Consider the following 461,373-nt stretch of genomic DNA (forward strand, 5'->3'; position numbering starts at 1 on the left):
TCCTGGCGCATGCTGCGAGGGGTGATGGCCAACTGGCAGGTCTGCTCGCCCCACTGCGCGCGGAATAGCTGTGGTTTGTCGCCGGTGGCCACCAGCGTTTGGCCGGCTTGGCCGACAATCGCCAACACCTGGCCCTGCTCATCACTGACCTGGGCGCCGAAGGGGAGCGGCTTGCCGTTGGCCTGTAGCAAGGTCAGGATCAGGCGGCTGACGTTGCGGGCGGAAAAGGTTGCTTTGACGACTGCGCCGCGGCGGGGCACTACCTGGGTGCTGCCGTTGTCGATCTGTACCTGAGGGCCCAGGTTGGCGGTTTCCAGGTGCAACGGGTTGTTGCGATAGGGGCGCAAGTGCGGTGCGATCATAAAGCCTGCGCTGTCGGTGCTGCCGCCGGGGGCGTTTTGCACCCCGAGACCAGGCGTACCGGGGACCTCGACCAGGGCATTGGTTTCACCTAGCTGGCTGGCCAGGGTCAGGCCACCTGCGTGCAGCAACATGGCGCCACTGGCGTTGGCCGAGAATGACTGGTAGTCGCTGCCTTGGGTGTAGCCGGCACCGAAGTTGGCCTTGGCGCCCTGGTAACCGACCGAGAGCGCGCCGGATGTCTGCTGCTGGATGTCGCGGGTGGTCGAGGCGGTGTACCTGAAGCGGTTGTCCAGCGCGCCGCCGCTGAGGCTGGCGCGTTGGCTCTGGCGCCCGTTACTGGCCTGGGTGGCGAACGTGGCACTGGCACCGCTGAACCAGTCCAGGGGCAAGGTCATGCTCAGGCCGATCAGGCGGTCCTGGCGACTGTTGCTGGCCAGCGATTGCGAGGCGAACAGGTTGAAATTGATGTTGCGGTACTGGGTGTTGTACTGCAGCTGGTACTGCCTGCGTTGCAGGTTGCTGCGCCAGTAGTCGTCCTGGGACAGGGTCAGGCTCAGCGAGCCGTGGTTGCCCAGGCTCTGGTACACCGAGGCTTCGAGGCGACTGCGGCGGTTGCCGAGGTAACCGCTGTAGGCATGGCGTTCGCGTACGGCCTCGTCAAAGTCGCGGTAGCCTTCGCTTGAGTAGCGGTAGCCGGCAAACCGCAGGTTGGTGCCGGTAGTGAAGGCCTTGCCGTAGCGGGCAGAATAGCTTTGGCCTTGCACCTGGCCGAGCCGCTTGCCGAGGTCGGCGCTGGCCTGGGTGACATCCAGCGACACCGCGCCCAGATGCCCCAGGTCGCGGGCCATGCCAAGCAGTGCGGCGCGGTAGTAATCGCCGCCCTGCACGCCGCCATACAAGGTGCTCCAGCTGCCGCCGCGGGCCAGGGTCGCCTGCCACAGCAGTGGGTTGTCGAGGTGTTCGGCGCCATTGTAGCGGCCCAAGGTGGCGCTGTAGCGCCACACGCCTGGGCGCAGCAGGTTGGCCAGGCTGGAATACGGCTGGATGAAGCGCCGTACCTGGCCGTCGGCTTCGGTCAGCACCACTTCCAGTTCACCGCTGCCGCCGCCTATGCCGAGGTCGTCGATCTCATAGGGCCCAGGGGCGACGAAGGTGGTGTAGATGGGGTAACCGTTGAGCAGCACCTCCAGTTTTGCCCGGGTCTGGGCGACGCCGCGGATGACGGGGGCGTAGCTCTGCATCACGTCAGGCAGCATGCCCATGTCGGAGGCCACCTGCATGCCCTTGAATGGCAGGCTGCGGAAGACGTCGCCGTGGCTGAAGGTTTCGCCAAGGGTGAAGTTGCCGCGGTTGTCGGGCAAGTCGCGTTGCAGGTAAGTGTTGCTGCGGGTCCAGTTGCGTTCGCCTTGGCCGTCGTCGCGCAGCGCCTGGCTGCTGCGCAGGCGCCAGGCACCGAGGTTGACGCCGCTGTTGAGCAGCAGGTCATGGCTGGCTTGGCTGCCACCACGGCGGTTGAGGGCCTGGGTGGCAACCTGGTAGTTGAGAAAGGCGGCGTTGATACCGGCGTCCCAGTGCTCGGCCGGTACCGCGCCGGCAATGTCGCGGCGCAGGGCGAACTGCGGGATCGACACGGCCAGTTGCAGCTTGCCGGGGTCGAGTTCGGCACGGGCGTCTGGCAGCAGGCTGGCCAGGTCCTGGCAGGGCATGCTGTCATCCAGCGGCTGTTCCAGGGCCTCCTCGCGCAGGCCGAATTCGCGCAGCAGGTCGGCCGACAGGCACGCTTGCAGGCCTTGCTGGTCGAGGCTGGGCAAGAAGTCCAGCTCGCGTTCGCCGAGGTAGGCCAGGTTCAGCGTGATGCCGACGCGATATCGGCCGGGTGCCAGGGACTCACTGACGGCGAGTGACTGCAGCGCCAGCTGCGCGGCGTCGGCCGACTCGCCAGGGGCCTGGCGCATGAAACTGGCGTTGAACACCGGTGCTGGCGGGCTGGCCAGCGCTGGCCGGTAGGCACACAGCAGCAGGCTGGTGCCACCCAGCGCCAGCAACGGCGCAAGGCGCATGCGGGATAGCGTGCGTGAGCGTTGGGGGAGGGGGGGCATGGACGGTTACCTATCGGGGGCGACGGGCCTGGCCTTCGCGCAGGTTGGCCGTGGCAGCGGGAACGAAGGGCCGCACGATAGGAATTAATGGCGATGCAGGATGTAGGTGATTTCTTTTTGAGGAAGGGAATAGTTTGCAGTGGTAGAGGGTGAAAAAATCAGGACCCCGTAGGGCCCTGAGGATATTGCTTTCTTAAGAGCGACTATCTTGATTGTTAGTAACGCGTGGCTTATATCTGTTCAGCTTACGAACTTTAATGTACGTCCAGTATTATTACGCTTATCAGCTTTTGAGCGCAGATCTGGCTGATCAGCGCGTTCGATATGATTGGGGAAAGTGTACTCGCCCAGTATTTTTATTAGTCCACCCCCACTGCCTTCAGGTTTATTAGCATTAGGTTGTGGCGGAGTGAGTACAACTTCCGGCATCGGTGGTGCTTCAGGAGTGGACGTATTCGTTGACGCTGAATTTGCTTCAGGGTTGGTAGACGTATTTTGTCTCGTGAACCTATCACGACCAGGAACCTCTTGGTTAGGAATGGCAACTGTTGGCTCAACCGTAGCTGAATTACGCCTTGAGACCGGAAGTACTGGCTCAGCCTGCGGCCCTCTCAAGCTAGTATCAGCCCCGGGCTTGCTGAAAAACTTCTTCTTAATAGCGCTAACAGCTTTCTGGCCTACTGCAGCCAAGGACATAATACCGCTACCAACGGCCGAAACCATCATGCCAATTTGGGCTATCTGTGGGTCATCGGTCACTGTACCGTACACCGCCATACCTAGCCCACCCACCGCAGCAACACCACCGATCACGGTTATTAGAATGCCGATGCCGGCAGGTGGGAAGGCCGCTACGAAGGCCAGGCCGACAACAACACCTATCGCGGCGTACATCACGTTCTGCCACTTATCCAATAAGGATAACTTGGGCTCCTCAATGGGATCGATGACGGGCGGCAGCGGGTCGTTGTTGCTCTCGGCGTAATGCCCGGTGGGGTCGCGCCAGTTGACCGGGTTGCCCAATACATACAAATAGGGGTTGATCCCGGATTGCTCCGGGGCGAGCGAGTCCGGGCTGTGGAAGCGCATCAGGCCGGGGTTGTAGGCGCGGTAGCCGCGGCCCAGCAAGTACCAGCCAAAGGCGGCTTCGCGTACCTCGCCATTGAACGCCAGCAGGCTGACGAGGTGCTTCTCTTCCTCATCCTCTTTGTCCAGCGTGCGCTCACCGTAGGCACTGTAGCGGGTGTTGTGAAGGCCACTGGCGGCATACTCGCCAACAACGCTGCCGCCCGCATCGGTCAGCAGCAGGCGATTGTCGTCAGGCTGCCCATCCACCTGCATGGCCAATGCGCTTTCACCGTCATACAGGTAGTGGGTGAGCACACCACTGTCGAGCGTGGCGCTGAGGCGATAGCCCTGGTAGCGGCGCTGTACCTCGGCGGCGTTGCCGTGCGTGGCCCCAAGCACGTGGTCATGGCCGTCGTAGCGGTACTTGGCCAGTACCTCTTTATCGTCGCTGGCGCGAACCTCGATGAGGCGGCTGCGGTCATCGTAGTGCAGCAGGCGGCCCCATTCATCGTTGCGCATGTTGCCGTCGGCGTCGTAGCTGAAGGACTGGTCGGCCGGATAGTCCGGTTGCAGGCTGTGGGTCACGCGTTCGAGCTGGCAGCTGCCATCGGTTTTGTAGGTAAAGCGGGCACTGTCCGTTTCGCCGTCTTCAAAGGTGGTGCTGCAGCGGGTCAGTTGATCCCTCTCATCGAAGCGCATGATCTGGCTGGTCATGGCACGCCCGGCGGTGTTGCAGGGCAGTTGCGAGCCGATGTAGTCGACACTTTCCAGGCGGTCCAGGTCGTCGTAGGCGAAGGTCTCTTCGAGCAGCAACACGCCGTTCTGATGGCGGGTACGGGTGTGCAGCTGATCATCGTCACGCCACGTCTGCTCCAGCACCTGTTCCGTGCCGTCGTCCAGGGTCAAGGTGCGTTGCACCTCGCGACCGAAGCAGTCGTATTGCTGTTCACAAATGACCTTGCGTTTGCTGTGCTGGTCCACGGTTTCGGTTTTTTTCAGCCGGCCATCGTCGTCGTATTCGAAGCTGGCCTCCAGTTTGCCGCGCAGGGTTTTTTTCAGGCGGCCCTGCGGGTCATAGTGGTGAACGGTGCTCTCATCGCCGCTGCTGCGCTTCAGGGTGCGGCCTAGCGGCGAGTAGCGGTAATCGATGGCATGGTCGTCGTTGATGCGGCTGTTCGTCGTGTCACCTTTCCAGCTTTCCTGCAGCAGGTAGCCCTGGTCGGTGTAACGGTAGGTGCGTTTGCCCTCGGGGTTGGTGGCCGAGGTAATGGAGGCGTCCGGGCGCTCGAACGTGAAGTTCGGGTTGTCGAGGCTTGTCGCTGGTTGCCCTTTCTCGTCGGTGAGGGTGGTGCTGATCTGGATGGGCTGGGTCGTGACTTCAGGTTGATAGCTGTAGGTATGGGTGCGTTTGCTACTGCGGTGATGCTGGTGCACCAGTGTGCGCCCCTCCTGGTAGTCATAGCGCTCGATACGCGGCCCGACGGTCAGGGTACTCATGCGGCCGAGGCCATCGAAGGTGCGTGTGCAGATAGGCGTGGCATCGCCTTCGAGTTCTAGCCGCGTGGTGAGTTCGTCGCTGGTAAAGTCGGCGAATTTGCGCAGCAATGCGCTGTTGTCGGGGCGTTCGTTACGTTCCATGCGGCCCCAGACATCGTAGCTGAACTTCCAGGTATGGCGCAGGGGTGCTTTGAGCGCCGCTGGCGTGCTCAGCGGGTCGCGCTGGGTGCGTGTCTCCTGTACGCTGCGGCCAAGGCCGTCGTACAGGTAATCGCGCCTGCCCACCTCTTGCCCGTCCAGGTCGATGCGCTGTTCATAAACGGGTTTGCCAAAGCGGTTCAGTTCTGTTTTTTGCCGCTGGCGCTTCACCGGCTGTTCCGGCGTCCCTTCATTGGCGCGCTCCTGCCAGGTTTCGATGATGTCACCGTCTTCGCCGAACGGTGTGCGTTGCTGGCGATGAATGACGCCATCGGGGCCGACGGTCTTGCTCAGGTTGCCCCAGTCATCGTAATCGAAGCGGGTGGTCAGTGCGAGGCGTTGGTTGTCATCGAGTTCGTCATGGACCGTTTCAGCGCACTGTCGCCCCAGGCTGTCGTATTGCTTGTTCGCCACCGTGAACGTCTTGCGCACAGGGTTTTGCGGGTCGTTGGCCGTATCGATGTTGCGTGTTTCGCCTACCTTGCGGTTAAGGCCATCGAGCAACAGGGTACTCACAACGTTCTGCACGTCGGTTGTCACGTGTGTTGGCTGGGAGCCGTTCACACTCAGGTGATAATCGTAGGTGCGCGATACTTCGTAGCTGGTGCCGGGTGCCATGGTTTCGCGAACCCGGCGGCGCAAGGCATCGTAGTACACGTGCGTATACACACCGTTGCTGTCCTGCTGGCGCATCACTTGGCCGGTGTAGCGGGATACGGCACTGTACTGGACGCGCTCGATGAGGTCGTGGCCCTTTGTGGTGTGACGGGTCTGCAGCAGGCTCTGCTTGCTGTCATCGCCGTTGATCAGGCTGTAGAACGATGTGCTGGTGGTGGTCCTGTCCTTCAGCGGGTCTTCGCCGTGCTTCATGGTCTGGCGCACGGTGTCCGGGCGCATGTGCAGGAGCGGGTTGTCCGGCTTTTCGAGGTAGGTAAGTTCGGAGTGCTGCAATAAGGTAGTGGCTGCGTTTTCGTCGGCACTGGCCAGTTGCAAGGTGCGCTGATCCTTGACCAGCGCTTCGCCGAAGGCCTTGCGTGCGCCGTTGAGGGGGGCAACTTCCTTGTAACGATAATGGCTGCGCAGGATTGCTGCTTGACTATCTGCTTGGGTAGAAGGGTAGGTGGTCTTGTATTTGATCCGGCGCTTGAAGTGCTGCGGGTCGGCTGGGCAGGCGACCTCTTCTTTGCCCTCGATGATTTCTTTTTCACCTTCAATGGGGTAGTACTCGTATACCGTGCGGATACCGTCGTGCTCGATCTCTTCAAGCAGGTTGCAATGCTCGTCGAAGAAGGTCGTTTTGGTTTCTTCACGGGGCCAGGTGGCACCGTCCTCGAACCTCCAGCGCTGGGTCACCTTGTGCGGCAGCTGGAAGTAAGCCGGTTGGCGGGCGAACTGCAGCCCCTCTTGCTCGTGGTATTCAGTGTAGGTTTCCTGCACGCAACCGTTCTGCGCTTCGGTTTCGTGGGTCATCAGGTGAAAGCGGTTATAGCGAGTGGTAACGGTGCGCAGCACCTTGCCATCGCCCGGTGACGTGTCATCGGCTGCCTTGAGCCAATGGCTGGCGGTTGAACCATACTCGAAATCGCTGCCGCTGAATTGGTACAGATTGTCCAGGCCATCATCGCGCCACGCGATGCCACTGGCACCGCGACCCAAATAGTTGTTGTCGGTGTAATCGTAGGTGGTGACCATTACCGGCTGATCGAAGCGTGGGTCGACGGCATGGCGCTTGACCCGTGGCAGTGGCGGGCGGGCGTCGTTCGGGAACCGATGTCCGTTGTTTCCGACCCAGTATTCAACTGTTTCCACTGCACCAAACGGGGTGGTGATCTCTTTCAGCAGTGCCAGGTTCTGCCCCAGATTCTCGTCATACGCGATGTATTCGTAATCAAAATCCCAGCCCGCACCTTCCTCGGCCGGTAGCAGCACCTGCCGTGGAAGCCTTAGCGCTGGTGTTCCACGCTTATCGAGTTTGACCTCGTAACGGGCCGAGGCCAGGGTCTTGCTGTCGACGTCCGGGTACAGGTCGAATACTACGCTGCCGCTGTCGTAGGTAATCTTGAGCAGTGTCTCGTTGTTTGCGTCAACGATGCTTGTCAGGCAGGGTATCTGGTTGAAGTCGTCATCATAGTTCAGGGTGATGCTGTGCCCTGACGCCGCTTCGATACGGACCGGCAGGGCAACACGCCGGCTGCTGGGACCTTTCAGTTGCAGAAACTCTACCAGGCCATGCTTGTATTCCACGCGCCAGTTCTCGGTATCTTCCTGGTGCAGGTGGAAGCTCTCCAATTTGCGCTCGTCGAGTGCCAGACCAGTACCGTCACCCATGTCGCTACCGGTAACCTTCAGCGTCTCGCCGGTCTGCAGGCTGAGCAGGTTGCTGGCAGGCACATACTGGCTGAGGTTAAGGCTCCAGCCGTGGCCGAAACCCGCATCCAGATGGTTCATCGGGTTGAAGCCAAGGCGCAGTGGCAACGCCGGGCCCATCTGATCGTTACCTACCAATTCTGGCAGCACGATAGCCAAGGTGTACTGCCCGGTGCGCGGGTCTACGCTGTTCTGCACGAAAGTGCTGAAGTTGTAGGCGTTGGATTGTGCTGTTGAGGTTGTGGACATGCCTGTGTCCTCCGTTATTGTGCGGCAGGGATAAGTGTGGCGCAGACGTAACGGGTCTCACCGTTCTCATCGTTCTTGTGCGCGCGGCCGATCATGACTTGGTCAGTTGGGCATTCTTCGGCAGTGCTGCTGCTTTCCTTTTGCTCTGACGACCACACGGAGGGCTGGACCAGAACGGGTAGGTTTGTATTAGGGTCGACGAGGGAGCCGCATTGATATTTGGTATCCCCATTCTCATCACCGTCGTGATGGCGGCCAGTCATGACGGTGTTGGTCGGGCAGGTATAAAAGATGTAGCGCTTGTTATTAGTGGATGGGGTTGCGCTTGTCTTTTCTGGGTCACGGCCAGACTCTCTAAGAGCATCAGACCATTTTCGGTCGCTGATTTTATAGTTTTCAGCAATTCGGCATTTATAAGCGGTGTCCTTATTTTCGTCACCCTCATGTTTTCGGTAGTAAATCATCGACGACCCGGGGCAGACGGCCTCTTTGCCATCGCTCTCTTTAACCGTAATTGTGCCTTCAGTATTTTTTAGTGCCAGTGGTTTTGTGGGTTCGGGTGTGTCGATGGTGCCAGAAGCAATGAACTTTACACATGTCGTTGCTTCGCGCATCTTATCGCCGGGCGCCGTTTTCTTGTCCACAAGCTTCAGGCCGCGAAAGATGGTTTGGCCTATTGTGTAATTTTGAAGTTCTTCAAATGAGTAAATATTTGGGGAGCCCGTGCTGGTGGCGATGGTTTTAAATTTAATCCAGTATTCATTTTCCTTGGCTGAATCAGTTATACAGTCAAATCGCGATGAAAAGATGATTTCCATGGCTGAAGGCAGCCGGTCAAAGCGAACTTTTTTTGTGCCGCTAAGATAACAAGCTTGGTTGGGGTTGAACGTCGAATTAAGAGAGGTTTCCCCCGAGCCCTCTGCAGGTGGAGGAAAGCTGCAAGGCACATTGTCATCGTTCAGCAGTGTGACGCCGCCGATTGGATCACTGGCGAATGCCTGCATGTTCAGGGTGGCACTGAGCAAGGCAAACGTTATGGGTTGCAGGATGTTGCGTCTAGATAATTTCATCGTTATGCCCTATGGCGGAATTCGTGAGTGGTTTATTCCAGCGTTGGAAAATCGCGCTATTAGCCTAAAAGTTTGTGTGGCTGCATGCACCTGGTAAAAATGACAGGGGCGTACCTGTTAAAACTGTCAGGTGCGTCTACGCCAGCAGTGTGGTAAGCCAACGATTACCTAGTATTTTTACCAGTTGGCGCGCCTGCCGACTGGGCTTATAACTCATGGGAAGTTCATCTGAGTAAGGCGATTTTCATGCGAACCTCCCCTATAACGAATCGCGTAGCGTTGCTGCCTGCGCCGACCATTGAAATCCGTAATGCCTATGACGAAATCGACCTGGAGGTATTAGGCGATCAACAGTTAGAGACGTACATCCAATACGATGACATTGCCGAAGGTGACAAACTCAGAGTTCATTGGCGAGGTGCCACGGCAGAGGGAGAAGCCCTGGACTCGGTGGATATTGGCGTTGAAGTTGAGCTACCGGATTTTGACCCGGTTAAAAAACGCATGCGCGTATTAATTGGCAATCGCTATGTCACCGAAGGCGATCAAGGCTATGCCTTTTATTCCTATGAGCGCGTGAGCGGTATGCCCGCCGAGTCAGGGCGCACGTTCAGCTTCATCGGTGTACGGCCGCATCGCATGGAGCATATGCCCGTGACGCAAGCCGTTGAATCCCATGCCCTGCATATAGACCCCGATGCGTTGGGCAGCAGCGGGGTCACCTTCGTAGCGCCGCCCTATGCGGCGATGCGTGAGGGGGACACCGTGACATTGTTTTTTCGCGGTTACGAAGCCAACGGTGATTTCGATCAGGAGAAACGTTATCCGCTGAAAGTTGAGAAGGACCGTATCGGCCTTAGCCTTGATTGGAAGGTGGGCAAAGGTGAGTTCAACTTCATCAAGAAGGGACGTGCGGAAGTCTGTTACGAAATTGATTTTGTCGGCAGCACAGAGGTGCTCAAGGGGCCGGTCCAAACCTATCGGATTGACTCGATTCCCGCAGCCCCGGCGCTTCTGCCTGCCCTTGAGATCGAGGGCTACACCGGTGGCCCGCTTGATCCTGAAGAATTCCCCGGCGGCCTGATGGTGCGTGTACCTGCGTACCCAGGGTTGCATACCGCTGACTGGACATTGCTGCATGTCAACGATGAGCCGGGTGCTGCCGTGCTACGTGCCGACCTGAGTACGCTGGCCAGTGGCGTGCAGGGTGTTCACCTGGATGCGCAGGTGCTCAAGGGCACTACGCAGTTGACGCTGGGTTATCAGGTTGCGCGGGAAGGGCTGGGCCTTTCCGGTGAGTTGCTGGATATCGAAGTACTGCAGCCGCGCATTTTTCGGCCTGTTGGTGTGCAGGATGGGTATACGGAAAACCCCGCCCCGAACATGTGGCTGGACGCTGACCTGGCGACAGCCGGAGCCACTGTCACGGTGCCCGACCCTGGCCTGCGTCCGGGCGAGCGACTGCAGCTGGCCTGGCAAGGGCGTTCGAAGGCCGGGCAATACGATCAGACACTGCCAGAAGGAAGTACCCCACCGTATCGCTTCACTGTTCCGCCCACTGCCGTCGCCGCCAACATGGAGGCGACTGAAAGTGCAACGGCCAAGCGTTTCCCGGTGTTGTTCCGCCTGCTGCGCGACAACTTGCCCCCGCTGGAATCGCCGCCTGTGCAGCTGCGAATTCTGCCGTTGGCGACAACTCGCTATACGACTATCGAATGTGAGGGAGCCACGGGCACCACGTTGTCGCTGGCTGCGGTGCCAGAGAAGGGTGCCACGTTGAGGCTGCCAGCCTGGGTGTTCATGGCACAGGGGCAGCGGCTGAACGTTGTGTACGACGGCGTGAAAAAAAATGGCAGTGCCCTTGTGGAGTTGTTGCGCAGTGAACTCACCAGCGAAGAGGAAGTGCGCAACCGCGAAGTCGTCGTCATGCTGGATAAGCGCATTTTGAATGAACAAAAGCTGGGTGAGTTGTTTGATTTGAAGGTGAAGGTGAACTTTGAGAATGAATCTGAAGACGATACCTGGGTTGACTTCCCTATGTTGAGTTTGACGTTGAATGCGTAAGTGTCTAAAAAATTGATTGAGGGCTGGTTATGAAAAAGAATACTGAACTTTTTGCCGCAGGTGAGCGCTTGGAAGTGGATGATTATCTGGCACTGATGGCGGAGAAGGTCGATGCGCTTGGATGGGATGCAATTCTCGTTTATGACAGGTTCAAGACAAACGTGATTCTACTGCAGGAGTATATTCAGCGTTTCAATGGAGAGTCCTGGTTTCCACCTGCTAGTTTTGATGTGCCTACCACGACCGGCGTGGTTGAGCGTGTCATCGACTACCGGTTTGATAAGCCACGCCTGTCCTTTGCAAACGCTAATTTCGAAAGTTCGAAGCTCGACTTGATTATGAAAGTCGTCGGCGGCAAGCAGCTTTCGATCGAAAATCCGAATAATAAAAAATTACGGCAGGTGACCCGTATTAAAATGGCGGATGCTTTGAATGGTCCAATCCTGCGTGCGCGTGTGAACTTGGAGGAGGTCAACATCGGCGTGAGCAAAGGGCGGGTTGGCATGGATTTGAGCAAGGGGGAGGCATACGACCTTTCGTTTGCGGACACCCCTGTAGAGGACTCGCTTGGCGGGGAGGCCGTGCAGAAGGTGTTTGAGAAATGGTTGGGCGCAGAGAAGATTTTTGAGCTCAGCAACATGCCACGTACGGACAACATCATGAAGCCTGAGTTCATATCGATACGGACACAGGCTTCCGCGGACAGCAATGTGTTGGGTGCCGAAAGCCAGGGCGATGGAGTTGTATTGATTCTAGTTGCGATGGAAGGTAATACGTCAGAGCTACATCTTCCGTACAAAAGCTCTAGTTATTTTCTCCCGGGTAAGGCGGGTGAGTTCTCGGCTGCTATGCTTTTTTCGGGGACCAAGATGTTTGAAAGAGTGGTGCCCGTTATCATCAAGAATATGGACCGCAACGGGATTGAGTTTTTTGCAAAGTACGAGAATGGTGTTATTAGTGCAACGAGTGGTGGGAGGGTGGTGAGTCGAGGTCACGTAACAAAACCTGATTTCACTTTGTACCCGAGCGAATTCGGTGCGGTCTTTACGGATCAGCGTGATGCTAATGGTCATTTTGGAGAGCTGGCGTTACGGTTTGTTGATGGGAAGATTATATTGAAGTGGACGGGTGGTGCCGATGTTTACTTAAGGTATTATAATCATGGTAGTAAAGAGAGCGATTATGGATATTTTACGTCCATCCACAGCTATGCGGGTCATTATGATTTGTCGCCTGGTGCTGATGGGGTTATTCGTTTTGAGTTTAAGGATAAAGTCTATACTTCCTCGATGGGTACGCGCAGTTTTGATAACGGCGAATTCGCAGAATATGTGTTACAGAATTCGGGCTATAAAAATTTCCTCGATAATCAACTCGTTCCGGAGGTGACGGAAGGGTTTGAGCGTCTGGACACGGAAATCGACACCTTCCTTCTAAACAATCTGCTGTTCCAAGGAACGCAGGTGTTTCACACCGAAAGTGTCCATGTTCCCGGCCCTTTGGTCATCCTCGGACAATTGAACCCAGACCTGACAACCTTCCAGATCGACCCGGTAGAGACCATCGTGGGCGAAGGCCGCTCGTTTAAATTCCAGACCACCGATGCAGACGTACCGGTCACCTGGTCGGTCGCCAACCTTCCGGATGGTAGCGGCAATGCAGGCGTTATCGACCCCGATACCGGGGTATACACAGCCCCCGCCCGCACAGACCTGCCCGACAACCAAAAGCGGGTAATCGTCACCGCGAAAGCAAAAACGGGTAGTGCAGTGAGCCAGGCATTGGTCGGCATCGTCAGCCGGGATATCGGCCTGGATCCGATCGTGTTGATGGCCAATAAGGGGGAGGACGGCTACAAGGTCCGCGCCGCATCGCTGGATCCCAGCGAAACGCTCACCTTCCGTATGTCGGCCGGCGCACTGGGCACTTTGATCGACGACCCGGACGCCGACCCAGAGGTCCCCTATTCGAAACTGTATGTCCCTCCTCGCAGCGAAGAGGGCGTTGATCCGGGGCCGCAAGCCATTCCGGCGCAATGGCTGGCATACCGCAAGACCCCGGGATGGACCCTTGAAGAAGAGCTATCCCAGTACCTGCATGTCGAGCAGGTACTCGCAGAGGGCTCCAATGGAGGTAAGCAGGAAGTCGAAGTGCTGCTGCTCTTGCAAAACATTACCAACTGGTTCGAGTTCAAACCGTCAGGCCAGGGAATCCAACTGGAGCACTGGAGCACCAACAAAAAACTGGGTGATCACATCGTACCCGAAGAGAAGACGTACTGGTTCAAGGTCAAGGGCTCGGGAACGCTGGTTGACGGCGTATACACGCCCGATCCTTCGTCCGATGAAACCTACGCCGTCATCGTGGCAATCGAGGAGAACGACGACGCCTATAAATGGGTGCCTGCGATTCTGCCGATCCCGTTCGTTGGCGTGGAAGCTTACCTTGACATGGTAAAGGAGGACCTGAAATGAGCCTCTATTCCAAAAATGCCCTGCTGGAACGCCTGAGCAAAGGGGGTGTGATGTATGACTGGGGCGCGATCGTGGCGATCGAGGGTGCACAAATCAATCGCATGCTCGAGCAACAGTTCCTGGCCGCGTTCGACGACCAGCGTTTCATCCTGCCCTTCAAAGATTCCTTCGCACTGGATGAAGGCCTGACCGAATTCCTCACCCTCTCCAATGTAGTGCTCGGGCCCCCGCAGCTTTCGTTTGAAGGCGCTTCCATGGCCAATGCCAAGGTCAAGGTGACGCTGCCTATCCTCACCGGCAGTGTCGTCTCCAGGCTGCATTATGCCGGCCGCCCGCCGCGTCTGAACTACAGTATGAACCTGCATGAGCGCATGGGTTATCAGCTGACCATGACGGCCATGTTGCAAGTTCAGATGACCGACGTCAGCAACCAGGGCCGTTTGACGCTCGATCTGGCGAAGGGCGAGGCGCCAAGCTGTAACATTGGGTTGACCGACAGGGCAGCTTTGCTCATAGGTCAGCGCATCAACAGGAAAATCCTGGAACACCCCTCGTACCGGCAGAATACGGTAGCCGCCACGCTGGACTTCAGTGACTTCGGGCCTTTGTGCCCTGTGGACTTCACCGTGCGCACCCAGCCACATCCCGAAGGCCTGTTGAAGGGGTCGCCACATGCTGGAGAGGGGGCGGTGGTGCTGTTTTGCAGGCTCAAGGTCGGCGCCCGGGAAGGCACCTTGCCGGCCAACCCGGCTACGTTCCCCTACCTGATTCCGGATGATACCCGCGCAGATGGCGTGCCGAAATTCAATACCACGGTGGTATTGAACCAGGACCTCAAAGGCCTGTTCACCCAGTACCAGTCAGGCATGCTGGGTCAATTGCGCATGCCCAATGCCCAGGCAGTGGGCGTTCTGGAGCAGCACGACCCGCTGGACCGGGTGCTGTTCGGTAGCATCGATCCAACCCCGGAGACCTACAATGTCGAGCCGCTGCGCTCGCAGATGCTGGCCGGCCAGCAGCGCCAGTTGAACTTGAAGGGGGGCACGACTGCCGTCAACGCCACCCAGCAGTTGTGGGGGGCCGAATTGATGCAGCTCTCTACTGGCACCAAGGAGATTACCCAAGACGGGAGCTATACCTCGCAGCTCAAAGACTTCCGCCAGGCGCAGCAGGTAGTGGTGGTTTCCAACCACTTCCAGACACCGCAGGGCGAGCAAGTACGCAACGCCCTGATCGTCGAGTCGGTCAAAGCCCTGGAGCTGTCACCGCGGGTCGCCACCTGGTTGGAGGGCGACCGGGCTATCACGCTTTCGAGTTCCGACAGTTCGGTAACCTTTGCGATTGCGCAGGGCGAAACCGCGCTCGGTACGCTGACGGACCAGGGTGGGGGAATCGCGCTGTTCGAGCCGTTTACCCCTGAAGAGAATATCCCGGAAGTACTGATGCAGCGCATCGTGGCGACTACCAGCAGTGGGGAGAGTGCCGAAGCCGTGGTAGTCATCTTTGCCTACCCCGCCACGCTTACGCTCAAACCCGATTATGTACCCGAAATCGATGCCGCAGTACCCATCCAGTTCGAGCTGGCCGCACAGCGGGTTACCTTGGCGAATGGGCAGTCCCTCAGCCTGCCTGACCCGGCTGTGGCTACCCGGTGGGCGGTGTTCGGGGAAGGCAGCATTAACCAGACTGGGCTGTACATCCCGCCGTCCAAGCGTTCATCCATTGCAGCTGTGGTCATGGCAGAAGTCAACGAAGACGCCAGCGGTTATGCCGTGATCGAACTGGCCGAGAAATCGACGGTTCCGCCGGTCTGGCGCAGCTTGCATCGTTTCGAGTTGGAGGTGCGTGGCACCCCCGAATGCCTGGCCAATGGCATGCAACAGGTGGAAGTGCTGGTCACCATCGAGACCGAAAAGGTGGGCGACCTGGAGATTCGGTTGAGCCTGACCGAGATGTCGACGCTGAAATTCTATGACCTCATCAGCAACGTGCAACTGCCATTTGTGGAGGCGGGTGACGATGGGGTCGTGCCTGGGGACGGTGTTGCGCCTTGGCATGTCAACCTGGTTGAAAACCGGTTCAAGCGCCGGGGAGCCCCGACCGCGCACGGTGAGGTGCAAGGGGAAGGTGCGACCAGGCGCAAGCTGTTCTACTTCCAGAGCACCAAGGCCGGCAGCTCGCAATTCTACGCCACGTTCACCAAGGACGGTGGCGGTGAATGGGACTCGCGCGAAAAGCAGAGCACACTCAAGTTGCAGAGCCACGAGGCCCCCTACTTTCCCAAATCGGACTATACCTTCGAGCGTGAGCGGGTATTCAACAAGCCGCCGCCTCCTGCCGACACCCAGGACGAATTCAGTTTCAGCGACGAAACCATCGACTACTGGACTCTGTCCTGTAAGCACCTGCAGGTTCCGGTGAATTTTTTGACCTGCTCGCTGAATGCGGCATCTGCTGTTCGCTGGGAAAGCGAGCAACTCAAGGAAACCTACTTCAGCTACCTGTCATATGCCTTCAACTCCCCGAGCGAGCCTGCACCGACGCAGTTGACGATCGACGGCCGCCTGTTGGCGATGGCTGGTGAACTGGAGTACGAAGGGCTGAAAACCGACTTTGTCGATAATAAGGTACCTGGCAAAGGCCAGCTGATGATTTGCCTGCATCGCGTACCCGACATGCCGTACTGGCACGACAAGATGGCCAAGGGCAGCCTCCAGAAAATGTACCGTGCCGGGCTGGATAAAGGGCTCGAAGCCCAGCTGTACGATGAAGAGGGCAACCTTCATGAACTGCGGATCGACTTCCTGGGGCGTACCGTGCTGGATAGCCGCAACTATCTGGTACTGAACACAGGCACTATGGGGGATCGGCCATGAGCGATAAAAACTGGTTACATTCCAATGCGTTCAATTTCATGAGTTTCGTGCAGAACAGTGTCGATCCGCGTACCGGGCAGTACACCTTGGGTATCACCTTGCCGGAGTTGGTGGGCAACCAGCTCATGGGCCCCTCACTGCCACTGCGCCTGGGGTTCAACCCGATGAGCAGCCAAGACGCAGGCTTTGGTCATGGCTGGAGTTTGAACCTTACGCAATTCACGCCCGCCAGCAACATGCTCGAACTGCACACCGGGGAGCGTTACAAGATCACCGGGTCTGACATCGGCGATGGCACAGGGCTGGGTATTGACGAGCGCACGCTGGAAAGCTTCCACATGCATGAAGACACGCCGGGCACCCGTTGGCGGGTGGTGCACAAGTCCGGCCTGGTGGAGTTTCTGGAGCTGCGGGGCAGCGGTGACAATGCCGTTGCACTACCGGTGCGCGTCGAGGGCCCGTTAGGGCACTGGATCACCTTGGCGTACAACCACAGTTACAATGGCATACCCTGCCTGACCAGCATTGAAGACGGCGCTGGGCTCAAGCTGTTTGGCTTGTCGTACAGCAGTGGAGAGGTACACCTAGACCTGCACCCAGAATCAGGTAGCCGGGGCCGGCCGCTGGCACGTTATACCCTGGCCCTGAGCACCGAGGGCACACCGGCATTGCGCTTGCCGGTATCGGTGCTGTTGCCCTTTGATCAGGATGATCCGACCGCGAACAAGGGCAGTTGGCGCCTGCAATACCAACATATCGCTTACGAGCGCGACCGCAACCTTGCGGTGTTGCGCAAGGTGGACAATCCGGTAGGCGGCAGCGAGACCATCGAATACGAGTACGGTGACAGGATTGGCCATCGCTTCCCAGGGGATGTGCATCCGGCGTTGCCACGGGTCAAGCGTCATCTCTTCGAGCCTGGTGCCGGGCAGCCCGCCATGTTGACCACGTACGCGTACTCGGACAACAACTTCCTGGGGCGAGGGGCAGCCGGCGTCAGTTGGGTCGACAATGGCCTTGACAACCTCTACAAGTTTACGGGTTCGGACTTCGAGTATCACACGCAGGTCACTCATTACCTGCATGCCGACAAACCGGAGGATGCGCCAGAGCAGGTGGTGAAAACGGTTACTCAGTACTACAACCGTTTTCACCTCAGGACCCGCCAGGTCAACGTGCAGAACGAGCACGTGCACGAAGTGGCGACAAAGTATCACGAGACGCCCGGCTTGCCCTTCAGCCAGCAGGAGAAGTTCTTCCAGATGCCCGACACCGTGACGCGGCGCTGGAAGATTGGCAGCGGCGGAACATGGCCACGGGAAGAAACGGACAAGACACTCTACGACGACTACGGCAACCTGCTCGAAGAAACGCTGGCCAACGGAGTGCGCACCCGGTACGCGTTTTACCCCAAGGAGGGTGCGGGTGCCGACTGCCCGCCGGATCCGCACGACTTTGTGCGCAGCCTGCGCGACACAACCGTGATACCCGGCCCCGGCGATCAGAGGCAACCGGCGGCGCCAATCCGCAGCACTCGCCTTACCTATGGTCGCCTGCCAGCCAAGGTGGGCGCCCATGACAGGGCGGGTTCGCTAGTGGTGAAGAATGAGACCTTGCTGAAACTTGCCAGTGAAAGCGACCCGGTCGGCCAGCCCTATAGTGCGACGGATTACACGTATTACGGGGCGCACCGTGCTGCTATGGAATACGGCCGCACCCGATCTCAGGTCACCACACTCGGCAACAAATCGACCAGGGTTTCTTACGTCTATGAGATGTCGGACGCGATCGGTGCCAGTGTGTTGCAAACGGTGCAGACACGTACTGGTTTTGACCACGATACGGCGCAGGAATACGGTAACCCGCATCATGCTGAAAAGGTGATTACCCTGCGTCAGGATGTGTTGATTAACCAGCCGCTGCTCAACCGTGACGACAATGAGGTAGAGATTGAATACCGCTACGATGCGCTACGTCGGGTGATCGAGGAGATTGTTTCGCCCAACGACGCCGAGTTCAGGGCTTCGCGCCTTTATACTTACAGCCTGGTTACCTTGGCCGGCCAGCAAGCTGAGCAGACCAGCAAGGATGTCAAAGGCGTGATCACCCGTACCTGGGTAGATGGCTTGAACCGCGCCGTGACGCAGGAACGCCAGGATGCGGACAACCCCGATGGATTGCGTGCCGAGGCATTCCGTACCAGTTACAAGATGACCCATGACGGCTTCGGCAACCTTGTCGAGGAAACCGAGTACGACTGGCTGGACTATGAACCCGACAAGGTCGATACCCGGGCCGCGCAGCAGGTTGGCAAGCCGGTGAAAGTGACAGCGGCGGAAACCGCCTACACCACGCGCTACCTGTATGATGATTGGGGCCAGCAGTATTGTCAGATCGGCCCGGACAACGTCAGGCATTTCGAGCAGACCGACCCGCAGGGCAGTGAGCAGTGGAAGGACGGCCCCGTGCAAACCAGCTGGCGCGAATCAGAGGATGGCGAGTTGCGTGACGCCAGCACGGGTGAGCTGCTGGACCCTGACGGAGTGGGCCTGGGCCGAACCGGCAAGACTGTCAGCTGGCTCAACCTGTTCGAAACGCCCGTAAGGGTGGAGCGCTTCACGCTCGATGGGCCGGGCCAACCCGCCGCATCCTACAGTGTGCAGCAAAACCACTACGATGGCCTGGGGCGCCTGACGCAAGAGATAGACCCTCGCAAGGCCGAAAAACACTTTGCCTACGACCTGTTTGACCGGCTGGAGGACGAAACCCTTGCAGACGGGAGCATCGTGCACCGCGACTATGCCTCGCACAGCGGTGAAGACTTGCCAGTGCTCATCAGGGTAGGCAGCAAGGTGCTCGGTGAACAAGTGTTCGATGGCCTGGGCCGCATGGTCGTGTCGATTACCGGTGGGCGCAAGCGACAGATGTTCTACCTGCCGGGTCAGCGCCAGCCGAACAGGGTGATTACGCCTGCCGGTGAGACCATTCATTATGAGTACAACCCTCAATTGAGCGAGGAGCCTGTCACTCGCAAGGTTGCCGATACGAGGTCCCAGGCTGCTGCGCAGAATTTTGAGGCCAGCTATGTATACGACACCAAGAATGCGCGCCTCAGCTCTGCCGTGGAGGAAGGCGAACTGATCGAGCGCACTTACTTCAGCACCGGAGCGCTCAAGTCGGAAGTGCGTAACGATTTCGTCATGCATTACCAGGCCAGCCTGCGTGAACGTGCTCTGACTTACACCGATGTGCTCGGCCAGGTTCAGCGCTATGCCTACAACGCTGCGGGCCAGCTGGAGATGACGACGTTAGGGGAGTTAACGGCCTGTTTCACCTATGACACCCTTGGCCGACAGCTCAAGATTGATACGCGTGAAGGGCAGCAGTTCCTGACAACGGAGCTGCGCTACGACGCGTTTGATCGGGAAGTGTTGCGCACGTTCACGATGAATACCGCAGGGCAGAGCCTGGCGCAGGAATATGATGTACGGGATGCGTTGACTTCGCGAACGTTGCAGGAGGGTGAGCGTTTCCTGCGTAAGGAAACCTATGAATACGATGACCGCGGGCGGTTGGAAGCCTATACCAGCGACGGTGAACTTTCACCGGTTGATCACTTTGGCAAAGTGATCAATGAGCAGTATTTCCGCTTCGACGACATCGATAATATAACCCGGGTTTTAACGGTGTTCCCCGGTGGCAGCAACACGGCGAGATATACGTTCGATAATACCCAGGATCCGGCGCAGTTAACCGGTATCGACAATGATCACCCTGATTACGCGAGTGGTAATGTGACGCTTGAGTATGACGACAACGGGTGCTTGATCAAGGATGAGGCAGGGCGTGAGTTGGCTTATGACGGATTGAACCGTTTGATCAATGTAACAGTGCCTGCAAGCGGCGAGGCGCCCGAGCAAACATGCCGCTACGGCTATGACCCTGTGGACCGTTTGGCCAGTCAAGAAAGTTAAAAGCGGGTGATAAGAAATGAATGAAATGGCCCGTGCTTGCACGGGCCTTTTTATTATCTGTCAAGTCCAGGTTGCTGTCGAATACCTGATAAAAATGCCAGTTGTGATGCGGCGTGATCGAGTACAGGCTTTAACCAGGACCGAGGCTCCGGAATGCTGAGTGTGATCAGGTGCCTGAGTTGCAGAACTGTGCCTTTTGCCGATTAACGGGAGATCTCGCAATGAGTGATTCATCTGGTAAACGACCTGCAGTGAAAAAGAGTCAGCCGAAACTTCGCCCTATTCGTATTCATCATGCTGAGCCACAAGCGTTAGAGGCTCCAAGCGTAGACGCAGCAATTATTGCAGACCCTGCCGATAATACGGTCAAGGTCGAATACCTGGAAGATGATCAAAACGTATTCCAGATTACCATTCCTGCCTGGAATCTGGCGCCCCCCGAAAGCGGGCGGTACGACACGTTGGCGGTTCGACATGTGCAAAGTGGCACGCAGGTCTTGGAGAATGATTTCAATCGTGACGATACCGATAAATTTCCACTCGCAATCGAATTCAAACGTGCGCAGTTGGAGGCGTGGTCGGATGGTCTAAATAGTTTTGACTACAAGGTGTTTTTTTTCAACGGTGCCGAGGAAGAATCGGGCCCCCTTGACGTCAGGTTTGACCGCAAACCACCCTACGATAAAGCGTACCCTGCTGCGTTCCCGGCGATCGCCGATATTACTGACACTAATATCGCTACCGTAAATCTTTCATTACCCGATTATCCAGACCGGGCCGACGGCGACAAGGTGTTCTGGTTCTGGCTCAACGAAGTACCGGCTGAAGGTGACGACGTCGCCCCTGATGGCTTTGCCGACGTGGGTAACTTGCCGCAGGATATCCCCGTGCCTGCCGACATCATCAAAGCGAGGGGGGACGGCGGTGTATACGCGCTCTACGTCCTGACGGACAAGGCGGGTAATATCAGCCGGATTTCGGCCGCACGGGAGGTGGGGGTGGCCATAGGCCCACTGCCTGGCAACTTCAAAGCCCCTGTAGTGACTGCTGCTGATGATGGCGTGATCAACCAGCAGGATGTATTCGACGGTGTCGTCGTGCAAGTGCTGGCCTTCGATAACGCCAAGCCTACTGACCAGGTGCGGGTAATTTGGGGCAGCGATGCGTCCGAGTGGCGCGAGGTGGGTAGCCTCAACGCATTTCCGATGGACTTTCGGATGACACCGAAAGTTGTCTGGGACAGCTACGGTGCCAGCAGCACGGGTGAGGTTGCCGTGACGGTGGCTTACGAAGTGCGCAGGGGTACCGTGCCGCAAGGGGGGCGGGACATCGAGGTCAAGGTCAATCTCGAGCGAATAGGCCCAGTTGACCCTGAACCTGATCCGGAATGGCCTAACCCGGTAAACCCACGGCTGCCGCTTCCTGCTGTTTACGGCAAGGTGTCCGATACCGAGAACACATTACTGCCTGCTGATGAGTTTCAAGATGCGGGCTTGATTCTGCTTGTTGATAATTCGTTGAAGGAGAAAGACGTACTCACGTTTTACTGGGACGACGCCCATCTCGACACGTTGGACTATCCATTGAAAAGCGATGATATCGGTGAAGAACTGGAGTTCGAGGTGCCATGGGCGGCCATCGCAGCGAGGGGCAACGATATCGTTCCGGTCCACTACACGGTCACGCGGCCGGGCAACCCGAATGGCGTAGGGTCAGATACCACCAATGTGGACGTGACGGCCATCGACATCCATCCGGAGAAACCAAAGTTCCTGGGCGGCAATATCGGTAACCCTGTCGGCTGGCTGACCTGCGGTGCGCTTTACGATAAGGATAATCCTGACCCGCTTGACCCTGCAATCCGTGTTCAGGTGCCGGACCTGGCACAGTACGGGCTCAAGGCAGGTGACACGGTGACTTTGAAATGGACAGCTGTTCAAGGGTTTGCTGGTGAAACAGTGATACCTGGCGTGGACTTGGAAGACCCTATCGAACTCACAGCGACCAACATCAATGGTTTCGTTTGGCGTGTCCAGCCATATGAAGACCATATTCTGCCCATTTATGACTTTGCGCCTCCTGATCACGATGGGCGAGGAAGGGTGCACTATGAATTTGAGTTGGCTGGGCGTTCTTATGTATCGGACATCGAGGAACAGGTGGTTTCCATGCATGGTCCTTCAGGCTCTTGCCCATTGATACCCTGAGCATGTGAGGAGGGGCCGCCCACTCAGCATTTGTCGGCTTTTCCTACATATTATGGCGGCTTTTCTTTGTAGGGTTGTAAGTCATCGACGTATATGTCGCTTCGCATTTCTTACAGGCGAGCCTTTCTTATGAAGTCTATTCACTGTTTCGGTTTGAATGTGGTAACCCGCAGCCTCAGAGCATCCTTGCTGCTGCTCTGGACGGCTCCGGTTTGGGCGCAAACCATTGTCGATGGCGAGTTGAACATTGATGCTTCGACCGCGCCTGACAGTTATCAGGTCAATGCGGGGGGGCAACTGAATGCCACTGGCGCCACCACCCAGCGCATCAGGGCAAACGCAGGCAGTGGGTTGAACTTGCAGGGCACCACGGTTGATGGCGGAGCATCGGAGGGCGTGACGCTCGTTTCGGCGAACGGGACTATCAGCGGCAATAGTTCCATACGTGCCGACCTGTTCGGTTTGCGCCTTGGTCGCCAAGGCAGTGTGGGCTCGACGGTGACGGTCAGTGACAGCAGTATCGAGGGGGGGCGCGGGGGCGCGTCGCTGAGTGCTGGCTCTGCACTGGTGCTGGAAAACAGCACGCTGGTCAGCAATGGCAACTTGGCAGCGGCGGAATTGTTCGGCGACGCCAGCCTGACTGCCAAGGGCAGTATCATCCGCGGTGCACGCATCGGTCTGGAGATTCTGGCCGACCCAGGTTTTGCCGATGCGGCCGAGGTAAGCCTGGTCGGGACGCATATCGAAGGTCTGGACGGTTCGGCAATCGTCGTGGGCGATGCTTTCCTGGGGCCAGCGAGCGCCAATATCCTGGTCGGCGCGGGGTCGACCCTCAAGGGCAGTAATGGCACTCTGCTGGAGGTGCTGGGCGATTCCGCGGCAAGCCTGAGTGTCGACAACGCCCAGCTGGTAGGTGACATTCGTGCCGAAGCAGGCTCGACCGCGAACGTGAGCCTGGATAACCATGCCAGTCTTACCGGTCGCCTGGAAAATGTGGCCAGCCTGACGCTCGCCAACCAAGGCCGCTGGACCATGGTCGAGGACAGTCAGGTCGGCAAGCTGCAGATGAACGGCGGTGAGGTGCACTTTGGCGAAGCCAATCAATACCAACGCTTGAGCCTGGGCGAATTGTCGGGGAGCGGCACGTTCATCATGGACGCCGATTTCGCCACCGGGCAGACCGATTTTCTTGAAGTGACCGGGAATGCCAGTGGCAACCATAGCCTGCTGGTCGGTAGCAGCGGTGCCGAGCCGACCGCGCCGAATTCGTTGCACCTGGTTCACGTCGAGAGTGGCGATGCTTCGTTTTCGTTGCTCAACGGGCCAGTCGACCTTGGCACGTTTTCCTATGCCTTGGCGCAGCGCGGCAACGATTGGTTCCTCGACGGCTCCAGCAAGGTCATCAGCCCTGGCACCGCATCGGTACTGGCGCTGTTCAACACTGCACCGACGGTCTGGTACGGTGAGTTGACCACCTTGCGTGGGCGCATGGGCGAATTGCGCCTGGACGAGCGCAAGGCCGGGGCTTGGGCCAGAGCCTACGGCAACCAGTACAACGTCAGCGACCAGGCAGGTTACAAGCAGACGCAACAAGGGTTTTCCCTGGGGGCCGACACGCCGTTGCCTTGGGGGGATGGGCAGTGGCTGGCCGGTGTCATGGCCGGGCACAGTTCGTCCGACCTCAACCTGACCCGGGGCGGTTCTGCCGAAGTCAAAAGCTATTACCTCGGCCTGTATGCCACTTGGCTGGATGCAAGCAGTGGCTACTACTTCGATAGCGTGGTCAAACTCAACCGCTTCGACAACGATTCGAAGGTAACGTTGAGCGATGGCGAGCGTGCCAAGGGCAGCTATGACAACCTGGGCGTCGGTGGGTCTGTAGAGTTTGGCCGCCATATCGCCTTGGGTGATGGTTACTTCGTCGAGCCTTATACCCAGTGGTCGGCAGTGAACATCGCGGGCAAGGATTACCACCTGGACAACGGTCTCAAGGCACAGGGCGATGATACCCGGTCGCTGTTGGGCAAGGCCGGTGCCACGCTGGGGCGCACCTTCGACCTGGGGGAGGGGCGTTTTGCTCAGCCCTATGTGCGCGCCGCGTATGCGCATGAGTTCGTGAGCAATAACCAGGTCAAGGTCAATGACCACCGTTTCGACAATGACCTGGCCGGTTCGCGAGGTGAACTGGGGGTCGGGATTGCGGTGGCGCTGGACGAGCGCCTGCAGATGCATGCTGATTTCGATTACAGCAACGGTGAGCAAATCGAGCAGCCGTGGGGTGCAAATATCGGTGTGAGTTATCGCTGGTAATGTTGGGCAAGGGCGAGCGAAAGGTCGCCCTTGCCGTTTTCGGTCCTGGAGGAAGGCATCATGCCAATGGATTCGATACGCAATTACGATGTCCTAGACCCTCCGTCGGCACCGGCGGCGCTGGACGACATCACAGATGGCACGCCGGGATTGTTACCAGTTGCAGACCTCAGCAGGCCCTTGCGTATCGAGGTACCGCAGTGGCCGGTTTCCAGCCCTAGCCCGGATAGGCCGGAAACACTCTTCCTGTACTGGGATGGCGAATTCGTTGATGAAAAGACCTGGTATGCGGCCATCGATCCCGATGAGCTGTTTATCGATGTGCCGGTCGACTCATTGCTTAAAGAGGGCGAATTCAAGGTTACTTACCGCGTTCTGGGCTATAACGGCGTGGAAACCGGCTCCAAGCCCCTGACCTTGACCATCGACCGCACCGCTCCCGTTCTGGGCGGTGACAGGGGGCGCTTGGAGTTTCCAGACCTGGGCTCGCAGCCCTTGACTGACAAATTTCTCAAGGACCATGGCGAAGTGTTGCGCGGGGAGGTACCGGACTACCACGTATTCATGCCGGGCGATACGATCGTGTACTACTGGGATGATGAGCCACTGGACAACACCTTGGTAGGCGAGCTCACCTTGACCAGCGCGAATGCCGGCAAGCCCGTGATCATCGAATATGACGGCAAGATGATCCGGGACCGTGGTGATGGTGGCCGCTATGCGCAGTATCTGGTGCGTGATCGTGCAGGAAACGAAAGCCAGACGGCGGTGCCCAAGGCCGTTACTGTCGATGCCAAGCCGGTGCCACGGGTACTTCCCTGGCCAGTGGTGCCGCTGGCGACTGGCAGTCAGGAGCTGGTGACCCTGATGCTGCTCGACATTCATGAGCCTCTGGAAATACGTGTACCTGAAACGGCGGTCATCCATCCGGGCGAGCCGTTCATGGTGGAGTGGGCGCCTGGGCTGTTTGGTGAGCAGTTGTTGCCGGGTGTGGAGGGTGTGCGCAGCTACCGCGTTGCCGAGCGCAATGTAGTTGCCCTGAGTGGCAAGACAGTCCCGCTGCGTTACGCGGTAGACGGGAGCGACGGCCCATGGTGGTCGGATGTCAGGCGGGTCAAGATAGAGCCGCTTCCAATCTCCAGCATGCCTATTCCACAGCTATCGGGTGCGACAGGTACGACATTCAGCTTGAAGCAGCAGACGCAGGATCCAGCAATCACGCTGGCGCCCTGGAAGCTGATCAGTGAGGATCAGTGGGTCCGTATCGAGGTTCGCGGAGTCTCCAGCGAAGGCCCCAGTAATCTGTCGGTCATGCACAATCATGTGGTCACTGAGGGTGAATTGGTGTCCGGGATCGGTGCAACAGGTGATGTAAAGGTGCCGCTTACATTCCTGAGCGGTTTGTCGCTGGGGCTAACCTTCCATGTCGAGGTGAAGGTCAGTTTCGACGCCGGCCGTACCTGGCCGGCGTTGCCGAATTTCGAATCGTTGGAGCTCACCTTGGTGGCTTGAGTGTCAGGGGCTGCTGCATGACGGGGGTAGAGGCGCCATAGTCGTTGAGGGTATTGAAGGTCACTTGTAGCCCCTGCACCTTGCGCACGTGCGTCAGTCGGTAGAACTGTTGGGCGAACGGAGGTGCCATGGCCATGGCGCTGGGTTTTTCCGATTCCCCGGCACCACTGACTTCCAGTTGGTCGAACGTGAAGTGAAAGGGCGTCGGGTTGTCGACCACCAGATACAGGCTGCCATCGCGCTGCTGCAGGAACCAGTTCAGATGCTTGACGTTATCCTGCGGCAAGCCCTTGAGTTGGCTGGGCCGATAGAACAGCTTGATGCGTGTGCGCATGGCGATGTTCAGGTGGTTCTGGCCAGACGTTTCTTGCTGCGGGATTTCCTGGACATTGAAAAAGAACAGCGACTCACGGTCTTGCGGCAGGTCGTTGGGCAGCCGGTTGATCTGCACAAGCTGGTCTTTGCCAGGGGCCAGGCGGAACAGTACGGGGGTGGGGACCAAAGGTACGGCCGTGAGTGTATCGTCTGCCTGGGTATTGACCCACGTCTGCACGGCGAAAAGCCTGTTGGTCGGGTTGGCGACCACCACCGATGAACTGCGAGCGTCGCTGGCGTGAATTACCCGGGTGGCGTTGATGGTCAGCGCGGCTTCGGCAGCTGGCAGTGAAAGGGCCAGGCACAAAGGGAGCAGGGTGCGTCGAAGGCGTTGGTATCCGGAGTTAGACATGATCTGTACAGGGCGTTGTGGACGAGGGGCCGCGCCGTGTTACGCGCGGCCTGAGGGCTATTTCAGGTTGAACACGAAAGGAACCGTGGCGTTAACTGGCCCGGCGCTGACAGTGGCTGCGGTCGTGCGCAGGTTGGCGTAGAACACCATCGTGCTTTCGCCAGTGACGTTCAGGTCATAGCCCTTGGATTCGGCCCCCCAAGGGATGACGGTTCCGGTGTTGTCCTTGATTGCCAGCGCTACGCCAGCGGCGCTGCCAGCGTGCAGTGCATGCAGAGTATCGCCCGCGCCTGCCGGGCCATCTACACCAGAGAAGGACACGACACCTTTCTTGCCCGTCGGGTCGCAACCGGTGCCGGCCGTGATGCTAAGGCCAAAGCGCAGAGGGGCCGACTCGTTGCCAATAGCCCCCGTGAGCTGAGAAGCATCCCCCTCCGGCAACACGATCGGGTTCAGTATCGCACCGTTGTTAGGGTCGACAATCTCGATGGAGCAGGTGTTGCCGTTGACTTTGCCGGTGAAGAGGATGGTACCGGTATCCGGCAACGCATGGGCGGTACTGGCGGCCGCGGCCAGGCCGAGGGCGATCAAGGTTTTTTTCATTGGAAATACCCGTGGGTCAGTTGAAGGCCGCGATCATCGTTGTGGATGATGGGCGCATTTTCAGTCCTGAACAGCGTTGCTCAGCTGTCGCAGTAACGCGTGCAGGTTATGCACGGCGGCACTGAGCGTCTGTAAGGCGAATCAACTTGAAAGCGGGGGATTGCGACGGGTTACAGCGTCAAGTCGCGCCTGAAGTCAGGCGCGACCGTCGAGGAGGTCAGTGGTTGGCAGAGTCGTTTGGCAACGAGAGCAGTTGCTTCTCCTGATGCCAGTCGAAAGGCTCGTCGTTTTGATCCGCCTCGTAGCGGCGCTCTTCGAGGCGTTGGTACAGGTCGAGTTCCTCGTCAGGCATGTAATGCAGGCAGTCTCCACCGAAGAACCACAGCAGGTCGCGCGGCACCAGGTGGGCGATTTGCGGGTAGCGCTGAATCACCTGGCAGATCAGGTCCTGGCCCAGGTATTGGCTTTCCAGCGGGTTTTGCGGCAGCAGGGTGAGCAGTTCGTCGAAGCGTTCGAGGAACAGGGCGTGGCTTTCCTCTGGAACCTGTTCAGCTTCCCCCAGCGCCACCAGGATGGTACGCAGGTGGTTGAGCAGTTGCAGGTGATATTCCAGGTGTGGGTTGGCCATGGGGTGGTCCTCGGGGTGGTCGAAACGGGGGCGGAGTATACGCGGGTTACGGAGGGGGCCGCAAAACGGCCCCTTGCTCAGCGTACCTTGCCTGGTGCGGGCAGCAACTGCGCTTTGTCGAAGGCATCCACATCGATCACTGCCCGGCGGGCGTGCTCTGCCTCGTGCAACTGCTGCCCGTCACCAGGCTGCAGCGCACCGCTTTGCACTGCCGCATCGATTATCGATTGCCCGGGTGCAGGCCGAACCCTGCCCTCCTTGATAGCCTGGTGTAGCGCCTTGTGCAACGGGGCTGCTTCATCCAGCAAGTCGGCGGCCCGCTGCAGTGCCGCGACTGGGTCGCCATCGGCCTGAGGGCGGAAGCAGCCTGCAAGCAGTTCCTCCAGGGCCGGATCGCCCTTGCTGCGGCCAATAAGCGCTGCTACCTCCGCATCGAGTTCATCGTTTGGTCCGGTGTGGCGACGACCGAAGGGGAATACCAGCACGCGCAGTACGCAACCGACAAAGCGGTTGGGGAAGTTGTCGACCAGCCGGTCCAGGGCCTTTTCCGCCTGGCCCAGGCTTTCTTCCATGGCCCAGCGCAGCAGAGGCTGCATGTGCTCGGGTGAGCCCAGGTCGTGGTAGCGCTTGAGCGCGGCGCTGGCCAGGTACAGATAGCTGAGCACGTCGCCCAGGCGTGCGCTCAGGCGTTCGCGGCGCTTGAGCGCGCCACCCAGCAGCATCATCGACAGGTCGGCCAACAGGGCGAAGGCGGCCGCCTGTCGATTGAGGGCACGGAAGTAACCTTGACTCAAGGCATCACCGGGCACCGGCTCGAAGCGTCCAAGGCCCAGGTTGAACACCAGCGTGGTGGCCGCGTTTCCGGCGGCGAACATGATGTGCTTCATCAGCAGGTCGTCGAATTCCTTCAGTGCCTGCTCCCGGTCATCACGGCCTGCCAAAGCCATTTCTTTAAGCACGAACGGATGGCAGCGGATGGCACCCTGGCCGAAGATCATCAAGTTGCGCGAGAGAATGTTCGCGCCCTCGACCGTGATGAAGATCGGCGCCCCTTGCCAGTTGCGCCCCAGGTAGTTGTTCGGCCCCATGATAATGGCCTTGCCGCCGTGCACGTCCATGGCGTGCTGGATGCATTCGCGGCCACGCTCGGTCAGGTGGTACTTGAGAATCGCCGACAATACCGAAGGCTTTTCGCCCAAGTCCACAGCCTTGGCCGTCAGCAGGCGGGCGCTGTCCATCAGCCAGGCGTTGCCGCCGATGCGTGCCAGCGATTCCTGTATGCCTTCGAACGCGGCCAGCGGCACGTTGAACTGCTCGCGGATGTTGGCGTACTGGCCAGTGACCAGGCTGGTGTACTTGGCAGCACCCGTGCCCACGGCGGGCAGTGAGATGGAACGGCCAACAGACAGGCAGTTCATCAGCATCATCCAGCCCTTGCCGAGCATGGCCTGGCCGCCGATCAGGAAGCTCAGCGGCACGAACACATCCTTGCCGCTGTTGGGGCCGTTCATGAACGCGGCGCCCAGCGGCAAGTGGCGTTTGCCGATCTCGACACCGGCTGTGTCGGTGGGGATCAGTGCCAGGCTGATGCCGAGTTCTTCCTCCTCACCCAGCAGATGGTCCGGGTCATAGGCCTTGAACGCCAGCCCCAACAGGGTGGCGACTGGCCCAAGGGTGATGTAGCGCTTTTCCCAGTTCAGGCGCAGGCCCAGCACTTCTTCGCCGTCCCACTGACCTTTGCAGATGATACCGGTGTCGGGCATGGCGCCTGCGTCGGAGCCAGCCAGCGGGCCCGTGAGGGCAAAGCAGGGTATTTCGTCGCCGCGTGCCAGCCGTGGCAAGTAGTGGTTGCGCTGTTCGTCAGTACCGTAGTGCAGCAGCAGTTCGGCCGGGCCAAGGGAGTTGGGCACCATCACCGTGGAGGCCAGGTCGCCGCTGCGGGTAGCCAGCTTCATCGCTACCTGGGAGTGGGCGTAGGCAGAGAAACCTTTGCCGCCGTATTCCTTGGGGATGATCAGGGCGAAGAAGCCATGCTGCCTGATGTGATCCCAGGCTTCGGGCGGCAGGTCCAGGTCCTGGCCGATCTGCCAGTCGCTGACCATGGCGCACAGGTCTTCAGTGGGGCCGTCGATGAAGGCCTGTTCTTCCTCGGTCAGCTTCGGTGCCGGGTAGGCCAGCAAGGTGCGCCAGTCGGGGCGGCCGCTGAACAGTTCGCCGTCCCACCACACCGTACCGGCGTCGATTGCCTCGCGCTCGGTTTGCGACATGGGCGGCAGGGTACGCTGGAACCAGCTGAATACCGGGCCGGTGAACACTTTGCGGCGCCAGTCCGGCAGCGCCACCAGGGCGATCTTGAGCGCCAGTACGATCCAGATCAGGGCCAATAGCCAGCCGGGCGCACTGCTGAAAATGCCCATCAGCAGCACATAGGCCGCCATGATGCCCAGTATTTGCAAAGGCGCGAGGCGCCGGTGCGTGAGGTACGCCGCGCCGATTACCAGCACCACCAACCACAACAGCAACATAATCGGTCCTCCTTGGAACCAGGGGGGCTTTAGCCGTCCCAGACAGCTTAGACGCAACGCTGTGAACGGCAGGTTCAGAACAGTGACAGGGTGTGGCTGCCGGAGTTTCAGTTCTTTGTTTGCCTGTGCCGGCCTCTTCGCGGGCACGCCCGCCCCCACAGGATCATCACAATCTTCAAGCCAACGGTATTCCTGTGGGAGCGGGCTTGCCCGCGAAAGGGCCGGTACAGGCGGCGAATGTCTGGAGTAGACTGCACCACCTCCGCATTCATTAAGGACGTTGCCATGCTGAAGATCTGGGGCCGCAAGAACTCGAGCAATGTGCGCAAGGCGCTGTGGATCGCCCACGAGCTGGGTCTGGACTTCGAATCCATCGACGCCGGCGGCGCCTTCGGCGTGGTCAACGAGCCGCACTACCGTGCCCGCAACCCCAACGGCCTGGTGCCCATGCTGGAAGATGGCGACCTGACCCTGTGGGAGTCCAACACCATCGTCCGCTACCTGTGCGCCGAATACGGCGCCGAGCAGGGCTGGTACCTGGAAGACCCGCGTCAACGCGCCCTGGCCGACAAGTGGATGGACTGGACCACCTCATCCTTTGCCGCACCGTTCCGCCCGTTGTTCTGGGGCCTGCTGCGCACCCCGGAAGACCAGCGCGACTGGGTGGCGATCAACGCCGCGCACAAGCAATGCGCCCAGTTGCTGGCCATCGCCGACGAAACCCTGGCCAAACAGCCTTACCTGTCCGGTGACCAGATCGGCATGGGCGACATCCCACTGGGCAGCTTCATCTATGCCTGGTTCGAAATGCCCATCGAGCGCCCGGCCATGTACCACCTGGAAGCCTGGTATGAGCGCCTGAAACAGCGCCCGGCCTATCAGGCCGCGGTGATGACCGCGCTCACCTGACCCTGCTTCGATAGTCATTATCAATAGATGTGACTGTACTTGTGCGGCCTGGCCTTGCACCATGGCCGCACTCACTGCGCCAGTGACTTTACCTGGCGTGTCCTGCACCTTTTTCTTCGGTAAGTGACCCGCTATGAGTTCCGCCCTGTCCATCCGACAGCTCACCAAGACCTACGGCAACGGCTTTCAGGCCCTCAAAGGCATCGACCTCGATGTTGCCGAAGGCGACTTCTTCGCCTTGCTCGGCCCTAACGGTGCCGGCAAGTCCACCACCATCGGCATCCTGTCCACCCTGGTGAACAAAACCAGCGGCACGGTCAATGTGTTCGGCCATGACCTGGACCGCGAGCCCTCGGCGCTCAAGCGCTGCCTGGGCGTGGTGCCGCAGGAATTCAATTTCAACCAGTTCGAGAAAACCTTCGACATCGTTGTGACCCAGGCCGGCTACTACGGTATCCCGCCCAAGGTGGCCAAGGAACGCGCCGAACAGTACCTGACCCAGCTGGGCCTGTGGGACAAGCGGGATGTGCAGTCGCGTTCGCTGTCGGGTGGCATGAAGCGCCGCTTGATGATCGCACGCGCGCTGATCCACGAGCCGCGCCTGCTGATCCTCGACGAGCCGACTGCAGGTGTGGACATCGAACTGCGCCGCTCGATGTGGAGCTTCCTCACCGAGCTGAACCAGAAGGGCATCACCATCATCCTCACCACCCACTACCTGGAAGAGGCTGAGCAGCTGTGCCGTAACATCGGCATCATCGACCACGGCACCATCGTCGAGAACACCAGCATGCGCCAGTTGCTGGGCAAGCTGCATGTCGAAACCTTCGTGCTCGACCTCAAGCAGGACCTGGCCAGCGCGCCGGTGCTGCAAGGTTACCCGTGCAGGCTGCTGACCCCGCACACCCTTGAGGTGCAAGTGGAAAAGGACATTGGCATCACCGCACTGTTCGGCCAGCTGGCGCTGCAGAACATCGAGGTGCAAAGCCTGCGCAACAAAACCAACCGGCTTGAGGAGCTGTTCGTGTCCCTGGTGGAAAAAAACCTGTCGAAGGTGGCCGTATGAGTGTGGAACTGCGCACCAACTGGGTCGCCCTGAACACCATCGTCTACCGCGAAGTGCGGCGGTTCTTGCGCATCTGGCCGCAAACCTTGCTGCCGCCAGCCATCACCATGGTGCTGTACTTCGTCATCTTCGGTAACCTGATCGGTCGGCAGATCGGCGACATGGGCGGCTTTACCTACATGCAGTACATCGTGCCGGGGCTGATCATGATGTCGGTGATCACCAACTCCTACGGCAACGTGGTGTCGAGCTTCTTCGGCAGCAAGTTCCAGCGCTCGATCGAAGAACTGATGGTGTCGCCGGTATCGCCGCACACCATCCTCGTGGGCTACGTGCTGGGTGGCGTGCTGCGCGGGCTGGCGGTGGGGGTGATCGTGACCATCCTGTCGATGTTCTTCACCGACCTGCAGGTGCATCACCTGGGCGTGACCGTGGTTGTGGTGCTGCTGACGGCCACCATCTTCTCGCTGCTGGGCTTCGTCAACGCGGTGTTTGCGCGCAACTTCGACGATATTTCGATCATCCCCACCTTCGTGCTGACGCCGCTGACCTATCTGGGTGGAGTGTTCTACTCGATCAACCTGCTGCCGCCGTTCTGGCAGACCGTGTCGCTGGCCAACCCGGTGCTGCACATGGTCAACTCGTTCCGCTACGGCATCCTAGGGGTGTCGGATATCAGCATTGGCACGGCGATCACCTTCATGCTGGTCGCCACCGCGGTGCTCTATGGGGTGTGCGTTCGCTTGCTGGTCAGCGGCCGCGGCATGCGGGCCTGAGGCCTTGCACCGGCATTGGCGACGGCGCCACTGCCGGCCCACCCACCAGCGCCAGTACAGCATGGTGGCGAAGTAGCCGGCGATGCCCAGCACCACACCGCACACCACCGAGCCGAGCAGGAAGGGTTGCCACAGCGTCGACAGCTGGTCGGTGATCCACTGGAAGGTCAGCTCGTCGGGCAGGGTGCGCGGCGGCACCTGCATCAGCCAGGCGCCGGTCATGTAGGTGACGAAGAACACCGGCGGCATGGTCAGCGGGTTGGTCAGCCACACCAGGCTGACGGCGATCGGCAGGTTGCCGCGCACCGGAATGGCCAGCGCGGCGGCCAGCAGCATTTGCGCCGGCATCGGGATCAACGCCGCAAACAGGCCCACACCCATGGCCCGTGCCACTGAATGGCGGTTCAGGTGCCAAAGGTTCGGGTCATGCAGCAGCTTGCCGAAAAAGCGTAAGGACTTGTGTTCCCGAATGCTGGTCGGGTCCGGCATGTAGCGTTTGAAAAGTCGGCGCGGCATGTAGGCTCCCGGAGCGTTGATCCGGGCAGTATGCCCTGATTCGGATTCAGCCTCGTTTAGAGTTTGTGACAATTGTTGAGCAAGGGTTGCCGGCAATTGGGCTATGCCTCAGAGGGTGATTTGCCTTCTGGAGCTCTACCTCATGCGCACAGGGATGTTTGCGCTCGCGCTCGGGCTGTTGTGCCTGGGCTTTCTCCCCGTATTGCCATCGGTCGGATGGTTGATCGCGCTGGCTGCCTGCGCTGTCGCCAGTCTGTTCACCCGCGTGTGGCCGTTGGGCTGTTTTCTGCTGGGTTTGTGTTGGGCTTGCGGGTCTGCTCAGCTGGCCCTTGATGATCGCCTGGCTGCTGGCCTGGATGGCCGCACCTTGTGGCTGGAAGGGCGGGTGGTCGGCTTGCCGGCCCGAACGGCACAAGGCGTGCGCTTCGAGCTGGACGCGGCACGCTCGCGGCGGGCCGAGCTGCCGCAGCGCCTGCAGCTGAGCTGGTTCGGTGGGCCGCCTCTGCGGGCGGGCGAGCAGTGGCGGCTGGCCGTGACCTTGCAGCGCCCGGCCGGGCTGTTGAACCCGCATGGGCCGGACCGCGAGGCGCAACTGCTGGCGCGGCGGGTGGGTGCCACGGGCACGGTCAAGGCGGGGCAGTTGCTGGCGCCAGTAACCGGTGGTTGGCGCGATGCGCTGCGTCAGCGCTTGCTCGCCGTCGAGGCCAATGGCCGAACGGCGGCGTTGGTGGCGCTGGTGCTGGGTGATGGGGCGGGCCTGGCCCGGGAGGACTGGCAGACGTTGCAGGCCACCGGCACGGTGCACCTGCTGGTGATTTCTGGCCAGCACATCGGCCTGGTCGCCGGTTTGCTGTATGGCCTGGTTGCCGGGCTGGCGCGCTGGGGTTGGTGGCCTGCACGGCTGCCCTGGTTGCCCTGGGCGTGTGGCTTGGCTATGACCGCAGCACTGGCCTACGGTTGGCTGGCCGGTGCGGGCGTGCCGGTGCAGCGTGCCTGCCTAATGCTGGCCGTGGTGCTGCTCTGGCGTCTGCGTTTTCGTCACCTTGGCGCACAGTTGCCGCTGTTGCTGGCGCTGGTCGTGGTGTTGCTGGTCGAACCGCTGGCGGCGCTGTTGCCGGGGTTCTGGCTGTCGTTTACCGCAGTCGCCACGCTTCTCTATTGCTTCAGTGCCCGGCTAGGGGGCTGGCGGCCCTGGCAAGCCTGGACGCGGGCGCAATGGGTCATCGCCATCGGTTTGCTGCCAGCGTTGTTGGCGACTGGCCTGCCGGTGAGCTTGAGTGCGCCGTTGGCCAATCTGGTAGCGGTGCCGTGGATCAGCCTGGCGGTGTTGCCGTTGGCGCTGCTGGGCACGGTGCTGCTGCCATTGCCCGGGGTAGGGGAGGCGTTGTTATGGCTGGCGGGCGGGCTGCTGGACCTGTTGTTCCGAGGGTTGGCGTTGGTGGCGCAACAGCGCCCGGCCTGGATGCCGTCAGCATTGCCAGTGTGGGCCTGGTTACTGGTTTGTCTGGGGGCGCTGTTGGTGCTGCTGCCTCGGGGCGTGCCGTTGCGTGGGCTGGGTGGCGTGATGCTGTTGGCCCTGTGGGTACCAAGGGAGCCGGTGCCGCTTGGGCAGGTCGAAGTCTGGCAACTGGACGTCGGCCAAGGGCTGGCAGTGCTGTTGCGCACCCGCCATCACAACCTGCTTTACGATGCCGGGCCGGCCAAGGGTGACAGTGACCTGGGCGAGCGGGTGGTGTTGCCGACCTTGCACAAGCTGGGGGTGGGCAGCCTTGACCTGATGGTTATCAGCCATGCGCATGCCGACCATGCGGGTGGGGCCGGGGCAATTCGGCGTGGTTTGCCGGTCAGACAGGTGATCGGTGGTGAGGCGCTGGAGGGTGTTGAGTTGCAGCCTTGTGCCAATGGTGAACAGTGGGCATGGGATGGCGTGCACTTTTCGCTGTGGCACTGGGCTGAAGGGCGCAGCAGCAACGACCGCTCCTGTGTGCTGCTGGTCGAGGCACAGGGCGAGCGCTTGCTGCTGGCGGGTGATATGGAGGCTGGCGCCGAGCGGGCCTGGCTGGCGACCATTGAAACACCCCGTATTGATTGGTTGCAGGCGCCGCACCATGGTAGCCGCAGCTCTTCCACCGAGGCGTTCATCCGCGCTACCGCACCGCGTGGGGTATTGATTTCGCGGGGGCGTAACAACAGCTTCGGGCACCCGCATGGGCAGGTGGTGGAGCGTTATCGGCGGTATGGGGTGGCGATACATGACACGGCGGTGGAGGGGGCGTTACGGTTGGTGCTGGGGCGGCAGGGGGAGGTTGAAGGTGTTCGGGGGCAGCGGCGGTTTTGGCGGGCTCAACTGGATTAAGGTGGGGCTGATAGGTGTACGCCGTTGTATGTTCAGTGCCTATGAGATCGAGCGCCGCCCGCGCGGCGCATCGCGAGCAAGCTCGCTCCTACATCTGTTTCGGGCCAGTCACGCCTGTGACAGGCGCGCGCGACCGCCTTGTTTGTACGACACGATTTCGTGCCATGCGCCAAGGGGGCGCGCGCAAATGGCGCAGGAATAATTGGCCCGAAACAGATGTAGGAGCGAGCTTGCTCGCGATGCGCCGCGCGGGCGGCGCTCGATCTCATAGGCGCTGAACCTGTAACGGCAAGCACCTGTCAGCCTCAACGCCAATTCCCTGACCTCCGGCAGATGAGCCCTCGCCACGCCTATGGTAGAGTGGCGGCCTTTTTCCGAAGGGGCGTTTACTGTGTGGGAATTGGTCAAGTCCGGTGGTTGGATGATGCTGCCGATCATTCTGAGTTCCATCGCTGCCATGGCTATCGTCGTCGAGCGCCTGTGGACCCTGCGCGCCAGTCGCGTCACCCCGCCGCACCTGCTGGGCCAGGTGTGGATGTGGATCAAGGACAAGCAACTGACCAGTGACAAGCTCAAGGCCCTGCGCGCCGATTCGCCGCTGGGCGAAATCCTTGCCGCAGGCCTGGCCAACTCGCGCCATGGCCGCGAAATCATGAAAGAGTGCATCGAGGAAGCCGCCTCGCGCGTCATCCACGAGCTGGAGCGCTACATCAGCACCCTCGGCACCATTGCCGCCATGGCCCCGCTGCTGGGCCTGCTGGGCACCGTGCTGGGCATGATCGACATCTTCAGTGCCTTCATGGGCTCGCAGATGACCGCCAACGCCGCCGTACTGGCCGGGGGGATCTCCAAGGCCCTGGTGACCACCGCAGCAGGCCTGATGGTCGGTATTCCGGCCGTGTTCTTCCACCGTTTCCTGCTGCGCCGCATCGATGAGCTGGTGGTGGGCATGGAGCAGGAAGCGATCAAGCTGGTGGAAGTGATCCAGGGCGACCGCGAAGTGGAAGTGGCCGGAGGCAAGGCGTGAAGTTTCGGCGCAATCGCCAGCGGGAGAACGTCGACATCAACCTGGCGTCGCTGATCGACGTGGTGTTCGTCCTGCTGCTGTTCTTCGTGGTTACTACCACCTTCACCCGCGAGACCCAGCTGCGTGTCGAGCTGCCCGAGGCTGCCAGCGCCGAGCAGGCGCCGGCCGACCAGGGCAAGCTGGTGGAAATCACCATCAGTGCCGAAGGCGTGTACTCGGTGAACAACCACCTGTTGCCCAAGAGCGACCTGGCCACCTTGAGCGAGGCCATCGAGCGTGAGTCGGGCGGCGACAACAAGCTGCCGCTTGCCATCAGCGCCGACGGCAAGACACCGCATCAGGCTGTGGTCACTGCAATGGATGCCGCCGGCAAGCTCGGTTTCAGCCAGTTGCGCATGACCACCGTCGAGGCGGCCCAGGGCACGCCTTGATGGCTTTCGCCGACCGTTTGCTCGCCGCCTGGTACACGGGGCACCCGGCGCTGGCGCTGCTGCGCCCGCTAGAGGCGCTGTACCGCCGCGTGGTCACGCGTAAACGGGCGCGTTTTCTCAGCGGTGAAAGTACCAGCTACCGGGCGCCGGTGCCGGTCATCGTGGTGGGCAACATCACCGTCGGTGGCACCGGCAAGACGCCGATGATTCTCTGGCTGATCGAACACTGCCGCCAACAGGGGCTGAAAGTGGGTGTGGTCAGCCGTGGCTATGGCGCCAAGCCGCCGCAGTTGCCTTGGCGCGTGCAGGCCGATCAAGCTGCCGGGCAGGCCGGTGATGAGCCGCTGCTGATCGTGCAGCGCACGGGCGTGCCGCTGATGATCGACCCCGACCGCTCCCGTGCCGTACAGGCGCTGTTGGCCAGTGAGCCACTCGACCTGATCCTGTGCGACGATGGTATGCAGCACTACCGCCTGGCCCGCGATCTGGAACTGGTGCTGATCGATGCCGCCCGTGGCCTGGGCAATGGCCGCTGCCTGCCCGCCGGCCCCTTGCGTGAGCCCGCTGAACGCCTGAACGACGCCGATGCGGTGCTGTTCAATGGCGCCAGCGCAGACCGGCCTGATGGTTTTGGCTTCTGCCTGCAGCCGTCCGCACTGGTCAACCTGCGCAGCGGCGAGCGCCGCGCGCTCGACCATTTCCCCGCAGGCCAGCGCCTGCACGCGGTGGCCGGTATCGGCAACCCGCAACGTTTCTTCAATACCCTGCTGGGGCTAAACTGGCAGCCGGTGCCGCACCCCTTCGCCGACCATGCGCAGTTCAGCGCCCAGAGCCTGGCGTTCAGCCCGCCGCTGCCGCTGGTCATGACCGAGAAGGATGCGGTGAAATGCCGAGCCTTCGCCGCTGACGACTGGTGGTACCTGGCCGTCGAGGCGCAGCCCACCCCGGCGTTCAGTGCCTGGTTCGACAGCCAGCTGCAGCGCCTGCTGCGCAAGCCCTGAGCCCGTTTTCAATTTCCGGCCACCTGGCCTAAAGGAAGCCTCCAATGGACACCAAACTGCTCGATATCCTGGCCTGCCCGATCACCAAGGGCCCGCTCAAGCTCAGCGCCGACAAGACCGAGCTGATCAGCAAGGGCGCCGGCCTGGCCTACCCGATCCGCGACGGCATCCCGGTCATGCTGGAAAGCGAGGCGCGCACCCTGACCGACGACGAGCGTCTGGACAAATGAGCCTGGACTTCACGGTAGTGATTCCCGCCCGGCTGCGCTCCACGCGCCTGCCGGGCAAGCCGCTGCTGCCGATTGCCGGCAAGCCGATGGTGCAGCATGTGTGGGAGCAGGCGCGTAAAAGCGCTGCCAGCCGCGTGGTCATCGCCACCGACGACGCCAGCATTCTCGAAGCGTGCCAGGCCTTCGGTGCCGAAGTGCTGATGACCCGCGCCGATCACGAGTCGGGCACCGACCGCCTGGCCGAAGTGGCCGCTCAGCTGGGCCTGCCGGCTGACGCCATCGTGGTCAACGTGCAGGGCGACGAGCCGCTGATTCCGCCGGTCATCATCGACCAGGTGGCTGCCAACCTGGCGGCGCATCCTGAGGCTGGCATCGCCACCCTGGCCGAGCCGATCCATGAGCCGGAAACCGTGTTCAACCCCAACGCGGTCAAGGTGGTCAGTGACAAGAACGGCCTGGCCCTGACCTTCAGCCGTGCGCCGCTGCCCTGGGCTCGCGATGCCTTTGCCAAGGACCGCAATGTGCTGGCGCAGGGCGTGCCGTATCGCCGCCATATCGGCATGTACGCCTACCGCGTCGGCTTTTTGCAGGACTTCGTTGGTTGGGGGCCATGCTGGCTCGAACAGACCGAAGCGCTGGAGCAGCTGCGTGCCCTGTGGCATGGCGTGCGCATTCATGTCGAGGACGCCATCGAGGCGCCCGCCGTGGGTGTGGATACCCCTGAAGACCTGGAGCGCGTACGGCGCTTGCTGGAGGCCTGATGCGCGTTTTGTTCGTGTGCCTGGGCAACATTTGCCGTTCGCCCACTGCCGAAGGTGTGCTGCGCCACCAATTGCAGGCCGCCGGGCTGGCGGACAAGGTGCAGGTGGCGTCTGCCGGCACGGGTGACTGGCATGTGGGCAAGGCGCCTGACAGCCGTACCTGCAAGGCGGCGCTGGCGCGTGGTTACGACCTTTCGCAGCAGCGTGCCCAGCAGGTCAAGGCGGCGCACTTCGCCGAATATGACCTGGTCCTGGCGATGGACGAGAGCAACCTGCGCGACCTGCGCGCCCTGCGCCCGCACAACGCAGTGGGCGAGCTTGACTTGTTCCTGCGCCGCTATGGGGCTGCGCTGGATGAAGTGCCAGACCCGTATTACGGCGGCGCAGGCGGCTTCGAGCAGGTGCTGGACCTGGTCGAGGCGGCGTGCCAGGCGCTGGTGCTGGAAATCAAGGGGCGGCTATGACAGTGCAGTGGCAGGAGCAGGTATCGCTCAAGCCGTACAACACCTTCGGCATCGACGTGAAGGCCCGCTATTTCAGCCAGGCGCAGGATGACCAGCAGGTACGTCAGGCGCTGAGCCAGGCGCATCAGCAGGGCCTGCCGGTGCTGGTGATCGGCGGCGGCAGCAACCTGCTGCTGACCCGTGACATCGATGCGCTGGTGCTGCACATGGCCAGCCGTGGTCGCCGTGTGCTCAGCGACGATGGCGAACGTATCGTGGTCGAGGCCGAGGCGGGTGAGCCATGGCACCCGTTCGTGCAGTGGACGCTGGCGCAGGGCTATTGCGGGCTTGAAAACCTCAGCCTGATCCCTGGCACCGTGGGCGCCGCGCCGATGCAGAACGTGGGTGCCTATGGGGTAGAGATCAAGGACGTGTTTGCCGGCCTGACGGCGCTGGACCGCGAGACAGGTGAGCTGCGTGAGTTTGGTTTGGCGGAATGTGCTTTCGGTTATCGCGACAGCGTGTTCAAGCGCAACCCTGGCCGCTGGTTGATCTTGCGTGTGCGCTTCGCCTTGAGCCATACCCTGCGGGCCCATCTCGATTACGGCCCGGTGCGCCAGCGGCTGACGGAGCAGGGCGCGACCGAGCCGACTGCCCAGGCGATCAGTGATGCCATTTGCAGCATTCGCCGCGAGAAGCTGCCAGACCCTGCGGAGTTGGGTAATGCCGGGAGCTTCTTCAAGAACCCGGTGGTGTCGGCCGCGCAGGTCGAGCGTATTCGTGCGCATTACCCTGGCGTGGTGGCTTATCCTCAGGCCGAAGGCCAGGTGAAGCTGGCGGCGGGCTGGTTGATCGAACAGGCGGGCTGGAAGGGGCATCGCGAGGGTGATGCGGGTGTTCATCGCTTGCAGTCGCTGGTGCTGGTCAACTACGGCCAGGCGAGCGGGGCGCAGATGCATGCGCTGGCTCAACGCATCCAGGCCGATATCCTGGAGCGGTTCGGGGTTGAGCTGGAGATGGAGCCTAACCTGTACTGATTCAGTGCCGGTCTGGCCCTTTAGCCGCGAAGAGGCCGGTACAGGAAAAATTCAAGGCCAAGAAAAAGCCCCGCCAGTTCGCACTGGCGGGGCTTTTTCATTCAGCCTTGGCTATCAACCGTGATGAGGCTTGTGCTCATCGGCAGCTTCCAGGGCTGGCTCCTCGGAGGCGGCAGCAGCTTCCTGTGCAGCTTTGGCGGCAGCCTCGGCCTCACGCTTGCGGCGGCGCACTTCACGCGGGTCGTTCGGCGCACGGCCGTTGGCCAGCATGACAGTAGCAGGCTCTACCGCTGCCGGGGCTTCGACCGGTGCCGGCTCGACCACAGGTGCAGGCTCGGCCACAACGTCTGGCTGGGCTTCAATAACCGCTGCAGGCTGCTCGACAACCGGAGCGGCTTCGACCACCGGGGCCTCCACTGGCGCCTCGGCAACCACGACCGGCTCGGCGGCAGGTGCTTCCTCAACGGCTGGCTGCGGGGCGACTTCGACCACTGGCGCGGCAGTGACTTCGGCCACGACCACCGGCTCGCTGACAGGCTGCTCGACCACTGGGGCCACGGCAACTTCCTCGGCTTTGGCGACCGCTTCGGCCTGCTCCACTTTTTCAGCCTGTTCAACCGGCTGGGTGGCTTCGCTGTTGTCGGTCTCTGCAACGACGGCAACTTCAGCGGTAGCACGCTCGGCCTGCTGGTTGGCCTGGGCCTCGGCGTCGGCACTGATGTTGCTGCTGGCGACAGCGGCAGTTACTGCCAGGCCAGCGGCCAGTTCGGCACCCAGCTCGGTGGCCTGGTGCTGTTGTGGCTGCTCTTCGCTGCCTTCTTCTTCGCCGTCGATCAGCTCGCCATTGGCGTTGCGCTGACGCTCGCGACGGTTGCTGCGACGACGCTGGCCACGGGAACGGCGGCGCGGGCGCTCGCCATCGGTGCCTTCCTGCTCGTCTTGCAGCAGCTCTTCGTTTGGCAGTTGCTCTTCGGCCAGTTCGGCAGCCTGTTCAGCTGCTTCTTCGGCTACCCGTGGCTGACGCTCTTCGCGTGGTGGGCGTGGAGCACGCTCTTCGCGTGGGGCGCGTTCTTCACGAGGTGCGCGTTCTTCGCGTGGTGCGCGTTCTTCACGCGGTGCACGTTCTTCGCGTGGCGCGCGCTCTTCACGGGCTACACGCTCTTCGCGTGGCTGACGCTCTTCACGTTCGGCTGGCGGGGTGGCATCCAGCGGCTCGCGCAGTTCGCGCACGCGCTCTTCGCCACGGTTGCTGCGGCGGTCTTCGCGCGGCTGACGTGGTGCGCGTTCTTCACGCGGTGCACGCTCTTCGCGTGGTGCGCGTTCTTCACGTGGCGCACGCTCTTCGCGCGGAGCGCGTTCCTCGCGTGGCTGGCGTTCTTCGCGTGGCGCGCGCTCGGCACGCTCTTCACGCGGCTTGCGCTCTTCGTCGCGGCGGCCGTTGCGGTTGCGGCTTTGCTGGCGGCCGTTGCGGCGCTCTTCGTTGCGCGGGCTGCGTTCGGCAGCCGGTTTTTCGGCGGCGGTGGTAACGACCGGTGCGGCAGCAGGCTCGTCCTTGCCGGCGAACAGGCTGACCAGCGACTTCACCAGGCCCTTGAACAGGCTTGGCTCCGGAGCGCTCGGGGCAGGGGCGACCGGTGCGGCAGGCTGCTGCTCTTCAGCGGCGGCGGGTACTGGCGCATTGGCGCGGGCCGGGGCGGTCTTCACTGCGGCTTCCTGGCGTACCAGGGTGCGGGTGGCGGTCGGCTGCGGCGCTTCTTCGGCTTCGGAGGCGGCGATTTCGTAGCTGGACTGGTTGTTCAGCACTTCCGGGTTGTCGTCGCGCAGGCGCTGGACTTCGAAGTGCGGGGTTTCCAGGTGGTCGTTCGGCAGGATGATGATGCGTGCACGGGTGCGCAGTTCGATCTTGGTAATCGAGTTGCGCTTCTCGTTGAGCAGGAACGCGGCTACCGGGATCGGGACCTGAGCACGGACTTCGGCGGTGCGGTCCTTCAGGGCTTCTTCTTCGATCAGGCGCAGGATCGCCAGCGACAGCGACTCGACGTCACGGATGATGCCGGTGCCGGAGCAGCGCGGGCAGACGATGCCGCTGCTTTCGCCCAGCGACGGGCGCAGGCGCTGACGGGACATTTCCAGCAGGCCGAAGCGCGAAATGCGGCCAACCTGCACGCGGGCGCGGTCGGCTTCCAGGCATTCGCGAACGCGCTCTTCCACGGCGCGCTGGTTCTTCGCCGGGGTCATGTCGATGAAGTCGATGACGATCAGGCCGCCGATGTCACGCAGGCGCAGCTGGCGGGCGATTTCTTCGGCCGCTTCCAGGTTGGTCTGCAGGGCGGTTTCTTCGATGTCGCTGCCTTTGGTGGCGCGCGCCGAGTTGATGTCGATGGACACCAGGGCTTCGGTCGGGTCGATCACGATCGAGCCACCGGACGGCAGGTCGACGACGCGCTGGAAGGCGGTTTCGATCTGGCTTTCGATCTGGAAGCGGTTGAACAGCGGCACGCTGTCTTCGTACAGCTTCACTTTGCTGGCGTACTGCGGCATCACCTGGCGGATGAAGGTCAGGGCTTCTTCCTGGGCGTCGATGCTGTCGATCAGCACTTCACCGATGTCCTGGCGCAGGTAGTCGCGGATGGCGCGGATGATGACGTTGCTTTCCTGGTAGATCAGGAACGGCGCGGCGCGGTCCAGGGACGCTTCCTTGATGGCGGTCCACAGTTGCAGCAGGTAGTCGAGGTCCCACTGCATCTCTTCGCTGCTGCGGCCGAGGCCGGCAGTGCGCACGATCAGGCCCATGTCGCCCGGCACGGTCAGGCCGTTCAGGGCTTCGCGCAGTTCGTTACGCTCTTCGCCTTCGATGCGGCGGGAGATGCCACCGGCACGCGGGTTGTTGGGCATCAGTACCAGGTAGCGGCCGGCCAGGCTGATGAAGGTGGTGAGGGCGGCGCCTTTGTTGCCGCGCTCTTCCTTCTCGACCTGGACGATGACTTCCTGGCCTTCGCTGAGCACTTCCTTGATGTTGACGCGGCCTTCGGGGGCCTTCTTGAAGTATTCGCGGGAGATTTCTTTCAGCGGCAGGAAGCCGTGACGTTCGGAGCCGAAGTCGACGAAGGCGGCTTCGAGGCTGGGTTCGATGCGGGTGATCTTGCCTTTGTAGATGTTGGCCTTTTTCTGCTCGCGCGCACCGGACTCGATGTCCAGGTCGTAGAGACGTTGGCCGTCCACCAGGGCTACACGCAACTCTTCGGGTTGAGTCGCGTTAATCAGCATTCTTTTCATGTTGTACCGTCGGTTTCCGGGCTGCCGGAAACGGCGTTCGGCACACACGACGTCTCATGGTCGGTGCCAAGGTGCGCAAAGGGTGGCCGGGCCACCCCCGTGTCGAGCGACGTTCGGCACCAGCCGGTTGCCCAGCCTGCCGTTGTCGCGACGACGCGTCCTGTTTGCTGCGGTGCCAACAAGGCCCCGGTGGCTTCGAATAGGAATCCGAATCAACCAAGCGGGCCTTGTGCACTCAGTCAGGAGGAGGAATCAACCGTCAGCCGTGGACGCCCGGGGGCATCTGTTCAGGACCTTATCCGCTCGCCAGCCGTCAGTGGGCTGGTGGCCGGACGCGGTGCTACACGGTCCGAGGGCTGTGCATCTCCACCCTGCACGTATCCCTGATAATTCGGGTGCTGCCGCGCGCTGAATCCGCAACGGGTTGCATTTTTCGCCAGTGCAGGTACTGCACTGGCGCCATTCATGTCCAAGGCAGGTATTTCCGAAGCATTCGCCGTGCGTTGCGTGGAAGCGACGGGGCGGGCAGAGGTGCAGCGAAAAGAATCGGGTAAGCAGGTGAAACACCGCACTTGTCGTTTTTTTTCGGTCTTCTCTACACAGCGCTGGTGGCGATTCCAGGCAATTCGGTAAACTGGCGAAAACCCCGTAGGACGGCCTCGCGTCCTGGAGAATTGCGTTGGTCAGGGCCGGCAAAGAGCCTGGTGCCGCTGGCCTGCCGCTTTTGGCGGCGTTCGCGACTATAGCAGCAATGATTAAGTGCTTCAATTCCATAAAAAATTGTTATGATCCCGCCATGACGACCAATACCCCTCCGACTTCCGGCGTTCAGCTGATCGAAGTCGCGCCGGAGCTTGCCGGCCAACGCATCGACAATTTCCTCATCACGGCCCTCAAGGGCGTGCCCAAAACCTTGGTCTACCGCATCCTGCGCAAGGGTGAAGTGCGGGTGAACAAGGGGCGGGTCAAGCCGGAGTACAAGATCCAGGCTGGCGACATCGTGCGGGTGCCGCCCGTCCGCCTGCCGGAGCGTGACGAGCCGGCGCCGGTGGCCCAGGGCCTGCTGCAGCGCCTTGAGGCCGCCATTGTCTACGAAGACAAGGCGCTGATCGTGATGAACAAACCGGCTGGCATTGCCGTGCACGGCGGCAGCGGCCTGAGCTTTGGCGTGATCGAGGCGCTGCGCCAACTGCGCCCGGACGCCAAGGAGCTGGAGCTGGTGCATCGCCTGGACCGCGACACCTCCGGCCTGCTGATGATCGCCAAGAAACGCAGCATGCTGCGCCACCTGCATGCCGCACTGCGCGGCGACGGTGTCGACAAACGCTACATGGCGCTGGTGCGCGGCCACTGGCCCACCTCGAAGAAGCAGGTCAATGCGCCCTTGCTCAAGAGCAACCTGCGCTCCGGCGAGCGCATGGTCGAAGTGAACGAAGAGGGCAAGGAGGCGCTGACCCTGTTCCGCGTGCTGCGCCGCTTTGGCGAGTTCGCCACCATTGTCGAGGCGCGCCCGATCACCGGCCGCACCCACCAGATCCGCGTGCACACCTTGCATGCCGGGCACATGATTGCCGGCGACAGCAAGTACGGTGACGAAGACTTCAGTCGCGAAATCCGCGAGCTGGGTGGCAAGCGCCTGTTCCTGCATGCCTACGCGCTGACCGTGCCACTGCCGGACGGTGGTGAGCTCCAGCTTGAAGCGCCCGTGGATGAAGTGTGGGCGAAAACCGTTGAGCGTCTGAGTGCGTCCTGACCTATGAAAAAAGGCTATGAGCTACTGATCTTCGACTGGGACGGCACGCTGGCCGATTCCATCGGGCGCATCGTCGAGGCCATGAACGCCGCTGCCGATCGTGCCGGCGAGGCGCAAAGCAGTGACGAGGCGGTCAAGGGAATCATCGGCCTGGCCCTGGGCGAGGCCATTCATACCCTGTACCCGCACCTGGCGCCTGCGCAGGTTGAAACCTTCCGTCAGCACTATGCCGATATCTACATGGCGCTGGACCAGCAGCCTTCGCCGTTGTTCGACGGCGTTGTCGAGTCGCTGGACGCCTTCCGTGCCGAGGGTTACCGCCTGGCGGTGGCTACCGGCAAGGCGCGTCGCGGCCTGGACCGGGTGCTCAAGGCCAACGGTTGGGAGGCGTTCTTCGATATCACTCGCGCCGCCGACGAAACCCGTGGCAAGCCGCATCCTTTGATGCTTGAGGAAATCCTCGGCCATTGCGGCGTCGAACCCGGGCGTGCGCTGATGGTCGGAGATTCGGCGTTCGACCTGCAGATGGCCAGCAATGCCGGTATGCATTCGGTGGCGGTGGGCTATGGCGCCATGTCGCTGCAGGCGCTGGCCGAATTCGGCCCGCAGGTGTGCATCAATCACTTTTCCCAGTTGCGCGAGTGGCTGGCTGGTTCCGCAATTCCACTTCCAAGGTAGGTAAGTATGGCAGACGAATGGAAAGCCCCCGAGGCCGAGCCCGAGGAGCGTGAAGAGCGCAAAAGCTGGAAGCTGCTGGAGAAGACCCTGCTGGCCAGCGTGCAGGAGCAGCGTCGGTCGCGGCGCTGGGGCATCTTCTTCAAGCTGCTGACCTTCGTTTACCTGTTCGGCATCCTGGCGTTGTTCACGCCGCTGATGGACATGGACAAGGCCGCGTCGCGCAGTGCCAGCCATACCGCGCTGGTCGAGGTGCGCGGGGTGATTGCCGATCAGGAGGCCGCCAGCGCCGACAATATCGTCAAGAGCTTGCGTGAAGCGTTCAAGGACAGCAAGACCAAGGCTGTGGTGATGCGCATCAACAGCCCGGGTGGCAGCCCGGTGCAGGCGGGTTACGTGTATGACGAAATCCGCCGTTTGCGGGCCGAGTACCCGGCCATCAAGCTGTATGCGGTCATTGCGGATCTTGGTGCTTCCGGTGCCTATTACATCGCCAGTGCGGCAGATGAAATCTATGCCGATAAAGCGAGTCTGGTCGGTTCTATTGGTGTGACGGCGGCCGGATATGGTTTTGTCGGTACCATGGAAAAGCTGGGTGTGGAGCGGCGTTCTTACACGTCGGGTGAGCACAAGGCGTTTCTTGATCCGTTCTCACCGGAAAAGCCTGATGAAACCCGGTTCTGGCAGGGTGTGCTGGACACCACGCACAACCAGTTCATTGCCATGGTCAAGCAGGGTCGTGGCGAGCGTCTGAAGGACAAAGAGCATCCGGAGCTGTTCAGCGGCCTGATCTGGTCGGGTGAGCAGGCCAAGGCGCTGGGGCTGGTGGATGGGCTGGGTAGTGCCAGCTATGTGGCGCGTGAAATCGTTGGTGAGAAAGAGTTGGTGGATTTCACCGTTCAGGAGTCGCCGTTCGACCGCTTCTCCAAGCGCGTAGGGGCTAGCGTGGCTGAGCACCTGGCGATGTGGATGGGGTTCCAGGGGCCGCAGTTGCGCTGAAGGTTCGTCGCGCGTTTTGTGGTGTTTGTGAGATCGAGCGCCGCCCGCGCGGCGCATCGCGAGCAAGCTCGCTCCTACATTTATTTCGGGCCAGTATCGCCTGTACCAGCGCGCGCGACCGCCTTGACTGTAAGACGCAATATCTAGCCATGCACCAAGGTGTGCGCGCGCAAATCCCACAGGAGCAATTGGCCCGAAACAGATGTAGGAGCGAGCTTGCTCGCGATGCGCCGCGCGGGCGGCGCTCGATCTGTCAGGCGCAAAAAATCTCAAGGCGGGCTATGGGATAACCACGCCCTCCTTGGTCAGCATATCCACCAGCCGAATCAGCGGCAGCCCGATCAAGCTGCTCGCATCGCACCCGTGCGTGCTCTGGAACAAACTCACCCCCAATCCCTCTGCCTTGAAGCTCCCTGCGCAATCCAGCGGCTGTTCCGCCGCAACATAACGCTCCACGCGCTCACGGCTCAATTCACGCATCGTCACGGTAAACGGCACACAATCCACCTGGCATTGCCCGGTGGCGCTATTCAACAGTGCCAGTCCGGTCAAAAAGCTCACCTGCTGCCCGCTGCACTCCAGCAATTGCTCGCAGGCCCGCTCGAAGGTGTGCGGCTTGCCCAGCACCTGTTCGCCCAGCACGGCCACCTGGTCCGAGCCGATAATCAGGTGCCCGGGGTGGCTGCCCGCCAGGGCTTCGGCCTTTTGCCTGGCCAGGCGGCGAACCAGCTCTACCGCCGGTTCATCAGCCAGGCGCTGCTCGTCTATATCGGGGCTTGCCCAGGTGAAGGGCAGGCGCAGGCGTGCGAGCAGTTCGCGGCGATAGGCAGAGCTGGAAGCCAGTAGCAGAGGAAGCATGGTAGACTCCTGAATCAGTTGAACAAATTCTATCACGCACGATGCCGCCTAATTTCCTTTGACAGGGGCGGGGGGCATCCCTATTATGCTGCGCCTATGTTGAATGACCCGATTCCACCTCACGTTGACCCGCGCAAATTAGCCGATCGTGGCGTAACCCTTAACGGTTCGCTGCAACTCGCTGATTTGGAAAGACTCTGCGACCCGCTTTCCGACAATGTCGGTACGGTGCAGGCGAAGTTCGATTTTGAACGAGATGAACAGCACGTGGTGGTTATCCACACCGAGCTGAGCGTCGAGGTCAAGATGGTTTGCCAGCGTTGTCTTGAGCTGGTCACCCTGCCGATCCACAGCGAATGTACTTACGCCGTGGTGAAGGAGGGTGCGAATACCCAGTCGTTGCCGAAAGGCTATGACGTGCTGGAACTGGGCGAAGATCCTTTGGATCTGCAGGCATTGATCGAGGAGGAGCTTCTGCTCGCCTTGCCAATCGTGCCTGCTCATCATCCGGAAGAATGCCAGCAGCCGGCGGGCGCAGACGAGCCCGAATCGAGCAAGGACGAGGTATCGCGGTCCAACCCGTTCAGTGTTTTGGCGCAGTTAAAGCGTGACCCAAACGTTTAGGAGTTAATCAATTATGGCTGTTCAGCAGAACAAAAAATCCCGCTCTGCCCGTGACATGCGCCGTTCGCACGACGCCCTGTCGGAAAACGCGCTGTCGGTAGAGAAAACCACCGGTGAAGTTCACCTGCGCCACCACGTTTCGCCAGAAGGCGTATACCGTGGTCGCAAAGTGGTCGACAAGGGCGCTGACGAGTAATCCTTGTCCGCTCAGATCATCGCGATCGACGCAATGGGCGGGGACTTCGGTCCCCGCAGCATTGTCCAGGCTAGCATTGCCTGCCTTTCTGCTACTCCCTCGCTGCACCTGACCCTCGTCGGTCAAACCTCCCTCCTGGAAGATCTTGTCAGCGGCCTTGCGGCTGCGGATCGCGCGCGCCTGCAGATTGTCGCCGCCAGTGAGGTGGTCGGCATGGATGAGCGGCCCTCCCAGGCATTGCGGGGCAAGCCGGATTCGTCGATGCGCATCGCCCTCGAACTGGTGCGTGATGGCAAGGCTCAGGCCTGCGTCAGTGCCGGCAATACCGGGGCGCTGATGGCGCTGTCCCGTTTCGTGCTCAAGACCTTGCCGGGTATCGATCGGCCCGCCATGGTGGCGGCGATTCCGACTCAGGCGGGTTACTGCCAGTTGCTCGACTTGGGTGCCAATGTCGATTGCAGTGCCGAAAACCTCTACCAGTTTGCCGTAATGGGCTCGGTGGCTGCTCAGGCCCTGGGTGTGCATCGTCCACGGGTGGCGCTGCTGAACATCGGCACCGAGGACATCAAGGGCAATCAGCAGGTCAAGCTGGCTGCCAGCCTGTTGCAGAATGCCCGTGGGCTTAACTACGTGGGCTTTGTCGAGGGTGACGGGCTGTATCGTGGTGAGGCTGATGTGGTGGTGTGCGATGGGTTTGTCGGCAATATCCTGCTCAAGTCCAGCGAGGGGTTGGCGACGATGATCGCTGCGCGCATCGAGCAATTGTTCAAGGGTGGCGTGTTGTCGCGGGCGGCCGGGGCGGTGGCCATGCCGCTGCTCAAGCGTCTGCAGGCCGACCTGGCGCCGGCGCGGCACAATGGTGCCAGTTTTCTGGGGTTGCAGGGCATCGTCATCAAGAGCCATGGCTCGGCGGGCGTGCAGGGCTTCCAGAGTGCCATCCAGCGGGCGTTGATCGAGATACAGGAAAACCTGCCGCAGCGCTTGCATGGGCGCCTCGAAGACCTGTTGCCTTAGGCATTTTGCCCGTGAAGTGCTTAAATGTGACCGCTTGGTCTGTGTATCCATCCAAGTTTTCAGATTCCGCGCCTGGCCCAGGGCCTGGCGCACCCTATCCGACGACAAGATCATAAGGGCTTGTTCAATGTCTGCATCTCTCGCATTCGTCTTTCCCGGTCAAGGTTCCCAGTCGCTGGGCATGCTCGCCGAGCTCGGCGCCGAGAAGCCAGTGATCATCGAAACCTTCAAGGAAGCGTCCGAAGCACTGGGTTACGACCTGTGGAAGCTGGTCCAGGAAGGCCCTGAAGAGCAACTCAACCAGACCGACAAGACCCAGCCGGCCATCCTCACCGCGTCCATCGCGCTGTGGCGCCTGTGGCTGGAAGAGGGTGGCGCGCAGCCAGCCTTCGTTTCTGGCCACAGCCTGGGCGAATACAGCGCCCTGGTCGCTGCGGGCAGCATCACCCTGAAAGACGCTGTTCGCCTGGTCGAGCGCCGCGGTCAGCTGATGCAGGAGGCCGTACCGGCGGGTCATGGTGCCATGGCTGCCATCCTCGGCCTGGACGACGCTGTGGTCGTTGACATCTGTGCCGAAGCCGCTGAAGACCAAGTGGTCAGCGCCGTCAACTTCAACTCGCCAGGCCAGGTGGTCATCGCTGGCAATAAGGCTGCCGTGGATCGCGCCATGGAGCTGTGCAAGGCCAAGGGCGCCAAGCGCGCCCTGCCGTTGGCGGTCAGCGTGCCGTCGCACTGCGCCCTGATGAAGCCGGCGGCCGAGCGTTTTGCCGAGTCGGTCAACGCCATCGAGTGGAAGGCCCCGCAAATTCCAGTGGTGCAGAACGTCACGGCTGCTGTTGCTGCCGACCTCGATGCACTCAAGCACGACCTGCTGGCGCAGCTGTATCAGCCTGTGCGTTGGGTGGAGTGTGTGCAGACCCTGGCTGCCAACGGTGCGGTCAACCTGGTCGAGTGTGGCCCGGGCAAGGTCCTGGCTGGCCTGAACAAGCGTTGCGCCGATGGCGTGACCACTTACAACCTCAACACCCCTGATGCCGTTGCCGCCACCCGCGCGGCACTGGCCTGATTTGGAGAAGCTTGCATGAGCCTGCAAGGTAAAGTTGCACTGGTCACCGGCGCCAGCCGTGGCATTGGCCAGGCCATTGCCCTCGAACTGGGCCGCCAGGGCGCGACCGTGATCGGCACCGCCACTTCGGCGTCCGGCGCCGAGCGCATCGCTGCCACCCTGAAAGAGCACGGCATCACCGGTGCCGGCATGGAACTGAACGTGACCAGCGCCGAGTCCGTTGACGCGGTACTGGCCGCCATCGGCGAGCAGTTCGGCGCACCGGCCATTTTGGTCAACAACGCCGGCATCACCCGCGACAACCTGATGCTGCGCATGAAAGACGACGAGTGGTTCGACGTGATCGACACCAACCTGAACAGCCTCTACCGTCTGTCCAAGGGCGTGCTGCGTGGCATGACCAAGGCACGTTGGGGCCGTATCATCAGCATCGGCTCGGTCGTGGGTGCCATGGGTAACGCCGGTCAGGCCAACTATGCGGCCGCCAAGGCTGGCCTGGAAGGCTTCAGCCGCGCCCTGGCGCGTGAAGTGGGCTCGCGTGGCATCACCGTCAACTCGGTGACCCCGGGCTTCATCGACACCGACATGACCCGCGAGCTGCCAGAAGCGCAGCGCGAAGCCCTGCAGACCCAGATTCCGCTGGGCCGCCTGGGCCAGGCCGACGAAATCGCCAAGGTGGTTTCGTTCCTGGCATCCGACGGCGCTGGCTACGTGACCGGCGCTACCGTGCCGGTCAACGGCGGGATGTACATGTAACACTGCAACTCAATGTGACGGATTTCGTAAAAAAAGAGTCATACTGCGAGCCTAAAATCCGTTATAAAGCTGCAACCAGATTCCAGGCAGCGGGTGGGGTGGCTAGCTTGAAGGTGCGTTTCGCTTGAAAAGCGAACGTCTTTCTATAAAATTAGCCACCGGCCAGCTGCCTGACATATATCCATTAGGAGTAAACCTAGGTATGAGCAACATCGAAGAACGCGTCAAGAAAATCGTCGCCGAGCAACTGGGCGTCAAGGAAGAAGAAGTGACTCTCGAGAAGTCCTTCGTTGATGACCTGGGTGCCGATTCGCTTGACACCGTTGAGCTGGTGATGGCTCTGGAAGAGGAATTCGAGACCGAAATCCCTGACGAAGAAGCCGAGAAGATCACTACCGTTCAAGCTGCTGTAGACTACGTCAAAGCCCACCAGGCCTAAGACGCTTTAGTCGACGCTTCTTGTCGGGGAAAACCGCACTGCCTTCGCTGGCGTGCGGTTTTTTCTTTGCGAGCGCCCCGCATTTTCAAGGCTGCTTCGTTCACCGCGCACCAAGAGCCTGTTGCCATTTCATTCCTGCGCTTGAATGCAATGGCAAGAGACTCTGTTATTAGAAAAGGAGAGTACTGTGTCGCGTAGACGCGTCGTGGTCACCGGTATGGGTATGCTGTCGCCACTGGGTACCGATGTACCGAGCACCTGGCAGGGCATTCTGGCTGGCCGCAGTGGCATTGGTCCGATCGAACACACGGACCTGTCTGCCTACTCCACCCGTTTTGGCGGCTCGGTGAAAGGCTTCGAAGTCGAGCAATACCTGTCGGCCAAAGAGGCCCGCAAGCTCGACCTGTTCATCCAGTACGGCCTGGCGGCCGGTTTCCAGGCGGTGCGTAATGCCGGCCTGGAGGTCACCGACGCCAATCGCGAGCGTATTGGCGTGGCCATGGGCTCGGGTATCGGTGGCTTGACCAACATCGAAGAAACCAGCCGCACCCTGCACGATTCGGGGCCGCGCCGCATTTCGCCGTTCTTCGTACCGGGCTCGATCATCAACATGATCTCCGGGTTCCTGTCGATCCACCTGGGTCTGCAAGGGCCGAACTACGCCATTGCTACCGCCTGCACCACCGGCACCCATTGCATCGGCATGGCCGCGCGCAATATCGCCTACGGTGAGGCCGACGTGATGATCGCCGGTGGCGCCGAAATGGCCGCTTGCGGCCTGGGCATGGGCGGTTTCGGTGCTTCGCGCGCGCTGTCCACCCGCAACGACGAGCCAAGCCGGGCCAGTCGCCCGTGGGACAAGGGCCGTGACGGCTTCGTGTTGTCCGACGGTGCCGGTGCGTTGGTGCTCGAAGAGCTGGAGCACGCCCAGGCCCGTGGTGCGACCATCTATGCCGAGCTGGTTGGCTTTGGCATGAGCGGCGACGCCTACCACATGACCTCGCCGCCCGACACTGGCGAAGGCGCTGCCCGTTGCATGGCCAACGCCCTGCGCGATGCCGGCATCAAGCCGGAAGAAGTCAGCTACATCAACGCCCACGGCACTTCGACCCCTGCGGGCGACGTGGCCGAAGTGGCTGCGATCAAGCGCGTGTTCGGTGAGCATGCCTACAAGCTGGCGGTCAGCTCGACCAAGTCGATGACCGGTCACCTGCTGGGTGCTGCCGGCGCGGTGGAGGCGATCTTCAGCGTGCTGGCCATCAACAGCCAGATGGCACCGCCCACCATCAACCTGGATGAGCCGGACGAAGGTTGCGACCTTGACTTCGTACCGCACCAGGCGCGCAGCATGCCGATCGACGTGGTGTTGTCCAACTCGTTCGGCTTTGGCGGCACCAACGGCTCGCTGGTGTTCCGCCGGTTCGCCGGTTGATGCACAGCTGGATCGATGGCCAGCCGGCGGCTGCACTCAACCTGCAGAACCGTGGCCTGGCCTACGGCGATGGCCTGTTCGAGACCATTGCCGTGCGCAGCGGTCGCCCCAGCTTCCTGGACGGCCACCTCGCACGCCTGGCGCTGGGCTGCCAGCGCCTGGCGATCACCGTCGACCTGGCGCTGGTGCGCGACGAACTGCTTCGCTATGCCAGCCAGCTCGGTGAAGGCGTAGCCAAACTTATCCTAACCCGTGGCGACAGCCAGCGTGGCTATGCCCCGGTAGCCGATGCCGCGCCACGGCGCATCCTGCAGGGCAGTCCGTTGCCCGGCTATCCTCTTGAGCATGCCGAGCAAGGCGTGCGGTTGTTCGCTTGCCAGACCCGGCTTGGGGAACAACCGCTGCTGGCCGGGCTCAAACACCTCAACCGCCTGGAGCAGGTGCTGGCCCGTGCCGAATGGCAGGACAGCGAACACGCCGAAGGCCTGATGCGTGACGGGCAGGGCAGGGTCATCGAAGGGGTATACAGCAATCTGTTCCTGGTGCGCGACGGCGTGCTGCTTACCGCCGACCTCAGCCGCTGTGGTGTAGCCGGGGTGATGCGAGCGGCGTTGCTGGAGCAGGCCGTACTGCTGGGCATCCCGGTGCAGGTCTGTGACCTGCCGTTCGAGGCGCTGGAGCACGCAGATGAAGTATTTGTTTGCAATAGCGTTTACGGCATTTGGCCCGTGCGTGGCGTAGCCGCGCTAAACTGGTCGCCTGGCCCGCTCACCCGTAAACTGCAGGCCGTTGCCCGTACGTTACTGGAAACCTGAATTCGTGAGACGTAAATTCCTGCTGCTGCTGGAAATGGGCTTGATCCTTGCTGGCCTGGCGCTTGGCTGGTCGGCCTGGAAGGTCAACGCCGTCCTGGAGCAGCCCTTGCACGTCACGCAGGAGCGCCTGCTCGATGTGCCCAATGGCACCACCCCCAACCGCATGTTCTACCGCATGCAGAGCGAAGGGTTGCTCGACGACGCCGTGTGGCTGCGCTTGTACTGGCGCTTCAACATGGCCGGCACCCCCCTGCACACCGGCGAGTACCGCCTTACCCCGGGCATGACCGTCGAGCAGCTGTTCGATGCCTGGCGACGGGCTGATGTGGTGCAGTACAACCTCACGCTGGTCGAAGGCTGGACCTTCCGCCAGGTACGCTCGGCTGTGGCCAAGCATGAAAAGATCAAGCACACCCTGGACGGCCTGTCGGACTCCGAGGTGATGGACAAGCTCGGCCATACCGGCGTGTTCCCGGAAGGGCGCTTCTTCCCGGACACCTACCGCTTCGTGCGCGGCATGAGCGATGTCGAGTTGCTGCAACAGGCCTACATGCGTCTGGACGAAGTGCTGGCCAAGGAATGGGCCGAGCGCACCACCGACCTGCCATACCGCGACCCGTACCAGGCGCTGATCATGGCTTCGCTGGTGGAAAAGGAAACCGGTATCCCCCAGGAACGTGGGCAGATAGCCGGCGTGTTCGTGCGGCGCCTGCGCCTGGGCATGATGCTGCAGACCGACCCGACGGTGATCTACGGCATGGGTGAGCGCTACAACGGCAAGATTACCCGCGCCGACCTGCGCGAACCGACGCCCTACAACACCTATACCATCACAGGGTTGCCGCCGACCCCGATTGCCATGGTCGGTCGTGAAGCGATTCATGCAGCGCTCAACCCGTCGAATGGTACCAGCCTGTACTTCGTCGCCCGGGGCGACGGTAGCCACGTGTTCTCCGACGACCTCGATGACCACAACTCGGCGGTGCGCGAGTTCCAGCTCAAGCGCCGTGCAGACTACCGCTCCAGCCCCGCCCCGCAGCAAGAGGCACAACCGGCTGCTGAAGACGCCCAGCCCGAGGTGCCTGCGGCGGATGAGCCGGCAGCGCAGCCGGCACCCGATGAGCCCCCTGTTCAGGACGCCCCTGCCGGTGGCGCGCAAGCGGCCGAACGGCCGACGCCTGACGAACAACATTAAGGACTGCCTGTGAGCGGCTTGTTTATTACGCTGGAAGGCCCCGAAGGTGCGGGCAAGAGCACCAATCGTGACTACCTGGCCGCGCGCTTGCGCGAGCAGGGCCTGGACGTGGTATTGACCCGGGAGCCTGGTGGTACGCCGCTGGCCGAGAAAGTGCGCGAACTGTTGCTGGCTCCCAGCGATGAAACCATGGCAGCCGACACCGAGCTGCTGCTGGTATTCGCTGCGCGCGCCCAGCACCTGGCACAGGTCATTCGTCCGGCATTGGCCCGCGGGGCCGTCGTGTTGTGTGACCGCTTCACGGACGCCACCTATGCCTATCAAGGGGGTGGCCGTGGTTTGTCTGTCGAACGTATCGCTGCCCTGGAGCAATTCGTTCAGGGCGACCTGCGCCCGGACCTGACCCTGGTATTCGACCTGCCGGTCGAAGTAGGCCTTGCCCGTGCCGCCGCTCGCGGTCGCCTGGACCGTTTCGAGCAGGAAGGCCAGGCCTTCTTCGAAGCCGTTCGCCAGGCGTATCTGCAGCGCGCCCGGCGCGAGCCGCAGCGCTACAGCCTGCTGGACGCCGCGCAATCCCTTGAGGCTGTGCAGCGGGCCATTGACGTGCTGCTGCCTGGCATCGTGGAGCGTTGCCGTGGCTGAGGCCTACCCTTGGCAGCAGGCCCTCTGGCAGCAACTGGCCGGCCGAAGCCAACACGCCCATGCCTATCTGTTGCACGGGCCACAGGGTATCGGCAAGCGGGCCTTGGCAGAGCGCCTGATGGCCCGTTTGCTGTGTCAGCAGCCTCAAGGGCTGGACGCCTGCGGCGGGTGCAAGTCTTGCCTGCTGCTCAAGGCGGGCAGCCACCCGGACAACTTCGTCCTTGAACCTGAAGAGGCCGATAAGCCGATCAAGGTCGACCAGGTGCGCGAACTGGTAGCCTTCGTGGTGCAGACGGCCCAACTGGGCGGGCGCAAGGTCGTCTTGATCGAACCGGTGGAGGCGATGAACGTAAATGCCTCCAACGCACTGCTCAAAAGCCTTGAAGAGCCCTCTGGCGATACCGTGTTGCTGTTGGTCACGCACCAGCCTAGCCGCCTGCTGCCCACCATCAAGAGCCGCTGCCAGCAGGTCGCCTGCCCGCAGCCCGGCTTGGCCCAGAGCCAGGCTTGGCTGGCCGAAGCGTTGCCCGACAGTGACCAGGCCGAACGTGACGAGCTGCTGACGTTGGCGGCCGGTTCGCCATTGATGGCAGTCAGCCTGCAGGCGCAAGGCGTGCGTGAGCAGCGTGCGCTGGTTACCGACGGGGTGAAGAAGCTGCTCAAACAGCAGCAATCGCCCAGTCAGTTGGCCGATGCCTGGAACGGTGTACCGTTGTTGTTGCTGTTCGACTGGTTTTGCGATTGGTCGCACCTGATCCTGCGCTACCAGTTGACCCAGGACGAGGAAGGTTTAGGCTTGGCCGATATGCGCAAGGTGGTGCAATACCTGGCGCAGAAGAGCCGCCAGGCCAAGGTGCTGGAGGTGCAGGCGTGGATCCTGGAGCAGCGCCAGAAGGTGCTGGGCAAGGCCAACCTCAACCGTGCCCTGTTGCTAGAGTCGCTGCTGGCTCACTGGCTGCAATTGCCGGGCGCCCGCTGATTTCCCATTTTTCATGTGTGCTGTTATCCCATGCTCGTAGATTCCCATTGCCACCTCGACCGTCTTGACCTGAGCGCCCATCAGGGCTCCCTCGATGCTGCCTTGCAGGCGGCACGTGAACGTGGGGTGGGGCACTTCCTCTGTATCGGTGTCAGTGCCGAGAACGCTGGCGCGGTGAAAGCCCTGAGCGAGCAATACGCCGATGTTGATTGCTCGGTAGGTGTGCACCCGCTGGACCTGGCGCCGGGTGAAACCCCGGCGCTGGAGTGGCTGCTGCGCGAGCTGGCCCACCCGCATGTAGTAGCGATTGGCGAAACCGGGCTGGATTATCACTATGAGCCCGAAGCTGCCGAACTGCAGCAGGCTTCGTTCCGCCTGCACCTGGAAGCCTCGCGGCAGACTGGCAAGCCGGTGATCGTGCACACCCGGGCGGCCCGCGCCGATACCCTGGCGTTGTTGCGCGAGGCCAACCTGCCGCAGGCCGGCGTGCTGCATTGCTTTACCGAAGACTGGGACATGGCCAGGGCGGCGCTGGATTTGGGGTATTACATTTCCCTGTCTGGCATCGTGACGTTCCGCAATGCCGAAGCCCTGCGCGAAGTGGCGCGGCAGGTGCCGGTCGATCGGCTGCTGGTGGAAACCGATTCGCCGTACCTGGCGCCGATTCCGCACCGGGGCAAGCCGAATTTGCCGCAGTATGTGCGCGAGGTGGCGGAGTATGTGGCCTCGTTGCGGGGGGCCAGTTATGAGCAACTGGCGGAGCAAACCACGGCGAACTTCAAGCGGTTGTTCCCGTTGGCGCGAGTGCGCTGATCGCTCGAACTTTATCCCCTGGCCAGTCCACCCTGCGGGGCGCGCAAAAAAAACCCGGGTTCTGGGGGGGGAATCCGGGTTAAGACCATTAGGAGTAAAACAAAGGTACGCGGTCCCTGAGCACCTTTATCGGCGCGCCACTTGGGGGGGATGCGCCGCGCCAACACTTCAAGTATTGGTCAGGTTTGGCGCAGTGCCAGTGCATATTGGTCGTTTTTTAAACAGATTTGGAATACGCCGAGGTTCCATTCCTCCCGCAGCGCATGGCCATATGCATCGTGAAACACAGACATGCTTGGATGATCCGTGCAATTTCCCGCAAGTTAGGCATAATAAACCGCTTCGATTGTCATCCAGTCCTTCCCATGCAGAAAGAACCTCGTAAGGTCCGTGAGTTTCGCCGTCGCGAACAGGAAATCCTCGACACCGCGCTCAAGCTGTTTCTCGAACAGGGTGAAGACAGCGTCACCGTCGAGATGATCGCCGACGCCGTGGGCATCGGCAAAGGCACGATCTACAAGCACTTCAAGTCCAAGGCGGAGATCTACCTGCGCCTGATGCTCGACTATGAGCGTGACCTGAACGCGCTGTTGCACTCGGCCGACGTCGACCGCGACAAGGAAGCCCTGTCGCGTGCCTACTTCGAGTTCCGCATGCGCGACCCGCAACGTTACCGGCTGTTCGACCGCCTGGAGGAAAAGGTGGTCAAGGGCAATCAGGTGCCGGAAATGGTCGAGCAACTGCACAGCATTCGGGCCTCCAACTTCGACCGCCTGACCCAGCTGATCAAAGGCCGCATCAGCGAAGGCAAGCTTGAAGACGTACCGCCCTATTTCCACTACTGCGCCGCCTGGGCGCTGGTGCATGGCGCCGTGGCGCTGTACCACTCGCCGTTCTGGAGCAATGTGCTGGAGGACCAGGAGGGCTTCTTCCAGTTCCTGATGGACATTGGCGTGCGCATGGGTAACAAGCGCAAGCGCGACCCGGAACCTTCGAACTGAAGCGCAGCTTCCTTCGCTGCTGATACCCGGTATGAAGCGGGGGCTTGCAAAAACCTGATTTATGAGTCAGGTTTTGCCAGCCCCTCATCATCCATGCCGGAGTCATTCATGATTGTCGATCGTCAAGGCAGGCGTTTTCGCAACCTGCGCGTCAGCCTGACGGCTGCCTGCAATTACGCCTGCACCTACTGCGTACCAGACGGCAAGCGTCTGGTGGCGGCGCAGGACGAATTGTCGGCGGATGCCCTGGCCCGTGGCGTGGCCTACCTGATCGAAGCGGCCGGTATCGAGCGGCTGCGCATCACGGGTGGTGAGCCGCTGGTCAGCCCACGCCTGGATGCCTTTCTGGCCGCTGTGGCCAAACTCAGGCTCGATGATATTTCGTTGACCACCAATGGCCAGCTGTTGGCGCGCAAGTTGCCCCAGTTGCAGGCAGCTGGCATCCGCCGCCTGAATGTTTCACTCGACACCCTTGACCCTCAAGCCTTCCGCCGCATTGCGCGGGGTGGCGACCTGGCCAGTGTGCTGGCAGGCATGGAACAGGCCAGTGCGATGGGGATGCGCATCAAGGTGAACATGGTGCCGATGCGCGGGCAAAACCTCGATCAGGTATTGCCACTACTGGATTACTGCCTTGAACGCGGCTTTGAGCTTCGCTTCATAGAGCTCATGCGCATGGGGCACCTGGCGCGTGACCGCAATACCTTCCTGCAACAGTTCGTCGGCCTTGACCCACTGCTCACGCTGATTGGCAGCAGGCACACCTATGCCCAGGTCGATGCGCCAGTGGACGCCACGGCTTTGCGCTATCAAATACCTGGGCGTGGGCACTTCGGCGTCATTGCCAACGAAAGCCTGCCGTTCTGCCGCGCCTGCTCGCGTTTGCGTTTGTCCTCGACAGGCTGGTTGCATGGCTGCCTTTCGTCCAGCAATCGCCACTTCGTCGGCGATCTGCTGGATAAGCCACGCCATCAAGCATTGCCGGCGCTTCAGCGCTTGCTGGTCAAGGCCTTGGCTGACAAGCAAGCGCAAGCGTTTTCCGGGGATGTGATGGTGATGAAAGTGATCGGCGGCTGAAGCTGGCGCAAAAGCTGCATCCGCCGGCTATTCGCCGGTTTTTCGTCACCGGCCACTGGAGGAAAGATGCGTAGCTTGGTCTTGCTGCTGGCGCTGATGGCGCTGGGCGGTTGCATGAATGTCAGCGATATGGGCGAGGGCGTTCGTTATCACATGAGCGATGCCGGTCTGCTGGACCACAGCGATACCCGTCGCACCCTGTCGATCCGTCTGCAGCCCGATTCGTTCATCTTCATCGGCCAGGGTGCGTTCGTGCCACCGGGCAAGGGGCCGGTGCCACGCCAGAACGTGGTGGCTGAGCAGGCCTTCAAGAGCTTCGTCGAGTATTTCCCGCTGGTGCGCCGCGCCCAAGGCCCGCTGGGCCTGGAAGAGGCCGTTGCCCAGGCACGGTCGGTAGGTGCGGACTACGTGTTGTACACCCGCTTCGCCCGGACCGACGACCGCATCGGCAATGGTGACGAATGGTATGACGAGCAGGCGGTCGACCGCTTGGGTTGGGACAGTGGCGTGGTGCAGATGATGCTGATCGAAACCAATACCCGCTACCTGATCGATACCGCACGCATCAAGAGCCGTGGCGGTTTGTTGACGTTCCACGACAATACCCCCGAGGATTTGCTTGGCGCACCGATGCGCGAGTACGCTCGTAGCCTTCTGGGCATGAGCGAATGAGGCAGGTGTGATGAGCGATTCCGGCAAGGCCAATGATCTTCTGGCGCAGATCCCCAAGGCCAAGGGGTTGCCGCCGGTGCATCTGTGGAACCCGGACTTCTGCGGCGACATCGACATGCGGATCGCTCGCGATGGCACCTGGTACTACCTGGGTACGCCGATCGGGCGCAAACCGATGGTGCGGCTGTTCTCCACCATCATCCGCCGCGATGGCGATGACTACTTCCTGGTTACCCCGGTAGAAAAGGTTGGCATCCGCGTGGATGACGCGCCGTTCGTGGCGGTGGCGCTGGAGGTGTTGGGGGGGGGCGAACAGCAGGTGCTGCGCTTTACCAGCAATGTCGAGGACCAGGTGGATGCCGGCCCGGACAGCCCGCTGCGCGTGGTGATCGACCCGGTGACGCAAGAGCCGTCGCCCTATGTGCTGATGCGCAGCAATCTTGAAGCGCTGATTCATCGCAATGTGTTCTACCAGCTGGTGGAACTGGCGGTGCCGCGTGTGATCGAGGGCGAGGAGTGGTTGGGGGTCTGGAGCCAGGGCGAGTTCTACCCGATTGGTCGTAGTAGCTGAATGCTCTGTTGCTTGTACCGGCCTCCTGCTTTTACCTCGGATTGGCCATTTGTCTCCAACCGGTCAGGGCCTAACCTGCTGGCAACCGCCATCCAGGAGAAGCCCGTCATGAAACCCCTAGCCATCGTCCTTTTCGCCTTGCTCGCAAGCCAGGCTCCCGCCTGGGCGCACGGCAACGTTGCCGATCAGGTCAAGGTCCTGCAGCAACAGCAGCCTTCGAATGCCCCGGGCAAAACTGCCGTCATGCTCACCGTCAGCTACGCCCCCGGTGAAGCATCACCTGCGCACCAGCACCCAGGCGCGGTAATGGCCTACGTGCTGGAAGGGCGCGTGGTATCGAAGCTCAACAACGAGCAGGAAAAGACCTACAAGGCCGGCGACTACTGGTATGAGGCGCCTGGTACCGTGCACAGCGTGTCCCGCAATGCCAGCAAGACCCAACCCGCCAAGCTGCTGGTCTGGAGCCTGGTGGACGAGGGCAAGCCGGTGACCGAGGTGTTGGGCCAATAAACCCGGCGCATAGAAAAAGCCCCCGGTTGCTTGCGCACCCGGGGGCTTTTCAGTGTTTGGCTCCGCGACCTGGACTCGAACCAGGGACCCAATGATTAACAGTCATTTGCTCTACCGACTGAGCTATCGCGGAATCTGCGCGTATCTTACTGATTGCCAAGAGGATGTCAAGCTACCCCTTGGCAAAACAATGAGTTACAGCACTTCCACGATGGCTTTGGTGACCACGTGGATGTTGCTCTGGTTCAGCGCGGCCACTGCGATGCGGCCGGTGTCCAGGGCGTAGATGCCAAAGTCGTTCTTCAGGCGGGCAACCTGTTCAACGGTCAGGCCCGAGTAGGAGAACATGCCAACCTGACGGCCAACGAAGCTGAAGTCGCGGTTGGCGCCATACTCGGCCAGCAGCGAAACCATCTGCTTGCGCATGCCGTGGATGCGCTGGCGCATTTCGGCCAGTTCGGTTTCCCACATCTGGCGCAGTTCGGCGCTGTTCAGCACGGTGGCCACGATGGTGGCGCCGTGGGTTGGCGGGTTGGAGTAGGTGGTGCGGATCACGCGCTTGACCTGCGACAGCACGCGGGTGCTCTCGTCCTTGGACGCGGTGACGATCGACAGTGCACCCACGCGCTCGCCGTACAGCGAGAACGATTTGGAGAACGAGCTGGAAACGAAGAACTCCAGGCCCGACTCGGCGAACAGGCGCACGGCGAAGGCGTCTTCGGCGATGCCGTCACCAAAGCCTTGGTAGGCCATGTCGAGGAACGGTACATGGCCTTTGGCCTTGACCACTTCCAGGACGTTTTTCCAGTCATCCAGGCTCAGGTCGACGCCGGTCGGGTTGTGGCAGCAGGCGTGCAGCACCACGATCGAGCCGGACGGCAGGTTGTTCAAGTCTTCGAGCATGCCGGCGCGGTTGACGTCGTGGGTCGGCGCGTCGTAGTAGCGGTAATTCTGCACCGGGAAGCCGGCCGATTCGAACAGGGCGCGGTGGTTTTCCCAGCTTGGGTCGCTGATGGCAACCACGGCGTTTGGCGAGATGCGCTTGAGGAAGTCGGCGCCAATCTTCAGTGCGCCGGTACCGCCGACGGCCTGCACGGTAACCACGCGGCCAGCGGCCAGCAGTGGCGACTCGGCGCCGAAGATCAGTTTTTGCACAGCCTGGTCGTAGGTGGCGATACCGTCGATCGGCAGGTAGCCGCGCGAGGCGTGCTGGGCGGCACGCTGGGTCTCGGCTTCGATCACGGCGCGCAGCAGCGGAATGCGGCCTTCCTCATTGCAGTACACGCCAACGCCCAGGTTGACCTTGTCGGTACGTGGGTCGGCGTTGAATGCTTCGTTGAGGCCCAGAATAGGGTCGCGGGGTGCCAGCTCGACAGCGGAAAACAGGCTCATTGTTACCTTGGCTCTGATTGGAGAGTGATAGGACGTACACGCTCCAGCCGAATGCACTGAAGCGGTGCACAAACGGGGAGTCAGTATAGTGATACCGACCGGTCACTGCGACACTCTGGCACAGCTTTTCCGGCTATTTGCGCAAATATTTTTCGACCATTGGTCGAATTGCCGGGTCCACCGTTACACGCGCTCACAGCTACGCCTTGAAAGCGCCCCCGGGCGGGCGCATTTGGGTATAGACTACTGGCTAAATTTACAGTTTCTGCAGCACCGCGAGGTCCGTCATGTCCGAGTTCCAGCTCGTCACCCGTTTCCAGCCGGCCGGCGACCAGCCCGAGGCCATTCGCCAGATGGTCGAAGGCATCGAGGCGGGGCTGTCGCACCAGACGTTGCTCGGGGTGACCGGGTCGGGCAAGACCTTCAGCATTGCCAATGTCATCCAGCAGGTGCAGCGCCCGACCCTGGTGCTGGCGCCGAACAAGACCCTGGCCGCGCAGCTGTACGGCGAATTCAAGGCGTTTTTCCCCAACAATGCGGTGGAGTATTTCGTTTCCTACTACGACTACTACCAGCCGGAAGCCTACGTGCCGTCTTCGGACACCTTCATCGAGAAGGACGCCTCGATCAACGACCATATCGAGCAGATGCGCCTGTCGGCGACCAAGGCGCTGCTGGAGCGGCGCGATGCGATCATCGTGACCACCGTTTCGTGCATCTATGGTTTGGGCAGCCCCGAGTCCTACCTGAAAATGGTCCTGCACGTAGACCGGGGTGACAAGCTCGACCAGCGCGCATTGCTGCGCCGTCTGGCGGACCTGCAATACACCCGCAACGAGATGGACTTTGCCCGCGCCACGTTCCGCGTGCGCGGTGATGTGATCGACATTTTCCCGGCCGAATCGGACCTTGAAGCCATCCGCATCGAGCTGTTCGATGACGAGGTGGAAAATATCGCCGCCTTCGACCCGCTCACCGGCGAGGTCTTCCGCAAGCTGCCGCGTTTTACCTTCTACCCCAAGAGCCACTACGTCACCCCGCGGGAAACCCTGCTGGAGGCGGTGGAGGGTATCAAGGAAGAGTTGAAGGAGCGCCTGGAGTACCTGCAGAAGGCCAACAAGCTGGTGGAGGCGCAGCGTCTGGAACAGCGTACCCGCTTCGACCTGGAGATGATCCTGGAGCTGGGCTACTGCAACGGCATCGAGAACTACTCGCGCTACCTGTCCGGGCGACCGGCCGGGGCGCCGCCGCCGACCCTCTACGATTACCTGCCGCCCGATGCGCTGCTGGTGATCGACGAATCCCACGTCAGCGTTCCGCAGGTCGGCGCCATGTACAAAGGCGACCGCTCGCGCAAGGAAACCCTGGTCGAGTACGGCTTTCGCATGCCCTCGGCGCTGGATAACCGCCCCATGCGCTTCGACGAATGGGAGGATGTCAGCCCACAAACCATCTTCGTGTCCGCTACCCCTGGCCCCTACGAGGCTGAGCACGCCGGACGCGTGGTGGAGCAGGTGGTGCGCCCGACCGGCCTCGTCGACCCACAGGTCGAGGTGCGCCCGGCACTGACCCAGGTGGACGACCTGTTGTCGGAAATCCGCAAGCGTGTGGCTCAGGGCGAGCGGGTGCTGGCCACCACGCTGACCAAGCGCATGGCCGAAGACCTGACCGACTACCTGGCCGACCATGACGTGCGGGTGCGCTACCTGCACTCGGACATCGACACCGTGGAGCGGGTGGAAATCATCCGTGACCTGCGCCTGGGCACCTTCGACGTGCTGGTGGGTATCAACCTGCTGCGCGAAGGCCTGGACATGCCGGAGGTGTCGCTGGTGGCGATCCTCGATGCCGACAAGGAAGGTTTCCTGCGTTCCGAGCGTTCGCTGATCCAGACCATCGGGCGTGCGGCGCGTAACCTCAATGGCCGGGCGATCCTGTACGCCGACACTGTCACCGGTTCGATGCAGCGGGCGATTGACGAAACCGAGCGCCGCCGCGAGAAGCAGATCGCGTTCAACGAAGCCAACGGCATCGTGCCCAAGGGTGTGGTCAAGGACATTACCGACATCATGGAAGGCGCTACCGTCCCGGGCGCACGCAGCAAAAAACGCAAGGGCATGGCCAAAGCGGCAGAGGAGAGCGCCCGTTACGAGGCCGAACTGCGCACGCCGGGCGAGATCACCAAGCGTATCAAGCAACTGGAAGAGAAGATGATGCAGTTTGCCCGCGACCTGGAATTCGAGGCGGCGGCGCAGTTGCGCGACGAGATTACCCAGCTGCGCCAGCGGTTGATTACCAGCTGATTCCTTACGCGGGCCCTGTGGGAGCGGGCGTGCCCGCGAAGAATTCAACGCGGTGGCTGGCACCGGCTTCGCCGGTGTTCGCGGGACAAGCCCGCTCCCACAGTGATCACGCCAGCTTTCAGATTTTGTGCAAGACAGTTGCTCCCACAGGGATCGCATTAAATCTGAAATAGCCTCAGTGGGCTTCCCCAGCCTTCAACCCCGCTGGCAACTTCCGGGTAAGCAACACCGCCACCATACTCACCGCCAACCCGATCCCGACGAAGTGGAAGGCGTCGTTGTAAGCCATGATCAGCGCCTGCTGGTGAGTAATTTCGCTCAACTTGCCCAGCGCCGCATTGTCATTCCCCAGCCTTTCAGCCAGCTGCGTCAGCCGCTCTGCCACCTGCGGGTTACTTGGCACTATCGACTCCCTCAGGTAATCGAAATATACCTTGGTCCGCGCATCCAGCAATGTGGCCAGCAGGGCAATCCCGATTGCGCCACCCAGGTTACGCAGGATGTTGAACAGGCTCGAAGCCGACCCCGCGTCTTGCTGCTGAATGTACGATGTGGCGATCAACGAAATGGTCACCATGATCATCGGTTGGCCCAAGGCGCGGATGATCTGGATATGGTTGAACTGCGGCCCGGCAAAATCCGGGTTGAGCACCCCCGAGCCGAAACTGGCCGCACCGAACAGGCAGAACCCCAGCGCACACAGCACTTTGGGCGAAACCACTTTCATCAGTTGCGGTACCAGCGGAATCAGGAACAGCTGCGGAATCCCCATCCACATGATCACCTCGCCGATCTGCAAGGCGTTGTAACCCTGCACCTGCGCCAGGTACAGCGGCAACAGGTAGATCGACCCGTACAGGCCTACCCCCATGCCGAGGCTGGCAATGCTCGACAGGCCAAAATTGCGGTTGCCCAGGATGCGCAGGTTGATCAGTGGGTGTGGCTTGGAAAACTGCAGGATGACGAAGGTGATCAGGCTGACCAGGGCGATGCTGCCGAGGCCGACGATCAGGGGCGACTCCAGCCAGTCCTTGCGGTGGCCTTCCTCCAGGAACACCTGTAGGCAACCCAGCCCCAGGCCCAGGGTGACGATGCCGGCGTAATCGGTGCTTTTCAGCAGTTCCCAGTGCGCTTCCTTCTTTTCCAGCCCGTACAGCAGGCCGGCGATCATCACCAGCCCTGGCGGGATGTTGATGTAGAAGATGTACTCCCAGCCCCAGTTTTCGGTCAGCCAGCCGCCCAGGGTGGGGCCGATGGAGGGGGCGAAGGTGGCGGTCATGGCAAACATGGCCATGCCTTTGGCGCGGTGGTGCTCAGGCAGTTTGATCAGGGTGAGGGTGAAGGCCAACGGGATCAGCGCGCCGCCAGTGAAGCCTTGCAGGGCACGGAACAGGATCATGCTCTCCAGGTTCCAGGCCATCGAGCACAGCAGCGACGACAGCAGGAAGCCTGCGGATACCCACACCACCAGGCGCCGCGCCGACAGCAGCTGCACCAGCCAGGCGGTTAGCGGGATCATGATGATTTCCGCTACCAGGTACGAAGTGGAAATCCATGAACCTTCTTCCAGCGTTGCCGACAGTGCGCCCTGGATATCCTTGAGCGACGAGTTGGTGATCTGGATGTCCAGCACCGCCATGAAGGCGCCGAGCATCACGCTCATCACTGCGATCCAGTCGCGTCGGGTTGGCTCGGCTGTAGGCCTGAGCAGTTGATCACCGGCCATCGTGGCCTTCGTTTTCGCTGCGCAGGTCGACGGTGGCGGTTACCGACATGCCGGGGCGGATGCGCCCGTGCAGCGGGTTGTCGGCGCGGAAGGTGAGTTTGACCGGGATACGCTGCACCACCTTGGTGAAGTTGCCGGTGGCGTTGTCGGGCGGCAGCAGGCTGAATTGTGCGCCCGATGCGGCGAACAGGCTGTCGACCCGGCCTTCGATGGGCGTATCGGGGTAGCTGTCGAAGAGCAGTTCAGCGCGCTGGCCGGGCTGCATGTGGCCAATCTGCGTTTCCTTGAAGTTGGCCTGCACCCAGATGTCTTCGTCTGGCACGATCGACAGCAGGTAGGCGCCGGCCTGCACCACCTGGCCATTGCGCGCATTGCGCTGGCCGATGGTGCCGCTGATCGGTGCGCGGATCTCGCAGCGGGTCAGGTTCAGCTCAGCCTGGGCCAGGTCGGCGCGGGCATTGGCGATTTGCGCATCGAGGCGCTTGAGGTCGGCGTTCAGCGCGTTGACTTGCTGGCGCTGGCTTTGCAGATCGGCACGGGCCTTGTCGACCTGAGAGCCGGCCACGTGGCTGTCTGCCGACAGGGTGGTGACCCGTTCTTCGGATACAAAGCCAGGCTTGCGCAGCTTCTCGGCGCGGCTCAGGTCCAGCCGTGAACGGTCGAAAGTGGCTTGGTTGGCTGCCACCTGGGCCTGGCCGGCAGCAATCAGGCTGCCTTGCTGGGTCAGGCGGCTTTGTGCCTGTGCGTACTCGGCTTCGCGGGTGGCGAGGGCGGCATGGGCGCGCTCAACCGCCAGCTCGAAGTCGGCGGCTTCCAGGCGCACCAGCAGGTCGCCCTTGTTGACGTGCTGGTTGTCCTCGACCGGCACCGTGTCGATGCGGGCGCCCAGCTGGCTGGAAATGCGCGTGATCTCGCCCTGTACATAAGCGTTGTCGGTGCTCTCGTAGAAGCGGCCTTTGAAGTACCAGTGGGCCAGGAAGGCGAGGGCGATGAGGGCCACGAGGGTGAAAAAGACCAGCAGGCGGCGTTTGAGTTGGGCGGGCATGGGGACTATCGTTCCAGAAATGTAAATAAATTTAACAGCGGCACAGGGCCTGTCGACAAGTGACGTTCGCGCCATTGCTGGAGCCCGGTGCCTGCCTCCTGCTAACATCCCGCCTTTGTTTCATCTTTCGTTCGAGACCTTCCATGACCACCGTACGCACGCGTATCGCGCCATCGCCTACCGGCGACCCCCATGTCGGCACTGCCTACATCGCCCTGTTCAACTACTGCTTTGCCAAGCAGCACGGCGGTGAGTTCATCCTGCGCATCGAGGACACCGACCAGCTGCGCTCCACGCGCGAGTCGGAACAGCAGATCTTCGACGCCCTGCGCTGGCTCGGCATCGAGTGGAACGAAGGCCCGGACGTCGGCGGCCCGCATGGCCCGTACCGGCAGAGCGAGCGTGGCGAGATCTACGCCAAGTACGCCAAGGAACTGGTCGACGCCGGCCACGCCTTCTACTGCTTCTGCACCGCTGAAGAGCTGGACCAGATGCGTGCCGAGCAGCAAGCCCGCGGCGAAACCCCGCGCTACGACGGTCGCGCATTGCTGCTGAGCGCCGAGGAAGTGCAGCGCCGCCTGGCCGCTGGCGAGCCACACGTGATCCGCATGAAGGTGCCGAGCGAAGGCATGTGCGTGGTCCCGGACATGCTGCGCGGCGATGTCGAAATCCCGTGGGACCGCATGGACATGCAGGTGCTGATGAAGAACGACGGCCTGCCGACGTACTTCCTGGCCAACGTGGTCGACGACCACCTGATGGGCATCACCCACGTACTGCGCGGCGAAGAGTGGCTGCCGTCGGCGCCCAAGCTGATCAAGCTGTATGAGTACTTCGGCTGGGAACAGCCAAAGCTGTGCTACATGCCGCTGCTGCGTAACCCGGACAAATCCAAGCTGTCCAAGCGCAAGAACCCGACCTCGGTCACCTTCTACGAGCGCATGGGCTTCATGCCCGAGGCGATGCTCAACTACCTGGGCCGCATGGGCTGGTCGATGCCGGACGAGCGCGAGAAGTTCTCGCTGGCCGAAATGGTCGAGCACTTCGACCTGTCGCGTATTTCGCTGGGCGGGCCGATCTTCGACATCGAGAAGCTGTCCTGGCTCAACGGCCAGTGGCTGCGCGAGCTGCCGGTCGAGGAATTCGCGGCACGCCTGCAGAAGTGGGCATTCAACAGCGACTACATGATGAAGATCGCCCCGCACGTGCAGGGCCGTGTGGAAACCTTCAGCCAGGTTGCCCCTCTGGGCGGGTTCTTCTTCGAAGGCGCGTTGAAGCTGGATGCCAAGCTGTTCGAGAGCAAGAAGCTGTCGGCCGACCAGGTGCGTCAGGTGATTCAGCTGATCCTGTGGAAGCTCGAAAGCCTGCGTCAGTGGGAAAAAGAGCGCATCACCGGCTGCATCCAGGCCGTGGTCGAGGCGCTGGAGCTGAAGCTGCGTGACGCCATGCCGCTGATGTTCGCCGCCATCACGGGTCAGGCCAGCTCGGTTTCGGTACTGGACGCCATGGAAATCCTTGGCCCGGACCTGACCCGCTATCGTCTGCGTCAGGCCCTGGATTTGCTGGGTGGCGTGTCGAAGAAAGAAAACAAGGAGTGGGAAAAGCTGCTGGCCTCGATCGCCTGATGGCGCACTGAAAGCAGCCGCTGAACCCTTTAGGAGCGGCCTTGTGTCGCGAAAGGGCCGCAAAGCGGCCCCGGCGATTTTGCGTTAAAGCGAAGATCGCGGGACCGCGTCGCGGTCCTTTCGCGACACAAGGCCGCTCCTACAAGGGTTCGATGCTGAGCTTTTACTGGGGCAGGGCGGTAAGTGATTGTTATCTGTGAAAAATTTTTTGATTATTTTAAAAAATTAGTTTGACAGGCCTGCAATCCGATCTTAATATGCGCCCCGTCCACAGCGATGAACGAAAACGAAACGCCAGCCACCCAGCCAGCGATTCTGTTCAGAGCGATATTGTGGGGCTATAGCTCAGCTGGGAGAGCGCCTGCATGGCATGCAGGAGGTCAGCGGTTCGATCCCGCTTAGCTCCACCAAATTCCGCTTGGCAGCAAAGGCTGTCGAGCAAGACCGGGTCCAGCAACCGGGTCTTGAAGGTAAGAAGGTTCGTCCCCTTCGTCTAGTGGCCTAGGACACCGCCCTTTCACGGCGGTAACAGGGGTTCGAGTCCCCTAGGGGACGCCAGTTTTGCACAAGCGATGTTTCACGATGTCGCTGGGCCGAGAGGCTAGAAATCCGGGGCTATAGCTCAGCTGGGAGAGCGCCTGCATGGCATGCAGGAGGTCAGCGGTTCGATCCCGCTTAGCTCCACCAATTTTGCCGCGGTTCGCGTAAGCGGATCGGCACGAAGGTTACGTCCCCTTCGTCTAGTGGCCTAGGACACCGCCCTTTCACGGCGGTAACAGGGGTTCGAGTCCCCTAGGGGACGCCACTTTTTCCTGCGTTTTGCAGGGCTTAAAAAGGCTCGTCGTTTATTGATGAGTCTTTTGTTTCGGGGCTATAGCTCAGCTGGGAGAGCGCCTGCATGGCATGCAGGAGGTCAGCGGTTCGATCCCGCTTAGCTCCACCATTTCTGCCAGGGTTCACGCAAGTGGATCTTCGCGAAGGTTACGTCCCCTTCGTCTAGTGGCCTAGGACACCGCCCTTTCACGGCGGTAACAGGGGTTCGAGTCCCCTAGGGGACGCCATTTTTACCCGCGTTTTGCGGGACCTTTAAGGCTCATTCGATTATTGAATGGGCCTTTTGTTTTTCTCCCTCCCGAAAAATTCGCAACCGACAGGCGGCGAGAAATTCTGCTTGCCAAAAAATATGATGAGAATAATATTTCGATCATCATATTTTGTCCGGCGAATGTTCAGATGAGCGACAAGAAGAGCAAAACCCGCGAACGCATCCTGGAAGCCGCACGCAGTGCGCTGATCCAGCATGGCCCCGCCGAGCCCAGCGTGAGCCAGGTGATGGGGGCGGCAGGCCTGACCGTCGGTGGTTTTTATGCCCACTTCGACAGTAAGGACGAGCTGATGCTAGAGGCGTTCCGCCAGCTGCTGGGTGAGCGCCGCGCCTTGCTCGCCCAGATCGACCCCAGTCTCGATGGTGCGGGGCGACGGGCGCTGGCCAGTGCCTTCTACCTGTCGCGTAAACACCGGGATGCCGAAGTGCACGCCTGCCCGCTGCCTAATTCGCTGGGCGAGATGCAGCGCTTGCCGGAAGTCTTCCGTGAGGTATTGGCCGAACACATCGAGCTGATGACTGCTGCCATGGTCGATCGTCCCGAAGATGCCGACAAAGCCTTGGCCGATCTGGCGTTGATGGTCGGTGGCCTGGCCCTGGCCCGCGCCCTGGGTACCAGCGAGTTGTCAGACCGCATTCTGCGCGCCGCCAAATCGGCGGTGCTTTAACCCTGGAGCATGGCAATGACTACCCTGAGCTGGATTCGTGGTGTCAATGGCACCCTGGGCCGCCTGGCCCCCGAGCATGTCGCGGGCAGGATGCGCCGTGCCTTCATGACACCGCGCAACTTGCCGCCGCGGGATTGGGAGCTGCCCGTGCTGGCCCGTGCCGAGCGCATTACCCTGCGCTTCGGCTTGTCGGCCCTGCGCTGGGGTAATGGGCCGACCGTGCTGCTGATGCACGGCTGGGAAGGGCGCCCGACCCAGTTCGCTGCGTTGATCGAAACCTTGGTGCAGGCCGGGCACACGGTGGTGTCACTGGAGGGGCCGGGGCATGGGCGTTCGCCTGGCGAGCAGGCCAATGTGGTGCTGTTTGCCCGGGCCCTGCTGGAGGCCGCCGCCGAGCTGCCGCCGCTGCGTGCGGTCATTGGCCATTCCATGGGCGGTGCCAGTGTGTTGCTGGCCTTGCAGATGGGGCTGCGTACAGAGGCTGCGGTCAGCATTGCGGCCCCGGCACGGCTGTTGGGTGTGTTGCGTGGTTTTGCCCATCGCCTGGGGCTGCCAGCACGGGCGCGGGCGGCGTTCATTCGGCAGATTGAGCGGGATGTGGGGATGCAGATAGCCCGGCTGGACGTGACGGGTTATCAGCTGGAGCTGCCGGGGTTGGTGGTGCATGCCGCTGATGACGCCTTGGTGGCCGCCGATGAGGCTCAGGTTATCCATAAAGCCTGGTTCGACAGCCGCCTGATGCTGCTGGAGGCGGGTGGGCATCAGCGTGTACTGTCCGACCCGCGGCTGGGTGAGGCAGTGCTCGAATTGCTCGCCCGCGCTGCTGCACCGGCGCGTCAAAGCGCCTGAGTGGCAGCAGGGCTGGACATTCCCTCACCTGTCACGGCTAAATTCACTTTTTCCGCCAAGGAAGCGAACATGAGCTGGGACCTGGCAACACCCTTCGTCATCGACCTGCGTGTCGGCAGCGAGGATATTGATGGCCTTGGCCACGCCAATAACGCGGTGTACGTCACCTGGCTGGAGCGTTGTGCCTGGCGCCACTCCCAGCGCCTGGGCCTGGACCTGGCCGAGTACCGTCGGCTAGACCGCGCCATGGCGGTAGTGCGTCACGAAATCGACTACCTGGCCGCCGCCTACGAGGACGATGAACTGCAACTGGCCACCTGGATCATCGATTGGGACCAGCGCCTGCGCATGACCCGCCGTTTCCAGCTCAAGCGCCCGCGTGACGGCGTGACCCTGCTGCGTGCGCAAACCACCTTCGCCTGCATCGAGCTGTCCAGCGGTAAGCCCAAACGCATGCCGGCAGAATTCCTTGACGGTTACGGCCCGGCGCTGATCGGCGCCTGAAAACCCGGCAATTTTTGTTAGACTGCCGGCTTTTTCCGCCGAGACCCCGACATGCAAATTGCCCTGGCCCCCATGGAGGGGCTGGTCGACAACATCCTGCGCGACGTACTGACCCGCGTGGGCGGCATCGACTGGTGCGTCACCGAGTTCATTCGTGTGTGCGACCGCCTGCTGCCGCCTTCTTCGTTCGACAAACTGGCGCCCGAGCTGCGCCAGGGGGCGCGCACGGCTGCCGGGGTGCCCATGCGTGTGCAGTTGCTGGGTTCGGACCCGGTATGTCTGGCGGAAAACGCCGCGCTGGCCTGCGAACTGGGCGCGCCGTTGATCGACCTGAACTTTGGCTGCCCGGCCAAGACCGTGAACAAGTCGCGGGGTGGTGCCGTGCTGCTCAAGGAGCCGGAACTGCTGCACGCCATCGTGCGCGAAGTGCGCCGTGCCGTGCCGGCAGATATCCCGGTGACGTCGAAGATGCGCCTGGGCTTCGACAGCCCTGATGGTGCGCTGGAGTGTGCCACGGCGCTGGCCGAAGGCGGCTCGGCGCACCTGGTGGTGCATGCACGGACCAAGGTCGAAGGCTACAAACCGCCGGCGCACTGGGAATGGGTGGCGCGGGTGCAGGATGTGGTGAAGGTGCCGGTGTTCGCCAATGGCGAGATCTGGACTGTCGACGACTGGCGACGTTGCCGTGAGGTCAGTGGGGCCGAAGACATCATGCTGGGCCGTGGGCTGGTGTCGCGACCCGACCTGGGTCTGCAGATTGCGGCTGCGCGTGACGGGCGTGAGTATCAACCGATGAGCTGGGAGGATTTGCTGCCACTGTTGCGCGAGTTCTGGCGCCAGGCGCAGAACAAGCTGTCACCGCGCTATGCGCCGGGGCGGATGAAGCAGTGGCTGGCGATGCTGACCCGCAGTTATCCTGAGGCGGTGGTGCTGTTTGCCGAGCTGCGCCGGGAGGATGATTGTGCGCGGATCAGCCGGTTGCTGGGGGTTGAGGCTCAAGCCCCGGAAGCCTGTGTTGCCTGATCCGGCCCCTTCGCGGGTGAACCCGCTCCCACAGGGATCCCACAGACGCTGAAGCTTGTGCAGTACCTGTAGGAGCGGGTTTACCCGCGAAGAGGCCACCAGACCCAATGCAAAAATCAGATTTTTTCTGACTCCCCCTTGAAAGCATTTCCCCAGGCCATATCTCTTGAGTACGCGATGCCGAAGTCGGGTCGCGTAATGACTTACTTGCTGAATCTCAGGAGTTTATGACCATGACCACCGCTTTCTCTCTCGCACCCCTGTTCCGTCATTCCGTAGGTTTCGACCGTTTCAACGACCTGTTCGAATCTGCGGCACGTAACGAGGCCGGTAGCAGCTACCCGCCCTACAACGTGGAAAAGCATGGCGATGACCACTACCGCATCGTGGTTGCCGCAGCCGGTTTCCAGGAGCAGGACCTCGACCTGCAAGTCGAAAAAGGCGTCCTGACCGTGACCGGTGGCAAGCGCGACAATGGCGCCGCTGAAGTGACCTACCTGCACCAAGGTATCGCGCAACGCGCCTTCAAGCTGTCGTTCCGCCTGGCCGACCATATCGAAGTGAAGGCCGCCGGCCTGGCCAATGGCCTGCTCAGCATCGACCTGCTGCGCATCGTGCCTGAAGAAGCCAAGGCCAAGCGCATCCCGATCAATGGCGACAAGCCAGCGCTGAACTGATCGCGCTGCAGTGAAGAAGGGCACCCTCGGGTGCCCTTCTTGCGTTTGCCGGCTGGTTCAGTAACCCGCCGGCGCCTCCAGCAACATCTGCCGAAACTCCGGCAACGGCAATGGCCGGCTGTGCAGGTATCCCTGGTACAAGTGGCAGCCCAGCCGTTCGAGGAACTCCAGTTGTTCGGTCAGTTCTACCCCTTCGGCAATCACGGCCAGGTCCAGGCTGCGGGCCATGGCGACGATGGCGCGCACGATTTCCGCGTCGTTGGGGTCGACCGGCGCGTCGCGCACGAAGGTCTGGTCGATCTTCAGCGCATCCACCGGCAGGCGCTTGAGGTAGGTGAGTGAGGAATAACCGGTGCCAAAGTCATCCATGGCAAAGCTCACCCCGAAGCGCTTGAGTTCGCGCATCTTGCTGATGGTGTCTTCCAGGTTCTGGATCACGATGCCTTCGGTGATCTCCAGCTTGAGCATGTGCCGAGGCAGGCGATAGTCGTCCAGGCTGCGCAGCACGCGCCCGACAAAGTCGTTCTGGCGGAACTGCCGCGGGCTGATGTTCACGCACAGGCTGAAATCATCCGCGTCGATCAGCCCGTCGGTCAGCATGCGTGCGCAAGCATCGCACGCTTCATCGAGGATCCAGCTGCCAACTTCCAGAATCAGGCCGCTTTCCTCCAGCACCTGGATAAACTGCCCGGGTGGTTGCTGACCCAGTTGCGGGTGGTGCCAGCGCAGCAGCACTTCAGCCCCGACGATGCGGTTGTCGCGGGCATCCACCTGGGGCTGGAAGTGCAGCGCCAGTTCGCCACGGGCCAAGGCCAGGCGCAGGTCGTTTTCCATGCGCAAGCGCTCGCTGGCGGCCTTCTGCATGGTGGTGTGGAACAGCTGGGTGGTGTTGCGCCCGGAGTCCTTGGCCCGGTACAGGGCAATGTCGGCACGCTTGAGCAAATCGGCCGGGGTAGCGCCGTGGTCAGGGATCAGCGCCACGCCGATACTGGGCGTTACCTGCAGCCGCTGGCCATCCAGCGACATCGGTTCGGCCAGCAGTTCGCGCAGGGTGTCGGCCAGTTCGCGCACTTTTTCCTCTACCAGCTCGCGGCTGCCTTCCAGGCCGCTGAGCAGGACCACGAACTCGTCGCCCCCCAGCCGCGCCACGGTGTCTTCCAGGCGCACGCTGGCCTCCAGGCGGGCGGTGATGATCTTCAGCACCGTGTCGCCCACCGGATGGCCCAGCGAGTCGTTGATGTGCTTGAAGTGGTCGAGGTCGAGGAACAGCAGGGCGCCGCGCAGGTTGTGGCGCTTGAGCAGGGCGATCTGCTGGCTCAGGCGGTCCATCAGCAGGGCGCGGTTGGGCAGGTTGGTCAGCGGGTCGTGGTAGGCCAGGTGGCGAATCTGCGCCTGGGCATTTTTCAGTTGGCTGACGTCACGGGCGGTCAGCAGCAGGCAGTCCACCTCGTTGAGGGTGATCGGTTCGACCGAAACTTCCACGGTAAGGATATCGCCGCGCTTGTTGCGCCCGAGCATTTCCCGGTGATGTACCCGGCCGCGCTCGCGTAACTCGGCCAGCAGCGCGCTGCGCTGCTTGTCGTCCGCCCAGATGCCGATCTCGTACACCGTGTGGCCGACCACCTCGGCCGCGCTGTAACCCGTCAGGCGGCAGAAGCCATCGTTGATTTCCAGGTAGCGTCCGCTATGGCGTTCGGTGATGGTGATGGCGTCGGGGCTGGAGTGGAAGGCCTTGGCGAACTTCTCCTCGCTGGACTTCAGTGCGGCTTCGGCGCGTTGCTGCTGGGTAATGTCGCGCAGGGTGGTCACGCTGCACGGCTGGTCATCGACGGTGATCAGGCGGCTGGAAATCACGCACGTCAGGGGGGCGCCATTGCGGTGGTTGACCACCACGGCGACGTTGCTCAAGGCCTGTTCGCGGATCACCCGCTCGATACGTTGCGCACGCTCGATGGACTCGGCCCACAGGCCGATTTCCTCTGCGGTGCGGCCAAGCACCTGCTCGCTGCCCCAGCCGAAGGTCTGGGTGAACGCCGGGTTGATCTCGATGAACTGACCGGTGTCCTGGCGAGTGACGCAGATCGGGTCGGGGCTGACCTGGAACAGGCTGGCGAACTTCTCTTCCGAGGCGCTCAGGCGCTGCTCGCGCTCCACCTGATCGGTGATGTCGAGCAGGGTGCCGGCCATGCGCAGCGGGTTGCCTTGTTCGTCGCGGTACAGGCGTGCGCGGCTTTCGATATAGCGCGAAATGCCGTTTTCCAGTTGCACCCGGTAGGTGATCTGGTAGTTGCCGGCGGGCCCTTCGCGCAGGCTGCGGTAGGCCTGGCGCATCGAGTTGCGCTCCTGCTCCGGCACCCCTTCGAAAAATGCATCGAACGACTCATGAAAGGGGATGGGCGGTAGGCCGTGCAACTGCGCGGCGCGGGCAGAGCCATAGAGCATGCCGCTGGGGATATGCCAGTCCCAGGTGCCCAGCTGCGCCGAATCCAGGGCCAGGTCCAGGCGCTCCTGGCTGTCCTTCAGGGCCTGCTCGGCGCGCTTGCGCTCGGTGGTGTCGACGAAGGTGCTGATCAGAAAGGTCACGCCTTCCAGTTCGATGCCCTGGGTGCAGAGAATGCCGTCATGCACCTTGCCGCTGGTGGCGCGGAACTGCACCTCCATGATCAACGGGCCGCCGTTGGCGCGGGTCGACTCCATCACCTGGTGGCGTTGTTCGGGGTTGACCCACAGGCCCAGCTCCAGGCTGGTCTTGCCGATCACCTGGCTGCCAGGCCAGCCGAACATGTCTTCGAAGTGCTGGTTGACCTCGAAGATCATGCCGTCGTGGCGGCGGGTGAGCAAAATGGCGTTGGGGCTGAGGTGGAACAGGGTGGCGAAGCGCTTTTCCGAATTGATCAGGGCGGTTTCCCGCTCGCGCTGGCGGGTGATTTCGCGGATTACCCCGATCATCTGCGGCCGGCCATGCGGGTCGTGGGTCAGGCTGCCGTTGATCTCCAGCCAGTGCAGGCTGCCGTCCGGCCAGCGGATGCGATGACGCATGGCCTGTTCCACCGGCTCGCCGTTGAACACCGCCTGGAACACCTGGCGCGTGCGGGCGCGGTCTTCTTCGGGCAGCAGGTCGAGGTAGTCGACATCGGCAGGCAGCGGGCGCTGCGGGTCGAAGCCGAACAGGGCCTGGGTGCCCCGTGACCAGCTGACACGGCCGCTTTCAATATCCCACAGCCATGCCCCCAACCGGGCGCCGTTCAGCGCGGCCAGCAGTTGTGGGGCGTTCTGCCAGGCCTGTTCGGACTCCTGGGGGTCGGCCGCAGGAATACGCGGCAGGCGCAAAAAGCGGTTTGCTGATTTGGGCATCGGTACCAGACCTTTGGCGTATGACGCGTCCTTGGATTCGGAAATACCTGGCTGACGGCCGGTCAGGCGGGCCCCGCGTGGCTGTCGAGCAGGGCCATGAATGCCCTGGCCGCGTTCGATAGCGTACGCTCCGTGTGCAAAATGTAGCCTAGCTGGCGCGACAGCTGTATGCCGGGCAAAGCGATGGGTGCAACCTGTTCGTCGAGCATGGTGCGCGGCAGCACGCTCCAGGCCAGGCCGATCGACACCATCATCTTGATGGTTTCCAGGTAGTTGGTGCTCATGGCGATGTTCGGCGTGAGGCCCTGGCTTTCGAACAGGCGCTGGACGATGTGGTGGGTAAAGGTGTTGCCGCCGGGGAAAACCGCCGGGTGGCGGGCCACATCGGCCAGGCCGACCGCATTGTTGGCCAGCGGGTGCTCGGGGGCGGCGACAAAATCCAGGGCGTCGTCCCACACGGGCACCGCCTTGACCAGGTGATGCGGCTCGGGCGCCAGGGTGATCACGGCTATTTCGGCGCGGCCATGCAGAATCTCGTCGTAGGCCTGTTCTGAATCGAGAAACTGAATATCCAGCGCCACGGCCGGGTACTGGCGGGTGAACGCCCGTAATAGCGGGGGCAGGCGGTGCAGGCCGATGTGGTGGCTGGTGGCCAGGGTGAGGCGACCGCTCACTTCCCCCGACAAATTGGTCAGCGCACGTCGGGTATCATCAAGGACGTTGAGGATCTGGTAGGCCCGGGGCAGCAGGGCGCGTCCGGCCTCGGTCAGGGTCACCTCGCGGCCCAGGCGGTCGAACAGGCGCACATCCAGCTGCTGCTCCAGGCCGGCGATGCGCTTGCTGATGGCGGGTTGGGTCAGGAACAGGCGTTCAGCCGCCCCGGAGAAGCTGCCGGTTTCGGCAATGGCGATGAAGGCGCTGAGGTTGGCCAGGTCCAAGGGTTGCATTCCTCTTGGTTATCCAAAGGATAAAAATTATGAATTTGAGTTATTCAATCTAACCCCATAGCATCGTCCGTACAAGCCAAGGGGTCTTTGGCATAGAAAGACGCTGATGAGGAACAGTCTGATGGCTGGCAAAACGCTCTACGACAAACTCTGGGAAGCCCATGAGGTCAAGCGCCGTGATGACGGCTCGTCCTTGATCTACATCGACCGCCACATCATTCACGAAGTGACGTCGCCCCAGGCCTTCGAAGGCCTGCGCCTGGCCAACCGCAAACCGTGGCGCATCGATACCAACATCGCCACGCCCGATCACAACGTGCCGACCACGCCAGAGCGCAAGGGCGGTATCGAGGCCATCGTCGACCAGGTGTCGCGCCTGCAGGTGCAGACCCTCGACGAAAACTGTGACGAATACGGCATCGTCGAATTCAAGATGAACGACGAGCGCCAGGGCATCGTTCACGTCATCAGCCCGGAGCAGGGTGCCACCTTGCCCGGCATGACCGTGGTTTGCGGCGACTCGCACACCTCCACCCACGGCGCCTTCGGTGCCCTGGCCCATGGCATCGGCACCTCCGAGGTCGAGCACGTGCTCGCCACCCAGTGCCTGGTCGCCAAGAAGATGAAGAACATGCTGGTGCGCGTGGAAGGCCAATTGCCGGCCGGCGTAACCGCCAAGGATATCGTGCTGGCCGTGATCGGCAAGATCGGCACCGCCGGTGGCAACGGCCACGCCATGGAGTTCGCGGGCAGCGCCATTCGCGAGTTGTCGATGGAAGGCCGCATGACCATCTGCAACATGTCCATCGAAGCCGGTGCCCGTGTGGGCCTGGTGGCGACCGACGCCACCACCGTTGCCTATGTCGAAGGCCGCCCGTACGCGCCGAAGGGCGAGCAATGGAAGCAGGCAGTCGAATCGTGGAAAGACCTGGTGTCGGATGACGACGCCGTGTTCGACACCGTGGTCGAGCTGGATGCCAGCCAGATCAAGCCGCAAGTCAGCTGGGGCACCTCGCCCGAGATGGTGTTGGCCGTAGACCAGCGCGTACCGGACCCGGCTGCCGAAGCCGACCTGGTCAAGCGTGGTTCGATCGAACGTGCCTTGAAGTACATGGGCCTGACCGCCAACCAGGCGATCACCGACATCCAGCTGGACCGCGTGTTCATCGGCTCGTGCACCAACTCGCGTATCGAAGACCTGCGTGCCGCAGCGGAGATCGCCAAGGGCCGCAAGGTGGCCGCGACCGTCAAGCAAGCCATCGTCGTGCCGGGCTCGGGCCTGGTCAAGGCACAGGCCGAGCGTGAAGGCCTGGACAAGATCTTCCTCGAAGCCGGTTTCGAATGGCGTGAACCAGGCTGCTCGATGTGCCTGGCGATGAACCCGGACCGCCTGGAGAGCGGCGAGCACTGCGCGTCCACCTCCAACCGCAACTTCGAAGGCCGTCAGGGTGCCGGTGGCCGTACCCACCTGGTCAGCCCGGCCATGGCCGCCGCTGCTGCGGTAGCCGGCCACTTCATCGATGTCCGCGAGTTGATCCAAGGGAGCGCAGCATGAAAGCCTTTACCCAGCACACTGGCCTCGTCGCGCCGTTGGACCGTGCCAACGTCGACACCGACCAGATCATCCCCAAGCAGTTTTTGAAGTCGATCAAGCGCACCGGCTTTGGCCCTAACCTGTTCGACGAATGGCGTTACCTGGACGTGGGCCAGCCCTACCAGGACAACAGCAAGCGCCCGGTGAACCAGGAATTCGTGCTCAACCACGAACGCTACCAGGGTGCCAGCGTGCTGCTGGCGCGGGAGAACTTCGGTTGCGGCTCCAGCCGTGAGCACGCCCCTTGGGCGCTGGACGAGTACGGTTTCCGCAGCATCATCGCGCCGAGCTTTGCCGACATCTTCTTCAACAACAGCTTCAAGAACGGCTTGCTGCCGATCATCCTCAGCGATGAAGAAGTGGACGAGTTGTTCAAGCAGGTCGAAGCCAACCCGGGCTACCAGTTGACCATCGACCTGCAAGCGCAGGCGGTGACCCGCCCGGACGGCAAGGTGCTGCACTTCGAGATCGATGCGTTCCGCAAGCACTGCCTGCTCAACGGCCTGGACGACATCGGCCTGACCCTGCAGGACAGCGATGCGATCAAGGCCTTCGAAGGCAAGCACCGCGCCGGGCAGCCTTGGCTGTTCCGGGATGCCTGATTGATATAGCCGGCATTTGCAGTGGCTGTGCCGGCCTCTTCGCGGGTTCACCCGCGAAAGGGCCGGCAAAGGCAACAAAAATCTAAAGGATCGAGACATGACCAGCACCCAACACACCGATGTGGTCCAACGCCAGTTCGGCGAACAGGCCAGCGCCTACCTCAGCAGCGCCGTGCACGCCCAGGGCAGTGAATTCGCCCTGCTGCAGGCCGAGCTGGCGGGGCAGGGCAATGCCCGCGTGCTGGACCTGGGCTGTGGTGCCGGTCATGTCAGTTTCCACGTTGCCCCGCTGGTGAGCGAAGTGGTCGCCTACGACCTGTCGCAATCCATGCTCGACGTGGTCGCCAGTGCCGCCGCCGAGCGCGGCCTGGCCAATATCACCACCGAGCGCGGTGCCGCCGAACGCCTGCCGTTCGCCGATGCCTCGTTCGAATTCGTCTTCAGCCGCTACTCGGCCCACCACTGGAGCGACTTGGGCCTGGCCCTGCGCGAAGTGCGCCGGGTGCTCAAGCCGGGTGGTGTGGCGGCGTTCATCGACGTGATGTCGCCGGGCAGCCCGCTGCTCGACACCTACCTGCAAACGGTCGAGGTGCTGCGCGACACTAGCCATGTGCGCGACTACTCCGCCGCCGAATGGCAGCGCCAGGTCAGCGAGGCTGGCCTGCATGTGCGCAGTCACACCCGCCAGCCCTTGCGCCTGGAGTTCGGCAGCTGGGTGGAGCGCATGCGCACCCCCGAGCCAATGCGCGTGGCCATCCGCCAATTGCAGCAAGCCATGGGCGAAGAAGTACGGCAGTATTACCAGATCGAGGCCGATGGCTCGTTCAGCACCGATGTGCTGGTGCTGTGGGCCGAGCGTTAAGCACTTTTCGGTGGGGCCCGTTTGGCCGCACCGCGTGAATGGATAGAGGAAAGCATGAGCAAGCAGATTCTGATTCTCCCAGGTGACGGTATCGGCCCGGAAATCATGGCCGAAGCGGTCAAGGTGCTGGAGCTGGCCAGCGACAAGTTCCAGCTCGGCTTCAGCCTGGAGCACGACGTGATCGGTGGCGCCGCCATCGACAAGCACGGCGTGCCGCTGGCCGACGAAACCCTGGAGCGTGCGCGCAAGGCTGATGCCGTGCTGCTGGGCGCCGTGGGCGGGCCGAAGTGGGATAAGATCGAGCGCGACATCCGCCCGGAGCGCGGCTTGCTGAAAATCCGTTCGCAGTTGGGCCTGTTCGCCAACCTGCGCCCGGCCATCCTCTACCCGCAACTGGCCGATGCCTCGTCGCTGAAGCCGGAAATCGTCTCGGGCCTGGACATCCTCATCGTCCGTGAGCTGACCGGCGGCATCTACTTCGGTGCCCCGCGTGGCCAGCGCGAGCTGGAAGGTGGCGAGCGCCAGGCCTACGACACCCTGCCGTACAGCGAAAGCGAAGTGCGCCGCATTGCCCGTGTCGGCTTCGACATGGCCCGCGTGCGTGGCAAGAAGCTGTGCTCGGTAGACAAAGCCAACGTACTGGCTTCCAGCCAGCTGTGGCGTGAAGTGGTCGAAGACGTGGCCAAGGACTACCCGGATGTGGAACTGAGCCACATGTACGTCGACAACGCCGCCATGCAGCTGGTGCGTGCACCCAAGCAGTTCGACGTGATGGTGACCGACAACATGTTCGGTGACATTCTGTCGGATGAAGCTTCCATGCTCACCGGTTCCATCGGCATGCTGCCTTCGGCGTCGCTGGATGCCGACAACAAGGGCATGTACGAGCCGTGCCACGGCTCGGCACCGGACATCGCAGGCCAGGGCATTGCCAACCCGCTGGCGACCATCCTGTCGGTGTCGATGATGCTGCGTTACAGCTTCAATCAGTCGGCTGCCGCCGAAGCGATCGAGAAGGCCGTGAGCCTGGTGCTGGACCAGGGCCTGCGCACCGGCGACATCTATTCGCAAGGCTGCCGCAAAGTTGGTACGCAGGAAATGGGCGACGCAGTAGTCGCAGCGCTGCGGAATCTGTAATCTCTCTGGCCCGCCACCCAAAATTCCCGGTGGCGGCCCACTTTTAGCAAAGGTGTAGTTGCGATGAAACGTGTAGGTCTGATCGGTTGGCGCGGTATGGTCGGTTCCGTGCTCATGCAGCGGATGCTGGAGGAGCAGGACTTCGACCTTATCGAGCCGGTGTTCTTCACTACCTCCAATGTTGGCGGCCAGGGCCCGAACGTGGGCAAGGATACAGCGCCGCTCAAGGACGCTTATTCGATTGAAGAACTCAAGACCCTCGACGTGATCCTGACCTGCCAGGGCGGCGACTACACCAACGAGGTCTTCCCCAAGCTGCGTGAAGCCGGCTGGCAGGGTTACTGGATCGACGCCGCTTCGTCCCTGCGCATGCAGGATGACGCGGTCATCATCCTCGACCCGGTCAACCGCAAGGTCATCGACCAGCAGCTGGACGCGGGCACCAAGAACTACATCGGCGGCAACTGCACCGTCAGCCTGATGCTGATGGGCCTGGGCGGCCTGTTCGAAGCCGGCCTGGTGGAATGGATGAGCGCCATGACCTACCAGGCAGCCTCGGGTGCCGGCGCGCAGAACATGCGCGAGCTGATCAAGCAGATGGGTGCTACCCACGCCGCCGTGGCCGATGACCTGGCCAACCCGGCCAGCGCCATCCTCGATATCGACCGCAAGGTTGCCGAGACCATGCGCGGTGATGCATTCCCGACCGAGAACTTCGGTGTGCCACTGGCGGGCAGCCTGATCCCGTGGATCGACAAGGAACTGCCGAACGGCCAGAGCCGCGAAGAGTGGAAGGCCCAGGCCGAAACCAACAAGATCCTCGGTCGCTTCAAGAGCCCGATCCCGGTCGACGGCATCTGCGTGCGCATCGGCGCCATGCGCTGCCACAGCCAGGCGCTGACCATCAAGCTGAACAAGGACGTGCCGCTGGCCGATATCGAAGGCATGATCAGCCAGCACAACCCTTGGGTGAAGCTGGTGCCGAACCAGCGTGAAATCAGCATGCAGGAACTGACCCCGACAAAGGTCACCGGCACCCTGAACATCCCGGTTGGCCGCCTGCGCAAGCTGAACATGGGTTCGCAGTACCTGGGCGCGTTCACCGTGGGTGACCAGCTGCTGTGGGGCGCGGCAGAACCGCTGCGCCGCATGCTGCGGATCCTGCTGGAGCGTTGATCGCTCTGCTGTAACCGAAAACCCGTGCTGGCGACAGCGCGGGTTTTTTTATTGGTATCACTACGAATCAGCCTTTTTGTAACAGCGCCAGGAACAGTGGCAAATTGCCTAGATTAACGAGAAATATTCTCATTATAATCGGGCTCCCCAGTTTGCCTGAGCATAGGAAAGTGCTGACGTGCTGGAACAACTCTTCAACGAACACGCCTCCGCCTTGCACCGCTACCTGCTGCGCAAGAACTGCACGCCAACCCTGGCGTCGGACATCGTCCAGGAAACCTTCCTGCGGCTGGCGCAGATGGACGGGGTAGAGCGGCTGCTCGCCACCCCGGCCTACCTGTTCCGCGTTGCCCACAACCTGATGATCGACCATCATCGGCGTTATGGCAGCAAGCGCTACGAGGCCGAGCCGGCCAGTATCTTTGACGGCCTGATCGATGAAGCCAGTTCGCCAGAAGACCAGGCCTTGGGGGCTCTGGAGCTTGAGCGCCTGCACGCAACCCTGGAGCTGCTGCCCGAGCGCACCCGCGACGTGTTCCTGCTGTGTCGGGTGGAGGGCATGACGCACAAAGAGGCCGCCCAGTATTTACGGATTTCCACCAGCTCTGTACAAAAACACCTGGCCAGTGCGCTGGCCAGGATCGGCCGAGGGCTTGAACCTGACCAGTAGACCAGGCGCAAGCGCTGACCTGGCCGGGCTACCAGAAAAACACCAACAGGCAGCAACACCGTACCGTGAACCCCTCAGAACCTGTTGACCCGATCGAGCGCAAAGCCGCCGATTGGGTCATGAAACACCGTCAAGGTCGCCTCGGCCCCGCCGAGCAAGCGGCCTATCGGCGTTGGCTCGAAGCCGACCCCCGGCACGCTGCCGTCGCCCAGCGCCTCGACCGCGCCTGGCAGGCCAGTGCGGTGCTGCGTCAGGGGTATGTGCGGCCGCCACGACCGGCCCGTGCTGCTGGGCCGTTGGGTTGGCTACAGGCTGCATGGCAACGGCCGTGGGCCAGTGGTGGTGCGCTCAGCGGGTTGGCCATGGCCTGTTGGCTGTGGCTGGCGCCGCCGTTCTGGGTGCAGGGCCTCGGCGCCGACTACCAGACCGGCTATGGCGAGGTACGCCATGTCACGCTGAATGACGGCAGCCAGGTCGAGCTTGGCAGCCGCAGCATTCTCAGCATCGCCTATGACGGGCAACGACGGACTGTGCACCTGAAACGCGGCGAGGCGGTGTTCAGCCCGTCACCGGTAGGTGAGGCGGAGCCACGGCCATTCTCGGTCAGCACGCCAGGCGCAACCGTGACTGCGCGCGGGACCCGCTACCTGGTCGCGGTCGATCAGGACGAACGCTCCGGCTGGGTGGGCGTGCTGCAGCACAGTGTCGAGATCAACCTGATATCCCATGGGCTGAACGATGTATCGGCTTCTGCCGTGTTGCAGGAAGGCGACAGCCTGTACTTTGGCCCGCATGCCGGGCTGAAGCCACTCGAGCAATCCCCTGAGGAATTGGCCAGCTGGCAGGAGGGCAGGGTAGTGCTGCGCCAGAAAACCCTGGCTCAGGCGGCCGAGCAGTTGGGCCGTTATCGCGCGGGCCTGACGGTGGTGCGCGGCGAAGCGCTGCGGCGCTTGCCGGTGAGTGCCGTGGCACGGATCGACCATGTCGATGACGCCCTCAGGCAACTGGCCAGCCAGGCGCACGCCCGGGTACTGGAGCTTCCAGGTGTACTGCTGATTTACTGATCTAAAAAATCCATTTAATAGATCATATCGCTCTACTGTGTTTTCCAGCTTCGCACGTTACTGAATGCAAATAACTCTTATTTGTCTTTAGCTAGGGTGCTTGGAAACGATGTCAAAGGGAGCTTCAGGGCGTTTCGCCCCTCAACGTGGCAAGCTGAGCCTGGGAATTCAGCTGGCACTGTTGGCCTGCTGCGGTGCCACGGCGGCGCTGCCTGCCATGGCCGCCACCGACTCGGCTGCCGCCGCGCGCAGCCAGCCAGGCCAGTACCATCAGTTCGATGTGAAGGGCGGGGCGCTTGAAGATGCCATGTTGCAGCTGGCGCGCCAGGCGGGCGCCGAGCTGTACCTGACCGGCGATGCCTTCAACGGCCTGTACGCCAACCCGGTGCAAGGCCGTTACTCCCTGGAAGGTGCGCTGCAACAATTGCTGAGCGGCCTGCCGGTCAGCTTCAGCCTGAGCGGCGGGCCCGACCGCCCGGTGATCCACCTGCAATCGGCTACCAGCGCCGGCACCGATGACCTGCACCCAACGTACGTATACGGCCAGCGTGATGGCCGTTCGCGGGACGAGAAGGGCTACAGCGACATCTACGACCAGGACATTTCCACCGTTTACGCCGGCAAGGAGCAGATCGAGCGCTACAAGGGCGCCGCCCCTGCCGACGTGTTCAAGGGCATGCTCAACGTCTACAGCGGCGACGCCCGCAACAGCGGTGCACTGGACCCGAACGTACGCGGCATTCAGGGCCCGGGCCGGGTGCCGCTGACCATCGACGGTACCGAGCAGGCGCTGACCGTGTATCGCGGCTACATGGGGGCCAACAACCGCAACTACATAGACCCCAACCTGATCGGTTCGATCAAGGTCATCAAGGGGCCGAACCTGGAGCGCAACGTCTACAGCGGCGTAGGTGGTGCGGTGGTAGCCAATACGCTGAGCGTTGATGACATCCTCAAGGAAGGCGAGGAATTCGGTGGCGAGTTCAAGATCGAGGGCAGCAACAATTCGGTATCACCGAAACTGCCCACCTTGTTGACCGGGCAGATGCCCAGCGCGGATTACCAGTACATCCCGATCAACTCCTACTACGACCCGTCGCTGTACAAACACCCGCGCACCAGTAGCAGCAACGACCTGCTGTCGAGCGACGACAAGGCTTACCGGCTGGCGCTGGGGACGCGTCAGGAGCATTTCGACCTGATGGGTGCATATGCCTATCGGGAAAAGGGCAACCATTACGCGGGCAAGAAAAAGAGCAGTTACTACTCCAGTGGCGAACTGGTGGACGGCAAGTGGGACTACGTGCCCAACCTGGCGCGTATCTATAAACCGGGCGACGAAGTGCCCAACAGCTCCAGCAAGATGGAATCGTGGCTGGCCAAGGCTACCTGGAAGATCGACGAAGGCCAGAGCCTGGAGTTCGGCTACCGCGCCACCGACTCGTTGTATGGCGAAATCCTGCCTTCGCGCATTTCATTCTTCACGCCGGGTAGCACCTACGATGCGGCGAACTACGGTGTACCGCAATGGCCGCTGAGCCATGTGGACAGCAAGGCCTATAACGTCGAGTACAAGCTCAACCCCGAAGATAACCGCTGGGTCGATTTCTACTCGAACCTGTGGATGACCCGGACTGTCAGCGATACCTACAGTTCGGGAGGTGTACCCAACGAAACCACGGCGCAGAATCGCGAGTTTCGTAATACCGCGTTGGCCAATGCCAAGCATGACCGTGCCGGCCTGACCGTCAGCAACAAATTAAAGTTGCTGGACAGCCTCGACCTGACGCTGGGTGGCAGCTATCAGCATGAAAAACTGAGTTCGGGTGACACTATGTTCGATCCGAGCGCGTTCGGGGCAACGCGGCTTTTTCCAAGGGCAGGGCGACGCGAGGAGCAGGAGTACAACTTCAACTTTGACTGGCAGCCGGTTTCCTTTGCGCGCTTTACAGCAGGTGGGCGTTACTCCTCGTATTGGTCCTACGATGATTTTCTCAAAGGCCAGCAAGGTGAGACGGGGGTAACTACCCAGAATGTCCAGAGTGGCAAGCGGGTCGGGTACACCACGCGCAAGACATTGTCACAGGAAGAGTGGCGTGCAGCCGTGGACGAAAAGATTCAGAACATGCAGCTGTTTTGGGACATTTTCGGCGCCACTGAAGCTGAGCGGCAGGCTGATATCGAGTCATTTGAAAATTCGACTCCATACGAAATGGATACGGAGCAAAGCCAACACTGGGCCCATGACGGCAAAGGGAAGTATCAGCGCAGCAACAACCCATGTATCGCAGCGGCCGCGGCGGGCGAGAATGTAGTGCAGTGCTTCCACGAAACCTATGATGGCTCAGCAAACATCGTCGACAGTGAAGGTAATCTGGTCAACCAAACGGTCGACACATCGGTAAAGCATCGCAGGGACCAAGGCTGGGTGCCCAACCTTTCCGCCACGTTCTACACCTCGGAAAACGGTCGATTCTATTTGCGGTATAGCGAGGCAATCCGTTATCCGAGCATGTTCGAAAGCACCGTTGGGTTCTCTGCGTCATTGACGCCCTGGGACCTGGAGCCGGAGCACGCGCATAACTATGAAGTGGCATATATCCATAATTTGAGCGGTTGGCTGGGCAGCGAGCAGGCCGACGTCAAGCTTACCTATTATCACAATACGACCGATAACGTCATCGAACGTAGTCCACAGTTGGTGTTCTCCAATGTTGAAAAACAGACGACATCGGGGATCGAGTTGCAAGGGCGTTATGACAACGGTGGCTTCTTCACTGATGTCAGCGTTGCCCACGTCTTGAAAAACAAAGTGTGTGATGAGAGCTCGGCAATGTTGCTGGACCCCTCGGGTCGTACACCCAACTGCGTCGATGACGGCTTCCTCGGCGGTTATCTGGTGGGCATGGCAATGCCGGAGTGGTCGGCCAACCTGGGTGTGGGTGCGCGGTTCTTGGATCGGCGTCTGGAAGTCGGTGGGCGGGTTATCTACTACAAGGGGCACGATAGCAAGTTCCACAGTAACTACGCCGGTAATCCCATGGTTTCGTACTATCTGAATACGCCCTTGTCCTGGGATGACATTGTTACGTATGACGCTTATGTCAATTACAAGCTGACCGATGAGGTAAGTGTCGAATTGGTGGGTACCAACCTGAGTAATCTCTATTACCTGGATCCCCTGACGCGTTCAGCAATGCCCGCGCCAGGTCGTACATTGAAAATTGGTCTGACTGCAAACTTTTGAGGTGAATTGACTATGGGTGGATGAAGGGTGTCGATGTTCAGGTGTGCTTGTGTGTTGGAAACTATTAACTTATCAAAGGATTATGAAATGAAAGTGTTGAACGTTTCTCTGCTTGCCGTTGCCCTGCTGGGTCTTGCTGGTGTCGCGCAGGCTGACAGTGCTTCCGGGCAAAGCTACACGGGTTCTATCGTGGTTGCCGGCTCGGATGGCAGCACCCCGAACCACGCCAGCCAGGCAGGTGCCCCTTCTGTCGGCGTACTTGCCTTCTATGGTGGTGCGAAAGTTGGTTTTAGTGGCCTGAAGGGCATGGTTCCGGCCGATGCCAATGGTGTAACCACCATCACCCCGGCGATGATGCCGGCTTCGCACGCTGCCTTGGGCAACTTCGATTTCAAGCAGGTTTCGAATCAGCAGGTGTATTTCGGTGAGTGGTCGCAAAATGGCACCACCAATGATCCGACCCGTGTCGTTTATTACTCTGGCGACAATACCGGCCGCGTATTGCCAACTACCAATGTCACCTATGCCGTTCAGGGCATCAGCAACTACTCCGGTGCCAACCTGTTGTCGGGGGATCTGACCGCTACCTTTGGTGCTGCTGCTCCGACCCTCTCGGGTGACCTGGCCAACGGTGCGCTGAAAGTCCGGCTGGCAGCCAATATCGACAAGTCAACGGCGGCCTTCTCGGGTGCCGCTCGTGCGCTTAATCCGACCACCAATGCCCAGCTTGCAACCGGTACTACCCAAGGTAGCTTCTTCGGTGCTGGCGCTGCCGCTTCCCTGGCCGGTATCGCCAAGTTCGACAACCGCAACTACGACACTGCCTTCGGTGGCGTGAAGAAGTAAGCCGACCCGCTTGATGCTGGTCAGTCAAGTGCAAGCGGGGTTGCCACGCAGCCCTGCTTGCAGCTATTTCAAGGCACCCCGAGAGCCGAGCAATGCCCCAGCCTTCACGCCTGCATTACCTGTTGCTGCTTTACCTCCCGCTTGCTTTCCCCTCAATTACCCAGGCTGACCAAGACACCAACCTGCGCTTGAACCAGAGCATCGAATACCGCGCCAACCGCCAGGAGCGTGAACTGCTCAAGGACGAAATCGCCGGCACCACGCTGGTCATTGATGGCCAGACCTACCGGGTAGAGAACAACCTCGACGACCTGGGTCGCGCCCTGTATGTGTCGGTGCAGCGTCAGCAATGGGCCGACGTCGCTGCATTCCGCGCCCGCTACGTTGCACTGCCGGGCCACGACCCGATGCTGCTGGCCTACGCCGACGGCGCACTGGCCCGCTCCCGTGGCGACCTGGACCAGGCCGAGGCGCACTACCGCCAGTTGCTGGCGCTACAGGGCGACTTCCTGCCCGGCCAGCTGGAACTGGCCCGGGTATTGTTCGAAAACCGCAAGGACCGCGAATCTACCGACGCCTTCCGCCAGATCAGCCAAAGCCTGGGCCCGGCCGATGCGCGCAATCAGGGCCTGGCCAACACCGTCGACAGCTTCATCGAGGCGCTGGACCACCGCGAAAGCTGGCAAGGCTCGCTGGCCGTCGGCCCGACTTGGAACGACAACCTCAACCAGTCCTCGGAAAGCACCACCCACTACCGCCTGGAAACCAGCGACGGGGTGTATCTGGTCGAGCGCAAGATGCCCAAGGCCGTATCGGCACAGGGCATTGATTACGAAGCCACCTTGAACAAGCGCGTTGCGCTGTCCGGCCACCATGGTGTGTTCGGGCGGGCGCTGGCCTATGGGCAGGCCTACGATAAAGAATCGAAGTACAACGAAGACACCTTCATCGGCAACGCCGGCTACAGCTATCAGGACGGGCGCAACCAGTACAGCCTGGGCCCGCAGTTCGAATACAACCGCATTGGCAGCGACCCGATGTACTCGGCCTGGGGCCTGCGCGGTGAATGGATGCACAACCTCTCGGCCACGCGCATGCTCAAGCTGGAAGGCGAATACAAAGACATGGCCTACCGCCGCCAGGCCGCCGACACCTATGACGGCAGCGCCGCCTCCGTGTACGCCACCCTGTGGCAAGCCCTGCCACAGCAGTGGGTGCTGTTCGGCGGTTTCGACCTCACCGACCGCAACACCCGCGACACCACCGAAGCCTACTTCCAGAGGGGCCTGCGCCTGGGCGTCGCCAAGGACTTCGACATTGGCCTGAGCACCGTGCTGTTCGCGTCCTGGCGCACCCGCCAGTACAACGCCTACAGCGCCTTGCTCGATGACCGGCGCCATGAGGAAGAGCAGGGCTATACCTTTATCGTGCGCGCACCCGGCCTGGCCTTCCACGACCTGGTGCCCAGCCTTACCTTCAAATACAACAAGGTGAACAGCAACGTCGACTGGCTGTACAGCTGGGAACGCAACAGCGTCAGCCTCAAGCTGGAGAAGCAGTTCTGAAGGGCGGCACATCGGCGGCGTTGGCCTCGCCCGGGCAATGCGAGTAAAGTGCCGCTCCCGTTTCGCCAGAGGCAGCCTGCAACATGAACCCTACATTCGATATCGCCGTCGTCGGCGCCACCGGCAGCGTCGGTGAAACCCTGGTACAGGTGCTCGAAGAACTGGCGTTCCCGGTCGGCACCTTGCACCTGCTGGCCAGCATGGAGTCGGCGGGCAGCAGCGTGATGTTCGCCGGCAAGAAGCTCAAGGTGCGCGAGGTGGACAGCTTCGACTTCGCCCAGGTCAAGCTGGCCTTCTTCGCCACAGGTGCCGCAGTCAGCCGCAGCTTTGCCGGCAAGGCACTGCAAGCAGGCTGCACCGTCATTGACCTGTCCGGTGGCCTGGACGACGCCCTGGCCCTGGTACCCGAAGCCAATGCCGAACGCCTGGCTGGCCTGGCGCTGCCGGCACGCATTGTCAGTCCGTGCTCTGCCGCCGTTGCCGTGGCTGTCGCGCTGGCACCGCTCAAGGGCCTGCTGGACATCGCGCGGGTGCAGGTAATGGCATCGCTGGCGGTGTCTGCACAAGGCCGTGAGGCCGTCAGCGAGCTGGCCCGTCAAACGGCAGAGCTGCTCAATGCCCGGCCGCTGGAGCCGCGCTTCTTCGATCGCCAGGTGGCTTTCAACCTGCTGGCCCAGGTTGGCGCGGCTGACGAGCAGGGCCACACGGCGCTGGAGCGCCGCCTGGTCAACGAGTTGCGCGTGCTGCTGGGCATGCCTGAGCTGAAGATTTCCGTGAGCTGCGTTCAAGTCCCGGTGTTTTTCGGCGATAGCTTCAGTGTGGCCGTGCAGAGCCGTCGCCCGGTCGACCTTGAAGCGGTCAACCAGGCCCTGGAAGCAGCCGACAGCGTAGAGCTGGTGGAGCGTGATGATTATCCGACCCCGGTTGGTGACGCAGTAGGCCAAGACGTGGTCTATGTTGGTCGTGTACGTCACGGTGTTGATGAAGACCAGCAGCTCAATCTCTGGCTGACCACCGACAACGTGCGCAAAGGCGCCGCGCTCAATGCCGTGCAAGTGGCGCAATTGTTGATTAAACACATGCCGTAAAAGATACTGGCGAGCACTTTTGTCCTGCTCCGCATGCAGGTTTCGGGACGATTCATACAAGGGAAGAGGTCATGCTTCGAATTCGCAAACTGGTTCTGGCCATGGCTGCAGCATCGGCGCTGTCGTCTGGCATGGCGAATGCGCTGGGCCTGGGGGAGCTGACCCTGAAGTCGGCACAGAATCAGCCGCTGGACGCCGAGATCGAATTGCTCGATGTGCGCGACCTCAAAGCCGCCGAAGTGGCGCCCAGCCTGGCGCCACCGGAAGAGTTCAGCAAGGCCGGGGTGGCGTTTCCGACCTACCTCGAAGACCTGACCTTCACGCCGGTGATCAACCCCAACGGTAAAAGCGTGCTGCGGGTTACCTCCAGCCAGCCGCTGCCAGGGCCGGTGGTCAAGTTCCTGGTTCAGGTGATGTGGCCGCAAGGCCGCCTGCTGCGCGACTACAGCGTGCTGCTTGACCAGGCCAAGGCCCAGGGCGACAAGCCGGCTGCAGGCAATGTGACACCGGCCACAACCGGTGCCAGCAGCTACACCACCCAGCGCCGCGACACCTTGTGGCAGATTGCCGCGCGCAACACGCAGGGTGGCTCTATCCAGCAGACCATGATCGCAATCCAGGCGCTGAACCCGGATGCCTTCATCGGCAACAACATCAACCAGCTGAAGGTGGGCCAGGTACTGCGCCTGCCCGACCAGCAGCAGATCCAGAACATTCCTCAGGGCGAGGCCAACAGCGAAGTAGCCGAGCAGTATGCTGCCTGGCGTGAAGGCCGGCGCCTGGGCCCGCGTGCCCGCCAGCTCGACGCTACCCGCCGTGGTGCCGCCGAGGCTGCGCCGGCGCGCATCGCCCAGGGCGACAACTTGCGCCTGGTCAGCCCGGGCAACCAGGCCGGCCAGACCAAGGCGTTGAATGACAAGCTGGCGGTGGCCCAGGAAAGCCTGGATACCAGCCGGCGCGACAACGAAGAACTGAAAAGCCGCATGTCCGACCTGCAGAGCCAGCTGGACAAGCTGCAGCGTCTGATCGAGCTGAAGAATGACCAGTTGGCCCGCCTTCAGGCCCAGGGTGTGGCAGCGCCGGCTACGGCTGCCGCTGCCGCCAAACCGGTTGAGCCGGCGGCAACTGCCCAGCCGGCGGCCAAGCCCGCACCGGCTGCCGTCGATACCGCGCCCAAGCCGGTACCGGCTGCCAAGCCTGCGCCTGTTGGCCAGCCGAATGGCGCGCTCGACCAGATCCTGGGCAACCCATGGCTGATCGGCATAATTGCCGGCTCCAGCCTGCTGGTGCTGGCACTGCTGCTGTGGCTGCTGGCGCGTAAGCGTAAAGCCCAGCAAGAAGCTGAAAAGCACCTGCGCATGGCGCGGGCGCTGGAGGAAGAGCAGGGCACAGGCTTCGACACCGATACCGAGAGCCTCGATGGCGTCGAAGTTTCGGAGCCGAGCGTTACCCTGTCGCCAGCCGTGGTCGCCGCTTCAGCCGCCGCTGCCGTTGCTGCGGAAAAAGTGGCTGAGCCTTCTGCCGAGTCGGCGCCGGAAGCTGAACCGCAAGCCGACCCGCATGCCGCGCTGCTGGCGGAAGTTGATCAATGCCTTGCCGAAGGCCGCCTGAACCGCGCCACTGACCTGTTGGAGCCCGCCGTGGCTGGCGCGCCGGAACGTGACGACCTGCGCCTGAAGCTGATGGACGTGTACGCCCGCCAGGGCGACCAGAGCGCGTTCGCCGAGCAGGAGCGCAAGCTGCCGGCCAGCGAGCAGAACATTGCCGAAGTCACCGGGTTGAAAGAACGTTACCCTGCCATGCTCGGCCTGGCCGCTGCCGGCCTGGGCGCGGCGGCGCTGGCTGCCGAAATGGATGAGCAGTACGTGCAGGAGTTGCTGCACGATGAGGCCGAGGCGCCAGTGGTTGCCGACGTGGTGCCTGAGGAAGTGCCTGAATTCGAGCCGCAAGTGGAGGCTGAGCCAGAGGTCGTCGCGCAAGCGGAGCCTGAAGCCGTGTTCGAGCCAGAAACCGAGCTGGATGCCTTCGATGATGTACCGACCCTTGATGTATCGGGCCTGGAAGCGCATGGCCTCGATGAGCAGGATCTGGACAGCGCCTTCGACTTGAGCCTGGGTGAAGACCTGCCCGAAGAAGACCCGCTGGCCGCGCCGCTGCTGGACGAGTCTGTGCAGCAGGAGCCAGTACCTGACGAGTTGGTCATTGCCGAGCCTGTGCTGGATGAGCCTGCGTTTGAAGAGGCTCAGCCGGAAGAACCGCCGTTTGCCGTGGATGCCGAACTGCAAGCCGACGCTGACGCCGATTTCGAGGCCATGCTGGATCAGGCCGAGCCGCAGCCAGCCGTGGACCTGTCTGACTTCGACCTTGATGTCAGTGAGCCGGTTGCCCCGGCCGCTCCAGATGCCGTTGAAGAGGCCCCGGTGGATGTTGCCGCCGAACTGGCTGCCTTCGACAGCGAGCCGGCATTCGACCCGGCCTCCGACTTCGACATGCCGTCGGACTTCGACTTGTCCCTTTCGCTGGAAGACGATTCGCCGGCAGCCAAGCGCTTTGCCTCGGAGCTCGACGACGTCAACGCCGAGTTGGACAAGCTGTCGCAGAGCCTGGAGTCGCCTTCGCTGGAGCCGCATTTCACGGCAGAAGACGCGGTTGCGCAGCCGGATCCCGAGCCGCCACTGGACGACCTGGACTTCGACTTCTTCTCCGGCAGTGACGAAGTGGCCACCAAACTCGACCTGGCCCGTGCCTACATCGACATGGGCGACAGCCAGGGTGCGCGCGACATCCTTGATGAAGTGGTCAAGGACGGCGACGACGGTCAGCGCCAGGAAGCTGAGGACATGCTCTCTCGCCTGGTTTGATATCGTCCTCAAATGAAGTGCACATCAACGGCAGCCCTACACGGCTGCCGTTGTCGTTATACTCCCCGCCATTCCGTACACCCCACAGGTTTCAAACGCTTGGACATCATCGACACCGCCACCACCGAATCCGCGGCCGAAGGCTACTCCCGCATCGCCCTGGGCGTGGAATACAAAGGCGCGCGTTACCGCGGCTGGCAGCGCCAGGCCAGCGGCGTGCCAAGTGTCCAGCAGGCCCTGGAGCAAGCGCTGTCCAAAGTCGCGAACGAGCCGATTTCGGTGATCTGCGCCGGGCGTACCGACGCCGGCGTCCATGGCTGCGGGCAGATCGTGCACTTCGACACCCGCGCTGTGCGCGACGAGCGCGCCTGGACCATGGGCACCAACTTCAACCTGCCGCACGACATCAGTGTGGCCTGGTCGCGGCCGATGCCGGCCGATTTCCATGCACGCTTCAAGGCCTGTGCCCGGCGTTACCGCTACGTCATCTACAACGACCCGATCCGCCCGGCGCACCTGGCCGAGGAAGTCACCTGGAACCACCGCCCGCTGGATGTCGAGCGCATGGCCGAGGCCGCGCAGTTCCTGCTCGGCACCCACGACTTCAGTGCCTTCCGCGCCAGCCAGTGCCAGGCCAAGTCGCCGGTCAAGCACATCTACCACCTGCGCGTTACCCGCCATGGCCAGATGATCGTGCTGGACGTGCGCGCCACCGCTTTCCTGCACCACATGGTGCGCAATATTGCCGGTGTGCTGATGGCCATCGGTGCTGGCGAGCGCCCCGTCACCTGGGCGCGTGAAGTGCTGGAAGGGCGCGACCGCCGTGAAGCCGGGGTGACGGCTCATCCATACGGGCTGTACCTGGTGCAGGTGGAGTACCCCGAGGAATATGCACTGCCCCAGCGTTACATCGGCCCACACTTTTTGACTGGCTATGAGGCTTTGGCAGACTGACGGGCGAAAAGTCATTTGCTAACATCCGGCCTTTGACCGGAATAACCAAGGTTCGCTGTCCATGAGCAATGTTCGCAGCAAGATCTGTGGGATCACCCGTATCGAAGACGCACTGGCCGCTGCCGAAGCGGGTGCCGATGCCATCGGTTTCGTCTTCTATGCCAAGAGCCCTCGCGCCGTGGACGTGCGCCAGGCGCGTGCGATCATTGCCGAACTGCCGCCGTTCGTGACCACGGTCGGGCTGTTCGTCAACGCCTCGCGTTGCGAGCTGAACGAGATCCTCGAAGTGGTTCCGCTGGACCTGCTACAGTTCCACGGCGACGAAACGCCACAGGACTGCGAAGGTTATCACCGCCCCTGGATCAAGGCCCTGCGTGTTCGTCCGGGTGACGACCTGGAGGCGGCCTGCCAGCGGTACGCGGGCGCGCGCGGTATTTTGCTGGACACCTACGTGGCGGGTGTGCCGGGGGGAACCGGAGAGGCGTTCGACTGGTCTCTGGTGCCGGAGCGCCTGAGCAAACCGATCATCTTGGCGGGCGGGCTGTCGGCCGATAACGTCGGCCAGGCCATTGCCCAGGTGCGGCCTTACGCGGTGGATGTCAGCGGTGGCGTCGAGCAGGCCAAGGGCATCAAGGATGCCGCGAAGATCGAGGCGTTCATGCGGGCCGTGAAACAGGCGTGATGGCAGATGTGACGGCTGGCTGCGCGCCATCGTCCATAGCTTTCGCAGCCCTGCTGGGCAGCTGCCTGCACAGGCGGCAGAACAACACATTAGCGGTGGAGCGGTGCGCTGGAAGCCCCGGCGGCCGGTCCACCATCGTTTGATAAAAGATTTTGAGCTCAAGGGCAGGGCAGGGCCGGCGACACCGGCCCCCGCCTGCCAATACTGGAGAAAGAAAGCATGAGCAACTGGTTAGTCGACAAACTGATCCCTTCGATCATGCGTTCCGAGGTGAAGAAGAGCTCGGTGCCTGAAGGCCTGTGGCACAAGTGCCCGGCTTGCGAGGCCGTGCTGTATCGTCCGGAGCTGGAAAAGACCCTGGATGTCTGCCCCAAGTGCAACCATCACATGCGCATCGGCGCACGTGCGCGCATCGACATCTTCCTCGACGCCGAAGGCCGTGCCGAACTGGGCGCCGAGCTGGAGCCGGTCGACCGCCTGAAGTTCCGTGACGGCAAGAAGTACAAGGACCGCCTGGTCGGCGCCCAGAAGCAAACCGGCGAAAAAGACGCCCTGATCTCCATGAGCGGTACCCTGATGGGCATGCCGATCGTGGTCAGCGCTTTCGAGTTCTCGTTCATGGGCGGTTCCATGGGTGCCATCGTCGGCGAACGCTTCGTGCGTGCGGCCAACTACGCCCTGGAGCACCGCTGCCCGATGGTCTGCTTCTCCGCTTCGGGCGGTGCGCGTATGCAGGAAGCGCTGATTTCGCTGATGCAGATGGCCAAGACCTCGGCCGTGCTGGCGCGCCTGCGTGAAGAAGGCATCCCGTTCATCTCGGTACTGACCGACCCGGTGTACGGCGGCGTTTCCGCCAGCCTGGCGATGCTCGGCGACGTCATCGTCGGTGAGCCAAAAGCCCTGATCGGCTTCGCCGGCCCACGCGTGATCGAGCAGACCGTACGCGAGAAGCTGCCAGAAGGCTTCCAGCGCAGCGAGTTCCTGCTGGAGCACGGTGCCATCGACCTGATCATCTCCCGTGGCGAACTGCGCCCGCGTCTGGCCCGCCTGCTGGCGCAGATGACCGGCCAGGACACCCCGGAGCAAGCGCGTGAGGCGGCAGCCGTCGCGTGATGAAACAACGATCCCTGGGCGAGTGGCTCGCCTACCTCGAGCAGTTGCACCCCTCGGCCATCGACATGGGCCTGGAGCGGTCGCAGAAGGTGCTTGCCCGGCTGGCGCTGGGCAAGCTGGCGCCACGCGTGGTGACGGTAACCGGCACCAACGGCAAGGGCTCCACCTGCGCCTTCGTGGCCTCGCTGCTGCGTGCCCAGGGGCTCAAGGTCGGCGTGTACAGCTCGCCGCACCTGTTGCGTTACAACGAGCGGGTGCTGATCGATGGTCAAGAGGCCAGCGATGAGCGCCTGTGCGACGCCTTCGCCGCCGTCGAGGCGGCGCGGGGCGACATTTCGCTGACCTACTTCGAGATGGGCACGCTGGCTGCGTTCTGGTTGTTCTACCAGTCGCAACTGGATGCTGTGGTACTGGAAGTAGGTCTTGGTGGCCGCCTGGACACCGTGAACGTGGTGGATGCCGACCTGGCCCTGGTGACCAGCATCGGTGTTGACCATGTCGACTACCTGGGTGATACCCGTGAGTTGGTGGCTTTCGAAAAGGCCGGCATCTTCCGCCCGGGCAAGCCGGCTCTGTGCGGCGACCTGGATCCGCCACAGCCATTGCTGGACAAGGCCGCCGAATTGGCTGCGCCTCTGTTCCTGCGCGGTCGTGATTTCGACCTGACCACTACCGATAGCGCGTGGAACTGGCGGGGTACCGCAGCAGATGGCGCGCAGGTAGAGTTGCGTGAATTGCCATTGCTCGATCTGCCCATGGAGAACGCCACGCTGGCCCTGCAGGCCTACCTGCTGATGGGCCTGCCCTGGGATGCAGGGCAGGTGCGCCAGGCGTTGCTGGCTACCCGCATCACCGGCCGTCTCGACCGCCGTGTGCTGCAGTGGCAGGGCAAGTCGGTAGAATTGCTGCTGGATGTGGGTCATAACCCCCATGCAGCGGAGTATCTGGCCCGTCGGCTGGCGGCTCGCCCGCTCAGGGGGCGCCGTCTGGCAGTGTTCGGCCTGCTCGCCGACAAGGACCTGGACGGCGTTGTTGCGCCGCTGAAGGGCTTGGTCGATGACTGGGCTGTGGCGCCGTTGGATACCCCACGTAGCCGCCCGGCTGCAGAACTGGCCACGGCCTTGACGAACCTCGGCGCTGCGGTGAAGTCTTATGCCAGCGTCGACGCGGCCCTCGAGGGGCAATGCGCGCAGGCGACGGCGGATGACCAGATCCTGCTGTTCGGTTCGTTTTTCTGTGTCGCCCAGGCGCTGGAATGGCTGCAGCGGCACACCCAGGAGGGTGAAGTAGATGGCAGTGCTGGATAAAGGGATTAAACAGCGCATGGTGGGTGCGCTGGTGCTGGTGGCGTTGGCGGTGATTTTCCTGCCGATGCTGTTCACCCGCGAGGACGAGATGCGCCAGGTGCATGTCGAAGCCCCGCAGGCGCCGGCGATGCCCAGCCTGCCCGAGGTGAAGGTGGAGCCGGTTGCCGTGCCGGAGCCGCAGGCCATCCCGGAAGAGCCTCAGCAACCACCTGTGGTGGTTGACGAGTCCACGGCACCCGCGAGTACGCCCAGCCAGCCGATCACGCCATCGCCGCAGACCCAGGCGCAGGTTCAGCCGGCCAAGCCGCAGGCGCCAGCGCCCAAGGTCGAGCCGAAACCTGTGGCTACGCCTGCGCCGACCGCAGCTGTGGCAAAGCCGGCTGCACCCTCCAAGATCGACGTCAATGGCCTGCCGGTCAGCTGGTCGATCCAGTTGGCCAGCCTGTCCAACCGTGCTGGCGCTGAAAAGTTGCAGCAAACCCTGCGCAGCCAGGGCTACAACGCCTACATCCGCTCGGCAGGTGGAATGAACCGGGTATACGTGGGGCCGTTGATCGAGCGGGCCGAAGCCGAGCGCACGCGTGATGCCATCAACCGCCAGAACAGCCTCAAGGGTTTTGTGGTGCGCTTCCAGCCTGAGCGCAGCTGAACAAGGTATTCGCGGGCTTGCCCGCGAATGGCTTAACACGAATCCACCCGACATTCCGCTTACTCCCAGCCCGCTGCTCTGGTAAAATGCGCCGCCTCAAACGTCTGCAGGCAGCACCGTGGCATTTACCTTGGTTGATTGGGCGATCATCGCGATCATCGCCGTCTCCACACTGATCAGTCTCAAGCGCGGCTTCGTCAAGGAAGCCTTGTCCTTGCTCATCTGGATCATTGCCGGTGCGGTTGCCTGGATGTTCGGCGGTTCGCTCTCGGTGTATCTTGAAAGCTATATCCAGACGCCATCGATGCGCGTCATCGCGGGCTGCGCCATTCTTTTCGTCGCCACCTTGCTGGTGGGGGCCATGGTCAACTTCCTGGTCGGCGAGCTGATCCGTGTCACCGGGCTGTCCGGCACCGATCGTTTCCTGGGCATGGCCTTCGGTGCCGCGCGCGGGGCCTTGCTGGTAGTGGTGGCCATAGGCCTGATCAGCCTGGGGCCGGTTCAACAAGACACCTGGTGGCAGGAATCACGCCTGATACCACAATTTCTCTTGGTCGCCGACTGGTCGAAAAACCTGATCCTGGGTTTCACCGGCCAGTGGACGCCCAGTGGGCTGATCAGCGCTCCGGCTGATCTTCCGTTCAAGGAACAGTTGCTCGGGCCGTCCAAACCCTGAGCGCTATTCACTCAAGTTTCGTCAAAGTAGGGGTTGCGTCGCATGTGTGGCATCGTCGGTATCGTCGGTAAGTCGAACGTCAATCAGGCGCTGTATGACGCGCTTACGGTCCTCCAGCACCGCGGCCAGGACGCTGCCGGTATCGTGACCAGCCATGACGGCCGGTTGTTCCTGCGCAAGGATAATGGCCTGGTGCGCGATGTGTTCCAGCAGCGCCACATGCAGCGCCTGGTGGGCAGCATCGGTATTGGCCACGTGCGCTACCCGACAGCGGGCAGCTCGACCTCGGCCGAGGCCCAGCCGTTCTACGTCAACTCGCCGTACGGCATCACCCTGGCACACAACGGCAACCTGACCAACGTCGAGCAGCTGGCCAAGGAGATCTACGAGTCCGACCTGCGCCACGTCAACACCAACTCCGACTCGGAAGTGCTGCTGAACGTCTTCGCCCATGAGCTGGCGGTACGCGGCAAGCTGCAACCGACCGAAGAAGACGTGTTCGCTGCGGTTTCCCACGTGCACAGCCGCTGTGTCGGCGGTTACGCCGTGGTGGCGATGATCACCGGCTACGGTATCGTCGGTTTCCGCGACCCCCACGGCATCCGCCCGGTGGTCTTCGGCCAGCGTCACACCGACGAAGGCGTGGAATACATGATCGCCTCGGAAAGCGTGGCCCTGGACGTACTCGGCTTTACCCTGATCCGCGACCTGGCACCGGGCGAAGCGGTGTACATCACCGAAGGCGGCCAGCTGTTCACCAAGCAGTGCGCCGAAGCGCCGACCCTGCAGCCGTGCATCTTCGAGCACGTCTACCTGGCCCGCCCGGATTCGATCATCGACGGTATCTCGGTGTACAAGGCCCGTCTGCGCATGGGTGAAAAGCTGGCCGACAAGATCATGCGTGAGCGCCCTGAGCACGATATCGACGTGGTCATCCCGATTCCGGACACCAGCCGCACCGCCGCGCTGGAGCTGGCCAACCGTCTGGGCGTCAAGTTCCGCGAAGGTTTCGTCAAGAACCGTTACATCGGCCGTACCTTCATCATGCCCGGCCAGGCTGCGCGCAAGAAGTCGGTGCGCCAGAAGCTCAACGCCATCGAGCTGGAATTCCGCGGCAAGAACGTGATGCTGGTGGACGACTCGATCGTGCGCGGCACCACCTGCAAGCAGATCATCCAGATGGCCCGCGAAGCCGGTGCCAAGAATGTCTACTTCTGCTCTGCAGCCCCTGCAGTGCGCTACCCCAACGTCTACGGCATCGACATGCCGAGTGTTCACGAGCTGATCGCCCACAACCGTACCACCGAACAAGTGGCCGAGTTGATTGGCGCCGACTGGCTGGTCTACCAGGACCTGCCTGACCTGATCGATTCGGTCGGTGGCGGCAAGATCAAGATCGATCACTTCGATTGCGCGGTATTCAACGGTGAGTACGTCACCGGCGATATCGACGCGGCCTACCTCGACCGCATCGAGCAGGCCCGTAATGACCTGGCCAAGGTCAAGAACCAGGCCGTCAGCGCGATCATCGACCTCTACAACAACTGATTCAGGGAGCGACGGCATGACGGATCAATGGGATGCCGGGCGACTGGACAGCGACCTCGAGGGTGTCGGCTTCGACACCCTGGCGGTGCGCGCCGGTCAACACCGTACACCCGAGGGCGAGCACAGCGAAGCGCTGTTCCTGACCTCCAGCTACGTGTTCCGCACGGCGGCCGATGCTGCTGCGCGCTTTGCCGGTGAAACGCCGGGTAACGTTTACTCGCGTTACACCAACCCGTCGGTACGTGCCTTCGAGGAGCGCCTGGCGGCGATGGAAGGTGCCGAGCAGGCCGTGGGTACGTCCACCGGCATGGCGGCGATCCTGGCCGTGGTGATGTCGCTGTGCAGCGCCGGTGACCATGTGCTGGTGTCGCAGAGCGTATTCGGCTCGACCATCAGCCTGTTCGAGAAGTACTTCAAGCGCTTTGGCGTGCAGGTGGACTACGTGCCACTGGTCGACCTTGCTGGCTGGGAAAAGGCCATCAAGGCCAACACCAAGCTGCTGATCGTCGAGTCGCCGTCCAACCCGCTGGCCGAACTGGTCGACATCACCGCGCTTAGCGAAATCGCCCATGCCCACGGTGCCATGCTGGTGGTGGACAACTGCTTCAGCACCCCGGCGTTGCAGCAGCCGCTGAAGCTGGGTGCCGACATCGTGTTCCACTCGGCCACCAAGTTCATCGACGGCCAGGGCCGTTGCATGGGCGGCGTGGTTGCAGGCCGTGCCGAACAGATGAAAGAAGTGGTGGGCTTCCTGCGGACCGCAGGCCCGACCCTCAGCCCGTTCAACGCCTGGATCTTCACCAAGGGCCTGGAAACGCTGCGCCTGCGTATGCGTGCGCACTGTGAAAGCGCCCAGGCCCTGGCCGAATGGCTGGAGCAGCAGGACGGCGTGGAGAAGGTGCATTACGCCGGCCTGCCTAGCCACCCGCAGCACGCACTGGCCAAGCGTCAGATGAGCGGCTTTGGTGCGGTGGTCAGTTTCGAGGTCAAGGGCGGCAAAGAGGGCGCCTGGCGCTTCATCGATGCGACCCGGGTGATTTCCATCACCACCAACCTGGGGGACAGCAAGACCACCATCGCCCATCCGGCCACCACCTCCCACGGCCGCCTGTCGCCGCAGGAGCGTGAAGCTGCAGGCATCCGCGACAGCCTGATCCGCGTTGCCGTGGGCCTGGAAGACGTGGCCGACCTGCAGGCAGACCTGGCACGCGGGCTGGCGGCACTGTGATCGAAATCGGCGGCAGTGTGCCAGGCCACAACGGCCGGGTAGCCCTGGTGACCGGTGCCGCGCGCGGCATCGGCCTGGGCATTGCCGCCTGGCTGATCTGCGAAGGTTGGCAGGTGGTACTCAGCGACCTTGACCGCCAGCGCGGTGCAAAGGTGGCCAAGGCCCTGGGTGACAACGCCTGGTTCATCACCATGGACGTTGCCGACGAGGCTCAGGTCAGTGCCGGGGTGTCCGAGGTGTTGGGGCAGTTTGGTCGGCTGGACGCGTTGGTGTGCAATGCGGCGATTGCCAATCCGCACAACCAGACGCTGGAAAGCCTGAGCCTGGCGCAGTGGAATCGGGTGCTGGCGGTCAACCTCAACGGGCCGATGCTGCTGGCCAAGCATTGTGCGCCGTACTTGCGTGCGCACAATGGGGCGATCGTCAACCTCACCTCTACCCGGGCGCGGCAGTCTGAGCCCGATACCGAGGCCTACGCCGCTAGCAAGGGTGGCCTGGTGGCCTTGACCCATGCCCTGGCCATGAGCCTGGGCCCGGAGATTCGCGTCAATGCGGTGAGCCCGGGCTGGATCGATGCCCGTGACCCGTCGCAGCGCCGTGCCGAACCGCTGACCGAAGCCGACCATGCCCAGCACCCGACGGGCAGGGTAGGGACGGTGGAAGATGTGGCGGCCATGGTTGCCTGGCTGCTGTCGCGCCAGGCGGCGTTCGTGACTGGCCAGGAGTTTGTGGTCGATGGCGGTATGACTCGCAAGATGATCTACACCTGAGCGGCAAGCTTCTAGCTGCAAGCTGCAAGAAGGGACCGCGAGGCCCCTTCGTCATTTTGAAGGTTCCGAAATCGAACAGGCCACAGCTGGCTTTTTCTTGCGGCTTGAAGCTTGAGGCTTGCAGCAGCTTTGAAAAAAATTCAATGGGGCTATTGACTTAGCTTCGCCACCTGCGTAAATTTCGCGGCCTCAGCGAAGCAAACGCAACAAGCAACATCGCGAGGGTGATTAGCTCAGCCGGGAGAGCATCTGCCTTACAAGCAGAGGGTCGGCGGTTCGATCCCGTCATCACCCACCACTTCCTGAGATGTTCCTGACGCTTCAGGTTTCGCAAGAAACCGAAAGCCAGAGAGGAACGCACTGCGCAGCGGTAGTTCAGTCGGTTAGAATACCGGCCTGTCACGCCGGGGGTCGCGGGTTCGAGTCCCGTCCGCTGCGCCATTTTTCAGTAACAGATGGGTGCCTGGCACCGGTCTGAAGCCACAAGGCAAAAACCTTGGGCTGACCCAGTTTCAATCGGGCGTAAGCCTGAACGATACGCAGCGGTAGTTCAGTCGGTTAGAATACCGGCCTGTCACGCCGGGGGTCGCGGGTTCGAGTCCCGTCCGCTGCGCCATCTTCGCTTCAAGGTCCCTAGAACACCTTGAAGCAACACAAGAGAAGCGATCATGTTATCGCTTTTTTTGTGCCTGCCCTGAGGCCAACGCGCCGGAAGGGTAGACCCAGGTTTCAATCGGGCGCAAGCCTGAATGATACGCAGCGGTAGTTCAGTCGGTTAGAATACCGGCCTGTCACGCCGGGGGTCGCGGGTTCGAGTCCCGTCCGCTGCGCCATCTTCGCCTCAAGGCCCCTTGAACGCCTTGAAGCACAAAAAAGCGACCTTCGGGTCGCTTTTTTCGTTTCTGCGGGCAGAATTCCCGGCCTTTACCCACATTTACACCAACCTGACAGGTTCTTCACCGACCAGTGGTTCCTGTGCCTGCCTGCTGTGTTGCACAATAGGCACCTTCTCGACATACCCGGAATTCGCAATGACCAGATCTTCCGTCTTTGGTGCGCTCGGGCTGGCCCTGGTGCTGGCGGGCGTGACCGGTTGTTCCTCGAAAAAGGCCGCCATCTACGAGCACGAGAACTTCGACGACTCGGGCACTTTCTCGCGCAGCTTCCCTGTGAGCGATGCCGGCTCTTGCGAGGCCGCGCGGCGTGCCTTGCTCAGCCAGGGGTATATCATCACCAGCAGTGGCGCCAACCAGGTGGTGGGTAACAAGAGCTTCCAGCAGAACAGCGAGAACCATCTGCAAATCAGCTTCAACGTTACCTGTGCACCGGATGTGAGCGACGAGCAGCGCTCGACCATGTTCGCCAACGCCCTGCAGGACCGTTATGCGCTGAAAAAATCAAACACCTCTGCCAGCCTGGGGGTGGGCGTGCTGGGTTCGGTGTCGATGCCGATTGGCTCCAGTGACGACTCGATGGTCAAAGTGGCCAGCGAGACGGTGACGGCAGCGCAGTTCTATGACCGCTACTTCGCCCTGGTGGAGAGTTACCTGCCCAAGCCGAAGAAGGTGAGCAAGGCCAAGGCCGAAGCGCCCAAGGTTGAAAAACCGGCGGTTGACCTGGGGTTGCCAGAGCAGGCAGCGGCTAACCCTGTTGCCCCGACACCCGCGCCGGCGGCTGAGGTTGCGCCCGCGCCTGCGGCCGTTGCACCGGCCAATGAGGCGGTGGCAGCACCAGTGGTGAATGACAGCCAGGGCTCGCAGCCGGTGGCACCGCCGGTGGAGGCTGCGCCGATTCAGGTGCAGCAGGATGCACAGCCTGCCGAGGCTGCGTCACCTTCCCTTTGAGTGGTCGCTTGTACCGGCCCCTTCGCGGGTAAACCCGCAAAGAGGCCGGCACAGGCCGTGCACATCCCCTGTTACAGACGCACCGCGATAACTTCCTGAACACCTGCTACGTTTACCACTCATAAGCTTGTCATCATTCCTTCACCTCACCTGCTTAGGTTGAAGGCGACACCGACGAAGACAAATGAGTAAAGAGGACGCAGGGCTATGGATGAATACCAGGAAGAACTACTCGAAACCCAGGCTTACGAACTGGACACCCCGGAACCGGCTGACGACGCCACCGAGCTTTAGCCCACCCGCCGCTGGCTGCGGCGGAACTCTCCCGGTGTAAGGCCCGTCCAGCGCTTGAACGCGCGCTGGAAGGCCTCGGCCGATGCAAACCCCAACAGATAGGCAATCTCGCCAAAGGCCAGCGCTGTATCGCGGATATAGGTCTCGGCCAGGTCGCGCCGTGTTTCATTGAGCAAGTCGCGAAAGCGTGTGCCTTCCTCGGCCAGCTTGCGGCGCAGTGTCCAGGTTGGCAACTGCAGGTGCAGCGCCACTTCTTCCAGGTCGGGTTCGCGGCCGCCATTGAGCAGCGGGCCCAGCAGGTGGGTGATGCGCTCACCCAGGCTGCGCACCCGCGTGCGCTGCTGCATCTCTGCCTCACACAGCTGCAGCAGGTGCTGCCAGGTGCTCGGGCAATGCCTGGGGTTGGCCAGTTGCAGTGTGGCGCGGCTCAGGCGCAGGCGGTTGCCGTCGGCGGCGAACTGCACGGGTGTGCTGCAAAGCGGTTGGTAGCGCGCGGCATAGGCGGGTGCGGCAAATTCGATGTCCAGGCGTTCGGCCTGCACCGGGGTGCCTGCAAGGTCGGCTAGCTGGGCTAGCCAACCCGCGAGCAGCGAGTCGACCACAAAGCGGTTGTAGGCGTTATAGGGGCTGATGGAGTAGAAGCGCAGCCAGGCGCCCTGGGCGTCTTCGTGAAAGCTGGAGTGGCCACGGTAGTTGGCTGCGTACAACGGTTCGAAGTGCAGCAGGGTGCGCGCTGCCTCGCCAAGGGTAGGGGCCTGGGCGGCGGTGACCCCGGCCAGGCCGGCGTGAGCCAGGCGGCTCAGGCGCCCCATGTGCAGGCCCAGGGCGGGCTCGCCGCACAGTTCGATGGCGGCGTGGCCAAGGTGCATGTAGCGGGGGATCGACAAGCGCGCGCCGGCTTCAGTCAGGCGCGGCCCATCCAGGCCATAGCGCAGCAGCAGCGGTTCGGGGGCGTGGCCAAGCTCGCGCAGGGCCTCGCTCAGCGGCTGGACAAAGCCAACCGACAGGTCACCCAGGCGCACGCGGGGGCGGGCCATGGTGTTACAGCCACAGGTTCAGCAGGCGGGCACCAGCGCTGGGGGTGCCCACCAGCAACTCACCCGCCTGGTGGGCGAAGCCTTGGCCATCACTGCCTTGCTCCCAGAACTGCCCACGCATGAACACGCTCATGCTGCTGACACTGGCCCCGGCCGCCTCGGTCAGGCGTTGCCAGGCGGTCTGTTCGCTGACTTCGCCACGCTGCAGGGGCAGCCCGGCGGTGGCGTGCTGGTGGCGGTTACCACGCCATGGCGCTTCCCAGCTGCTCTTGCCGCTGAGAAACACCGGGTTGGCGACCAGTTGTACCGCTTGTTGTGCCAATTGCCGATGGTTTTCCGGGTACCAGCTGTCACTCCCTATCAGCACACCCAGCCGCCCGGCAGGCGTTTGCACGACCTGCAACGGGTGCTTGCGCCCATTGTGCACGTAGCGGCGCATTTCGCTGTCAGGGAACTGCTGGTGTTGTGGCTCGCCCAGTAGCGAGCCATCGCCAGCGAACACCATGCTGCTATTGAACAGCGGGCCACTACCGGCGTGCAGCACGCCCTGTTTCACGTAAGGCGCAGGCAGCACGATGGAGCCGGCCACCAGGGTAACGCCGAATTCCTTGGCCAGGCCGCCAAACAGCTGCTGGTAGTCCGCAGCCATCTGCTCGGCTTTCATGCGCAGGTGCGCATCGGCGCGCCAGTCATCGCCGTCGGCGCCGAGCATGGCCAGGCCGTAGCGCAGCGGGTTGCTCAGCTCCAGCCATTGCAGGGCCTCGCGGCTCTGAGTCACCTGATACAGTTCGTTTTTCTCACCGCGGGCCCACAGCCAGGTGCCGATGTGCTCCGGCAGCACCACTACCGTGCGCGGGCTTATCAGTCCTTGTGCGCGGGCCTGTTCGAGGTAAGCGGCGAGCTTTCGGTGCAGGCGCTGCAGGTTCTGGTAGTCACCCGGGTACAGCAGCGGCTCGACGCCCAGCAGGTTGCCGTGTTCGCCTGGCACGCCATGGTTCAGTGCCAGCTCGATGCGCAGGTCGGACAGGTAGTGGCCTTCCGGGCGCTGTTGGGTCCAGAAGCCATAACCACAGAGGGCGGCGAGGAAGACCAGCGCCAGGGCGCCAGCAAGCAGTTTTCGCATTGACCGTGTCTATCCAGTTGAAACTGTGACAAGGGTACGAGCAAACCGGCGCCCAGCGGAAGGTCAATCGTGCGATTTGGTTGTGCCGGGGCCGCAACCGACCCCGGCGGCGGCATCAGAACTTGCCGCTCAGGCTGACCAGGAAGCTGCGTGGTTCGCCATACAGGTTGCCATAGCCGGTCGAAGACACGGTGCTGTAGTAGGTCTTGTCGAACAGGTTGTTGGCGTTCAGGGCCAGGGTCCAGTGTTCGTCCAGATCATACGCGGCACGTGCCGAGTAGATGGCGTAGCCGCTTTCCACGAAGGAGTAGTCCAGCGATTCGCTGCCGCCCAAAGGCACCACGGTGCCCGATTCGCTGTGCTCGCTCTGGGCGATCACCCCGGCGCCAAGGCTCAGTGCCGGCAGGCGCTGGAAGCGATAGTCGGTCCACAGTTTGAGCAGGTGGCGCGGGGTATGGGTGCTGAAACGGGCATCGCCTTTGCGCTTGTTCTCGTTGGCGTTGTAGGTATAGCCCAACGCCACTTGCAGCCCCGGCAGCACTTCGCCGTTCAGTTCCAGTTCGAAGCCCTGGCTCAGCTGGTAGCCATTGCCGACATAGCAGCATGAGGTGACAGACCCCCACTGACGTGGGTAGTCGGGATCGATCTGGCCTTCGCCCTTCTTCTCGATACGGTACAAGGCAAAGCTGGCCAGCAGCTTGCCGTCAGCCAGCTCCTGCTTGATGCCGACCTCGTAGTTGGTGCCGGTCAACGGCTCCAGGGCCTTGCTGCCCGGTGGTGGGCCTTGCAGAAGGGTAGCCTGCGACTTGTAGATTTCAGCGTGGCTGGCGTACAGGCTGGTGGTTTCGCTGAGGTCGTAGACGATGCCGTAGTACGGCACGAACTGGCGGTCCTCATCGATAGAGTTGAGCTTCTGGCCATTGGCACCGACATACTCGGTGTCTTCCATGAGCGTGTAGCGACCACCGATGATCAGCGATAGGTCGTCTACCGGGCGGATGCGCAGCGAGGTGTAAGCGCCTGCCTTGCGCACATCGGTGCTGGTGTCCGGGAAATTCTCGGCCGTGGGGAAGCGGTCCGGCAGGGTTGGCGAGAAGATCAGGTCGTCGTAAAGGAAGTTCCAGTAGCTGCCACCACGGCTCTTGAGCTTGCTGCCGTCCACCCCCACGGTCAGGTCGTGCATGTGGCCGAACGCGTCGAACGAGCCTTGCAGGTTCAGGTCCAGGGTGGTGTTGGTGGTTTTGAAATCATGCTGGTTGTTCCACCACGAGCCGCCGGTGCCAGTGGCCGGGTCGATGGGGTTTTCCAGCTCCACCACATTCTGCGCGTTGCGGTTGATGTTGTGGCGCACGTTGGCCACGGCTTTCCAGTTGTCGCTCAGTTGCTGGTCCAGGCGGGCGAACACCGTGGTGTTCTCGATATCGTTCCAGCTCCAGGGCGTGGTCAGGTTGGTGCTGCGCGACAGGCCCAGATCGCTGCCATCGGAGAAGCGGCCCAGGGTGTTGCGCACGCCATTGAGGTCGTCACGCTGGTGGCTGGCACCGAAGAACAGCAGGGTGTCGTCGCTGGCATCGAACTCGAACGACACATAATTGAGGTTGCGTTTCTTGTGGTCGTAGTCGACGAAGTTGTGTTTGTCTTCCAGCACGCCTACATAGCGCCCGCGCAGGCGCCCATCCATTGCCAAAGGGCCGGTTACATCGAATTCGCCACGGTAGTTGTCCCAGCTGCCGGCCGAGGTCAGGGTTTTTACCTGCGGCTGCGCCAGCGGGCGCTTGTAGCTGAAGTTGATCACCCCGCCCGGTTCACCTGCGCCGTACAAACCGTCGGCACCGCGCAACAAACCGACGCTGTCGAACTGGGCAAGGTCTTCGTAGCGGCTGCTGTCGAGCATGCTCGATGTGGCGCCACCTTCGTAGCGCACATCGTTGATTTCGAAGCCACGGGACACATAGGTGTTCTTGGCCCATGCCTCCTTGCGGGTAACACCGGTCATCTGGTTCATCACCTGGTCCATGTTGCGCAGTTGCTGGTCCTGCAAGCGCTGATCGGTGATGACGGTTACTGATTGCGGAATCTCGCGCAGTTTCTGCGGCCCCTTGCCGCCCATGGTGGTGGTGCCCGGCGCATAGCTGCCGGTGTTTTCCGTGCTGGCGCCCAGCCATTGGCTTTCGACGTTGGTGGCTGACAGCTCCATGGGGGGGGATACGTGTTTGCCGCCATCCTTGGCAGCCTCCTGTGTCGTCGGGTCCAGTGTTTCGGCGCGCAGTACGCCGGTTGGCAGTGCAGCGGCGACGCCGAGGCACAGGTGCAGCGACAGGGGAGACAGCCGGGTGAGGCGGGTTTTGACCATGAAGGCAGCATCCAGTTGGTAGTTATTGTCGGATGCGAATTATTTACAATTGATTTACGTTTTCAATACGCACATGAAAATATTTTTACAATTCATGACATAGCGTGAGGTCTTCCTGTTTGTTTTGATCATTAACTTGTCAGTTTCAATCATTGAGTCAATTCAAACGGCTGTTTAATGTCGCTGACAGACAAACGACAGGCCCCGCTGACCGGTGAGGTGCCTGCATACCGTGATCACGCCACCAGGGGACCTTTCCATGGCCGCCGACCGCTACCCGCACCTGCTTGCCCCGCTGGACCTGGGCTTCACCACCTTGCGCAACCGCACCCTGATGGGCTCGATGCACACCGGCCTCGAAGAGCGCCCCGGCGGCTTCGAGCGAATGGCGGCGTACTTTGCCGAGCGCGCCCGTGGTGGCGTTGGCCTGATGGTAACGGGCGGCATCGCGCCCAACGATGAAGGCGGGGTGTATTCCGGTGCGGCCAAGCTCAGCACCGAGGAGGAGGCCGACAAGCACCGTATCGTCACCGAAGCGGTACATGCCGCGGGTGGCAAGATCTGCTTGCAGATCCTGCATGCCGGGCGCTATGCCTACAGCCCACGGCAAGTGGCACCCAGTGCGATCCAGGCGCCGATCAACCCGTTCAAACCCAAAGAGCTGGATGAGGCGGGCATCGAGAAGCAGATCGCCGACTTCGTCAATTGCTCGGTGCTGGCTCAGCGTGCCGGTTACGACGGCGTCGAGATCATGGGTTCGGAAGGCTACTTCATCAACCAGTTCCTCGCTGCCCATACCAACCACCGTACCGACCGTTGGGGCGGTAGTTATGAAAACCGTATGCGCCTGGCGGTGGACATCGTCAGCCGGGTGCGTGGTGCGGTAGGGCCGAATTTCATCATCATCTTCCGCCTGTCGATGCTCGACCTGGTGGAAGGTGGCAGCACCTGGGACGAGATCGAGCTATTGGCCAAGGCCATCGAGCAGGCTGGCGCGACCTTGATCAACACCGGCATCGGCTGGCACGAAGCGCGTATCCCGACCATCGCCACCAAGGTGCCGCGTGCAGCCTTCAGCAAGGTCACCGCCAAGCTGCGTGGCGCGGTGAGCATTCCGCTGATCACCACCAATCGTATCAATACCCCGGAGGTGGCCGAGGCCGTATTGGCCGAGGGCGATGCCGACATGGTCTCGATGGCCCGGCCATTCCTGGCCGACCCGGATTTCGTCAACAAGGCGGCGGCCGGGCGTGCCGACGAGATCAACACCTGCATCGGTTGCAACCAGGCCTGCCTGGACCACACCTTTGGCGGCAAGCTGACCAGCTGCCTGGTCAACCCCCGTGCTTGCCACGAAACCGAGCTCAATTACCTGCCTGTACGGGCCGTGAAGCGCATTGCCGTGGTGGGGGCCGGCCCGGCGGGTCTGGCAGCGGCCACCGTGGCGGCTGAGCGTGGCCATTCGGTCACCCTGTTCGACGCTGCCAGCGAGATTGGCGGGCAGTTCAACGTCGCCAAGCGGGTGCCGGGCAAGGAGGAGTTCTTTGAAACCCTGCGCTACTTCCGCAACAAGGTGAAAAGCACGGGCGTGGACCTGCGCCTGGATACCCGTGTCGATGTGCAGGCATTGGTGGACGGTGGCTACGACGACATCATCCTGGCCACCGGCATTGCCCCACGTACCCCGGCCATTCCCGGTGTCGAACATGCCAAGGTGCTCAGCTATCTCGACGTATTGCTTGAGCGCAAGCCGGTGGGCCAGTCTGTTGCGGTGATTGGCGCGGGTGGTATCGGCTTCGATGTGTCCGAGTACCTGGTGCATCAGGGGGTGGCCACCAGCCAGGACCGTGAGGCGTTCTGGAGGGAATGGGGCATCGATACCCACCTGGAAGCACGCGGTGGTGTGGCCGGGGTCAAGGCCGAGCCGCATGCCCCGGCGCGGCAGGTGTACCTGTTGCAGCGCAAGAAGTCCAAGGTGGGTGATGGCCTGGGCAAGACTACCGGCTGGATTCACCGCACCGGGCTGAAGAACAAACGGGTGCAAATGCTCAATAGCGTTGAGTACCTGGGTATCGACGATGCCGGCCTGCACATTCGTGTGGCGGATGGCGAGCCGCAGGTGTTGCCGGTGGACAACGTGGTCATCTGCGCCGGGCAGGATCCGCTGCGTGAATTGCAGGACGGGCTGGTGGCGGCAGGGCAATCGGTACACCTGATTGGTGGTGCGGATGTGGCGGCTGAGCTGGATGCCAAGCGGGCGATCAACCAAGGCTCAAGGTTGGCGGCTGAACTCTGAGATTGCCGGGGCCGCTTTGCGGCCCTTTCGCGACACAAGGCCGCTCCTACAGGCCCACGTAATCTTTAGCCTTGCGCGGTCCCTGTAGGAGCGGCCTTGTGTCGCGAAAGGGGCGCGAAGCGCCCCCAGGATTTCCCTGTAAACTGCGATCCATGCATGTATTCGACCTCCCTCAAGCCCCCCTGCAACCCCTGAACCTGCCTTGGCTGGCAACTGCCAATGTCGAGGCAGCCATCCTGCGCCTGGACCTGATCGACCCACTGATCAGCGGCAACAAGTGGTTCAAGCTTCGCCATCACCTGCAGCAGGCCAGCGCCAGCAATGCCCCGGGCCTGATCAGCCTCGGCGGCAATCATTCCAACCACCTGCACGCCCTGGCCGCCGCCGGCAAGCGCTTCGGCTTCGCCACCGCCGGCCTGCTACGGGGTCACGCCCAGGACACACCCACTGTGCGTGACGTGAAGGCATTGGGCATGGAACTGCACTGGTTGGGCTATGGTGGCTACCGCGCGCGCAACGAACCCGACTTCTGGACCCCGTGGCAGGCCCGCTACCCCGGCTGGCACTGCATCCCTGAAGGCGGCGGCGGGCTGGCCGGCGCACAAGGTTGTGCCCTGATCATGGAGCAGGCGCGCTCACAAATCGCGGGACTGGGCTGGTCGGATTATGACGCCTGGTGGCTGGCTGCTGGCACCGGTACCACGTTGGCCGGCCTGGTACTGGCCGAGGCGGGCGCACATGCCGTACATGGCGCATTGGCCGTACCCCGGGACCACGGTGTGCCCGAGACGGTGGCAGCCTTGGCCGGCGGCCACGGCTACCAGCTTCACGACGCCTGCCGTGGCGGTTTCGGCAAGTTCGACGATGACCTGCTGGCCTTCATCGCCGAGTGCGAGCAACACAGCGGCGTACCGTTCGAAGCCCTGTACACCGGCAAGGCCCTGCTGGCCTTGCGTGAGCAGGTCGGTGCCGGGCTGTTCGCGCCCGGCACCCGCCTGATCGTCGTTCACACTGGTGGCCTGCAGGGCCGGCGCGGTTACTTGTAAGGCAGCATGCGCAGCAGCGTGTTGTCGCGCTGCACATAGTGGTGGTACAGCCCGGCCAGCGCGTGCAGGCCGATCAGCCAGTAACCCCAGCTGCCAACCCGTTCATGCCAGCCCTTGATGAACTTGGCCTGGTCCGGGTCCGGGCCGATCAGGTGGGGCAGCTCCAGGCCGAAGAACGGCACCGGTTTGTCGGCGGCGCTGAGGATCAGCCAGCCGGCCAGCGGCAGGCCGATCATCAGCAAGTACAGCGCCAGGTGCATCAGGTGCGCAAGCCCGGTTTGCCAGGCCGGCGGCTTGGGCACGATCGGTGGGGTCGGGCGGCTCAGGCGTACGGCCAGGCGCAGCCAGACCAGTACGAACACGCTGAGCCCGAGCATGAAGTGCAGGTCTTTCATCAGGTTGCGTTCAACGCTGTCTTTAGGGAACAGGCCGCGCAGTTCGATAAGGGCGTAGACAGCGGCCAGCAGCACCAGCATCAGCCAATGCAGGGCGATGGACAGGCGCGCGTAGTGGGTCGCGGGGGTGGATGAAACCATGATCGGTCCTCGTCATCAGGTCGGAATGGCGCTCTTGCTGGCGCTCAGGTATCACTTTAATGGCTACCGGGAACAAATCTTTGCGCTGGGTCTGTGAAAATTGTGTTGCCTGCTCCGGCCCTTTCGCGAGCGACTTCATTCTTCGGGGGGAAATGGCCAACTGTCAGCCACCAGAAACACCCGCTCCACCTCCTGCCAGGCACCATCAACCTCCTGCTCCAGCCTCACCAGCAACTGCGCCGGTGCCAGCCGCTCCAGCACATGCAACCACGCGGCAAACTGCTCCACCGCCCAGCATTCACCAGCCTCGACCCGCGCCGGTGCCAGCCAGGCATGCCGCTGCAATGGCTGCCAATGCTCACCCTCGGCCATGACCCAGTCCCGCCGCCGTACCCAGCGCCCACGCAAGTGCTGCGGGTTGGCGCCCGTCGGTGGCTCGGCATGCCCCGGCCATGGGTAGAACAGATAGCCCCCTAGCCATACATGGGCCTGTACCTGGCCAACCCCCAACCCGGTCAACAGCTCGCGGCTGTGGGCCCCGTTCGACATGGGCAACTGATGCCCCGCCAGGTGCGCAAGCTTGCTCCCCAGCCGGTCATGGCACCCAGGCCCCAGCCAGGCATGCGGGTCGTGCCCGGCGCCTTCCGGCCCCAGGTACAGCTTGATCGCCAGTTCCAGGTGGTGCACGCCGTCACGGTCGCGCAACACCATATCCAGTTCGCCCAGCGTGCGCCCGGCATCTCGGATCGCCAGGTTGGCTGCCAGCAGCTCGATGCCCGGCGCCTGGCCCAGGGCGAATTGCCACAGGCGTTCGTAGTAATGCCCCAGCCGCCGGCTGCCCAGCTTCGCCAGCCAGTCTTGCAATGGCCGGTCATCTTCATCCAGCGCGCGCAACCACTGTTCAAGGTGCTGCGGCTGCTGCGCCCACAGGCTGCCCGCCAGCGGGTGGCGCTGGGGGCAGGGCGGGGCGCTGAGCAGGGGCGGCGACAGCATGGCCCAGGCCAGGTCGCGCACGGCAGGGCGGCGCAGTTGCCGGGGCAGGTCGTGGAGCAGGGCGAATGGCATCATCCAGCGAGCATAGCCGGTTTGCCGCTACCCGGTGGTTTCGCCCATAATCGGCCCATCGTCACCCGCCGCAGAGCCTCGCAGGAGCCCCATGGAGCAATTTCGCAATATCGGTATCATCGGTCGCCTTGGCAGCTCGCAGGTGCTCGACACCATTCGCCGACTGAAAAAATTCCTCCTCGAGCGCCACCTGCATGTGATCCTCGAGGACACCATCGCCGAAGTGCTGCCCGGCCATGGCCTGCAAACCTCCACCCGCAAGCTGCTGGGCGAAGTCTGCGACCTGGTCATCGTGGTCGGCGGCGACGGCAGCCTGCTGGGCGCTGCCCGCGCCCTGGCCCGTCACAACATTCCGGTGCTGGGCATCAACCGTGGCAACCTGGGCTTCCTCACCGACATCCGCCCCGACGAACTGGAAGAAAAAGTCGCCGAGGTGCTCGACGGCCACTACCTGGTGGAAAACCGCTTCCTGCTGCAGGCCGAAGTGCGCCGCCACCACGAAGCCATTGGCCAGGGCGATGCGCTGAACGATGTGGTGCTGCACCCGGGCAAGTCCACGCGCATGATCGAGTTCGAGATCTACATCGACGGCCAGTTCGTCTGCAGCCAGAAGGCCGACGGCCTGATCGTCGCCACCCCCACCGGCTCCACCGCCTATGCGCTGTCGGCCGGCGGCCCGATCATGCACCCCAAGCTGGACGCCATCGTCATCGTGCCGATGTACCCGCACACCCTGTCGGGCCGGCCGATCGTGGTCGATGGCAACAGCGAGCTGAAGATCGTGGTGTCGAAGGATCTGCAGATCTACCCACAAGTATCCTGTGACGGCCAGAACCACTTCACCTGCGCCCCCGGCGACACCATCACGGTCAGCAAGAAGCCGCAGAAGCTGCGCCTGATCCACCCGCTGGACCACAACTACTACGAGGTCTGCCGCACCAAGCTCGGTTGGGGCAGCCGCCTGGGGAGCAGGGACGACTGATGTTCGATCCGGCGCGAAGTTTCGACATCATCGGTGATGTGCACGGTTGTGCGCTGACCCTTGAACGCCTGCTCGACGCCCTCGGTTACAAGCGCGTGGCCGGCGTGTGGCGCCACCCGCGGCGCATGGCGCTGTTCCTGGGCGATATCGTCGACCGTGGGCCACGCATCCGCGAGGCGCTGCATATCGTCCACGACATGGTCGAGGCCGGCCAGGCGTTGTGCATCATGGGCAACCACGAGTACAACGCCCTGGGCTGGGTTACCCCGGCGCTGCCTGGCAGTGGCAAGGCCTACGTGCGCGAGCACACGCCACGCCACGCCCGGCTGATCGACGAAACCCTGACCCAGTTCGCCCACCACCCCGGCGACTGGCACGACTTCGTCAACTGGTTCTACCAGATGCCGCTGTTCGTCGACGCCGGGCGCTTCCGCCTGGTGCACGCCTGCTGGGACCCGCGACTCATCGAGCCGTTGCGCCAGCAGTACCCCGACGGGCGCATCGATGAACACTTCATCCAGGCCTCGGCGGTGAGCAACAGCTTTGCCGCTACCGTGTGCAACCGCCTGTTGCGCGGCACTGACATGCGCCTGCCGGACGGCCTGACCCTGACGGGCGGCGATGGCCTGACTCGCGCCTTCTTCCGCACCAAGTTCTGGGAAGAAGACCCGCAAACCTACGGTGACATCGTGTTCCAGCCTGATGCCCTGCCCGAAGAGGTGGCCAGCACCCCGCTCAGCCACAGCCAGAAGAACGCCTTGTTGCGCTACGACGAAGACGAGCCTCTGCTGTTCGTCGGCCACTACTGGCGCAGCGGCCGCCCGGCGCCGATCCGCGCCAACCTGGCCTGCCTGGACTACAGCGCCGTGCTCTACGGCAAGCTGGTCGCCTACCGGCTGGATGATGAAACCCGCATCGACCCGCACAAGTTCGTCTGGGTCGACGTCGACCGCCCACAGGCCAACCAATGAACATTATCGAAGTGATGCGCCTGCCGCTGTCGGTCGACCTCAGCGGCTTCGTCCACCTGTTGCAGCGCCTGCAGGTGCCGCATCGGGTGAGCGAGGAGGGCGATGCCCAGGTGCTCTGGGCCCCCGACACCCTCGCCGAAAACGTCCGCGAGCTCTATCAACGCTACCCCAACGGCAACGCCGATATCCCGGCGAATGATGACCCGGTAGGAGCGGGTTTACCCGCGAAAGGGCCCTCCCTGACAGAACAGGCCCGCGCCTGCAAAATCACCACCTTTACTTTGCTGCTGTGCTTCATCGTCGCCGGCCTCACCAGCCTGGGCGACAACTTCACCACCATCAGCTGGTTCACCTTCCTCGATTTCCGCGTCCAGGGCGACTACCTGTACTTCAGCCCGCTGGCGCAAACCCTGGACGCAGGCCAGTGGTGGCGCCTGGTCTCGCCCATGCTGCTGCATTTCGGTGTACTGCACCTGGCCATGAACAGCCTGTGGTACTGGGAGCTGGGCAAACGCATCGAACTGCGCCAAGGCCCCTGGATGCTGCTGGGCCTGACCCTGCTGTTCAGCCTGGTGTCCAACCTGGCCCAGCACTACACCAGTGGGCCGAGCCTGTTCGGTGGCCTGTCCGGCGTGCTGTATGGCCTGCTCGGGCATGTGTGGCTGTTCCAGTGGTTGGCGCCCAACCGTTACTTCAACCTGCCCAAGGGCGTGCTGGTGATGATGCTGATCTGGCTGGTGGTATGCCTCACCGGCGTGGTCGGCACCCTGGGCCTTGGCCAGATCGCCAACGCCGCCCACGTGGGCGGGCTGCTCATCGGATGCCTGACCGGGCTCTTGGGCGGGGCGCTGGCCCGGCGTAAACTGTCGGCTTGAATCAGGAGACACTATGTCCACTTTCGCGCAAATGATCGAAAACATTACCCCGGAAATCTACGAGAGCCTGAAACTGGCCGTGGAAATCGGCAAATGGTCGGATGGCCGCAAGCTCACCGCCGAGCAGAAAGAGCTGTCGCTGCAGGCCGTTATCGCCTGGGAGATCAAGAACCTGCCTGAAGACCAGCGCACCGGCTACATGGGCCCGCAGGAGTGTGCGTCCAAGTCCGCGCCGATCGCCAACATTCTGTTCAAGTCGGACTCGGTACATTGATCGAACTCGCTCGTGGCTCGTTGAGCAAAATGGCGGTAAGCCTGCAGGCACCGGTGGTGCAGTACAGCTTCCGCCTGGATGACACGCAGGTGCCGGTCAACCCGCTGATCGGCCAGCGCCTGCGCCTGGAGTACCTTGGCGCCATTCATTGCAGCCATTGCGGCAAACGCACCAAGACCAGCTTCAGCCAGGGTTACTGCTACCCGTGCATGACCAAGCTGGCCCAGTGCGACGTGTGCATCATGGCCCCGGAAAAATGCCACTACGACGCCGGCACCTGCCGTGAGCCGTCGTGGGGCGAACAGTTCTGCATGACCGACCACGTGGTCTACCTGGCCAACTCGTCGGGGATCAAGGTCGGTATCACCCGCGCCACCCAGCTGCCTACCCGCTGGCTCGACCAGGGCGCCAGCCAGGCCCTGCCGATCATGCGCGTGGCCACCCGCCAGCAGTCCGGCCTGGTCGAAGACGTGCTGCGCAGCCAGGTGCCGGACCGTACCAACTGGCGTGCGCTGCTCAAGGGCGACGCCGAGGTGCTCGACCTGCCGGCCATTCGTGACCAGATTTTCGACGCCTGTGCCGACGGTTTGAGCGCGCTGCAAGCGCGTTTCGGCTTGCAGGCGATTCAACCGCTGCCCGACGCCGAAGTGGTACAGATGAATTACCCGGTCGAGGCCTACCCGAAAAAGATCGTCAGCTTCAACCTCGACAAAGACCCGGTGGCCGAAGGCACGCTACTGGGTATCAAGGGCCAGTACCTGATCTTCGATACCGGTGTGATCAATATTCGCAAGTACACGGCCTACCAGCTGGCCGTGCTCCAGTAAAAGGACCTCTACATGCGTACCGAACAACCGCAAGTGATCTACCTGAAGGATTACCAGGCGCCCGAGTACCTGATCGACGAGACGCACCTGACCTTCGAGCTGTTCGAGGACCACACCCTGGTTCACGCGCAACTGGTGATGCGCCGCAACCCGGCGCGCGGTGCCGGGCTGCCGCCACTGGTGCTCGATGGCCAGCAACTGGAGTTGCTGCGCGCTTCGCTGGATGACCAGGAACTGCACGCGGCTGACTATCAGCTGGACGTCGACAGCCTGACCGTGCACCCCAAGGCCGAGCGCTTCACCCTCGACACCAGTGTGAAGATCCACCCCGAAAGCAACACCGCGCTGGAAGGCCTGTACAAGTCGGGCAAGATGTTCTGCACCCAGTGCGAGGCCGAGGGCTTCCGCAAGATCACCTACTACCTCGACCGCCCGGACGTCATGAGTACCTTCACCACCACGGTGATCGCCGAGCAGCATCGCTACCCGGTGCTGTTGTCCAACGGTAACCCGATCGGCAGCGGGCCGGCAGAAGATGGCCGCCACTGGGCGACCTGGGAAGACCCGTTCATGAAGCCGGCCTACCTGTTCGCGCTGGTGGCCGGTGACCTCTGGTGCGTCGAGGACACCTTCACCCGCCAGTCTGGCCGGGATGTGACCCTGCGCATCTACGTCGAGCCCGAGAACATCGACAAGTGCGACCACGCCATGGTCAGCCTGAAGAAGTCCATGCGCTGGGACGAAGAAGTCTATGGCCGTGAGTACGACCTGGACATCTTCATGATTGTTGCGGTCAACGACTTCAACATGGGCGCCATGGAAAACAAGGGCCTGAACATTTTCAACTCCAGCTGTGTGCTGGCCCGTGCCGAAACCGCCACCGATGCCGCGCACCAGCGCGTCGAAGGCGTGGTTGCCCACGAGTATTTCCACAACTGGTCGGGTAACCGCGTCACTTGCCGTGACTGGTTCCAGCTGTCGTTGAAGGAAGGCTTCACGGTGTTCCGCGATGCCGAGTTCAGTGCCGACATGAACTCGCGCACGGTCAAGCGTATCGAAGACGTCGCCTACCTGCGGACCCACCAGTTCGCCGAAGACGCCGGCCCCATGGCCCACCCGGTGCGCCCGGACAGCTTCATCGAAATCTCCAACTTCTACACCCTGACCGTGTACGAGAAGGGCGCCGAAGTGGTGCGCATGGTCCGCACCCTGCTGGGCGCCGAAGGTTTCCGCAAGGGCAGCGACCTGTACTTCGAACGCCATGATGGCCAGGCGGTGACCACCGACGACTTCATCAAGGCCATGGAAGACGCCAACGGCGTCGACTTCAGCCAGTTCAAGCGCTGGTACAACCAGGCCGGCACCCCGCGCCTGGAGGTCAGCGAAGCCTATGACGCTGCCGCGCAGACCTACAGCCTGACCTTCCGCCAGAGCTGCCCGCAAACCCCGGACAAGGCCGAAAAACTGCCGTTCGTGATCCCGGTGGAGCTGGGCCTGCTGGACACCGAAGGCAATGACCTGCCGCTGCGCCTGGCCGGTGAAGCGGCTGCTGGCGGTACCAGCCGTGTGCTGTCGGTGATCGAGGCCGAGCAAACCTTCACCTTCCAGGGCATCCAGGCCAAGCCGCTGCCTTCGCTGCTGCGAGGCTTCAGCGCCCCGGTGAAGCTGAGCTTCCCGTATGACCGCGACCAGCTGATGTTCCTGATGCAGCACGACAGCGACGGCTTCAACCGCTGGGAGGCGGGCCAGCAACTGTCGGTGCAGGTGCTGCAAGAGCTGATTGGCCAGCACCAGCGTGGTGAAGCGCTCAAGCTCGACCAGCGACTGATCACCGCCCTGGGCACCGTGTTGGGCAACGAAGCGCTGGACCCGGCCATGGTGGCCGAAATGCTTTCGCTGCCGGGTGAGGCCTACCTCACTGAAATCAGCCAGGTGGCCGACGTTGACGCCATCCACGGCGCTCGCGAATTCGCCCGCCAGCAGATCGCCGAACAGCTGTTCGACGCCCTGTGGGCGCGCTACCAGGCCAACCGTGAAGTGTCGCGCAGCACCGCTTACGTGGCCTCTGCCGAACACTTTGCCCGCCGCAGCCTGCAGAACATTGCCCTGTCGTACCTGATGCAGAGCGGCAAGCCGCAAGTGCTGGAAGCGACCCTGGAGCAGTTTGACCAGTGCGACAACATGACCGAGCGCCTGACGGCGTTGGCGGTGCTGGTCAACTCGCCGTTCGAGGCTGAACGCGCCAAGGCGCTGGACACCTTTGCCGAGCACTTCAAGGACAACCCGCTGGTCATGGACCAGTGGTTCAGCGTGCAGGCGGCCAGCGCGCTGCCGGGCGGGCTGGCGCGGGTCAAGGCGCTGATGCAGCACCCGGCGTTCACCCTGAAGAACCCGAACAAGGTCCGTGCGCTGGTGGGTGCTTTTGCCGGGCAGAACCTGGTCAACTTCCATGCGGCGGATGGTTCGGGCTATCGCTTCCTGGCGGACCTGGTGATCGAGCTGAATGCGCTGAACCCGCAAATTGCCTCGCGCCAGCTGGCGCCGCTGACCCGCTGGCGCAAGTATGATGACGCGCGTCAGGCCCTGATGAAGGGTGAGCTGGAGCGGATTCTGGCTTCCGGTGAGCTGTCCAGTGATGTGTATGAAGTGGTGAGCAAGAGCCTGGCGTAAGCCTGGTAGATCTTGGGGCTGCTGTGCAGCCCATCGCGACACAAGGCCGCTCCTACAGGGGGTATGCGATTCCCTGTAGGAGCGGCCTTGTGTCGCGATGGGCCGCACAGCGGCCCCGGCTTTTTAAAGCCGACAACAAAACATAACACCCCGCCCGTTGTAATCCCGCAAACATCCCCGCTACGATCCCCTCAAGCTATTGCAGGCCTCTAGATCAGGCTTTTCGCAGTGCCTGCAGTGCATTGACCCACCAAGAAGAACACAACAGGGGGCAGTCATGAGGGAACAGCTACAGGCGCCAGCCAGGCGCGGTGCCTGGCCATGGGCAGCCAGCGCAGTGCTGGCACTGGCATTGGGGGGGTGGGCCGACAGCGCCCAGGCCGCCGCCGCCGACGAATACTCCACTGAATCTGCCAAGGCCAGCCAAAGCCTGTTGATCGGCGCCACCCATGCCGGCAAACGCCTGGTGGTGGTGGGCGATCGGGGTCACATCCTGTTCTCCGACGACCAGGGCAGCACCTGGACCCAGGCCCGCGTGCCCACCCGGCAACTGCTCACCGCCGTGTTCTTCCTCGACGACAAACGCGGCTGGGCCGTCGGCCACGATTCGCAAATCCTCGCCAGCAACGACGGCGGCGCCACCTGGACCAAGCAGTTCGAAGACCTCGCCCGCGAAGCACCCTTGCTCGATATCGCCTTCCTTGACGCCCAGCACGGCTTTGCCGTGGGGGCCTACGGCGCCTTGCTGGAAACCACCGACGGCGGTCAGCACTGGCAGGACGTGGCCGAGCGCCTGGACAACCCCGACCAGCTTCACCTGAACGGCATTACCCGAGTGCGTGACGCCGGCCTGTTCATCGTGGGCGAGCAGGGCGGCATGTTCCGCTCCGCCGACAACGGCCAGACCTGGGCCAAGGTCGAAGGCCCCTACGAGGGCTCGCTGTTCGGTGTGATCGGCACTGCCCAACCCCACACCCTGCTGGCCTACGGCCTGCGCGGCAACCTGTTCCGTTCCACCGACTTTGGTGACAGCTGGCAGCCGATCGAACTCAAGGCTGCGCGCGGCAACCTCGAATTCGGCCTGGCAAGCGCTACGCTTCTCGATGATGGCACCTTGGTGCTGGTCGGCAACGGCGGCAGCGTGCTGCGCAGTACCGATGGCGGCCAGGCCTTCAGCGTGTACAACCGTGCCGACCGTATCGCCCTGGCCGGCGTCAGCGGCCTGGCCAACGGTGGCCTGCTGCTGGTAGGGCAGGGTGGTGTACACCTGGCGGATGCCCAAGGGGCCGAGGGGGCAAGCCGATGACCAGCAGGGAGAGCATTACCATGCACCCGCACCACCAGGACAAGGCCACGCTGCTCGAACGCCTGATCTTCAACAACCGCCCCGTGGTCATCGCCCTGTGCGTCCTGGTGAGCATTTTCCTGTTCTGGCAGGCCACGCAGATTCGCCCCTCCACCAGCTTCGAGAAGATGATCCCGCTGCAACACCCGTTCATCGAGCAGATGATGGAGCACCGCAACGACCTGGCCAACCTCGGCAACACCGTGCGCATCTCGGTGGAGGCGGTCAATGGCGACATCTTCGACAAGGACTACATGGAGACCCTGCGCCAGATCCATGACGAGGTGTTCTACATCCCGGGTGTCGACCGTGCCGGGCTCAAGTCGCTGTGGAGCCCCAGCGTGCGCTGGAGTGAGGTCACCGAAGAGGGCTTTTCCGGTGGCGAGGTAATCCCCAACACCTACAACGGTTCGCAGGACAGCCTCGACACCCTGCGCGACAACGTGCTCAAGTCGGGCCAGGTAGGGCGGCTGGTGGGCAACAACTTCAAGTCCAGCATCGTCGATGTGCCGCTGCTGGAGAGCTACCCCGACCCGCAAGACCCGGGCAAGCAGGTGAAGCTGGACTACCAGCAGTTCTCGCACCTGCTGGAAGAAAAGATCCGTGACAAGTTCCAGGCCCAGAACCCCAACGTGAAGGTACACATCGTCGGCTTCGCCAAGAAGGTTGGCGACCTGATCGACGGCCTGGTGATGGTGGCAATGTTCTTCGGCGTTGCTCTGGCGATCACCTGGGTGCTGTTGTACTGGTTCACCTGGTGCATCCGCAGCACCATCGCCGTGCTTATCACCACCCTGGTGGCGGTGGTGTGGCAGCTGGGGCTGATGCATGCGGTGGGCTTTGGCCTGGACCCGTACTCGATGCTGGTGCCGTTCCTGATCTTCGCCATCGGTATTTCCCACGGGGTGCAGAAGATCAACGGCATCGCCTTGCAGTCGAGTGACGCGGATAACGCCCTTACGGCGGCGCGTCGCACCTTCCGCCAGCTGTTCCTGCCGGGGATGATCGCCATCCTCGCCGACGCCGTAGGCTTCATCACCCTGCTGATCATCGACATTGGCGTGATCCGCGAGCTGGCCATCGGCGCTTCCATCGGCGTGGCAGTGATCGTGTTCACCAACCTGATCCTGCTGCCTGTAGCCATTTCCTACGTCGGTATCAGCAAGAAGGCCATCGAGCGCAGCAAGAAGGACGCTACCCGCGAGCACCCGTTCTGGCGCCTGCTGTCGAACTTCGCCAGTGCCAAAGTAGCGCCTGTGTCCGTGGTGCTGGCGCTGGTCGCCTTTGCCGGTGGCCTGTGGTACAGCCAGAACCTGAAAATCGGCGACCTCGACCAGGGCGCGCCAGAGCTGCGCCCCGATTCGCGCTACAACCAGGACAACAGCTTCATCATCAGCAACTACTCCACCAGCTCCGACGTGCTGGTGATCATGGTCAAGACCCCGCCGGAGCAGTGCTCGATCCACTCGACCATGGCACCGATCGACGAGCTGATGTGGACCATGCAGAGCACCCCGGGCGTGCAGTCGGCGATTTCCCTGGTGACCGTGTCCAAGCAGGTGATCAAGGGCATGAACGAGGGCAGCCTGAAATGGGAGACCCTGTCGCGTAACCCGGACATCCTCAACAACTCCATTGCCCGTGCCGACGGCCTGTACAACGGTGACTGCTCGCTGGCGCCGGTGCTGGTGTTCCTCAACGACCACAAGGCCGAAACCCTGGAACGGGTCACTGCCGTGGCCAAGGCGTTTGCCGACAGCCACAACAAGGAAGGCCTGCAGTTCCTGCTGGCGGCGGGTAACGCCGGGATCGAGGCGGCGACCAACGAAGTGATCAAGTCGGCCGAGCTGACCATCCTGATTCTGGTGTACATCTGCGTGGCGGTAATGTGCCTGATCACCTTCCGCTCGTTCGCCGCCACCCTGTGCATCGTGCTGCCGCTGGTGCTGACCTCGGTGCTGGGCAACGCGCTGATGGCCTACATGGGCATCGGGGTGAAAGTGGCGACCCTGCCGGTGGTGGCGCTGGGTGTGGGTATTGGCGTGGACTACGGCATCTACATCTACAGCCGCCTGGAAAGCTTCTTGCGGGCCGGGCTGCCGTTGCAGGAGGCCTATTACCAGACCCTGCGCTCGACCGGTAAAGCAGTGTTGTTCACCGGCTTGTGCCTGGCCATCGGCGTGTGCACCTGGATCTTCTCGGCGATCAAGTTCCAGGCCGACATGGGGTTGATGCTGACCTTCATGTTGCTGTGGAACATGTTTGGTGCGCTGTGGCTGTTGCCAGCGCTGGCGCGGTTCCTGATCAAGCCGGAGAAGATGGTGGGCAAGGAGGGTGGGTCGATTTTCGCCCATTGAATCGCAGGGGGCCGCTTTGCGGCCCATCGCGACACAAGGCCGCTCCTACAGGTGAACGCATATTGGCAGGCTGACGCGATCCCTTGTAGGAGCGGCCTTGTGTCGCGATGGGCTGCAAAGCAGCCCCAGGGTTATAATCCCGCCACATCCCTTACTGGTACCCCCATGTCCCCCCTCGCCACCGCCCTGCAAACCTGCGACATGCTCCTGATCGATGGCCTGCACGCCTTCGACTTCACCGCCGACGAATCCGGCCTCACCGTCGAATGCATGGACGGTCGCCAACTGCGCCGCTGGTCCTTCACTCCCGAGCAAGTCGCCGCCGCCATCGCGACGGGTGATGAATGGCAACTCAACGATGCCGATGGCGAGCATCGTCTAGTCTGTATGAGTGCCTTTCGTGCCCCGGACGACGACCAAGATGAACCGGATCTGGACGAGCCTGCTGACCGCTAGCCTGATGAGCCTGACCTTCCATGCCCACGCCGCTACCTTGCTGGTGGGCAGCTACACCGATGGCGCCAGCCAGGGCATTTACCGTTATCAGTTCGACGACAAGGCCGGCCATATCGACCCCACACCCCTGCAAGTGGTGAAAAGCGTCAGCCCTTCGTGGCTGGTGCTGTCGGCTGACCAGCGCCAGCTGTTCGCGGTAAATGAAACCCCGCAGGGGCATGCCAGCAGTTTCAGCATCAGCACCAAAGGCGAAATCAAACCACTTAACCAAGTGGCCAGCCAGGGCGACGAGCCAACCCACGCCAGCCTCAGCCGCGACCAGCGCTTCCTGTTCGTGGCCAATTACGCGGTCAAGCCCGACCCTGGTGGCAGCCTGGTGGTGATCCCGGTGGCCAAGGACGGCAAGCTCAAGCCCGTGGTGCAACAGGCCCGGCACAAGCCGAGCGGGGTCAACCCCGAGCGACAGGCTGGTGCCCATGTGCATTCGCTGGTGCTGTCGCCGGACGGCCGGCACCTGTATGCCAGCGACCTGGGTGCCGACAAGGTGTTCATCTACCGCTACGACGGCGCCAGCGCGGACCACCCGCTGACCCCGGCGATACCCGCGTCGGTGGCGTTACCGCCGGGCAGTGGGCCGCGTCACCTGCTGTTTGACGCCAAGGGCCTGCACGCCTATCTCACCCTGGAAATGAGTGCAGAGGTGGTGGTGTTCGATGTGCAGGATGGCAACCTGGTGGAACGCCAGCGCCTGCCACTGACTGAACACCACGAGGCAGCAGCGAAGGCGGCGGGTGCTTTGCACCTGTCGGCGGACGGGCGCTTCTTGTACGTGAGCAACCGTGGCACGGCCAACGAGATCGTGGCGTTCAGCGTGGGCAAGCAGGACGGCCAGCTGGCCTTCCTGCAGCGCCGCTCGGTGGAGGGCGATCACCCGCGTGAGTTTGCCCTGGACCCGAGTGACAACTTCCTGCTGGTGGCCAACCAGAAGAGCAACCAGATCGTGGTCATACGCCGCGATCCGCGCAGCGGCAAGCTGCTGGAGACGGTGCAGACGTTGAAACAGGATGCCCCATCGGACCTGAAGTTCATCGAGTGATATCGATCGGCGTGATAATCGATACTGCCGCAATGAATTTTTGCGTTCGGCCTCGGCGGCGTAAGTTTGACCCAAGGCCCAAACGGGCCACCGTCAAACCACCGCCGTCGAGGTCAGCCCAGATGAACTTCAATCTCTTCCCGGTCATTGCCGCATCCGCCATTTCCGCTTCGGTCGTACTGCCGGCCCATGCCCATGCCGACAGCAGCGGCAAGGCGTCCGCTACTCACAGCTACACCGAGCAGTACCTGCGCCAGAGCGCGAACTTCCATGCGGCCCTCAGCGGCAAGCACAACCACTGAGCTTTGCGCGGTCCCCTGTAGGAGCGGCCTTGTGTCGCGATAGGGCCGCAAGGCGGCCCCGGCTATCTCGGCTGTGATGCAGATATTTGGGGCCGCTGCGCGCCCCTATCGCGACACAAGGCCGCTCCTACAAGGGATCGTGTGAACTCATTTGGCCATGACTGACCGGAACAACTCCGAAGCCAACCACCCCTCCAGCCAGCTCCGCACCCGCGGATAAGCCGCCTCGGCGAACCACTGCGGTTCGACCCCGGCAAACTGGCGCATCAGGGGCAGTAACGCGGCATCGGTAAGGCTCGGGTGATCAGCCAGCAGGTAAGGCCGGCCTTCAAGCAGGCCTTCGAGCTCCGCCAGCCAGGCCTCGGCCTGCTGACGGTAATGCTCGCGGGAATACGCCGGGTAACGCTCGGCATACTTGTACAGGTTCACCTGCGCCTTGAACGTGCTGTCGTTCCGCGCAATCAACACGTCAGCCACCTGCGCCGCCGCAGGGTCTGCCTGCAAGCGCCAGTCCTGCGGGTCGTTTTGCACCAGCGCCCAGCGCATGATGTCCAGGCTTTCTTCCAGCACCCCGGCACCGGTATCCAGCACCGGCACCGTGCCCTTGGGCGACAAGGCCAGCAGCTCTGCCGGCTTGTTCTTCATCGCCACCTCGCAGATTTCTACCTCGCAGCCGGCATAGCGCAGGGCCAGGCGCGCACGCATGGCCCAGGGGCAGCGGCGGAACGAGTAGAGGATCACCCGCACACCTCCACGTCACTCAGGCCATTGCCCTGGCGCCGCACCTGGATCTGTACCGGAATGCGCTCGTGCATTTCCTGCACATGGGAGATCACTGCCACTTTGCGGCCTTGGGCCTGCAGGCCGTCGAGCGCGTCCATCGCCAGTTGCAGCGACTCGGGGTCCAGGCTGCCGAAGCCTTCGTCGATGAACAACGACTCGATGCGCAGGGTGCTGGAGGCCATCGATGCCAGGCCCAAGGCCAGGGCCAGCGACACCAGGAAGGTTTCCCCGCCCGACAGCGAGTGTACCGAACGCAGTTCATCGCCCATCTCGGTGTCCAGCACCAGCAGGCCGAGGGCGCTGCCGCCACGCTTGAGGCGGTAACGGCGGGCCAGCTGACGCAGCTGGGCGTTGGCGTGGTGCAGCAGCAAGTCGAGGTTGTAGCCTTGGGCGATCTTGCGGAACACATCGCCCGAGGCCGAACCGATCAACGCGTTCAGGCGGGCCCAGCGTTGCCACTGCTGGTGAGCCTGTTCGATTTCGGCCGCCAGTGCCTGATGGGCCTGCTGGCGACGCTGGTCGTCGGCCTGCTGGGCGCGCAGTTCGGCGCACTGCTGTTCGTGGTTGGCCAGGCGTTCGCGCAGCTCGGTCAGGGCTTGCTCCAGGGCTTCGGCAGAAGAGTCCACGGTCATTTGCGCGGCGTGCTGTTGCAGGCGTTGCTCACGTTCCTGCAGCAGTACGCGGCCTTGTTCGATGGCCTTTTCCGCGCCTTGCAGGCGTTGGCGCAACTCATGGACGTACGCGTCATCCATGGCCAGCAGGCGATCCAGCCCGTCGTCATCCAGCTCCGGGTGCTCGCTGCGCCACTGGCTGATCTGACCCTGCAACTGCTGGCACTCGGTGTCCAGTGCCTGTTGCTGCTGGATGTTGGCTTTGAGTTCGCTGGCCAGCTGCACGCCCTGGGTGCGCAGCGCTTGCAGGCGTTGGGCGGTGTCGGCGTCCAGGGCGCGGGCCTGTTCCAGCGTGGTGTCCATGTGCTGCTGCCAGGCTTCGGCACTGGTGTGTTCGCCAAGCAGTTCGCCGAGGGAGGCCTGGGCCTGCTGGCGTTGCTCGTCGAGGGTGGCCAGCTTCTGCTGCAACTGCTGCTGGCCTTGTATACGTGCCTGTTGCTGGTCGCGCAGCTTGTCCAGTTGGGCCTGACGGGCTTGTTGTTCCTCCAGTTCGTCCTTGCGTTGCTCCAGTTGTTGCAGGCGCTGGGCGATCTGTTGGTCCAGGGCAAGGAAGGCATTGGCCGGGTCGTCGCTCAAGGCCTTGACGGCTTCTTCGGGCAATACGCCGGCCAGGTCGTCGAGGCCTTGCTGCAGTTGCTGCTCGTCGTTGGCCAGGGCTTGGTGCTGGTGCTCCAGGTGGCGCTGGGCCTGCTGTTGCGCTTCGTGGGCGGCCTGCAGTTGCTGATTGAGGCGGGCTGCATCTTTTTGCAGGGCGAGCAGGGCGCTCTGACGCTTCTCGTCCTGGCCGATTTCTTCGTCCAGGCGTCGCAACTGGCTGTCGAGCCAGGTACTGCGGGCCTTGTCGTCCTGTGGGGCGAGGGCAGGCCACAGGCTGTGCGCTTGCACCTCGGCCACCTGGGCATGCAGTTGTTCGCCCAGTTGCAGTTGTTGCTGCTGATAGTCTTTGAGCTGGGCGTTGACCACACCCAACTGGGTGCGCAGCTCCACCAGTTTGCTGTTGAGGGTTTCCACCTGCTTCTGCGCGGCGTCTACCTCGGCCTGGTCGTGACGCCCCAGGCTTTGCAGCAGCGCTTCGGGTTGATGGAACGGGTGCTCGGCACTGCCGCATACCGGGCAGGGTTCGCCATCGCGCAACTGGCCACGCAGTTCTTCAACGCTGGTATTGCGCGCCAGACGCTGGCGCTCCAGCAGCTGACGGGTAAGGTCAAGTGCCTGTTCGGCGGCTTCCAGCTCGGCCTTGGCGGCGGTGCCCTCGGTAATCAGTTGCTGGCGCTGCTGCATGGCTTGCTGTTGCCGCTCGCGCACGGCATCCAGCTGCTGGCGCAGCTCCATTTCGCGGCCATGCAGGCGCGACAGTTGTTCAATCGCGCGTTGCTGCTTGCGGTTGTCCTGCAGCATGCCGCCCAGCAGGTCGATCTGTTCCGCCAGGGCGTGCGGTTCGGCCTTGGCTTCGCGGAACAGCAGGTCGTAGGTGTCGCGTTCGGCCTGCAAGTGCGCATTGGCCTGGCTGGCCAAAGCTTGCAGGCCAGGCAGTTCCTCACGGCCTTTGGCCAGACGGCCGCCAATCAGCATCACCTGCTTCAGTTGCGGCAGGTAGGCATGCCAGGCATCGGCCAGGCCCGCCAGGTGCTGGCTGTCGGCGAGCGCGGTGTCGATCTGGGCCAGTTGCTGCACGCTGCGTTGCTGGTTGTGCTCCAGCTGCTGCACCTGTTGCTGGCCGTCGGCGACGTGCTGTGCGGCCTGTTCGCTGCTGCTGCGCTGCGCGGCCAGCTCCTGGTCCAGGCGCGCCAGGTTGTCCTGTGCGGCAAAGGCCTGGCGCAGGCGCGGGGCGTTTTCACCGTGCCGGGCCTGGTTGTCGGCCAGCGCTTGGCGGGCATTGTCCAGTGCCTGTTCAAGTTCACGGGTACGCAGGTGCAACTCAGTTTGTTGCTGTTGCTGTTCAGCGATCGTCGCTGCGACTGGCGCCAGTTGAGCGGTCAGCGTTTGCTGGCGATGGAACTGGTGACGCTGCGGCGCCAAACGCTCCAGGCGAACGAGGTCCAGGCGAGGTTCGGCCAGTTGCTGCCAGTCCTGCTCGGCGGCCTGCAGCGCGGTGCCGGCTTCGGCGTACTGGGCCTGCAGTTGGCGTTGTTCATTCAACCAGTTGCGCTGCTGCTCCAGCTGACGCTCGTCGGCCTGGTCGGCCTTGAACTGCTGCTGTGCCTGCTCCAGGCGCTGGTCCAGTTCAGCACGGGCTTCGGCAGCCATTGGTAGCAGGTGGCTGGCGCGGTCTTTCAGGGCATTGTGGGCCTCGCCGGCTTCACGGGTCTTGCTGAAGGCGCGCTGGCCCAGGCGGGTGTAGATGGCTGTGTTGGTGAGCTTTTCCAGCAGTTCGCTGCGATCTTTGTCATCGGCCTTGAGGAAGGCGCCGAACTCGCTCTGGGCCAGCATCACGGCGCGGGTGAACTGATCGAAGTTGAGGCCCAGGCGCGCTTCGACCAGAGGCTTGAATTCATTCTTGGCACTGGCCAGTACTTGCTCGCTGTCCAGGTCGTAGAAGCTCTGGCGGCTAAGTTGCAGTTTTCCATTAGCCTTGTCGCGGGCGCGGTTGGCTTCCCAGCGGGCGCGGTAGCGGCGGCCATCGATGCCGACGAAATCGACTTCGGCAAAGCCGCTGCCGGTGCCTCGGCGCAGCAGGTTGCGCGAGTCGTAGGTAGGGATTTCGCCATCGGCGTCCGGCACCTTGGCCTCGCGCCCGATGGCATTCAGCCGCGGTACGGTGCCGAACAGCGCCAGGCACAAGGCGTCGAGCAGGGTGCTTTTGCCCGCACCCGTGGGCCCGGTAATGGCGAACAGGCCAGCGCTGGCCAAGGGCTCTGCGGTGAAGTCGATTTCCACCGGACCGGCCAGCGATGCCAGGTTCTTCAGGCGGATGGCGAGAATCTTCATGGCTGCTCCTCTTCCTGCTGCACGTCCTGCAACAGCAGGGCAAAGTCGGCCAGCGCCTGCTCGTCGGCGGGGTTGCCGTAGGCCTGTTCCCAGGCGCGGCTGAACAGGTCCTGCGGGGTCATCTGGGCCAGCTCGACAAAGGCCAGGTCATCGTCTTCGGCGCTGGTGCGGCCAGCGTATTCAGCGCTGATACGGATAAGACGCACGGCCTTGCCTTCCAGGGCGGTTTCGATCTGCTGGCGCAGGTCGGGTTGCGGCTCGTCCAGTACCACCCGCACTTCCAGCCAGGGTTGGCGGTTGGGGTCTTCGAGCAGGTCGACTACCGGCAGGTCAGCCAGTTGCTGCAGCAGTTCGCCCAACGGTGCCGGGCCAACCCGTTGCAGGGCCACGGCGCGCGGTACCGGGCGCGGCTCGACGCTGACCAGGCCGCTGCCGTCCAGCTCCACTTCCAGCACCTGGTGCGGGTAGTTGATTTCAGCGAACGACAGCGGGATCGGCGAGCCGCTGTAGCGGATACGTTCTTCGCGGTTGACCTTCTGCGGCTTGTGCAGGTGGCCCAGGGCAACGTAGCTGATGGCCTTGTCGAACAGCTTGGCCGGCAGCGCCTCGGCGTTGCCGATGATCAGGCTGCGCTCGGAGTCCTCCGACACCGCGCCACCGGCCATGTGCGCATGGCTGATGGCAATCAGCGCCTGGTCTTTCTTGCGCTTTTTTTGCGCGGCGGCGATCAGTTGCTGGTGTACCTGGGTGATGCCTTGCAGGTAGTCGTCACCCAGGTGCGGGCCGGTCACTTCCGCCGGGCGCAGGAAGGGCAGGGCCAGGCACCAGGCGGCGACCTTGCCACGGCCATTGGTCAGCGGAATCAACAGGCGCTCGGCATCCAGCTGGCCTTCGTCCAGCCAATGCACACGGCCCAGGGCATGGGTACGCAGGCGGCGCATCAAGGCGGCGGGCAACTCGATGCGCGAGCCCGAGTCGTGGTTGCCGGCGATCATCACGATATCCAGCTTGGGCTGCTGCTCGTGGGCCTGGACGATGAAGTCGTAGAGACGTTCCTGGGCTTTGACCGGCGGGTTGACCGTGTCGAAGATATCGCCGGCGATCAGCAGCGCATCGGGCTGGCGCAGGCGCAGTTGGCCGAGCAACCAGTCGAGGAAGCAGGCGTGTTCGAAGTCGCGTTCCTGGCCGTGCAGGCTTTGGCCCAGGTGCCAGTCGGAGGTATGAAACAGACGCATGGATGACCTGTTGGTGTCGAGTCGGGCAAGCGGGGAAAGGGCGGTATGGTAACCCAAGCATGGGGCTGAGAGGTGCCTGCCTGGAGATGTTTGGCGCCTGTTAGATCGAGCGCCGCCCGCGCGGCGCATCGCGAGCAAGCTCGCTCCTACATTTGTTTCGGGCCAGGTATTCCTGAGGCAGAGGCACTCGGTCCCTTGGCGTCCACCTCGATATCGTGTGGAGCAAATAAGGCGGTCGTGCACGCGGGCGCAGACGTTACTCGCCCGAAAAAAATGTAGGAGCGAGCTTGCTCGCGATGCGCCGCGCGGGCGGCGCTCGATCTCACTGGCGCCAAATACGTTGCGGCGAGCACCCCAACCTTACTTGGGATAGAGCGGCGGCAGACCACCATTCTCGGCAGCCGGCAGCAACACCTGCTCTGCCGGCGGAATGGTGCCAATTGCCCGCCACAATTCCTCACCCTGCCAATACTGGCCACTCTCGCTGTACAACGCCCCGTTCAACCCATCCAGCGCATCCGACAACGGCACGAAGCGCGCCGCCATCTCGGCCAGGGTTTCCGGCTGTTGCCGGGCCCAGGCGTCCAGCGCCTGGCGGGTGGCCTGAGGGTCGTTGGCCTGGCAGGCGCGCTTGAGGTCGTCCAGCAGGGTGCGTGGGCTTGGCCCGTTCTGCGCGGCGCGCAGCACCGCCGGTTGTGAGCGGGCGCGCCACCACAGGGCGAAGCCCAGCACGGTGGTGAGGGCGAATACCAAGGTGGCCAGCTGCCAGGGCCACAGCAGGGTACTGGCGCTGCTGTTGTCACCCACCGGGGTGTCAGCGCTCAATGCCGGGTTGTCCTGCACGTTCAGGGTGCGCGCTGGCAAGCTGGTGTGCTCCAGGTGGTCTTCGCGGGTGTTCCACCAGGCCACTTCCAGCGCCGGCAGGGCCAGCGTGCCGGCGTGGGTGGGCACCAAGGCTTCGCGCTCTTCGCGGTTGGCGGTCATGCCACGGTCGCTGATTTCGTTGCGTAGCAGCGGCTGGTCGGGGTAGCGGCGCAAACCGGTGATTTCGGTGGCCGGCAGTGGCGGCAGCTGGGTGCTGGACAAACCTTCGGCACGCAGGGTGATGTTGCGGGTCAGCGAGTCGCCAATCTGTACCTGCTGGTTGCCGGGGTCGGGGTTCCAGTGTTCTTCCAGCGTCAGGCTGCGCGCCGGCAACCAAGGTACGCCGGCGGGCCAGGCGGCCGGAATGGGGCGCACGGTCAGGCGCAGCGGCAGTGAGCTTACCTGCACCTGATGGCCGGCGCGGGCCGTGGCATTGGCCTGCGCGCTGTCGTCGCTGCTGGCAGCGGCCGTGGCGGTGAAGGTCAACGGCGGGATGTCGAGGGTGCCGCTTTGCTGGGCATACACGGCATAGCGGGTTTCGATCACGCCGTGGCGCACACCGTTGATTTCCTTTTCATAGGTGCGCGATTCGCCCAGCGGCTCGACCTTGGCGTTATCCAGTTGCAACGGGCTCAGGCTGCTGTCGTCGTACAGCGCTACCGAGTGGTAGATGCGCAGGGTCAGCATGGCCTGGGCCTGGACATAGACGTCGGTACTGTCGAGGGTTGCCTCGATGAATACCTGAGAGGCGCTGTCGGGCCGGCTGGCATCGGCCTGTAGCACCTGCAGCTCGATGGCCTGGCTGTGCGACTGGCCCAGTTGCAGCTCAGGAATGCGCAGGCTGCCGCTGCGCCGTGGCAGCAGGGTAATGATCCAGCGGGTGCTGGCGCGGGTTTCGCCATCGAGGGTGTGCAGGCTGTTCAGCTGGCGCGTGCCGCGCACCTCGAAGTCACCTTCCAGGGCGCGCAGGTCGGGTTTGCCGAACTGGGTCACGTCCTGGCTTTCCAGGGTCAGTTCCAGGCTTTCGCCAGCTTCCAGGCGGGTACGGTCTACGCTGGCTTGCAGCAGCGGTTCGGCCTGGGCCAGCACGGCCCACAGCAGGGTGAGAAGCAAGACGCCGAAGCGACTCATCGTGGGGTTTCCTGATGCAATTGCTGTTCATACCAGAATTTGCGCCGCAGCAGCTCCGCCGGGTTGTCGGGGATCTCCCGCAGCCATTGTTCCAGGGCCTGGCGTTGCTCGGCATCGAGATTGGTCGATACCGGGCGCTGCGGCGGCTGGATCACGCTGTCGTTGCTGCCCGCCTGGTTACCGGGCGCAGCCTGGCTGTTGTTGCTGCCTTCGCCGGGTTGTTCGGCGCTGGCTTGTTCGTTGTTGCCGGGTGTGCCCTGGGCCGGGCTGCTGGCCGAGCTGCTGTTGCCCTCGGTTTCGCTGCCAGGTGTGCCTTGGGCATCGCTGCTGGCCGGTTGTTCCTCGGCTTTGGCCTCGCGCTGTTGCAGCAGTTGTTGCACCAGCGCTTGGTTGTCCAGCGCCGCTTGCAGGTCGGGCTGGCGCTCCAGGGCTTGCTCGTAGGCGTCCAGGGCGGCCTCCAGTTCACCGCTGCGGGCCAGGGCATTGCCTCGATTGTAGTGGGCAGCTGCCGTGTCGCCCTGGGAAAACGCTTCGGCGGCACCGGCATAGTCGCCGGCCTGGTACAGCGCCATGCCGCGCCACTGTGGGTCCTGGAAGTGACGCGCGGCGCTGGCCGGGCGGCTTTGTTCCAGCAGGCGCTGGCCTTGCTGGTCGGGGCGCAGCCACAGGTCGTTGAACTCGAAGGCCTGGCTGGGCTGCGGCAAGGCCAGCAGCAGTGGCAGGCAGAACAGCCAGCCTCGCCGGCCGGCGCAGGCGGCCAGCAGCAACAGCGGGATCAGCAGCCAGTAGCCTTGGTCTGCCCAGCTGTCCAGTTGCAGGGTCTGGCCGTCGTTGCGCGCGGTGCGCGGGTTGTCGAACAGGCCCAGGCCGCGCAGGTCGAGGTCGTCGATGCGGGCATGCCGGTAGCGCCCGCCGGTACCGCTGATGAAGCCCTTGAGGCTGGCGCTGTCCAGACGTGGCAAGAGGATGCCACCTTGGTTGTCTTTAAGGAATTCGCCGTTGGCCTGACGCACCGGGGCGCCTTCGCGGCTGCCAATGCCCAGCATCAACAGGCTGGGGCCCTGGCGGCCGAGGGCCTGGCTGATGCCCTGGCGCTCCGGCGCACTGAGCGACGAGCCGATCAGCAGCAGGCGGCCTTGGCCCAAACCACTCTGGGCGAGCAGCGCCAGGCCCTTTTGCACGGCCAGGTCGGCGCGTTGGCCTGCTTGCGGCATGATCGACGGGTCGATGGCCTCCAGCAGGTTGCGGGTGGTGGCCAGGTCATCGGACAACGGCACCAGCGTGTGTGCCGAACCGGCATACACCACCAGCGCCGTCTGGCTGTCGCGCCGGTGTTCGAGCAGGTCGAGGATTTTGCGCCGGGCCTGCTCCAGGCGGTTGGGCGGGCTGTCTTCGGCAAGCATCTGCGGGGTCAGCTCCAGCAGGATCACCAGCGGGTCGGCCGGGCGTTGGCGGTTTTCTTCGACGCGTTGCCAGCTGGGCCCGAGCAGGGCCAGGATCACCAGCGCCCAGGCCAGGCCCAGCGCCACCCATGGCAGTTTGCTGGTGCTGCCGCTACCTCCGCCCAGCAAGACGCCATGGAACGCTGGCGGCAGAATCATCTGCCAGCGCCCGGCGCGTTTGCGCCGGTGCCACAGCTTGTACAACAGCCAGCCGAGCAGGGGCACGGCCAGCAGCCAGAGCGGCCGTAGCCATTGGGGCCACAGGTCGATCATCGCCGCCTCCTTAAACGCAGGCGCTTCAGGCGCTGGCGCCATTCCGGGTGCGGTTGCAGAAAGCGCGGCTTGCGCAGCAGGCGTTGCAGCAGGTTGTCGGGCCATTGCACGGCCACCACCAGCAGCACGCTGAGCAGTAGCGCCAGTGCCAGGGGCCAGGCGTACAGGGCCTGGGCCGTGCGTGCCTGGGTCGGTTGCTGGGCCACCGGCTCCAGCTGGTCGAGGGTGTCGCCGATGGCGTCCAGTTCGGCGCCGTCATGGGCGCGGAAGTAGGCGCCGTGGGTGATGTCGGCAATCTCCTTGAGCGCGGCTTCGTCCAGGTCCAGGCTTGGGTTGAGGCCCAGCAGGCCAGGGGTGCCACTGGCTTCGGGGTTGGCGCCGATGCCGATGGTGTAGATGCGCACGCCTTCCTGGGCCGCCAGGCGGGCGGCGGTTAGTGGGTGGATCTGCCCACCGTTGTTGGCGCCGTCGGTGATCAGCACCAGCACCCGGCTTTGTGCCGGGCGCTGGCGCAGGCGTTTGACCGCCAGGCCAATGGCGTCGCCGATGGCGGTGTTTTTACCGGCGATGCCGATTTGTGCTTCGTCGAGGAAGGTGCGCACGGTGCGCCGGTCGAAGGTGAGCGGCGCCTGCAGGTAGGCCTGGCTGCCGAACAGGATCAGGCCCACGCGGTCACCTTCGCGGTCCTGCAGAAAGTCGCCCATCAGCGCCTTGACCAGGTCGAGGCGGCTGATGTCTTCGTTCTTCCACTGCATGTCGGGGAAGTCCATCGACCCGGACACATCCACCGCCACCAGCAGGTCGCGGCCGCTGGCGGCCACCGGCACCGGATCGCCCAGCCACTGCGGGCGGGCAGCCGCGCACAGCAGCAACAGCCAGATGACCACGAACGGTGCCTGCTGGCGCCAGGTCGGCAGGTTGAGCCGCGCGCGGCGCCCGGCCAGGCCTTCCAGTTCGTTGAGGAAGCCCACCTTGAGCACCGGCTCGCCGCTGTCGGCTGCAGGCAGCAGCAGGCGTGCCAGCCATGGCAGCGGTAACAGGGCGAAGACCCACGGCCAGGCCAGTTCAAACATGCTTGCGGATCCAGGTTTCCACGGCCTGGCTGAGCCCGGCGATGGCTTTGTCGTCGAGCTTGCACTCGGGTTTGTAGGCGCCTTCGACCAGCACCATCCAGCGGGTCAGGCCGGCGGCCGGGCAGCGGTTGTCGAGAAACGCCAGCCATTGGCGGCCGTTGAGGGTGTGGCTGTTGGCACCGGGGTAGTGGTTGCGGCACAGGCGCTTGAGCAGGGCGTTGATCTGTTGCAGCCAGGCGCCGGCCGGTGCGCCATCGTAGGGGCGTGGCAGGAGGGCCAGCTCGGCCAGGGCGGCCACGCGCACCGGGTCGAGCGGTTGCTCGGCACGCACGATGCGGCGTTTGCCCGGGCGCCAGCGGCGCAGCCGCCACAGGCCCCAGCCCAGTAGCGGCAGTAGCGCCAGCAACAACCACCAGCCCGGTGCCGGTGGCCATAAACCGATGGGTGCCGGGTCGATCAGCGGGTGCAACTGGTCGAGAGGGTTCATGACGCGCTCCGTGGCCGCTGAGCGTTCAGGTACTCGCGCAGTTGCTCGATCATTTCGCTTTGCGTGCTCAGTGGCATCAGGACCACGCGCAGCTTCTGTGCCATCAGTTCCCAGCGCTCGATGCGGGCTTCGGCCTGCTGGCGGTAGGCCTTGCGCAGGTTGGCGTCGAGGGTGTCGAGCTCCAGCTGGGCGCTGCGCTGGGCGAAGCGCAGCAGGCCGGCGGCCGGCAGGGCATGGTCGAGTGGATCGGACACCGGTAGCAACAGCAGGTCGCAATGGCGCGAGAGCATGGCCAGGTGCTGTTCCACCTGGGCGCTAAGCGAGCGTTCATCGCAAATCACGATGGCCAGGCTGCCGGGGCGCAGCACTTCGCGGGCGCGGCGCAGGGCCAGGCCTAGGCTGTCGGCCCCGGGCGTGGCTTCGGTGTGCAGTGCCTGGTTGACCTTGGCCAGGCGGTTGAGCAGTTGCAGCAGGCTTTGCTTGCTGCGCCGGGGTTTGATTTCGTGGTGTTCGTTGTCGCCGAACACCAGGCCGCCGATGCGGTCGTTGTGGCCGAGGGCGGCCCAACCGAACAGGGCAGCGGCCTGGGCTGCCAACACCGATTTGAACATCAGCCCCGAGCCGAAAAACAGCCGCTGGCTTTGCTCGACGAGGATGAAGATCGGCCGCTCGCGCTCTTCGTGGAACAGCTTGGTGTGCGGTTCCTGGGTGCGCGCGGTCACCCGCCAGTCGATGTTGCGCACATCGTCGCCGGCCTGGTACACGCGCACCTGGTCGAAGTCCACCCCGCGCCCGCGCAGCTTGGAATGGTGCAGGCCCACCAGCGGGCTGCGCTGGCCGGGCTTGGAAAACAGCTGGATTTCGCGCACGCGGTGACGCATGTCGATCAGCTCGGCAAGGCCGATGCGGATGCCGGGCTCGGCCAGCTGCGCGGTGGGCATGGGCTCAGGCAACGGCGACGACGTCGAGGATGCGCTGGACCACGCGGTCCTGGTCGATCCCTGCCGCCTCGGCCTCGAACGAGAGGATGATGCGGTGGCGCAGCACGTCGAACAGCACCGCCTGGATGTCTTCAGGGCTGACGAAGTCGCGCCCGGCCAGCCAGGCGTGGGCACGCGCGCAGCGGTCCAGCGAAATGGAACCGCGCGGGCTGGCGCCGTAGGCGATCCAGTCGGCCAGCTCGGCGTCGAACTTGGCCGGGGTGCGGGTGGCCATGACCAGCTGCACCAGGTATTCCTCCACCGCGTCGGCCATGTACAGGCCAAGGATTTCCTTGCGCGCGGCGAAGATGGCCTGCTGGCTGACCCGGCGCTCGGGCTTGGTCTCGCCGCCCAAGGCTTCGCCACGGGCCTGCGCCAGGATGCGCCGCTCCACCGCCGCGTCGGGGAAGCCGATTTTTACATGCATCAGGAACCGGTCGAGCTGGGCTTCGGGCAGCGGGTAGGTGCCTTCCTGCTCGATGGGGTTCTGCGTGGCCATGACCAGGAACAGCGGCGACAGGTCGTAAGTGCTGCGGCCCACGCTGACCTGGCGCTCGGCCATGGCTTCGAGCAGTGCCGATTGCACCTTGGCCGGGGCGCGGTTGATTTCGTCGGCCAGCACCAGGTTATGGAAGATCGGCCCCTGCTGGAACACGAAGCTGCCGGTTTCCGGGCGATAGATTTCGGTACCGGTGATGTCGGCCGGGAGCAGGTCGGGGGTGAACTGGATGCGATGGAACTGCGCTTCGATGCCTTCGGCGAGTTCTTTGATGGCCTTGGTCTTGGCCAGGCCCGGTGCGCCTTCCACCAGCATGTGGCCGTCGGCCAGCAGCACGATCAACAGCCGCTCGACCAGTTTTTCCTGGCCTAGGATCTGGGAAGAAAGAAAGGTGCGCAGCGCGATCAGCGCTTCACGGTGTTCCATCGGCGACGGTTCCTGGTGTGGGGCCTGAGGCGGCTGACGGTAGCGGCCCTGGCAAGGGCTGATACTTTAATCTATCCGGGGGGGCGGCGACCAATGGCGGCGGGTAAATTTATCGTTACGGGGGGCTCGCGGGTACAGAAATGTCCCAGGTAGGGCTGGCCATTGTCTGATGGTCGGTGAAGGCGTGCTGGCGCCTGCTTGTGCTTTTCAGGCAAGCAGAAGGCACGATGATGAAAATGAGCAGCGGTAGCACGCCAATCCCCACACCCGCCACCCTGCGTTTTGGCGTGTTTTTCGATGGCACCGGTAACAACCGGCACAATGCCATGGCCGTGGATGAACAGCGCGGCAGCTATGGCAGTGCCCTGAGCAATGTGGCCCTGTTGCATGCCCTGTATCCGGCGGGTGAGGCTGATGCCGATGGCACCCTGGTGTTTCTGAAACGCTACGTGGAAGGCGTGGGTACCCTGGCAGGAAAGGCGGACCATGCCTATGCCGCGGCCACCGGTCGTGGGCGCACGGGGGTGGAGGCGCGGGTTTCCGAGGCTTTGCAGGGGATGGCCGAACAACTTCAGGGCTGGTGCCGGGCGCATCCGCAGGCAGCCGTGGAGCGGGTCGAGTTCGACCTGTTCGGTTTCAGCCGCGGGGCGGCGGCGGCACGGCACCTGGCCAACCTGCTGCAGGATGGCGCGGACGGGTTGTTGCCGATAGCGTGCGACACTTCCATCAACTTTATCGGCCTGTTCGACACCGTGGCGGCGATCATCGCGCCGTTGCAGGGCGACTTCGACCCCGCCGATAGCCGCCAGGGCGGCCTGCGCCTGGGCCTTGGGGCAGGCATTGCCCGGCAGGTGGTGCAGCTGGTGGCAGGGGATGAGCAGCGGCATAACTTTCCGCTGGTGGGCAGTGGTCACGACATTGTGTTGCCAGGGGTGCATTCGAATATCGGGGGCGGTTACCCGGAAACCACGCTGGAGCAGGTGCTGCTGTGCAAGCCGCAGTCCCAGCGTGTACCGGTGGGCATGCGTGCCGAGCAAAGCCGTGTGCATGCCACGGTAAGTGCCTTGTTGGCGTCGGCGTATGCCGACAGGCGCGAGCCCAGGCCGCAGGTCGTGAGCTGGGAGGCGCCCCTTGCCGGTGGCCGGCCAAATGAGGCGCAAAAGCAGGTGTATGCGGCGTTGTACCGTGAACGGGAAGTGGCGGGGCAGTTGTCCCGGGTGTACTTGAGCGTGATGCGAGCGCTGGCGGTGCGGGCTGGCGTGCCATTTGCGCCGTTGGGCGAGCAGCCTGAGCACAGGCTGCCGGAGGATTTGCTGGAGATCAGCCGCAAGTTGCATGCGTTTGCCTTGGGGGAAACGGACCAGCCGGGGTTGAGCGAGGCTGAACAGCGGCTGCTGTGCGAGAAGTACGTGCATGCCTCGGCAAACTGGAATGCACTGAAGGGCTTGCGCAACAGTGTGCTGGATGTGCTGTTCGTCAATCGGCCGGGCGCAGGCGGGCGCGTGGTACATGCCAACCCGGCATCCTGAACGACCGAAATGACTGGCAAAGGCCGCACCTACATGGCGCGCGCCAGTCGTTCAGCGTTGCGGGCCCTGGCCAGGTACGCCTCTTGCGCCAGGGTCAGCAGCACCGTCAGCAGCATGAACACGACCGATGCAACGAAAATCCCGTTTGGCAGGCGCTGGTCGAGCATCCAGCCAAACGCCACCGGCCCGATGGCGCCACCGATATTGAACCCGGTCGACACCAGCCCGAACGTTTTGCCCTCGGCGCCTTTTGGTGCAGCCGCCTTGACCAGCATGTCCCGTGATGGGGCGATGATCCCGGTCAGCAAGCCGATGGCACCCAGAACAACCACCAGCGCCCAGCCCTGCAGCAGCCCCAGGGCCACCAGCGCGGTCAGCGCGGCCGCCAGCGCGAAAGCCAGTGCCGCCACCAGGCCATGGCGCCGGGTACGGTCGGCCAAGGCACCACCGCACAGCACGCCCGCTGCGCTGCACAGCAGGAAGGCGGTGAGCGCGGTGTTGGCCCAGGCCAGGGTCAGACCCTGGCCTTGTACGAGTGCGGCGACGGAAAACTTTTCGATGGCGCTGGTGCTCAGGTTGAGCAGGATGAACAACACCGTCAGCACGCCGATCATGGGTGTGAACAAACGCACGCGGCCTGTTGCTGCGACCGGGCCAGCGCCCGTTTGGTTGCCAGGCCCTGCGACCCGGTACACGCCGCTGCCTGGTATCGAGATCAGCAGCAATGCCGCTACCCCGAATACCGCGCCCGCCGTCAGGGCCGCCCGCGTGCCGAACACCGCGGCGATACCGAGGAACACGGCCGGCGTGACCGCCGAGCCAAGAAACCCGGCAAAGGTATGAATCGAGAACGACCGCCCCAGGCGTGCGGGCTCGATGCCGTTGGCCAGCAGTGCGTAGTCGGCCGGGTGGTACACACCATTGGCCAGGCCAGCCATGGCCATCGCCACCAGCAATACCGCATACCCCGGGCTGGCCGCCAGCAGCAGGAAACTGAGGCTGCCCAGCAACAGCCCGGCCTTGAGCACGTTACGCGCCCCATAGTGGTCGACGGCGTAACCCAGCGGGGCCTGCACCAGGGCGGAGACGATGTTGAATACTGCCAAGGCAACGCCGAGCTCGACGAAGCCCACCCCCAGCAGGCCGGGAAGCACGGGCAATAACGCCGGAATCAGCATGATGTGCACATGGCTGACGAAGTGCACGGCAGCCACTTGGGTAAGCAACTTGGGGCCAGCTTGGGGCATGTCGATACCTGTTGTACGGCGTGCGCCGCTGGCGCACGGCAAGGTGAAGGGAAGCCCGCTCAGCGGGAGTTGCCGCTGAAAGCGGGGAGGCGGCCGTTCAGCGCGGCATGGGCCAGCAGGCCAATGACCAGGCCCCAGAAGGCCCCGCCAATACCGAACAGGCTGATGTTGGCGGCTGCCGCCAGAAAGGTGATCAATGCCGCCTCGCGGGCACGGGCATCGGCCATAGCGCTGGCCAGGCTGGCACCGATGGTGCCCAGTAAGGCAAGGCCGGCCAGGGTGGTGATGAACGTGCCTGGGAGGGCCATGAACACACTCGCCAGGGTGACGCCGAACACCCCCACGAGGATGTAGCAGACTCCGGCGGCGATCCCTGCCACCCAGCGTTTGCCTGGGTCTTCATGGGCTTCCTTGCCGGTGCAGATGGCTGCGGTGATGGCGGCGATGTTGAAGGCATGCGAACCGAACGGCGCCATCAGCAATGACCCCAGGCCCGTGACCGCGACGATCGGGTTGGCGCTGGTCGTGAAGCCGTCGTTGCGCAGTACCAGCATGCCGGGCATGTACTGGCCGGTGAGGGTGATCAGGAACAATGGCAGGGCCACGCTGAGGGCAGCGTTGAGGGAGAAGGTGGGCGCGGTGAATACCGGAGAGGCGAATTCCAGCTTGAGCGTGGTCAGGCCCACTTGCCCTTGCAGCAGTAAGTAGCCGAGGCCCAGTAGCAGAATGCCGACCACGGCGTAGCGGGCAGTAAAACGCTTGAATGCCACATAGGCCGCAATCAGCAGCCCGGCCAGGGCCGGGTCCACCGACAGGCTGGCAAAGGCACCAATACCGAACTGCAACAGGATGCCGGCCAGAAGCCCGGCTGCAATACCGCCAGGGACGACCCGCACCAGGCGCTCGAAGCACCCGGTAATTCCCAGCACCACGAAGCCGGCGGCCGACAGCAGGTAGGCACCGATGGCTTCACTGTAGGGCACGTTGGCCAGGGCGGTGACCAGGAACGCAGCGGCTGGCGTGGACCAGGCCGTGATCACCGGCGCGCGGCTGTACCAGGACAGCGCCAGGCCGCTGAGGCCGACGCCGATCGACACGGCCCAGACCCACGACGACGTCAGCTCGGGGCTCAGCCCGGCAACCTTGGCTGCCTGGAACACCAGGATGAAGGTGCCACCGTAGTTGACGATGACCGAAACAAGCCCGGCTATTACGGGGTGAAGGATGTCTGTCAGCCGTAGAGGGGTTGAAGTACTTTGTGCAGGCGCGTCCATGATGGCCTCAGGCAGAAGGGCCCGGCAGCGAGATGCCACCGGGCAGGTTTCAAGGTCAGTTGGCCAGTTCGGTCAACAGGCCTTTCAGGTAGGTGCTGCCCTGCGCATCCAGCGGCTGCAGGGGCAGCCGTGGGGCGCCAACATCCTGGCCGAGCATGTTCAGGCCGGCCTTGATGGTGGTGGGCAGGCCGCGGCGGGTGATGTATTCCAGCAGTTCGAATTGGCGGTAGAACAGCGCACGCGCTTCGGCCAGATCGCCCTGCTGCACCGCGTCCCACAGTGCCATGTTCAACGCCGGGATCAGGTTGGGTGCGGCGGTACACCAGCCGGTGGCGCCGGCCACCAAGGCCTCAAGGGTGAGCGGGTTGCAGCCGTTGTAGAAGGCCACTTTGCCATCGGTGGCCTTAAACAGGCGGTGCATACGCTGAATGTCACCGGTGCTTTCCTTGACCATGGTCACATTGGGCACTTCATCGAGGATGCGCAGGATCAGCTCTACCGACAGGTCGGTGCCACTGGTACCCGGGTTGTTGTAAAGCATGATCGGGATGTCGATGGCCGCGCCGACCGCCTTGTAGTGGGCAATCACTTCGGCTTCGGTGAGCTTCCAGTACGAGATGGGCAGCACCATCACTGCCGTGGCGCCGCAGGCCTGCGCCAGGCGGGCACGCTGCACGGTGCGGGCAGTGGTCAGGTCAGAGATGCTGACCACGCTGGGCACACGCCCGGCGATGCGTGCCTGGCTGAAGCGCACCACGGTTTCCCATTCGCTGTCGGACAGGTAGGCCCCTTCGCCGGTGCTGCCCAGCGGTGCGATGGCGTGCACGCCGCCTGCAATCAGGCTGTCGATGGACGTGCCCAACGCATCCAGGTCAAGCGTGCCGTCTGCCGTGAAGGGAGTGATGGTGTAGCCGATAACGCCGCGAATTACAGGTGTAGACATGACCAGGCACCTTTGCCGTTGTTGAGGAAAGAGTACAGCTTCGATCAGCCCAGGCAGTCGCCATGGGCACGCAAGGCACGGCGTGCGTAGTAGCTGAACGCGGCGCCATGACGTTTGGGGGTGGAGATCCAGTCGTGGGCCTCTTTGCCCAGTGCTTCGGGGATGGGGCGTATGTCACCGGCGCCCATGGCCAGCAGTTGCATCTTTGCCGCGCGCTCGAACAGCAGGGCGAGCACGCAGGCTTCTTCAATCGAGCCGCCGGCAATCAGCAGGCCGTGGTGGGAAAGCAGGATGGCGCGTTTGTCGCCAATCGCCTTCGCGATGATTTCGCCTTCTTCGTTGCCCACTGGCACGCCGGGCCATTCCTTGAGGAAGGCGCAGTCGTCGAACAGTGGGCACAGGTCCATGTGCGAGATGGCCAGCGGCACTTCCAGCATTGACAGCGCGGCGCTGTGCAGCGGGTGGGTGTGGATGATGCAGTTGACGTCGGGGCGGGCGCGGTACAGCCAGCTGTGGAAGCGGTTGGCCGGGTTGGCCATGCCGCGGCCTTGCAGCACGGTGAGGTCCTCGTCCACCACCAGCAGGTTGGAGGCGGCGATTTCGTCGAAGCCCAGGCCCAGTTGTTGGGTGTAGTAAGTGCCGGGCTCCTGCGCGCGGGCGGTGATCTGCCCGGCCAGGCCGGAATCGTGGCCGCCGTCGAAGAGAATGCGGCAGGTGAGGGCGAGCTTTTGCCGGGCGGTGTAGGTGTTGTCGGCCAACGCGGTCAGCATTTGTTGCTGGGCGAGTTTGGCCAACTGGTCCTTGGGAGCCTGCATGGTGGTCGTCATGGGCGGTACCTGCATGGGAAAGGGCAATGGGTTGCTGATGGACAGGTGGCTGTCATCAGGACACAGCGCGATATTAATGACACAAGGTGTCATATGCAAGCGATGTGTCATCGCTTTCCGGAAAAACAAGCATGCGCGAAAACCTGCTGCGTGGTGACGTTCGGGTTGGTGCTGGGGGCGTGGGTCAAAATGCGGATGGAGAGACGGCAGTCGAGGGTTTACAGGCGGGACAGGTTTCGGTGCGACGACAAGGCCGTTCAGAAGGGTGAAGACCCGCAATTGCGGGTCTTATCACTCAATTTTCTAATGCCTTACCATCGCAAAAGCAATCAATAGCCAAGCCGAGCCAATGATGATGAGCCAACTCGAAGAAACCAGCTTGCGCTTTAACTTTGACGGAAAACTCTTAAGCTCATCAGGGCTCACCAGACCTATTCTTGAGTGAAGCCGAGGAAAAGTGAGTAGGCCGCAGGCAGCACAAGTCAGCATCCATCGTGCCCGGTAGGTAGTAGTCCCCAGAAATAGCTTCATTTGCTCTAAATAGGCATTGCTTCGTATGGAACTGTTGATAACGTCAAATTCACGAGACCAAGCCACATAACCACTAACTGCAAGGCCGGCAGAACTTAAGGCAAATGGCGCAACGAGGAAAATCAATTGAATTTTCAGTGGCCAGGTATTTATATCAATCAGCGATAGACTCATAGATCTTTTCTCCCACCATTTCCCCCACAGCCTCGCCAGCCACGCTTCCCGCCAGAGAGCCCGTTCCAACAACGGCAATACCACATATTGGTGCTCCAATTCCTGCGGTTCCAATAGCGAAAACACCGCAAATTGAAGTGGCCGCTAATCCTGTGATAAAGCCTCCCGCAGCCCCACCAACAACACCGCCACTGAAACTTCCAGCTTCCTTGAGACGTACAGCCTTACAAGCTTCGGTTTCTCCTGCTTGACATGCCTCCTTTACTTTCAAATAGGAAGAAGTACCGCCGAGCCCAATAGCAGCATGCCCGCCATGTTTAAGATACCTGCCGAGCTTCGCCACCTTTTCCAGATGCGTCGCATACCCCGGAATCTGCCCCGGCCCACCCGCTTTCGACCAATGATGCACCAGGCTCTTGGTCGAGATATTCAAGCTCTTCCTCAAGCGCTCATAATTCCCAAGGTTCAGCTGCTTGTTCAGAAATGCTGTTTTCAGCTGTCCATCCAGTTGCTGCAGAAGGCGCCGCCGTTCGGCGAAGAAGCCTGGGCTGTTCAGATGGCCGTGGCGCATGAACTCCCGCTGGTGCAGTTGCTCGATACTCGTCAATGTATGACTGACCTGTTTCAAGCCTTGGTCCAGCATGTCCTTGCCCACGCCCATGGACAGGCTGGCGTTGCTGAGCAAACCTGCGATTTCGGCCTGGTGCTCCATCATGAAATCCGCTTCGGCGTAGTCGAGCACTGCCAGCGCACGCCGCGCATGCTGCGCTGCGGCCATCAGCTCTCCCTCTTCGCGTGTGCAGGCGTCACCGTTGTCAGGATCACCGATGACGAACATTTCCCCTGCTTTGAACCCTTGTTCAAACGTCGGATTGAGCCGCTGCAATCGGGAGATCGGCAATGTTGCATCGTGTTCGGCCAATTGCAGCAGCACCTCGGGGAACGACATGCGCCGGGGAACCACATAGAAGCCAGGCTCCAGCGTACCGGGCAGTGCACCTATTACAGGCTGGGAGAAACGCTCCGGGTAGACCGCGTTTGACGGCTCGGCAAAGTGAGCATTGGCAAGCCCAGCTACGGGCCGCATGGGGGGCGGTGCTTGATACAGCGGTGCGACCACCCGATTGCTGCCCGGCGAACAGCCACAGACAACCAACGCACCATCCATGGCCACGCGCTGTCCATCGGAAATGAAGTGGTCCACACCTTCGGCGACCATTCCCACCTGCCCACAAAGAGGGCATGGCGTGGTCTGGTCGCCTTCACGGAGCACCATTCTGCCTTCGTCCAGATAGCCGGCCCCTGTCGCAATACAAACGGCTCCAGTTGTGGTGATATCGCCGTCAACTGCCTGACCTTTTCCCTCTAGACTGACGCGCATCTACAAGCTCCCTTTGCGTGGTTGAGGTTCGAAACCTAACACCCGCAAGGCGGTTTCAAGCGCTTGGAGCAGAGAATCAGAAGCGTCCTACAAGTCATCCGAATTTGTTCCATCTGAGCCGCCCGTGCATGCGCCACGCTTGAGGCAAGGCGATGAAATCCCGTATTATTGCGAACGATTTGCAACTGCAATTTCTGGGCAACATTGGCTTGCGCCAACCCAGGGCCTGGTTGAGGAGCATGGCGAAGGGCCTGTTGATCGACCGTTTCCGCCGCCAGAAACTTGAAGCCGCCTACTTGCACGCGCTGGCACACTGGCCGACCCCGACCGCCCGGATTGTTCTGCTGTCATGACACTGCCACGGTCAGGTTGAAAATCTGGATGAAGGCGACCCAGAGCTTGTTTATGCCAAATTCAGGTACTGATTGCCCGCGAACACCGGCGAAGCCGGTGCCATTCAAAGTGCTGGATTCTTCGCCGGTGAGTCCGCTCCTACAGGGGATAGACCGCTGTTCTTGCGTCTATGGTTCATGCGCCTATGCAAAGGACGCCCAGTCGGTTTGCCACATCCCTTTGCGAGTAATGCCGGAAAGCCTCTGAAATGGCGCTGATCAGCTGCGCATCCGTGATCGGGTCCAACCCTGGAAAACGCTTGCCATTACCGTCAACCCCAAGGGTAAGCACGGCCTCGACACTGGCGTCGTTTTCGCGATAGGCCTGCCTGATGGCCTGGGCCTCCAGCGCCTTTTCATCTGTGCAGCGCAGGGCATGGTGAATGGCCAGTGCCGCGCCAAACACCAGGGCCGGGGTTTCAATACCATGCTTGCGGGCCAGCTCGATGCTGCTGAAAATGCGTTCGTTGCGCTGAAGCTTGCGCAACGGGTCGCGCCCCACCCGGGCACAAGGGTCTTTGAACGAGGTTTTGCAGCGTTCCAGGAAGGTATCGGCAAAACGGCTGACTACTTCCGCCATCTGTGGGTACTCCGCCACCAGCGCGGGGCCGACTTCCTGGCGAATCAGGCGCTCGGCCAGTTCGCTCACCTGTGCATCGCCCATACCTTGGCCGACCGAGTCATGGCCCAGCAGGCTGGCGTACCAGGCAACGATGGCATGCGGGCCATTCCACAAGCGGTTCTTGATGACCTGGATCTGGGTGATGTCAGGCACCGTCTTCACCTGGCGCAGGCGTTCGAGCAGGTCGCTGCCGTGCTCTACATACAGCGGCATGTCGGGTTCGCTGTTGAACAGGATCAGGTGCAACTGGCTCATCGCACTGCTGGGCTGGGCAAAGGGCCTGAAGCGCCCGATCAGTCGTTCGTATTCAGGCACTGGCGTCGATGCCTTCGTGGCGACTGCCGGCTCGTCTTCCAGGCTGTTCTGGAACATCTGCGACTTGATGCGCAGTTGCCGTACCAGTGCGTCGTTGCTGAGCTTGGAGACGATGCGGCTGACCACCGTTTCGGCGAAGTGGGTCTTTTCCAGCACTTGCTCACCGATTGTTGGCGGGCACAGCAATGCCAGCTCCGCTTGCACATGGCGGCGCACAAACGCAGCGCCGCCCACCTTGTTCAGCACGATCAGCAACGTCAGCTCACGGCCACGGCGTTCGAAGCGCTTCAACAGGCCTTTGGCAATCACCTGCGCCTGGTTGCGGATGGCCTGCTCGGGCAGGCTGAGGCCGACAATTTCGGCAGCGGTGTACATGTGGACCAGTGCATCATCATCGTCCATGTCGATCATGCGCACATTGTCGATGGTCTGGTCGAACGAAGTGGCCCCGTAGCGCACGCTGTAACGGCCGAACGCATTGACGCTTTCACGCAGCATGCGCGAGCGGGTCGCGGCAATGATCTCACAAGGCCGGGTGTAGCCATCCCAATGGGAAAAGACCTGCGTCAGGTAGCCACCCCCGATGGCGCCGAAACCATGAATGCCCACGCGGAACTGGTTCATGGAGGCCGGGAAGCTTTCGTTCAGTTCGGGCATGCCCAGGTCGGGAACGCACTCGCTCAAATCGGCCAGGAATTCGGTCATGCTGCGGTAGGCCTTGAGCGCGCCTGCCTTGATCTCGGGGGCCGGCGGCTTGATGTCTTCGATAAGGATCGCCTGCCCCTGAGCGCGCATTGCCGAGAGCATGCCGTTCTCTGAGTCCTCGACCATGAAGCATTGGCCCGGCTCGCAATTGAGCGCGCGGGCGGCTTTCAGGAAAATCTCGGGGTGGGGTTTACCCTGGCTGACTTCATCGCCGCACACAGTGATGTCGAAGTACTTCAACACGTTGGCGTTGATCAGGTATTCCTCGGCAATGGCACGGCGGCTGGACGTGGCTACCGCCATGGTCAAGCCCGACTTGCGCAGGCGCTCCAGCACTTCCAGCAGGCCGGCCTTGATCGGTACGCCGTGATTGCGCACGTACTCCAGCTCAAGTTCATCCGCGCGTTTACGGATTTCGGCGTACGGGAAGTCTTCACCGTTGTGCGCCTTGGCGAGGGCTTCGGCTTTTTTCGCGCTCAGGCCCAGCGAGCCGATCAGTGTGTGTTCGCCAAGTGCCTTGCCGAAGATTTCCAGCGAGGCTTGCTTCAGCGTTCTGAAACGCAGGCGCTCGGTGTCGAAGAGGGTGCCATCCATGTCGAAGATGGCGCTGTGAATCTGTTTGCCTTGAAATAAAAGCATTGAGTGTTGCCCCTGTAAGTGCGTCAGACATCCCGCCTGTAGCAAGCGAGAACGGCGTTGTGCGCTGCAGCGTTGGCAGTCAGGTCGGGGGCAGGCGTTTGGCTGGTGCACGCTCGGGCGTGACACAGAGGTAAGGCGGGGCAGAGCGGGGCGTGCAGAGCAGTGTTGCGAGTTTGGAGGCGAGGCGGATGACGCGTTTGCCTTTGAGGTCACGCCCACTGGCTGCAGTCCGGTTTGCAGGCAGTGGGCGCAAGTAGCGATGGATACGTGTGATTCCTGGCATAAGGTGCTTTGCTTCCTTTTTCGTTGCGGGTGATCCTTTTTCAGCCTTGCACGTATGCGCGCCGCCATGCAAGGCTTGGGCTTCCGTTACCAGGTGAACCGCAATGACCCAAGCTACCGATCAGGCCTTTTACGACCGCGCCGATGCGCACATCGACCTGGCCAACCAGCAGATCGAAAAATTCGAAGACCTGGGCAAGGTCAGCGCCTCGCTCACCTTCGGCGCGACCCGTTTCAGCGCCTGGATGAGCGCCCGCAGCTTCAAGAGCGGCGCGGAGCTGGCAGCCGCCCGGGAAGAGATTCTGAAGTACTTCTGCGAGCAGTACCGGATGATGCTCGAAGACAACCTGGACGAGCACATCGAGCACTTTGACCGCTTTGTGCTGGGTAAAGGCGACTGACACGCGTGCGGCTAGCGGGCCTTCTTTTCGAGAATCCGCGCCCCGCTACCCTCCTTGCCCAGCACATCTTCGGGGTTACGTAGCGGGCAGTCTTCCAGCGACAGGCAACCGCAACCAATGCAGTTGTCCAGGCTGTCGCGCAGTGCCTCCAGCGTGCGGATGCGGGCGTTCAGGTCTTCGCGCCAGGCCGTGGACATCTCGCCCCATTGCGCCGCCGTGAGCTTGCTGTTGGGTGCATAACGGCTGAAGGCCTGTTTGATTTCCTCCAGTGGAATACCGGTGCGCTGCGCCACCTTGATGATCGCCAGCGTACGCAGCACCAGCGCGGGAAAGCGGCGCTGGTTGCCGGCGGTGCGGATGCTGGCGATCAGCCCCTTGGACTCGTAGAAGTGCAGCGCAGACACCGCCACGCCGCTGCGCCTGGACACTTCGCCTACCGTGAGCATCCGCGTGTTGTCCGCTGCCATGCCTGTTGACCTCAAGTTAAGTTGAGCTCTTATAGTCCTGCCCGATCTTCCCCGCAACCGCTTTCCTGATTGATCGGAGCACTGCATGAACAAAAGGACGTTACTGGCCTGTGCCGGCGCTGTGGCAGGTGTGCTGGCGGGCGCCTATGCGCTGGTGGGCAACAGCTCGACGCAACCCGCTGCCGCTGCATGGCCGGCAACCAAGGTGGCGCTGGCCACGGCCGAGCAGGTGCAGGTGGCGCGGCAGAACTTTGCCTCGGGGGAGCTGGAGGCGGTCAACCAGGTGCAGGTGGCGGCCGAGGTGGCGGGGCGCATTACCCGTATCGCGTTCGAGTCGGGGCAGACCGTCACGGCCGGGCAGGTGCTGGTGCAGCTCAATGACGCCCCGGAGCAGGCCCAGCGCGTGCAGTTGCGGGCCAAACTGCGCAACGCCGAAGTGGTGTTGCAGCGCAGCCGCAAACTGCTGGCAATGCATGCCGTTTCCCAGGAACTGTTCGATAACGCCGCCACTGCCGTGGATGTGGCCAGTGGCGAGTTGCAGCACGTCGAGGCGTTGATCGCGCAGAAGGCCATCCGTGCGCCGTTCGCCGGCAAGCTGGGTATTCGCCGGGTACATCAGGGCCAATACCTGGGCGCTGGCGAGACCATCGTCAGCCTGGCAGATACCCGACAGTTGCACGTCAACTTCTCCCTGGGCGAGCAGGCCGCGCCCGACGTGCAGGTGGGGCAGGTGCTGGCACTGGGTGTGGATGCCGTGCGCGGCCAAGGCTTCCAGGCCCAGGTAGTGGCGGTCGACCCGGTTGTCAGCAAGGCGCGCCTGGTGCAGGTGCAGGCCGCCTTGGCGAACCCGGACGGGCAGTTGCAACCGGGCATGTACGCCAGCGTGCGCCTGGACGCGGCACAGCCATCGACCGTGCTGGCCGTGCCGGAAACCGCAATTACCTACACCGCCTATGGGCAGACGGTGTTCGTCGCCACCCGGGATGCGGAACACGGCACCCGTGTGAAACGGGTGCAGGTCACCACCGGTGAGCGCTGGCAGGGGCGGGTGGAGGTGACCTCTGGTCTTGCGCCGGGTGATCAGGTGGTGGTCTCTGGCCAGCTGAAACTGAACGATGGCATGTCTGTCGAGCCGGTGGCCCAGGACAGCCTGCAGGCCAGCCAGGGAGGGCGGCAATCGTGAAGTTCACTGACGTCTTCGTGCGCCGCCCGGTGCTGGCGCTGGTGGTCAGCAGCCTGATCATCCTGCTGGGGCTGTTCGCCATGGGCAAATTGCCGATCCGCCAGTACCCGTTGCTGGAAAGCTCGACCATCACCATCAGCACCGAGTACCCCGGAGCCTCTGCCGAGTTGATGCAAGGCTTCGTGACCCAACCGATTACCCAGGCGGTGTCATCGGTGGAGGGCATCGACTACCTGTCCTCGTCCTCGCAGCAGGGGCGCAGCCTGATTACCCTGCGCATGGTGCTGAACCGCGACTCGACCCAGGCACTGGCCGAGACCATGGCCAAGGTCAACCAGGTGCGCTATCGCCTGCCGGAAAAAGCCTACGACCCGGTGGTGGAGCTGTCGGCAGGTGACTCCACTGCGGTGGCCTACGTAGGCTTTGCCAGTGACACCTTGTCGATACCCGAGCTGAGCGATTACCTGTCGCGGGTGGTGGAGCCGCAGTTCTCCGGCATCGACGGCGTGGCCAAGGTGCAGTCGTTCGGCGGGCAGCGCCTGGCGATGCGCCTGTGGCTGGACAGCGAGCGCATGGCCGGGCGCGGGGTGACGGCAGCCGATGTGGCGCAGGCAGTGCGTGCCAACAACTACCAGGCGACGCCCGGCCAGGTGCGCGGCCAGTACGTGCTGGCCGATATCCAGGTGGACACCGACCTCACCCGGGTCGAGGACTTTCGCGAACTGATCATCCGTAACGCGGGCACCGACCTGGTACGCCTGCGCGATGTCGGCACCGTCGAGCTGAGTGCGGCGGCCACCCAGACCAGTGCCACCATGGATGGCAAACCGGCCGTGCACCTGGGCTTGTTCCCCACGCCAACCGGCAACCCGCTGGTGATTGTCGAGGGCATTCGCCAGCTGCTGCCGCAGATTCAGCAGACCCTGCCGCCGGGCGTGCATGTGGCGTTGGCCTACGAGACCGCACGCTTCATCGACGCCTCCATCCACGAGGTGCTGCGCACCCTGGTAGAAGCGATGCTGATCGTGGTGCTGGTGATCTGGCTGTGCCTGGGTTCGCTGCGCAGTGTGTTGATTGCGGTGGTGGCCATCCCGTTGTCGATGCTCGGGGCTGCGGGCCTGATGCTGTTGTTCGGTTTCAGCCTCAACTTGCTGACCTTGCTGGCGATGGTGTTGGCCATCGGCCTGGTGGTGGACGATGCCATCGTGGTGGTGGAGAACGTGCACCGCCATATCGAGGAGGGCAAGTCGCCGGTCGCCGCAGCATTGGCCGGGGCACGGGAAATTGCCGGGCCGGTGATTGCCATGACTCTCACGCTGGCGGCGGTGTATGCACCGATCGGGCTGATGGGCGGGCTGACCGGCACGCTGTTCCGCGAATTTGCCCTGACCCTGGCGGGGGCGGTGATCGTGTCTGGCGTGGTGGCGCTAACCTTGTCGCCGGTGATGAGCTCGCTGCTGCTGCAACCCGGTCAGCAGCACGGCGCAATGGCCAACCTGGCGGACCGGTTGTTCGGGGCACTGACCGGGGCTTACGGGCGGGTGCTGGCTTACACCCTGTCTCATCGCTGGATCAGTGGCGGCGTGGCACTGCTGGTGTGCCTGAGCCTGCCCTGGCTGTACCTGCTGCCACAGCGCGAACTGGCCCCTCCCGAGGACCAGGCGGCGGTGCTCACGGCTATCAAATCGCCGCAGCATGCCAGCCTGGACTATGCGGAACGCTTTGCGCTGAAGCTCGACCAGGTGATGAAGTCCATTGCCGAAACCACCGACACCTGGATCATCAACGGCACCGACGGCCCGGCCGCCAGTTTCGGCGGCATCAACCTCAGTGCCTGGCAGGCTCGCGAGCGCTCTGCTGCGCAGGTGCAGGCGCAGCTTCAACAGGCAGTTGCGGACATCGAAGGCAGCAGCATTTTCGCCTTCCAGGTGGCCTCGCTACCGGGTTCCAGCGGAGGCTTGCCGGTGCAGATGGTGCTGCGCAGTGCCCGTGACTACCCCGAGCTGTACCAGACCATGGAAGCCCTCAAGCAGCGTGCCCGCGACAGTGGTTTGTTCGCCGTGGTGGACAGTGACCTGGACTACAACAACCCGGTGGTGAAGGTGCGCATCGACCGGGCCAAGGCAGCCAGCCTGGGCATCAGCATGCAGGCCATCGGCGAGTCGTTGGGTGTGCTGGTGGGCGAGCAGTACCTCAACCGCTTCGCCCTGTTCGGGCGCTCCTACGACGTGATTCCGCAGAGCATTCAGGACCAGCGCCTGACGCCTGCGGCGCTGAACCGCCAGTATGTGCGCGCCGAGGACGACAGCTTGGTGCCGCTGGCCACGGTGGTGCACCTGGATATCGAGGTTGCGCCTAATCGCCTGCTGCAATTCGATCAGCAGAATGCCAGCACCTTGCAGGCGATACCGGCGCCGGGTGTGTCGATGGGCAATGCCGTGGCATTGCTTGAGCAACTGGCCAGTGAGTTGCCGCCTGGTTTCAGCCACGACTGGCAATCGGAATCACGGCAGTACGTGCAAGAGGGCTTTGCCCTGATGTGGGCGTTTCTTGCCGCATTGGTGGTGATCTATCTGGTGCTGGCGGCGCAGTACGAAAGCCTGGTGGATCCGCTGATCATCCTGGTGACCGTGCCGCTGTCGATCTGCGGTGCGCTGCTGCCGCTGGCGCTGGGCTGGGCCACGTTGAACATCTACACGCAGATCGGACTGGTGACGTTGATTGGCCTGATCAGCAAGCACGGCATCCTGATGGTGGAGTTCGCCAACGAGATCCAGGTGCGCGACAACCTTGATCGGGCGGCGGCTATCGTCCGTGCTGCGCAGATACGTTTGCGGCCTGTGCTGATGACCACGGCGGCGATGACCTTTGGCGTGCTGCCGCTGCTGTTCGCCAGTGGTGCCGGGGCCAACAGCCGCTTCGGGCTGGGAGTGGTGATTGTGTGCGGGATGCTGGTGGGCACCTTGTTCACGTTGTTCGTGCTGCCGACGGTGTATGGGTGGCTGGCGCGGGATCATCGGGTGCAATCGGTGCGTAGCCGGCAATTGATCGAGGCCGAGCAGCAGCTGCGGCCCCTGTAGGAGCGGCCTTGTGTCGCGATGGGCCGCAAAGCGGCCCCAGGGTTCTACGCCGCCGCCGATATTGCCGGGGCTGCTGCGCAGCCCTTTCGCGACACAAGGCCGCTCCTACAAGGGGCCTCGTATGCCTGGGATCAGACGGGCGAGCGATCACGGCGCATCTGGGTGACCAAGGTAAAGCGGTCATCCGGGTGCACCGTTTCGGAAACTGCCATCAGGTCGCCGTTTTCCTCGCGGTAATGGCGAATGATCTTCAACCCCGGTGAACCCGCCTCGGCTTTCAGCGCGCAGGCCATTTCTGCGCTCAGTAACACCGCCCGCACCTGCTGGTCGATCACCGCGATCGCCCGGCCATAGTGCTGTTCGATCAACCCGGCAATCAGCTGGCCGGGGTGCTCGCGGGCCAGCTCGATGACCTCGGCATAGTCGCGCTGCGCATACACGTCGGTCCAGCACAGCGGTGCGGCACTGTGCAGGCGGTCGATGCGGATGCTGGACACGCAGAAGTAATGCTCCCCCGGTACCAACCCTAACCGTGCCGCCTCGCTCAGGTCGGCGACGAAGTGCCTCACATCCTGGATTTCCCGCTGCTGGGTTTCGGCCAGGTGTGCAAGGTCGGCCACGCTGGCCAGCGACTGTGAATAGCCACCGAGCGGGCTACTGGCCTCCACCCGGGTGCCTACGCGTTTGCGCCGCGAAACCAGCCCTTGCCCGAGCAGTTGGTCGATGGCCGCACGCACCGTGTGCCGGCTTACACCGTACAGGTCGCACAGCTCGAACTCGGTCGGCAGCAGGCTGCCCACCGGGTAGCGGCCGCTGGCGATGCCTTGCATCAAGTCCTTTGCCACGGTGGCGTAGCGCGTCGGGTTCATACGGTTGGTCTGTCGGGCACAGTGTGTGGAGGCACAGTGTACCAGCCCCCTCAAGCGGCCCGCTGGGCGCGCAGCAGCAACGCCGCCACCGCACAGCCCACCAATGCCAGGCACGCAAGGTAGAACGCATCGCTGTAGGCCATCAGGTACGCCTCTCGCCGAACAGTGGCCGCCAACCCTTCCAGCACCTGCTGCTGGTGCGGTAGCCAGCTTTGCACTGTCTGGTTGACACGTTCCTGTACCGTGGGCTCGAACACCGTCACCTGCTCGTGAATACGCTCACTGTGAAAACGCTCACGGGTCGCCACCAGCTGTGTCAGCCCGGCGGTGCCAATGGCGCCCCCCAGGTTGCGCAGCATGGAGAACACCGCCGAGGCCGAGCCGGCCTCGCGCTTGTCCAGCCCGGCCACCGCCAGCACCGACAACGCCACCATGATGAACGGCTGGCCAATGCCACGCACCACCGTGGACGGGATGATCACGTTGTCGGCACTGTCGGCGCTCAGGCTCGCCCCCAGCCAGCAACCCAGCGCCATGATCAGAAAGCCACTGGCGACCATGAACTTGGCGCTGGTCCAGCTCATCAGGCGTGGCATCAACGGTGCCAGCAGCAACTGCACCACGCCATAGGCAATCAGCGCCACGCCAACGTCGTGCGCACTGAAGCCCTGCAACTGCGACAGGTAGTTGGGCACCAGGAACACCAGGCCGAATGTGGCGGCGCCAAAGATGAACATCGCCACGCTGGCGACACCGAAGTTGTAACGGCCAAGCAGCCGCAGGTTGATGAACGTACGCTGGCCGAACAGTTGCGTCACCACGAACACCACCAGTGCGATACCGGCGATCACGCTCATGCCGACAATGAATGGCGAGCCGAACCAGTCCAGCCGGCCGCCTTCTTCCAGCACGATCTGCAGGCCACCCAGGCCGACGACCATGGCCGCGATACCCAGCCAGTCACCCTTGCGCAACAGTTCGAGCTTCATCGGCCTGGCCTCGATCGACCAGGCGATGGCGCACAGCAGCGCAATGCCGGGGAACAGTTGCAGGTAAAAGATCCAGCGCCATGACCAGGCATCGGTCAGCCAGCCACCAATCGACGGCCCGGCTGCCTGCGCCACGCTGTTAGCCAGGCTGAACAGCGCCATGCCCATGGCCATCTTGCTCGCTGGCAGCTCGGTGATGATCAGCTGGAACGACAGTGGGATCAGCACCGCCCCCGCAGCGCCCTGGATTACCCGGATGAAGATCATCGCCTCCAGGCTCGGGGCCCAGGAGCAGGCCACCGAGGCCAACAGGAAGATGAACGAGCCGGTCCACATGACCCGGCGCAGCGAGAACACCTCCACCAGCCAGGCGGTCAGCGGAATCATCACGATTTCCGCCACCAGGTAGGCGGTGGAAATCCACGAGCCTTCCTCGAAGCTGGCACCCAGCGAACCGCGGATTTCCGGCAGGGCAGCGCTGGTGACGTGCACGTTCATGCCGGCCATGAAGCAGCCGAACAGACCACCCAGCACCGCCACCCAGGCACGCAGCGAGACCGGTTGTTCAGTGCGCATCGGTAACCTCTGCGGGGCGGGTGTCGACGGTAGTGACCACCGACATGCCGGGCAGCACCTGTGGGCCATCCAGCGGTTTGTCGAGCAGGATGCGCACCGGGAAGCGCTGGACGATCTTGGTGAAGTTGCCGGTGGCATTGTCGGACGGCAGCAGGGCGAAGACATTGCCGGAGGCTGGCGAGAAACTGGCCACATGACCGTGCAGTGGCTGGCTGGCGAAGGTGTCTACACGTATTTCTACCGGTTGCCCGGCGCGCATGTGAGCCAGTTGGGTTTCCTTGTAGTTGGCCACCACATAGGCCTGCTGCAGGGGCACCACGGCCAGCAGCGGCTGGCCCGGCACCACATACTGGCCGGCGCGCACGCGGCGCTGGCCAACCACACCGTCGATGGGGGCGCGGAGCACGGTGTCCTGCTCATCCTGTTCGGCCAGTCGCTGGCGGGCCAGCGCGTGGGCCAGCGCTGCTTCTTTCTGTTTCAACGTGGCGTCGGCCTGGGCGGATCGCGCCTTGGCCATGGCCAGCTGCGCGCGCTGTTCGCGCAAGGCGGCCTGCGCGCCCTGCAGTGCGGCCTGGGCCTGGGAGGCAGCGGCACTGGCGCTTTCCAGGCGCTGTACCGTTGCGGCATCGTCACGCACCAGGCCACGGTAGCGTTGCATGTCCAGCCCGCTGCGCCGATGTTCGGCTGCAGCGCCCTGCACGGCGGCTTCAGCCTGCAGGATGGCTTGCTGCTGCTGGTTGATACGCTCGGCCGCCACCTGCTGGCTGGCGTGGGTGGCAGTCAGCGCCGCCCGGGCTTCGGCCACGCCGGCCTGGGCCTGGTCGAGGCGGGCCTGATAGTCGCGGGCTTGCAGGCGCACCAGTACATCGCCGGCTTTTACCGGTTGGTCGTCATCGACCTCGACCTTGGCCACGTAGCCGGCCACACGAGGGCTCAAGGCCACCCAGTCGGCACGGATGTAGGCGTCGTCGGTGGTTTCCAGGTAACGGCCGGTGGTGAACCAGTAGCTGGTGAAGGCCAACAGGGCGATGGCTGCCAGGCTGCCACCTGCGATGTATGCCAGACGGCGAGATACGGCCTTGCTCTTTTGCTCAACGGCGGTTGACGCGGTTTGTTCTACAGCAACATTCATGATCTCTATCCATTCTTGATGTTTGGAACTACCACCGCCCGCCCAAGGCGCGAAACAGGTTGACCTGTGCTTGTGCCAGGCGGCCTTGGGCCTGGACATGGCTGCTTCGCAAGCGGATCAGTTCACGCTCGCTGTCGAGCAACGCCAACCCGTCCACGGTGCCGGCCCGGTAGTTGCTTTGGGCCAGGGAAAAGCCGCGCTGGCTGTGCGCCAGGGCCGCGTCCAGTGCCTGCAACCGCTGTCGCTCGCCGTCGTAGCGAGCCAGCGTCTGGCGCACGTCTTTCAGTGCATGCAGCGCTACACCTTGGTAATGGGCCACCTGCGCTTGCTGCAATGCTTCGGCTTTATTGACCCGAGCGCGGTTGGCCTTGATGTTGGGGAACTCCCAGCGGATCAACGGGCCGATGCCGAACATCACCGCACGGCTGTCGCCCAGGTTGGCAAGGTGGTGGTCCGAGGACGTCAGCGACGCGCCGAAGCTGACCTTCGGGTACAGGTCGGCCCGGACGATTTCGGTCTCCAGCGTGGCAGCTTGCAGTTCCCGTTCGGCTTGGCGCACATCCGGGCGGCGTGCGAGTAACTGCCAGCCGTCGCCAACCGGCAAGGGCGCCGACAGCGAAGGGATGGACGTGCAGGTGCTGGCCTCGGCCAAAGAGGCTTGGCCGCTGAGCATGCCCAGCTCGTACAGCGCCATCTGCCGTCGGGCCTCTAGCATCGGCAACCGCGCCCGCACCTGTTCACGCAGGCCCAGCAGGCGTTCGCTGTCCAGGGCCGTGGCAATGCCGGCCTGGTGCTGGCGCTCGCTGAGTTGCACGCTGTGGTCGAGGGTTTGCAGAGATTGGCGGGCTTCGTCCAGGCGAGCCGTGTAGATGCACTGGTCGATATAGGCTCGGCTGGTCTGGGCCACCACCTGCAGGCGCATCAGGTCCAGCGCGGCCTGGGTGGCTTCAGCCTGCACCTGTGCACGCGCAATGGCGGCGCGCACCTGGCCCCAGACATCCACCTGGTACGCCAGCTCGATGCCCGGGTTGAATTGCCATTGTGATGGCGCGTGGCTGTCAGTCGCTTCGGCCAGGGTCTGGTCATCGGCGCTCTTGCCATACGTCGCGGCAAGGCCCACGGAGGTGGAGGGCCAGCGCCTGGCATCGAATTCGCCGATGCCCGCCAGCATGGCCTGCACATTCGCTTCGGCCTGCTTCAGGTCCTGATTGTGCGCCAGGGCTTGCTGCACCCAGTGGTTGAGCTGTGGGTCCCGGAACAGTGCCCACCAGCGCTCGGGCAGAGGTTGCTTGCTGGTGCCAGCCGGCAGGCTGGCCAGCGGGTCCGCTTGCAGTGCGGTGGGGGGCTCGGCCGGTGTGGGTTGCCGGGCGCAAGCCGCCAGCACGCTCAGCATGCCGATGGCGGCGCCAAGCCGGGCAGGGAAAGGGAATGATTGCAGTAGAGGCATCACACACGTCGCTTCAGGGGTGGTGATGCGAGGTTAACGATGGCGAGGCAGGCCTCGCTGCCGCAAGCAGGACAACCCTGCGCGCAAGTGGGACAACCTGTCAGTCAGTACCCGCGCGCGCAGCCGTTCTGCCAGTCGCTGGGGGCGTAGCCGAGGATGCGCTTGAACATGGCGGCAAAGGCGCTGGCGCTCTGGTAGCCATGTTCCAGTGCCACATTCAGGATGGGCTGGCCGTCGGCCAGGCACTGCTGGCTGAGCATCACCCGGGCCCGGGCGCGCCATTCGCCATACGACATGCCCACCTCGCGCTGGAACAGCCGCGCCACGCTGCGGGCACTCATGTTCAGCTGTGCGCCGCATTGTTCCAGGGTCAGGTCCTGAGCCGGGTCCTGCAAGAAGCGTTCGCACCAGGCACGCAAACGCGCCTGGTGCGGCAGTGGCACAAAGGCATCGATGCGCCTGGCAGCGGCCAGTTCACACTGGATCAACGCCCGCACGTGTTCGCCGTCTCGCAGGTCGAGCAGGCGCGCTGCAGCCAGGATCAGTTCGTGCAGCAGGCCGGACACCACGATAACCTGGCAATGCGCGACGCGTGCCTCGAGCAACAAGGTGCGCATGCTGACCACGCCCTCCATGCGAATGGCATGGCTGACACCAGCGGGCATCCATAACGCATGCCCGCCGGGGATCACCCAGCTACCGCCCTCGCTGCTGACCCGCATCACGCCGCTGGCGGCGTAGATCAGCTGGTCTTCGGCGTGGCAGTGGCTGGCGATTTCATCGCCGTGCCGGTAATCCATTCCCAGTGCTTGCATGTGGGCATCCTCGATAGTGGGTCCGAGTATACGGTGGTTGAGTGGTGCCCGGTTGCTAAGGGTTGCCGCATATTGGAAGTGGATTGTGCTTATGTTGCTATTTTTGCGTTAAATAAGACTTAAAATTGTTGGTAAGTAGGGATCTGCGATTTTTCGTAGCAAAGAGTCCGACGCATGTGATGCGGCGTCTGTGAGATCGAGCGCCGCCCGCGCGGCGCATCGCGAGCAAGCTCGCTCCTACATTTGTTTCGGGCCAATTATTCCTGTGGGATCTGCGCGCGAACCCTTGGCGCATGGCTAGATATCGCGTCGTACAAACAGGGCGGTCGCGCGCATCTGTCATAGGCGTTACTCGCCCGAAACAAATGTAGGAGCGAGCTTGCTCGCGATGCGCCGCGCGGGCGGCGCTCGTTTTCGTAGGCGCTGGAGATGTTGTGGCAAGCACCTGGTGGCCCTGACCCCATGCCATTGCGCACGCGCGGCTATGCGGCCAAAAGGAAGAGGAGTGACAACATGGCAGACGAACCCAAGGTCATCCTCACCATCGGCGCAGAAACCTTTCTCGAAGTCGGTAACCCGCCAATCGATCTTCTGCGGGGCCAGCCCGGCATTCCGATCGATGATGCCTACGAACAAGTTTCGATCCTGCTGAGCTACATCAAGCATCTGCTGCGCGAAGGCGATATGGAGGACGACCACAAGTTCCTGGGCGCCGCCGATTACCTCACAGCGTTGGCCAAGGCTTTGATGAACGAAATAGAGCTGACCAGAAATACCTTGCGCTGAACTGCTTTCCTTACGGCAGCAGCCTTGCCGGGGCCGCGTTGCGGCCCTTTGTTTAAACAAGGGACTGCCCCTTGCAATGTGTGCGTTGCGATCACGTCCTCCTGGGCAAGCTCATGTGCAGTAACGGAAATGGCCGGCCTTCGCCATCCAGGGGGGAACGGCCTGTCTGGATGAAACCGTAATGCCGGTAGAAGCCCACAGCCTGCGGGTTTTGCTCGTTGACGTCGACACTCATTGAATGGCGCGATTGGCGGCCGAAGTCCAGCAGCGCGCGGCCAATGCCTTGCCCATGGAGGTCGGGGTCGACGAAGAGCATTTCCACATGCTGCTCGTTGAAGCCGATGAAGCCCAGCGGCTGGTCATCCGTGTCGACTGCTACCCACAGCTCGACGGCCGGGAAGTAGATATCGCGCAGCTGTGGCAGCAACGCGTCGATGTCGGCGGGCTGTAGAAAGTGGTGCGTCGCGCGAACGGCGCGCAGCCAGATGTCGAGCAGCTGCGGGTAGTCGGCAGCGATGCCTTGGCGAATGATCATGAGGTCATCCTGAATATATTGATGGCGGGTGGGCGCGCCTGCGAGTGGCGGCCATGCAGGTGTCGGCATCATGAATGACCGCTTCGCGAATCAACGCCTGGGCGGTGCACGGCAGGGGAGGCCGGAAAGGACGAGAGGGTGAGGGTACCCGGATTGTGTTGTGTGGGGCAATGAAGCCTGAGCGTGGGCTTTGAAAGGTATGTCGCCGGTGCCGGCCATTTCGCGGGTAAACCCGTTCTTACAGGTGCCACGCTATACCCGCGAACATCGGCACAGCCGGTACCATTTCAGGTTTTGACTCGACTGTAGTCCCTGTCGATGCTGGAATGGAATCCGCACGACAAGGCCATGGCCGGGAGCGCCAATGAACCGAAACGAACTGCGCAAAGCCGATATCAACCTGATGGTGGTGTTCGAAGCCCTGATGCAAGAGCGCAACCTCACCCGTGCGGCAGAAAAACTGTTCATCGCCCAACCCACGGTCAGCGCCGCGCTGGCCAGGTTGCGGGCGATGTTCAACGACCCGTTGCTGATCCGTGTGGGCAACCGCATGGAACCGTCGGCCAGGGCCGAAGAGGTGATCAAGTACCTCACCCCGGCGCTGGATGCGATGTCCATCGCCCTCAGTCTGTCCCATGACTTCGATCCGGCAACCAGCAACATGACGTTCCGCATCGGTTTGTCCGATGACGTGGAGTCGGGCTTGCTGCCGCCACTGCTGCGGGCCCTGCGGGTGGAGGCGCCGAACGTGGTGGTGGTTGTGCAGCATGTGGATTACTGGCGCATACCGGATTTGCTGGCAGCAGGCGATGTTACGGTTGGTATCAGCCAGACCAGAGGGCTGCCAGCCAACGCCAAGCGCAAGGTGCTGCGCACCATGCAGGGCAGGGTGGTGCGGGCCGACAAGTCAGTCAGCCCACTGACACTGGATGAGTTTTGCGCCCGCCCGCATGTTCAGGTCTCGCCCACCGCCAATACGCAGGGTGTGGTCGACGACTGGCTAAAAGAAATCGGCCGTGAACGCAAGGTGGTGTTGTCGGTGCCGCAGTTCAGTTCATTGCCAGCAATTCTGGCCGGCACCGACCTGCTGGCCTGCTGCCCGGACTATGCCGCGCAAGGCATGGAACGCTGGGGCAACCTTCAGGCCGAGACGTTGCCGTTCGAGACGGCTGCACTGGAACTGGCCATGGTCTGGTTGAGCACCACCGATAGCGACCCTGCCGAACGCTGGTTGCGCAGTCGCCTGGAGCAGTACATGGGCGGCGAGCGTGAGGTGGCCATCGGGCTCTAGCCGCGATCATTTGCAGAATCAGGCAAGCATCGCACGGGATCACACTACTGCTTGGCGCATGTCGACCGGGAGAATGGCCCTCACCACCTGTAGGAGGGTCGAATCATGCTTGTCAATGCTTACGGTGCACACGCCGGCAACCAGCCTTTGCAACCACTGCGTATTACTCGCCGCGCGCCAGGCGCTCACGATGTCCAGATTGATATCGCGTTCTGCGGCATCTGCCATTCCGACTTGCACCAGGTGCGCTCGGAGTGGGAAGGCACGCAGTATCCCTGCGTACCCGGCCATGAAATCGTCGGCCGTGTGACTGCGGTCGGGGCGCATGTTGCCACCTTCAAACCGGGCGATCTGGTCGGTATCGGTTGTATCGTCGACAGCTGCAAGCACTGCGCCGACTGCGACGAAGGCCTGGAAAACTACTGCGACGGCATGGTCGGTACTTACAACTTCCCGACCGCCGATGCCCCTGGCTGGACGCAGGGTGGCTATTCACAGGCAATCGTCGTGCATGAGCGCTACGTGCTGCGCATCAGTCACCCGGAGGCACAACTGGCCGCTGTTGCCCCGTTGCTGTGTGCGGGCATCACCACCTATTCCCCCTTGCGTCACTGGCAGGCCGGCCCGGGCAAAAAAGTGGGTGTGGTGGGTATCGGTGGCCTGGGCCATATGGGCATCAAGCTGGCCCATGCCATGGGCGCCCATGTGGTGGCGTTCACAACGTCGCCGAGCAAGCGTGAAGCGGCGCTGCAACTGGGGGCCGATGAAGTGGTGGTATCGCGCAATCCGGAAGAAATGGCCGCTCACCTGAAAAGCTTCGATTTCATCTTGAACACCGTCGCCGCACCCCATGACCTGGATGCCTTCATGGTGCTGCTCAAGCGTGATGGTGCCATGACCCTGGTCGGTGCACCGGCCACGCCGCATGCGGCACCCAACGTGTTCAACCTGATCATGAAGCGCCGCACGCTGGCAGGCTCGATGATCGGCGGCATCCCGCAAACCCAGGAGATGCTCGACTTCTGTGCCGAGCACGGCATCGTTGCTGATATCGAGCTGATTCAGGCCTGGGAAATCAATGAGGCCTACGAGCGCATGCTGCGGGGTGAAGTGAAGTACCGCTTCGTGATCGACAACGCCAGCCTGACGGATAGCAATGAGGTAACGGTATGAGCAAACGGGTAATGGAGACAGTACTTTGTGTTGCAGCGCTGCAGGCTGGCGGCGCGGATGCCGATCAGTCGCGTACGGCCGGGCAGCAGATTTCCCGCGTCGGTGAGCAGCATTCGGTAGCGGGCCCTGAGGCGTTTTTTACCGGCCAGGTGCGGGTCGATCCGGTGTGGCCTGCAGATGAGCACATCAATGCGTCCGGTGCGCTGGTAACGTTCGAGCCCGGCGCCCGCTCTGCCTGGCACACCCACCCGGCCGGGCAGCGGTTGGTCGTTCAGGCTGGAGTCGGGCTGACTCAGGAATGGGGCAAGCCTGTACAGGTGATCCGCCCGGGCGACGTGGTGTGGTGCCCGGCAGGTGTCAAACACTGGCACGGCGCTGCGCCGGGTACGGCCATGACGCACCTTGCAGTCACGGGCACCCTAGACGGCAAGAATGTCGACTGGCTGGAGAAAGTAAGTGATGAACAGTACAACGCCACGCTTGCTGACTGACTCACGTATTGCCATCGGTACTTTCACACTGGTGCTCACGTTGGGCACCTTGCTTTCATCGGCCATTGCACAGGAGGCCCATGCCATGAGCCAAGCGTCAGAAGCGGGCAACACCACTGAAACACTCACAGTGCGTCAGCAAGCGATCATCCCCATTGCAGCCTTCGCCGCCGCTGGCGATATCGCAGGTTTGAATCGCGCACTCAATGATGGCCTTGATGCCGGGTTGTCCATCAGTGATGCCCGGGAAGTACTGGTACAACTGTATGCGTACGCTGGCTTCCCTCGCAGTCTCAATGCGCTGGGTGAGTTGCTCAAGGTCGTGCAGGCACGCAAACAGCAAGGCATTGTAGATACTCCTGGCACAAACCCCAGCCGTGCTATCCCTCAGGGCGAAGCCTTGCTGGCGGCCGGCACTGCCAACCAGACCAGGCTGGCTGGGGGGCCGGTTGAAGGGCCTCTGTTCGACTTCGCACCTGCCGCCAACGAATACCTGCGTGCTCACCTGTTTGGTGCCATCTTCGAGCGCGACAACCTCGATTGGCAAAGTCGCGAATTGGCGACCGTAGCGATGCTCGCTGCGCTTACAGGTGTCGAACCACAGCTGCGGGCTCATATGCGAATGGGCATGAACACAGGGCTGACTGCCGGGCAACTGCGCCAGGCTGGTCGGGTCCTGGCTGAGCGGGTTAGCCCTGAAGCGGCGCTGCGTGCAGAGCAAGCGCTTGCCAGCCACCTGGCGTCTCTTTAAACGCATCGCGAGGTGTTCAGCGCTTGGCCTTGAGCGCTGCCTGTGCCAACCCCTCGATCCAGTCCTGGTGACCATTGATCATGGGGTTGGGCTTGGTACGGGCCAACTCCGTAGCCGGTTTTCCTTTCTGCGTTTCTTGCGTGAGGATGCGCACCCGGTTGCCGGGCAGGTCTTCGATCAGCCAGGCGTGATGCACGTCCAGGCGCGTGTCGGTATCGCCCTCGACCCAGCCATGCCAGGCCACGCGTGCGGGTTGGCCTGGAGCAGGTGGCACATGCTCGGTAACTTGAGCCTCGACCGGGAAGCCGAACGTGGTGAAGCGAAAGCGTGCGCCGTTGCTCAGGTACGGGCCGGAGCCATCATGAAAGCGGATGTCCGCTGCATTGCAGTAGTACGTTGGCCACGCCCGCGTGTCATCCAGTTGTTGCCAGACTGCTTCGGCAGTGAGGCCGGCGATGATGATTTCGTTCGAGGCAAAGTTCTCGGTGGTGCCGGGCAGGTATTCGTCTGGCCATTCGATGTGATGCATGGTTGATCCTCGGGTAAGGGGCGCCTTGGCGGCTTTGACGAAACCATGGTGCGCGCCCACAATCCATAACACCAATCACATCTCCTGAGCTAACCCATAAGCATGCGTAATATCAGGAACCTCGACCTGAACCTGCTGCGCACGCTCGATGTCTTGCTCGACGAAGGCAGCGTGACCCGAGCAGCAGAGCGTCTGGCGCTGACGCAGCCTGCCGTCAGCGGCATGTTGACCCGCTTGCGCGACAGCTTCGACGACCCGTTGTTTGTCCGTTCCCAGCGCGGACTGGTGCCCACTGCCCGTGCACAGGCGCTGGCCATTCCGATCAAGCGTGTGCTGGGCGAAATCGAAGGCATGCTGCAGCCGCCCGACTTTGACCCTGCCCAAGCCAGCCTCACACTTGCCGTGGCCGCCACCGACTATGCCCAGCGGACTTTGCTGATGCCTTTGCTTGCCGCGTTGCGCGATCAAGCCCCCGGTATCCGCCTTGCCGTGCGTGCAATCGAAGCGTCGCGGGTCGCGCAGCAGTTGGCGTCAGGTGAGCTGGACATGGCCATCCTCACCCCCGACAGCGTCAGCCCGGGTTTGCAGTCCATGCACCTTTACGATGAGCAGTACGTCTGCGCCATGCGCGTTGGGCACCCAGCCACCGGGCACCTGGACCTCGACACCTTCTGTACGCTGGAGCACGCAATCGTCTCGCTGGGCAGCGGTGCCTTTCATGGCGTCAGCGATGAAGCGCTGGCGCGTATCGGCAGGGCGCGGCGGGTATGCCTGTCGGTGCCGAGCTTTCTGATGCTGCTGGAGGTGTTGCGCAGCAGTGACCTGATCGGTGTACTGCCCAGCCGCCTGGTGCAGCCGGGGGATGGCCTGCAGGTGGTGGAGCCGCCGCTGGCCATTGCGGGGTTCAGCAAGGTGCTGGCTTGGCATGAACGCACGCATCATCACCCGGCGCATCGATGGGTGCGGGCGTTGCTTGCGAGTATCGGCGAGCAACCTCAAGGCCTCATGCGTAGTTGAGAATTGTTAGCAACAAGTGATACCGTGCCGCCCATTACTCCGCCGCTGCGCAGGATGCTTGGCGAATGCCGCAAGATCGCGACCCTCTGACATCGACATTCCTGGACAACCGCGAAGCGCTGAAGGCTTACCTGGTGCGGCACTTCGGCAATGCCACGATTGCTGACGACCTCACCCAGGAAACCTGGCTGCGCGTGGCCAGCCGCAAGGTAGGCGAGCGTATCGGTAACCCGCGTGCCTATATCTTCCGCATTGCCCGCAACCTCGGCATGGACATCCGCCGCCGCGAGGCCTTGGGCATCGAGGTACAGGCCGACCCGGTGCTGGTTGAAGGTGTACCCGATGCCAAACTGGACCCGGCCCGCAAGACCGAGTTGAGCCGCGAGTTGCAACAGGTCATGCAGGTGATCGCCGAGCTGCCGCCGCGCTGCCGCGAAGTGTTCATCCTGTGCCGTATCGATGGCCTGGACCACCAGCAGGTTGCCGAGCGCCTGGGCATTTCCAAAAGCACCGTGGTTTCGCAGATGGTCAAGGCCATGCAGCGCATCGAGAAGGCAATGTCATGAAAGGCTGGTTACACTGCGCGCGTTTTAACTGCCACCTGCCTGCACTTGCATGATGAACGAAAACGACTCGCATACCCCCCTGGACCAGGCGCTGGAGTGGTGCGTGCGCCTGCAGGACGCGGGCGTGACAGCGGCCGAGCGCGAAGCATTTGCACGCTGGCTTGCCGCCGACCCCAGCCACCCGGCTGCCTGGCAGCGTGCCCGGCAGGTATGGGGGGTAGCCGGCGTGGCGGGCCATGCCCATGTTGCCGCCAGCCGCACCCCGCTTCGGCGTTTGCCCCGGCGTAGGTTTGTAGGCCTGGCAACCGCAGCGGCGTTACTGCTGGCCTTTACGGTATTTGCCTTTTCTCCCGCACGTTGGGCGGATTACCGCACCGAGGTGGCTCAGGTGCGCAGCTGGACCTTGGACGACGGTTCGATCGTGCAACTGGCGCCGCACACTGCGTTGGACGTGAGCTTCAGTGCCGATGAGCGGCGGCTGCGCCTGTACCAGGGCGAGGCCTGGTTCAAGGTGGCGCCCAACCCGGTGCGGCCCTTTATCGTCGAGGCCGCAGGCGGTGATGTGCGCGCCTTGGGTACCGCGTTCGACGTGCAGGTGCTGGAGGACGGCGCGAACGTGACGGTGACCGAGCACAGTGTGCGGGTCAGCCGTGCGGGGCAGCAGGCCGAAGCCGGAGAGGGCCAGGCCCTGCACTACGACGCGCAGGGCATTGGCGCATTACGGCATGTCGACCCCGGGCAACAGTTGGCCTGGCGCGAGCAACGCCTGGTGTTTCGCGATGAGCCGCTGACGCAGGTGTTGCAGCGTCTGCAACCCTACTCCCGCGCGCACTTGCTGCTGACGGACAGCAGCCTCGCCCAGTTGCGGGTGACGGCAGCGGTGCAAGCGCGTGAAGCCGACGCGGCGTTGCAGAGCTTGCAGGTCATTCTGCCGATTCGTGTCACCACGGTGGGCCCGTGGCTGACCTTGGTACGCCCCGTAGAACACTGATTGAAAAAAACTGAAAAACCGCGTCGTTGTGTTTGGCCGGTGGTCCGTCTTTAGTCTTGATCGCAAACGAGAATGAATTGCGAGTATTGCCATCAGGACGGACTGGAAATTCGAATGCCCACGCCTAGCACCCCCATCAAACCCCTGCTGTTGGTCAGCGCCCTGAGCTGCGTTTTCACGCTCGCCGCCCTGCCGCAAGCACACGCGGCCAGCACCACCCAGGCGCAAACCCGCACCTACAGCATTGCCGCCCAGCCGCTGGAAGGCGCGATTGCGCAGTGGTCGGCCAGCAGCGGTATCCAGCTGTTTGCCGACGGCGCGTTGACCCGCGGCAAGACCAGCAGCGCCGTGGTCGGCCAGTACACGGCCAGCGCTGCACTGCAGCAGCTGCTGGCCGGTACCGGTCTGGGCTTTGTCATGGCCGATGGCAACCGCGCCTACCTGCAGCAACGCAATGACAACGAAACGGCGGTGCAGTTGGGTGCAACCACCATCCAGGGGCAGGGCCTGGGCATGACCAGCGAGCACACCGGCTCGTACACCACCGGTGCCATGCAGACGGCAACCAAACTGCCGATCTCGCTGCGCGAAACCCCCCAGTCGGTTTCGGTCATTACTCGCCAGCGCATCGAAGACCAAGGCATGACGACGCTCAATGATGTGGTGAGGAACGCACCGGGGCTGACTTTGACCCAATGGGGCGCCGAACGGCCGCGTTTCAATTCCCGTGGCTTCGGCATCGAGAACATCATGTTCGACGGGCTGCCCGTCGCGTATGAAGAGGCGTCCTTGTCCACCGGGGCGTTGGCCATGTACGACCGGGTCGAAATCGTTCGCGGTGCGGCGGGTCTCATGGAAGGGGCCGGATTGCCCTCGGGCTCGATCAACCTGATCCGCAAGCGCCCTACGGTTGAGCCGCAGGTCATGGTGACGGGCAGCCTTGGTAGCTGGGACAATCGTCGTTTCGAGCTTGATGCAGGTTCTGCGCTCAATAGTGACGGTACGCTGCGAGGCCGCACGGTGTTGAGCTACCAGAACAAGAACGCGTTCACTGACGATTCGGGCAATGAACGTACTTTGCTGTATGGCATTGTTGAAGCCGACCTGAATGACGACACTACGGTCAGCCTTGGCTTGTCCTACAGCGATGAAAACAACCCCGGTGCCGACTGGAACGGCCTGGGTACCTACCCTGACGGCAGCTTCCTGCCCATTTCCCGCTCCGACCGCATGAGCCCGTCCTGGTCCTACTGGAACAAGGAAAGCAAAACGGTGTTCGCCGATATCGAGCACCGTTTCGACAACGGCTGGAAGGCCAAAGGCGCGGCCACCTACATCACCAGCGAAATGAACATGATGGGTACCTTCCTGGCCAATCCTACGGTTGATGCCAGTGGCAACCCGAGCATGTCGCTGCGCGGCGGCAAGTACGATTACGAGCGTAACCAGTCCAGCGTCGATGGTTACCTGACCGGCCCGTTCGAGTTTGCCGGGCGGACCCATACGCTGGTGGTCGGCGCCAGCCATCGTGAAAGCGACTGGGATGACCGTGGCGGGCCGTTCGTGACCAATGGCAATTACGAACTGGTGCAGTTCAACCCCATTACCTGGGACCCGGGCTCGGTGGCCAAACCGGTTGGTGTCGACATGTCGCTCTACAACCGCCAGACCGAGGTTGAACAGAGCGGGGTCTACAGCACGGCACGCTTCAGCCTTGCCGAGCCATTGACGCTGATCGTCGGAGGGCGTGTCGACTGGTACGAGCAAGAGATCAAGAACACCTCGCACTTCAAGGCAAACCGTGAGGTCACGCCCTATGCCGGCCTGGTGTACGACCTGAACGATACCTACTCGGTGTATGCCAGCTGGACCCGGATCTTCCAGCCGCAGAACCTGGAGACCGCAAGCGGCACCCTGCTGGAACCGATTCAAGGTACCAACTACGAGATCGGCCTGAAGGGCGAGCATCTTGGCGGCCGCCTCAATACCAGCGTGGCACTGTTCCAGATCGACCTGGAGAACCTGCCCGACCAGCTTCCGGCCAGCCAGTGCCAGGGTGGCACTACCTTGTGCTATGAGTCGGCAGGCGAAATCCGTAGCCGTGGTGTCGAATTTGAAGTCTCCGGGGCGCTGACCGAGAACTGGCAGATGTCGGCCAGTTACACCTACAACACGGCCGAGCGTGTCAAGGACACCACCTACAGCCCGATTGGCTCGTTCACCAAAGGCAAGCGCTACGGCACCAACCTGCCCGCCAACCTGTTCAAACTGACCACCAGCTATCAATTGCCGGGTGAACTGGACCAGTGGCGGGTGGGCGGCACGGTGCGGTCCCAGAGCCAGACTTACACCCAGTACGGTGTGCAGCAAGGCGGCTACACGCTGTATGACGTGTTCACGCGCTATGACGTGACCGCCAACCTGCAGGTCAATTTCAACCTGAACAACGTGTTCGACAAGCGCTACTACTCGTCGATCAGCTCTACAACCGGCAGCAACTTCTTTGGTGAGCCACGTAACTTCCTGGCGACTGCCCGCTACAAGTTCTGACGGCTCAGCTAAAAGGCGTACGCGTTTTCAAGGCGTTGTACAAGAAGGCCAGCGCCCGCTGAAAGACCGGGTGGCAGTCGCTCAGGGGCGGGTCTTCGAGGTATGCCCAGAAGAACGCGAACGGGTGGCCATGGTCATCCTGTGTCTGGTGAGACCAGTGCTCGGGCAGGGCATCCTCCACCTGGCACAGGTGAAACGACCACACCTGGCCAAGATGGCCGGCATCCCAGCAGCCCAGGTCTTGTATGACCCTGGCGTTGGCGATGCCGGACTCCTCGGCCAGTTCGCGCAAGGCGGCAGTGGCAGGGGTTTCACCTTTTTCAATGGTGCCTTTTACCAGTTGGACGCCGGCCTGAGGGTGGCGAAACAGCAGGATCTTTGCCGGCAGCGAGGATGAAAGGACTACGGGGCAAGCCTTGTTGGGGCGCATGGAGGCTTCCATTTCAGTCAATGCGGCGCGCAGTGGTTCAAGAATGCGCTGCGCAACAGGGTAATGGCTTCGTCCACTGAATACCCTTGTATCGCCGGTGGTTCAGGGCGCTCACAAAACTCACGCCAGACGTATAGCGTCAACTCGGCGCCGTCGGTTTGCGGCTGCACGCTATCGGTCCAGCCGAATGCCTGCAGCGCCCGGTATCGTTCGTCTGCCCAGAACAGCGCTTCGACCCAAGGGTAAACAGGGATGAAATGGAAGTGGATGGTATACCCCGCGTCATGGCCATACCGGCCTATGTACAAACGCGACGGTTGCAGCTGCGCTTCCATCACCTGCTGCGTGCGCGCCATGAGAATGCCCAGCTCGGCCTGGGCCTCCACGGGCAGGGCCGCCAGTGAGTTGACCGACGCCCGTGCGCTGAGCATCAGGTAACCGGGCAGGGCGCTGTTCATGCGGTGGTTCAGCACCCAGTGCCGGGTTTCGTGGATGATGAAGCGGGAGGGGATGTCCAACTTCGCCTGCATTTCACGCCTTCCTGTAGCAAAGCGGGCAGGTTACCGCAGGGCCGGTAACCTGTCGCGATGGCATGAAGCGATTATTGATGGGCTCTGCGCTTGCCCGATTTTTTCGTCGGGCGCCTGCCAGGCTTGAGCTGCCAGCGGTCGGCGTTGGCGAGCAGGCGTTCTTGAATGGCTTGCGGGTAGTCGCTCAGCGTCGTCACCGGTGGCACTGGCTTGCCGGGCGTGCCGGCCTCGCGGATCACTTTCGGCCAGCGCGGTCGCCAGCATAGCAACAGGCTGAGCCAATGACCTGTGCCGATGATGACGAACGCGGGCCAGACCATGAGCAGGATGACTTTGAAAAGCCAGCTGCTTTTGCGGAAGAAACGGCCAAGGCCCTCGAACTGGGCGCTGAAGGCCTGGATGGGCGAGGCTTGGAGGTGTCTACGAAACCAGGGGCGATTCAGTATTGACTTCGGCAGGTGTTTTGATCGGTTTTCACGTCCACGAAGAGGCTTTCGTCACGCTACGGAAAGTCGGCGGGAGAGTGAACCTGAGAGGTTTGTTGTAGGCGACCTGGCAAATCAAAAGGGCCGCAAAGCGGCCCCCGGGTTTTTGGCATCATGGCACCTATTGTTGGGGCTGCTTTACAGCCCTTTCGTGACGCAAGGCCGCTCCCACAAAGGTAATGCTAATGCTTTAGTGTAGTTAGAACCCCGCCTCCAGGCCCAGCAGGTCCTGCACGGTCTGCCGCCGGCGAATCATGCGCAGCGCCCCTTCTTCGATCAGGAACTCCGGCAGCAACGGCCGGCTGTTGTAGTTCGACGACATCGACGCCCCATAGGCCCCGGCATCGTGAATCACCAGCAAATCGCCCACCTGCGCCTGGGGCAGGTCCTGTGGGGTCAGCTCCTGGTCATCCTGGGTAAACACATCCCCCGACTCGCACAGCGGCCCGGCCACCACGGTCGGCTGGCGTGGTCGGTCCACTGGCTGGCCGTTGGCATCGAGCAGGGTCATGCCGTGGTACGCACCGTACATCGCCGGGCGCATCAGGTCGTTGAAGCCGGCGTCGATCATCACGAAGGTATTGCGCCCCACCTGCTTCACGGCGCGCACTTCGGCCACCAGGTAGCCGGATTCCGCCACCAGGAAGCGCCCTGGCTCGATCTCCATGCGCACCGGGTGGCCGAGCATCGCTTCGATTTCCTTGCGTGCCGCTGCCCAGGTCTGGGCGTAGCGCTGCAGATCGACCGGTTTGTCGGTGCTGCGGTACGGGGTGGAGAGCCCGCCGCCGATGGAAAACGCTTCGATGTCCACGCCCAGGCGGCCAATCAGCTCGATCATCGAGCGAGCCACCTGCTCCAGATGCTGGTAGTCCACACCGGAACCAATGTGCATGTGCACGCCCACCAGGTGCAGGCCATGGGCCTTGATGCAGGCCAGTGCCTCCTCCAGCTCTTCGTGCCAGATGCCGTGCTTGCTGTTCTCGCCGCCGGTGTTGGTCTTGCGGCTGTGGCCATGGCCAAAGCCCGGGTTGATGCGGATCCACACGCGGTGGCCGGGCGAGCGTTCACCCAGCTGGCGCAGCATGTCGATGGAACCCGCGTTCACTTCGATCTTCGAGGCTACCACGCGCTCCAGGGTCGGCCGGTCCAGCGCGTCGCAGGTCAGCACCACGCCGGCGGGGTCGCCGTCCACACTCGCACCGGCGGCAAAGGCCCGCTCCATCTCACCCAGCGACACCGCGTCCAGCACCAGGCCATGGGCACGCATCAGGCGCAGCACATGCAGGTTAGGGTTGGCTTTCTGGGCGAAGCGTACGGTGTCGAACACCTTCAGCTGCTCGACACGTTCGGCGATGGTGCTGGCGTCGTACGCCCACAGCGGCGAGCCGTGCTGGCGGACAGCTTCGGCCAGGAGGGAGAAAGGTGCGGTCATGGTGGCGCTACTCATAGAAGGATGACCACGAGGATGAGCCAAACAAGGAATTCAGAAAAATAGCTATTTTTCTGCCGATCATTCATATCTGATATACCCATTGCTGACTTTGCCGGGTACTGCTGTGAAACTCTCCGTCCGCCATATCGAAGTGTTCCGCGCCATCATGGCCGCTGGCAGTGTGACCGGTGCCGCGCGCCTGCTGTATACCTCGCAGCCCACTGTCAGCCGCGAACTGGCGCGGCTGGAGCAGGTAACCGGGCTGAACCTGTTCGAGCGCGAGGGTGGGCGCCTGGTGGCGACTGCCCAGGCGTTGCTGTTGATCGAAGAGGTCGAGCGCGCTTACGTCGGGCTGGAGCGGATCGACCGTTTTGCCCAGGCCATTCGCAATTTCGAGCAGGGGAGGCTGGCCATCACTTGCCTGCCGCTGTTCTCCCAGACGTTGCTGCCCAAGGCTTGCCAGCGCTTCCACCAGCAGCATCGGGGCGTGAGCGTGAGTATCCTGGCGCAGGAATCGCCATTGCTGGAAGAGTCTCTGGTGGCCCAGCAGCACGACCTTGGCCTGACCGAGGTCGAGCAGATACCGCGCGGTGCCTATGGCGAGCTGCTGTTCAGCGCCAACATGGTGTGCGTGTTGCCCGCGCATCACCCGCTACAGGCAAAAGCCGAGCTGGAACTTGCCGACTTTCATGAGGTGGACTTCATCAACCTGGCCAGCCTGGACACTTACCGCCAGCGGCTGGACCAGCACTTTCGTGCGGCGGGGGTGAACCGCCGCACGGTGATCGAAACCACCAGTGCCGCCTCGGTGTGCGCCATGGTCAGGCAAGGCCTTGGCGTGGCGATCATCAACCCGTTGAGCGGGCTGGAGGCGGCGCAGGGCGGGTTGCCGATCCGCAGGTTGCGGGTGTCGGTGCCGTACCAGGTGATGCTGATACGGCCAGACCACAGGCCGGCTTCGGCGGCGGTGGAGCCGTTTTGCGAGGCGCTGCGGGTGCAGGCCAAAGAGATGCAGGCGGCACTGATCTGAAGCCTGGCGCGGCCTTTGTAGGAGCGGCCTTGTGTCGCGATGGGCCGCAAAGCGGCCCCAGAATCTCGGCGTCACGGCATACATTGCTGGGGCCGCGTTGCGGCCCATCGCGACACAAGGCCGCTCCTACAGGGATCGCGCAAGCGTTTGGATTGCTGTATGGCTCAGAGTTCGCAGACGAAGGTCCCGGTCCCGGCCAGGATGTTCTCCAGGGTTTCCTTCACTTCATCCAGGTCGCTCAGGTCGCTGGTCAGGTTGATCTCCAGCACCTCATCCCCCTTCAGCGCATCCCGGTCGCCGGCCGCCACTTCGATCAGCAGGCGCTTGGCACTCAGGGTCACTTTCAGCCCGTCCAGCGTCGATGGCTCGTCATCCAGGGTCAGATCGACGGTGTCTTCGTCCGGGTAGCGGGTAAGCAGAAACATCTGGCCCTTGTCGCTGTGGCAGCACAGGGTCGCCATGTTGTCTTCCTCGTCATCGCAAGGGGTGGCGAAGAGCAGGGCAGTGTTGATTTGCATGAGCGGGCTCGGATCAAAGTGAATGGAAGGGAATTCTGACAGTCTTGCGTACAGGCATAAACGTAAAGTTACCGCCCCTTGACCGAAATTGTCGCAGCGCTGCAAGCGTTGATGACCGATCAGTCGTTAAGCTTCGGCGAGCCCTGGGCGTGCCCGCGCACGTTCAACGCCTGGTTTTACCGTCCGCCTTGCCACGGGTTGGCTATCGTTGATCCGTACACGGCGCACGCAGCGACGCTTCAACTATTACAAAGCCCAAGCGGAGTACCACAGATGGCGTTCTTCACCGCAGCCAGCAAAGCCGACTTCCAGCATCAACTGCAAGCGGCCCTGGCGCAGCACATCAGCGAACAGTCCCTGCCACAAGTGGCGCTGTTCGCCGAGCAGTTCTTCGGCATCATCTCTCTGGACGAACTCACCCAGCGCAGGCTTTCCGACCTGGCCGGCTGCACCCTGTCAGCCTGGCGCATCATCGAACGTTTCGACCCCGAATACCCGCAAGTGCGGGTGTACAACCCTGATTATGAGCGCAACGGCTGGCAATCGACCCACACCGTGGTCGAGGTGCTGCACCACGACCTGCCGTTTTTGGTCGACTCGGTGCGTACCGAGCTCAACCGCCGTGGCTACAGCATCCACACCCTGCAGACCACCGTGCTCAGCGTGCGCCGTGGCGCCAAGGGCGAGCTGCTGGAACTGCTGCCCAAGGGTACCCAGGGCGAGGGCGTGCGCCACGAGTCGCTGATGTACCTGGAGATCGACCGCTGCGCCAATGCCGCAGAGCTGACCGTGCTGGCCCGCGAGATCGAGCAGGTGCTGGCTGAGGTGCGGGTGGCAGTTGCCGATTTCGAGCCGATGAAGGCCAAGCTGCGTGACGTGGTGGCCGAGGTGGAACAGACCGCCTTCGGCCCGGCGCAACACGAAAAGGGCGAGGTCAAGGCCTTCCTCGAGTGGCTGCTGGACAACCACTTCACCTTCCTGGGCTATGAAGAGTTCACCGTCAAGGGCGACGCCGATGGCGGCCAGATGGTTTACGACGAGCAGTCGTTCCTCGGCCTGCCGCGCCGCCTGCGCGTGGGCCTGACGGCCGAAGAGCTGCGCATCGAAGACTACGCCGTGGCCTACCTCAATGAGCCGCTGCTGCTGTCGTTCGCCAAGGCCGCGCTGCCCAGCCGCGTGCACCGCCCGGCCTACCCGGACTACGTGTCGATCCGCCAGCTGGACGCCGATGGCAAGGTCATCAAGGAACACCGCTTCATGGGCCTGTACACCTCGTCGGTGTATGGCGAAAGCGTACATGCCATCCCTTACATCCGCGTCAAGGTAGCCGAAGTCGAGCGCCGCTCGGGCTTCGATCCCAAGGCTCACCTGGGCAAGGAACTGGCCCAGGTGCTGGAAGTGCTGCCGCGCGACGACCTGTTCCAGACGCCGATCGACGAGCTGTTCACCACCGTCATGGCGATCGTGCAGATCCAGGAGCGCAACAAGATCCGCGTGTTCCTGCGCAAGGACCCGTACGGCCGCTTCTGCTACTGCCTGGCGTACGTGCCGCGGGAGATCTACTCCACCGAAGTGCGACAGAAAATCCAGCAAGTACTGATGGAACGCCTGAAGGCCAGCGACTGCGAGTTCTGGACCTTCTTCTCCGAATCGGTGCTGGCCCGTGTGCAGCTGATTCTGCGGGTAGACCCGAAAAACCGCATCGACATCGACCCGCAGCAGCTGGAGCGCGAAGTCATCCAGGCCTGCCGCTCGTGGCATGACGATTATTCGACGCTGGTAGTGGAGAACTTCGGCGAAGCCCAAGGCACCAACATCCTCGCCGATTTCCCCAAGGGCTTCCCGGCCGGCTACCGTGAACGCTTTGCCGCGCACTCGGCCGTTGTCGACCTGCAGCATGTGCTGAGCCTGTCGGAAAGCAAGCCGCTGGCCATGAGTTTCTACCAGCCGCTGACCCAGGTGGGTGAGCGCATCCTGCACTGCAAGCTGTACCACGCCGACACCCCGCTGGCGCTGTCCGACGTGCTGCCGATCCTGGAAAACCTCGGCTTGCGCGTGCTGGGCGAATTCCCGTATCGCCTGCGCCATGCCAGTGGCCGCGAGTACTGGATTCACGATTTTGCCTTCACCTACAGCGAAGGCCTGAGCCTGGATATCCAGCAGCTCAACGACACCCTGCAGGACGCCTTCATCCACATCGTGCGTGGCGATGCCGAGAACGATGCCTTCAACCGTCTGGTACTCACCGCGGGCCTGCCTTGGCGTGACGTGGCGCTGCTGCGCGCTTACGCCCGTTACCTGAAGCAGATCCGCCTGGGCTTCGACCTGGGTTACATCGCCAGCACCCTGAACAACCACACCGACATCGCCCGCGAGCTGACCCGGTTGTTCAAGACCCGCTTCTACCTGGCGCGCAAGCTCACCCAGGACGACCTCGACGACAAGCAGCAGCGCCTGGAGCAGGCCATCCTGACCGCGCTCGACGACGTGCAGGTGCTCAACGAAGACCGCATCCTGCGGCGCTACCTGGACCTGATCAAGGCCACCCTGCGCACCAACTTCTATCAGCCGGATGCCAACGGCCAGAACAAGTCGTACTTCAGCTTCAAGTTCAACCCCAAGCTGATCCCCGAACTGCCCAAGCCGGTGCCCAAGTTCGAAATCTTCGTTTATTCGCCTCGGGTCGAGGGCGTGCACCTGCGCTTTGGCAACGTCGCCCGTGGCGGCCTGCGCTGGTCTGACCGTGAAGAAGACTTCCGCACCGAAGTGCTGGGCCTGGTCAAAGCCCAGCAGGTGAAGAACTCGGTCATCGTGCCGGTCGGCGCCAAGGGCGGCTTCTTGCCGCGCCGCCTGCCACTGGGCGGTAGCCGGGACGAGATCGCCGCCGAAGGCGTGGCGTGCTACCGCATCTTCATTTCCGGCCTGCTCGACATCACCGACAACCTCAAGGACGGTGGCGTGGTGCCGCCGGCCAACGTGGTGCGTCACGACGATGATGACCCGTACCTGGTGGTGGCGGCCGACAAAGGCACTGCCACCTTCTCCGACATCGCCAACGGCATTGCCATCGACTACGGCTTCTGGCTGGGCGATGCCTTTGCCTCGGGCGGTTCGGCCGGTTATGACCACAAGAAGATGGGCATTACCGCGCGCGGCGCCTGGGTGGGCGTGCAGCGCCACTTCCGCGAGCGCGGCATCAACGTGCAGGAAGACCCGATCACCGTCATCGGCGTGGGCGACATGGCCGGCGACGTGTTCGGCAACGGCCTGCTGATGTCCGACAAGCTGCAACTGGTGGCGGCGTTCAACCACCTGCACATCTTCATCGACCCCAACCCCGAGCCTGCGTCCAGCTTTGCCGAGCGCAAGCGCCTGTTCGACCTGCCGCGTTCGGCCTGGAGCGACTACGACACCAGCATCATGTCTGAAGGTGGCGGCATCTTCCCGCGCAGTGCCAAAAGCATCGCCATCAGCCCGCAGATGAAAGAGCGCTTTGCCATCGAGGCCGACCGCCTGACCCCGACCGAGCTGCTGAACGCGTTGCTCAAGGCGCCGGTCGACCTGCTGTGGAACGGCGGTATCGGCACCTACGTGAAGGCCAGCAGTGAAAGCCACGCCGATGTCGGCGACAAGGCCAACGACGCGCTGCGGGTAAACGGCAACGAACTGCGCTGCAAGGTGGTGGGCGAGGGTGGCAACCTGGGCATGACCCAGCTTGGCCGGGTGGAGTTCGGCCTGAACGGCGGCGCCACCAACACCGACTTCATCGACAACGCCGGTGGCGTGGACTGCTCCGACCACGAGGTCAACATCAAGATCCTGCTCAACGAAGTGGTGCAGGGTGGCGACATGACCGAGAAGCAGCGTAACCAGCTGCTGGGCAGCATGACCGACGAAGTCGGCAACCTGGTGCTGGGCAACAACTACAAGCAGACCCAGGCGCTGTCGCTGGCGGCCCGCCGCGCCCGCGAGCGGATTGCCGAGTACAAGCGCCTGATGGCCGACCTGGAAGGCCGTGGCAAGCTGGACCGCGCCATCGAGTTCCTGCCGTCCGAAGAGCAACTGGCTGAACGCCTGGCTGCCGGCCAGGGCCTGACCCGCGCCGAGCTGTCGGTGCTGATCTCGTACAGCAAGATCGACCTCAAGGAGCAACTGCTCAAGTCGCTGGTGCCGGACGACGACTACCTGACCCGCGACATGGAAACCGCCTTCCCGCCTTCGCTGGTCAGCAAGTTCGCCGAAGCCATGCGCCGCCACCGCCTGAAGCGCGAAATCGTCAGCACCCAGATCGCCAACGACCTGGTCAACAACATGGGCATCACCTTCGTCCAGCGCCTGAAGGAGTCGACCGGCATGAGCCCGGCCAACGTGGCCGGGGCCTATGTGATCGTGCGCGACATCTTCCACCTGCCGCACTGGTTCCGCCAGATCGAGGCCCTGGACTACCAGGTGCCGGCAGAAATCCAGCTCACCCTGATGGACGAGCTGATGCGTCTGGGCCGCCGTGCCACCCGCTGGTTCCTGCGTAGCCGCCGTAACGAGCAGGACGCCGGGCGCGACACCGCGCACTTCGGGCCGAAGATCGCGCAGTTGGGGCTCAAGCTGGACGAGCTGCTGGAAGGCCCGACCCGCGAACGCTGGATGGTGCGTTACCAGAGCTTTGTCGACGCCGGTGTGCCGGAGTTGCTGGCGCGCATGGTGGCCGGTACCAGCCACTTGTACACCCTGCTGCCGATCATCGAAGCCGCCGACGTCACCGGCCATGAGCCGGCGCAGGTGGCCAAGGCGTTCTTTGCCGTGGGCAGCGCGCTGGACCTGACCTGGTACCTGCAGGAAATCAGCAACCTGCCGGTGGAAAACAACTGGCAGGCCTTGGCCCGCGAAGCGTTCCGCGATGACATCGACCTGCAGCAACGGGCAATCACCATTTCGGTACTGCAGATGGCCGATGCACCGGAAGACATGGACGCCCGCGTGGCGCTGTGGGCCGAGCAGCACCGGGTGATGGTGGAGCGTTGGCGCGCCATGCTGGACGACCTGCGCAATGCCACGGGCACCGACTATGCGATGTACGCGGTGGCCAACCGCGAGCTGGTCGACCTGGCCATGAGCGGGCAGGCGGCGGTGGTGCCGTCCTGAGTCTTGCGGTGAGGTAAAACAAAGCCCCGGCAGTGATGCCGGGGCTTTTGCTTGTATGACTTGAGATTTTTGGGAGGCGCAAATCGAGCGCCGCCCGCGCGGCGCATCGCGAGCAAGCTCGCTCCTACATTTGTTTCTGGCCAATGAGTTCTGTGCCAAACGCGCGCGGCCCCTTGGCGTCCACCTCAATATCGTGATGAACAAAGAAGGCTGTCGCGCGCGCTGGCACAGGCGTTACTGGCCGGAAACAAATGTAGGAGCGAGCTTGCTCGCGATGCGCCGCGCGGGCGGCGCTCGATCTCAATGGAGACAAAAGGGGTGTGGCGAGCACCCTCCCTACTTGAACCGCCGCTCCACCCCTTTCTCCACCAGAATCTTCGCCGAAATCTCTTCCACCGAAAAATGCGTGGAATTGATATTGGGAATGTTCTCCCGACGGAACAGGTTCTCCACCTCGCGCACTTCGAACTCGCACTGGGCAAAGCTGGAATAGCGGCTGTTGGGCTTGCGCTCGTGGCGGATGGCGGTGAGGCGATCGGGGTCGATGGTCAGGCCGAACAGCTTGTTGTGGTGCTTTTTCAGCACCGCCGGCAGCTGCAGGCGCTCCATGTCGTCCTCGGTGAGCGGGTAGTTGGCGGCGCGGATGCCGAACTGCATGGCCATGTACAGGCAGGTAGGGGTCTTGCCGCAACGCGACACGCCCACCAGAATCAGGTCGGCCTTGTCGTAGTAGTGGGTACGCGCGCCGTCGTCGTTGTCCAGGGCGAAGTTCACCGCCTCGATGCGTTCCATGTAGTTGGAGTTACCGCCAATCGAGTGCGATTTACCCACGGAATACGACGAATGGGCGGTCAATTCCTGCTCGAGCGGGGATAAAAATGATGAAAAGATGTCGATCATGAAGCCATTCGACGTCGCCAGGATCTCACGGATGTCCTGATTGACGATGGTGTCGAAGATGATCGGGCGCACCCCGTCACGCTCGGCGGCGGCGTTGATTTGCTGGACCATGGTCCGTGCTTTGTCCGGCGAATCGATGTACGGGCGGGTAAATTTGTTGAACGGAATGCTCTCGAATTGCGCGAGCAAACTCTGGCCCAGGGTTTCGGCAGTGATACCGGTGCCGTCGGAGATGAAGAACGCGGTTCGTTTCATTTGCGATCTGGGCCTTAAGCTGATGACGTTTCTTGGATATGATAAGTTCGGTTTGCCGAATGCGGCTGTCGGCATTCTCACTTATTTTCCAGGTACAGGCCACAAACGCCCGGCCAAGTCACAGAAGACAGGCGGGCGCCTTTTTGAGCTTTTCCAACACAGTTAGTGGAGAGATCACCTTGGTAGAGTACGTAGTTTCCCTCGATAAGCTCGGCGTCCATGATGTGGAGCATGTGGGGGGCAAGAACGCATCCCTGGGCGAGATGATCAGCAACCTTGCGGGTGCTGGTGTATCGGTGCCGGGCGGCTTTGCCACTACGGCGCAGGCGTACCGCGATTTTCTCGAACAGAGTGGTCTCAACGACCGGATCCATGCCGCGCTCGACGCGCTGGACGTGGATGACATCAATGCCCTGACCAAGACCGGCGCGCAGATTCGCCAGTGGGTCATGGAAGCCGAGTTCCCTGCGCGTCTGGATTCGGAAATCCGAACCGCCTTCGCCGCTATGGCCGCTGGCAACGACAACATGGCGGTTGCCGTGCGCTCCTCGGCCACTGCCGAAGACCTGCCGGACGCCTCGTTCGCCGGCCAGCAGGAAACCTTCCTCAACATCCGTGGCGTCGACAACGTGATCCGCGCGGCCAAGGAAGTGTTCGCCTCGCTGTTCAACGACCGCGCCATCGCCTACCGCGTGCACCAGGGCTTCGACCACAAGTTGGTGGCCCTGTCGGCTGGCGTGCAGCGCATGGTCCGCTCCGAAACCGGCACTGCCGGCGTCATGTTCACCCTCGACACCGAATCGGGCTTCCGCGACGTGGTGTTCATCACCGGCGCCTACGGCCTGGGTGAAACCGTGGTGCAGGGTGCGGTCAACCCTGACGAATTCTACGTGCACAAGAACACCCTGCAGGCCGGCCGCCCGGCCATCCTGCGCCGCAACCTGGGCAGCAAGGCCATCAAGATGGTCTACGGCGAAGAAGCCAAGGCCGGCCGTTCGGTCAAGACCGTGGAAGTGGACCGCGCCGAGCGCGCACGCTTCTGCCTGAGCGATGCCGAGGTCAGCGAGCTGGCCAAACAGGCCATGATCATCGAGCAGCACTACCAGCGCCCGATGGACATCGAGTGGGCCAAGGACGGTGACGACGGCAAGCTGTACATTGTCCAGGCCCGCCCTGAGACCGTGAAGAGCCGTTCCAGCGCCAACGTCATGGAACGCTACCTGCTGAAAGAAAAAGGCACCGTGCTGGTCGAAGGCCGTGCCATCGGCCAGCGCATCGGCGCCGGCAAGGTGCGCGTGATCAACGACGTTTCGGAAATGGACAAGGTCCAGCCGGGCGACGTACTGGTTTCCGACATGACCGACCCGGACTGGGAACCGGTGATGAAGCGCGCCAGCGCCATCGTCACCAACCGCGGCGGCCGTACCTGCCACGCGGCGATCATCGCCCGTGAGCTGGGCATTCCGGCCGTGGTCGGTTGCGGCAACGCCACCCAGGTGCTCAAAGACGGCCAGGGCGTGACCGTGTCCTGCGCCGAAGGCGATACCGGCTTCATCTTCGAAGGCGAGCTGGGCTTTGACGTCAAGCAGAACTCCGTCGATGCCATGCCGGAGCTGCCGTTCAAGATCATGATGAACGTCGGCAACCCGGACCGCGCCTTCGACTTCGCCCAGCTGCCCAACGCCGGTGTCGGCCTGGCGCGCCTGGAGTTCATCATCAACCGCATGATCGGTGTGCACCCCAAGGCACTGCTGAACTATGCCGGCCTGCCTGCCGACCTGAAAGACAGCGTCGACAAGCGCATTGCCGGCTACAACGACCCGGTCGGCTTCTATGTCGAGAAACTGGTCGAAGGCATCAGTACCCTGGCGGCGGCCTTCTACCCGAAAAAGGTCATCGTGCGCCTGTCGGACTTCAAGTCCAACGAGTACGCCAACTTGATCGGCGGCAAGCTGTACGAGCCGGAAGAAGAAAACCCGATGCTGGGCTTCCGTGGCGCTTCGCGTTACATCAGCGAATCGTTCCGTGACTGCTTCGAGCTCGAGTGCCGTGCCCTCAAGCGTGTGCGCAACGAAATGGGCCTGACCAACGTCGAGATCATGGTGCCGTTCGTACGCACCCTGGGCGAAGCCAGCCAAGTGGTCGACCTGCTCGCCGAAAACGGCCTGGCCCGTGGCGACAACGGCCTGCGCGTGATCATGATGTGCGAACTGCCGTCCAACGCCATCCTGGCCGAAGAGTTCCTGGAGTACTTCGACGGCTTCTCGATCGGCTCCAACGACCTGACCCAGCTGACCCTGGGCCTGGACCGTGACTCGGGCATCATCGCCCACCTGTTCGACGAGCGTAACCCTGCTGTCAAGAAGCTGCTGGCCAATGCCATCGCCGCGTGCAACAAGGCCGGCAAGTACATCGGCATCTGCGGTCAGGGCCCATCGGACCACCCGGACCTGGCCAAGTGGCTGATGGAGCAGGGCATCGAAAGCGTGTCGCTGAACCCGGACTCGGTACTCGAAACCTGGTTCTTCCTGGCCGAAGGCCAAGGCGCGGCCTGATGCAGTAAAACGCGGGGGGACGTCTGGCGTACCCCCGCCTGGTTTTTTCCAGGGCGAGTTCCAGCAATGGATCCCGCCCTTTTTTGTGCACCAAGCAACCTATGCAAAGCAGCAGCACTCTATTCCCCGTGGCCCTGCTCAGTGCCGAGCGCCGCGGCGACCTCAGCGAAGACGTGTACCGGATCAAGGCTGGCAACGGCCCGGACCCCAGCGTCGAGCTGGCCATCACCCGCCTGGGGCTGGCCGACCATGGCCGTGCCCAGGGTGTGCCGGTCATTCTCCTGCACGGCAGTTTTTCCAACCGGCGTTTCTGGTATTCGCCCAAAGGTATTGGCTTGGGCGCGTACCTTGCCCGTGCCGGTTTCGATGTGTGGATCCCGGAAATGCGCGGTCACGGCCTGTCGCCACGCAACCATGCCTGGCAGCACAACAGCGTTGCCGCCTATGCCCGTGATGACCTGCCACTGATTGCCGCGTTCGTGCGCGAGCAGTCGGGCCAGGCGCCGCACTGGGTTGGCCATTCCTTGGGCGGCACCACCCTGGTGGCGGCGCTTGGGGGTGGTTTCCTGGGTGCCGAACAGGTGGCCAGCGTAGCGCTGTTCGGCACCCAGATCAGCCGTGTCTACTGGCCGTTGAAGGTGCCACCGCTGGTGTGGGGGGCGAAGCTGGTGCTCAAGCGCTGGGGGCAGATATCCGGGCCACGCTTCAAACGTGGGCCGGAAGACGAGCCGATTGGCCTGGCGTTGGAAAGCATGCGCTGGCATGGCCTGTTCGGGCGCTTTGGTGACAAGAAGCACGACTGGTGGGCGGGGCTGGCAGAGGTGGATGTGCCGCTGCTGGCGGTGGCCGGCGCGGGGGACTTCCAGGACCCGGTGTGGGCCTGCCGCAAGCTGTTCGAGCAGTTGGGGGGCGAGCGCAAGCAGTTCCTGCGGCTGGGGCGTGAGGAAGGTTTTGATGCCTTTGGGCATGTCGACATGCTGGTGAGCAAGGCTGCACAGGTGCAGGTGTGGCCGATGGTGGAGCGCTGGTTGCGTGACCCGTTGCTGCCGGTGCATGAGTCCACGGTGGCTCGGGAACCTTTGCCGGTCAGTTGATTTTGCAGTGCCTGTCATGGCCCTATCGCCGGCAAGCCAGCTCCCACAAGTACTCCACAGGCCTTGAGGGCAGTGGGGTACTTGTGGGAGCTGGCTTGCCGGCGATAGGGCCGGTACAGGATGAATACAAATGACTGCCTGGTCCCGGGTGACTGCGACAGCCTCCAAGGTGTAGCCTTGGCCGATACCCGCTTTCGTTGTGACTGACAGGAGCTTCCCATGCAGCATTACGTAACGCCCGACCTGTGTGACGCCTACCCCGACCTGGTACACGTGCTGGAACCCATGTTCAGCAATTTTGGCGGCCGCGATTCGTTCGGCGGCCAGATCGTCACCATCAAGTGCTTCGAGGACAACTCGCTGGTCAAGGAGCAGGTCGAACTCGACGGCAAGGGCAAGGTCCTGGTGGTCGATGGTGGTGGTTCGCTGCGCCGTGCGCTGCTGGGCGATATGCTTGCGGAAAAAGCCGCCAAAAACGGTTGGGAAGGCCTGGTGATCTATGGCTGCGTGCGTGACGTCGATGTGCTGATCCAGACCGACGTCGGCGTGCAGGCCCTGGCCAGCCACCCGATGAAAACCGACAAGCGTGGTATCGGTGACCTCAATGTGGTGGTGACCTTCGCCGGCGTTACCTTCCGCCCGGGCGAGTACGTGTATGCCGACAACAATGGCGTACTGGTTTCGCCAAGCCCGCTGAAAATGCCGGAGTGATGCGCCCCACGCGCTGATGGAGCTTTGATGTTCGAGGAAGACAACGCGCAGTGGGGGCTGGTGCATGCCCTGGTGCTCGATGGTAAAGGTGGCGCGCGCTCGATTGCCCGTACCGAACTGGACAGCTTGCAACTGCAACCGGAGCAGAGCCTGTGGCTGCACTGGGACCGCAGCCATCCGCAAACCCGTACCTGGCTGCTGCATGACAGTGGCCTGAGCGAGTTCGCCTGCGAGCTGCTGCTGGAAGAAAACACCCGGCCGCGCCTGCTGCCCATGGCAGACGAACAGCTACTGCTGTTCCTGCGCGGGGTCAACCTCAACCCGGGTGCCGAGCCCGAAGACATGGTTTCGGTACGTATTTTCGCCGAGGCACAGCGGGTCATCTCGTTGCGCCTCAGGCCGTTGCGTGCCAGTGACGAAGTTCTCCAGCAACTGGAGCAGGGCAGGGGGCCGAAATCGGCCTCCGAACTGTTGCTGTTGATGGGCGAACTGCTGACGGAAAAGGTTCAGGGCCTGGTGAGTGATCTGGCCGAACTGGTCGACCTGGAAGAAGAAAAGGTCGAAACCGACGAGCGGTACACCCCTGAGCATGGCAGCCTGCAGCAGATCCGCCGTCGTGCCGCCGGCCTGCGCCGCTTTCTTGCCCCGCAACGGGAAATCTACGCCCAGTTGTCGCGCAGCAAATGGAGCTGGTTCGCCAATGCCGACGCCGATTACTGGAACGAGCTCAATAACAGCCTGATCCGCTACCTCGAAGAACTGGAGCTGACCCGCGAGCGCGCTGCGCTGGTGCTGGAAAGCGAAGACCGGCGGCGCAGTGAGCGGATGAACCGCACCATGTACCGCTTTGGCATCATCACCTGCATCTTTCTGCCCATGAGCTTCATCACCGGGCTGCTGGGCATCAATGTCGGCGGTATTCCGGGGGCGGATAACCCGTTGGGCTTTCTGTTCGCCTGCATCGTCGTGCTGGGGCTGGCGGTGGGGCAGTGGTGGCTGTTCCGGCGGTTGCGATGGGTTTAGGTGTGCATTTTGAAACATTCGTACCAATGGGATGTGTGACCCATTGCCCGGCCATCTCGTCTCTTGCTGACACTGCGCGAGGTGCCCATGCACGATCCGTTTGAAGAATCCCTGCGCGACCTGCTCAAGGCGTCACCCTCCGGCAATGACCGGGACGACCGGGACGACGCCGCTTGCCTGGGTCGCGTACTGAAAACCGCCAACCGCCAGGTTGGCGCGGGTGATCTGTTCAGCCTGCTTGGCCGCTGGAGCCAGGCGCTGCTCATCGCCGTCAATAATGGCTCGGCGCATGTCGCGCCGGTGCGTCGACACTCTTCCCGCAACGCTGCCACCGGCAGCAAAGCAGATAAGGCCGATTGAATATGGAACTCGATCTCTGGACCCAGAGCCTGGTCACCGCAATGACTGCCCTTTGGACCAAGGTAGCGAACTTCATCCCCAACCTGTTCGGCGCGCTGGTCGTGGTGCTGCTCGGTTTTGTGGTGGCCAAGCTGCTCGACACGCTGTTGTCCAAGCTGTTGGCCAAGTTTGGCCTGGACCGCCTGATGGCCGGCACCGGCCTCACCAAGATGCTTGGCCGAGTCGGCATTCAGGTGCCGATCTCGACCCTGATCGGCAAGATCGTCTACTGGTTCGTGCTGCTCGTCTTCCTGGTCTCGGCCGCCGAGTCGCTGGGCCTGGAGCGGGTGTCGGCCACCCTCGACATGCTCGCCCTGTACCTGCCCAAGGTGTTCGGCGCGGCCTTGGTGCTGCTGGCCGGCGTGCTGCTGGCACAGGTGGCCAATGGCCTGGTGCGCGGCGCTGCCGAAGGCATCGGCCTGGAATACTCGGCAGGGCTTGGGCGTATTACCCAGGGCCTGGTGATCATCATCAGCATCTCGGTGGCCATCAGCCAGCTGGAGGTGAAAACCGACCTGCTGAACCACGTTATCGTCATCGGGCTGATTACCGTTGGTCTGGCCGTTGCCTTGGCCATGGGCCTTGGCAGCCGCGAAATCGCCGGGCAGATCCTGGCCGGCATTTACGTGCGCGAGCTGTATCAGGTCGGCCAGCAGGTGCGGATTGGAGAGGTTGAAGGGCACATCGAGGAAATCGGCACGGTCAAGACAACGCTGCTGACCGATGATGGCGAACTGGTGTCGCTGTCCAACCGCGAGTTGCTCGAGCAGCGTGTCAATAGCCGCTAACCGCACAAAAGCTGTTAATGTATGCCGCCGCGAAATTCGACCCACGGGGTCGCGCGGCGACATTGACCTGACTGTCGGCCAGATCCGTTTTGAATAAAGTTCATTCGCCGCCCATGCGTTATGACCCCCGCGAGCTCACCGACGAAGAGTTGGTGGCGCGTTCGCATGAGGAGCTGTACCACGTTACCCGCGCCTATGAAGAGCTCATGCGGCGCTACCAACGGACCCTGTTCAACGTCTGTGCGCGTTATCTGGGGAACGACCGGGACGCGGACGATGTCTGTCAGGAAGTGATGCTGAAAGTGCTGTACGGCCTGAAGAACTTCGAAGGTAAATCCAAGTTCAAGACCTGGCTCTACAGCATCACCTACAACGAGTGCATTACCCAGTACCGCAAGGAGCGCCGTAAACGCCGGTTGATGGATGCCTTGAGTCTGGACCCTGTCGAAGAGGCGTCCGAAGACAAGGCCCCGAAGCCGGAAGAAAAAGGCGGGCTGGACAAATGGCTGGTGCATGTGAACCCGATTGACCGGGAAATTCTGGTGCTTCGTTTTGTCGCAGAACTGGAATTTCAGGAAATTGCCGACATCATGCACATGGGCCTGAGCGCGACGAAAATGCGCTACAAGCGCGCGCTAGACAAGCTTCGGGAGAAATTTGCCGGCCTCGATGAAACTTAGTGGCGTGCAAATATCTCTAACGAATCGGCGAGTTCTGCTAGACTTGCCGTCGAGTTGTCCCCCGTGTTTGTGGTGGGACTGCTTAACTATCACCAGATGGGGATTTAACGGATGAAATTGAAAAACACCTTGGGCTTGGCCATTGGTTCGCTCGTAGCCGCCACTTCGATTGGCGCTATGGCACAAGGTCAAGGCGCCGTCGAGACCGAAGTTTTCTACAAGAAAGAATTCTTCGACAGCCAGCGCGACTTCAAGAACGACGGCAACCTGTTCGGCGGCTCGATCGGTTACTTCCTGACCGACGACGTTGAACTGCGTCTGGGCTACGACGAAGTACACAACGCTCGTGGCGAAGACGGCAAGAACATCAAGGGCTCGAACACCGCCCTGGACGCCGTTTACCACTTCAACAACCCGTACGACGCTATCCGTCCGTACGTTTCCGCTGGTTTCTCGCACCAGTCGCTGGGCCAGACCGGCCGTGGCGGTCGTGACCACTCCACCTTCGCCAACGTTGGCGCTGGCGCCAAGTGGTACATCACCGACATGTTCTACGCCCGTGCCGGCGTAGAAGCTCAGTACAACATCGACCAGGGCGACACCGAGTGGGCTCCAAGCGTTGGTGTTGGCCTGAACTTCGGCGGTAGCCCGAAGCAAGCCGCAGCCGCTCCGGCTCCAGTTGCTGAAGTCTGCTCCGACTCCGACAACGACGGCGTTTGCGACAACGTCGACAAGTGCCCAGACACCCCGGCCAACGTTACCGTTGACGCCGACGGCTGCCCGGCTGTTGCCGAAGTCGTTCGTGTTGAGCTGGACGTGAAGTTCGACTTCGACAAGTCGGTCGTCAAGCCAAACAGCTACGGCGACATCAAAAACCTGGCTGACTTCATGAAGCAGTACCCACAAACCACCACCGTGGTTGAAGGTCACACTGACTCCGTGGGTCCAGACGCTTACAACCAGAAGCTGTCCGAGCGTCGTGCCAACGCTGTCAAGCAAGTGCTGACCCAGCAGTACGGCGTAGAATCCAGCCGTGTTGACTCGGTAGGCTACGGCGAAACCCGTCCGGTTGCTGACAACGCCACCGAAGAAGGCCGTGCTATCAACCGTCGCGTTGAAGCTCAGGTAGAAGCTCAGTCCAAGTAATTGGCCTGATGTTTCATGAAAAACCCGGCCTCGGCCGGGTTTTTCTTTGCTCGGATTTTACCCGGCGACTGCCAACAGTCTCTGAACCTGTCGTTCGTCAACCACCTCGCCAATCACCAGAATCGCTGGGCTACGCAAACCAAATCCCTGCGCATCTTCGACCATCCCCCGCACATCGCTCCTGCACTCTCGCTGCTGCGGCAATGAGGCATTTTCGATCATCGCCACTGGCATTCCGGGTGCCATGCCACCCTCCAGCAACCCCTGGCGAATCTGCTCCAGTCGCGCGACCCCCATGTACACCACCAACGTCGTTCCACCCTGGGCCAATGCCTCCCAGTTCAGCTCGCTGTCGTCCTGAGTATGCGCCGTCACCAGCGTCACCCCTCGGCTCACCCCGCGTGAGGTCAGCGAAATCCCGCATTGCGTGGCGCCTGCCAGACCGGCCGTGATGCCGTTGACCAACTCCACCTCAATACCATGCCCCTGCAGCCACAGTGCCTCTTCGCCGCCACGGCCGAAAATGCACGGGTCGCCACCCTTGAGCCGCACCACGCAACGCCCTTGCCGAGCATGGCGCAACATCAGGCGCTGGATGAACGCCTGTGGCGTGGAGCGGCAGCCGCCGCGCTTGCCCACGGCAATCACCCGGGCCTGCGGGCAATGCTCCAGCACCGCCGGGTTGACCAGGTCGTCGATCATTACCACTGCCGCTTGCTGCAAGGCACGCACGGCCTTGAGGGTGAGCAGTTCAGGGTCGCCAGGGCCGGCGCCTACCAGCCAGACTTTTGCATTCATCGGGTATTCCTCGTTGGCAGGGTGCGCTCAGCCTTTGAGCAGGCCAAGCAGCAGGATCAGGTTGAGTAGCAACGACAGCAGGGCCAGGGTGCGCCATACCTTCAATGGCTCGCGTTCCAGCAAGGGGCGTGGCCTGTCAGGCAGCTCTTGACGGTCGCCACGCTCAAGCAGCAACAACCAGTGTTCGGCCGTTTCGAAGCGCTGCGTCGGGTCGGCCGCCACCGCCTGCTGCAGGTTGTGCTGCAGCCATTCCGGCAAGTCGGGGCGGTAGCGTGCAGCGTTGACTGGCTGACCGAAGCGCGGGCGCTGAAAGGCTTCCACCTCGCCATACGGGTAGTGCCCGGTCAGCAGGTGATACAGCGTCACGCCCACGGCATATAAGTCCTGGCGCGGGCTGGGTGGTTGGCCGTCGAACGCTTCCGGGGCGATGTACGAGGGCGTGCCGGGCACATCGTGCGGCGAGTCTTCGGAAAGGCCGGGGCAATAGGCCAGGCCGAAATCCAGCAGGCGCAGTTGGCCGTCGCTGCCCAGGTGCAGGTTGTCTGGCTTGATGTCGCGGTGCAGCAGGTTGCGCCGGTGCAGCACACCGACCGCCTGCAGCAGTTGCCGGGCCATTTCGAGCCACTGCGGCAGGGGCAGCGGACCATGCTCGGCCAGCAGCGTCGCAAGGTTTTGACCGGAGTATTCGCGCATGACGTAGTACAAGTGTTGCCGTTGGCTGGCCGCATGCAGCTCGGGGAAGTGCCGGCCCGCAACGCGTCGCAGAAACCACTCTTCGAGCAACAGCGCCTGTGCAGCACCGGATGCTTGCTCGCGTTCGGCAGGTAAGGTCTTGAGCAGCCAAGGCTGGCCCTGGCTGTCGCGCACCCGGTACAGCAGCGACTGGCGGCTTTGTGAAAGCAGGCAGTCGGCCCGCCAGTCATCGATCAGTTGCCCCTCGCGCAGCGCGCCGGGCACCGGCCACTGCTGCAATTGCGCCAGGGTATCGCCCAGGTTGGCGGTGCCCAGCTGTTCGACGTGCACCAGCAAGGCACTGGCATTGTCCTGGCTGCCATTGAGGTGCGCGCTGGCAACCAGCGTGTCGACGGCCTGTTGCAAGTCGGTCTGATCGCGTAGCACGGCCTGGATGTGTTGGTCGCCCAGGCTGGCCCAGACCCCGTCGCTGAGCAGCAGGAAGCATTCACCCGGTTGCAGTTCGCCTTCGAGGTAATCCACCAGCAGGTGTTGGTCCAGGCCCAGCGCGCGTTTCAGCACATGCTGCATGCCCGGTTGATCCCATACATGGTCTTCGCTCAGGCATTGCAAGTGCCCGGCGTGCCAGCGATACACGCGACAGTCACCGACATGGGCCAGCGTGAAGCGCCGGCCCCGTAGCACCAGTGCGCTAAGGGTGGTCAATAACGGCTGGCCGCTGCCCTGGGCGCGCAACCAGCGGTTCTGAGCCAGCAACAGGCGGTCCAGGGCCTGGGCCACGCTCCAGGTGGCGGGGGTGGCGTAGTAGTCCAGGGCCAGTGCCTGCAAGCTGGCCCGTGCGGCCAGGCCACCATCGGCGCATTGGCTGACGCCGTCGGCGAGGGCGAACAGGTAGCCCTTGCTGGCGGCCAGCTCCGGCGCCGGGGTGACCAGGCGCAGGGCATCCTGGTTTTCCTCGCGCGGCCCGGTAGCGCTGGCCTGGGCGAACTTCAGTTGCAGGCTCATGGGTGTCCCTCAGACCCGTGCAGCGGTCACGGCTGCCGAGCCCCAGGTGGTGCGCCAGCGTTGTTTCACGCCATGCAGGCCGAACCAGGCCAGCAGGCCCAGGCTGGCGAACAGCCACAACCCCAACTGGTAGTCACCGGTGTGCTGCTTAATGGTGCCAAGCCCGGCCGCCAGCAGGAAACCACCGATACCGCCGGCCATGCCGATCAGCCCGGTCATCACGCCGATCTCCAGGCGGAAGCGCTGTGGCACCAACTGGAAAACCGCACCATTACCGGCGCCCAGGCCAAGCATGGCGCTTACGAACAGCGCCAGTGCGGCGGCTGCGGACGGCAGGTTGAAACCGACTGCCGCAATGCAGATGGCTGCCACGCTGTACATGCCCAACAGGGTGCGGATACCGCCGAAGCGGTCGGCCAGGGCACCGCCGAGCGGGCGCATCAGGCTGCCGGCGAATACGCAGGCGGCGGTGTAGTAGCCGGCGGTGACCGGGCTCAGGCCGTACTGGTCGCTGAAGTAGCCGGGCAGGGCGCTGGCCAGGCCGATGAAGCCGCCAAAGGTGACGCTGTAGAAGAACATGAACCACCAGCTGTCACGGTCGCCGAGGGCCTTGAGGTAGTCGGCCATGGCTTTCGGTTTTGGGCGCTGCGGGGCATTGCGCGCCAGCAGGGCGAACACCACCAGCGCCAGCGACAATGGAATCAGCGCGAAGCCGAACACATTGTTCCAGCCAAAGCCGGCAGCCAGCGCCGGGGCCAGCAGGGCGGCGAACACCGTGCCGGAGTTGCCGGCACCGGCGATGCCCATGGCCTTGCCCTGATGCTGCGGCGGGTACCACTGTGAAGCCAGCGGCAACGACACGGCAAACGACGCACCGGCAAAGCCGAGGAACACGCCCAGCAGCAGGGCCTGTTCGTAGCTGTGCACACCCAGGTACCAGGCGCATGCCAAGGCGACGATGACGACCACCTGGCCGATCAGCCCGGCTGTTTTGGGTGACAGGCGGTCAACCAGCACGCCCATGGCGAAGCGCAGGATCGCCCCGGCCAGGATCGGCGTGGCCACCATCAGGCCCCGTTGTTGTGCGCTCAGTTGCAAGTCGGCGGCAATCTGCACCGCCAGCGGGCCCAGCAGGTACCAGACCATGAAGCTGAGGTCGAAGTACAGGAACGCGGCGAACAGCGTGGGCACATGCCCGGATTTCCAGAAGCTGGTACTCATCGAACACCTCACTCGGCAATGCAACGGAACGAAAAAGACGCCGCCACCCGCTCCACGGTCGTGGAGGGGAGAGCGACGTCTTTGTCGGGATTTAAGTGGGGCAACCGCCGTTGGCTACCGGTGTAAATACATCAGCAAGAGCCGGGCCAACATTCAAAATGTGGCGCGCTCCTACAGAGACCGCGTGTGCAGTCAGCCCAGCATTTCGTGCATGGCAATGATCTGCTCGGCCACCTGGATCAGCTTCTGCTGTCGGCTCATGGCCTGGCGGCGCATCAGGGTGTAGGCCTGTTCTTCGTTGCAGTCTTTCATCTTCATCAGCAAACCCTTGGCCTGCTCGATGCGCTTGCGTTCGGCCAGCTGCTGGTCGCGTGCCAGCAGCTGCGCCTTCAGCGCCTGGTCACTTTCAAAGCGGGCCATGGCCACATCCAGAATCGGCTGCAGCCGGGCAGCATGGATGCCTTCGACGATGTAGGCACTAACGCCTGCCTGGATCGCCTGGCGCATCACACCAGGGTCGTGCTCGTCGGTGAATAGCACGATGGGGCGCGGCTGGTCGCGGCTGACCAGCACCACCTGTTCCATCACGTCGCGGTCCGGTGAGTCGGTATCGATCAGTACCACATCCGGGCGCACCGTTTCGACGCAGGCGGGCAGGTCGATGGTCAGGCCTGGGGCTTCGGTAACCTCGAAGCCGGCCTCGATCAACGCCGCCTTGAGGCGGCCGAGTTTGTTCTGGGTGTCGTCGATCAGCAGAATGCGCAACATGGTTGTCCCCCCTCACGCGCCGACGCGGGCATCGGGCAGGTCGCCCAGGGCATGCAGGCTGAAGCTGCGGGCATAGCCATAAGGGTCGCTGCCGTCCCAGCGGGTGCCATCGATCAGCAGGCTGTTGCGCATCGGCTGTTCGGGGCACGCGACGCCCAGGCTTTGCGCCGCCTCGCTGTACAGCGCCAACTGCTGAACCTGCCGAGCCACACCCAGATAGTCGGGGTCTTCGCGCAACAGGCCCCAGCGGCGGAACTGGGTCATGAACCACATGCCGTCGGACAGGTACGGCAGGTTGGCCCGGCCCTGGTCGAACAGGCGCAGGGCGTGCGGGTCTTGCCAGTGGTTGCCCAGGCCATCCTGATAATGGCCGAGCAGACGGGGCTCGATGCTGTCCAGCGGGGTGTCCAGGTAGGCGTTGCCGCTAAGCAGTTGCGCAGTGCTGCGACGGTTTTCGGGGCTTTGCTCGATAAACCGGCTGGCGGCGAGGATCGCCTTGATGAGCGCGCGGGCGCTGTTGGGGTAGTGTTCGGCGAAGGCGCGAGCACACGCCAGCACCTTTTCCGGATGGTCTGGCCATATCGACTGGCTGGTGGCCAGCGTAAAGCCCTGGCCCTTGGCCACAGCATCGGCGGCCCAAGGCTCGCCCACGCAGAAACCGTCGATGCGCCCTGCCTGGATATGCGCGGCCATCTGGGCTGGCGGCACCACGACGCTGTCCACATCGCGCAGCGGGTGGATGCCCTGGCTGGCCAGCCAGTAATACAGCCACATGGCGTGGGTGCCGGTGGGGAAGGTCTGGGCGAAGGTCAGGCGTGCGCCATGCTGGTGCACCAGGCGCGCCAATGCTTCAGGGTTGGTCACGCCTTTGCGCTGCAGGGCCGGGGAGAGGTTGATGGCCTGGGCGTTCTGGTTCAGGCCCATGAGCACCGCCATGTCGCTGGCCGGTACGCCACCGATGCCCAGGTGCACGGCATACACCAGGCCATACAGGCAGTGCGCGGCATCCAGCTCGCCGCTGACCAGCTTGTCGCGCAACCCGGCCCAGGAGCCTTGGCGCTTGAGGTTGAGGGTAAGGCCGTATTGCTGGGCGAAGCCCTGGGTGGCGGCGACCACCACCGAGGCGCAGTCGGTCAGGGCCATATAGCCGATGTTCAGGCTGGGCTTTTCCGGCGCGTCACTGCCATTGACCCAGGCCAGGGGCGTTGCTCGGGGTACGGTGTTCACAAGGTTCCTCGCCTGTACTGATAAGGCTGTGGGCCAAACCGGTGCAACCGATGTGCCAAGGGTGGCCGGGGCGCGCAGCGGCCCCACGATTTGCTGTCCTGCCAGCCCCAGGCTGGCTATAATCGCCCCCTCACTCACCCCGAGCCTTGCCCGCCCATGTATACCCTGGCCCGCCAGCTGCTGTTCAAGCTTTCCCCGGAAACCTCCCACGACCTGTCCCTGGACCTGATCGGTGCCGGTGGCCGTCTTGGCCTCAATGGCATGCTGTGCAAGCAGCCGGCGGCATTGCCGGTTTCGGTCATGGGCTTGAACTTCGCCAACCCGGTGGGCCTGGCCGCAGGCCTGGACAAGAACGGCGCGGCCATCGACGGCTTTGCCCAGCTGGGCTTCGGCTTTGTCGAAATCGGCACCGTCACCCCGCGTCCGCAACCGGGCAACCCCAAGCCGCGGTTGTTCCGCCTGCCGGAAGCGACGGCGATCATCAACCGCATGGGCTTCAACAACCTGGGCGTCGACCACCTGCTCGGCCGCGTGCAGGCGTCGCGTTACAACGGCGTGCTGGGCATCAACATCGGCAAGAACTTCGACACCCCGGTCGAGCGCGCCGTGGATGACTACCTGATCTGCCTGGACAAGGTGTACACCGCCGCCAGCTACATCACCGTCAACGTCAGCTCGCCGAATACCCCGGGCCTGCGCAGCCTGCAGTTCGGCGATTCGCTCAAGCAGTTGCTCGATGCCCTGGCCGAACGCCGCGAGCAACTGGCGGCTACCCATGGCAAGCGTGTACCGCTGGCCATCAAGATCGCCCCGGACATGAGTGACGAAGAAACGGCGCTGGTGGCTGCCGCGCTGATGGAGTCGGGCATGGATGCGGTGATCGCCACCAACACCACGCTGGGCCGTGAAGGTGTCGAGGGGCTGCCGTATGGCGGCGAGGCGGGTGGCCTGTCGGGCGCGCCGGTGCTGGAAAAGAGCACCCACATTGTCAAGGTGCTGGCAGGCGAGCTGGGCGGCAAGTTGCCGATCATTGCCGCGGGTGGCATTACCGAAGGCCGTCACGCTGCCGAGAAGATCGCTGCCGGTGCGAGCCTGGTACAGATCTACTCAGGCTTCATCTACAAGGGGCCAGCGTTGATTCGTGAAGCGGTCGATGCCATTGCGGCACTACCGCGCGGGTAAACGGCAGGCATAAAAAAGGGCCCCGTCAAGGGGCCCCTGGGCCGCAGCCCGCCGCCCGGATAGGGCGCGCATGGTGACTCGAATTCAGTGTCCTCGTTCAGCCAACGGCGTGATTTTCGTTGAGTCTATGGATGCCAGCGGTGCCAGTCATTCCGTCCCAGTTATCACCGCGACCTTCGCGCCAGCCGTTGATCCAGGCTTGGCGAACAGAAGGAAGATTGAAGGGGCAAAGTTCGCGGGATTTGCCGGTGACCCCGTATTGGTAGCCACGTGAATATGCTCTTTCCAACGGATCACGCTTAAGTCTTCTCATAGGGTGTTGCCCTCACTTGTTGACTGTAATGTCCCGTCGGCCTCTCCGAGGCCGGGCAGAGTCTTTCTGCCGGTTTGCGCCCGCTGCCGGCGTGGCGGGCTGAAGGTGCCGCCTCGTTGCGAAGCGGCCTGAGACCAGTTCTATCGAATGCGAGTCACGGTGTGAATGATCGATTTGTCATAAGCACGTAACCTTTCCTAGGGTGAGGGGATAAGTAAATAAATGCGACTCAACCTTGTTTGGCGTTGAGCCCGCTGTGATCGGGGTTTGCTGAACATTGACGTCATTTCGCCAGCGTTGCTTGCGGATGACAGAAATAATTTGAAATGCGACGAAGGGTCACATCGCCCCGGTTATCGCCAGAATTTTTCATACTGCCTGATGATCTAAGCTGTCTTGGCCACCGGGCCGAGTGCAGATCGGTCAGGTGGCCTGGCCTTTCGCTGCACGTTCATGTGCCAGGAAGGGCCACCCGCACGCCTGCTGGAAAGGCCTGCGGGCAAACATCGCGGGGTGATGCGTTGCCTCGTCAGTCAATAGCCCAAGGCTCTGGAATACTCATGTCGGACCGTTTCGAACTCTACCTCACCTGCCCCAAAGGCCTTGAAGGCCTGCTTGCCGAAGAGGCCAAAGGCCTTGGCCTGGACGAAGTGCGTGAGCACACATCGGCCATTCGCGGCGCCGCCGACATGGAAACCGCCTACCGCCTGTGTGTCTGGTCACGCCTGGCCAACCGGGTGTTGCTGGTGCTCAAGCGCTTCTCCATGAAGAACGCCGACGACCTCTACGATGGCGTGCACGCGGTCGACTGGGCCGACCACCTGGCAGCCGATGGCACCCTGGCGGTGGAGTTCAGTGGCCATGGTTCGGGCATCGACAACACCCACTTCGGTGCGCTGAAGGTCAAGGACGCGATCGTCGACAAGTTGCGCAACCGTGAAGGCCTGCGCCCGTCGGTGGAAAAAATCGACCCTGACGTGCGTGTGCACCTGCGCCTGGACCGTGGCGAGGCCATTCTCTCCCTCGACCTGTCCGGCCACAGCCTGCACCAGCGTGGCTACCGCCTGCAGCAAGGCGCTGCGCCGCTGAAGGAAAACCTGGCGGCTGCAGTGTTGATCCGTTCTGGCTGGCCGCGCATTGCCGCCGAGGGTGGCGCGTTGGCCGACCCGATGTGCGGTGTGGGTACCTTCCTGGTCGAGGCCGCGATGATCGCCGCCGACATCGCGCCCAACCTCAAGCGTGAGCGCTGGGGCTTCAGTGCCTGGTTGGGCCATGTGCCGGCGCTGTGGCGCAAGGTGCATGACGAAGCGCAGGCGCGTGCACAGGCGGGCCTGGCCAAGCCGCCGCTGTGGATCCGTGGCTACGAGGCCGACCCGCGGCTGATCCAGCCGGGCCGCAACAACGTCGAGCGTGCCGGCCTGGGCGACTGGGTGAAAATCTACCAGGGCGAAGTCAGCACCTTCGAGCCGCGCCCGGACCAGAACCAGAAAGGCCTGGTCATCAGCAACCCGCCCTACGGCGAGCGTCTGGGTGATGAAGCCAGCCTGCTGTACCTCTACCAGAACCTCGGCGAGCGCCTGCGCCAGGCCTGCATGGGCTGGGAGGCAGCGGTGTTCACCGGCGCGCCGCAGCTGGGCAAGCGCATGGGCATTCGCAGCCACAAACAGTACGCGTTCTGGAACGGCGCCTTGCCGTGCAAGCTGCTGCTGTTCAAGGTGCAGCCTGACCAGTTCGTTACCGGCGAGCGTCGCGAAGCACAACCTGAGGGGGTGGAAACCCGCCAGCAACCCGCCGTTGCCAGCGAACCGGCGCGCCTTTCGGAAGGCGCGCAGATGTTTGCCAACCGGTTGCAGAAAAACCTCAAGCAACTGGGCAAGTGGGCCCGCCGCGAACAGGTCGACTGCTACCGCCTGTACGATGCCGACATGCCCGAGTACGCGTTGGCTGTTGACCTGTACCATGACTGGGTGCATGTGCAGGAGTATGCCGCGCCACGCTCGATCGACCCGGAAAAGGCTCAGGCGCGACTGCTCGATGCGTTGGCAGCCATCCCGCAGGCGCTGGGCATTTCGCCGCAGCGCGTAGTGCTCAAGCGCCGCGAGCGCCAGAGCGGCACCCGCCAGTACGAGCGCCAGGCGACCGAGGGCCGTTTCCAGGAGGTGAACGAAGGTGGCGTCAAGCTGCTGGTCAACCTCACCGACTACCTCGACACCGGGCTGTTCCTCGACCATCGCCCGATGCGCATGCGCATCCAGCGCGAGGCGGCCGACAAGCGCTTCCTCAACCTGTTCTGCTACACCGCCACCGCCACCGTGCATGCGGCCAAGGGCGGTGCGCGCAGCACCACCAGCGTCGACCTGTCGAAAACCTACCTGGACTGGGCGCGGCGCAACCTGGCGCTTAATGGCTTCTCTGAGCGCAACCGCCTGGAGCAGGGTGATGTGATGGCGTGGCTGGAGGGTAACCGCGACAGCTACGACCTGATTTTCATCGACCCGCCCACCTTCTCCAACTCCAAGCGCATGGAAGGCGTGTTCGACGTGCAGCGTGATCACGTTCAACTGCTGGACCTGGCCATGGCCCGTCTGGCGCCGGGCGGTGTGTTGTACTTCTCCAACAACTTCCGCAAGTTCCAGCTGGACGAGCACCTGATGGCGCGTTATGCGGTGGAGGAAATCACCGCCCAGACCCTGGACCCGGACTTCGCCCGTAACAACCGGATTCACCGGGCCTGGCGCCTGCAGCTGCGCTGAACCGACGAGGTACATTGCGCGGCTAATGGCCAATAGCTATAAATGTGGGCAGGGCAAGATAATCCGCAGGACGCTGACGTGACGAGATGGGTGTATGTCAAAGTGTGGCGTGCGTGCGCGGTTATCTGGCCTGTGCACAGAGACGGTGTCCGCGTGGGCGGTGGCGCTGGTGGCCTTGGTGGCGGGCGGTCTGTTGACGGCCGCCTTGGCGCTGGCCGCACAGGCGTTTTACAAGCAGCAGTTGCGCCAGCGCTTCGAATTGCTGGCCAGCGAACGCTACAGCCGTATTGCCGAGCGCTTTGATGAACAACAGCAGCGCCTGGATGGCCTGCGGCGGTTCTTCAGCTTTTCCAACGAAGTGACACCACGCGAATTTGACGGTTACGCCCGGCCGTTGCTGCAGCGTACCTTGGCCTACGCCTGGGCGCCGCGTGTCGAAGCCGCGCAGCGCGCCGCGTTCGAGCAGCATGCCCGCGAGCATTCCGGCCCGGACTATGTGATCCGTGACCAGGATGCGCAAGGCCAGTGGCACCCCGCACCGTTGCGCGACCATTACTTCCCTGTGTTGTATACCCAATCCGGTGAAATGCCCGGGCTGCCTTATGGGCTGGATCTTGCCGGCCAGGGTGAGCCCCAGGCTGCCCTGGCGCGGGCGCTCGGGCCTGGCAGCATGGCGGTGTCCGAGCCCTTGGCCATGTACGATATTCCTTCGTATGCGCGCGGCCTGGTGCTGGTAGCCCCCGTGTTTTCCGATGCCAACCCGCATGGCGCTGCAGTGGGCTATGTGGTGGCGTTGTTGAGCATGCGCGAGATGGTCAGCGATGGGCGCCCTGTGGCAGCGGATGACAACCTGGTGGTGCGTATCGTCGACCCGTCCGGGTTGCAAGGGCCGCAAGTGTTGTACGACTCGCAGAACCAGGTTGCCCCGTTGTCGCTGAGCAGCAACCAGCTGCTGCACCTGGCAGACCACCACTTCCAGCTGAGCATCCTGCCGAGCCAGGCCTTCGTGCGGGCCAACCGCTCATCGGCGGTACTGGCGGTCGGCCTGCTGGGCGGGTTGTTGAGCCTGCTGCTCAGTGCCTTGCTCTACAGCCTGTTCAGCCAGCGCCAGCGTGCCCTGGCCCTGGTCGAGCAGCGTACTGCCGAGTTGCGGGTCAGCGAGCAGTCCTTGCGCGGCACCCATAATCAGTTGCGCAGCGTATTGGAGGCTGCGACCCAGGTGGCCATTATTGCCACCAACCTCAAGGGCGAAGTCAGCACGTTCAACACGGGGGCCGAGCGTATGCTGGGTTACTCGGCCAGCCAGGCCATCGGCCAGTTGCGCCTGGAGGACCTGGTGCTGCCGGACGAGTTGAGCCTGCGTGCGCATGCGCTCAGCCAGCGTTTTGGCCGGCACATCGCCGGTGGCCAGGCGCTGTTTGCAGAAACAGTTTACGAACGAGGCGCCGAGCCGGGTGAGTGGACCTTGCTACGCGCCGATGGCAGCCAGTTGGTGGCCAACATGCTGGTCACGGCCATGCTTGACGAACAGGGCCTGTGGGTTGGCTACCTGGCCATCTGCATCGATGTCACCGAGCGGCGTCGGGTACACGAGGCACTGGCGGCGCGCGACCGGCTGCTGGAAAAGCTCAGTGCCGAGGTGCCGGGCGGTATTTATCAGTATCGCCTGGATGCCGATGGGCATTCGTGCTTCCCCTACGCCAGCAAAGGCCTTTACGACATCTACGAAGTGGACCTGCAGCAGTTGCGCGAAGATGCCTCGGTGGTGTTCGAGCGTATCCACCCCGATGACCTGGAGCGCGTGCGCCGTTCGGTCCGTTACTCGGCCGAGCACCAGGCACCCTGGCGCGAGGAATACCGGGTGTGCCTGCCACGCGCCGGCCTGCGCTGGGTGCGTGGTGAAGCGACGCCGGAGGTGGGTGAGCAGGGCTGTACCTTGTGGCATGGCTACCTGACGGACATCTCGGACCTCAAGGGTGTGGAGGAAGAGTTGCGGGCGCTGTCGGTGACCGATTCACTGACCGGGATTCATAACCGCCGCTACTTCCAGGAACGGCTCAAGATCGAACTGGAGCGGGCTCAGCGTGATGGCTTGGCGCTGGCCGTGATCATGCTCGATATCGATCACTTCAAGCACATCAACGACCGCTTCGGCCATGCCGTCGGCGACCGGGTGCTGCGCAGCCTGTGCCAGCGTATCGGCCAGCGCTTGCGGCGTACCGATGTGTTCTGCCGGTTGGGTGGAGAGGAATTCATGGTGCTGTGCCCGGGCAGTGATGCCGAGCAGGCGCGGTTGCTGGCACTGGAGTTGTGGCATGGGCTGCGCAATGTGCCGGTGGACGGCGTGGGCAAGGTGACGGCCAGCTTTGGTGTGGCGGGATGGCGGCCGGGGGAGGGCGCCGATGCCCTGTTGTTGCGGGCGGATGCGGGGGTGTATGCAGCCAAGCAGGCTGGGCGGGACAGGGTGGAAGGCGAGTCCACCTGACTTGTCATTGCAGGGGGCGCGATCAGTGTAGGAGCGGCCTTGTGTCGCGATGGGCTGCGCAGCAGCCCCGGCAGTTCATGCTGCGAAGCTGAAATCCTGGGGCTGCTGCGCAGCCCATCGCGACACAAGGCCGCTCCTACACCGATCGTGTCAGCCGGTCATAGGGTGAAGGAGCGGTAAAGTCAGTTGGCTGCAGTGCTGCCCGCCAGCTTCGGCTGGCGATACAGGTCCAGCAGCACCTGGTCGAGCACCTGCGAAGCCCCCCATGGTTTCGGGTCGTTGAGGATTGCCGCCACTGCCCAGGTATGGCCGTTGCTGTCACGGCTGAAACCGGCAATCGCCCGGACGGTGTTCAGCGTGCCGGTCTTGATGTGCCCTTCACCGGTCATGGCTGTGCGCTTGAGGCGCTTGCGCATGGTGCCGTCCATGCCCACCAGCGGCATCGAGCTCATGAACTCGGCGGCGTAGGGGCTCTTCCAGGCGGCCTGCAGCATCTCGGCCATTTCCCGGGTGCTGACCCGTTCGGCACGCGACAGCCCTGAGCCGTTTTCCATCACCAGGTGCGGCGCGGTAATGCCTTTCTTCGCCAGCCACTGGCGGACCACGCGTTGCGCGGCACGGGCGTCGTCGCCGTCGGCATCGGTGCGGAACTGCGCGCCAAGGCTCAGGAACAGCTGCTGGGCCATGGTGTTGTTGCTGTACTTGTTGATGTCGCGGATCACTTCCACCAGGTCTGGCGAGAAGGCGCGGGCCAGCAGGCGTGCACCTTTGGGCACGTTCTCGATGCGGTCGCCACCCTGGATGTTGCCACCCAGCTCGTTCCAGATCGCGCGCACGGCACCGGCGGCGTAGGTCGGGTGGTCGAGCAGCGACAGGTAGGTCTGCGAGTTGCAGCCTTCACCCAGCTGGCCGCTGACGGTTACGCTGATGCCATCGGCTTGAGGTACCGGGTTGTAGCGCACATCACCCGTGCACTGCTTGGACGCCACGGCCTTGACTTGGTTGTCGATGCGAATGCTGGCAATAGGGGGTTCGACCGCGATGGTAACCTTGCCACCATCGTTGCGGGCCACGAAGCGCAGGGCCTTGAGGTTGACCAGCAGCGAGTCGGGTTTGACCAGGAACGGCTTGTTTTCATCGCCGCCGTCATCGTTGAACTGCGGCAGGTTGGGCTGCACGAAGTGGCTGCGGTCCAGCACCAGGTCACCGGTGATGGTGCGCACGCCATTGGCGCGCAGGTCACGCATCAGCAACCAGAGCTTTTCCATGTTCAGCTTCGGGTCGCCGCCACCTTTGAGGTACAGGTTGCCGTTGAGCACGCCATTGCTCAGGGTACCGTCGGTGTAGAACTCGGTTTTCCACTGGAAGGTGGGGCCAAGCAGCTCGAGGGCGGCATAGGTGGTAACCAGTTTCATGGTCGAGGCCGGGTTCACCGAAACATCGGCATTGAACACGGTCGGGGTGCCGGGCCCGTCCAGCGGCAGCATTACCAGCGACAGCGCCGTGTCCTGCAGCTTGTTGGCTTTGAGCGCCTGCTGCACTTTGGCGGGCAGGGTGGTATTGACGGCGGCGGCGTGGCTGGGCAATGCGAGTGGCAACAGCAGGCCGGCAAGAACGAAGGGACGAAGCGTTTTGATCATAATGAAAAAATACCCTGCAGCGAGGGAAAAGGGCATTGGGGCTGTAAGAGATGATGGCCCCAGGACGAAAGAGTACGCATTATGCCCCAAGCGTAGCGACGATGCGCCACGTTCGACGGAAAAGCACGGCAGATAAAAAGCACCGACCATAAAAAAGGCCACCCAGAAGGGTGGCCTTTTCAGTGATCAAACCGGGCAGGAATTACTCAGCCTTGTTGATCGGCTTTTCCGGGTACCAGGCGTCCAGCAGCGGGCTGACTTCGATTTTGGTCAGTTCGCTGCGGCCCTTGAGCCAGGCTTCTACGGCGGCGCGTTGTTCTTCGCTGACCGAACCGCGCTTGACCGAGCACACCAGGCCGAAATCGTCACCGCCTACATAGTCCAGGCCGTTGGCGTCCATGGCTTCTTCCAGGAACGCATCGAGGAAAGCATCGATTGCCTGGTCATCCAGATCTTCCTTGAATTCCAGGTTCAGCTCGAAGCCCAATTCCTGAAACTCGTCGACACACAGCTTCTTGCGCAGACGACGGGAGCGGTTTGTGGCCATGAAACAATCCTCTTAGGTAATAACGCCGCGCAGTCTACCAGTTAACACGGCTGGCTGCCTGCGTATCGGTGCTTGGGGGCAACTCTTGGGCCAGGGCCAGCTCTACCCGCCGCATGTGCCGCGCCAATGCCTGGCGTCGCAGGCGCAACTGGACAGTAGGCAAGCCACCAGGCTCCAGTGCTTCGCAGGCGGCCATCAGGTCGGGCGCTTCGAGCATGCGCGCGGCGCTGAGCACTTTGTGGGCCTGTTCGGCAATGGCATCGGCGTCGTGCTCCGGGTGCAGCGCCATCAAGGTGGAAAGATCGGCCTGCAGGCTCTGCTGCAGGGTCTGCAGAAAACGCCGACGGTCGGCGGGGTCATGCCCGACTACTGCAGCCAGGCCGTCCAGGTGATACAGGGGGCGTCGGCGCTTGCGCTGCCGGCGTGGGTTGATGCCGGCCAGGCGCTGGCTGAGGGTGCTCAGGCTGATGGGCTTGAGCAGACAGTCGTCCATGCCGGCGCTCAGGCACTTGCGACGTACTTCTGGTTGAGCGTTGGCGGTATAGCCAAGAATGGTGCAGCGTAGCCGGTTGCCATGGCGCTCTTCGGTACGCACGGCTGTCGCCAGCTGGTAGCCGTTCATGTGCGGCATGTTGCAGTCGAGTACCAGCACATCGAAGTTGCCCGCCCGCCAGGCGGCCAGGCCTTCACGGCCATCGCGGGCGCTGGCGTGTTCCAGGCCCAGGTAGGCAAGCTGCTGTGTCATCAGTTGCAGGTTGGCCGGATGGTCGTCGATCACCAGCACGTTCAGCCGCGGGTCGGGCACATCAAGCTTTTCGATCAGCGGTGCCGGCTGCACTTGCGCATCAACCTGTTGCAGCGGCATTTTCAGGCAGACTTGGGTGCCGACCCCTTCGAGGCTTTTGAGGGTCAGGTTGCCACCCATCATTTCGCACAGGTTGCGGCAGATGGTCAGGCCCAACCCGGTCCCTGCGCGCGCGCCCTGGCTATGCGGGTTGGCCTGGACGAACGGGGTGAACAGGCGTTGCAGGTCGTCGGCGTGGATGCCGATGCCACTGTCACGCACTTCCAGTTGCAGTACGGCGGGCGTGCTGGTGCCGTTGTCCCGCAGGTCGGCGCTGATACGCACCTGGCCATGCTCGGTGAACTTGATGGCGTTGCTGACCAGGTTGGACAGCACCTGTTTGAAGCGCAGGGGGTCGAGCAAGGCATGGCAGCGCGCGGCCGGCGTGATCATCACCTCGAGTGCCAGGCCTTTCTGCCGCGCCTGGCCCTCGAAGATGCGCCCGACCGACTCCACCAATGCGGCCAGGTCTACGGCCTCCGGCGCCAGGGTCAGGTGCCCGGACTCGATGCGCACGATATCGAGGATATCGCCGATCAGGCCCAGCAGGTCTTTGGCCGAATGATGGGCAAGCTCCAGTGCGCCACGGTCCAGCCGACCTTGGTCGGCGCGCTTCACCGCCAGTTCGAGCATGCCGATCACGGCATTCATCGGCGTGCGTATTTCGTGGCTGATAGTGGCCAGGAAGGTGCTTTTGGCGCGATTGGCATCGTCGGCCTGTTGTTTGGCCTGGCGCAGCTCCAGCACCAGTTGGCGGCGATCGCTGATGTCGATCCAGCCGCCGATGATGCCCTGGATTTCTCCCAGTGAGTCGCGGTACGGCAGTATCCAGTGATAAATGGTCAGCTCTCGTCCCTTGATCCGCAGGGGGCGGTCCATGATCAACGGCGAGCCTGCGGCCATGACTTTCAGGTAATCGGCCTGGATTTGGCGGGTTTGCTCGGGATTGGCGAACAGGCTGTTTTCGAGCTGCTTGCCAATGACCTCATCGGACTTGGCCTGCACGGCTTCCAGGTAGCTGTAGTTGCAGCTTTTCAGGCAGCCCTCGCGGTCACGCACATACATGGGGTGGGGGGTGCCGTTGAGCAGTGCGCGCATGAATGCCAGTTGGTCGTTCAGGGCGCGTTCGGCGCGGTGGCGCTGGCGAATCTGCAGGCGCAGGCGAGCGTTCCAGAGCAAGGCCAGCAGCAGAAGCACGGCAGTGCCCAGCACCACCTGCAAGGTGAGGCGGCTGTAACCCTTGGCGTTGCTGTCTTCGTGCCGGCCAAACCCGCGCCAGCGGTTGTTGATAACCCCCAGCTCCTCCGGTGAGATGCTGAGCAGTGCCTTGTCGAGGATCGACAACAGGGCCGGTGAAGGGGCCATGGTGGCCATGGCAAAGTTGGCGGGGTCGCTGCCCACTGACGAGCGGATCACCAGTTCCGGGTTGCTGGCCAAGGCGTGGTTGGCATCGATCAGGGTGGTAATCACTGCATCGACGGCACCACTGTTGAGCAGCGCCATGGAGTAGAACGCGCTTTCGGTCTCGACCCAGCCGATCTGCGGATAGTACCGGGACAGCATGGCATCCATGGCGCTGTAGCGGGTAATGGCGATGCGATGCCCCTGCAGTTGTTCCAGCGAGCTCAGTGCCTTGTTGTCCTTGTGGCTGACCAGTACGTAGGCGCTTTCCAGGTAGGGGCGGCTGATTAGCAGGTCGTCCCCCGCCGCCCTGGCGCTGGCCAATGCGGCGATGACATCGGCCCGGCCATCCTTGAGGCGGGCAATCATGTCGGCAATGCCACTGGCACGTTGTACTTCGAAGCGTAACCCCGTGCGCAGGCGGATGAGCTCCAGCAGGTCGGCCGTGATGCCGCGAAAATGCCCCGAATCATCGAAATAGGAGAGGGGTGCAGCCGTGTCATCAATCGCCACGCGCATCACCGGATGCTGCTGCAGCCACTGTTGCTCGGCCTCGCTCAATTGCAGTTGGCGGTCGCTCAGCAGTTGGTCGCTGCCAGCACTCCAGCGCTTGAAGATGCTGGTGCGCATGGCCGGGGTCTGGCTGTCGAGGACAACGTTCACCAGCTCCAGCAGCAGTGTGTCTTGCTGGCGCAAGGCAAAGCCGAAGCCGATGGCCTCGTGCTTGCCGAAGTTGGCCATGCGCAGGCGTGGCAGGTGGCCGCGATTGAGCTGGTAGTGCGTGGAGATGGTGTCGCCGATGAACACGTCGGCCTGGCCGAATGCCACGGCATTCAGTGCCTGGCTGGAAGAGCCGAAGGCCAGCAGCTCGGCCTTGGGGTAGGCGCTGTGTACCTCCTGTTTGGGCAGGTAGTGGTAGAGCATGCCCAGGCGCATGCCGGTCAGGTCCGTGTCCATCGCCCGGCTTTCATCTTCGCGCGTTACCAGTACCGGTTGGTCGATGGCATAGGGCTGTGACAGCGCCAGGCCGTCGCTGGCCGCTTCGTAGCCATTGGCGCTGCCGAGCAAATCGATATCACCCTGCCTGAGCGCCTCCACCGCCGCCTGCCGGCTGGAAAAGCGCAGCACCCGGACGGGTAACTGCAGGGCTTTGCCGATCAGGTTTGCATACTCGGCGGTCAGGCCTTGGTAGGCGCGGCCGCCACTGGTGATGTCGAACGGCGGGTAGTCGGGTGCCGACGTCCCAAGTACCAGTTCCTGACGGCCTTCAAGCCATAACCGTTGTTCGGGCGTGAACAGGAGCTGGGCCGGCCCGGCCGATGACCGTGCCAGCAACGTGTAGGACGATGCTTCGCGATTGGTAGCGTGTGTCGCGCTGCTTGAAAGCAGCAGGGCGAGCAGCAGGCGGGCGATAGTGCGGGCCATGACCACCTTCAGACAAGCGCGTTGCGCTTGGCCATCTCGATCAGGTCCACCAGCGTGTTGACCTGAAGCTTGTGCATGAGGCGCTTTTTGTAGGTGCTGACGGTTTTGCTGCTGAGGAACATGCCTTTGGCAATTTCCTTGTTGCTGCGGCCTTGGGCGAAGAGTTGCAGTACCATCAGTTCGCGGTCATTCACCTGACGAAAAAGTTGCAGGTCGGTGCCGGTAGTCGGGTTGTTATTGATTGCCTGGCTGGGGAAGTAGTTATATCCAGCCAGGACCGCCTTGATTGCACTGAGCAGTTCACCCAGGTCTTCTTGCTTGCACACGTAACCCGCAGCACCTGAGTGCATGCAGCGCACGGCAAACAATGCCGGGGATTGTGCAGTCAATACCAGAACCTTCAAGGGCAGGGCCATCGACTGAAAACGGGAAAGGACCTCCAGGCCGTCTAGCTTGGGGATGCTGATGTCGAGGATGACCAGGTCGGGGTTGCTCTCCCGGATCATCTGCATGGCGTCCACGCCGTTGTCCGACTCGCCGGCAATCTTGTAGTTCTGGTTTTCCAGCAGCATACGGACGGCCAGGCGAATGACCGGATGGTCGTCAACAATAAATATGGAGTGCATGTTCAACTTCCCTGCGGTCGTTTGGGGTGACAGGTGGCACCTTATCGCAGTTGGAAGTCGCCGGGCATGCGAGGATGGGCTGTTAGCCCTATATGGGAAATGGCTTACAAGATAAAACAAAACCGGCTACGAAATGGGCATGTTTAACTCGATGTCAAAGCGCATTTGGTAACTTTTCATTGATTTTTATTCGTGTTGTTTAATTTGCCGTCAGTATATGTAGGAAGTTTCCTGCAATGAGCGGTGCAGCCGAGCCAGGCTGCACCGCACAACTCACGTAGGGCTGGAGCGCCCGGTCATTTCGCTGGCCATTTCGCTGGCGTAGCTGTCGGTCATGCCGGCGATGAAGTCGATCATGCGCAGGAAGGCACTGTGCAACGAGGCATGCGGGTCTGGGGCATTGTTGCCGATCAGGTCCAGCACCCGGCGGCTCTTGAACGATGGCGTGCGCCCACCGTGCTGTTCAAGGGCTGCACCGCAGAAGGTGTTCAGCAGAATCTCCAGGGTGGTGTAGGCACCGATTTCATGCAGGGTCTTGCGCTTGTCCTGGAAGATCTTGTTGCGCGCCATGTCCTTGGCCTGCAGCACGCAGCGCTTGGCCGGGCCGTGCATGTGCTCGACCAGGTCGCCCGCCAGTTGCCCGGCCAGCAAGGCGTGCTGCTGCTCGACGAAGGCGTGGGCGGCGGCGTTGGTCAGGTGCTCGATGGCCTTGCCACGCAGAATGGCCAGCTTGCGCCGGCGCGAGTCGCGAGGGCCAAGTTGGCGGTAGGTTTCCGGCAGGTCATCACCGACCAGGTCGAGCAGCAGCGCTTCGACTTCGGCGTATTGCAGCAGCTCCATTTCCAGGCCGTCTTCGAGGTCGATCAGTGCATAGCAGATGTCGTCGGCAGCCTCCATCAGGTACACCAGCGGGTGGCGTGCCCAACGTTGGTCTTCCAGTTGTGGCAACCCCAGTTTGCGGGCGATCTGTTCGAGCAGGGGCAGCTCGCTCTGGTAGCTGCCGAACTTGTGCTTCTTGTAACCCATGGCGTCGGCGTGGCGCGCGCTCCAGGGGTACTTGAGGTAGGTGCCGAGGGTGGCATACGTCAGCCGGGTGCCGCCGTCGAACTGGTGGTACTCCAGCTGGGTAAGCACGCGAAAGCCCTGTGCGTTGCCTTCGAAGTTGAGGAAGTCGGCCCGCTCGTCGTCGTTCATGTCGTCCAGCCAGCCACGCCCGGCGGCTTGCTGGAACCAGTGGCGAATGGCGTCTTCGCCGGAGTGGCCGAAAGGCGGGTTGCCTATGTCGTGGGCCAGGCAGGCCGACTGTACGATCATTCCCAGGTCACTGGGGGCGCACCAGTCCGGCAGGCTTTCGCGCAGGGTTTCGCCGACGCGCATGCCCAGCGAGCGACCGACACAGCTGACTTCCAGCGAATGGGTCAGACGCGTGTGGATATGGTCGTTGCTGGACACCGGGTGTACCTGGGTCTTGCGCCCAAGGCGACGGAAAGCGCCGGAGAAGATGATGCGGTCGTGGTCTTTGTGGAAGGGGCTGCGCCCGAGTTCATCGGCGCTATAGAGGGCTTTGCCCAGGCGTTCGCGGGTGAGCAGGGTGTGCCAGTCCAAGGCGCGGTCTCCTGTGGATCGAAGGCATTAGCTTCCCGTGTCGTGTGCATCTGCGCAAGGGGCAGGGTGGTACCGCCCCTGGGTGGGGGCGGGTCACTCGGGGCTCAGGGGCGGCGGTTGCCTTGCAGGTACAGGCGCACCAACGGCAGCAAGCTGCTCCCCAGCCGCACCAGGCGCGCCAGGTTGCCGCTGCGCACGCCTTTGCCGGTGAGGAAGCCCAGCGCCACCACGGCGCCAATCCCCCACAAGGGCGCATGTTTGATCCCCAGGCCATCGTGCAGCGAGCTGCCCATGCCGCGCACACGGCGCAGCGGTTCCATCAGTTGTCCCGACTCGTGACGGATTTCCTGGCGGTGCATTTCCATGCGCAGGCGCAGCAGCGCCTTGCGCAGTTCGCGTGGGTTACGCGTGTTTGGCAGGTCTGGCAGGCTCATGGCAACAGGCGCTCCCGGTCCTTGGCAAGTTCTTCGAGGGTGGCGCCGAACGGCGATGACTCGTCGAACACCGCCGCCTTCAGGCGTAGCCCGCAGTACAGCGCGGCCATGCCATAGAATACGCACAGGCCGATGATACCGGCCAGGCGATAGCTGTCCCACAGCAGCACCAGCAACAGCCCGGACAGCGCCGTCAGCAGCAGCAGCGCAAATACCAGCGCCAGGCCGGCGAACAGCAGCAGGCTCAAGGTGCGTCCCTTTTGCTCCTGCAATTCGATGCCGAACAGTTCGATGTGGCTGTGCAGCAGGCCCAGCGCGGCGGCGCCCAGGCGCCTGCCCGAGGCGCTGGCGCCGTTGGCGTCATTCTCCATGGGAACCCCTTAGCGCCGGTTGGCCAGCAGGCCGATCAACAGGCCGACGCCGGCGGCGATGCCGATCGCCTGCCACGGGTTTTCCTGCACATACTGCTCGGCGCTGCCCAGCGCAGCCTGGCCGCGTTCGCGCACCGAGTCCTGGGTCAGTTGCAGGGTTTCGCGGGCCTGGGCCAGGCGGTCGTGAATCTGCTCACGCAATTCGTCGGCCTGGTCGCCGGCCAGGTTGGCGGTGTCGGCCAGTAGTTTCTCGGTGTCGCGCACCAAGGCCTGGAAGTCAGCCATCAATATCTCTTGTGCAGTCTTTGCCGATTTGCTGGCCATGGGTCTCTCCCTGTCGATTGAGTGTTGGTATTTCGAGTGATAGCACGCGCGGAAGGTTCAAGTGCCAGTGCTGGTATGGGCCTTGCTAAGTGTTTGCCACGTTGCGGGGCACCGCCGTCACGGCTTGCGCCGATTCAGGGCGCCCATGCAGCGAATACCGATAAACCTTAACCCAATCCACGACAAACCCAAGAAAAAACCACGCAGGCTCCGCCCGGTTCGCCAAAACAGGGCAGGGGGCTGGCACCGATTCGGTGCAGGGATGCAGGTTTTTGAACTGTCCTGGTGCCTTTTTTCAGCAGGTCTGCCTATTTCATGGAAAACATGCACAGCGCGATGGACTCTCTGGTCCACGGTTCCAATACCCTGTTCATTCTGATGGGCGCCATTCTGGTGCTGGCCATGCATGCCGGCTTCGCGTTCCTCGAGGTGGGCACGGTGCGCCACAAGAACCAGGTCAACGCCTTGTCGAAGATCCTCAGCGATTTTGCCATCTCGGCGCTGGTGTACTTCTTTATAGGCTACTGGATCGCCTATGGCGTCAACTTCTTCCAGCCAGCGGCGACGCTGGCTGCCGATCATGGCTACGCGCTGGTCAAGTGCTTCTTCCTGCTGACGTTCGCGGCGGCGATACCGGCGATCATCTCCGGCGGCATTGCCGAGCGGGCGCGCTTTGTGCCGCAACTGTGCGCCACGGCGTTGATCGTGGCGTTCATCTACCCGTTTTTCGAAGGCGTGGTGTGGAACGGCAACCTTGGCGTGCAGGCTTGGCTGCAGGCACGCTTCGGCGCGCCGTTCCATGACTTTGCGGGGTCCGTGGTGGTGCATGCCATGGGCGGCTGGCTGGCACTGGCGGCGGTGCTGTTGCTGGGCGCGCGCCGCGGGCGCTACCGCGATGGCCGGCTGGTGGCGTTTGCGCCGTCGAGCATTCCCTTCCTGGCGCTGGGTTCGTGGATCCTGATCATCGGCTGGTTCGGCTTCAACGTCATGAGCGCCCAGACCTTGCAGGGCGTCAGCGGCCTGGTGGCGATCAATTCATTGATGGCCATGGTCGGCGGCACCCTGTCGGCCCTGCTGGCCGGGCGCAACGACCCGGGCTTCCTGCACAACGGGCCGTTGGCCGGCCTGGTGGCAATCTGCGCCGGCTCCGACCTGATGCACCCGATCGGTGCGCTGGCCACAGGCTTGGTGGCGGGCGCACTGTTCGTCTGGACCTTCACCGCAGCGCAAAACCGCTGGAAGATCGACGACGTGCTGGGTGTGTGGCCGTTGCACGGGCTGTGCGGCGTCTGGGGGGGAATCGCCTGCGGCGTATTCGGTCAGACAGCCCTGGGTGGCATGGGCGGTGTCAGCCTGGTCAGCCAGTTGTTGGGCAGCCTGATGGGTGTGGTTGTGGCCTTGGCCGGTGGCTTTGCCGTGTACGGGGCAATCCGCGCGTTGCATGGCCTGCGCTTGAGCCATGAGCAGGAGTTCCAGGGCGCGGACCTGTCACTGCACCGCATTGGCGCCACCAGCCAGGATTGAGCCAGGTCAGGTGCACGGATGGCGGGACGGACCTAGAATAGGTTTTTCCCAGCCATACCGGAACGTACCCCATGCTGCCTGAATGCCAACTGTTCGGCACCCTCGGCTGCCACCTGTGCGAAGTGGCCGAGGCCGTGCTGATGCCCTTCGTCGATCATGGTCTGTTGGTTGAGCTGGTCGACATCGCCGAGAACGAGGCCCTGTTCGAGCGTTATGGCCTGATCATTCCGGTGCTGCGGCGCTGCGACAACGGCGGCGAGTTGCACTGGCCGTTCGATGCCGAGCAGGTGGTGGCGTTCCTCGCGCAGTGATGGCTCCAGGGGAGCTGCGTCCCTGCTCCAAGGTGATGACGGTGAGCTGATGATCCGGTGCCTACATTCAGTCATCGGGAGCCTCGCCATGTTGATCACCCCGCATTTCACGCTTGATGAAATGACCGTTTCCCAGCTTGCCGCCAGGGACGGCTTTGATAACACGCCACCGCCGCAAGCCCGTGCCAACCTGCAGTTGCTGTGTGGAGCGCTCGAGCAGGTGCGCGCGCTGTTCGATGCGCCCATCATCATCAGCAGCGGCTACCGCAGTGAGAAGGTCAACCAGCTGATCGGCGGCTCCCGGAATAGCCAGCACGTTCAGGGGCTGGCGGCAGATTTCACGGTGATTGAAGTCAGCCCGCGCGATACGGTGCGCAGAATCAGTAACAGCACCATCGCTTTCGACCAGTTGATCCTCGAATTCGATCGCTGGGTGCACCTGTCCGTGACGTGCGACACCCCCCGGCGCCAGGTGCTGACCGTGCGCAAAGGCGGCGGCTATCTGCCGGGGCTGCAATGAACCGCATTGACGGCGGCAAGGGGATGTTCGTATGCTGTATATAAATACAGTATCGAGGTGAACCCATGCTCAACGTCGAGCAACTCAAGTACAGCGTCAACCGCATGCCCGTGGAGCGGGTGGCCGATGCCGTGCTGGAACTGCGCCTCGAAGGCCTGGTCACCGATGACCGTACCCCGTTCGGCAAGGTCCACTTCAATACCTGTTTCGCCGAGATCGAGGCCCTGTTCCAGCGTGCCGGTTACCACCGGGGGCTGGATGTAGTGGGTTACCAAGGGTTGCTGTATGCCCTCTACGACCCGGGGCGCTGGGAGCCGGTGCAGGTGCTGCGCTGGCTGAAGGAGCGCAGCGAAGCCATAGGCCAGGCTGGTTGAGGGCGCGGGCTTGGGGGATAATGCGCGGCCGTGAACGTTTCGAGCCCTGCCATGACCACGCCTTTCGACCCCGCCCGCCAGCAAGCCAGCACGGTGTGCCTGCCCCCCGGTAACTGGGCGACGGTGCTCGATTGCCTGTGTGACCATTTCAAGGCTATCGATCGCGCCCAGTGGCTCGACCGTTTTGCCCGTGGCCGGGTGCTGGATGCCGAGGGGCGGGCGGTTTCTGCCGAATTGCCTTACAAGCGCGGTATGCGTTTGCACTATTTTCGTGAAGTGCCGAACGAGCGACCAATCCCGGTGCAGGAAACGGTCCTGCATGTGGATGAGCACCTGGTGGTGGCCGACAAGCCGCATTTCCTGCCGGTGACGCCAACCGGTGAATACGTCGAGCAGACCTTGCTGCGCCGCCTGATCCGTCGTCTGGATAACCCGCACCTGGTGCCGCTGCACCGTATCGACCGCCACACCGCCGGGCTTGTGCTGTTTTCTGCCAACCCGCACAGCCGCAGTGCCTACCAGCGCCTGTTCCCCGAGCGGCGTATCGACAAGCGCTACCAGGCCATTGCCGCAGCCATGCCGCAGCATGAGTATCCGCTGGTACACAAAAGCCGGCTGGTGCATGGCGAGCCGTTTTTCCGCATGCATGAGGTAGAAGGGGAGGCCAACAGCGAGACCCTGGCCGAGGTGCTGGAGAAGAACGGTGAACTGTGGCGTTATGGATTGTCGCCGGTAACCGGCAAGACCCACCAATTACGCGTGCACATGGCGGCGTTGGGGGCGGGAATCAGCAACGACCCGTTCTATCCGCAGTTGCTGAACGAAGAAGATGACTACCAGCGGCCTCTGAAACTGCTGGCGCAGAGCCTGCGCTTCAAGGACCCGTTGAGCGGGGAAGAGCGGTATTTCGAGAGCCGGTTGCGGCTGGACTGGTAACGCGGTAAGTCGGACTCACTCGGTCGTTGTAGGAGCGGCCTTGTGTCGCGAAAGGGCCGCAACGCGGCCCCCAGCTCTCAGCGTTGATGCAACTGTCCGGGGCCGCTTTGCGGCCCTTTCCGATCGGTCCGGCGCCCCGGCAAGGCCGCTCCTACAGGGGCCGCGTAAGGCCAGCGGGAGTCAGCGGTTGAAACGCTCCACCAGCGAATACTGGCTCCCCGCTGTGCTGGTCAACTCTTCGCTGAGCAGTGCCGAGTGCAAGGCCTGTTCGGCGGTCTGGTCGGCCAGTTCGGCAATGGTGCTGATGTTGCGGCTGATCTCGTCGGCCACTGCGGTCTGCTCTTCGGTCGCTGCAGCAATCTGGGTCGCCATGTCGGTGATGTTGGCGACTGCTTCACTGATCCCCACCAGTGCCTCGTCAGCCTGCATCACCCGGTCGACGCCTTCCTGCGCCTGGCGGTGGCCGGTTTCCATGGTCAGTACGGCGTTGCTGGCAGTTTGTTGCAGTTTGGCAATCAGGCCATGGATCTGGCCGGTGGACTCTGCAGTGCGCTGAGCCAGTTGGCGCACTTCATCAGCCACCACGGCAAAACCACGGCCCATTTCCCCGGCGCGCGCCGCTTCGATCGCTGCGTTAAGCGCCAGCAGGTTGGTCTGGTCGGCGATGCCCTTGATCACGTCGACCACACCGCCAATTTCGTCGCTGTCCTTGGCCAGCTGGGTCACCGTCTGGCCGGTTTCACCCACCGCTGCCGACAGGCGCTCGATGGCATCGCGGGTTTCCCCGGCAATCTGCCGCCCCTGGCTGGTCAGGCGGTTGGCTTCCTGGGTGGCGTCGGCGGTGCGCTGCACATGGTTGGCCACTTCCTGCGTGGTGGCGGCCATCTGGTTGACTGCAGCGGCCACCTGCTCGGTTTCTACCCGCTGACGCTCAAGCCCCGAGGAGCTCTTGTGCGCCAGGGCGTCGGACTGGCGCGCCTGGTCGCTGAGGTGTTCGGCACTGTCCTGCAGGCGGGTCAGGCAGGTTTTCAGGCGGGCGTCCTGGCTGAGCATGGCCATTTCCAGGCGCGCCTGCACGCCACGGCTGTCGGTAAACATCTGTGCGATCAGCGGGTCGGAGGTGGTCTGTTCGGCCAGGCGCAGCAAGCGCTTCAGGCCGCGCTGCTGCCAGCCAAGGCCAAGCAGGCCCAACGGTACGGAAAGCCCGGCAGCCAGGGCGAAGCCCCAGGAGTGGCCAAGCCAGTTGCCGATCAGGAAGCCTACCTGGCTGATCAGGATGAACGGCAGCCAGTCCTGCAAAACCGGCAGCCACTTGTCGCGGCGCGGTACTGGCGGCTTGCCCTGGTTGATGCGCTGGTACAGCGCCTCGGCGCGACGGATCTGCTCGGCGGTGGGCTTGACCCGCACGGACTCGAAGCCCACGACCTGGTTGTTGTCGTAGATCGGCGTGACATAGGCGTTGACCCAGTAGTGGTCGCCAGACTTGCAGCGGTTTTTGACAATGCCCATCCAGGGTTGGCCCTGCTTGAGCGTTTGCCACATATGGGCAAACACGGCAGGCGGCACGTCGGGGTGACGCACCAGGTTGTGCGGCGCACCGGTCAGCTCTTCGCGGGTGAACCCACTGATTTCGATGAAGGCATCGTTGCAGTAGGTGATCACACCTTTGGCATTGGTGGTGGAGATCAACCGCTGCTGGGCAGGGAAAGTCCGTTCTCTCTGGGTAATCGGTTGGTTGTTACGCATGGGTTGATAGTCCGCAAGGCTTTCGACAGGTATCGGCAAGGGACTGGTTTTATTGAATGATTATTTAATGTGAAGGCTTGCAGGCATGTCAGCCCTGCCTGGGGCCGCTGTGCGGTGGCCCCAGGCTTTGCTGATTTAGCCGGCAATCAGCTGTCGCAACACATAATGCAAAATCCCCCCTGCCTTGAAGTACTCCACCTCATTCAGGGTATCGATACGGCACAGCACCTCGATCTGCGCCTGCTGCCCATCCTCGCGGGTGATGCGCAAGGGCAGGCTCATGCCCGGGCGGATCTGCGCGCCATTCAAGCCCAGCACATCGATTCGCTCCTTGCCGGTCAGCCCCAGTTGCTTGCGGTCGTTACCGGCCTTGAACTGCAGCGGCAGCACGCCCATGCCCACCAGGTTGGAGCGGTGAATACGCTCGAAGCTTTCCGCCAGCACGGCCTTGACCCCCAGCAGGTTGGTGCCCTTGGCTGCCCAGTCGCGGCTTGAGCCGGTGCCGTATTCCTGGCCGGCAATCACCACCAGCGGGGTGCCTTCCTGCTGGTAGCGCATGGCCGCGTCGTAGATCGACAACTTCTCGCCGCTGGGCACATGCACGGTGTTGCCGCCTTCTTCACCCGCCAGCATTTCGTTGCGAATACGGATGTTGGCGAAGGTGCCGCGCATCATCACTTCATGGTTGCCACGCCGCGAACCGTAGGAGTTGAAGTCGCGTGGCTCCACCCCCTGCTCACGCAGGTAGCGCCCGGCCGGGCTGTCGGCCTTGATGTTGCCGGCCGGTGAGATGTGGTCGGTGGTCACCGAGTCGCCCAGCAGCGCCAGCACACGCGCACCCTGGATGTCGACGATTTGTGGCGGCGGGCCGCTGATGCCGTCGAAGAACGGCGGGTGCTGGATGTAGGTAGAGTCGGGCTGCCACACGTAGGTGGCGGCCTGCGGCACCTCGATGGCCTGCCATTGCGCATCGCCGGCGAACACTTCGGCATATTCCTTGTGGAACATCGCCGTGTCGACCTTGGCTACGGATTCGGCAATTTCCTGCTGGCTGGGCCAGATGTCGCGCAGGTAAACCGGCTGGCCGTCCTTGCCGGTACCCAGCGGGTCACGCGTCAGGTCCAGCCGCACGCTGCCGGCCAGGGCGTAAGCCACTACCAGTGGCGGCGAGGCCAGCCAGTTGGTCTTGACCAGTGGGTGCACACGGCCTTCGAAGTTGCGATTGCCCGACAGTACCGAGGCCACGGTGAGGTCGGCGCTGCCGATGGCTTTCTCGATCGCTTCATCCAGCGGGCCGGAGTTGCCGATGCAGGTGGTGCAGCCATAGCCGACCAGGTCGAAGCCCAACTGGTCGAGGTAGGGGGTGAGCCCGGCGGCCTTGAAGTAGTCGGTGACCACCTTGGAGCCCGGTGCCAGCGAGCTCTTGACCCAGGGTTTGCGTTGCAGGCCCTTTTCCAGCGCCTTTTTCGCCACCAGCCCGGCCGCCATCATCACACTGGGGTTGGAGGTGTTGGTGCACGAGGTGATCGCGGCAATCACCACTGCACCATCGCGCAGGGTGTGGGTCTGGCCTGCATGGTTGTAGTCGATCTCGCCCGCCTGGTCGGCGTTGCCCACCGCTACGCCGCCGCCACCTTCGCTCTCCAGACGGCCGACGTCCTTGGCCAGTGGTTTGGGTTGCAGCTCGATGAAGTGGTCGAAGGCCTGGCTGACCTGTCCCAGCGCTACCCGGTCCTGTGGCCGTTTAGGCCCGGCCAGGCTGGCTTCGACCTCGTGCATGTCCAGCGCCAGGCTGTCGCTGAACAGCGGCTCCTGGCCAGGCAGGCGCCACAGGCCTTGGGCTTTGCAGTAGTGCTCGACCAGTTGCACGGTCGCTTCGGGGCGGCCCGACAGACGCAGGTAGTCCAGGGTCACCTGATCGACCGGGAAGAAACCGCAGGTGGCGCCGTATTCCGGCGCCATGTTGGCAATGGTCGCCCGGTCGGCCAATGGCAGCTCGGCCAGGCCATCGCCGTAAAACTCGACGAACTTCCCGACTACGCCTTTCTTGCGCAGCATTTGCGTAACCGTCAGCACCAGGTCGGTGGCGGTGATGCCTTCGCGCAGCTTGCCGGTCAGCTTGAAACCGATCACTTCGGGGATCAGCATCGACACGGGTTGGCCGAGCATGGCCGCCTCTGCCTCGATGCCTCCGACACCCCAGCCGAGCACGCCCAGGCCATTGATCATGGTGGTGTGCGAGTCGGTACCCACCAGGGTGTCGGGGAAGGCGTAGGTGCGGCCATCGGCTTCACGGGTCCACACCGTGCGGCCCAGGTACTCCAGGTTGACCTGGTGGCAGATGCCGGTGCCCGGCGGCACCACGCGGAAGTTGTCGAAGGCGCTTTGGCCCCAACGCAGGAAGGCATAGCGTTCGCCATTGCGCTGCATTTCGATGTCGACGTTCTCGTTGAAGGCTTGCGGCGTGCCATAACGGTCGACCATCACCGAGTGGTCGATCACCAGATCCACCGGTGACAGGGGGTTGATCCGCTGTGGGTCGCCACCGGCCTTGGCCATGGCCGCGCGCATGGCGGCCAGGTCGACCACGGCCGGCACACCGGTGAAGTCCTGCATCAGTACCCGCGCCGGGCGGTACTGGATCTCGCGGTCGGAGCGCCGCTCGCCCAGCCACTGGGCAAGGGCGCGCAGGTCGTCGCCGGTGACGGTATGGCCGTCCTCCCAGCGCAGCAGGTTTTCCAGCAGCACCTTCAGTGACATGGGCAGGCGTTGCAGGTCACCCAGCTGGCGGGCGGCTTCGGTGAGGCTGAAATAGTGGTAGGTCTGGTTGCCGACCTGGAGGGGCTTGAGGGTGTTCAGGCTATCGAGCGAGGGCATTGCCAACTCCTTCTGCGCCGGTGCCCGGCAAATACTCAAGGTTTACCGGTATCACCGCTCTGTTTCGGTCCGCACGGTACGGACCTGGCTGAAAGGTCAGGTTAGACCGCTTTGCGGCTGCTGACCCTTTTCTGGACCGGTGGGGCATGTCGCAGGTTCCGATCTTCCTTTATCATCGCCGCCCTGCCGGCGCCTGTTGCGCGCCAGCCGTAGTGGAGTGAGAGATGAATACCCTGTTCATGCATTGCCGGCCCGGTTTCGAGGGCGAGGTTTGCGCCGAAATCAGCGAACATGCCGCCCGCCTGGGCATTGCCGGCTATGCCAAAGGCAAGCCACAAAGTGCCAGCGCCGAGTTTGTCTGCAGTGAAGACGGCGGTGCCGAGCGGTTGATGGGGGCGCTGCGCTTCAACGAGCTGATTTTCCCTCGGCAGTGGGCCCGTGGCGGTTTTGTCGAGTTACCGGAAAGTGACCGGATCAGTGTGCTGCTGGCGCAGTTGGCCGACTTCCCGGTGTTCGGCAGCCTGTGGCTGGAAGTGCTGGACAGCAACGAAGGCAAGGAATTGTCCACCTTCTGTCGCAAGTTCGAAGTGCCGCTGCGCAAGGCCCTGGAAAAGGCCGGTCGCCTGGTCGACGATGCCAGCCGCCCACGGCTGCTGCTCACCTTCATCAGCGGCCGGCGGGTGTTTGTCGGCCTGGCCCCGGCCAACAACAGCGCGTTGTGGCCCATGGGCATCCCGCGCCTGAAGTTCCCCCGCGAGGCACCCAGCCGTTCGACCCTCAAGCTGGAAGAGGCCTGGCACCAGTTCATCCCGCGTGAGCAGTGGGAACAGCGCCTGGGCGATGACATGACCGGTGTCGACCTGGGCGCCTCGCCGGGTGGCTGGACCTACCAGTTGGTACGTCGTGGCATGCTGGTGACGGCCATCGACAACGGGCCGATGGCCGAAAGCCTGATGGACACCGGCCTGGTCCAGCACCTGATGGCCGACGGTTTCACCTGGCAGCCGAAGCAGCCGGTGGACTGGATGGTGTGCGACATCGTCGAGAAGCCGGCGCGCACCACGTCGCTGATCGAAACCTGGCTGGGTGAGGGGTTGTGTCGCGAGGCAGTGGTCAACCTGAAGCTGCCGATGAAGCAACGCTATGCCGAAGTACGCCGGTTGCTCGACCGCATGGAGGCGACGTTCAAGGCGCGCAAGATCAGGGTATCGATTGCCTGCAAGCAGCTGTATCACGACCGTGAGGAAGTGACTTGCCATCTGCGCAGACTGGACCTGAAGCCGCGCTGATTTCGGGGGCTGCAAGCCAGCCCCTTGGTCGAAACGGCCCTATGCGCGACAATAACGATCATTTGTGGAGCCCCCCATGACCGATTTCACCCCCGACGCCATCCTCGACGCTACCGGCCTGAATTGCCCGGAACCGGTAATGATGCTGCACCAGCACGTGCGCAACCTGGCCGCTGGCGGCCTGCTGAAAGTCATCGCCACCGACCCGTCGACCCGTCGTGACATTCCCAAGTTCTGCAACTTCCTCGGCCACGAATTGCTGCAGCAGCAAGAGGACGCCGGCACCTTCCTGTACTGGATCCGCAAAAAAGCCGACTGAAGCGCTCTGGAACACGCCCCGCGTTGCGCCTACACTGCGTTCCCCAGACAGGAGAGCGCCATGCTGATAGTTGCCGACGAGAACATCCCGCTGCTCGATGCCTTCTTCCAGGGTTTCGGTGAAATTCGCCGCTACCCGGGCCGAAGCCTCGATGCCGCCAGCGTCAAGGACGCCGATATCCTGCTGGTGCGCTCGGTGACCAAGGTCGACCGCCAGCTGCTCGAAGGCAGCCGCGTACGCTTTGTCGGCACTTGCACCATCGGCACCGATCACCTGGACCTGGACTACTTTGCCGAAGCCGGCATCCGCTGGAGCAGTGCGCCAGGCTGCAATGCACGCGGCGTGGTCGACTACGTGCTGGGCAGCGTACTGACCCTGGCCGAGCTCGATGGCGTGGCACTGCCCGAACGCGTGTATGGCGTGGTGGGTGCGGGTGAGGTGGGCGGCCGCCTGGTGCGGGTGCTTCACGGCCTGGGCTGGAAGGTACTGGTGTGCGACCCGCTGCGCCAGGCCGCCGAGGGTGGCGACTACGTCAGCCTCGAGACGATTTTGCAGCAGTGCGATGTGATCAGCCTGCATACCCCGTTGCAGCGTGCCGGCGAGCACCCGACCTGGCACTTGCTGGGCCAGGCGCAGCTGGCGCAGTTGCGCCCAGGGGCCTGGCTGATCAACGCCAGTCGTGGCCCGGTGGTAGACAACGCCGCCTTGCGCGAGCTGCTGCTGGACCGTGAAGACGTGCATGCGGTGCTGGATGTGTGGGAGGGCGAGCCGCAGGTCGACCTGCAACTGGCCGACCTGTGCACGCTGGCTTCGCCGCACATTGCCGGTTACAGCCTTGACGGTCGCCAGCGTGGCACGGCGCAGATCTACCAGGCGCTGTGCCGTTTCCTCGGCGTGGACGAGCAGGTGCAGCTGGCAGACTTGCTGCCCCGGCCGCCACTGGCACAAATCGAACTGGATGCCGGCACCGACCCGGCCTGGGCCTTGGCGACCCTGTGCCGCGCCGTGTACGACCCGCGCCGCGACGATGCCGATTTCCGCCGCAGCCTGAGCGACGACCCGCAGCTGCAGCGGGCGGCGTTCGACCAGTTGCGCAAGCAGTATCCGCCACGTCGCGAGATCGAAGGGCTGGCGGTGCGCTTGCGGGGTGAGTCGCCACAGTTGGCACAGCTGGTCAGTGCCTTGGGTGGGGTGCTGGCCTGATAGATTGTTGAAGGCAGTGCCGGCCAATAAAAACCCGGCGCAAGCGCCGGGTTGCAAGTAATTCGCAGATCAACCTTCGCGTACGCGCTTGACCCGGCTCTTCTCCAGTGCCTCGCAGGCCTGCTGGATCATCTGCTCGGTAATCGGCACTTCGCGCCCTTGGGCGTCGATGATCGAGCCACACACCTTAGGTTGCGGGGTGGTCTTGGGCTTTTGGTTGTCGCTGCCATGCTGCAAGCTCATTCGGTGTCTCCTCATCAGGTTCTGGCTCAGGTTAGCCCTGAGCCGTGACTGGCCTGTGACTGTTTCCGTATCACGCTGGAAACAGTCCAACAGAAACGCTGTGAAAGCTCCATAGTCTGGTTAGACCGATGGGCTATAGCAACCTGCAGGCATTCCCACAGCCTGGATGAGTGGTAGTCTGCGGCTTCCCCCGCATTGTGGTCGTCGCCATGCCCGAATCGGTTTCCCCACGTCAGCGCCGCGCCTTGCGCCTGGCCTGGCAGTTCGTCCGCCCCTATCGCCGGCAAGTGCTGCTGGCTTTGCTGGCCCTGGTGGTCACTGCCGCCATCACCCTGTCGATGGGCCAAGGCATCCGCCTGTTGGTGGACCAGGGCTTCATGACCCGCTCCGCGCACCAGCTCAACCAGACCATCGGGTTGTTCCTGCTGCTGGTGCTGGCCCTGGCGGTGGGCACTTTCAGCCGCTTTTACCTGGTCTCGTGGATTGGCGAGCGGTGTGTGGCCGATATCCGTCGCGCCGTTTTCGATCACCTGATCGGCCTGCACCCCGGCTTTTTCGAAGACAACCGCAGCTCCGAGATCCAGTCGCGGCTGACGGCGGACACCACCTTGCTGCAGTCGGTCATCGGCTCATCGTTGTCGATGTTCCTGCGTAACGCGTTGATGGTCATCGGCGGCGTGGTGTTGCTGTTCATCACCAACCCCAAACTCACCAGTATCGTGGTGGTGGCCCTGCCGTTGGTGCTGGCACCTATCCTGCTGTTCGGTCGTCGGGTGCGCAGCCTGTCGCGGCAGAGCCAGGACCGGGTGGCCGATGTGGGCAGCTACGTGGCCGAAACGCTGGGGCAGATCAAGACGGTGCAGGCCTACAACCACCAGGCGCACGACCGCGAACTGTTCGCGGGCACGGTCGAAGCAGCGTTTAGCGTGGCCCGCAAGCGGATTGCCCAGCGTGCGTGGCTGATCACCCTGGTGATCGTGCTGGTGTTGGGGGCGGTGGGGGTGATGTTGTGGGTCGGCGGCATGGACGTGATTGCCGGGCGTATTTCGGCAGGCGAGCTGGCTGCATTCGTGTTCTACAGCCTGATCGTCGGTAGCGCCTTCGGTACCCTCAGTGAGGTGATCGGCGAGCTGCAGCGTGCCGCCGGTGCCGCCGAGCGTATTGCCGAACTGTTGGCTGCGCGCAGTGCAATCCTGCCGCCCGAGCTGGCGCAGGCGCTACCAAAACAGCGGGCCAGCGGGCACATCGAATTGCAGCAGGTGGTGTTCGCCTACCCGTCACGGCCTACGGTGGCGGCTGTCGATGGCCTGAGCCTGGCCATCGAACCTGGGCAGACCGTTGCCCTGGTTGGCCCCTCGGGTGCAGGCAAGTCGACCCTGTTCGATTTGTTGCTGCGTTTTTACGACCCACAGCAAGGGCGCATCCTGCTCGATGGTCAGGCGATTACCGCGCTCGACCCTGACCAGCTGCGCCGCCAGTTCGCCCTGGTGGCGCAAAACCCCTCGCTGTTCCGTGGCACGGTGGAGGCCAACATCCGTTATGGCCGGCCCGAGGCGACCCTGGCAGAAGTCGAGGCAGCCGCCCGCGGTGCCTATGCCGATGAATTCATCCGGCAGCTGCCGCAAGGCTACCAGACGCCCTTGGGCGAGGGCGGCATCGGGCTTTCCGGTGGGCAGCGGCAGCGCCTGGCGATTGCCCGGGCGTTGCTGGTGGATGCGCCGATCCTGTTGCTGGATGAAGCCACCAGCGCCCTCGACGCGCAGAGCGAGCACCTGATCCAGCAGGCGTTGCCCAGCCTGATGGCCGGGCGCACCACGCTGGTGATCGCCCATCGCCTAGCCACGGTGCAGCACGCCGAACGTATCGCGGTCATCGACAAGGGGCGGCTGGTGGCGGTGGGCACGCACCGTCAGTTGATCGAGGAAAGCCCGCTGTATGCGCGGTTGGCGGCCTTGCAGTTCACCACAGGGTAGGGTGTCGCGGTTTTGTAACATTTTTGTAGCAATTGCCTGAGAGTATCTGCCTCAACTGTTGCGTAAGTGCTCGACCTGGCTGCCATTGCTTGATGGCAGCTTTTTTTTGGCCTGCCAGTAATGGGGGCTGCACAGCGGCCCCAGCCCTCTCTTTCTGGTTCCGAGACCCTAGATGTTGCGTAAATCCCTCAGAGTGCAAATTCTCTCGCTGCTCGGCGGCAGCCTGGCGGCGATGTTGCTGATCGCCCTGGTGTGTTTCCAGTTCCTGTCGTCCAGCGTGCGCGGTTATGCCGAGCTGGTCGACGGGCCGCTGCGGGCCTCGCAATTGATCGACGAAGCCAACCTGCAATTCAAGATTCAGGTACAGGAATGGAAGAACGTGTTGCTGCGCGGGCGCCAGCCAGCAGACATGGACAAGTACTGGCAGCAGTTCCAGGCCCGTGAACAACAGGTTCAGGAGCTGCTCGGGCAATTGATCGACAGCAGCGACGCCAGGCTCAAGGCGCCGTTGCAGCAGCTGCGTGACAGCCACCGGCAGTTGGGCCAGGCCTATGCGCAGGGCCGCCAGGCCTTCCTTGCCGCAGGGGATGACCCGGTAGTCGGCGACCAGGCGGTCAAAGGCGTGGACCGCGCCGCCAGCGAGCAGATGAGCGAACTGGTCGAGCAGCTGCGTGCCGATGCGCGCCAGCGTGCGGCCAGCATCAGCGCCAGCGCCGAGCGCACGGTATGGCTGGGCTTGCTGGTGATGTTGGCTTCGGCGGTGCTGGTGGGGCTGCTCAGCCTGTGGCTGGTCAACCGTAGCCTGATCGAGCCGATCCGTCAACTGATCGAGTATGTCGCACAACTGAGCCAAGGGCGTTTCGCCGCGCGGGTCGATAGCCGCCGTGAAGATGAGCTGGGGCGCCTGGCGCGGGCTGCCAACACGCTGCGCGACTTCCTTGCCGATACCGTTGGCCGCCTGCAGGACAACGCGCAGGAGCTGGAAGGCGCCAGTGGCCAGTTGCGTAGCATCGCCGGCGACATGGCCCGTGGCACCCACGACCAGTTCCAGCGTACCGACCAGGTGGCCACGGCCATGCACGAGATGTCCGCCACCGCCCAGGAGGTCGCCCGCCACGCCGCCGAGGCCGCTCGCGCGGCAGATGACGCCGACCACAGCGCCCAGGCCGGCGAGCAGGTGATGCAGCAGACCATCGACATTATCGGTGTGGTCAACCGTGAAATCGCCGGCACGGCGGCGGTAATCCGCGACCTGGAACACGACAGCACGCGCATTGGCAAAGTGCTGGAGGTGATCCGTGGCATCGCGGAGCAGACCAACCTGCTGGCCCTCAACGCAGCCATCGAAGCGGCCCGTGCTGGCGAAGCCGGGCGTGGGTTTGCGGTGGTCGCCGATGAGGTGCGCAGCCTGGCCCAGCGCACGGCTGCGTCGATTGCCGAGATCCACCAGATCATCGAGGCCGTACAGTCGGGGGCGGTAGAAGCGGTCAAGGCGATCGAAAGCGGCCAGCAGCGCAGCGAGGAGGGGGCCGAGCAGGTGCAGCAGGCCGGGCAGATGCTGCAGCGCATCACCCAGTCCGTAGAGGCGATCCGCGACATGAACCGACAAATCGCCACGGCGGCCGAAGAGCAGACCAGCGTAGCCGAAGACATCTCGCGCAACCTGATCGAAATCACCCGTATTGCCACGGCCAACCAGCAGGCCGTGCAGCATACCGAGCAGGCCGGGCAGCGCTTGCACGGGTTGTCGGGGCAGTTGGGTGAGGTGACCTCGCGCCTGACGGCCTGACCGTTTTCAGGCGCAACAAAAAGCCCGCACAAGGCGGGCTTTTTGAGCAGGATCTGGTCGGAGAGACAGGATTCGAACCTGCGGCCTTCTCGTCCCGAACGAGACGCGCTACCTGGCTGCGCTACACTCCGATGAGCAAAATCCTACTGCATCCCGTTTTTGCACACAAGCCCTTGTTGTTTAAAGGGGCTTTGCCAAACGGGCGCCTGGATCAGAGCTCTTTGACGGTGCGGATCTGGTCCTTGTTCAGGCGGGTGCGCTTGCCATCCAGTTGCTCGAATTCGTAGAAACCGGAGTCTTCATCGTACTTCGGGGTGTCCGTGGCCTGGATTTCGCGGCCATCGTTCAGGGTAATGACGGTCGGCGAAGCGCAGCCGGCAAGGGCGCCCAGGCCCAGGGCGAGCAGGAAAGCGGGTAGGGTCCGTTGAATCATCGTGTTTCTCCAGTGCGATGGTGCTAGATGTCAGTTAAGACGCAGGGTGTCCATGCAAGTTCCTTCTTTAGTGCAGCATAGCGGCAAACCCGGCCTATTGACCGAGGGCAATCGCCATGGGCGCAACGTCGGGAAAGGTGCGCTGTGATATAACTGCGGCCATCTCATCCTGTTGTGACGGACACCCATGAAAGCCAAGGCAGATACCCCCTTCGTGGCGCTGAACATCGCCGTGCTCACGGTCAGCGACACCCGTACTTTCGACACCGACACCTCCGGGCAGCTGTTCGTCGACCGCCTGAGTGCGGCCGGCCACCGTTTGGCCGAGCGCGTGCTGCTCAAGGATGACCTGTACAAGATCCGCGCCCAGGTTGCCACCTGGATCGCCGATGACAACGTGCAAGTGGTGTTGATCACCGGGGGGACCGGCTTTACCGGCCGCGACAGCACGCCCGAGGCGGTGGCCTGCCTGCTGGACAAACAGGTGGAAGGGTTTGGAGAGTTGTTCCGGCAGATCTCGGTGGCCGACATTGGCACCTCCACTGTGCAGTCGCGTGCCTTGGCCGGGCTGGCCAACGGTACCTTGGTGTGCTGCCTGCCGGGCTCGACCAACGCCGTGCGTACCGGCTGGGATGGCATCCTTGCCGAACAGCTCGATGCCCGCCATCGCCCGTGCAACTTCGTTGCGCACCTGAAGCAGGCAGCGGCCTGTGACAGCCGTGGCTGAGGCCGGCCAGGCCCGGCCGCTGATGCCGGTGGAGCAGGCCCTGGAGCAACTGCTGGCACTGGCCGAGGCGGCGCCCATCCGCCAGACCGAGAACCTGCCGCTGGCCGAGGCCGAAGGCCGCGTGCTGGCCACCGACCTGGTGGCCTCGCTCGACCTGCCGCCCTGGCCGAACAGCGCCATGGACGGTTATGCCTTGCGCAAGGCCGACTGGCAGGGCCAGCCGCTGCCGGTCAGCCAGCGCATTTTTGCCGGGCATGCGCCACAGCCGCTGCAGCCAGGCACTTGCGCGCGCATCTTTACGGGTGCGCCGCTGCCGGAAGGGGCCGACTGCGTCGAGATGCAGGAACACACCGAGGTGCTCGAAGATGGCCGGGTACGCTTTCTTGAAGCGTTGCAAACCGGGCAGAACATACGCCCTCAGGGCCAGGAAACCCGCAAGGGTGAGCAGGTAATGAGCGCCGGCACCCGCCTTGGGCCGATCGAACTGGGCCTGGCGGCGACCCTGGGCCATGGTCGCCTGGACGTGGTGCGCAAGGTACGGGTGGCGGTGCTGTCCACCGGTGACGAACTGGTCGAGCCCGGCCTGCCGCTGGGCCCTGGGCAAATCTACAACAGCAACCGTCGGCTGCTGGTCAGCTGGTTGCAGCGGCTGGGCTGCGACGTGGTCGATGCGGGCATCCTACCGGATGACCTTGCACGTACCCGTGCCTGCCTCGCCTCGCTGGGCGACGTTGACCTGATCTTGTCTACCGGTGGTGTCTCGGTGGGGGAGGCCGACTACCTCGGTGCTGCCCTGCGCGAAGCCGGCGAGCTGGCGTTGTGGAAACTGGCGATCAAGCCGGGCAAGCCGCTGACCTTCGGCCACTTCCAGGGCGTGCCGGTGATCGGCCTGCCGGGCAACCCGGCCTCGACCTTGGTCACCTTTGGCTTGCTGACCCGGCCCTACTTGCTTCGTCGTCAGGGGGTGGCCGATGTCACGCCGCTGCGTTTCGACATGCCGGCGGGCTTCGACTGGCCCAAGCCTGGCACGCGCCGCGAGTACCTGCGCGCGCGCATCGAACAGGGCCAGGTGCGCATCTACAAGAACCAGAGCTCGGGGGTGCTGCGCAGTGCCGCCTGGGCCGAGGGCCTGGTAGAGGTGCGCGAAGGCAGTACGCCGAAACCGGGTGATAGCGTGCCGTTCATCCCCTTCAGCGAGCTACTTGGCTGAGCGGCCCAGCCAGGCACTGCCCAGCGGCGCGGCTTCGGCGGGCGCTGCCTGGGCCAGGCGCATGTGCACGTTCTCCAGTTGCTGGGCCGCCACGCTCCAGTCGTGGCGTTGACGGGCGAATTGCCGCCCGGCATCGCTCAGTTGGCTCATGCGCCAGGGCTGGTTGAGCAGTTGGGTGATCAGCAGGGCGAGCTGGTCACCGTCATCACTGCCCAGGTAGTGTTCACCGTTGTTCGCGGCCAGGCCCGATACGCCTTTGCCGGTGGTGATCACCGGCAGGCCGGCGGCCATGGCCTCGAGGATTTTTACTTTGGAGCCACCGGCATAGCGCAGCGGGGCGAAGAACAGTGCCGAACGCTTTTGCAGCTCGCGCAGGTCAGGGCGGTAGCCGAACCATTCGATGCGCGGGTCGTTCCAGTGCAATTTCCAGCTGATCGGCAGCGCATGCCCGGCTATCGCCAGGCGCACCGCCGGGTTGCTCATCCACACTTGCGGCATGATGTCTTCCAGCGCCCACTCGATGGCTTCCAGGTTGGCGCCATACTCGAAGTTGCCTACGAACAACAAGCGCTGGCTATGCAGCGCCGGTTGCACGTGCTGGTAGAAATCACAATCTACACCATTGACCACCACGTTCACCGGGCGCCCGCTGATCTGCGCGATCAGCTCGGCATCGTGAGCGCTGACCGCCACCAGCTCGGTAGGTTGGCGCAGCACCCGCTGTTCCCAGCGCCGGTAGCGCCAGCGGTCAAAGGCATTGAGCGGGCGCAGCCAGAGCGGCAGGCGGTCGTGGCAGGCACCGCCCATCACGGATTCCAGCGTGTGCTCGCTGAGCATGTAGGGCAGCCCGCGCGCCTGCAGAGCCTTTTCGAACGGCTGGAAGCTGTAGCTGTGCTCGATCTGGATCACGTCCCACGGTTCGTCCAGCAATTGCTCGAAGCGGTGCCGCAGGCAAGGGGACAGGCCATTGATGATTGCCCGCATGGGGTAGTCGATGATCGGCGAGGCCAGCAGGTTCAGCGGGCTGTGCAGTGGCCGACGGGGTAGCACGATCAGCCGTTCGAGTAGCGGCTCCAGGGCTTCGCGGGCCGCATCGCCAAGCGGGATTTTCGACTGCACCAGCAGGGTAATGCGGTGGCCTTGCTGTGCCAGTGCGCGCATCAGGTGGTATTGCCGGGTCTTGCTGCCGCTGGTAGTTGGCCAAGGCAGGTACGGCAGTGTCCAGAGAATGCGCATGACCCGGAATCCTCGCTGAAGGCTGCGGATGAAAAGACGCGCCCATCGGCAGCGCTATGCACACCACTGCCGGGGGGCGCGTCCATGGCCAGTATCGAGATTGGCCCGGCGAACAGAAGTCAAAAGGCTGACCTCCCTGGGAAAAATGTTGGCCTGGGTCAAAAACTTGTCAAAAGTTCATTTTCTGAGCATAGCCGCGCATTGTCGGGTGTGGGAAAAAGACCGCGCCGGCTTCGTTATTTTTTTGCACCCATGCAACGATCCGTTGCTGCGCATGGTCGAGATCTGGGTGGTTCAACTTCACGGAGAAGCGCAATGCAAGGGCGCAAGGCAATGCTGATCCTGCACGGCAAGCAGGCGATGAACGAAGAACTGCGCAGCGCTGTGCATGACCTGCGCGGTACCGGCTGGGCACTGGATGTACGTGTCACCTGGGAGGCGGGTGATGCGCAGCGGCTGGTCGGTGAGGCACTGAGCGCGGGGTACAGCCATATTGTCGCCGGTGGTGGGGACGGCACTTTGCGCGACGTGGCCGAAGCCATGGGGCTGGCCGGCGCCGATGCCAGCCTGGCGCTGTTGCCCCTTGGCACTGCCAACGACTTCGCCCGAGCCGCGGGTATACCGCTGGAGCCGGCTGCGGCACTGGCGGCGCTGAACACGCCGGCCCAGGCGATAGACCTGGGCCAGGCTGGCGACCAGTTGTTCCTCAACATGGCCACAGGCGGATTTGGCAGCCAGGTCACCGCCAACACCTCCGAAGACCTGAAAAAAGTGCTGGGGGCGGCGGCCTACCTGTTCACCGGCTTGTCGCGCTTCAGCGAACTGCAGGCAGCTTCGGTGGAACTGCAAGGGCCAGATTTTCAGTGGCAAGGGAGCTTGCTGGCACTGGGTATCGGTAATGGCCGCCAGGCTGGGGGAGGGCAGGTGCTATGCCCTGAAGCGGTGGTGAACGACGGTTTGCTGGACATCGCCATCCTGCCTGCGCCGCAGGAAGTGGTCGGGGCTTTGCGCGATCTGCTGGCCGGTGATGGCCTGTTCGTTCGGGCCCGGCTGCCCTGGGTGGAAATCAAGAGTTCGCAGGGGCTGGATATCAACCTCGATGGCGAGCCGTTGCAGGCCGACAACCTGCGCTTTCAGGCCAGGCCAGCCGCGATACGCTTGCACCTGCCGGCCGGTTCGCCATTGCTCAGTCGTCCAGGCTGATGATTTTCTCGCGTACGGCAAACAGGACCAGGCCAGCCACGTCATGAATCTGCAGCCGCTTCATGATTTGCGAGCGGTGGGTTTCGACCGTCTTGATCGACAGGCCAAGGCCCGCAGCGATTTCCCGGGTGGACTTGCCGCGCACGATCAGGCGCAGGATTTCCAGTTGCCGGGCCGTGAGGTTATGCCGCTCGCCAGCGGCCTGCTTGCCCTGTTTGGTGTGCCGTAGCGCCTGGTTGATGACGGTGTGGGCGATGGCCGGGCTGAGGTAGCGCTCGCCGTTGCGCACCGCGCTCAGGGCCTGTTCCAGCTCGGTGGCGCTGGTGTCCTTGAGCAGATAGCCGTGGGCGCCGCTTTCCAGCGCCCGCATGATCAGGTCGGGGTCGGTGTGCATCGACAGAATCAGCACTTTGCAGGCGTTGCCGCTGGCCCGCAGTTGAGTCAGGGCGTCCAGGCCGCTGGTGGAGCGCATCGAAATGTCCAGCAAGACGATGTCGGGCGCCAGCGTGCGCACCTGTTCGAGCAGTTGGCCGCCATCGTCAGCTTCGCCGATCACGTCATAGCCAGGGATGTCACAGACCAGCGCGCGCACCCCGGCGCGGATCAGCGAATGGTCGTCAACCAGCAGCAGTCTACAGGTCATGGGTGGCAGTACTCCGTGCGCGTTGCTGGCTGCGCGGGGGCCAGGGGAACATCGCTTCGATCTGCGTGCCCAGGCCAGGCTGGCTGGTGATGTCGAGGCTGCCCTGCAACGCGGTTACCCGCTCCTGCATGCCGGCAAGGCCGCGCTGGCCGGCCTCGGCCGGGTGTCGGGCGGGGATGAAGCCACGGCCATCGTCGTGGATCGACAGTGCCAGCCCTTCAGGGGTGCGCTGCAGGCGGATGACCAGGTTGTGTGCCTGGGCGTGGCGCAGCATGTTGGTCACCGCTTCCTGGGTAATGCGGAACACGGCCATGGCCACGGCTTCGTCGATGCCACCCAGGCGCTGGTTGCACGCCAGGCTCCAGTGCACGTTGCTGCTGGCCAGGGTACGTACCAGGTGCGCGCGCAGGCTGGCTTCCAGGCCAAGGCTGGCGAGTTGCCGGGGGTTGAGCAGGGCGGACACATCGCGCACGTTGCCCAGGGTGTCATCCAGCGTGCCGCGCAGGGCATCGCAGTGGCCCTGCAGCTCGTCGGGCATACGCCGCTGCAGCCACTGCAACTGCAGCTTCGCAGCGGTGAGCAATTGGCCGATGTCGTCGTGAAGTTCCCGGCTCAGGTGCTGACGTTCGTCTTCCTGCACCTTGAGCATGCGCTCGGCCAGTTCGGCCGGGCGCAGGCTGATCGACCTGGCGCCCAGCCCCAGTTGAACGGCGGCGCCCAGCGTGGCGGCCAGCTGTAGCACCAGCAGGCTGGTCGGGATGGCCTGGTTGGCCAGGTACAGCGCCAGGTTCGCAACCAGCGAGGCCACGCACAGCCCGACCGTTGCCCAACGCAGCAGGGCAGCGCGGGAGCAGCAACGCAGAGAAGTCTTCAAGCGTGGGAACATAAGTAGGAAAGCCACTGAAGTATTGCTGATGGAGGCCTTGCACAATGCTGGTCAGAGGCTTTGGCGCAGTACTTTCGATGTTTTTTCGAATGCGTGATCTTGCAACCTTGCTTCAGGTTGCAAGCCTTTGTGGGGGCGCATATTACCACTTTGCATTGCATCGGTCGCGGCTGGGAAACGCTTTGAAACGCCTGCTGGTCCGGTCTTTTCGGGTAGCAAAGTGCCACCCTTTAATCGTGCTGTACGCACTTGTACTGCAACTAGCGGGGTCAGGGTTCAACTTGGGCCACTGAAAACCTGGAGAACTTTCCAAGTTTGACCATGGTGGGGCTTGAACAACGGTACTTAGTTGCACTATGCGTCAATTAAAGCGCCGGGTTAGACCGGTCAGGGCGGCTGCTGACTGCCACTTCACCCTGGGTGTGAATGCACACGCTGCCTTGCTCATCGCATGACGTACAGGCTGACGCAAAAGGTTGTTGCACGACCTTCGCCAACTCACCCAGTAGCACCAGTTGTTCGCCGATGTCCAGGTTCAGCCGCCCGGTACGGGTGTCAACCAGTTCCAGTTGCCAGGCCAGCAGGGTCAGGCACTCCCCTATCGCGGGTAGGGCTGCACGCTGCAGGCAACCACCGTGGCAGGCCGGGGCGAGCAACTGTTGAAGGGCAGTGGTGTAATGGGCGACTTCACGCAGGCCCAGGCGTGTGGCCTGACGGGCGAGGCTGTCGAGGGCGTTGCCCAGGCAGCGGCAGGCATCCAGATCATTGTCGATCAGTTCCAGATGCTGCAGGCATTCCTGGGCCTGGGTCAGCAGTACCTGGGCATCCAGCAGGAAGCCCTGCAGGGCATCGTCGAACGATAAGGCAGTGTCCATTGTCAGGTCCCCGCGCGTGGGGTAGGCGCAGGGGGCGGGCACGCCGAAACGATAGCTAGCAAAAGCCTGACTCCATTCATGCAGTGAGAATGGCGTCACATTAATGGCTAAAGGATATCGCGAACATCAGGTTGCGCCCGATTGCGACTAAGGGTTTCCCTGATGCGGGGCCAGGGTGGGGAACTTTTGCAGCACCCTCGGTTTATCCCGGTGTGCCCGCAGTAAAGCATGATGGTAAAGTGATATCAATTGCCTTTGCGGTATTTTCCCGCAAGGGTCAAGGTGCGCGTGAAACCGCCGATACAGGGTAGATGATTTCACCTTTTCCGACTCAAGCCTGGGGGGTTTCCAATGGCTGGCATTCTCGACACGGTAGACCAACGCACGCAATTGGTGGGTGAGAACCGCCTGGAAATTCTGATGTTTCGCCTGGCCGGTCGCCAGTTGTTCGCGATCAACGTGTTCAAGGTGCAGGAGGTGCTGCAACTGCCCAAACTGACCTTGATGCCCCAGCGCCACGCCTTCGTCTGCGGTGTGGTCAACCTGCGCGGGCAGACCCTGCCGGTGATCGACCTGTCCCAGGCGATTGGCATGCGCCCGCTGCAGCCGGGGCCGGACAGCACCATCATCGTCACCGAGTACAACCGCTCGGTGCAGGCCTTCCTGGTCGGTGGTGTGGACCGCATCGTCAACATGAACTGGGAGTCGATCATGCCGCCGCCTTCCAGTGCCGGGCGCCAACACTACCTGACCGCCATCACCAAGGTCGATGACAAGCTGGTGGAGGTTATCGATGTAGAGAAGGTGCTGGCCGAGATTGTGCCGTACAACGCCCGGGTCTCCGGCGACAAACTCGCCGACCCGGTGCTGGCCCGGGCGCGTGGCCGCGAGGTGCTGCTGGTGGATGACTCCAGCGTGGCCTTGGCGCAGTTGCGCGATACGCTGTCCCAGTTAGGCGTGAAACTGCATGTGGCCAGTGATGGCCTGAAAGCGCTACGTATGCTCAAAAGCTGGGCCGATGCCGGCGAAGACGTGTGCGAGAAGCTGCTGATGGTATTTACCGATGCCGAAATGCCTGAAATGGACGGCTACCGGCTGACCACCGAGATCCGCAGTGATGCACGCCTGCGCCAGCTTTATGTGGTGCTGCACACCTCGCTGTCGGGCAGTTTCAACGAGTCCATGGTGAAAAAGGTGGGTTGCGACAACTTCCTGTCCAAGTTCCAGCCCGATCGCCTGGTCGACGTGGTCAAGCAACGCCTGCTGCTGGACACCGCCACTGCGTGAACCCTGGGCCGGCCAGGTATAAGCTTGGCTTTTGGCATGACGCGAGGCAGCAGGGATGTTTCTCAGTGAGTTGTATCGATACCCGGTGAAGTCGGGGCAGGCGCAAAGCCTGCAGGCTTCACCGGTTGGGTTGCTGGGGTTGCAGGGTGACCGGCGCTGGATGGTGGTCGAGGAAGAAAACGGACGCTTCCTGACCCAGCGCGCATGGCCACAACTTGGCCAGCTGCAGGCGTGTGAAGACGACAGCGGCCAGTTGCTGCTGCAGGCGCCCGGGCAGGCACCGTTGCGGGTATCTGTACCCGCTGCCGACGAAGCCCTGCGTGGCGTGACCATCTGGCGCGATACGTTGCGAGTGCCTGATGCTGGCGATGAAGTGGCGGCCTGGCTGAGCGAACTGCTGGGCAAGGCCGTGCGCCTGGTGCATTGCCCGGAGCAGCGTGCGCGCTACCTGCCCAATGGTTATGGTTTCAACAGTGACCGGGCGGCGTTTCCGGATGGTTTCCCCTTGCTGCTGATTGGCCAGGGCTCGCTCGACGAGCTCAGCCGGCGTGTTGGCCGGCCCATGGAGATGCTGCGCTTTCGGCCCAACCTGGTGGTGCAGGGCGCTGAACCCTTTGCTGAAGATGGCTGGAAGCGGATTCGTATCGGCAGCTTGGTGTTTCGTGTGCTCAAACCGAGTGTGCGGTGCATCTTTACCACGATTGACCCGGCTACCGGGGAGCGTACGCCTGACCGCGAGCCGATGGCCACGCTCAAGACCTTCCGCGAGAAAGAGGGGGATGTGCTGTTTGGGCAGAACCTGGCGGTGGATGGGAGTGGCTGGCTGGAGGTAGGAATGAAAGTTGAAGTGCTGGAGTAACGGTTTTACCTGTGCCGGCCTCATCGCGAGCAAGCTCGCTCCTACAGGGTGACGCGATCCTTGTAGGAGCGGGCTTGCCCGCGATGAGGCCGGTACAGGCTTAACAAACCTTACATGTCATCGAAATACCGCTCGTGCCAATCCACCAGCGGCTGCGGCGAATTCAGCTTCTGCCCGTAGATCACCGAATACGACAACACGTTTTGCACATACTGGCGTGTTTCGTCGAACGGGATCGACTCCACCCACACATCGAAGCTCAGGTGCTTGGCGCCTTTCAGCCACTGGCGAACACGCCCGGGCCCTGCGTTGTAGGCCGCCGAAGCCAGCACACGGTTGCCGTTGAACTGGCTGTGTACCTGGCTCAGGTACGCGGCGCCCAGCTGGATGTTCTTGTCCGGGTTCAGTACCTGCGCCGGTGACGCCAGGGGGATGCTGAACTTGCGCGCGGTTTCCTTGGCTGTGGCCGGCATCAGTTGCATCAGGCCGCTGGCACCCACCGGTGAGCGCGCATCCTCCATGAATGCACTTTCCTGGCGGGTGATGGCGAATACCCAGCTCGAATGCAGGCCGCGGACCTTGGCTTCGCGCACCAGCGTGTCGCGGTGGGCCATCGGGAAGCGGATGTCCAGGTCGTCCCAGTACTGCGCCTGGCTGATGGTGCGGATGGCCGGGAAGTACCAGCGCAGCTCATAGCCCAGGCGCGCCTGGGCAACCATTTCGTCACGGGTGAAGTGGCGGCTGACGTGGTACCACTCGCGGCGGCCTTCGACGATCTGGCCGCGGGCGTGGAATTCCAGCGCGCGCTGAATGCCGGGTGTGTTGCGTACTTTCTTGACCAGTTGCGGGCTCAGCAGCAGCGGCTTGTTGTTCAGCTGGTACGGTGTTTGTGCCCGGTCGGCAGCCAGGAAGCCATAGAAGTCACGCTCACGCGCCACGGTCTTGTACAGCAGCGGGATCTGCGGGTTGTTCGGCTGTGCCAGCTCCAGGCTGCGCGCTTGCCAGTACTTCCAGCGGCTGCTGCTGGCCAGGTCCTGGGGCAGGCGCTTGGTCAGCTCGTAGGCGTCTTCCCAGCGGCCCAGGCGCAGCAGCAGGCGCAGGCGCCACTCGCTGACGGTGTTGTCGCGCAGCTCTGGGTCGTAGCGGGTCATCAGGTCGAGGGCGCGCGGGTCGTAGCGGCGTGCCAGGGTCAGGCCGATTTCACGGGCGATGGCCACCTTCTCGTCGCGGGAAAAGTGCATGCGCTGGGCGTAATCGTCCAGCAAGGCCATGGCCCGCTCCGGGTCTTGCCGGGCCAGGCGGCGCAGGCCGAGGCTGACCACGTCGGACATGGCTTCGTTGACCGGGGTGAAGCGCGACGGCTGGTTGAGCAGCTCCGGTTTTTGCGCCACGTCGACCAGCAGGCGCCCTTGCGGGCCGAGGGTGGTCAGGGTCTTGACCAGGTTGTTGGCCAGGGCGTAGTTGCGCGTCTGGGCTGCCAGCTTGGTGCGTTCCCAGCGCTTGGCCTCGGTCAGCTGGCCTTCGGCGGCCCACATGCCGAACAGCGTGTCGCACGCGGCAGGTTGTGACTTGCCGACGTTCCACAGTTTGTCGGCCGTGGCGTAGCCCTCGGCACGCAACCCATGGCTGAGCTGGTACTGGCCGTTGAGGCAGTCCAGTTCGGTGAAGTTGAGCTTGGGGTCGTAATATTTGACGAAGGTGTCCCACTCGCCGCGTTCGGCCAGCCAGCGCAACCAGCGCAGTTTCATCCAGTTGGCCTGGGGCAGGTCGCCGTGCTTGGCGAGGAAGCCTTCGATTTCCTGGTTGCTGGCGCTTTTCAGGCGGGCGGTAAGCTCGTCGTAGGCCAGGTAGGGCGTCAGCGGGTAGTCGTTCAGGGCCTGGGCATAACGCAGGTACGGGCCTTTGTCGCCTTTGGCCAGCGCACGCTTGGCCTCGTCGTAGTACTGGCGTTGCAGGGTCAGGTCGGTGGCCTGCGCCGCGCAGGTGGCAGCGGCAAGCAGCAGGCAGGATGCAATATGTAACAGGCGGCTGCGCATGATACGTCCGGGCAGTTGAACCATGGGGAAGTGACGGCGGAGCCAGCACTGTTGAAAGCTATTGCCTTAGCTTAGCTGTTTGCCGGCAGCGGGTGAAAGCACTGTGCTTGTATCGGGATATTAAGTTCGACCAGATGTCGCCCGGCACTCGCCGGTTGGCCTGGCGGATGCCGTCGAGGGCCAAGTCAGGTAGAATGCGCGCCCGATTTATGGAGACCAACATGACCCTGCTCAAATTCAGCGATGTGTCCCTCGCATTCGGCGCCATGCCGCTGCTGGACAAAGTGTCCTGGCAGATCGCTCGTGGTGAGCGGGTGTGCATCATCGGCCGCAACGGTACTGGCAAGTCGAGCATGCTGCGCCTGGTCAAGGGCGAGCAGAAGGGCGATGACGGTGAAATCTGGCGTGCCCCGGGCCTGAAGATCGGCGAATTGCCGCAGGAACTGCCGGTGGCCGACGCGCGTACGGTGTTCGATGTGGTGGCCGCTGGCCTGGACGGCGTGGGCGAGTTGCTGGCGCAGTTCCATCACCTGAGCATGAACATCCAGGGTGACGAAGACCTGGAAAAGCTCATGCACGTCCAGCACGAGCTGGAAGTCCGTGATGGCTGGCGCCTGCAGCAGGTGGTAGAGAGCACCCTCAGCCGCCTGCAACTGCCCGCCGACAAGACCCTGGCCGAGCTGTCCGGTGGCTGGCGCCGCCGCGTGCTGCTGGCACAGGCGCTGGTGTCCGAGCCCGACCTGTTGCTGCTCGACGAGCCCACCAACCACCTGGACATCGGTGCCATCGCCTGGCTCGAAGAAGCCCTGCGCGGCTTCAACGGTGCGGTGCTGTTCATTACCCACGACCGTTCCTTCCTGCAGAACCTGGCCACCCGTATCCTTGAGCTGGACCGTGGCGGCCTGATCGACTGGAACGGCGACTACGCCAGCTTCCTGGTGCACAAGGAGGCCGCACTGGCCGCCGAAGAAACCGCCAATGCGCTGTTCGACAAGCGTCTGGCCCAGGAAGAGGTGTGGATTCGTCAGGGCATCAAGGCCCGTCGTACCCGCAACGAAGGCCGTGTACGTGCGCTGAAAGCCTTGCGTGTGGAGCGTGGCGAGCGCCGCGAGCGCCAGGGCAAGGCCAACATCCAGATCGAAGCGGCGGAAAAGTCCGGCAAGCAGGTGATGGTGCTGGAAAACGTCAGCTTCCATCACCCTGACGGGCCGATGCTGGTCAAGGACTTCTCCATGGTCCTGCAGCGCGAGGACCGTATCGGTCTGCTGGGCGCCAACGGTACCGGCAAGACGACCTTGCTGAAGATGATGCTCGGCGACCTTGAGCCGACCGCAGGCAAGGTAGAACGCGGCACCAAGCTCGAAGTGGCCTATTTCGACCAGATGCGCCACCAGCTCGACCTTGAAAAGACCGTGATCGACAACCTGGCCGAAGGCCGTGACTTCATCGAGATCGACGGCCAGAACCGCCATGTGCTGAGCTACCTGGGCGACTTCCTGTTCAGCCCGCAGCGTGCGCGCACGCCAGTCAAGGCGCTGTCGGGTGGTGAGCGTGCTCGCCTGCTGCTGGCCAAGCTGTTCAGCAAGCCGGCCAACCTGCTGGTGCTCGACGAACCGACCAACGACCTGGACGTGGAAACCCTCGAGTTGCTCGAAGAGGTGCTGTCCAACTACAAGGGCACTGTGCTGATCGTCAGCCACGACCGGGCCTTCCTCGACAACGTCGTCACCAGCACCCTGGTGTTCGAAGGCGAGGGCAAGGTGCGCGAGTATGTCGGTGGTTATGAGGACTGGATTCGCCAGGGTGGCTCGCCGAAGCTGCTGGGCGTGACCGAGAGCAAGGGCGGCAAGTCGGCCCTCAACAGTGCGGTGGTGGAGAAGGTCGAGGCCAAACCTGCGCCTGTTGCTGCGCCGGTGGTGGAAGAGGCCTCGAAGAAGAAGCTCAGCTACAAGCTGCAGCGTGAGCTGGAGATGCTGCCAGGGCAGATCGACGAAGTTGAGCAGCGCATGGCTGAAGCCCAGGAAGAAGTGAATGCGGCGGGCTTCTATCAGCGGCCGATTGCGGAGACTTCGGCGGTGCTGGCCAAGATCGAGAAGCTGCAGGGTGAGCTGGATGCGCTGGTAGAGCGCTGGGCCGAGCTGGAAGGCTGATCGGATTTCAATCTGTACTCGCCTCTTCGCGGGTAAACCCGCTCCCACAAGGGTGTTGCAATCCCTGTGGGAGCGGGTTTACCCGCGAAGAGGCCGGAACAGGTTAAATCACTCCTTCTTCAGCAACCGCACCGCCAGCACATCACACGGCGCCCCATGCAGCACGTCATTGGCCGTGGAACCCAGCAACAACGCCAGACCGTGACGGCCATGGCTGCCGACCACGATCAAATCGCATTTCTGGTCCTTGGCCAGCTGGTGAATTTCCTGGCGCGGTTGGCCGTAGGTCAGGTGCGAGTCACCGCGTTTGATGTCCGGGTATTTGTTGAACAGGCGTTCCATGCGCTCTTTGGCCTGGTCGAACTGCTGCTGTTGCAGCTGCGACAGGTCCATCGGCACGTCACCGCCAAATGCCATGGCCATCGGTTCGACGATGTGTACCAGCGACACCTTGGCGTTCGAAGGCGCGGCCAGCGCCATGGCGCGCTTGATCACCGGGTCGCATTCTTCGGTCAGGTCGACGGCGACCAACAAATGTTCGTATTGCATGAGCGGTACTCCTGACAATCGCGATAGAAGAAGTATGGTCGCTTTCGGGCGGGTCTTCCGTGAAAAATGGCTAACCAGCTCATTTGCAACGCTTTATGGGATCTACTGATATGACGGTATTGCTGGTGGTGTCAATCCTTGCGCTGATTCTCAGCCCGCTTTCCTGGCTGCGTTCATCGCGCAAACAGAGTGAGCAGATGAAGCTGCGCCTGGAAGCGCGGCGCATGGGCCTGGCCATGCAGCTGGCGCCGCAGCAATGGCCGCACTGGCTGGAAAAGGAGCCGCCAAGCCCTTGCCCGCAGTACCATCGCGCCCGGCGCCGTGGGCACGAGGACAGCTTCAGCTTCTGGCAGGTCAGCCCGGGGGTATGGTGGAACCAGTGGCGTGAACCCTGCGAAGACCCGCGCTTCGTGGAGGCCCTGGCGCGCTTGCCGGCGAGCGTTTACAAGGTCGAGGCGGATGCTCGGATGATCGCGTTGTACTGGACTGAGCGGGGCGATACGGCTGTATTGCAGGATGTTGCCTACGTCCTCGAAACCCTCGCCTGATACCTGGCATGCCCGCTCCCACAGGGAATGCGGCGGTTTCAATAGCTATGAACGACAAAGCGGCGGCTTGGCAGAACCCTGAAGGGGTGGGGTGCCAAGTCGCCGCTTTGCGTTCTGCTGCGCAGAAAAGGCCAGGCAGGCCGGGTATTCATTCAAGCAAGTGCCAGTGTAGCCGCCCGGGGTTGCCGTGCAAGCGGAAAGTTGCAGCACACTGCAAGTGGCTGTGGTCAATCGCTGACATGAATGGCCGGCGATCACTGTCATCATGTTTTGTACCAAGACGATACAAAATGACTGGAAAGTCGCGTTTTCGCCATGCTCGTGAGCATTTGACAACGCCGATCTTTTCGGAGAATGTGTGCACACCCAAATCAAACGGGCGTATGAATTGAGCGTTTGTATGTCGTGACGCCAAGCCATACTTCCGACTAGCGCGCTGACGGGTGTGCCTGGGGCGGGGCAGTTAGGCCTGCTTTTGCTGCAGCGATCGGCGTGTACAGTTCAGCTTCCATATCGTGGAGATCAGTTGATGATTTACGAAGGTAAAGCCATCACGGTTAAGGCTCTTGAAAGTGGCATCGTCGAGCTCAAGTTCGACCTCAAGGGTGAGTCCGTCAACAAGTTCAACCGCCTGACCCTGAACGAGCTGCGCCAGGCCGTCGATGCCATCAAGGCCGATGCCTCGGTCAAGGGCGTGATCGTCAGCAGTGGCAAGGACGTGTTCATCGTCGGCGCCGACATCACCGAGTTCGTCGACAACTTCAAGCTGCCCGAGGCCGAACTGGTCGCCGGCAACCTGGAAGCCAACCGCATCTTCAACGCCTTCGAAGACCTCGAAGTGCCGACCGTTGCCGCCATCAACGGCATCGCCCTGGGCGGTGGCCTGGAAATGTGCCTGGCCGCCGACTACCGGGTCATGTCCACCAGTGCCAAGATCGGCCTGCCGGAAGTCAAGCTGGGTATCTACCCGGGCTTTGGCGGCACCGTGCGCCTGCCACGCCTGATCGGCTCGGACAACGCCATCGAGTGGATTGCCGCCGGCAAGGAAAACCGCGCCGAAGACGCCCTGAAAGTGGGTGCCGTCGACGCTGTGGTCGCCCCTGAGCTGCTGCTGGCCGGTGCCCTGGACCTGATCAAGCGCGCCATCAGTGGCGAGCTGGACTACAAGGCCAAGCGCCAGCCGAAGCTGGAAAAGCTCAAGCTCAATGCCATCGAACAGATGATGGCCTTCGAAACCGCCAAGGGCTTCGTCGCTGGCCAGGCCGGCCCGAATTACCCGGCCCCGGTCGAAGCCATCAAGACCATCCAGAAAGCTGCCAACTTCGGCCGCGACAAGGCGCTGGAGGTAGAAGCCGCAGGCTTTGCCAAGCTGGCCAAGACCTCGGTTGCCGAAAGCCTCATCGGCCTGTTCCTGAACGACCAGGAGCTCAAGCGCAAGGCCAAGGCGCATGACGAAATCGCCCACGACGTGAAGCAGGCTGCCGTGCTCGGCGCTGGCATCATGGGTGGCGGTATCGCTTATCAGTCGGCGGTCAAGGGCACCCCGATCCTGATGAAGGATATCCGCGAGGAAGCCATCCAGCTGGGTCTTAACGAGGCTTCCAAGCTGCTCGGCAACCGCGTCGACAAGGGCCGCCTGACCCCGGCCAAGATGGCCGAGGCGCTCAACGCCATTCGCCCGACCCTGTCCTATGGCGATTTCGCCAATGTCGACATCGTCGTCGAAGCCGTGGTCGAGAACCCGAAAGTGAAGCAGGCCGTGCTGGCTGAAGTGGAAGGCCAGGTGAAGGAGGATGCAATCCTTGCCTCCAACACCTCGACCATCTCCATCAACCTGCTGGCCAAGGCGCTCAAGCGCCCGGAAAACTTCGTCGGCATGCACTTCTTCAACCCGGTGCACATGATGCCGCTGGTGGAAGTGATCCGTGGCGAGAAGTCCAGTGAAGTGGCGGTCGCCACCACCGTGGCCTACGCCAAGAAAATGGGCAAGAACCCGATCGTGGTCAACGACTGCCCGGGCTTCTTGGTCAACCGCGTGCTGTTCCCGTACTTCGGCGGCTTCGCCAAGCTGGTCAGCGCCGGTGTCGACTTCGTGCGTATCGACAAGGTGATGGAAAAGTTCGGCTGGCCAATGGGCCCGGCGTACCTGATGGACGTGGTCGGCATCGACACCGGCCACCACGGCCGCGACGTGATGGCCGAAGGCTTCCCGGACCGCATGAAAGACGACCGCCGCTCGGCCGTTGACGCGCTGTACGAGGCCAACCGCCTGGGCCAGAAGAACGGCAAGGGCTTCTATGCCTACGAAACCGACAAGCGCGGCAAGCCGAAGAAAGTCTTCGACGCCACCGTGCTGGACGTGCTCAAGCCTGTCGTCTTCGAGCAGCGTGAAGTCACCGACGAAGACATCATCAACTGGATGATGGTCCCGCTGTGCCTGGAGACCGTGCGTTGCCTGGAAGACGGCATTGTCGAAACCGCCGCCGAAGCCGACATGGGCCTGGTCTACGGCATTGGTTTCCCTCCCTTCCGCGGTGGTGCGCTGCGCTACATCGACTCGATCGGTGTGGCCGAATTCGTTGCCCTGGCCGATCAGTACGCCGACCTGGGGCCGCTGTACCACCCGACCGCCAAGCTGCGTGAAATGGCCAAGAACGGCCAGCGCTTCTTCAACTGAGCGGTCAACGAGCTAGAGCGAGAGATTTGATATGAGCCTGAATCCAAGAGACGTGGTGATTGTCGACTTCGGTCGCACGCCAATGGGCCGCTCCAAGGGTGGCATGCACCGCAATACCCGCGCCGAAGACATGTCGGCGCACCTGATCAGCAAGCTGCTGGAACGTAACGACAAGGTCGACCCGAAAGAGGTCGAGGACGTGATCTGGGGCTGCGTCAACCAGACCCTGGAGCAGGGCTGGAACATCGCCCGCATGGCCTCGCTGATGACCCAGATCCCGCACACCTCCGCAGCCCAGACCGTCAGCCGCCTGTGTGGCTCGTCGATGAGCGCACTGCACACGGCTGCCCAGGCGATCATGACCGGCAACGGCGATGTGTTCGTGGTCGGTGGCGTGGAGCACATGGGCCACGTCAGCATGATGCACGGCGTCGACCCCAACCCGCACCTGTCCTTGCACGCCGCCAAGGCTTCCGGGATGATGGGCCTGACTGCGGAAATGCTCGGCAAGATGCACGGCATCACCCGTGAGCAGCAGGACCTGTTCGGCCTGCGTTCGCACCAGCTGGCCCACAAGGCCACGGTCGAAGGCAAGTTCAAGGACGAGATCATCCCGATGCAGGGCTATGACGAGAACGGCTTCCTGAAGGTGTTCGATTTCGACGAAACCATTCGCCCGGAAACCACCCTCGAAGGCCTGGCATCGCTCAAGCCTGCGTTCAACCCGAAGGGCGGTACCGTCACTGCCGGTACCTCGTCGCAGATCACCGACGGCGCCTCGTGCATGATCGTGATGTCTGGCCAGCGCGCCATGGACCTGGGTATCCAGCCATTGGCGGTGATTCGTTCGATGGCGGTGGCCGGTGTCGACCCGGCAATCATGGGCTATGGCCCGGTGCCGTCGACCCAGAAAGCCCTCAAGCGTGCCGGCCTGACCATGGCCGATATCGACTTCATCGAGCTCAATGAAGCCTTCGCCGCACAGGCCCTGCCAGTGCTGAAAGACTTGAAAGTGCTCGACAAGATGGATGAGAAGGTTAACCTGCACGGCGGCGCCATTGCCTTGGGCCACCCGTTCGGTTGCTCCGGGGCACGTATTTCGGGCACCCTGCTCAACGTCATGAAGCAGAATGGCGGTACCCTGGGGGTGGCGACCATGTGCGTCGGCCTCGGCCAAGGTATCACCACTGTCTTCGAGCGCGTCTGACCGCGTAGCGGGACAGCAGCCGGGGCCTTGTGCCCCGGTTTTTGTTTTTTTCAGGTTCAAGTCAAGAGGGTGGGCAACATGCAGATACAACCAGGCGTATACCGGCATTACAAAGGGCCTGAGTACCGTGTCTTCAGTGTTGCACGGCACTCCGAGAGCGAAGAGTGGATGGTGTTCTACCAGTGCCTGTATGGTGATTACAGCTTCTGGGTACGGCCACTTTCGATGTTCCAGGAGTCTGTCGAGGTTGACGGCGAGCAGGTGCCACGCTTTGCTTTGGTCAAGGCCGAAGAGGGGTTGCCTGGGTTGCTGGGGAAGTCGCACGAGTGAACTTCCGCGCTTGACCTCACTCTTTTGCCACTATATATAGCGGTGCCGCGTCTGGCACCTGACGCGTTTTTCATCTTCAGATTCAGGAATACTCCGATCCATGGGCAAATCGCTGGTCATTGTGGAATCCCCGGCCAAGGCCAAGACCATCAACAAGTACCTGGGCAACCAGTACGTGGTGAAGTCGAGTATCGGCCATATCCGAGACCTCCCCACCAGCGGTTCGGCCAGCGCGAGCAAAGAGCCAGCCGCCAAGCGTGGCAAGGCCGCGGGTGAGGCTCCGGCCCTTTCGCCAAAAGAAAAGGCCCGTCGCCAGCTGGTGGCACGCATGGGTGTCGACCCTGACCATGGCTGGAAGGCCAAGTACGAGATCCTGCCTGGCAAGGAAAAGGTGATCGAAGAGCTGCGCCGCCTGGCCAAGGATGCCGACACCATCTATCTCGCAACCGACTTGGACCGCGAAGGGGAAGCCATTGCCTGGCACCTGCGCGAAGCCATCGGTGGTGACGACACCCGCTACAAGCGCGTGGTGTTCAACGAAATTACCAAGAAGGCCATCCAGGAGGCCTTCTCGCAGCCAGGCGAGCTGGATATCGACCGGGTCAACGCCCAGCAGGCGCGCCGTTTCCTCGACCGTGTGGTCGGTTACATGGTTTCGCCGCTGCTGTGGGCCAAGATTGCCCGTGGCCTGTCTGCCGGCCGTGTGCAGTCGGTGGCGGTAAAGCTGGTGGTGGAGCGCGAGCGCGAAATCCGCGCGTTCATCCCGGAAGAGTACTGGGAGATCCACGCCGACCTGGGCACCGCCAAAAACGCCAAGGTGCGTTTCGAGGTGGCGCGCGAGAAGGGTGAGGCGTTCAAACCGCTGAACGAAGCCCAGGCCATGGCTGCGCTGGAGAAGCTCAAGGCTTCCAGCTACAGTGTGGTCAAGCGTGAAGACCGCCCGACCAGCAGCAAGCCATCGGCACCGTTCATTACCTCCACCCTGCAGCAGGCGGCCAGTAACCGCCTGGGCTTCGGGGTGAAGAAAACCATGATGATGGCCCAGCGTTTGTACGAAGCCGGCTACATCACGTATATGCGTACCGACTCGACCAACCTGTCGGCCGACGCACTGGACATGGCGCGCAGCTACATCGAGCGCGAGTTCGGCAAGCAGTACCTGCCGGAAGCACCGCTGGTATACGGCAGCAAGGAAGGCGCTCAGGAAGCGCACGAAGCGATTCGTCCTTCTGACGTGAATACCCACCCGACCAAGCTCAGTGGTATGGAGCGTGACGCCGAGCGCCTGTACGAGCTGATCTGGCGCCAGTTCCTGGCCTGCCAGATGCCGCCGGCGCAGTACCTGTCCACCAGCGTCACCGTGGCGGCTGGCGACTTCGAGCTGCGCGCCAAGGGCCGCATTCTCAAGTTCGACGGTTACACCCGCGTACTGCCACAGCAGAGCAAGCCGGGCGAAGACGACGTGCTGCCAGAAATGGTCCAGGGCGAAGCGCTGAAGCTGATCCAGATCGACCCGAGCCAACACTTCACCAAGCCGCCGGCGCGCTTCACCGAAGCCAGCCTGGTCAAGGAAATGGAAAAGCGCGGCATTGGTCGCCCGTCGACCTATGCGGCGATCATCTCGACCATCCAGGACCGTGGCTATGTGACCTTGCACAACCGCCGCTTCTATTCCGAGAAGATGGGCGACATCGTCACCGAGCGCCTGTCCGAGAGCTTCTCCAACCTCATGGATTACGGCTTTACCGCCGACATGGAAGAGAACCTCGACGACGTGGCTCAAGGCGAACGTGACTGGAAGAACGTGCTCGACGAGTTCTACGGCGATTTCAGCAAGAAGCTGCAGACTGCCGAGTCCAGCGAAGACGGCATGCGCGCCAACCAGCCGACCATGACCAACATCGCCTGTAAGGAATGTGGCCGGCCGATGATGATCCGCACCGCTTCCACGGGTGTGTTCCTGGGTTGCTCGGGTTACAGCCTGCCGCCGAAAGAGCGCTGCAAGGCCACCGTCAACCTGGTGCCGGGTGACGAGATTGCCGCTGATGACGAGGGTGAGTCGGAGTCGCGCGTGCTGCTGGGCAAGCACCGCTGCCCGATTTGCGCCACGGCGATGGACGCCTACCTGCTGGACGAGAAGCACAAGCTGCACATCTGCGGCAACAACCCGGATTGCGCCGGCTACGAGATCGAGGAAGGTAACTACCGCATCAAGGGCTACGAAGGGCCGAGCCTGGAGTGCGACAAGTGCGGCAGCGAGATGCAGTTGAAAACCGGCCGGTTCGGCAAGTTCTTCGGTTGCACCAACGCAACGTGCAAGAACACCCGCAAGCTGCTCAAGAGTGGTGAGGCTGCCCCGCCGAAGATGGACAAGGTGGACATGCCGGAGCTCAAGTGCGAGAAGGTCGACGACACCTACGTGCTGCGTGACGGCGCTTCGGGGTTGTTCCTGGCGGCTAGCCAGTTCCCGAAAAACCGCGAAACCCGTGCGCCATTGGTGCTGGAAATTGTGCCGCACAAGCATGAGATCGACCCCAAGTACCACTTCCTGTGCGAAGCGCCGCAGAAAGACCCGGAAGGCCGCCCGGCGGTAATCCGCTACAGCCGCAAGACCAAGGAGCAGTACGTGCAGTCCGAGGTCGATGGCAAGCCGACCGGCTGGAAGGCGTTCTACGACGGGAATGCGTGGAAGGTTGAAGACAAGCGCTGATTCATCGGTGCAGTAATTGGGGCCGCTTTGCGGCCCCAATCATTTATGATGCATGTACTCGCCTTGCAGCCTTAGGGAGGCCACTGAAATGGCCCAGGAACTGTATACCCGCACCAACCAGAAACTGTTCTTCGCCGGCCTCGCCCTGGAGTCCATGGCCAAGGCCGAGCAAAGCCAGGCCATGAACGCTCAAGGCCTGGTGCAGGCCGAACGCGAATCGGCGCTGTTCCACCTGTACGGCGCGCTGCTGGGCCTGTGTCATGAAATCGGCGGCTTCTACCGCCTGCCGGTTGTTGCAACGGTCGAGCAAGCCCTGGCTGACGATGCCTTGAACGGCATCGCCATCCCGGAAGTGGCTGAGCTACTGGAAATCGCCCGCCAGCGCGAAACCTGGCTGGCGCAAATGCTGGGTGCTTATGCCGATTTGTTCCGACCACCTGTCGCGAAGAAGGCGCCGAAAACTGACGTTACCCAACCCCTGATCCAGGCCGTCAATCTCGATGAGCCCGAACATCCTGCACTGTCGCGTGCCGAGCTGGAAAGTTGGCGCAACAACCTCAAGGGCTTGGTGAGACGTTTCCGCGACGCGTTGAGTGAGTGCTGATAGCCGCAACGGCTGGTACACTAGCGGCCTTTCGCGGAGAACTGCCATTTATGTCTACGTCGTTTCTGGAAATTGTCGAGTTGCCTGATGGCCGCATCGAACTGCGTCGCGCCGAGGATGAGGGCTCTCTGGTAACCCTGGATTTCTCGGAAGACGCCAAGGTGTTCCTGCAGGGCCAGCATGTGGAAGTGGCCAAGGCCATGCTCAGTGTGGGCGTGCAGATGGCCGGTCGCCTGATGGATGGCGAGCTTGAGCGTGATGAAGGGCCGCGTGTGCTGCACTAAGGGTGCAGCAACGTGTCAGGCTTTTTGAAGTGACAGACAAAGCCTGAACATCAGCCGAGGCGGATGTTCAGGCTTTGTGCATTTCCGGCACTGGCCGCGCGTAGCAACTGTTGGCGTGCAGTGGCATTGACGCTACCCAGCCAGCTCACCACGGTGTGGCTGAGGCCAAGGCGCAAGGCCTCGCAGGCTAGTTGCAGCGGGCTTTGATTGCTGCGAGGTTGCAGCAGCAAAATACGTTCACGGTTGAGCCCGGCATCGCGCAACCAGGCCTGGGTCAGGCTGGAGGGCGGAGCGATCAGGGTCAGCCAGCGGGCCTCGTCCTCTTCGCTCAGCTCGCGCAGTACCGGTGCCAGCAGGCTTTGGCAGTGCCCAGGGGCGCCGCGCAGCGACAGTTCGCTGAACAGCTCGGGTTGGCTGCTCTTGCGTGCCAGTTCACTGGCTTTCAGGCCCGGTAGCACGGGCTGGGCGAGAAATGCTTCGAACAGGGGCAACTGGGCTTGCTCGGGTGCGTGAATGAACTGCTGCATGACGCCTCCTGGATCAGCGGCGAATGACGCCGACGCTCAAGCCCTCGATCACCAGCTCCTGTTCTTTCAGGTCGACTTCGATGGGGGCGAATTCGGGGTTCTCGGCAAGCAGCCATACCTTGCTGCCTTCACGCTTGAAGCGCTTGACGGTCACTTCGTCGCCGATGCGGGCCACCACGATCTGGCCGTTGCGGGCTTCGCGGCAGGTGTGTACCGCCAGCAGGTCGCCGTCGAAGATGCCGACGTCCTTCATGCTCATGCCGTGTACGCGCAACAGATAGTCGGCTTGGGGGTGGAAGAAGGCGGGGCTGATGTTGCAGGATTGCTCGATGTGCTGTTCGGCAAGGATCGGCGCGCCGGCAGCAACCCGGCCGATGATCGGCAGGCCGCTTTCTTCGGCTTTGGCTTCCAGGCCGGGAATGCGGATGCCGCGTGAGGCGCCCGGGGTCATCTCGATGGCGCCTTTGCGGGCGAGGGCCTTGAGGTGCTCCTCGGCGGCATTGGGCGACCTGAAGCCCAGCTCCTGAGCGATCTCGGCGCGGGTCGGCGGGAAGCCGTTGTCTTCCAGGCAGCGCTTGATGAACGCGAGAATTTCGGCTTGGCGTGGCGTCAGTTTCAACATGGTGAGCGCTCTGTCTTTTTGTACAGTGACTGGAATTATATACAGTAGATTGGCAGCTGCAAGCTTCAAGCTACAAGAAAAAGCGAAACGGTGGTGCAGCGACTTGATCGCATCAGTCGTGCGCTGCTCTCACTTGACGCTTGCAGCTTGTTGCTTGCAGCTTTTAAATGGCGACCGCCCGGTCACCGAGCCTTGACAGAAGCAGGGCTGAAACGTATGTTTCAAACACCTGTTTGTCTGGCGGAGTACCCGGAGTAGTCATGGCCCAATCGGAAACCGTTGAACGCATTCTCGATGCTGCCGAGCAGTTGTTCGCGGAAAGGGGGTTCGCCGAAACCTCGTTGCGGCTGATTACCAGCAAGGCCGGGGTCAACCTGGCGGCCGTCAACTATCATTTCGGCTCCAAGAAGGCGCTGATCCAGGCGGTGTTCTCGCGCTTCCTCGGCCCGTTTTGCGCCAGCCTGGAGCGTGAGCTCGAGCGGCGTCAGGCCAAGCCGGAACAAAAGCCCAGTCTTGAAGAACTGCTGGAAATGCTGGTGGAGCAGGCGCTGGCGGTGCAGCCTCGCAGCAACAATGACCTGTCGATCTTCATGCGCTTGCTGGGCCTGGCTTTCAGCCAGAGCCAGGGCCACCTGCGGCGCTATCTGGAAGACATGTACGGCAAGGTATTCCGCCGCTACATGCTGCTGGTCAACGAGGCCGCGCCACGCATTCCACCGCTGGAGCTGTTCTGGCGTGTGCACTTCATGCTCGGTGCTGCGGCCTTCAGCATGTCCGGTATCAAGGCCCTGCGGGCGATCGCCGAGACCGACTTCGGCATCAATACCTCGATCGAACAGGTGATGCGCCTGATGGTGCCGTTCCTGGCGGCCGGCATGCGTGCCGACAGCGGTGTCACCGATGACGCCATGGCCAGCGCCCAGCTGCGCCCGCGTACCAAGACCAGCGTCAGCGCTACCACCGCCAAAGCCTGAAGGCTGGGCGGGGCAGGGCGCTTCGGCTAAGCTAGCGCCCATGCCCGACCTCGATCTGTTGCACATTTCCCTTGCCGACCAATGCCTGTACGGTTTTGCCCGTGGCCAGTTGCGCGTACGCGTGCCAGTGTCCACGGCGCGTAACGGTGCCGGCGAGCGCAACGGTTCGGGGTGCACGCCGCGCGGCCTGCATCAGGTGCGGGCAAAGATTGGCGCAGGCCTGCCGCTGAATGCGGTACTGGCCGGGCGGCGCTGGACGGGTGAGGTGTGGTCGCCGGAACTGCACGCGCAAAACCCGGAGCGCGACTGGATTCTCACCCGCATCCTCTGGCTCAGCGGCTGCGAACCCGGCGTCAACCGCCTGGGCACGGTCGACACGTTCCGCCGCTATATCTACCTGCATGGCACGCCGGATACGGAACCCATGGGCGTGGCGTTGTCCCATGGCTGCATACGCCTGCGTAATACCGATTTGTTAAGCCTGTTCGAGCGGGTGCCGGTCCATTGCCCGGTGCGCATCGAACAGGCCGCCTGCCCCCAGTGGGCCTCTCCCAGTCTTCAATGAAGGATTACCCATGACCGTCAGCCTGCAAGGCTCCCTGATGGTGGATATCGCCGGTAAATGGCTGACCGCCGAAGACCGTCACTTGCTGCGCCAGCCCGAAGTGGCTGGCCTGATCATTTTTGCCCGCAACATCGATAGCCCGCGCCAGGTGCGTGAGCTGTGTGCGTCGATCCGCGCCATTCGCCCCGACCTGATCCTGGCGGTAGACCAGGAAGGTGGCCGTGTGCAGCGCCTGCGTCAGGGCTTTGTGCGCCTGCCGGCCATGCGTGCGCTGGCCGACAATGACAATGCCGAGTACCTGGCCGAGCAATGCGGCTGGCTGATGGCGACCGAGGTGCTGGCGGTTGGTCTGGACCTGAGCTTTGCCCCGGTGCTCGACCTGGACCACCAGCGTAGCGCCGTGGTTGGCAGCCGCGCCTTCGAGGGTGACCCGCTGCGTGCCACGCAACTGGCCGGGGCCTTCATTCGCGGCATGAATGCGGCGGGCATGGCCGCCTGTGGCAAGCACTTCCCGGGGCATGGCTGGGCCGAGGCCGACTCGCATGTGGCCATCCCTACCGATGAGCGCAGCCTTGAGCAGCTGCGCCAGGCCGACCTGGTGCCGTTCACCCGCCTGAGCGGGCAACTGGCAGCGGTGATGCCGGCGCATGTCATCTACCCGCAGGTCGACAACCAGCCGGCCGGCTTCTCGCGGCGCTGGCTGCAGGACATCCTGCGTGGCGAGCTGGGCTTTGACGGGGTGATCTTCAGTGATGACCTGTCGATGGCCGGGGCACATGTGGTGGGTGATGCGGCCAGCCGTATCGAGGCGGCGCTGAGTGCTGGCTGTGACATGGGCCTGGTGTGTAACGACCGGGCGGCGGCTGAGCTGGCGCTGAGTGCGGCGCAACGGATGAAAGTGAAGCCCTCGCCGCGAATTGCGCGGATGCGTGGGCAAGGGTTTGCGCGGACCGATTACCGACAGCAGCCGCGCTGGCTGGAGGCGTTGGGGGCGCTGAAAGAGGCCCAGTTGGTCGATTGACCGCGTTGGCTTCTTCGCGGGCATGCCCGCGAAGAAGCCAGTACAGGCAACAGAAGATGAAAGGTTCAGCGCCCGCGTTTGCCTGGCAATGGCGCAAACAGCGCCTCGATCTCATCATCCCCCATACGCCACTGCCCGGCCTGCCCGCCATCCAGCAGGCTTGCCGCCAGCGCCGCCTTTTCCTGCTGCAACAGCTGAATCTTCTCCTCCACCGTCCCCCGCGTAATCAGCTTGAACACGAACACCGGCTTGTCCTGGCCAATGCGGTAGGCGCGGTCGGTCGCCTGGTTTTCGCTTGCCGGGTTCCACCAGGGGTCGAAGTGGATCACCGTGTCCGCAGCCGTCAGGTTCAGCCCGACACCCCCGGCCTTCAGGCTGATCAGGAACACTTCGCTGTCACCCTGCTGGAATTGCTGCACCGGCGTACGCCGGTCACGGGTGTCACCTGTCAGCAGGCTGTAACGGATCTTGCGCTTCTGCAGTTCTTGCTCGATTAGCGCCAACATCGAAGTGAATTGCGAGAACAACAGTACCCGCCGCCCTTCGCTGAGCAGTTCTTCGAGCATTTCCAGCAGCGCACCGAGCTTGCCCTTGTCGGCCTGGTTGCCCTTGCTTTCCACACCCTTGACCAGGCGCAGGTCGCAGCACACCTGACGCAGCTTGAGCAGGGCGTCGAGGATGACGATCTGGCTGCGGGCGGCGCCATTGCGGGCGATTTCGTCGCGCACTTTCTTGTCCATCGCCACGCGCACGGCCTCGTAGGTGTCGCGCTGGGCGTCGCTCAGCTCCACCCAGTGCACCATCTCGGTCTTGGCTGGCAGCTCGGTGGCCACCTGTTCCTTGGTGCGGCGCAACAGGAACGGGCGAATGCGTGTAACCAGGTGAGCCAGCCGCTCGCTGTCGCCATGGCGTTCGATGGGGGTGCGGTAGTCCTGGTTGAAGCGCTTCAGGTCACCCAACCAGCCGGGCATCAGGAAGTGGAAGATCGACCACAGCTCGCCCAGGTTGTTTTCCATCGGCGTGCCGGTCAGGCACAGGCGCTGGTTGGCCTGCAGCTCGCAGACGGCGAGTGCGGCCTTGCTGGTGCTGCTCTTGATGTTTTGCGCCTCGTCCAGCACCAGTACATGCCAGGGTTGGCTGCGCAGGTGTTCGAGGTCGCGTGGCACCAGGGCGTAGGTGGTCAGCACCAGGTCGTATTCGTGCAGCGTGGCGAAATGCTTGCTGCGCCCCGGGCCTTGCAGGGCCAGCACGCGCAGGTCGGGGGCGAAGCGCTGGGCTTCGTCCAGCCAGTTGGGCACCAGGCTGGTCGGCATCACTGCCAGGGCGGGAGCGGTCAGTCGCCCGGCCTGCTTTTCCAGCAGCAGGTGCGCCAGGGCCTGCAGGGTCTTGCCCAGGCCCATGTCGTCGCCCAGGATGCCGCCGGTGCCCATTTCGCGTAGTGCCTGCAGCCAGTTAAGGCCCTGTTGCTGGTAGGGGCGCAGGCTGGCCTGCAGCCCTGTCGGCGGGGCTACCTGCAAGTCGCGGGCGTCGCGCAGGCGGCGGCCCAGATCCCGCACATGTGCACCACCTTCCCAGTGCAGGGGCAGGCCTTCGATATCGTTCAGGCGTGCAGCATCGGCGCGGTCCAGGCGCAGGGATGGGCCGGCTACGTCTTCGTGCAGGTACAGCTCGCCCAGGGTGCCCATTACGGCCTTGATGCGGCCGTAGGGCAGGGCAACGCGCAGGGCCGAGGCATCGAGGCGGCCGCGGTTGAGGTCGATCAGCAGGTGCTCGTCGTCGCTGCGCCGGGCCAGTTCGCTGGGGCGCAGCAATTCCGGGTTGCTGCGCAGCAGTTGCAGCACGATCGGCAGCAGGCTGTGGCGCTGGCCATCGACCACGATACCCAGCTCCAGGTCGAACCATTCATGGCCGGGGGCTTCGTCGATGGTGGCGTACCAGTCGTCCACCTCCTGCAGGTTGAAGGCGAAATCGCGGTGGATGTCGATGTCCCACCCGGCCTCGCGCAGGCGCGGCAGGCCTTCGCGGGCAAAGCGCAGCCAGGCTTCGTCGTCTGGCAGCTGAAACATTTCGCCGGCGCTGTCGGGCAGGGCCTTGCTTTGTCGGGTGGCGGCCTTGAAGCCCAGGTCGCGCAGCACTTTGCGCAGCGCCTGCTCGGCCTGCGGCTGGCGGCGGATGCGCTGGCTGGTGTTGTCGACCAGGCGGGTCAGCGGTTTTTCGTCGCTGCCGCTGGCGCGTAAACCGTCATAGTCGAACGCCAGTGCGGCCCGATGCTGCATCTGCCGCTGCATCCGGCCGGTCTTGGGCATGTAGGCGCTGAATTCGAGGCTGCCGAGGGTCAGGTGCGGCCTGGGTTGAACAGTATCGATCTGTTCGCTGTGTACAGTTGTAGGTGTGGGAACCTGGCGATTCAGTGCGTTCAGGCGGTGGCTCAGGGGAATGATCAAATGCTCTGGAACAGTAGGTGCGGTTGCCAGTTGGCTGGCAATGAACGGGTCAAGACCATGCTCAAGCTTGCCAGTCATGCCCGTTTGAGTATCGATGTAGTAGAGCGGGTCGAGCGGCAGTGCCACGTCATGCATCCGCTCGTCATTGTGCCACGAACCGCGATAGCTGCCGTTCTCAAGCCTCATCCAGCGGAACTCGGCTTGCAGGGTCGGCCCAGGGATTAATGGCAACTGTTTCTCGGCATGAATCAAGCGCCCACTGGCAAGTGCGAATTCATACAGCTCTGCACCTTGTTTACCTTCCAGTCTTGCGATGGGCATGCTGGAATTATTGGCAAGGGCGTCAATCAGCCTGAGGATGCGCAGATCTTCATCTGTGACATAACGCGGCGTGTAATAGAGCATTTCAGGCAGCGAGCTGGCACGCCCCAGCTTCAGCTGACCATCGGCTTCGCGGGTGCCTTTGGATACGCTGAGCGTGCAAAGGCCACGGTCGTTAACGACCTTGTAGTAGAGCGAGGGGCCTTTGCGTTTGGCGGGTTCAGCGACCTTGGTCGGGACTTCCAGGGTTTCGACCCAGTGGGCGAGCTCAGGGGGGAGGTCGAGCGAGTGCTGGGTCGTTTCGGCAGGTGGGGGCAGGGTGTCCTGATCGCCTTCGCCGCAATCCGGGCCCTGTTCCAGCAGGTAAAGTGCAGCGGCGCAATGCTTGCAGTTCTCACCTACGGGGCACGTGCAACTGCCCGCGCATTCCAGGCCATCTTCAGTCATGTCCAGGGTTATGCGCTGGTAGTAGGTGCGGCCTGCGGAGCCTGTACATTCAGCGCGGATCGTCATGCCCAGGATCGATACGATCGCGCTTCTGCCTTCATCGGCATACTCCCGACCGCGCCGCAGGGTCTTGCGATCAAACGAAATAGTCCAGCCGTTGTGCGCCCGCACAAAGAACTGCGCATCGCTCTCGCTCACATCACTGCTCCATCATCTCCGGGTCCATCACCGGCATTTTCGGCGTACCCGGTGGCGTCACCTTCAGCAGCACGGCCAGGTGGCCGCCGTCGAGGAAGGTCAGCTGGCCGCCCTTGACGTTGCTGTTGCTCTGCTTGAACTGCTCGCTTTGCAGCACGTTGCCGTTGCCGTCCAGCTGGTTGACCCAGAAGTTGGCGTCGACGGTGATGAAGCGGCCTTCGCCGATACTGAGGTTGCCTTCGATGGGGAAGTGGCCGAACTGCTCGGCGCCTTCGCCCAGGGCGATGCGGCTGGGCTCGCTGCCCACCTGCTGCTGCCAGGCCTTGTGCATTAACACGGTGTAGTCGGCAGTGGCTTCCAGGCGGGTGGCTTCGTCTTCCAGCGCCAGGCGGCGCTCGGCGTCCTTTTCCAGGCGTGGGGCGCCGGCGCTCCAGTTTTCCGGGGCGAACGGGCTGGTGAAGGCGGGCACGCTGTTTTGCCGCACCAGGATCATTTCAACCTGATACAGGCCTTCGGCGAAGGCGGCTGGCGCGAACAGCGCCAGCAGCAGGGTCAGGCTACGGATGGCACGCATGGATCTTCCTTAGGCAGGCTGTGGGGTCAGGCGCTCGAACAGCGCCTCCAGGGTGTTGAAACGTTCGTCGGGGCGCTCCATCGGCACCAGGAAACGGAACTGGGTCGCACCTTCGAACTTGTAGCGTTTGGGCTGGCCCTGGATCAGCTTGATCAGGGTCAGCGGGTCGACCGGGGTTTCGGCCTCGAACTCGAGCTTGCCGCCATTGGGGCCGGCGTCGACTTTCTTGATGCCGAGCTTTTCCGCAAGCAGCTTGAGCGAGGTCAGGCGCATCAGGTTCTTGGTCGGCTCCGGCAGCAGGCCGAAGCGGTCGATCATTTCCACTTGCAGGTCTTTGAGGCCTTCTTCGTCGGCCGCCGAGGCAATGCGCTTGTAGAGGATCAGCCGTGCGTGCACGTCGGGCAGGTAGTCTTCGGGGATCAGCGCCGGCAGGCGCAGGTTGATCTCCGGGCCACCGCCCAGTGGCTGTTCGAGGTTCGGCTGGGTGCCTTTGCGAATCGCCTTCACCGCACGTTCGAGCATTTCCATGTACAGCGTGAAGCCCACCGCCTGGATCTGCCCGCTCTGGCCTTCGCCCAGCAGCTCGCCCGCGCCACGGATTTCCAGGTCGTTGGTGGCCAGTACGAAACCGGCACCCAGGTCCTGGGTGTTGGCGATGGCCTCCAGGCGTTTTTCGGCGTCGGCGCTGACTTTTTGCCGAGTGGGCGTGAGCAGGTAGGCGTAAGCCTGGTGGTGGCTACGGCCAACCCGGCCACGCAGTTGGTGCAGCTGGGCCAGGCCGAACTTGTCGGCACGTTCGATGACGATGGTGTTGGCGCTGGGCACGTCGATGCCGGTTTCGATGATGGTCGAGGCCACCAGCACGTTGAAGCGCTTGTGGTAGAAGTCGCTCATCACCTGTTCCAGCTCGCGCTCGCGCATTTGCCCGTGGCCAATGCCGATGCGCGCCTCGGGTACCAGTTCGGCGAGGTCGGCGGCGCATTTTTCGATGGTTTTCACATCGTTGTGCAGGTAGTACACCTGGCCACCGCGCAGCAGTTCGCGCAACAGCGCCTCTTTGACCGTGCTCTTGTTCTGTTCCATGACGAAGGTGCGCACCGACAGGCGGCGCGCCGGCGGCGTGGCGATGATCGACAGGTCGCGCATGCCCGCTACCGCCATGTTCAGCGTACGCGGAATCGGCGTGGCGGTGAGGGTAAGGATGTCGACCTCGCTGCGCAGGGCCTTCAGTTGCTCCTTCTGGCGCACGCCAAAACGGTGTTCTTCGTCGATGATGGCCAGGCCCAGGTCCTTGAAGCGCACATCGTCCTGCAACAGCTTGTGGGTGCCGATGAGGATGTCGATCTTGCCTTCGGCCAGGTCGGCGGCAGCGGTGGCCACTTCCTTGGCGGATTTGAAGCGGCTCATCACTTCCACGGTCACCGGCCAGTCGGCGAAGCGGTCGCGGAAACTGTTGTAGTGCTGCTGGGCAAGCAGGGTGGTGGGCACCAGCACGGCCACCTGGCGGCCGCTGTGCACGGCGATGAACGCGGCGCGCATGGCCACTTCGGTTTTGCCGAAGCCGACGTCGCCGCACACCAGGCGGTCCATCGGCTTGGGTGCCAGCATGTCGGCACGCACGGCTTCGATGGCGGCTTGCTGGTCCGGGGTTTCTTCGAACGGGAAGCCGGCGCTGAAGGTGGCATAGTCGGCAGACGGGTCGGCAAACGCATAACCCTTGCGCGCAGCGCGGCGGGCATAGATGTCGAGCAACTCGGCGGCCACGTCGCGCACCTGTTCGGCGGCCTTGCGCTTGGCTTTCTGCCAGGCCTCCGAGCCCAGCCGGTGCAGCGGCGCCAGCGCGTCGTCGCTACCGGTGTAGCGGGCGATCAGGTGCAGGTTGGCCACCGGCACATACAACTTGGCGTTCTCGGCGTATTCCAGGGTAAGGAACTCGGCGGCCTGGCCGTCGATTTCCAGGGTGGCCAGGCCCAGGTAGCGGCCCACACCGTGGTCGATGTGCACCACTGGTGCGCCTTCGCGCAGCTCGGTGAGGTTCTTGATGACGGCGTCGTTGGCGGTTTCGCCACGCTTGTCGCGGCGTCGGCGCTGCATCACCCGCTGGCCGAACAGCGGGCTTTCGGCCACCAGGGCCAGGCCTGGGTCGTCCAGCACCAGGCCGTCGTCCAGTGGGGCAATGGTGATTGCCAGGCGCTCGCTGCCGGTAATGAAATCGTGCCAGCCGTCGACGGTATGCGGGCGCAGCTTCAGCCGGTCGAGCAGTTCCAGCAACACTTCGCGGCGGCCCGCCGATTCGGCGGTAAACAGCACGCGGCCGGGGAACTGGTCGAGGAAGTTGGCCAGTTCGGCCAGCGGCTGGTTGGCCTTGGCCTCAATGGCCAGGTTGGGCAGGGCACGCGCCGGGAAGCGCTCGCGGCCTACACCTGGGTCGAGGTCTTCGCTGCTGACCACCACACGCGGCCATTGCTTGAGCTGGGCGAAGCAGTCCTCGACCGGCAGGAACAGCTCGGCCGGTGGCAGCAGTGGGCGGCTCAGGTCGCCACGACGGTCTTCGTAACGCCCGCGCACGTCGTTCCAGAAGTGTTCGGCAGCCTGTTCCACACCGGGCAGCGAGAACACCTGGGTGTCGGCCGGCAGGTAGTCGAACAGGGTCGAGGTTTCTTCGAAGAACAGCGGCAGGTAGTACTCGATGCCGGCGGGGATGATGCCGCTGGCCAAGTCCTGGAAGATGGCGCTGCGGCGGAAGTCGACGTCGAAGCGCTCACGGAAGCGCGCCTTGAAACGGGTCACTTCCTCTTTCTGCATCGGGAATTCGCGCGCGGGTAGCAGGCGCACCGAATCCACCTTGTCGATCGAGCGCTGTGTCTCGGGGTCGAAGGTGCGCAGCGTCTCGATCTCGTCATCGAACAGGTCGATACGGTAGGGCAGTTTGCTGCCCATCGGGAACAGGTCGATCAGCGCGCCGCGCACGGCAAACTCGCCATGCTCGTACACGGTGTCGACGCAGCGATAGCCGCTGGCCTCCAGGCGCGTACGCATCTGTTCCACGTCGATGGTCTGGCCCACATCCAGCACCAGGCTGCTGCCTAGCAGAAAGCGTGTGGGTGCCAGACGGTGCAGGGCGGTGGTGACCGGCACCACGAGGATGCCGTGGCTCAGCTCCGGCAGGCGGTACAGGCTGGCGATGCGCTGGGAAATGATGTCCTGGTGTGGCGAGAACAGGTCATAGGGCAGGGTTTCCCAATCGGGGAACGGCAGCACCGGCAGGTCCGGGGCAAAGAAGCGCAGCTCCTGTTCCAGACGGTCGGCGGCCTGGCTGTCGGCCGTCAGCAGCAGGGTGAAGCGGCCAGCGCTGCTGGCGGCCTCGGCGATGGCAAGGCTGAGGGCGGCACCGGGCAGGTTGCCCCAGGTTTGTTTGCCGGCCGTGGCCGACATTTGCGGTAGGCGCAGAACTGACACGGGAGATTGCACTCCAAGCGTTGCGGCAAAGAGACCGATTGTACCGGTGCCAGTGCCGCCTGTCAGGCTTGAAAGGGCATGAATGCTGGCTTGCGTGACTACGACAGGCGCTCATTGCCGGTTCCGCGTTGGGGCGTCATAATGTAGCCCCTTTTTTCTGTCCCTACATGTGGAAGGTTCCCGTGACTCAGAAGCCCGACCAGTGTCTTGGTGAGTGGATTGATCGTGAAGCCCTGGCTGAAGCGATGATCCCGCTTATCGGTCAGCTCTACCGCAACAACAACGTGGTGAGCTCGATTTATGGCCGCAGCCTGATCAACCGTTCGGTTATCTCGATCCTCAAGGCGCACCGCTTTGCGCGTCATCGTCAAACCGACGAAACCGAACTGTCCGTCCACGAGACATTCCCACTGCTCAAGGCCATGAGCGAGCTGAAACTGGGCGCCGCTTCGGTCGACCTGGGCAAGCTGGCCAACAAGTTCAAGCAGGAAGGCAATGGCCGCACTGCCGAGCAGTTCGTCCGTGAAGAGCTGGCTGACGTGGTTGGCCAGCAGAACGCTTCGGCCCGTAAAGGCACCGACGTTGTCCTGTACGGCTTCGGCCGCATCGGCCGCCTGCTGGCGCGCATCCTGATCGAGAAGACCGGTGGTGGCGACGGCCTGCGCCTGCGTGCCATCGTTGTGCGCAAAGGCGCCGAAAACGACCTGGTCAAGCGTGCCAGCCTGCTGCGTCGTGACTCGGTACACGGCCCGTTCGATGGCACCATCACCATCGATGAAGCCAACAACACCATCACCGCCAACGGCAACCTGATCCAGGTTATCTACGCCAAGAGCCCGAGCGAAGTCGACTACACCCAGTACGGCATCGAGAACGCGCTGATCGTCGACAACACCGGCGTATGGCGTGATGCCGATGGCCTGGGCCAGCACCTGGCCTGCCCGGGCGCTGCCCGCGTGATCCTCACCGCACCTGGCAAGGGCGCGCTGAAGAACATCGTGCACGGCATCAACCACGGTGACATCGCCGCCGATGACAAGATCATCTCGGCTGCTTCCTGCACCACCAACGCCATCGTGCCGGTGCTCAAGGCTGTCAACGACAAGTACGGCATCGTCAACGGCCACGTCGAAACCGTTCACTCGTTCACCAACGACCAGAACCTGATCGACAACTTCCACAAGGGCAGCCGCCGTGGCCGCGCCGCGCCGCTGAACATGGTTATCACCGAAACCGGCGCCGCCACTGCTGCCGCCAAGGCACTGCCAGTGCTGAAGGGCAAGCTGACCGGCAACGCCATTCGCGTACCGACGCCGAACGTTTCGATGGCCATCCTGAACCTGAACCTGGAAAAGGCCACCTCGCGCGACGAGATCAACGAGTACCTGCGCCAGACCGCCATGCACTCGGAACTGCACAAGCAGATCGACTACGTCAGCTCGCAGGAAGTGGTTTCGACCGACTTCGTCGGCTCGCGCCACGCCGGTGTGGTTGACGCTGAAGCCACCATCGCCAACGACAACCGCGTTGTTCTGTACGTCTGGTACGACAACGAGTTCGGTTACAGCTGCCAGGTGGTTCGCGTGATGGAAGACATGGCCGGTGTGAACCCGCCAGCGTTTCCACGCTAATGCGCTTGTAAGGCAGTGAAAAAACGGGAACCTTCGGGTTCCCGTTTTTTTTGCCTGGAGTAAGTTGTGTGGCGCCTGTTAGATCGAGCGCCGCCCGCACGGCGCATCGCGAGCAAGCTCGCTCCTACATTTGTTTCGGGCCAGTTATTCCTGAGACAGAGGCGCGCGGCCCTTTGGCGACCACCTCGATATCGTGCGGAACAAACAAGGCGGTCGCACACTTTGCCGTAGGCGTTACTGGCCCGAAACAAATGTAGGAGCGAGCTTGCTCGCGATGCGCCGCGCGGGCGGCGCTCGATATTTGCCACGCCACAAAATTCAAGACAAGCACCCAGGAACCGATTTTTTGCGCAAAGCCTTACTGTTCATCCTTCTGCTTCTCACCGCCTGCAACCAGGGTTCAACCCTAGAGCGCCTGGGTGGCCCGACCATGGGCAGCAGTTACAGCATCCAGTACGTCCGTGAGCCCGGCGGCCCGGCGCCGGAACAGGTGCAAGCGGCGGTCGAAACCATCCTGGGCGACATCGACCAGCACTATTCGACCTACCGCGCAGACTCCGTCGTCAGCCTGTTCAACCAGTTGCCCGCCAACCAGTGCCTGGCCCTGCCGCCCGACATGCTCGAACTGGTCAACCTTGGCCAGCACCTGGCCGAGCAGAGTGATGGCGCCTTCGACCTCACTGTCGAGCCCTTGCTCGACCTGTGGGGCTTTGGCCCCCAGGCCCGCCACGAGCAGGTGCCAGACCCGCAAGCCCTGGCCCAGGTGCGCCAGCGCGTGGGCTACCGGCACTTGCACATCAAAGGCCAGGCCCTGTGCAAGGACGCCCCGGTGCAGCTCGACTTCAACAGCATTGCCGCCGGCCATGCCGTCGACCTGATTGCCGCTCGCCTGCAAGCCATGGGCGTAACCCGCTTTGTCGCCGAGGCCACTGGCGAGCTCAAGGCGGTCGGCCGCAAACCCGATGGCAGCCCATGGCGCATCGCCCTGGAACTGCCCCGTGAAGACCGCCAGATCGCCCGGCAGATCATCCCGGTCAATGGCCTTTCAGTATCAACCTCGGGTGACTATCGGCACTATTTCGAGCAGAATGGCCGGCGCTATTCGCACGCCTTCGATGCCCGCCTGGGGCGCCCGGTGCAACATGACCTGGCCGCCGTCACCGTGCTGCACGCTTCGGCGCTGCAGGCCGACGGTTATTCGACGCTGCTGCTGATCCTTGGCCCTGAGCGTGGCTGGGATTTTGCCCTGGCGCATGGCCTCGCTGCGGTATTGGTGACTCGGGCCGAGGGTGGCTTCGTCTCCCGAGCTACGCCCGCATTCGAACGGGCGGTGAAAGGCGATTGAAAGCGCAGGCAGGGATGATTGCCGCCAGGGAATGGGTAAACCATATGTAGTGCGGGCGAAATTGGCCTACGACGCGACCAAGGGTTAATGTGCGCGGCGTTCACGCTTGATTAGACTGCACCCGAATTTTCTCATGACGCCCCGGCGGCATGATCGCGCCCCGCGAGCGACCGTGGCTTGCGGGCCAGTTCTGAAGGAGTACGCATGGCTGTCTACAACTACGACGTAGTGGTGCTGGGTTCCGGCCCGGCCGGTGAAGGCGCGGCAATGAACGCCGCCAAAGCAGGGCGCAAGGTGGCGATGGTCGATGACCGTCGCCAGGTCGGTGGCAACTGCACCCACCTGGGTACCATCCCGTCCAAGGCACTGCGTCACTCGGTGCGGCAGATCATGCAGTTCAACACCAACCCGATGTTCCGTGCCATCGGTGAGCCACGCTGGTTCTCGTTCCCGGACGTGCTGAAAAGCGCCGAGAAGGTGATTGCCAAGCAGGTGGCATCGCGCACGGGCTACTACGCCCGTAACCGCGTTGACGTGTTCTTCGGCACCGGCAGCTTTGCCGACGAGCAAACCGTCGAAGTGGTGTGCCCGAACGGCGTGGTGGAAAAACTCAACGCCAAGCACATCATCATCGCCACTGGTTCGCGCCCGTATCGCCCGGCCGACATCGACTTCCACCACCCGCGTGTGTACGACAGCGACACCATCCTCAGCCTCAGCCATACCCCGCGCAAGCTGATCGTGTACGGCGCCGGTGTGATCGGTTGCGAATACGCCTCGATCTTCAGTGGCCTGGGCGTGCTGGTGGAGCTGGTGGACAACCGTGGCCAGCTGCTGAGCTTCCTGGATTCGGAAATTTCCCAGGCGCTGAGCTACCACTTCAGCAACAACAACATCACCGTGCGCCACAACGAAGAGTATGAGCGCGTCGAAGGCCTGGACAACGGGGTGGTCCTGCACCTGAAGTCGGGCAAGAAGATCAAGGCTGACGCCTTGCTGTGGTGCAACGGCCGTACCGGCAACACCGACAAGCTGGGCCTGGAAAACATCGGTATCAAGGTTAACAGCCGTGGCCAGATCGAGGTCGACGAGGCCTACCGCACCAGCGTGCCGAACATCTACGGTGCAGGCGACGTGATCGGCTGGCCAAGCCTGGCCAGTGCCGCCCATGACCAGGGCCGTTCGGCGGCTGGCAGCATCGTCGACAATGGCAGCTGGCGCTTCGTCAATGACGTGCCGACCGGCATCTACACCATTCCGGAAATCAGCTCGATCGGCAAGAACGAGCAGGAGCTGACCCAGGCCAAGGTGCCGTACGAAGTGGGCAAAGCCTTCTTCAAGGGCATGGCGCGTGCGCAGATCGCCGGCGAGCCGCAGGGCATGCTGAAGATCCTGTTCCACCGCGAAACCCTGGAAATCCTCGGCGTGCACTGCTTCGGCTACCAGGCTTCGGAAATTGTCCACATCGGCCAGGCCATCATGAACCAGCCGGGCGAGCTGAATAACCTGAAGTACTTCGTCAACACCACGTTCAACTACCCGACCATGGCCGAAGCCTACCGGGTAGCTGCCTACGACGGCCTGAACCGGCTTTTTTGAGCGGCTCCGACCGGTGGCCTGAGCCGGTCGGAGAGACCGATTTCAACCCTACCCGAGGGTGGTCTTGGCCAAACCGGGAAAGTCTGTAATCAGGCTGTCCACGCCAAAGTCAGCGAGCCGGCGCATCAGTGCCGGTTCGTTGACCGTCCACACCGACACGTGCAAGCCCTGGCCCTGTGCTTTGAGCAGGCGCTCGGGGGTGCACAGTGTCCAGTTCAGGGCCAGCATCTCGCAGCCGTAGTTCTGCGCCACCTTCAACGGGTCGAGCCAGGCGTATTCGGCTACCAGCCCGCGTTTCAGATCCGGCACCAGTTCCTGGGCTGCGCCCAATACTTCGCGTGAGCTGGAGGTGATGGTCACCTTGTCCAGCAGGCCGTATTGCTGGGCCAGTTCGCGGATCGCCAGCACGGTGGTGGCGGCGCGGGTGCGCGAAGCGCTCTTGACTTCCAGCTGCCAGTGCTCGAACGGGCACTTCTCGAACAGTTCTTCCAGTTTTGGAATAGGGCAGGGCTGCACATGGCCCGGGCCGCCTTTACGTGCGTCGATTTTCACCAGGTCGGCGGCCGGGTGCTCGACCACCTTGCCGCGTTTGCCGGTGGTGCGCTTGAGGGTAGGGTCGTGGATCACCATCAGCTCGTTGTCGGCCGACAGGTGCAGGTCCAGCTCGCAGCGGGTGACGCCGTGGGACAGGCACTGGCGAAAGCTGGTCAGGGTGTTCTCGGGTGCTTCGCCCTTGGCGCCGCGATGGCCGTAGATCAGGGTCACGTTCGTTCCTTCAAATCAGGGGGAAATAGGCTCAGGAGGCGGGGTCGTTCTGTTCCAGCTGCTGGCGCCGTTGTTGTTGCTGGCGCTGCAGGATGTAGCGGGCCAGCAGTTGACGCTGGGCGTCGGTCATGTCGGTGAACTCGGTGCCGACCTCGAAGCCGCCCTCCGGGCGCGGGTCGCAATGGGTGACCTTGCCGCGCAGCAGCAGGCCATGGGCGCGCGGCATCAGCACCATTTTCACTTTTACCCGGGTACCGGGGTCAATCTGCGTGGCCTGGGCGAATTCGATACCGCCTTCGGAGATGACCACCGGCAGAGGCTGGCCGACTTCGCCGAGCAGAGTCTGGGCAACGACTGCGCTGAGCAGGTCGAGGCGTTTGTTCTGCGCCTTCAGAAAGGCGGCGAGGGTGCGGTCCTTGTCGCTCAACTGGCGCAGCAGGTGCTGCGACTCGAAGTCGGACAAGTGCAGCTCGCTGAGCAGGTTGAACAGCGGGGAATCATCTTGCAATACATCTGGCTCAAGGGCTTCGGCCGCGCTGAGGGGGCTTATTTGAAGTGCGATCCGATCTTCGATGCGGTAGTATTCGCGGCGATCTTCTTCGTCTAATGTCGTCATGGCGAACCCAAGGTAGCGGCGGTGGTCCGAGTGTAAAGCCGCCGTAGGCGCCTCGCCACAAGGACGTTCCCTTTCATCCGAACAAGCCCCGACATGTTCAGACCTCTTTTCGCATTCATCGGTACGCGTTATACCCGTGCCAAACGCCGTAATCACTTCGTCTCGTTCATTTCCCTGACCTCGATGATCGGCCTCGCCCTGGGCGTGGTGGTGATGATCGTGGTGCTGTCGGTGATGAACGGTTTCGACCACGAGATGCGCACCCGCGTGCTCGGCATGGTCCCGCATGCCACGCTGGAGAGCGGCCAGCCCATAACCGACTGGCCTGCCCTTGCCCAACAAGTAAAGCAGAATCCGCAGGTGGTGGCGGTAGCGCCCTTCACCCAGATGCAGGGCCTGCTGACCCATGACGGCAAGGTGCAGAAGGTGTTGCTCAACGGCATCGACCCGGCCCGCGAGCGCGAGGTGTCGATTATCGACAACTTCATCTTGCAAGGCCGCCTCGACCAGCTGGCGCCAGGCGAGTGGGGCATCATGATCGGCGACAAGGCTGCGGCCAAGCTGGGTGTGGCCATTGGCGACAAACTCACCTTCGTCGCCCCTGAAGTCAGCGTGACGCCTGCCGGCATGTTCCCGCGCATGAAGCGCTTCACCGTGGTGGGCACCTTCCATGTGGGCGCGGGCGAGATCGACGGCTATCTGGGCCTGACCAACATCAGCGACCTGTCCCGCCTGCACCGCTGGAAGCCCGACCAGGTGCAGGGCCTGCGCCTGAAGTTCGACGACCTGTTCCAGGCGCCGCGGGTGGCCTGGAGCATTGCCCAGCAGCTGGGTGACCAGGAGTACTACAGCCGCGACTGGACCCGTACCCACGGCAACCTGTACCAGGCCATCCGCATGGAAAAGGCCATGATCGGCCTGCTGTTGCTGCTGATCGTGGCGGTGGCGGCGTTCAACATCATTTCCACGCTGGTGATGGTGGTGAACGACAAGCGTGGTGACATTGCCATCCTGCGCACACTGGGCACCACGCCCGGGCAGATCATGCTCATCTTCATGGTCCAGGGCACGGTAATCGGGGTGATCGGTACCCTGATCGGCGCCGTGGTCGGGATTGTTGCCGCGCTGAACGTGAGTGCGGCGATCGCCGGCATCGAGAAACTGATCGGGCACAAGTTCCTCAACGCCGACGTGTACTTCATCGATTACCTGCCCTCGCAGATCCAGGCCCAGGATGTGTACATGGTCTGCGGTGCGGCGCTGGTCCTGAGTTTCTTCGCCACCCTGTACCCGGCCTGGCGTGCGGCCCGCACCCAGCCTGCAGAGGCGCTACGTTATGAGTGAGTCGCGCATGAGTGATAAAGCCGTTCTGAGTTGCCGCAACCTGGGCAAGTCCTACGACGAGGGCCCGGAGTCGGTGCAGGTGCTGTCCGGGCTCAACCTGGAGCTGCATGCCGGTGAGCGCATTGCCATCGTCGGTAGCTCGGGCTCTGGCAAGAGTACCTTGCTCAACCTGCTGGGCGGCCTCGACCGTCCGACCCAGGGCAGCGTCTGGCTGGCCGGCGAAGAGCTGTCGGCGCTGGGCGAGCGCGCCCGTGGCCTGCTGCGCAACCGTGAGCTGGGCTTTGTCTACCAGTTCCACCACCTGTTGCCAGAGTTCACCGCCATCGAGAACGTGTGCATGCCGCTGCTGATCGGCCGCACGCCCATCCCCGAGGCCCGTGAGCGCGCCGAGGCGCTGCTCAAGCGCGTGGGCCTGGGCCATCGCCTGAACCACAAGCCGGCCGAGCTGTCCGGTGGTGAGCGCCAGCGTGTGGCGATTGCCCGGGCCCTGGTCAACCGCCCTGGCCTGGTGATGCTCGACGAGCCGACCGGCAACCTCGACCACCATACCGCCCAGGGCATCCAGGAGCTGATGCAGGAGCTGTCCAGCGCCTCGCGCACGGCGTTCCTGGTGGTGACCCACGACCTCAACCTGGCGCGGCAGATGGACCGTGTATTGAAGCTCGACGACGGCCACCTGGTGGCCATCTGATCGACTGCCCGGGGTGGCAGGTGCCGCCCCGTTTTCCTGTTTTCACTGGGTGATTCCGTACATGTTCAGACCCTTGCCCATTTTCATCGGCGCGCGCTACACCCGAGCCAAGCGTCGCAACCACTTCATCTCGTTCATTTCGATGACCTCGATGATCGGCCTGTCGCTGGGTGTGCTGGCGATGATCGTGGTGTTGTCGGTGATGAACGGCTTCCAGCGTGAAATGAGTGCGCGCATTCTTGGCCTGGTGCCGCATGCCGCCATCCTGGGCGTGCAGCCGATGGACGACTGGCACAAGGTGGCCGACACGGCCCTGCAGAACCCGGCGGTGATGGCGGCAGCGCCGATTACCGAAATGGAAGGCATGCTGTCGTACAAGGGGGCGATGCAGCCGATCCAGGTGGGCGGTATCGACCCGGCCGAAGAGGGCAAGGTCTCTATCGTTGGCCAGCACATCGTGCAGGGCCGCTTGCAGGACCTGCAACCGGGTGAGTTCGGCGTGGTGATCGGCGAGCTGACGGCGCGTCGCTTTCGCCTGAACACCGGCGACAAGCTGACCCTGATCGTGCCGGAAATCAGCAAGGAGCCGGGCGGCATTACCCCGCGTATGCAGCGCCTGACCGTGGTCGGTATTTTCAAGGTGGGCGCCGAGCTGGATGGTTCGCAGGCTTATATCCACGTGGCGGATGCTGGTGAGATGCAGCGCTGGGCGCCGGGCCAGGTGCAGGGCGTGCGGTTGAAACTGCATGACCTGTACGCCGCGCCGCAGGTGTCCAAGGCCATCGCTGCCGGGCTGGGCGATGCCTACCGCGCCGATGACTGGTCGCACACCCAGGGCAGCCTGTTCAGCGCCATGAAGATGGAAAAGACCATGATCGGCCTGTTGCTGATGATGATCATCGCGGTGGCCGCGTTCAACATCATCGCCACCCTGGTGATGGTAGTGAACGACAAGGGGCCGGACATTGCCATCCTGCGTACCCTGGGCGCCACGCCGGCGCAGATCATGGGCACGTTCATGGTTCAGGGCAGCCTGATCGGCATTGTCGGCACGTTGATTGGTGGCGTGCTGGGAGTGATTGCGGCGTTCAATGTCAGCCAGATCGTTGGATGGCTGGAGCGGGTGAGCGGGCAGCACATCTTTACGTCGGATGTGTACTTTGTCAGCAGCTTGCCGTCGCAGTTGCAGTGGGGGGATGTGGCGATCATCTGCACGGCGGGGTTGGTGATGAGCTTTTTGGCGACCATTTACCCGGCATATCGGGCATCGCAGGTGCAGCCGGCGATTGGCCTGGCGGTTTGATGTTTGCTTGAGATTTTGGGGGCGCTTTGCGCCCCTTTCGCGACACAAGGCCGCTCCTACAAGGGACCGCGTATTTGCAGGCTGACGCGATGCCTGTAGGAGCGGCCTTGTGTCGCGATGGGCTGCGAAGCAGCCCCAATTTCACCGATCCTGAGTGAACCCGATCAAAAACCGCGTCCACCCATCCTCGCATTCCGCCCGAATGTTCCCGCCATGGGCCTGCACGATCGACCGGGTAATCGCCAAACCCAATCCCGCATGCTCGCTGCTGCCTTCCCGCCGCGCAGGGTCCACCCGGTAGAAGCGGTCGAACAACCGTGGTAACGCCGCAGGGTCGATAGCCTGCCCGGTATTGGCCACGCAGATTGTAGGCCCCGGCTCCAGCGTCACCCTTATCTGCCCGCCCGTCGGGGTAAAGCGCAAGGCATTGTCGAGCAAGTTGGACAACGCCCGGCGCAGCATATGCCGGTCGCCCTGCAGCATCGCCTCACCCTCGCGCAGCATCTGCACGCCGCTGTCTTCGGCCAGCGGCGCGTAGTACTCCAGCAGAGCATCCACTTCTTCATGCAACGCCAGCGGCGCCTGCCCCGGCACCAGCAGGCCGTGATCGGCCTTGGCCAGGAACAGCATGTCGTTGATCATCTGCGCCATCCACTGCAGCTCCTCCAGGTTGCCATGCAGCGTCTCGCGGTACTCCTCCAGGCTGCGCGGGCGGGTGAGGGTGACCTGGGTGTGGGTCAGCAGGTTGGACAGGGGCGTGCGCAGTTCGTGGGCGATGTCGGCCGAAAACGCCGACAGGCGCTGGAAGGCATCGTCCAGGCGTTGCAGCATGGCGTTCATGCTGGTGGCCAGCTCGGCCAGTTCTTCGGGCATCTGCGCCACCGGCAGGCGGGTGGTGAGCGAACGTGCCGACACGCCGGCGGCCACCTGGCCCATCTGCCGCAAAGGGCGTAGGCCACTGCGTGCGGCCCAGGCGCCGAGCAGCGCGGTGGCCAGCGCCGACAGGCCGACGGTTAGCCAGATCAACCGTTGCATGCCTTGCAGGAAGTGCTGGTGGTGGGTGATGTCGAGGTAAAGGGTGAGTTGCGGCGACGGTGTTGTGCCTTGTGCCAGGTGCACGGCCAGGCTGCGGTAGTCGGTACCTTGCGCGTGCAGGGTAGCCAGCCCGGCGGGCCGTGGTGCCTGCGGCAGCCCTGTGCGGCTTTCGAACCAGGTGGTGCCGTCGTTACCGCTGATGCGCAAGGCCAGGTCGGCCTGGTGGCTCAGCTCATCGTGCAGGGCGGGCAGGCGGGCCTGTAAATCTTCCGGCGTGCTGATGCCGGCCAGTTGTGTGCGGAACAGCGACAGGCGCGAGTCCAGCAATTGTTGGTCCAGTTCGACGAAATGCTGCTCGCTGGCCTTGCTGAACAACAGGCCGGCGCCAAGCGAGACGGCTGCTGTGCAGGCGGCGAACAACAGGGCCAAACGGCTGCCGAGGGAAAGCCTGCGCATCAATCTGCACGCTCTTCGAGTACATACCCCATGCCGCGTACGGTGTGGATGAGTTTGTTGGGGTGCGGGTCGTCAATCTTCAGGCGCAAGCGGCGGATCGCCACCTCGATCACGTTGGTGTCGCTGTCGAAGTTCATGTCCCATACCTGCGAGGCAATCAGCGATTTTGGCAGCACTTCGCCCTGGCGGCGCAGCAGCAGTTCGAGCAGGGCGAATTCCTTGGCGGTCAGGTCGATGCGCTGGCCGGCGCGCTCGGCACGGCGGCGGATCAGGTCCAGGCGCAGGTCGGCCAGGCTCAGGGTGGTGTCCTGGCCAGGGTTGGTGCCACGGCGCAGCAAGGTGCGCACCCGGGCCAGCAGCTCGGAGAAGGCAAAGGGCTTGACCAGGTAATCATCGGCGCCCAGCTCCAGGCCGTGCACCCGGTCTTCGACGGCGTCGCGTGCGGTGAGGAACAGTACCGGCGTGTCGAGGCCGGCCTGGCGCACCGCTTGCAGGATTTGCCAGCCATCCCGGCCGGGCAGCATCACGTCGAGGATCAGCAGGTCATGGTCACCGGTCAGCGCCAGAAACTGGCCGGTTTCGCCATCGGTGGCCAGTTCGGTGGCGAAGCCGGCTTCGCTCAGGCCCTGGCTCAGGTACTGGCCGGTGCGGGCCTGGTCTTCGACGATCAGCAATTTCATTGGGTAGCTTGCCTCCAGCAAGGGCCGGGTGATGCTTGAAATGATACGTGACTATCCCGGCCGTCACTCAAGCTGACAAAGTTGTAATCTCCCTGTCAGGTTGCCGCCAGCCGTCCCTGACTAAGGTGGCCTCATACTGTTGTGCATTCCCGGAGTCATCATGAAACACCTGTTCATCGCCGCCACCCTTGCCTTGGTCAGCCTGCCGGCCTTTTCTGGCGAGGCGCAAACCTTCGCCTTCGGCGAGCCGGCCCCGGCGGCCAAAGCCACCCGCACGGTGGACGTGGTGCTCAAAGACATTGCCTTCGAGCCCAAGAGCCTGCAGGTAAAAGCCGGTGAGACGGTGCGTTTCGTGCTGGTCAACGAGGGCAAGCTGCCACATGAGTTCAACCTGGGTGACAAGGCCATGCATGCCGAGCACCAGAAAGAAATGGTCGCCATGCAAGGCAAGATGTTCGCCCAGGCCATGAACCATGAAGGCATGGATCACAGCCAGATGATGGATCACGGTGGTGGCCATGGTCACGGTGGTGGCAATACCGTGCTGGTCATGCCCGGCCAGCGCGCCGAGCTGACCTGGACCTTCCGCCAGTCGGCGCCCATCGAATTTGCCTGCAACGTACCAGGGCATTACCAGGCCGGTATGGTCGGGGCATTGACCATCGAGTGACTTGCCCTGCAAGGCGGGGTGCAAAACCGGTAAACTAGGGGCAATTTCGAACCTCTAGGTCAGTTTCCATGCATCCCGCTGCCGAACACTCCCCGCTGGGCAAATCCAGCGAATACATTGCCACCTACTCCCCGGAGCAGCTGTTCCCGATCCCGCGTACTGCCAAGTGGGCCGAGCTGGGCGTCACCGCGCAGACCTTGCCCTGGCAGGGCGTGGATTACTGGAACTGTTTTGAGCTGAGCTGGCTGCTGCCGTCGGGCAAGCCTGTGGTGGCGATCGGCGAGTTCGCCATTCCGGCTGATTCGCCGAACATCATCGAATCCAAGTCGTTCAAGCTGTACCTCAACTCGCTGAACCAGACGGTGTTCGCCTCGCTGGGCGAGTTGCAGGCGTGCCTGGAGAAAGACCTGTCCGCTGCCGCTGGCAAGCCGGTGGGCGTGAAAGTGCGGACCTTGGCCGAGGTCGAGGCCCAGGGTGTGGTGGCTTTGCCGGGGCTGTGCATCGATGCGCTGGATGTGGCTATCAGCAACTACGAGCAGCCGCAGCCAGAACTGCTGCGTTGCAACCCGGAGCGGGTGGTGGAAGAAACCTTGCACAGCCACCTGCTGAAGTCCAACTGCCCGGTTACCGGCCAGCCGGACTGGGGCAGCGTGGTGGTCGAGTACAAGGGCAGGGCGCTGGACCATGCCAGCCTGCTGACCTACCTGATCAGCTTCCGCCAGCATGCCGACTTCCACGAGCAGTGCGTGGAACGCATTTACCTGGACTTGAAGAACCTGCTGCAGCCGGAGCACCTGACGGTGTATGCGCGCTATGTGCGCCGGGGTGGGCTGGACATCAACCCGTACCGCAGCACCGGGGCGATCAGCCCGCAGAACACGCGGCTGGTTCGGCAGTAAGGTATGGGGGCCGCCAAGCGGCCCCCGGCTATTTCAGATCCCCATGCTGTGCAGCGAGTTGGCGATGCTGCGCAGGGTGGCGGTGAGGTCGGGGTGGTCGGCCTCGAAGCGTTCGATCGCCAGGTTCACGCCATCCACCAGGTTGTTGTCCGGCGTGGCTTCCTCAAGTTTCAGTTGCGCCTCGATCTGGCGCGCTTCTTCGTGCAGCGCGGCCAGCTCTTCTTCCGAAAGCGGCACGTTGCGGTCCAGTTGCTCGCGCAAGCTGTTCAGGCGCTCTTGCAATTCGCGGGCAGGCATTGGCAGTTCTCCATCGATGGCTTGGCAAGCCATGGACCTCAGCGAAGCGGCAAAGGTTCTGGCCTGTCTTCAGCGTAATCCACCTGCCGCCGCTTTGCATGATCCGTGTCAAAGGTGCTGTTTCAGGGTTTTTCACCTTTGCGCCGGCGCTGCGCGATGTCTTGCAGGCAGGTATCCAGCGCTTCGAGGTGGTCGATTACCGAATGCACGCCCAGGCTGAACAACTCCAGCGTCGCCTTGCCGCGGGCCAGGTCCTGTTCCTGTGTGCTCATGGCTTGCCATTGCTGCGAGCTGCGGTCGCACAGCGGGCTGCAGGCCGCCAGGCCCACCGTCCACAAGCCCGCGTTAAGGCCCGACTGCAGCAGGCGCGGGTCGCCGCTGACCAGCACGCAGCCGTCCAGGCGTTCGCTGTCCAGGCTCATCAAGGCCTGCCAGCAGGCGTTGGGCGCTGGCCAGCGGACGCCGTTGACCAGGTGCCCCGGCAGCCAGTCGGGCAACACATGGGCCAGGCGTTTGCTGTGGGTGGCGGTGAGGTCATCCAGCCAGATGCACGGCACCTGGCGATGACGCAGGCTGGCGAGGGTGGCCAGTGCGCCGGGGGCGGGTGAGGGGGCGCCGCCATTGGCAGCCTGCACCAGGCAGCCGCGCAAGCCGAACAGCACAGCAGTGAAGGCGGGTGCAGCGTCCATGGCAACTTCCCCCAAATAGTCCGCAGGCTATTCGCTGATTGTTACCGGCCTGTGACAGGCTGGCCCGAGCAACAGTTGTTCACAAAATATTGAGCAAAAATGTGTAAAGCTGTTTATCAGGCCGCAAGCCTCTATACTGCCGCCTTACCAGCAGCGCGCCCCGTTGCGCATGCGGCCGAGAAATTCGATGGAGAGACATCTATGCGTAGGATCGGTGCCAGTGTGATCGAACGAGTCACCCAGGCCTGTGTCTGCGCCAGCTTGCTGCTGGCGCCCGTGGCAGCCACCCAGGCCGCCACCGAGGAAGATCCCTGGGAAGCGGTCAACCGCCCGATCTTCCGTTTCAACGATACCCTCGACACCTATGCCCTGAAGCCATTGGCCAAGGGCTACCAGGCGGTCACCCCGCAGTTTCTTGAAGATGGCATCCACAACATCTTCCGCAACCTGGGCGACGTGACCAACCTGGCCAACGACCTGCTGCAGCTCAAACCTCATGCAGCGGGCGTGGACACTGCGCGGCTGATCGTCAACACCACGTTCGGTCTGGGCGGCTTCTTCGATGTGGGCACCAGGATGGGCCTGCAACGTAATGACGAGGACTTTGGCCAGACCTTGGGTTATTGGGGCGTGCCGAGCGGCCCGTACGTGGTCATCCCGCTGCTGGGGCCGAGCACCGTACGTGACGGCGTAGCCAAGTACCCGGACACCTACACCAAACCCTACCGCTACATCGACCATGTGCCGACGCGCAACTCGATCTTCGCCCTGGACGTGATCGACACCCGTGCCGACCTGCTGTCGGCCGAGAAGCTGATTCAGGGTGACAAGTACATCTTCATTCGCAACGCCTACCTGCAGAACCGCGAGTTCAAGGTGAAGGACGGCGAAGTCGAAGACGACTTCTGATCCATGGGCCTGGGGCTGCAACGCGGCCCCAGGTTCAGTGCATCGCCAGAATCCGCAGCCCGAACTTCTGCTGCCCGCCCGGCTGATCGGCAATCCATACCACTTCGGTGCTGGCATGCAGCCCTTTCAGCGCCGGGTGGTCCGAGTCGATCCGCACCTCGATATGATCCCCGACCAGAAAGCGCTGCGGTGCCTGCACCTGCATGCCGCCGCTGGACAGGTCCAGGCACACCGCCGCAATCACCTGGCCTTCATGCAACAGGCTGACCTCGGTGTCGATGCGCATACGGATAAAGTCGCGTTTCTCGCTGTGGCTGGAGGGCGTGTGGGGCATGCTGCATCCTTCCCATCGGGTTGCGCTGGTCGACTTTCTTATAACTCCCGGTGATTTGCCCTGTAAAGAGCGGCGAGGTCGACCCTTGCATGCTTGAAACCCCTGCCGGATGGGAGTACCGTCTGCGCCTTACAAGGTAGCTCTCACAGTTGCCGGAGAGTTGCCGGGCAGGTGTTCTTGTCCTACAACTCAAGTAGAGTGTGACCATAAAGAATTCCCGTAGCTGGCCGTCTGCCTTGCCGACACCGCTGCACCAACCTAAATCGGCGCCGTTCGCCCACATGCAGAAAACCAGTGCAACGCTGCTGATCATCGATGACGACGACGTGGTCCGTGCGAGCCTCGCCGCCTATCTTGAAGACAGTGGCTTCAGCGTCCTCCAGGCCGGTAATGGCCAGCAGGGGCTTCAGGTCTTCGAAGAACACCAGCCCGACCTCGTGATCTGCGATCTGCGCATGCCGCAGATGGGCGGCCTCGAACTGATCCGCCAGGTCAGTGAGCGCGCGCCGCAGTTGCCGGTGATCGTGGTGTCGGGTGCCGGCGTCATGAGTGATGCGGTGGAAGCGTTGCGCCTGGGCGCCGCCGACTACCTGATCAAGCCGCTGGAAGACCTGGCCGTACTCGAGCATTCGGTGCGCCGGGCCCTCGACCGTTCGCGCCTGGTGCTGGAAAACCAGCGCTATCGCGACAAGCTCGAAGCCGCCAACCGCGAACTGGAAGCCAGCCTGCACCTGCTGCAGGAGGACCAGACCGCCGGTCGCCAGGTGCAGATGAACATGCTGCCGGAAAGCCCCTGGGCAGCCGGCGAGTTCGCTTTCGCGCACCAGATCATCCCGTCGCTGTACCTGTCGGGTGATTTTGTCGATTACTTCCGCGTGGACGAGCGGCGCATTGCCTTCTACCTCGCCGATGTTTCCGGGCATGGCGCGTCGTCGGCCTTTGTCACCGTGCTGTTGAAGTTCATGACCACGCGGCTCATGTTCGAGCTCAAGCGCAGCAAGATGCGCGAGTTCAAGCCGTCGGAAGTGCTCAGCCATATCAACCGCGGCCTGATCAACAGCAAGCTGGGCAAGCACGTCACCATGGTCGGCGGTGTGATCGACGAAGAGTCGGGTCTGCTGACCTACGCCGTTGGCGGCCATCTGCCGCTGCCGGTGCTGTACACCCCCGAGCACGCCCGCTACCTGGAAGGCCGTGGCCTGCCGGTGGGGCTGTTCGAGGAGGCCACCTACCAGGACCTGGTAGTCGAGCTGCCACCGCAGTTCAGCCTCAGCCTGATGTCCGATGGCATTCTGGACCTTTTGCCGGGTGACACGCTCAAAGATAAAGAAACCGCCTTGCCGGAGATCGTCAAGGCAGCAGGTGGCAGCCTGGATGGGCTGCGTCAACGATTCGGATTGGCTACGCTTGGGGAGATGCCGGATGATATCGCCCTATTGGTGTTGAGCAGGAACCTTCAATGAGTACCGGTAGAATCCAGTTCGCCGAGCAGAGTGGCACCTTCGTACTGAAGTTCGTCGGTGAAGTGCGCCTGACCCTGTGTTCGGCGCTGGATGCGACGATCGAGAAAATTTTCACGGCGTTGAACTTCTCGGCGATTGTCATCGACCTGACTGAAACCGAAAGCATCGACAGCACCACCCTGGGCCTGCTGGCCAAGCTGTCGATCCTGTCGCGACAGAAGGTGGGCTTGCTGCCGACCGTGGTTACCACCAACCCGGACATTTCCCGGTTGCTGCAGTCGATGGGCTTCGATCAGGTGTTCAACATCGTCGATCGCCCAATTCCGTGCCCGGAATGCCTGACCGACCTGCCATCGCAGGACCAGAACGAAGACGTGGTGCGCTCCAAGGTACTGGAGGCGCACAAGATCCTCATGGGCCTGAACGACTCCAACCGCGAAGCGTTCCATGACCTGGTCAGTGCGCTGGAGCGAAGCTGACCTGTTGCCAGGCTAGCGCCCGGCAACAAACTCGGTTGCTTCAGCGCCGCCGGCATCCAGCTGAAATACCCGCACTGGCCGCCCCTGTTCGTCGAAGAACACCTGCCCCAACCCCGCGCCATTCCACAGCCGCTCTCCCGCCTTGCTGTGGCTGGGCGTGCGCGGTACCACCTCCATCTCCCGGCGCCTGGTGAACCAGTTCAGCGGCGAGCGTGGCGAATACAGCCAGCGGTTGAGCCGGTCGAGCACATCCAGCAAGCGCCGGGGGAACTCGTTCTTGATCCCGCTGCTGGTCACCTGCCACAAGTGCGGGCTGCGCTGGCGGTGGCGGATCAGCACTTCATAGACGAACGAGTAGTGCACATCCCCGGACAGCACCACGTAGTGCCCTGGTGTACGGGAGTGGCGGAAGATGTTGAGGATGACCTGCGCCGCCCCCCGGTGGGCCATCCAGTTTTCGGCATCTACCAAGAGTGGATAGCCCAGCCAGCTGAACACCTTTTGCACCGTCTCGATCAGCTTCACGCCAAAAATCGGCGCCGGTGACACGATGACCGCTGACGGGTGGTCGAGCAGTGCTTGCTGCAGCTCGCTCAGTGCCTCCCAATCAAGCAAGCCGGACGGCTTGGCCAAACTGCTTTCACTGCGCCAGCGCCGGGTGCGGGTGTCCAGCACCAGCAAGGGCGGGTTTGTGGGCAGGCTGAATTGCCAGCCCTGGAAGCGCAACAGCTCGCCGATCAGCTCATCCTGGTGTTGGCCGGTCAGCGCCTGGCATTGCTCGGTCAGTGGCTTGCAGCCGTCCGGGTTGTTACCCCAGGCCTGGCACAGCAGGTAGCCGAGCAGGGCGTTGCCGATGATGCGCCGCGAGAACGGATGGCCGTAGGCGGTTTCTTCCCACTGTGCCGAGAGGTTCCAATCGTCGGTGATGTCGTGGTCGTCGAAAATCATCAGGCAGGGCAGGTGGGCCATTACCCGCGCCACTTGGCCGAGGTTGTCGGCAAACGCCTGGATCAATGGCAGCTCTTGCCGGTAACGGGCCTGGCGCTGGTCGGTAAGGCCGGTGGGCATGTCCAGGTTCACCAGTTGCCAAGGCACCGGTGACCACACCAGCAGGTACATGGCCATGACCTCGGCGAAGGTCACCAAGTGGTTGTCGGCGTTGCTGGACGAGAAAATCGGCTTGCGCTTGCCGCCGAAAAAGCGCTCGCGCAAGGTGTCGTTGTGCTCCTGCGCCGGCAGCAGGTCGGCGCGGTGGTAGTAACTGGCCGGGTGCTGGTACAGCGCCTGGCTGTCAGGCACCACCGCACCTTCCAGTTGCTCGTCGAACAGGCCCAGGCGCGCGATCAGGCTATGGATGGCGCGCAGCATGGGGCCGGCGACATCGTCGGCGTACACCTGGTCGCCGGTCATCAGCAGCACGGCCGGGCGGTCTTCAGGTTGCTTGCAGGTTTGCAGCAGGCGGTCGGCGCACAGCAGGCCATCGGCAGCGGGATGGTGCGGCTTGCGGCAGGAGCCGTGCAGCAAGTGGTCGAGGCGGTCGCGCAGCACCAGGCTTGGGCGCTGGGTGCCGGGGTAGAGCAGGTGTGGTGCCCAGCCCGCGATACCCTGGTCGTTGATGAGCAGGTCGTAGTCGAGCAACTGGTTGCAGGGCAGAGGGTGATTGAAGTGGATGTCCAGTAGGTGGATGAAGGCGTGCTGGCCGACCGGGATAACCTGGCAATCGACCTGGGCCTCGCCTGCGGGGCAGATGAAATCGGGTTGCAGCGGTTGGGTGGCGACCAGCCAGATGGCCAGGCGCTGGGGCTCCAGGCGGCGCAGTACCGGGCCGGCGAGCACGAGGGGCAACGGGGTAGAGGGGGTCATCGACAGCTCGGATGGCTATGCGGGCCTCTTTGCGGGCAAACCCGCGAAAAGGCCCTGGAATTCAGTACACAACTAAAACGGGGCAAAACAAAACGGGCGGAAAATGCTGAACACTTCCCGCCCGTCAGGCAAACCCGAACTGTATCAGGCCTTTTCAGCCATCAACTTCTCCAGCTTTTCCTGGTCCCGCGCAAACTGGCGGATACCCTCGGCCAGCTTCTCGGTGCCCATGGCATCTTCGTTCATCGCCCAGCGGAACTGGCTTTCATTCAACTGCTGCTTCGCCTCACCGGCATTGCCCGGTTTCAGCACCTGCGGCAGCTCGCCCTGGTCATCACTCAGTTGCTGCAACAGCTCTGGGCTGATGGTCAGGCGGTCGCAGCCAGCCAGCTGTTCGATCTGGCCGATGTTGCGGAAGCTGGCGCCCATGACCACGGTGTTGTAGCCATTGGCCTTGTAGTAGTTGAAGATCCGCGTGACCGACTGCACGCCCGGGTCCTCGGCACCGACGTATTCCTTGCCGGTGCTCTTCTTGTACCAGTCGTAGATGCGGCCCACGAACGGCGAAATCAGAAACACCCCGGCATCGGCGCAGGCTTGTGCCTGGGCGAAGGAGAACAGCAGGGTGAGGTTGGTCTGGATGCCTTCCTTCTCCAGCTTTTCGGCGGCGCGAATGCCTTCCCAGGTGGAGGCCAGCTTGATCAGCACACGGTCACGGCCAACGCCGGCCGCTTCGTACAGCTCGATCAGCTTGCGCGCCTTGGCCAGCAGGGCCGGCTCATCGAACGACAGGCGCGCATCCACTTCAGTGGAGATACGCCCCGGGATGACCTTGAGAATGCCCGAGCCCACCGCCACTGCGAACTTGTCGCAAGCCAGGTCGACATTGCCCTTGGCATCGGCCTTCACCTGCGTGAGCAGATCGGCGTAGCCCGGGATGGCGGCGGCCTTGAGCAGTAGCGACGGGTTGGTGGTGGCATCGACTGGCTTCAGGCGGGTGATGGCGTCCAGGTCCCCGGTGTCGGCGACCACGGTGGTGAACTGCTTGAGTTGTTCCAGCTTGGAGGTCATGGGCGTGCTCTGTCCTGTGCAATGACTCGACATTACCCGAGCCCCGACGGCCGCTCAAGGGCCGTCGAAACCGTGCAGGCAAGCGGTGGCAGCAGGCTTGCCCGCGAAGGGCGGTGCGAAAGGTGAAGATTCGAGTCGCAAGCCGGCCCGAGGTTCCCAATCCCGCGTTGTCACCGCCCCTGCAACAACTCCACTGCCTGATCAAACACCGCCAACGGCTCAGCGGCCTTGTGAATATCCGCCGACAGCAACTGGCGGAAGCGCCGTGCGCCCTTGAACCCCTGGGCCAACCCCAGAATGTGCCGGGTAACGTGATGCATCGCGCCACCACTTGCCATATGCGCCACGATGTAAGGCCGCAGCTGTGCCAGTGCCTCGCTACGGCTGACCACCGGCGCCGCGCTGCCAAACAGCTGCTGGTCCACCTCGGCCAGCAGGTAAGGGTTGTGATACGCCTCACGCCCCAGCATCACGCCGTCGAAGGTTTCAAGGTGCGCCTGGCATTCGGCCAGAGTCTTGATCCCGCCGTTGAGCACGATCTCCAGGTCCGGGAAGTCGGCCTTCAACTGCGCCGCCACGTCATAGCGCAGCGGCGGGATTTCGCGGTTCTCCTTCGGCGACAGCCCCTCCAGAATCGCGATGCGCGCATGCACGGTAAAACTCCGGCAGCCGGCCTCGCGCACCTGGCCGACGAAGTCGCACAGTTCGGCGTAGCTGTCGCGGCCATTGATGCCAATGCGGTGCTTGACCGTCACCGGCGTCGACACCGCATCACGCATGGCCTTCACGCAATCGGCCACCAGCGCCGGGTGCGCCATCAGGCAAGCGCCGATCATGTTGTTCTGCACCCGGTCGCTCGGGCAGCCGACGTTGAGGTTGACCTCGTCGTAGCCAGCTTCCTCGGCCAGGCGCGCGCCGGCAGCCAGGTCGGCGGGCACACTACCGCCCAGTTGCAGGGCCAGCGGGTGCTCGGAGACGTCGTGGCGCAGGAAACGGTGGGCGTCGTTGTGGAGGAGGGCACCGGTGGTGACCATCTCGGTGTAGAGCAGGGTTTGGCTGGAGAGCAGGCGCAGGAAGAAGCGGCAGTGGCGGTCTGTCCAGTCCATCATCGGTGCAACGCTGAAGCGGCGTGACGGCTCAGGGCGCGTGGTTTCTGGGTTAGAGCCTGGATTAGCGGTCTTATCGTTCAACGTTTTCGGTACCGAATGCTGGATTTTTGGGGCTGGTAGCAAACTGCAGAGGCGGCGTAGCAAAAGCTGGCAACAAAACAGAATCTGCGTTCGCCTGGGCTGTCAGCTAGTTTACCAAGGCAGCTGGGTTTCCGTCAGGAAGCAGGTCGTGTTCGTTCTGCGGTCATACGTATGTGTAAGTCAATCTCATACATGTGTGTAGACGTTAGCTATACGTAGTGCTACCGTTGCGGTGTGGGGATGGCCCCCGCAGCTGTGGAGAAAGAAATATGTCGGCTCAAATCAATGAGCGTGAAAAGCCCGTACCGATCAACATGCGAGTCGATACCAGAAAGCGCAGTCTGATCGACGCGGCTGTCGAGCTGCTAGGAACAGACAGAACCAGCTTCATCGTCGATGCGGCCTGTAGGCGAGCGGAAGAAGTGATCATGGACCGCCAGCTGTTCCTGCTCAGCGACGAAGCCTTTGATCGTTTCGAGCAGGCGCTGGAGCAGAACCCGTTAAAGGATAACAAGTGCCTACAAAAACTCATGTCCAAACCCGCCCCGTGGAGCTAAGCAAGCCGGTAAAGCTCAGTGAGGCCCATGATTTCGCGGGTTTTGATTGTGGCGAGCGCTCCATCAACGAGTACCTTCACAAGCGGGCAAGAAAGGCCCAGCAAGAAAAGCTGGCGGTGGTGTATGTGACGTGCTTCAAGGGTACCCAGCAAGTTGCGGGGTTCTACACCTTGTCGAGCGGTTCGATTGCGCGGCAGTCGGTGTTGCCGAGAAAACTACAGCGCAATACGCCGTTCGCGCACCCGGCTACCATTCTGGGGCGGATGGGGGTGACCCTTGAGGCTCAAGGGTACGGATTTGCCGAAGGCCTGTTGCAAGATGCGATACTTCGGGTCATGGCGTCCACAGAGGTGGTGGCTTCATCGGCGATTCTGGTTCATCCGCTTAACGAAACACTCGCAGACTTCTATGCCAGCAAGGCCGGTTTTGTGCGTTGTCCCGATTTGTCACCGCTGACAATGATGCTGTCATTGCGCTAAATCGCATCAAGCGGCAGGCCATGATAACGCGGGCACGCAGCGTTGGTTAACACCGCACACCCGTGCTCACGACCAACCCCCCAGCTACTTCAACGGCACATACACATCCGTCTCCCACTGCTCCAGCGGCGTTTCCGGATACACACTCAGGTACTGAAAGAACAACGGATGATCCCGCAGTTCTTCATGACTCGACGGCAACCAGTCCCGATAAAACGGATAAATGGTCTCACCAATGTAGTCAGGCGAGCCGGTATGCCGGATCACGGCACAACGCCCCGCCGGGATGACCCGTTCGTGCACGCCAAAATCATTGGGCTTTACGGCCTCGTCCATCTCGCCACACACGGCAAAACGAAAGGCATGGGCCGGGGTGGTGTCGGGGTTGTCGTAGGGGATGCCGAAGGTGCGGCTGGTCGCCACGGGCGACTGGCCGCTGTGCATGCGCCATTGGCGAAAACGCGCGACGCTTTCGCCGACCAGGCTTGGCGCCCCTCGGTGTTCAAGCGCGGCCACGCGGGTTTCGGCAAAATCCACGATACGGATCTGCATGGTGATACTCCTGGTTAAGTGAGGCACAACGAACACCGCACTCCAGGCCTGCCAGTTCGGGGCCTTGGCAAAAACGCTCGGCGCCATGCCGAAGGCACGCTTGAACGCCCTGGAAAAGGCTTCGGGGCTTTCGAATCCGGCGCCGAATGCGGCTTCCAGTACGGGCGTTGTGGGCGAGGCGACCAGTTGATGCGCCGCACGTCGAAGCCTCATCAGTTGCACATACCGTGTAACCGGAACGCCCATGTATGCCGTGAATTGCCGATGAAAGTGAAACGCCGAGAAGTTGGCGATGCGGCTCAGGGCATTCACCGACAGGTCGCCTTCAAGGTGGCTGTCGATATAGGCAAGCACGGCTTCGAACCGTTTTGCGTAGGTAGGGTTGTGCTGTGAGTCAGTCAACGAACGGAATCTCCGGAAGGTGCGGTGAGCGCTAGCATCCGTTGTTCAGGCATCGAAGTGCCTAGCCGTGATTGCTCAATCAGGGAGGGGCTTGACCATCGTGTTGGATGATACTGGCTTTGTGGGGTGGCGGATTAACCGCAATGCCGGTCAGTCAGCCGTCAGCGCTACAGGGTGTGTACCAGGAGGCAGCAGAGTCGACATGAAGGTGTTTCTGCTTTTTGGGCAGAAACGGTGTATCAAGCGTGCCCAGCGCGATCGAAACCCAATCGGCAAACTCACCCTGGGAACGTGACCAGAACAGGCTAGAACCGCACTCGGCGCAAAACTCGCGCACTACGGTGGGTGAGGAGGCAAAGGCCTTGAGGCTGGCAGCGCCGCGCAGTATTCGCAGCCTGCTGCGTGGAACGCTGCCGTAGGAGGCGAAGGCGGCCCCGTGGCTTTTGCGGCACTGGCTGCAGTGGCAATGGCTTACTGCCTTGGGTGGGGTAAGTAGCAGGTAACTGACCGCTGCACACAGGCAGCTTCCTTGATAGGCCTCTTTCACTGGCGCTTCCGTGCAGGTGGAAAGCGCCAGCGTAACTGCCCCGGCTCGATCCGTCGACTGGCCAGGGCGGCCTGGTGGCCGCTTTTCAGTGCTGCGCGCTATCCACCGCGATGCTTTCACCGGAAACGTCGGCATGCCTGGCACTGCGATCGGCAATGGCGTAATGAATCAACCCGCCCAAACCGGCGCCGAAGAACCACGAGAACTGCGACAGCGTGTCGAACGCCGGCACCAGCGCCAGCACGATGGCGATCAGCGCAGCGGGGATGAACGCCGCTACGGCGCGCAGGTTGACCCCGCCCTTGTAGTGGTAGGCGGCCTCGGTGCTTTCGCTGTACAGCTGCGGCAGGTTCACCCGGCTGCGACGCACCAGGTAGTAGTCGGTGACGATGATGCCGTACAGCGGGCCGAGCAGGGCGCCCAGGCCGCCGAGGAAATACACGATCACGGACGGGCTGTTGTACAGGTGCCAAGGCAGGATCACCACCGCGATGCCGGCGCTGAGCAGGCCCGCGCGGCGGAAGTTCAGCAGGTTCGGGGCCAGGTTGGCGAGCACGTAGGCCGGGGCGACGAAGTTGGCCATGATGTTCACCGCCACGGTGACGATCAGGAAGGCCAGGCAGGCCAGCACCAAACCGGCGGTGCTGGGGATGGCGGCGACGATTTCGGTGGGGCCCTGCACCAGCTTGCCGTCGATGCTGAACTGCGCACCGGCGAGTACCACGGCAATCAGCGCGAAGCCGAGCATGTTCACGGGCAGGCCCCAGAAGTTGCCCACGCTGATGGTGCGCCGGTCTGGGCAGTTGCGGGTGAAATCGCAGAAGTTGAGGATCATGGTGCCGTACAGTGAGACCCACAGGGCGGCGGCGCCTAGCACTTTCAGCCACATTGTCGAGCCGGTCGGTGCGTTGCCGCTGGACCAGGCAATCGACAAGCCACTGCGCCAGTACATCCAGCCCGCCAGGCAGGCGAATGCGACCAGAATGATCGGCCCGGTGATGGACTCGAAGCGGCGTACCATCTCCATGCCGTAGGCGAAGATCGCCACCTGCACGCACCAGATGCCGAGGAAGGTGACCCACCCCAGTGTCGACAGGCCAAGGATTGCGTTCTGATCGTAGGCCTTGAGGTCTGGCACGATGGCGGTGAGTAGCACGCGCAGCACGACCGAGGCGAGGTACGTCTGGATGCCGAACCAGGCAATGGCGATCACCGCGCGGATCAGGGCCGGGATCTGTGCACCATGGATGCCGAAGCTGATCCGGCACAGGACGGGGTAGGGCAGGCCGGTTTTCTGGCCCATGTAGCCGGACAGGTTCATCAGGCCATAAATTACCAGCGCGCCGAGGGCGAAGGCGCCAAGGATTTGCGCGCCGCTCATGCCCAGGGCGAACAGGCCGATGGCGAAGGAGTAGTTGGCGATGTTGTGCACATCGTTGGTCCACAGCGCAAACAGGCTGTAGCGCCCCCAGGTGCGATTTGCCGCGCGGGTTGGCGCGAGGTCGGCGCTGTACAGGCGCGGGCTCAATGCCAGCTGAGCGGGCTCGGCCGTTTCGACGGGTACAGCGTCAAGGTGGCCAACATCGGAACGTGAAATCGACGCCATCGGAACTCCATGATGGTTGTGTACTTTTATTGTTTGACTTGTATACAGACAAGATTCGTACCAACCCGCAGGTTTCTTGGGTTTTGCCGTTTTCGCGCCGTTTTTCTGCCTTTTGCCGCGACGGATCGGGCCTTGAAGTGGGAAGTTCGTGCACATTCTTGTGTGCAGTTGTTACCGCCGGCGCAGGTTGACGCTGTGAACGGCTGGCTTTGCGGGGAATGTTCCGACTAAGCTGGGGGCAGGGTTCCAAAGGGGGGCTATTCGATGTTGCATGTACCGCTCGGACTGGGTCTGTTAATGGCCGTCGCCTTGGTTGAAGCGGCCCCCCTGCAGGTCCCCACACCGGCCCAACTCAGGACCCAGCTCGACAGCCTCAAGCCTGGGCAGTTTCTCTGGTACCCGCAGTTCTCGCCGGTGGGGCCGGTGACTGTCGTGGTCAGCCTCACCGAGCAACGTGCCTATGTGTACCGCAACGGCATCGCCATCGGCGTCAGCACCGTGAGCAGCGGCAAGCCAGGCCGGGAAACCCCCACCGGGGTATTCAGCATTCTGCAGAAAAAGGTCGAGCATAAATCCAGCCTCTACAACAGCGCACCGATGCCCTACATGGAGCGCCTGACCTGGGACGGCATTGCCCTGCACGCTGGCCACCTCCCGGGGTACCCCGCCTCGCATGGTTGCGTGCGGCTGCCCATGGACTTTGCCAAAAAGCTGTACGAAGTGACCGGTTTCAGTTCGACCACGGTCATCGTTTCCGACACCCACAGTGCACCGGTGGAGGTTTACCACCCCGGGGTGCTGGCGCCCACGGTCAGCGAGGGCAAAGCCCAAGGCCCGTTGGTATTGAGCAATCAACAGTTCTGGAACGACCCCGACCCGACGGCAGGGCCGCTGTCGATCCTGATCAGCCGCGCCGACTTGCGGGCCTATGTGTTTCGCGGTGGCCAGCTGGTCGGCTCGGCACCGGCACTTTCGCTTGAAAGCAGCCGGCATCGCAGTGGCATGGCGGTGTATTCCCTGCTGCAAAAGCCATCCGCCCCAGCACTCGATGGCGCGCTACCCTTGCATTGGTCGGTGGTGGGCCTGAGCAACCCGGAATACGGGAACACGCCCTATGAACAATTGGGCCAGTTGAGCATCAACCCGGAGTTCCGCCGCCATGTACGGGCGGCGATGGACGTTGGCACGATGCTGGTGATCACCGACTGGGCATCCACCCGGGATACCCGCAGCGATGGACAATTCACGGTAATCAGCACCGAAGACAGTGAAGAAGTTAAACCATTGGTCAAGAAGTGATCGGCAATGCTGCAGGAATCAAGCAAAGTAGCCGCTTTTGGCTGCAATCAAGGCAACAACGGCCAGGTTTTCATCAGGGTAATCCATGTCGATCTTCAAACCACTGCGGGGAGCCGCGCGGCTCTCGTTGGCCAGTATTGGCCTGTTTTTCCTCAGCGCCTGGCAAGCTGCCCACGCGCAACCGCTGCCGAGTGCCGCCGAGCTGCAGCAGTTGGCCCCGAGCGCCAGCCTGTCGACCCTGGCCCTAGCACTCACCGCCTACGCCTGCGCCAGTCACAGTGATGCGGACAAGTTGCTGACGGTGATCGACTACTCCAAGGCCTCGCGTGACAAACGCTTGTGGGTGTTCGACCTGCGTGCCAGGAAGCTGTTGTTCGAGGAATGGGTCGCCCATGGCAAGAACAGCGGCGCCGATGTACCGACTGCGTTTTCCAACGCACCGAACAGCTACCAGTCGTCTATCGGCCTGTATGAGACCGGCCAGACCTACAGTGGCAAGCACGGCCGCTCGTTGCGCCTGCAGGGGTTGGAGCCGGGGTTCAATGACAACAGCATGTCGCGGGCGATTGTGATGCATGCCGCCGCGTATGCCGACCCCAAGGTGGTGCCCGGCCTCGGTCGTTTGGGGCGCAGCCAAGGGTGCCCGGCTGTTCGGCCGGCCATTGCCGGCAAGCTGATCGAGACGCTGCAACGCGGTAGCTATGTGTTCGCCTATTACCCGCAGCAGGACTGGCTGAAAACATCGCGTTTTCTTAACGCCCAGAGCTGCCCGCTGGCGAATCAGTCGATTGCCAGCAAGTAGGGGAAGTGGCGGGTAGTTACTGGCTACCCTTGGCCTGTTGCTCCAGATGCACCTGCAATGTCGGATCGAGTTGCAGTGCGCTGGCCAGTTCGTCCAGGTAGGCCCGCTCGGCGGGCTGCTGATCATCCACCAGCATCACGCTGGCCAGGTACATTTCTGCAGCCATGGCCGGGTCCTGGGCCGACTGTGCCACCTCGGCAGCGTCGAGTGGTTTGCTGACTTCCTCATCCAGCCATTGCTGGAGTTGCGGGTCGTTGGTGTGACGTTTGATTTCGGCGTAGATCAACTGTTCTTCTTGCTGGTCGATGCGGCCGTCAGCCTTGGCTGCCGCGATCAGTGCGCGCAACACAGCATGGCTGTGATCTTCGGCCTCGGGGCCGGACAATTGATCGACTGTGCGTAGGGCCTGTTGCGGTGCCGCAGCCTGGCTGCGCTGCCAGCTTTGATAGGCCTGGAATGCCATCATGCCCAACGATGCCAGGGCAGCGTAGTTCGTGCCGCTCGTTGAGCGCCCTTGGGCCGCGCCGCCAGCACCGCCCAACAGGCCACCCAGTAAACCACCAAGGCCACCCGTTGCACTGCCGCCGCCAAGCAGCCCACCCAGCAAGCCGCCCAGGCCGTCTTGCGACGACAGGCCGCCGCTGCCTTGTTGTGTTTGCGAGCGTTGCCCGGCGCGAAGCAACTGTTCGAGTAGATCACTGGTGTTCATGGCACCGCCCTCGGTCGGTAGTCGTTGCCCAGACAAGCAACGATAGCCACCTCAAGGCGAACCGCCATGACCGTTTGGCCGATGGGTGTGTGCTCTCAACACGTCGCAGCGCGGATTGGAAGCGGTCGGTATGACGAGGCTGCTTTTGACCCGAGTGGCTACTACCGACTATGGCGAGCAGGGCTCAACAATGCTAGTTTAGATCGATTCTCATTTGCGGCTCGTTATCATGGACCGACCCAAATCCTCCTCCGACCCCATTGGCGAGCTGTATGCGGGTCATCATCCCTGGTTGGTGTCGTGGTTGCGTCGCCGTCTGCACTGCCCGCATCAGGCGTCGGATTTCGCCCAAGACACGTTCTACCGAGTTCTCATTGCAGGGCACTATGAACCCCCTCGGGAACCACGGGCGTTTCTTGCCACAATCGCCCGTCGCCTCCTCATCGACAACGGCCGCCGCTTTCGGTTGGAGCAGGCCTATCGGGAGGCGCTTGAAAGCAGCATCGAGCATATCGATCACGCGTTTTCTCCTGAGCAGATCCTGCAAGCAATAGAATTGCTTGAAAGTATCGACCGGGCCTTGAGGCGCATGAAGCCCAGAATCCGTGAAACCTTCATCATGCGGCACCTTGAGGGCCTGTCACAGGATGAGATCGCCCGCCGACAGGGGCTCTCGGTAAGGACCGTACAGGCAGACCTGGTCGAAGCCATGCTGGCGTGCGACGCCGCCATGGAGGGGACGTAATGGCTAACCCGGGAGTAGACCCTATCCTGCGCGAGGCTGCGCAATGGATCGTGCAGCTCGACAATCAGCTAGACGCAGACTTGCAGACGCAATTCGAGGCCTGGCTGAGCGCAGCACCGGAACACGCCGCAGCGATAGCCCGACTTAGAGGCCGCATGGGAGCGCTGGAGCACCTCCCTTCCCAGGCGGCGAGCAAAGCGCTGCGCCTGGCACCACGCAAACCGCTCGCCAAACCGATGCGAGCGTTGGCCCTGGCAATTGCGCTGGTTCCAGTGGCATGGAGTACGACTACCTATTGGCAACAGGGCTACCTATTGGCCGACCTGAGTACCTCTGGGGGAAGTTGGCTTGATCGTCACCTTGACGATGGCAGCTTTATCCAGCTGGACGGTGACTCTGCGGTGGATGTGCACTTCGATTCTAACGAGCGGCGCATCGAGTTGCTGCGGGGCGAGTTGCTGATTGACGTTGCCAAGGACCCGCGCCCGCTCGTTGTCGTCACGGCGCACGCTAGTGTGCGGGCGCTTGGCACGCGGTTTACGGTGGAGCGCCAGGACGATTCGACGCAGGTGACCATGTTCGAGTCGACCACCGCCATCAACAGTGCCGGCCAATCATTGCAACTGACTGCAAATCAGCGCGTGCGCCTTACCAATGAAGGTCCGGGCGAGGTCGAGCAAGTGCAGGCAGGGCCGCTTGAGCAGGCTTGGCAAAAGCACCAATTGTTGGCTGAAAATCAGTCCCTGGCGGAGGTGCTCACGCGCTTGTCGCGACACTATCCAGGCGTGCTGTGGGTTGACCATGAAGCGCTTGCCGGCATGCGTGTGACCGTTATGTTGCCGCTGGACGATCCACGCCGGTCGCTGCGGCTGTTGCAACGAACCTTGCCAATCGAGGTCACCCAATACACCCCTTGGTTTACCCGAGTGAGGCTGAAATCCGGTGCAGTGAGTAAATAGTTTCAATAATTATTTCGTGTTCTTGCGATTCGTCCGTCCTCCCATGGCCAACACCATAAGGAGTATCGAAAGCATGAACTCACCGATTCGAGCGCTACCCGGTTCAACCTCCCGCAGCCTATACCTGGCCGTGCGTCTGGCGTTGCTCGTGGCACCGCTGGCATTGCCGGCTGGCGCGTTGGCCGAACAACGCGTGCAGCGCTACGACATCCTGTCAGGGCCGTTGGGTGAAGTGCTCGGACGTTACGCTCAAGCCAGCGGCGCTCCCATCTCCTTCCAATCGGATCAGGTGCGAGGATTGACCAGTCCAGGCGTGCAGGGCAGTTTCACCACTGATGGCGGTTTTGCTCAGCTATTGCTCGGTTCCGGACTGGTGGCTCGTCTCACCGAGGATGGGTACAAGCTTGAGGCAGCGGTACCCAGCACGGGTGCCCTCGACCTCGGCGTGACCAACATTAGCGCCAATGGTGAATCGGCGTTCGGCCCTGTACAAGGTTATGTGGCCAAACGCACAGCGACGGCTACCAAAACCGATACCTCAGTTCTGGAAACGCCGCAAACCATCAATATCGTGACCCAGGATGAAATCAAAGCCCGCGGCGCACTCTCGGTAAGCGACGCCCTGCGCTACACCCCTGGCCTGCAGGTGGACGGTTTTACCGCTCGGGTGAAGGCCTTCGACGAGCCTACCTCGCGGGGCTTCAACGCCACCCCCATGTACCTGGACGGCCTGCACCTGCCCTACGGTGGCGGCAGTACCGGTGGCGCCCTGCAGGTCGACCCCTACCTGCTTGAACGTGTGGAAGTGTTGAAGGGCCCTGCTTCGGTGCTGTACGGCCAGAACCAGCCGGGTGGCATCGTCAACATGGTGTCCAAACGGCCCACCGCCGAAGCGGTGCACTCGGTCACCGTCGGTACCGGTAGCTACGACCGCAAGTACGGCGCCTTCGACCTGGGCGGCCCGCTCGATGACCAAGGCACCTTTCTGTATCGCCTGACCGGCGTTGTGAACGACACCCATTCGGAAGTCGACTACGCCGATCAGAAGCGCATGACCCTTGCCCCGAGCCTGACCTGGAACGTCAACGACAGCACCACCCTGACTTTCTATGGCCACTTCCAGAAAGACAACGACACCCCCGAACCGCAAGGCCTACCGGTATGGGGAACCGTACTGGACAACCCCAATGGCAAGATTTCCCGCAGCCGATTCATCGGCGAGCCCAACTATGCCTCGTACGATCGCGACCAGTTCACCCTGGGGTATGAGCTTTCCCACGAGCTGAACGATGTCTGGACGCTCAAGCAGAACGCCCGTTACGCCTACGTGGATGACCGCTTCGTCTCCGTGCTGCACGGTTATGACTTCATCACCAGCCCAACCACGGGCCTGAACAATCAAAGCGCCACCGGTCGCTTTGCAATCGACTGGTCCCAGACCAACAAGGTGTTTGGCATCGACAACATGGCCCAAGCCGTGTTCAGGACCGGCGAAGTCGAACACACCCTGTTGATGGGCGTGGACTACTACCACTTCAACTCCGAGTTCCTCGGTCGCTATCAATATGGCCCGCCAGGCATCGATCTCTACAACCCGGTCTATGGTGCGCCCATTGACTTCAGCCTGGCACAGGTCAACACCTGGGATAACACCATCCGCCAGACCGGCGTCTACCTGCAGGACCAGATCAAGTGGGACCGCTGGTTCCTCACCCTGGGTGGCCGCTATGACTGGGCGACCACCGAGAACAACCAGCCGCTCTACAAGGTCGACAACAGCATCAAGGACCAGAAGTTCTCTGGCCGGGTAGGCTTCGGCTATCTGTTCGACAACGGCATCACGCCGTACTTCAGCTACTCCGAGTCGTTCCAGCCGAACACGGGTACCGACTACTTCCACAATACCTTCGATGCCTCGACCGGCAAGCAGTACGAAGTGGGTATCAAGTACCAACCCCCTGGCTCGAACAGCTTCGTACAAGTGTCGGCGTACCAGATAGACCGCAAGAATATCCTCACCGACGACCTCACAGAAGAGCACGCAGGTTTCAGTGTCCAGTCTGGCGAATTGCGTTCAACCGGCCTGGAGATCGAGGGCAAGGCCGCACTGACCAACAACCTCAACCTGATCGCCTCGGTTTCGCGGGTTGACGCCGAGTACACCAAGGACAACGGCGGCATGAAAGGTCGCCACCCGCTTGGTATCTCGCCACTCACGGCCTCCAGCTGGCTGGACTACAAAATGCCGGATGACAGCAACCTGCGTGGCCTAGGCTTTGGTGTCGGGGTTCGCTACGTACGTAGCAGTCCCGGTACCAATACCTCGATACGCGAGTTCGATGTGCCCTCGTATAGCGTATGGGACGGGATGATTTCCTACGACCTGGAGCGTTCGCCGCTGGCGATCAAAGGTGTCCGCGTCCAGGCCAACGTGGAAAACATCGACGACAAACGCTATGTCAGCCGCTGCTCCGGGGTCTGGGAGTGTACCTACGGCCAAGGACGCACTATCACCGCCAATCTGACCTATGACTGGTGACTTGAGTAAATGCCTAGGCATCTTCCGCTGCTGGGCCGTCGGCTGGACGCGCCTGGTGTGATCACAGTCCCTGTCCGTCCAGCGTAGTGAGCTACATGAGCCCCTAAACGCTACGTGTCACGCCGCCATCAACCCTGATGTTCTGCCCCGTGATGTAGGCCGCGCCGTCGCTGGCAAGAAACGCAATGGTGGCGGCGATTTCCTCGCTGGTGCCATAACGCTTGAGCGGCACGCTGTCGCGGCGTTGTTCGGTGGCCGGCAGGCTGTCGATCCAGCCGGGCAGGACATTGTTGATCCGCACGTTATCCCCGGCGAAGTTGTCGGCGAAGATCTTGGTGAATGCGGCCAGGCCCGAGCGGAAAACAGCAGACGTCGGGAACAGCTCGCTCGGCTCGAACGCCCAGGCGGTGGAAATGTTGATGATCACGCCACCCTTCTGGCGCTGCATGAAAGGCGTTACCAGACGCGTCGGGCGAATGACATTGAGCAGGTAGGTGTCCATGCCCTTGTGCCAGTCCTCGTCGCTGATCTCCAGGATCGGCGCGCGCGGCCCATGGCCGGCGCTATTGACCAGCACGTCGATACGGCCCCATTTTTCCACCACGGCGTCGACCAGGCGTTGCAAGTCTTCGACCGACTGGTTGCTGCCGGTTACACCAATGCCGCCAAGCTCGGCAGCCAGCGCCTCACCCTTGCCCGAAGAGGAAAGGATGCCAACCTTGAACCCGTCAGCGGCCAGGCGACGTGCTGCTGCAGCGCCCATGCCGCTACCGCCGGCGGTAATAATCGCAACTTTTTCTACTGACATGCTGCCTCCAGAACTGAAACGGCTGATTGCTTAGGTGCACTTACCTTAGCAGTAGCCCTAGGGGCGAGGGAGACAGGCAAACTTTACTGTGACAGTAGATTAACTATTGTCAGCCTGCTGCTTGAGCCAATGTTGAACCACGCCAAGCGACTCAGGCTGCTGCAGCTTGCGCGGCCACACCAGGTAGAACGACTTGTCCAGCCGCAGCGGCTGGTCGAAGACCTGAATCAGCCTGCCTGCGGCAATGTCGTCACTGACGAATGCCAGGCTGGCCAACGCAATGCCCTGACCACTGATGGCGGCATCAATAGCCAATGAAGTCTGGTTGAACCGCAGGTTTCTGGCGGTCGGTTGGGCGTGGTGCGGGAACACGGCTGCAAGGTACCGGGGCCAGAAGTCATGGGCATCGTGAAGCATGATGAACGCTTGCAGCTGTTCGAAGCAGGTGGGGGTGTGGGTGCCCTCGAACAACGCTGGGCTGGCCACGGCGACGATGTGCTGTTCCATCAACAGTTCGCTGTTCAACCCCGCGCCAATTTCGGGCTTGCCATAGCGCACCGCGATATCCACGCCGTCGGTACTGAAGTGAGATAGCCGATCGGTGGCCAGCACTCGCAGATCGATGTCCGGGTGGCTTTGCGCAAAGTTGCCGAGCCTGGGAATAAGCCATTTCGAGGCAAAGGTGGGGGTAACGCTGACCGTCAGGTGAGACGTCTGCGGGCGCAACAGGCGGGTTGCCTCATCGATCATCGCCAAGGCACTGCGAATGCTGCCGCTATAACCCAGGCCCGCATCGGTCAGTGCCAGGCCCCGGGGCAGGCGTTCGAACAAACGAAGGTTCAGGCTTGCTTCCAGCCCGCGTATTTGCTGAGCAACGGCGGCCTGGGTCACACCCAGCTCCTCGGCAGCCAAGCGGAAGTTGAGGTGGCGGGCAACCACTTCAAACACACGTAGCGCGTTGAGTGAGGGTAAGTCAGGGAAACCGTTTGGCATGACGATGGAGGTGGCCGGGCTGCAAAGATTCGACGCCGAGGCTACTCCCTGAGCACCATTAAAGAAACCCACGCCACCGCAGCCAATCCAGCGCTGTTTCGCTTAAGCCACGCCGTTATCGGCTGCACATTTGCATCTCTGTGCTTGACGCGTGAAAATTTTCATGTAATTTTTCATGAAAAATAACACTAAAAATTTCACGGCAGTCCGAAACGATGAAGATGCACGAAGAGGTTGAAGCCCTCGCGATCCTTATTCACGACCTGCGCAAATTCAAGAACCTGACCCTGGGTGAGCTGGCCGAGCGCATCAGCCGCTCGGTTGGGTTCCTTTCCCAGGTCGAACGCGGTGTTTCGCGCCCGACCGTGGCCGACCTCACCGCCATCAGCGAAGCGCTCGGCGTGTCGACCGCGTACTTCTACAACCTGAGCAAGCCCCGCAGCATCGGCTGGGTCACGCGCCCCCACGAGCGGCGCACGCTGTACCTGGAGTCGGGCATCACCGATGTGCTGGCGTCGCCCACCATCGCCGGCGCCTTCTCCATGCTCGACAGCCATCTCGAGCCCGGCGCCACCAGTGGCGAGGCGTACCTGAGTGACCGTTCCGAGCAGGGCTGCTTCGTGCTCGAAGGCGAACTGACGGTATGGCTGGACCAAGGCGAGGCCGTGACCCTGCAGGCCAACGACTGCTTCCAGCTGCAACCCCACGCGCAGTTCCGTTACGCCAACCTGACGGCAAAGCCCACCCGCGTGCTCTGGGTCTTCAATTGAATTCGTTCAACTCACAAGGATAAGAAGATGAGTGTCATCTTTCCGGATCTGCTGACTGAAGTGCGCGCGTTCCGAGCGCAGCACCCGGCCATACGTTATGTCGACCTGATTGCGCTGGATATCCCCGGGCACTTCTACGGCAAGCGCTACCCCATGGACATGCTGGAAAAGGTCGCCGCCGGCGCGCCGCTGAAGCTGCCACAGAACTGCGTGCTGCTCGGCACCCAGGGTGGGCTCTACCCGATTGGTGACTACTGCTTCGCCGACGGCGACCCGGACGCCGCCCGGCGCCTGGTGCCGGGCACCCTGAAACCGGTGCGCTGGGAAAAGGAAGTGATCGCCCAGATGCTGATTACCTCCGACGGCACCGCCCAGCCGATCGAGTTCGAGCCCCGTGAGGTGCTGGCCCGCGTTATCGAACGCCTGGCCAAGCGTGGCATTCGCCCGGTGGTGGCGTTCGAGCTGGAGTTCTACCTGTTCGACCGCCAGCTGGATAACGGCCTGCCGCAGTACCCGCGCGATACGGCGACCGGGGATGAAGACGACCAGCCGAACATGCACATCGAGCGGCTGTCGCGCTTCTCGTCGGTGCTGCACGAAATGGTGGATGGCGCCAACGAGCAGGGTGTGCCAGCGAATGTCATCACTGCAGAGCTGGGCCCAGGCCAGTTCGAGATCAACTTCTCCCACAGCGACGATGCCCTGAGCGCGGCGGACTGGTCGGCGCTGTTCTGCCGCAGTACCCGGGGTATCGCGATGAAGCACGGCTACCGTGCCAGCTTCATGAGCAAGCCGTACCTGGATGCGCCAGGCAGCGGCATGCATGTGCACGTCAGCCTGTACGACAGCGCTGGCAATAACATCCTTGCAGGTGCCGAACAGCGCAAGCTGCGCCATGCGGTAGCCGGGTGCCTGGAGTTGCTGCCGCACTGCATGCCGATTTTCGCCCCTAACCACAATGCCTACCGCCGCTATGGCGCCATGGTCAACGCGGCGAGCAAGGCCAGCTGGGGCTTCGAAGACCGTGATGCGTGCATTCGCATCCCCGAGTCCGACCCGCGCAACCTGCGCATCGAACACCGCCTCGCGGGCGCCGATGCCAACCCGTACCTGGTGCTGGCGGCCATCCTGACCGGCATGGAGCATGGCCTGGATCGTGGCGTCGAGCCCATCGCCCCGCTGAACGACAACCGCCAGAGCGGCATCGACTTCCCCAAGGATGCCCTTAGTGCCCTGGCCGCCATGCGTCACCACCCGGTGGTCAACCAGGGTTTGGGCAGTGAGTTCGTGATGGTTTATTGCGAAAACAAATACCAGGAGCAGCTGGACTTCATGCGCCACATCGATGCCCGCGAATACCGCTGGTTCCTGTAGCTGGCGCCGTTCGTACAGCGACGCCTTTCCAACGTTCAAACACCACGCGCAATACCGATTTGCCGGAGGAAGATATGCCACGTGTGCCCGTTATTGGCATTACCGCATGCACCAGCATGATTGAGCAGCATGCCACCCAGACCATCGCCGAGAAGTATGCACGTGCGGCGGCCAAGGCGGCGTGTGGCTTGCCCATCGTGATACCCAGCCTCGGTGAGCTGATGGACAGCGCCGATATTCTCGACGTGGTGGACGGGCTGATCTTCACCGGCTCGCCGTCCAACATCGAGCCGTTCCACTACAACGGCCCGGCCAGTGCCGAGGGCACCCATCACGACCCGCTGCGTGATGCCACCACGTTGCCGCTGATGCGTGCGGCTATCGCTGCCGGTGTGCCGGTACTCGGCATTTGCCGTGGTTTTCAGGAAATGAACGTGGCACTGGGCGGCACCCTGCACCAGAAGGTGCACGAGGCCGGCGTGTTCATGGACCACCGTGAAGGCAAGGGCGAGCCCATCGAAAAGCAGTATGGCCCGCGCCACACCATGCATGTAGAGCCTGGCGGCCTGCTCGACCGCATGGGTTTGCCGGCGATCTTCGACGTCAATTCCATCCATGGACAGGGCATCGATGTACTGGCCCCGGGGCTGAGGGTGGAAGCGCTGGCACCCGATGGCCTGGTGGAAGCGATTTCGGTCGAGAACGGCAAGGGTTTTGCCCTTGCGGTGCAATGGCACCCTGAGTTCCAGGTCATGGACAACCCGCACTACCTGACCCTCTTCCAGTCCTTCGGCAAGGCCTGCCGGCAGCGCTCGGTATTGCGCCAGAAGCTGTTGCTGTCTGCCTGAAAGCGACCTTTCCCAACTAGAAAAAGTACCTGCGCAGCCTGGCTGCGCAACGCGATGGAGTGAAAGCAATGAGTGAACAGAATCCGCAAACCCTGGCCTGGCAGGCCATGAGCCGCGACCACCACCTGGCGCCGTTCAGCGATGTGAAGCAACTGGCCGAGAAAGGCCCGCGCATCATCACCTCGGCCAAGGGCGTGTACCTGTGGGACAGCGAAGGCAACAAGATTCTCGATGGCATGGCCGGCCTGTGGTGCGTGGCGGTTGGCTATGGTCGCGATGAGCTGGCCGAAGTCGCCAGCCAGCAGATGAAGCAACTGCCTTACTACAACCTGTTCTTCCAGACCGCTCACCCGCCTGCGCTGGAGCTGGCCAAGGCGATCGCCGATGTGGCCCCGCAAGGCATGAACCATGTGTTCTTCACGGGTTCCGGCTCCGAGGGCAACGACACCGTGCTGCGCATGGTCCGCCATTACTGGGCGCTGAAGGGCCAGAAGAGCAAGAAGGTGATCATCGGCCGCATCAACGGTTACCACGGCTCTACCGTGGCAGGTGCCGCTTTGGGCGGCATGAGCGGCATGCACCAGCAGGGCGGGGTGATCCCGGATATCGTGCACATTCCGCAGCCTTACTGGTTCGGGGAAGGCGGCGACATGACCGAGGCCGAATTCGGCGTGTGGGCGGCCGAGCAGCTGGAGAAGAAAATCCTCGAAGTCGGTGAAGACAACGTCGCTGCTTTCATCGCCGAGCCGATCCAGGGCGCCGGTGGCGTGATCATTCCGCCACAGACCTACTGGCCGAAGGTGAAGGAGATCCTCGCCAAGTACGACATCCTGTTCGTCGCCGACGAAGTGATTTGCGGCTTCGGGCGTACCGGTGAGTGGTTCGGTACCGACTACTACGACCTCAAACCCGACCTGATGACTATCGCCAAGGGCCTGACCTCTGGCTACATCCCCATGGGCGGGGTGATCGTGCGTGACGAAGTGGCCCAGGTACTCAGCGAAGGTGGCGACTTCAACCACGGTTTCACCTATTCCGGCCACCCGGTGGCGGCGGCGGTGGGCCTTGAGAACCTGCGCATCCTGCGTGATGAGCAGATCATCCAGCAGGTGCACGATAAAACCGCGCCCTACCTGCAACAACGACTGCGCGAGCTGGCCGACCATCCGCTGGTAGGCGAAGTGCGTGGCCTGGGCATGCTCGGTGCGATCGAGCTGGTGAAAGACAAGGCCACCCGCGCCCGTTACGAAGGCAAGGGCGTGGGCATGATCTGCCGCCAGCACTGCTTCGACAACGGCCTGATCATGCGCGCCGTGGGCGACACCATGATCATCGCGCCACCGCTGGTGATCAGCATCGAGGAGATTGACGAACTGGTGGAAAAGGCCCGCAAGTGCCTGGACCTGACGTACGAGGCTGTTCGCTAAGCGGCCGTTGGCTGCACCGGGGTCGCAAGGCGGCCCCGGTTTGCCTGGCTGGAAAGAAGTACACCTGTGAAGCATTTTGCTTTGCGAGTCGGATCATGTACTTTTCAGGGCATTCATTTCCTGTCTGAAAGTCGCGATTCAACTATGAAAGTGCACGAAGAAATCGAAGGCCTGGCAGTACTGATTCGCGACCTGCGCAAGTTCAAAGGCCTTACCCTGGGCGATCTGGCCCAGCGAATCGGCCGTTCGGTGGGCTTTCTGTCCCAGGTCGAGCGGGGCGTATCACGCCCGACCGTGGCCGACCTTACTGCCATCAGCGAAGAGCTGGGTGTCTCGACCGCCTACTTCTACAAGCTGGAAAAACCCCGCGAGCTCGACTGGGTCACCCGCCCGCACGAGCGTCGCACGCTTCACCTGGCGGGCGGCATCACCGATGTATTGGCATCCCCCACCATATCGGGCGCGTTTTCCATGCTCGATAGCCATCTGGAACCGGGGGCCAGCAGCGGCGAGGAGTACCTTGACGACAGCTCGGAGCAGGGCTGCTTCGTGCTCGAAGGTGAACTGACCGTGTGGCTGGGCGGCGGTGAGCCGGTAACGCTGCGCGCCAGTGACAGCTTTCAGCTGCAACCCCACGCCAGTTTTCGTTACGCCAACCTCACCGACAAGCCCACACGGGTACTCTGGGTGTTCAGCTGAAAGGCCCGCTCGGCGTGTCTCGGTTGGCCAGGAAAGATGACCTGCAAACACTGTAAGGGCTGCATAGGGTATCCTTGCGCCACGCAATCAACTTCGAAGCAGTGAACTGAACGATGGGTTTTGAACAACTAGCAGCGCTACGCGACCGCCTGCGGGCGGAAAAACAGCAGGTAAAGGCCGAGAGCCCGAAACAGCCCAAGCGCAAGCCGTCCCCGCAGGCGAAGCCGCGCGAGCAGGATCCGGCAGTCGCGGCGATCTGGCCATTGCAGAAGCATTTTCCGTTGGCCTTCCCGGTCAACCCGGCCCCCAAGGTGCCGCTCAAAGAGGGCATTTTCAAGGATGCCGAGCAACACCTGGAGCTGCTCGGGCTAACCCGTGAGCAGCTCAAGCTGGGCATCTCGACCTGGTGCCGGGGTGCCCGGTACTGGGCAAGCATGGTCGAGAACGCACCACGCCTCGACTTGACCGGCCAAGCCGCTGGCACTGTGACCGCCGCTCAGGCACTGCATGCCAAACAGCAGGCATCGCGGCAGCGCAGCCAGGACCGTCGCAACCGTGCGAAGGCGAAAGCGCAGGCTCCGGCCCCCGCCACCGACACCGCAGCGGCTCCCGCCGCCGACTGACACGCCCGGGCGGCTTGCCTGGTGCAAGGTCAACGTGAGTAAGGCAATGGCATAGGCCTTCACTCGACCAAGGCAAGCCATGGCCAACGCTCGCGATAACTGGCGGCTTTTGCCTTGAACAAATCGGGCCGAGGATTCAACGCGTTCATCCTCAGCTGGTTGTTCTGCAGGTCTTCCAGGCCATGCGTGCTGTACAGCGCGCCTGTGTGTGCATCAACGCCCAGGCAGGTCGAGCGGATCAGGTAGCGGTCGATGCCATCGGTCACCTTGAGTAAAGGCGCGTAAGTGCCGCCGAACTTCGCCTGGTACCACAGGTGAACGCGGGCCTGATTGCGGACCTCGACATTGACGCCAAGGTGCGCACAGGCCTGCTGCACCCTGGCAATCATCCGGTCCTCTGCTTCCCAGGACAGGTCAGTGTCGAAATAGGCGATGTCGTAGTCCTTGATCCCCCACACGGCAGGCAGCCCCGCGCGCTGGTTCCAGAAGGCCTGGAACAGGGCGCCCGCAGTCAACATGCAGTGGGGAACATCCAGCGTTGGCAGGATCGTCAGGAGGGCCCGGTTTACCGGGTTTTCATGGATGCTCTCCAGCACCTGCCCATCGGTCAGTGAATGCATGCGTGCTGTCCTTGAGGGTTGCATGACAGATGGCCGATCTTACCTCTCAATCATCCTTGTGCAGTGATTACTTGCTCAGTATCTGCAGGTGTGGGCTTGCCCGCAAAAAATGCCACGTGCGCGGGTGACTGGGGTGTTGAAAGCATTGGTTACATTGCTCTGCGCCGTCTTGTGGCGGTTGGGGCCATAGTTCAAGCGTGTTCCGGGCCACCGCTTGATTTCCCATGTGTACCGCTGGTCGCTTTGGCTTCGCAGGCGGTGGATTTGCCCCGGTTTTTGTACGATGATTTTCGTATTGACAGGGATGAGTTATGAAAATCGGCTTCAAGGAGGCCCAGCGCGCAGTGCTGGCGGCGCTTGAAACAGGGGAGTACCAACATGTTTCTCGTGGGGAAATCGACATCAAGAACCTGCTGGCTGTAGGGGAGGTGTCAGCCCGCGAGGTTGCCGAGGTCGTTCGCGCATGCCGGGGAATTCACCACACGAGCAGCCCCCACCATGCTGTCGCAGCCATCGAGGTGCATGTGCTCAAACGGGAGGGGTGGTACATCAAGTTCTTCTTCATCGAGCCAGACACCTGGTTCATCAGCGTTCACCAGTGAGTACCCGGATCATGAAGATCTTTTTTGAAGGCGATGGCGGAACAGCGCTCTGCGAGTGCTGCCAGGCAGTTGTGCCCACACGCTATGTTCGCCGGGATGTACCGTTCAGTGATGGGCAAGGGGTGGCCAAGGACATTCTGGTGGGCGTGTGTACCCGTTGCGATGGCGTGGTCGCGCTTCCGCCGCAATCCACGCCCTCCATTCGCGAGGCGCGCAAGCAGCTCAGGTCGATCGAGGCGCGTTTGCCGGCGGTTTACTTGGACGTGCTGGATGCGGCCATGCATGCGGTCTGTAGCGAGGCGGGTGTCAACCTGCGCAAATTGTTTCTTGCCCACTACCTTCAGCAGTTGGCGCAGGTTCAGCAGAGTGGGCAGTTGCAGGTTGTGCACCAGGCGTTCATCCGGGCGTTGGATGACCAGCGAGCGCAACGCGGGCTTGTACATTCCAATGCAACCCGGCGGTTGTCGATGAAGGTCAACTCGCACATGGCCGACGACATGCTTGCGCTTCAGCAGCAAACAGAGATGAATCAGACCGAATTGCTGAAGGCGGTGATTGCGTTGATCCAGGCCGATGTACTGGAAGCGCGGGATGAAGAGGTAATTCGAACGTTGCAGCAACTGGCGAGGTTGGCGCTGTAGATGAGATTGTCGCAGGCCGCGGGTGGTCTGGCCCATGGTTGCGATTAGCCTCAGACTGTTGAAATCCTTTAAAGTTTCGTCGAAAAAACAGCAGGTTAGGGAATTTTTGCAAGGCGTGTTACTCGTCGGAATTCAATTGTAAGCCCCCGTTCAGAGCCTCAGGATCGCCTCGGCATCCCTATGAGGCTTTCATCAATGAAGTATTCCTCGATTCTTTTGTTGTCACTTGGCCTGCTAAGCGGTGTTGCGTCTGCAGGCGGCAATACCGAAGCAGGCATAGGCGGCGCATTGGGTGGGGTATTGGGCTCGGTGGTCGGCCAGTCGATTGGCGGCAGCACCGGCTCGGCCATCGGTGCTGGCCTGGGTGGCGCAGCGGGTGGTGCAGTGGGCGCCAACAAACACAGCCGTGGTGAAGCGGCCATTGGCGGCGCACTGGGTGCGGCAGGTGGCAACGTGGTAGGTCGCAAGATGGGCGGCACCACAGGCAGCCTGATCGGTGCAGCAGCCGGCGGCGGTGTGGGGGGTGCCTTGGGCAACCACATGGGCCGGGAATACGATGACGAAAGTGGTCACCGTTATCGTGACGACGATGACGATGATGACGACGATCGTGGCTGGCGCCGTCGCCACCACGACCGTGGCCATCACTATGGTTGGCGCAATCATCACAGGGACTGGCGCGACGATGACTGATCGCGCGTTACAGGCCTGAATATGTGCGTCTCTGCACAGGACGTTGGTAACCGCCGGGTGGTCGCCCAAGGCTGCTTACAGGTTGCCGCTGGACAGTCAGTGCCCGGCCACGTTGATCACATCGTCAACCCGGGCCATGACGAACAGGTGACCCTCTTCACAGCGCGGATGGTCGCTTGACCATCGGGCACAATTACGTGACCGCCGAACGCTCGGCGGGCGTGCTCAGGCGTGCTGTTGCACAGGCAACAGTGGGCCGACAGTCTGCTGCCTGAAGTGCATCCGCCAAGGTTGGTGTATTTTGTTAAGCTACTGAATTATAAGAATTTAATTGATTGGCATGTTTGCTGCTCCTGGCTTCTTGAACCCGCAGGAATCATCAAGGAGCCTCCCCATGAGCCACGCCCCAATCAAATTCGCCTATTGGGTCCCCAACGTCAGCGGTGGCCTGGTGGTCAGCACCATCGAGCAGCGCACCAGCTGGGACATCGACTACAACCGCAAGCTGGCGCAAATCGCGGAAAAATCCGGTTTCGATTACGCCCTGTCGCAAATCCGTTTCACAGCGGGCTATGGCGCCGACAACCAGCATGAGTCCGTCACCATCAGCCACGCGCTGCTGGCCGCCACGGAAAAACTCAAGGTCATCGCCGCCATCCTGCCAGGCCCGTGGAACCCGGCGCTGGCGGCCAAGCAGCTGGCGAGCATCGACCAGTTCACCCAGGGCCGTATCGCCATCAACGTGGTTTCGGGCTGGTTCAAGGGCGAGTTCCATGCCATCGGTGAGCCTTGGCTGGATCACGACGAGCGCTATCGCCGTTCTGAAGAGTTCATTCGCGCGTTGAAGGGCATCTGGACCCAGGACAACTTCACCTTCAACGGCGACTTTTACCGCTTCCGTAACTACAACCTCAAACCCAAGCCGCTGCAGCAACCGCACCCGGAAATCTTCCAGGGCGGCAGTTCGCGTGCGGCACGGGACATGGCGGCGCGGGTGTCGGACTGGTACTTCACCAACGGCAACAGCGTGGAAGGGATCAAGGCCCAAGTGGACGACATCCGCACCAAGGCGGCGGCCAACGGCCACTCGGTAAAGATCGGGGTGAATGCCTTCATCATTGCCCGCGATACCGAGGAAGAAGCGCGGGCGGTGCTGCAAGAAATCATCGACAAGGCCAACCCCGAGGCGGTGCGAGCGTTTGGCCAGGAGGTCAAGCATGCCGGTTCGGCCAGCCCGGAGGGTGAGGGCAACTGGGCGAAGTCCAGCTTCGAGGACCTGGTGCAGTACAACGACGGCTTCAAGACCAACCTGATCGGCACACCGCAGCAAATTGCCGAACGCATCGTCGCGTTGAAGGCGGTGGGGGTGGATTTGATCCTCTCTGGTTTCCTGCACTTCCAGGAGGAAGTGGCGTACTTCGGCGAGCACGTGTTGCCGCTGGTGCGGGCGCTGGAAGCCGAGCGTGGCCTGGACAAAGCAGTAGCCTGAGGCCGGGGGCAGGGAGGGCTTGGCACCCTGCCAATATTGTCGGATTGTCGTGCAGGGGTTAGGTTGACGGGCTTACTTCAAGGAAGACTACCCCATGAAACGGACCTTACCGCTCCTGTTCGCCTGCGCGATTTTCCCCTTGCAAGCCTGGTCGGCGCTTGAAGTTGGCCAGTTTACCCTCGGCATGCCCAAGGCCCAGGTCCTGGCCATTCTGCAGCAGCAGTTTGGCGAGGTTGAGCATTTCACGGGCTATCACTATCAGGTGCCCACCGAGTTTTATCAGGGCGCCAATCCCAAGAGCGACTACAGCCTGGGCGGTGTTCCCGTTTCACAGGTGAAAGCATCGTTCAATGAAGCCGACCAGCTTCGCCAGGTCGAGGTACGGCTGGATACCACTGACGAGGCGCGGGTCCAGCAACTGCTGCCGATGACGAAGCAGGCCAAGCGGGTGCCGAATACCGGTGGCCGGCTGGAAGCGTTTTCTGCAGAGGGTGAGCTGGTTTACTGGGTCTCCAAAGACTGGGACTGGACCGTGGTGACCATTGCCGACAAGGCCAGCTCGGCCGGGAACATCAAGGCACGGGCCAAGAGTGACGAGAAGTTTGCCCAATTGAACCGCAAGTTCGACAAGCTGATTGAAACCGCGAAGGCGGTGGAGGGGAACGGCGCGCCTTGAGCGCAGGGTCGGTTTGTTTTTTCGATAGATGGGGGCGCAAACCCGCCCCCTCGCTCCACCTGCCTCGGTACAACTTCATCCAGAAAGCTGTACACCAAGCCGAACGAGCCCCCCAATGCCGCGTTGGGGGAGATTCTCGGCGTCGCGCTGTCTGGCATGACCCAGGTCAGCCAGTAAATCCCGCTGGCCTTCTTCGGCTCCGGTAGCGTCGGTGTTGCCGTGTTCCTGCTGGGCCAGGCGGGCCGGTCTTTAGCGGCCAGGCTAAACGCTTTGTTTATTGGCCTGGCCGCTCGGACCCGCTAAGGTAGCGCCCCCTGCAAGGATGCATTCCAGGAGTTGTCATGTCGCCCTTTGGCCTGTTCATAGGCCGTATCTTCAACCCGTCCCCTGCGTTGAAGCCCCAGCTGGACGGTTATTCCGAACTTCAGGTACCCGACGCGCAAGCGGTCTGTGCCGTGGGCGAAGTTGAGCTCGGTGAGGCTGTACAACTCAAACGCTTCTATCTGGATGATGAAGATTACTGGCTGCAAGTGCTGATGAACGGCAACGAGGCCGGCGATACCGTGCTGTTCGGCTACCACAGCGCGATACCGGTCCGCGATGAAGCCCACTTGCAGCAGGTGGTTGGCAGCCAATCCAGCGTCGGCATGCCGATCTACCGGCACGATGGCTATCTGTACTCCCGCCAGTGGGGCCGTGAGCAAGGCAAGGCGCCTTTGGTATCCCTGCATGAGCAGGTCGCCACCCAGGAGGCGCGCTACGGTATCAGCCACCTGTCGATGCTTTACGCCCGCGACACCGGCTTGCCGGAGCGCCGCGAATTCCTGCTGTTGTCGATCGAGGAAGATGAGCAGGGCAACCTGACCTTCACCACTTCGCTTGGCGCCACCCTGTTCCCCAGCGATTTTCACGTAACCTGACAAGGATTTCCCATGCTCAATGCACTGCGCCTGTCGCTCAACGCTTCAGCGGTGACCGGCTTCATTCTCTACATCAGCGTGGCCCTGCTGGTGTTCTGGCTGTTCCAGTTCATCTACACCCGGCTCACCCCTCACCGTGAGTTCGTGCTTATCCGCGAGAACAATCCGGCGGCAGCCATTGCCCTGGGTGGCTCACTGATCGGCTTTTCATTGCCGGCCAGCAACATCATCGCCTACAGCGTCGGCATTATCGACTTCATCGCCTGGGTGGTAGTCGCCGCCGTGGTGCAACTGGTGGCCTTCGGCATCACCAGCCTGGTGCTGCGCGACTTGTCCAGACGCATCGTCCAGGGTGAACTGGCGGCGGCTATCTACGCGGCCAGCGTGGCAATCAGCGTGGGCTTTCTCAACTCGGCCTGCATGACCCCATCGGCCTGACGCGCCAGGAGCCTTGATGAACACCCCTATGCGAAGAAGCTCCGTCAAGCTGGTGTTGGCCGGCTCGCTGCCGCTGGCCTTGTCTGCCTGCGGTCCGCACGAAGATTTGTACACGGTCAGCCAGCAGGTCAATTACGACAGTGTCGAAGCCTGTGTCAGTGACAAGGTGCCTGCCCAGGCGTGTGCGGATGCCTACCAGCAAGCCTTGGTCGAATATCGCCGCAGCGCGCCGAGCTATGCCTTCAACGCGGCGTGCGAGGCGGACTTCAGCCCGGATGGCTGCCAACCAGCGCTTGATGGCCGGTACATGCCACGCATGAGCGGTTTCGAATTGCAAACCAGCGGTGAAGTGACCCAGTCGCAGCTCGATGCGGGGTATGCCCAGGGCGGTGGCTATGGCCATGTCGCGTCGGCTGCGGTGGCCGGCATGCTGCTGGGGCAGATGGCCGGCAGCGTCGGCCGCCGTTATAGCGCCCAGCCGCTGTATGCCTACCGTGAGGGTTCGGGCCAGCGAATGGGCCTGCTTGGGCGGCGTTATGGTTCGGCCGGTGGTATCCGTGGCGTTGCCAGGGATGAGGAAAGTGGCACGACGTCGGGTGGCGGTGGCGGGGGTTCCGGCGCCTGGGGGCGCAACGAACCTCGCTCGGCGCAGTCGGCGTCGATCACCCGTGGTGGCTTCGGCGGCCAAGCCACTGCGCGCAGTGGTTGGGGCGGCCGCTCTGGTAGTTTCTTCGGGGGCTGAGCATGCACAAGGTCGAGCTGGATGAACGCCCAGGCTGGCGTGCCACTGCCCTGCGCGAAGGGTTTGCCTTCCATACCATCGAGGGGGAGCGTTACTGGGACGAGCGCAGTTACTACCGGTTTTCCGAAACCCAGGTAGTGCGTGACCTGCAGGCCCCGACTGAAGAACTGCACGCCATGTGCCTGGACGCCGTTGAGCGTATCGTCAACAGCGAGGCACTGATGACGCGGCTGGCGATCCCGCCTGCGTTTTTCGACCTGGTGCGCCGTTCGTGGAAGGCGCGACAGCCGCACCTTTATGGGCGCTTCGATTTTAGCTACGACGGCCAAGGGCCGGCCAAGCTGATCGAGGCCAACTATGATACGCCCACCTCGCTGTACGAAACGGCAGCCTTCCAGTTGATCTGGCTGGAGGAGCAGATCGAACGGGGTGTGCTGCCGGGCCATGCCAGCCAGTTCAACACCCTGGCCGAAGACTTGGTGCAAGCGTTCATCGCGCTGCCGGGGCAGGGCACGTTCTATTTTTCCACCATCGCGGGTTCGGTGGAGGACCGTGGCACCACGGATTTCCTGCGCAAGATGGCCGGGCACGCCGGCATCCCTACCCGGCACATCGACCTGGAAGACATCGGCCTGGACGGCGACGGGCGTTTTGTCGACCTGGCCGGCAGGCCGATATCACGGTTGTTCAAGCTGCATGCCTGGGAGCACATATTCCGTGAGGAATTCGGCCGGGCCATCCCCGGCTGCAACACGCAGTTTATTGAGCCGCCGTGGAAGGCATTGATCTCCAACAAAGGCATCCTGCCGTTGCTGTGGGAGTGGCATGCCGGGCACCCCAACCTGTTGCCCGCGTTCGTGGATGACACCCCGGCTGGCCCGGTGCCCAGGGGCTGGGTGCGCAAGCCTTACTTTTCGCGAGAAGGGGCGAATGTCGATATCCATACTGCCGATGGCCGGCGGATATTCGAGGACGGCCCGTACAACGATGCGCCGTACATCCTCCAGGCCTTCGCACCGTTGCCCAGGTTTGCCGACAGCTACACCCTGATCGGTTCGTGGGTGGTGGGCGACCGCGCGGCGGGGATCGGCATTCGTGAGGATGACTCGCTGATTACCAAGGACAGCTCGCGGTTCTTGCCGCATGTCGTGCTTGGCTAAGCCATAACCGCAGGTCGGTTTCAGGACGTGCCTGGTCGTTCGCATGCATCCCTCTGGCGCCACAAGTGCCATGCTTGCAGGATGCCTTCGGACCAGTGCACGCAGATGCACGGCCGTCGGCAAGGAGGCCGCCAGACCGCGCAACCGTGACGTGGCCGGCGCGCCGCAGCAGAACACGCCGGACACCTGCCCCCACAATAATTCAGGCAGGGTCCGTGATGCCGAGGTCCGCTGTATGCCTGATGAATTGCTCCACCTGCCCGTTATCCAGCGCATTCTGGCCCGTGACAAGGCTACCCCAGGCGCGCTGTTGCCGATCCTGCATGCCATCCAGCACGACATCGGCTATATCCCCGATGTGGCTGTTCCCGAAATCGCCCATGCCCTGAACCTCAGCCTGGCCGAGGTGCGCGGGGTGATCAGCTTCTATCACGACTTCCGCACCACGCCACCTGCGCGCCACACCTTGCGCCTGTGCCGCGCCGAGTCGTGCCAGAGCCGTGGCGCCGAGGCCCTGGCCGCGCAATTGCGTGAACAGCTGGCACTGGACGACCATGGCACCAGCGCCGACGGCGCCATCAGCCTGCGCCCGGTGTACTGCCTGGGTGCCTGCGCCTGTTCGCCGGCGCTGGAGCTGGACGGCCAGGTGCATGCGCGGCTCACCCCTGAGCGCCTGCGCGCATTGGTCAACGGTTGCCGGGAGGACGCAGCATGCTGAAGCTCTATATCCCCTGCGACTCGGTGGCCCGTGCCGTGGGGGCCGACCAGGTGGCCGATGCCTTGCAACGCGAGGCCGAGCGTCGCCAGCTGCCGCTGGATATCCAGCGCACCAGTTCACGCGGGCTTTACTGGCTGGAGCCGCTGGTCGAGTGCGACAGCGCACAAGGGCGCTTGGGTTTTGGCCCGGTCACCCCGCAGGAGGTGCCTTCGCTGCTCGATGCCCTGGCTGGTGAACCCGGTGGCCACTCGCTGGCGCTGGGGCCGGTCGAAGACATCCCTTACCTGAAAACCCAGCAGCGCCTGCTGTTCGCCCGCGCCGGCATCACCCGCCCGTTGTCGCTGGACGACTACCGCGCCCAGGGTGGTTTCGCCGGCCTGGAAGCTGCCGCAGCATTGAACGGTGCCGAGGTGGTCGCTGCCGTGCTCGATTCCGGCCTGCGTGGCCGTGGCGGCGCGGCGTTTCCCGCTGGCATCAAGTGGCGCACCGTGCGTGACGCCGGGGCCGGGCAAAAGTATGTGGTGTGCAACGCCGACGAAGGCGACTCCGGTACCTTCGCCGACCGCATGCTGATGGAAGGCGACCCGTTCCTGTTGATTGAAGGCATGAGCATTGCCGGCCTCGCTGTGGGCGCCGACAAAGGCTACATCTACGTGCGTTCGGAATACCCCGATGCCATTCGCGTGCTTGACCAGGCCTTGGCCATCGCCCGCGATGCCGGCTATCTCGGCACTGACGTGGCCGGCAGCGGCCAGTCGTTCGACCTGGAAGTGCGGGTGGGCGCCGGCGCCTATATCTGCGGCGAAGAAACCGCGTTGCTCGAATCCATCGAAGGCAAGCGGGGCATCGTCCGCGCCAAGCCTCCACTGCCCGCGCTGCAAGGCTTGTTCGGCCTGCCGACGCTCGTACATAACGTGCTCACCTTGGCTTCGGTACCCATCATCCTGGCCAAGGGGGCGGCGTTTTACCGCAACTTCGGCATGGGCCGCTCGCTGGGCACCATGCCGTTCCAGCTGGCCGGTAATATCCGCCAGGGCGGTTTGGTGGAACGCGCATTCGGCCTGACCCTTCGTGAACTGGTCGAAGGCTATGGCGGCGGCACCGCCAGTGGCCGACCGCTGAAAGCTGCGCAGGTCGGTGGCCCGCTCGGCGCCTGGGTACCGCCTAGCCACTTCGACACCCCGCTGGACTATGAAGCCTTCGCCGCCATGGGCGCGATGCTTGGCCATGGCGGTGTAGTGGTGGCCGACGACACCCTGAACATGGCCAGCATGGCGCGCTTTGCCCTGCAGTTCTGCGCTGAAGAGTCTTGCGGCAAATGCACCCCGTGCCGCATCGGCTCTACCCGTGGCATGGAAGTGGTCGACCGCCTGATAGCAACGACTGACTTCACCGAACGCCACGACCAGGCCCTGTTGCTGCGCGACCTGTGCGACACGATGCAGTACGGCTCGCTGTGTGCCATGGGCGGCATGACCGCCTACCCGGTGGCCAGCGCCCTCAAGTACTTCCCCGCCGATTTCGGGCTGACCACCACGGAGGCCGCGCAGTGATCAATTTCTTCGACCCCGCTTCGGATAAAAGCAGCGACCTCGGCACCCCGGCCCGTGACAGCGACGTGCAGGTCAGCCTGAGCATCGATGGCCGTGCCATCAGCGTGCCCGCCGGCACTTCCGTCATGCGCGCTGCCGCCATGCTTGGTACCAGCATCCCCAAGCTCTGCGCCACCGACAGCCTTGAAGCCTTCGGCTCGTGCCGCATGTGCATGGTGGAAATCGAAGGCATGCGCGGCTACCCGGCGTCCTGCACCACGCCCGTCAGCGAAGGCATGGTGGTACGCACCGAAACCCCACGCCTGGCTGGCCTGCGGCGCAACGTGATGGAGCTGTACATCTCCGACCACCCGCTGGACTGCCTGACCTGTTCGGCCAACGGCAACTGCGAGCTGCAGACCGTGGCTGGCCAGGTGGGCTTGCGCGAGGTGCGCTACGGCTACGACGGCGCCAACCACCTGGCCGAAAAAAAGGACGTTTCCAACCCGTATTTCGACTACGAGCCCAGCAAGTGCATTGTCTGCAGCCGCTGCGTGCGCGCCTGCGAGGACATCCAGGGTACCTTCGCCCTGACCATTACCGGGCGCGGTTTCGAGTCGCGGGTGGCGGCGGCGGGCGGTGACAACTTCCTGGCCTCCGAGTGCGTCTCCTGCGGCGCCTGCGTGCAGGCCTGCCCGACTGCAACCCTGACGGAAAAAAGCCTGGTGCAGCTTGGTCAACCTGAGCGTTCGGTCATCACCACCTGCGCCTACTGCGGTGTCGGTTGTTCGTTCCGCGCCGAAATGAAAGGCGACCAACTGGTGCGCATGGTCCCGGACAAGAACGGCGGCGCCAACCATGGCCACGCCTGCGTCAAAGGCCGTTTCGCCTGGGGGTACGCCACCCACCCGGACCGTATTACCAAGCCGATGATCCGCAAGCGCCTGGAAGACCCGTGGCAGGAAGTGAGCTGGGACGAGGCAGTGACGTATGCTGCCAGCGAGTTCCGCCGCATCCAGCTCAAGTACGGGCGTGACTCGATTGGCGGTATCACCTCCAGCCGCTGCACCAACGAAGAAGCCTATCTGGTGCAAAAGCTGGTACGCACGGCGTTCGGCAACAACAACGTCGATACCTGCGCGCGGGTGTGCCATTCACCCACCGGCTATGGCCTGAAGCAGACCCTGGGTGAATCGGCCGGCACACAAAGCTTCGATTCGGTGATGCAGGCCGACGTGGTGCTGGTGATAGGTGCCAACCCCACCGATGCCCACCCGGTGTTCGGCTCGCAGCTCAAGCGCCGCCTGCGCCAGGGCGCGCGGCTGATCGTGATCGACCCACGGCGCATCGACCTGGTCGACTCGCCCCATGCCCGCGCCGAGCTGCACCTGCAACTGCGCCCAGGCACCAACGTGGCCATGCTCAACGCCCTGGCTCATGTGATCGTCACTGAGGGCCTGCTGGCCCAGCGCTTCATCGACGCGCGCTGCGAAACAGAAGACTTTGCCCGTTGGCGTGACTTCGTCAGCCTGGCAGACAACGCCCCTGAAGTGCTCGGCCCGGTCTGCGGCGTGCCCGCCGAGCAGATCCGTGCCGCTGCCCGGTTGTATGCCACAGGCGGCAACGCGGCAATCTACTACGGCCTGGGCGTGACCGAGCACAGCCAGGGCAGCACTGCGGTGATGGGCATCGCCAACCTGGCCATGGCCACCGGCAACATCGGCCGTGAAGGAGTAGGGGTGAACCCGCTGCGCGGGCAGAACAACGTGCAGGGCTCGTGCGACATGGGCTCTTTCCCCCATGAACTGCCGGGCTACCGGCACATTTCCAACGAAGGCGTGCGTGCCGAATTCGAGCGCGCCTGGGGCGTGACGTTGCAGCCCGACCCTGGCCTGCGCATTCCCAACATGTTCGAAGCCGCGCTGGACGGCAGCTTCAAAGCGTTGTACTGCCAAGGTGAGGACATCGCCCAGAGCGACCCCAACACCCAGCATGTCACGGCGGCCTTGCACGCCATGGAGTGCGTGGTGGTGCAGGATATTTTCCTCAACGAAACGGCCAAGTTTGCCCATGTGTTCCTGCCAGGCAGCTCGTTCCTGGAAAAGGACGGCACCTTCACCAATGCCGAACGGCGCATTTCGCGGGTGCGCAAGGTGATGGAGCCGTTGGCAGGCAAGGCGGACTGGGAAGCGACCGTGGCCTTGGCCAACGCCTTGGGCTACCCGATGAACTACCGTCACCCGTCCGAGATCATGGACGAGATCGCCCGCCTGACGCCGACCTTCCGCCGCGTCAGCTATGCCGAAATCGACCGCCACGGCAGCTTGCAGTGGCCGTGCAACGACGCCGCACCCGACGGCACGCCGACCATGCACATCGACCAGTTCGTGCGGGGCAAGGGGCGCTTCATGCTTACCGGTTACGTGCCCACCGACGAGAAGGTCAATACCCGCTACCCGCTGTTGTTGACCACCGGGCGTATCCTTAGCCAGTACAACGTCGGCGCCCAGACCCGGCGTACCGGCAACGTGGCCTGGCATGACGCCGACCGCCTGGAAATTCACCCGACCGATGCCGAAAGCCGTGGCATCCAGGACGGTGACTGGGTGGGCATCGGCAGCCGCGCCGGGCAGACCGTGCTGCGTGCCAAGGTCAGCGCGCGGGTCGCACCGGGCGTGGTGTACACCACCTTCCACTTCCCCGAGTCGGGGGCCAACGTGATTACCACCGACAACTCCGACTGGGCAACCAACTGTCCGGAATACAAGGTAACGGCGGTGGAAGTGGTGAAAGTGTTCCAGCCGTCGCAGTGGCAGAAGCGCTATCAGGACTTCAGTGACGAACAGCGGCGTTTGCTGAAGGAGCGCCGCACAGAGGAGAAAGCCGAGGTGCGCCGATGAGCAGCGACAACCTGGTCAAGATGGCCAACCAGATTGCCCATTACTTCGACAGCGAGCCGGACCGGGCCTTGGCGGTACAAGGGGTGCGGCAGCATTTGCAGAGCTTCTGGACGCCGGCGATGCGCCGGCAACTGGCGGAGTGGATCGAGGCCAATGCGGGGGAGGGGCTGGACTCCAAGGTGCGGGAGGCGTTGGCCTAGCGCATGCCTTGAGTTTTGCGACGCCTGTGAGATCGAGCGCCGCCCGCGCGGCGCATCGCGAGCAAGCTCGCTCCTACATTTGTTTCGGGCCAGTTACGCCTGTTGCAGGCGCGCGCGACCGTCTGGTTCGTACGACGCAAAATTGAGCCATCCGCCAAAGCGGTCGCGCGTTGATCTCACAGGAATAATTGGCCCGAAACAAATGTAGGAGCGAGCTTGCTCGCGATGCGCCGCGCGGGCGGCGCTCGATCTCACAGGCGCCGCAGCATTTAAGCCATACTAACCGCGGGCCAACTCGGCTTGGTGGGCGATGGCTTCCTCGCTTTTCAGCACCAACACATCCCCCTCAAGCGCATCCAGCACCACCTCCGAAGTATTTCCAATCAACGCCCCGGTAATCCCCGTGCGGCACACTGTGCCCATCACCGTCACCACCGCCCCCAGCTTCTGCTCGGTATGCGGGATCAGCACGTCCGCCGGTCCTTCAGCTACATGCAAACGCTCTTCGCTAATGTCGTACTCGGCCTGGAACGCTTTGCACGCCTCGCGGTAACGCTTTTCGATGGTTTCGCTCAACTGGTACGCCGGGTCCGACGCCGACAGCATCGGTGACGGATGGGCGCTGATGACATGCAGTTCACCCTTGGCCAGTTTGGCAATCTCGAAGCCATGGTCAATGATGCTGGCATGCAGGCGGCGGTGATCCTCGTCCTGGTTGCCCACGTCCACCGCCGCCAGGATCACGCCACCCGTCCAGGGCCGCTCACTCTTCACCATCAGCACCGCACACGGGCACTGGCGCAGCAGCTTCCAGTCGCTGGGGGTGAGCAGGGCTTTTTTCAGCGGGTTGTCCGGGCGGTGTTCCTTGATCACCAGCTCGCAACCCTCGGCCTGCTGCACGTAGATGATGGTGTCGTGCAGGTTGCCGCGCCAGGCCTCTTCATGGGTGACATTGTCGTAGCCGTCATCGTGCAGCTGACTACTTAACAGGCTCAGCAGCGCATGGTGGTCATGCCGTTTGTCGCACATCAGCAGGTGCAGGCGTGCGCCGGTCACGCCGGCAATCAGCTTGGCCCGGGTCAGCGCCCGGCTGTGGGCGTGCTCGGGGTCGAGGACGACGAGGATGCTGCGGACGGCTTGCATGGGCGTTAGCTCCCTTCAAAGGTGGCGACCAATGCCTGACTATAGACGGCGCGCCCCCCGCTGGCGCTTGATGTACATCAAGAAGCATAGTCACTGACGCCGCCCGCCGCCGCCGCTATAATCGCCGGCCCTGCCTGTTCTGTGTGGTTGCACGCTTATGTCCCTGATCCCCGAAATCGACGCCTTTCTTGGCTGCCCGACGCCAGATGCCTGGATCGAAGCGGCGCTGGCCGACCAGGAAACCCTGTTGATCGACCACAAGAACTGCGAATTCAAGGCCGCCAGCACGGCCTTGAGCCTGATGGCCAAGTACAACACCCACCTCGACCTGATCAACATGATGTCGCGCCTGGCCCGTGAAGAGCTGGTGCACCATGAACAGGTGCTGCGGCTGATGAAGCGCCGTGGCGTGCCACTGCGCCCGGTGTCGGCGGGGCGCTATGCGTCGGGGCTGCGCCGCCTGGTGCGCGCCCACGAGCCGGTCAAGCTGGTGGATACGCTGGTGGTGGGGGCATTTATCGAAGCACGCAGCTGTGAGCGCTTTGCCGCGCTGGTGCCGCACTTGGATGAGGAGCTGGGCCGCTTCTATCACGGCCTGCTGAAGAGCGAAGCACGCCATTACCAAGGCTACCTGAAACTGGCGCACAACTACGGTGATGAGGCAGACATCGCCCGCCGTGTGGAGCTGGTGCGTGCCGCTGAAGTCGAGCTGATCCAGTCACCGGACCAGGAACTGCGCTTCCACAGCGGCATCCCGCAAGCGCTGGCCGCCTGATTCGCATCAGGCAGCCCAACCGTCAGTTGCGCCGGCCCAGCAGCAGGCCCACCACCAGGCCAAGGCCTGCGGAAATGGCCACGGTCTGCCACGGATGGCCACCAATGTAGTCCTGGGTGGCGTCCACCACCGGTTGCGCCTTGCTGCGCATATTGCTGGCCGCCTGGCGGGCCTGGCGCAGCTTGAGGTTGACCTGCGCGCGTAACGTTTCGGCTTCTTCGCCCACCAGGGCGGCGCTGTCGTTCAGCAGTTTTTCCGATTCTTCGATCAGCGATTGCAGTTCGCTGAATACCTGGTCCTTGATCTGATCGCTGTCTGCCAGTGCGGCGTTTTTCCGGGCCATGAACTCGTCCTCGTCGATGGGGTGGTTTGAACAATGGATGCCGCCGCGTCGGGAAAGTTGCGCCGGCTTACCGATGTTGCGTTGCCTGGGTGTAAGATAGCGGCCATTTTCAAACCTGCAGGTACCTTCATGAGTTTCAATCTGGCCAACATGAGCTTCGAGGAACGGGCGCAGATCGAGGCAGAGAAGGCGCGGTTGTTCGAGCTGTGGCAGAACAACCTGGGCAAGGCCAAGGGCGAAGCGGCCCGGCTGATTGCCGAAAAACCGCGTCGCAAGGGCAAGTGGGCCGAATGGGTACGCGCCGAGCTGGACGGCATGACGCCCCCCGAATACGCCAGCATGGTGCGCAGCGAAGTCAACAAGCTGATGGCCGCCGCCAGCGCCAGCCGCTGAACACCCCCCAGGTGCTTACCAGTAGGCGCCCTTGGGCAGGTCCAGCTTGCCCTCGTCGGTAAAGCGCACAGTCCCCAGCAGCCCACCGGCCAGCTTGCCGCGCAGCTTGTAGGGTAGGCCCTGCAGCGAGTCCACCTTGCCCAGCCCATAGGCCTGGCGCAGGAAGGAAAATGCCGTGATGCTGACCGGCACCACGATCACCGCTTCGTCATAACGGCCAATGTGCCCCTGCTGGTCGCTGACCCCGGCGGCCAGCGGCTGGCCGTTCACTTCCAGGTTCAGGGCAATGCCGTTGTAGTCGATGGGCGATTCGTTGGGGTTTTGCACCCGCATTTTCACGGCCATGCGCAGCTCCAGTTCCTGACCGGGCAGCGGTTCGATGCCGATCACGCTGATGGTGACCGGGTCACGTGGCTGGAACAGTGCGCAAGCGTTCAGGCCATAGGCCATCAGTAGCACGAGCATTAACCGGGTAAAGCGGTACAGGCGGGCAGTCATGAGGGCGACCTTGCCAGAGTGAGCGAAGTGTCAGTGTGGCAAATGCAAGTGGGCGTTGAAAGTGCCCCACGGGATGAAAGATACTGTTTCTCATTAACGCCCGATAACTCCTCCTACTGGCTGTTCCCAAACCCATGCTGACGTCACCCGTGTCGGGGCTGCTGGCGAGTTTCCAGGAGCACTACGACGACCTGCTGCAGTTTCTGACCCGGCGCATGAGCGACCGCCAGCGCGCCGCCGACGTGGCCCAGGAAACCTACCTGAAGCTGGTCAAGATCGATGAGCAAGCGCTGCCGGTGCTGCATGCGCGCAGCTTCATCTTTCGCGTGGCCGGCAACCTGGCAATCGATGCCTTGCGCCGCGAACAGCGCCTGGCGGCCAGCCATGACGACTGTGACGGGGCAGCGGAACTGGCCTGCCCGGCGCCAGCACCCGAGGCGATGTTGCTGGCCCGGGAGCGCTTGCAAATCCTTGACGATGCGCTGCTGAAACTGCCCGACAATGCCCGCCAGGCGTTGTTGCTGAACCGCGTCGAAGGCCTGACCCAGGCGCAGATTGCACAGCGGCTGGGGGTTTCCGAGAGCATGGTGGCCAAGTACATCGGCCAGGCCCTGCGCCATTGCCGCGACTGGCTCAAACAGGCGGGTGTGGCGGCCTCCGTGGTGCTGCTGGTCGCCGCTATGGCTGCTTGGCAACAGGCGCCGATGCTGCTGGCGGATTACCACACCGCAGTGGGCGAGCGGCAGGTGGTCACCCTGGCAGATGGCACGCGGGTGACATTGAACAGCGCCAGTGCACTGAGCGTGGTGTTCAACGAGCACGAACGCCGGGTGGTGCTGGATGCCGGTGAGGCCCTGTTCGAGACCACTGATGAGGCGCGGCCGTTTGTGGTCGAGACGGCGGGTGAGCGTGTGCAGGGTGGTGCAGCCACGTTCAGCGTGCGTCGCGATGGCCGTGTGGTGCTGGCGCGTGGTGAGGCCAAGGTTGGCGAACGTCCATTGGTGGTAGCGGCCGATGCCGGAACGCAGATGGCCTGGCAGCGCGGCAAGCTGATCTTCAACGGCAAGCCGCTGGGGCAGGTGCTGGCGGAACTTGAACGATACCGGCATGGGCGGATTGTGCTGTCCGATAGCAAGCTGGCAGCGATGGAGGTGAGCGGGGTGTTTGACCTTGACGAGCCTGAGGCGCTGTTGCGCACGCTGGAGCAACGGTATGGCCTGAAGGTGACCTACCTGCCGTGGTTGGCCGTGGTTCATTGATCCGGCAGTGCCGGCCTCTTCGCGGGCTTGCCCGCGAAGAGGCCAGTACAGGAAAAATAATTTCCATTTGCCACTGCAAGTTCCTGCAAGCCAGATCGTCGTAGTGGGACTGATCAGCAACCCATTCTCATTTACGACTTGTCAGGAAGCTCATTCGTGCCTCTGATGCTCAAGCCCCTGCACCGCCGTCGCGGTTCACTTCACCATGCCCTGATGTCCTGCAGCGCCCTGGCCATGCTGGCCGGCCCGCTGTCGGCATGGGCGTCGACCGCTGCCGACCAGGCCCAGGTCCAGGCCCGCCAGGTTCAGCTCGACCTGCCAGCCCAGCCGCTGGACCAGGCCCTGACTGCCTTCGCCGACCAGGCCGGCCTGCACCTGCTGTACACCACCGGCGATGTTGCAGGCCTGGCCAGCCCTGCGTTGCACGGCAGCTACAACGTCGAGCAGGCCCTGCAGCAGTTGCTGGCCGGCAGCGGCATGGGCTGGCAGTTCAGCGATGCCCGCACGGTCACCCTGCGCAAGGCCGAGGCTGCGCCGCAGGCGGTCAACCTCAAGCCGATCGAAGTCAGCGTGGCCTCGCGTACCAGCACTGCAATCAGCGAAATCCCCGGCACGGTCTGGGTGGTCGACCAGCAGCAATTGCGCGAACAGATCGACAGCGGCGTCAGCCTGAAGGAAGCCATCGGCAAGCTGGTACCCGGCCTCGACCTGGCGCCGGAAGGGCGCACCAACTACGGCCAGAACATGCGAGGGCGCAACGTGCTGGTGATGATCGACGGGGTCAGCCAGAACAGCTCGCGCGGCCTGTCGCGCCAGTTCGACAGCATTTCGCCGTTCAACGTCGAGCGTGTCGAAGTATTATCCGGTGCCAGCGCCATCTACGGCGGCGGTGCCACCGGCGGCATCATCAACATTGTCACCAAGAAGGGCGAGCCCGGCCCGGCGCGCTTTGAAACACAGCTGGGTGCCAGCAGCGGTTTCAACAACAGCGATGACCTGGCCACCCGCTTCGCCCAGTCGATCAGCGGCGGCAACGAGCGGGTCAATGCCCGCCTGGGTATCTCCGGTGAGCAGAACGAAGCCTTCTACGACGGTGCTGGCGACCAGATTTTCATCGACAACACCCAGACCGACCTGCAGTACAACCGCACCATCGATGTGCTCGGTACCTTGGGCCTGCAATTGAACGACCAGCAGAGCCTCGACCTGCTGGCCCAGTACTACGACTCGGGCAACCACGGCAGCACGGGTATCTACTTCCCCAACCTCAACTACAACGCACCGTCCGACCTGGAAGATGCCGAACTGCGCAGCGGCTACTCGTCCGGCCTGGAGCCGCGTACCCGGCGCCTGCTGCTCAACGCCAACTACCACCACACCGATGTGCTGGGCCAGGACTTCTACCTGCAGGCCTCGTACCGCAAGGAAGACGACAACTTCTACCCGTTCCCGTACTACAACCGCGCCACGCCCACCGGGTCGCGCGGGGTGTACTTCGCCGCCTCGCAGCAAAACTTCGAGGTCACCAGCCTCAAAGGGCTGTTCGCCAAGCAGTGGGACACGCTGAAACTGACCTACGGCGTCGACCTGGACCGTGAGCGTTTCAACGCCGAGCAGACCACGTTCAATGCCCTGACTTCGTCCGAGTCGGGCGGCCTGGAACTGGAAAAGGACAGCAAGGCCCCGCGCTATCCCAGCTACCGCGTCGATGGTGTGTCGGTGTACGCCCAGCTCGACTGGCATGCCACCGACAACCTGACCTTCTCCGGCGGCGCCCGCCGCCAGCAGATGGACGTGGACGTCAGCGACTTCAAGGGCGTGCCGGGCGGCAGCAACGATTACCAGGTCAACCTGTTCAACGTCGGTGCCATTTACGACTTCAAGAACGGCCATCAGGTGTGGACCAACTACGGCGAAGGCTTCGACCTGCCGGACCCGGCCAAGTACTACGGCAAGCCAGGCCTGAGTGTGGCCGACAACCCGCTGGCCGGCATCAAGAGCCGCCAGGTGGAGCTGGGCTGGCGCTATGCCGACCTGGACTGGGATGCCCAGGCGGCGCTGTACTACATCTGGTCGGACAAGATCATCAACGTCGATTCGCAAACGCTGACCATCAACGTGGAAGAGCAGAAGAGCCGCGACTTCGGCTTTGAAGGTGCGCTGACCCGGCATTTCCAGACCGGCTGGGAGGCAGGCGGTACCTTGCACCTGACCCGCTCCGAGGAAGAGGCTGCCGACGGTGGCTGGATCAAGCGTGATGCCCGTTATGCCTCGTTGTCCAAGGCCACTGCATTTGTCGGCTGGAAGGGCGATGGCCGCAGTGCGCGGCTGCAGGCCAACCATGCCTTCAGCCTGAAGGACGATGCCGACCACGAGATCGACGGCTACACCACCTTTGACCTGCTGGGCAGCCAGGACACCGGCTTCGGCACCTTCAGCGCCGGCATCCAGAACCTGCTGGACAAGCAGTACAGCACGGTCTGGGGGCAGCGTGCGACGTTGTTCTATTCGCCGACTTATGGGCCGGCGTACCTGTATGACTATCAAGGGCGTGGGCGTACCTACACCTTGACCTGGAGCATGGCTTACTGAGTGATGTTGCCTGAACCAGCCGCTCCCACAGCGGCCGGTTCAGGCAAACGCTGCCAGCAAATCCTGCGCAAACGCCTGTTGGGCCTCACCCTCCGCCTGTGCCCGGTGCCGAGCCAAGGTAAACGGCACCACAAAATCCAGCCCCGGGTCCAGCGCCCACAACAACCCTTCGGCTTCCCACCCCAGCGCACAATGGCGTGGCAGATAGCCAATATGCCGCCCCGACAAAATGAACGTCAGCACGCTCTCGATCTGCTCCGCCACGGCCATGCTGCGCCGGCTCTGAAACGGCTCGCCGCCTTTGAGAAACCGGTACGGGTGGCAGACCTGATCCATGTCCAGCAGCCGCTCATGTTCAACGTCCTTTACACCAAACAGCTCATGCTGCTTCCCGCAATAAAGCCGCTGCCGCTCCTCGAACAGCGGCTGGTAGTCAAAGGCCGCCTGGTTGCCAGAGAAGTAGCTGATGGCATAGTCCAGCCGCTGTTCCAGCAACAGGCGTTCCAGCTCCGCTGGCGGTGCACTGATCAGTTCCAGTTGTACCGCTTCTTCACGCGTGCGAAATGCCGAAATGGCGGCGGCCAGCTTCAGGCTCACCGCCTTGTCCTGGTTCTCCGCCATGCCGATGCGCACGGTCCCCAGCAACCGCCCGGCAACCCCATTAGCCTGCTGGCGAAACTGCTCGATGTTCAGCAGCAGCCCGCGCGCCGCCTCCAATAGCAACGTGCCTTTCTCCGTAAGGTGAAAGCCCCCCTTGCCCCGGCTGCACAGGCGATAACCCAGGCGTGCTTCCAGCTGTGCCATGCGCTGGCTGATGGTGGGCTGGCTCAGGCCCAGCACGCCTTGTGCGGCGCTGAAGCCGCCGGCCTCGACTACAGTGACGAACAGCCGCAGCAGGTGCAGGTCGGGGTCGTGCACTTGTCCGAGCATTACATTGCTCCTGTTGAATGTCAGCTTTGCAAACTTGCCATTCCTGCAATGTAACCCGGCTGGCATGCTCGCGGCATCCACCCATTTGCCGAGGTGTCCGCCATGCGTCGATCGTTGTGCCTGTTGTCCCTGGTTCTGGCCTTGCCGCTGCAAGCCGAAGAAAAGGTCGTCAATCTCTATAGCTGGGCCGACTACGTTGCCCCGCAAACCCTCAAGCGCTTCGAGCAGGAAACCGGCTACAAGGTGCGCTACGACACCTTCGACACCACCGAAGTACTGGAAACCAAGCTGCTGACCGGTGGCAGTGGCTACGACGTGGTGGTGCCATCGTCGACCGTACTGGCCCGGGCGCTGAAGGCCAACGCCCTGCAACCGCTCGACCCCCAGGCCATGCCCGGCTACAGCAACCTCGACAAGGACCTGCTGGCCAAGCTTGCCGAGGCCGACCCCGGGAACCGCCATGCTGTGCCGTACACCTGGGGCACCTTGGGCCTGGGTGTGAACGTGGAAGCGGTGCGCCAGCGCCTGGGTGATGTGCCGCTGGACAGCCTCGACCTGCTGTTCAAGCCCGAATACGCCAGCCGCCTGAAGGATTGCGGCATTGCCATGCCCGATTCGCCGCAGGAGGTGATTGGCGTGGCCCTCAACTACCTGGGCAAGGACCCGTACAGCCAGAACAAGGATGATCTGGCGGCTGCGCAGCGTCTGCTGAGCCAACTGCAACCCTCAATCAGCTACGTCGCCAATGGCCGGCAGATCAGCGACCTGGCCAATGGCAGCGTGTGCCTGGCGCTGACCTACAACGGCGATGCGGCGATGGCCGCCGACCAGGCCCGTCGTGCCGGCAAGCCGTTCGAGCTGATTTACCGTATCCCCCGCGAAGGCACGCTGGTGTGGCAGGACAACCTGGTCATCCCCAAGGACGCCCCGCACCCCGAGGCAGCGCGTGCGTTCATCGCCTTCATGCTCAAGCCAGAGTCGGTGGCTGCGCTGACCAACACGCTGTTCTTTGCCAACGCCAACCAGGCGGCCACGCCGCTGGTGGATGAAGCCGTGCGCAACGACCCCGACATCTACCCGCCGGCCGAAGTGCGCCAGCGGCTGTTCGCCGACCGCAGCATGGCGTTGTCCGACCTGCGCCAGCGTAACCGCCTGTGGACGGCCTTCCGCACCCGGCAATAACCCATAACAACCCAGGAGCCCGACCGTGGACCAAGCCGCAAGCAATGACCAGGCGATGACCCGCGACAGCCTGTACGGCACTGCCGCAGAAAGTACCTACGCCGGCATTACCAGTTTCTCCCGCCGCCGCTACAGCCGCGACCTGCGTGGTGTGGATGTGGTCGTCAGCGGTGTGCCGTTCGATACCGCCACCAGCAACCGCCCTAGCGCACGCTTTGGCCCGCGAGCGATCCGCGCCGCCTCGGTGCAGCAGGCCTGGGCCCGGCACTGGCCGTGGGCGTTCGACCCGTTCGACCACCTGGCAGTGATCGACTACGGCGACTGCGCCTTCGACAGTGGCACGCCGCAGTCGGTGCCGGACAGCATCGAGGCCCATGCCGAGCTCATCCTGCAGGCGGGTTGCGCCATGCTCACCTTGGGCGGTGACCACTTCATCAGCTACCCGCTGCTCAAGGCTCACGCTCGCCGCCATGGCCCGCTGGCGCTGATTCATTTCGATGCCCACAGCGATACCTGGCCGGACGAGGAGGGCAAGCGAATCGACCATGGCACCATGTTCTGGCATGCCGCCCGTGAAGGCCTGGTAGACCCAGGCAGCTCGGTGCAGATCGGCCTGCGCACCACCAACGACGACAGCCAGGGCTTTGCCATCCTGGATGCCCGGCAGGTACACCGCCAGGGCACCGAGGCGATCATTGCGGCGATTCGTCAGCGGGTGGGCGACCGGCCGGTGTACCTCACGTTCGATATCGACTGCCTCGACCCGGCTTATGCGCCTGGCACAGGTACGCCAGTGTGTGGCGGGCTGAGCACGGTGCAGGCGCTGGAGATTCTGGGCGGGCTGCGCGGCATCAACCTGGTGGGCATGGACCTAGTGGAGGTGGCGCCGGCCTATGACCATGCCGACATCACCGCATTGGCCGGGGCGACGTTGGCGATGGAGATGCTGTGCTTGTATGCGGCGCGGCACAAGGTAGACAAAGGCCAGTAATCGGGGGCCGCTTTGCGGCCCTTTCGCGACACAAGGCCGCTCCCGCATCGCTCGGTGCATGCAGGGCCTTTGTGGCAGCGGCCTTGCGTCGCGAAAGGGCTGCATGGCAGCCCCAAGGTCCATACTGAAACATCAGGAATCAACTCCACCCGCATTCACACTTTTGCCGCGAACCCCTCGCGCCTTAGGCTATCAAAATCCCCAGGCGCGGCATTTTCGTACAGGAGGTGAAGCATGAACCCGTCATTGCCCATCCTGGCGCTTGGCCTGGCCTTGTGCCTGCCTGCGCACGCTGCTCCGCAGCCACCGTTGCAGCTCGCTGCCGGTAACAACAACCCCTACAACAGCCCGATCCAGCGCGCCAACCCCAACAGCCGCCAAGGCAGCATGCCCGCCACGCCGCCCGTGCGTGGCCCGTCCACCGACCCGTACCAACGCACGCCCAGCCTGGACAACCGGGGCATTGGCAATGGCGACAACCTGCGCCGCCAGCAGCAAACCCCGAACCTGGAACCCACCCGGCCACCGCGCGACAGCACGCGTGCGCCATAAGCCCCTACGAAAGGAATCCTGCATGCCCAGAGCAACCTGGCTGGTCACCGTGACCGCCGCCGCACTCATGCCCCTGTTGGCACAGGCGGCGGCCGAGCAACAGTTTCGCAGTGAAGAAGGCACCTTGACAGTCAGTACCCTGGCCGACGGCCTGCGCAACCCTTGGGCATTGGCATTTTTGCCGGGCGGCAAGGACATGCTGGTGACCGAGCGTGCCGGCAATTTGCGGCTGGTCAACGCCGAAGGCAAGGTCGGCCCGCCCATCAGCGGTGTGCCCAAGGTCTGGGCCGAGGGGCAGGGTGGCCTGCTGGATGTGGTGCTGTCGCCCGCATTCGACAAGGATCGCACCGTGTACCTGTCCTTCGCCGAAGAGGGCAGTGACGGTAAGGCCGGCACCGCGGTCGGCCGTGGCCAGCTGTCCGAAGACCGGGCCCGGCTGGAAAACTTCAGCGTGATCTTCCGCCAGCAGCCCAAGCTGTCGGTGGGTAATCACTTCGGCTCGCGCCTGGTCTTCGACCGCAACGGCTACCTGTTCATCGCCCTGGGCGAGAACAACCAGCGCCCCACTGCCCAGGACCTGGACAAGCTGCAGGGCAAGATCGTGCGCATCCTTCCCGATGGTGAAGTGCCCAAGGACAACCCCTTTGTAGGCAAGGACAACGTGCGACCGGAAATCTGGTCGTTCGGCCACCGCAACCAGCAAGGCGCCGCGCTCAACCCATGGACCGGCAAGCTGTGGACCCACGAGCACGGCCCGCGAGGTGGCGACGAAATCAACATCCCCGAGCCCGGCAAGAACTACGGCTGGCCGATTGCGACCCACGGCATCAACTACTCGTTGCTGCCGATCCCCGAGGCCAAGGGCAAGCATGTGGACGGCATGGTCGACCCACACCATGTGTGGGAGAAGTCGCCTGGCATCAGCGGCATGGCGTTCTACGACAGCCCGACGTTCAAGGCCTGGGACCACAACCTGTTCATTGGTGCGCTGGCATCCCAGGAGCTGATTCGCTTGCAGCTGGACGGCGACAAGGTGGTGCATGAAGAGCGCCTGCTGGGGGACCTGAAGGCCCGAATCCGCGATGTGCGGGTGGGGCCGGATGGCTACGTGTATGTGCTGACCGATGACAAGGATGGCGCGTTGCTGAAGGTAGGCCTGGCCAACTGACGCGATCCCTGTAGGAGCGGCCTTGTGTCGCGAAAGGGGGGCGAAGCGCCCCCAGATTATGTGCATCACGCCGATATCGCCGGGGCCGCTTTGCGACCCTTTCGCGACACAAGGCCGCTCCTACACGGATAGCGTTAGCCGTGTAGAATTCGTTATGGCCATAGATCCCCAATCCCTCTACCAGCAAGCCCTGACCACTCAGGGCTATGTCGCAGACCCTGCACAGGCCCGTGCCGTCGATGCCTTGCAAGCCTGTTTCCAGGCAGTCGAACACAGCCGCTCTACCCAGGGCATCTACCTTTGGGGCCCGGTTGGCCGTGGCAAGACCTGGCTGATGGACCAGTTCCACCGCTGTCTGCGCATCCCCAGCCGGCGCCAGCACTTCCACCACTTCATGGGCTGGGTGCATCAGCGCCTGTTCCAGCTCAACGGCACTGCCGACCCGCTGCTGGCGTTGGCCCGGGAGCTGGCCGGGCAGATCCGCGTGCTCTGCTTCGACGAACTGTTCGTCAACGACATCGGTGATGCGATCATCCTCGGCCGCCTGTTTCAGGTGCTGTTCGACCAGGGCGTGGTGATCGTCGCCACCTCCAACCAGCCACCCGAGCAGCTTTACCGCGACGGCTTCAACCGCGAGCGGTTCCTGCCGGCCATCGCCGCTATCCAGCGGCATATGCAGGTACTGCCAGTGGCGGGCGAACAGGACCACCGCCTGCACCCTGGTGCAGCGCGGCAGCGCTATTGGGTGGCCGAGGTGGGGCAGACCAGCCAGTTGGCCGAGGTGTTCCGCCAGCTTAGCCCGGATGACGCCGGCACTGATCAGCCCTTGGTTATTGGCTCCAGGCACATTCAAGTCGTGCGGCGCAGCGAGCAGGTGATCTGGTGCAGTTTCACCGACCTGTGTGAGCAACCGCTGGCAGCCATGGAGTTCATGGCCCTGTGCGATCGTTATCCCGCCGTCCTGGTGTCGGGCATTCCTGCGCTGGGTGGCGAGCAGCGGGCCGGGCGCATTGCCCGTGGCACTGAAGATGCTGCTGCACGGGTGGTGGCCGGTGATCGCGAGCTGCCGGCACTGTCGCCCAAGGACGACGCCGTGCGCCGCTTCATTGCCCTGGTCGACGAGTGCTACGACCGCCGGGTGGCGTTGTACCTGGAGGCGCAGGTGCCGCTTGAAGCGTTGTATACGCAGGGGTATCTGGCGTTTCCCTACCAACGAACCCTCAGCCGCCTGCAGGAGATGCAACTGCAGCGCTTTGGTTGAATGGTACAAGGGCCGCAAAGCGGCCCCACCTCACGGGTTCAGTGTTAGCCGGCGTGAAACCAGCCCAGGGTAATCATCGCCAGCACCGCATAGCGGCCAGCCTTGGCCAGGGTGACCAGCAGCAGAAAGCGCCAGAACGGCTCGCGCATGATCCCGGCGATCAGCGTCAGCGGGTCACCGATCACTGGCATCCAGCTGAGCAACAGCGACCACTGGCCCCAGCGCTGGTAGCGCTGCTGCGCACGCGCCAGCTGGGCAGCGCTGAACGGGAACCAGCGCTTGTCGCGCAGGTGCTCGATGGCCCGGCCCAACAGCCAGTTCACCACCGAGCCCAGCACGTTGCCCAAGGTGGCCACCAGCAGCAGGGTCGCCCAGGCCTCGGGCTGGCGCAGCAACAGGCCGACCAGCACGGCCTCCGATTGCAGCGGCAGCAGGGTGGCGGCGCCAAAGGCGCTGAGAAACAGCGCCCACAGGCTGAGCATCAGTAGGTGGCGACCACGGTGTCCTGGCCATCCTGGGTCACGCCGATAACCTGGTAGGCGTCCTTGTGGTCACCCATTTCCATGCCTGGCGAACCCATGGGCATGCCCGGTACGGCCAGGCCCTTGAGGTCATTGCGTTTGGCCAGCAGGCGTACCTGCTCGGCCGGTACGTGGCCTTCGACGAACTTGCCGTCGATCACCCCCGTGTGGCACGACGCCAGGCGCGGTGCCACGCCCAGGCGTTGCTTCACCGCGCTCATGTTCGGCTCGACGTGGTCATTGACGGTGAAACCGTTGTCACGCAGGTGGCTGATCCAGGCCTTGCAGCAGCCGCAGTTGGGGTCACGGTAGACATCGATGGTCTCGGCGGCCTGGGCCAGGCCGGTGATGGCCAGCAGCCCCAGGGTCAGCAGGTGTTTGCGCAGCATGGTAAAGCACTCCTTCCAGCATTGGTTCAGCAGCATAGCGTAAGCGGCTGGCCGCTGAGTTGCACGTTACAGTACTGTCAGCTTGCTGCCTCGTCGGCACCGAGGTCGCGCATCAGCAGGGCATGCTCGAGCGCGACCTGCTCCGGAATGGGCAGGTACACCACATGGCCATCTCCCGGCGCCACCTCGATGGCCTGCTGCTGGCGGTTGCACAGGCGGTGCAGGTCGAAGTGGTAGTTGCCGCGCGGGGTCATCAGCTCCAGGTGGTCGCCCACGGCGAAGCGGTTCTTCACCTTGACCTCGGCCAGGCCATCGACACGCACGCCGGTCAGCTCGCCAACGAACTGCTGGCGCTCCGAGACCGAATTACCTCGCTGGTAGTTCTGGTACTCATCGTGTACGTGGCGGCGCAGGAACCCTTCGGTATAGCCCCGTTGCGCAAGGGACTCCAGGTTACCCATCAAGGTGCGGTCGAACGGCCGCCCGGCCACCGCGTCGTCGATGGCCTGGCGATACGACTGCACCGCGCGGGCACAGTAGAAGTGCGACTTGGTGCGCCCTTCGATTTTCAGCGAATGCACGCCCATGGTGGCCAGGCGCTCGACGTGCTGGATGGCACGCAGGTCCTTGGCGTTCATGATGTAGGTGCCGTGTTCATCCTCGAAGGCGGGCATTTCAGTGCCGGGGCGGTTGCTTTCCTGCAGCAGGAACACCTGCTCGGTCGGGGCGCCCAGGCCAAGGGTGGGCTGCACTTCGCGCACGATGTCGCCGGTGGCGTTCTCGGTGGCCGGCGTGGCGTCGTACTTCCAGCGGCAGGCGTTGGTGCAGGTGCCCTGGTTGGCGTCACGCTTGTTGAGGTAGCCCGACAGCAGGCAACGGCCGGAGTAGGCCATGCACAGGGCGCCGTGGACGAACACCTCCAACTCCATGCCCGGCACCTGCTGGCGGATTTCCTCGATTTCTTCGAGCGACAGCTCGCGTGACAGGATGACCCGGCTCAGGCCCAGTTGCTGCCAGAACTGCACGCTGGCCCAGTTGACCGTATTGGCCTGCACCGACAGGTGCACCGGCATCTGCGGGAAGTGCTGGCGCACCAGCATGATCAGGCCGGGGTCGGACATGATCAGCGCATCCGGCGCCATGTCGATCACGGGCGCCAGGTCTTTGAGGAAGGTCTTGAGCTTGGCGTTGTGCGGGGCAATGTTGACCACCACGTAGAAACGCTTGCCCAGTGCATGGGCTTCCTGGATGCCCAGCGCCAGGTTGGCATGGTCGAACTCATTGTTACGCACCCGCAAGCTGTAGCGCGGCTGGCCTGCATAGACCGCGTCGGCACCGTAGGCAAAGGCATAGCGCATGGTCTTGAGGGTGCCGGCGGGGGCCAGCAGTTCGGGCTTGGCGGTCGGGTTCATGTGCGCACCGGGGCAAAAGGCGCGGATGCTATAGCCGGCGGAAAATACACGTATTGATTTACATCAAGGGAGTGGTGGCACTTTTACCCAAGCGGCGCGCACTAATATCCCAGAAGCCATTCGAGGACCTGCGATGAACGAAGCTGCGCTACAGAACAAAGCCCTGGCCGTACTTTTGGCGCTGGTGACCATCGCCTTTTTCTGGATATTGCTGCCGTACTACGGTGCGATCTTCTGGGCGGTGATACTGGGCATTCTGTTTGCCCCGCTGCAGCGGCACCTGCTGATCCGCTTTGGGCGCAGGCGCAACCTGGCCGCTGCCACCACGACGCTGGTGTGCCTGCTGGTGGCGATCCTGCCGGTGATCATCACCAGTGCGCTGTTGGTGCAGGAGGGGGCCACGCTGTACCAGCGTATCGAAAGCGGGCAACTGGACATCGCCGGTTACGTCGAGCGCGGCAAGGACATGCTCCCGGCGTTCGCCCAGCATGGCCTGGACCAAATGGGCATGGGCAACCTCGACGGGTTGCGCGAAAAAATCACCAAGTGGGCAACCCAGGGTAGCCAGGTTTTGGCCAGCCAGGCGTTCAGCTTCGGTCAGGGTACGTTCGAGTTCGTGATCAGCTTTGGCATCATGATGTACCTGCTGTTCTTCTTCCTGAGAGAAGGCGCCGAGGTGGCCCGCCGTGTGCGCCTGGCCGTGCCACTGCCCGAACACCAGAAGCGCCGTTTGCAGCTGAAATTCAACCGGGTGGTGCGGGCAACGGTGAAAGGCAACGTGCTGGTGGCCATTACCCAAGGGGCGCTGGGCGGCTTCATCTTCTGGGTGCTGGATATCCCCAGTGCGTTGGTGTGGGCGGTGCTGATGGCGTTTCTGTCGCTGCTGCCGGCAGTGGGCGCTGGCATCGTCTGGGCGCCGGTGGCAGCGTATTTCCTGCTGACCGGGGCCATATTGCCGGGGGTGATCCTGACCGCATTCGGTGTGCTGGTGATCGGCCTGGTGGACAACCTGCTGCGGCCGATCCTGGTGGGCAAGGACACGCGCATGCCAGACTACCTGATTCTGGTGTCGACGCTGGGTGGGCTGGCAGTGTTCGGGCTCAACGGCTTCGTGATCGGGCCATTGATTGCGGCGCTGTTCGTGTCCAGCTGGGCAATCTTTGCCTCGACCAAACCGCAGGTGCAGTTGCCGCAATGAGGGGGGGCCGCAAAGCGGCCCCGGTCGCTGGCTCAGGAGGCCTGCGGCATCTCGCCCTTGGCCAGGCGCCGGTTGATGTCGGCAATCACTTCAGGCAGCTCGTTGATGGTGTCGATCAGGTAGTGCGGGCGGGAGCCTGCGAACAGTGCGTGGATGCGCGTGCGCTCGCTTTCCAGCTTCTCGGCGCTCAGTGCCCGGTAGCCTTCCCAGGTCAACCCCAGGGCATTGCCCGAGCACACCAGGGCCACGGTCCACATGCCGGCGCGGCGGCCTTCGAGAATGCCCGGCACGGTGTCGTCCACCTTCACGCAGGCTGCTACGTCGTCGATGCCTAGGGCAATCACGTTGGCCAAAGCCTGGGCTGGCCAAGGGCGCCCGTTCGGGGTTTCATCGGTGGCTACCACGTGGTCGGCCACGTAGCCATTCTGCGCGGCCAGCTCCACCACCTTGTCCATCACCACTTTCGGGTAACCCGAGCAGGAGCCGATCTTCAGGCCGTCCTGGCGCAGGCCGGTCAAGGTTTCCAGGGCGCCAGGGATCAGCGCCGAGTGCACGGCGATCTTCTCGATCTGCAGCGGCATGAAGCGGTTGTAGATGGCGGTGACATCATCGTCGGTGGGGGTGCGGCCGAACACCTTGCGGTAGCGCTCGGCAATTTCCGGTACATCGCACAGGGTGCGGATGTGGTCCCATTTGCCCATGCCCATCGGGCCTCGGGCTTCCTCGATGGTCACTTGCACGTCGAATTCGGCGAACGCCTCGACGAAGATCTGGGTCGGCGCGAAGGAGCCGAAGTCGACCACGGTGCCGGCCCAGTCGAGGATGGCGGCTTGCAGCTGGGTAGGGTTGCTGTAGTTCATGTGCGCTAATTCCTGAATTCGGGTGGGCAAAGGGGTCAGATGTCCAGCACTTCCATTTCCCGCAGCACTTGGGCCACGGCATTCACGGCGGCTTGCATGCCGTCTGCTCCGACCACGCCGATGCAACCGACGCGGAAGGTTTCGACCTGGGTCAGCTTGCCCGGGTAAAGGATGAAACCCTTGGCCTTGACCCGCTCGTAGAAGTCTTTGAACTGGTAGCGGGCATCGTTGGGTGCATGGAACGTGACAATGATCGGCGCCTGGATCTCGGCTGGCAGGAAGCTGCGCAGGCCGATGGCAGCCATGCCGTCGAGCAGGGTCTTGCAGTTGTCGGCGTAGCGCTGGTGGCGGGCCGGCAGGCCGCCTTCCTCATTGTATTGCTGCAGTGCTTCATGCAGGGCCGCGACCACGTGGGTGGGCGGTGTGAAGCGCCACTGGCCGGTCTTGGCCATGTAGGCGTGCTGGTCGTGAAGGTCCATGGCCAGCGAGTGGGCATTGCCTTCGGCGGCGGCTAGGGCTGCTTTTTCGGCGAAGACGAAGCCCATGCCGGGTACGCCTTCCAGGCACTTGCCGGAGGCGGCGATCAGTGCTTCGAAGGGGATTTCGCGGGCGTCGATTGGCAAGGCGCCGAACGAGCTCATGGCATCGATGATCAGGCGTTTGCCGTGGCGTTTGATGACCTGGGCGATCTCGGGCAGCGGGTTGAGGATGCCTGTGCTGGTTTCGCAGTGGATCAATGCCACATGGGTCACGGCCGGGTCGGCAGCCAGCAGGCGGTCGACATCAGCGGCGGTAGTTGGCTGGTCTTCGGCGGTTTCGAAGGTGCTGTACGTGCGGCCCAGCACTTTGCAGATTTTCGCCAGACGCTGGCCGTAAGCGCCGTTGATCAGCACCAGAACCTTGCCATCGCGTGGCACCAGGGTGCCGATGGCCGCTTCCACGGCGAAGGTGCCGCTGCCTTGCAGGGGCACGCAGTGGTGGCTGGCGCTGCCGTCGATGATCGCCAGCAGTTGCTCGCACACGCTGGCCGTCAGTTGGTTGAAATCGCGGTCCCAGGAGCCCCAGTCCACCAGCATGGCTTGGCGGGTGCGGATTGATGTGGTCAGGGGACCGGGGGTCAGCAGAATCGGGGCGTTGCTCATTCCGTTATTCCTCACAAGCGGTGGGCTGAAACTACGGGGCCTAGGTTGCAATTCACGCTGTCATCAATCAAATTGTTTGTTGTTATCTCAGCTATAAGTCAGGCCGATAGAAATGAACCTGTTCCAGCTCCGCGCCTTCGACGCCGTGGCCCGTGAGGGCAGCTTTACCCGTGCCGCCGAGCGGCTGTTCATCAGCCAGCCGGCCGTGACCGGGCACGTCAAGGCGCTGGAGGAGCACTACCAGATCACCCTGCTGCGGCGTACCGCACGGCGGGTGGAGTTGACCGAGGAGGGCACTCGCCTGGCTGCCATCACCCGCGCCATGTTCGGCCTGGCTGAAGAAGCACAGGCCATGCTTGAAGCCAACCGGCAGTTGCTGACCGGGCGCCTGGAGGTGGCAGCCGATGGCCCGCATCGGGTCATGCCCATGCTGGCGCAACTGCGCGAGCGCTACCCCGGCATCACGGTCAACTTGCGGCTGGGCAATGCCCAGGAAACGCTGGCTGCGCTGTTGTCCGAACACGCCGACGTGGCAGTGTTGACCGAGATCGAGCCGCGCAAGGGCCTGTATCTGCAGAACCTGTGCGAATCACGCTTGTGCGCCCTGTTACCCGCAGGGCATGCCTGGGCTGGCGGTGACGGCGACTTGCCCCTGGCCGAATTGCACCAGCAGATCATGGTGCTGCGCGAACCCAGCTCCACCACGCGGCGTACCTTCGACAAAGCCTGTATCGATTCGGGCGTGCAACCGCGTGTATTGCTGGAACTGGACAGCCGTGAGGCGGTAACGGAGGCGGTAGCCTCCCAGCTGGGTATTGGCGTTGTTTCATCCACCGAGGTGGCCAACGATCCACGGGTGGTCGCACGGCCGTTGGCCGGCGAGGGCCTGGTCAACCAGCACCTGATTGGCTGCCTGGAACGTCGTCGCGAACTGCGCCTGATCCAGGCATTTCTGCGCCTGGCAGCCGGGGGGCTGTGATGGCTGTTTTCTGCGGGGCGGCCTAAGATGGCCGGCAACCACTCGACAGGACCGTCGATGAGCGAAAAAGACACCATTTCCATGCAACTGGTGCGCGAAGCGCTGTTGCAGACCTGCCCGGCGGGTGAGCCCGACAGCGGCTTGCTGGCCCGGGCTGGCATAGCGGTCGAGCACCTGCACCTGCCTGCGGCACGGGTCAGCGCCGAGTCCTATGCCAGGCTGTGGCGCTTGCTGGCGCGGCGCTGCAACGACGAGTTCTTCGCCATGGACCCACGCGGCCTGCGCAGCGGCAGCCTGGCCTTCATGTGCCGTGCCAGCATGGGCCAGCCGACCTTGGGCGCGGGGCTGGAAACCGCGCTGGCGTTCCTGTCGTTGATGCTTGAAAACCTGCAGCCCAGCCTGGTGCGCCAGCAAGGCCTGGCCGAGATCGTCATCAATGAACCGCGTGACGAGCCCCGGCGTGCGTTCACCTATTTCACCTTCTGGATGATCGTGCATGGCGTGGCCTGCTGGCTGGCCGGGCGGCGTATTCCGATCCTGGCCATCGACCTGCGTTGCGCCGAGCCGCCGTTTTGCGACGATTACCGGGTGATGTTTTCGGAGAACCTGCAGTTCGAACGCCCGCGTACGCGCATGATCATCGCCGCCGAATGCCTGGACCTGCCGCTGCGCCGTAGTGATGAGGAGTTGCAACGGTTTCTTGCCGAGGCCCCGGGCAATATCCTGGTCAAGTACCGTGACCCGGCCAGCCTGGGGCGGCGTATCCGCACCGATCTGTTGCGTTTGACGCCGGGTGACTGGCCCGATGCTGACGGCCTGGCACGGCAGCTGTGCCTGTCGCCGTCGACCCTGCGCCGGCGCCTGGCAGAAGAAGGGCAGAACTACCAAGGGTTGAAGGACAGCGTACGCCGGGAGCTGGCGATCGCCTGGCTAAGCCGGGAAGACGTGGCCATGGGTGAAATCGCCGAGCGGCTGGGGTTTGCCGACAGCAGTTCGTTCTACAAGGCTTTTCGCAAGTGGTTCGGTTGCAACCCTGGGCACTATCGTGCGTTGACGCTGGCGCGTGGCGAGCATGAATGAAGTGCCGGTGCTGTAACCACCGAACCGTTTCCAGCTGCTTACAGAGAGCCTCAAGCACAAGCATGGCACTTTTTCCGCCCAGAGAATGGAACCGCCATGCCCATCGACCCTGTTGCCGCGCAACCAACGCCTGTTGTTCAAGACCGGCTTTTGACCGCTACCGATGACTTCATCAAGCACCAACTGCCGGCGTGGCTCGGCCGTGCCTCTGAAGGGCAGATAAAGAAGCTGCACGACCAGTTCAAGGTGCACCAGCAGCGCCAGGCGCTACTGCGCACGGCAACGGGCGACGTACTGGATTTGAGTGCCTTTGCCGTCAGGCATTTTCAGACACTGCTGGGCAGTAGTGTGCCAGCCGGTACGACGGTGGCGGATTTAGCCTGGATAACCGAGCATGCCGAGATCCTGGCTGTAGTACCCCCCGCTGTCGCCGCCACGTACCGCTATACCTACGAACCTGCATTGTCGAAATTGATGCAAGGCTTCGCCGCGGGTAGCGGTTACATAAAGGGCAATGGCCTGGGGTTGCAGGGGAGTCATCAGGTGCTGGTCGAAGGCGATAGCACCTTTATCGAGCGTTGCCGTCAGCTGGACGTGGGCAAGCTTTATCAGGACAAGCTTGATGAGGTTTTCAACGACAACAACCTCGCGCACCTGGCCGAAGATAAGCGCAGTGGGTTCCTGCTAGCGGTTGAAGTTGCCGCACTCAGGGGCACTTTTACTGCCAGGGAACTGATCGCCTTGCGGCAAGTGGCGCAGCATCTACCCGATACCGTTGACCAACCTTTGCCGCAAGGCGTCGGGCTGTTGGCGCTGTTGGGGCATACGCTGCCCAATGCGTTACTGGTCGAACTGCCTGCGCAAGGGCGCACCGCCGAAGGCCTCCTGCTGTATTTGCCAAACGACCCTCATCAGGCATTGAGGCGCTTCACTTCATTGGAAGATATGCAGTGCCAGTGGGTCGAGGCATTACGACAGCCTGACTTCCGGCAGAGCCTGCTCGCTCAGGTCAACCTCAAAGACCGCGCGGCTTTCATGACGGTACTGGATGCTCGGCTGAAAGACCGGCAACCCGATCTGCAATTGAGGCGCAGCGCTATCGCCGCCGACGCGTTCATGACGCTGGCCAGGTTGCAGGTGCAGCAGGTGAAGGGAGATGCGCGGCTGGTGCTGGTGCCCACTGCCGATATCGACGAGGCGAAGGCGCGGCTAAGGCTTCAGGCGTGGGCAGCGGTGGGGATGGGGTTGAGCAATGTCGCCGGGCTGTTCGTCCCGGTGGTGGGTGCATTGTTGCTTGGGCAATTTGTGGTGCAGACCCTTTCGGCGGTATTCGAAGGTGTCGCGGACTGGTCTGAAGGCCATCAGCATGAGGCGCTCGAGCATATGCTGAGGGTGGCCCGGTCGGTAGCGGTGACAGGCGCTACCGTGGCGGGCGTGGTTGCGCTGCGCAGTGCATTCGTCGATGCGCTTGAGCCCATTGCCCTGGGGGATGGTCGCAAGCGGTTATGGGCCTACGATTTGAGGCCATACGAGGGGTTGCCGGATAACCCGCACCTGCAAGCCGATGGCCTGTATGGCCCAGGCGAGCGCCGCTGGATGCGTGTGCAATCACGCTACTACGAGGTGCACCGGCCAGACCCGCAAGGCCCTTGGCGGCTTCGGCACCCGCTTCGCGATGACGCCTATGGGCCTGTGGTGCTGCACAACGGCCAGCGTGGCTGGCGCCTGATGACCGATCGGCCACTGGAGTGGAATGACAGTGCCCGCATGCTTGATTGCCTGTGGCCACAAGACCCGCCCATCGACGCACAACGGGCAGAGCAGGTGCTGTATGTGGCAGGCATGGGCCGTGACCAGTTGCGTGGCTTGGTGGTGGAGAACCGCCCGGCACCTGCCAATCTGGCCGACACCTTGCGGCGTTTCGAGGTGGACGCCCGGATCGACGTGTTCATCAGCCACCTTGAACGCGGCAGCGTGACGCCCGGTGAAGAACAATTGCTGCATTGGTGCAGGCTCGCGGTGGGTGACGCGCAGGGCGAGGCCGGGCTTTTCGCCAATATCGTTCAGCAGATGCCATTGTTGCGTTGGCGCCTGTTCGAGCACTTTGCGCATGCGCCCGAGCCCGGTTCGTCCATGGCCACGCTAGTGAAGCGTGATTTCCCCGGGTTGCCAAAAGCCTATATCCCGGAAGTGCTCGATGGCGTTGACGAGGCCACGCATGAACTCGCCTATCGGCAACAGCGCCTGCCGCTGGCACAGGCGACCCGGGCACAGGCCCTGTTGCGCAGCGCTCGGCTGGCCCATGCCGTGGAGGGCTTCTTTCTCGGTAGCAGCAGTTACAGTCAGACTGACGAGCTGGCGATCGCTGTGCTACGCCAGCTGCCCGGCCTGCCTCGAGACTTGAGCCTGCAAGTGCGTGACGGTACAGCGCAAGGGCGCTTGCTGGCAGCAGTCGGCGCTGAAGGGCGTGTGGCAGACCGCATACTCGTGCGTGATGGCAGGCTTTTCAAGGTGTTCGATGGGCAACGGCAGCCCATACAGTTGCCAGGTGATGCGCCGACCACGATCTTCGAGGCGATCTGCGCGGTGTTGTCGCCCGAACAGGCGCAAGCCATGGGCATGCGGCCAGGCGACAGCGCCGTTGAACTGCGCCATTTGCTGTGTGCCCAGCTGCCGGCCACGCGGCAGGCGTGTGCCGAATGGCTGGGGTGGCCTGTGCAGTCCGGTGGGTTCGACCCTGGGCAACGCTTTGCCGACGGGCGTGTGGGTTATCCATTGAGTGGGCGCGGCGCAGCAGCTGCGCCCAATCCCAGGCAAACCCTGCTCGAAGGGTTGCGCAGGCTTTTCCCGGGGCTGGATGACAACCAGTTGAACCAGGCGCTGGAGCGCCTGTTGCAAGGGGATGACATGCCCTTCGCCATGCTGGCGTCGCTACAGCAAGAACATCTGGATTTGAACCGTGCGTTGAACCTGTGGGTATCCTCAGAACTGCGCGACGCCCGTCGCGGTAACCGACAACGGCTGGCGGAATGCCTGCTGGCAGCCTGGCGTGGTCAGGGGGAGCGGGTAGTGCAGGTGGGGGGCGAGCCCGGTGGGTTGCGGATGACCCTGGGGTTCAGTGAACTGGCGACGTTGCCTGCTCTGCCAGAGCATGTGGTGTTCACTCATGTGACACTGATGACCATCAGCGATACCGCGCTCACTCTGGTGGCCGATGACTTTTTGCACGGTTTCCCTCACGTGCGCGCCCTGAACCTGAGCGGTAATCGCTTGTTGAGTATCCCGCCAGGCATCGCCCGCATGCCTGGCCTGCAATCCTTGCGCCTTGCACGCAACCTGATCCGCCTGAACGCGGCCGCCGTCGAGGCACTGACGCGCCTGCCTGGGCTAACCCGCCTTGATTTGAGCTACAACCCATTGGGCGCAACGCAATTCAGTGTGTCGGGGCTTGCGCAATTGCTCAGCCTGAGCCTGCGGCATTGCCGCTTGAGCGAATGGCCCGTGCACATCGAACGTTGCCCGCGCTTGCAAATGGTGGACCTGCGAGACAATCAGCTAAGCCATATTCCGCCCGAAACGTTGAACATGTCGCAAGCGTTGCGCCAGGCATTTCTGGTCGAAGGAAACCCGTTGCGCAGCCAGCAAGTGATGGCGCTGTATGCGTTGGAGACGATTGACGAAGCCGGGCCGGAAATGGACCACACGCCCAGTCGCGCGCTGTGGCTTGAAGTACTGCCTGCCTCGCAGCGCTTCGAACATGGCTTGAGCTGGGACAGCGTGGCAGGTAGCCGAGGCAGTTCGCCGTTCTTCCAGTTTCTGGGGCGGCTTGATGCTGTCGCCGATTACGCTCGGGCGCGGGCGTATCTTGGCGAGCAGGTCTGGAGTCTGATCGTTGCTTTGCAGACTGATGCATCGTTGCGTCTGGTCGTGTTTGAACAAGCGGCTGAAATGCCGGCCTTGCCCAACCGGATAGCCGACACGTTTAGCCGCATGCAGTTACGCCTGTTACAGGTTCAGGCCGAAAGCAACTACAGGCAGTACCGGCAGGTGCAAGCACACATCGCGTTAGGGCGTGGGCTGTATCGTCTGGACCTGCTGGAAACGATGGCGCGAGAGACCGCCGAGCAGGTGAACCAGGCGCGTGCCTTGGCCAACGGACGTGCGCTTGCCTCAGGCCGCCAGCCCCCTTATGAAGGTGACATCAGTGTCGCTGAGCTTGGGCTCTTCTACCGCGTCAGCCTGCGCGAAGCGCTGAGCCTGCCAGGCCAGCCGCAGACCCTGCATGCGGCAGAGCAGTTGGGCGTCAGCGAGGCTCAGGTCAGGGCCGTCGAGAGGGCCATCATCCACTGGGAGGCCACCGAAGGGTTTGTCGACGACCTCAGCCGTCGCGGCTTTTGGCAGTTGTACCTGGCACATCGATACCCACAGGGTTTTCAAGCTATCGAGGCAGATAACCGAGACCGCATTGCGCGTTTTACTCAAGGCAACCCTCGGGCGACACTCCAGGTGCGCGCCGCCGCCCTGCAAGAGTTTGCATTGACGCTGGAGATGGCGTTGCACCAACACAGGATGATGCTGACCCGGTTTGAACTGAGGTCCGCCTTTGCGCGGCAGGGCTGACACCCGGGATCGGTTTTCCCGATTCTGCAAGGTATCCAGGTGATTGCACTGTAGGTGTTCATTGACCATCTGCGGTGCAACCATGACTGAGCTGAAAACAGACCCGCTACGCGAGCAAGCCACAGACGCCTTCATCACCCAGCTACTGCCTGGCTGGCTAAAAAACCTGAGCCATGAGCAACTGAAAACCCTGCGCAGTTGCTTTCAGCAGCACGTTCAGAGCCAGCAAGCCGTTCAGCACGCACTTGCCGGGCTCGAACCGTTGGATACCTTCGCCAGCACACGCCTGCAAGCGCAGTTGCGGGTGACATTGGCCCAGGACATCGCAATTGACACTGTTCAGTGGCGCGAGGAACGTCGTCGCCTGGAGGCCAATGAAGCTGGCCCTACGCGACACGAGCGCTATTTCGTCCGCCTCCCTGGGCTGCAGAAACTTCTGCAGAACTTCAAACGTAATGAAACCTTTTTCCCGCTCACCGGCCTGGTCTATCCAGCCGAACCTGCAGCGGAGCACTCGGACCAGGTACTTTCGGCAGATAGCGCGCGGTTGGTTGAGGCCTGTCGCACGCTCGATGTTGGCCAGCAGTATCAACAGCACCTGAACAGCGTGTTGAACACAGACTGCCTGGCCACGCTGGCAGAAGACAAACGCCAGCAACTGCGCTTGGCCATCGAGTTGGCGGCCTTGCAGGGGCAATTGCTGAGCGATGAGCTGGCGCTGCTGCGCTGTTGCGTCGACGATCATCCGGTGACCAACCTTGCCGGGCTCAGGCTGGTCGCAGGTTGGTTGAAGACGTTGGACGCACCTGTGGAAGGCGCGATGGCTTTTGAGGTTCAGGCGCTGCGGATACCGGCCCCAAATACATCTCCGTTCGGGGTGCGGCGCGTAATCCTTTACTTGCCTGGCGCGCCAGGGCGATCACTGCACGCCTTTGCCAGCTGGCGAGATGCCAGCCTGGCTTTGGGCACATGGTTACAAAAACCTGCCTGCCAAAAGGCGTTCGTCCAACGTATTGCCCTTGCAGACCGCCCAGCCTTTCTTGAAACCTTGCACAAACGCCTGGAAGACACCAGGCCTGATGCGACATGCGAGTGTGTACCGATCGATGTGAATGTGTTTCAGGCCTTGGCCAATCTGCACGCCGAACGTATTCGTGGTGATGCCCGGCTTCTGGCGGTGCCCACCGCGCAGATCGATGCGCGTGTCAGTGCCGAGCACTGGCAGGCATTGGCCTCGGCGGGCACGAGCCTGCTCAACCTGGCCGGGCTGTTCGTGCCGGTGATCGGTGCGTTGCTGGTGGCTGACCTGGTGGCGCAAACGCTGGGCGAGTTCTGCGAGGGTGTGCGGGACTGGCAGTTGGAGCACCAGCACGAAGCCATTGAGCACCTGATGGGTGTGGTCGAGACCGTGGTGATCAGTGCGGCCCTGGTGGCGGGTACCTCGTTGATCGCGAAGGGCTTCACGCGCAGTGCAAGGCTCGACCGGCGCGTGCCGGTACTGAATGATGCGGGCATGCCACGGCTCGGGTTGATGGTCACCGAAAACCCTCTGGATTGGGCGGGGGAAAAGCTGTTGCTGAGCCGCCTCTGGCCACAAGCACAAGCGCTGGATGACTCACGTGTCGGGCACATCCTCAAGGTTGCCGATATCGACCAGGAGCACTTGCGCGGCCTGCTGGTGGAGAGGCGTACGCTGCCGGTGCAATTGCGCGATACCCTTGAACGTTTCGCTGCAGATGCACGCGTTGAGGCTTTTTTCGACCAATTGACCCAAGGCCGGGTCGATGACGCGGAGCTGTTTCTGTTTTGCACCGACACCCTCAAGCTTGCTGCCTTGCCCCGAGCCGAGCAGGTCTTGACGGTTATCGAGCAAACGGCCCGCTTGCGCGGGCCATTGTTTGACTTCTGCTCCCATCGTTATCTGCCTGCCGATGACGTGTTGCCTTTGATGCGGCGGGACTTCAAAGGCCTGCCAGATGCCTACGCCCTCGAAGTGCTCAAAGTGGCAAACGAAGGGCAGCGCGACCGCATGCTCAGTGAACAGCGCATACCGCTGGCGATTGCCGAGCGGGCCCGCGAACTGTTGCAGGTGGCACGGCTGACGCGGATGCGCGAAGGTTTGTTTCTCAAGGCCAGTTACCACCCCGACACGGTTGCATTAGTCTTTGCCCTTTTGCGCAAGCATGCCCGGCTCTCGGCTGCGTCCGACATCCAGTTGCGTGAAGGCTCGGACGTTGGCCGTGTGCTGGCGAGGTTGAATCCCCAGGCTGACCCGCAACACGTCACCACGGTGCTGGTAAGGCGTGAAGGCGTCTTCAAGTGCTACGACCTGCAAGGGCGCGAGCAGAATGTGCACCTGGATGACCCTGAAGACCTGACCGAGGTGCTGGCCAGGCATTTGGCCCGGGATGATCTTGCGCGCCTGACATGGGACGGTGCGCAGGCCCGTGCACAAATGGCCAATGCACTGCGCAGCTGGTTGCCTGCCACCCGCGAGGCACAGCTTGAGTTGATGGGCTGGCGCGCGATCGACGTGCCGCACAACCCTTTGCGTCGGCTGCCCGATGGCCGCTTTGGCTATCTGCTCAACGGACGTGATGGCCTACGCGAGCCCCTGCGTCGTGACCTTTACGAAGCGGTGGGCACGTTGTACCCGTCACTCGATGCGCAAGAGCTGGAGGAGTACGTGACGCTCCTGCTGCAACGACCTGAGTCGGCGTACGCTGTCATCATTGCGCAGTATCGCGAGTATCTGGCGCTTGATCAGGCGTTGGACGACTGGATGAGAGACGCCCCGCAAGGCCGCTTGCGCGAGGTGCGCCGACAGGCGGCCGACACGTTCCGTCGCTGTTGGCGTTTGCAAGTACCCGATGGGCAGGCTGAGGCTGCACATCAGGCAGTCAACCGTTTCAGCCTGGTTGGCGCAGATATTGGTAACCTGCCAGTTCTGCCCGAGGGGACGAACTTCATGCATGTCACCGAACTGGTTTTGGCAGGGTTGCGAATCGAGTCTTTGCCGCGGGGCTTCCTGCATTGTTTCAGCCGCTTACGTCGCCTTGATCTCTTCGATAACCAGCTGACCGAGCTACCTGTCGGTATTGATGATTTGCCGCAACTGACCAGCCTGGGGTTGTCGCACAACCGCCTTAACTTGACCGAAGCAAGCGTCCGTACCTTGGGCAGCATGGTTCTGTTGCAAGAGCTGAACTTGAGCTTCAACCCGTTGGGTGCAATAAGCCTTCGGCTCGCTGGTTTATCCCACTTGCGTGTGCTGAGCTTGCGTCGGGCCAACTTGACGGCAGTGCCAGTGGGCGTGGTGCGCAGCGGGCGACTGGAAATCGTGGACCTGCGCGACAATCAGATCTCCCAATTACCTGAAGCGTTGTTCCGGGCGCCGTTGCAGTTACGTCGGGCGCTGTTGCTTGACAACAACGCGCTGCCTGTCGCCGACCGTGACCGTCTGGTGGCACCTGACCCCATGCGGCTGCCGGTGCTGCCGCCCACAGACCCCTTCATGCAGTCGCGGCAACGCTGGTTGGCATTCGTGGAGCCCGCTGCAATGGCGGCCAGCACTCGACACTGGGATACGCTTAGGGCCTACGAGCGCAGCGACGAGTTCTTCCGGTTACTCACCTTGCTGAGTGAAACCAGCGATTACCGGCAGCAGCCGCAGAGCCTGGCATCCAGGGTGTGGTCCATGATCGAGGCCGCCAACGGCGACAGCAGTTTGCGTACCGACCTGTTCGAACTGGCTGCTGCGCGAGGCTGCGTGGACCGGATGATCTCGTGTTTCAGCCGCCTGGAGGTCCGGGTGATGCTGGCTCAGGCCATGCGCGCAGGGGGCGAGGCGGGTGAGGAACAGGCTTTGCTCGAGCTGGCTACGGGGTTGTTCCGGCTGGAGCGGGTGGAGGCCATCGCACAGGCCGAAATCGAGCGCCAGACCACACTGGAGGCCGACTTGCTGCGCAGTCGAGGCTACACCCAGGCGCAGGCGGACACGCAAGCGTCTGAGCGTGTGGACGCCATCGAGGTGAACCTGGCTTACAGAGTAGGGTTGGCACGAACGCTGAAACTCCCCGGTCAACCCAAAACCATGCAATTCCAGCCGTTGGCCAAAATCAACCAGCAGCGGCTTGCCAACGCGGCGGCCTCGGTCAGATGGGCGTCCAGAACCGAGGCGCTGGTGGCGTTCGTCAGCCAGCGGGACTTCTGGGTGGCCTACCTGGAACGTCGTCATGCCGCTAGGTTCGCGGAGGTCAAAGCGCCTTTCTGGGACCGGCTGGAGGAGGCCACCGATGAAAGCGCCGCCGCGCAGGTCCAGCGCGAATTTGATGAGGCGGTACGCAGGCTGGTTGTGCAACTGACGCGCGCAGCACTGGGCAATCACCCCGAAGCGCTTTGACAGGCGGTTTTACGGGCCAAACCGCTCATCTCGATTGAGCGGTTTGGCCATTGCCGTAGCGGCCCTGCGGCTCCACCATCAACAGACCGATGGTTCCACTCCAAAAACAAGAAACCAGGAGTCCGAAGATGCGTGATTACGCCGAGGCCGCTCGTGCGTTCGACCATGCCAACGCCGCTGCTGTGGCATTGCATGGCAACCTCGAAGCCCTTAATGCCTGTGTCGAATGTTGTGATCGGCATGCCGGAAGCGGCAAGCTGGCGCTGGTTTACGAAGACCGCGATGGCAATAGCGCGCGCTACAGCTTCGATCAGCTCAAGGCGCAGGCAGCCCGGTTTGCCAATGTGCTCAAGGCGCAGGGGGTGGGGGCCGGAGACCGGGTGGCCGGGTTGATGCCGCGCACGCCCGAACTGCTGGTCACCATCCTCGCCACCTGGCGCCTCGGGGCGGTTTACCAGCCCTTGTTCACGGCGTTCGGCCCCAAGGCCATCGAGCACAGGCTCGAGCAATCCCACGCCCGAGTGGTCGTCACCGACAGTCAGAACCGCGCCAAGCTGGACGATGTGCAGGCCTGCCCGACCATCATTACGGTCAGGGCCCGCAGCGGTGAGCTGGACTTCCAGCAATGCCTGGAGCGCGCAGCGGATGCCTGCGAGCCGGTGATGCGCTCGGGCAACGATCCGTTCCTGCTGATGTTCACCTCCGGAACCACCGGCCCGGCAAAACCATTGGAAGTACCGCTGCGGGCGATTGTCGCGTTCCAGGGCTACATGCGCGATGCCATCGAACTGCTTCCTGAGGACAACTTCTGGAACCTGGCCGACCCGGGTTGGGCGTACGGCCTGTATTACGCCGTTACCGGGCCGTTGTCGCTGGGGCACGCCACCACCTTCTACGATGGCCCGTTCAGTGTTGAAAGTTGCGCCCGGGTGATCGACAAGCTGGGCATCACCAACCTGGCCGGCTCGCCCACCGCGTACCGTTTGCTGATCGCTGCGGGCAATGAATTCTCGACGCCGATCAAGGGCCGTCTGCGGGTGGTCAGCAGTGCTGGCGAACCGCTTAACCCGGAAGTGATCCGTTGGTTCTCCGACGAACTGGGCGTGACCATTCACGATCACTACGGCCAGACCGAGCTGGGCATGGTGCTGTGCAACCACCATGGTTTGAAGCACCCGGTACACCTGGGCTCGGCCGGCTTTGCCATCCCTGGCCACCGCATTGTGGTGGTGGACGAGCAGGGTAACGAACTGCCGACCGGCCAGCCGGGCATCCTTGCTGTCGACCGTGAGCAATCGCCGTTGTGCTGGTTCGGTGGCTACCACGGGTTGCCGACCAAGTCCTTCATTGGCAAGTACTACCTGAGCGGTGACACCGTCGAGCTGAACCAGGACGGCAGCATCAGCTTCGTTGGCCGCAGCGATGATGTGATCACCACCTCCGGTTACCGGGTTGGCCCGTTCGATGTGGAAAGCGCGCTGATCGAGCACCCGGCGGTGATCGAGGCGGCGGTGATCGGCAAGCCCGACCCGGAGCGCACCGAGCTGATCAAAGCGTTCGTGGTATTGGCCAGTGGCTACAACGGCAGTGCCGAGCTGGAAGAAACCTTGCGTCAGCACGTACGCCAGCGGCTGTACGCCCATGCCTACCCCAGAGAAATCGAATTCGTCAGCGAGCTGCCCAAAACCCCGAGCGGCAAGCTGCAACGCTTCATCCTGCGTAACCAGGAAGTCGCCAAACAAAACGCGCAACAGGCCACCCCTGCCAGCGCCTGAAAGGAAACCGATCATGCAGATAGCCAACAAACACTTCATCGTCAGCGGCGCCGCCTCCGGGCTGGGTGCCGCGACTGCGCAGATGCTGGTCGAGGCCGGCGCCAAGGTCATGCTGGTCGACCTCAATGCCCAGGCTGTCGAGGCCAAGGCCCGCGAGCTGGGTGACAACGCCCGTTTCGCCGTGGCTGACATCAGTGACGAGCAGGCGGCCCAAGCGGCTGTCGATGCGGCTGTCAGCAGCTTTGGCAGCCTGCATGGGCTGGTCAACTGCGCTGGCATCGTCGGTGCGGAAAAGGTGCTGGGCAAGCAGGGCCCCCATGGCCTGGCCAGCTTCGCCAAGGTCATCAACGTCAACCTGGTCGGCAGTTTCAACCTGCTGCGCCTGGCTGCGGCGGCCATGGCCGAAGGGGCTGCCGATGAAGGTGGGGAGCGTGGCGTGATCATCAACACGGCGTCCATTGCCGCCTATGACGGGCAGATTGGCCAGGCCGCCTACGCCGCATCCAAGGGCGCGATCGCCAGCCTGACCTTGCCGGCCGCCCGTGAGCTGGCGCGCTTCGGCATCCGCGTGATGACCATTGCCCCGGGCATCTTCGAAACACCAATGATGGCCGGCATGACCGAAGAAGTGCGGGCTTCGCTGGCTGCCGGTGTGCCATTCCCGCCGCGCCTGGGCCGCCCACAGGAATACGCTGCACTGGCCCGTCACATCATCGAGAACAGCATGCTCAACGGCGAGGTGATTCGCCTCGACGGCGCACTGCGCATGGCTGCCAAGTAAGGAGAGCGAACATGACCCTCGCCAATGACCCGATCGTAATCGTCAGCGCCATGCGCACGCCCATGGGCGGCCTGCAGGGCGACCTCAAAAGCCTGACCGCGCCACAACTGGGCAGCGCGGCGATTCGCGGCGCCGTGGAGCGCGCCGGCATCGACGCTGCCAGCGTCGAGCAGGTGCTGTTCGGCTGCGTACTGCCGGCCGGCCTGGGCCAGGCACCAGCGCGCCAGGCGGCGCTGGGTGCCGGGCTGGACAAACACACCACCTGCACCACCCTGAACAAGATGTGTGGCTCGGGCATGCAAGCCGCGATCATGGCCCATGACCTGCTGCTGGCCGGTACCGCAGATGTGATGGTAGCGGGTGGCATGGAGAGCATGACCAATGCCCCCTACCTGCTGGACAAAGCCCGTGGCGGTTACCGCATGGGCCACGGCAAGATCATCGACCACATGTTCATGGACGGCCTTGAAGACGCCTACGACAAAGGCCGCCTGATGGGCACCTTCGCCGAGGACTGCGCCCAGGCCAATGCCTTCAGCCGCGAAGCCCAGGACCAGTTCGCCATCGCCTCGCTGACCCGTGCCCAGGACGCGATCAAGAGCGGCCGCTTTGCCGCCGAGATCGTGCCGGTGGAAGTCACCGAGGGTAAGGAAAAACGCGTCATCAAGGACGACGAGCAGCCGCCCAAGGCGCGCCTGGACAAGATCCCGCAGCTCAAGCCTGCCTTCCGCGAAGGCGGCACGGTGACCGCAGCCAACGCCAGCTCGATTTCCGACGGTGCCGCCGCGCTGGTGCTGATGCGCCGCTCCGACGCCGAAAAGCGCGGCCTCAAGCCGCTGGCGGTGATCCACGGCCACGCCGCCTTTGCCGACACGCCGGCACTGTTCCCCACTGCGCCGATCGGAGCCATCGACAAACTGATGAAACGTACCGGCTGGAACCTGGCCGAAGTCGACCTGTTCGAGATCAACGAGGCTTTCGCGGTCGTGACCCTGGCGGCCATGAAACACCTCGACCTGCCCCACGACAAGGTCAACATCCACGGCGGCGCCTGCGCCCTGGGTCACCCGATCGGTGCTTCTGGCGCGCGCATTCTGGTCACCCTGCTGTCAGCCCTGCGCCAGAACAACCTGCGTCGGGGTGTAGCGGCCATCTGCATTGGCGGCGGCGAAGCGACGGCCATGGCTGTCGAATGCCTGTACTGAGGTGAACCATGCTGGTAACTGACGAGCAACAACAGATCGCCGACGCCGTGCGCGCTTTCGCCCAGGAGCGGCTGAAGCCGTTTGCCGAACAGTGGGACAAGGAACACCGCTTTCCGAAAGAGGCCATCGACGAGATGGCCGAGCTGGGCCTGTTCGGCATGCTGGTGCCGGAGCAGTGGGGTGGCAGCGATACCGGTTATGTGGCCTATGCCATGGCCCTGGAAGAGATCGCTGCGGGTGATGGCGCCTGCTCGACCATCATGAGCGTGCACAATTCGGTAGGTTGCGTGCCGATTCTGCGTTTTGGCAGCGAGCAGCAAAAAGAGCAGTTTCTCACCCCCCTGGCCACGGGGGCGATGCTCGGTGCCTTCGCCCTGACCGAACCGCAGGCAGGCTCTGATGCCAGCAGCCTGAAAACCCGGGCAAAGCTTGATGGCGGCCACTACGTGCTCAACGGCAGCAAGCAGTTCATCACCTCCGGGCAAAACGCCGGGGTAGTGATCGTGTTTGCCGTGACCGACCCGGACGCCGGCAAGCGTGGCATCAGCGCCTTCATCGTGCCGACCGATTCGCCGGGCTATCAGGTGGCGCGGGTCGAGGACAAACTCGGCCAGCATGCCTCCGACACTTGCCAGATCGTTTTCGACAATGTGCGTGTGCCCGTGGCCAACCGCCTGGGCGCGGAGGGCGAAGGCTACAAGATCGCCCTGGCCAACCTTGAGGGTGGCCGCATCGGTATTGCTTCGCAGGCTGTGGGTATGGCCCGCGCCGCCTTCGAAGTGGCCCGCGACTATGCCAACGAACGGCAAAGCTTCGGCAAGGCGCTGATCGAGCATCAGGCCGTGGCGTTCCGCCTGGCCGACATGGCCACGAAAATTGCCGTAGCCAGGCAGATGGTGCTGCACGCTGCCGCGCTGCGTGATGCCGGGCGCCCAGCGCTGGTGGAAGCGTCGATGGCCAAGCTGTTTGCCTCGGAAATGGCCGAAAAGGTCTGTTCGGATGCCTTGCAGACCCTGGGCGGTTATGGCTATCTGAGTGACTTCCCGCTGGAGCGGATTTACCGAGACGTTCGGGTTTGCCAGATCTACGAAGGCACCAGCGACATTCAGCGCATGGTCATTGCGCGCAATCTTTGAAGGAGCAGACTGCATGGCATTCGAAACCATCCTGTTGGACATCCACGGCAAGGTCGGCCTGATCACCCTCAACCGCCCGCAGGCGCTCAATGCGCTGAATGCGCAGATTGTCGGTGAAATCAACCAGGCCCTGGACCAGCTAGAGCGTGACCCAAACATCGGCTGCGTGGTGCTGACAGGTTCGGCCAAGGCCTTTGCCGCTGGCGCCGACATCAAGGAAATGGCCGAGCTGCAATACCCGCAGATCTACGTTGACGACCTGTTCAGCGATGCCGACCGCATTGCCAACCGCCGCAAGCCGATCATCGCTGCGGTGTCTGGCTTTGCCCTGGGCGGTGGCTGCGAGCTGGCGATGATGTGTGATTTTATCCTGGCCGCCGACAACGCCAGGTTCGGCCAGCCGGAAATCAACCTCGGTGTGCTGCCAGGGATGGGGGGTACCCAACGCCTGACCCGTGCGGTGGGCAAGGCCAAGGCCATGGAACTGTGCCTGACAGGCCGTCTGATGGGCGCCGAAGAGGCCGAGCGGGCTGGCCTGGTGGCGCGGATTGTGCCGCAGGCGGAGCTGGTGGAAGAGGCGCTGAAGGTGGCGGCGACCATTGCCAGCAAATCGATCCCGGTGAGCATGATGGTCAAGGAAAGTGTCAACCGGGCGTTTGAAGTTACCCTTAGCGAGGGTGTGCGCTTTGAACGTCGAGTGTTCCATGCGGCCTTCTCCACTGAAGACCAGAAAGAAGGCATGGCCGCGTTCATCGCCAAGCGCGAGGCGCAGTTCAAGGATCGTTGATCAGACTCGGCGTTGCCGTTGCTTTTGCTTTTGCTTCTAAGCGCGCGATAGTTCAGGCAACGCCGATTGCGACTTCAGGAGGCCGAGCGAAGGGCTTGCGGAGGGAGGTGACGGGCATGGATGCCCGTCAAGCGCTGGGCCCCAGGATGGGGCCTGCAGCGCGGTCCTCCCGGGAGCAAGCCCGTAGCGAGGGAACCCCGGAGCGCAGCGTAGGGGCCGGATGATGGGAGCGGACGGTTTTTGGTTCCTTTTTGCCACGACAAAAAGGGACCCGCCGTAAGGGCGGAAAGGTGACTGTGCGCCACCTTCGTGAATGAATGTCTACTTGATGTGAATGCCCGCATCCAAGAAGCAAGAAGCAAGATTCTTCTGTTTTGAATCAGCGAACAGTCCATTTGCGATGGCGACGCTGACTCACCTTTTCGCCCTTACGGCGAGTCACTTTTTGTCAAACGCGACAAAAAGTAACCAAAAAACGCTGCGCTCCCATCATCCGGCCCCTGCGCTGCGCTCCGGGGTTCCCTCACTCCGGCCTTGCTCCCGGGAGGACCGCGCTGCAGGCCCCATCCTGGGGCCCAGCGCTTGACGGGCATCCATGCCCGTCACCTCCCTCCGCAAGGCCTGCGTTCGGCCTCCTGAAGTCGCGAAGATCAAGATCAAGATCAAGATCAAGATCAAGATCAAGATCAAGATCAAGATCAAGATCAAGATCAAGATCAAGATCAAGATCAAGATCAAGATCAAGATCAAGATCAAGATCAAGATCAAGATCAAGATCAAGATCAAGATCAACAGCCAGATCAAAAGCCAGCCAGGGCAAGGGCTTGCTTTATAGTATGGTGCTGGCAATCGACTTGAACTGAAGGCACCGACCGGCGGATTGTAAGCACCGGAAGCAAATTCGCACCCATTTGCAGTTGCTCCACGCGACGTGGCGCCTTAGACTGCCGCCCCCTGTAAAAGAGTGCCGGTTGGCGCTTGAAGAATTCCGCTGCCGATGCCAAGGCGTCGGCGGCACATGAATCGCCCAAATGCACATTTTTTCATAGAGAAATCGATGACCAAGGAACAGTTGCTGGCCATGTCGGCCGATGACTACATGAACGCCGACCAGCTGGCCTTCTTCACTGAGCTGCTGCAGGCGATGAAAGTCGAAACCCATGAACGCATCGAGCTCAGCCGCACCACCATCGAAGGCCTGGACACCCCGTCGGACCCTGCCGACGTGGCTTCGGTCGAAGAAGAGCGTAGCTGGCTGGTCAATGCCATCGACCGCGACCAGCGCCTGCTGCCACAGCTGGAAATGGCCCTGGACCGTATTGCCGACGAAAGCTTCGGCTGGTGCGATGACAGCGGTGAGCCGATTGGCCTGAAGCGCCTGCTGATCAGCCCGACCACCAAGTACTGCATCGAAGCGCAGGAGCGCCACGAGCAGCTCGACCGCCACCAGCGCCAGGTATAACCCCGCGCGCGGTGCCAAGCCCCACGGAGCAATCCCTGGGGCTTTTTGCGTTTCTCGCTGGCGCCGTTTTTGTTGCCCCGTGCGTAACACTGATGTACCGGCATGCGCTGTTTCCTCGCCACGAGCAGGCGTATCATGGCTATATCGTTAGGGTGCTAATTAAGTTCCGGAGGGAATGATGAATAGCCGAGTCGATGTAGCCGTGATGATTGGTTCGGGGGTGCCGGCCACCCTGCAAGCGCTGGGCAAACGCATCTGCTGGGTGGTGCTGGTCAATGGCGAGCGCCGTGGCACTGCATTTGCCACCCGCGAAGAGGCGTTGGAATGCCAGGCCGCCTGGCAGCAACAACTGAAGAAAGGGCTGGCTGCCTGAAAATGTTTATTGCCTCTCGACGGGTTTCGGTGTTTTCGGGCATATTTGTCCTACAGTAATGCGCATCGGGATGCCTGGCCTTGTGTTCTCGCAGGCCCGCTTCCTTGGTTGCGCTTTCTGGCGAGTGATCTCAGGCATCACGCTTCCCACGCCGGGAATGAGCCAAACGCCTTCGGTTGAAGGCAAATCTGGCAAACCAGAGTAAAGATTCCTGCGCGCTGCATCGTCAGCGGGCACAGACATTTCGTATATCGCTTTATTACTCTTTTCGCCTATCGATAAGAAATGGCCGTGCCTCCCCGAGCTTGGGTGAGGGCGGGTTGTAACCGGTTGAGGATTACTTCATTGGCAGTCAGCACTCTTGATACCCATGCATTGTTCGCCCTGGGCGACTTGCGCGGTAAATTGGCCCAACTGTTCCAGGGTCGCTTCATCTATGTCACCGAACAGAATCCAGAAGGCCTGTACATGGCCGAAATCGACACCGAGAGCGCACTGGTGGTCGATGACAAACAACGCCTGGAGCTAAAAGTAGGCGATCATTTTCGTGCCGCCGTATTGCCCAGCCGTGAAGGTGGCAAGCTGGAAATGCGCTTTCGCGAAATCAAGTTGAATGTGTATGGCGTGGGCGATTACGCCTTCGTTTCGGTGCCGGAAGGCGAGGGCATCGTGTTCCGTGAGGGCCAGGGCGTGATGTTGGTGTTCGCCGCACAGCAGCAAGTGCAGGAAGGCCTGGGCAAGTTGCTCAAGGCGGTGACCGGCAAGGTTGCCAAATGGCGCAAGGGTGAACTGACCACCTTCAAGGCCAGTGAGTGACCGGCGCTGACGATGCACCTGCCTCGCGGGCCGAATTTCATCGGCAGCATCAGGCGGATGCGGTGGCCGAGGCCGAACGTTTGCTGGCCAGGCGCGAAGAACTGCAAAGCACCTGGCTGAGCTGGGTGGCGGGTGAGCTCTACCGGCTCGGCCCACCGCCTTATGTCGCCATGGTCCGGCGGGAGCTGCAGCGCCTCAGCCAAAGGTGAGGCGCAACCTTCAGTTACCGCGGTCGCGACCGCTGCTGACCTCTTCGGGCACCGGCTCTTTCGACATGCGCTTACGGAACAGCGCCGCCCGCGCCAGCAAGAGCGTGGTTACCGGCACGGTGATCGACAGCAGGATCGGAATCAGCCAGGCGTGCAGCACAGGCGCGTCCTTGAGCCAGGAAAAGTAGATGATCGAGGCCAGCGCCACGCACCAGGCGCCAATGGTCGAGGCCAGTGCCGGTGGGTGCATCCGCTGGAAGTAGTCTTTCAGGCGTACCAGGCCTATGGCACCCACCAGGGCGAACAGGCTGCCGGTCAGCAGTAGCACGGCAGTAACCACCTCCAGCCAGAAGGGCAGTACCAAGGTTTCGGTCATTCGATCACCTCTCCGCGCAGCAGGAACTTGGCCAAGGCAAACGAGCCGACGAAGCCGAACAGCGCAATCAGCAGGGCACCTTCGAAGTAGGTGTCACTGGCGTAACGGATCCCCAGCACCAGCATGGTCAGCATGGCCAGGATATACAGGTAGTCCAGCGCCAGCACCCGGTCCTGGGCGGACGGGCCACGGAACAGCCGGATCAGCGCCAGGCCCATGGCCAGGGCGAAGATGAACAGGCTGGCGAGGACAGCATTGGCGAGCAGGCCTGTCATTGGAAGATCTCCATCAGCGGGCGTTCGTAGGTGTCCTTGAAGTGCTGGATGAAGGCCGCTTCATCGTCCAGGTCGAACACATGCAGCAGCAAGACGCTGCGGTCCAGCGCCAGCTCGGACCAGACGGTGCCGGGCACCACCGTGGTGATCATCGAAAGTGCCGCCAGGCCGTGCGGGTCGCGCAATGCCAGCGGTATGTGCACGAATGCCGAGCGTGGCGGCTGCTTGCCGGCACGCAGTACGCCGCGAGCCACCAGCAGGTTGGAGACGATCACATCGATGCCGACCCGGCCGATCAGCCGGGCAATGACCAGCGGCCGACGCACATGGGCATGCTGCGGACGCAACGGTGCCATCAGCAGTGGGGCCAGCACACCCAGTGCGGCGCCCAGTAGCAGATTGCCTGGGCTGACCGAGAGGTTCAGCAACAGCCAGAGGCCGAACAGCGAAACCGATAGCAGCGGGGCGGGGAACAGTCGGCTCATGGCTGCACCTCTACGTCGAGCGAGGTGGGGCCAGGAATCGGCCGGGCGGCCATCACGGCTTCGATGTAGGCGTCCGGCGCCTGCAGGCTGGCGGCGGTGTCCTGGGTGTAGCGCAGCAACGGCTCGGCCTTGAGGCTGAGGACCATGCACAGGCCAAGCAGGATGACGATGGGCAGGCACTCATAGCGGCGCAGGACGGGTGACGGGCGCTCTTCGGGCTTCCAGAAGCGCTGTATGCCCACGCGGCCAAAGGCGATCAGCGACGCCATACCGGACAGGATCAGCAGTGCAACCAGGCCCCAGCCTGCCGGGCTCAACGGTTGTTCTGCCGGCACGCCCAGGCCCTGTGGGTTGAACAGCGCGCTGATCAGGTTGAGTTTGCCGACAAAGCCCGACAGGGGCGGCATGCCGATGATCAGCAGCGCGCAGGCGATGAAGCTGAGGCCCAGAAAGGCCATGGTCCATGGGATGATCTGACCGATCACCACCTTCTGCTCGTCGTCGAGGTTGATACCCTTGGGCGGATGCAGCGACTCCAGCGGGGGCGGCATCACGTCTTCTTCTTCGTCCAGGGGCGCCTCATTGGCCGAGCGTGAGCGTTCGACCAGTTCGGCGAGCAGGAACAGCGCGCACAGGGCCAGGGTGGAGTTGACCAGGTAGAACAACGCCGCGCCGGTCAGCGCCGCCTGGGCAAAACCGACCGCGCCGAGCAGGGTGCCAGCCGAGACCAGGATACTGAGGGCCGCCATGCGCTCCAGGCGCTGTGCAGCCAGGATCGATACGGCAGCCACCGCCAGGGTGGCCAGGCCGCCGTATACCAGCCATTCGCCGCCGAAATGCGCCGAGGCCCCGGCCTGCCCGGAGAACAGCAGTGTCCACAGGCGCAGCACGGCATACAGGCCGACTTTGGTCATGATGGCGAACAGCGCAGCCACGGGTGCGCTGGCCGAAGCGTAGGCAGGCACCAGCCAGAAGTTCAGCGGCCAAATACCGGCCTTGACCAGGAAGGCCATGGCCAGGATCGCCGCGCCGGCATGCAACAGGCCACGGTCGGCCTCTGGCACCAGGGGAATCTTCAGGGCCAGGTCGGCCATGTTCAGGGTGCCGGTCACGCCATACAGCATGGCGGCGCCGATCAGGAACAGCGACGAGGCGAACAGGTTGATGGCGATGTAGTGCAGGCCGGCGCGCACCCGTGCGCGACCCGAGCCATGCAGCAGCAGACCATACGACGCGGCCAGCAGCACTTCGAAGAACACGAACAGGTTGAACAGGTCGGCGGTGAGGAAGGCACCGTACAGGCCCATCAGCTGGATCTGGAACAGCGCATGGAAACTGGCCCCGGCACCGTCCCACCGGGCACGGGCAAACAGCAGCGCACTGAAGCCGATGACCCCGGTCAGGGTCAGCAGCAGGGCCGACAGGTGGTCCACGACCAGCACGATGCCGAACGGTGCCGGCCAGTTGCCTGGCAGGTAAACGCCGATCGACGCTGCCTGCCCCTGGGTGCGCACCCACAGCAGCAGGCTGACGGCGATTGCCAGGCCGGCGAAGGTCGACAGCAGGTTCAGGCGGGCCTTGATCTGCCGGTGCTTTTCACCCAGCAGCAACATGACTGCGGCAGTGACCAGCGGCAGCAGGATAGGCGCCACGATGAGTTGACTCATTCCATTCATTCGTCACGCTCCCGGCCATCCACGTGGTCGGTACCGGTCAGGCCGCGTGAGGCCAGCAACACCACCAGAAACAGCGCGGTCATGGCAAAGCTGATGACGATGGCGGTAAGCACCAGCGCCTGCGGCAGCGGGTCGGTGTAGTGCAGCAGGTCCTGTGTGACGCCGTCCTTGATGATTGGCTCTTTGCCGATGAAGAGGCTGCCCATGCTGAAAATGAACAGGTTGACCCCGTACGACAGCAGGCACAGGCCCATGATGACCTGGTAGGTACGGGGGCGCAGGATCAGCCACACCCCCGAGGCGGCGAGCACGCCGATGGCGACTGCAATCACTTCTTCCATCAGGCGGCTCCTGCTTGGCTGGTTTTCGCCGGGTTGCCCGGGCGGTAAGCGCGCACCGACTGGTGCGCCAGGGCCGTGAGGATCAGCAAGGTCGAGCCGACCACCACGGTGTATACGCCGACATCGAAGAACAGCGCGCTGGCCACATGCACATCACCCAGCAGTGGCAGGTGCAGGTGGGCAGTATGGGTAGTGAGGAACGGATAGCCCAGCAGCATGGCGCCGACCCCGGTCAGGGTCGCGCACAGCAGCCCGGTGCCCATCCAGCGCAGCGGGCGCAGGCTCATCTGCGCTTCGACCCACTGGGTACCGGCCACCATGTACTGCAGGATGAACGCCACCGACATCACCAGGCCGGCGACAAAGCCGCCGCCCGGTTGGTTGTGACCACGCATGAACAGGTACATCGAGACCAGCAGCGCGACTGGCAGCAGCAGGCGCACCAGCACTGCAGGCACCATCATGAAGCCCAGGGCGGTGTCGGTGGCATGCCGTGGGTTGATCAGGTCGGTGACCACGTCGGGTGCCAGCTGGCGCTGCTGCGCCGGCAGTTGCATGCTCTCTTTGGGTGGGCGGAAGCGGCGCAGCAGGGCGAACACGGTCAGCGCCACGGCCACCAGCACGGTGATTTCACCGAGGGTATCGAAGCCGCGGAAGTCCACCAGCATCACGTTGACCACGTTGGTGCCGCCGCCTTGGGGCAGCGCACGGCTGAGGTAGAACGACGAGATGTCGTTGGGCGTTGGCCGGGTCAGCATGGCGTAGGACAGCACGGCCATGCCGCCACCCACCAGCACGGCCAGCAGCAGGTCGCGCAGGCGGCGCATGCGCGCACGCTCCAGGCTGCCCGGTAGTGGCGACACGCCCTCGATACGCCGTGGCAGCCAGCGCAGGCCCAGCAGGATCAGCACAGTCGTGACCACTTCCACCACCAGCTGGGTCAGGGCCAGGTCAGGCGCGGAGAACCAGACAAACGTGATGCAGGTCATCAGGCCGCAGACACTGACCATGATCAGTGCCGCCAGGCGGTGGTACTTCGCCTGGTAGGCGGCGCCGATGGCGCAGGTAATGGCGATCAGCCACAGTGCGACGAACACGCCTGAGCCCGGAATTTTCGGCCGGTCGCCCCAGCTCAGCCCGCTGTAGAGCATGGGCGTGAGGCCTGCGAGAAAGGCGGCGACCACCAGCATGAACAGCTGCGATTGCAGGCGGCGAGAGGTGAACAGGCGCTCGACCCGACGCGCCAGCACCATCAGGTGAACCTGCCCGTGCTCGAACAGGCGCTTGCCGTTGAAGCGCTCGATCACCGGCGGGTAAGGGAAGCGGCCCAGGCGCAGCTGCTTGCGCAGCAACAGGTACAGCACGATACCGCCGCTCATGGCCACCAGGCTCATGATCAGCGGTGCGTTCCAGCCATGCCAGATCGCCAGGCTGTACTCCGGCAGGGTGCCGCCTACCACCGGTAGCGCCGCTGCGGCCAGCAGCGGGCCGACCGACTGGGCAGGGAAGATCCCCACCACCAGGCAGGTGAGCACCAGCAGTTCGACCGGCGCACGCATCCAGCGTGGCGGCTCGTGCGGGGTGTGGGGCAGGTCCTGGGCGGTCGGCCCGAAGAACACATCGACGGTAAAGCGCAGGGCATAGGCCACGCTGAAGGTACCGGCCAGGGTGGCGATCACGGGCAGGGTGGCTTCGACCCACGCGGTGGAACTGATGAACACGGTTTCGGCGAAGAACATTTCCTTGGACAGGAAACCGTTCATCAGCGGCACGCCAGCCATCGAGGCGCTGGCCACCATGGCCAGGGTCGCGGTGTAGGGCACCAGGCGGATCAGGCCGCTGAGGCGGCGGATGTCGCGCGTACCGCTTTCGTGGTCGATGATGCCGGCGGCCATGAACAGCGAGGCCTTGAACGTGGCATGGTTGAGAATGTGGAATACCGCTGCAACGGCAGCCAGTGGGCTGTTCAGGCCTAGCAGCAGGGTAATCAGGCCCAGGTGGCTGATGGTCGAATAGGCCAGCAGGCCCTTGAGGTCGTTCTGGAACATGGCGGCGAACGCGCCGAGCAGCAGGGTGAGGGCACCGGCACCGCCGACGATCCAGAACCACTCTTCGCTGCCGGAAAGCACCGGCCACAGCCGCGCCAGCAGGAACACCCCGGCCTTGACCATGGTGGCAGAGTGCAAATAGGCCGATACCGGCGTGGGCGCTGCCATGGCGTGGGGCAGCCAGAACTGGAAGGGGAACTGTGCGCTCTTGCTCAGGGCACCGATGAGAATCAGGGGCAGCAGCACCGGGTACAGCGCATGCTGGCGGATGGTATCGCCGGCAGCCAGGACCTTGTCTAGGTCATAGCTGCCGACCACATGGCCGAGCAGCAGGGCCCCGACCAGCAGGCACAAGCCGCCTGCACCGGTCACCATCAGCGCCATGTACGCACCACGGCGGGCGTCGGCGCGGTGGTGCCAATAGCCAATCAGCAGGAAGGAGAACAGGCTGGTGAGTTCCCAGAAGAACACCAGCTGAATCAGGTTGCCGGAGATCACCAGGCCAAGCATGGCGCCCATGAAGGCCAGGAAGAAGGCGAAGAAGCGCGGTACCGGGTCTTGCGGTGACATGTAGTAGCGCGCGTACAGCGACACCAGCGTGCCGATGCCCAGTACCAGCAGCGAGAACAGCCAGGCGAAGCCGTCCATGCGCAGTACCAGGTTGAGCCCCAGGCTGGGCAGCCACAGGAACTCTTCGCGAATCACACCGCCATGGGCAACCTGGGGGTACAGCAGTGCTACCTGGACGGTACCGACCAGGGCTACGAGCCCGGCAAGAATGGACTCGGCGTTACGTGCGTTGTGCGGCAGCACGGCTGCCAGGCAACTGCCCACGAACGGCAGAAGCAATAGCACTATCAATGACATAGCGGCCTATTCTGGAGAAGTTTGCAAAGATCATACGTGCCGAGGGGGTGATCACCAACACGCAAGCTGTCGCAGAATCCTACAAACAGGCTGTGACAAGCTGTTTTTTTATAACATTTGTTTACAAAGCATAGCTGCTGTCAGCGACTTCACAGCTCCGCCTGGCGTTCGCCTTCATTCTGTACGTCGCGTGCCTCGATGGCTTCGCGCGGTCGGCGCACTTTGAGCTCGCTCACCACCACCGCGATCACGATCAGCAGGCCGCCGAGCAGTGCCACGCCCGGCAGGCGTTCGCCCGCCAAGCGCCCGACGATCCCGGCCCACACTGGCTCACCGGCGTAGATGAGCGTGGCCCGGGTAGGCGAAACCGACTTCTGTGCCCAGTTCATCGCCACCTGGATGACTGCGCTCATGGCGCCCAGGCCTACGGCACTGCCCAGCAGCAGCCAGGAGAAGTCGGGGATACGCTCCTGGGTTGGCACGATCATCAGAAACGCCAGCAACGATGCGGTCGCCAGTTGCACCACGGTAACCCGGCGCACGTCGACCTGGCCGGCGTAGCGGCTGATCAGGATGATTTCGCCGGCGATGGCGACGGCGCTGACCAAGGTGACCACCTCGCCCTCGCTGAAATGCAGGCTGCCGCCTTCCGGCCCGGCCAAAAGCATCAGGCCGATGAACGCCAGGCAAATGCCGATGCTGGGCATCAGGCCAGGCCGTCGGCCCAGCACCAGCCACTGCAACAGCGGCACGAACGGCACGTACAGTGCAGTGATGAACGCCGATTGGCTGCTGCTGATGGTTTGCAGGCCCATGGTTTGCAAGCCATAGCCGAGCATGATCGATACGCCGATCAGCATGCCGGCCTTGAGCTCGGTGAAGGTCAGCCCGGGCAATGCCCGCGCCGAGACCACGCCCACGAACAGTGCGGCTGCAGCAAAGCGCAAGCCGACGAAGAACATCGGGCCGCTGACGGTCATCACGTTGTGCACCAGCAGGAAGGTGCCGCCCCACAACATGGTGATGAACACCAGTACCAGCTCAGCCTTGCTCAGGCGAAAGGTAACGGTGGGGGTCGGTTTGTTGCTGGCCTGGCTCATGGTCTTGCGCACTCGGAGGGGGCGGCGCACAATCGCCGCAAAGTGGGCAGTATACTGCGCAATCTCGACCAGTGAGCAATATAGTGCACAAAGATTCCGCGCACCGCGCATCGGTGCTTCAACATGTCAGCCTCAATGTGCGCAGCCTGCGCAACGCGGCGGGCATGAGCCAGACGACGTTGGCCGAGCGCTCCGGGGTTAGCCGGCGCATGCTGGTGGCGATCGAGGCGGGGGAAAAGAACGTCAGCCTGACCACGCTGGACTTGATCGCCGAAGCCTTGGGGGTGGCATTCAGTACCTTGATCCAGGCGCCTGATCGGCGTGATCCGGGGCGCATCGAAGAGCTGGCCTGGGCGGGTGAGCATCCGCAGAGCCGGGCAGTGTTGCTTGGCACCAGCCCGGCGCGGCGTGAGGTGGAACTGTGGGAGTGGACCTTGGCGCCGGGTGAGTGCTATTCCAGCGAGGCCGATGCCGAAGGCTGGAGCGAGCAGATTTATGTGGCGGAAGGGCAGCTGACGTTGATCATCGAAGGGGTTGAGCATCGTCTGCTGGTGGGGCAGTTCCATGTGTTTCCCAGCAACTGCCGGTATGCATACCGCAATGATGGGGCCGTGGCGGTGCGGTTCGTGCGTAATGTGGTGATTTGAGCCTGTAGCTTTGGGGCTGACGCGTAGCCCCAAAGCTTTCGAGCCGATCAGCCTTCAAGCAACTCATCGGTCCTCACGACCTTGGCATAGGCAAATGCCAGCGCCGCCATCGCCGAATCATGAACCTGCGCCGCCGCTACCTGCCTGCCGTCGAACGCCAGCGGCAGGGTCGCACAGGCATCGTGTGCCACGGTCACCTCGTAACCCAGGTCGGCCGCAGCACGGGTGGCGGCATCGATGCACATATGGCTCATGCTGCCAACGATGGTCAGGGCCTTGACGCCATGCCGGTCCAGTGTGTGCTCAAGGTCGGTGCCGAGGAAGGCGTTGACCTTGTGCTTGAGCACCACCGGCTCGCCTGCTGCCGGTTCGACCTTGGAATGGATCGCCGAACCCGGCGAGCCCGGTGCAAAGAAGGGGGCGTCGGCGCTGTCGAACTCATGGCGCACATGCACCACCAGGTCGCCGCGTTGGCGCGCGGCTGCCAGCAACCGGGCAGCGTTGTCGGCCGCCTGGTCGGCGCCATCGAGGGTCCATTTGCCGCCCGGGAAATAGTCGTTCTGGATGTCGATGATGATCAGCGCCTGCTTGCTCATGCTGCCTCCTGTGGCAGTAGTCGTTGGTAGGCGTTAGTTATAGGCTGTGTGCACGAACCTGAGGATTGGCGCGAACGACACTATGCGGGCAAAAACTGACATCCCCGCCAGCCTGGACATCGGCCTGCTGCTGTACCCCGGCGTGCAGCGCGCGGCCGTATATGGCCTGGCCGACCTGTTCCTGGTGGCCAACCGGGTTGCAGCCGAACTGGGGGCTGTCGAACTGCCGCACATTCGCGTCAGCTTCTGGCAGGCCGATGAAGCAGGGCAGTTGCTGCCAGCCCCGGATAGCTCCGCGGCTGCTGCACCGGGCCTGGGTGTATTGATCATTCCGCCAAGCCTGGAGTCGGCCCCGCAAACCGAGCTGCTTGACCGTCACCGCGCGTCGCTGTGCCAGTTGCACGGGCGCGGTACGGTGCTGGCGTCGGTTTGCATCGGGGTGTTTTTCATTGCCGCCAGTGGGCTACTCGACGGGCGCCCGGCCTGCACCCACTGGAACTATGTGCATGCCCTGGCCCAGCGCTTCCCCAAGGTGCGGGTAGAGGCCCGGCAGCCGTTGCTGGACGACGGCGATATCGTGACCTCGGCAGGGTTGATGGCCTGGACTGACCTGGGCTTACGCCTGCTGGAGCGATTTCTTGGGGCGACGGTGGCGCGAGAGACCGCTCGCTACCTGGCCGTTGAGCCGACTACAGCGCCCTTGCCCGGGGCACTGTTCAGTCCGCGCCTGGACCACGGCGACGAGGCCGTGTTGAAGGTGCAACATTGGTTGCAGGGCAATGGCGGGCAGGAGGCTGACCTTGCGGCGATGGCTGCGTGCGCGGGGCTGGAAGCGCGCACCTTCCTGCGGCGCTTTCGTGCTGCCACCGGGCTGCGCCCCACCGAGTATTGCCAGCAGGTGAGGGTAGGGCGAGCCTGCCGTTTGCTGGAGTTCACCCGGCGCAACGTCGAACAGATTGCCTGGGGTGTCGGTTACCAGGACCCGGGTGCGTTTCGCAAGGTGTTTCAGCGCATTACCGGCCTGACCCCGAGTGACTACCGGCGGCGTTTTGCGGTATCAGGCCAGGGTGCGCATAAACCACTTGACCTTGACTTTACTTGAGGTTTTACCCTGCTCGGCATCGCGCTGCATGCGTCCGTTACCAGGAGACCGCCGATGTCGGCAATCCCTAATCCCCTTTGGTTCACCCAGATGATCGAATACGAAGTGCCCAGCATGTGCCAACAAGCATTGGCTCAGGCCTTGGTGGCGCGCAGTGAAGAGCTTGCTGCGCGCTGTGAAGGGCTGCAGGGTGTCAGTGTCCAGGCCAGTGACGATGGCAGCCGGGTGCTGCAATACCTGCAATGGCAGTCACGCCAGGCCTGGTCGGCGGCGGCCGTGTACTTCGTTGAGGAGCCCTTCCTTGAGCTGCTGGGGCAGCATCAGGCGCGCGGGGTGAACTTTGCAGCCTACCAGACGCTGCGCAGCCTGGTGCGCGGCGGCGACGGCGGCCTGCACTGCGAAGTGGGGGCGCTTCAGGCATGCCCGCGGGCATAGCGCGGGAAGCGGGCCTGTTGTAGGAAGTGTCCTATCGGCACAGGGCGTGGCGGGCAATGCATGCCGTGTCTTGGTCGTCGCGATTGCAGGGTTCTGGCGGCTGTTCCATTATCGGCACATTGGATCAACCGTGATGTTGCCGCAGGAGAGCGCATGAACGTCCAGACCACCCTTGAGCAAAGCGTGCCACAGCGCCTGGCACGCGTGCGCCAGGCCATGGCGGCAGAGGGCATCGATGCCTTGCTGGTACCTTCGGCCGACCCCCACCTTTCCGAATACCTGCCCGGTTACTGGCAGGGGCGTCAGTGGCTCTCGGGTTTCCACGGCTCGGTCGGCACACTGGTAGTTACCCCGGGGTTTGCTGGCTTGTGGGTCGATAGCCGCTACTGGGAGCAGGCGGAACATGAGTTGGCTGGCAGCGGCATTGAGCTGATGAAGCTTTTGCCGGGCAAACCCGGGGCACTGGAGTGGCTGGGTGAAAACGTCGAGCTCAACGGCAGTGTCGCGGTGGATGGTGCGGTCATGGCGTTGGCTTCGGCGCGCCAGTTGGTCGAGCGGTTGAACGTGCGTGGTGCGCGGTTGGTGACTGACAAGGACTTGCTGGGGCAGGTCTGGGATGGGCGCCCGGCGTTGCCCGGCAACCCGGTGTACCAGCACTTGCCACCTCATGCCACGGTGAGCCGGGCCGAAAAGCTCGCGCAGTTGCGCCAAGGCATGCAAGCCAAGGGCGCGGACTGGCATTTCATCGCTACCCTCGATGATATCGCCTGGCTGTTCAACCTGCGTGGCAGCGATGTTTCCTACAACCCGGTGTTCCTGGCCTTTGCCTTGATCAATCAGCAGCAGGCCATCCTGTTCGTTGGCCAGGACAAGATGGATGCGCATTTGCGCCAAGTGCTGGCAGTCGACGGCATCGAGGTGCGCGACTACAGCGAGGCTGGCAAGGCTTTAGGTGCCGTACCGGCCGGCAGCAGGTTGCTGGTGGACCCGGCACGGGTCACCTGTGGCCTGCTGGAAAACCGTTCGGCAGAGGTCGTGCTGATCGAGGGGATCAACCCCACCACCCTGAGCAAGTCATGCAAAGGTGATGAAGACCTTGTTCACATCCGTCAGGTCATGGAGCAGGACGGTGCTGCCTTGTGCGAATTCTTCGCCTGGTTCGAGGCCAGCCTGGGCAATGAGAAAATCACCGAGCTGACGATTGACGAGCAACTGAGCGCAGCGCGTGCCCGGCGCCCGGGTTTCGTGTCGCTGAGTTTCTCGACCATTGCTGCCTTCAATGGCAACGGTGCCATGCCGCATTACCGCGCTACCGAGCAGTCGCATGCAGTCATCGAGGGCGACGGGCTTTTGCTGATCGATTCGGGCGGTCAGTACCTGGGCGGCACCACCGACATCACACGCATGGTGCCGGTGGGCAACCCCAGCCACCAGCAGAAGCAGGATTGCACCCGGGTACTCAAGGGCATGATTGCCCTGTCGCGTGCGACCTTTCCGCGTGGGGTGTTGTCGCCGTTGCTCGACGCCATCGCTCGTGCACCGATCTGGGCAGACCAGGTGGATTACGGCCATGGTACCGGGCATGGGGTAGGCTACTTCATGAATGTGCATGAAGGGCCACAGGTCATTGCCTACCAGGCGGCACCTGCACCGCAGACGGCGATGCAGGCGCGCATGATCAGCTCGATCGAGCCAGGTACGTATCGCCCCGGGCAATGGGGCGTACGCATCGAGAACCTGGTAGTCAATCGCGAAGCCGGCAAGAGTGCATTTGGCGACTTCCTGAACTTCGAGACGTTGACATTGTGCCCGATCGACACCCGGTGCCTGCTAGCCGAACAGCTGTCAAAAGAAGAGGTGGAGTGGTTGAACCGCTATCACGCCACGGTGCGTGAGCGCCTGGCGCCGTTGCTCAAGGGTGATGCCTTGGCCTGGCTAGAAACGCGTACCGCGCCGCTGTAACGGCAAATGAAAAGGGCAGCTTGTGAGCTGCCCTTTGTTCTACTTGCAGATGACGATCATGCTGCGGCTGGTGTAACCCGCCGGGTTGATGCCGAACAAGTAGTCGCCGGCTTCTTCATCGCTGTCGCCCGAGCGTGCGATGACCCGGTAGCCGCGCGTGCTGCAAGAGCTCGCGGCTTTGCTGTAGCAGTTGTCCCACGAAGAGGAAAGGCCGGAGCAGTTGATATGCAGGCCCTTCTTGCCCCTCTTGACCTCAGTCTTGGCCGTGGCGGCACATCCAGCAATAGCCAAGATGGCCAGGATGAGAAAAATACGTTTCATTCCTGTCCTTAAATGCAGGGCCGATCAGCTGTCGTCTGGCCCTGTCGTTATCGCTTCGGTTCTTCCTGAAATTTCCCCAGCGTCCCTGTTCGGTCCAGTAGATAGCGTAAAGATGATGATTCTGTGACAGCTTAATCAGCGAGACGGGTCTCTACAATCTTTAATCCTGTCTCAAATGAAAATATTTCTCATATCAGTTTGCCGCGACGGCTGGGGTGGGCTCTTTGCGCATGGACAGCGTGGTGCCGACAGAGGCGGTAATGATTGCCAGAATCGCCAGCCATTGGGTAGCCGTCAGTACTTCGCCCAGGAAGAGCAGGCCGGACAACGCCCCGAACGCCGGTTCGATGCTCATCAGGGTGCCGAAGGTGCGAGCCGGAATGCGCGTGAGGGCAACCATCTCCAGGCTGTAGGGCAGTGCTGTGGACAGGATCGCCACGCCCAGCGCCATGGGGATGACAGCGGGCGTGAGCAGCGCACTGCCCGCGTGGACAATGCCGATGGGGGCGACGAACAGTGCAGCGACCACCACGCCGAGCGCGGCGCTCTGGATGCCGTGTTCGGCCCCGGCACGCTGCCCGAACAGAATGTACAGGGCCCAGCACACGCCAGCACCCAGCGCGTAAGCCGCACCGGCCGGGTCGAGTGCCTGGCCACTGTGCCCTGCAGGCAACAGCAGCAGCAGGCCGGCGATGGCCAGGGCAATCCACAGAAAGTCGATTGGCCGGCGTGAAGAGAAGATTGCCACGGCAAGCGGTCCGGTGAACTCCAGTGCAACGGCAATGCCGATGGGCACTGTTTGCAGCGCCATATAGAAGAGGAAGTTCATGCCACCCAGGGCCATGCCATAGATGACCACGTTACGCAGGGTGTTGGCGGTCATGCGTACCCGCCACGGGCGCAATATAAGCAGCATGATGATGCTGGCGAATATCAGGCGCAGGGCGGTGGTGCCTTGTGCGCCGATAATGGGGAACATGCTTTTGGCCAGGGAGGCACCCGATTGAATCGATGCCATGGCGATAAGCAGCAGCCCAATCGGGAAGAGGGTGGCGGCCAGGCTGCGGGGCTGGGTGTTCATTTCTGTGCGGCGATCCTTGGGCGGGGTGGCTGGTGAGCAATATAGTGCGCAATTGATGGGGCGCGTGGTAGCCCTGAAGCGCCTTCGGCATAAATATTTCAAAACATTGAAATTAAGGGTTGACCTCCTTGAAGGCGGCCCTATAATGCGCACCACTCCAACGCGGTAGCGAAGCAAAGCTAGCCACCCTGTTGAGTCAAGTGTTTGAAGCTAAACGAGTTTCTCGCAAAAAACTTCAAAATAAACGCTTGACAGCAAATGAGGAAAGCGTAGAATGCGCGCCTCGGTTGAGACGAAAAGCTCTTAACCAAACGCTCTTTAACAAATCGAATCAAGCAATTCGTGTGGGTGCTTGTGAGTACGGACTGATAGTCAAAAAGATTATCAGCATCACAAGTGGCCATGCGAGAAATCACATAGTCATTTGAGATTGCTGAGCCAAGTTTAGGGTTTCTTAAAAACCCAAGCAGTATTGAACTGAAGAGTTTGATCATGGCTCAGATTGAACGCTGGCGGCAGGCCTAACACATGCAAGTCGAGCGGATGACGGGAGCTTGCTCCTTGATTCAGCGGCGGACGGGTGAGTAATGCCTAGGAATCTGCCTGGTAGTGGGGGACAACGTTTCGAAAGGAACGCTAATACCGCATACGTCCTACGGGAGAAAGCAGGGGACCTTCGGGCCTTGCGCTATCAGATGAGCCTAGGTCGGATTAGCTAGTTGGTGGGGTAATGGCTCACCAAGGCGACGATCCGTAACTGGTCTGAGAGGATGATCAGTCACACTGGAACTGAGACACGGTCCAGACTCCTACGGGAGGCAGCAGTGGGGAATATTGGACAATGGGCGAAAGCCTGATCCAGCCATGCCGCGTGTGTGAAGAAGGTCTTCGGATTGTAAAGCACTTTAAGTTGGGAGGAAGGGCAGTAAGCTAATACCTTGCTGTTTTGACGTTACCGACAGAATAAGCACCGGCTAACTCTGTGCCAGCAGCCGCGGTAATACAGAGGGTGCAAGCGTTAATCGGAATTACTGGGCGTAAAGCGCGCGTAGGTGGTTTGTTAAGTTGGATGTGAAAGCCCCGGGCTCAACCTGGGAACTGCATCCAAAACTGGCAAGCTAGAGTACGGTAGAGGGTGGTGGAATTTCCTGTGTAGCGGTGAAATGCGTAGATATAGGAAGGAACACCAGTGGCGAAGGCGACCACCTGGACTGATACTGACACTGAGGTGCGAAAGCGTGGGGAGCAAACAGGATTAGATACCCTGGTAGTCCACGCCGTAAACGATGTCAACTAGCCGTTGGAATCCTTGAGATTTTAGTGGCGCAGCTAACGCATTAAGTTGACCGCCTGGGGAGTACGGCCGCAAGGTTAAAACTCAAATGAATTGACGGGGGCCCGCACAAGCGGTGGAGCATGTGGTTTAATTCGAAGCAACGCGAAGAACCTTACCAGGCCTTGACATGCAGAGAACTTTCCAGAGATGGATTGGTGCCTTCGGGAACTCTGACACAGGTGCTGCATGGCTGTCGTCAGCTCGTGTCGTGAGATGTTGGGTTAAGTCCCGTAACGAGCGCAACCCTTGTCCTTAGTTACCAGCACGTTATGGTGGGCACTCTAAGGAGACTGCCGGTGACAAACCGGAGGAAGGTGGGGATGACGTCAAGTCATCATGGCCCTTACGGCCTGGGCTACACACGTGCTACAATGGTCGGTACAGAGGGTTGCCAAGCCGCGAGGTGGAGCTAATCTCACAAAACCGATCGTAGTCCGGATCGCAGTCTGCAACTCGACTGCGTGAAGTCGGAATCGCTAGTAATCGCGAATCAGAATGTCGCGGTGAATACGTTCCCGGGCCTTGTACACACCGCCCGTCACACCATGGGAGTGGGTTGCACCAGAAGTAGCTAGTCTAACCTTCGGGAGGACGGTTACCACGGTGTGATTCATGACTGGGGTGAAGTCGTAACAAGGTAGCCGTAGGGGAACCTGCGGCTGGATCACCTCCTTAATCGACGACATCAGCCTGCTGATGAGCTCCCACACGAATTGCTTGATTCATTTGCTGATGAGAATTCAGAAATGAGCATTTCCTGCGAATGTTGATTTCTGACTTTTGTCAGGCCGTTCTTTAAAAATTCGGATATGTGATAGATATAGACTGATGACCAGTTTCACTGCTGGAAATCAGGCTAAGGTAAAATTTGTGAGTTCTGCTCTTAATTGAGCGAAATGCGAATTTTCGGCGAATGTCGTCTTCACAGTATAACCAGATTGCTTGGGGTTATATGGTCAAGTGAAGAAGCGCATACGGTGGATGCCTTGGCAGTCAGAGGCGATGAAAGACGTGGTAGCCTGCGATAAGCTTTGGGGAGTCGGCAAACAGACTGTGATCCAGAGATCTCTGAATGGGGGAACCCACTCAGCATAAGCTGAGTATCTTGTACTGAATACATAGGTGCAAGAGGCGAACCAGGGGAACTGAAACATCTAAGTACCCTGAGGAAAAGAAATCAACCGAGATTCCCTTAGTAGTGGCGAGCGAACGGGGACCAGCCCTTAAGTTGATTTGAGATTAGTGGAACGCTCTGGAAAGTGCGGCCATAGTGGGTGATAGCCCCGTACACGAAAATCTCTTGTCAATGAAATCGAGTAGGACGGAGCACGAGAAACTTTGTCTGAATATGGGGGGACCATCCTCCAAGGCTAAATACTACTGACTGACCGATAGTGAACCAGTACCGTGAGGGAAAGGCGAAAAGAACCCCGGAGAGGGGAGTGAAATAGAACCTGAAACCGTATGCGTACAAGCAGTGGGAGCCTACTTGTTAGGTGACTGCGTACCTTTTGTATAATGGGTCAGCGACTTATATTCAGTGGCGAGCTTAACCGAATAGGGGAGGCGTAGCGAAAGCGAGTCTTAATAGGGCGTTTAGTCGCTGGGTATAGACCCGAAACCGGGCGATCTATCCATGGGCAGGTTGAAGGTTAGGTAACACTGACTGGAGGACCGAACCGACTACCGTTGAAAAGTTAGCGGATGACCTGTGGATCGGAGTGAAAGGCTAATCAAGCTCGGAGATAGCTGGTTCTCCTCGAAAGCTATTTAGGTAGCGCCTCATGTATCACTGTAGGGGGTAGAGCACTGTTTCGGCTAGGGGGTCATCCCGACTTACCAAACCGATGCAAACTCCGAATACCTACAAGTGCCGAGCATGGGAGACACACGGCGGGTGCTAACGTCCGTCGTGAAAAGGGAAACAACCCAGACCGTCAGCTAAGGTCCCAAAGTCATGGTTAAGTGGGAAACGATGTGGGAAGGCTTAGACAGCTAGGAGGTTGGCTTAGAAGCAGCCACCCTTTAAAGAAAGCGTAATAGCTCACTAGTCGAGTCGGCCTGCGCGGAAGATGTAACGGGGCTCAAACCATGCACCGAAGCTACGGGTATCATCTTATGATGATGCGGTAGAGGAGCGTTCTGTAAGCCTGTGAAGGTGAGTTGAGAAGCTTGCTGGAGGTATCAGAAGTGCGAATGCTGACATGAGTAACGACAATGCGAGTGAAAAACTCGCACGCCGAAAGACCAAGGTTTCCTGCGCAACGTTAATCGACGCAGGGTTAGTCGGTCCCTAAGGCGAGGCTGAAAAGCGTAGTCGATGGAAAACAGGTTAATATTCCTGTACTTCCAGTTATTGCGATGGAGGGACGGAGAAGGTTAGGCCAGCCTGGCGTTGGTTGTCCAGGTTTAAGGTGGTAGGCTGAAATCTTAGGCAAATCCGGGATTTCAAGGCCGAGAGCTGATGACGAGTTGCCTTTAGGCGACGAAGTGGTTGATACCATGCTTCCAAGAAAAGCTCCTAAGCTTCAGATAACTGGGAACCGTACCCCAAACCGACACAGGTGGTTAGGTAGAGAATACCAAGGCGCTTGAGAGAACTCGGGTGAAGGAACTAGGCAAAATGGCACCGTAACTTCGGGAGAAGGTGCGCCGGCGAGGGTGAAGGACTTGCTCCGTAAGCCCATGCCGGTCGAAGATACCAGGCCGCTGCGACTGTTTATTAAAAACACAGCACTCTGCAAACACGAAAGTGGACGTATAGGGTGTGACGCCTGCCCGGTGCCGGAAGGTTAATTGATGGGGTTAGCGCAAGCGAAGCTCTTGATCGAAGCCCCGGTAAACGGCGGCCGTAACTATAACGGTCCTAAGGTAGCGAAATTCCTTGTCGGGTAAGTTCCGACCTGCACGAATGGCGTAACGATGGCGGCGCTGTCTCCACCCGAGACTCAGTGAAATTGAAATCGCTGTGAAGATGCAGTGTATCCGCGGCTAGACGGAAAGACCCCGTGAACCTTTACTATAGCTTTGCACTGGACTTTGAATTTGCTTGTGTAGGATAGGTGGGAGGCTTTGAAGTGGGGACGCCAGTTCTCATGGAGCCATCCTTGAAATACCACCCTGGCAACTTTGAGGTTCTAACTCAGGTCCGTTATCCGGATCGAGGACAGTGTATGGTGGGTAGTTTGACTGGGGCGGTCTCCTCCCAAAGAGTAACGGAGGAGTACGAAGGTGCGCTCAGACCGGTCGGAAATCGGTCGTAGAGTATAAAGGCAAAAGCGCGCTTGACTGCGAGACAAACACGTCGAGCAGGTACGAAAGTAGGTCTTAGTGATCCGGTGGTTCTGTATGGAAGGGCCATCGCTCAACGGATAAAAGGTACTCCGGGGATAACAGGCTGATACCGCCCAAGAGTTCATATCGACGGCGGTGTTTGGCACCTCGATGTCGGCTCATCACATCCTGGGGCTGAAGCCGGTCCCAAGGGTATGGCTGTTCGCCATTTAAAGTGGTACGCGAGCTGGGTTTAGAACGTCGTGAGACAGTTCGGTCCCTATCTGCCGTGGACGTTTGAGATTTGAGAGGGGCTGCTCCTAGTACGAGAGGACCGGAGTGGACGAACCTCTGGTGTTCCGGTTGTCACGCCAGTGGCATTGCCGGGTAGCTATGTTCGGAAGAGATAACCGCTGAAAGCATCTAAGCGGGAAACTTGCCTCAAGATGAGATCTCACTGGGATCTTGAATCCCCTAAAGGGCCGTCGAAGACTACGACGTTGATAGGTTGGGTGTGTAAGCGCTGTGAGGCGTTGAGCTAACCAATACTAATTGCCCGTGAGGCTTGACCATATAACACCCAAGCAATTTGCGCGTCAGAGCCAAATTGTGGTGGTGAAGATGATACGAACCGAAAGTTCGCAACCACAAATTCACATATCCGAATTCGCTAGAGCATCCATCTGGATCTTCTGGCAACAGAATTTCTTGACGACCATAGAGCATTGGAACCACCTGATCCCATCCCGAACTCAGCAGTGAAACGATGCATCGCCGATGGTAGTGTGGGGTTTCCCCATGTGAGAGTAGGTCATCGTCAAGATTCATTTCGCAAAACCCCTATCTGCACATGCAGGTAGGGGTTTTGTCTTTATGGCCCGAAAAATCCCCAGACTCACGCGAATCTCCCAGCCGCACGCGATCCCTGTAGGAGCGGCCTTGTGTCGCGATCGGGCGCGCAGCGGCCGCAATCCAGGCGCCGCGGTTTACCTGGAGATCGCGGGGGCAGGTTTTACGGCCGCTGCGCGCCCGATCGCGACACAAGGCCGCTCCTACAACGACCGCGCTGGCACCACAAGCAATCATGAAATGTGCGTCATCTATGCCTGACGAATCGCGGAGCAATGCTACGCTCGCGGAAATACTCAGCACGGATACCCACCATGGAAATGAACTGGCACCAGGCTTTGCAAGAGAGCCTGAGCTGGCTGGCAATCGCCTCGTTCATCACCCTAGTCTGCTTCGCGGCAGCCGCCACACTGGCCGTGCGCTGCACGCGATGGGGCAGTCAGTTCTGGCAGCTCGCCGGGCCCTATTTCAGTTTCAGGCGCAGTTGGCGGCCGCTGTTGGTGTTTGCGTTGCTGCTGGCGTTGACACTGTTCTCTGTACGGCTGAACGTGCTGTTCTCGTTCTGGTACAACGGCTTCTACAGTGCTTTGCAGGGCCTTGATCAAACCGCGTTCTGGTACTTGCTTGGCGTCTTTGCCGTACTGGCTACCATTCATGTGTTGCGCTCGCTGTTCACGTTCTATGTAACCCAGGCATTCAGCATTCATTGGCGGGTCTGGCTCACCGAGCGCCTGACCCACGACTGGATGAAAGGCGATGCCTACTACCGCGGCCAGTTCCTCGCCGAGCCGGTGGACAACCCCGACCAGCGTATCGAACTGGATGTCAACGCCTTCGTCACCAACTCGGTGAGCCTGGCGTTGGGCGCGGTCAGTGCGCTGGTTTCGCTGGTGGCTTTCACCGGTATTCTCTGGGGGCTGTCGGCACCGCTGACGGTGGCCGGGGTGGAGATCCCCCGGGCGATGGTGTTTGCCGTTTACCTGTATGTCATTGTCGCCACCTGGGTCGCCTTCCGCCTCGGGCGCCCATTGATCCGCCTGAATTTCCTCAACGAAAAACTCACTGCGAACTTCCGCTATGCGCTGATGCGCTTGCGTGAGAACGCCGAGAACATCGCCTTCTACCAAGGTGCTCAGGTCGAGCGGGGCACCTTGCTGGGCCGCTTTGCTGCCTTGATCGTGAATGCCTGGGCGTTGGTGTTCCGAAACCTCAAGTTCAGTGGTTTCAACCTGGGCGTCAGCCAGGTTGCCGTGGTGTTCCCGTTCATTCTGCAGGCGCCGCGTTTCTTCAGCGGAGCGATCAAGCTGGGCGACGTCATGCAAACGTCCCAGGCATTTGGCCAGGTGCAGGATTCGTTGTCGTTCTTCCGTGAGTCGTATGATGCGTTTGCCCAGTACCGGGCGACCCTCGACCGCCTGACCGGGTTTCTCGATGCCAATGAGCAGGCGAGCGCATTGCCACGTGTCCTGACCGAAGACCAGGCGCATGCGCTGCAGATTACTCGCCTGCAGGTGCTGCGTCCGGACGGGCACGCCCTTATTGCCGACCTGGACCTGAGCCTGCACGCGGGTCAGGCGCTCTTGATCAAGGGGCCATCGGGCAGTGGTAAAACCACGCTGCTGCGTGCCCTGGCGGGCCTTTGGCCGTATGCCGAAGGGGAGGTCAGGCGGCCAATGGGCCATCAGGCACTGTTCCTGTCGCAGCGCCCGTACCTGCCTCTGGGTGACTTGCGTACTGTCATTGCCTACCCGGCAGCCAGCAAGCCTGAGGATGAGGTGCGGATGCAGCAGGCGTTGCGCCAGGTCAACCTGGCTCACCTGGCCGAGCGCCTGGGCGTCAGTTGCGACTGGTCACACATTCTTTCGGTGGGTGAGCAGCAGCGTCTGGCATTCGCCCGGGTGCTGTTCAACCGGCCGCAGGTGGTGTTCCTCGACGAGTCCACCTCGGCGATGGATGAGGGCCTCGAACATGCCTTGTATGCGTTGTTGCGCTCGGAAATGCCGGGGGCACTGCTGGTCAGTGTCGGCCACCGCAGCACGCTGGCAGCGTTCCATACCCATCGGCTGGAAGTGGATGGGCATGGCGGTTGGTCATTGCTGGAGCAGGAGGCTGCGCTGGCCTAGTTTGCCTCCGGGTGCTGATCACCGTCCAACACGGCGATCAGCCGGGCGCTTTCCAGGCTCAGCGCAGCAGTATCAACCCCGCCAGAGTGGCGCCAGCGAACCCCGCGCCGACCAGAAAGGTTGCCTGAAATCCTGCGCCATCCCACAGCAATCCGGCTACCACGCTGGCGGCCAGCAGTGCCACGCCGCTCAGCAGGTTGAACAGGCCGAAGGCGGTACCACGCAGGTTGGCCGGGGCACTGTCGGCGATCATGGCCGCGAAGACACCTTGGCTGAAGCCCAGGTGCAGGCCCCAGGCCGCCACCCCCATGGCCAGCCCGCCCCAGCCCGGTAGCAGGGCCAACAGCAGGTCGGCAGCGATCAGCAAACCCAACCCGGCCATCAGCACGCCGCGGCGCCCCACCCGGTCCGACAGCACGCCGGCAGGGTAGGCCGACAGTGAGTAGGCCAGCGCCATCAAGACCAGCACCGCCGGCGCCCACAGCGGTGCCAGGCCCATGTCCTGGGCACGCAGCAGCAGGAACGCTTCGCTGAAGCGGGCGAGGGTGAACAACGTTGCCAGACCGATCAGGCGCCAATACGCCGACCCGAGGTGCACCATCTCGTGCAGTGCCAACGGTGTGCGTACCGGCCGTGCGGCAGGCCGCGTTTCAGGTTCCCGAACGAAGGCGATGAGAATGTACACCGCTACAAATGCCGGGATCACCGCTACCCAGAACACGGTTTGGAAATGGCTCGCGGTCAGCCACATCAGCACGATTGCCAACAACGGCCCGAGGAAGGCGCCCACGGTATCGAGCGCCTGGCGCAGGCCGAACGCCGCGCCCCGCAGCTCGGCGGGGGTGACATCGGCCACCAGCGCATCGCGCGGCGCCCCGCGAATGCCTTTACCGACCCGGTCCACGAAACGTGCTGCGGTCAGCCATTCCAGCCCGGAGGCAATGGGGAACACCGGCTTGGTCAGCGCAGCCAGGCCATAACCGAGCACCGTCAGCAGCTTGCGCTTGCCCAGCCGGTCGCTGAGGGCGCCGGAAAACACCTTTGTGATCGATGCGGTCGCTTCGGCAATGCCTTCGATAACGCCCACCGCGACTACCGACGTGCCGAGCACGGTAACCATGTACAGCGGCAGCAGCGCATGGATCATCTCCGAGGAGATATCCATGAACATCGACACGAAGCCCAGCGCCCAGACGCTGCGAGGGATCTTCGGCAGGCTTCTGGTGGTGTGTGCAGAGCGGCTGTCTTCATTGCTGCGCATCTGGGCTCCCGACAGAGTTGCTACGTTCGAAACTGTAGGAGCCTCCGTGCAGGATGCAAATCGGATGAGTGGGTAGCGGCAATGGCCAGTGTGCTCACCACCCAGGTCGCTGGGTGGTGGCGTGTAGCCTGAGCGCCGTGACACGCGCCGGTTGCCGAGGCCACTGCGCGGCTCGCCGCAGGCACGCTCGTTCAGGGGAGCCGTTACAGGCCCTGAAGCACTTCACGAAAAACGTCCGGGCGAGAAGCTGCAATGTGGAGTAGGGACCGAGCGGCACCTGATGGCGCGCGCCTACCTTGCTCCCATTCCTGAAGGGTGCGTACTGAAACGCCCAGCAACTCGGCAAACTTGAGCTGGGAGAGCCCCGTTCTGCTCCGCGCCTCGGCGGCCTTGGTCACCTCTATCTGATGTACTGCACCATAGCGGCCAGCTTTCACGTTGCGTATGGACTCCAGCAACTCCTCACCGATGTTACGGCTGGCATCGCGCAGCATCAGCTCTTTTTCAGTCAGGGGCATGGTTGAGCTCCTTGGTAATATCCCTACGTCTTTGACGTAGTTATTTTGCTATGTTCGGCTGAGCTCAAGAAGCGTGAGGATGTATCGACGGGTTTCTAATGAGCGCGTTGGCGCTGAAGTTTCCGGGGTCGCTACGAGGCCTTCCAGCAAGCCAGCGCCTACAAGGGCCGCGCAAGACTCCGTGCGTTGCGAACAGCAACTGCTCTATCCCGCGTTTCAGCAAAGTTCCGTTACAAACATGTAAACTTCGTAAATAAGATTTACTCGCATTTGCATCTCTCTATATTTACCTCCCCTGTTGGCCACCAAACTGTGTTTGTGGGGCCGGTGGGCGAGGGCCCCCGGTTTCCGACAGGGATGTGCCTTTTCGCTCATGAATCGCAGGAGATGTACCCATGCAGTGCAGAACTTCACCCAATAGCCTGGCCCTGGCGTTCGTCGCGCTGGCGTCGCCGGCCATGATGGCCACCGCGGCTGAAGCCGAGGAGCAGCGTGCGGGTGAGGTGCTGGAAGTGCCGGTCGCCGACAACGCGCTGGTGATCCAGGACACCCTGATCACCGCCGAGCGCGAGGCGCGCCAGGCCCTGGGCTCGTCGATCATCACTGCCGAAGACATCAAGCGCCACCCGCCGAGCAATGACCTGTCCGACATCATCCGCCGCGAGCCCGGCGTCAACCTGACCGGCAACAGCGCCAGTGGCGCGCGGGGCAACAACCGTCAGATCGACCTGCGCGGCATGGGCCCGGAGAACACCTTGATCCTCATCGACGGCAAACCGTCCAGCGCACGCAACGCCGTGCGTTATGGCTGGAACGGTGACCGCGATACCCGAGGTGAAACCAACTGGGTGCCGGCCGAAGCGGTCGAGCGCATCGAGATTCTGCGCGGCCCGGCTGCCGCACGTTACGGTTCCGGCGCCATGGGCGGGGTGGTCAACATCATCACCAAGCGCCCCACCGATGAACTCAAGGGCAGTGTCAGCCTGTATACCCAACTGCCGGAAGACAGCGCCGAAGGCGCCAGCCGCCGCGCCAACTTCAACCTGGGTGGCGGCCTTACCGACAACCTCGGGTTCCGCCTGTATGGCGGCTTGGCCAAGACCGACGCCGACGACCTCGACATCAACGCCAGCCACGCCAACAGCGCACTGGTTGCCGGACGCGAAGGTGTGCGCAACAAAGACATCAATGGCTTGCTGAGCTGGAAGCTCAACGACGAGCACCGCCTTGAAGCCAGCGCAGGCTACAGCCGTCAGGGCAACATCTACGCGGGCGACACCATGAACAGCAACGGCGGCAGCGATGTCGCGTTGATTTCCAGCCTGTATGGCCACGAAACCAACATCATGCAGCGCAGCACGTACGACCTGACCCACTTGGGCGACTTTACCTGGGGCACCAGCAAGACCACCCTGGCGTACGAGTACGTGCGTAACTGGCGCCTCAACGAGGGCCTGGCCGGTGGCCCGGAAGGGGCGATCAACGACAGCGGCGCGGCGATGTCGCGGCTGCGCAACACGCGCTTGAGCAGTGAGGTCAACTTGCCGTTCGCCATGGGCAGCACTGAACATGTGCTGACCTTGGGGGGTGAGTACCTGTACGAGTCGCTTAACGACCAGGGCTCGTTCCGCCCGCAAAGCTTCGACCCGAGCGGTTCGGGCAGTGATGCGATCAGCGGCTTCGATCGCAGCGATACGAAGATGACGGCCAGAAGCTATGCGTTGTTCGTCGAGGACAATATCGTCCTGGGTGATACGACCGTGACGCCCGGCCTGCGCTTTGACCATCACGAGATGTTTGGCGACAACTTCAGCCCAAGCCTGAACCTGTCGCACAAGCTGACCGAGGCACTGTCGGTCAAGGGCGGCATTGCTCGCGCCTACAAGGTACCGAACCTGTACCAGTCCAACCCCAATTACCTGCTCTACAGCCGTGGCCAGGGTTGCAGTGTGCAGCAGACCAACTCCGGCGGTTGCTACCTGCAAGGTAACGCCGATCTCAAGCCAGAGATCAGCGTCAACAAGGAAATCGGCCTGCTGTACGACCGTGGTACCTGGCGTACCAGCGCGACCTATTTCCGCAACGACTACAAGAACAAGATCATCGGCGGGACCGATGTGCTCTACGCCATTAACAGCGGTCGCCGCGTGACCCAGTGGGAGAACGCGGGCGAAGCGCGGGTGGAAGGTATCGAGGGCAACTTCTTCATCGAACTGACACCGACCCTGGACTGGAACACCAACCTGACCTGGATGCTCGACAACGACAACCGCGAAACCGGCGAGCCGCTGTCGGTGATCCCGGAGTACACCGTCAACACCACCCTCGACTGGCGCGCCACCGAGCAGCTGTCGCTCCAGGTCGCGGGCACCTACTTTGGCAAGCAGAAGTCACCGACCTACAACTACCGCACCCAGCAAGACTACGACAAGACCGCGCAGCAGGACGTAGAGGCGTATGGCCTGGTGGACGTGAGTGCCGGGTACAAGTTCAACGCCAACTACGACGTGCGGGTAGGCGTGAACAACGTGTTCGACAAGCAGATCCTGCGGGGCGGCAACGCCAGCAGCTCGGGGGCAAACACCTATAACCAGCCGGGCAGGGCGGTGTTTGCTGCGCTGAATATCAACTTCTGACAGCGGGGGCCGTTTTGCGGCCCGATCGCGACACAAGGCCGCTCCTACAGGCGATTCGCATTCCCTGTAGGAGCGGCCTTGTGTCGAGATCGGGCTGCAAAGCAGCCCCAGATGCCCTACCTGTCCATGCCACGGAGCCCCGATGATGAAAGCCCCCGCCTGGCTACAAATACTCTCCCGCAGCACCGCCGCACTGCTCGGCGGCTATGTCCTGAGCTACGCCGCCACTGCCTGCCTGGCCCGTATCCTGCCGCTGTCTGCCACCGACGCGATCATCGTCGCGACCCTGCCCGCGTTCATTTTCTACACCGCCACCATCCTCTGGGCCTTCGCCAGCCGTGATGCCTTGCGCGCCTGGGCGCCGCTGGCACTGGCCGTGCCCCTGGCCCTGGTCGGTTTCTGGCCGCAGATACTGGAGCGCCTGGCATGAAAAACACCTTCACCCAGTCGATGGCCTGGCTGCACACCTGGGCCGGCTTGATCTTCGGCTGGCTGCTGTTCGCCATCTTCGTTACTGGCACGCTGGCAGTGTTCGACAAGGAGCTCAACCACTGGATGCAGCCGGAAATTCCGGCCACTCAAGTGTCCCAGGCCGCCGCCGCCCAGCGTGCCATCGCCTACCTACAGGCCCATGAGCCGGCGGCCGGCAACTGGGGCATCAGCCTGCCGAACGAGCGCTCGCCAGGGCTGCGCGTGTCCACCGGCGAGCGGCGCCACGGCGGCGGCGTACAGCTCGACCCGCGCACCGGCGAAGCCATCGAGGTGCGTGACAGCGTCGGCGGCAACTTTTTCTTCCGCTTCCACTTCACCCTCGACCTGCCGCGCAACTGGGGCATCTTCGTGGTCGGCGCGCTGGCACTGGTGATGCTGGCCGCATTGGTGACGGGAATTGTCATCCACAAGAAGATCTTCAAGGAGTTCTTCACCTTCCGGCCGAACAAGGGCCAGCGCTCGTGGCTGGATTTCCACAACGCCAGCGCGGTGCTGTTGCTGCCGTTCCACCTGATGATCACCTATACCGGCCTGGTGATCTTCATGCTCATTTATATCCCTGCCGGGGTGGATGCACTCTTTGCCGGTGACACCCGCGCCTACTTCCAGGCACAGGGTAATGCCCGCGTGGAGCAGCCCCGTGGCTTGGCCCGGCAGCCGGCCACCCTGGTCGATGTGGCGCCGTTGCTGGCCCAGGCCGAGGCGCGGCTGGGGCCTGTTGGCGGCTTGAACATTCGCAACCCCAACACCGCAGCGGCGCGTATCGAAATCCGCCCCGAACTGGGCAACCGCATCGCCCTCGCCAAGGGGCAGGCCATGGTTTTCGACGGCGTCAGCGGGGCGTTACTCAGCGACGTGCCTGAATGGCGTGCGGCGCCGCTGACCCAACGGGTCATGGTCGGCCTGCACTTCGCCCAGTTCGGCGGCTACCCGATGCGCTGGCTGTACTTCATGTGCGGGTTGGTCAGTTGCCTGATGATCGCCAGCGGCCTGGTGCTGTTCTGCGTGAAGCGTGGGCGTAAATACGCCAGCGCCACCGCCGAAAAATCGGCACGGCGTTGGTACCGGGTGGCCGAAGTGTGCAACGTAGGCTTTATCAGCGGCCTGCTGTTGGCATGCGTGGGGCTGCTGTGGGCCAGCCGTTTGCTACCGGTGGATTTGATGCAGCGGGAAAGCTGGGAAGTGCGCGCGTTCTTCGGCGTATGGCTGCTGGCGCTGTTGCATGCCGGCGTCAGGCCGGCGCGGCGCGCCTGGGTCGAACAACTGCTGCTGGCGGCATTGCTGTGCATCGGTCTGGGTGCATTTGGCGGCCTCGAAGACACGATGCGCCTGGGCGTAGCGGGCTGTGCGCTGGTGCTGGGGGTGTTGCTTGGTCTGGTGGCCTGGCGGGTATGGCAAGCACAGCCTGCGCAACAGAAGACCAGGGTAGGCCGGCAGCAGGAGGCCAAGGCATGATGATGTGGATCATAGGTGGCGTGGTGTTCGCCTACGCCGGCATGCTTGGGCTGTGCCAAGGGCTGGAGCGGCATTACAAGCAAGTGTGGAGCCGGGCGTGCCCACGCGCGCTGCGTATCGGCCTGCGCAGTGCAGGTTGGTTGGCGTTGCTGGCCAGCCTGATGATGTGTGCCCAGGCCTGGGGCTGGGCCATGGGGCCGGTAGCCTGGTTCGGCGCGCTGTCGCTGGCGGGGTTGCTGCTGGTGATGCTGCTGCCGTACTGGCCGCGGATGGCGGTCGGGTTGGTGGCCGCGGTGCCAGTGTGGGGCCTGGTGTCACTGATAGCTTGACCGGGCCTCATCGCGGTAAAGGCTGCTACGACATAGTTGCAGCCAAAAGCTTCGCAGCGTGGTAAATCATGGGCCCCAGCCTGCTGCGAGAGCGCCCCGGTGAAAGCCGTCCGCCTGACCCTGATCTGCCATGCCCTGACCCAGGCCCAGAAGGTCGGGCGCCTGCACCGTACAGATGACGGCATCTTGCCGTTAACGCAACAACCCGACGCCACACTGTCCGGCATGCAGCTGCTGGCTGCGCCAGAGCGGCGAGCCTGCGAGACGGCTACCTGGTTGGCGGGGCAGGTGCAGGTCGAACCGGGCTTGGCCGATTGCGACCTGGGTCACTGGCAGGGGCTGGCGTTGAAGCAATTGCAGGCTGAGCAGCCTGAAGCATTGGCGCAATGGTTACAGGACCCGGCCAGTGCGCCGCACGGGGGGGAGTCGTTCGCTGCCCTGTGCCAGCGCCTGGCCGACTGGCTGGCAGCCTTCGACAGGCCGGGCGATTGGCTGGCGGTGACCCACCCCATGGTCATGCGCGCTGTGTTGGTCCAGGTGTTGGGGTGCCCGATGAAGGCCAGCCAGCGTATCGACGTACTCCCCCTGTCACGCCTGGATCTGGGCTTTACCGGGCAGTGGCGCCTGCGCCTGGAATGAGGCTCAGAACGCCAGCTTGTAGCCGATCAGCAGCAACATCGCCGCCAGGCACGGGCGCAGCACCCGGTCGGAGATGCGTCCGGTGAGGTGGCTGCCCAGGTAGATGCCAGGCAGCGAGCCCAGCAGCAGGTAGCCCAGCAGCGACCAGTCCATGTTGCCCATGCCCGCGTGGCCCAGGCCTGCTACCAGGGTAAGAGGTACGGCGTGGGCGATTTCGGTACCGACCAGGCGGCGGGTGACCAGGAACGGGTACAGCAGGAACAACGCCACGGTGCCCAAGGCGCCAGCACCGATGGAGGTGAGTGTGACCATTACCCCCAGCACAACGCCGGTGAGTACGGTGAGGATGTTCAGGCTGCGATCGCTGAGGTGGTAGTGGTCACCGGCATGACGGCTGGCAAAGGCCTGCAGGCGCGATTTGAACAGGATGGCCAGCGCGGTCAGGATCAGCACCACCGCCAGGCCTTGCTTGATGATGGCATTGAGCGCCGAGGTGTCGGTGTGCAGGGTGCTGAGGAACCACAGGGTCAGCGCAGCGGCGGGCACGCTGCCCAGGCTGAGCAGGCCGGTGATTTTCCAGTCGATGTTCTTCTGGCGCGCATGCACCCAGACGCCACTGGCCTTGGTGATGGCCGCATAGAGCAGGTCGGTACCGACGGCCGTAGCCGGGTTGATGCCAAACCACAACAGGATCGGGGTCATCAGCGAGCCGCCACCGACGCCGGTCATGCCGACGATGAAACCCACGACCAGGCCAGCAATGGTGAAACCAAAAGAACCTACATCCATACGCTACTCGACTGCCCAACTTTGCCCGTTATCGGATGCAGCCAGCATATAGATTTTTTTATAGCCAAATAGACTTGTTCGTTATTAGGTTATAACCGAGGCGGATTAGCGATCCGTCATCACCACCATCACATGCGCATCGCCGCCGTCCTCGCTTTCGGACAGGTAGATATGCCCCACCTGGCTGTCGAAATACGCCGTTTCCTGTGGCCCGATGCTCACCGCTTCGCCGGTTTCGAACTCGATGCGCACGCGCCCGCTCAGCACCAGGGCGAACTCTTGCCCGGGGTGGCGGATAAAGTCGTCGAACTGGCCGCGTTCACGGGCGATGATGCGGGCATAAGCCGGCGTCATGCGCCGCTCGGGGAAGTCGCCGGCGATCGGGTGGTAGTCATAGGTGCCGGTCGAGTAGCCCGCTGCCGCCGGCAATGAATCGACCACCACGGTCACGGGCACCGGGGCGTTGACCGTGGCACCGGAGCGGAACAACTGGGCAATATCGACATTCAGCGCCCGCGCAGCGGCGGCGAGCTTTTCATAACTGACCGACACCTGTGCCAGCTCCATCTTCGACAAGGTGGACAGTGGTACGCCACTGGCTTCGGACAATTGCTTGAGGGTCATCTGGCGCGCCTTGCGCACCTGGCGCAGGCGCTGGCCGACTACGGCGCGGTCAAGCAGGGGTAGGGCAGCGGGCATTCAGCGTTCTCGGCATACGGCGTTGGTCGGGCATCTTACCTTGGACACTTGCGCATTTCTAAATTCTCATATATTAGAATTCTCATAAATGATAATTTGCTTGGCAGGAGCGTGCATGACCCCGATCTACGACACCCTGATCATCGGTGCCGGCATTGCCGGTGCCTCGCTGGGCTATCGCCTGGCGGGCCAGCAGCGGGTACTGCTGCTCGAGCGCGAAGCACAGCCTGGTTACCATTCCACCGGGCGTTCGGCGGCCATGTTCATGGAGGCCTACGGCACTGCGCAGATCCAGGCGCTGACCCGCGCCAGCCGGGCCTTTTATGAAGCCCCGCCGGAAGGCTTCTGCGAGCACCCGCTGCTGGAGCCGCGCGGCTGCCTGTATGTGGCCAGCGTGGAGCAGCGCGAACTGCTTGAGCAGACCCACGCGCAGAACCTGGCCAATGGCACCGAGGTCAGCCTGCTGGACCGTGATGCCGCGTTGGCACTGGTACCCAGCCTGCGCAGCGAAACCCTGGCGGGCGCAGTGCTGGAGCCGGGCGCGATGGACCTTGATGTGCATGCCTTGCACCAAGGCTTCTTGCGCGGTTATCGCGCTGCCGGGGGTGAGCTGCGCTGCAACGCCGAGCTGATCCAGGCCGTGTACCTGGACAACCTGTGGCAGGTGGAATTGGCTGATGGCAGCCGTCTGCAGGCACGTCAGCTGGTCAATGCCGCGGGTGCCTGGGCGGACCGTGTGGCCGAGCAATGCGGTGTGGGGCGCATCGGCCTGCAACCGTGCCGGCGCAGTGCATTCACCTTTCCTGGCCCTGCCGACCAGGACTTCGCCCGCTGGCCGGCGGTGATTGGTGTCGACGAAAGCTTCTACTTCAAACCCGACGCCGGGCAATTGCTCGGTTCGCCTGCCAACGCCGACCCGGTAGAGCCGCAGGATGCTGCGCCGGAAGAGCTCGATGTGGCGTTGGGCATTTACAACATCGAAAGCATGACCACCTTGACGATCCGCCGCCCCAGTCACACCTGGGCCGGGCTGCGTTCGTTCGTTGCAGACGGCGACCTGGTGGTGGGTTTCGATGCACACGCCCCTGCGTTCTTCTGGCTGGCGGCGCAAGGTGGCTATGGCATCCAGTCGGCAGCGGGGGCCTCGCGCCTGGCCGCCGACCTGCTGCTTGGCCAACCCCTGTGCTCTAGCCTTGTCAGCCAGGGGGTGGCGCCCGAGCGCCTGTCCCCGGCGCGTTTCCAGCAACCTTGAAAGGAGCATCCCATGAGCAATGACATCCAGCGTTTCCCCAGCAGCCTGCCGTTCCCGTTTTCCCGTGCAGTGAAGGCCGGTGGTTTTCTGTTTCTCTCTGGCCAGGTGCCGATGAGCGCCAGCGGTGAAGTGGTGCGTGGTGACATCCAGGCCCAGACCCGCGCCGCCTGCGAGCGCATTGCCGAAAGCCTGGCGGCGTGCGGCGCACGTTTCGACCAGGTGGTAAAGGCCACGGTATGGCTGTCGGACATGAGCCACTTCGCCGGTTTCAACGAGGTGTACAAGGAATTCTTCGGTGCCGCGTTGCCGGTGCGCTCGACAGTGGCCTCGGCGTTGGCGCTGGGGGTGGATGTGGAGATTGAAGTGCAGGCGTTTGTCGGCGATCTGTAACTGAGCAGAGGCCGCTCCCGCAAAAGCGATGCGGTGGCAGCAGGACAACAACAATAAATCCAGAGGTTCACATGCAAGAGCAGCTGAAGATTGCCGGCGCATTTGTCGGCGTGATCGTGGGGGCGGGCTTCGCTTCGGGGCGGGAACTGTTGTTGTTCTTTGTCGATTTCGGTGTGTGGGGGTTGGTGGGGGCACTGGTAAGTGCCGCCCTGTTTACCTTCCTCGGCATGGCCTTGGCCGGGTTGGGCAACCGCGAGCAGGCCACCTCGCACAAGGACGTGATACAGGCCATCTGCGGTCGCCACCTGGGCCTGTTCGTCGACTGGCTGATCACCTTTTTCATGTTCGCCGTCACGGTGGTCATGCTGGCCGGTGGGGGCGCGTTGCTGGAGCAGCAGTTCGGCATTCCGGCACTGACCGGCAGCGTGCTGGTGACGCTGGTGGTGGTGGCGATTGTGTGCCTGGACGTGCGCAAGGTGATCCTGGCCATTGGTGCCATCACACCGCTGTTGATCCTGGTGGCTTCGGCGATTGCACTGTACGCCGTGTTTACCCGTGAACAGAGCTTCGCCGCGCTCGACCAGCTGGCCAGCCAGCAGCAGGCCGGTACCCGGCACTGGTTGTTGGGCGCGTTCCTGTATGTGTCGTACAACATCGTTGCCGGTGCGCCGATCCTGGCCATTCTGGGTGGCTCGGCCAAGGGCGAGAAAACCGCAGTGTGGGGTGGCCTGCTGGGTGGTGCGGCGTTGGGCGGCCTGATGCTGGTGATGAGTGCCGGGCTGTTGTCGCGCCTGGACAGCGTGGCCGACTTGCCCATGCCGATGCTGTCGATTGCCAACGAAGTGTCACCGCTGCTGGGGGTGGTGATGTGCCTGATCATCTTCGGCATGATCGTCAACACGGCAGTGGGTACGTTGTTTTCGTTCCTTTCGCGGCTGCTGCCGGCGGGTACGGCAACGTTCCGCTGGGGTTCGGTGATAACCGGGGTGGTGGCGTTTGGCTGCAGCCTGGTGGGGTTCATCAGCCTGGTGGGGGAGGTGTACCCGTTGTTTGGCTACCTGGGTTTCGTGCTGATGGCGGCGGTGTTGCTGGCCTGGGTACGGCGGGGCAGGGCCACGAAAGCGGCTGTGGCATAAAAAGGGGCGCATAGCGCCCCTCTTCGGGTCCATCAGATTCTGAAGCTGCCCACCAACTGCTTCAGGCGCCCGGCCTGCTGGGCCAGCTGGTCGCAATGACGCAGGGTTTCGTTCAGGTTTTCCACGCCCTGCTGGTTCAGGGCGTTGATCTGGGTGATGTCCAGGTTGAGGCTCTCGACCACGGCGGTCTGCTCTTCGGTCGCGGTCGCCACGGACTGGTTCATGCCATCGATTTCGCCGATGCGCTGGGTCACGCTGGCCAGGCGTTCACCGGCCTGGTTGGCCACCTGTACGGTCTGCTCGCTGGACACCTGGCTGGTGTTCATGGTGTGCACCGCTTCGCGCGAACCTACCTGCAGGCTGGTGATCATGCGGTGGATCTCTTCCGCCGACTCCTGGGTACGGTGTGCCAGGTTGCGCACTTCGTCGGCCACCACGGCAAAGCCACGGCCGGCTTCACCGGCACGGGCCGCCTCGATCGCGGCGTTCAGTGCCAGCAGGTTGGTCTGCTGCGAAATACCCTTGATCACGTCGAGAATCTTGCCGATTTCGTCGGTGCTGGCGTTGAGCGTTTCGATCTGCGCGCAAGACTCGCTGATGCGCTGTGACAAGGCGGTCATGGCACTGATCGCCTCTTCCACCACTTCACGGCCGCCGTGTGCCTGCTCGCTGGCGCCGCTGGCATGCTGCGAAGCATCGGCGGCGTTGCGGGCGATTTCCTGGGTGGCGGCGCCCAGCTCGTTGATGGCCGCTGCCACGCTGTTGGTGCGCATGCTCTGTTCTTCCGAGCCGGTGATCGACGCGTTGGATGCGCTGACCACTTTTTCCGACAGGTCGTGCACCAGGCGGGTGGCCGAGGACACTTCGCTGATCGAGGCGTGGATGCGCTCGACGAAGCGGTTGAACGAGGTGGCCAGTTCGCCGAACTCGTCCTTGTTCTGCACGGTCAGGCGGCGGGTAAGGTCGCCTTCACCCTCGGCGATGTCGCGCATGGCGCGGCCCATGGTGGTCAGCGGGCTCATCAGCACCGGGATCAGCAGGCCGAGCAGGCCGGCGATGGCGGCCACGGCAATCAGCATGGCGATGATCGCCGAGGTGCGGAACTGGCTGAGTGCGGCATAAGCCTTGTCCTTGTCGATCGACAGGCCGATGTACCACTGCGCCGACGGCAGGCCGGCTACCGGGGCGAAAGAAATGATGCGGTCCTGGCCGTTGAGGGTGACATCCTGCATGCCAGCGGCAATCCGCAGGTTGCTGCCGGGGTAGATGTCCTTGAGGTTCTTCATCACCTGGTCTTTGTCGGGGCTGACAATCACCTGGCCATTGGCGTCTGCCAGGAAGGCGTGGCCGATGCCGCCGAAGTCGACCGAGTTGATGATCTCGACCAGGGTGTCGAGGGTCACGTCACCGCCGACCACACCGATCAGCTCGCCGTTGCTTTTGCTCTTCACCGGGGTGGCGATGGTGACCATCAGGCCGCCGACCGCGCCTTGGTAGGGGGCAGTCAGCACGGTCTGCCCGGCGCTGGCGGCGGCGCCATACCAAGGGCGCTGGCGCGGGTCGTAACCGGCAGGCATCTGGGCGTCCGGGCGCTGGGTGAACGCACCGTTGGCCTGGCCCAGGTACGTGAACAGGAAATTACGCGTGTAGGACGGCTGCTCGATCAGCCCGGCCAGGGTCTCGCCGGCACCTAGCTGGCCGATGTCCTGGGCCAGGTTTTCCAGCACCAGGATGCGCCCGCTCATCCAGTTCTGCACGCTGCTGGCGGTCAGAGCGCCGGATTGCTGCACAGAGGCTTCGATGTTCTGGCGGATGGTGTTGCGTTGCAGGTAGTCGTTGTAGAGCGTGAACAGGGCAAATGCCAGGACCACGACACCGCAGGCGCTGAGCAGGATCTTGTGGCGAAATTTCAGGTTCATGTTTCGAGACCTTGAGCCAATGAGGGGAGGGCGCAGCGCGCTCATGACGCACTGCGGGGCCTGTCGACCGGGATATCGGCTAAAGGGGTAAAAGATTGAAGCACTTACAGAAATTTCTTACGGCCGTTTCGACAGACGGTACTCAACGGCTACTCAACTGCTGGATCAACAGCCGGGCGGCTTGCTGCAGCGGTTGTTGCTTGCGCCACAAGATGTGTATCGGCAACTGCAACTCGTTGCGTGTATTGCGAAAACCCAGGCGCACCAGGCGTCCGCTGGCGAGCAGTGGCGCAACCCGCGACAACGGCAGGTCGCCCCAGCCCAGGCCTGCTTCCACCATTTGCAACGCCAGGTCGAAGCTGTCGGTTGACCAGTGCGCTGCACCGATCAGCGGGCGCGGGTCGGCCATTGGCAGGTCGCGGCTGCGCACCAGAATCTGACGCACCTGGGTCAGGTCTTCGAGGTAATGGATGCGCCCCTCGCGCAAGGCCGGGTGGGCCGGCGACAGGGTGGCCACCAGCGACTCCATGCCGATGTGCTGGAAGCCTCGGCGGGCGTCGACCTGCAGGCCTGCAAAGGCCACGCAAAGGTCGGCGCGGCCACTGTCCAGCAGGTGCAGGGCTTCTTCCTGCGGGGCGCTGAGCAGGGCGATATCCAGCAGCGGGTGGCGTTCGCCAAGGTGTGCGATGGCCGCCAGCAGTGGCCGGTGGTCGATGTCTGGTACCACGGCCAGGGTCAGGCTGCTTTCCAACCCTTGGGACAGCTCCAGTGCGTGTACCTGCAGCAATCCCAATTGTTCGCCAATCAGCCTGGCGTGTGGTTCCAGGGCCAGGGCTTGGGCAGTTGGGCGAACCTCACGCGAACCACGTTCGAACAAGCTGTAGCCCAGTTCCGCTTCAAGGTTGCCGATAGCCATGCTCACGGCTGAAGGCACGCGCCTCAGGGCGCGCGCGGCGGCAGAAAACGAACCGCAGTCGAGCACGGCTAGAAAAAGCTGGATGTTGTCGCTGGAAAAGTTCATGGCAGCCTCCTGTCAGTAGATCTGACAGCTGCTGACTTTTGCTGTCAAGCAGGGTGAAGCATGATCGCGCCCCATCGCTTTTGTCATTGGAGGTAACCCCGAGTGCAGGGATTGAAACGCAAACTGGTCTACGTGACTTTTTATGAGCTGATCGGGTTGTGCATGTCGACCCTCGGGCTGGCTTACCTGTCGGACACCCAAGCGTCGCATACCGGGCCGCTGGCGGTGATGATCACCACCATCGCCATGCTCTGGAACCTGGTTTACAACACCTTGTTCGAATGGTGGGAGAGCCGCCAGGCCAAGCGTGGGCGCAGTGTGGCGCGGCGGGTGGCGCATGCCATCGGCTTTCAGCTGACGCTGGTGGTGTACCTGATTCCGCTGATTGCCTGGTGGCTCGACATGACACTGGTGGAGGCGTTGCTGGTGGACATGGCGTTCATCGTGCTGGTGCCTTGCTACACCTTTGCCTACAACTGGGCGTTCGACCGGATCTTTGGGTTGCCAAGTTCTGCGTTGGCTACAGCCTGATGTAGCCTGGGCCGGCCTCTTCGCGGGCAAGCCCGCGCCTACGGCGGCAGGCGAATGATCAAAGGTGCTTGCTGCTGCTTCACTTGTTGTTCTACCGGTTGCTCGACGGGCCGCGGCACACTGGCCAGCAAGCTGTCCTCAACCTGCCCCGACAAGTAATACACCCCCGCCATGGCCCCGCTCTGGCGGTTTTCCATCAACTCTTGCCATTCCTGGTTCAGCGCCACGTTGAGGATCACCCGCAACTGTTCGACCATCTGCGGGTGATCGCGGTCATGGGTCATCATGCCGTAGCCGGCCGCCGCAATCGAAATCATCGCCCCCGCCACCTTGCCCACCGCCGACGCCACGGCACTGGCGATGCCGCGCGGGGCCAGGGTAGCGCCGAGCTTTTCGCTGGCCTGGGTGGCCACCGAGTTCAGCCCGACATCGGTTCGCCCGGGGCCTTTGCTGGCCTGTTCATGCAAGTGCTGGCGCATGGCTTGCCAGGCCGGTTGCTGGTCCAGCGACTTGGCCCGAAGCAGTTGATACAGGCTGGCATTACGCGCATCCGGCGGCCCTAGGTGGATGGCGGGGATGCGGTTGAGGCGCTGGCTGACCTGCTCGGGGGGCGCGTTGTAGCGGCTGATGATGGCGGGTAGCTGCTGGCCGAGCAGTTGCAGGTACAGCTCGCAGGCGCGGTCGCGGATGCCCTCGGGGTTGATCTGCTCGGCCACCGGCTCGATCACCCGCTCGTGGTATTGCTCCTGCAGGTACAGGGCCAGGCGCTTTTGCGCAGGTTCACGGCCTTCGCCGCTGTCGAGCTTGTACCAGGCCACTTTGAGGGTGAGCCACTGCTGGGTCCAGTAACCGGTGAACCATGGGATGAAGTCGCTTTCGGTGCGCTGTTGTACCTGTTCCTTCCATACCCGCATGGAGCGCCGGGCATAGTCGTTGGCCGAGCCGGCGGCGCCGACCGAAGCGTCGATCAGTTCCTGGTCGATGCGTTGCCAGGCGGCGGGCGTGAGCACCGCAGGCGCAGGCGGGGCAGGTGGGCGCTTGCCCGCGCAGCCGGTCAGGGCCAACAGCAGGCACAGCAACAGAAGGATTCGAGCACTCACGCAACCGCCTCCCTGATAGAGGCTGGGGTGGTTCTCGCAGTATAGGGTGGCGTGCGAAGTACTGCCGTGCACCTTATCGCTTGGGCGACGCAGTCCCTGTAGGAGCGGCCTTGTGTCGCGATGGGCCGCGCAGCGGACCCAGGATTTCAGCTCCGCAACAGGCATTGCCGGGGCCGCTTTGCGGCCCATCGCGACACAAGGCCGCTCCTACAGGGACCGCGTCAGCATGAACGATCAATTCAGGTCGAGCTTTTCTTCCAGGCGGTCCAAGTGCTTGTGCATCAAACTCAACGCCGCCTCGGCATCGCCTTGCTCCACGGCATCGATGATGGCCGCGTGCTCTTCCCATGCACAGTGGTCGCAGCACGGTGATTCGTAGCGGGCGATGATCAGTGAGGTCATCGGCACCAGCCCATTGAGGAACCGTGCCAGCGGCGCATTGGCCGCCACCTGCGCCAGTTTCAGGTGAAACTCACCGCCCAGGCGGATCGCCGCGCAGCGCTCGCCGCTTTCGTGGTGCAGACGTTCGCGTTCTACCAGTTGCCGCAGCTGGCGCACCTGCGCCGGCCGGGCGCGCTGGGTGGCCAGGGTAATCAGCGTGGTTTCGGCCAGGCGCCGGGCACTGAGCACCTGACGTGCCTGATCCGGGTCGGGCGCGGCCAGGTGCGCGGTGTGGCTGGGGCGCTGCACCACCACCTGCTGGTCGGACAGGCGCCCAAGCACACGACGAATCACGGTGCGACTGACACCAAAGGCATGGCCCAGCGCCTGCTCGGGCAGCAGCGCGCCCGGAGGCAAGCGCTGTTCGAGAATGGCGTCGAACAGCCGGGGGTAGATCTGCTCGGCCGACAGGCGGGTTTCGCCGGCCGCAAGCAGGGCGGGCAGGTGAGGGGCGGCGTTCATGGTCGCTCTCCTGGGGTCATGGATGCGGGTGTTCGTCCGGGATGTTCAGCGAAATGCCCATGCGCTGGCCTTCGGCGAGGATGTGCTGGCGCATCTGGGCACTGGCCTGGGCGCTGTTGCGTTCACGTATGGCACGGACCACTGCTTCGTTCTCCTTCAGCCGCGCCGCCAGGTGCTCGGGCGAGTTGCGCAGCATGTCGGCGCTCTGTTTCAGGGCATTGCCGGTCTGCTGCACCACGCTCTGGAAGATCGGGTTGGTGGTGAGCGCGAACAGCGCTTCATGGAAGGCGATGTAGGCCTTCACGCCGGCTTCGCTGTCATCGGCCTCCAGCGCTTCGCGCATGTCCATCAGGGTCAGGCGTAACTGGCCGATGTCCTGGCTGTTGGCCGATTGCGCCACCAGGCCAACGATGAAGGGCTCGAGGGTGTAACGCAGTTCCAGTACGTCGGCCAGGCTGGCCGCAGCGCTGGTGTCGATGCCGGGTTCCTGGGGGGGGGCATCGGCGTCCAGTACCAGTACGCCCTTGCCCGGCAACGAGCGGACCAGGCCCAGGGTCTCCAGCACGGTCACCGCTTCGCGCAGGCTAGGGCGGCTGATGCCCAGTTGTTCGGCCAGCTCGCGCTGGCCCGGCAGCATGTCGCCGGTGCGCCATTGGCCCCGGGCCAAGGCCTGGCGCAGTTTTTCCACCACTGAGTTGACGACGGTCGATGAGCTGATCACGGTTCGCTCCTGCAAGGGCCGGCGTGATCGCCGGCCGCTCTGGTTCAGAATTCCTGTTGATGGTGCGTGTTGGGCTGTTTGCGCGGCGTGGGGGCAAAGCCGGGCTTGCCGTCGAGCACGTTCTGCGCGCGCTCCAGGTCAATGTCCTTTTCCCAGCGTGCGATGGCCACGGTGGCCACGCAGTTGCCAATCAGGTTGGTCAATGCCCGGCCGATGCCCATGAACCAGTCCACTGCCAGCACCAGCACCAGGCCAACCACCGGAATCGCGGGTACGGCGGTCAAGGTGGCGGCCAGGATGACCAGCGCCGAGCCTGGGATGCCGTGAGCGCCCTTGGAAGTCACCAGCGACACCAGCAGGATGGTCAGCAGGTCGGTCATTTCCAGCGGCGTGCCGGTGGCGTTGGCAATGAACACGATGGCCAGGGTCAGGTAGATGGAGAAACCATCGAGGTTGAACGAATAGCCGGTGGGGATCACCAGGCCGACGGTGGAGCTGCCAATGCCCAGGTGCTCCAGCTTGCGCATGATCTGCGGCAGCACTGCGTCGGAAGAGGCGGTGCCCAGCACGATGGTCAGCTCTTCACGCAGGTACTTGATCAGCGGCAACAGCTTCAGGCCCGACAGGCGCATGACCGTCCCCAGCACGATCAGCACGAAGCCGGCACAGGTCAGGTAGAACAGTGCGACCAGCCCGCCCAGGTGCTGCAGCGATTCCAGGCCGTATTTGCTGGTGGTGAAGGCGATGGCGCCGAACACGCCGATGGGCGCCAGGCGTACGATCATGCCCATGATGCGGAAGATCACATGGCTCAGCTCGTTGATCAGCCGCGAAATGCCGGCGGCCGAGTCACCCACCAGGTTCAGCGCGCTGCCGAACAGCACCGAGAACAGCAGCACCTGAAGAATGTTGTTGTCGGCGAAGGCACCGATCACCGAGGTGGGGATCAGGTCCATGAAGAACGCCGTGGCGCCGTGGATGTGCTGGCCGCGCTCTGCCAGGCCGTTGGCATCGGCGGTGGACAGCTGGTCCAGGTGAATGTTGGCACCGCTACCAATGCCACTGCTGAAGGCGAACACCAGGCCGATCACCAGCGCCAAGGTGGTCAGCACTTCAAAGTAGATCACTGACTTCAGGCCGATGCGTCCGACCTTTTTCAGGTCGCCCGCGCCCGAGATGCCGCTGACCACCACGCAGAACACGATCAGGCCGATGAGCATCTTGATCAGCTTGATGAAGCCGTCGCCGAGGGGTTTGAGTTGCAGGGAAAGGTCGGGGAAGCTGAGGCCGCAGGCGATGCCGAGGGCAAGGCCGAGCACGACTTGCAGGAAGATCGAACGCGAGCACCATTTGAGCATGGGATTATCTCTGATCGGTGTCCTTGCTTCGGTAGCCGCACGGGGCGAAAGAGCGCAGGACTTAATTATTGTGGTCTTACCGGTTTGTTCAGCGCGAGGCCATAAAAGCGCGAAAAATCCGACTTTGCAAGGGTTTTCGGCCTTACCGGTCTGACCAGTTATGGGGCAATCTGACCTGCCAGGCTCTAGTTCGGTGCGTACCGTGAGGTGGGTGGACGCGAATTTGTTCAGGGCTTGGCCAGTGCCTGCTCCACTGCTGCAATCAGCTTGCCAAGATCCTTGGGCGGTGCGTTGTGAATGACGCCGAACAGGTAGGCGCGCTGCTCCTCTTCGTCGTCCGGCTCGGCGAAGAAGTCCTTGGGTTTGACGCCCAGCACCTGAGCAAACTCCATGAGTGCATCGATGCTTGGGGTATAGGTGCTGGTTTCGAAGCGGCTGATGGTCTTGGGATCGAAGCCGGTCCGTTCGGCCAGTTGTGCCTGGGTCAGGCCCGCCAGCTTGCGGTAGCGGCGCAGGGCAGTACCCAAAGCTGATCTCGTCATCACTTAATTCCCATTTAGAATCAAGAACTTAACGATATCTATCGGCATGGCGCAACGCCATGATCGATCACCTTTGTTTTATTTATGTGATGAATTTCGTAGAATTCACGGCTTGACCGGTCAGTCATCGTCAACTTCCCTGTGTGGTTCGGCCTCGTGCCCCAACGGCGGGAAGCGCATGTGCCATTTGGAGCGGATCGCTACGGATCGGTTCCGGTGGCTGTCGATGAGCTGCGTACCGGCACGTCAGTGAATGGAGTCTCATCGTGCGCCTCAACTTGCCGGTTACCCCGGTCGAGCAACGTTTTCCCCCTGATCAGCGGCTGATTTCTGCTACCGATACCGCCAGCCTGATCACCTACTGCAACCCCGAATTCGCCGCTATCAGCGGCTACAGCGAGGCCGAACTGATCGGCAGCCCGCACAACCTGGTGCGCCACCCGGACATGCCGCCGGCGGTGTACGCGTTGATGTGGCGCTACCTGAAAGCTGGCAAGAGCTGGATGGGCATCGTCAAGAACCGCTGCCGTAACGGCGACTACTACTGGGTCAACGCTTACGTCACGCCTATCCTCGAAGGCGGGCGTGTGGTCGGCTACGAGTCGGTGCGGGTGTGCCCCACGCGTGAGCAGGTGGCCCGTGCCGAAGCCCTGTATGCGCGGCTGCGCAACGGCCAGGCGGCCTTGTCGGTGCCGCGTCGGCTGAGCTTGCTGGCGCAGGCGCTGGCCTTGCCACTGGCGGGCGGGCTGCTGGCACTGGGCGCCAACCAGCTGTGGCCTGGCCTGGTGGGGCAGGGGCTGACCCTGGGGCTGTTCCTGGCCTACGGCCTGTGGGCACGCGATGCCCTTGGCCGGCAGTTGCAGCAGGTTGTGCAAGGCGCCGACGGAGCCTTCGCCGACCCGGTTGCAGCCTTGACCTACAGCGACTTGCCGGGTGCCGCCGGGCAACTGCAACTGATGCTGATCAGCGAAGAGGCCCGCCTGAAAACTGCATTGACGCGGTTAAGCGACCTGGCCGGGCAAATGGCCGTGGCCGCCCACGATGCCGGGCAGCTGTCGCGTGGCACCGAGGCCGCGCTGCTGGAGCAACGCGCCGAAACCGACCTGAGCGCCACGGCAATGAACCAGATGGCCGCCTCCATCGGTGAAGTGGCCAACCATGTCCAGTTGACCGCCGCCGAGGCACACACTGCGCACCTGCTGGCCGAGCAGGGCAGCCAGGTGGCAGATGCCAGCGGTGCAGCCATTCGTACCTTGGCCAGCACCGTGACGCAGATCAACCAGGCGGTCAGCCAGCTGGCCGGTCAGACCGGTGCCATCGCGGAGGCTGCCGGAATGATCCGCGGCATTGCCGAGCAAACCAACTTGCTGGCCCTCAACGCTGCCATCGAGGCCGCGCGTGCGGGCGAGCAAGGGCGCGGCTTTGCCGTGGTCGCCGATGAGGTGCGGGCGCTGGCCGACAAGACCCGCCAGTCGACCCTGCACATCCAGGCCATCATCGATGCGCTGCGCAGTGGCGCCGAAGAAGCCGTGGCGATCGCCAGCCAGGGCATCGAAGGTGCCGAGCTGGGCGTTGCCCAGGTGCAGGAAGCGCGACAGGCGCTGCATGGCATTCGTGATGCGGTGCAGCGCATCAGCGACATGAGCCAGCAGATGGCGACCGCTTCGCAGCAGCAGTCGGCAGTGGCCGAAGACGTTTCGCGGCAGATCAACGGCGTAGCCGGTATTGCCCAGCACAGCGCCCACAGCGCCAACGCCGCCGCCTCGCGTGGCGCCGAACTGGAACAGGTGTGCGCCGGATTGCGCGCCCTGGTGGAGCGCTTCAACCGCTAAGGCAGGATGCTTTATGGATGATATCTATCGCGCGGCCGTGGACGCGGCCGCGATCTTTTCGGAAACCGACCTGCGTGGGAACATCACCTACGTCAACCAGCAGTTCTGCAGCATCTCGGGCTACAGCCGCGAGGAGCTGCTGGGTGCCAACCACCGCATCCTCAACTCCGGCCTGCACGAGCCGGCGTTCTTCGTTGGCATGTGGCGGGCCCTGGCCGCCGGGCGGGTGTGGAAGGGCGAGATCTGCAACCGGTCCAAGGACGGTTCGCTGTACTGGGTCGACAGCACCATGGTGCCCTTGGTCGACCCGCTGACCGGCCTGGTGCGCAAGTACGTGTCGATCCGCTTTGACGTCACCGAGAAGCGCCAACTGCTGCACACCTTGCAATGGCGGGTGGGGCACGATGTGCTCACTGGCCTGCCCAATCGTGCCTACTTGTCCGACCTGTTGAACCAGGCCCTGGCCTACTCGCGGCGTGAAGACATCCCGCTGGCGGTGTGCATGCTCGACTTGGATGGCTTCAAGGCGGTCAACGACGGTTACGGGCATGCGGTGGGCGACCTGCTGCTGGTGGAAGTGGCCCAGCGCCTGAAGCGCATCCTGCGCGGGGGTGATGCCGTCGCCCGGTTGTCGGGCGACGAGTTCGTGCTGATCCTGCGCGACGTCGATGATGAGCGCAAGCTGCATGCAGCCCTGCGGCGGGTATTGCGGGCATTGGCGGCCCCCTGTGTGGTTCGGGGGCACACGCTGTCGCTCAGCGCCAGTATCGGCGTGACCCTGTACCCGCAGGATGACGAAGATGCCGATACCCTGGTGCGCCATGCCGACCAGGCCATGTATGTGGCCAAGCAGCGCGGGCGCAACCGGTATCACGTGTTTGACGTGTCGCAGGAGCAGGAGCTCAAGGCCACTCACCAGACAGTGGCGAGGGTGCGACGGGCCCTTAACAACCGAGAGCTTTGCCTTTACTACCAGCCCAAGGTCAACCTGCGCAGCGGCCAGGTGCTGGGCTTCGAGGGCTTGCTACGCTGGCAGCGGCCAGGCCGTGGCGTGGTGCCGCCCGGCGATTTCCTGCCTTGGGTAGAGCAGACCGACCTGATCGTTGAAATCGGCGAGTGGGTGCTCGACCAGGCCTTGACCCAGTTGCAGGCCTGGCAGCAGCAGGGGCAGCCCTGGTCGCTGAGTGTGAACATCGCCGCGCGGCATTTGCAGCGCAGTGACTTTGCCGAGCGCCTGCAGCAGCTGCTGGCAGCGTACCCGGCGGTGGACCCGGCCAGGCTGGACCTGGAAATCGTCGAGTCCGTGGCCATCGACAACCTGCAGCACGTCAGCCGTTGCCTGGACGCCTGTCGCGCACTGGGCGTGCGCTTCTCGCTGGACGATTTCGGCACCGGCTATTCGTCGTTGAGTTACCTGAAACGCTTGCCGACCCAGACGATCAAGATCGATCAGTCGTTCGTGCGTGACATCCTCCATGATCAGGACGACCTGGCGCTGACAGCGGCGGTGATCGGCCTGGCCCGGGCCTTTGGCCGGGAGGTGATCGCCGAGGGGCTGGAGAGCGTCGAGCACGGCCGGGTGCTGATGGGGCTGGGCTGCGAGCTGGCGCAGGGGTACTGCATTGCCCGGCCGATGCCGGCCAGTGAAGTGCAAGCCTGGGCACAGGCTTACCGGCAACCGGTGCAGTGGCGTAACCCTTGAGCGGCCGTGCAGGTCAATAGATTCATCGCTCACGCAGCCGCTTGTAGAGGGTGGTCCGGCTGATCCCCAGGCCGCGCGCCACCGCTGACAGGTTGCCATTGGCTTGTTCAACCAGCGTCTGCAGGTCTACCGCTTCGGTCGCCACCAGCACAGGCACTTGCAACTCGGCCAGAAACCCTGCAGGCAGGTGCTCGACGCCGACGGGCCCGCTGCCCGCCAAGGCCAGTGCCACCTGCAGCACGCTGACCAGTTCGCGCACATTGCCAGGCCAGGGGTGGTGATCGAGCAACTCGATAATGGCCGGGGGCAGCCGCGCCGGTTGCCCAGGCTCGCGGTAGCGAGCATGCACCTGATCGATCAGCTGCCGCCGGTCTGCACGCTCTCGCAGCGGCGGCAGCACCACCGTCAGCCCTGCAATGCGGTAGTACAAATCCTGACGAAAGCGCCCGGCACGCACCTCTTCGGCCAGGTCGCGGTTGCTTGCCGACACCACGCGGATATCCACCGCTACCGGTTCGCCGCTGCCCAGCGGCTGGATGCTGCGCGATTGCAACACGCGCAGCAGGCGGGCCTGGGTAGGCAGCGGCATGTCGCCGATCTCATCGAGAAACAGGATGCCGTGGTCGGCCTTGCGGATCAGCCCCGGGTTGCCTTTGTGGTGGGCGCCGGTGAACGCGCCTCTGTCGTAGCCGAACAGCTCCGACTCCACCAGTTCGGCCGGGATTGCCGCGCAGTTGACGGCGACCAAGGGCCTGTCGGCGCGGCTGCTGGCACGGTGCAGGGTTTCCACGAACACTTCCTTGCCCACACCGGTTTCACCCTGCACCAACACTGGAATGTCCTTTTCCAGCAGCAGGCCGGCCTGCACTCGCGCTTTTTCCAGGCGCGGCTCGCCATTGCCAGGTTCAGGACGGCGGGGCGTTTCGCGTGGCGGTTGCCACTGACAATGAAAGCGGTTGCGCCCGGTGGCCTGGAGGGCGAAGGGCTGTTGCCGGGGATGGCTGAGCAACTGCTGCAAGGGCAACTGGAACAGCTGCTCGATGTTCTGCTGCAACGGGTTACCGCCGAGCAGGCTGTCGGCCCGGTGGTTGGCGGCCAGCACCTGCCCATGCTCATCGAACACCAGCAGGCCGGCCCAAGGGCTGTCGAGGTTATCGGAGGCGCTGTTGAAGATCAGTTGTGCGTGCTGGTCGGCATGTTCGGCGAGGATCAGGCGGTTTTCCAGGCTCTGGCCCATCATGCGTACCAGGCCCAGTGTCTGGCTGGTCGGCAGATAGCCGTCGCTGGCCACGTCGAACACCCCGACCAGTTGCCGTGCGGCGTCGAACAGGGGGGCGGCGGCGCTGGACATGTAGCGGTTCTGGCGCAGGAAGTGCTCGTCCTGGCCGACGTGAATGGCCTGGGCACAAATCAGCGCGGTGCCCAAGGCATTGGTGCCAACCCCGCGCTCGTGCCAGTGGGCGCCGGCGCTGAAACCATGCTGCTGGCGCGGCTCGATGAAACGCCGCGAACCCCAGCTGTCGAGCAGGCAGCCGCTGGCATCGGCCAGCATCACCAGGTAGCTGGCGTTGCCCAGCAGGTGTGCATATTGCGGTAGCACTTCCTCGCGGGTCAGGCGCAGCAGGGCCTGGCGTTTTTCCAGCAGTTCGCTGAGTTCGGCGCGGGTCAGGCAGTCGAAGTCCGGTGCGTGCTGCGGTTGCAAACCGTGATCGCGGCAGCGGGCCCAGGATGCCTGGATGAGCTGGGCGTGGGTCGAAGCGGATGCGGCCATGGGCCTGTCCTGTGTGGTTGTTGTTATGGGCGGACCGCTGTTCAGTGTTGTTCACGGGTGTTCATTGTCAAACCGGCAGGTGTTCAGTTGTTCAGTGATTGTGTTCACTTGTGAACCCCCCGATTTGCGCGGTCTGCCGCCCAGGCCCCGAGCCAGAGCATCGGGGAGCAACTGGCACGGAACTGGCTGTGCCCGGCAGACAACAACGACAAGAAGGCCATGCCATGTCCCTGGTACTGGAGCAGGTCAGCCGCAGCGTCGACAACCAGCCGTGGATCGTCGATGCCTCGCTGCGTTTCGAACCTGGTTCGTTCAACGTGCTGCTGGGCCGCACCCTGGCTGGCAAGACCAGCCTCATGCGCCTGATGGCCGGGCTCGATCGCCCGGACCGGGGCCGGGTGCTGATGGATGGCCAGGACGTGACGGGTGTGCCGGTGCGCCAGCGCAACGTATCGATGGTGTACCAGCAGTTCATCAATTACCCGACCTTGAGCGTGTACGAAAACATCGCCTCGCCGCTGCGCCAGGCGCGCATGGCCGAGGCGGACATCCGCAGGCGTGTGCAGGAAACCGCCGAGATGTTGCGCATCGAAACCTACCTGCAGCGCCTGCCGCTGGAGCTGTCCGGCGGCCAGCAGCAACGCACGGCGATGGCCCGGGCGTTGGTCAAGGATGCCTCGCTGATCCTCTTTGACGAGCCGTTGGTCAACCTCGACTACAAGTTGCGCGAAGGCCTGCGCCAGGAGCTTCGCGAGCTGTTCGCGGCGCGCCACTGCATTGCGGTATACGCCACCACCGAGCCCAACGAGGCGCTGGCGCTGGGTGGCACCACCACCCTTGTGCATGAGGGCCGCATCGTGCAAAGCGGCCCCACCGCCGACGTGTATCAGCGCCCGGGCAGTGTGCTGGCGGCCGAGCTGTTTTCCGAGCCGCCGATCAACCTGGTGCCTGGCCGTATCAGTGGCAACGAGGTGAGCCTGGCCCAGGCCGTGCATTTTGCCCGCAATGCCGACTTGCAGGCGCTTGCCGAAGGCGACTACCGCTTTGGCGTGCGCCCTAGCCATATCACCCTGGTGCCGGCCCATGACGATGACCTGGAACTGGCGGTGCTGGTGGAGCTGGCCGAGATCAGCGGTTCCGAAACCTTCCTGCATGTGCGCAACGAGCATTGGCGCATGATCCTGCACCTGCCCGGGGTGCACGAATACCAGGTGGACACGCCGATCCGCGTGTTCATCCCCACCCACAAGCTGTTCGTCTTCGACAGCGCCGGGGCGTTGGTGCAGGCCCCGGGGCTGCGCCAGGCAAGGAGAGGGTGATGGCCGAAATCCGCTTGCGCCAACTGGCGCACAGTTACAGTCGCCAGCCCGCCAGCGAGGCGGACTATGCCCTGCACGCGCTGGAGCATGTATGGGAGCAGGGCGGCGCTTACGCGTTGCTTGGGCCGTCGGGCTGCGGCAAGTCGACCTTGCTCAATATCATTTCCGGGCTGCTGACGCCGTCCCATGGCGAGGTGCTGTTCGACGGCAAACCGGTCAACCAGCTGTCGCCGCAAGCGCGCAACATTGCCCAGGTGTTCCAGTTCCCGGTGGTGTACGACACCATGACGGTGTTCGACAACCTGGCCTTCCCCTTGCGCAACCAGGGGCTGGATGAAGCCCGGGTGCGTGCCCGGGTGGACGAAATTGCCGAGGTGCTCGACCTCTCTGCCGTGTTGCGCAAGAAGGCGCGCAACCTCAGCGCCGACGAAAAGCAGAAAGTCTCCATGGGCCGCGGCCTGGTGCGCGATGACGTGTCGGCGATCCTGTTCGACGAGCCGCTGACGGTGATCGACCCGCACCTGAAGTGGAAGCTGCGGCGCAAGCTGAAGCAAATTCACGAGCAGTTCAACATCACCATGATCTACGTCACCCACGACCAGCTGGAGGCATCGACCTTCGCTGACAAGATCGCAGTGATGCACGGTGGCCGCATCGTTCAGTTCGGCACCCCGCGTGAGCTGTTCGAGCGGCCCCGGCATACCTTTGTCGGCTACTTCATCGGCAGCCCGGGCATGAACCTGATCGAGGTGCGCGCCGAAGCCGACGGGGTGGCGTTTGGTGATGTCCACCTGGCGCTGCCCGATGGCCTGCGCGAACGGCTGGCGGCAACGGCAGGCGGGCGCTTGCAAGTGGGCATCCGGCCAGAATTCCTACAGCTGTGGGACACCCCGTTCGATGGCGCCATCCCCGCACGCGTGCTGGATATCGAAGACCTGGGCACCTACCGCATCGTCACCGTCGAAGCAGGCGGTGTCGCGCTGAAGGCGCGCCTGGGCGAGGACCGCCTGCTGCCTGTGGATCAGGCCTGGGTCAGCTTTCCGGCGCAGTGGCTGATGCTGTACGTCGACGATGTGCTGCTGGAGGCCGGGCCATGAACAAAGTGCCGAACAACAAGGCCTGGTGGCTGGTGCTGCCGGTGTTCCTGCTGGTGGCGTTCAGCGCGGTGGTGCCGATGATGACCGTGGTCAACTACTCGGTGCAGGATATTTTCGACCAGTCCAACCGCTACTTCGTCGGTGCCGACTGGTACCGCCAGGTGCTGCGCGACCCGGCGTTGCATGACGCGCTGCTGCGCCAGTTCATCTATTCCGCCTGCGTGCTGCTGATCGAGATCCCGCTGGGCATCGGCATTGCCCTGACTATGCCGACCAAGGGGCGCATGGCGTCGGTGTGCCTGATCGTCATGGCCATTCCGCTGCTGATCCCGTGGAACGTGGTGGGCACCATCTGGCAGATCTTCGGCCGTGCCGACATCGGCCTGCTTGGCGCTACCCTGGCCAAGCTCGGGGTCAGCTACAACTACGCCGGCGACCCGTTCGACGCCTGGCTTACGGTGCTGGTGATGGACGTATGGCACTGGACGTCACTGGTGGCACTGCTGTGCTATTCGGGCCTGCGCGCCATCCCCGACGTGTACTACCAGGCCGCGCGTATCGACCGTGCTTCGGGCTGGGCGGTGTTCCGCCATATCCAGCTGCCCAAGCTGAAAAACGTGCTGCTCATCGCGGTGATGCTGCGCTTCATGGACAGCTTCATGATCTACACCGAGCCGTTCGTGCTGACCGGTGGCGGGCCGGGTAACGCCACCACTTTCCTCAGCCAGACCCTCACGCGCATGGCCGTGGGGCAGTTCGACCTGGGCCCGGCGGCGGCGTTCTCGCTGGTGTACTTCCTGATCATCCTGCTGGTGTCGTGGCTGTTCTACACAGCCATGACCCATGCCGACAAGGACTAGCCCATGAGTACGCGCAAAACGCTGGCCCTGCTGCTGTATTTCTTCTTCCTGCTGGTGCCGATCTACTGGTTGCTGAACATGTCGTTCAAGAGCAACACCGAGATCCTTGGCGGCCTGACCCTGTGGCCGCAGGCATTCACCCTCGACAACTACCGGGTGATCTTCACCGATGCCAGCTGGTACAGCGGTTACATCAACTCGCTGTACTACGTGTGCCTGAACACGCTGATTTCGTTGCTGGTGGCGCTGCCGGCGGCCTATGCCTTCTCGCGCTACCGCTTCCTCGGCGACCGGCACCTGTTCTTCTGGCTGCTGACCAACCGCATGGCACCCCCGGCGGTGTTCCTGCTGCCGTTCTTCCAGTTGTACTCGTCGATCGGCCTGTTCGACACCCATATTGCCGTGGCCCTGGCCCATTGCCTGTTCAACGTGCCGCTGGCGGTGTGGATCCTGGAGGGCTTCATGTCGGGCGTGCCAAAGGAAATCGACGAAACGGCCTACATCGACGGCTACAGCTTCCCGCGCTTCTTCATGAAGATCTTCATTCCGCTGATTGGCTCCGGTATCGGCGTGACGGCGTTTTTCTGCTTCATGTTTTCCTGGGTCGAGCTGCTGCTGGCGCGCACCCTGACCTCGGTGAATGCCAAGCCGATTGCTGCCGTGATGACCCGCACCGTGTCGGCCTCGGGTATCGACTGGGGGGGGCTGGCGGCGGCGGGGGTACTGACCATTTTGCCGGGCATGCTGGTGATCTGGTTCGTGCGCAACCATGTGGCCAAGGGCTTTGCCCTGGGCCGGGTGTGAGGAGGGCAACGCATGGAGTGGATGGCCTGGACCTTGCCGACGGCGCTGTTCTTTGCCGCCGTTGGCGTGCTGCTGCTGGGCATGACCCTGCTTGAGCTGCGCCGTCCTTGCGTGGAGCGGCGCGGCTTCTTGCCGCTGGTCACCAGCCGGGGTGACCGCTTGTTCATCGGCCTGCTGGCCAGCGCCTACCTGCATTTGCTGGTGGTTGGCGTCAGCGAGTGGCCGTTGTGGGTGGCCTCGCTGCTGTCGCTGGCGTGGCTGGTGGTGGTGCTGCGCTGGGGCTGAGCGAGCGGCCCTGTGGAATAACCGAAACGGGAGATCACAATGTTCGATAACAAGCACAAGACGCGACATTTGACCCTGGCCGCGTTGCTGGTGCTGACCAGCGTGCATGGCACAGCCTGGGCCGACCAATACGAGGATGCAGCGAAGAAATGGCTTGGTAGCGAGTTCAAGCCTTCGACGCTTACCCCGGAACAGCAGATGGCCGAGATGAAGTGGTTCATCAAGGCCGCAGAGCCGTTCCGTGGCATGAAGATCAACGTGGTGTCGGAAACCATCACCACCCATGAATACGAGTCCAAGGTGCTGGCCAAGGCCTTCAGCGAAATCACCGGCATCCAGCTGACCCACGACCTGCTCCAGGAAGGCGACGTGGTGGAGAAACTGCAGACACAGATGCAGTCGGACAAGAACATCTACGACGGCTGGGTCAACGACTCCGACCTGATCGGTACGCACTTTCGCTACGGCAAGGTGGAATCGATCACCGACCTGATGGCCAACGAAGGCAAGGACTACACCTCGCCGACCCTCGACCTGAAGGACTTTATCGGCATTTCCTTCACCACCGCCCCGGACGGCAAGGTCTACCAGTTGCCTGACCAGCAGTTCGCCAACCTGTACTGGTTCCGCGCCGACTGGTTCGAGCGCCCTGACCTGAAAGCCAAATTCAAGGAAAAGTACGGCTACGAGCTGGGTGTGCCGGTTAACTGGTCGGCCTATGAAGACATTGCCAGGTTCTTTACCGAAGACGTCAAGGAAATCGACGGCAAGCGCGTCTATGGCCATATGGACTACGGCAAGAAAGACCCGTCGCTGGGCTGGCGCTTCACGGATGCCTGGTTCTCCATGGCCGGCGGTGGCGACAAAGGGTTGCCCAACGGCCTGCCGGTGGATGAATGGGGCATTCGCGTGGAGGACTGCCACCCGGTGGGCTCCAGTGTCACCCGTGGCGGCGACACCAACGGCCCGGCCGCTGTATATGCCACCCAGAAGTACGTGGACTGGATGCGTGCCTATGCGCCCAAGGAAGCGCAGGGCATGACCTTCTCCGAGGCGGGGCCGGTGCCGGCGCAAGGCAACATCGCCCAGCAGATCTTCTGGTACACCGCGTTTACCGCCGACATGACCAAGCCCGGATTGCCGGTGGTGAATGCCGATGGCACGCCGAAGTGGCGCATGGCGCCCTCGCCGAAGGGGCCTTATTGGGAGGAGGGGATGAAGCTGGGCTATCAGGACACGGGTTCGTGGACGTTCTTCAAGTCCACCCCCGAGAAGCAACGCCTGGCAGCGTGGCTGTATGCCCAGTTCGTCACCTCCAAGACCGTCTCGCTGAAAAAGACCATCGTCGGCCTGACGCCGATTCGAGAGTCGGACATCAACTCCCAAGCGATGACCGACCTGGCGCCCAAGCTGGGTGGGCTGGTGGAGTTCTACCGCAGCCCGGCGCGGGTGCAGTGGACACCCACCGGCACCAACGTACCGGATTATCCACGGTTGGCGCAGTTGTGGTGGAGCCATATCGCCGAGGTGGCCAGTGGAGAAAAGACCCCGCAGGAAGCGCTGGATGGCCTGGCGCGGGACCAGGACCGCATGATGGAACGCTTGCAGCGGTCCAATGCCCAGGCCACCTGTGCGCCCAAGCTGAACCCGGAGAAGGATGCCCAGTACTGGTTCGACCAGCCGGGTGCTCCGAAACCGAAGCTGGCCAACGAGAAGCCCAAAGGCGAGACGGTCAGCTACAACGAACTGTTGAAGTCCTGGGAGGCGGCCAGGAAGTGATCGGCTGAGCACCACGTTGGCTTCTTCGCGGGTTTACCCGCGAAGAGGCCGGAAAAGCCAACACATAAGCCACAGGCAAAAAAAACGGCACCTGTCAGAGGTGCCGTTTTCATTTCACGCCGACTTACTTGTGCAGTTCTTCCGCCGCATACAGCGTGTTCTCCAGCAGGCAGGCACGGGTCATCGGCCCGACGCCACCCGGCACCGGCGTGATCCAGCCAGCGCGCGGCAGGGCAGTCTCGTAGACCACGTCGCCGACCAGCTTGCCGTCTTCCTGGCGGTTGATGCCCACGTCGATGACGATAGCGCCTTCCTTGACCCACTCACCCTTGACCAGGCCCGGCTTGCCGGCAGCCACGACCACCAGGTCGGCGCGCCCGACATGGCCAGCCAGGTCTTTGGTGAAGCGGTGGCAGACGGTGACGGTGCAGCCGGCCAGCAGCAGTTCCATGGCCATCGGGCGACCCACGATGTTGGAAGCACCAACGATCACCGCATCCATGCCATACAGGTCCTGGCCGGTGCTTTCCAGCAGGGCCATGATGCCTTTCGGCGTGCACGGGCGCAGCAGCGGGATGCGCTGGGCCAGGCGGCCGATGTTATACGGGTGGAAACCGTCCACATCCTTGTCCGGGCGAATGCGCTCGAGCAGCAGCGAGGCGTCCAGGTGCGCTGGCAGCGGCAACTGCAGCAGGATGCCGTCGACAGCCGGGTCGTCATTGAGGCGGTCGATCAGCTCGGTCAGGGCCTGCTGCGAGGTTTCGCTGGGTAGGTCGAACGCCTGCGAAATGAAGCCGACCTCTTCGCAGTCCTTGCGCTTGTGCGAGACATAGACTTGGGAGGCGGGGTCGGTGCCGACCAGGATCACTGCCAGGCCCGGCGTACGCAGGCCTTGCTGGCGACGCTCCACGACACGTTGAGCGATCTGCTTGCGCAGGTTGGCGGCGATCGCCTTGCCATCGATTAGGTGTGCAGTCATAGACGCGTGATTAACCATCGAGAAGGAAACAATAAAGAGCGCGCATTCTCGCACGACACGGCCCACGGGCAAAGGCGGGTGGTCGGGCAAATCCCCTAAGCCCTTAAATAATTTAAATTTTTTTTAAAAAGGTGTTGACGAGTTACAGGGTCGACTATAAGATTCGCCGCACTTGTCGGGCACAGCCTAGCACTGGTTGGCTAAGTCGGGCAGAATGAGTGGTTTAGCAGTTATCTGTTAAGGTCTCGTTCGGTTAGGCTTCAAGCTTAAGCGCCCGTAGCTCAGCTGGATAGAGCATCCGCCTTCTAAGCGGATGGTCGCAGGTTCGAGTCCTGCCGGGTGCGCCATTAGGCAGCTTTGGCACGCAAGTAGGCGGTAATGCAATATGGTGGGCGTAGCTCAGTTGGTAGAGCGCTGGATTGTGATTCCAGTTGTCGTGGGTTCGATTCCCATCGTCCACCCCATATTCTTCAAGGGCGCCTCGATAGCATCTGGCGCCTTTGTTTTAAGCGTTACGCGGACGTGGTGAAATTGGTAGACACACTGGATTTAGGTTCCAGCGGCGCAAGCTGTAAGAGTTCGAGTCTCTTCGTCCGCACCATGCTTCTGTAAGGTTGTACCGCAACATCGCAAGACTGCAATATGGTGGGCGTAGCTCAGTTGGTAGAGCGCTGGATTGTGATTCCAGTTGTCGTGGGTTCGATTCCCATCGTCCACCCCATATTCTTGAAAAGGCGCCTTGATCGTGAGATCGGGCGCCTTTGCTTTTTTCCTGTGCTGCCTCTCTGAGGCTTCGCTGTTGTCGACAATCAGTCGCCAATGCTGTCGGCCCCTTCATGTAAATGCCATTTTGTTGACGGCAGTTATCCGTTTTTTTCCAAATGATTGCCAGTGCCCCGTGGTCAGGCGGGGTGCGGACGCTCGGCAGTGGCTGGTCGGATTCTTGCTAGGAGTCTGTGGTTATGCCGCCTGGTGATTGTTTTCAGGCGCTGCTTACCTCATGGATAAAGGAACGAGCATGAAAGTCTGCAATACGCATCGAGTGAACCTGTACCAGGTATTGGCTGCAGTGTTCAATGCGCTGGAGAAACGGCCGGTTATTGCCGAGGTTGGGGTGCTGCGCGGTGAAAATGCCCTGAAGCTGCATGCAGCCCTGTCGCCGGCGCGCATGGTACTGGCCGACAGTTGGAGCAAGGATGCGAACAAGGCCTACAGCCCATTCGACCAGTTGCCGCCATGGGTTTCTCCGGTGGATGCCTATGAGTACTACTATGGCGGTTCGCTGCACGATGACGAGACGTGGGAGCGGCTTTACCAGGAGTGCCTTGCCAAGTTCGTCAGCATGCCGGAAGTTTCCGTGATACGCGCCGACAGCATCGGGGCGATCGAGAAAATCCGCGAGCAGACCGGCATTGAGCAGTTCGATCTGGTCTATGTGGATGCCAATCACCAGTATGAGTACGTTCTGCGCGACATGATGTACTACCAGGAGTTGCTGGGGCCTGATGGCATCATGATGCTCAATGACTGTTGTCACAGTCATCATGGCACCCGACAGAATCTGGGCGTGCTTGAAGCGTTGGGTAGCTTCATGAAGCGCTCGGACTTCATTCCTGTCGCCATGACCAATACCGATTGGTCTGATGTCATTCTCGTGCGGCGTGACTCTGTGCTGGTAAAGCTCTTCGATATGGCGCTGACCAATTCCGATGTGCCTTACGTTGAGGTGCCTCATCAACTGGTGACCGCGGCGCGAGTGGTTTATGGCGCCCAGCGTGCGAATATCAGCTTCGTCTGAGTGCCTGGGCCGTTTCGGTCCCGTTGATCGCCCGCTAGCCAAATCGCTTCCCGGCACTTGCAATCTTCTGGTGACACCCCAATAAAAGCTGTTAGATTTCAGCCGGTTGAAACACCGGCCTGTTTGACAGGCAGAGGAACAGCCCGATGATTGCAAAAGAAGCCCGTCAGGCCCTGGCACTGCAGCGCTTTGCCGAAGCCAACCCGCAGCTGCTCGAAGAGATCCGCGAGCTGGATGCGCGCGAGCAGGCCCAGCAGATCGAGTGGGCGTTCGAAGATGCCGCCGACGAGCAGGGCATTCAGCCCTGGGAGCTGGCGCTGCAACTGATCGCCGAAACCCCGGAGCAGCTGCAGGCCATGCGCCTGGAAACGCACCGTGAGGTGGCCGAGGCGCTGGGGATGGAATGGGACGAGTACTGTCAGTTCAACGAAATCGACCCTGAATAAAGGAAGCGAAATCGTTGTTGGCAGTTGTTTGACAAGGTATTTCGGCTGTAGGGCGCCCCGGGTGTCGTGCGGCCCTTATTGAAACAGGCCTGGCGGTGCGCCGTGCGGGCCTTGAAAGTTAATCGACCGGCGTGGTTTCCCGTCGTCCCGAGTGGGGTGACTTCTGCTGCGCGACTCACTAGAATGCTTGCCCTTGATTCTGGAGTCGGGCTAACGCCGGCTAACGTCTGTGCAACGAGGAATATCCATGCAAGTTTCTGTTGAAAACACTTCCGCTCTCGAGCGCCGCATGACCATCGCCGTTCCGGCCGAGCGCGTCGAGAACGAAGTCAACAAGCGTCTGCAACAGACTGCCAAGCGCGCCAAGGTTGCCGGCTTCCGCCCAGGCAAGGTGCCAATGAGCGTGATCCGTCAGCGCTTCGAGGCCGATGCTCGCCAAGAGGCTTTCGGTGACCTGGTCCAGGCTTCCTTCTACGAAGCCATCGTCGAGCAGAAGCTGAACCCGGCTGGCGCTCCGGCTGTAGAGCCCAAGTCCTTCGAAAAAGGCAAGGACCTGGAATTCGTCGCCATCTTCGAAGTGTTCCCTGAGTTCACCGTTGCCGGCCTGGAGTCGATCAACGTCGAGCGCCTGAGCGCCGAAGTGGCTGACGCCGACCTGGACAACATGCTGGAAGTGCTGCGCAAGCAGAACACCCGCTTCGAAGCCGTCGAGCGCGCCGCGCAGAACGACGACCAGGTCAACATCGACTTCGTTGGCAAGGTTGACGGTGAAGTATTCGCCGGTGGTTCGGCCAAGGGCACCCAGCTGGTACTGGGCTCCGGCCGCATGATCCCAGGCTTCGAAGACGGCCTGGTTGGCGCCAAGGCTGGCGAAGAGCGCGTTGTCAACGTGACCTTCCCAGAGGACTACCAGAACCTGGACCTGGCTGGCAAAGCCGCCGAGTTCACCATCACCGTCAACAGCGTTGCCGCCCCTGTGCTGCCAGAGCTGAACGAAGAATTCTTCGCCCAGTTCGGCATCAAGGAATCGACCCTGGAAGGCTTCCGCACCGAAGTTCGCAAGAACATGGAGCGTGAACTGCGTCAGGCGATCAAGACCAAGGTCAAGAACCAGGTCATGGACGGTCTGCTGGCCGCCAACCCGATCGAAGTGCCAAAAGCCCTGCTGGAAAACGAAGTCAACCGTCTGCGCGTGCAGGCTGTTCAGCAGTTCGGTGGCAACATCAAGCCAGAGCAACTGCCAGCCGAGCTGTTCGAAGAGCAAGCCAAGCGCCGCGTTGTGCTGGGCCTGATCGTTGCTGAAGTGGTCAAGCAGTTCGAACTGAAGCCGGACGATGCCAAGGTTCGCGAAATGATCGAAGAAATGGCTTCGGCTTACCAAGAGCCTGAGCAGGTCATCGCCTGGTACTACAAAAACGACCAGCAACTGAACGAAGTGCGTTCGGTTGTGCTGGAAGAGCAAGTTGTAGATACTGTTCTGCAGAAAGCGACTGTGACCGACAAGTCGGTCTCGTACGAAGATGCCGTTAAACCAGCCCAGGCTCCTGCCGAAGCTGAGTAATACGGTTCTCTCGTAGGAAGCCCCCACAAGCCAGCCTTCGAGCTGGCTTGTGCGTTATCAAGCCATGACTATTTGGGAGTGAGCGCAGGACATGTCCCGCAATTCTTATATTCAGCAGAGCTCTGACATCCAGGCCGCAGGCGGCTTGGTCCCGATGGTTATCGAGCAGTCCGCCCGTGGCGAACGCGCCTATGACATCTACTCGCGCCTGTTGAAGGAGCGAGTGATCTTCCTGGTAGGTCCTGTAGAAGACTACATGGCCAACCTGGTAGTGGCGCAGATGCTGTTCCTCGAAGCGGAAAACCCGGACAAGGATATCCATCTTTACATCAACTCCCCAGGTGGCTCGGTGACTGCTGGCATGTCGATCTACGACACCATGCAGTTCATCAAACCGGATGTCTCGACCATCTGCATCGGCCAGGCCTGCAGCATGGGTGCCTTCCTGTTGACCGCTGGTGCCAAGGGCAAGCGTCACTGCCTGCCTAACTCGCGGGTGATGATTCACCAGCCGCTGGGCGGCTTCCAGGGCCAGGCTACCGACATCCAGATCCACGCCCAGGAAATCCTCAGCATCAAGGCGCGTCTCAACGAGCTGCTGGCCTACCACAGCGGCCAGGACCTCGAGACCATTCAGCGTGATACTGAGCGTGACAACTTCATGAGCGCCTCGCGCGCGGCCGAGTACGGCCTGATCGACTCGGTCTACGACAAGCGGCAACTGGCCTCCTGAACCGGGGTGCCAGAGCAGGTAGGTGCGCAAAGCGCCTACCTGCGGACTTGAAAAAGCCCGCAATTGCCTTCATCTTGTGTTGCAAGCCTACCGGATTGGATCGATCGAATGACTGACACCCGTAACGGCGAGGACAGCGGCAAATTGCTTTATTGCTCCTTCTGCGGCAAAAGCCAGCACGAAGTGCGCAAACTGATTGCCGGGCCCTCGGTATTTATCTGCGACGAGTGCGTCGACCTGTGCAATGACATCATCCGTGAGGAGGTGCAGGAAGCCCAGGCCGAGAGCAACGCGCACAAATTGCCTTCGCCGAAAGAAATCAGCGGCATCCTGGACCAGTACGTCATTGGTCAGGAGCGCGCGAAGAAGGTGCTGGCCGTAGCGGTGTACAACCACTACAAGCGCCTGAACCAGCGTGACAAGAAGGGTGACGAAGTCGAACTGGGCAAGAGCAACATCCTGCTCATCGGGCCGACCGGCTCGGGCAAGACCCTGCTCGCCGAAACCCTGGCACGCCTGTTGAACGTACCGTTCACCATTGCTGACGCCACCACCCTGACCGAAGCCGGTTATGTGGGTGAGGACGTCGAGAACATCATCCAGAAGCTGTTGCAGAAGTGCGACTACGACGTGGAAAAGGCCCAGATGGGCATTGTCTACATCGACGAGATCGACAAGATCTCGCGCAAGTCGGACAACCCGTCCATCACCCGTGACGTTTCGGGCGAGGGCGTGCAGCAGGCGTTGTTGAAACTGATCGAAGGCACCGTGGCTTCGGTTCCGCCGCAAGGTGGCCGTAAACACCCGCAACAGGAATTCCTGCAGGTTGATACCCGCAACATCCTGTTCATCTGTGGTGGTGCGTTCTCGGGCCTGGAAAAGGTTATCCAGAACCGCTCCACCAAAGGTGGTATCGGTTTTGGCGCCGAAGTGCGCAGCAAGGAAGAGGGCAAGAAGGTTGGCGAGTCCCTGCGTGAGGTCGAGCCGGACGATCTGGTCAAGTTTGGCCTGATTCCGGAATTCGTCGGCCGTCTGCCGGTGCTGGCGACCCTCGACGAGCTGGACGAGGCTGCCCTGATGCAGATTCTCACCGAGCCGAAGAATGCCCTGACCAAGCAGTATGCCAAGCTGTTCGAGATGGAAAGCGTCGACCTCGAGTTCCGCAGTGATGCACTCAAGGCCGTTGCCCGCAAGGCCCTGGAGCGCAAGACTGGCGCCCGTGGCCTGCGTTCGATCCTCGAAGGCGTGCTGCTCGACACCATGTACGAGATCCCTTCGAAGAAGGATGTCAGCAAGGTGGTGATCGATGAGAGCGTCATCGAGGGTACCTCGCAGCCGCTGATGATCTACGAGAACAGCGAGCCGCAAGCCAAGGCCGCGCCAGACGCCTGATTCAGGCAAAGGCCGGTTCACGGTTGCAAGCAAGGAGGGGGCCTACGGGCCCCTTTCTGCTTTTCCTGCGCTAGCGCTTGTAATTTCCCAACCGTACCCCCACATTAGGTCCAAGCATCATTTCCACCGGTTTCCGGCCATAAGGCCGCTGTAGAGGCGAAATCATGAAGACCACCCTCGACTTGCCTCTTTTGCCATTGCGCGATGTCGTTGTTTACCCGCACATGGTTATCCCGCTGTTCGTGGGGCGCGAAAAATCCATCGAGGCCCTTGAGGCCGCGATGACGGGCGAAAAGCAGATCCTTCTGCTGGCCCAGAAGAACCCGGCCGACGACGACCCCGGCGAGGACGCCCTGTACCGCGTCGGTACCGTTGCCACCGTGCTGCAACTGCTGAAGCTGCCTGATGGCACCGTCAAGGTGCTGGTCGAAGGCGAGCAGCGTGGCGCTGTCGAGCGTTTCACCGAAGTAGAAGGGCACATCCGTGCCGAAGTCTCCCTGATCGACGAAACCGACGCCGCCGAGCGTGAGTCGGAAGTGTTCGTGCGCACGTTGCTGTCGCAGTTCGAGCAGTACGTCCAACTGGGCAAGAAGGTCCCTGCCGAAGTGCTGTCTTCGCTGAACAGCATCGAAGAGCCAGGGCGCCTGGTCGACACCATGGCCGCCCACATGGCCCTGAAGATCGAACAGAAGCAGGAAATTCTCGAAATCGTCGACCTGCCAACCCGTGTCGAGCACGTGCTGGCGCTGCTGGATGCCGAAATCGACCTGCTGCAGGTCGAAAAGCGTATTCGCGGTCGGGTCAAGAAGCAGATGGAGCGCAGCCAGCGCGAGTACTACCTGAATGAGCAGATGAAGGCCATTCAGAAAGAACTCGGCGATGGCGATGAAGGCCACAACGAAGTCGAAGAGCTGAAAAAGCGCATCGAAGCCGCTGGCCTGCCCAAGGATGCCCTCACCAAGGCCCAGGCCGAGCTGAACAAGCTCAAGCAGATGTCGCCGATGTCGGCCGAAGCCACCGTGGTGCGCTCGTACCTCGACTGGCTCGTGCAGGTGCCGTGGAAGGCCCAGAGCAAAGTGCGCCTGGACCTGGCCAAGGCCGAGGAAATTCTCGATGCCGACCACTATGGCCTGGAAGAGGTCAAGGAACGCATCCTCGAATACCTTGCCGTGCAAAAGCGCGTCAAGAAAATCCGTGGCCCGGTGCTGTGCCTGGTCGGCCCTCCCGGCGTCGGCAAGACCTCGCTGGCCGAGTCGATCGCGGCCGCTACCAACCGCAAGTTCGTGCGCATGGCCTTGGGTGGCGTGCGTGACGAAGCCGAAATTCGTGGTCACCGCCGCACCTACATTGGCTCCATGCCAGGCCGTCTCATCCAGAAGATGACCAAGGTGGGCGTGCGCAACCCGCTGTTCCTGCTCGACGAAATCGACAAAATGGGCAGCGACATGCGTGGCGACCCGGCCTCGGCGCTGCTGGAAGTGCTCGACCCGGAGCAGAACCACAACTTCAACGACCACTACCTGGAGGTTGACTACGACCTCTCGGACGTGATGTTCCTGTGCACCTCGAACTCGATGAACATCCCGCCGGCGCTGCTCGACCGCATGGAAGTCATCCGCCTGCCGGGCTACACCGAGGACGAGAAGATCAACATCGCGGTCAAGTACCTGGTGCCCAAGCAGGTCAAGGCCAACGGCTTGAAGAAAGAAGAGCTGGAAGTCGACGTTTCGGCGATCCGCGACATCATCCGCTACTACACCCGCGAAGCCGGTGTGCGGGGCCTGGAGCGGCAAATCGCCAAGGTCTGCCGCAAGGTGGTCAAGGAACATACCGGGCAGAAGCAGGTCAAGGTCAAGGTGGCCAGCGAGCAGCTGGAACACCTGCTGGGCGTGCGCAAGTTCCGCTACGGCCTGGCCGAGCAGCAGGACCAGATCGGCCAGGTCACCGGCCTGGCATGGACCCAGGTGGGCGGCGAACTGCTGACCATCGAAGCCGTGGTCATCCCCGGCAAGGGCCAGCTGATCAAGACCGGCTCGTTGGGCGATGTGATGGTCGAGTCGATCACTGCCGCACAGACCGTGGTGCGTAGCCGCGCCCGCAGCCTGGGTATTGCCGCCGACTTCCACGAGAAGCATGACGTGCATATCCACATGCCGGAAGGCGCTACGCCGAAGGATGGGCCAAGTGCCGGTATCGGCATGTGCACCGCGCTGGTGTCGGCGCTGACGCAGATTCCGGTGCGCGCCGATGTGGCCATGACCGGCGAAATCACCCTGCGTGGCCAGGTGTTGGCCATTGGCGGGTTGAAGGAAAAACTGCTGGCGGCACACCGTGGCGGGATCAAGACGGTGATCATTCCCGAGGAGAATGTTCGCGATTTGAAGGAGATTCCTGAAAATATCAAACAGGATCTGCAGATCAAACCGGTCAAATGGATTGACGAAGTCCTGCAAATTGCGCTGCAATACGCCCCGGAGCCCTTGCCAGATGTGGCTCCGGAGATTGTCGCGAAAGATGAAAAGCGCGACGGCGATGCTAAGGAAAGAATCAGCACGCATTAGTAGTTTTTGGTTGGGGGGCTTTCCTTGACAGTTTTTTCGGGGCCTTGCTATAAAGCGGCACGCTATTGTCATCAGGCCACCCAGCGCACGTTTCATAAGCTTTTCATTACATACTTAGAAACAAACTCAATAGAGAAATAAGGGGACTTAGAGTGAACAAGTCGGAACTGATTGACGCTATCGCCGCATCTGCTGACATCCCGAAAGCTGTAGCCGGCCGTGCGCTGGACGCAGTCATCGAATCCGTCACCGGCGCCCTGAAGCAAGGTGACGATGTGGTACTGGTTGGCTTCGGTACCTTCTCGGTCAAGGAGCGCGCCGAGCGCACCGGCCGTAACCCGCAAACCGGCAAGGCGATCAAGATCGAAGCCGCCAAGGTTCCAGGTTTCAAGGCAGGCAAAGGCCTGAAAGACGCCGTCAACTAAGTCGTCTTTCAGCCGGACCCGGCCTGGCCTGGTCCGAGCACGGTGATGGCGGGGCGCAAACGTTCCCGCCTGACACGTTTGCTAAGCAAAGGCGCATCCTCGGATGCGCCTTTCTTTTATCAGGATTCTACCCACGCTCCGCGGTTGTCGACGCAGTGGTACAGCCGTTTCTGGGGGACGCATGCTGCAAAATATCAGGGACAATTCACAAGGTTGGATTGCCAAGACCATCATCGGCCTTATCGTCGTGTTGATGGCGTTGACCGGCTTTGAAGCCATTTTCCAGGCCGCCACCCATAGCCAGGACGCCGCCAAGGTGAACGGCCAGACCATCAGCCAGAACGAGCTGAGCCAGGCCGCCGACATGCAGCGCCGTCAGCTGATGCAACAGTTGGGCAAGGATTTCGACCCGGCGCTGCTGGATGACAAATTGCTGCGTGAAGAGGCCCTCAAGGGCCTGATCAGCCGCAAGCTGCTGCTGCAAGGCGCCGAAGATGCCAAGTTCGCCTTCTCCGAGGCTGCGCTGGATCAAGTGATCCTGCAGACGCCGGAATTCCAGGTGGACGGCAAGTTCAGCGCTGACCGTTTCGATCAGGTCATCCGCCAGATGGGCTACGGCCGCATGCAGTTCCGTGACATGCTCGCCGAAGAAATGCTCATCGGCCAGCTGCGCACCGGCCTGGCCGGCAGCAGCTTCGTCACCGACCAGCAGGTGGATGCTTTCGCCCGCCTGGAGAAGCAGACCCGCGACTTCGCTTCCCTGACCTTCAAGGCCGACCCGGCCTCGGTCAAGGTCAGCGACGAAGAGGTCAAGGCGCACTACGACCAGCACGCCAAGGAGTTCATGTCGCCTGACCAGGTGGTGATCGACTACATCGAGCTGAAGAAGTCGGCGTTCTTCGACCAGGTCAACGTGACCGACGAAGAGCTCAAGGCCCAGTACGAGAAGGAAATCGCCAACCTCGCGGAACAGCGCCATGCCGCGCACATCCTCATCGAGGTCAACGACAAAGTCACCGATGCCCAGGCCAAGGCCCGTGCTGAAGAGATTGAGCAGCGTCTGGCCAAGGGTGAAGACTTTGCCGCATTGGCCAAGGCGTTCTCTCAGGACCCAGGCTCGGCCAACAACGGTGGTGACCTCGGCTTCGCCGGCCCGGGCGTGTACGACCCGGCCTTTGAAGAGGCGCTGTACAAGCTGCAGGATGGCCAGGTATCGACCCCGGTACGCACCGAGTTCGGCTACCACCTGATCAAGCTGCTGGGCGTGCAAGCACCGGAAGTGCCGAGCTTCGCCAGCCTGAAGGACAAACTGACCCGCGACCTGAAGATCCCGTTGGTCGAGCAGCGTTACGTCGACGCCAGCAAGCAGTTGCAGGATGCGGCCTACGAGGCCTCCGACCTGGCTCAGCCGGCGCAGGACCTGAACCTCAAGGTGCACACCTCCGCAGCCTTCGGCCGCGAGGGTGGCGAAGGCATCACTGCCAACCGTTCGGTGGTACAGGCTGCGTTCTCCGAAGAAGTGCTGGACGAAGGTGCCAACAGCACCGCCATCGAGCTCGACCCGGAAACCACCGTGGTACTGCGCGTCAAGGAGCACCGCAAGCCGGAGCAACTGCCGCTGGAAGCCGTGGCCAAGAACATCAGCGAGCAGCTGGCCAAAGACAAGGCGACCGCCGAACTCAAGGCCAAGGCAGACAAGCTGATTGCCGGCCTGCGTGATGGCTCCATCGCACCGGGCAGCGTGCATGAAGGGCAGGGCTGGAAGGCCTATGAGGCTGTTACGCGTGGCGAGGACGGTATTGACCCGGCCGAACTGCAGGCACTGTTCCGCCTCGGCAAGCCGCAGGCCAAGGATAAGCCGGTTTACGGCAGCGTAGTGCTGCGTGACGGTAGCCTGGTGGTGCTGCAGCTCAAGGGTGTTAACGAAGGCGCTACCGCCACCGACGAAGAGAAGCAGCAGATCCGCCGCTACCTCGCGTCGCGTGCTGGCCAGCAGGACTTTGCGGCTTATCGCAAGCAGCTGGAAGCCAATGCAGACATCACCCGTTACTAAGGTGATCGTTGCATGAAGAAACAGGCCGCCTCGTGCGGCCTGTTTCATTTCTGCGCTAGCGCTTTACACCCTCATAGTTATCCAGCGTATCGCGCGCAATCTCCCGCCCCAGGGCAATCAGCTCCGGCGCCTTGTAGAACTCGAAAAACCGGCACACCCGCTTGGGCACGTTGATCAGCACATCCGGTGGATAGCCGGCGATCTTGTACTGCGCCAGCGAGGTCTGCATTACTTCGAAGCTCTGGTTGATCAAATCCAGCAGCGAAGCCGGCCCCACGTTGTCAATGATGAACGAGCCGGTCGCCGACTTGGGCGCCCCCTCGCGTTCGGGCGCCGCTGCCGGTTGCTGGCCTTCCGGGTTGGCGGCATCTGCCAGCCACGGGTTCGGCGGCGCCAGTCCTTCGGCAACGATCTCCTGTTCGATGCGTATCAGCTCTTCTGCCGGCTTGCGCCGGAACGGCAAGCGAGAGCCCAATGAGCTCAGCAGGGAGTCAAAACGCATCTTGAACGCCGCCGGGCGCTCGATCACTGGCAATTGATACTGCTTCTGGTTGGTGGCGTTGAGGTTGACCGCGATGATCAGGTCGCAGTGGCTGGACACCACCGGCACGATCGGCAGCGGGTTGAGGATGCCGCCGTCGACCAGCATGCGATTGCCCTGCATCACCGGCGTGAACAGGCTGGGGATGGCCGCCGAGGCGCGCATGGCCTGGTGCAGGCAACCCTCCTGAAACCAGATTTCCTGCTGGTTGGTGAGGTCGGCGGCAACCGCCGTGTAGGGGATGCGCAGTTGTTCGATGTTGATCTCGCCGACGATCTTGCGGATCTGCCCGAACACCTTGTCGCCACGAATGGCGCCGAGGCGAAAGCTCACGTCCACCAGGCGCAGTACATCCAGGTAGTCGAGGCTCTCGATCCAGCTGCGGTAGTCTTCCAGCTTGCCGGCGGCGTAGATGCCGCCAATCACCGCCCCCATGGAACAACCGGCGATGCAGGCGATGTCGTAGCCCCGGCGCTCGATTTCCTCAATCACGCCAATGTGCGCATATCCCCGGGCGCCGCCCGATCCCAATACCAGTGCCACGCGTTTACTCATGAACATTCCTCGGGCCGTGCAACCATGGTCCTACAATGCACCCTTGGCGGCCTGTGCTTCAATGTAGATCGCGCTGAGCTACTGTGATAATGCTGGCCACGCAAAGTTGGCTGGGCAGGGCACTTTTCAGTTGCCCGGGCGTCGAACAGCCACCGTTTTTTTACCATTGAGGTCATACCGATGAAAGCCTGGATCTGCCTTCCACTGATTGCCCTGGCCTTGGCAGGCTGCGCGGGCAAGACGGCCTACCGTGACAGCTGCGCCACCCAGCTGGATGCCGCCTGGAAGGAGCTGGACCTGGCCAAGGCCGAAGGCTTTGCCGGTGCCGTGAGCTACTCCAAAGCCTTGTCGCTGCTGACCGGCGCGAAGACCCAGCAGCAGTTCGAAGGCTACGAAAGCTGTACTCGCAAGGCTGAGAAGGCGCGGTTCTACATTCGTGAGTCGCGCGCCGGGCGCTGACCGAGGAGCGTCTTATGTCTGCCATGCTCGATCATGTAGTCGCCCAGATGCTGGCCGTGCAGGTACGCCTGCTGGCGTGTCGCGAGCGCCTGGCTGCCAATACCGACAGTGAGGCGCTGCATGACCTGCGTATCACCTTGCGCCGTCTGCGCAGCCTGCTCAGGCCCCTGCGCGGGCTGCCTGGCGTGGAGCAGCTGGAGGCTGCTGCCGGTGCGTTGGGTACCCTGACCACGCCGCTGCGCGATCGTGAGGTGCTGGCAGCCGAACTGATCGGGCGCGGCCACGTCGCGGTTGGGCAGCGGCGTCTGGAAGGGCGGGACAGGACCTTCGCCAGTGTCGCTGCCAGCCCGCAGCTGGCGCGTGTGCTGGCGATTGTCGACGCGTTTCCATTGTTTCTGCGGGCAGCCGGCCGCGAGGGGCTGACCAAGTCACTGGGCAAGCGCATCGACAAGCGCCTGGTCAAGCAGTGGCGTACATTGCACAAAGCTTTGCAGGATCCGGCTCACGACCGTCACCGCCTGCGCTTGCTGATCAAGCGTGCGCGCTATGGCGATGAAGCCTACCCGCAGCTCGACCACGCCGGGAAAAAGCTGCAGCGCTTGCTGAAAAAGGCGCAGGGCGACCTGGGGGACTGGCATGACCGCCTGCAGTGGCTGCTGCAGGCGCGCGACCATGCAGACCTTGCCCCCTGCCAGGCCGACTGGGAGCAAGAGTTACACGAAGCCGAGCGCCAGTCGGACGTGACACTGGATGCCTTGTTGCAGGCACTGGCGCGGCGTTAGCCCGAACAATGACCGATTTGCGGGCTGATCGCTCAGGGTTTGCTGGCTAGGATGGGCAGACCCTTTTTGCAGGCAGGAGCCGGCTCATGAATTTCAACCAACTGCTCGACGCTGTGCGAGCCAACCCGGAAGCCGTCAGCATCCCGCCCAGCTGGGCCCAGGGCCGCGCTGCCTTTGGCGGGCTGATGGCGGCCATGGTCTATGAGGCCATGCGCCTGAAACTCACCGACAGCCGCCCGGTACGCTCGCTGGCCATCAGCTTCGTAGCGCCTGCGGCCGCGGACGTGCCAATTCGGTTCGAGGTGGAGGTGCTGCGCGAAGGCAAGGCTGTCAGCACCTTGCTGGGCCGCGCGGTCCAGGATGGCCAGGTGGTGACCTTGGTGCAAGGCAATTTCGGCGCGGGGCGGCCATCTGTCGTCGATGTACCTGCATTACCGGCCATGGAAATGAAAGCGCTTGAAGCCGCCGCACCCGAACTGCCCTATATCAAGGGCGTCACACCCGAGTTCATGCGCCATGTCGCCTTGCGCTGGGCGGTGGGCGGGTTGCCGTTCAGTGGCAATCAGTCGCGCAAGATGGGCGGTTGGGTGCGGTTGCGGGATGTGGCAGAAGAACAGGTCAATGAAGCACACCTGCTGGCGCTGGTCGATGCCTGGCCGCCGAGCCTGATGCCGTTTCTCAAACAACCGGCTGCAGGCAGTACGCTGACCTGGACCATCGAGTTCATCCAGCCTACGGCGAAATTGTCGACCTTGGACTGGTGCCGCTATTGCGTGGAAACCGAACATGCGCGGGATGGCTATGGGCATGCTGCGGCCGCCCTTTGGACGGCAGAGGGCGAGTTGCTGGCCCTGAGCCGGCAGACCGTGACCGTATTTGCCTGATCACTCCTGGGAGCGCAAAACAGCCCCTTGGCGTCAATGCCGGTGCTTGTGCCGCTCCCGCCAGGCCTTCCACCACGCCCCGCTCAGCACAAAGCGTGGAAAGGTAATGAACTGCTCGGTCAGCAATCGCTGCACGGCGTCCTGACGATTGGCGAACGGCTCAGGCTGCTCGGCTTCCAGCCGGTGCCCCTGGCGCTGCAAGCCAAGCCCCGCAATCAGGGCGATCACGCCGACAGCAATCTGCCCCAGGTCCAGGGCGAACAGGCCAGACAGGACCAGTAGCGCGCCAAGGATGAACAGCGGCACGGCAATCAGGTGCAGCACCAGGTTAGCCGGGTGGCGGTGGTTGTGGTGGTAGCCACGCCATTGCCAGGCGGGCAGGTTGGGCAGACGCTTGCTCATGGGCATTTCCTCACGGTCATGCCCAAAGCTTAGTGCGGCCCCCGGGCGGGGGCCAATCGAGGCTGGCTATGGTGACTATAGCTTGAGCTGGCCAATGGCCTTGCTGAGTTCGCCGGCCAGGGTCGCCAGTTCGCTGCTGGTGGTGGCCGAGCCCACCGTCTGCTGCACGGTCTGCTCGGTGACATCGCGGATGCTCACCACGGCGCGGTTCATTTCCTCGGCCACCTGGCTTTGTTGCTCGGCGGCCACGGCGATCTGGGTGTTGCTTTCGCGCATCTGCGCCACTGCGCCGGTAATCTCGGCCAGCGCTTCGCCGGCCTCCTGGGCTTGTCGCACGCAGTCGTCGGCTTTGTAAGAGCTTTCCTGCATGAACTCCACCGCATCGCGGGTGCCCGATTGCAGGGCCGAGACCATGGTGGTGATTTCGTCGGTAGAGGTTTGCACGCGCTTGGCCAGGTTGCGCACCTCATCGGCCACCACGGCAAAGCCGCGCCCCAGGTCGCCAGCACGGGCTGCTTCGATGGCAGCGTTGAGCGCCAGCAGGTTGGTTTGCTCGGCGATGCTGTGGATCACGCTGACCACGCCGTTGATCTTCTGGCTGTCGTCGGCCAGTTGGCGAATCATTTCGGCAGTTTGCTGCACGCCGCTGGAAAGCCCGGAAATCGAGTCCTGTACCCGGCTGACCACCTCTTTGCCACTGCCGGCCAAAGTGTCGGCGGTTTGCGACAGGTCGCGGGTGGCACCGGCATGCTGGGCGATGTGGTGTACCGTCGCCGACATTTCGTTGATGGCGGTGGCGGCCTGGTCGGTTTCGCTTTGCTGGCCGAGCATGCCGTGGCGCACGTCGTTCATGCTGGCGGCCAGGCGTGCGGCGCCCGAGTCCAGTTGTGCCGCCGTGTGGGCAACAGTGCTGACGACCCGGTGGTAGGTGGCCTGCATGGCATTGAAGGCCCCGGCCATCTGGCCGACCTCGTCGCCGCAGGCCAGCGGCACGCGGGCAGCCAGGTCACCGGTTTTCTCCACATGCAGCATCACGTCTTTCAAGGTGTTGAGCTGGCTGAGCAGGAAGCGGATCAGCAACTGCGAAGCGCCAAGCATGGCCAGCATCAGGATCAGCACGCACACCGCGTAGTTACTGAAGCGGTCGAAGAACACCTGGCGCAGGCTTGGCGACTGGGCCACCACGGCCACTTGCTGGTCACCGTGGCGCAGTACCTGTGCACCGCGCAGCGGGTTTTCTCCGAGGACCCAGGCGCCTGGCAGTGCGACCCAGCCTCGGGCGTTGCGCAGGGGGTCGAGCGCCTCACCGGCGAACGTCGGCGTTTGCCCCGCAGGCCAACTGATGACATTGGCAAGGCGGGGCAGTGCTTGCCCAGCCGGCCAGGCGGCTATCAGCTGGGCCTGTGCAGCCGCCTGGGCCTGCGCTGCCTCGGCGCGGGCGCGTTGCTCCAGGTGCACGGCGTAGAGCACCAGCAGCAAGGTCGTGACAAAGGCCACCGCGTTGACGGCCCAGAATTTGTATTTCAGGGAAACATTGCTAAGCCAGGCACCCATGGGCAGGTCTTCTCTGAGTTGAGCGGAAACAATATTGGCAAGGTGCCATCATTGTGCCTGTATCTACTCAGCAAGATGTTGATACATATCAACAGCCCGCACGCAGGGCCCAGGGAAGCTGGAAGAATGCCCGCGCCGTTGCGGTGGTATGGGCAGCCGTATGCTCGGCTGATTCGCCCCGGTGCAAGGCGACTTCACGCAGCACCTCTGGCAAAAACGCCGGCTCGTTGCGCCCGTTCTTCGGCTTGGGCCGCAGGCTGCGTGGCAGCAGGTAGGGGGCGTCGCTTTCCAGCATCAGCCGGCCTTCGGCAATGTTGCCTACCAGCGGGTGCAGGTGAGTGCCACGGCGTTCGTCGCAGATCCAGCCGGTAATGCCGATGTGCAGGTCCATGTCCAGGTAGGCGAACAGCGCCTCGCGTTCGCCGGTAAAGCAGTGCACCACCGCGCCGGTCAGGTGGTCGCGGTAATCCTTCAGGATTGCCAGCAAACGCTCGCTGGCATCGCGCTCATGCAGGAACACCGGCAGGCGCAGTTCCGCAGCCAGGGTCAGCTGGGCTTCCAGGGCTTTTTCCTGCAGCGGGCGAGGGGAGAAGTCGCGGTTGAAATCCAGGCCGCATTCGCCCACCGCACGCACGCGCGGCTCATTCAGCAGTTGGCGCAACTGGCGCTCGCTACCGGCATCCCAGGCCTTGGCATCATGAGGGTGTACGCCTGCGGTGGCGAACAGGTGCGCGCCGCTGTTATCCAGCTGCTGGCACAGCTCCAGTGCCTGCTCGCTGACCGCCAGGCTGGTGCCTGTCAGCACCATTTGCGTTACACCGGCTTCAAGTGCGCGCTCGACAATGGCTGCCTGCTGGTCGTGGAAACTGCTGTTGGTCAGGTTGACGCCGATATCGATCAGTTGCATGGTGCTATCTCGTGCCGCGGGGCGGCCAGCATAGCAAAAACCGCGTTTTTCTGAAAAAACCAAGAACTTCATGCTGTTGCCGTGGTCTTTTACCGTCATTTCTCACTTGGCGGTGCAACCCATGGATGCCGCCCACCGACCACGGACACGTTTTCGCATGCTGCGATGCTGGCTCACCTTCCTGTTCACGCTCGGGCTGACGATTGGGCTGACCCTGCCCAGTACCGCCCATGCGCGCGCGCCGGGGCCGCAGCAGAATATCCCGCCTGCCAAGGTGCGCGACCTGCAACAGATTCGCTCCAGCCAGGTGCTGCGGGTGCTGGTCAATCAAAGCCGTAACAGCTCAGGCGAGGTCAAGGGTGAGCCGGTCGGCATCGAATACTATCGCCTGCGCGCCCTGGAGCATTACCTCAATGCCCGTGCCGCCGATGGCCAGGAGATTCAACTCAAGCTCATCCCACGGGCCAAGGAACAACTGCTAGGCGCACTGGCCCGCGGCGAGGGTGACCTGGCAGCGCCGGGCGAGCTGCTTGACCCCGGCACCGTGCGCGGTGTCAGCAGCAGTGCGCCAATTCTCGACCAGGTGCCGCTGATGCTGGTTGGACGCAAAGGCGAGCGAAGCTTCAGCAAGGTCGAACAGCTTTCCGGGCGCACCGTGGCCTTGACCAGTGCCAGTGCCGCCGGGCCGCTGATCCAGCAGGTCAACCAGCAACTGGCGCTACGCAAACGGCCGCCAATCAAGGTGGAGTGGGTCGACTCAACGCTGGCGGTAGAGGATGTGCTGGAGATGGTGCAGGCGGGCATCTATCACCTGACGGTGGTCGAGCAACCCATTGCCCGGCGCTGGGCGCGGGTGATGCCACGCCTGCGCCTGGACACCCGGGTGCACCTGGGGGCGCCGCAGGCCATGCGTTGGTATGTCGGGCGCGATGCACCGCAATTGCTGGCCACGGTCGATCGTTTCCTGCAGGGCTACCGTGCACCGGACAACCAGGATGCCGCCTTCGAGCGCATCTACCGCCGCCAGTACCGGGTGCACAACCCGTTGGCCAGCAAGGACCGTCAGCGCCTGGCCTCGGTGCGTGCAGTGCTGCAGAAGCATGGCCAGGCGCAGCAGATCGATTGGCTCAACCTGGCCGCGTTGGCCTTCAAGGAGTCCACCCTCAACCCGGCCGCGCGTGGCACTGGCGGTGCCCACGGCTTGATGCAGATAACGCCTTCGGCGGCCCAGCGGGTAGGGGTGAGCAACACCGCCACGGTAGATGGCAATGTACAAGCCAGTGCCCGTTACCTGGCGCTAATCCGCCGCAAGTTCTTTGCCAGCCCCAAGATCAACGAGCGTGAACGCATGGCCTTTGTACTGGCGGCCTACAACCTCGGCCCCGAGCGGGTCCAGGCCATGCGTGCGGAGGCCCGGCGGCGTGGCCTCAACGGCAACCAGTGGTTCTTCCAGACCGAGCGCATCGCCATGGAGCAGGTCGGCATGGGGCCGGTCAACTTCGTCAATAGCGTCAACAAGTACTTCCTGGCGTTCAACCGCGAGCGTGCGGTACTGGAGCGTGTAGCGAAGCGTTGAGAAATCGATTTTATCGATTGTTATGTTGGGTTTTTTGCGATTTTCATATCTATTGGATTGATTATGATGGCGCCCATCCCAACACAACTTCTCTGCTTCAAGGACGCTTCGACATGAACAACACGACCCTCAACGCCCTGTTCTCCACCCGCGCCGGCGCTGGCCTCAGCGTTATCCGCATCCTGGTTGGCATCATCTTCATGGCGCATGGCGCGCAAAAACTCTTCGGCCTGTTTGGTGGTTATGGCCTGGAAGGTACCGGCCAGTGGATGGAAAGCATCGGCCTGGCGCCGGGTTACCTGATGGCCTTGCTGTCCGGCAGCGCAGAATTCTTCGGCGGCCTGGCCCTGGTGATCGGCCTGCTGGCCCGCCCGGCGGCCCTGGCGCTGACCGTGACCTTGGTGGTGGCGATCTTCTCGGTGCATATCGGCAACGGCCTGTTCATGTCCAATAACGGCTATGAGTTCGCCCTGGCCCTGCTGGCGGGCACTGTCGCCGTCATGATCGAAGGCGCTGGCCGCTTCTCGCTGGACCGCCTGATCGCCCGGTAACCAGCTGCAAGCTTTGAGCTACAAGCCGCAAGCAAGAGCGGGCCAATACTCGGCCTGCTTTTGCTTGCGGCTTGCGGCTTGCAACTTGTGGCTCATCGCTCTAGCATACCGCCTGCGCCGATTTAAACAGCTACTTGCGGGGCGCAGGAAAGCCCCCGTCCGGGTTATCCGAAATACCGCTAAAGCGCTGGTTCGGTGACGCCTCCCACCGCTGCCCAGCGGGATTCGCGAGGCGGAGAGAAGCTCCATGAGTTGCCCACGTACCAGTGTCTGTTTAAGCCCATTGCCTGCCAACCAGGCGTCCCGCACACCGCGCATTCTGCTCGGCGGCCAGCATCAGCCCACCCTTTTGCGTCACCTCGAAGGCCTGTCCCGGCGCAAGGGCCAGGCGCGCGCATTTCTGATTCAGTTCGCTGATACCGGCTGCCACCTGGCGCAGTACGGCAATGACCGTTTTGACCTGGCCGTCATCCAGGCTCCGGCGCAGGATGAGGCCGCAGACGTTATTGGCCACCTCACCCGTATCGCGCGCCAAGGCCTGATTACCCGCCGTTGAGGAGTGCGCTGTTGAGCACCAACATCATTACCACGGAAGGCCACGAGGCGCTGAAGAAAGAGCTGGACCACCTGTGGCGGGTGTATCGCCCGGAGATCACTCAGAAGGTTGCCTGGGCGGCATCCCTGGGGGATCGCAGCGAAAACGCCGACTACCAGTACAACAAGAAGTTGCTGCGCGAAATTGACCGCAGGGTGCGTTATCTGCGAAAGCGTCTTGAAGATGTGAAGGTGGTGGCTTATTCGCCGCAGCAGGAAGGCAAGGTGTTTTTCGGCGCCTGGGTCGAGATCGAGAATGATGATGGCGAGACCATGAAGTTTCGCATTGTCGGTTATGACGAAATTTACGGGCGCAACGACTACATCTCGATCGATTCGCCCATGGCCCGTGCCTTGCTCAAAAAGGAGGAGGGCGATGAGGTGTTGGTGCATACGCCCACCGGTGAAGCGACCTGGTATGTGAACAGCATCTCGTACGGGCAATAGATTGATGTTGTTTGTGCCGGCCTCTTCGCGGGCACGCCCGCTCCCACAGGTATATCACAGCATTTGAAGGCTGTGCCGGATCTGTGGGAGCGGGCGAGCCCGCGAAGAAGCCAGTGCATGTAACACTTAACTTTCCCGCAACACCGCCAAAGGGCTGGCATTCAACGCCCGCCGCGTCCCCAGCACCCCCGCACCACCGACCAGCAGCGCCCCCGCCAGTGGCAACACCAGCAGCCACGGGTGCGGGCTCCACTGCAAGTCGAAGGCGTAGCGGTACAGCACCAGGGTAATCAGCTCGCAACCCACTGCCGCCAATAGCCCACTGGCCGCACCCAGCAAACCGAACTCGATACGCCGCGCCTTCACCAGCAATGGCCGAGCCGCCCCTAGCGCACGCAGCAAGGCACCTTGGCGAATGCGTTCGTCCAGCGTCGCCTGCAAGCCGGCGAACAGCACCGCCAGCCCGGCCGCCAGCACGAACAACAGCACATACTCCACCGCCAGGGTCACCTGGGCGAGGATGCTGCGCAGCTGGTCGAGCAAGGCGTCCACCTGCAGGATGGTCACCGCCGGAAATGCCCGCGACAGCGCCACCACATCCAGGTCGTGGCCGGGTGCCAGGTAGAAACTGGTCAGGTAAGTGGTCGGCAACCCCTGCAGCGTGCCGGGTTGGAAGATCATGTAGAAGTTCGGCTGGAAGCTGTCCCAATGCACGCTGCGCAGGCTGCTGACCCGGGCCTGGCGCTGCTGGCCGCCGATGTCGAAGGTCAGCAGGTCGCCCATGTGCAATTTCAGGCTGGTGGCCAGCTCCGCTTCCACCGAAACACCGGGAATTTCGCTGTCGGCCGGCAAGGCTTGCCACCAACTGCCAGCAGTGAGTTGATTGCCTTCGGGCAGTTCGGCGGCCCAGGTCAGGCTAAGGTCTCGCTGCACGGCGCGTTCACCCGCCGAGTCTTTGCTGACAACTTGCTGCACCGGCTGCTCGTTGATTTGCACCAGCCGCCCGGGCGTAACCGGGTAAAGCGGCGCCGAGGCTGCATTGACCTGGTGCAGGCGTTGCGCGAACGGTTCGCGGTCATCCGGCAGGATGTTCAGGGCGAAATGGTTGGGTGCATCCTTGGGCAGTTGGGCTTGCCAGGTGTCGAGCAGTTCGGCGCGCAGCAGGGCGACCAGGGCCATGGCCAGCAAGATCAGGCCGAAGGCCAAGGCCTGGCCGGCGGCGGCCGTGGGGTGGCGTAGCAGCTGGCCCAAACCCAGGCGCCAGGTCAGCGGTGCGCCGGCCAGCAACTGGCGCAGGCTGCGCAAACTGAGCAACAGCAGGCCGCCGAGCAACAATGCGGCGACCAGACCGCCACCGAGCAAGGCGAAGGTGAGCAGCAGGTCAAGGCTCAGCCGCCACATGATCAGGCCCAAGGCAAACAGCGCGGCGCCATACACCAGCCAGCTGCTGGGCGGTATCGGCAGCAGGTCGCGGCGCAGCACCCGCAGCGGGGGCACCTGGCCCAGTGCAGCGATCGGCGGCAGGGCGAAACCGGCCAGTGCCACCAGCCCGGTCCCGATGCCGGCCAGGGCGGGAACGATGCCGCCGGCAGGCACCACGCTTGGCAACAGCCCCTGCAGCAGGCGGAACAGGCCCAGCTGGGCCAGCCAGCCGAGCAGGGCGCCGGCCAGGGCGGCGACCAGGCCGAGCATGGCCAGTTGCAGGCAATACAGGCCCAGTGCCTGGCGGCGCGACAGGCCCAGGCAGCGCAGCAGGGCACTGGCGTCCAGGCGGCGTGCGGCGTAGCGGCTGGCCGACAGGGCCACGGCCACGCCCGCCAGCAGCACCGCCACCAGGCTGGCCATGTTCAGGTAGCGTTCGGCTTTGCCCAGGGCGCCACCGATCTGCTGGTTGCCATCACGGGTATCGCGCAGGCGCTGGTTGGCGGCCAGGTCTTTTTCCACGGCCTGGCGGTATTGGGCCAGAGCCTCGGTATCGCCACGCCACAGGTCGCGGTAGGTAACCCGGCTACCCGGCTGAATGACGCCAGTGGCCTCGAGGTCGGCCAGGTTCATCATCACCCGGGGGGTAAGGCTGTAGAAGTTGTTGGCGCGGTCGGGTTCGTAGGTCAGCACGCGGCTCATGCGCAGGGTTTTCATGCCCACGTCGATGCTGTCGCCAATCGCCAGGCCCAGCGCCGCCAGCAGGCGGGGTTCGACCCAGGCTTCACCAGGTGCCGGGCCTCCGCCAGGTGTCTCCTCGGCATAAGGGGCCGGCGCGCTGCGCACCTGCCCGCGCAACGGATAAGCGCCGTCGGCGGCCTTGACGCTGGACAGCTGGATGCCATTGTCGCCGCCTACCACGCTGGTGAATTCGACCACCTGTGCATGGCGCAAGCCAAGTGCCGTGCCGCTATCGACCTGCTGCGCACGGGCCGGGGCGCTGCCCTGCAGCACCAGGTCGGCGCCCAGGAATTCACTGGCACGCAGCTGCATGGCGCCGTTGAGGCGGGCGCCGAAATAGCCGATAGCGGTGCTGGCCGCCACGGCCACCAGCAGGGCAAAGAACAACACGCGTACTTCGCTGGCGCGAATGTCGCGCAGCAGCTGGCGCAGGGCCAGGCCGCACAGGCGGGACAACGGCATGTGGGTCATCAGGCCTCCACCGGGGCCACCAGGCGCCCCGCGTCCAGGCGGATCTGGCGGCGGCAGCGCCGGGCCAGGCGTTCGTCATGGGTGACCAGCACCAGGGTGGTACCGCGCTCCTTGTTCAACTCGAACAGTAAGTCGCTGATGCGCTCGCCCGTGTGGCTGTCGAGGTTGCCTGTGGGCTCGTCGGCAAACAGCACCGCCGGTTGTGCCGCGAAGGCGCGGGCGATAGCAACCCGCTGCTGCTCACCGCCCGACAGTTGACGGGGCGTGTGGCTCAGGCGCTTGCCGAGGCCGACCCGTTCCAGCAGGGTGCGCGCGTGTTCGCGGGCATCCCGGCGGCCGTCCAGCTCCAATGGCAGCATCACGTTTTCAAGGGCGTTGAGGCTGTCGAGCAGCTGGAACGACTGGAACACGAAGCCCACATGTTCGGCGCGCACCCGGGCGCGCTGGTCTTCATCCAGGGGCCCCAGGTCATGGCCGGCGAGGATGACCTTGCCGGCGCTGGGTTGATCGAGGCCGGCAAGCAAACCGAGCAGGGTCGACTTGCCGGAGCCCGAGGCGCCAACGATGGCCAGGCTGTCGCCTTGTGCCAGGTCGAGGGAGAGTGCGTGAAGGATGGTCAGGTCACCTTCCGCGCTGGGGACCACTTTGCTAAGGTTCTGCGCAACGAGAATGCTGGGGCCCATGGAGAATCCGATGCGAGTGTGGTGGTTGAGTGCCGGTCTGGCCCTGTATTGCCTGGCCCAGAGCGCGGCGGCGGGAACACTGCTGGTTGTTGGCGATAGTATCAGCGCCGGTTTTGGCCTGGATAGCCGCCAGGGTTGGGTCTCTTTGTTGCAGACCCGGCTCAAGGACGAAGGTTTCGACGATAAAGTGGTCAATGCCTCGATCAGCGGTGACACCAGTGCAGGTGGCCAGGCGCGGCTGCCGGCGCTGCTTGCAGCCCATAAACCGAGCCTGGTGGTGCTGGAGCTGGGCGGTAACGATGGCTTGCGTGGGCAGCCGCCTGCGCAATTGCAACAAAATCTTGCCTCGATGATTGAAAGCGCGCGTCAGGCCGGCGCCAAGGTGGTGCTGCTGGGCATGCGCCTGCCGCCCAATTATGGCGTGCGCTATACCACCGCATTCGCCAAGGTGTATGAACAGCTGGCGGCGGATAAACAGGTGCCATTGGTGCCGTTTTTCCTCGAAGGGATAGGGGGCGTGCCTGAGTTGATGCAGGCCGATGGCATCCACCCGGCCCAGGGTGCCCAGCAGCGCTTGCTGGAAAATGCCTGGCCGGCGATAAAACCCTTGCTCTGACGCTTTAAACGGGGCCGGCTTTCGGCTAATGTTGCGCCCCCCGTTTCGAGTGCCCCCGATGCCGCGCCCTGCCTGGTCCCTGTATGCCTACCAACTGATCGAGCCCGATGAGCAGCTCGACCTGTTCGCCTGCCAGGAAATCCGCGTTCACCTGGTGGCTCGCCAGCTTGAGCTGGGCGTGCCGGTAGACCGCACCTTGTGCGGCGGCCTGCTGCCTGCGCAGCCGCGCTGGTCGGCCGTGCCGCGCGCCATCTACCGTGACAGCCGCCTGTGTGACCTGTGCCGTGCCATCCTCGATGCCCAGCGGCGCGGCATGCGCCCGGTCTGGCCAGAGCTGCAGGCCAGCTGAACGGCAAGCACCTTTCATCATCTGAAACGCTTGCATGGGCGCCAATGCCTCCCGCTTGCATCAAGGCGGGTGTACAATCGTTCCTCTTGACCTATCTTTCGAAGGATTTACCGGATGTTGCCGCGCTTTCCTGCCGTCACCCGTAGCCTGTCCCTGGCCGCCCTGCTGGTAGCGGGCCCCGCTGCTGCGCTGGAATTGCCACTGCCACCGCCCGGTGAAGACATCGTCGGCCAGGTGCATACGATCAAGGCCAAGTACGAGGACACGTTCGCCGACATCGGCACCGCGAACGACCTCGGCTATCTGGAAATGATCGCCGCCAACCCGGGTGTCGACCCGTGGCTGCCGGGCGCCGGCACCGAGATCATCCTGCCGACCCGCTACATCCTGCCGCCGGGCCCGCGTGAAGGTATCGTCATCAACCTGGCCGAGTACCGTCTGTATTACTTCCCGAAAGGGCAGAACGTAGTGCATACCTTCCCGCTGGGTATTGGCCGTGAGGGGTGGGGTTCGCCGATCGCCAACACCAAGATCACCGCCAAGACGCCGAACCCGACCTGGACGCCACCTGCATCCATCCGTAAAGAACACGCCGCAGACGGCGACATCCTGCCGGCTGTGGTGCCAGCAGGTCCGGATAACCCGCTGGGGCCGTTCAAGTTCACCTTGGGCGTGCCGGGCTATCTGATCCACGGGTCGAACAAGAAGTTCGGCATCGGCATGCGTACCAGCCACGGTTGCTTCCGCATGCTCAACAACAACGTGCTGGAACTGTCGAAGATAGTGCCGGTCGGTACGCCGGTACGCATCATCAACGAGCCCTACAAGTTCGGTATCAGTGGCGGCAAGGTCTATCTGGAGGCGCACACGCCGCTGGACGACCAAGGTAACCCGTCGGTGGTCGACAAACACACTGCGGTTATCAACGCCTTGCTCAAGCGGGAAGACCTGGCCAACAACCTGCGCATGAACTGGGACATGGTGCGTGACGTGGTGGCTGCAGAAGATGGCATGCCGGTAGAAATTGCCGTGCCGGTGCAAAACCAGGGCAATGCGCCGATGGTGACGAGCATACCGCCCGAACTGCAGTAAGGTATTCGCGACACACCCGGGCCCGCCTTAGTGCGGGCCTTTTCGTATCTGCGTGACGCGTTTGCCTTGTTTACAGGCAATAAAAAAGCCGACCCACAAGTGGGTCGGCTCCATAACAATCCGTGAGGATTATTACTTGCGGCTGGCTTTGTCCAGCATACGCAGAGCGCGCTCGTTGGCTTCGTCAGCGGTCTGCTGAGCCTTCTGAGCGGCTGCCAGTGCGTCGTCAGCCTTACGGTAGGCTTCGTCAGCACGAGCTTGAGCGCGAGCTGCTGCGTCTTCAGTCGCAGTCAGACGAGCTTCGGTTTCTTTGGATACGCTGCTGCAACCGGTAGCCAGAACTGCGGCCAGAGCCAGAGCAGAGAATTTCAGAACGTTGTTCATCGTGTTCCCCTTCAAGGACTTTCTATTAAATAGCCATCTCTCAGGAAAAGAGAAACTGGCCGGCGTACATAGTACCCATTACTTGTAGTAAGTAAACTGACTGAGCGCAAGAACTGCAAAAAAAATGTTGCTTGACGCCGTGCCGACAAGATTTGCGACGCGTGTGTGAAAAAAACGTGCAGGGTTCGCAAGCGGTTGTACTACAGGAACTTTTTTGTTGAACTAAGGGTGACTTTAACTGTCCTTCGACGTCTTAAGCCCTACAACATCCGGTGGCTGTTGGACGTGCAGGGAAGAGTCGCTTTCCGGGCATTTTCGCCATTTTTAGCCGCTACCACCTTGAGCAATCCCGTTTACGGCGCCTACTATCTTGTGAGTGCCAGAGGATCCGAACGATTGCAATCGTCCAGAGGTCGAAGGGGCAACAGGTGGCATAGAGGATTCTGTGCCGGATAAACCACCATCGGTGAAGGTATGGGTCTGCCGAGAAGACCTGCGAGGAGTAGTGATGAGCGAAGCGCTGACCATCCACCATGACCAGGCCGGTCATCAGTTCGAGACCAACGTGGACGGTCATCGTGCCTATCTGACGTACATGGATCTGGGCAAGCAGACGCTGGACATCTATCGCACCTTCGTGCCGAACGCCTTGCGGGGCCGCGGGATTGCCGCCGCGTTGACCGAGCAGGCCTTGGCGTACGCCGAGCAGATGGGCTACACGGTCATTCCGTCCTGCTCGTACGTGGAACGCTACATGGAGCGCCAGCAGCGGCATTCCAGCAAGGCCTGAGCTGCCGAAAGGCATCAGATACAAAAACGCCGGGCAATGCCCGGCGTTTTGTTTATTGCAATGCTCAGCCGCGCTTACGCTGCGGTAGCACATCCTTCAGCTTGGTATGCATGCTGCGCAGGGTTTTCTCGGTAGCCGACCAGTCGATGCACGAGTCAGTGATCGAGACACCGTACTGCAATTCTTTGAGGTCTTTCGGGATCGACTGGCAGCCCCAGTTCAGGTGGCTCTCGACCATCAGGCCGATGATCGACTGGTTGCCTTCGAGGATCTGGTTGGCAACGTTCTCCATCACCAGCGGTTGCAGGGCCGGGTCCTTGTTGGAGTTGGCGTGGCTGCAATCGACCATGATGTTGGCCTTGATCTTGGCCTTGGCCAGGTCCTGCTCGCACAGGGCGACGCTGACCGAGTCATAGTTCGGCTTGCCGTTGCCGCCGCGCAGTACCACGTGGCCGTAAGGGTTGCCCTTGGTGGTGACGATCGACACGCCGCCTTCCTGGTTGATGCCGAGGAAGCGGTGTGGCTTGGACACCGACTGCAAGGCGTTGATGGCAACGGTCAGGCCGCCGTCGGTGCCGTTCTTGAAGCCGACCGCCGAAGACAGGCCCGAGGCCATCTCGCGGTGGGTTTGCGATTCGGTGGTGCGGGCGCCGATGGCCGACCAGCTGATCAGGTCTTGCAGGTATTGCGGGGAAATCGGGTCAAGCGCCTCGGTGGCGGTCGGCAGGCCCATTTCGGCCAGGTCCAGCAGCAGCTGACGGCCAATGTGCAGGCCGTCCTGGATCTTGAACGAGTCATCCAGGTACGGGTCGTTGATCAGGCCTTTCCAGCCCACGGTGGTGCGTGGCTTTTCGAAGTACACGCGCATGACCAGGTACAGCGTATCGGACACTTCTTCGGCCAGCACCTTCAGGCGCTCGGCGTACTCGTGGGCGGCCTTGATGTCGTGGATGGAGCAAGGGCCGACCACGACGAACAGGCGATGGTCCTTGCCGTCGAGAATATTGCGCACCACTTCACGGCCGGCAGTCACGGTCTGCAGGGCCTTGGCGCTGAGGGGGATTTCCTTCTTGAGCTGATCGGGGGTGATCAGGGTCTCGTTGGAGGCAACGTTCAAGTCATCGATCGGTAAATCAGCCATCGTGTTACTCGTCAGGTCACGGGTGCCGGCCGCCAGCTATCCCCGTGCGGCCCAGCAGCAAGAATATTCGCAGCGGGGAGCCGAACCTTAGCGCGTTACAGGTGGCGCGACAATGGGCTTGGCCCAGTCATTGTGGGGTTTTTCCCTGATCGAGTGCGTTGAGCGCGAATGGGCTGCCCAGCGCTGCGTAACCTGTGTAAAAAGAGGGCTGACTTTATACTCGGAGATCGGCATGCATCCGCACACCCCTCGCATCGGTATCATCGGCAGTGGCGCCATCGGCGGTTTCTATGGGTTGATGCTGGCCCGGGCCGGTTTCGATGTGCATTTTCTGTTGCGCAGCGAGTACCAGGCCGTCAGTGAGCAAGGGCTGACCCTGGACAGTGACGTGCATGGTGCGTTGCAGATGCAGGTACAAGCCTATGCCAGTGCCGCCGACATGCCGCCTTGCGACTGGTTGCTGATCGGTGCCAAGGCCACCAGCAATGATCAGCTGGCACCGCTGATCGTGCAGGCCGCCGCACCCGGCGCCAAGGTCGTACTGCTGCAGAACGGCCTGGGCGTGGAGGAGCAATTGCGCCCGGCCTTGCGCAGCGACATGCATCTGCTGGGCGGCCTGTGCTTTATCTGCGTCAACCGTCATGCGCCAGGTGTGATCCGCCATCAGGCACTCGGGGCTGTCAACCTGGGTTACCACAGTGGGCCGGCAAGTGATGGCGGTGCCGCGCTGGTTGGTGAGGGGGTGGCGTTGTTCAAAAGCGCGGGCATCGATTCGCAGGCCATGCCAAATCTCGACTCGGCGCGCTGGCAGAAGCTGGTGTGGAACGTGCCCTACAATGGCCTGTCGGTGTTGCTGGGGGCCAGCACCACGCCGCTGATGGCAGACAGTCACAGCCGTGATCTCGTCCAGGCATTGATGGCTGAGGTGGTGCAGGGCGCCGCAGCCTGTGGCCACGTGTTGCCCGAGGGCTATGCCGAGCACTTGTTTCAGGTGACCGAGCGCATGCCCGACTACTGGCCAAGCATGTATCACGACCATACGTTCAAACGCCCACTGGAATTGCAGGCCATCTATGCCGAGCCGCTGGCCCGTGCGCGTGCGGCAGGCTGCTGCTTGCCGCGTATGGAAATGCTCTATCAGGCGCTGAGCTTTCTCGACAGCAACCACCGGCCTCACTGAGGGCGGCACTGACCTCGGCTGGGCGCTTCAGCCCGCGCCAGTAGCGCGCCGGACGGCAAAGCGTGCATCCGGCGCGCTGCTAAGCTGAAGCTTGCTCTGCCGCTGCGGCAGTCGAGGAGGTCGAATGATCCGCTCCATGCTGTACGCCACCGACCTCGGTGTCTACGCACCTTTTGTGATGCAACACGCGCTGGCCCTGGCGCGTACGTTCAATGCCGAGTTGTATGTGATCCATGCGGTGGAACCCATGGGGCAGTTCGCCGAATCCCTCCTGCAAAGCTACCTTGATGAGCAGACGCTCGACCAGTTGCACAGCCAGGGCGTGAACACGGTGATGGCCAACATCGAGCAGCGCGTGCTGGAAAACTTTCGTGACGAGCTGGGCGAGGAGGCCGACCTCGCGGTGATCAAGGCGGTGCGGGTGCGCCAGGGTGACCCCGCGCAGGTAATCCTTGACCAGGCACAACGGCTGAGTGTCGACCTGTTGATTTTCGGCAGCCACAGCGCCGGTGCCGGCGTGGATGTGCCCCTGGGGCGAACGGCGGTTCGGCTGCTGCAGCTGTCGCCTGTGCCGGTGTACATGGTGCCGTTGGCGCAGCACTTGGGGCGTAGGAAAGCATGAAGATGGCTGTAGGCTATTTCCGGGGGGCATGTAACAAAATAGTTCTAGATTTATTTCCAGAACCACTAATATAGTTATATATCGTCGCTGCCTGCTGCCGCGGACTCATCGCTGAACCGAGGGGAACCTATGAAGCTTCAACAACTGCGCTACATCTGGGAAGTGGCGCACCATGACCTCAACGTCTCCGCGACGGCGCAGAGCCTGTATACCTCCCAGCCAGGTATCAGCAAGCAGATCCGCCTGCTCGAAGACGAACTGGGTGTTGAAGTCTTTGCGCGTAGCGGTAAGCACCTGACCCGCGTCACGCCGGCCGGCGAGCGCATCATCAATACCGCTGGCGAAATCCTGCGCAAGGTCGAAAGCATCAAGCAGATTGCCCAGGAGTTCTCCAACGAGAAGAAGGGCACGCTGTCCATCGCCACCACCCACACCCAGGCGCGCTATGCCTTGCCGCCGGTGATCAGCAGCTTCATCAAGCAGTATCCGGAAGTGTCCCTGCACATGCACCAGGGTTCGCCCATGCAGATCGCCGAGATGGCAGCGGACGGCACGGTAGACTTCGCCATCGCCACCGAGGCCCTGGAGCTGTTCGGCGACCTGATCATGATGCCGTGCTACAAGTGGAACCGTTGCGTGGTGGTGCCGCAGGGTCACCCGTTGGCCAAGCTGCCGAAACTCACTCTGGAAGCGGTTGCCGAATACCCGATCGTTACCTATGTGTTCGGTTTTACCGGGCGCTCGAAGCTGGACGAAGCGTTCAACCACCGCGGCCTCACGCCGAAAGTGGTGTTCACCGCGGCCGACGCCGACGTTATCAAGACCTATGTGCGCCTGGGGCTGGGCGTGGGTATCGTCGCGGGCATGGCTGTGGATGCCAAGCTCGACAGCGACCTGGTGGCGCTCGATGCCAGCGAGCTGTTCGAGGCCAGTATCACCAAGATCGGCTTCCGCCGTGGCACCTTCCTGCGTGGCTTCATGTGCGACTTCATCGAGAAGTTCGCCCCGCACCTGACCCGCGAAGTGATGGCCAAGGCCATCCAGTGCCATAACAAGCAGGAACTGGAAGAGCTGTTCGAAGGTGTCGAACTGCCGGTGCACTGAAAGTAGCTACGAGCTTCAAGCCGCAAGCCACAAGAAAAGGCAGTCCATCTACGGGCTGCTTTTTTCTTGTGGCTTGCAGCTTGTAACTTAAAGCTTCTTATCAGGCCTTGCTGATCAGGTTGCCCGCGTGCAACCCGCACTCCTTCTGTGTCGACTCTTCCCACCACCAGCGCCCCTCGCGCTCATGCTGGTTCGGCAGCACCGGCCGGGTGCAAGGCTCGCAGCCGATGCTGATGAAGCCGCGCTCATGCAGGCTGTTGTACGGCAGCTCAAGCATGCGGATATAACCCCACACTTCCTCACTGCTCATCTGCGCCAGCGGGTTGAACTTGTACAGCGTGCGCTCGGGTGTGGAGAAGGCGCTGTCGATTTCCAGTGCCGCTACCTGGCTGCGGGTGCCCGGGCTCTGGTCGCGGCGCTGGCCGGTGGCCCAAGCGCTCACGGTGGCCAGCTTGCGGCGCAGCGGCTCGATCTTGCGGATGCCGCAGCACTCGCCGTGGCCGTCTTTGTAGAAGCTGAACAGGCCCTTTTCTTTCACGAACGGGTCAAGCTTGTCGCGGTCCGGGCTGAGGATTTCGATTGGCAGGTTGTACTGCTCGCGCACCTGGTCGATGAACCGGTAGGTCTCCGGGTGCAGTCGGCCGGTGTCGAGGCTGAACACCTTGACCTGCTTGTTCAGCTTCCAGGCCATGTCGACCAGCACCACGTCCTCGGCGCCGCTGAAGGAGATCCACAGGTCATCACCAAAGTGCTCGAAGGCAAGCTTGAGGATGTCCTGCGGGGACTTGTTGGCATAGGTCGCGGCCAGGGCGGCGACGTCGAAGGGTTGGCTCATCAGGCGGTTTCCATCTTGGCTGTGGCGCTGTGCGCTCGTAGTAAGGTGATGGTAACAAAAAAACGCGGGCTAGACGGACTCACAAGCCCTGCAAGGTCTGCATCAACACCCGCACTTTGGCGATCGACTCTTCATATTCGGCTTGCCATTCGGAGTCAGCCACTACCGCGCCGCCACCCCAGCAGCTGACCTGGCCGTCTTTGACCAGCAGGCTGCGAATGGCAATCGAGCTGTCCATCTCGCCGCGCACATCCACATACAGCAGCGAGCCGCAGTACAGCGCCCGGCGCGCGGGTTCCAGCTCGTCGATGATCTGCATGGCGCGAATTTTCGGCGCACCGGTGATCGAGCCACCGGGGAAGCTGTCGCCGATCAGGTCCAGGGCATCCTTGTCGCTGGCAAGCTGGCCGGTGACACTGCTGACCAGGTGATGGACGTTGGGGTAGCTTTCCAGGCTGAACAGCTCTGGTACTTTCACCGAGCCGATTTCGCAGGTGCGCCCCAGGTCGTTGCGCAGCAGGTCGACGATCATCAGGTTTTCCGAGCGGTCCTTGGGGCTGCGCAGCAGCTCCTCGGCATTGCGTGCGTCTTCACCTGGGTCGCTGGCGCGCGGACGGGTGCCTTTGATTGGCCGGGTTTCTACCTGGCCCTGGCTGACACGGATGAAGCGCTCGGGCGAAAAGCTCAGCAAGGCGCTGCCGTCAGCCAGTTGCTGGTAGCCGGAAAACGGCGTGGGGCAGGCCTTGCGCAGCGCCTGGTAGGCTCGCCAGGGGTCGCCCTTGCAGGGGGCGCGGAAGCGTTGAGTCAGGTTGATCTGGTAGCAGTCACCGGCCTGGATGTAGCGCTGTACCTGGTCGAAAGCGGCTTTGTACTGTTCCGGCTGCAGGTCACCAGCCATTGGGGCGAGCAACCGGAAGTCACCGGTTTCGGTGCAGCTACTGCCTTCGAACAGGCCGATCAGGCGTTCTCGCTCGTCGCTTGCCAGGCTCGGGTGGAACACCAGCTGGCTGGTGCCGTGCAGGTGGTCGCTGACCAGTGCCCAGGCGTACAGGCCCAGTTGCGCGTCAGGCAGGCCGAGGTCGTCCACAGCCAGGCTTGGCAGGTGTTCCAGCCGGCGGCCGAAGTCGTAGCTCAGGTAGCCGATCAGGCCACCGGCAAAAGGCAGTTCAACGCCCTTGGGCAAGCCGGCGTGGCCCAGTTGCGCCAGGCCGGCACGCAGGCGCTGGAGGAATGCGCGGCCGTCTTCATCGGGCTGCGCTTGCAGTTGTTGCAGCGGCCAGGCGCTGAGCAGGTCGAAGCGACCGCGTTCGGCGCCGGGGCGGGCGCTGTCGAGCAGGATCGCGCCGGGGGCCTGGCGCAGGCGGGCGAAATAGACAGCAGGATCGGGCTGGTAGGGCAGGGGGTGCAGCGTACAGGTCGGCATCAGTGTGGACGGCGATGTAAAAGCGAGGAGGGCGATTGTAGACCTGTGTAGGAAAAGCGCCTAGCACTGGGCGCGACATTCAACATTGTGTTTTATGTAGGGGCCGCGATGCGGCCCCGGCAATTCAGCGGTTAGGCACGTGCCCGAACAACCCCTGCGCTACACGAACGCGCTGTTCGGCATCTTCGGTAATGCCGTCCTTCGCCAGTGCTTCGATGTGCGCTTCGATGGCATGGGTACGCTGGGTCAGGCCGCAGTCGTTGGCAATCTGGATGTTCAGGCCCGGGCGGGCGTTGAGTTCCAGAATCAGCGGGCCTTTATCCTGGTCCAGCACCATGTCCACGCCAATGTAGCCCAGGCCGCACAGCTCATAGCAGCCGGCTGCCAGCTTCATGAAGCCATCCCAGTTCGGCAGTTGCACGCCGTCCACCGCGTTGGTGGTGTCCGGGTGCTTGCTGATGATGTTGTTCAGCCAGGTGCCGCGCAGGGTCACGCCGGTGGCCAGGTCGACACCCACGCCGATGGCGCCCTGGTGCAGGTTGGCCTTGCCGCCGGACTGGCGGGTCGGCAGGCGCAGCATGGCCATGACCGGGTAGCCCATCAGCACGATGATGCGGATGTCCGGCACGCCTTCGTAGCTGATGCTCTTGAAGATCTGGTCGGGGGTGACCCGGTACTCGATCAGTGCGCGGTCGCGGTGGCCGCCCAGCGAGTACAGGCCGGTGAGGATGCTCGAGATCTGGTGCTCGATTTCCTCATGGCTGATGATCTTCCCCGACACGGTGCGGTAGCGGTCTTCGAAGCGGTCAGCGATGACCAGGATGCCATCACCGCCGGCACCCTGCGCCGGCTTGATGACGAAGTCGCTGCGCCCGCCAATGATCTGGTCGAGCTTTTCGATCTCTTTTTCGGTCTCGATGATGCCGTACATTTCCGGCACATGGATGCCGGCCGCCAGGGCGCGCTCCTTGGTGATGATCTTGTCGTCGACAATCGGGTACAGGTGGCGCTTGTTGTACTTCAACACGTAGTCCGCGTTGCGCCGGTTGATACCCATGATGCCCCGGGCCTCCAGGGCTTTCCACGTCTTGATCAGGCCAAACATCAGGCGTCAGCCTTCTTCAGGAATGCCTTGAAGCGCACGAGCTCGGTCAGGCGGTAACCGCGGTAGCGGCCCATCGCCAGCATGAAGCCCACCAGGATCAACAGCACGGCAGGGAAGGTGAACACGAAGTACACCAGTTCCGGCACCATCATCAGCAGGTGCGCAAGCGACGCGGCGAACAGGGTGCCGATGGCCACTTTCATGGCATGGCCACCGCCACGTTCTTCCCAGGTAATGGACAGACGTTCGATGGTCATGGTCAGGATCACCATCGGGAACAGTGCCACCGACAGCCCGCGCTCAAGGCCCAGCTTGTGGCTGAACAGGCTGATGGCGGCGATCAGCACCACGACAAAGGTGAGTACCACCGACAGGCGCGGCAGCATCTGCAGCTTGAGGTGTTCCAGGTACGAGCGCAGCGACAGGCCCAAGGCCGTGATGACCGTGAACAGCACGATGCCGAAGCCCAGCTGGGTCTCGCGGAAGGCCAGGGCGATCAGTACCGGGGTGAACGTACCCAGGGTCTGCAGGCCGATCAGGTTGCGCAATACCAGGATCACCAGCACGCCGATCGGGATCATCACCATGATCATGAAGGTTTGCTGGGTCTGCAGCGGCAAGCCGTACAGCGAGTATTCGAGGAAGTCGGCGTCGGTGTTCTCGTCGGTCAGCTTGGCCAGGCGGATGGCGTTCATCTCGCTGTTGTTCATGCTGAAGGTGACGTTGGCCTTCTTGCCGCCATCGACGGTGATCAGGTTGTCGTCACCGGTCCACCACAGCAGGCGGTCGCTGGGCAGGCCCTGCTCGCCGGTGTCCGGGTTGAAGTACAGCCAGTCGTTACCGTTGAAGCTGCGCAGCCACAGCTCCGGGGTTTGCGGGGTATCGGCCACCAGGCGGATGGTGTGCACCTTCTCCATCGGCACATGGGCGATCGACAGCAGCAGGTCGATGATCTGGGCCTTTTTCATCGGCGAGGTGTCGCCGGCCAGCAGCAGCTTGACGTTGTCGTCGTTGAGGTTGTTGACCCGCTTGATGGTCTCGCTGACGAAGGTCTCGACGTCGGCGGAGTGCTGGCGAATCGGCGCCATCAGGGCTTCGGCGGCAATCTTCTCGGGGCCTTCGATCGCCAGGCTGTCACGGAAGGTCGGGCCTTTGACGGTGGTCTTCTCGTTGCTGTAGCGCTTGGTCAGCACCAGGCGGTAGTACAGGGTCTGGTTGCCGCTGGCGCGGCGGGCCGACCAGGTAACCTTGCGGTTGCCGTCGGCGCGGTTGACGCTGACCCCGTAGTTGTTGGAGATGAAGCTCTCGTTAAGGCTGACGTAGTCGCGGTTCAGCGGTGGCACGAACATCTGCACCTTGACCGGGTCCTTGGTGCTGGCCACGAACTCGACCTTGGCGTCGATGTTCCACAGGTCGTCGGTTTCATCCTCGGTCACCGGGATGCCGAGGAAGAAGATCTGATAAGCCGTGACCGCCACGCCCAGCAGCACCAGCACGGTGATCAGGACTTTCAGATGGAGGGTAAGAGAGCGCATCGGGATTACTCTGCTTTGGGAGCGTCGGTGGCACAGGCAGGTTTGCCGGCCGCGTATTTAAGGCTTGGGTCGACCAGCGCGTCGAAGTGCTTGAGCGCCTCGGAGCCGATCAGCAGCGGGAACTGGAACGCGCTGCGGTCGGTGAGGTTGACTTCGATGGTGCGCATGGCCTGGCCCATGCAGATTTCGAGTTCGATGACCGGGCGGGCGGTATAGGCCTTGCCCGATTCGGCATCATAGTCGCCGGCCCGGCGCTTGATCTTGCTCACGCGTGCCAGTGGGCGTTCGATCGGGTGCGAGTGCGCCGCATCGATGGCCAGGTAGAAGCGCACCCAGCTTTCGCCGTTGCGCTTGAAGCGCTTGATGTCGCGGGCGCTGAGCGATGCGGTCTTGGCACCGGTGTCGAGCTTGGCGGCCACTTCCAGGTCCAGGTCGCCCAGGCGGGCGTATTCGTTGAGACCATACACGGTCTTGCCCGCCGCCTGGCCAAGGGCCGGTAGCAGGGTGAGGCATAGCAGCAATAAAACGGGTGTAAGTCTCATAATCCTGGCGCGGTGCAGTGCAAGGTTCGGGCTATGTTAAGGGCAAGGCGACTGGCAACGACTGCGCAAGCTTCCTCGTTTATCTGTCAACAAGCATGAATGGATGACAGACAGGCTATCCATACCCCATCGGAGGCGCGGCATTCTATCACGCCGACGCCTTGACGCCAGCGGTGCGCGATCTGACAGCATCGAGAGGGTGATAGTTCGTTCTTAGACGATTGTCGACAATATTCATTTTGTCTTTGACTTGGATGGCTCTGTTCGTTAATTTCTGGCGAAGAGTTTTTCAAGGTGTCGACAATATGCAGGACCTTTCCACCCCCAGCCCGGTGCAGGCAGACGAAACGGAAACCCTTTCCGAAAACGTCTTCCGGCGCATCCAGGCGGCCATCGTCAAAGGTGAAATCGCCCCTGGCAGCAAGATCTCCGAGCCGGAGCTGGCGCGCACCTATGGCATCAGCCGCGGGCCGCTGCGCGAGGCCATCCACCGCCTTGAAGGCCAGCGCCTGCTGGTACGCGTGCCGCATGTGGGGGCGCGGGTCGTGTCACTCAACCATGCCGAGCTGATCGAGCTGTACGAAATCCGCGAATCGCTCGAAGGCATGGCCTGCCGGCTGGCCGCCGAGCGCATGAGCCAGGCGGACATCGACGAGCTGCGCCGGGTGCTCGACACCCACGAGCGCGATGCCGCGTTCCAGGCCGGCCTGGGTTATTACCAGCAGGAAGGTGACTACGACTTCCATTACCGGATTATCCAGGGCAGCGGCAACCAGACCCTGGTCAAGATGCTGTGTGGCGAGCTGTACCAACTGGTGCGCATGTACCGCATCCAGTTCTCGGCCACGCCCAACCGCCCACGCCAGGCGTTTTCCGAGCACCACCGCATTCTCGATGCCATCGCCGACCGTGACGGCGAACTGGCCGAACTCCTGATGCGCCGCCACATCGGCGCGTCCAAGCGCAATATCGAGCGTCACTACCTGGACGCCCACAACAACAGCCCACGAGGTGAGAAATGACTGTGAAGAGCACCCCCGGTCAGCGTTTCCGCGACGCCGTTGCCGCTGAACACCCGCTGCAGGTGGTTGGCACCATCAACGCCAACCATGCCCTGCTGGCCAAGCGCGCCGGCTTCAAGGCCATCTACCTGTCCGGTGGCGGCGTGGCCGCCGGCTCCCTGGGCCTGCCGGACCTGGGCATCAGTGGCCTGGACGACGTGCTCACCGACGTGCGCCGTATCACCGACGTGTGCGACCTGCCGCTGCTGGTGGATGTCGACACCGGCTTCGGGGCCTCGGCCTTCAACGTTGCCCGTACCGTGCGCTCGATGAGCAAGTTCGGTGCTGCCGCCATCCATATCGAGGACCAGGTGGGCGCCAAGCGCTGTGGTCACCGCCCGAACAAGGAAATCGTCAGCCAGCAGGAAATGGTCGACCGCATCAAGGCCGCCGTCGATGCCCGCACTGATGACAGCTTCGTGATCATGGCGCGTACCGATGCCCTGGCCGTCGAAGGCCTGAACGCTGCTCTGGACCGTGCCGAGGCCTGTATCGAAGCGGGCGCCGACATGATCTTCCCGGAAGCCATTACCGAGCTGCAGATGTACAAGACGTTCGCTGACCGGGTGAAGGCACCGATCCTGGCCAACATCACCGAGTTCGGCGCCACGCCGCTGTACACCACCGAAGAGCTGGCCTCGGTCGACGTGTCGCTGGTGCTGTACCCGCTGTCGGCGTTCCGTGCCATGAACAAGGCGGCCGAGAACGTGTACACCGCGCTGCGCCGCGACGGCACGCAGAAAAACGTGATCGACACCATGCAGACCCGCATGGAGCTCTACGATGCCATTGGTTACCACGCCTTCGAGCAGAGCCTCGATGCGCTGTTTGCCCAGAAGAAGGGCTGAGCAACACCCCGAATTAGCCAGAAAGCATCCATAACAAATTCAAGAAAGGAGAATCACCGTGGCCGAAGCAAAAGTACTCAGTGGCGCAGGCCTGCGCGGCCAAGTGGCTGGCCAGACCGCACTGTCGACCGTGGGCCAGGCCGGTGCCGGGCTGACCTACCGTGGTTATGACGTGCGTGACCTGGCGGCCGGTGCCGAATTCGAAGAAGTCGCCTACCTGCTGCTGTACGGCGAGCTGCCAACCCAGGCCGAACTGACCGACTACAAGCGCAAGCTCAAGGGCCTGCGTGACCTGCCGCAAGCACTGAAGGAAGTGCTGGAGCGCATCCCGCGTGACGCCCACCCGATGGACGTGATGCGCACGGGTTGTTCCGTGCTGGGCACCCTGGAGCCCGAGCTAACCTTCGAGGCCCAGCGCGACAAGACTGACCGCTTGCTGGCACTGTTCCCGGCCGTGATGTGCTACTGGTACCGCTTCACCCATGATGGTGTGCGCATCGATTGCACCAGCGACGAAGACACCCTCGGTGGCCACTTCCTGCACCTGCTGCATGGCAAGAAGCCGAGCGAGCTGCACGTCAAGGTGATGAACGTGTCGCTGATCCTCTATGCCGAGCACGAGTTCAACGCCTCGACCTTCACTGCCCGCGTCTGTGCTTCGACCCTGTCCGACCTGTACTCCTGCGTCACCGCTGCCATCGGCTCGCTGCGCGGCCCGCTGCACGGCGGTGCCAACGAGGCGGCCATGGAGCTGATCGAGCGTTTCCAGAGCCCGCAGGACGCCACCGCCGAGCTGCTGCGCATGCTGGAGCGCAAGGACAAGATCATGGGCTTTGGCCACGCGATCTACAAAGAGTCCGACCCGCGCAACGAGGTGATCAAGGGCTGGTCGAAGCAGTTGGCCGACGAAGTGGGTGACAAGGTGCTGTACCCGGTTTCCGAAGCCATCGACAAGACCATGTGGGAGCAGAAACGCCTGTTCCCCAATGCCGACTTCTACCATGCCTCGGCGTATCACTTCATGGGCATCCCGACCAAGCTGTTCACCCCGATCTTCGTCTGCTCGCGCCTGACCGGCTGGGCGGCGCACGTCTTCGAGCAGCGCGCCAACAACCGCATCATCCGCCCGAGTGCCGAGTATGTCGGCGTCGAGCAGCGCCAGTTCGTGCCGATCGAACAGCGCTGATTAGAAAAGAAAGGCACCCCGCCCCTCACCGGGGCGGAGGCGCCTTCCGACTCCTGTGACCGAGCCTGATTCCATGATGAACACTGCATTCCGCAAGCACCTGCCAGGCACCGACCTGGACTACTTCGATGCCCGTGCGGCGGTCGAGGCGATCAAGCCCGGCGCCTACGACGGCCTGCCATACACCTCCCGCGTGCTCGCCGAAAACCTGGTGCGCCGCTGCGACCCGGCCACCCTCGATGCCTCGCTGAGCCAGCTGATCGAGCGCAAGCGCGACCTCGATTTCCCCTGGTTCCCGGCCCGCGTGGTGTGCCACGACATCCTCGGCCAGACCGCGCTGGTCGACCTTGCCGGCCTGCGTGACGCGATTGCCGACAAAGGCGGTGACCCGGCTGCGGTCAACCCGGTGGTGCCGGTGCAGCTGATCGTCGACCACTCGCTGGCCGTCGAGTGCGGTGGCTTCGACCCGCAGGCGTTCGAAAAGAACCGTGCCATCGAGGACCGCCGCAACGAAGACCGCTTCCACTTCATCAACTGGACCAAGAAGGCGTTCAAGAACGTCGACGTGATCCAGCCGGGCAACGGCATCATGCACCAGATCAACCTGGAGAAGATGTCGCCAGTGATTCACAACGACCGTGGCGTGGCCTACCCGGACACCTGCGTCGGCACCGACAGCCACACCCCGCATGTCGACGCCCTGGGCGTGATCGCCATCGGCGTGGGCGGCCTGGAAGCCGAGAACGTGATGCTTGGCCGCGCCTCGTGGATGCGCCTGCCGGAAATCGTCGGCGTCGAGCTGACGGGCAAGCTGGCACCGAACATCACCGCCACCGACCTGGTGCTGGCCCTGACCGAATTCCTGCGCAAGCAGAAGGTGGTCGGCGCGTATCTGGAGTTCCACGGTGAGGGTGCCCGCGCCCTGACCTTGGGCGACCGCGCCACCATTTCCAACATGGCCCCGGAATACGGTGCCACCGCAGCCATGTTCGCCATCGACCAGCAGACCATCGACTACCTGCGCCTGACCGGCCGCGAAGAGCAGCAGGTCAAGCTGGTCGAGACCTACGCCAAGGCCGCCGGCCTGTGGGCCGACAGCCTGGGCGCCGCCGTCTACGAGCGCACCCTGAGCTTCGACCTGTCGAGCGTGGTGCGCAACATGGCCGGCCCGTCCAACCCGCACGCCCGCGTGGCCACCAGCGACCTGGCGGCCAAAGGCATCGCCGGCAGTTGGGAAGAAGTACCGGGGCAAATGCCTGACGGCGCGGTGATCATCGCCGCCATCACCAGCTGCACCAACACCAGCAACCCGCGCAACGTGATTGCCGCAGGCCTGATCGCACGCAATGCCAACAGGCTGGGCCTGGCCCGCAAGCCGTGGGTCAAGTCGTCGCTGGCACCGGGCTCCAAGGCCGTGCAGCTGTACCTGGAAGAGGCGGGTCTGGAGAAGGAGCTGGAGCAACTGGGCTTTGGTATCGTCGCCTTCGCCTGCACCACCTGCAACGGCATGTCCGGCGCCCTGGACCCGGTAATCCAGCAAGAAATCATCGACCGCGACCTGTACGCCACCGCCGTGCTTTCGGGTAACCGTAACTTCGACGGGCGTATCCACCCGTATGCCAAGCAGGCCTTCCTGGCGTCCCCGCCGCTGGTGGTGGCCTATGCCATTGCCGGCACCATCCGCTTCGACATCGAGAAGGATGTGCTGGGTGTGGTCGACGGCAAGGAAATCCGCCTCAAGGACATCTGGCCGAGCGATGAAGAGATCGACGCCGTGGTGCGTGCTGCGGTCAAGCCAGAGCAGTTCCGCAAGGTGTACATCCCGATGTTTGCCATCGAGGAAGACCGTGGGCCGAAGGTGGCGCCGCTGTACGACTGGCGCCCGATGAGCACCTACATCCGCCGCCCGCCCTATTGGGAAGGTGCCCTGGCCGGTGAGCGCACCCTGCGCGGCATGCGCCCGCTGGCGGTGTTGCCGGACAACATCACCACCGACCACCTGTCGCCGTCCAACGCCATCATGTTGGACAGTGCCGCCGGTGAGTACCTGGCGAAAATGGGCTTGCCGGAAGAAGACTTCAACTCCTACGCCACCCACCGTGGTGACCACCTGACCGCCCAGCGTGCCACCTTCGCCAACCCCAAGCTGTTCAACGAAATGGTGCGCAAGGAAGACGGCAGCGTGAAGCAGGGTTCGCTGGCGCGTATCGAACCGGAAGGCAAGGTCACCCGCATGTGGGAGGCGATCGAAACCTACATGCAGCGCAAGCAGCCACTGATCATCGTGGCCGGCGCTGACTACGGCCAGGGTTCGTCCCGTGACTGGGCGGCCAAGGGTGTGCGGTTGGCGGGTGTCGAGGCGATCGTGGCCGAAGGCTTCGAGCGCATTCACCGCACCAACCTGGTGGGCATGGGCGTGCTGCCGCTGGAGTTCAAGCCGGGCACCGACCGCAAGACCCTGGGCCTGGACGGTAGCGAGACGTATGACGTGCTGGGCGCACGTACGCCACGGGCGACCCTGACGTTGGTGGTTACCCGCGCCAATGGCGAGCGCCTGGAAGTGCCGGTGACCTGCCGCCTGGACACCGCCGAGGAAGTGTCGATCTACGAGGCGGGTGGCGTGCTGCAGCGTTTTGCCCAGGACTTCCTCGAAGCAACCGCTTGAACAGGACTTGAACATGGCACATGTACCGCAAGTAAAAATCCCCGCCACCTACATCCGTGGCGGCACCAGCAAGGGTGTGTTCTTCCGCCTGCAAGACCTGCCCGAGCAGGCGCAAATCCCGGGGCCGGCCCGCGATGCGCTGCTGTTGCGGGTAATCGGTAGCCCCGACCCTTACGGCAAGCAGATCGACGGCATGGGCGGTGCCACCTCCAGCACCAGCAAGACCGTGATCCTGTCGCAAAGCATCAAGCCCGGGCATGATGTGGACTACCTGTTCGGCCAGGTCAGTATCGACAAGGCGTTTGTCGACTGGAGCGGCAACTGCGGCAACCTGTCTGCGGCGGTCGGTTCGTTCGCCATCAGCAGTGGCCTGGTGGACGCGGCGCGCATTCCACGCAACGGCATCGCCACGGTGCGCATCTGGCAGGCCAACATCGGCAAGACCATCATCGCCCATGTGCCGATCACCGAAGGTGAAGTGCAGGAAACCGGCGATTTCGAGCTGGACGGGGTGACCTTCCCGGCGGCCGAGGTGCAACTGGAGTTTCTCGACCCGGCAGCCGACGAAGACGGTGACGGCGGTTCGATGTTCCCGACCGGTAACCTGGTCGATGAGCTGGAGGTGCCGGGCGTAGGCACGTTCAAGGCCACCCTGATCAATGCCGGCATTCCGACCATCTTCGTCAATGCGGCCGATATCGGTTACACCGGCGCCGAACTGCAGGACGCCATCAACGGGGACCCACAGGCGCTGCTGCGTTTCGAGACCATTCGTGCATACGGTGCCGTGCGCATGGGCCTGATTGAAAACGTCGACCAGGCAGCCGGACGTCAGCACACACCAAAAGTGGCGTTCGTCGCGCCGCCGAGCACCTACACTGCGTCCAGTGGCAAGGCGGTGCAAGCGGCTGATATCGACCTGCTGGTGCGCGCCTTGTCCATGGGTAAGCTGCACCATGCGATGATGGGGACGGCTGCGGTGGCGATTGGCACTGCGGCGGCCATTCCGGGCACGCTGGTCAACCTCGCGGCTGGCGGGGGTGAGCGTAGCGCCGTGCGTTTCGGTCACCCCTCGGGCACCTTGCGGGTCGGGGCCGAGGCGGGTCAGGTGAATGGTGAGTGGACAGTGACCAAGGCAATCATGAGCCGCAGTGCTCGCGTGCTGATGGAGGGCTGGGTTCGCGTGCCTGGCGATAGCTTCTAACGCACCACTGGCGCTCGGCTTTAGTTAGTTGGGGCTGCACAGCAGCCCCGGCAATTCTGAAGGGAGTTGGATATGAGCGCCAACGTTGACCTGAACGACCGCCCGGACTACGACCGGGTGCTGCAAACCCTGGCCGACTACGCCCTCGGCTACCGGGTCGATTCCGCCGAAGCCCTCGACACCGCACGCAACTGCCTGATGGACACCCTGGGCTGCGGCCTGCTGGCCCTGCGCTTTCCCGAATGTACCAAACTGCTCGGCCCTCAGGTGGAAGGCACGCTGGTGCCCAATGGTGCCCGCGTCCCCGGTACCGCCTACCGGCTCGACCCGGTCAAGGCGGCCTGGGACATCGGCTGCACCGTGCGCTGGCTGGATTACAACGACACCTGGCTGGCGGCCGAATGGGCTCACCCCTCGGACAACCTGGGCGGTATCCTGGCCGTTGCCGATCACCTGTCGCAGAAGCGCGTGGCCGCGGGTGAAAAACCGCTGCTGATGCGTGATGTGCTCGAAGCCATGGTCATGGCCCATGAGATCCAGGGCGTGCTGGCACTGGAAAACTCGTTCAACCGTGTCGGTCTCGATCACGTCATTTTGGTGAAAGTGGCCTCGACTGCCGTGTGCGCCAGGTTGATGGGCGCCAACCGCGAACAGATGCTCTCGGCGTTGTCCCATGCCTTCGTCGATGGCCAGGCCCTGCGTACCTATCGGCACGCGCCCAATGCCGGCTCACGCAAGTCCTGGGCGGCGGGTGATGCGTCCAGCCGTGGCGTGCGCCTGGCCGATATCGCCCTGCGCGGTGAGATGGGCGTGCCGGGTGTGCTCACGGCGCCACAATGGGGCTTCTACGACGTATCGTTCAGCCATACCAACAAGGACCTGGCGCTCAAGCCCGCCGGGCAGTACGAACTGCGTCTGCCCCAGGCCTTGGGCAGCTACGTGATGGAAAACGTGCTGTTCAAGGTCAGCTTCCCTGCCGAATTTCACGCCCAGACTGCCTGCGAAGCGGCGGTTACCCTGCACCCACGGGTACGTAACCGCCTGCATGAAATCGACCGCATCGTCATCACCACCCAGGAGTCGGCAATCCGCATCATTTCCAAGAGCGGCCCGCTGGCCAATGCCGCTGACCGTGACCACTGTTTGCAGTACATGGTGGCAGTGCCGTTGATCTTCGGGCATCTGGTGGCGGAGCACTATGAAGACACCTTCCATGCCAACCACCCCAGCATCGACCGCCTGCGCGAGAAGATGGAAGTGGTGGAAGACCCGCGCTTCAGCCGCGAGTACCTGGAGCCGGACAAGCGTTCCATCGCCAATGCGCTGCAGGTGTTCTTCAAGGATGGCAGCAGTACCGAGCAGGTGGTGGTGGAATACCCGATCGGGCACCGGCGGCGGCGAGGGGAGGGCATCCCCCTGCTGGAGGCCAAGTTCAGGGCTAACCTGGCGACGCGGTTTGCGCGGCAGCGGTGTGGGGAGGTGCTGGAGGTGTGCAAGGACCAGCAAACGCTGGAGGGGATGCCGGTGCACCGCTTTGTGGATTTGTTCGTGATCTGAGCGGGTGTGAGCAGGCAAATGAAAAAGCCCCGGCATCGCTGCCGGGGCTTTCTTTTACAGCGTGTAACTCAGCTTACGCCTGAACCACCGGGATCTTGGCGTTGGCTGCCGCTTCGCGGAACTCGGCGATCTGGTCGAAGCTCAGGTAGCGGTAAACGTCGGCAGCCATGCTGTCGATGTCTTTCGCGTACTGCATGTACTCTTCGACGGTCGGCAGCTTGCCGATGATCGAAGCGACAGCAGCCAGCTCGGCCGATGCCAGGTACACGTTGGTGGCGTCGCCCAGACGGTTCGGGAAGTTACGGGTCGAAGTGGAGACCACGGTCGAACCGGTCTGCACACGTGCCTGGTTACCCATGCACAGCGAGCAGCCTGGCATTTCCATGCGCGCACCGGCCTTGCCGTAGATGCCGTAGTAGCCTTCTTCGGTCAGCTGGTGGGCGTCCATTTTGGTTGGCGGGGCCAGCCACAGACGGGTCGGAATACCGCCCTTGACCTTTTCCAGCAGCTTGCCGGCAGCGCGGAAGTGACCGATGTTGGTCATGCACGAACCGATGAACACTTCGTCGATCTTCTCGCCCTGTACCGAAGACAGCAGGCGGGCATCGTCCGGGTCGTTCGGCGCGCAGAGCACAGGCTCTTTGACGTCGGCCAGGTCGATTTCGATGATTTCGGCGTATTCGGCATCGGCGTCGGCCGACAGCAGCTCAGGCTTGGCCAGCCAGGCTTCCATGGCCTGGGCGCGGCGCTCCAGGGTGCGGGCATCGCCGTAGCCTTCGCCGATCATCCAGCGCAGCAGGGTGATGTTGGACTGCAGGTACTCGGCAATGGCCTTCTCTGGCAGCTTGATGGTGCAACCGGCAGCAGAACGCTCAGCCGAGGCGTCGGACAGCTCGAAGGCTTGCTCGACGGTCAGTTCGTCCAGGCCTTCGATTTCCAGGATGCGGCCGGAGAAGGCGTTTTTCTTGCCTTTCTTCTCGACGGTCAGCAGGCCTTTCTGGATGGCGTAGTAAGGGATCGCATGCACCAGGTCACGCAGGGTGATGCCAGGTTGCAGTTTGCCCTTGAAACGCACCAGGATCGATTCCGGCATGTCCAGCGGCATGACGCCGGTGGCAGCGGCGAAGGCTACCAGGCCGGAACCGGCCGGGAACGAGATGCCGATCGGGAAGCGGGTGTGCGAGTCGCCACCGGTACCCACGGTGTCAGGCATCAGCATGCGGTTCAGCCAGCTGTGGATGATGCCGTCGCCCGGGCGCAGCGACACGCCGCCACGGGTGCGGATGAAGTCTGGCAGGGTGTGGTGGGTGGTGACGTCGATCGGCTTCGGATAGGCCGCGGTGTGGCAGAACGACTGCATGACCAGGTCAGCGGAGAAGCCCAGGCAGGCCAGGTCTTTCAGCTCGTCACGGGTCATCGGGCCAGTGGTGTCCTGGGAGCCGACGGTGGTCATCTTAGGCTCGCAGTAGGCACCCGGGCGCACGCCCTGGCCTTCTGGCAGGCCACAGGCACGGCCGACCATCTTCTGCGCCAGGGTGAAGCCCTTGCCGGTGTCGGCAGGCTGCTCTGGCTTCTTGAACAGGTCCGATGGGCCCTGGCCCAGCTCGGCGCGGGCTTTTTCGGTCAGGCCACGGCCGACGATCAGCGGGATACGGCCGCCAGCGCGGACTTCATCCAGCAGTACTTCGGTTTTCAGCTGGAAGCTGGTGACCAGCTCGTCGCTGCCGTGACGGCGCACTTCACCTTTGAACGGGTACACGTCGATGACGTCGCCCATGGCCAGGTTGGTGCAGTCGAATTCGATCGGCAGGGCGCCGGCGTCTTCCATGGTGTTGTAGAAGATCGGGGCGATCTTGGTGCCGAAGCAGAAGCCGCCGGCGCGCTTGTTCGGCACGTACGGGATGTCGTCACCGAAGAACCACAGCACCGAGTTGGTGGCGGATTTACGCGACGAACCGGTACCGACCACGTCACCGACGTAGGCAACCGGGAAGCCTTTGGCCTTGACGGCTTCGATCTGGGCCAGCGGGCCGACCGAACCTGGCTGCGACGGCTCGATGCCGTCACGGGCCATTTTCAGCATGGCCAGGGCGTGCAGCGGGATGTCAGGGCGCGACCAGGCGTCCGGGGCAGGGGACAGGTCGTCGGTATTGGTCTCGCCAGGCACCTTGAACACGGTCAGGGTGTACTTGTCGGCGATGGCCGGGCGCGAGGTGAACCACTCGCCGGCAGCCCAGGAGTCCAGCACGGCCTTGGCATGGGCGTTGCCCGCCTTGGCTTTTTCAGCCACGTCGTGGAAGGCATCGAACATCAGCAGGGTGTGCTTGAGCTGTTCGGCCGCGACGGCGCCCAGTTCGGCGTCATCCAGCAGTGCGACCAGCGTTTCGATGTTGTAGCCGCCCTGCATGGTGCCCAGCAGTTCGGTGGCGTGCGTGCGGTCGATCAGTGGCGACTTGGCTTCGCCCTTGGCGACGGCGGAGAGGAAAGCAGCCTTGACGTAGGCAGCTTCGTCGACCCCTGGCGGTACGCGGTTGGTGATCAGGTCTACGAGGAAGGCTTCTTCGCCGGCCGGCGGGTTTTTCAGCAGCTCGACCAGGCCTGCAGTTTGTTCGGCGTTCAGCGGCTGGGGCACGATACCCAGGGCGGCACGCTCTTCGATGTGTTTGCGGTAGGCTTCAAGCACAGTTATTTCCCTCATCAGTGGTCCCTAAAGGGGGTCCGGGACGCTCATCCAGCATTCCATGCACCCATGCGCTGCTACGGCTTTTTGGGCCGCCCAGCCAGGGTCGCAAAGAATCCTTACAGAAGCTGCTTTCAAAGTTTTACGCCTGCAGAACGGGGAGCTGATGAGGGCTGGCGCGGGCATGCGAGGGGTGCATGGCCCGGGCCAACGCCGTTCTACCGGATTAACTGTGCTCGTGACGCTTTGAAAACAGCTTCCAACGGACATTGTTGCCTTTGAAAAGGCGGGATGATTCTACGGCAAAAAAAGCCCGAAGGTAAGGCGCAGAAGATGACTTTAACGAGTGACCCTGGTTAGACAAAGGGCTAACATGGGGCCGTGTTCCACCGCCAAGCTGTTGTTTTTCATGTCCAACAAGTCCATCAAGACCCCTTGCGTCGGCCTGTGCTCCACGGTGTACGGAGACACGGTGTGCCGTGGCTGCAAGCGCTTCCACCACGAAGTGATCAACTGGAACGGCTACGACGACGCGCAGAAGCGCGCGGTATGGCTGCGCCTTGAGCAGTTGCTGGTGCAGGTGATGATGGCCAAGCTGGAGGTGTTCGACAAAGGCTTGCTGCGCCAGCAGCTGGAACAGCGCTCCATCCGCTTTGTCGAGCAGCAGTCGGAGTATTGCTGGGCGTACCAGCTGATTGCCCGTGGGGCGCGGATGATCCGGGACCTTGAGGCCTACGGCATGGTCTTGCTGCCGGAGTTCCGCGACTGGGAACTGCCGCAATTGCGCGATGCCATCGACCGCGAATTCTTCCTGCTTTCAGAAGCGCATTACCAGCGCTACATCGCCCCCAGCTTCCTGCGCGATGCCATGGGCAGCACGCAGGGGCAGTGAGCCGGGCGAATCAGTCGCCGGTGTATTCACACCCGCTGGTGCAGGTTTCGTGGATGCGCACCTTCGACAGCTCCGGCATCAGCGGCTTGACCTGCTCCCAGATCCACTTGGCGATCACTTCGCTGGTGGGGTTTTCCAGGCCCGGGATGTCGTTCAGGTAGTTGTGGTCCAGCTGATCATAGATTGGCTTGAAGATCGCCTTGACCTCGGCGAAGTCGCGAATCCAGCCGGTGTGCGGGTCCAGCGGGCCGGTCAGGTGCAGGCCGACCTTGAACGAATGGCCATGCAGGCGGCCGCATTTGTGCCCTTCGGGAACGTGGGGCAGGCGGTGGGCCGACTCAAAAGTGAACTCTTTAAAAATTTCCACGCTGTCATAACTCTGTGTGAATCAACAATGCGCGCAGTCTACCAGCATGCCCGCTACAAGGCTTGCAGGTGTTCATGCAACCGCCCGGTGGTGTGGTCTTGACCTGCGCTATCATGCTGCCAGCTTTTTTCAGGTTGAATTAAGGACCGGTGGTTAATCTTAACCCCGTAGACAACTTGCACAGTTCTCAGGAGAGAAGCACGATGAAAACCTTGACTGCCCTGTTCACCGCCGCCGCCCTTGCCCTGGGCGCCAATGCCGCCTTCGCCAAGGACGTACAGCCTGACGAAGTGGTCAAACTGGTCAACGCCAAGACCATCAAGTCGCTCGACGAGCTGAAAGCCACCGCCGTGGCCAAGCACCCGGGCGCCACGGTCACCGATTCGGAGCTGGAAGACGAGTACGGCCGCTACATCTACAAGGTCGAACTGCGTGACACGCAGAACGTAGAATGGGACGTGGCGCTGGACGCCAAGACCGGTGAAGTGCTGAAGGACGAGCGGGACAACTGATGATTCACTTACCGCGGCCAGCGCGCTACCTCGCGCTGGCGCTGCTGGCCGTGTGTTCGCTGGCCGCTGCCCGCGACCTTGACCAGGACGAAGCCCTGAAGCTGCGCCAGAAGGGCGTCATCCTGCCCCTCGAGCAATTGCTGGAAACCGCCCTGGGGCGTTACCCCGGGGCGCGTTTGCTGGAGGCCGAGCTGGAAGAGGACGACGATCGCTACGAATATGAAGTCGAGCTGCTGACGGCGGACGGTGTGGTGCGCGAGATCAAGCTCGATGCCAGCACCGGCGCCTTGCTCAAAGACGAGGAAGACGACTGAATGCGCCTGTTGCTTGTCGAGGACAATGTACCGCTGGCCGACGAGCTGACCACCGGCCTGCAGCGCCAGGGTTATGCCGTGGACTGGCTGGCTGACGGCCGTGATGCGGTGTATCAGGGTCAGAGCGAGCCCTACGACCTGATCATCCTCGACCTTGGCCTGCCGGGCTTGCCGGGCCTGGACGTGCTCGCCCAGTGGCGTGCCGCCGGCCTGGCCACACCGGTATTGATCCTTACCGCCCGTGGCTCGTGGGCCGAGCGTATCGAAGGGCTGAAAGCCGGGGCTGATGACTACCTGAGCAAACCGTTCCACCCGGAAGAGTTGCAACTGCGCATCCAGTCGCTGCTGCGCCGTGCGCGTGGCCTGGCCAATCAGCCAACACTGGAGGCTGCCGGCCTGCACCTGGATGAAAGCCGCCAGTGCGTGAGCCGTGATGGCGTGGATGTGCAGCTGACCGCCGCCGAGTTCCGCCTGCTGCGCTACTTCATGCTGCACCCGCAGCAGATCCTGTCCAAGAGCCACCTGGCCGAGCACCTCTACGACGGTGAAACCGAGCGGGATTCGAACGTGCTGGAAGTACACGTCAACCACTTGCGCCGCAAGCTGGGCCGCAGCGTGATCGAGACCCGACGCGGGCAAGGCTATATCTACGCGGGGAGCACCGGGTGAAGTCGATCCAGGCGCGTTTGAGCCTTGGCCTGATCGCGGTGCTGGTGGTAGTCGGCGTGGTCCTGGCGCAACTGACCTTGTGGTTGTTCGAGGCCGGCCTGCAACGTTACCTGGAAAACGGCCTGCGCAAGGAAAGCGAGAACCTGCTGGTGGCACTGGTGCGCGGGCCATCCGGCCTGCAGCTGGATGAGCGGCGTATCTCGGCGGCGTATCAGCGGCCTTTTTCCGGTTATTACTTCCGTATCGATTTCGACAAAGGCACCTGGCGTTCACGCTCGCTGTGGGACCTGGACATGCCCAAGCCTGCTGCGCCAGGCCTTTCCGACAGCCATGAACTCGGCCCTGAAGGGCAGCAACTGCTAGCCCTGCGCGCTGACTACCGGCGCCTGGGTCAAGACATCTCCATCAGCGTCGCGCAGGATTACTCGCCGGTGCGTGAGGGCTTTCGGCGCATGCAGCAGATCGGCCTTGGCATGGGCCTGGTGGCACTGATTCTGGTGTTGGTGCTGCAACGCATGACCGTAACGCGCTCGCTGCGGCCGTTGGAACGGGCGCGCCAGCAGATCGCCCAACTGCAGCAGGGCCAGCGGTCACAACTGGATGCCGAGGTGCCCAGCGAGCTGGCCCCGCTGGTGGGGCAGATCAACCACTTGCTTAGCCATACCGAAGACAGCTTGCGGCGTTCGCGCAATGCCTTGGGTAACCTGGGGCATGCACTGAAGACACCGTTGGCGGTGCTGCTGAGCCTGGCGTCCAGCGAGCGCCTGAAGGACTTGCCCGAGGTGCGGGCGCAGATGCGTGAGCAACTGGAGCAGATTCAGCAGCGGTTGGCGCGTGAACTGAATCGCGCGCGGTTGGCGGGTGATGCCTTGCCCGGTGCGCAATTCGATTGCGATGCCGAACTGCCGGGGTTGCTGAGCACGTTGGGCATGATCCATGGGGAAGGGCTGCTGCTGGCCAGCGATGTGCCCCCCGGGTTGCTGTTGCCATGGGACCGTGAGGACTTCCTGGAGTTGCTGGGCAACCTGTTGGACAACGCCTGCAAGTGGGCCGACAGCGAGGTGCGCCTCGGTATTGAGTCGAATGCCGAGGGCTATCAGGTATGGGTCGATGATGACGGCCCGGGGATTCCCGAGGGCCAGCGGCAGCAGGTGCTGGAGCGCGGTTCGCGGCTCGATGAACAGGTGGACGGGCACGGCCTGGGGCTGGGCATCGTGCGCGACATCGTCGAGGCCTGGGGTGGGCGGCTGGCCTTGCTGGAGAGCCCGCTGGGTGGGCTTCGCGTCAATATCGACCTGCCGCGCAAGGCCCGATAATGCCGGGGCCGCTGTGCGCCCCCCTAGGCCCTATCAGTACTGCAAAATAATTGCAGTACAGCCGCATTTTTTTGAATTAGCCCAATCTCCCCCCGCCCGGCAAAATCCCGTTCACGAAACCCTGCGGTTTCCATCTCTCCACGGACGGAGCCCCTTGTGGTATTGCACGCGCAATACGAGGCCCAGGCCACCTCGGCTGGGCTTTCTTTTTAATCAGAAAAACCAAAGATTCCGACTACTTAAATGCCTGCCTCGCGTTCCGAAAGTCGTCTGCAGCGGCTGTTGCCGGCGCCCCTGAATATCCCCCCAAAAGAATGGCTGCGTGCCGCTATCGGTGCGTTGCTCGGCCTGTTCCTCGCCGGCTGGCTGACCAGCATCGCCTATGGCCCCGGTATTGCCCTGCACCTGCTTGGCCCGCTGGCCGCCTCGGCTGTGCTGGTGTTCGCCGTGCATTCCGGCCCACTGGCCCAACCCTGGCCGGTGCTGGGCAGCTATGCCCTGGCGGGCGCGGTCGGCCTGGCCATGCGCGAAGGCTTCGGCCCCGAGCTGTGGGTGGCCGCTGCCGCCCTGGGTATCTCGCTGCTGGTGATGTGCCTGCTGCGCTGCCTGCACCCACCGGGTGGCGGGGTGGCGGTGAGTGCCGTGCTGGCTGACGCAGGGCTGACCGCCATGGGCGACCACCTGCTGGAGCCGGTGCTGCTCAATGCGTTGATCCTGGTGACAGTGGCGATTGTCTACAACCGCCTGACGGGCGTGCGCTACCCGAAAGGCGCGGTGCCGCGCAAAGACCTGCACCACACCCATGACCCGCTGCCCGGCGAGCGGGTGGGCATCCGCAGTGAAGACCTGGACCAGGCCCTGGAAGAGCTGGGCGAGTTCGTCGACGTCACCCGTGACGAGCTGGAACGCATCATTCTCGCCACCGAGCAGCACGCCCTGCAGCGTAGTCTGGGCGGTATTACGGCGGCCTCGGTGATGTCCCGCGACGTGCAGTTCGCCACGCCCGACACCACCCTTGAGCAGGCCTGGAAAATGCTCGCCAGCCACCACCTGAAAACCCTGCCGGTGTTACAGCATGGCAAGCTGGTGG

Annotated in this window: 392 protein-coding genes, 16 tRNA genes, 3 rRNA genes and 3 pseudogenes (2 of these 414 running past the window's edge); 268 read left to right on the forward strand and 146 right to left on the reverse strand. The window is 62.6% G+C overall.

Translation table 11 applies throughout. From position 1 onward, the window contains the following. From QQ992_RS07555 to QQ992_RS07565, 3 genes are all read right to left on the reverse strand, one after another. Positions 1–2,462, reverse strand: partial view of a fimbria/pilus outer membrane usher protein gene (locus QQ992_RS07555; protein ID WP_286112840.1) — the 5' portion only. 64 nt of this gene lie to the left of the window's left edge; only the first 2,462 of its 2,526 coding nucleotides appear in the window; its start codon is at positions 2,460–2,462; the stop codon falls past the left edge of the window. 240 nt (positions 2,463–2,702) lie between these two features. After that, positions 2,703–7,841 carry an RHS repeat domain-containing protein gene (locus QQ992_RS07560; RefSeq protein WP_286112842.1) on the reverse strand — a complete coding sequence of 1,713 codons (5,139 nt, stop codon included), beginning with the start codon at positions 7,839–7,841 and terminating at the stop codon, positions 2,703–2,705. Between the two features lie 14 nt (positions 7,842–7,855). Continuing rightward, the gene (locus tag QQ992_RS07565) at positions 7,856–8,911 is read right to left on the reverse strand and encodes a hypothetical protein (RefSeq protein WP_286112844.1); all 1,056 of its coding nucleotides are present in this window, start codon (positions 8,909–8,911) and stop codon (positions 7,856–7,858) included. 246 nt (positions 8,912–9,157) lie between these two features. Between QQ992_RS07565 and QQ992_RS07570 the strand changes: the two genes are divergently transcribed. From QQ992_RS07570 to QQ992_RS07600, 7 genes are all read left to right on the forward strand, one after another. Continuing rightward, positions 9,158–10,975, forward strand: a complete 1,818-nt coding sequence (locus QQ992_RS07570; protein ID WP_286112846.1) for a hypothetical protein — start codon at positions 9,158–9,160, stop codon at positions 10,973–10,975. 29 nt (positions 10,976–11,004) lie between these two features. Then, a complete protein-coding gene (locus tag QQ992_RS07575) occupies positions 11,005–13,449 on the forward strand; it encodes a hypothetical protein (protein ID WP_286112847.1) in 2,445 nt (814 codons plus the stop codon). Further along, positions 13,446–16,325, forward strand: a complete 2,880-nt coding sequence (locus QQ992_RS07580; protein WP_286112849.1) for a hypothetical protein — start codon at positions 13,446–13,448, stop codon at positions 16,323–16,325. Before QQ992_RS07575 ends, QQ992_RS07580 begins: the two co-directional genes overlap by 4 nt. Then, positions 16,322–20,299, forward strand: coding sequence for an RHS repeat domain-containing protein (locus QQ992_RS07585; protein ID WP_286112851.1), 3,978 nt, complete (start codon positions 16,322–16,324; stop codon positions 20,297–20,299). The genes QQ992_RS07580 and QQ992_RS07585 overlap by 4 nt, the downstream gene beginning before the upstream one ends. Positions 20,300–20,520: 221 nt before the next feature. Further along, entirely contained in the window at positions 20,521–22,506 is a 1,986-nt protein-coding gene (locus QQ992_RS07590; RefSeq protein WP_286112853.1) for a hypothetical protein, read from the forward strand. 129 nt (positions 22,507–22,635) lie between these two features. Then, positions 22,636–24,816, forward strand: a complete 2,181-nt coding sequence (locus QQ992_RS07595; protein WP_286112854.1) for an autotransporter outer membrane beta-barrel domain-containing protein — start codon at positions 22,636–22,638, stop codon at positions 24,814–24,816. A 60-nt stretch (positions 24,817–24,876) separates the two neighbouring features. Further along, positions 24,877–26,328 carry a hypothetical protein gene (locus tag QQ992_RS07600; RefSeq protein WP_286112855.1) on the forward strand — a complete coding sequence of 484 codons (1,452 nt, stop codon included), beginning with the start codon at positions 24,877–24,879 and terminating at the stop codon, positions 26,326–26,328. On the opposite strand, the gene QQ992_RS07605 is transcribed toward QQ992_RS07600, so the two are convergent. The 4 genes from QQ992_RS07605 to QQ992_RS07620 form a co-directional block, all read right to left on the reverse strand. Next, positions 26,312–27,055 (reverse strand): fimbrial biogenesis chaperone, encoded by a 744-nt coding sequence (locus QQ992_RS07605; RefSeq protein WP_286112857.1) that lies wholly within the window; start codon positions 27,053–27,055, stop codon positions 26,312–26,314. The genes QQ992_RS07600 and QQ992_RS07605 overlap by 17 nt on opposite strands. A 57-nt stretch (positions 27,056–27,112) precedes the next feature. Next, positions 27,113–27,658, reverse strand: a complete 546-nt coding sequence (locus QQ992_RS07610) for a fimbrial protein (RefSeq protein WP_286112858.1) — start codon at positions 27,656–27,658, stop codon at positions 27,113–27,115. A gap of 217 nt (positions 27,659–27,875) precedes the next feature. Continuing rightward, positions 27,876–28,286 (reverse strand): PA2817 family protein, encoded by a 411-nt coding sequence (locus tag QQ992_RS07615; RefSeq protein WP_286112859.1) that lies wholly within the window; start codon positions 28,284–28,286, stop codon positions 27,876–27,878. Positions 28,287–28,363: 77 nt separating this feature from the next. Further along, positions 28,364–30,811: an acyl-CoA dehydrogenase gene (locus QQ992_RS07620; RefSeq protein ID WP_286112860.1), complete on the reverse strand. Its 2,448-nt coding sequence runs from the start codon at positions 30,809–30,811 to the stop codon at positions 28,364–28,366. Positions 30,812–31,096: 285 nt separating this feature from the next. Here QQ992_RS07620 and QQ992_RS07625 point away from each other — a divergent pair, with 285 nt between their 5' ends. From QQ992_RS07625 to QQ992_RS07635, 3 genes are all read left to right on the forward strand, one after another. Next, complete coding sequence (locus QQ992_RS07625) at positions 31,097–31,720, forward strand: glutathione S-transferase (RefSeq protein ID WP_110740228.1); 624 nt, start codon at positions 31,097–31,099, stop codon at positions 31,718–31,720. A gap of 133 nt (positions 31,721–31,853) precedes the next feature. Continuing rightward, complete coding sequence (locus QQ992_RS07630; protein ID WP_016715124.1) at positions 31,854–32,786, forward strand: ABC transporter ATP-binding protein; 933 nt, start codon at positions 31,854–31,856, stop codon at positions 32,784–32,786. Continuing rightward, on the forward strand, positions 32,783–33,562 hold the full coding sequence (locus QQ992_RS07635) for an ABC transporter permease (RefSeq protein ID WP_019098550.1): 780 nt from the start codon (positions 32,783–32,785) through the stop codon (positions 33,560–33,562). The genes QQ992_RS07630 and QQ992_RS07635 overlap by 4 nt, the downstream gene beginning before the upstream one ends. 9 nt (positions 33,563–33,571) lie before the next feature. On the opposite strand, the pseudogene QQ992_RS07640 reads toward QQ992_RS07635, so the two are convergent. After that, positions 33,572–34,078, reverse strand: a pseudogene (locus QQ992_RS07640) (DUF2062 domain-containing protein); the annotation flags it as partial. 142 nt (positions 34,079–34,220) lie between these two features. On the opposite strand from QQ992_RS07640, the gene QQ992_RS07645 reads away from it, so the two are divergent. From QQ992_RS07645 to murB, 8 genes are all read left to right on the forward strand, one after another. Next, the gene (locus QQ992_RS07645; RefSeq protein ID WP_286112862.1) at positions 34,221–36,434 is read left to right on the forward strand and encodes a DNA internalization-related competence protein ComEC/Rec2; all 2,214 of its coding nucleotides are present in this window, start codon (positions 34,221–34,223) and stop codon (positions 36,432–36,434) included. Between the two features lie 391 nt (positions 36,435–36,825). Next, complete coding sequence (locus QQ992_RS07650; protein ID WP_016391244.1) at positions 36,826–37,461, forward strand: MotA/TolQ/ExbB proton channel family protein; 636 nt, start codon at positions 36,826–36,828, stop codon at positions 37,459–37,461. Continuing rightward, the gene (locus QQ992_RS07655) at positions 37,458–37,892 is read left to right on the forward strand and encodes an ExbD/TolR family protein (RefSeq protein ID WP_012271149.1); all 435 of its coding nucleotides are present in this window, start codon (positions 37,458–37,460) and stop codon (positions 37,890–37,892) included. The genes QQ992_RS07650 and QQ992_RS07655 overlap by 4 nt, the downstream gene beginning before the upstream one ends. Continuing rightward, positions 37,892–38,893, forward strand: coding sequence for a tetraacyldisaccharide 4'-kinase (gene lpxK / locus QQ992_RS07660; protein WP_286112864.1), 1,002 nt, complete (start codon positions 37,892–37,894; stop codon positions 38,891–38,893). The genes QQ992_RS07655 and lpxK overlap by 1 nt, the downstream gene beginning before the upstream one ends. A gap of 44 nt (positions 38,894–38,937) precedes the next feature. Further along, positions 38,938–39,123 carry a Trm112 family protein gene (locus tag QQ992_RS07665; protein ID WP_003247142.1) on the forward strand — a complete coding sequence of 62 codons (186 nt, stop codon included), beginning with the start codon at positions 38,938–38,940 and terminating at the stop codon, positions 39,121–39,123. Beyond that, the gene (gene kdsB / locus QQ992_RS07670; RefSeq protein WP_286112865.1) at positions 39,120–39,884 is read left to right on the forward strand and encodes a 3-deoxy-manno-octulosonate cytidylyltransferase; all 765 of its coding nucleotides are present in this window, start codon (positions 39,120–39,122) and stop codon (positions 39,882–39,884) included. Before QQ992_RS07665 ends, kdsB begins: the two co-directional genes overlap by 4 nt. Next, a complete protein-coding gene (locus QQ992_RS07675) occupies positions 39,884–40,348 on the forward strand; it encodes a low molecular weight protein-tyrosine-phosphatase (RefSeq protein WP_286112867.1) in 465 nt (154 codons plus the stop codon). Before kdsB ends, QQ992_RS07675 begins: the two co-directional genes overlap by 1 nt. Then, complete coding sequence (gene murB / locus QQ992_RS07680) at positions 40,345–41,364, forward strand: UDP-N-acetylmuramate dehydrogenase (protein WP_286112868.1); 1,020 nt, start codon at positions 40,345–40,347, stop codon at positions 41,362–41,364. Before QQ992_RS07675 ends, murB begins: the two co-directional genes overlap by 4 nt. 114 nt (positions 41,365–41,478) lie before the next feature. Here murB and rne read toward each other — a convergent pair whose 3' ends face one another. Next, positions 41,479–44,640: a ribonuclease E gene (gene rne, locus QQ992_RS07685; RefSeq protein ID WP_286112869.1), complete on the reverse strand. Its 3,162-nt coding sequence runs from the start codon at positions 44,638–44,640 to the stop codon at positions 41,479–41,481. A 796-nt stretch (positions 44,641–45,436) separates the two neighbouring features. On the opposite strand from rne, the gene rluC reads away from it, so the two are divergent. From rluC to QQ992_RS07700, 3 genes are read left to right on the forward strand one after another with little or no spacing between them, the layout of a single operon-like run. Next, positions 45,437–46,393, forward strand: a complete 957-nt coding sequence (gene rluC, locus QQ992_RS07690; RefSeq protein ID WP_286112870.1) for a 23S rRNA pseudouridine(955/2504/2580) synthase RluC — start codon at positions 45,437–45,439, stop codon at positions 46,391–46,393. Between the two features lie 3 nt (positions 46,394–46,396). Beyond that, positions 46,397–47,071: an HAD family hydrolase gene (locus QQ992_RS07695; protein ID WP_016715134.1), complete on the forward strand. Its 675-nt coding sequence runs from the start codon at positions 46,397–46,399 to the stop codon at positions 47,069–47,071. A gap of 6 nt (positions 47,072–47,077) precedes the next feature. Beyond that, positions 47,078–48,067: a S49 family peptidase gene (locus QQ992_RS07700; protein ID WP_286112871.1), complete on the forward strand. Its 990-nt coding sequence runs from the start codon at positions 47,078–47,080 to the stop codon at positions 48,065–48,067. 279 nt (positions 48,068–48,346) lie between these two features. Here QQ992_RS07700 and QQ992_RS07705 read toward each other — a convergent pair whose 3' ends face one another. After that, on the reverse strand, positions 48,347–48,925 hold the full coding sequence (locus QQ992_RS07705) for a Maf family protein (protein WP_286112872.1): 579 nt from the start codon (positions 48,923–48,925) through the stop codon (positions 48,347–48,349). Between the two features lie 96 nt (positions 48,926–49,021). Between QQ992_RS07705 and QQ992_RS07710 the strand changes: the two genes are divergently transcribed. The 17 genes from QQ992_RS07710 (at position 49,022) to QQ992_RS07790 (ending at position 62,727) form a co-directional block, all read left to right on the forward strand. After that, entirely contained in the window at positions 49,022–49,549 is a 528-nt protein-coding gene (locus QQ992_RS07710; protein WP_286112873.1) for a YceD family protein, read from the forward strand. Between the two features lie 13 nt (positions 49,550–49,562). After that, positions 49,563–49,745 (forward strand): 50S ribosomal protein L32, encoded by a 183-nt coding sequence (gene rpmF / locus QQ992_RS07715; RefSeq protein ID WP_003247154.1) that lies wholly within the window; start codon positions 49,563–49,565, stop codon positions 49,743–49,745. 3 nt (positions 49,746–49,748) lie between these two features. Then, positions 49,749–50,759, forward strand: coding sequence for a phosphate acyltransferase PlsX (gene plsX / locus QQ992_RS07720; protein WP_286112875.1), 1,011 nt, complete (start codon positions 49,749–49,751; stop codon positions 50,757–50,759). 127 nt (positions 50,760–50,886) lie between these two features. Continuing rightward, positions 50,887–51,825 (forward strand): ACP S-malonyltransferase, encoded by a 939-nt coding sequence (gene fabD / locus QQ992_RS07725; protein ID WP_286112876.1) that lies wholly within the window; start codon positions 50,887–50,889, stop codon positions 51,823–51,825. Positions 51,826–51,840: 15 nt separating this feature from the next. Next, positions 51,841–52,581, forward strand: coding sequence for a 3-oxoacyl-ACP reductase FabG (gene fabG, locus QQ992_RS07730; RefSeq protein ID WP_286112878.1), 741 nt, complete (start codon positions 51,841–51,843; stop codon positions 52,579–52,581). A 202-nt stretch (positions 52,582–52,783) separates the two neighbouring features. Continuing rightward, a complete protein-coding gene (acpP, locus tag QQ992_RS07735; RefSeq protein WP_016715141.1) occupies positions 52,784–53,020 on the forward strand; it encodes an acyl carrier protein in 237 nt (78 codons plus the stop codon). A gap of 187 nt (positions 53,021–53,207) precedes the next feature. Then, the gene (gene fabF, locus QQ992_RS07740) at positions 53,208–54,452 is read left to right on the forward strand and encodes a beta-ketoacyl-ACP synthase II (protein WP_016715142.1); all 1,245 of its coding nucleotides are present in this window, start codon (positions 53,208–53,210) and stop codon (positions 54,450–54,452) included. Next, on the forward strand, positions 54,452–55,267 hold the full coding sequence (pabC, locus tag QQ992_RS07745) for an aminodeoxychorismate lyase (protein WP_286112879.1): 816 nt from the start codon (positions 54,452–54,454) through the stop codon (positions 55,265–55,267). Before fabF ends, pabC begins: the two co-directional genes overlap by 1 nt. A 4-nt stretch (positions 55,268–55,271) precedes the next feature. Continuing rightward, positions 55,272–56,462, forward strand: coding sequence for an endolytic transglycosylase MltG (mltG, locus tag QQ992_RS07750; protein ID WP_274081458.1), 1,191 nt, complete (start codon positions 55,272–55,274; stop codon positions 56,460–56,462). A 9-nt stretch (positions 56,463–56,471) separates the two neighbouring features. Beyond that, the gene (gene tmk, locus QQ992_RS07755) at positions 56,472–57,104 is read left to right on the forward strand and encodes a dTMP kinase (protein ID WP_105945354.1); all 633 of its coding nucleotides are present in this window, start codon (positions 56,472–56,474) and stop codon (positions 57,102–57,104) included. Further along, entirely contained in the window at positions 57,097–58,083 is a 987-nt protein-coding gene (locus tag QQ992_RS07760; protein ID WP_110740240.1) for a DNA polymerase III subunit delta', read from the forward strand. The genes tmk and QQ992_RS07760 overlap by 8 nt, the downstream gene beginning before the upstream one ends. 30 nt (positions 58,084–58,113) lie before the next feature. After that, positions 58,114–58,896, forward strand: coding sequence for a TatD family hydrolase (locus QQ992_RS07765; RefSeq protein ID WP_016715147.1), 783 nt, complete (start codon positions 58,114–58,116; stop codon positions 58,894–58,896). A gap of 365 nt (positions 58,897–59,261) precedes the next feature. Next, positions 59,262–59,897 (forward strand): TetR/AcrR family transcriptional regulator, encoded by a 636-nt coding sequence (locus QQ992_RS07770; RefSeq protein ID WP_003260720.1) that lies wholly within the window; start codon positions 59,262–59,264, stop codon positions 59,895–59,897. A 108-nt stretch (positions 59,898–60,005) separates the two neighbouring features. Continuing rightward, positions 60,006–60,974, forward strand: a complete 969-nt coding sequence (locus QQ992_RS07775; RefSeq protein ID WP_286112882.1) for a GTP 3',8-cyclase MoaA — start codon at positions 60,006–60,008, stop codon at positions 60,972–60,974. A gap of 66 nt (positions 60,975–61,040) precedes the next feature. Beyond that, positions 61,041–61,646 carry a DUF4823 domain-containing protein gene (locus tag QQ992_RS07780; RefSeq protein WP_019098587.1) on the forward strand — a complete coding sequence of 202 codons (606 nt, stop codon included), beginning with the start codon at positions 61,041–61,043 and terminating at the stop codon, positions 61,644–61,646. A 10-nt stretch (positions 61,647–61,656) separates the two neighbouring features. Then, a complete protein-coding gene (locus QQ992_RS07785; RefSeq protein ID WP_286112884.1) occupies positions 61,657–62,217 on the forward strand; it encodes a DUF1285 domain-containing protein in 561 nt (186 codons plus the stop codon). A gap of 108 nt (positions 62,218–62,325) precedes the next feature. Then, positions 62,326–62,727 carry a cupin domain-containing protein gene (locus tag QQ992_RS07790; protein WP_286112886.1) on the forward strand — a complete coding sequence of 134 codons (402 nt, stop codon included), beginning with the start codon at positions 62,326–62,328 and terminating at the stop codon, positions 62,725–62,727. A gap of 57 nt (positions 62,728–62,784) precedes the next feature. Here QQ992_RS07790 and QQ992_RS07795 read toward each other — a convergent pair. Next, positions 62,785–62,860: transfer RNA gene (locus tag QQ992_RS07795), tRNA-Asn, on the reverse strand. A gap of 62 nt (positions 62,861–62,922) precedes the next feature. Then, on the reverse strand, positions 62,923–64,119 hold the full coding sequence (locus tag QQ992_RS07800; protein ID WP_119370859.1) for an amino acid aminotransferase: 1,197 nt from the start codon (positions 64,117–64,119) through the stop codon (positions 62,923–62,925). 287 nt (positions 64,120–64,406) lie between these two features. Between QQ992_RS07800 and uvrB the strand changes: the two genes are divergently transcribed. Beyond that, on the forward strand, positions 64,407–66,422 hold the full coding sequence (gene uvrB, locus QQ992_RS07805) for an excinuclease ABC subunit UvrB (RefSeq protein WP_286112888.1): 2,016 nt from the start codon (positions 64,407–64,409) through the stop codon (positions 66,420–66,422). Positions 66,423–66,597: 175 nt separating this feature from the next. Here the strand turns inward: uvrB and QQ992_RS07810 are convergent, their stop codons facing one another. After that, positions 66,598–68,148: an MDR family MFS transporter gene (locus QQ992_RS07810; protein WP_491016145.1), complete on the reverse strand. Its 1,551-nt coding sequence runs from the start codon at positions 68,146–68,148 to the stop codon at positions 66,598–66,600. Further along, positions 68,138–69,193: an HlyD family secretion protein gene (locus QQ992_RS07815; protein ID WP_025754820.1), complete on the reverse strand. Its 1,056-nt coding sequence runs from the start codon at positions 69,191–69,193 to the stop codon at positions 68,138–68,140. Before QQ992_RS07815 ends, QQ992_RS07810 begins: the two co-directional genes overlap by 11 nt. Positions 69,194–69,336: 143 nt before the next feature. Here QQ992_RS07815 and gltX point away from each other — a divergent pair, with 143 nt between their 5' ends. From gltX to QQ992_RS07875, 12 genes are all read left to right on the forward strand, one after another. Continuing rightward, complete coding sequence (gene gltX / locus QQ992_RS07820) at positions 69,337–70,818, forward strand: glutamate--tRNA ligase (RefSeq protein WP_016715155.1); 1,482 nt, start codon at positions 69,337–69,339, stop codon at positions 70,816–70,818. Positions 70,819–71,152: 334 nt separating this feature from the next. Beyond that, positions 71,153–71,228 (forward strand) — tRNA-Ala (locus QQ992_RS07825). A 72-nt stretch (positions 71,229–71,300) separates the two neighbouring features. After that, a tRNA-Glu gene (locus tag QQ992_RS07830) sits at positions 71,301–71,376 on the forward strand. A 53-nt stretch (positions 71,377–71,429) separates the two neighbouring features. Beyond that, positions 71,430–71,505 (forward strand) — tRNA-Ala (locus tag QQ992_RS07835). A 42-nt stretch (positions 71,506–71,547) separates the two neighbouring features. Beyond that, positions 71,548–71,623, forward strand: a tRNA-Glu gene (locus QQ992_RS07840). Between the two features lie 62 nt (positions 71,624–71,685). After that, positions 71,686–71,761 (forward strand) — tRNA-Ala (locus tag QQ992_RS07845). Positions 71,762–71,803: 42 nt separating this feature from the next. Continuing rightward, a tRNA-Glu gene (locus QQ992_RS07850) sits at positions 71,804–71,879 on the forward strand. A gap of 172 nt (positions 71,880–72,051) precedes the next feature. Further along, complete coding sequence (locus QQ992_RS07855; RefSeq protein WP_016715158.1) at positions 72,052–72,591, forward strand: TetR/AcrR family transcriptional regulator; 540 nt, start codon at positions 72,052–72,054, stop codon at positions 72,589–72,591. Between the two features lie 15 nt (positions 72,592–72,606). After that, positions 72,607–73,440 (forward strand): alpha/beta hydrolase, encoded by an 834-nt coding sequence (locus QQ992_RS07860; protein WP_286112892.1) that lies wholly within the window; start codon positions 72,607–72,609, stop codon positions 73,438–73,440. Between the two features lie 69 nt (positions 73,441–73,509). Beyond that, on the forward strand, positions 73,510–73,944 hold the full coding sequence (locus QQ992_RS07865) for an acyl-CoA thioesterase (RefSeq protein ID WP_015269427.1): 435 nt from the start codon (positions 73,510–73,512) through the stop codon (positions 73,942–73,944). A 51-nt stretch (positions 73,945–73,995) separates the two neighbouring features. Next, positions 73,996–74,967 carry a tRNA dihydrouridine synthase gene (locus tag QQ992_RS07870; RefSeq protein WP_286112894.1) on the forward strand — a complete coding sequence of 324 codons (972 nt, stop codon included), beginning with the start codon at positions 73,996–73,998 and terminating at the stop codon, positions 74,965–74,967. Positions 74,968–75,200: 233 nt separating this feature from the next. Next, positions 75,201–75,644, forward strand: a complete 444-nt coding sequence (locus tag QQ992_RS07875; protein WP_051099848.1) for an Hsp20 family protein — start codon at positions 75,201–75,203, stop codon at positions 75,642–75,644. Between the two features lie 57 nt (positions 75,645–75,701). Here the strand turns inward: QQ992_RS07875 and QQ992_RS07880 are convergent, their stop codons facing one another. Then, complete coding sequence (locus QQ992_RS07880; RefSeq protein WP_105945337.1) at positions 75,702–78,998, reverse strand: PAS domain S-box protein; 3,297 nt, start codon at positions 78,996–78,998, stop codon at positions 75,702–75,704. Between the two features lie 62 nt (positions 78,999–79,060). Further along, positions 79,061–79,936, reverse strand: a complete 876-nt coding sequence (locus QQ992_RS07885) for a LysR family transcriptional regulator (RefSeq protein ID WP_105945351.1) — start codon at positions 79,934–79,936, stop codon at positions 79,061–79,063. Between the two features lie 130 nt (positions 79,937–80,066). On the opposite strand from QQ992_RS07885, the gene leuC reads away from it, so the two are divergent. The 26 genes from leuC to QQ992_RS08015 all read left to right on the forward strand — a co-directional run bounded on the left by leuC (position 80,067) and on the right by QQ992_RS08015 (position 107,428). Then, positions 80,067–81,500: a 3-isopropylmalate dehydratase large subunit gene (gene leuC, locus QQ992_RS07890; protein ID WP_284357257.1), complete on the forward strand. Its 1,434-nt coding sequence runs from the start codon at positions 80,067–80,069 to the stop codon at positions 81,498–81,500. Next, a complete protein-coding gene (gene leuD / locus QQ992_RS07895) occupies positions 81,497–82,141 on the forward strand; it encodes a 3-isopropylmalate dehydratase small subunit (protein WP_104835291.1) in 645 nt (214 codons plus the stop codon). The genes leuC and leuD overlap by 4 nt, the downstream gene beginning before the upstream one ends. Before the next feature lie 97 nt (positions 82,142–82,238). Further along, positions 82,239–83,003 carry a class I SAM-dependent methyltransferase gene (locus QQ992_RS07900; RefSeq protein WP_019098754.1) on the forward strand — a complete coding sequence of 255 codons (765 nt, stop codon included), beginning with the start codon at positions 82,239–82,241 and terminating at the stop codon, positions 83,001–83,003. 54 nt (positions 83,004–83,057) lie between these two features. Further along, positions 83,058–84,140, forward strand: coding sequence for a 3-isopropylmalate dehydrogenase (gene leuB, locus QQ992_RS07905; protein ID WP_286112896.1), 1,083 nt, complete (start codon positions 83,058–83,060; stop codon positions 84,138–84,140). A 63-nt stretch (positions 84,141–84,203) separates the two neighbouring features. Beyond that, positions 84,204–85,316 carry an aspartate-semialdehyde dehydrogenase gene (gene asd, locus QQ992_RS07910; RefSeq protein WP_016715168.1) on the forward strand — a complete coding sequence of 371 codons (1,113 nt, stop codon included), beginning with the start codon at positions 84,204–84,206 and terminating at the stop codon, positions 85,314–85,316. A gap of 178 nt (positions 85,317–85,494) precedes the next feature. Beyond that, on the forward strand, positions 85,495–85,986 hold the full coding sequence (locus tag QQ992_RS07915; RefSeq protein WP_105945333.1) for an RNA polymerase sigma factor: 492 nt from the start codon (positions 85,495–85,497) through the stop codon (positions 85,984–85,986). Positions 85,987–86,105: 119 nt separating this feature from the next. After that, entirely contained in the window at positions 86,106–87,050 is a 945-nt protein-coding gene (locus tag QQ992_RS07920) for a FecR family protein (protein ID WP_433963105.1), read from the forward strand. Between the two features lie 109 nt (positions 87,051–87,159). Further along, on the forward strand, positions 87,160–90,297 hold the full coding sequence (locus QQ992_RS07925; protein ID WP_286112899.1) for a TonB-dependent receptor domain-containing protein: 3,138 nt from the start codon (positions 87,160–87,162) through the stop codon (positions 90,295–90,297). A 51-nt stretch (positions 90,298–90,348) separates the two neighbouring features. After that, positions 90,349–91,143, forward strand: coding sequence for a Slam-dependent surface lipoprotein (locus QQ992_RS07930; protein ID WP_286112900.1), 795 nt, complete (start codon positions 90,349–90,351; stop codon positions 91,141–91,143). Positions 91,144–91,235: 92 nt separating this feature from the next. Next, on the forward strand, positions 91,236–92,708 hold the full coding sequence (locus QQ992_RS07935) for a surface lipoprotein assembly modifier (protein ID WP_286112901.1): 1,473 nt from the start codon (positions 91,236–91,238) through the stop codon (positions 92,706–92,708). Positions 92,709–92,791: 83 nt separating this feature from the next. Next, entirely contained in the window at positions 92,792–93,796 is a 1,005-nt protein-coding gene (locus QQ992_RS07940) for an aspartate-semialdehyde dehydrogenase (RefSeq protein ID WP_286112903.1), read from the forward strand. 71 nt (positions 93,797–93,867) lie between these two features. Continuing rightward, positions 93,868–96,657: a motility hub landmark protein FimV gene (locus tag QQ992_RS07945; RefSeq protein ID WP_286112904.1), complete on the forward strand. Its 2,790-nt coding sequence runs from the start codon at positions 93,868–93,870 to the stop codon at positions 96,655–96,657. A 99-nt stretch (positions 96,658–96,756) separates the two neighbouring features. Further along, complete coding sequence (truA, locus tag QQ992_RS07950) at positions 96,757–97,611, forward strand: tRNA pseudouridine(38-40) synthase TruA (protein ID WP_105945327.1); 855 nt, start codon at positions 96,757–96,759, stop codon at positions 97,609–97,611. Positions 97,612–97,672: 61 nt separating this feature from the next. Next, on the forward strand, positions 97,673–98,293 hold the full coding sequence (locus tag QQ992_RS07955) for a phosphoribosylanthranilate isomerase (protein ID WP_028699290.1): 621 nt from the start codon (positions 97,673–97,675) through the stop codon (positions 98,291–98,293). Positions 98,294–98,512: 219 nt separating this feature from the next. After that, positions 98,513–99,406 (forward strand): acetyl-CoA carboxylase, carboxyltransferase subunit beta, encoded by an 894-nt coding sequence (gene accD, locus QQ992_RS07960; RefSeq protein WP_110740252.1) that lies wholly within the window; start codon positions 98,513–98,515, stop codon positions 99,404–99,406. Then, on the forward strand, positions 99,406–100,713 hold the full coding sequence (folC, locus tag QQ992_RS07965) for a bifunctional tetrahydrofolate synthase/dihydrofolate synthase (protein WP_110740253.1): 1,308 nt from the start codon (positions 99,406–99,408) through the stop codon (positions 100,711–100,713). The genes accD and folC overlap by 1 nt, the downstream gene beginning before the upstream one ends. Further along, positions 100,697–101,362, forward strand: coding sequence for an SPOR domain-containing protein (locus QQ992_RS07970; protein ID WP_110740254.1), 666 nt, complete (start codon positions 100,697–100,699; stop codon positions 101,360–101,362). Before folC ends, QQ992_RS07970 begins: the two co-directional genes overlap by 17 nt. A 118-nt stretch (positions 101,363–101,480) precedes the next feature. Continuing rightward, positions 101,481–102,038: a CvpA family protein gene (locus tag QQ992_RS07975; protein WP_016715904.1), complete on the forward strand. Its 558-nt coding sequence runs from the start codon at positions 101,481–101,483 to the stop codon at positions 102,036–102,038. A gap of 42 nt (positions 102,039–102,080) precedes the next feature. After that, positions 102,081–103,586 carry an amidophosphoribosyltransferase gene (purF, locus tag QQ992_RS07980; protein WP_016715903.1) on the forward strand — a complete coding sequence of 502 codons (1,506 nt, stop codon included), beginning with the start codon at positions 102,081–102,083 and terminating at the stop codon, positions 103,584–103,586. A gap of 16 nt (positions 103,587–103,602) precedes the next feature. Beyond that, positions 103,603–104,814 (forward strand): O-succinylhomoserine sulfhydrylase, encoded by a 1,212-nt coding sequence (locus QQ992_RS07985; protein WP_060498788.1) that lies wholly within the window; start codon positions 103,603–103,605, stop codon positions 104,812–104,814. Further along, positions 104,811–105,584: an SDR family oxidoreductase gene (locus QQ992_RS07990; RefSeq protein WP_019096779.1), complete on the forward strand. Its 774-nt coding sequence runs from the start codon at positions 104,811–104,813 to the stop codon at positions 105,582–105,584. The genes QQ992_RS07985 and QQ992_RS07990 overlap by 4 nt, the downstream gene beginning before the upstream one ends. Positions 105,585–105,806: 222 nt before the next feature. After that, positions 105,807–105,882: transfer RNA gene (locus QQ992_RS07995), tRNA-Val, on the forward strand. Between the two features lie 66 nt (positions 105,883–105,948). Then, a tRNA-Asp gene (locus tag QQ992_RS08000) sits at positions 105,949–106,025 on the forward strand. Positions 106,026–106,123: 98 nt separating this feature from the next. Next, a tRNA-Asp gene (locus QQ992_RS08005) sits at positions 106,124–106,200 on the forward strand. Positions 106,201–106,340: 140 nt separating this feature from the next. Further along, a tRNA-Asp gene (locus QQ992_RS08010) sits at positions 106,341–106,417 on the forward strand. Between the two features lie 198 nt (positions 106,418–106,615). Next, complete coding sequence (locus tag QQ992_RS08015) at positions 106,616–107,428, forward strand: DUF2242 domain-containing protein (RefSeq protein WP_016714800.1); 813 nt, start codon at positions 106,616–106,618, stop codon at positions 107,426–107,428. A 290-nt stretch (positions 107,429–107,718) separates the two neighbouring features. Here QQ992_RS08015 and QQ992_RS08020 read toward each other — a convergent pair whose 3' ends face one another. The 3 genes from QQ992_RS08020 to QQ992_RS08030 all read right to left on the reverse strand — a co-directional run bounded on the left by QQ992_RS08020 (position 107,719) and on the right by QQ992_RS08030 (position 112,235). Further along, a complete protein-coding gene (locus tag QQ992_RS08020; protein WP_286112909.1) occupies positions 107,719–108,759 on the reverse strand; it encodes an AraC family transcriptional regulator in 1,041 nt (346 codons plus the stop codon). Positions 108,760–108,763: 4 nt separating this feature from the next. Continuing rightward, complete coding sequence (locus tag QQ992_RS08025; protein ID WP_286112911.1) at positions 108,764–109,882, reverse strand: carbon-nitrogen hydrolase family protein; 1,119 nt, start codon at positions 109,880–109,882, stop codon at positions 108,764–108,766. Positions 109,883–109,997: 115 nt separating this feature from the next. Continuing rightward, the gene (locus QQ992_RS08030; protein ID WP_286112913.1) at positions 109,998–112,235 is read right to left on the reverse strand and encodes a TonB-dependent siderophore receptor; all 2,238 of its coding nucleotides are present in this window, start codon (positions 112,233–112,235) and stop codon (positions 109,998–110,000) included. A 259-nt stretch (positions 112,236–112,494) separates the two neighbouring features. Here QQ992_RS08030 and QQ992_RS08035 point away from each other — a divergent pair, with 259 nt between their 5' ends. Both QQ992_RS08035 and QQ992_RS08040 read left to right on the forward strand, forming a co-directional pair. After that, positions 112,495–114,531 carry an NADPH-dependent 2,4-dienoyl-CoA reductase gene (locus QQ992_RS08035; protein WP_286112915.1) on the forward strand — a complete coding sequence of 679 codons (2,037 nt, stop codon included), beginning with the start codon at positions 112,495–112,497 and terminating at the stop codon, positions 114,529–114,531. Positions 114,532–114,683: 152 nt separating this feature from the next. Next, complete coding sequence (locus tag QQ992_RS08040) at positions 114,684–115,577, forward strand: 1-aminocyclopropane-1-carboxylate deaminase/D-cysteine desulfhydrase (protein ID WP_286112916.1); 894 nt, start codon at positions 114,684–114,686, stop codon at positions 115,575–115,577. Here the strand turns inward: QQ992_RS08040 and QQ992_RS08045 are convergent. Together QQ992_RS08045 and QQ992_RS08050 are read right to left on the reverse strand one after the other, a co-directional pair. Next, the gene (locus QQ992_RS08045; protein WP_060498795.1) at positions 115,568–116,113 is read right to left on the reverse strand and encodes a cytochrome b; all 546 of its coding nucleotides are present in this window, start codon (positions 116,111–116,113) and stop codon (positions 115,568–115,570) included. The two genes, QQ992_RS08040 and QQ992_RS08045, sit on opposite strands and share 10 nt — an antisense overlap. A gap of 135 nt (positions 116,114–116,248) precedes the next feature. After that, on the reverse strand, positions 116,249–117,181 hold the full coding sequence (locus tag QQ992_RS08050) for a DUF1853 family protein (protein WP_286112918.1): 933 nt from the start codon (positions 117,179–117,181) through the stop codon (positions 116,249–116,251). Positions 117,182–117,269: 88 nt separating this feature from the next. Here QQ992_RS08050 and QQ992_RS08055 point away from each other — a divergent pair, with 88 nt between their 5' ends. The 11 genes from QQ992_RS08055 (at position 117,270) to QQ992_RS08105 (ending at position 129,333) form a co-directional block, all read left to right on the forward strand. Then, positions 117,270–118,160: an NAD(+) kinase gene (locus QQ992_RS08055; protein ID WP_008090067.1), complete on the forward strand. Its 891-nt coding sequence runs from the start codon at positions 117,270–117,272 to the stop codon at positions 118,158–118,160. Then, positions 118,160–119,131 (forward strand): metallophosphoesterase, encoded by a 972-nt coding sequence (locus QQ992_RS08060; RefSeq protein WP_105945315.1) that lies wholly within the window; start codon positions 118,160–118,162, stop codon positions 119,129–119,131. Before QQ992_RS08055 ends, QQ992_RS08060 begins: the two co-directional genes overlap by 1 nt. Beyond that, complete coding sequence (locus tag QQ992_RS08065; RefSeq protein ID WP_119370830.1) at positions 119,128–120,006, forward strand: rhomboid family intramembrane serine protease; 879 nt, start codon at positions 119,128–119,130, stop codon at positions 120,004–120,006. The genes QQ992_RS08060 and QQ992_RS08065 overlap by 4 nt, the downstream gene beginning before the upstream one ends. 13 nt (positions 120,007–120,019) lie before the next feature. Beyond that, positions 120,020–120,280 (forward strand): YeaC family protein, encoded by a 261-nt coding sequence (locus tag QQ992_RS08070; protein WP_119370829.1) that lies wholly within the window; start codon positions 120,020–120,022, stop codon positions 120,278–120,280. Continuing rightward, on the forward strand, positions 120,277–121,107 hold the full coding sequence (locus QQ992_RS08075; RefSeq protein WP_119370828.1) for a DUF2797 domain-containing protein: 831 nt from the start codon (positions 120,277–120,279) through the stop codon (positions 121,105–121,107). Before QQ992_RS08070 ends, QQ992_RS08075 begins: the two co-directional genes overlap by 4 nt. A gap of 12 nt (positions 121,108–121,119) precedes the next feature. Beyond that, entirely contained in the window at positions 121,120–123,777 is a 2,658-nt protein-coding gene (gene pepN, locus QQ992_RS08080; RefSeq protein ID WP_286112923.1) for an aminopeptidase N, read from the forward strand. A 277-nt stretch (positions 123,778–124,054) separates the two neighbouring features. Further along, a complete protein-coding gene (locus QQ992_RS08085; protein WP_286112924.1) occupies positions 124,055–125,083 on the forward strand; it encodes a WD40/YVTN/BNR-like repeat-containing protein in 1,029 nt (342 codons plus the stop codon). Positions 125,084–125,103: 20 nt separating this feature from the next. Then, positions 125,104–127,479 (forward strand): efflux RND transporter permease subunit, encoded by a 2,376-nt coding sequence (locus tag QQ992_RS08090; RefSeq protein WP_286112926.1) that lies wholly within the window; start codon positions 125,104–125,106, stop codon positions 127,477–127,479. A 165-nt stretch (positions 127,480–127,644) separates the two neighbouring features. Next, entirely contained in the window at positions 127,645–127,935 is a 291-nt protein-coding gene (locus QQ992_RS08095; RefSeq protein WP_016714876.1) for a DUF5629 family protein, read from the forward strand. Then, positions 127,901–129,031, forward strand: a complete 1,131-nt coding sequence (locus QQ992_RS08100) for a lactonase family protein (protein ID WP_286112929.1) — start codon at positions 127,901–127,903, stop codon at positions 129,029–129,031. The genes QQ992_RS08095 and QQ992_RS08100 overlap by 35 nt, the downstream gene beginning before the upstream one ends. Positions 129,032–129,153: 122 nt before the next feature. After that, positions 129,154–129,333, forward strand: coding sequence for a hypothetical protein (locus QQ992_RS08105; RefSeq protein WP_012271225.1), 180 nt, complete (start codon positions 129,154–129,156; stop codon positions 129,331–129,333). Between the two features lie 147 nt (positions 129,334–129,480). Here the strand turns inward: QQ992_RS08105 and QQ992_RS08110 are convergent, their stop codons facing one another. The 9 genes from QQ992_RS08110 to QQ992_RS08150 all read right to left on the reverse strand — a co-directional run bounded on the left by QQ992_RS08110 (position 129,481) and on the right by QQ992_RS08150 (position 142,125). Next, the gene (locus QQ992_RS08110; RefSeq protein ID WP_286112931.1) at positions 129,481–130,074 is read right to left on the reverse strand and encodes a glutathione S-transferase; all 594 of its coding nucleotides are present in this window, start codon (positions 130,072–130,074) and stop codon (positions 129,481–129,483) included. Beyond that, a complete protein-coding gene (locus QQ992_RS08115; RefSeq protein WP_286112932.1) occupies positions 130,071–133,715 on the reverse strand; it encodes an AAA family ATPase in 3,645 nt (1,214 codons plus the stop codon). The genes QQ992_RS08110 and QQ992_RS08115 overlap by 4 nt, the downstream gene beginning before the upstream one ends. Beyond that, positions 133,712–134,950: an exonuclease SbcCD subunit D C-terminal domain-containing protein gene (locus QQ992_RS08120; protein ID WP_286112934.1), complete on the reverse strand. Its 1,239-nt coding sequence runs from the start codon at positions 134,948–134,950 to the stop codon at positions 133,712–133,714. Before QQ992_RS08120 ends, QQ992_RS08115 begins: the two co-directional genes overlap by 4 nt. Before the next feature lie 360 nt (positions 134,951–135,310). Further along, positions 135,311–136,945, reverse strand: coding sequence for a BatD family protein (locus QQ992_RS08125; RefSeq protein ID WP_286112935.1), 1,635 nt, complete (start codon positions 136,943–136,945; stop codon positions 135,311–135,313). Beyond that, the gene (locus QQ992_RS08130) at positions 136,942–138,660 is read right to left on the reverse strand and encodes a tetratricopeptide repeat protein (protein ID WP_286112936.1); all 1,719 of its coding nucleotides are present in this window, start codon (positions 138,658–138,660) and stop codon (positions 136,942–136,944) included. The genes QQ992_RS08125 and QQ992_RS08130 overlap by 4 nt, the downstream gene beginning before the upstream one ends. Next, positions 138,657–139,733 carry a vWA domain-containing protein gene (locus tag QQ992_RS08135; RefSeq protein WP_119370820.1) on the reverse strand — a complete coding sequence of 359 codons (1,077 nt, stop codon included), beginning with the start codon at positions 139,731–139,733 and terminating at the stop codon, positions 138,657–138,659. The genes QQ992_RS08130 and QQ992_RS08135 overlap by 4 nt, the downstream gene beginning before the upstream one ends. After that, positions 139,726–140,220, reverse strand: coding sequence for a DUF4381 domain-containing protein (locus QQ992_RS08140; protein ID WP_016714822.1), 495 nt, complete (start codon positions 140,218–140,220; stop codon positions 139,726–139,728). The genes QQ992_RS08135 and QQ992_RS08140 overlap by 8 nt, the downstream gene beginning before the upstream one ends. Next, a complete protein-coding gene (locus QQ992_RS08145) occupies positions 140,217–141,161 on the reverse strand; it encodes a DUF58 domain-containing protein (protein WP_286112938.1) in 945 nt (314 codons plus the stop codon). Before QQ992_RS08145 ends, QQ992_RS08140 begins: the two co-directional genes overlap by 4 nt. A 4-nt stretch (positions 141,162–141,165) precedes the next feature. After that, complete coding sequence (locus QQ992_RS08150; protein WP_016714824.1) at positions 141,166–142,125, reverse strand: AAA family ATPase; 960 nt, start codon at positions 142,123–142,125, stop codon at positions 141,166–141,168. Between the two features lie 227 nt (positions 142,126–142,352). Between QQ992_RS08150 and QQ992_RS08155 the strand changes: the two genes are divergently transcribed. After that, positions 142,353–143,654: a phospholipase effector Tle1 domain-containing protein gene (locus QQ992_RS08155; protein WP_286112939.1), complete on the forward strand. Its 1,302-nt coding sequence runs from the start codon at positions 142,353–142,355 to the stop codon at positions 143,652–143,654. A 29-nt stretch (positions 143,655–143,683) separates the two neighbouring features. On the opposite strand, the gene QQ992_RS08160 is transcribed toward QQ992_RS08155, so the two are convergent. The 6 genes from QQ992_RS08160 to QQ992_RS08185 form a co-directional block, all read right to left on the reverse strand. Beyond that, positions 143,684–144,901, reverse strand: coding sequence for an MFS transporter (locus QQ992_RS08160; protein ID WP_286112941.1), 1,218 nt, complete (start codon positions 144,899–144,901; stop codon positions 143,684–143,686). A gap of 59 nt (positions 144,902–144,960) precedes the next feature. Beyond that, complete coding sequence (locus QQ992_RS08165) at positions 144,961–146,175, reverse strand: benzoate/H(+) symporter BenE family transporter (protein ID WP_286112943.1); 1,215 nt, start codon at positions 146,173–146,175, stop codon at positions 144,961–144,963. A 55-nt stretch (positions 146,176–146,230) separates the two neighbouring features. Next, positions 146,231–147,118, reverse strand: coding sequence for a dihydrodipicolinate synthase family protein (locus tag QQ992_RS08170; RefSeq protein ID WP_286112944.1), 888 nt, complete (start codon positions 147,116–147,118; stop codon positions 146,231–146,233). A 44-nt stretch (positions 147,119–147,162) separates the two neighbouring features. Then, entirely contained in the window at positions 147,163–147,945 is a 783-nt protein-coding gene (locus QQ992_RS08175) for an aldolase (RefSeq protein WP_286112945.1), read from the reverse strand. 303 nt (positions 147,946–148,248) lie between these two features. Beyond that, on the reverse strand, positions 148,249–148,650 hold the full coding sequence (locus QQ992_RS08180; protein ID WP_286112946.1) for a hypothetical protein: 402 nt from the start codon (positions 148,648–148,650) through the stop codon (positions 148,249–148,251). Then, complete coding sequence (locus tag QQ992_RS08185; RefSeq protein ID WP_286112948.1) at positions 148,631–150,031, reverse strand: PAAR domain-containing protein; 1,401 nt, start codon at positions 150,029–150,031, stop codon at positions 148,631–148,633. Before QQ992_RS08185 ends, QQ992_RS08180 begins: the two co-directional genes overlap by 20 nt. A 152-nt stretch (positions 150,032–150,183) precedes the next feature. Between QQ992_RS08185 and QQ992_RS08190 the strand changes: the two genes are divergently transcribed. After that, a complete protein-coding gene (locus QQ992_RS08190) occupies positions 150,184–150,384 on the forward strand; it encodes a hypothetical protein (protein WP_433963106.1) in 201 nt (66 codons plus the stop codon). Positions 150,385–150,559: 175 nt separating this feature from the next. Here QQ992_RS08190 and mtlD read toward each other — a convergent pair whose 3' ends face one another. Then, entirely contained in the window at positions 150,560–152,704 is a 2,145-nt protein-coding gene (mtlD, locus tag QQ992_RS08195) for a bifunctional mannitol-1-phosphate dehydrogenase/phosphatase (protein WP_286112950.1), read from the reverse strand. Between the two features lie 386 nt (positions 152,705–153,090). Here mtlD and QQ992_RS08200 point away from each other — a divergent pair, with 386 nt between their 5' ends. After that, a complete protein-coding gene (locus QQ992_RS08200) occupies positions 153,091–153,387 on the forward strand; it encodes a DUF3144 domain-containing protein (protein WP_016714831.1) in 297 nt (98 codons plus the stop codon). An 11-nt stretch (positions 153,388–153,398) separates the two neighbouring features. On the opposite strand, the gene soxR is transcribed toward QQ992_RS08200, so the two are convergent. Then, complete coding sequence (gene soxR, locus QQ992_RS08205; RefSeq protein ID WP_286112951.1) at positions 153,399–153,854, reverse strand: redox-sensitive transcriptional activator SoxR; 456 nt, start codon at positions 153,852–153,854, stop codon at positions 153,399–153,401. An 85-nt stretch (positions 153,855–153,939) separates the two neighbouring features. On the opposite strand from soxR, the gene QQ992_RS08210 reads away from it, so the two are divergent. Together QQ992_RS08210 and QQ992_RS08215 are read left to right on the forward strand one after the other, a co-directional pair. Next, positions 153,940–155,037, forward strand: coding sequence for an efflux RND transporter periplasmic adaptor subunit (locus tag QQ992_RS08210; protein WP_105945285.1), 1,098 nt, complete (start codon positions 153,940–153,942; stop codon positions 155,035–155,037). Further along, on the forward strand, positions 155,034–158,117 hold the full coding sequence (locus tag QQ992_RS08215; protein WP_286112953.1) for a MexW/MexI family multidrug efflux RND transporter permease subunit: 3,084 nt from the start codon (positions 155,034–155,036) through the stop codon (positions 158,115–158,117). The genes QQ992_RS08210 and QQ992_RS08215 overlap by 4 nt, the downstream gene beginning before the upstream one ends. Before the next feature lie 131 nt (positions 158,118–158,248). Here QQ992_RS08215 and QQ992_RS08220 read toward each other — a convergent pair whose 3' ends face one another. The 5 genes from QQ992_RS08220 to QQ992_RS08240 all read right to left on the reverse strand — a co-directional run bounded on the left by QQ992_RS08220 (position 158,249) and on the right by QQ992_RS08240 (position 163,945). Next, a complete protein-coding gene (locus tag QQ992_RS08220) occupies positions 158,249–158,986 on the reverse strand; it encodes a GntR family transcriptional regulator (protein WP_286112954.1) in 738 nt (245 codons plus the stop codon). Between the two features lie 50 nt (positions 158,987–159,036). Continuing rightward, the gene (locus tag QQ992_RS08225) at positions 159,037–160,551 is read right to left on the reverse strand and encodes a DHA2 family efflux MFS transporter permease subunit (protein WP_286112956.1); all 1,515 of its coding nucleotides are present in this window, start codon (positions 160,549–160,551) and stop codon (positions 159,037–159,039) included. Next, the gene (locus QQ992_RS08230; RefSeq protein ID WP_286112958.1) at positions 160,541–161,683 is read right to left on the reverse strand and encodes an HlyD family secretion protein; all 1,143 of its coding nucleotides are present in this window, start codon (positions 161,681–161,683) and stop codon (positions 160,541–160,543) included. The genes QQ992_RS08225 and QQ992_RS08230 overlap by 11 nt, the downstream gene beginning before the upstream one ends. A gap of 28 nt (positions 161,684–161,711) precedes the next feature. Further along, positions 161,712–163,130 carry an efflux transporter outer membrane subunit gene (locus QQ992_RS08235; protein WP_286112960.1) on the reverse strand — a complete coding sequence of 473 codons (1,419 nt, stop codon included), beginning with the start codon at positions 163,128–163,130 and terminating at the stop codon, positions 161,712–161,714. A gap of 104 nt (positions 163,131–163,234) precedes the next feature. Beyond that, on the reverse strand, positions 163,235–163,945 hold the full coding sequence (locus tag QQ992_RS08240) for an AraC family transcriptional regulator (protein ID WP_286112961.1): 711 nt from the start codon (positions 163,943–163,945) through the stop codon (positions 163,235–163,237). Between the two features lie 513 nt (positions 163,946–164,458). Here QQ992_RS08240 and QQ992_RS08245 point away from each other — a divergent pair. Then, a complete protein-coding gene (locus tag QQ992_RS08245) occupies positions 164,459–164,731 on the forward strand; it encodes a DUF3077 domain-containing protein (protein WP_286112962.1) in 273 nt (90 codons plus the stop codon). A 91-nt stretch (positions 164,732–164,822) separates the two neighbouring features. Here QQ992_RS08245 and QQ992_RS08250 read toward each other — a convergent pair whose 3' ends face one another. Continuing rightward, the gene (locus tag QQ992_RS08250; RefSeq protein WP_286112963.1) at positions 164,823–165,266 is read right to left on the reverse strand and encodes an acetyltransferase; all 444 of its coding nucleotides are present in this window, start codon (positions 165,264–165,266) and stop codon (positions 164,823–164,825) included. 364 nt (positions 165,267–165,630) lie between these two features. Here QQ992_RS08250 and QQ992_RS08255 point away from each other — a divergent pair, with 364 nt between their 5' ends. The 4 genes from QQ992_RS08255 (at position 165,631) to QQ992_RS08270 (ending at position 168,972) form a co-directional block, all read left to right on the forward strand. After that, positions 165,631–166,557, forward strand: coding sequence for a LysR substrate-binding domain-containing protein (locus QQ992_RS08255; RefSeq protein ID WP_286112965.1), 927 nt, complete (start codon positions 165,631–165,633; stop codon positions 166,555–166,557). A 105-nt stretch (positions 166,558–166,662) separates the two neighbouring features. After that, positions 166,663–167,730, forward strand: coding sequence for an NAD(P)-dependent alcohol dehydrogenase (locus QQ992_RS08260; protein WP_286112966.1), 1,068 nt, complete (start codon positions 166,663–166,665; stop codon positions 167,728–167,730). After that, positions 167,727–168,221: a (R)-mandelonitrile lyase gene (locus QQ992_RS08265; RefSeq protein WP_286112967.1), complete on the forward strand. Its 495-nt coding sequence runs from the start codon at positions 167,727–167,729 to the stop codon at positions 168,219–168,221. The genes QQ992_RS08260 and QQ992_RS08265 overlap by 4 nt, the downstream gene beginning before the upstream one ends. Then, positions 168,190–168,972 (forward strand): carboxymuconolactone decarboxylase family protein, encoded by a 783-nt coding sequence (locus QQ992_RS08270; protein WP_286112969.1) that lies wholly within the window; start codon positions 168,190–168,192, stop codon positions 168,970–168,972. The genes QQ992_RS08265 and QQ992_RS08270 overlap by 32 nt, the downstream gene beginning before the upstream one ends. A gap of 16 nt (positions 168,973–168,988) precedes the next feature. Here QQ992_RS08270 and QQ992_RS08275 read toward each other — a convergent pair whose 3' ends face one another. After that, the gene (locus QQ992_RS08275) at positions 168,989–169,501 is read right to left on the reverse strand and encodes an SRPBCC domain-containing protein (protein ID WP_286112971.1); all 513 of its coding nucleotides are present in this window, start codon (positions 169,499–169,501) and stop codon (positions 168,989–168,991) included. A gap of 102 nt (positions 169,502–169,603) precedes the next feature. On the opposite strand from QQ992_RS08275, the gene QQ992_RS08280 reads away from it, so the two are divergent. The 4 genes from QQ992_RS08280 to QQ992_RS08295 all read left to right on the forward strand — a co-directional run bounded on the left by QQ992_RS08280 (position 169,604) and on the right by QQ992_RS08295 (position 174,625). Then, positions 169,604–170,518, forward strand: coding sequence for a LysR family transcriptional regulator (locus tag QQ992_RS08280; protein ID WP_286112972.1), 915 nt, complete (start codon positions 169,604–169,606; stop codon positions 170,516–170,518). A gap of 65 nt (positions 170,519–170,583) precedes the next feature. Continuing rightward, the gene (locus QQ992_RS08285; protein WP_286112973.1) at positions 170,584–171,084 is read left to right on the forward strand and encodes an RNA polymerase sigma factor; all 501 of its coding nucleotides are present in this window, start codon (positions 170,584–170,586) and stop codon (positions 171,082–171,084) included. Positions 171,085–171,133: 49 nt separating this feature from the next. Further along, positions 171,134–172,075, forward strand: coding sequence for a FecR family protein (locus tag QQ992_RS08290; protein WP_286112974.1), 942 nt, complete (start codon positions 171,134–171,136; stop codon positions 172,073–172,075). A 114-nt stretch (positions 172,076–172,189) separates the two neighbouring features. Beyond that, on the forward strand, positions 172,190–174,625 hold the full coding sequence (locus QQ992_RS08295) for a TonB-dependent siderophore receptor (RefSeq protein WP_286112976.1): 2,436 nt from the start codon (positions 172,190–172,192) through the stop codon (positions 174,623–174,625). A gap of 4 nt (positions 174,626–174,629) precedes the next feature. Here QQ992_RS08295 and QQ992_RS08300 read toward each other — a convergent pair whose 3' ends face one another. From QQ992_RS08300 to lysA, 4 genes are all read right to left on the reverse strand, one after another. Next, entirely contained in the window at positions 174,630–175,055 is a 426-nt protein-coding gene (locus QQ992_RS08300; protein WP_286112977.1) for an NUDIX hydrolase, read from the reverse strand. A gap of 17 nt (positions 175,056–175,072) precedes the next feature. After that, the gene (locus tag QQ992_RS08305) at positions 175,073–175,585 is read right to left on the reverse strand and encodes an HIT family protein (protein ID WP_286112978.1); all 513 of its coding nucleotides are present in this window, start codon (positions 175,583–175,585) and stop codon (positions 175,073–175,075) included. 71 nt (positions 175,586–175,656) lie between these two features. Further along, on the reverse strand, positions 175,657–175,905 hold the full coding sequence (locus tag QQ992_RS08310) for a hypothetical protein (protein WP_286112980.1): 249 nt from the start codon (positions 175,903–175,905) through the stop codon (positions 175,657–175,659). Positions 175,906–176,269: 364 nt separating this feature from the next. Next, on the reverse strand, positions 176,270–177,502 hold the full coding sequence (gene lysA / locus QQ992_RS08315; protein ID WP_286112981.1) for a diaminopimelate decarboxylase: 1,233 nt from the start codon (positions 177,500–177,502) through the stop codon (positions 176,270–176,272). Positions 177,503–177,626: 124 nt separating this feature from the next. Here lysA and QQ992_RS08320 point away from each other — a divergent pair, with 124 nt between their 5' ends. Further along, entirely contained in the window at positions 177,627–178,532 is a 906-nt protein-coding gene (locus tag QQ992_RS08320) for a LysR family transcriptional regulator (RefSeq protein WP_286112982.1), read from the forward strand. A 164-nt stretch (positions 178,533–178,696) separates the two neighbouring features. On the opposite strand, the gene QQ992_RS08325 is transcribed toward QQ992_RS08320, so the two are convergent. After that, entirely contained in the window at positions 178,697–179,050 is a 354-nt protein-coding gene (locus tag QQ992_RS08325) for a hypothetical protein (protein WP_009684028.1), read from the reverse strand. Positions 179,051–179,323: 273 nt separating this feature from the next. Between QQ992_RS08325 and QQ992_RS08330 the strand changes: the two genes are divergently transcribed. Then, complete coding sequence (locus QQ992_RS08330; protein WP_119370792.1) at positions 179,324–184,189, forward strand: NAD-glutamate dehydrogenase; 4,866 nt, start codon at positions 179,324–179,326, stop codon at positions 184,187–184,189. 336 nt (positions 184,190–184,525) lie between these two features. Here QQ992_RS08330 and ppsR read toward each other — a convergent pair whose 3' ends face one another. Beyond that, positions 184,526–185,344, reverse strand: a complete 819-nt coding sequence (gene ppsR / locus QQ992_RS08335) for a posphoenolpyruvate synthetase regulatory kinase/phosphorylase PpsR (protein ID WP_016714844.1) — start codon at positions 185,342–185,344, stop codon at positions 184,526–184,528. 179 nt (positions 185,345–185,523) lie between these two features. Here ppsR and ppsA point away from each other — a divergent pair, with 179 nt between their 5' ends. The 8 genes from ppsA to QQ992_RS08375 all read left to right on the forward strand — a co-directional run bounded on the left by ppsA (position 185,524) and on the right by QQ992_RS08375 (position 193,740). After that, on the forward strand, positions 185,524–187,899 hold the full coding sequence (gene ppsA / locus QQ992_RS08340) for a phosphoenolpyruvate synthase (RefSeq protein ID WP_025754479.1): 2,376 nt from the start codon (positions 185,524–185,526) through the stop codon (positions 187,897–187,899). Positions 187,900–188,000: 101 nt separating this feature from the next. Next, positions 188,001–188,993 (forward strand): alpha/beta fold hydrolase, encoded by a 993-nt coding sequence (locus QQ992_RS08345; protein ID WP_286112984.1) that lies wholly within the window; start codon positions 188,001–188,003, stop codon positions 188,991–188,993. A gap of 219 nt (positions 188,994–189,212) precedes the next feature. Beyond that, entirely contained in the window at positions 189,213–189,704 is a 492-nt protein-coding gene (gene rraA, locus QQ992_RS08350) for a ribonuclease E activity regulator RraA (protein ID WP_016714847.1), read from the forward strand. Positions 189,705–189,731: 27 nt separating this feature from the next. Next, positions 189,732–190,727 carry a zinc transporter ZntB gene (locus QQ992_RS08355; protein ID WP_286112985.1) on the forward strand — a complete coding sequence of 332 codons (996 nt, stop codon included), beginning with the start codon at positions 189,732–189,734 and terminating at the stop codon, positions 190,725–190,727. 87 nt (positions 190,728–190,814) lie between these two features. Next, positions 190,815–191,087 (forward strand): hypothetical protein, encoded by a 273-nt coding sequence (locus QQ992_RS08360; RefSeq protein ID WP_014591816.1) that lies wholly within the window; start codon positions 190,815–190,817, stop codon positions 191,085–191,087. Positions 191,088–191,089: 2 nt separating this feature from the next. Continuing rightward, positions 191,090–191,914: a mechanosensitive ion channel family protein gene (locus tag QQ992_RS08365; RefSeq protein WP_286112986.1), complete on the forward strand. Its 825-nt coding sequence runs from the start codon at positions 191,090–191,092 to the stop codon at positions 191,912–191,914. A 113-nt stretch (positions 191,915–192,027) separates the two neighbouring features. Then, on the forward strand, positions 192,028–192,594 hold the full coding sequence (sigX, locus tag QQ992_RS08370) for an RNA polymerase sigma factor SigX (RefSeq protein WP_003248665.1): 567 nt from the start codon (positions 192,028–192,030) through the stop codon (positions 192,592–192,594). 111 nt (positions 192,595–192,705) lie between these two features. Continuing rightward, on the forward strand, positions 192,706–193,740 hold the full coding sequence (locus QQ992_RS08375; protein ID WP_016714850.1) for an OmpA family protein: 1,035 nt from the start codon (positions 192,706–192,708) through the stop codon (positions 193,738–193,740). 57 nt (positions 193,741–193,797) lie between these two features. Here QQ992_RS08375 and cobA read toward each other — a convergent pair whose 3' ends face one another. From cobA to QQ992_RS08400, 5 genes are all read right to left on the reverse strand, one after another. Further along, positions 193,798–194,538 carry a uroporphyrinogen-III C-methyltransferase gene (gene cobA, locus QQ992_RS08380; RefSeq protein WP_286112987.1) on the reverse strand — a complete coding sequence of 247 codons (741 nt, stop codon included), beginning with the start codon at positions 194,536–194,538 and terminating at the stop codon, positions 193,798–193,800. A 27-nt stretch (positions 194,539–194,565) separates the two neighbouring features. Beyond that, positions 194,566–196,236, reverse strand: a complete 1,671-nt coding sequence (locus QQ992_RS08385; protein WP_286112988.1) for a bifunctional protein-serine/threonine kinase/phosphatase — start codon at positions 196,234–196,236, stop codon at positions 194,566–194,568. A 9-nt stretch (positions 196,237–196,245) separates the two neighbouring features. After that, entirely contained in the window at positions 196,246–197,457 is a 1,212-nt protein-coding gene (locus QQ992_RS08390; protein WP_286112989.1) for a nitrate/nitrite transporter, read from the reverse strand. A gap of 192 nt (positions 197,458–197,649) precedes the next feature. Further along, positions 197,650–198,225 (reverse strand): ANTAR domain-containing response regulator, encoded by a 576-nt coding sequence (locus tag QQ992_RS08395; protein WP_016714854.1) that lies wholly within the window; start codon positions 198,223–198,225, stop codon positions 197,650–197,652. Between the two features lie 12 nt (positions 198,226–198,237). After that, a complete protein-coding gene (locus QQ992_RS08400) occupies positions 198,238–199,452 on the reverse strand; it encodes a CmpA/NrtA family ABC transporter substrate-binding protein (RefSeq protein ID WP_286112990.1) in 1,215 nt (404 codons plus the stop codon). Positions 199,453–199,608: 156 nt separating this feature from the next. Between QQ992_RS08400 and QQ992_RS08405 the strand changes: the two genes are divergently transcribed. Beyond that, a complete protein-coding gene (locus tag QQ992_RS08405) occupies positions 199,609–200,634 on the forward strand; it encodes a quinone-dependent dihydroorotate dehydrogenase (RefSeq protein WP_119370785.1) in 1,026 nt (341 codons plus the stop codon). Between the two features lie 97 nt (positions 200,635–200,731). Here the strand turns inward: QQ992_RS08405 and rmf are convergent, their stop codons facing one another. Then, positions 200,732–200,947, reverse strand: a complete 216-nt coding sequence (rmf, locus tag QQ992_RS08410; RefSeq protein ID WP_003248687.1) for a ribosome modulation factor — start codon at positions 200,945–200,947, stop codon at positions 200,732–200,734. A 560-nt stretch (positions 200,948–201,507) separates the two neighbouring features. On the opposite strand from rmf, the gene rlmKL reads away from it, so the two are divergent. Next, positions 201,508–203,700 carry a bifunctional 23S rRNA (guanine(2069)-N(7))-methyltransferase RlmK/23S rRNA (guanine(2445)-N(2))-methyltransferase RlmL gene (gene rlmKL / locus QQ992_RS08415; protein WP_286112991.1) on the forward strand — a complete coding sequence of 731 codons (2,193 nt, stop codon included), beginning with the start codon at positions 201,508–201,510 and terminating at the stop codon, positions 203,698–203,700. A gap of 94 nt (positions 203,701–203,794) precedes the next feature. Further along, positions 203,795–206,185 (forward strand): sensor domain-containing diguanylate cyclase, encoded by a 2,391-nt coding sequence (locus QQ992_RS08420; RefSeq protein WP_286112992.1) that lies wholly within the window; start codon positions 203,795–203,797, stop codon positions 206,183–206,185. 182 nt (positions 206,186–206,367) lie between these two features. Here the strand turns inward: QQ992_RS08420 and dacB are convergent, their stop codons facing one another. From dacB to QQ992_RS08460, 8 genes are all read right to left on the reverse strand, one after another. Next, a complete protein-coding gene (gene dacB, locus QQ992_RS08425) occupies positions 206,368–207,825 on the reverse strand; it encodes a D-alanyl-D-alanine carboxypeptidase/D-alanyl-D-alanine endopeptidase (protein WP_286112993.1) in 1,458 nt (485 codons plus the stop codon). Between the two features lie 202 nt (positions 207,826–208,027). Beyond that, positions 208,028–208,372, reverse strand: coding sequence for a YggL family protein (locus QQ992_RS08430; protein ID WP_003248695.1), 345 nt, complete (start codon positions 208,370–208,372; stop codon positions 208,028–208,030). A 34-nt stretch (positions 208,373–208,406) separates the two neighbouring features. Continuing rightward, positions 208,407–212,042: an ATP-binding protein gene (locus QQ992_RS08435; protein ID WP_286112994.1), complete on the reverse strand. Its 3,636-nt coding sequence runs from the start codon at positions 212,040–212,042 to the stop codon at positions 208,407–208,409. A gap of 8 nt (positions 212,043–212,050) precedes the next feature. Then, positions 212,051–212,668 carry a response regulator transcription factor gene (locus tag QQ992_RS08440; RefSeq protein WP_019096177.1) on the reverse strand — a complete coding sequence of 206 codons (618 nt, stop codon included), beginning with the start codon at positions 212,666–212,668 and terminating at the stop codon, positions 212,051–212,053. A 273-nt stretch (positions 212,669–212,941) separates the two neighbouring features. Then, positions 212,942–214,273: a deoxyguanosinetriphosphate triphosphohydrolase gene (locus tag QQ992_RS08445; RefSeq protein ID WP_286112997.1), complete on the reverse strand. Its 1,332-nt coding sequence runs from the start codon at positions 214,271–214,273 to the stop codon at positions 212,942–212,944. A gap of 104 nt (positions 214,274–214,377) precedes the next feature. Further along, positions 214,378–214,707 carry a hypothetical protein gene (locus QQ992_RS08450; RefSeq protein ID WP_060498850.1) on the reverse strand — a complete coding sequence of 110 codons (330 nt, stop codon included), beginning with the start codon at positions 214,705–214,707 and terminating at the stop codon, positions 214,378–214,380. Then, positions 214,704–215,078 carry a phage holin family protein gene (locus tag QQ992_RS08455; RefSeq protein WP_016714868.1) on the reverse strand — a complete coding sequence of 125 codons (375 nt, stop codon included), beginning with the start codon at positions 215,076–215,078 and terminating at the stop codon, positions 214,704–214,706. The genes QQ992_RS08450 and QQ992_RS08455 overlap by 4 nt, the downstream gene beginning before the upstream one ends. Positions 215,079–215,087: 9 nt before the next feature. After that, on the reverse strand, positions 215,088–215,402 hold the full coding sequence (locus tag QQ992_RS08460; RefSeq protein ID WP_198750075.1) for an ElaB/YgaM/YqjD family protein: 315 nt from the start codon (positions 215,400–215,402) through the stop codon (positions 215,088–215,090). Positions 215,403–215,717: 315 nt separating this feature from the next. Here QQ992_RS08460 and QQ992_RS08465 point away from each other — a divergent pair, with 315 nt between their 5' ends. From QQ992_RS08465 to QQ992_RS08485, 5 genes are all read left to right on the forward strand, one after another. After that, a complete protein-coding gene (locus QQ992_RS08465) occupies positions 215,718–216,926 on the forward strand; it encodes an ammonium transporter (RefSeq protein ID WP_286112998.1) in 1,209 nt (402 codons plus the stop codon). A gap of 71 nt (positions 216,927–216,997) precedes the next feature. Next, the gene (locus tag QQ992_RS08470) at positions 216,998–217,237 is read left to right on the forward strand and encodes a glutaredoxin family protein (RefSeq protein ID WP_019096182.1); all 240 of its coding nucleotides are present in this window, start codon (positions 216,998–217,000) and stop codon (positions 217,235–217,237) included. A gap of 88 nt (positions 217,238–217,325) precedes the next feature. Then, positions 217,326–217,757, forward strand: a complete 432-nt coding sequence (locus QQ992_RS08475; RefSeq protein WP_286113000.1) for a D-Ala-D-Ala carboxypeptidase family metallohydrolase — start codon at positions 217,326–217,328, stop codon at positions 217,755–217,757. Positions 217,758–217,822: 65 nt separating this feature from the next. Further along, complete coding sequence (locus tag QQ992_RS08480) at positions 217,823–218,131, forward strand: hypothetical protein (RefSeq protein ID WP_019096184.1); 309 nt, start codon at positions 217,823–217,825, stop codon at positions 218,129–218,131. A 51-nt stretch (positions 218,132–218,182) separates the two neighbouring features. Further along, positions 218,183–219,067, forward strand: a complete 885-nt coding sequence (locus QQ992_RS08485) for a pseudouridine synthase (RefSeq protein ID WP_016714874.1) — start codon at positions 218,183–218,185, stop codon at positions 219,065–219,067. A 180-nt stretch (positions 219,068–219,247) separates the two neighbouring features. Here QQ992_RS08485 and QQ992_RS08490 read toward each other — a convergent pair whose 3' ends face one another. Together QQ992_RS08490 and acnA are read right to left on the reverse strand one after the other, a co-directional pair. Further along, positions 219,248–220,813, reverse strand: a complete 1,566-nt coding sequence (locus QQ992_RS08490; protein WP_016714875.1) for a methyl-accepting chemotaxis protein — start codon at positions 220,811–220,813, stop codon at positions 219,248–219,250. A 135-nt stretch (positions 220,814–220,948) separates the two neighbouring features. Beyond that, positions 220,949–223,690, reverse strand: coding sequence for an aconitate hydratase AcnA (gene acnA, locus QQ992_RS08495; RefSeq protein WP_286113001.1), 2,742 nt, complete (start codon positions 223,688–223,690; stop codon positions 220,949–220,951). A gap of 224 nt (positions 223,691–223,914) precedes the next feature. Between acnA and rlmM the strand changes: the two genes are divergently transcribed. From rlmM to pdxB, 3 genes are all read left to right on the forward strand, one after another. Next, positions 223,915–224,979 carry a 23S rRNA (cytidine(2498)-2'-O)-methyltransferase RlmM gene (rlmM, locus tag QQ992_RS08500; protein WP_019096188.1) on the forward strand — a complete coding sequence of 355 codons (1,065 nt, stop codon included), beginning with the start codon at positions 223,915–223,917 and terminating at the stop codon, positions 224,977–224,979. A gap of 76 nt (positions 224,980–225,055) precedes the next feature. Continuing rightward, positions 225,056–225,298 carry a sulfurtransferase TusA gene (gene tusA / locus QQ992_RS08505; RefSeq protein WP_003248727.1) on the forward strand — a complete coding sequence of 81 codons (243 nt, stop codon included), beginning with the start codon at positions 225,056–225,058 and terminating at the stop codon, positions 225,296–225,298. Between the two features lie 60 nt (positions 225,299–225,358). After that, positions 225,359–226,501 carry a 4-phosphoerythronate dehydrogenase PdxB gene (gene pdxB / locus QQ992_RS08510; protein WP_286113003.1) on the forward strand — a complete coding sequence of 381 codons (1,143 nt, stop codon included), beginning with the start codon at positions 225,359–225,361 and terminating at the stop codon, positions 226,499–226,501. A 69-nt stretch (positions 226,502–226,570) separates the two neighbouring features. Here the strand turns inward: pdxB and QQ992_RS08515 are convergent, their stop codons facing one another. Next, on the reverse strand, positions 226,571–226,744 hold the full coding sequence (locus QQ992_RS08515; protein ID WP_177410238.1) for a PA1571 family protein: 174 nt from the start codon (positions 226,742–226,744) through the stop codon (positions 226,571–226,573). A 209-nt stretch (positions 226,745–226,953) separates the two neighbouring features. On the opposite strand from QQ992_RS08515, the gene QQ992_RS08520 reads away from it, so the two are divergent. From QQ992_RS08520 to QQ992_RS28065, 3 genes and pseudogenes are all read left to right on the forward strand, one after another. Next, positions 226,954–228,717 carry an ABC transporter transmembrane domain-containing protein gene (locus tag QQ992_RS08520; RefSeq protein ID WP_060498860.1) on the forward strand — a complete coding sequence of 588 codons (1,764 nt, stop codon included), beginning with the start codon at positions 226,954–226,956 and terminating at the stop codon, positions 228,715–228,717. Between the two features lie 745 nt (positions 228,718–229,462). After that, positions 229,463–229,573: pseudogene (locus QQ992_RS28060) on the forward strand (hypothetical protein); the annotation flags it as partial. Positions 229,574–229,801: 228 nt separating this feature from the next. Beyond that, positions 229,802–230,506, forward strand: coding sequence for a methyl-accepting chemotaxis protein (locus QQ992_RS28065; RefSeq protein WP_371105374.1), 705 nt, complete (start codon positions 229,802–229,804; stop codon positions 230,504–230,506). Between the two features lie 54 nt (positions 230,507–230,560). On the opposite strand, the gene QQ992_RS08530 is transcribed toward QQ992_RS28065, so the two are convergent. After that, a tRNA-Pro gene (locus QQ992_RS08530) sits at positions 230,561–230,637 on the reverse strand. Positions 230,638–230,717: 80 nt separating this feature from the next. Continuing rightward, positions 230,718–230,939 carry a YgdI/YgdR family lipoprotein gene (locus tag QQ992_RS08535; RefSeq protein ID WP_013971697.1) on the reverse strand — a complete coding sequence of 74 codons (222 nt, stop codon included), beginning with the start codon at positions 230,937–230,939 and terminating at the stop codon, positions 230,718–230,720. A 187-nt stretch (positions 230,940–231,126) separates the two neighbouring features. Here QQ992_RS08535 and moaB point away from each other — a divergent pair, with 187 nt between their 5' ends. Next, entirely contained in the window at positions 231,127–231,666 is a 540-nt protein-coding gene (gene moaB, locus QQ992_RS08540; protein ID WP_016714883.1) for a molybdenum cofactor biosynthesis protein B, read from the forward strand. Then, the gene (locus QQ992_RS08545; RefSeq protein ID WP_286113007.1) at positions 231,650–232,876 is read left to right on the forward strand and encodes a molybdopterin molybdotransferase MoeA; all 1,227 of its coding nucleotides are present in this window, start codon (positions 231,650–231,652) and stop codon (positions 232,874–232,876) included. Before moaB ends, QQ992_RS08545 begins: the two co-directional genes overlap by 17 nt. On the opposite strand, the gene QQ992_RS08550 is transcribed toward QQ992_RS08545, so the two are convergent. Continuing rightward, entirely contained in the window at positions 232,865–234,112 is a 1,248-nt protein-coding gene (locus tag QQ992_RS08550; RefSeq protein WP_119370768.1) for a glycosyltransferase family 4 protein, read from the reverse strand. The genes QQ992_RS08545 and QQ992_RS08550 overlap by 12 nt on opposite strands. A 315-nt stretch (positions 234,113–234,427) precedes the next feature. Between QQ992_RS08550 and yegS the strand changes: the two genes are divergently transcribed. Next, complete coding sequence (gene yegS / locus QQ992_RS08555; protein ID WP_286113008.1) at positions 234,428–235,315, forward strand: lipid kinase YegS; 888 nt, start codon at positions 234,428–234,430, stop codon at positions 235,313–235,315. On the opposite strand, the gene QQ992_RS08560 is transcribed toward yegS, so the two are convergent. The 3 genes from QQ992_RS08560 to QQ992_RS08570 all read right to left on the reverse strand — a co-directional run bounded on the left by QQ992_RS08560 (position 235,299) and on the right by QQ992_RS08570 (position 237,719). Next, positions 235,299–235,958 (reverse strand): response regulator, encoded by a 660-nt coding sequence (locus QQ992_RS08560; protein ID WP_016714887.1) that lies wholly within the window; start codon positions 235,956–235,958, stop codon positions 235,299–235,301. The genes yegS and QQ992_RS08560 overlap by 17 nt on opposite strands. Further along, entirely contained in the window at positions 235,948–236,844 is an 897-nt protein-coding gene (locus QQ992_RS08565; protein WP_286113911.1) for a sensor histidine kinase, read from the reverse strand. The genes QQ992_RS08560 and QQ992_RS08565 overlap by 11 nt, the downstream gene beginning before the upstream one ends. A gap of 365 nt (positions 236,845–237,209) precedes the next feature. Then, positions 237,210–237,719, reverse strand: a complete 510-nt coding sequence (locus QQ992_RS08570) for a histidine kinase (RefSeq protein WP_286113010.1) — start codon at positions 237,717–237,719, stop codon at positions 237,210–237,212. 351 nt (positions 237,720–238,070) lie between these two features. On the opposite strand from QQ992_RS08570, the gene QQ992_RS08575 reads away from it, so the two are divergent. After that, entirely contained in the window at positions 238,071–239,006 is a 936-nt protein-coding gene (locus QQ992_RS08575) for a chemotaxis protein CheV (protein WP_286113012.1), read from the forward strand. 55 nt (positions 239,007–239,061) lie between these two features. Then, positions 239,062–239,865, forward strand: coding sequence for an MOSC domain-containing protein (locus QQ992_RS08580; protein WP_286113014.1), 804 nt, complete (start codon positions 239,062–239,064; stop codon positions 239,863–239,865). Between the two features lie 110 nt (positions 239,866–239,975). Here the strand turns inward: QQ992_RS08580 and QQ992_RS08585 are convergent, their stop codons facing one another. Further along, on the reverse strand, positions 239,976–241,901 hold the full coding sequence (locus tag QQ992_RS08585; protein WP_286113015.1) for a transglycosylase SLT domain-containing protein: 1,926 nt from the start codon (positions 241,899–241,901) through the stop codon (positions 239,976–239,978). Positions 241,902–242,122: 221 nt separating this feature from the next. Between QQ992_RS08585 and QQ992_RS08590 the strand changes: the two genes are divergently transcribed. After that, complete coding sequence (locus QQ992_RS08590) at positions 242,123–244,051, forward strand: ATP-binding cassette domain-containing protein (protein WP_286113017.1); 1,929 nt, start codon at positions 242,123–242,125, stop codon at positions 244,049–244,051. A gap of 108 nt (positions 244,052–244,159) precedes the next feature. On the opposite strand, the gene QQ992_RS08595 is transcribed toward QQ992_RS08590, so the two are convergent. Continuing rightward, a complete protein-coding gene (locus QQ992_RS08595) occupies positions 244,160–244,600 on the reverse strand; it encodes a universal stress protein (RefSeq protein WP_060498870.1) in 441 nt (146 codons plus the stop codon). Positions 244,601–244,710: 110 nt separating this feature from the next. Here QQ992_RS08595 and QQ992_RS08600 point away from each other — a divergent pair, with 110 nt between their 5' ends. From QQ992_RS08600 to QQ992_RS08630, 7 genes are all read left to right on the forward strand, one after another. After that, positions 244,711–245,148, forward strand: a complete 438-nt coding sequence (locus QQ992_RS08600) for a hypothetical protein (RefSeq protein WP_019096202.1) — start codon at positions 244,711–244,713, stop codon at positions 245,146–245,148. A 529-nt stretch (positions 245,149–245,677) separates the two neighbouring features. Then, entirely contained in the window at positions 245,678–247,825 is a 2,148-nt protein-coding gene (gene fadB, locus QQ992_RS08605; RefSeq protein WP_286113020.1) for a fatty acid oxidation complex subunit alpha FadB, read from the forward strand. A 31-nt stretch (positions 247,826–247,856) separates the two neighbouring features. Next, a complete protein-coding gene (gene fadA / locus QQ992_RS08610) occupies positions 247,857–249,032 on the forward strand; it encodes an acetyl-CoA C-acyltransferase FadA (RefSeq protein ID WP_013971712.1) in 1,176 nt (391 codons plus the stop codon). Between the two features lie 78 nt (positions 249,033–249,110). After that, positions 249,111–249,362, forward strand: coding sequence for a DUF1653 domain-containing protein (locus QQ992_RS08615; protein WP_023661154.1), 252 nt, complete (start codon positions 249,111–249,113; stop codon positions 249,360–249,362). Positions 249,363–249,462: 100 nt separating this feature from the next. Then, entirely contained in the window at positions 249,463–252,072 is a 2,610-nt protein-coding gene (gene topA, locus QQ992_RS08620) for a type I DNA topoisomerase (protein WP_286113021.1), read from the forward strand. 88 nt (positions 252,073–252,160) lie between these two features. Next, positions 252,161–252,676, forward strand: a complete 516-nt coding sequence (locus tag QQ992_RS08625) for a DUF6586 family protein (RefSeq protein WP_060498881.1) — start codon at positions 252,161–252,163, stop codon at positions 252,674–252,676. Positions 252,677–252,726: 50 nt separating this feature from the next. Then, on the forward strand, positions 252,727–252,960 hold the full coding sequence (locus QQ992_RS08630) for a hypothetical protein (protein WP_003248777.1): 234 nt from the start codon (positions 252,727–252,729) through the stop codon (positions 252,958–252,960). Between the two features lie 50 nt (positions 252,961–253,010). Here the strand turns inward: QQ992_RS08630 and sulA are convergent, their stop codons facing one another. Continuing rightward, a complete protein-coding gene (gene sulA / locus QQ992_RS08635) occupies positions 253,011–253,487 on the reverse strand; it encodes an SOS-induced cell division inhibitor SulA (protein ID WP_016714900.1) in 477 nt (158 codons plus the stop codon). 13 nt (positions 253,488–253,500) lie between these two features. Continuing rightward, on the reverse strand, positions 253,501–254,109 hold the full coding sequence (lexA, locus tag QQ992_RS08640) for a transcriptional repressor LexA (RefSeq protein WP_105945229.1): 609 nt from the start codon (positions 254,107–254,109) through the stop codon (positions 253,501–253,503). 260 nt (positions 254,110–254,369) lie between these two features. Between lexA and QQ992_RS08645 the strand changes: the two genes are divergently transcribed. From QQ992_RS08645 to nagZ, 3 genes are read left to right on the forward strand one after another with little or no spacing between them, the layout of a single operon-like run. Further along, positions 254,370–255,083, forward strand: a complete 714-nt coding sequence (locus QQ992_RS08645) for a TetR/AcrR family transcriptional regulator (RefSeq protein WP_019096207.1) — start codon at positions 254,370–254,372, stop codon at positions 255,081–255,083. Between the two features lie 40 nt (positions 255,084–255,123). Continuing rightward, complete coding sequence (locus QQ992_RS08650) at positions 255,124–255,648, forward strand: L,D-transpeptidase (protein ID WP_286113024.1); 525 nt, start codon at positions 255,124–255,126, stop codon at positions 255,646–255,648. A 22-nt stretch (positions 255,649–255,670) separates the two neighbouring features. Next, on the forward strand, positions 255,671–256,669 hold the full coding sequence (gene nagZ, locus QQ992_RS08655) for a beta-N-acetylhexosaminidase (protein WP_172455937.1): 999 nt from the start codon (positions 255,671–255,673) through the stop codon (positions 256,667–256,669). A 65-nt stretch (positions 256,670–256,734) separates the two neighbouring features. Here nagZ and QQ992_RS08660 read toward each other — a convergent pair whose 3' ends face one another. From QQ992_RS08660 to mfd, 3 genes are read right to left on the reverse strand one after another with little or no spacing between them, the layout of a single operon-like run. Continuing rightward, complete coding sequence (locus QQ992_RS08660) at positions 256,735–260,079, reverse strand: DEAD/DEAH box helicase (protein ID WP_286113026.1); 3,345 nt, start codon at positions 260,077–260,079, stop codon at positions 256,735–256,737. Between the two features lies 1 nt (position 260,080). After that, complete coding sequence (locus tag QQ992_RS08665) at positions 260,081–260,653, reverse strand: CsiV family protein (RefSeq protein WP_119370757.1); 573 nt, start codon at positions 260,651–260,653, stop codon at positions 260,081–260,083. 9 nt (positions 260,654–260,662) lie between these two features. Continuing rightward, entirely contained in the window at positions 260,663–264,112 is a 3,450-nt protein-coding gene (gene mfd, locus QQ992_RS08670; protein WP_286113027.1) for a transcription-repair coupling factor, read from the reverse strand. 167 nt (positions 264,113–264,279) lie between these two features. Between mfd and QQ992_RS08675 the strand changes: the two genes are divergently transcribed. The 3 genes from QQ992_RS08675 to sthA all read left to right on the forward strand — a co-directional run bounded on the left by QQ992_RS08675 (position 264,280) and on the right by sthA (position 268,687). After that, complete coding sequence (locus tag QQ992_RS08675) at positions 264,280–265,743, forward strand: glyceraldehyde-3-phosphate dehydrogenase (protein ID WP_286113028.1); 1,464 nt, start codon at positions 264,280–264,282, stop codon at positions 265,741–265,743. 346 nt (positions 265,744–266,089) lie between these two features. Then, complete coding sequence (locus tag QQ992_RS08680) at positions 266,090–267,088, forward strand: FAD:protein FMN transferase (protein ID WP_286113029.1); 999 nt, start codon at positions 266,090–266,092, stop codon at positions 267,086–267,088. Positions 267,089–267,292: 204 nt separating this feature from the next. Next, positions 267,293–268,687, forward strand: coding sequence for a Si-specific NAD(P)(+) transhydrogenase (sthA, locus tag QQ992_RS08685; RefSeq protein WP_105945223.1), 1,395 nt, complete (start codon positions 267,293–267,295; stop codon positions 268,685–268,687). 48 nt (positions 268,688–268,735) lie between these two features. Here the strand turns inward: sthA and QQ992_RS08690 are convergent, their stop codons facing one another. Both QQ992_RS08690 and QQ992_RS08695 read right to left on the reverse strand, forming a co-directional pair. Then, complete coding sequence (locus QQ992_RS08690) at positions 268,736–269,452, reverse strand: glycerophosphodiester phosphodiesterase (protein WP_286113030.1); 717 nt, start codon at positions 269,450–269,452, stop codon at positions 268,736–268,738. Between the two features lie 31 nt (positions 269,453–269,483). Further along, entirely contained in the window at positions 269,484–270,068 is a 585-nt protein-coding gene (locus tag QQ992_RS08695) for a PilZ domain-containing protein (protein WP_286113031.1), read from the reverse strand. A 93-nt stretch (positions 270,069–270,161) separates the two neighbouring features. Here QQ992_RS08695 and QQ992_RS08700 point away from each other — a divergent pair, with 93 nt between their 5' ends. From QQ992_RS08700 to QQ992_RS08710, 3 genes are all read left to right on the forward strand, one after another. Continuing rightward, positions 270,162–271,412, forward strand: a complete 1,251-nt coding sequence (locus tag QQ992_RS08700; RefSeq protein WP_286113032.1) for a lipoprotein-releasing ABC transporter permease subunit — start codon at positions 270,162–270,164, stop codon at positions 271,410–271,412. A gap of 7 nt (positions 271,413–271,419) precedes the next feature. Then, positions 271,420–272,103 (forward strand): lipoprotein-releasing ABC transporter ATP-binding protein LolD, encoded by a 684-nt coding sequence (gene lolD, locus QQ992_RS08705; protein WP_171577286.1) that lies wholly within the window; start codon positions 271,420–271,422, stop codon positions 272,101–272,103. A gap of 61 nt (positions 272,104–272,164) precedes the next feature. Then, positions 272,165–273,406 carry a lipoprotein-releasing ABC transporter permease subunit gene (locus QQ992_RS08710; RefSeq protein WP_286113035.1) on the forward strand — a complete coding sequence of 414 codons (1,242 nt, stop codon included), beginning with the start codon at positions 272,165–272,167 and terminating at the stop codon, positions 273,404–273,406. Positions 273,407–273,547: 141 nt separating this feature from the next. Here the strand turns inward: QQ992_RS08710 and QQ992_RS08715 are convergent, their stop codons facing one another. Both QQ992_RS08715 and cinR read right to left on the reverse strand, forming a co-directional pair. Next, on the reverse strand, positions 273,548–274,900 hold the full coding sequence (locus QQ992_RS08715) for a heavy metal sensor histidine kinase (protein ID WP_286113036.1): 1,353 nt from the start codon (positions 274,898–274,900) through the stop codon (positions 273,548–273,550). Beyond that, the gene (cinR, locus tag QQ992_RS08720) at positions 274,897–275,577 is read right to left on the reverse strand and encodes a two-component system response regulator CinR (RefSeq protein ID WP_119370749.1); all 681 of its coding nucleotides are present in this window, start codon (positions 275,575–275,577) and stop codon (positions 274,897–274,899) included. The genes QQ992_RS08715 and cinR overlap by 4 nt, the downstream gene beginning before the upstream one ends. A 160-nt stretch (positions 275,578–275,737) precedes the next feature. On the opposite strand from cinR, the gene QQ992_RS08725 reads away from it, so the two are divergent. Further along, a complete protein-coding gene (locus QQ992_RS08725) occupies positions 275,738–276,247 on the forward strand; it encodes a cupredoxin domain-containing protein (protein ID WP_286113038.1) in 510 nt (169 codons plus the stop codon). 68 nt (positions 276,248–276,315) lie between these two features. Beyond that, a complete protein-coding gene (queF, locus tag QQ992_RS08730) occupies positions 276,316–277,146 on the forward strand; it encodes an NADPH-dependent 7-cyano-7-deazaguanine reductase QueF (protein WP_105945217.1) in 831 nt (276 codons plus the stop codon). A gap of 33 nt (positions 277,147–277,179) precedes the next feature. Here the strand turns inward: queF and QQ992_RS08735 are convergent, their stop codons facing one another. Both QQ992_RS08735 and pcrP read right to left on the reverse strand, forming a co-directional pair. Next, positions 277,180–277,443, reverse strand: coding sequence for a DUF4404 family protein (locus QQ992_RS08735; RefSeq protein ID WP_003248815.1), 264 nt, complete (start codon positions 277,441–277,443; stop codon positions 277,180–277,182). 122 nt (positions 277,444–277,565) lie between these two features. Beyond that, a complete protein-coding gene (pcrP, locus tag QQ992_RS08740) occupies positions 277,566–278,132 on the reverse strand; it encodes an HAD superfamily inactivated hydrolase PcrP (protein WP_105945215.1) in 567 nt (188 codons plus the stop codon). 201 nt (positions 278,133–278,333) lie between these two features. Between pcrP and QQ992_RS08745 the strand changes: the two genes are divergently transcribed. Further along, the gene (locus QQ992_RS08745) at positions 278,334–279,041 is read left to right on the forward strand and encodes an MlaA family lipoprotein (RefSeq protein WP_286113039.1); all 708 of its coding nucleotides are present in this window, start codon (positions 278,334–278,336) and stop codon (positions 279,039–279,041) included. A 34-nt stretch (positions 279,042–279,075) separates the two neighbouring features. Here QQ992_RS08745 and QQ992_RS08750 read toward each other — a convergent pair whose 3' ends face one another. After that, complete coding sequence (locus QQ992_RS08750; RefSeq protein ID WP_060500429.1) at positions 279,076–279,375, reverse strand: PilZ domain-containing protein; 300 nt, start codon at positions 279,373–279,375, stop codon at positions 279,076–279,078. Positions 279,376–279,656: 281 nt separating this feature from the next. Here QQ992_RS08750 and rssB point away from each other — a divergent pair, with 281 nt between their 5' ends. Together rssB and rssC are read left to right on the forward strand one after the other, a co-directional pair. After that, positions 279,657–280,838 (forward strand): two-component system response regulator RssB, encoded by a 1,182-nt coding sequence (gene rssB / locus QQ992_RS08755; RefSeq protein WP_198750091.1) that lies wholly within the window; start codon positions 279,657–279,659, stop codon positions 280,836–280,838. Further along, positions 280,835–281,317 carry an anti-sigma factor antagonist RssC gene (rssC, locus tag QQ992_RS08760; protein ID WP_019096598.1) on the forward strand — a complete coding sequence of 161 codons (483 nt, stop codon included), beginning with the start codon at positions 280,835–280,837 and terminating at the stop codon, positions 281,315–281,317. Before rssB ends, rssC begins: the two co-directional genes overlap by 4 nt. A 12-nt stretch (positions 281,318–281,329) precedes the next feature. Here rssC and QQ992_RS08765 read toward each other — a convergent pair whose 3' ends face one another. The 3 genes from QQ992_RS08765 to dusA all read right to left on the reverse strand — a co-directional run bounded on the left by QQ992_RS08765 (position 281,330) and on the right by dusA (position 285,360). After that, positions 281,330–283,180, reverse strand: coding sequence for an alkaline phosphatase D family protein (locus tag QQ992_RS08765; RefSeq protein ID WP_286113040.1), 1,851 nt, complete (start codon positions 283,178–283,180; stop codon positions 281,330–281,332). A 144-nt stretch (positions 283,181–283,324) separates the two neighbouring features. Continuing rightward, positions 283,325–284,251, reverse strand: a complete 927-nt coding sequence (tal, locus tag QQ992_RS08770) for a transaldolase (protein ID WP_286113041.1) — start codon at positions 284,249–284,251, stop codon at positions 283,325–283,327. Between the two features lie 170 nt (positions 284,252–284,421). Then, positions 284,422–285,360 carry a tRNA dihydrouridine(20/20a) synthase DusA gene (gene dusA / locus QQ992_RS08775; protein WP_433963107.1) on the reverse strand — a complete coding sequence of 313 codons (939 nt, stop codon included), beginning with the start codon at positions 285,358–285,360 and terminating at the stop codon, positions 284,422–284,424. Positions 285,361–285,710: 350 nt separating this feature from the next. Between dusA and QQ992_RS08780 the strand changes: the two genes are divergently transcribed. Together QQ992_RS08780 and QQ992_RS08785 are read left to right on the forward strand one after the other, a co-directional pair. After that, positions 285,711–285,998, forward strand: coding sequence for a type II toxin-antitoxin system TacA family antitoxin (locus QQ992_RS08780; protein ID WP_198750019.1), 288 nt, complete (start codon positions 285,711–285,713; stop codon positions 285,996–285,998). Then, positions 285,956–286,477, forward strand: coding sequence for a hypothetical protein (locus QQ992_RS08785; RefSeq protein WP_286113043.1), 522 nt, complete (start codon positions 285,956–285,958; stop codon positions 286,475–286,477). Before QQ992_RS08780 ends, QQ992_RS08785 begins: the two co-directional genes overlap by 43 nt. 84 nt (positions 286,478–286,561) lie before the next feature. On the opposite strand, the gene QQ992_RS08790 is transcribed toward QQ992_RS08785, so the two are convergent. From QQ992_RS08790 to QQ992_RS08800, 3 genes are all read right to left on the reverse strand, one after another. Further along, on the reverse strand, positions 286,562–287,431 hold the full coding sequence (locus QQ992_RS08790) for an AraC family transcriptional regulator (protein ID WP_286113045.1): 870 nt from the start codon (positions 287,429–287,431) through the stop codon (positions 286,562–286,564). A 154-nt stretch (positions 287,432–287,585) separates the two neighbouring features. Then, positions 287,586–287,978: a GFA family protein gene (locus tag QQ992_RS08795; protein ID WP_286113047.1), complete on the reverse strand. Its 393-nt coding sequence runs from the start codon at positions 287,976–287,978 to the stop codon at positions 287,586–287,588. 85 nt (positions 287,979–288,063) lie between these two features. Next, complete coding sequence (locus QQ992_RS08800; RefSeq protein WP_286113048.1) at positions 288,064–289,584, reverse strand: NCS1 family nucleobase:cation symporter-1; 1,521 nt, start codon at positions 289,582–289,584, stop codon at positions 288,064–288,066. A 264-nt stretch (positions 289,585–289,848) separates the two neighbouring features. Here QQ992_RS08800 and QQ992_RS08805 point away from each other — a divergent pair, with 264 nt between their 5' ends. Together QQ992_RS08805 and QQ992_RS08810 are read left to right on the forward strand one after the other, a co-directional pair. Further along, a complete protein-coding gene (locus QQ992_RS08805) occupies positions 289,849–290,883 on the forward strand; it encodes a L,D-transpeptidase (protein ID WP_286113049.1) in 1,035 nt (344 codons plus the stop codon). An 85-nt stretch (positions 290,884–290,968) separates the two neighbouring features. Then, the gene (locus QQ992_RS08810; RefSeq protein WP_026020450.1) at positions 290,969–291,685 is read left to right on the forward strand and encodes a murein L,D-transpeptidase catalytic domain family protein; all 717 of its coding nucleotides are present in this window, start codon (positions 290,969–290,971) and stop codon (positions 291,683–291,685) included. Positions 291,686–291,701: 16 nt separating this feature from the next. On the opposite strand, the gene QQ992_RS08815 is transcribed toward QQ992_RS08810, so the two are convergent. Next, positions 291,702–292,394 (reverse strand): tellurite resistance TerB family protein, encoded by a 693-nt coding sequence (locus tag QQ992_RS08815; RefSeq protein WP_286113050.1) that lies wholly within the window; start codon positions 292,392–292,394, stop codon positions 291,702–291,704. A gap of 229 nt (positions 292,395–292,623) precedes the next feature. On the opposite strand from QQ992_RS08815, the gene QQ992_RS08820 reads away from it, so the two are divergent. From QQ992_RS08820 to QQ992_RS08830, 3 genes are all read left to right on the forward strand, one after another. Further along, positions 292,624–293,139, forward strand: a complete 516-nt coding sequence (locus QQ992_RS08820) for a sigma-70 family RNA polymerase sigma factor (protein ID WP_286113051.1) — start codon at positions 292,624–292,626, stop codon at positions 293,137–293,139. Beyond that, positions 293,139–294,098 (forward strand): FecR family protein, encoded by a 960-nt coding sequence (locus QQ992_RS08825; protein WP_286113052.1) that lies wholly within the window; start codon positions 293,139–293,141, stop codon positions 294,096–294,098. The genes QQ992_RS08820 and QQ992_RS08825 overlap by 1 nt, the downstream gene beginning before the upstream one ends. Positions 294,099–294,171: 73 nt before the next feature. Next, the gene (locus QQ992_RS08830) at positions 294,172–296,637 is read left to right on the forward strand and encodes a TonB-dependent siderophore receptor (protein WP_286113054.1); all 2,466 of its coding nucleotides are present in this window, start codon (positions 294,172–294,174) and stop codon (positions 296,635–296,637) included. Between the two features lie 103 nt (positions 296,638–296,740). On the opposite strand, the gene QQ992_RS08835 is transcribed toward QQ992_RS08830, so the two are convergent. Beyond that, positions 296,741–297,445 (reverse strand): SDR family oxidoreductase, encoded by a 705-nt coding sequence (locus QQ992_RS08835; protein WP_019098726.1) that lies wholly within the window; start codon positions 297,443–297,445, stop codon positions 296,741–296,743. Between the two features lie 99 nt (positions 297,446–297,544). After that, positions 297,545–298,438 (reverse strand): LysR substrate-binding domain-containing protein, encoded by an 894-nt coding sequence (locus tag QQ992_RS08840; RefSeq protein WP_286113057.1) that lies wholly within the window; start codon positions 298,436–298,438, stop codon positions 297,545–297,547. Positions 298,439–298,653: 215 nt separating this feature from the next. Here QQ992_RS08840 and QQ992_RS08845 point away from each other — a divergent pair, with 215 nt between their 5' ends. The 6 genes from QQ992_RS08845 to QQ992_RS08870 all read left to right on the forward strand — a co-directional run bounded on the left by QQ992_RS08845 (position 298,654) and on the right by QQ992_RS08870 (position 304,179). Beyond that, the gene (locus QQ992_RS08845) at positions 298,654–299,208 is read left to right on the forward strand and encodes a helix-turn-helix domain-containing protein (RefSeq protein ID WP_286113058.1); all 555 of its coding nucleotides are present in this window, start codon (positions 298,654–298,656) and stop codon (positions 299,206–299,208) included. 27 nt (positions 299,209–299,235) lie between these two features. Further along, the gene (locus tag QQ992_RS08850; RefSeq protein WP_104835218.1) at positions 299,236–300,582 is read left to right on the forward strand and encodes a glutamine synthetase family protein; all 1,347 of its coding nucleotides are present in this window, start codon (positions 299,236–299,238) and stop codon (positions 300,580–300,582) included. Positions 300,583–300,656: 74 nt separating this feature from the next. Beyond that, on the forward strand, positions 300,657–301,430 hold the full coding sequence (locus QQ992_RS08855) for a gamma-glutamyl-gamma-aminobutyrate hydrolase family protein (protein WP_019098729.1): 774 nt from the start codon (positions 300,657–300,659) through the stop codon (positions 301,428–301,430). Between the two features lie 68 nt (positions 301,431–301,498). Beyond that, positions 301,499–302,857, forward strand: a complete 1,359-nt coding sequence (locus tag QQ992_RS08860) for an aspartate aminotransferase family protein (RefSeq protein WP_286113060.1) — start codon at positions 301,499–301,501, stop codon at positions 302,855–302,857. Between the two features lie 144 nt (positions 302,858–303,001). After that, positions 303,002–303,556 (forward strand): helix-turn-helix domain-containing protein, encoded by a 555-nt coding sequence (locus QQ992_RS08865; protein WP_105945190.1) that lies wholly within the window; start codon positions 303,002–303,004, stop codon positions 303,554–303,556. Positions 303,557–303,669: 113 nt separating this feature from the next. Continuing rightward, positions 303,670–304,179 (forward strand): ProQ/FinO family protein, encoded by a 510-nt coding sequence (locus tag QQ992_RS08870; protein ID WP_286113062.1) that lies wholly within the window; start codon positions 303,670–303,672, stop codon positions 304,177–304,179. A gap of 59 nt (positions 304,180–304,238) precedes the next feature. Here QQ992_RS08870 and QQ992_RS08875 read toward each other — a convergent pair whose 3' ends face one another. Further along, positions 304,239–304,799, reverse strand: a complete 561-nt coding sequence (locus QQ992_RS08875; protein WP_286113063.1) for a nucleotidyltransferase family protein — start codon at positions 304,797–304,799, stop codon at positions 304,239–304,241. Between the two features lie 311 nt (positions 304,800–305,110). On the opposite strand from QQ992_RS08875, the gene QQ992_RS08880 reads away from it, so the two are divergent. The 13 genes from QQ992_RS08880 to QQ992_RS08940 all read left to right on the forward strand — a co-directional run bounded on the left by QQ992_RS08880 (position 305,111) and on the right by QQ992_RS08940 (position 317,510). Continuing rightward, on the forward strand, positions 305,111–305,401 hold the full coding sequence (locus QQ992_RS08880) for a hypothetical protein (RefSeq protein ID WP_119370731.1): 291 nt from the start codon (positions 305,111–305,113) through the stop codon (positions 305,399–305,401). A gap of 11 nt (positions 305,402–305,412) precedes the next feature. Then, positions 305,413–306,042, forward strand: a complete 630-nt coding sequence (locus tag QQ992_RS08885) for a hypothetical protein (RefSeq protein WP_286113065.1) — start codon at positions 305,413–305,415, stop codon at positions 306,040–306,042. Positions 306,043–306,237: 195 nt separating this feature from the next. Then, positions 306,238–306,735, forward strand: coding sequence for a glycine zipper domain-containing protein (locus tag QQ992_RS08890; RefSeq protein WP_105945186.1), 498 nt, complete (start codon positions 306,238–306,240; stop codon positions 306,733–306,735). Positions 306,736–307,129: 394 nt separating this feature from the next. Then, complete coding sequence (gene sfnG, locus QQ992_RS08895; protein WP_016714943.1) at positions 307,130–308,224, forward strand: dimethylsulfone monooxygenase SfnG; 1,095 nt, start codon at positions 307,130–307,132, stop codon at positions 308,222–308,224. Between the two features lie 94 nt (positions 308,225–308,318). Beyond that, positions 308,319–308,900 carry a hypothetical protein gene (locus QQ992_RS08900; RefSeq protein WP_105945180.1) on the forward strand — a complete coding sequence of 194 codons (582 nt, stop codon included), beginning with the start codon at positions 308,319–308,321 and terminating at the stop codon, positions 308,898–308,900. Between the two features lie 341 nt (positions 308,901–309,241). Beyond that, entirely contained in the window at positions 309,242–309,820 is a 579-nt protein-coding gene (locus QQ992_RS08905) for a DUF2491 family protein (RefSeq protein WP_286113068.1), read from the forward strand. Between the two features lie 12 nt (positions 309,821–309,832). Then, positions 309,833–310,258, forward strand: a complete 426-nt coding sequence (locus QQ992_RS08910) for a DUF350 domain-containing protein (protein ID WP_286113069.1) — start codon at positions 309,833–309,835, stop codon at positions 310,256–310,258. 16 nt (positions 310,259–310,274) lie between these two features. Next, positions 310,275–311,000 carry a DUF1190 domain-containing protein gene (locus tag QQ992_RS08915; RefSeq protein ID WP_286113070.1) on the forward strand — a complete coding sequence of 242 codons (726 nt, stop codon included), beginning with the start codon at positions 310,275–310,277 and terminating at the stop codon, positions 310,998–311,000. Between the two features lie 2 nt (positions 311,001–311,002). Further along, positions 311,003–312,160 carry a glutathionylspermidine synthase family protein gene (locus QQ992_RS08920; RefSeq protein ID WP_286113071.1) on the forward strand — a complete coding sequence of 386 codons (1,158 nt, stop codon included), beginning with the start codon at positions 311,003–311,005 and terminating at the stop codon, positions 312,158–312,160. Between the two features lie 235 nt (positions 312,161–312,395). Beyond that, positions 312,396–312,878: a formate dehydrogenase subunit gamma gene (locus QQ992_RS08925; RefSeq protein ID WP_286113073.1), complete on the forward strand. Its 483-nt coding sequence runs from the start codon at positions 312,396–312,398 to the stop codon at positions 312,876–312,878. Beyond that, on the forward strand, positions 312,872–314,431 hold the full coding sequence (locus QQ992_RS08930; protein ID WP_119370725.1) for a formate dehydrogenase beta subunit: 1,560 nt from the start codon (positions 312,872–312,874) through the stop codon (positions 314,429–314,431). The genes QQ992_RS08925 and QQ992_RS08930 overlap by 7 nt, the downstream gene beginning before the upstream one ends. Further along, the gene (fdhF, locus tag QQ992_RS08935) at positions 314,428–317,310 is read left to right on the forward strand and encodes a formate dehydrogenase subunit alpha (protein ID WP_286113075.1); all 2,883 of its coding nucleotides are present in this window, start codon (positions 314,428–314,430) and stop codon (positions 317,308–317,310) included. The genes QQ992_RS08930 and fdhF overlap by 4 nt, the downstream gene beginning before the upstream one ends. Beyond that, the gene (locus QQ992_RS08940; RefSeq protein ID WP_286113077.1) at positions 317,307–317,510 is read left to right on the forward strand and encodes a formate dehydrogenase subunit delta; all 204 of its coding nucleotides are present in this window, start codon (positions 317,307–317,309) and stop codon (positions 317,508–317,510) included. The genes fdhF and QQ992_RS08940 overlap by 4 nt, the downstream gene beginning before the upstream one ends. A gap of 279 nt (positions 317,511–317,789) precedes the next feature. On the opposite strand, the gene QQ992_RS08945 is transcribed toward QQ992_RS08940, so the two are convergent. Continuing rightward, the gene (locus tag QQ992_RS08945) at positions 317,790–318,653 is read right to left on the reverse strand and encodes a universal stress protein (RefSeq protein WP_286113079.1); all 864 of its coding nucleotides are present in this window, start codon (positions 318,651–318,653) and stop codon (positions 317,790–317,792) included. Between the two features lie 157 nt (positions 318,654–318,810). Here QQ992_RS08945 and QQ992_RS08950 point away from each other — a divergent pair, with 157 nt between their 5' ends. After that, positions 318,811–319,428 carry a MiaE family protein gene (locus QQ992_RS08950; RefSeq protein ID WP_016714954.1) on the forward strand — a complete coding sequence of 206 codons (618 nt, stop codon included), beginning with the start codon at positions 318,811–318,813 and terminating at the stop codon, positions 319,426–319,428. A gap of 22 nt (positions 319,429–319,450) precedes the next feature. On the opposite strand, the gene QQ992_RS08955 is transcribed toward QQ992_RS08950, so the two are convergent. After that, the gene (locus QQ992_RS08955; protein WP_016714955.1) at positions 319,451–319,771 is read right to left on the reverse strand and encodes an ElaB/YgaM/YqjD family protein; all 321 of its coding nucleotides are present in this window, start codon (positions 319,769–319,771) and stop codon (positions 319,451–319,453) included. A 129-nt stretch (positions 319,772–319,900) separates the two neighbouring features. Here QQ992_RS08955 and QQ992_RS08960 point away from each other — a divergent pair, with 129 nt between their 5' ends. Continuing rightward, a complete protein-coding gene (locus QQ992_RS08960; protein WP_060500481.1) occupies positions 319,901–320,164 on the forward strand; it encodes a hypothetical protein in 264 nt (87 codons plus the stop codon). Positions 320,165–320,179: 15 nt separating this feature from the next. Here the strand turns inward: QQ992_RS08960 and QQ992_RS08965 are convergent, their stop codons facing one another. Further along, a complete protein-coding gene (locus QQ992_RS08965) occupies positions 320,180–320,662 on the reverse strand; it encodes an LEA/WHy family protein (RefSeq protein WP_286113083.1) in 483 nt (160 codons plus the stop codon). Between the two features lie 134 nt (positions 320,663–320,796). On the opposite strand from QQ992_RS08965, the gene QQ992_RS08970 reads away from it, so the two are divergent. Further along, the gene (locus QQ992_RS08970; protein ID WP_286113085.1) at positions 320,797–321,921 is read left to right on the forward strand and encodes a sigma-70 family RNA polymerase sigma factor; all 1,125 of its coding nucleotides are present in this window, start codon (positions 320,797–320,799) and stop codon (positions 321,919–321,921) included. Positions 321,922–322,086: 165 nt separating this feature from the next. Continuing rightward, entirely contained in the window at positions 322,087–324,513 is a 2,427-nt protein-coding gene (locus tag QQ992_RS08975; protein WP_286113914.1) for a TonB-dependent receptor, read from the forward strand. A 39-nt stretch (positions 324,514–324,552) separates the two neighbouring features. Here the strand turns inward: QQ992_RS08975 and QQ992_RS08980 are convergent, their stop codons facing one another. Continuing rightward, entirely contained in the window at positions 324,553–325,443 is an 891-nt protein-coding gene (locus QQ992_RS08980) for a LysR family transcriptional regulator (RefSeq protein WP_286113087.1), read from the reverse strand. 102 nt (positions 325,444–325,545) lie between these two features. Between QQ992_RS08980 and QQ992_RS08985 the strand changes: the two genes are divergently transcribed. From QQ992_RS08985 to zapE, 5 genes are all read left to right on the forward strand, one after another. Further along, positions 325,546–326,625 (forward strand): polyamine ABC transporter substrate-binding protein, encoded by a 1,080-nt coding sequence (locus tag QQ992_RS08985; protein ID WP_286113088.1) that lies wholly within the window; start codon positions 325,546–325,548, stop codon positions 326,623–326,625. A 25-nt stretch (positions 326,626–326,650) separates the two neighbouring features. Then, entirely contained in the window at positions 326,651–327,616 is a 966-nt protein-coding gene (gene speB, locus QQ992_RS08990) for an agmatinase (protein ID WP_286113090.1), read from the forward strand. A 234-nt stretch (positions 327,617–327,850) separates the two neighbouring features. Further along, positions 327,851–328,168 carry a hypothetical protein gene (locus QQ992_RS08995; RefSeq protein WP_016714964.1) on the forward strand — a complete coding sequence of 106 codons (318 nt, stop codon included), beginning with the start codon at positions 327,851–327,853 and terminating at the stop codon, positions 328,166–328,168. A gap of 22 nt (positions 328,169–328,190) precedes the next feature. Continuing rightward, the gene (locus QQ992_RS09000; RefSeq protein ID WP_286113093.1) at positions 328,191–329,336 is read left to right on the forward strand and encodes a PQQ-dependent sugar dehydrogenase; all 1,146 of its coding nucleotides are present in this window, start codon (positions 328,191–328,193) and stop codon (positions 329,334–329,336) included. 154 nt (positions 329,337–329,490) lie between these two features. Further along, on the forward strand, positions 329,491–330,597 hold the full coding sequence (gene zapE / locus QQ992_RS09005) for a cell division protein ZapE (protein ID WP_286113095.1): 1,107 nt from the start codon (positions 329,491–329,493) through the stop codon (positions 330,595–330,597). Positions 330,598–330,641: 44 nt separating this feature from the next. Here the strand turns inward: zapE and QQ992_RS09010 are convergent, their stop codons facing one another. From QQ992_RS09010 to trhP, 3 genes are all read right to left on the reverse strand, one after another. Beyond that, a complete protein-coding gene (locus tag QQ992_RS09010; RefSeq protein WP_286113096.1) occupies positions 330,642–331,079 on the reverse strand; it encodes a YqaA family protein in 438 nt (145 codons plus the stop codon). After that, complete coding sequence (locus tag QQ992_RS09015; protein ID WP_105945158.1) at positions 331,079–331,507, reverse strand: DUF411 domain-containing protein; 429 nt, start codon at positions 331,505–331,507, stop codon at positions 331,079–331,081. The genes QQ992_RS09010 and QQ992_RS09015 overlap by 1 nt, the downstream gene beginning before the upstream one ends. Positions 331,508–331,584: 77 nt before the next feature. Continuing rightward, the gene (gene trhP / locus QQ992_RS09020) at positions 331,585–332,919 is read right to left on the reverse strand and encodes a prephenate-dependent tRNA uridine(34) hydroxylase TrhP (RefSeq protein WP_060500503.1); all 1,335 of its coding nucleotides are present in this window, start codon (positions 332,917–332,919) and stop codon (positions 331,585–331,587) included. Between the two features lie 133 nt (positions 332,920–333,052). Between trhP and QQ992_RS09025 the strand changes: the two genes are divergently transcribed. Then, positions 333,053–334,117, forward strand: coding sequence for an AI-2E family transporter (locus QQ992_RS09025; protein ID WP_198753061.1), 1,065 nt, complete (start codon positions 333,053–333,055; stop codon positions 334,115–334,117). A gap of 32 nt (positions 334,118–334,149) precedes the next feature. Here the strand turns inward: QQ992_RS09025 and phnX are convergent, their stop codons facing one another. Together phnX and QQ992_RS09035 are read right to left on the reverse strand one after the other, a co-directional pair. Continuing rightward, entirely contained in the window at positions 334,150–334,977 is an 828-nt protein-coding gene (phnX, locus tag QQ992_RS09030) for a phosphonoacetaldehyde hydrolase (RefSeq protein ID WP_286113099.1), read from the reverse strand. A 35-nt stretch (positions 334,978–335,012) separates the two neighbouring features. Next, positions 335,013–336,119 (reverse strand): 2-aminoethylphosphonate--pyruvate transaminase, encoded by a 1,107-nt coding sequence (locus QQ992_RS09035; RefSeq protein WP_105945155.1) that lies wholly within the window; start codon positions 336,117–336,119, stop codon positions 335,013–335,015. 112 nt (positions 336,120–336,231) lie between these two features. Between QQ992_RS09035 and QQ992_RS09040 the strand changes: the two genes are divergently transcribed. The 14 genes from QQ992_RS09040 to QQ992_RS09105 all read left to right on the forward strand — a co-directional run bounded on the left by QQ992_RS09040 (position 336,232) and on the right by QQ992_RS09105 (position 355,744). After that, entirely contained in the window at positions 336,232–337,098 is an 867-nt protein-coding gene (locus QQ992_RS09040) for a LysR substrate-binding domain-containing protein (RefSeq protein WP_119370707.1), read from the forward strand. A gap of 57 nt (positions 337,099–337,155) precedes the next feature. Beyond that, complete coding sequence (locus tag QQ992_RS09045) at positions 337,156–338,178, forward strand: AraC family transcriptional regulator (RefSeq protein WP_286113101.1); 1,023 nt, start codon at positions 337,156–337,158, stop codon at positions 338,176–338,178. A gap of 96 nt (positions 338,179–338,274) precedes the next feature. Next, a complete protein-coding gene (locus QQ992_RS09050; RefSeq protein WP_286113103.1) occupies positions 338,275–342,798 on the forward strand; it encodes an NEL-type E3 ubiquitin ligase domain-containing protein in 4,524 nt (1,507 codons plus the stop codon). An 82-nt stretch (positions 342,799–342,880) separates the two neighbouring features. After that, a complete protein-coding gene (locus QQ992_RS09055) occupies positions 342,881–347,200 on the forward strand; it encodes an NEL-type E3 ubiquitin ligase domain-containing protein (protein ID WP_286113105.1) in 4,320 nt (1,439 codons plus the stop codon). Between the two features lie 128 nt (positions 347,201–347,328). After that, on the forward strand, positions 347,329–348,975 hold the full coding sequence (locus QQ992_RS09060) for an acyl-CoA synthetase (protein ID WP_286113107.1): 1,647 nt from the start codon (positions 347,329–347,331) through the stop codon (positions 348,973–348,975). Between the two features lie 13 nt (positions 348,976–348,988). Further along, entirely contained in the window at positions 348,989–349,756 is a 768-nt protein-coding gene (locus QQ992_RS09065) for an SDR family NAD(P)-dependent oxidoreductase (protein WP_286113108.1), read from the forward strand. 11 nt (positions 349,757–349,767) lie between these two features. Then, positions 349,768–350,961: an acetyl-CoA C-acyltransferase gene (locus QQ992_RS09070; protein ID WP_286113109.1), complete on the forward strand. Its 1,194-nt coding sequence runs from the start codon at positions 349,768–349,770 to the stop codon at positions 350,959–350,961. An 8-nt stretch (positions 350,962–350,969) separates the two neighbouring features. Beyond that, the gene (locus tag QQ992_RS09075) at positions 350,970–352,097 is read left to right on the forward strand and encodes an acyl-CoA dehydrogenase (RefSeq protein WP_286113111.1); all 1,128 of its coding nucleotides are present in this window, start codon (positions 350,970–350,972) and stop codon (positions 352,095–352,097) included. Between the two features lie 13 nt (positions 352,098–352,110). Beyond that, positions 352,111–352,884, forward strand: coding sequence for an enoyl-CoA hydratase (locus tag QQ992_RS09080; protein ID WP_110740400.1), 774 nt, complete (start codon positions 352,111–352,113; stop codon positions 352,882–352,884). A 595-nt stretch (positions 352,885–353,479) separates the two neighbouring features. Continuing rightward, positions 353,480–353,719 (forward strand): hypothetical protein, encoded by a 240-nt coding sequence (locus QQ992_RS09085; RefSeq protein ID WP_286113113.1) that lies wholly within the window; start codon positions 353,480–353,482, stop codon positions 353,717–353,719. 222 nt (positions 353,720–353,941) lie between these two features. After that, positions 353,942–354,346: a TraR/DksA family transcriptional regulator gene (locus QQ992_RS09090; protein WP_003250099.1), complete on the forward strand. Its 405-nt coding sequence runs from the start codon at positions 353,942–353,944 to the stop codon at positions 354,344–354,346. Positions 354,347–354,524: 178 nt separating this feature from the next. After that, positions 354,525–354,719: a hypothetical protein gene (locus QQ992_RS09095; RefSeq protein ID WP_012271507.1), complete on the forward strand. Its 195-nt coding sequence runs from the start codon at positions 354,525–354,527 to the stop codon at positions 354,717–354,719. Between the two features lie 345 nt (positions 354,720–355,064). Further along, positions 355,065–355,535, forward strand: a complete 471-nt coding sequence (locus QQ992_RS09100) for a hypothetical protein (RefSeq protein WP_060500527.1) — start codon at positions 355,065–355,067, stop codon at positions 355,533–355,535. Next, positions 355,532–355,744, forward strand: coding sequence for a hypothetical protein (locus QQ992_RS09105; RefSeq protein ID WP_016714984.1), 213 nt, complete (start codon positions 355,532–355,534; stop codon positions 355,742–355,744). The genes QQ992_RS09100 and QQ992_RS09105 overlap by 4 nt, the downstream gene beginning before the upstream one ends. Positions 355,745–355,754: 10 nt before the next feature. Here the strand turns inward: QQ992_RS09105 and QQ992_RS09110 are convergent, their stop codons facing one another. The 7 genes from QQ992_RS09110 to QQ992_RS09140 form a co-directional block, all read right to left on the reverse strand. Continuing rightward, entirely contained in the window at positions 355,755–356,120 is a 366-nt protein-coding gene (locus QQ992_RS09110; protein ID WP_016714985.1) for a Na+/H+ antiporter subunit G, read from the reverse strand. Then, entirely contained in the window at positions 356,117–356,395 is a 279-nt protein-coding gene (locus QQ992_RS09115; protein ID WP_003250109.1) for a K+/H+ antiporter subunit F, read from the reverse strand. The genes QQ992_RS09110 and QQ992_RS09115 overlap by 4 nt, the downstream gene beginning before the upstream one ends. Beyond that, on the reverse strand, positions 356,392–356,880 hold the full coding sequence (locus QQ992_RS09120; RefSeq protein ID WP_286113116.1) for a Na+/H+ antiporter subunit E: 489 nt from the start codon (positions 356,878–356,880) through the stop codon (positions 356,392–356,394). Before QQ992_RS09120 ends, QQ992_RS09115 begins: the two co-directional genes overlap by 4 nt. Next, positions 356,877–358,556: a monovalent cation/H+ antiporter subunit D gene (locus QQ992_RS09125; RefSeq protein WP_286113117.1), complete on the reverse strand. Its 1,680-nt coding sequence runs from the start codon at positions 358,554–358,556 to the stop codon at positions 356,877–356,879. Before QQ992_RS09125 ends, QQ992_RS09120 begins: the two co-directional genes overlap by 4 nt. Continuing rightward, positions 358,553–358,897: a Na+/H+ antiporter subunit C gene (locus QQ992_RS09130; RefSeq protein ID WP_003250128.1), complete on the reverse strand. Its 345-nt coding sequence runs from the start codon at positions 358,895–358,897 to the stop codon at positions 358,553–358,555. Before QQ992_RS09130 ends, QQ992_RS09125 begins: the two co-directional genes overlap by 4 nt. Further along, a complete protein-coding gene (locus tag QQ992_RS09135; RefSeq protein ID WP_286113118.1) occupies positions 358,897–361,812 on the reverse strand; it encodes a monovalent cation/H+ antiporter subunit A in 2,916 nt (971 codons plus the stop codon). The genes QQ992_RS09130 and QQ992_RS09135 overlap by 1 nt, the downstream gene beginning before the upstream one ends. Positions 361,813–361,961: 149 nt before the next feature. Further along, the gene (locus QQ992_RS09140; RefSeq protein ID WP_119370697.1) at positions 361,962–362,912 is read right to left on the reverse strand and encodes a DMT family transporter; all 951 of its coding nucleotides are present in this window, start codon (positions 362,910–362,912) and stop codon (positions 361,962–361,964) included. 83 nt (positions 362,913–362,995) lie between these two features. Between QQ992_RS09140 and QQ992_RS09145 the strand changes: the two genes are divergently transcribed. After that, on the forward strand, positions 362,996–363,559 hold the full coding sequence (locus tag QQ992_RS09145) for a helix-turn-helix domain-containing protein (protein ID WP_119370696.1): 564 nt from the start codon (positions 362,996–362,998) through the stop codon (positions 363,557–363,559). Positions 363,560–363,606: 47 nt separating this feature from the next. Here the strand turns inward: QQ992_RS09145 and QQ992_RS09150 are convergent, their stop codons facing one another. Continuing rightward, complete coding sequence (locus QQ992_RS09150) at positions 363,607–364,155, reverse strand: cysteine hydrolase family protein (RefSeq protein ID WP_286113119.1); 549 nt, start codon at positions 364,153–364,155, stop codon at positions 363,607–363,609. 82 nt (positions 364,156–364,237) lie between these two features. On the opposite strand from QQ992_RS09150, the gene QQ992_RS09155 reads away from it, so the two are divergent. The 3 genes from QQ992_RS09155 to QQ992_RS09165 all read left to right on the forward strand — a co-directional run bounded on the left by QQ992_RS09155 (position 364,238) and on the right by QQ992_RS09165 (position 367,654). Then, positions 364,238–365,257, forward strand: coding sequence for a GlxA family transcriptional regulator (locus QQ992_RS09155; protein ID WP_286113121.1), 1,020 nt, complete (start codon positions 364,238–364,240; stop codon positions 365,255–365,257). 54 nt (positions 365,258–365,311) lie between these two features. Beyond that, on the forward strand, positions 365,312–365,692 hold the full coding sequence (locus QQ992_RS09160; RefSeq protein ID WP_286113122.1) for an antibiotic biosynthesis monooxygenase: 381 nt from the start codon (positions 365,312–365,314) through the stop codon (positions 365,690–365,692). A gap of 153 nt (positions 365,693–365,845) precedes the next feature. Further along, positions 365,846–367,654 (forward strand): aminopeptidase P family protein, encoded by a 1,809-nt coding sequence (locus QQ992_RS09165; RefSeq protein ID WP_286113124.1) that lies wholly within the window; start codon positions 365,846–365,848, stop codon positions 367,652–367,654. 39 nt (positions 367,655–367,693) lie between these two features. Here QQ992_RS09165 and QQ992_RS09170 read toward each other — a convergent pair whose 3' ends face one another. Together QQ992_RS09170 and rhtA are read right to left on the reverse strand one after the other, a co-directional pair. Further along, positions 367,694–367,975, reverse strand: coding sequence for a hypothetical protein (locus QQ992_RS09170; RefSeq protein ID WP_016714998.1), 282 nt, complete (start codon positions 367,973–367,975; stop codon positions 367,694–367,696). A 193-nt stretch (positions 367,976–368,168) separates the two neighbouring features. After that, entirely contained in the window at positions 368,169–369,056 is an 888-nt protein-coding gene (rhtA, locus tag QQ992_RS09175; RefSeq protein WP_286113126.1) for a threonine/homoserine exporter RhtA, read from the reverse strand. Between the two features lie 474 nt (positions 369,057–369,530). Here rhtA and QQ992_RS09180 point away from each other — a divergent pair. The 4 genes from QQ992_RS09180 to QQ992_RS09195 all read left to right on the forward strand — a co-directional run bounded on the left by QQ992_RS09180 (position 369,531) and on the right by QQ992_RS09195 (position 376,637). Then, positions 369,531–371,067, forward strand: a 16S ribosomal RNA gene (locus tag QQ992_RS09180). Positions 371,068–371,346: 279 nt separating this feature from the next. After that, positions 371,347–374,238, forward strand: a 23S ribosomal RNA gene (locus QQ992_RS09185). Between the two features lie 134 nt (positions 374,239–374,372). Further along, positions 374,373–374,488, forward strand: a 5S ribosomal RNA gene (rrf, locus tag QQ992_RS09190). Together the 16S, 23S and 5S rRNA genes form the textbook arrangement of a ribosomal RNA operon. A gap of 340 nt (positions 374,489–374,828) precedes the next feature. After that, positions 374,829–376,637 carry an ABC transporter ATP-binding protein/permease gene (locus QQ992_RS09195; protein WP_286113128.1) on the forward strand — a complete coding sequence of 603 codons (1,809 nt, stop codon included), beginning with the start codon at positions 374,829–374,831 and terminating at the stop codon, positions 376,635–376,637. Between the two features lie 58 nt (positions 376,638–376,695). On the opposite strand, the gene QQ992_RS09200 is transcribed toward QQ992_RS09195, so the two are convergent. Both QQ992_RS09200 and QQ992_RS09205 read right to left on the reverse strand, forming a co-directional pair. Further along, positions 376,696–377,898 carry an MFS transporter gene (locus QQ992_RS09200; protein ID WP_286113129.1) on the reverse strand — a complete coding sequence of 401 codons (1,203 nt, stop codon included), beginning with the start codon at positions 377,896–377,898 and terminating at the stop codon, positions 376,696–376,698. Between the two features lie 203 nt (positions 377,899–378,101). Beyond that, a complete protein-coding gene (locus QQ992_RS09205; RefSeq protein WP_286113131.1) occupies positions 378,102–378,416 on the reverse strand; it encodes a helix-turn-helix domain-containing protein in 315 nt (104 codons plus the stop codon). Positions 378,417–378,811: 395 nt separating this feature from the next. On the opposite strand from QQ992_RS09205, the gene QQ992_RS09210 reads away from it, so the two are divergent. From QQ992_RS09210 to QQ992_RS09230, 5 genes are all read left to right on the forward strand, one after another. Further along, a complete protein-coding gene (locus QQ992_RS09210) occupies positions 378,812–381,052 on the forward strand; it encodes a TonB-dependent siderophore receptor (protein ID WP_286113133.1) in 2,241 nt (746 codons plus the stop codon). Positions 381,053–381,194: 142 nt separating this feature from the next. Beyond that, complete coding sequence (locus QQ992_RS09215) at positions 381,195–381,482, forward strand: iron transporter (RefSeq protein ID WP_198753339.1); 288 nt, start codon at positions 381,195–381,197, stop codon at positions 381,480–381,482. Beyond that, positions 381,479–382,999: a PepSY-associated TM helix domain-containing protein gene (locus tag QQ992_RS09220; RefSeq protein ID WP_286113135.1), complete on the forward strand. Its 1,521-nt coding sequence runs from the start codon at positions 381,479–381,481 to the stop codon at positions 382,997–382,999. The genes QQ992_RS09215 and QQ992_RS09220 overlap by 4 nt, the downstream gene beginning before the upstream one ends. Continuing rightward, entirely contained in the window at positions 382,996–383,328 is a 333-nt protein-coding gene (locus tag QQ992_RS09225; protein WP_286113136.1) for a DUF3325 domain-containing protein, read from the forward strand. Before QQ992_RS09220 ends, QQ992_RS09225 begins: the two co-directional genes overlap by 4 nt. A gap of 99 nt (positions 383,329–383,427) precedes the next feature. Continuing rightward, the gene (locus tag QQ992_RS09230) at positions 383,428–383,967 is read left to right on the forward strand and encodes a histidine phosphatase family protein (protein WP_286113137.1); all 540 of its coding nucleotides are present in this window, start codon (positions 383,428–383,430) and stop codon (positions 383,965–383,967) included. Positions 383,968–383,970: 3 nt separating this feature from the next. On the opposite strand, the gene QQ992_RS09235 is transcribed toward QQ992_RS09230, so the two are convergent. Beyond that, entirely contained in the window at positions 383,971–384,756 is a 786-nt protein-coding gene (locus QQ992_RS09235) for a sulfite exporter TauE/SafE family protein (RefSeq protein WP_012271535.1), read from the reverse strand. Positions 384,757–384,861: 105 nt separating this feature from the next. Beyond that, the gene (locus tag QQ992_RS09240) at positions 384,862–385,455 is read right to left on the reverse strand and encodes a helix-turn-helix domain-containing protein (RefSeq protein ID WP_016714792.1); all 594 of its coding nucleotides are present in this window, start codon (positions 385,453–385,455) and stop codon (positions 384,862–384,864) included. A 115-nt stretch (positions 385,456–385,570) separates the two neighbouring features. On the opposite strand from QQ992_RS09240, the gene QQ992_RS09245 reads away from it, so the two are divergent. From QQ992_RS09245 to QQ992_RS09255, 3 genes are all read left to right on the forward strand, one after another. Next, positions 385,571–386,707, forward strand: coding sequence for an NAD(P)/FAD-dependent oxidoreductase (locus tag QQ992_RS09245; protein WP_286113140.1), 1,137 nt, complete (start codon positions 385,571–385,573; stop codon positions 386,705–386,707). A gap of 12 nt (positions 386,708–386,719) precedes the next feature. Beyond that, the gene (locus QQ992_RS09250; RefSeq protein WP_012271538.1) at positions 386,720–387,097 is read left to right on the forward strand and encodes a RidA family protein; all 378 of its coding nucleotides are present in this window, start codon (positions 386,720–386,722) and stop codon (positions 387,095–387,097) included. 71 nt (positions 387,098–387,168) lie between these two features. Then, positions 387,169–388,233 carry a YkvI family membrane protein gene (locus QQ992_RS09255; RefSeq protein WP_286113142.1) on the forward strand — a complete coding sequence of 355 codons (1,065 nt, stop codon included), beginning with the start codon at positions 387,169–387,171 and terminating at the stop codon, positions 388,231–388,233. A 32-nt stretch (positions 388,234–388,265) separates the two neighbouring features. Here the strand turns inward: QQ992_RS09255 and QQ992_RS28070 are convergent, their stop codons facing one another. The 3 genes and pseudogenes from QQ992_RS28070 to QQ992_RS09265 all read right to left on the reverse strand — a co-directional run bounded on the left by QQ992_RS28070 (position 388,266) and on the right by QQ992_RS09265 (position 391,173). Beyond that, entirely contained in the window at positions 388,266–389,006 is a 741-nt protein-coding gene (locus QQ992_RS28070) for a methyl-accepting chemotaxis protein (protein ID WP_370290711.1), read from the reverse strand. A 162-nt stretch (positions 389,007–389,168) separates the two neighbouring features. Continuing rightward, positions 389,169–390,197: pseudogene (mcpA, locus tag QQ992_RS28075) on the reverse strand (methyl-accepting chemotaxis protein McpA); the annotation flags it as partial. A 97-nt stretch (positions 390,198–390,294) separates the two neighbouring features. Next, a complete protein-coding gene (locus QQ992_RS09265) occupies positions 390,295–391,173 on the reverse strand; it encodes a LysR family transcriptional regulator (RefSeq protein WP_286113143.1) in 879 nt (292 codons plus the stop codon). Positions 391,174–391,275: 102 nt separating this feature from the next. Here QQ992_RS09265 and QQ992_RS09270 point away from each other — a divergent pair, with 102 nt between their 5' ends. Continuing rightward, a complete protein-coding gene (locus QQ992_RS09270; RefSeq protein WP_286113144.1) occupies positions 391,276–391,704 on the forward strand; it encodes a PACE efflux transporter in 429 nt (142 codons plus the stop codon). A gap of 38 nt (positions 391,705–391,742) precedes the next feature. Here QQ992_RS09270 and QQ992_RS09275 read toward each other — a convergent pair whose 3' ends face one another. From QQ992_RS09275 to QQ992_RS09295, 5 genes are all read right to left on the reverse strand, one after another. Continuing rightward, positions 391,743–392,804, reverse strand: coding sequence for a hypothetical protein (locus tag QQ992_RS09275; RefSeq protein WP_286113145.1), 1,062 nt, complete (start codon positions 392,802–392,804; stop codon positions 391,743–391,745). 234 nt (positions 392,805–393,038) lie between these two features. Continuing rightward, on the reverse strand, positions 393,039–393,707 hold the full coding sequence (locus tag QQ992_RS09280) for a GntR family transcriptional regulator (protein ID WP_286113146.1): 669 nt from the start codon (positions 393,705–393,707) through the stop codon (positions 393,039–393,041). Positions 393,708–393,723: 16 nt separating this feature from the next. After that, positions 393,724–394,428, reverse strand: coding sequence for a FadR/GntR family transcriptional regulator (locus tag QQ992_RS09285; protein ID WP_286113147.1), 705 nt, complete (start codon positions 394,426–394,428; stop codon positions 393,724–393,726). A gap of 44 nt (positions 394,429–394,472) precedes the next feature. Further along, positions 394,473–395,786, reverse strand: a complete 1,314-nt coding sequence (locus tag QQ992_RS09290; RefSeq protein WP_016714783.1) for a C4-dicarboxylate transporter DctA — start codon at positions 395,784–395,786, stop codon at positions 394,473–394,475. A 227-nt stretch (positions 395,787–396,013) separates the two neighbouring features. After that, positions 396,014–396,328 carry a helix-turn-helix domain-containing protein gene (locus QQ992_RS09295; RefSeq protein ID WP_025754409.1) on the reverse strand — a complete coding sequence of 105 codons (315 nt, stop codon included), beginning with the start codon at positions 396,326–396,328 and terminating at the stop codon, positions 396,014–396,016. A 266-nt stretch (positions 396,329–396,594) separates the two neighbouring features. On the opposite strand from QQ992_RS09295, the gene QQ992_RS09300 reads away from it, so the two are divergent. Continuing rightward, positions 396,595–398,160, forward strand: coding sequence for a methyl-accepting chemotaxis protein (locus QQ992_RS09300; RefSeq protein WP_286113150.1), 1,566 nt, complete (start codon positions 396,595–396,597; stop codon positions 398,158–398,160). 13 nt (positions 398,161–398,173) lie between these two features. After that, a complete protein-coding gene (locus tag QQ992_RS09305; RefSeq protein ID WP_286113151.1) occupies positions 398,174–399,862 on the forward strand; it encodes a putative bifunctional diguanylate cyclase/phosphodiesterase in 1,689 nt (562 codons plus the stop codon). 22 nt (positions 399,863–399,884) lie between these two features. On the opposite strand, the gene QQ992_RS09310 is transcribed toward QQ992_RS09305, so the two are convergent. Further along, complete coding sequence (locus QQ992_RS09310; protein WP_286113153.1) at positions 399,885–401,633, reverse strand: sigma-54-dependent Fis family transcriptional regulator; 1,749 nt, start codon at positions 401,631–401,633, stop codon at positions 399,885–399,887. A 224-nt stretch (positions 401,634–401,857) separates the two neighbouring features. On the opposite strand from QQ992_RS09310, the gene QQ992_RS09315 reads away from it, so the two are divergent. From QQ992_RS09315 to QQ992_RS09340, 6 genes are read left to right on the forward strand one after another with little or no spacing between them, the layout of a single operon-like run. Further along, the gene (locus QQ992_RS09315) at positions 401,858–402,952 is read left to right on the forward strand and encodes an ABC transporter ATP-binding protein (RefSeq protein WP_286113155.1); all 1,095 of its coding nucleotides are present in this window, start codon (positions 401,858–401,860) and stop codon (positions 402,950–402,952) included. After that, the gene (locus tag QQ992_RS09320; protein ID WP_286113156.1) at positions 402,952–404,049 is read left to right on the forward strand and encodes an ABC transporter ATP-binding protein; all 1,098 of its coding nucleotides are present in this window, start codon (positions 402,952–402,954) and stop codon (positions 404,047–404,049) included. Before QQ992_RS09315 ends, QQ992_RS09320 begins: the two co-directional genes overlap by 1 nt. After that, positions 404,046–404,909 carry a carbohydrate ABC transporter permease gene (locus tag QQ992_RS09325; RefSeq protein ID WP_016714776.1) on the forward strand — a complete coding sequence of 288 codons (864 nt, stop codon included), beginning with the start codon at positions 404,046–404,048 and terminating at the stop codon, positions 404,907–404,909. The genes QQ992_RS09320 and QQ992_RS09325 overlap by 4 nt, the downstream gene beginning before the upstream one ends. 3 nt (positions 404,910–404,912) lie before the next feature. Further along, positions 404,913–405,713: a carbohydrate ABC transporter permease gene (locus tag QQ992_RS09330; RefSeq protein WP_286113157.1), complete on the forward strand. Its 801-nt coding sequence runs from the start codon at positions 404,913–404,915 to the stop codon at positions 405,711–405,713. Between the two features lie 12 nt (positions 405,714–405,725). Next, the gene (locus QQ992_RS09335; RefSeq protein ID WP_013971877.1) at positions 405,726–405,998 is read left to right on the forward strand and encodes a DUF2160 domain-containing protein; all 273 of its coding nucleotides are present in this window, start codon (positions 405,726–405,728) and stop codon (positions 405,996–405,998) included. A 39-nt stretch (positions 405,999–406,037) separates the two neighbouring features. Then, positions 406,038–407,777, forward strand: coding sequence for an ABC transporter substrate-binding protein (locus QQ992_RS09340; RefSeq protein ID WP_105947904.1), 1,740 nt, complete (start codon positions 406,038–406,040; stop codon positions 407,775–407,777). 124 nt (positions 407,778–407,901) lie between these two features. Here QQ992_RS09340 and folD read toward each other — a convergent pair whose 3' ends face one another. Then, a complete protein-coding gene (gene folD, locus QQ992_RS09345) occupies positions 407,902–408,756 on the reverse strand; it encodes a bifunctional methylenetetrahydrofolate dehydrogenase/methenyltetrahydrofolate cyclohydrolase FolD (protein ID WP_016714772.1) in 855 nt (284 codons plus the stop codon). 270 nt (positions 408,757–409,026) lie between these two features. On the opposite strand from folD, the gene QQ992_RS09350 reads away from it, so the two are divergent. The 12 genes from QQ992_RS09350 to QQ992_RS09405 all read left to right on the forward strand — a co-directional run bounded on the left by QQ992_RS09350 (position 409,027) and on the right by QQ992_RS09405 (position 419,725). Beyond that, positions 409,027–409,103 (forward strand) — tRNA-Arg (locus QQ992_RS09350). A gap of 41 nt (positions 409,104–409,144) precedes the next feature. After that, a tRNA-His gene (locus QQ992_RS09355) sits at positions 409,145–409,220 on the forward strand. 52 nt (positions 409,221–409,272) lie between these two features. Further along, a tRNA-Leu gene (locus tag QQ992_RS09360) sits at positions 409,273–409,357 on the forward strand. Between the two features lie 44 nt (positions 409,358–409,401). After that, positions 409,402–409,477, forward strand: a tRNA-His gene (locus tag QQ992_RS09365). Between the two features lie 297 nt (positions 409,478–409,774). Then, a complete protein-coding gene (locus tag QQ992_RS09370) occupies positions 409,775–410,554 on the forward strand; it encodes a class I SAM-dependent methyltransferase (RefSeq protein ID WP_286113161.1) in 780 nt (259 codons plus the stop codon). Positions 410,555–410,700: 146 nt separating this feature from the next. Continuing rightward, the gene (locus QQ992_RS09375) at positions 410,701–411,000 is read left to right on the forward strand and encodes a DUF6388 family protein (RefSeq protein WP_119370670.1); all 300 of its coding nucleotides are present in this window, start codon (positions 410,701–410,703) and stop codon (positions 410,998–411,000) included. 247 nt (positions 411,001–411,247) lie between these two features. Next, a complete protein-coding gene (gene tig / locus QQ992_RS09380) occupies positions 411,248–412,561 on the forward strand; it encodes a trigger factor (RefSeq protein ID WP_286113163.1) in 1,314 nt (437 codons plus the stop codon). Positions 412,562–412,652: 91 nt separating this feature from the next. After that, positions 412,653–413,294 (forward strand): ATP-dependent Clp endopeptidase proteolytic subunit ClpP, encoded by a 642-nt coding sequence (gene clpP, locus QQ992_RS09385; RefSeq protein ID WP_286113165.1) that lies wholly within the window; start codon positions 412,653–412,655, stop codon positions 413,292–413,294. A 108-nt stretch (positions 413,295–413,402) separates the two neighbouring features. Then, positions 413,403–414,686, forward strand: a complete 1,284-nt coding sequence (gene clpX / locus QQ992_RS09390; protein ID WP_286113167.1) for an ATP-dependent Clp protease ATP-binding subunit ClpX — start codon at positions 413,403–413,405, stop codon at positions 414,684–414,686. Positions 414,687–414,850: 164 nt separating this feature from the next. Next, positions 414,851–417,247: an endopeptidase La gene (gene lon, locus QQ992_RS09395; RefSeq protein ID WP_025754403.1), complete on the forward strand. Its 2,397-nt coding sequence runs from the start codon at positions 414,851–414,853 to the stop codon at positions 417,245–417,247. 152 nt (positions 417,248–417,399) lie between these two features. Next, positions 417,400–417,672, forward strand: a complete 273-nt coding sequence (gene hupB, locus QQ992_RS09400; protein ID WP_003250246.1) for a nucleoid-associated protein HU-beta — start codon at positions 417,400–417,402, stop codon at positions 417,670–417,672. Between the two features lie 181 nt (positions 417,673–417,853). Continuing rightward, a complete protein-coding gene (locus QQ992_RS09405) occupies positions 417,854–419,725 on the forward strand; it encodes a SurA N-terminal domain-containing protein (protein ID WP_119370668.1) in 1,872 nt (623 codons plus the stop codon). Between the two features lie 55 nt (positions 419,726–419,780). On the opposite strand, the gene QQ992_RS09410 is transcribed toward QQ992_RS09405, so the two are convergent. Further along, positions 419,781–420,821, reverse strand: coding sequence for a patatin-like phospholipase family protein (locus tag QQ992_RS09410; RefSeq protein WP_286113171.1), 1,041 nt, complete (start codon positions 420,819–420,821; stop codon positions 419,781–419,783). A 180-nt stretch (positions 420,822–421,001) separates the two neighbouring features. On the opposite strand from QQ992_RS09410, the gene QQ992_RS09415 reads away from it, so the two are divergent. From QQ992_RS09415 to QQ992_RS09425, 3 genes are all read left to right on the forward strand, one after another. Continuing rightward, on the forward strand, positions 421,002–421,280 hold the full coding sequence (locus QQ992_RS09415; RefSeq protein WP_003250254.1) for a lipoprotein: 279 nt from the start codon (positions 421,002–421,004) through the stop codon (positions 421,278–421,280). A 14-nt stretch (positions 421,281–421,294) separates the two neighbouring features. Next, positions 421,295–422,062, forward strand: a complete 768-nt coding sequence (locus tag QQ992_RS09420) for a CHAD domain-containing protein (protein WP_286113173.1) — start codon at positions 421,295–421,297, stop codon at positions 422,060–422,062. An 86-nt stretch (positions 422,063–422,148) separates the two neighbouring features. Next, positions 422,149–422,946, forward strand: a complete 798-nt coding sequence (locus tag QQ992_RS09425; protein WP_286113175.1) for an acyl-CoA thioesterase — start codon at positions 422,149–422,151, stop codon at positions 422,944–422,946. Between the two features lie 33 nt (positions 422,947–422,979). On the opposite strand, the gene QQ992_RS09430 is transcribed toward QQ992_RS09425, so the two are convergent. From QQ992_RS09430 to QQ992_RS09440, 3 genes are all read right to left on the reverse strand, one after another. Then, a complete protein-coding gene (locus QQ992_RS09430; protein ID WP_060498376.1) occupies positions 422,980–423,348 on the reverse strand; it encodes an Mpo1-like protein in 369 nt (122 codons plus the stop codon). A gap of 75 nt (positions 423,349–423,423) precedes the next feature. Further along, positions 423,424–424,902, reverse strand: coding sequence for a methyl-accepting chemotaxis protein (locus QQ992_RS09435; RefSeq protein WP_286113176.1), 1,479 nt, complete (start codon positions 424,900–424,902; stop codon positions 423,424–423,426). An 88-nt stretch (positions 424,903–424,990) separates the two neighbouring features. Beyond that, the gene (locus QQ992_RS09440; protein WP_286113177.1) at positions 424,991–425,809 is read right to left on the reverse strand and encodes a TatD family hydrolase; all 819 of its coding nucleotides are present in this window, start codon (positions 425,807–425,809) and stop codon (positions 424,991–424,993) included. Between the two features lie 157 nt (positions 425,810–425,966). On the opposite strand from QQ992_RS09440, the gene QQ992_RS09445 reads away from it, so the two are divergent. The 4 genes from QQ992_RS09445 to greB all read left to right on the forward strand — a co-directional run bounded on the left by QQ992_RS09445 (position 425,967) and on the right by greB (position 428,977). After that, positions 425,967–427,385 (forward strand): MltF family protein, encoded by a 1,419-nt coding sequence (locus tag QQ992_RS09445; RefSeq protein WP_286113178.1) that lies wholly within the window; start codon positions 425,967–425,969, stop codon positions 427,383–427,385. Positions 427,386–427,498: 113 nt separating this feature from the next. Beyond that, positions 427,499–427,936, forward strand: a complete 438-nt coding sequence (locus QQ992_RS09450; RefSeq protein ID WP_019097176.1) for a DoxX family protein — start codon at positions 427,499–427,501, stop codon at positions 427,934–427,936. 247 nt (positions 427,937–428,183) lie between these two features. Continuing rightward, a complete protein-coding gene (locus QQ992_RS09455; protein ID WP_019097175.1) occupies positions 428,184–428,492 on the forward strand; it encodes a hypothetical protein in 309 nt (102 codons plus the stop codon). An 11-nt stretch (positions 428,493–428,503) separates the two neighbouring features. Then, positions 428,504–428,977, forward strand: coding sequence for a transcription elongation factor GreB (gene greB, locus QQ992_RS09460; protein WP_016714758.1), 474 nt, complete (start codon positions 428,504–428,506; stop codon positions 428,975–428,977). 126 nt (positions 428,978–429,103) lie between these two features. Here greB and QQ992_RS09465 read toward each other — a convergent pair whose 3' ends face one another. Both QQ992_RS09465 and QQ992_RS09470 read right to left on the reverse strand, forming a co-directional pair. Then, the gene (locus tag QQ992_RS09465; protein WP_286113179.1) at positions 429,104–431,611 is read right to left on the reverse strand and encodes an ABC transporter permease; all 2,508 of its coding nucleotides are present in this window, start codon (positions 431,609–431,611) and stop codon (positions 429,104–429,106) included. Next, positions 431,611–432,294: an ABC transporter ATP-binding protein gene (locus tag QQ992_RS09470; protein ID WP_016714756.1), complete on the reverse strand. Its 684-nt coding sequence runs from the start codon at positions 432,292–432,294 to the stop codon at positions 431,611–431,613. The genes QQ992_RS09465 and QQ992_RS09470 overlap by 1 nt, the downstream gene beginning before the upstream one ends. A gap of 10 nt (positions 432,295–432,304) precedes the next feature. Here QQ992_RS09470 and QQ992_RS09475 point away from each other — a divergent pair, with 10 nt between their 5' ends. From QQ992_RS09475 to QQ992_RS09485, 3 genes are all read left to right on the forward strand, one after another. Continuing rightward, positions 432,305–432,910, forward strand: a complete 606-nt coding sequence (locus tag QQ992_RS09475) for an arylesterase (protein WP_060498368.1) — start codon at positions 432,305–432,307, stop codon at positions 432,908–432,910. Positions 432,911–432,968: 58 nt separating this feature from the next. Continuing rightward, a complete protein-coding gene (locus QQ992_RS09480; RefSeq protein WP_016714754.1) occupies positions 432,969–433,259 on the forward strand; it encodes a hypothetical protein in 291 nt (96 codons plus the stop codon). A 114-nt stretch (positions 433,260–433,373) separates the two neighbouring features. Further along, positions 433,374–434,351 carry a L,D-transpeptidase family protein gene (locus tag QQ992_RS09485; protein WP_286113180.1) on the forward strand — a complete coding sequence of 326 codons (978 nt, stop codon included), beginning with the start codon at positions 433,374–433,376 and terminating at the stop codon, positions 434,349–434,351. A 132-nt stretch (positions 434,352–434,483) separates the two neighbouring features. Here QQ992_RS09485 and oprI read toward each other — a convergent pair whose 3' ends face one another. After that, a complete protein-coding gene (gene oprI, locus QQ992_RS09490; RefSeq protein ID WP_003259780.1) occupies positions 434,484–434,735 on the reverse strand; it encodes an outer membrane lipoprotei OprI in 252 nt (83 codons plus the stop codon). Between the two features lie 508 nt (positions 434,736–435,243). Here oprI and QQ992_RS09495 point away from each other — a divergent pair. Then, a complete protein-coding gene (locus QQ992_RS09495) occupies positions 435,244–435,525 on the forward strand; it encodes a GNAT family N-acetyltransferase (protein WP_016714752.1) in 282 nt (93 codons plus the stop codon). 64 nt (positions 435,526–435,589) lie between these two features. Here QQ992_RS09495 and QQ992_RS09500 read toward each other — a convergent pair whose 3' ends face one another. Next, positions 435,590–436,666, reverse strand: a complete 1,077-nt coding sequence (locus QQ992_RS09500; protein WP_286113181.1) for a 3-deoxy-7-phosphoheptulonate synthase — start codon at positions 436,664–436,666, stop codon at positions 435,590–435,592. A 232-nt stretch (positions 436,667–436,898) separates the two neighbouring features. Between QQ992_RS09500 and QQ992_RS09505 the strand changes: the two genes are divergently transcribed. The 3 genes from QQ992_RS09505 to cysB all read left to right on the forward strand — a co-directional run bounded on the left by QQ992_RS09505 (position 436,899) and on the right by cysB (position 439,572). Further along, positions 436,899–437,846, forward strand: coding sequence for a putative 2-dehydropantoate 2-reductase (locus tag QQ992_RS09505; protein WP_286113182.1), 948 nt, complete (start codon positions 436,899–436,901; stop codon positions 437,844–437,846). 124 nt (positions 437,847–437,970) lie between these two features. Further along, on the forward strand, positions 437,971–438,468 hold the full coding sequence (locus QQ992_RS09510) for a universal stress protein (protein ID WP_016714749.1): 498 nt from the start codon (positions 437,971–437,973) through the stop codon (positions 438,466–438,468). Between the two features lie 129 nt (positions 438,469–438,597). After that, positions 438,598–439,572 carry an HTH-type transcriptional regulator CysB gene (gene cysB, locus QQ992_RS09515; RefSeq protein ID WP_010953293.1) on the forward strand — a complete coding sequence of 325 codons (975 nt, stop codon included), beginning with the start codon at positions 438,598–438,600 and terminating at the stop codon, positions 439,570–439,572. 100 nt (positions 439,573–439,672) lie between these two features. On the opposite strand, the gene QQ992_RS09520 is transcribed toward cysB, so the two are convergent. The 5 genes from QQ992_RS09520 to rloA form a co-directional block, all read right to left on the reverse strand. Then, positions 439,673–440,407 carry a phosphoadenylyl-sulfate reductase gene (locus QQ992_RS09520; RefSeq protein ID WP_110741530.1) on the reverse strand — a complete coding sequence of 245 codons (735 nt, stop codon included), beginning with the start codon at positions 440,405–440,407 and terminating at the stop codon, positions 439,673–439,675. A 79-nt stretch (positions 440,408–440,486) separates the two neighbouring features. Then, on the reverse strand, positions 440,487–441,830 hold the full coding sequence (gene pabB, locus QQ992_RS09525) for an aminodeoxychorismate synthase component I (RefSeq protein ID WP_286113183.1): 1,344 nt from the start codon (positions 441,828–441,830) through the stop codon (positions 440,487–440,489). Positions 441,831–441,954: 124 nt separating this feature from the next. Beyond that, a complete protein-coding gene (locus tag QQ992_RS09530) occupies positions 441,955–442,935 on the reverse strand; it encodes an alpha-L-glutamate ligase-like protein (protein ID WP_016714746.1) in 981 nt (326 codons plus the stop codon). Further along, positions 442,935–444,470 carry an osmotic stress tolerance membrane protein RloB gene (rloB, locus tag QQ992_RS09535; RefSeq protein WP_016714745.1) on the reverse strand — a complete coding sequence of 512 codons (1,536 nt, stop codon included), beginning with the start codon at positions 444,468–444,470 and terminating at the stop codon, positions 442,935–442,937. Before rloB ends, QQ992_RS09530 begins: the two co-directional genes overlap by 1 nt. Before the next feature lie 5 nt (positions 444,471–444,475). After that, positions 444,476–445,012, reverse strand: a complete 537-nt coding sequence (gene rloA, locus QQ992_RS09540; protein ID WP_016485910.1) for a retropepsin-like aspartic peptidase RloA — start codon at positions 445,010–445,012, stop codon at positions 444,476–444,478. A gap of 305 nt (positions 445,013–445,317) precedes the next feature. On the opposite strand from rloA, the gene QQ992_RS09545 reads away from it, so the two are divergent. The 6 genes from QQ992_RS09545 to prpD all read left to right on the forward strand — a co-directional run bounded on the left by QQ992_RS09545 (position 445,318) and on the right by prpD (position 453,533). Continuing rightward, positions 445,318–446,034, forward strand: coding sequence for a GntR family transcriptional regulator (locus tag QQ992_RS09545; protein WP_016714744.1), 717 nt, complete (start codon positions 445,318–445,320; stop codon positions 446,032–446,034). Further along, positions 446,031–446,921 (forward strand): methylisocitrate lyase, encoded by an 891-nt coding sequence (gene prpB, locus QQ992_RS09550; protein ID WP_016714743.1) that lies wholly within the window; start codon positions 446,031–446,033, stop codon positions 446,919–446,921. The genes QQ992_RS09545 and prpB overlap by 4 nt, the downstream gene beginning before the upstream one ends. A gap of 58 nt (positions 446,922–446,979) precedes the next feature. Then, the gene (gene prpC, locus QQ992_RS09555) at positions 446,980–448,107 is read left to right on the forward strand and encodes a bifunctional 2-methylcitrate synthase/citrate synthase (RefSeq protein WP_286113184.1); all 1,128 of its coding nucleotides are present in this window, start codon (positions 446,980–446,982) and stop codon (positions 448,105–448,107) included. A gap of 76 nt (positions 448,108–448,183) precedes the next feature. Beyond that, positions 448,184–450,772 (forward strand): Fe/S-dependent 2-methylisocitrate dehydratase AcnD, encoded by a 2,589-nt coding sequence (gene acnD, locus QQ992_RS09560; protein WP_012271593.1) that lies wholly within the window; start codon positions 448,184–448,186, stop codon positions 450,770–450,772. Positions 450,773–450,785: 13 nt separating this feature from the next. Beyond that, positions 450,786–451,976, forward strand: a complete 1,191-nt coding sequence (gene prpF, locus QQ992_RS09565) for a 2-methylaconitate cis-trans isomerase PrpF (RefSeq protein ID WP_286113185.1) — start codon at positions 450,786–450,788, stop codon at positions 451,974–451,976. Between the two features lie 72 nt (positions 451,977–452,048). Then, positions 452,049–453,533 carry a 2-methylcitrate dehydratase gene (gene prpD, locus QQ992_RS09570; RefSeq protein WP_286113186.1) on the forward strand — a complete coding sequence of 495 codons (1,485 nt, stop codon included), beginning with the start codon at positions 452,049–452,051 and terminating at the stop codon, positions 453,531–453,533. Between the two features lie 73 nt (positions 453,534–453,606). Here prpD and acnB read toward each other — a convergent pair whose 3' ends face one another. Beyond that, a complete protein-coding gene (acnB, locus tag QQ992_RS09575) occupies positions 453,607–456,216 on the reverse strand; it encodes a bifunctional aconitate hydratase 2/2-methylisocitrate dehydratase (RefSeq protein ID WP_286113917.1) in 2,610 nt (869 codons plus the stop codon). A gap of 406 nt (positions 456,217–456,622) precedes the next feature. Between acnB and QQ992_RS09580 the strand changes: the two genes are divergently transcribed. Beyond that, positions 456,623–457,105: a DUF1289 domain-containing protein gene (locus QQ992_RS09580; RefSeq protein ID WP_177410887.1), complete on the forward strand. Its 483-nt coding sequence runs from the start codon at positions 456,623–456,625 to the stop codon at positions 457,103–457,105. A 10-nt stretch (positions 457,106–457,115) separates the two neighbouring features. Here the strand turns inward: QQ992_RS09580 and queD are convergent, their stop codons facing one another. Beyond that, on the reverse strand, positions 457,116–457,472 hold the full coding sequence (gene queD / locus QQ992_RS09585; protein WP_019097597.1) for a 6-carboxytetrahydropterin synthase QueD: 357 nt from the start codon (positions 457,470–457,472) through the stop codon (positions 457,116–457,118). A gap of 203 nt (positions 457,473–457,675) precedes the next feature. On the opposite strand from queD, the gene QQ992_RS09590 reads away from it, so the two are divergent. From QQ992_RS09590 to QQ992_RS09610, 5 genes are all read left to right on the forward strand, one after another. Further along, on the forward strand, positions 457,676–457,984 hold the full coding sequence (locus tag QQ992_RS09590) for a PepSY domain-containing protein (RefSeq protein ID WP_016714736.1): 309 nt from the start codon (positions 457,676–457,678) through the stop codon (positions 457,982–457,984). Continuing rightward, a complete protein-coding gene (locus QQ992_RS09595) occupies positions 457,984–458,298 on the forward strand; it encodes a PepSY domain-containing protein (RefSeq protein WP_019097599.1) in 315 nt (104 codons plus the stop codon). Before QQ992_RS09590 ends, QQ992_RS09595 begins: the two co-directional genes overlap by 1 nt. Next, positions 458,299–458,967: a response regulator transcription factor gene (locus tag QQ992_RS09600; protein WP_019097600.1), complete on the forward strand. Its 669-nt coding sequence runs from the start codon at positions 458,299–458,301 to the stop codon at positions 458,965–458,967. After that, positions 458,964–460,283, forward strand: a complete 1,320-nt coding sequence (locus QQ992_RS09605; RefSeq protein WP_286113187.1) for an ATP-binding protein — start codon at positions 458,964–458,966, stop codon at positions 460,281–460,283. The genes QQ992_RS09600 and QQ992_RS09605 overlap by 4 nt, the downstream gene beginning before the upstream one ends. Before the next feature lie 243 nt (positions 460,284–460,526). After that, positions 460,527–461,373, forward strand: partial view of an HPP family protein gene (locus QQ992_RS09610; RefSeq protein WP_286113188.1) — the 5' portion only. Its footprint extends 308 nt past the window's final position; the window shows 847 of its 1,155 coding nt (coding positions 1–847); it begins with the start codon at positions 460,527–460,529; its stop codon lies off the right edge, out of view.

This window comes from Pseudomonas kurunegalensis, assembly GCF_030291635.1.
In the GTDB taxonomy this organism is placed as follows: domain Bacteria; phylum Pseudomonadota; class Gammaproteobacteria; order Pseudomonadales; family Pseudomonadaceae; genus Aquipseudomonas; species Aquipseudomonas monteilii.

Bases quoted from the DNA above. Each gene is read 5' to 3' on its own strand.
- QQ992_RS08310 (WP_286112980.1), bottom strand. From the start codon at position 175,905: ATGGTCTGGCCCGCGTTCGTCATCATCGGCACAGGTCATTGGCTCAGC.
- QQ992_RS08025 (WP_286112911.1), bottom strand. From the start codon at position 109,882: ATGCGAAAACTGCTTGCTGGCGCCCTGGCGCTGGTCTTCCTCGCCGCC.
- zapE (WP_286113095.1), top strand. From the start codon at position 329,491: ATGGCCATAGATCCCCAATCCCTCTACCAGCAAGCCCTGACCACTCAG.
- QQ992_RS08155 (WP_286112939.1), top strand. From the start codon at position 142,353: ATGATGAAAATGAGCAGCGGTAGCACGCCAATCCCCACACCCGCCACC.
- QQ992_RS07765 (WP_016715147.1), top strand. From the start codon at position 58,114: ATGCTCGTAGATTCCCATTGCCACCTCGACCGTCTTGACCTGAGCGCC.
- QQ992_RS07770 (WP_003260720.1), top strand. From the start codon at position 59,262: ATGCAGAAAGAACCTCGTAAGGTCCGTGAGTTTCGCCGTCGCGAACAG.
- QQ992_RS08675 (WP_286113028.1), top strand. From the start codon at position 264,280: ATGTGGAAGGTTCCCGTGACTCAGAAGCCCGACCAGTGTCTTGGTGAG.
- QQ992_RS08240 (WP_286112961.1), bottom strand. From the start codon at position 163,945: ATGCAAGCACTGGGAATGGATTACCGGCACGGCGATGAAATCGCCAGC.
- QQ992_RS09600 (WP_019097600.1), top strand. From the start codon at position 458,299: ATGCGCCTGTTGCTTGTCGAGGACAATGTACCGCTGGCCGACGAGCTG.
- QQ992_RS09520 (WP_110741530.1), bottom strand. From the start codon at position 440,407: ATGAGCCAACCCTTCGACGTCGCCGCCCTGGCCGCGACCTATGCCAAC.
- QQ992_RS08810 (WP_026020450.1), top strand. From the start codon at position 290,969: ATGTCGATCTTCAAACCACTGCGGGGAGCCGCGCGGCTCTCGTTGGCC.
- QQ992_RS07665 (WP_003247142.1), top strand. From the start codon at position 38,938: ATGGACACCAAACTGCTCGATATCCTGGCCTGCCCGATCACCAAGGGC.
- QQ992_RS07860 (WP_286112892.1), top strand. From the start codon at position 72,607: ATGACTACCCTGAGCTGGATTCGTGGTGTCAATGGCACCCTGGGCCGC.
- QQ992_RS09410 (WP_286113171.1), bottom strand. From the start codon at position 420,821: ATGAGTAAACGCGTGGCACTGGTATTGGGATCGGGCGGCGCCCGGGGA.
- QQ992_RS09250 (WP_012271538.1), top strand. From the start codon at position 386,720: ATGAGCAATGACATCCAGCGTTTCCCCAGCAGCCTGCCGTTCCCGTTT.
- QQ992_RS09095 (WP_012271507.1), top strand. From the start codon at position 354,525: ATGAATAGCCGAGTCGATGTAGCCGTGATGATTGGTTCGGGGGTGCCG.
- QQ992_RS08960 (WP_060500481.1), top strand. From the start codon at position 319,901: ATGAGTTTCAATCTGGCCAACATGAGCTTCGAGGAACGGGCGCAGATC.
- QQ992_RS09085 (WP_286113113.1), top strand. From the start codon at position 353,480: ATGCCCGTCACCTCCCTCCGCAAGGCCTGCGTTCGGCCTCCTGAAGTC.
- QQ992_RS09440 (WP_286113177.1), bottom strand. From the start codon at position 425,809: ATGCAACTGATCGATATCGGCGTCAACCTGACCAACAGCAGTTTCCAC.
- QQ992_RS09340 (WP_105947904.1), top strand. From the start codon at position 406,038: ATGTTCGATAACAAGCACAAGACGCGACATTTGACCCTGGCCGCGTTG.
- topA (WP_286113021.1), top strand. From the start codon at position 249,463: ATGGGCAAATCGCTGGTCATTGTGGAATCCCCGGCCAAGGCCAAGACC.
- QQ992_RS08865 (WP_105945190.1), top strand. From the start codon at position 303,002: ATGAAAGTGCACGAAGAAATCGAAGGCCTGGCAGTACTGATTCGCGAC.
- dusA (WP_433963107.1), bottom strand. From the start codon at position 285,360: ATGATGGACTGGACAGACCGCCACTGCCGCTTCTTCCTGCGCCTGCTC.
- rloA (WP_016485910.1), bottom strand. From the start codon at position 445,012: ATGAGACTTACACCCGTTTTATTGCTGCTATGCCTCACCCTGCTACCG.
- QQ992_RS08745 (WP_286113039.1), top strand. From the start codon at position 278,334: ATGCGTAGGATCGGTGCCAGTGTGATCGAACGAGTCACCCAGGCCTGT.
- uvrB (WP_286112888.1), top strand. From the start codon at position 64,407: ATGTCCGAGTTCCAGCTCGTCACCCGTTTCCAGCCGGCCGGCGACCAG.
- QQ992_RS08255 (WP_286112965.1), top strand. From the start codon at position 165,631: ATGAACCGAAACGAACTGCGCAAAGCCGATATCAACCTGATGGTGGTG.
- QQ992_RS09150 (WP_286113119.1), bottom strand. From the start codon at position 364,155: ATGAGCAAGCAGGCGCTGATCATCATCGACATCCAGAACGACTATTTC.
- QQ992_RS07600 (WP_286112855.1), top strand. From the start codon at position 24,877: ATGCCAATGGATTCGATACGCAATTACGATGTCCTAGACCCTCCGTCG.
- QQ992_RS09595 (WP_019097599.1), top strand. From the start codon at position 457,984: ATGATTCACTTACCGCGGCCAGCGCGCTACCTCGCGCTGGCGCTGCTG.
- QQ992_RS08160 (WP_286112941.1), bottom strand. From the start codon at position 144,901: ATGCCCCAAGCTGGCCCCAAGTTGCTTACCCAAGTGGCTGCCGTGCAC.
- QQ992_RS09215 (WP_198753339.1), top strand. From the start codon at position 381,195: ATGATGAAAGCCCCCGCCTGGCTACAAATACTCTCCCGCAGCACCGCC.
- QQ992_RS08970 (WP_286113085.1), top strand. From the start codon at position 320,797: ATGCTGACGTCACCCGTGTCGGGGCTGCTGGCGAGTTTCCAGGAGCAC.
- QQ992_RS08295 (WP_286112976.1), top strand. From the start codon at position 172,190: ATGCCCACGCCTAGCACCCCCATCAAACCCCTGCTGTTGGTCAGCGCC.
- QQ992_RS08305 (WP_286112978.1), bottom strand. From the start codon at position 175,585: ATGCAGGCGAAGTTGGACATCCCCTCCCGCTTCATCATCCACGAAACC.
- QQ992_RS08920 (WP_286113071.1), top strand. From the start codon at position 311,003: ATGCACAAGGTCGAGCTGGATGAACGCCCAGGCTGGCGTGCCACTGCC.
- acnA (WP_286113001.1), bottom strand. From the start codon at position 223,690: ATGCCCTCGCTCGATAGCCTGAACACCCTCAAGCCCCTCCAGGTCGGC.
- QQ992_RS08915 (WP_286113070.1), top strand. From the start codon at position 310,275: ATGAACACCCCTATGCGAAGAAGCTCCGTCAAGCTGGTGTTGGCCGGC.
- QQ992_RS09445 (WP_286113178.1), top strand. From the start codon at position 425,967: ATGCTGCGATGCTGGCTCACCTTCCTGTTCACGCTCGGGCTGACGATT.
- QQ992_RS09315 (WP_286113155.1), top strand. From the start codon at position 401,858: ATGTCCCTGGTACTGGAGCAGGTCAGCCGCAGCGTCGACAACCAGCCG.
- QQ992_RS08585 (WP_286113015.1), bottom strand. From the start codon at position 241,901: ATGCGCAGCCGCCTGTTACATATTGCATCCTGCCTGCTGCTTGCCGCT.
- purF (WP_016715903.1), top strand. From the start codon at position 102,081: ATGTGTGGCATCGTCGGTATCGTCGGTAAGTCGAACGTCAATCAGGCG.
- QQ992_RS09130 (WP_003250128.1), bottom strand. From the start codon at position 358,897: ATGGAAGAAGTGATTGCAGTCGCCATCGGCGTGCTCGCCGCCTCGGGG.
- prpD (WP_286113186.1), top strand. From the start codon at position 452,049: ATGAGCGCCAACGTTGACCTGAACGACCGCCCGGACTACGACCGGGTG.
- QQ992_RS09495 (WP_016714752.1), top strand. From the start codon at position 435,244: ATGAGCGAAGCGCTGACCATCCACCATGACCAGGCCGGTCATCAGTTC.
- QQ992_RS08150 (WP_016714824.1), bottom strand. From the start codon at position 142,125: ATGGAACACCGTGAAGCGCTGATCGCGCTGCGCACCTTTCTTTCTTCC.
- QQ992_RS09425 (WP_286113175.1), top strand. From the start codon at position 422,149: ATGAATTTCAACCAACTGCTCGACGCTGTGCGAGCCAACCCGGAAGCC.
- QQ992_RS08650 (WP_286113024.1), top strand. From the start codon at position 255,124: ATGCCCGACCTCGATCTGTTGCACATTTCCCTTGCCGACCAATGCCTG.
- QQ992_RS07570 (WP_286112846.1), top strand. From the start codon at position 9,158: ATGCGAACCTCCCCTATAACGAATCGCGTAGCGTTGCTGCCTGCGCCG.
- QQ992_RS08455 (WP_016714868.1), bottom strand. From the start codon at position 215,078: ATGGAGAATGACGCCAACGGCGCCAGCGCCTCGGGCAGGCGCCTGGGC.
- QQ992_RS08135 (WP_119370820.1), bottom strand. From the start codon at position 139,733: ATGTTTGAACTGGCCTGGCCGTGGGTCTTCGCCCTGTTACCGCTGCCA.
- QQ992_RS09160 (WP_286113122.1), top strand. From the start codon at position 365,312: ATGTCGGCAATCCCTAATCCCCTTTGGTTCACCCAGATGATCGAATAC.
- QQ992_RS08020 (WP_286112909.1), bottom strand. From the start codon at position 108,759: ATGGCCCGCCCCCGCGTGCGCCTGGGTGACCTGTCGGTTGGCTTTGTC.
- QQ992_RS09415 (WP_003250254.1), top strand. From the start codon at position 421,002: ATGAAAGCCTGGATCTGCCTTCCACTGATTGCCCTGGCCTTGGCAGGC.
- QQ992_RS09245 (WP_286113140.1), top strand. From the start codon at position 385,571: ATGACCCCGATCTACGACACCCTGATCATCGGTGCCGGCATTGCCGGT.
- QQ992_RS08275 (WP_286112971.1), bottom strand. From the start codon at position 169,501: ATGCATCACATCGAATGGCCAGACGAATACCTGCCCGGCACCACCGAG.
- QQ992_RS09225 (WP_286113136.1), top strand. From the start codon at position 382,996: ATGATGATGTGGATCATAGGTGGCGTGGTGTTCGCCTACGCCGGCATG.
- QQ992_RS09510 (WP_016714749.1), top strand. From the start codon at position 437,971: ATGATCCGCTCCATGCTGTACGCCACCGACCTCGGTGTCTACGCACCT.
- folD (WP_016714772.1), bottom strand. From the start codon at position 408,756: ATGACTGCACACCTAATCGATGGCAAGGCGATCGCCGCCAACCTGCGC.
- QQ992_RS08980 (WP_286113087.1), bottom strand. From the start codon at position 325,443: ATGCTCGGACAAGTGCACGACCCCGACCTGCACCTGCTGCGGCTGTTC.
- lexA (WP_105945229.1), bottom strand. From the start codon at position 254,109: ATGTTGAAACTGACGCCACGCCAAGCCGAAATTCTCGCGTTCATCAAG.
- QQ992_RS09580 (WP_177410887.1), top strand. From the start codon at position 456,623: ATGTCCAACAAGTCCATCAAGACCCCTTGCGTCGGCCTGTGCTCCACG.
- QQ992_RS09200 (WP_286113129.1), bottom strand. From the start codon at position 377,898: ATGCGCAGCAATGAAGACAGCCGCTCTGCACACACCACCAGAAGCCTG.
- rlmM (WP_019096188.1), top strand. From the start codon at position 223,915: ATGAATACCCTGTTCATGCATTGCCGGCCCGGTTTCGAGGGCGAGGTT.
- oprI (WP_003259780.1), bottom strand. From the start codon at position 434,735: ATGAACAACGTTCTGAAATTCTCTGCTCTGGCTCTGGCCGCAGTTCTG.
- QQ992_RS09295 (WP_025754409.1), bottom strand. From the start codon at position 396,328: ATGACGAGATCAGCTTTGGGTACTGCCCTGCGCCGCTACCGCAAGCTG.
- QQ992_RS08235 (WP_286112960.1), bottom strand. From the start codon at position 163,130: ATGCCTCTACTGCAATCATTCCCTTTCCCTGCCCGGCTTGGCGCCGCC.
- pabB (WP_286113183.1), bottom strand. From the start codon at position 441,830: ATGCCGACCTGTACGCTGCACCCCCTGCCCTACCAGCCCGATCCTGCT.
- QQ992_RS09310 (WP_286113153.1), bottom strand. From the start codon at position 401,633: ATGGCCGCATCCGCTTCGACCCACGCCCAGCTCATCCAGGCATCCTGG.
- fabD (WP_286112876.1), top strand. From the start codon at position 50,887: ATGTCTGCATCTCTCGCATTCGTCTTTCCCGGTCAAGGTTCCCAGTCG.
- QQ992_RS09280 (WP_286113146.1), bottom strand. From the start codon at position 393,707: ATGAACGCCGCCCCTCACCTGCCCGCCCTGCTTGCGGCCGGCGAAACC.
- QQ992_RS08055 (WP_008090067.1), top strand. From the start codon at position 117,270: ATGGAGCAATTTCGCAATATCGGTATCATCGGTCGCCTTGGCAGCTCG.
- QQ992_RS08710 (WP_286113035.1), top strand. From the start codon at position 272,165: ATGTTCAGACCCTTGCCCATTTTCATCGGCGCGCGCTACACCCGAGCC.
- QQ992_RS09090 (WP_003250099.1), top strand. From the start codon at position 353,942: ATGACCAAGGAACAGTTGCTGGCCATGTCGGCCGATGACTACATGAAC.
- QQ992_RS08490 (WP_016714875.1), bottom strand. From the start codon at position 220,813: ATGCGTAACAACCAACCGATTACCCAGAGAGAACGGACTTTCCCTGCC.
- tusA (WP_003248727.1), top strand. From the start codon at position 225,056: ATGACCGATTTCACCCCCGACGCCATCCTCGACGCTACCGGCCTGAAT.
- QQ992_RS08835 (WP_019098726.1), bottom strand. From the start codon at position 297,445: ATGTCAGTAGAAAAAGTTGCGATTATTACCGCCGGCGGTAGCGGCATG.
- QQ992_RS09140 (WP_119370697.1), bottom strand. From the start codon at position 362,912: ATGAGCCAGGCCAGCAACAAACCGACCCCCACCGTTACCTTTCGCCTG.
- QQ992_RS08870 (WP_286113062.1), top strand. From the start codon at position 303,670: ATGGGTTTTGAACAACTAGCAGCGCTACGCGACCGCCTGCGGGCGGAA.
- QQ992_RS08430 (WP_003248695.1), bottom strand. From the start codon at position 208,372: ATGGCCACAAACCGCTCCCGTCGTCTGCGCAAGAAGCTGTGTGTCGAC.
- QQ992_RS09320 (WP_286113156.1), top strand. From the start codon at position 402,952: ATGGCCGAAATCCGCTTGCGCCAACTGGCGCACAGTTACAGTCGCCAG.
- leuC (WP_284357257.1), top strand. From the start codon at position 80,067: ATGGCTGGCAAAACGCTCTACGACAAACTCTGGGAAGCCCATGAGGTC.
- QQ992_RS08015 (WP_016714800.1), top strand. From the start codon at position 106,616: ATGACCAGATCTTCCGTCTTTGGTGCGCTCGGGCTGGCCCTGGTGCTG.
- QQ992_RS08460 (WP_198750075.1), bottom strand. From the start codon at position 215,402: ATGGCCAGCAAATCGGCAAAGACTGCACAAGAGATATTGATGGCTGAC.
- QQ992_RS09015 (WP_105945158.1), bottom strand. From the start codon at position 331,507: ATGCTGCGCAAACACCTGCTGACCCTGGGGCTGCTGGCCATCACCGGC.
- QQ992_RS08125 (WP_286112935.1), bottom strand. From the start codon at position 136,945: ATGAGTCGCTTCGGCGTCTTGCTTCTCACCCTGCTGTGGGCCGTGCTG.
- QQ992_RS09115 (WP_003250109.1), bottom strand. From the start codon at position 356,395: ATGACAGGCCTGCTCGCCAATGCTGTCCTCGCCAGCCTGTTCATCTTC.
- rne (WP_286112869.1), bottom strand. From the start codon at position 44,640: ATGAAAAGAATGCTGATTAACGCGACTCAACCCGAAGAGTTGCGTGTA.
- clpP (WP_286113165.1), top strand. From the start codon at position 412,653: ATGTCCCGCAATTCTTATATTCAGCAGAGCTCTGACATCCAGGCCGCA.
- QQ992_RS08945 (WP_286113079.1), bottom strand. From the start codon at position 318,653: ATGCAAGCCGTCCGCAGCATCCTCGTCGTCCTCGACCCCGAGCACGCC.
- phnX (WP_286113099.1), bottom strand. From the start codon at position 334,977: ATGAACTACAGCAACCCTACCCAGCTGCAAGCCGCCATCCTCGACTGG.
- QQ992_RS07710 (WP_286112873.1), top strand. From the start codon at position 49,022: ATGTTGAATGACCCGATTCCACCTCACGTTGACCCGCGCAAATTAGCC.
- QQ992_RS08420 (WP_286112992.1), top strand. From the start codon at position 203,795: ATGTCAAAGTGTGGCGTGCGTGCGCGGTTATCTGGCCTGTGCACAGAG.
- QQ992_RS09065 (WP_286113108.1), top strand. From the start codon at position 348,989: ATGCAGATAGCCAACAAACACTTCATCGTCAGCGGCGCCGCCTCCGGG.
- QQ992_RS08375 (WP_016714850.1), top strand. From the start codon at position 192,706: ATGAAATTGAAAAACACCTTGGGCTTGGCCATTGGTTCGCTCGTAGCC.
- QQ992_RS08220 (WP_286112954.1), bottom strand. From the start codon at position 158,986: ATGAACCCGACGCGCTACGCCACCGTGGCAAAGGACTTGATGCAAGGC.
- QQ992_RS08800 (WP_286113048.1), bottom strand. From the start codon at position 289,584: ATGGCGTCGATTTCACGTTCCGATGTTGGCCACCTTGACGCTGTACCC.
- QQ992_RS08820 (WP_286113051.1), top strand. From the start codon at position 292,624: ATGGACCGACCCAAATCCTCCTCCGACCCCATTGGCGAGCTGTATGCG.
- asd (WP_016715168.1), top strand. From the start codon at position 84,204: ATGAAACGTGTAGGTCTGATCGGTTGGCGCGGTATGGTCGGTTCCGTG.
- QQ992_RS07565 (WP_286112844.1), bottom strand. From the start codon at position 8,911: ATGAAATTATCTAGACGCAACATCCTGCAACCCATAACGTTTGCCTTG.
- QQ992_RS08330 (WP_119370792.1), top strand. From the start codon at position 179,324: ATGGCGTTCTTCACCGCAGCCAGCAAAGCCGACTTCCAGCATCAACTG.
- QQ992_RS08225 (WP_286112956.1), bottom strand. From the start codon at position 160,551: ATGCGCACTGAACAACCGGTCTCGCTGCGTGCCTGGGTGGCGGTGCTG.
- rlmKL (WP_286112991.1), top strand. From the start codon at position 201,508: ATGTCGGACCGTTTCGAACTCTACCTCACCTGCCCCAAAGGCCTTGAA.
- QQ992_RS07865 (WP_015269427.1), top strand. From the start codon at position 73,510: ATGAGCTGGGACCTGGCAACACCCTTCGTCATCGACCTGCGTGTCGGC.
- QQ992_RS07880 (WP_105945337.1), bottom strand. From the start codon at position 78,998: ATGCCCAAATCAGCAAACCGCTTTTTGCGCCTGCCGCGTATTCCTGCG.
- QQ992_RS08265 (WP_286112967.1), top strand. From the start codon at position 167,727: ATGAGCAAACGGGTAATGGAGACAGTACTTTGTGTTGCAGCGCTGCAG.
- QQ992_RS08580 (WP_286113014.1), top strand. From the start codon at position 239,062: ATGTTTCTCAGTGAGTTGTATCGATACCCGGTGAAGTCGGGGCAGGCG.
- QQ992_RS08860 (WP_286113060.1), top strand. From the start codon at position 301,499: ATGAGTGAACAGAATCCGCAAACCCTGGCCTGGCAGGCCATGAGCCGC.
- tal (WP_286113041.1), bottom strand. From the start codon at position 284,251: ATGACCTCCAAGCTGGAACAACTCAAGCAGTTCACCACCGTGGTCGCC.
- pcrP (WP_105945215.1), bottom strand. From the start codon at position 278,132: ATGGACGCTGCACCCGCCTTCACTGCTGTGCTGTTCGGCTTGCGCGGC.
- QQ992_RS09435 (WP_286113176.1), bottom strand. From the start codon at position 424,902: ATGGGTGCCTGGCTTAGCAATGTTTCCCTGAAATACAAATTCTGGGCC.
- QQ992_RS08575 (WP_286113012.1), top strand. From the start codon at position 238,071: ATGGCTGGCATTCTCGACACGGTAGACCAACGCACGCAATTGGTGGGT.
- QQ992_RS09450 (WP_019097176.1), top strand. From the start codon at position 427,499: ATGAACAACACGACCCTCAACGCCCTGTTCTCCACCCGCGCCGGCGCT.
- QQ992_RS08475 (WP_286113000.1), top strand. From the start codon at position 217,326: ATGTTGATCACCCCGCATTTCACGCTTGATGAAATGACCGTTTCCCAG.
- sulA (WP_016714900.1), bottom strand. From the start codon at position 253,487: ATGCAGCAGTTCATTCACGCACCCGAGCAAGCCCAGTTGCCCCTGTTC.
- QQ992_RS08285 (WP_286112973.1), top strand. From the start codon at position 170,584: ATGCCGCAAGATCGCGACCCTCTGACATCGACATTCCTGGACAACCGC.
- lon (WP_025754403.1), top strand. From the start codon at position 414,851: ATGAAGACCACCCTCGACTTGCCTCTTTTGCCATTGCGCGATGTCGTT.
- QQ992_RS08900 (WP_105945180.1), top strand. From the start codon at position 308,319: ATGAAACGGACCTTACCGCTCCTGTTCGCCTGCGCGATTTTCCCCTTG.
- QQ992_RS08270 (WP_286112969.1), top strand. From the start codon at position 168,190: ATGAACAGTACAACGCCACGCTTGCTGACTGACTCACGTATTGCCATC.
- QQ992_RS08995 (WP_016714964.1), top strand. From the start codon at position 327,851: ATGAACCCGTCATTGCCCATCCTGGCGCTTGGCCTGGCCTTGTGCCTG.
- QQ992_RS09305 (WP_286113151.1), top strand. From the start codon at position 398,174: ATGGATGATATCTATCGCGCGGCCGTGGACGCGGCCGCGATCTTTTCG.
- QQ992_RS09480 (WP_016714754.1), top strand. From the start codon at position 432,969: ATGCCGCGCCCTGCCTGGTCCCTGTATGCCTACCAACTGATCGAGCCC.
- QQ992_RS09155 (WP_286113121.1), top strand. From the start codon at position 364,238: ATGCGGGCAAAAACTGACATCCCCGCCAGCCTGGACATCGGCCTGCTG.
- QQ992_RS28065 (WP_371105374.1), top strand. From the start codon at position 229,802: ATGTCCGCCACCGCCCAGGAGGTCGCCCGCCACGCCGCCGAGGCCGCT.
- pabC (WP_286112879.1), top strand. From the start codon at position 54,452: ATGCACAGCTGGATCGATGGCCAGCCGGCGGCTGCACTCAACCTGCAG.
- QQ992_RS07790 (WP_286112886.1), top strand. From the start codon at position 62,326: ATGAAACCCCTAGCCATCGTCCTTTTCGCCTTGCTCGCAAGCCAGGCT.
- QQ992_RS07595 (WP_286112854.1), top strand. From the start codon at position 22,636: ATGAAGTCTATTCACTGTTTCGGTTTGAATGTGGTAACCCGCAGCCTC.
- QQ992_RS07945 (WP_286112904.1), top strand. From the start codon at position 93,868: ATGCTTCGAATTCGCAAACTGGTTCTGGCCATGGCTGCAGCATCGGCG.
- QQ992_RS07785 (WP_286112884.1), top strand. From the start codon at position 61,657: ATGAGCGATTCCGGCAAGGCCAATGATCTTCTGGCGCAGATCCCCAAG.
- QQ992_RS08485 (WP_016714874.1), top strand. From the start codon at position 218,183: ATGACCACGCCTTTCGACCCCGCCCGCCAGCAAGCCAGCACGGTGTGC.
- QQ992_RS08560 (WP_016714887.1), bottom strand. From the start codon at position 235,958: ATGACCTGTAGACTGCTGCTGGTTGACGACCATTCGCTGATCCGCGCC.
- QQ992_RS08355 (WP_286112985.1), top strand. From the start codon at position 189,732: ATGTTCGAGGAAGACAACGCGCAGTGGGGGCTGGTGCATGCCCTGGTG.
- QQ992_RS08385 (WP_286112988.1), bottom strand. From the start codon at position 196,236: ATGAGCCTGCAACTGAAGTTCGCCCAGGCCAGCGCTACCGGGCCGCGC.
- QQ992_RS08060 (WP_105945315.1), top strand. From the start codon at position 118,160: ATGTTCGATCCGGCGCGAAGTTTCGACATCATCGGTGATGTGCACGGT.
- QQ992_RS08450 (WP_060498850.1), bottom strand. From the start codon at position 214,707: ATGAGCCTGCCAGACCTGCCAAACACGCGTAACCCACGCGAACTGCGC.
- QQ992_RS08965 (WP_286113083.1), bottom strand. From the start codon at position 320,662: ATGACTGCCCGCCTGTACCGCTTTACCCGGTTAATGCTCGTGCTACTG.
- QQ992_RS08825 (WP_286113052.1), top strand. From the start codon at position 293,139: ATGGCTAACCCGGGAGTAGACCCTATCCTGCGCGAGGCTGCGCAATGG.
- QQ992_RS07705 (WP_286112872.1), bottom strand. From the start codon at position 48,925: ATGCTTCCTCTGCTACTGGCTTCCAGCTCTGCCTATCGCCGCGAACTG.
- QQ992_RS08700 (WP_286113032.1), top strand. From the start codon at position 270,162: ATGTTCAGACCTCTTTTCGCATTCATCGGTACGCGTTATACCCGTGCC.
- QQ992_RS08465 (WP_286112998.1), top strand. From the start codon at position 215,718: ATGGAAAACATGCACAGCGCGATGGACTCTCTGGTCCACGGTTCCAAT.
- QQ992_RS07875 (WP_051099848.1), top strand. From the start codon at position 75,201: ATGACCACCGCTTTCTCTCTCGCACCCCTGTTCCGTCATTCCGTAGGT.
- QQ992_RS09235 (WP_012271535.1), bottom strand. From the start codon at position 384,756: ATGGATGTAGGTTCTTTTGGTTTCACCATTGCTGGCCTGGTCGTGGGT.
- QQ992_RS08360 (WP_014591816.1), top strand. From the start codon at position 190,815: ATGCACGATCCGTTTGAAGAATCCCTGCGCGACCTGCTCAAGGCGTCA.
- lysA (WP_286112981.1), bottom strand. From the start codon at position 177,502: ATGACCGCACCTTTCTCCCTCCTGGCCGAAGCTGTCCGCCAGCACGGC.
- QQ992_RS08365 (WP_286112986.1), top strand. From the start codon at position 191,090: ATGGAACTCGATCTCTGGACCCAGAGCCTGGTCACCGCAATGACTGCC.
- QQ992_RS09330 (WP_286113157.1), top strand. From the start codon at position 404,913: ATGAGTACGCGCAAAACGCTGGCCCTGCTGCTGTATTTCTTCTTCCTG.
- trhP (WP_060500503.1), bottom strand. From the start codon at position 332,919: ATGAACCCGACCGCCAAGCCCGAACTGCTGGCCCCCGCCGGCACCCTC.
- QQ992_RS08100 (WP_286112929.1), top strand. From the start codon at position 127,901: ATGAACCGGATCTGGACGAGCCTGCTGACCGCTAGCCTGATGAGCCTG.
- QQ992_RS07585 (WP_286112851.1), top strand. From the start codon at position 16,322: ATGAGCGATAAAAACTGGTTACATTCCAATGCGTTCAATTTCATGAGT.
- fadA (WP_013971712.1), top strand. From the start codon at position 247,857: ATGAGCCTGAATCCAAGAGACGTGGTGATTGTCGACTTCGGTCGCACG.
- QQ992_RS08845 (WP_286113058.1), top strand. From the start codon at position 298,654: ATGAAGATGCACGAAGAGGTTGAAGCCCTCGCGATCCTTATTCACGAC.
- QQ992_RS09075 (WP_286113111.1), top strand. From the start codon at position 350,970: ATGCTGGTAACTGACGAGCAACAACAGATCGCCGACGCCGTGCGCGCT.
- QQ992_RS09590 (WP_016714736.1), top strand. From the start codon at position 457,676: ATGAAAACCTTGACTGCCCTGTTCACCGCCGCCGCCCTTGCCCTGGGC.
- QQ992_RS08725 (WP_286113038.1), top strand. From the start codon at position 275,738: ATGAAACACCTGTTCATCGCCGCCACCCTTGCCTTGGTCAGCCTGCCG.
- cysB (WP_010953293.1), top strand. From the start codon at position 438,598: ATGAAGCTTCAACAACTGCGCTACATCTGGGAAGTGGCGCACCATGAC.
- QQ992_RS08440 (WP_019096177.1), bottom strand. From the start codon at position 212,668: ATGCACTCCATATTTATTGTTGACGACCATCCGGTCATTCGCCTGGCC.
- QQ992_RS07940 (WP_286112903.1), top strand. From the start codon at position 92,792: ATGAACCCTACATTCGATATCGCCGTCGTCGGCGCCACCGGCAGCGTC.
- QQ992_RS08925 (WP_286113073.1), top strand. From the start codon at position 312,396: ATGCCTGATGAATTGCTCCACCTGCCCGTTATCCAGCGCATTCTGGCC.
- rssC (WP_019096598.1), top strand. From the start codon at position 280,835: ATGAGTACCGGTAGAATCCAGTTCGCCGAGCAGAGTGGCACCTTCGTA.
- ppsR (WP_016714844.1), bottom strand. From the start codon at position 185,344: ATGAAACGAACCGCGTTCTTCATCTCCGACGGCACCGGTATCACTGCC.
- lpxK (WP_286112864.1), top strand. From the start codon at position 37,892: ATGGCTTTCGCCGACCGTTTGCTCGCCGCCTGGTACACGGGGCACCCG.
- QQ992_RS09405 (WP_119370668.1), top strand. From the start codon at position 417,854: ATGCTGCAAAATATCAGGGACAATTCACAAGGTTGGATTGCCAAGACC.
- QQ992_RS09165 (WP_286113124.1), top strand. From the start codon at position 365,846: ATGAACGTCCAGACCACCCTTGAGCAAAGCGTGCCACAGCGCCTGGCA.
- acpP (WP_016715141.1), top strand. From the start codon at position 52,784: ATGAGCAACATCGAAGAACGCGTCAAGAAAATCGTCGCCGAGCAACTG.
- QQ992_RS08230 (WP_286112958.1), bottom strand. From the start codon at position 161,683: ATGAATGTTGCTGTAGAACAAACCGCGTCAACCGCCGTTGAGCAAAAG.
- murB (WP_286112868.1), top strand. From the start codon at position 40,345: ATGACAGTGCAGTGGCAGGAGCAGGTATCGCTCAAGCCGTACAACACC.
- QQ992_RS08905 (WP_286113068.1), top strand. From the start codon at position 309,242: ATGTCGCCCTTTGGCCTGTTCATAGGCCGTATCTTCAACCCGTCCCCT.
- QQ992_RS09120 (WP_286113116.1), bottom strand. From the start codon at position 356,880: ATGAGCCGACTGTTCCCCGCCCCGCTGCTATCGGTTTCGCTGTTCGGC.
- QQ992_RS07590 (WP_286112853.1), top strand. From the start codon at position 20,521: ATGAGTGATTCATCTGGTAAACGACCTGCAGTGAAAAAGAGTCAGCCG.
- QQ992_RS08515 (WP_177410238.1), bottom strand. From the start codon at position 226,744: ATGAGCTTGCAGCATGGCAGCGACAACCAAAAGCCCAAGACCACCCCG.
- QQ992_RS08245 (WP_286112962.1), top strand. From the start codon at position 164,459: ATGGCAGACGAACCCAAGGTCATCCTCACCATCGGCGCAGAAACCTTT.
- rssB (WP_198750091.1), top strand. From the start codon at position 279,657: ATGCAGAAAACCAGTGCAACGCTGCTGATCATCGATGACGACGACGTG.
- QQ992_RS09430 (WP_060498376.1), bottom strand. From the start codon at position 423,348: ATGAGCAAGCGTCTGCCCAACCTGCCCGCCTGGCAATGGCGTGGCTAC.
- QQ992_RS07635 (WP_019098550.1), top strand. From the start codon at position 32,783: ATGAGTGTGGAACTGCGCACCAACTGGGTCGCCCTGAACACCATCGTC.
- sigX (WP_003248665.1), top strand. From the start codon at position 192,028: ATGCGTTATGACCCCCGCGAGCTCACCGACGAAGAGTTGGTGGCGCGT.
- QQ992_RS08880 (WP_119370731.1), top strand. From the start codon at position 305,111: ATGAAAATCGGCTTCAAGGAGGCCCAGCGCGCAGTGCTGGCGGCGCTT.
- QQ992_RS08570 (WP_286113010.1), bottom strand. From the start codon at position 237,719: ATGGACACTGCCTTATCGTTCGACGATGCCCTGCAGGGCTTCCTGCTG.
- QQ992_RS08190 (WP_433963106.1), top strand. From the start codon at position 150,184: ATGAAATCCCGTATTATTGCGAACGATTTGCAACTGCAATTTCTGGGC.
- QQ992_RS09135 (WP_286113118.1), bottom strand. From the start codon at position 361,812: ATGTCATTGATAGTGCTATTGCTTCTGCCGTTCGTGGGCAGTTGCCTG.
- mtlD (WP_286112950.1), bottom strand. From the start codon at position 152,704: ATGCTTTTATTTCAAGGCAAACAGATTCACAGCGCCATCTTCGACATG.
- queF (WP_105945217.1), top strand. From the start codon at position 276,316: ATGCATCCCGCTGCCGAACACTCCCCGCTGGGCAAATCCAGCGAATAC.
- QQ992_RS08170 (WP_286112944.1), bottom strand. From the start codon at position 147,118: ATGTCTACACCTGTAATTCGCGGCGTTATCGGCTACACCATCACTCCC.
- QQ992_RS08535 (WP_013971697.1), bottom strand. From the start codon at position 230,939: ATGATTCAACGGACCCTACCCGCTTTCCTGCTCGCCCTGGGCCTGGGC.
- QQ992_RS09070 (WP_286113109.1), top strand. From the start codon at position 349,768: ATGACCCTCGCCAATGACCCGATCGTAATCGTCAGCGCCATGCGCACG.
- QQ992_RS08035 (WP_286112915.1), top strand. From the start codon at position 112,495: ATGGCCGCCGACCGCTACCCGCACCTGCTTGCCCCGCTGGACCTGGGC.
- QQ992_RS08050 (WP_286112918.1), bottom strand. From the start codon at position 117,181: ATGATGCCATTCGCCCTGCTCCACGACCTGCCCCGGCAACTGCGCCGC.
- QQ992_RS07925 (WP_286112899.1), top strand. From the start codon at position 87,160: ATGTCAAAGGGAGCTTCAGGGCGTTTCGCCCCTCAACGTGGCAAGCTG.
- dacB (WP_286112993.1), bottom strand. From the start codon at position 207,825: ATGATCAAAACGCTTCGTCCCTTCGTTCTTGCCGGCCTGCTGTTGCCA.
- QQ992_RS08165 (WP_286112943.1), bottom strand. From the start codon at position 146,175: ATGGACGCGCCTGCACAAAGTACTTCAACCCCTCTACGGCTGACAGAC.
- QQ992_RS08290 (WP_286112974.1), top strand. From the start codon at position 171,134: ATGATGAACGAAAACGACTCGCATACCCCCCTGGACCAGGCGCTGGAG.
- QQ992_RS07920 (WP_433963105.1), top strand. From the start codon at position 86,106: ATGAAACACCGTCAAGGTCGCCTCGGCCCCGCCGAGCAAGCGGCCTAT.
- QQ992_RS09045 (WP_286113101.1), top strand. From the start codon at position 337,156: ATGAGCGAAAAAGACACCATTTCCATGCAACTGGTGCGCGAAGCGCTG.
- QQ992_RS08830 (WP_286113054.1), top strand. From the start codon at position 294,172: ATGAACTCACCGATTCGAGCGCTACCCGGTTCAACCTCCCGCAGCCTA.
- QQ992_RS08975 (WP_286113914.1), top strand. From the start codon at position 322,087: ATGCTCAAGCCCCTGCACCGCCGTCGCGGTTCACTTCACCATGCCCTG.
- QQ992_RS08120 (WP_286112934.1), bottom strand. From the start codon at position 134,950: ATGCGTCTGTTTCATACCTCCGACTGGCACCTGGGCCAAAGCCTGCAC.
- accD (WP_110740252.1), top strand. From the start codon at position 98,513: ATGAGCAACTGGTTAGTCGACAAACTGATCCCTTCGATCATGCGTTCC.
- QQ992_RS09505 (WP_286113182.1), top strand. From the start codon at position 436,899: ATGCATCCGCACACCCCTCGCATCGGTATCATCGGCAGTGGCGCCATC.
- QQ992_RS07605 (WP_286112857.1), bottom strand. From the start codon at position 27,055: ATGTCTAACTCCGGATACCAACGCCTTCGACGCACCCTGCTCCCTTTG.
- QQ992_RS08095 (WP_016714876.1), top strand. From the start codon at position 127,645: ATGTCCCCCCTCGCCACCGCCCTGCAAACCTGCGACATGCTCCTGATC.
- QQ992_RS08950 (WP_016714954.1), top strand. From the start codon at position 318,811: ATGTCCCTGATCCCCGAAATCGACGCCTTTCTTGGCTGCCCGACGCCA.
- QQ992_RS07630 (WP_016715124.1), top strand. From the start codon at position 31,854: ATGAGTTCCGCCCTGTCCATCCGACAGCTCACCAAGACCTACGGCAAC.
- QQ992_RS08435 (WP_286112994.1), bottom strand. From the start codon at position 212,042: ATGGCCCGCACTATCGCCCGCCTGCTGCTCGCCCTGCTGCTTTCAAGC.
- QQ992_RS09040 (WP_119370707.1), top strand. From the start codon at position 336,232: ATGAACCTGTTCCAGCTCCGCGCCTTCGACGCCGTGGCCCGTGAGGGC.
- QQ992_RS09195 (WP_286113128.1), top strand. From the start codon at position 374,829: ATGGAAATGAACTGGCACCAGGCTTTGCAAGAGAGCCTGAGCTGGCTG.
- acnD (WP_012271593.1), top strand. From the start codon at position 448,184: ATGAACACTGCATTCCGCAAGCACCTGCCAGGCACCGACCTGGACTAC.
- QQ992_RS08395 (WP_016714854.1), bottom strand. From the start codon at position 198,225: ATGTTGCGCATTCTGCTGATCGACGACACCCAGAACAAACTCGGCCGC.
- QQ992_RS08885 (WP_286113065.1), top strand. From the start codon at position 305,413: ATGAAGATCTTTTTTGAAGGCGATGGCGGAACAGCGCTCTGCGAGTGC.
- cinR (WP_119370749.1), bottom strand. From the start codon at position 275,577: ATGAAATTGCTGATCGTCGAAGACCAGGCCCGCACCGGCCAGTACCTG.
- QQ992_RS09290 (WP_016714783.1), bottom strand. From the start codon at position 395,786: ATGCTCAAATGGTGCTCGCGTTCGATCTTCCTGCAAGTCGTGCTCGGC.
- QQ992_RS09010 (WP_286113096.1), bottom strand. From the start codon at position 331,079: ATGCTCAGCCTGTGGGCGCTGTTTCTCAGCGCCTTTGGCGCCGCCACC.
- QQ992_RS08645 (WP_019096207.1), top strand. From the start codon at position 254,370: ATGGCCCAATCGGAAACCGTTGAACGCATTCTCGATGCTGCCGAGCAG.
- lolD (WP_171577286.1), top strand. From the start codon at position 271,420: ATGAGTGATAAAGCCGTTCTGAGTTGCCGCAACCTGGGCAAGTCCTAC.
- fadB (WP_286113020.1), top strand. From the start codon at position 245,678: ATGATTTACGAAGGTAAAGCCATCACGGTTAAGGCTCTTGAAAGTGGC.
- QQ992_RS07985 (WP_060498788.1), top strand. From the start codon at position 103,603: ATGACGGATCAATGGGATGCCGGGCGACTGGACAGCGACCTCGAGGGT.
- QQ992_RS08520 (WP_060498860.1), top strand. From the start codon at position 226,954: ATGCCCGAATCGGTTTCCCCACGTCAGCGCCGCGCCTTGCGCCTGGCC.
- QQ992_RS07775 (WP_286112882.1), top strand. From the start codon at position 60,006: ATGATTGTCGATCGTCAAGGCAGGCGTTTTCGCAACCTGCGCGTCAGC.
- QQ992_RS28070 (WP_370290711.1), bottom strand. From the start codon at position 389,006: ATGCGCACCAACAGCGTGGCAGCGGCCATCAACGAGCTGGGCGCCGCC.
- QQ992_RS09455 (WP_019097175.1), top strand. From the start codon at position 428,184: ATGAGTTGCCCACGTACCAGTGTCTGTTTAAGCCCATTGCCTGCCAAC.
- QQ992_RS08910 (WP_286113069.1), top strand. From the start codon at position 309,833: ATGCTCAATGCACTGCGCCTGTCGCTCAACGCTTCAGCGGTGACCGGC.
- QQ992_RS08550 (WP_119370768.1), bottom strand. From the start codon at position 234,112: ATGCGCATTCTCTGGACACTGCCGTACCTGCCTTGGCCAACTACCAGC.
- QQ992_RS09465 (WP_286113179.1), bottom strand. From the start codon at position 431,611: ATGACCCACATGCCGTTGTCCCGCCTGTGCGGCCTGGCCCTGCGCCAG.
- gltX (WP_016715155.1), top strand. From the start codon at position 69,337: ATGACCACCGTACGCACGCGTATCGCGCCATCGCCTACCGGCGACCCC.
- QQ992_RS08260 (WP_286112966.1), top strand. From the start codon at position 166,663: ATGCTTGTCAATGCTTACGGTGCACACGCCGGCAACCAGCCTTTGCAA.
- QQ992_RS09000 (WP_286113093.1), top strand. From the start codon at position 328,191: ATGCCCAGAGCAACCTGGCTGGTCACCGTGACCGCCGCCGCACTCATG.
- QQ992_RS08875 (WP_286113063.1), bottom strand. From the start codon at position 304,799: ATGCATTCACTGACCGATGGGCAGGTGCTGGAGAGCATCCATGAAAAC.
- QQ992_RS08985 (WP_286113088.1), top strand. From the start codon at position 325,546: ATGCGTCGATCGTTGTGCCTGTTGTCCCTGGTTCTGGCCTTGCCGCTG.
- QQ992_RS08115 (WP_286112932.1), bottom strand. From the start codon at position 133,715: ATGAAGATTCTCGCCATCCGCCTGAAGAACCTGGCATCGCTGGCCGGT.
- QQ992_RS09035 (WP_105945155.1), bottom strand. From the start codon at position 336,119: ATGAGCAACGCCCCGATTCTGCTGACCCCCGGTCCCCTGACCACATCA.
- QQ992_RS09375 (WP_119370670.1), top strand. From the start codon at position 410,701: ATGATTGCAAAAGAAGCCCGTCAGGCCCTGGCACTGCAGCGCTTTGCC.
- QQ992_RS08470 (WP_019096182.1), top strand. From the start codon at position 216,998: ATGCTGCCTGAATGCCAACTGTTCGGCACCCTCGGCTGCCACCTGTGC.
- QQ992_RS08280 (WP_286112972.1), top strand. From the start codon at position 169,604: ATGCGTAATATCAGGAACCTCGACCTGAACCTGCTGCGCACGCTCGAT.
- QQ992_RS08065 (WP_119370830.1), top strand. From the start codon at position 119,128: ATGAACATTATCGAAGTGATGCGCCTGCCGCTGTCGGTCGACCTCAGC.
- prpB (WP_016714743.1), top strand. From the start codon at position 446,031: ATGACTGTGAAGAGCACCCCCGGTCAGCGTTTCCGCGACGCCGTTGCC.
- QQ992_RS09420 (WP_286113173.1), top strand. From the start codon at position 421,295: ATGTCTGCCATGCTCGATCATGTAGTCGCCCAGATGCTGGCCGTGCAG.
- QQ992_RS09370 (WP_286113161.1), top strand. From the start codon at position 409,775: ATGAAAGTCTGCAATACGCATCGAGTGAACCTGTACCAGGTATTGGCT.
- QQ992_RS08890 (WP_105945186.1), top strand. From the start codon at position 306,238: ATGAAGTATTCCTCGATTCTTTTGTTGTCACTTGGCCTGCTAAGCGGT.
- QQ992_RS08200 (WP_016714831.1), top strand. From the start codon at position 153,091: ATGACCCAAGCTACCGATCAGGCCTTTTACGACCGCGCCGATGCGCAC.
- QQ992_RS08480 (WP_019096184.1), top strand. From the start codon at position 217,823: ATGCTCAACGTCGAGCAACTCAAGTACAGCGTCAACCGCATGCCCGTG.
- QQ992_RS08140 (WP_016714822.1), bottom strand. From the start codon at position 140,220: ATGAACCCTCTCGACCAGTTGCACCCGCTGATCGACCCGGCACCCATC.
- leuD (WP_104835291.1), top strand. From the start codon at position 81,497: ATGAAAGCCTTTACCCAGCACACTGGCCTCGTCGCGCCGTTGGACCGT.
- QQ992_RS08615 (WP_023661154.1), top strand. From the start codon at position 249,111: ATGCAGATACAACCAGGCGTATACCGGCATTACAAAGGGCCTGAGTAC.
- sfnG (WP_016714943.1), top strand. From the start codon at position 307,130: ATGAGCCACGCCCCAATCAAATTCGCCTATTGGGTCCCCAACGTCAGC.
- QQ992_RS09125 (WP_286113117.1), bottom strand. From the start codon at position 358,556: ATGAATGGAATGAGTCAACTCATCGTGGCGCCTATCCTGCTGCCGCTG.
- QQ992_RS09240 (WP_016714792.1), bottom strand. From the start codon at position 385,455: ATGCCCGCTGCCCTACCCCTGCTTGACCGCGCCGTAGTCGGCCAGCGC.
- QQ992_RS09475 (WP_060498368.1), top strand. From the start codon at position 432,305: ATGCGAGTGTGGTGGTTGAGTGCCGGTCTGGCCCTGTATTGCCTGGCC.
- QQ992_RS08750 (WP_060500429.1), bottom strand. From the start codon at position 279,375: ATGCCCCACACGCCCTCCAGCCACAGCGAGAAACGCGACTTTATCCGT.
- QQ992_RS09265 (WP_286113143.1), bottom strand. From the start codon at position 391,173: ATGAACTTTTCCAGCGACAACATCCAGCTTTTTCTAGCCGTGCTCGAC.
- QQ992_RS08695 (WP_286113031.1), bottom strand. From the start codon at position 270,068: ATGACGACATTAGACGAAGAAGATCGCCGCGAATACTACCGCATCGAA.
- QQ992_RS08840 (WP_286113057.1), bottom strand. From the start codon at position 298,438: ATGCCAAACGGTTTCCCTGACTTACCCTCACTCAACGCGCTACGTGTG.
- QQ992_RS08300 (WP_286112977.1), bottom strand. From the start codon at position 175,055: ATGCGCCCCAACAAGGCTTGCCCCGTAGTCCTTTCATCCTCGCTGCCG.
- QQ992_RS08180 (WP_286112946.1), bottom strand. From the start codon at position 148,650: ATGAGTCTATCGCTGATTGATATAAATACCTGGCCACTGAAAATTCAA.
- QQ992_RS09055 (WP_286113105.1), top strand. From the start codon at position 342,881: ATGACTGAGCTGAAAACAGACCCGCTACGCGAGCAAGCCACAGACGCC.
- QQ992_RS08805 (WP_286113049.1), top strand. From the start codon at position 289,849: ATGTTGCATGTACCGCTCGGACTGGGTCTGTTAATGGCCGTCGCCTTG.
- QQ992_RS09255 (WP_286113142.1), top strand. From the start codon at position 387,169: ATGCAAGAGCAGCTGAAGATTGCCGGCGCATTTGTCGGCGTGATCGTG.
- QQ992_RS09205 (WP_286113131.1), bottom strand. From the start codon at position 378,416: ATGCCCCTGACTGAAAAAGAGCTGATGCTGCGCGATGCCAGCCGTAAC.
- QQ992_RS08665 (WP_119370757.1), bottom strand. From the start codon at position 260,653: ATGCGTGCCATCCGTAGCCTGACCCTGCTGCTGGCGCTGTTCGCGCCA.
- leuB (WP_286112896.1), top strand. From the start codon at position 83,058: ATGAGCAAGCAGATTCTGATTCTCCCAGGTGACGGTATCGGCCCGGAA.
- QQ992_RS07935 (WP_286112901.1), top strand. From the start codon at position 91,236: ATGCCCCAGCCTTCACGCCTGCATTACCTGTTGCTGCTTTACCTCCCG.
- QQ992_RS07610 (WP_286112858.1), bottom strand. From the start codon at position 27,658: ATGAAAAAAACCTTGATCGCCCTCGGCCTGGCCGCGGCCGCCAGTACC.
- QQ992_RS09080 (WP_110740400.1), top strand. From the start codon at position 352,111: ATGGCATTCGAAACCATCCTGTTGGACATCCACGGCAAGGTCGGCCTG.
- QQ992_RS08630 (WP_003248777.1), top strand. From the start codon at position 252,727: ATGTCTACGTCGTTTCTGGAAATTGTCGAGTTGCCTGATGGCCGCATC.
- QQ992_RS09060 (WP_286113107.1), top strand. From the start codon at position 347,329: ATGCGTGATTACGCCGAGGCCGCTCGTGCGTTCGACCATGCCAACGCC.
- kdsB (WP_286112865.1), top strand. From the start codon at position 39,120: ATGAGCCTGGACTTCACGGTAGTGATTCCCGCCCGGCTGCGCTCCACG.
- QQ992_RS08030 (WP_286112913.1), bottom strand. From the start codon at position 112,235: ATGGTCAAAACCCGCCTCACCCGGCTGTCTCCCCTGTCGCTGCACCTG.
- QQ992_RS09485 (WP_286113180.1), top strand. From the start codon at position 433,374: ATGTTGCCGCGCTTTCCTGCCGTCACCCGTAGCCTGTCCCTGGCCGCC.
- cobA (WP_286112987.1), bottom strand. From the start codon at position 194,538: ATGAATGCAAAAGTCTGGCTGGTAGGCGCCGGCCCTGGCGACCCTGAA.
- QQ992_RS07645 (WP_286112862.1), top strand. From the start codon at position 34,221: ATGCGCACAGGGATGTTTGCGCTCGCGCTCGGGCTGTTGTGCCTGGGC.
- moaB (WP_016714883.1), top strand. From the start codon at position 231,127: ATGAAAGCCAAGGCAGATACCCCCTTCGTGGCGCTGAACATCGCCGTG.
- QQ992_RS08625 (WP_060498881.1), top strand. From the start codon at position 252,161: ATGGCCCAGGAACTGTATACCCGCACCAACCAGAAACTGTTCTTCGCC.
- QQ992_RS08145 (WP_286112938.1), bottom strand. From the start codon at position 141,161: ATGCCCACCGCGCAGCTGGCCGAGCCCGGCATCCGCATCGGCCTTGCC.
- QQ992_RS08130 (WP_286112936.1), bottom strand. From the start codon at position 138,660: ATGATCGACCTGTGGCCCCAATGGCTACGGCCGCTCTGGCTGCTGGCC.
- QQ992_RS08735 (WP_003248815.1), bottom strand. From the start codon at position 277,443: ATGCCTGCCCGCGAATTGCAAGAGCGCCTGAACAGCTTGCGCGAGCAA.
- QQ992_RS09025 (WP_198753061.1), top strand. From the start codon at position 333,053: ATGAACGAAGCTGCGCTACAGAACAAAGCCCTGGCCGTACTTTTGGCG.
- QQ992_RS07800 (WP_119370859.1), bottom strand. From the start codon at position 64,119: ATGAGCCTGTTTTCCGCTGTCGAGCTGGCACCCCGCGACCCTATTCTG.
- QQ992_RS08780 (WP_198750019.1), top strand. From the start codon at position 285,711: ATGTCGGCTCAAATCAATGAGCGTGAAAAGCCCGTACCGATCAACATG.
- QQ992_RS07900 (WP_019098754.1), top strand. From the start codon at position 82,239: ATGACCAGCACCCAACACACCGATGTGGTCCAACGCCAGTTCGGCGAA.
- QQ992_RS08345 (WP_286112984.1), top strand. From the start codon at position 188,001: ATGCAAAGCAGCAGCACTCTATTCCCCGTGGCCCTGCTCAGTGCCGAG.
- QQ992_RS07700 (WP_286112871.1), top strand. From the start codon at position 47,078: ATGGCAGACGAATGGAAAGCCCCCGAGGCCGAGCCCGAGGAGCGTGAA.
- pdxB (WP_286113003.1), top strand. From the start codon at position 225,359: ATGCTGATAGTTGCCGACGAGAACATCCCGCTGCTCGATGCCTTCTTC.
- soxR (WP_286112951.1), bottom strand. From the start codon at position 153,854: ATGGCAGCGGACAACACGCGGATGCTCACGGTAGGCGAAGTGTCCAGG.
- QQ992_RS07970 (WP_110740254.1), top strand. From the start codon at position 100,697: ATGGCAGTGCTGGATAAAGGGATTAAACAGCGCATGGTGGGTGCGCTG.
- QQ992_RS08175 (WP_286112945.1), bottom strand. From the start codon at position 147,945: ATGACGACCACCATGCAGGCTCCCAAGGACCAGTTGGCCAAACTCGCC.
- QQ992_RS08070 (WP_119370829.1), top strand. From the start codon at position 120,020: ATGTCCACTTTCGCGCAAATGATCGAAAACATTACCCCGGAAATCTAC.
- QQ992_RS08105 (WP_012271225.1), top strand. From the start codon at position 129,154: ATGAACTTCAATCTCTTCCCGGTCATTGCCGCATCCGCCATTTCCGCT.
- prpF (WP_286113185.1), top strand. From the start codon at position 450,786: ATGGCACATGTACCGCAAGTAAAAATCCCCGCCACCTACATCCGTGGC.
- QQ992_RS07695 (WP_016715134.1), top strand. From the start codon at position 46,397: ATGAAAAAAGGCTATGAGCTACTGATCTTCGACTGGGACGGCACGCTG.
- QQ992_RS07815 (WP_025754820.1), bottom strand. From the start codon at position 69,193: ATGCCCGCCCAACTCAAACGCCGCCTGCTGGTCTTTTTCACCCTCGTG.
- QQ992_RS08565 (WP_286113911.1), bottom strand. From the start codon at position 236,844: ATGTTCCCACGCTTGAAGACTTCTCTGCGTTGCTGCTCCCGCGCTGCC.
- QQ992_RS09220 (WP_286113135.1), top strand. From the start codon at position 381,479: ATGAAAAACACCTTCACCCAGTCGATGGCCTGGCTGCACACCTGGGCC.
- QQ992_RS07615 (WP_286112859.1), bottom strand. From the start codon at position 28,286: ATGGCCAACCCACACCTGGAATATCACCTGCAACTGCTCAACCACCTG.
- QQ992_RS09325 (WP_016714776.1), top strand. From the start codon at position 404,046: ATGAACAAAGTGCCGAACAACAAGGCCTGGTGGCTGGTGCTGCCGGTG.
- QQ992_RS08850 (WP_104835218.1), top strand. From the start codon at position 299,236: ATGAGTGTCATCTTTCCGGATCTGCTGACTGAAGTGCGCGCGTTCCGA.
- QQ992_RS07810 (WP_491016145.1), bottom strand. From the start codon at position 68,148: ATGGCCGGTGATCAACTGCTCAGGCCTACAGCCGAGCCAACCCGACGC.
- QQ992_RS07575 (WP_286112847.1), top strand. From the start codon at position 11,005: ATGAAAAAGAATACTGAACTTTTTGCCGCAGGTGAGCGCTTGGAAGTG.
- QQ992_RS08210 (WP_105945285.1), top strand. From the start codon at position 153,940: ATGAACAAAAGGACGTTACTGGCCTGTGCCGGCGCTGTGGCAGGTGTG.
- QQ992_RS08090 (WP_286112926.1), top strand. From the start codon at position 125,104: ATGCACCCGCACCACCAGGACAAGGCCACGCTGCTCGAACGCCTGATC.
- QQ992_RS07560 (WP_286112842.1), bottom strand. From the start codon at position 7,841: ATGTCCACAACCTCAACAGCACAATCCAACGCCTACAACTTCAGCACT.
- QQ992_RS07955 (WP_028699290.1), top strand. From the start codon at position 97,673: ATGAGCAATGTTCGCAGCAAGATCTGTGGGATCACCCGTATCGAAGAC.
- clpX (WP_286113167.1), top strand. From the start codon at position 413,403: ATGACTGACACCCGTAACGGCGAGGACAGCGGCAAATTGCTTTATTGC.
- rmf (WP_003248687.1), bottom strand. From the start codon at position 200,947: ATGAGAAGACTTAAGCGTGATCCGTTGGAAAGAGCATATTCACGTGGC.
- QQ992_RS08040 (WP_286112916.1), top strand. From the start codon at position 114,684: ATGCATGTATTCGACCTCCCTCAAGCCCCCCTGCAACCCCTGAACCTG.
- QQ992_RS07625 (WP_110740228.1), top strand. From the start codon at position 31,097: ATGCTGAAGATCTGGGGCCGCAAGAACTCGAGCAATGTGCGCAAGGCG.
- rloB (WP_016714745.1), bottom strand. From the start codon at position 444,470: ATGCGCTCTCTTACCCTCCATCTGAAAGTCCTGATCACCGTGCTGGTG.
- QQ992_RS07870 (WP_286112894.1), top strand. From the start codon at position 73,996: ATGCAAATTGCCCTGGCCCCCATGGAGGGGCTGGTCGACAACATCCTG.
- QQ992_RS07580 (WP_286112849.1), top strand. From the start codon at position 13,446: ATGAGCCTCTATTCCAAAAATGCCCTGCTGGAACGCCTGAGCAAAGGG.
- rpmF (WP_003247154.1), top strand. From the start codon at position 49,563: ATGGCTGTTCAGCAGAACAAAAAATCCCGCTCTGCCCGTGACATGCGC.
- QQ992_RS08390 (WP_286112989.1), bottom strand. From the start codon at position 197,457: ATGAGTACCAGCTTCTGGAAATCCGGGCATGTGCCCACGCTGTTCGCC.
- QQ992_RS09470 (WP_016714756.1), bottom strand. From the start codon at position 432,294: ATGGGCCCCAGCATTCTCGTTGCGCAGAACCTTAGCAAAGTGGTCCCC.
- QQ992_RS09335 (WP_013971877.1), top strand. From the start codon at position 405,726: ATGGAGTGGATGGCCTGGACCTTGCCGACGGCGCTGTTCTTTGCCGCC.
- QQ992_RS07675 (WP_286112867.1), top strand. From the start codon at position 39,884: ATGCGCGTTTTGTTCGTGTGCCTGGGCAACATTTGCCGTTCGCCCACT.
- QQ992_RS08930 (WP_119370725.1), top strand. From the start codon at position 312,872: ATGCTGAAGCTCTATATCCCCTGCGACTCGGTGGCCCGTGCCGTGGGG.
- QQ992_RS08940 (WP_286113077.1), top strand. From the start codon at position 317,307: ATGAGCAGCGACAACCTGGTCAAGATGGCCAACCAGATTGCCCATTAC.
- rraA (WP_016714847.1), top strand. From the start codon at position 189,213: ATGCAGCATTACGTAACGCCCGACCTGTGTGACGCCTACCCCGACCTG.
- QQ992_RS09050 (WP_286113103.1), top strand. From the start codon at position 338,275: ATGCCCATCGACCCTGTTGCCGCGCAACCAACGCCTGTTGTTCAAGAC.
- QQ992_RS08045 (WP_060498795.1), bottom strand. From the start codon at position 116,113: ATGGTTTCATCCACCCCCGCGACCCACTACGCGCGCCTGTCCATCGCC.
- QQ992_RS09110 (WP_016714985.1), bottom strand. From the start codon at position 356,120: ATGACCGAAACCTTGGTACTGCCCTTCTGGCTGGAGGTGGTTACTGCC.
- rluC (WP_286112870.1), top strand. From the start codon at position 45,437: ATGACGACCAATACCCCTCCGACTTCCGGCGTTCAGCTGATCGAAGTC.
- QQ992_RS09545 (WP_016714744.1), top strand. From the start codon at position 445,318: ATGCAGGACCTTTCCACCCCCAGCCCGGTGCAGGCAGACGAAACGGAA.
- QQ992_RS08765 (WP_286113040.1), bottom strand. From the start codon at position 283,180: ATGACCCCCTCTACCCCGTTGCCCCTCGTGCTCGCCGGCCCGGTACTG.
- QQ992_RS08325 (WP_009684028.1), bottom strand. From the start codon at position 179,050: ATGCAAATCAACACTGCCCTGCTCTTCGCCACCCCTTGCGATGACGAG.
- sthA (WP_105945223.1), top strand. From the start codon at position 267,293: ATGGCTGTCTACAACTACGACGTAGTGGTGCTGGGTTCCGGCCCGGCC.
- QQ992_RS08085 (WP_286112924.1), top strand. From the start codon at position 124,055: ATGAGGGAACAGCTACAGGCGCCAGCCAGGCGCGGTGCCTGGCCATGG.
- QQ992_RS07620 (WP_286112860.1), bottom strand. From the start codon at position 30,811: ATGTTGCTGTTGTGGTTGGTGGTGCTGGTAATCGGCGCGGCGTACCTC.
- QQ992_RS08955 (WP_016714955.1), bottom strand. From the start codon at position 319,771: ATGGCCCGGAAAAACGCCGCACTGGCAGACAGCGATCAGATCAAGGAC.
- QQ992_RS08405 (WP_119370785.1), top strand. From the start codon at position 199,609: ATGTATACCCTGGCCCGCCAGCTGCTGTTCAAGCTTTCCCCGGAAACC.
- yegS (WP_286113008.1), top strand. From the start codon at position 234,428: ATGCAAGGGCGCAAGGCAATGCTGATCCTGCACGGCAAGCAGGCGATG.
- QQ992_RS08595 (WP_060498870.1), bottom strand. From the start codon at position 244,600: ATGCAATACGAACATTTGTTGGTCGCCGTCGACCTGACCGAAGAATGC.
- QQ992_RS09530 (WP_016714746.1), bottom strand. From the start codon at position 442,935: ATGTTTGGCCTGATCAAGACGTGGAAAGCCCTGGAGGCCCGGGGCATC.
- folC (WP_110740253.1), top strand. From the start codon at position 99,406: ATGAAACAACGATCCCTGGGCGAGTGGCTCGCCTACCTCGAGCAGTTG.
- rhtA (WP_286113126.1), bottom strand. From the start codon at position 369,056: ATGAACACCCAGCCCCGCAGCCTGGCCGCCACCCTCTTCCCGATTGGG.
- QQ992_RS09170 (WP_016714998.1), bottom strand. From the start codon at position 367,975: ATGAAACGTATTTTTCTCATCCTGGCCATCTTGGCTATTGCTGGATGT.
- QQ992_RS08855 (WP_019098729.1), top strand. From the start codon at position 300,657: ATGCCACGTGTGCCCGTTATTGGCATTACCGCATGCACCAGCATGATT.
- QQ992_RS08815 (WP_286113050.1), bottom strand. From the start codon at position 292,394: ATGAACACCAGTGATCTACTCGAACAGTTGCTTCGCGCCGGGCAACGC.
- QQ992_RS08590 (WP_286113017.1), top strand. From the start codon at position 242,123: ATGACCCTGCTCAAATTCAGCGATGTGTCCCTCGCATTCGGCGCCATG.
- pepN (WP_286112923.1), top strand. From the start codon at position 121,120: ATGCGTACCGAACAACCGCAAGTGATCTACCTGAAGGATTACCAGGCG.
- tig (WP_286113163.1), top strand. From the start codon at position 411,248: ATGCAAGTTTCTGTTGAAAACACTTCCGCTCTCGAGCGCCGCATGACC.
- QQ992_RS07855 (WP_016715158.1), top strand. From the start codon at position 72,052: ATGAGCGACAAGAAGAGCAAAACCCGCGAACGCATCCTGGAAGCCGCA.
- QQ992_RS08185 (WP_286112948.1), bottom strand. From the start codon at position 150,031: ATGCGCGTCAGTCTAGAGGGAAAAGGTCAGGCAGTTGACGGCGATATC.
- QQ992_RS09210 (WP_286113133.1), top strand. From the start codon at position 378,812: ATGCAGTGCAGAACTTCACCCAATAGCCTGGCCCTGGCGTTCGTCGCG.
- fabG (WP_286112878.1), top strand. From the start codon at position 51,841: ATGAGCCTGCAAGGTAAAGTTGCACTGGTCACCGGCGCCAGCCGTGGC.
- QQ992_RS09500 (WP_286113181.1), bottom strand. From the start codon at position 436,666: ATGGCTGATTTACCGATCGATGACTTGAACGTTGCCTCCAACGAGACC.
- QQ992_RS08250 (WP_286112963.1), bottom strand. From the start codon at position 165,266: ATGATCATTCGCCAAGGCATCGCTGCCGACTACCCGCAGCTGCTCGAC.
- QQ992_RS07780 (WP_019098587.1), top strand. From the start codon at position 61,041: ATGCGTAGCTTGGTCTTGCTGCTGGCGCTGATGGCGCTGGGCGGTTGC.
- QQ992_RS08600 (WP_019096202.1), top strand. From the start codon at position 244,711: ATGACGGTATTGCTGGTGGTGTCAATCCTTGCGCTGATTCTCAGCCCG.